The following is a 354,461-nucleotide window of genomic DNA, read 5'->3' as shown; positions in this document are numbered from 1 at the left end:
CAGCCCGCTGGGCATCGGTCACCGACAACGGCGGAATCTTCGGACCCGGACGACTCATACCGAACTAACGACAAACCTCCGACTCAGGTCACTAGCTGGGGCTAGCCGGGTCCGTCAGGGGTGTGATGCCCAAGGACCGGGTGAGCTGGGCGAGTTCTTCACCGAAGAGCTTTTCCGGGCTGAGGGTCTGGTTCTGCAGGTGTCCGTAAATCTCCAGTGACACCAGGCCGTGCAGGTGGCTCCAGATGCGCAGGGCAAGGGCCACGCCGGCCGGGGGCAGGTCGGGAAAGGCCGGGCGGACCTTGTCCAGCAGGCCGGCGTCGAAGTCGGACCACTCGAATTCACTGTCCGAGTAACGAAGCTCGGCGTGCGGCCAGGCCGCGGCCGCGAGTGCGGTGATGCCGGTGCAGACCCGGTGGGCGGCTTCGGGGGCGGCGCCGCCCTCGGGGGGCCGGTAGCCGGGGACGGGGTCGCCGTAGATGAGGCGGAAACCCTCGGGGTTGGCCAGCGCCCAGTTCCTGAAGGCGCGGGCCCATGCCTGGATCCGGGCGGCCGGGTCCAGGGAGGGGTTGGCATCCCAGGCAGCGTCGACGGTGTCGGCCAGTGAGGTGTAGACGTTGCCGATCAGCGTCGTGACCAGGTCGTCGCGTGTGGCGAAGTAGCCGTAAATGGCGTTGGCCGTCATGCCCATCTCGCGCGCGATGGCCCGCAGCGTGATCGCGTCCGGTCCTCCCGAGGCCATCAGCTCCAGGGCGACCTTCCTGATCTCCGCGGTCGTCTCGGCCCGCAGCCGCTCGCGGCGCCCCTTGGTGTTCCCCACGCTTCCCATGACGGCTCACTCTACAGCGTCTCAATATTGTGCTCCGTATTAACACTTCACGCCGTATAGTCTCTGCGCGCCGTGAAGACGGTGGCGGTGCACCCAACTACCCAGGGAGAGCCATGAACATCGGAGTCATCGGAGCCACGGGCGGCATCGGAAGTCGCGTCGTCACCGAAGCCCTCGACCGGGGGCATCACGTCACGGCCTTCAGCCGCGACGCCACGCGGATCCACGAGGATCGGAAGAACGTCGTCTGGAAGAGCGTCGACGTTCTCGACGCCGACGGCATCGCCGCCGTCATGCCCGGCCTCGACGTACTCATCAGCGGATTCCAGCCCGGGAACGCCGCCAAGGACATCGCCGACACGGTGGCTCGCTCGATCGCCGATCCCACGGTGTACGCCACGGCCGCGCGAGCACTCCTGAAGGCGCTGGAGAGCCGCCCCAGGACCCGGCTCATCGTCATCGGCGGCGCCGGCAGCCTGGAGATCGAGCCCGGAGTGGTACGTGCCGACTCCGACGAACTCCTGCACGAGACCCTCGAAGAGATCGGCCTGCCGAGGGAGTACTCCGCCGCGGTGCGCGGCCACCGCGACGCCTTGAACGTCCTGCGCACCTCCAACCGGCTGTGGACCTACTTCAGCCCTGCCGAGGACATCGCCCCCGGCGAACGTACGGGCCGGTTCCGGATCGGCGGCGACCAGCCGGTCCTCGGCGCGGACGGGCGCAGCCGCATCTCCATGGAGGACGCCGCCGTCGCCCTCGTCGACGAGGCGGAGCTTCCGTGCTTCGTCCAACGACGCTTCACCATCGGCTACTGACCTGCCCGCCGGACAGCCCGGACCGCGCAGCGGTGACGTAACGACCGTCCACGAACGACCAGATGCCGTCGATGCCGAAGCGTGCGCACCGTCGGCGATGCCGTCGAGGATCTCGTCGTTGTCGAGATCCCAGTCCTGAAGCGCCTTGTCGGCGGCGACCTGTCCTGTCGTGACAACGTCAGCCTGGGTGTCTCGCCGCCCTGCGTGCGTGCTCGCCGGCCGCGGGTTTCGGCGCTTTCCGGGGTGGATCGGACTGATACGCCATTGTCCGACTTTGTAAACACATTGCTTGTCGTTTACCGTGGCTGAGGCGCGGGACAAACCGTGCCAAGATTTGCGGGAGGTGATCAGCGTGCCTGGTGGTAGTAGTCACAGGGCGTACACGCCGCCTATCCCGCTTGACGCACCGCAGTAGCGGCCCGCGTGCCGCGCGACGGCACGGCACCGCAGGATGCCTCCGTGGCGCGTCCGGTTTTCCGCGAGCCTTGTCCGTCGGGCCACGGGACTGAGTTGATCGCCTTCGCGGTGATTTCCCCCTGATATTCGAACCCGACGCCGTTTCGGCGTGCTCTGGCACGTCCACCGGTGACAGGGCCGCGCGGCCATTGATGCGTACCGCGTTGCCGGCCATCTCAGCGAACACATTCACCACATGTTTACCGCCGAAGCACGTCCGAGATCCGCCAAGGGGCGACGGCTGCGCGCCGAGCGCCGCCGGGGACGTGTCTTGACAGGAGGAATGCCATGACCAACGCCATGCCGACGAACCCCGACAACACGTTGATGCCAGTCGAGACGGTGGGGGAGCACGCCCAGAAGGTGGAGCTGCTCCGCGAGATCAACAGGGAGATCCGCGGCCTGAACAAGGAAATGGAAGACATCCGGGAGATCACCGAAGACCAGTTGAAGGTCACGGTGGAGACCCGGAAAGTGAGCGCCTGGACGGCGATCGCGGTGGTGCCCGGAGCTCTCGCGTCGCTCTACGGCTCCAACTTCGAGCACATGCCGGAACTGCAGCTCAAGTACGGCTGGCCGCTGTTCCTCGCGGCCCTGGCGTCCACCGCCTTGGCCACCTATTTCGCGGTCAAGCGCAAGGGCTGGCTGTAGGCCCGTCATCGAGCAGAGGAAGGACGATTCTCATGTCGGACAATTCCATGCAGCCCAGCTTGGCCGGGCTTGCTCCTAAAGACCTTGACGCGTGCTCGAATGAGGAACTGCGGACCTTTCTCCAGGGAGTCCGCCGGTACCGGAACGAACTGGTCCTGCTGCACGACAAGTCTGTGGAGCTTTACCACGGGACGAGGGTGGCGCGGAGGGTGACTTCGTGGCTCGTGGTGTTCATGATGCCCACGCTGCTGGGCGGGATCTACGCCGCGAACTTCCATCAGCCGGAAACCCGCTTCGTGTGGGCCTGGCCGGCCTTCCTCGCCCTGGTGGTGGCTTCGGGCGTGGCGATGTTCGCCCACCTGCGGCGTAAGGACTGCCTGTAGCGTCGCGGGGACGGCATGTCAGACCCGCCGCGGCCGACCGAGTCGTCTCGATCGGCCGCGGCGAGCCTTTCGGGTCGTTGCCGGCGGGCAGGGCGGTGAAGCCGAGCTTCTCGTAGAAGTCGACGGTCGCCTGGGTGTCGGAAACGCCCAGGCACGGGGCGATGGCGGGAGCGTATTTCACGCGGGTGACGGCCGCTCCCGTAGCGTCTGGGGCATGACCAGGCCTTCACGCCAGTTCGCGAAGCCCCTTGAAGGCCGAGACAAGGTCGTGGCGAATGAACCACTCGGTCCCCAGGAGTGACTCCCTTTGCGATGCCGGCACCTCGCTCAGCAGGCCCGGTAGCGAGCGGCCCCGTGCCGCCTCCGAGCGGTGGGCCTGGACAGCGGCCCACTTCTGCTCCAGCCAGGGGCGGACATCGACCGTCGCCGTGACCAGCGCGTCGGGGACCGTGCACAGGCGCTTGCCCGCCCCGGCGAGGAGATCGGCCAGCCCGCTGCTCCCAGACCGGGGGTGTGCGGAGAAGTACACGGCCTTGGGCTGCCACGGCGGCCCGGCCCGGGGGTAGAGGTCGTCGAGGCCGGCCGCGTGCGCGGCGAGCAGGGTCACGCGATGGGTGTGGATGTGGTCGGGGTGCCCGGAGGAGCCGTAGGCGTCGTGGGTGATGATGACGTCCGGCCGGAAGTCGCGCACGTGGCCGACGACGCGCTCCACGCTCTCCTCCAGCGGGGCGTCGTAGAAGCGTGGCTGCCCGGGGGCCGAGTCGGGAACCCGGAGGTCGGCGTACCCGAGCATGCGGGGTTCTCCGGCGCCGAGGACCGTGAGGGCGTCGGCGAGTTCGGCGGCGCGATGGCTGCCGGGGGCCCAGGTGGCCGTCACGACGGCGGTGCGGGCGCCGGAGGCCGCGTGGCGGGCGAGGGTTCCTCCGGCCACGAGGGATTCGTCGTCGGGGTGGGCGTAGACCGCGAGGACATCGCCGAGGCGCTCGCCGTTCTGGGTGGCCGTGGTCGCGGCCACGCGCGGGTCGGACATCGAGTCGATGCGCATCCGCATCTACGCCTCCCAGTCCCAGGTGTCGAAGTACACCGGCGTGCCCTGCCGGCGGGCGGCCACGACCGCTTCCAGCCGCGCGTGATCCCGGACCGGCATCAGCTCCCGCCACTCGGTCACCGTCAGGGCGCGGACCTCGTCGTGCTCGTCCGGATCCAGCACGATGCCGGCGAGCTGTTGCGGGCTGAGACGACCGCCGTCGAAGACGTAACCCACCGTGCTGTGCGGCCACTCCTTCCCCGGCAGCCCGAACACCGCCGCCAGCAGCCGCGGCGGTCCGGGCATCACGAGTCCGGTCTCCTCCCGGCACTCCCGCACGGCGGTCTGCCAGGGCCGCTCGCCCGCCTCGGTGACGCCGCCGGGCCACTGCCAGGGGTGAATGCCGGAGTAGGTGGCGCGCAACTGGACGGGCCGGTCGTCCTCGTCGGTGAAGAACAGCGCCCCGAAGACGGTGGCCTTCGGCAGGGTCGCGGCGAACTCCTCGGGTGGAAGCCACTTCTTGCTCACGACGCGCTCCCGTCGGCCGGGCTCGGGAAACGGGTCATCCTCATGAGCGCCGGGTCGGCGCACCGGCTGAGCCGGCCGGGTGTGGCGGGGCGGGACTGGGGCATGGCGTGGTCCTTCGGCGATGGGTCTTGGGGGCTAGGCCGTCTCTTTCGGATCTTGTCGGCCGAGCCCGGGGCGTCTGGTGCCGTGCATGGCAAGGCGGAGGGGCGTGCCGCGTACTGGACGGTACTCGGGCGCCCCGACAACGCGGCCAGGTGCGGTGCCAGGCGTCGCGGGCCCGACAAGATCCGAAAGAGACGGCCTACGGGTGGTGGGCGGCGTGGAGCCGGAGCAGGGTGCGCCGGCCCCGCTCCGCGACCTCGGGGTCGTCGTGGCGGGTGCCGTACGCGATGCCGGAGACGGCGTCGAAGGCGGCCTCGCAGTCCAGGCGGAGTTCCTCGGCGGGGGTGAGGGATCTGCCGTACCCGTCGAGGAAGGCGTTGCGCAGGTCGGGCCGGCCGGTCCAGGTGTCGCTCAGGCGGACCATGTCCCGGGTGGCGGTGGCGTACTCGGACCGCTCGAAGTCGAACAGCCGCAGCTCGCCGTCGTCGGCGAGGAGTACGTTGCGGTACTGGAGGTCCCCGTGCGTGGGCACGAGCGCGGTCGGCGGGAGGCCCTCGTACCGGCGGGCCAGAGCCAGTACCGCCTCCTCGTCCCCCTCGGCCAGGTGCGGCCGGGCCTCTTCCAGGTGACGCTTCACCTGGCCCGCCGCAGCCGAGGGTCCGGGGGTCTGCTCCGGGGCGCTGTGGTGCAAGGCGCGGGCGAGGCGGCCCAGACCGTGGTGGACACGTGCCTCGGCCGCCGCAGCGAGGACCAGGCCGTGCAGCGACCGCCCCGCCAGCGCGGTGATGACGACGGCCCGCGCCGCGGAGTCGGACGCCACGAGGCGGGGAGCCCGCGGCCCGAGCGCCGGCACCCACGCCCGGTACGCGGCCACTTCCCGGTCGTGGAACCGCGACCCGCGGTGCCGCTTCAGGTACCAGGTGCCGCCACCGGATCCGGTGAGCTGCCACACCCGGCTGCCGGCGCGCACCCAGGAGACCTCGACCGCGCGGGTGATCCGGCCGACAGCCTGCTCGGCGAACACCCTCAGCCGGTACGGCAGATCCACCCCGCCCGTGGGCGGGGCGGGCAGGAGCCGGGTGCGGTCGGGGCGGTCCGCGGCGTACTGGATCAGGTCGTCCGGCCGCTGGAAGTGCACGGCTGCGGGCAGGCCGGCGCGGTAGGCGTCCAGGCCGGCCCGGCAGTACGCCACCATCGGCTCCGGCAGCCCGTCCAGCGGGTACCAGCGCATGCCGTCGCACCGGTCCGGCTCCATCACCCGGGGACGGCCCGACCACCGCCGCACCTCGAAGAAGACGCCGATCCGGGAACCGGCGCTCCGGGGAGGGTGGTGGTGAACGGTGACGGCGGCGCTCACGTCCTCCGTCGCGATGCGAACGCCGGTCTCCTCGCGGGCCTCCCGGATCACCGCCGTCACCATGTCCTCGCCCGGGTCGAGGTGCCCGGAGGGCAGGTGCCACAGGCCGGCCGCGTACACGGGCCCGGCTCGCCGCGACAGCAACACCTCCGGGCCGGGCTCCCCGTCGCGGCGCAGGATGAGGTGGACGTCGACCGGCACCGTGTGCCGCGCGCCGCCGCTCATCGAGTGGCTCCTGGGCGCAGGGCGAGGGGCACGGTGAACACGTACTCCTGGGTCATTTCTCTCCCTCGTGGCGGGTCATCAGGTCCAGCCGAGTTCGGTGTAGAGGCGGCCGGCCCGGATGCCCTCGATGGCGGCCCGGGCATAGGGGACGACCGGGTGGGGGAGGGCGTCGGCGGGCCACCAGTCCCAGGACAGGCAGCGGTCGGGCTCGCGCACCTCGGGCGTGCCCTGCCACCGGCGGGCGCGGAAGACCAACTGCATACGAGGCTGCCCGCCCGGCTCGTCCACGATGTGCACGAGGTGGGCCAGCTCCACGTCGGCCGGGTCGATGACCAGGCCGGCCTCCTCGTCCGCCTCCCTCACCAGGCAACTCACGGCCGACTCCTGCTCGCAGTGCCCGGCGAGGAAGTGATGGGTGGAGCCCGCGTACGCGGAGTCGGGGTGCCTCAGGCCCAGCAGCACCCGGCCGTCGCGCTCCAGGTACAGGTGGACGCCTACGAGGACGTGGTTCCCGGTGGCGGGGGCGGCGACGGGCGTGGCGGTCATGTGCGGTCCTCCGCGGGCAGTTCGTCGTGGGCGCCCGCGGGCTGTGCGGGGATGGGGGTGTCGAAGGCGGCGGCCTGGACGAGGTAGGCCTCCCGGAAGTCCCCGGTGCCGGTCGTCTCGCCCATCAGCTCGGCGAACGTCCCCGACTCGGCGACCCGGCCGTCCTTCAGGACATGGATCAGGTTGGCGTGGCGTACGGAGTGCAGGCGGTGGGTGATGAGCACGATGGTCTGCCCGGTGGTGGCCGCGAGGGTCCGGATCTGGTCGAAGACCCGCTGCTCGGCAACCGCGTCCAGCGCGCTGGTGGGCTCGTCCACGATCAGGACCTCGGCCTCCCGGTACTTCGCCCGGGCGATGCCCACCCGCTGCCACTGTCCGCCGGAGATCTGGTGCCCGCCCCGGTATCCGCGGGCCGGCAGCGTGCCCAGTCCGCGAGGTACTGCCCGGGCGAGCCCCTCGTTGGTGGTGCCCTCCGTGAGGAGATGGCCGAGGACGCTGTTGACCGCCACCAGTCCCACGGCCTGGGTGATGCCACGGCCGAGCTCGGAGCCGAGGACGACCCGCAGGGCGTGCGCGTCGGCGAGGTGTGCCAGCCGGACGCCCGTGCCGACGAGCCGGGGCAGGCCCCTCGCCATCGTCCACAGGCCCAGCTTCAGCCACGCGCCCTCGTGCCGGTCCCAGCCGATGTCGTAGGCGAGCTCGCCGCCGAAGAGGAGCCGCTCCGACTCGGACACCCCCGCGGCCCCGGGTCCGGAGGCTGCGTTCCGGCTCATGCCCGCGGCTCCGTGTCCGGCCGTGAGGCCCGGCCGCCGGCGGGAGCGTCAACCTGGTGCCTGATTCGCGGCCGAGGGCGGGACGACAGCCGGCGATGTTCGAATGTGGCAAGGCCGGCGCGGTGAGCAGGTACGGCATTCACGGCATCCTCCGGATGGGTGCATGGCTGGCACTGGTGCTCTAGGAACGGCCCTGGATCGGTCCCGTCACGGCCGATTCGGGGGCAGGCGGTGAACGTATGTTCTGGTCGCGGCCGGTGGGCTTGGGGTGTCTGGGGAAGGGGAGTTGAAACTCGCTCGAACAGGAAGGGTCGCTCGTGCGGGGGATTGCCTCGTGCCGCTGCCGGCCCCTGCGCGGGGCCGTCCCCGGGCGGGTCGGGTGCGGGTCAGGCGTGGGTGGGGTGCGGGTGGGGGCGCGAGGTCAGGCGTGGGGTCCTACGGTGACCTTGCCGAGGGTGAGCTCCGCGGTTCCCTCGAGCATCGCGCCCGTACGCTCCACCTGTTCGTCCAGTGCGCGGCGGTGGGCCGCGCTCAGCCGCCCGGGCCCCACCGGCTCCACGGTGAGCGCGATGCGGCGCCCCGTACGGCGCTGGTGCCAGACACCGGCGACCGTACCGTCGACCAGCATGACGGGGTGGTTGCCGGCTTGGCCGCCGGCCAGGGCGCGGGTGGCCGCGGCGCCGGGGAAGAGCAGCTCGCGGGGGCGGCCGGCGATGACGTACGCGTCGAAGTACGGCAGCAGCCGCAGGCCGCGCGGGAGTTCGTCCGGGAAGACGGTGTCTCCGGCGGCGAGCCACGCCCGGCCGGACGCGAAGGCCACCTCCTCGATGCGCTCCTTCCGGGCGAGGGAGCCGAAGAGCTCGGCGGCCCAGCCGTGGGGTGCGGCGAGCCAGGTGGCGAAGTCCTGGGCGGTGGCGGGCCCGTAGGCACGCAGATAGCGGTCCACCAGCTCGTGCAGCGACCGGGTGGGGGAGGCGGGGGTGCAGCCGGGGTTGGTGTAGGTGACCTTGCGTCCCCGGTCGCGGCCGAAGGCCAGCACTCCGTGGTGGGCGGCGGTGTGCGTGACCTGGCGCCAGCGCGGCCACATGGTCTGGAAGGCGGGCATGACCGGGTCAGCGGCCCAGGACCCGGTCCGCGCGACGATCGCCTCGGTGAGCTCGTCCACGGTCAGCTCGGCGCCGGTCAGCGCGTCGCCGATCGCGGCGATCACCTCGTCCGTCTGGGCGGCCGTCATCCGGGCCTCTGGACGGAAGGGGCTGGGGCGCGCGGGCAGGGCGGAGAGGGCCCCGGTCCACCAGGGCAGATCCCGGGCCGGCAGCAGATGGATGGTGCCGCGCGGCCCGAAGGTCTTGACCAGCGCGCCCGGTCGCGCTCGCGGTCCCCGGCCCTCTTTCCGGGCCGGCCCCTGTCCGCCGGTCAGTGCGTCGCGCACGTCCGTGCGGGTCGCGCCGTCCAGGCGTAGGGCGATGGAGAGTTCCGCCGCGGACGCCACCTGGGCGTGCGCGCCGAGCATCCGCCCGGAGATGTCGGCGGGCGAGGTGTCGGCGGTCGCGGCGGGGGTGAGGAGCCCCTGCCGGTCCATCCGGCGGGCGCTTGCGGCGGTCCAGGACACCCGGGTCGTCTGCATGGTTCCACGCTACGACTCCGTGCCGGACGAGCCGGGCCGCTCCAAGACGGCCTCGCCGAGTCCCGGCCGGCCGGTGCGAGGCCGGCCGACCGGGACACCGGGCTCAGGCGAGGTCGAACCTGTCGAGGTTCATCACCTTGTCCCACGCCGCCACGAAATCACGGACGAACTTCTCTCCCGCGTCCGCGGAGGCGTAGACCTCCGCGACGGCCCGGAGCTGGGAGTCCGAACCGAAGACGAGGTCGACGGCGGTGGCGGTCCACTTGGCCTTGCCCGTGGCGCGATCCCGGCCTTCGAACACGTTCTCGGCCGAGGTCGAGGCCTTCCACTCCGTACCCATGTCGAGCAGGTTGACGAAGAAGTCGTTGGTCAACGTCTCGGGCCGGTGGGTGAGGACGCCGTGTGGGGACCGCTCGACGTTGGTGTTCAGGGCCCGCATGCCGCCGGTCAGGACCGTCATCTCGGGGGCGGTCAGTGTCAACAGGTTGGCGCGGTCGAGCAGGAGGGTCTCCGGCGACAGCTTCTCCCCTGCCGGGAGGTAGTTGCGGAACCCGTCCGCCCTGGGTTCGAGTACGGCGAACGCCTCCACGTCGGTCTGCTCCTGCGAGGCGTCCGTGCGTCCCGGTGCGAACGGGACCGTGATGTCGTGGCCGGCGTTCTTCGCTGCCTGCTCGACGGCCGCGCACCCGCCCAGGACGATCAGATCGGCGAGCGACACCTGCGTTCCGCCGGTCTGCGAGCCGTTGAAGTCCTGCCGGATCCGGTCGAGGCCCTGCACCACCTCGGCCAGCTGGGCATTGACCTCCCAGTCCTTCTGCGGCGCGAGCCGGATCCGTGCCCCGTTGGCTCCGCCCCGCTTGTCGGTGCCGCGGAAGCTGGCGGCCGCCGCCCAAGCGGTGGTGGCCAGCTGGGAGACGGACAGTCCCGAGGCGAGGATCCGGGCCTTGAGGTCGGCGATCTCCGCGTCCCCGACCAGTGGGTGATCGACCGGGGGGACGGGGTCCTGCCACAGCTGCGGCGCGGGAATCCACGGGCCGAGGTAACGCGGGAGGGGCCCCATGTCGCGGTGCAAGAGCTTGTACCAGGCCTTGGCGAACGCCTCCGCGAGCTTGGCCGGGTTCTCGTGGAAGCTCTTCGAGATCGGCCCGTAGACCGGATCCAGCTTCAGCGAGAGGTCCGTCGTCAGCATCATGGGAGCGTGCCGTTTCGACGGATCGTGCGCGTCGGGCACCGTGCCCTGGGCCGAGGGGTCAGTGGGGGTCCACTGCTGCGCACCGGCCGGGCTCGTCGTCAACTGCCAGTCGTACTTGAACAGGTTGTCCAGGTAGCCGTTGTCCCACTTCGTCGGCTCGGAGGTCCATGCGCCCTCGAGCCCACTGGTGAGCGAGTCGACGCCGCTGCCGCTGCCGTAGGAGTTCCTCCATCCGAGGCCCTGCTGCTCGATCGGGCAGGCCTCGGGTTCCGGACCGATGTACTCGGGACCGACCGCGCCGTGGCACTTGCCGAACGTGTGGCCGCCGACGATGAGCGCGACCGTCTCCTCGTCATTCATCGCCATGCGCGCGAACGTCTCGCGAATGTCCTTGGCGGCAGCGATCGGATCCGGGTTGCCGTTGGGCCCTTCCGGATTGACGTAGATCAGTCCCATCTGCACGGCACCGAAAGGACCGGTGAGTTCCCTGTCGCCGCTGTAGCGCTCATCTCCGAGCCATGTGTCCTCGGGCCCCCAGAAGATTTCCTCGGGTTCCCAGATGTCCTCTCGCCCGAACCCGAACCCGAACGTCTTGAACCCCATCGATTCCATGGCGCAGTTGCCGGCGAAGACAAGAAGATCGGCCCATGAGATTTTCCGGCCGTACTTCTGCTTGACCGGCCAGAGCAAACGGCGCGCCTTGTCGAGACTCGCATTGTCCGGCCAACTGTTGAGGGGGGCGAAGCGCTGAGCGCCGGAGCCGCCACCGCCCCGGCCGTCGGCGATGCGGTACGTTCCCGCGGCGTGCCAGCTCATCCGGATGAAGAGCGGCCCGTAGTGGCCGTAGTCGGCAGGCCACCAGTCCTGCGACGTGGTCATCACGTCGAAGACGTCCTGCTTCAGCGCGTCGACGTCCAGGGTGGCGAACTCTTCTGCGTAGTTGAAGTCCTCACCCATCGGATTGGAGCGAGGCGAGTGCTGGTGGAGAACCTGAAGGTCCAGCTGATTCGGCCACCAGTCCCGGTTCGTCCTGGGGCGGCCCGGCGCGGGGGCCGGGGTGGGGATTACGGGGTTCTCGCTTTCGCTGCCGGACACGTCCGTCCTTCTTCCTGTCGCGGTGTTTTCCGTCTACTGGCTGTTGGCTGCTTGCTCTCGACCTTGTCTGCTTTCCGAATTGAGCACTGTCGGCGTCCGTATGGTCGCGCACCGCAGACCACACGGCTACGAGAACACGCAGAACGAATGACGACTCTCCCGGCCTCCGAGAGGTGCGGGAAAGGGTGCATTTTCTGATCGTGTTCCCGGCCTGCGGTGAGTGTGATCGTGGCCGCCGGGGCCGCGTCGTGGCACTCTGGCCATGAAGTGGAGGAGAGTCGCCATGACCGAAAGTGCGAGTCCGTACATCTCCGCGGCGCGAGTCACGGTACTGGGCGTGTATCCCGGTGACCCGCCCTTCCGCATCGTGGAAATCGACGGCGAGGTCGCCAGCACCGCCCGGTCCATGACGGATGTGATCCTGACCGCCGCGGCCGCCGGCATCACGATCCACGACCTGGACGACCCGGGCGAGGTCCGGTGGGTCGGCGGTGGGAAGTTCCACTGGCGCAAGTCCTGAGGCGGTGAGGCCACGGCCCCACTCGCGTCTCGCTCCGGGCGGTCGGGCGGCTCAGCCTTCGGCGCGCCCTTCGTGCGGTCGACGATGGACGTCAGTTTGGTGCGGCCCCAACGGCACACCAGCAGGAGCAGGCAGATCGCGGTGAGGACCCACAGGCCGGAGAAGAGCCAGAGCAGGGCCGGTGCGGCCGTCGCTGCGGCCCGTACGAAGAGCGCCGCGCAGACGATGGCGAGGAGGGACGTGCACAGGCCCAACCGGTGATCACGGGCAGTCCCAGCGGGCTCACACGGGCGGCTCATCGTTCCGGCCGCCGTGTCTACGGCTCTGCGGCGCGGGTAGGCGCGGGAGGCCCCCATGGAGCCGGGCAGTCGTACACCCGTGCGGAAGCCCGTGCAGAGGGAGGAGGGACGAGGCCATGGACACCAGCGGTCGGATTCCCCGTGTGGTGGTGGGTGTCGACGGGTCTCCCGCTTCGTACGAGGCGCCATCGTCCGCGCGGACACGAGCAGCGATGACGACGCCCTCGACCGTGTCTGACCGGCGCTGCCGCCGGTCTCCAGACGACCCTCGGGAGTCACCATGACGCATCCGAAGACCGGTCCGCCCACTCATCCCTTCCCGCGGGATCCCTCGGATCCGCGTCCGGCGCCTCCCACCCATCCCTGGCCCGGTGATCCCCAGGCGCCACGACCGGCACCGGGACCCGGCCCCACCCCGGAGCCGGCGCCCGGTCCACCGCAGCCTCCGCCCCTCCCGGACGCAGCCGTGATGGGCACTCCACCGAACGACCCCGTACCGCCCAGCCCCACTCCGGCGCCGGGCCCGGGCCCCGGCCCGCAGCCCGGGCCGCTGCCCGGCCCCGTACCCGCTCCCGGCGGGCCGGACCCGGTGCCTCCGGCACCTCCGCAGCCCGAACCCGACCCCCGGCCGCCGCCGGCACCGCGGCCCGAGCCGCACCCCCAGCCGGGGCCCCTGCCCGGTCCCGTGCCGGCGCCGGAACCCGTCACCTGAGGGAAGGGGGGCCGGCGTGCCTCCTGAACGCCCGACGCCCGACGCCCGACGCTCAGGGCTCAGTGATCGGTGCTCCCGGGCGCAGGACGCTCCCCGCTCGGACGGTGCGGACGTGTCTGCTCCTCCCGGCCGATGCCGGGACGCTGGCGCTTGGCGGAATGACCGCCCGCGTCGGCGGCGTCGGCGGGGCCGGCAGCGCCCAGGCCGCCCGCAGTGCCCGCGACGGCCCTGTCCGCCGCCTGCCGGGCTTCCCGGTCACCGCTCTCGCCGACCGCCTGGGACGGTGTGGTGCGCGGTTGCCGGCGCGGCCGCTCCTGCTCGCTCATGTCGTTGTCACCCGCCCACGATCTTGCGCACGTTCTCGATGCTGCCGCAGCCGGATGCCAGCTGCTTCTCGCGCTCCTTCAGGAAGGCGGTGCCCAGCTCGGCCCGGCGGTCGTCGGGGACGTTTTCCCTGGCGCCGTTGAGGATCGTCCGCTCCTCCTCGTCCACGTGGTGGGAGACCGCCTTGACCAGGTCCTCCAGCCGTTCGTCCCACTTTTCGGAGCCGACCTCGTCCACTTCGAGCAGCGCCAGCAGTGCCTTGTTGCCCTCGGCGTGTTCCTCCTCGCCGTGCTCCACTTCCTCGTTGTCGACGTCCTTGAAGCGTTTGAGCGCCCCGTAGACCTTGGCTTCCTCCGCCTCGCCGTGCGCGATGAGCAGGGCCGAGAACTTCTCCAGTGCTCCCGCACGGTCGGCTTCGACGCTCCGCATGCGGCGGAACAGCTCCTCCATGGTGCGGTGGTCCTTGAGGATCACCTCGACGACATCCTGGTCCTTCGACTCGCCCGCCATACCATCGGCCTCCTCGATCGGGTTTTCCATCATCTGGCGGGTGCTCACTGGCGGGCGGTTGAAACCCCGAGGTTCGGGCCGGCTCCCCGTCGTGCCCTGGTTCCCGCGAACGTGACAGGACCCGGCCGAGGTGATGGTGACTACGGGCCCGGCCGGGTCCTGCGTGCGTGAGGTGTACGGGTTCTGCCCGGGTCAGTGCTCTTCGTCGGGCATCTCGTCCTTGCGCGGCTGCTTGAGCTCCTCGGGGCTCTTGCCCCGGGCGCCCTCCTGGCCTTCACCGGGGTGGACGGGGTCCTGGCCCGGGCGGTGCATCCGCTTCTGCTCCTCGCGGCCCTTGCCCGGTTCCTGGCGCTTGTCCTGCATACCCGGCTCCTCTGTGACGGTGACGGAAGGGTTCCTGCTCGCCCACCCTGACATCCACCGTGATGACTCGCATCATTTGTGTTACCGAATGTGGTGGGCGGGTGACGCCGTGACCGGTGTGGCCGGGTCGACGTGCGGTCCGCGCGCCCGCCCCCGACGATGGGCGGCGTACCCATCCGCTGCCACCGTCAGGAGCCCGCCCATGCTGGAGCGCACGCTGCGCAAGGACCGGACCGAGGTCACCTTCATCCTTCCCGCCGACACCCCGCCGGGGCCGGTCAGCGTGGTGGGCGACTTCAACGACTGGCAGCCCGGCGTCCACACCCTCAAGTCCCGCAAGGACGGCAAGCGCGCCGTCACGGTCGAGCTGCCCAGTGAGAGCACCCACTCCTTCCGGTACCTGGCGGCCGGGGACTACTGGTTCAACGACGAGAGCGCCGGCGACCAGGACGGCCCCAACAGCCGCCTGCACACCTGACCCCGCCGGACACGAGCGCCGGGCGCATCAGAAGATGCGCTGGCCTGGGGTGAGGATGCCGTCGGGGTCGTAACGCTGCCGTGCGGCCTCGAACTCGTTCCAGAAGGTGCCGAAGTGACGCACCCAGTCGGCCCGAGCGAGCGGCACCGACCCGATCGGGTACCAGTGGCCGCCCGCGTCGAGCGTGGCGTCGTACTGGGTGCGATTCGCGGCGACCATCTCCTCGGGGGAATCCGCCCCGGGCGAAGCGGTTTTGAGGAGGGAGAAGAGATAGGCGAGCTCTTCGTCCGGCATGACCGGCAGCGGGGTCGTGCACTTGGCGGTGAGGACGGGGTACAGCAGGATGACCGCGCTCGCGCCGATCGCGTCGGCCTTGAGGCCCGCGAGCGTCTCCGTGACGACGGCGTCGACCGAGGAGGCGGGGAGCAGGCTGTCGTACCAGGGGTGGGGCCGCTTCCACTCACCGATGGACTTCAACGTCTCCACCAGCGGGGCGATCCGGTTGAGGAAGTCGAAGTAGGGCACGTCCTGGGCCTCGACCGCGGTGTATTCCAGGCCGTGGGTCAGGCGGGCGTCGTCAGCGCGTGTCGCGTCGTAGGCCGCGGCCTCGATCACGTACGTCCAGCCCTCCGGGGAAGGCGACTGGACCTGGCCGACGAGGTAGTCGAAGCGACCGTCCTCGATCAGCTCGGCCTGCTGGGCGGTGAGCGCGGCAACGCTCGGGCAGGTCAGTGTGTAGAGCCGTACGGAGCGGGGCGCGGGGACCAGCGGGATGGTGGCGCGGGTGATGAGCGCGCACTGTCCGAGACCGCCGAGGGCGGCCCGGAAAAGGTCGGGGCGCAGGGTGGCCGAACAGGTCGTCAGCTCGCCTTCGCCGGTGACCACCTGGAGTTCGAGGACGTTGTCGGCCTGTGTCCCGTACCGGCCGATCTGCCCGCCCAGGCCTCCGGCCGACAGTGTGCCGCCGACGGACAGCTCCAGGTAGTCGGTGAAGACGGGCGGGGTGAGGCCCAGGGGCAGGGTGGCCCGGACCAGGGCGCTCCACAGCGCCCCGCCCTGGACGACGGCGGTGTCGTCGCGGATCTCGACGGAGTTCAGGGTGCTGAGGTCGATGACGAGCCCGGAGGGCACCTGGGCCTGCCCGTTGGTGGAGTGCCCCTGGCCCCGCCCGGCAACTTTCAGCCCGCGCTCGCGGCAGTGGCGGACCATCGTGGCGACGTCCTCGGCCGAGCCGGGCCTGAGTACCGCGGCCGGCCGCTGGTGGACGAGGCCGCCGAAGTCGGTGGACGCCGCTTCGAGAGCGGCCTCGTCCCGGCACAGTTCCCCGTCCAGCGCCGGGACTGCGTCGAAGACACTGGAGGCGCGGCGGGCGGCGGCCGGATCCGGCTGCCGGGCAGGGCGGTGGGGAAGAGTCACGCTTGCTCCAGTCGGCTCAGGAATCGGGAACGGGCACACGTCCTGCCCAGTGTCGTCCTCGCGCCGTCAGAAGGTCCACCAGAACGGCACTTTGACGTCGCACGGCCGGCGGACGGCCGATCCTGAAGTGGATCTGAAGGCGGGTCAGGCCAAGGCGAAGATGTCTTCCTGCGCGTCGTCGAGGACGAACCCGTTGTCGAGGCGCACGCGTACCGTCACGCGGAGCTTCCGCCCCTGGTAGGCGATCCACTCGGGTTCCAGGGAGCCGACCTGCTCTTCGAGCTGCTTCCTGCTCCCCGGGGGCATCTGGTGGCCGAAGTCGTCCAGCAGTGACTTGAGCCGTACGTACTCGCGGACCTCCTGGCTCTGCTGCTGACGCGGCTCGTGCACCCGCTCGACGGTGCCCTCGGTGCCCGATGCCAGGGACAGGGAGCCGGCGACGGCATCCGCCGAATCCGGGAAGTCCCCGGCAGGAACGACCGACCCGGCCAGTCTGAGGTCCGCCGCCAGCTTCACGCGCTGGCCTTCTTCGAGCGTCATCGATCCTTCGTCTCTCCGGTCGGCAGGGCCCGCGACCGTGCGAGCGTACGGCGCCGGCCCGGGTGGGATTCATTATCCAGGTGCAGCCCCGGCCGCCCCCGCACACCGCCGGGCTGCGGGCCGCAGCAGCTTGGTGACGGATCGCCACGCGACGCGCGGATGACCGTGTGTCAGAGTCGCGGTCGGCCGGCCGGTCGGCGGTGTGCAGGGCCCCTCGCCCGCCCTTGGTCCGTTTGCGCGTGTTCGTGAGCCGTCCGGGCTGTCCGCCCGCCCGTACGGATCAGGCGGGGGAGCCGACGGCGGTTGCGCGTGGTCGGCTGGGCTCGGCTGGTCGCAGGCCCTGACGGCCGGCCGTACACCGCAGAAAGAGGAGTCTCCGATGTCTCGTCGGCATGTCCCGGTCGTCCTCGGCCTAGTGGCGGGCGCGCTGGTGGCGGTCCCCGTCCCGGCCGCTCACGCCGCCACGGTGCAGGTGCGCTGCTCGGTCCCGGACCTCGTCGCGGCGATCAACACCGCGAACAGCTCACCGGGACCCGACACGCTCCGGCTGGCGCGCAAGTGCACGTACAAGCTGACGGCGCCGGACACCGTCAACCCCGGCAACGGGCTGCCGGTGATCACCAGTGAGATCACCATCGAGGGGCGCGGGGCCACGATCAGGCGGGACGGGCGCGAGAACTCGGTGCCGAGGTTCCGGATCCTCTTCGTCGGTCCGACGGGAAACCTCACGCTCACCCACACGACGATCAGCGGTGGCTTCGCCACGGACTGCCCCGCCTTCCCCGACCTCCAGGGCCTGGCCTGCGGCGGCGGCATCTCCAACGCCGGAAGGATGAAGGTGACCCGCAGCAAGTTCACCGGCAACACCTCCCGGTCCGACGTGTTCGCCCAGGGCGGCGCCATCGACAACCCCGGCACCGGCAGCGTGAGCGAGACCGAGGTCACCGGGAACCACGTCATCTACAGCGGCAGCGAAGTCGGCGGCGGCGCCGCGGGAGCCGCCATCGCGAACGACGGTCCGCTGACGGTCACCCGTTCCCGGCTGACCGGGAACACCGCGACCGTGAAGGAGGACACGCAGAGCTTCGCCTTCGGGGCCGGCATCATCAGCTTCGCCGAGACGACCGTCGAGGACACGGTCATCAGCAAGAACCGGTCCTTCGCTCCGGGCGGGTTCGCGCGTGCCGCCGTCTCCAACGGCATTCCGGAGCCCGGCAGGCTGACCGTGACCGGCGGCGCCATCACGGACAACACGTCCGACGCTCCGCACGGCTTCGCCCAGGGCGGGGGCATCGCGAACAACGCCCTGATGACCGTGAGCAAGGTGGAGATCAGTCACAACCGGGCGGTAGCCAAGGACGGCACCGCGCGCGGTGGCGGCGTGCGCATCGGTCCCTTCGGCACGCTCGACCTGACGGGCAGCCACATCAGCGGCAACAGCGCCGTCGCACCGGGCGGTACGGCTCAGGGCGGCGGCCTCGACAATCCCGACGGCGGCACCCTGACGGCCAAGCGCAACAAGGTCTTCCACAACACGGTCATCGCGAAGGGCGGCACCGCGCAGGGCGGCGGCCTCTACCACGCCGGGGGGCCGGCCGGGCTGGGCACCACCACGCTGGAGCGGAACACCATCGCCCACAACCGGGCGGGTGACGGCGGTGGCATCTTCAAGGCGTCCGGCGTCCTCACCCTGAACGGCGACGTCATCCGCGACAACCAGCCGAACAACTGCGCTCCGGCCGGCGCCGTCGCGGGCTGCACCGGCTGACGATTCCGGCCCCCGTGCCGCCGGCCCCCGTGCCGCCGGCCGCCGGCCCAGGGTCTTCAGCCCGTGGGCCGGCGGCCCCAGGCCGTGAGCATTCCCGGTGACAGGGCCGCGCAGTCGGGAGAATCGAGATACCGGATCGCCGCGTCGATGTCCGCTTCGTCCACCAGCCCGGTCGCGGTCATCGACTCCCTGGCGCGGTTCCATGTCTGCGCCCAGAAACGGCTGATGGGGCTGCCCGGAACGAGGGGCGGGACATGGACCTCGGCGGCTACGGAGCCCAGCCCGAGGCCGTGCAGCAGCTGCGGGTAGCGCGGCGTGCCGGAGATGTCGGTGCCGATGGTGTCGTGCAGGCCCTGCCACATGGCCTGCATCGCCAGCGTGTACGGGCTCGCGGGCGCAAGATCGGTGGTCAGGTCGATCGCATCGCTGAGGACCAGTGTTCCGCCGGGGACGAGCAGCTTGCCGAGGCGGGCGATCAGCTGCTGCCGGGCAGGCAGGTGCATCAGCACGAAGCGGGCGTGGACCAGGTGGAACCGCCCGGGGTCGAACCCGGGGGCGCCGAGGTCCGTCTCCAGGACGTCGAGTCCGGGCTGCGGATGGGCGGCGAGGAAGCGGACGTCGCGGTCCACCGCCAGCACGCTCGCGACGCCGAGCTCCCCGAGCAGCCGGCGGGCGACGCTGCCGGTGCCCGCTCCCACGTCGAGGCAGCTCCAGCCGGGTCCTGCGCCCAGCTCGCGCAGCCGGGCGATCGAGATGTCGTCGTAGGCGAGCGCGCCGAGGTCGATGCGTGCGTCCTCGCCGGCCTGATCGGGCGGGAACACGGTCTTGCCGTACTGGCCCGGCGTGGAAGCGTGCCGGGGCGCTCCGTCGCCGGTCGGAACAGGTGGGTACACGGGTCGGCCACCGCCTCTGGGATCGTTGCTCGCAGGGGGCCCGTGCTTTCCAGTATCGGCCACCTCACGCGATGCGCCAGAGGTGGCCGGCGGGGTGGCTGGTCGTCGCCCCGGGGAAGGGCAGGTGGACCGGGTCCTCGAAGCGGTATGCGAGGCCCCGGTGCACGTACCGCGGTGACTACTTCAGGTAGGGGCCGGCGGCGCCGATCCTGCCGGCGCCGTTCAGGACGTAGACCGCAGGTTGCCCTTGCCGGGCGCGGCCACGGTGAGCCTGCCGTCGGTGACGGTCCGCGTGTCGCCGGTGACGGCGTCGGTGTAGGTGCCGTTCGGGATGCCGGTGTAGGTGGCGTCGTGGGTGACGGTGACCAGCGCGAAGCTGTCCGTGGCGCCGCTGGTGTAGCGGCGCTTGTACGCCATCCGGCCCTGGATGCCCTCGGTGGAGTACTGGCCCATCTGCAGGGCGGGCACCGCCCGGTGGATCTGGTTCAGCCGCTGCACGTGCTGGACGAGCGGCTGCTGCAGGGTGGTGGCGACCGTACCGCCGGCGGAGTCGACCTTGGAGAAGTCGGAGGCGGTGACCGTGCCCGCGAGGTGGTCGCCGAAGTAGGCGCGGCCGGTGGTGGCGAGCGGGCAGGTGGGACCGCAGTCGATCTTCTTGCCGGCCTGGAACTCGATCTCCGAGCCGTAGTAGAGGGTGGGGATGCCGCGGAAGGTCCACATCAACGACATGTTCTCGGCCCAGGCGTCCGTGCCGCCGGCGTAGCGTTCGCTGCTCTTGTTGGGTCCGTAGTCGTGGCTGTCGACGTAGACGACTTTGTAGGTGGCGTCGTTGTAGCTGTCGTCGGAGTCCTTGCCGTTGTGGAAGGCGTTCGCGGCGTCACCGAAGTTCATGTGCATGCGCATGTCGATCACGTTCATGCCGGAGGACCGGCCGTGGTCCGGGGCGTGGTAACTGTTGCCGTTCAGGAAGGCGTTGGTGGAGGTGGGCTGGTTCGCCGGTCCGGCCTGCTGCTCGTAGTCGTACATTTCGAGCGCCGCCTTGGCGTCGTCGAGTGCGTACTCCTTGCGCTCCTTCCACGTGAAGAACTGCGCGGAGTGGTTGACCGAGCCGCGGTTCCACTTGTCGTTGACGAAGGAGGCGACCTCGCCGAAGACGAAGAAGTTCCTCGCCGCCTCGGCGCCGTGCTGCCGGGTGACGCGTTCGGTGATGGCGGGCAGGAAGCGACGGTTCCAAGTGGTGCGCGGGATGTGGACGGCCGTGTCGACCCGGAAACCGTCCACGCCCATGTCGATGTACTTGTTGTAGGCGCCGATCAGGTAGTTCTGCACGGGCGCGGACTCGGTGTCGAAGTCGGCGAGGTCGTCGTGCAGCCAGCAGGAACGGGAGTCCTCACCCTCCCAGTTGCCGATCCAGCAACTGTGGTAAAGCGACTTCGGGAACATGCCGGACGTCGGACTCGGCCACTGGCAGTTGTAGATGCGGTAGCCCTCGGGCGAGGTCCACTGGGTCGGCTTGCCCCAGTCGACGCAGGTGTTGCCGGACGGCTCGGCCGTCGACCACAGGTCGCCGTTGTAGTACGACTTGCCGCTCTTGGGGTCGATGGTCAGGCCGTCGTACTCGAAGCCGGGCTGCTTCTCGTCGTAGTGCCAGGCCCAGTCCTTGTCCCGCACGCCGTAGACGGTCGGCGTGAACAGGCCCTTGAAGTCGCCGCGGAACATGGGGTCGTTGTTCGCGGCGTTGCCCGACTTCACGTGCTGGCTGCCGCCGCGGTTGTTCGACGGGTCGCCGTCGTCGAAGCGCGTGGTGAGGACGAAGTAGATCGGGTCCTTGCGAGGGTCGGTGCCCAGCGGCTTGCCCGCGCCGGGCGTCGCGGGCTTGTCCCCCGTGGTGGCCCGGGCCGCGGTGGACGCGGCCGATGCGTTTCCGGCGGCGTCGACGGCTTTGACGGTGTAGGTGTAGGTGGTCCGCTCCTCCAGGTTCGCGCGGTGTGCCGGTCGCGGAGGTAGCCGTCCAGCGGTACGTCCTGGTCCCGGGCCACCAGCCACGCGTCGAACTCGGGTACGTAGGTCAGTCCCTCGGTCCGGCGGGCGCGGGCGTAGAGCGGGTACGGGTCGAGGTACAGCTCATCGCGCCTCGTCTGGTCGTGCGACGGCACACGGGCCTCCGGGTCGCGATCGGTAGCGGGACGCGGGGCGGCCCCCGCGCGGGTGAACTCCGGTGCCCGGCCATGATGCAGGAGCCCCGCCGCGTCAGGAAGTACGCCTCCGCGTCCGGCGCCCCTCCTTGTGCGTCGGATCGGGCCGAAGCCCAGCCCGCTCACTCCAGCACGGTGGCGGCCACGGACAGGTCCGCGACCAGACCCGCGAAGGCGGAATCCCGGTCGTCCGCACGGAGGACGGCCGACGGATGCACCGTCGCCAGCAACCGTCCGTGCCCCGGGTCCCTCTCCCCGCCGGCCGGCGCGGGCATCGGCAGCAGCACCCCACGCCGCTCACCCACCCGGAACGAGGAGCCGAGCAGCGCCTTGCCCGCCGTACCTCCCAGTACCACCAGCACCTCGGGGTCGACCAGCCGCAGTTCCGCCGCGAGCCAGGGCCGGCAGGCGGTCATCTCCCGCAGACTCGGCGCCTTGTGGATGCGGCGCTTGCCGCGCGGGGTCGTCGTGAACTTGAAGTGCTTGACCGCGTTGGTCACGTACGCGTCCTCGTCCCCGAGCCCCGCCTCATCGAGCGCCCTGCGCAGCAACTGTCCCGCCGGGCCCACGAACGGCTCGCCCTGCCGGTCCTCCTGGTCACCCGGCTGTTCGCCTACGAGCATCAGCCGCGCGCCGGCCGGCCCTTTGCCGAAGACCGTCTGGGTCGCGTCCTCGAACAGCGGGCACCCCCGGCAGCCGGCCGCCGCCCGCCGCAGGCTCGGCAGGCCGCCGCGTGACGGCAGATAGGGGCTTGCGTCGTAGTCCTGACCGGCGGGTGAGGCCGCGCCGACGCCCGTGCCCGTGCCCGTGCCCGTGCTTGCGCTCGCGCACATCGCCACCACCTCCGTACCGGCCGCGTCGGCGGGGCGCGGCCCACTCATGCGGCGCGCAGCCGGTCGGCCGCGTCAGGGGTCAGGCTCACGCGTACGAGGCCGTCGGCGAGCCGGGTGAACTCGCGCGGCGGTACGAGCCCGGCGAGGGCCTTCGGCGTGCGGGGCAGGCCGACGCCGGACGCCGCCTCGCGGACGCGCGCGTCGATGAAGGGGCGCAGCTCCGGCCAGACGGCCTGGGCCTCGCGGCAGAAGATGTCGGCGCCCGTCGGGCCGATCCTGGGCACCTCCTGGAGCAGATCCCGCACGCGGGTGAGGTCACCGCCGGCTTCGTCCCGCAGCTCGCGCAGGTCGCCGTGCCAGCGTTCGAGCAGCAGCCGCGCTCCGTCGCCGAGCGCGGTGGCCGTGCTCTCGTCGTACCTGCGGTAGTGGGCGCGCCCCAGGGCGTCCACGCGGTCCTGCCAGTCCGAGTCCGCCATCTTCCGCGGGGTGCGGAGCCCGTCCGCGAACAGCTCCCGGGCCGCCGCGACCGCCGTGGTCGCACGGATCGGCGCCGACAGCAGTACACACAGCACCAGGAGCTGGTACAGCGGAGCCGGAGTGTTCCGCAACCGGATGCCGGCTTCGTGCGCGTACGTCTCGCCGTACTCGCGCAGTATCCGGCGGGCCATCGTCGTCGTCGGCTTCATCAGGGCGTCCTTCCGGAGCGGTGCGGCCGGCACGGGCCGGGTCTCCTCCCTTCCGTGAGCCCCTGCCCAGCCCCCGGCGGACCAATCCCGCTCCGTGCGGGGCGGCGGCGACGATCCGCGCCGCTCCTCGTCCCCCACCCCCCGCTCGCGGGCGAGGCTACTTCGACAGCACGTCCTCGTCATCGCCCCGGCCGCGCCCGCGCAGGCGATCCCGCAGGCGATCCCGCAGGCGATCCCGCAGGCGACCCGTGCGCCGGGTGCGGGTGTGGTGGTCGAGTTCCTCCAGCAGGCGCTGAGAACGTTTGTCCACGCCCAGTTCGTCGAGGACCCGGTCGATCTCGGCGAGCAGGGCGCCGTGCAACTGCCAGTGCGCCGGATCCTCGCGGGCATCGGCCAGCAGCAGGTGCGCGAGCCGGTCGCGGTGCGCCCGGGCCACGGCCAGTTCCGCGGTCAGGCGGGCCTCCGCCTCTTCGGCGTTGGCGCTGACCTGCGCGGTGATCAGCTGGGCGAAGCTCTCCACGGCGACGGCCGTGTGGCGCAGCACCTGCTGCAGCGCGCTCGCGGTCTCGGTCGCGAAGAGCGGACCGTCGGGCCGGGCCTTGGCCAGGTCGGTGAGCGTACGGCAGGCCACGCGCAGCACCACCGCGCAGATCTCCAAGGTGTCCAGACCCGTGCGCAGCACCAGCCGGAAGAGCAGCCCCTCCTTGACCCGCGGATTGAGCCGGAGGCTGTCCTCGGCCTGCCGGAGGGCGGCATCGACCTGCGCGATGTCGTTGTCGAGCCGGCGTGCCTCGTGCAGCCGGGCCGCGGCCTGTTCGACTTTGGCCGGTCCGAGGGGTTCCTCGCCGAGGTGGTCGAGCAGTCGGCCCATACGGGCGGCGAGGTCGGTGATCGCGGTACCCGCCGGGCCGACCCAGAGGGGCGGCGCGAGGAGCAGGTTGACCAGCAGTCCGACCGCCGCGCCGATCAGCGTCTCCAGGACCCGGTCCCAGGCCGTGTCCGCGACCTGGGTGACACCCAGGACGAGCATCGCGCTGATCGCGACCTCGGGGACGAACTCGTCGACGCGGACCAGGTGGCCCACCACCAGGGAGGCCAGGATGAGCAGGCCGAGGCTCCACCAGGTGAGGCCCACCAGCACGCTGAAACCGATCGCGATCAGAACGCCGACGATCACCGAGTTCACCCGCCGGATGCTGGTGGTCAAGGTCGAGTAGAGGGTGACCTGGACGACGAGCAGGGCGGTCAGCGGTGCGGTCAGCGGGTTCGGCTCGCTGCTCAGGCGGAGCGCGACGACGTAGCTGATGACGGCCGCGGCGGTGGAGCGCAAGGCTTGGACGGCGACGGGCTCGCGCCGACGTCGAGCGACACGGGTGGCGAAGCTGCTGATCATTTCCGGCATACCCGAGTGCCTTCCCGCAGCGGCGCCGAATGACGCGTTACGGGCGTTTCCTCCCGGCTCAGGCGGATGCGGTGTGGCCGGCCGGTACCTCCTCGCCGGGGGCCACCGGCCCGGGCGGGGTGCCGTCGCCGAACGGCCGTCCGCCGAATGCCGCGCGGCGGTGGGGCTCCAGCCAGCCCGACAGGTCCGGGCCCTGCGGCACGATGCCGGTGGGGTTGATGTCGTCGTGCACCAGGTAGTAGTGCCGCTTGATGTGGTCGAAGTCGACGGTGTCGCCGAAGCCGGGCGTCTGGAACAGGTCCCGCGCGTACGCCCAGAGCACCGGCATCTCGGTGAGCTTGCGCCGGTTGCACTTGAAGTGGCCGTGGTAGACGGCGTCGAAGCGTACGAGCGTGGTGAACAGGCGCACGTCCGCTTCGGTGATCGTGTCGCCGACGAGGTACCGGGATCCCCCCAGCCGGTGCGACAGCCAGTCCAGCCGCGCGAAGAGGCGCTCGTAGGCCGAGGCGTACGCCTCCTGCGACCCGGCGAACCCGGCCCGGTAGACGCCGTTGTTCACGTCCTCGTAGACCAGGCTGTTCACCGCGTCGATCTCCGGCCGCAGAGCGGCCGGGTAGAGATCGGGCGCCCCGGCCCGGTGGTAGGGCCGCCACTCCAGCGACAAGTCGATCGTGATCTGCGGGAAGTCGTTGGTCACCACCTCGCCTGACGGTACGTCCACGATCGCCGGCACCGTGATGCCGCGGTCGTAGCCGGGATCGCGAGCGAGGTAGGCGTCGCGCAGCCGTTCGATGCCGAGTACGGGATCGCGGCCGCCGGGGTCGAGGTGGAAGGACCAGCTGCGCTCGTCGTGCTCCGGCCCTGCGACGGCCATGCCGAGGGCCGTCTCCAGCCCCAGGAGTCTGCGTACGATCATGGCCCGGCTCGCCCACGGACAGGCACGGCTGACCACCAGCCGGTAGCGGCCCGGCTCCACCGGGAAGCCGTCGCGCCCGTCCGCCGTGATGCGCGTGGTGATGTACCGGCTGTCGCGGGTGTACTCCTTGCCGCGGTTCACGTAGCTCACGCCCTCGCGGCTACCCGGAAAAGAGGGCCGCAAGCGGCGGACGCCCGCGGTGGGTGCCGTTGTCGGCCGGGGCGGACGTGCGATGCTCGGGGTAAGAACAGGGATTCGGTGGAGGACAGATGAACAGTCACCAGCACCCCCGTAGCGTCCGTGCCGAAGCCCCTGGTGAGGCCGGAGCCCCTGGGGACAAGAGCCAGGAGCCGGCCGGGGGGCGTGAGGAGCAGGTACCCCCGCATCCCGGTCCCGACCCGGTTCACCCCGAGGCCAGCAGGCCGGTCCCCGGCAAGAGCCCGGAGGAACTCAGGAAGCGGCAGGAACGGCGGATGACCCGCCCCGACGAGCCCGGGCACTGACCGACGCGCCCGGGCAACGCACCCCGCGAGGCCGCCCCCGCGCTGCCGCCACGCCCGGGGAGGGGGATGGCGGCGCGAAGCCGGGTAGGCGCCGGGCATGAACACACACACCTTCGACGGATTCGACAGGCCGACGGATCCGGGGCACGCACCGGCCCTCCACAAGGCGTCGGAGATCTGGCTCACCGCCGTCGCCGGCATCGAGGAGACGACTGCGGTGGATCCGGCCATCCGCGTTCTCCAGCGGGGCGTCCGTGCGCTTCCCCTGGGCGGCGTCCGCGATCTGCTGCGCGGAGAGCCACTCGGCCATCCCGCACATCCCTTGCTGGTACAGGTACCGATCGGCTGCTGGCTCTCGGCCGGGATTCTGGACGCGGTGCCCGGAGCCCAGCGTGCGGCCACGGTCCTCACGGCCGTCGGCCTGGCCGGCGTCGGTCCGGCGGCGGTCTCCGGCTGGGTGGACTGGGCGGACCTGCCGCCGCGACAGGCCCGGGTCGGCCTCACCCACGTGGCGGCGAACCTGGCCGCGGTCGCCTGCTACACGTCCTCGCTCGTTGCCCGGCTCCGGGGCGATGCGGTGAGGGGCCGGGCGTGGTCACTGGCCGGGCTGATCGCGGTCGCCGCGAGCGGCGCACTGGGCGGTCACATGGCGTACCGCAGGTACCAGGAGGGCGACCCCTCGTGACGGGGCCCGTCGGGCGGCCCGCCCGGTGGCCGCGCCGCACCTGACGACGCAAGGCGCTACGGACCCTCGTCGTAGGTCCCCATCTCGACCTCCAGCGCCAGTTCCTGGAGGACCTCGATCGAGGACACGTCCGTCCGCCCGTTGTCGTGCGCGATCGCGAGACTGGTGAACGCCAGGCTGAACCCCGAGACCATCGTGTGCAGGGCCGGGCCGAGCGCCTTGGCAACCAGCGCCGCCACCTCCTGGGGAGAGGCGTCGGCCGGCACGCTGATCGACGGCAGCATTTCGTTCAGGAGCTGCGTGGCCACCCCGGCCGTCGCCGCAGGGCCGTCGTCGTCCTGTCCGGCTTCGGTGGCTCGGCGGATGTCCTGGGCCTCGGTGAGGATGCCGATCACTCGCCTGAGCACCTCTGCGCGTTCCATCTTGTGGAGCGTAGCCCCGCCGACCGCCACCCGGGGTTCTCATCGACCGGTCCCGTCCGGTTTCCGCCGCAGGCGGACGGGCAGCCGCCAGGGAGGGAGGGACTCGATCGACGACGGAGGAGGCAGCCATGGATGAGCAGGGTGGCGCCGGAGGCGTCCCTCCACACGCGGGGCACGGCTCCCGGCGGCGCGAGCAGGGCACCGAGCGCCCCGACCGAGAGCGGACGGCCGCCGCCGACACGGACGAGGCGAGCCGCCTCGACCGGCCGGAGCCCGCGCCGGATCCCGGGACGGGGCGCAGGCGCTGGGTGAGCCCGCGAGACGCGGAGAAGCGAGGTGAGCACCACGGGTGAGACCGGGACCGCGGTCAGCCGGCCGGGACCGTGGTCGTCGGCGTGTTCCAGCCGGAGACCCGCAGCCGTGGCGCGGAGCCGTGCAGGTCGGCGGTCCGGTAGACCGCCGTCAGCGTCGCCGACTCACCCGGCCAGAGGCTGACCTGGTTGTCGGACCACCGGACCGGCAGCACCGGATCGCCCTGCGCTCCCACCAGGTGGACGTCGGTGAGCAGGGCCGGGGTGCTGCCCGCGCCCGTGTGGCGTACGGTCACCGTCGTCGTGGACGTCCCCGTACCGTCCGCGTCCTGCGTCGTCGAGGCGGTCGCGGTGACCGTCGTCCGCTTCATCGAGTTCAGCCCTCGCAGGTCGGCGTAGGACGTGGTCGGCGTGTGCCACCAGTCGGTGCTCGTGTAGTCGAGCCCGTCCGCCCGGGTGGAGAGCCAGTAGACGTTCCGGCTGACTTCGCGCCCGGCGCCGTCGGTCAGCAGCAGCCGGGCCAGATACGTGGTGGGCAGGTCCGCCACCGACTCGGGGACGGTCAGCGCGGTGCTGCTCGCGCCGTCGCCCGCGACGCTCAGGCCGGTCACCGTCCGGTCGTACCGCTGCGCGCCGTCGGGGGTGAAGAGCGTCACGCGCGCCGTCAGGCCGGAAGCCGGGGAGGTCCGGTTGTTGACGACCGCCACCGAGTGGTCGTCGTACGCGTACTGGATGTGCAGCGGCTCGTTCGCCTTCTTCGCGCCGAAGTACGCGCCGCCCTGGTCGAGGAAGCGGTCCACCAACTGCCACTGCAGGGAGGTCCAGCCGCTGTTGAACATCCAGTAGATGACTCCGGTCGACGGCGCCGAGGAGTCCTTGGCGTTGCGGGCGTACGCCTCGAACTGCGCGCGGACGTTCTCGTACTGGGCGAGCTGCGCCTTGCGCACGTAGTCGTCGAGGCCGGTCGGGGGGCCGTAGCGGCCCGAAAGCGCGGCGTTGTACAGACCCAGGGTGGCGAAGGTGCGCGAGGGGGACCGGTGGTACTGGGCGGCGGACGGGTCCTTCCACAGGGTCTCCAGCTCGGCCGGGGACATCATGCGGCGCAGCGTGTCGAGGGTCGGGACGTCCGGACCGGCGCTGGTCTCGGAGTTGAAGCCGGTGGCGCCGCCCTCCCGCTTCTCGTACCAGTAGCCGGGCGGGACCCAGTCGTACGGTCCCGTCATCTTCATTCCGGAGCGCCCGGTGATCGGAGCGGAGGCGTCGGAGGCCGCCGGAACCACCGGGGCCGCCCAGTCGGCGGCCCGCAGCGCGTCGACGTAGCCGCGCTCGATCTCCTCGTTCGGCGCGAAGTCACTGCCGATCAGGAAGGAGATCACGCTGGGGTGGTGGCGGAGCCGGGCCGCCTCGGCGGCCATCGAGGCCTTGGCGATCGCGTGGTCGGCCGCCTCCCACCGCACCCCGGCCTCCGTGCCGTTGACCTCTCCCTCCCATTTGTCGCAGCACTCCCAGCCGGGCAGCGTCAGGATCCCGTACCGGTCGGCGAGGTCGAAGAACTCGTCGGGCTCGATGTGCCCTTCCAGGCGCAGGGTGTTCAGACCCAGGTCGAGGGCGTACTTCAGCCGGTCCTCGACGTAGGTGCGGTCCCAGCGCAGGAACTCGTCGGGGGACCAGCCGGCGCCCTTGATCAGTAGCGGGCGGCCGTTGATCCGGTACTGCCGGGCGCCGTCGGCGTTCAGCGGGGCCTGCACCTCGCGGATGCCGAAGGACTGGCGGGCGGTGTCGGAGGGCGCGCCGTTCACCGTGGCGGTCAGGTCGAGACCGTACAACGGCTGCCCGCCCATCGAGGCGGGCCACCACACGCGGGGCGCGCTCAGCCGGAGCGCGGGGTGGTCGGCGGGGGAGAACTCCACGGTCCTGGTCTCGTACGGGGCCAGCGTGACGCTGCGGCTGACGGAAGCCGGACCCGCGGTGCCGGACACCGTGGTGGTGACGGCGGCGGCCGAGTCGTTGCGCACCTGAGCCTTGACGGTCAGGTCGGCCGAGGCCATCGACGGCATGGCCAGGGCGGTCACCACGTGCGCGTCCCGCAGGGCGACCGGTCCGCCGCGGCGCACCGTGACGTCACGGACGATGCCCATGTTCTCGTCGGGCGGCGGCTGGAGCCAGTCGAGCCAGCCCATGGTGAGCTGCTTGCGCGGATCGTTGGGCTGGATCCGGAAGGCGACCGTATTGGTGCCCGCCTCGATCAGGTCGGTGACGTCGAACTCGTGCCGGGTGTACGTGCCGGCGACGGCGGTCGCGGTGGCGATCGGGCGGCCGTTGACGAAGACGTCGGCGGCGGAGATCACCCCGCTGAAGTCCAGGTGGGTGCGGGCCGCCGTGTCGGTGACGGTGAAGTCGGACCGGAACCACCAGGGCACGGCGAAGTCCGCGGCCGGAATCCGCTCCTGGCGGGTGGAGTAGAAGGGGTCGGGGTACACGCCCGCGGCCAGCAGCGCCGCGAGGACGGTGGAGCGCGGGCCGGCCGGATACCAGCCGGCCGCCGGGTAGCCGGGGCTGGAGACGGTGGCCGCCGAGTCGGTGACCTTCGCCGTCGACTGGATGGCGTACCCGGCCAGGGCCGTCGCGCTGCCCGGGGCCGAGGCGACCGCGGTCACCTGCGGCACCGGCGCGGCGGCCGTCTGCGCGGCGGGCGCGGGAGCAGCCCGGGACGGGCCGGCCGCGAGGGCGAGGACCAGGCCGACGGCGACGAGGGCGAGGCGGTGGAACACGGGGCCTCCCGCGGGGCCGGGGGAGAGAGGGGGGGGCGAGGGCTGGGACCTGGTGGGACCCCCCTGGGATATATCCGCATTCGGCTCGGCGCGCGTGGACGCCACGCCAGACAGGGTCCGACTACGCCGCGCATGCCCGGATCGGATCGGATCGGAGCCGGAGTCCACGTCGAGGACGTGGACTCCGGCTCCGGTCACCCGCTGGTGGCGAAGGGACCGCCGGAGGCGAAGGCCAAGGCGGCGAAGCGCTCGCCGATGCGGTCACGGCAACCCCCGAAGGGAGAGGGGCGGTTGCTCAGAAGTTGCCGGGCGGCAGCGGAAGGGGCAGCCCGGGCAGGCCGTCGATGCTCTCTGCGATGTGGTCCTTCTTGGCGAAGTACGCGCTCAGCGAGGCGTCGTCCTCACGCGAGAAGCGCTTGCCGTGCAGGTCGCGGTCCTCGTCGTACGACATGAAGGGCACGCCGTATCCGCAGGAGTCGCGGACGAGTTCGGCCGTCACCACGATGATCGCGCGCAGCCCGTGCAGAGTCGGGTCGATGTCGGGGAAGTGTGCGAGCAGTTCCTTGAAGCGCGGGTCGTCACGGAAGACGGGCTCGCCCCGGCCGTGCACCCGAACGATGTTGGGCGGCCCCTGGAAGGCGCACCACATCACCGTGATCCGACCGTTCTCCCGCAGGTGTGCGATGGTCTCGGCAGTGCTGCCGGCGAAGTCGAGATACGCGATCCGCTTCTCGTCGAGCACCGCGAAGGAGCCCTTGAGGCCCTTGGGGGAGAGGTTGACCGTGCCGTCGCCGACCAGTGGGGCGGTCGCGGTGAAGAATATCGGCTGCTGCTCTATGAAGGTGCGGAGCCGGCCGTCGATGCGTTCGTAAGTCTTTCCCATGCCTAAGGATTATGTAAGGAAACTCTTCGCCTGTCTAACGAACTTGTCCGCCCCCGGGTGGCGCCATCGATGCGACGGCCGGGGCCACTTATGACTGACCCACTGACCCACTGACCCACTGACCCGGTCGTCGGGCACGATACGCAGGTGCATACGACGACGGAACTGGTGGCGAGGGCAGCCACGCTGGCCACGCGGGGCACCCGGCGGGTCCTGGGCATCGCCGGGCCACCGGGGGCCGGAAAGTCGACGCTGGCCGCCCGGCTCGCCGACGCGCTCGGGCCGGAGACGGCCGTGGTGGTCCCGATGGACGGGTTCCACCTGGCCCAGGCCGAGCTGGCCCGGGTGGGACTGGCCGGCCGCAAGGGAGCCCCGGAGACCTTCGACGTGGCCGGGTACGTCTCCCTGCTGCGCCGCCTGCGCGGATCCGACGGGGCCACGGTGTACGCGCCCGCCTTCGACCGCTCCATCGAGGAGCCGATCGCGGGCAGCATCCCCGTCGCTCCGGACGTACCGCTGGTGATCACCGAAGGGAACTACCTGCTGCACGACGCGGGGGAGTGGGCGTCGGTACGGCCGCTGCTGTACGAGGCCTGGTACCTCGCCCCGGACGAGGAACTGCGCGTACGGCGCCTCGTCGACCGGCACGTGCGCCACGGCAAGGAACCGGCGTACGCACGCGAGTGGGTGTCCCGCTCGGACGAGCCGAACGCCCGCCTCGTCACCCGGGGGCGCCACCGCGCCGACCTCGTCCTCGACACCGGCTGACCGGCCCCGCGCCGCCGCGGCCGGGGCTGGCCAAGGCAGGCCGTGACCGCTGTTAGGGTGACGTGCGCCCGTCAAGACGGGCTCTCACAGTTACTGATATTTCAACGGGGTTGAACGTGAAGCTTCGCCATGTCCGTGCGGTCGCCGTCTTCGGTATCGCGGTCGTCGCACTCACCGGAGCCCGTGGCTCCCACGGCGGAAGCTGTGGCGGTGGCCACAGTTCCGGATCGAGCTCCAGCAGCTCGAGCGGCGGCTCCAGTGGTGGCAACCACGGCAGCGACAGTACGAGCACCAGCGGCAGTTCGAGCAGCGGCACCGTCACCGGCGGTTCCAGCAGCAACAACAAGGCCGAGCGCGACATCAGGATCGACAGCTGCAAGCTGGACGACGCGGGCAAGAACCTGGTCGCCAAGGTCACCGTCACCAACAGCGGTTCGCTGGACTACACCTACAACATCACCATGAAGTTCCGCGGGAACGCCACCTCGACCGCGAGCCCCGCCCAGGCCAACGTGACCGGGCTCACGGTCAAGGCGGGTGCGTCCAAGCAGGCCGAGGCCACGACGGCCTACACCGGGAAGGGCGACGGCAGCGAGTACAAGGAATGCGTCGTCGCCAGCGCGTCGAAGAGCACTCTCTGACGCACCCGCCGGCCCGGCCGGCGCCGTCGGCACGAGAGAACGGCCTCGTCGGTGTCACACCGACGAGGCCGTTCCCGTGTGCGACGCGGCGGCGTCGAACCCGTGTGGTGAAGCACGACGGGCCGGAGGGGACCGGATCGCTCGCCTGTACGGGGTGTCGCCCACACGGAAAACGCTTGGACGGCGCGGACGCGTGCGCGGGACACTGCGGTTCCGGGTCTGCCGCACGACACCAGGGTTGCGATGGGGATGGGATCGTCTGCATCACGAGGGGCTCCGCGTGACCGGGGCCCGGTGTTCCTCGCACTTCGTTACTACGGACGGGAGTTGGCGCGGCTGCGGTGGCTGACGGCGCCCACCATGCTGCTGCCGGCCCTGGGCAACATCGGCATCAACTACATCGCCCCGCTGGTCATCGCGAAGCTCGTCGGCCGCATCGCCGACGACTCCTCGCCCACCGTCGGCTCGATGCTCCCGTACGTCCTCGGATTCGCCGGTGTCCTGCTGCTCTCCGAAGCGTTGTGGCGCCTCGGCCTGCACTGCCTGAACCGCCTGGACGCCCTCGGTATCGAGCGCCTGTACGTGATCGGCATGGACGAGCTGTTCGCGAAGGACGCCGCGTTCTTCCACGACAACTTCGCCGGGTCACTGACCAAGCGGGTCCTGAGCTTCGCCTCCCGCTTCGAGGAGTTCGTCGACACGCTGACCTTCTCGGTCGTGGGCAGGTTCGTGCCGCTGCTGTTCGGGTCGGTGGTCCTCTGGCAGTACGAACCGCTGCTCGTCGTGGCGCTCCTGGCCATGATCGCGGTGACGGCGGTGTGCGTGCTGCCCCTCATCCGTCGCCGTCAAGCGCTCGTCCGCCGCCGCGAGGAGGCGATCGCCCGGGTGTCGGGGCACGTCTCCGACAGCCTGATGAACATGGACACGGTCCGGGCGTTCGCCGCGGAGGAGCGTGAGGCCGTCGAGCACCGGTCCCGGGTGGCGGAGTCGCGGGGGCTCATGCTCCGGTCGTGGGACTACGGCAACCTGCGCATCGACACCATCGTGGCGCCGATGTCCGTGCTGACCAACGCGCTGGGCCTGCTGATCGCCGTCGTGGTCGCCGGGGGAGGGCACGGTGTGGAGGCGGTGGTGGTCGCCTTCACGTACTACGGCAACGCCACGCGGATCATGTTCGAGTTCAATCAGCGCAAGGATGGGTCGAGTGGGACCTGCTGCGGCGCGAGGTCAAGGGCTACGACTACCTTCCTTTTCCGGCCACTGAATTCCCCCAAGTTCGCCTGAAATTTGGGAGGTTGGCCCGCTGACCTGTTCTTGTGAGGCCTGGTGCAGGGCTGGATGTGGTCGGGATCGGGTATTCCGATTCCTGAAGTTCGGAGAAGGTCAGCCCCATCTCACGGGCACCTCTGGATCTTGCTGCTGAGTCTCAAGTAGATCAGGCTGTGGCCGGGTCTGGTCAGACGAATGCTGACTCTGCGCTGACCGAGCTGACGGACAGTCGGATCTCTCGGTGCGGGATGGCCCAGCCCCACGGGCGGGCAATACGTGATGCTTGAGGGTCGCGGTTCTGCCCCACGCGGCGGCCGCGGGCGGCTCGGGGGTCTCTCCTCTGAGGTCATAGCTGTCCGTCACCGCGCTAAGGGCATCCGGAAACCGTCGTTGTGGGTAGTCGACAAGACTCTGGATGCGTTTGTCGGGGCCTCAGGCCGGGCCGACGGTCCTCGCGGGGACTCCCGAAGCTGGAGCGGCCGGCGGCGAGGTCGGCCTGGAGGGGTAAAAGAGTATTTTGTCCCGTAGGTGGCGTTTGGTGAGGTGGCTGCTTAGGGTCGTGGTGTGGCTCGGATTGGCTGAGAGGTTCAATGCGGGTATGGAGAACGCCTTGTGGGACAGACTCTTGGTCGACGTCCGGGTGGAGGTGGACCGCCTCGTGCCGACGAGCGGAACGTCCAGGCCATTGCGTTGATGCGCGAGCGCGCTGACCTGCCTCGACCAGGGCTGCGTGAGTGCGTGGATGTGCTGGATCAGCGATTCACCGTGCTGCGGGAGCGGTCGGCGACCCCTGGGTGATGTTGGGTCTCGCGTTCAGGCATCGCGCCAGTTCGGGGTGGATTCACGGGTGAGCCGGCGGCTCATGAGGTCGATCATCGCTATGCGGATCATGGCTTCGGAGCGGTGGGGGTGAGGTTCGTGGTCGCGGGCGAGGTGGCGGTGGTTCATCAGCCGGCCCGGTCCGGAAGGCCGAGGCATTCCGTCAGTTTCGGCAGGGCCAGCTTCCAACCTCAGCCTGACGTCGGCCAGGGCCGAGGGCATCGGCGTGGAGGCGCTCCCGCCGGAGGTCTGGCCGAACGTCTTTTGGTGGAGTCGAGGGGACGGTGTCGGCCGGCGCGGGATGCAGGCGTCCCGGCAACCTCTTCGGACGGCCGTTGGGTGCGCCGATCGACACCGTCGCGATCGAGACGTGTGAGAGCGCGGGTGATGGCCTCGGGGTCAGCGGCCCTGAGCCGTCGGTGGGCGGCATGCTGGCGCCTCTCCTGTACGAGGCGCTTCTCAACTCTCTGAACGGAGGTTGGTCGCGCTCTCTGTCACGGGTCGGGTTCGTCGTGCCGAAGGCTGCGGAACACCGCGGGGGTCGTCCAGCCACGCAGCGTGGCGTGGATCGTCGATCGGAATGCGGCCTCTGCTGTGGGGGCGTCGAGGGCCCCGGCGAGTTCGAGTGTCACAAGCCCGTGCAGGGTCACCCAGAGTGAGACGGCGATCGACGTCGCTTCGCCGTCGAGGACGGACTCTGTCACGGCGCGATCGATCGCCGCGATGAGCGGCCGGATGGGGTCACTGGTACCGACCGCCCCTGACGGCTTGAAGGATTGCACTCCACCGAACAGCACCGAGTACAGGTGGCTGTGTTCGCGTCCCCATCGTCGGTATGCGGCGGCCAGTGCGTAGATGTCGGCGAGGGGGTCCTCGGAGGGCGGCAGCGCCGTCAGGGCCTGGAACAGGCTGGCGACGGCTCTGTCGCGTACCGCTCCGATCAGTCCTTCCTTGTCGCCGAACAGGGAGTACACCGCCGCCGTTGACGTCTCGGCGGCCGTGGCAACGGCGCGGATTGTGACCGACTCCTGCGGACGGTTGGCGAGCATCTCGGTCGCGCACTCCACGAGTCGCTCTTTGACGGTCGCGTCGTTTGTTCTCGGCCTACCCATGACGAGAAGCCTACCTTCTTTGATAACGTCGTTTTGAAACAACGTTTTGAAACTTCGGAGGTCCACCGTGCCCACGTTCGCCATACGCCTTGCTCGCTTCACCGGACGCTTACTACTGGCCCTGGCCGCCGTCGCGACGCTGGTCGTCGTCCTTCTCGTTACGATCGTCCTCACGGACGGGGCAGGCTCGGGGTTCGGCGCATGGTTGACGACCCTTGGAGTCGGGACTGCCGCCGCACTGTGGCGGGGTCGGCGTCGTACCCGCGCGGCGCGGCTCGTGCCGTTCCTGCCGCTGGCTATTGCGGCAGCGTTGACGGCGTCGGTCTGCATCCCGACCGTGCCCACGGCCCGGCGGTACCCGCCCGACCTGCCCTTCGTGGCCACGCAGCACTGGAGCCTGGCCACAGGCAGCCGGGTCGCGGTGTATCACTACCCGCCCGCGAACACCGGCACCCGGCATCCCGTCCCGTTCGTGTACCTCAACGGCGGACCGGTCCGCGGCATCTCGCTGCACGACCACCGCTTCCTGCAACTCCTGGCGCGACAGGGCTACGACGTCTACGCCTACGAACAGGCCGGCGGCGGACGAAGCGACCTGCTCCCCATGGACCAGTACGCGATCTCCAGGTCGGTCCGCGACCTCGACGCCTTCATCGACCGCCTGGACAAGGGCACGGTCGACATCCTCGGATTCTCCTCAGGCGCGGTCGTGCTCACGCGAGCCCTGGCCGACCCGCGCGTCGCTGCACGCCTGCACCGGGCGATCATCGCCGAGCCCGGCCCGATGGACGGCCCCACCGCGCACATCACCGGGCACAAGGGCCAACCATCCGCGCGCGACCTCGCGCCGACCATGACCGGACCGCGGTCGACACGCATCCCGCGGTACGCCGCCGCATTCGGCCTCATGCGACTCGGACTCCTCACCCCCAACACCGGGCTGATCGGACAGGCCGAAGGCGACAACGCATTCACCGCCGCCGACCTCGGCAGCGACACCGCATCCGCCTACTGCGCGAGCGACGCGCACCGCATCCCGACTGAGGACACCGCACAGAACTTCTCCTTCAGCCCCGCCGCCAGCCTCCGCGTCCAGCAGACGGTGAAGGACGCACCCTCCATCGCCCCGCAACTGAAGCGCTCCCAGACCCCCGCGATGCTGATGATCGCCGAGTGCTCCTCCCAGGTCCGTCAATGGGCGACCGCCATCCTTGCCAATGACCCCGCCATCCAGCGCACGCAGTACATGCCCGGAGTCGGGCACCACATGTGGAACGGTCTGGACGACAACAACGACCGAGCCGCCGCCGTCATCACCGCGTTCCTTCAGGCCAGGCCGGCACCCGTGCCGAACTACCCGACCCTCGACGAGATCCCCGCCTTCCTGCGCGACCACAAGTGAAGACCCTGCAGCCCGTCTCCGGCATCGGCGGGCGAACGCTCGAAGCCGCCTGGGCCCTGCGTCTTCCGGGTCGTACACGCGGCGGCCGTCGAGATCTCCTCCCGGCCGGCCGTGGAAGCGCTGCGCATGCAGGGCGAATCCTGGTGGCGCACGGCCATCGGGTATGTGGCCCGCTCCATGCGCCGCACCCTCGCCGCCGACGCCGGGATCCGGCTCACCGGAGCCCTCTACCTGGTGGCGACCGCCGCCTTCCTCGGCGTGGGCGTACAGCCGGACGCCGCCGACTGGGCGGTGATGGTCGACCGCAACCGCACCGGACTCTTCCTCCAGCCCTGGGCCGTGGTCGTGCCCGCCCTGCTCATCGCAGGCCTGTCGATGGGCACCAACCTCCTGTTCGACGCCGTCCTCCAACGGCACAGCCCCCGGAAGGGAGCGACGCGATGACCCTCGTCGCGCACGTGCGGGACCTGCGCGTGGAGATCGACGGACGGACGATTGTGGACGGCGTGAGCCTCGCCGCCCACGCCGGCAACGTCACCGCCGTCATCGGCCCGTCCGGCAGCGGCAAGACCACCACCGGGCTCGCCCTCCTCGGCGAATACCCGGCCGGCGCCGTGATCGACGGCGCGGTCCACACACCCGCAGGCCCCGTCGGATACATACCCCAGCACCCGGCTTCCGTCCTCAACCCCGCCCGACGCGTCGGCGCCCTGCTCACCGACATCACCGCCCGCCAGGGAGGCACCCGGCGAGAGCGCAGGCGCCGCGTCGAACAGGCCCTGCGCCTCGCCCAGATTCAGGATCCCGCGGCCGTGCTGCGCCGCTTCCCGCACCAACTCTCCGGCGGACAGCAGCAGCGGGTCGTCCTGGCCCAGGCACTGCTGCTGGGCGCCCGGGTCATCGTCGCTGACGAACCCACCACCGGCCAGGACGTCCTGACCAAACAGGGCATCGTGGCGGAGCTGGCCGCCGTCGCCGCACAGGGCATCGCCGTCATCCTGCTCAGCCACGACCTGGACGTCGTACGGGAGCTGGCCGACGAGGTCGTGGTGACGCGGGCCGGGAAGGTCGTGGACCGCGGATCCGCGTCATCCGTCCTGGAGTGTCTCGCACCGGAGAAGCCGCGCGTTGCGCGAACACCCCGCCCGCGCGGTCCGAAGCGCCTGGAGACGCGGAATCTGACCGCACGGCACCGCACCACTCAGGGGGCCGCCGAGGTGCTGAGCGACATCGAGGTCTCGCTCGCGGCAGGGGAGTGCCTAGCACTCGTCGGCCGTTTCGGCAGCGGCAAGACACCCTCGGACGCTGCCTGGCCGGGCTGCACCGCGCGTACGAGGGCACGGTCCTGCTCGACGGGACGCCGCTGCCGCGAAGTCTCCGTTCCCGCACTCGCGCCGAACTGGGCGCCGTGCAGTACGTGTCGCTATGCCGATCACACACCAGCAGGTAGCAGGGCACGCGTTTCTGCGGCCGATGTACGGGGACTCGTACTTCCCCGATCACCTCGTCGACCGGGGAAAGGCGATCCTGCTGCGGCTCTGCGAGCGGATCGAGGCTGACCAGCCGTCGAATCTGGAGGCCCTGTATGCGCTCACCCAGGCCGCGACGGAGGAGTTCAACCTTCTGGACGCGGAGTTCGCGGCCGCCGGGAGTGGGATCGAAACGGTTGCGCGTGAGTGGATCGCTGATGAGTTCTGGCTTGTCGCGTCGGCATACGGCTTCACGGACGCGGACGTAGAGGAGCTGATCGCCGGCCGGGACTGGTGAGCGAGCACCGGAAATCGATCTGCCGATCAGAGCCGTTCGTGGAGAGCTGCAATCAGCACAGCCGGCCGGATCGGTGGCCACACCGTCCCAGTCCGGGCCCGGCGCCGCAGCCCTCATGCCCCGTCGACAACAACGGCTCCGGGCGCCGGATCATCGACGACCAAGATCTCTTCGCAACGAGTCCTTAAAGAGCGTTTTGCCCCGGCAAGGGGGTTTGGTGGGCTCTTGGGTGGGTGACCTGCCTGTGAAGGTTGAGGCTGGGGGTCGCCTTCGCGGCATGTGTGGCGGGTGGCAACGGTCGAGGGTCCGTTTCGGTCCCTTCGCTCCTGTCTGATCCCAGGGAGCCCCCACTCACCCCCGTTTGCGCCCTGTGGTCGAGGGACTGGCCCCGGTACTACCGAAACATGCGCCGACAACGACCGTACCCAAGTGATTTGTCCGATGCCCGGTGGGAGTTGCTGAAGCCCATCCTGTCGGCCTGGCGGGCCGAGCGGAGAGGGAAGGGCCTGGACATAGGCCGGCCGCCCCAGCACGATCTGCGGCGGATCATGGACGCGGTCCTCTACGTCGACCGCACCGGCATTCCCTGGCGCTACCTGCCACACGATTTCGCACCGTGGGAGACCGTCTACGGTTACTTCGCCGCCTGGCAGAAGGACGGCGTCTTCGACCAGCTCAACGGAGTTCTGCGGCGACTGGTACGTGAGGCCGAGGGCCGCAACCCCGAAGCAAGCGCCTGCGTGTTGGACGCCCAGAGCGTTAAGACCTCCGCGAACGTGCCCGCAGTCAGCCAGGGCATCGACGCCGGCAAGAAGATCGCCGGCCGCAAACGCCACATCGGCGTCGACACACTCGGCCTCCTCCTGGCCGTCCTTGTCACCGCCGCCAGCGTCTCCGACAACGCCGGCGGCATCCAGGTGCTCTCACAAATCTCAGAAGCCCACCCGCGCGTCACCAAAGCCTGGGCGGACACCGCCTACCGCACCAAAGCCATCGACCATGGCGCCCGCCTCGGCATCGACGTCGAAGTCGTCCACCGCGACCCCCGCCAGAAGGGCTTCAAAATCATCCCGCGGCGATGGGTCGTGGAGAGGACGTTCGGCTGGCTCATGCACCACCGCCGCCTGGCCCGCGATTACGAGACCCACCCACACCGGTCCGAAGCGATGATCCGCCTCGCGATGATCGACCTGATGAGCCGTCGCCTCACGCACGAAGCCACGCTGAACTGGCGCGACACATAGCTCGCCCCGGGCGGGCCTCAACGTGAGGAGTCAGCCCCGTCAAAGCCGCGGAAGGTCCCTGATCCATCAGCGGCATCGGCGAAGTCCGCAAAGTCCATGTTGGCGATGCTGAGGTTGGCAGCCACGTCCGGAAACCACTGCGCCGGAACCCTGAACGTTCGCCCAGGTTCGTCCGAGAGGTCCACGGCCAGAACTGGGTGGCCCGGATCGTCCATCGTGGTCGCGTCCGCCAGGAACATGTAGACGATCTGGTCGTCTTCTTCCGCGGCAGCTTCTTCGTCCAGGAGTGCCTGGACATCCACGCCGGCGAAGCGAAGGTCGCTGACATACGTGGCATGCGGATACTCGCCAGCAGCGTCGAGTGCGGCTCGAACCGCATCCCAGGCTCCCTCGTCACCGAAGTCGGTGCGCAGGACCAGCGAAGTCAGATCATCGGGATGAGGCAGGGGCATGAACGTGATCCTCTCACCCAACGCTGACATCGACCGTCGGCGAGGTCAGGGCATCCCACCGCGTCGACGTGACCTCCCAGACCTGACCGACTGGTCGCCAATTACCAAACACCCTCGCCCGGACAAAACGCTCTTTTAGTCCTTCGCCGCGGCCTCGGCATTGCGCCAGACCGTCAGGTCGACGGTGATGAAGGCGGTCTCGTTCTTTCCGCCCGACCTGCCGCGGAAGGTCGCCAGCGTGATGTGGCCGGCCTTGCTCAGCACGCAGACCTGTGACCCGTCCGTGAGCTGGTCGAGGCCGATCTTCTCGGTGAAGCGGGTCACGGCGCGGCAGGTCTCCAGGGAGCCCTTTTCGGAGTTGTTCAGCAGGACGAGCTTGCCGTTCGTAGTACCGAACTTCTCGTCCCCGAACAGGGTGTCCCGGTAGTAGAAGAGGTCGCCGTGCCCGTAGAGCACCCCGGCGCCGGTCGGCTCCTCGGCCGGGCGCGGCGGATTGTCGGCGAACATCAGCTGGTGGTTCTGGGGCACGTCGATGCCCTGGTACGAGACCGGCTGCGGGTCGGGCCGCTTCTGCGAGGCGCTGCCGCCGCCCGACGCCTTGTCGCCCCCGCCCTTGCCGGAGCCGTCCGGCAGCAGCGACCCGATGACCGCGAGCCCGATGACCGCCGCCGCTACCGCCCCGATGGCGATCAGCCCCGTCCGCTTGGGGCGCGGCGGAGCGGGCGGACCGGGAACGAAGCCCTGGGTGTGGAACGGCGGCGGCGTGCTGTGGCCCGGAGCGTACGAGGGCTGCGCGTACCGGGGTTGGTTGAACTGCGGCTGGTTGTGCTGCGGCTGCGGGTACGAAGGCTGCGCGTACGGGGGCGGCGTCGGGTAACCCGGCGGCACGGCGCCCGCAGCCCCCGGCGCCGGAGCTGTCTGCGTCGGCGCGGCGGCCGCACCGGTCGGCGTGTATCCGGGCGCGGCGGCGGGTGCCGCAGGCGCACCCGGCGCCGGCGACTGCGGCGAGACCTCGGTCGGAGTCGGAGTCGGAGTCGGAGTCGGAGTCGGCGCGGCCGTCGGCGCCTGCGGCGGCGGGGTGGGCGCCGGCGCGGGCAGCCGCAGCCGCTCGGTGATGGAACCGGCGACGGCCTGCGGCAACCAGTCCTCGCCCTGGCGCAGCGGAGCCTCCGAGGCCGCGTTGCACAGCTCGATGACCTCGGTCAGGGTCGGTCGGTCGGCCGGATCGCGGCTGAGGCAGCGGGTCACCACCGGCCGCAACTCCTCGGGCAGGGCGCTGAGGTCGGGGTCCTCGTGCACGATCCGGTAGAGCACCGCGTGCGAGGGCCCGTCACCGAAGACGGAGGCCCCGATCGCGGTGAAGGCCGCGATCTGCCCGAGGGCGAAGACGTCGGTGGCCGGGGTGACCGTGCCGGCCGAAGCCTGTTCGGGCGCCATGAACGCCGGGGTGCCGACGCTGACGCCGGTACTGGTCAGAGCGGTGGAGTCGGCGGCCCGGGCGATGCCGAAATCGATGACGCGCGGGCCGTCGGAGGCGAGCAGCACGTTGGCGGGCTTCAGGTCCCGGTGGACGATGCCCGCGCCGTGGATGACGTGCAGCGCCTCGGCGACCCCGACGGTCAACAGCAGCACGCTGCGCACCGGCAGTGCGCCGTGCCGGGCGACGGCGTGGGCGAGCGAGGGGCCCGGTACGTAGGCCGTGGCCAGCCAGGGCTGGGGGCCCTCGGTGTCCGAGTCGATGACTGGTGCGGTGTAGAGCCCCTGGACCCGCTCCGCGGCCCGCACCTCCTGTTGGAAGCGCCGCCGGAACTCGGGGTCCTCGCTGAACTCGGGCCGGATCACCTTGATGGCGATGGGCCGACCGCCCGGCGTGTAGGAGAGGTAGACCTTGCCCATGCCGCCCGCGCCCAGCACGGCCACCGGGCGGTAGCCGCCCACCACGGCCGGGTCGTCCGCCTTGAGCGGCTGGAAGAAGTCGGCGGAAGGTGCGCTGCCCATGGGATCCATCTCTGATTGCGGCGATTCAGCACCTGCCGGCGCCCCGAAGTCAACCGAGAGCCTACCCAATGCCGGACCACCCCGCCCCGGACCACCGGGCCGGCTTCGGTAGTTGGGGGACCGTGCAGCGGCGTCGCGGGCACCGCTCGGGTGGGATGGCGATGGGGCGAACTGGGATGGGGCACACAAAGCCCTCCTCGTGAAGGCGCCTGACGGGCAAAAGGCCAGGTCCGGCGCCTTCCTTTGTGCCTCTAGAAGAAGCCGAGCTTCTTCGGGGAGTACGACACGAGGAGGTTCTTCGAGTGCTGGTGGTACACGGTCCGCACCTGTGATGACCAGCCACAACGATTGCCTTGGTGATCTTTGGTTGGGGCTTGGCCCGGGTATGGCCCGGATCTTGGATCGACGGAATGTACGAGCGACGGTCCGCATCCCGCCGGGCAAGAGCCCGCGTCGACGCCTCTCGGCGGAGTCGGCCTGCGGGCCTTCTGGCGGTGAGAGCGAGTTGGGGCTCCAGCCTCCGGGGCGGGAAGCATGCGCCAGCGTGACCGTACGGCCGCAATGAGGCGGTCGATGTCCTGGGGCGTGACGTCGACGCCGAGGCCGGTGAACTTGGCCAACCGCACGTCCTGGGGCCCGTAGGACGGTCGGGTAGGTCGCCGCGAGGTCCTCGGGCGACGGGGCTTTCGCGCGGGTGAGCGCTTCGCGCAGGAGCGGCTTGCCGACGGGGTGGTCGAGCCATTCGCCGGAGGTGACATCGCTTCCAGGTCGGCGAGTGTGCCGTCGCCGGGGGAGTGCGGTCCGAAGGCGGATGTCCCGGGACGAGGCGCCGATCTCGACCGTGAAACGGGCCGGGGGCGATCCGCCGGCCGCCCAGGGAGGTGGACCGCCATGCCAGGTCCCGGCCGGTGAGCTCGAACCGGACGCTCGCCGAGGCGCCGGGTTCCAGGCCGATCCTGGTGGAGCCGCGCCGTTCGTGGCGTGGGCGGGTGGGGTGTGGCTCGTCGAAGGCGACGTAGAGCTGGACCACCTCGCGGGCGAAGTGGCTTCCGGTGTTGGTGATGGTGGCCTCGACGGTCCACCGTCTGTCGCCGGTCGCGGTGGTCTCCAGGTCGTAGGCGAGGGTGGTGTAGGTCAGGCCGTGGCCAAAGGGGGACGCGACCGGAACGGCGAGGGTGTCGTAGTGGCGGTAGCCGACATAGCGGCCCTCGCCGTACACGACGTGCCCGTCCCGTCCGGGGAAGTGTAGGTGGGAGGGCGGACATCGGCGAGCCGGTGCGGCCCCCAGGCGAGCAGCACGGCGGCTACGCCGAGGACGATGCGCGCCCGGTCCTGTCCGTCACCGACGCTGGCCACGGTCAGGGCGAACCGCAGCAGGACGCCGAGCAGAACGGACCAATCCCGAGGAGCGCCGGTGGACCAGCGAGAACGGCCTTCTCGACCTTCTTGGGATCGTCGAGAGACACCTCTTCCTCGAGCACTACTGGCGCCGCACGGGCGGGCATGCCGGCGGTGAGAGGATCGTCGAGGACGCACCACACGACCTTCCCGAGGATCACGATTGGTTCAGGAGCGGTTCCTCTCGGCCGCGGCGCAGGCGAGCGGCTGGTCATGGGTTCGGAAGACCGCCCTGATTGTGCCCGTCATTGCGTTGCTGGGCGTCTGTGTCACGTACGCCCTCAATCAGAGTGCGGCCCGTGGGGAGCGGCGAGCGAAGACCTTCGCCTAAGCGTTGACCGCAGTGGTGTTCAAGGAAGTGTTCATTGATGGGCGTGGCTCTCCACAGCGGTAGGACATGGCCGCACGCGGGCGTGCAGGCAGGGCTTCACCCACGCCGAAGCCAGGACTCGCTCACGTGGAGTCTCTGCCCGGGGAGGTGAACCCCGGGGTTGTCCTTGCGGAGGTTGGCGGATACGAACCGGGACAACCCGGAGCGCCATGTGCGGCTGTCGTTCCGCGGGTAGCTCTGAGGCGGTCACGACTGTAGGGGCGGTGCCCGGCCGTACCGAGTGAGCAGGCGGGCCCAGGCCCTGCGACGGCCGCGCGAGCCGTCCCGTTGTGGCGAGAAGCCGACCGGGAACTCGCGACCGGCGCCAAGGGCTCGACCAGCAGCGCGTTCACCATCGGCTCGGGCCCGGAGCAAGGTGGTCACGCCGGGGAATCAGTCGATGGGAAGACCCTGCATCTTCCCGAGGCTGCGGGCTCCCCCGCCGTGGAGCAGGGTGCCGTCACAGGCGGGCAGTTCGGCCTGCACCTTCTCCAGTTTCCCGGCATCAACATAACCCACGGGAATGTCGCCCTTGTCGGTGAAGTCCTTGGTGTAGCCGCGGTCGTGATCCGTCCCCATGGCCAGCAGGCGCTTGCTGTCGAGGAGTACGCCGTAGTACAGCCTGTCGGAGTTCAGCTTGTCGACGGCGGAACAGAGCACGGGTACTTCTTCGCCGCGCCGCGGGTGGCAATCGGGCTTTGCCTGATTGCACAGTTCGGTGTCACTGACCTTGATCACCTTGCAGCTGTCCTCGGACTCGCCCGTGCAGGAGACCGGCATGAGGTTGAGGGGCGGGCTCACGGTGGGGTTGGTGTAAACGCTGACCCAGGCCGCTCTGACGGCTGTCCGGTGCACTTCGGGACGCGCACACAGGTCGATGTCCGCCGTCCCTCCGAACTTGTCGTCCTGCACGGTCGCCGCGTGCTTGTCGGGGCAATCCCCTGACGCGCCCTTGTCGGCCGCACGTCCGTCGGCCACGCTGCCCGCGGCCGCTGAGCCCGGAACGGCCGGGTCCTTGTCCGTCGTGGATCCGCAGGCGGTGAGGGACAGCGTCAGGACCACTCCGAGGAGGGTGGAGACGAGAACGCGGTGTGACACGAAAGTACCTCTTGTTCGACGGGGGAATCATCCGAATGCCGGCAGTCACGGGCACGTGGCTGTGCCGCGGCACGGGGGCCGATGCTCGCAGGATCCGCTGCCGAGGGCGTCGGTGGAACCACGTACTTCGCTACGTAGTGGCCGGCCGGCCGACCGCACGCACCCTGAATTACGTAGGGCATGTCAGGGAAACCACGGACTCGCGGAACCGCGACGGGCGGGAGAGTCGTGTCGGTTCGGTGAGCCGTACACATCACAGGCGGTCCGCGTGGCGGCCGCCTTCCAGGAGGGCGGGCGGTGTGGCGCGAACGGCGGGGACATGGGAGCGGAGGGTGGGACGGACCGGAGCGGTGGTCAGTCTCGCGGTCGCCGGGTGGTTGATCTGGCTGCTCCCGGGCCCCCACCTGGCGGCCGTCCTGGGGTTCGGCCCCGTGGACGGCGTCATGAGGATCAGCTCGTGCTACGAGGCCACCGACGCGGAGGGCTATCAGGACGGCACCAACTGCAGAGGCATGTACACACCGCGTGCGGCGGGCGAGCCCCCACGTCAGGTCATGCTGGACAAGGCTGCCACGTCGCACAAGCCAGGCAGCACCGTGGAGGTGCGGATGGCGAGGGGCAGAGCCTACGAGCTGTCGGGCTACGCGCTGGGTAGGTGGATCACCGTCACCGGGCTCATCCTCGGACCGTTCCTGGCCCTGTCACTGTCGTTCCGCGCCGGTGCGCGGGACGGAACGTTCAGCCACAACGGCGACTACGTTCTGCTCTTCATCGCCGCCGAGGTCGCCGCACTCGTTCTCGGAATCCTCGTGGGTATCGTCGTCTCGATAGCCATCGCCTTGGTCGATTTGTTCGGCTGAGGATAGGGGGAGCCGCACGGCCTCGGGTCCTCGGGCGGAAGCTCAGGACGCGGTGTGTGGGTCGACTCTCGAACGTTCTTCCGTTCGACGTGATAGACAATGCCGTGGAGTTCGGTAGAGGGATCACGCACGTCGGCACATCGGAAGACGCGGCCACACATCACGACAGCGGGAGCCCCCTCGTCGGCCGCACGGCCGAACTGGGGCTGCTCGACACGGTGATCGACCGGCTGGGGCACGGGACCCCGTCCTTCGTCGACATCACCGGCGCGGCAGGGATCGGCAAGAGCCGGCTGATAGCGGAGTTCTGCCTCCACGCACGGCGACGTGGGGTGACGGTGTTGCGCGGCCGCGCGGCGGAGTACGAGCGGCACCTCCCGTTCCATCCGTTCGCCGACGCGTTCGCCGATCTGGACCACCGTCCGCAGCATGCCCCCGACCTGCTGGACGCGGTCTCCCGTGTCCTCGGCGGCCGTGGCGCCGGGCCGTCCCCCGGGCCGGTGCCCGCCACCGCCGACCGCTTCGGTCTCCACCGGTCGGTGGCAGGGCTGATGGCACAACTCGGCCGGGCGGGCGGCCTGGTGGTGGCGCTGGACGACGTGCACTGGGCGGACCCGGCTTCCCTGGAGCTCCTGGACCATCTCGTCCGGCATCCCGTACCCGGCCCGGTCGTCCTCGTCGTCGCCCGCCGCGACCGGCAGACGCCGACCGCGCTCACCGCGGCGCTCACCCGTGAGGCCGACACCGGGGCGGTCCTCCGGATCGGTCTGGCGCCGCTCTCGGAACAGGAATGCGTCGAAGGGCTCGCCTCCGATCTGCCGCGCGACCGGGCCGCGCAACTGTATGCCGCAGGAGAGGGCAACCCGCTCTACTTCCTCTCCCTCCTGCACGCGTACCGCGAGGATGCCGCACGTCGCCCTACGTCCTCCTCGGCCTCCGCCGAGTTCGGCCTCGGCGAACTGCCCACCGGACTCGGAGCGCTGCTGCTGAACGAGCTGGCCCCGCTGACCCCGTCGCAGCACCGGACCCTGGAGGTGATCGCCGTGCTCGGCGACCACGCCGTGTCCTCGGTGATCCGCAGGGTGGCCGGCCGTACCGATGCCGAGCTCGACGACGATCTGGACACGCTGGCGCGGCGTGACCTCGTGAGGCCGGGCCCAGGCGGCCGCATGGTGCTGCGCCACCCGGTGATCCGAACCCTGGTCCACGAGTCCACCGCGGCTCGGCGGCGCGTCGAGATCCATCACGCCGCCGCCGCCGAGCTGGCCCGTACCGGCGCACCGGCCGTCGAGCAGGCCCGGCACATCGAACGGTCGGTGACCACGTGGGACCCGCAGGCCCACGCCGTACTGAGGCAGGCCGCCGAGCAGACCGCTTCGACGGCCCCGACGAGCTGCGCACACTGGCTCCAGGCCGCACTCCGCCTGCTGCCCGAAACGGCTGAACACGCCGTCGAGCGACGCGAACTGATGCTGCGGCGCGCCCGAGCACTCGGTGTCTCCGGCGGACTGCGGGAGAGCCGCGACCTGTTGCACAAGGTGATCAGCACGGTCGGCCCCGACGAGACCGACGTCAGGACGTCGGCCGTCGTGCTGTGCGCCTTGACGGAACGGCACCTCGGAAGATATCCCGAGGCGATCGCGCTGCTGCGCCGCGAGTTGCGCCAGCCGGAGCTGTCGCCGTCCGACCGGGTGTCGATCGGCCTCGAACTCTGCTCGTCCGCACCGCACAACGCCTCCTATCCGCAGATGCGGGGCGAAGTCGCGCGGACCCTTGCGGATGCCCGCGTCCTCGGCAACGAACTCGGCGAGGCGGGGGCGCTGGCGGTCGCCGCGTTCGGCGAGGCGTACGAGGGCGACGTGGCCGCGGCGACTGAGTACGCGGTGCAGGCCGCCGGGTTACTGGACGGCCTGCCCGACGACGACCTCACGGCACTGTGCGAACCACTGGGCAGACTGGGATGGGCGGAGGCCTTCCTCGGCCGCTTCAGCGACGCGGAACGTCACGCCGACCGGGGCCTCGGCATCGCCCGGCGCAGCGGGCAGATCTACCTCCTGCCGCTCCTGCTGCTGTGCAAGGCACACGTACGGATCCAGACCTGCCGACTGCAGTCGGCCCGGGAACTGGCGGACGAGGCCGAGGACATCGCCCGCGGGATCGGCAGCGGCGAGCTGCTGGCCTTCGTCCTGGCCAACAAGGCCCAGGTGCGTGTCGCGGCGTCCGCGCCCGGCGATCCGGAGGCGCTGGCGGCTGCGGAGGAGGCCGTTGCGACCATGGGACCGAGCGACAACTGGCGGGCCTCCATGGCCTGGTGCATGCTCGGCTACGCGGCGCTCACCGGCGGCGACCCGCACCGCGCCCGGGACGCCCTCCTCCGGGCCGGAGGAGACGACCTGCGTGGTCTGCAACCCTCGATGCGCCCCCTCCTGTCGGAACTTCTCGTCACGGCGGCCCTCTTCACCGGGGACGTCCCGTCCGCGTCCGCATGGTCCGAGCGGGCCTCCAGGGAAGCGGAGCAGCTCGGCCTGCCCGTGCAACGCGCCTCCGCGATGCGGAGCGCGGCACAGCTCGCACTGCACCACGGCGACGCCGGCAGGGCGGCAACGCTGCTCTCCGAGGCAGCGGCGGAATGCGCACGGTCCGGTGCGGTGTTCTGGGAGGCGCGGTCACTGCTGCTCGCGGCTCCGGCCATGACGGCAGCCGGGTTCGGAGCGCGTGGCGCGGCCATGTGGAAGCAGGGGCACCGGCTCGCCACCGGTGGAGGTGCTGGTCTGCTGGTCGGTCTGGCGGAGATGACGCGGCCGTCCGTACCCCGCACGTCCTCCACCGCCCCGCCGTGGCTGGCCTCCTTGACGGCACGCGAGCGGGAGGTCGCCGAACTGGTGGCAGAGGGCCTCACGAACCAGGCGGTCGCCACCAGGCTCTACCTCAGTCCGCGTACCGTCGAGACCCACCTCTCCCGGGTGTTCCGTAAGACCCACGTCGCCACACGTGCGGGTCTCGCCGCCCTCATGGCCCGTTCCTGACACCGGGAAACCTCCCTGCGGCCGCACGCCTCCAGCACGGGACGGTCCTGCCGCAGCAGACGGATGGCCGGGCCGCGCGCCGTGCTGTCGACGCGGGCGCATGGGCGCGATGCCGAGTATGGCGTGGTGGAGGCCGTCGCCCTTGAGGCGGCAACCGCGGAGGATCTTCCAGGTCTTCATGCGGCCGAAGACGCGCTCGACGCGGGTGCGGACCTGCTTGTGAATCGCGATACCGGGCCATTGTCGTCGGCTTCAACACCAGCGTCCTCGCGGGCGGCGAGGCGGGGAGCGCGTACGGCGGCGGACGGGCTGGTGATGCCGTAGGCGCCGTGCTGTCTGCGGGTCTGTTCCGTGTGCCACGGGTACAGCTCCCGGACGTCAGTCCCGCATCGGCCGGGGCGCGACGCACAGCCCCCAGATGACGAGGACGTCGATCGCGATGAACAGCAGTGCCCACCACGGCGTGTACGGGAGCCACATGAAGTTGGCGAGCATGCACAGGCCGGCCAGCCCCAAGCCCACGACCCGTGCCCAGGTGGCGCCCGTCAACAGGGCGACGCCGGTCCGTCCGCGGCAGGCAGGTGTGCTGGCGGACCTGCTCGTCGCACTGCGGTGCGGGGTGATCAGCCCGTGCCCAGGTGGGCGCCATCCGTGATAACCGGGTGACCGCGGCTTTCGCTGGAATGTGTCAGAGTCCCCCGCCAGAGGGGGCGTCGGCGTCGCGGGACGCAGCCGCGAACTCCTCCGGATCCTGTCATCGACGCCGCGGGCATCGCACCGGAGCGTCTCGTGATCGACCCGGGACTCGGCTTCGCCAAGGAAGCGCAGCACGACCTCGACCTGGTGGCGGGGCTGGCCGACATCCGCGCCCTGGGCTGGCCGGTACTGGTCGGCGGTTCCCGACAGCGGTCGCGAACGGGACGCCACTGCCGGCCCATCGCCGGGACGCGGCAACAGCCGCTCTGTCAGCCATCGCCGCACACCAGGGCGCCTGGGCCGTCCGCGTCCACGACGTACGGGCCCTCGGCGGACGCGGTCAGGGTGGCCCGCGCGGTCACCCCTCTGGCCTGAGGAGTCTCGCATCCGAGTGGCCTCAGCGCGCGGAATCCGCCTCGGCGCCAGGATGGGCCGCCCTGGCGGATCGGGTCCTGACGACTGGGATGGGGGAGAAGGCGATGTTCCAGTCGACCGGATGCCGGTGCGGGCGTGTTCGGCGTCCGACGTCACTCGGCCGGACCGCCTGATACCCGCGCTCTTCGCACTTGCCGAAGGCGCGGGACGGGACACCCGGGGTTTCGCGCCGTGCCCCGGGCATCCTTCACCATGCCCGAGCCGCGGCCCCGGAGCCGTCAGGCGCCGAGGCCGGCAGGGATGAAGAGGTCGACCGTGCGTCGGTGGTGGGCTGCCTGGTTGTGAAGGCGGCCAGGATCTGCTGGTAGCCGAGGTGGTCCGGAGGCCGATCTGGCCCATGCATGGCCCGGATCTTCTCTGTCAAGTGAGGATGATCGGAGGAGCTGGCTCTGGAATCCACCGGTTTCGATTGCTTCTCCTAGGGCAAAGGGCGGTGCCGAATGTTGCGTTTGCGCAGGTCAGGTCCCGTTCTCAATTTCTTAGAAGAAGCCGATCCTGTTTGTTGAGTAACTTACGAATAAGTTCTTCGAGTATTGGTGGTACACGCGCCACACCGCTCCTGACCAGGCAAAGTGAAGGCATCTGCCTTCGGCGGTCCGGTGCTGGTCCGCAACTGGCCCGGATCTTGGTCGGTGATCGGCCGGGTGTTGAAGGCCCAGCCATACGCCGCTGCCGGCTCGTGTCGCCGACTGCCCGACGTCGAGTCGGCGCGTAGGGCGGGCGCTGACCGCTGACCGCTGACCGCTGACCGCTGACCGCTGACCGCTGACCGCTGACCGCTGACCGCTGACCGCTGACGGCTGACCGCTGACCGCTGACCGCTGGGCGAAGTGCAGGACGCGGGAATAGGCGGCGGCGGCCGTGGAAAGGAAGCCCGCCACTCGCTTGCGGACAAGTCTCACAGGGATCCGAAGCGCGGTGGATCGGGTCTCCTGGCTGCCCGGTAGCGAGCCGGACGACATCAGGTGGCGCAGCCGTGCCCACCCCGTGGCATTACGCGCGAGCAGCGTGGTTCACGGCAAGCCCGCTGTGGGTGTCATGAAGATCACCCACAGCGGGCTCGCTGTGTTCGGGGGCAACGGCCGGGAAAGGGCGGGCCGAGTGTTGCCCACGCCGGTGAGCACTTGTGCCGGGCCGACCCCTGCTCAGGCTGGGGCGCAGGTCAGCTGACGCCGCCGCTCCAGCGGCTGGCGGGGGGCTGCATTCCGGTGCCGGTGCTCAGGAACGAGAAGAGAGTGTCGACCGGGCGTCCGTCGGGTGCGGTGCCGCCGTTGTAGAGGATGCCGATGTCGGTCTTCTTGTCGCCGTTGTAGTCGCCGGCGGTGAGCTGGCTGGCGGACCAGCTGAAGCTGCCAGTGCTGGCCCAGGCCTCCTGCGGGGCGGCGAAATTCGTGCCGTCGCTGGGGAAGGTGAACAGCGTGGCGGAGCGCTTGCCCTCGGCGTTGATACCGCGGTCGTAGAAGACGGCGATGTCGTCCTTTCCGTCTCCGGTGACGTCGCCGGAGGTCACCTTGGAGGAGCCCCAGGAGAAGGAACCGCCGGAGGTCCAGGTGTTGCGGGGGGCCCCGAAGCCGGTCCCGGTGCTGTTGAGGGTGAACAGCAGCGTCTCGTTGTTGCCCTGGGCGTCCTTGCCTCCGTTGTAGAGGATGCCGATGTCGGTCTTCTTGTCGCCGTTGTAGTCGCCGGCGGTGAGCTGGCTGGCGGGCCAGCTGAAGCTGCCCGTGCTCGTCCACACCGTACGGGGCGCGGCGAAGTTGGTCCCGTCGCTGGCGAAGGAGAACAGGCCCGTGGAGGCCTTGCCTTCGGCGTCGGTGCCGCGGTCGTAGAGGACGGCGATGTCGTCCTTGCCGTCTCCGGTGAAGTCGCCGGAGGTCACCTTGGAGGCGCCCCAGGAGAAGGCGCCGCTGGAGGTCCAGGTGTTGCGGGGCGAGGCGAAGGCGGAGCCGGTGCTGTTGAAGGTGTAGAGCAGCGACTTGTTGTTGCCCTCGGCGTCCTTGCCGCCGTTGTAGAACACGGCGACATCGTCCTTGCCGTCGCCGTTGTAGTCGCCGGCCGTCAGCTTGCTCGATGCCCAGGTGAACGCGCCCGACGAGGTCCACGCCTTCACGGGGGCGTTGAAGCCCGTGCCGTTGCTGAACCAGGTGTACAGCGAGGAGCGGGACTTGCCGTCCGTGCCGGTGCCCGCGTCGTAGAGGGCGGCCATGTCCTTCTTGCCATCGCCGTTGAAGTCGCCCGAGGCGATCTGCGAGTCGCTGGGCAGGGTGAGGATCTGCTGGATCCAGTCGCCGAGGCCGTCGGCGCGTGCAGCGATGGCTGAGTTACGTATCTCGGCCGGGTCGGTGCCGAGGCAGCCGGCCTGCCAGGAGCGGCTGCTGAGCCCGATGAGCTCGCCGCTTGTGTTGAGTACGGGGCCGCCGGCGTCGCCCTTGCAGATGGTGTCGCCGGTGTCACCCTTGCCTTTGAGCGCGAGAGTGGTCGCGTCCACGGAGAGGGTGTCGAAAGTGCCGGTGTGCACCGTGTCGGGTACCCAGGAGGTCTTCGTGCGCCCAAAGCCGGCCGTCGATACGACGGCTCCCTGGGCGGGAGCAGCTGCGGCAAGCCTGGCGGGGGCTACTCCAGCGATCGGCTGCGCAAGCTTCGCCAGTACTGCGTCGCGGTCGGTTCGGGGTACGAGTAGCGTCACCTCTTGGGCGTTCGTGCCCAGGGCCGCGGTGGCTCTCAGCTTCGGCTTGCCGGCCGGGACCGGATCGCCGGGCTTGTCGGCGAAGCAGCTGGCGGTGGTGAGCAGCCACTGCGCGGCGATGAGAACACCAGAACAGGCGCGGGTGGTGTCGCCTTCACCGACATTGATGCGGGCGGTGTAGGTGTACTGGCCGTCAGCCGCCGGCGTACCGATGACGGCTGAAGCCGATCCGGCCGTCAGGATGCCGGCGGCGGCGGCGGCGGTGGTGGCGACGGTGGCGGTGATCCACGCGGGGCGTGGACGGTGAGCGGACATGAGTCTTCCTTCGAACAGGTGGACTAGGTGGTCGAAGGCGACGGGACGGCGGGGTCTCCCCGCCAGCACGCCGTCGCCCCTGTGAGGGGTGAAAGTGGTCAGTAGTGCCCTCACTGACACCCATCGGTGGACGGGTTACTCGGAAACGGAGATCTCGACGAGTACGTGGTCCCGGCGCTCCGGGTCCGCAGCTTCCCCCACGCCCTTCCACTCGTTCGGGGCCACTGTGATGTTCTGCTCGCTGCCGTCGGCGGTCAGTTTCACGTCGGTCTGGTGAGAGGCGTCGCCCTTCATCCCGTAGACCGTGGGTATTTCCAGGCTGAGGTGGCCGCTCTTCCCGGTGGCGCGGAAGCAGATCTTTCCCTTGGTCCGCGAGTACACCTCGATGAGGCCCGTGGCTGAGGCGCAGTCGGCGAGGGTGATGTGCCCGTCACCGCGCTTGAGGGTGATGCCGAGTTCGGTCTGGATCCTGGCGGCATCCGGGTAGCCGAAGTCCTCGATGGCGTAGGGCGGCTGGTCGATGGCCACGCCGGCCGTGCCAGTGGCCGGGGTTTCGCTGGCGTGGGCCACGGTGACACCGACCGCGACGGCGATACACGCCATGGCTGCCGTACCGGTCGCGATCACGCGCTGGGCAAGCTTCATACCGTTGTTCCTTCGAATTCAGAGGAAATTGGACGTGTCTCACTTATTCCGTGAGTCAGTCGGGGTGGCCTTGACGGCGGCGCGGCCGATTTCTCTACCAGGTCACCCAGCCGATGACTGTGGTCACCACTTCACCCCCGACGTCCGATATCTTGGCGCCGAGTTCTTCAGCCAGACCGAACTTGTGGAAAAGGACGCCCTTTCCGAAGAAGATGCCGCCGAGCACGAACAATCCGAGTGCGGTGTGGAACTCGCTGCTGTCCCAGCCGTATGCGCTGCCCTTGAAGTAGGCGCTTGCCCCTTCAAGGGCCACGGCAACACCGCTGAGCACAAGAGCGGCAAGTGCAATGCCTGCCGCGGCTGGTGGGGCCGGCAGCGCGAAGAAGGCCACGGAACCGAGCGCGATCGAGGCCATTCCGGCGAGCGTGCTCCAGTGTTTGGTGACCTTCGCCCAGTCCGCGTCGCTGCTGAGATCCTCAGGCCACAGTCCCCAGTCCACGTACCAGGGATTGTCCTGGTCGGCATTCTGGGAGGGATTAGTTCCGTTCTCCTCGTGCCGCTTCGCCTCCTCGGCCGCCGTTTTCGCCTTTGCTGCCGCCTCGGCCTTCCACTTGGCGAGCTCGATTTGGCGGGCTTCGCTGGCGGCGTCGGCGGCAGCCTCTTTATCCTGACCGGCCTGAGTAGCAGAAGCCTGCGCCTCCGTGGCGGAGGCCTGCGCGGCCAACGCATGGGAAACCGCCTGCTGCGCCGACGACATCGCCTGCCGCATCGAATAGTTCGCGGAACGGGCCGCGCCCTGGGCCACGGATGCCGCCTGCTTCGCACTCGTCGCCGACTGGGCCGCTGCGACTGCCGACGCGTCAGCGGCATCCGCGTTCGCCTTTGCCTCCTGCGCCGAGTTGGCGGCGTCCTGGGCGTACCCCAACGCCTTCGCCGCCCATGCGGAGGCCTCCGCTGCCGCCTTACGGGCCTCCGCTGCCGCCTTGGAAGCAAGCGCGGCATCCTCCAGGGCCTTCGCCGCGACCTTCGCGGCGTGAGCGATGGCCGCGCGGATCGCGGCGACGTGGGTGGCGTGATCCTGGTCCAGGCGGGCGATGTTGAACTTGTCACGGAGGACGAAGTGCCGCCGCATACGGGCGGGGCCCTCCAGAACGATCTGCGCGGCCGCCCTCATGAAGGGGCCGCCTGAGGACAGGAGGCTGAACACCTCGACGTGGTCGTCCTGCTTCACGGCGTCCACCAGTTCGACGGTGAGGAACCGATGCAGGGCGATGGCACTTCCGTCGCTCAGCGCTGTCTCGGCCTTGGCCTTGACGGCCTTACCCGGGTTCTGGTTCAGAATCTCGAATACCGTGACGCGGTTCTGCGTGGCGGCGGCTTCGATGACCCCGAGGGTGAGGAAGTTGCGGGCGGCGTACGGGTCGTTACTCGCCAGGGCCTGATGGGCAGCCTCGGCGATGGCGGCCGAGGCTGCCGTGGCAAGGGCCAGAACGGTCTCCCGGTCATCCTGCTGCTCGGCGAGAAGGCGGTCGGCGTCGATCCAGTTGGCGACGTCGTGGTCGGAGCCGGCGAGGGCGAACTCAGCGGCTTCCTGGGTCCACGTGCCCGTCGAGTCGAGGAGCCTGACAGCGGCTTTCCGGCCGGTGGCGACCGCCGTGGCCATGTCACCGCCGTGCAACGCCGTTGCGGCGGCCGCGATGAGGTCCTTGATATCGGTGGCGGTCTTGTCCGCCTGCGTGCGCTCCCTGGTGACCCGGTTCGTCTCGTCGATCTCGGCCTGCGCGCTGAGGCGGGCCTCCAGGATTCCCAGTTCGGTGTCCTCGGCGATACGGGCGGTTTCCGCCGCCCGGGCCGCCTGCTCCACGGTCTGAGCCTCCTTGACCGCGTTGGCAGCGGTGGTGGCCGCCTGCACCGCGGCCTGCGCATAGGCGGTGGACCGCGTGGCGTACTCGATCGCCTTGCCCGCGTTCGCCGCGGCTTCGTCCGCCGCAACCGCGGCCCTCTCCGCGTGAGCGGCGGCGCTGTTGGCGGCGTCACGTGCCACACCGGCGGCGGTGGCTGCCCTGTTCGCCAAGGTCTGGGCGGTGTTCGCGGCCCGCGTGGCCCGTGCGGCGGCGGCGTCGGCCTCGGCTGCCGCCGCCTTCGCCTTGGCGGCCTGAGACTGGGCAATGCCGGAGGAGGCGGCGGCGTCGGCGGCCGCGTTGGCGGCAGCCGCGGCGCTCTGGGCCGCGCCCGCGGCAGCGGAGCCGGCGGAGTACGCCTGCTGGGAGGCCTCAGCGGCTTGGTGGGCGGCTGCGGCCGCGGTACGCGCGCGGGCGGCCGCGTCGCGTGCCCCTTGGGCGGCCTGGCGCGCGGCCGAGGCCCTGGTGGCGTCCTTCGAAGCGGCGATTGCGGCGTTGTAAGCCCGGGCGGCGGCATTGCCCGCGGAAGCCGCGGCGCCGGCGGCAGCCTGCGCGGCCTGCGCAGCGCGGCTTGAAGCGGCTTGAGCTGTACGGGAGGCGGAGATCGCGGTGTTGGCGGCGCTGGCGGCGCCCCGTGCGGCGCTCGCGGCGTCGTTCGCCGCCCTGGCCGACCTCCGTACGTCGTTCTGGGCGGCTCTCGCCTCATCCGCCGCCTTCAGAGCAGCGGCCTTCGCCTTCTCGGCGGCTTCCTTCGCCCGGTTGGAGGCGGCAACCGCCTGCTCCGACTGCAGCTTCGCCCGATTGCCTTCCCGGATCACGATCTTGACCAGCTGGTCGATCGTCGCGGCTTCTTCGTCGCGGGCACGTGCGATGTACTGGCCGGAGATGAGGAATTGGTGGATCGCCCGGGGCGACCCGTCGCTCAGGGCACGCTCCGCGTACTTCTTGACCTCGGGGGAGGCGGTGCTGAGGATCGCGAAGACCTCGGCCCTTTCGTCCTCCTGTTGCGCGGTGTGCTGAGTTTCCGCCAGGAACGTTCTCAGAGCTGCCTGGGTGCCCAACTCCAGGGCCTTGGTCGCCTCCCGCTTGACGGCGGGGCCGCTGTTGTTCGTGACGGTGAACACCGCCGCCCGCAGATCTGTCTCCAGAGACTGCGTGTAGCCGTCGCGCAGGTAGGAGGCGATCGCCGCGTCCCCAGCGGACAGAGCCGCGTTGGCCGACTCGCGGACCGACTTGTCCGCGTAGGGGAGGACAGTGAGGATGCCGAAGCGGTCGTCATCCGCCTTCGCGACGGGCAGTTCGCCGGTGAGGAAGGCGGAGACGGCGGCCGGAGAGCCGGCAAGGGCGATGGCAGCGGCCTCGCGGACCGCCCGGCCCCCTGTCTTGTACGCCCACACGGCCTTGCCCCGATCGGTGTCGGGCAGGCCGCTGGTGGTGGCGCTGGGGCTGCTCTCAGCGGCACGGGCTGGGCTGGCGGTCAGGGTGAGGATGGACGGCAGGGCGGGGACAGCAGCTGCCCCCGCCATGGTGGTTAATATCCGGCGCCTGCTCCAAAACGACGGCGACGTCACGTGTGATTCCCCCTAGGGATACGACGATGCAGACCCGCGGGCCTGCACGTCGAGACGATGAGTTATGGGCCGTTGACCGAGCAACACGCTGCCCAAGAGGCTCGTGGTTGGCCGGACGTCACCGGTAGACGGTGTTCACGGCGTCGTTCGTGGTCCTGGTTGGGCCAGTCGTACGGTCCACGCGGAGACCGTCCAGAATGTGCGCCCGGCCAGTCCGCCTTCAGCGCGACGCCCAGGGCGCCGGGTCGCCTTTGGCGTCGGTGAGTTGGAGGAGCCGCGCGCCGCACGGCTCGGTGCACGGCGGCATGGAGATGTTCGCGTTCTCCGCACTCAGCCGCGCCTCCTCAGCGGCGATGTCGTCGACGGTGAACGCCACGATGAGCCCGCTCACCTGCTGGTGCCGCGGCGTAGCAGGACGAGCTCCGCGGCGACGTCATCGACGGTCCGTGACACGGAGCCGTTCGTGATTTTCATAGGGCCCCCGGTCGCACCGTCATCAGGTCTTTGACCTGCACAGCGTCACATCCGGGCACTGCCGGAACAACGGCGAAGATCGATACGGTGCATTAACCTGGAGGTTCACGATCCGGGGGCCGCGTGGACATCAGGGACATTGAGATCTTCCTGACTCTCTCAGAGGAGCTTCATTTCGGTAGGACCGCTGACCGGCTGAGAGTTTCGGTGGCCCGAGTCAGCCAGGCGATCAAGAAGCAGGAGCGCGGGGTCGGCGCGGAGCTGTTCGAACGTACGAGCCGGTCCGTACGGCTGACGACAGTCGGGGAACAGCTGAGAGCCGATCTCCGGCCGATCTATCAGGGCCTGAGCGAGAGCCTGGAGCGGGCCAGGCTGGCCGCTCAGGGGAAGACGGGCGTTCTCCGCATCGGCGTGCTGTCCAGCAACGCCTACGAACTGCGGCCCTACTGGGAGGCCTTCCGCGCCCGCTGTCCCAAGTGGGGGCTCCAGATCCGCGGTGTTCCTTTCCAGAGGCCGTTCGAGCCGCTCCGCACCAGGGAGATCGACGTCCTGGTCTCCTGGCTTCCTGTCGAAGAGCCGGACCTGACCGTCGGACCGGTCCTCTTCACGGAGCCTCGCGTGATGATGGTGGACCCCGCCCATGAGTTGGCCGGTGCCCGGTCGGTGTCCGCCGAAGCGTTCGGCGACCACGGCGTCCTCAAGGGCCCGGACAGTCTGCCGGACTACTTGGAGGATGCCTTCTCGCCCTTCTGCACCCCCAGCGGACGCCCTATTGAGCGCCGCATCGTCGTGCCGAGCCTGGAAGACTTGTTCGCCGTCGTCGGCACAGGCCAAGCCGTCCACGTTCTCGGCGCCCACGTCACTCGATTTCACGCCCGCCCGGACATCGTGTACCTGCCCGTCCACGATGGGCCGTGCCTGAGATGGGGCTTGGTCTGGTCAAGCGCCATAGAATCCGACCCTATCCGGACCCTTGCTCAGGTGGTTCGCGACCTGGGCGGCCTGGCTATGTGAAGCAGGGGACTGCAAACCATCGGTTGATGTCAATGCCCTTGTAGGAACGGTGTTCTCAGGGCTGTCCGCAGCCGGTCTGTCTCGGCGATGGGCCGCGGGGTCGTGCTCCGCGGGTGCTTTGCTGACGAGGTTCAAGTCGATGTCCGGGTCTGGGCTCTCCAGGTTGGCTGTGGGCGGGACCCGTGAGTTCTGGATGCTCATGACAGCCAAGGCGGCTTCGGCCGCGCCGGTGGCTCCCAGGGAATGGCCCAGGACTCCTTTGGTGGAGGTGACGAGCGGACCGGTCGGCAGCACGGTTTGGATCGCCATGGCTTCCACGGCGTCGTTGAGCAGGGTTGAGGTGCCGTGGGCATTGACGCAGGAGACCTCGTGGTGGCTGAGGCCTGCGTCGGCCAGGGCGCTGCGCATGGCCTGTTGGGCGCCGCGGCCTTCGGGGTACGGGGCGGTGGGATGGTGGGCGTCGGTGGTGGCGCCGTATCCGGCGAGCAGAGCTCTGGGCAGGTGACCGCGGGCGGAGGCGTCGGCGGATCGTTCCAGGATGAGGATTGCGGCCGCTTCGCCGAGGACGAAGCCGTCCCGGGTCCGATCGAAGGGTCGGGAAGCGGCAGAGGGGGCGTCGCACCGGGTGGAGAGGGCGCCGAGCTGGGCGAGGCCGGTGACGATCAGTGGGGTGTTGCAGGACTCGGTGCCGCCGGTGATGGCGATGTCGCACCGGCTCGAAGTGAGGAGGTCATGGGCGACGGTGATGGCCGTGGCACCCGACGCGCAGGCGGTGGCGGTCGTCATGCTCGGGGCTTGCGCTCCGTAGGCGAGCGCGACTTCGCCTGCCGCTGTGTTCGGTCCGATCATGGGGAGGAGCAGTGGTGAGACCCGTCGGGGGCCCAGGTCGCGAAGGCGTTGGTGCTGGGTTTCCCAGGTGTGGGAAGCGCCGACGCCGCAGCCGATGATGACGGCGACCCGGGTGCCGTCCCAGGCGTGGGGGTCGAGGCCGGCGTCTTGGAGTGCCTCCCGGGTGGCCAGGAGTGCGAGTTGGGTGGAGCGGTCCAGGCGGTGGGCGGTGCGACGTCCGAGTGCTGCTGGTGCGTCCCAAGGGCGGGATGGTGCAGCAGAAGTCGACGGGGAGGCCAGCCAGTTGGGGGGGCGGTGGCGGCGGTGGATTCGCCGTCGCAGACTCCTTGCCAAGTGGCTTCGACGCCGATTCCGACGGGGGTGAGCATGCCCAGGCCGGTGACGGCGATCTCGGGGCGGCTCACCGGTGGGTCGACGGTGTGGGCTGTTCGCCGGCAGGCTGCTCCTGCCGGCCGGGGTGCGCGGATACCGATCTACGCCTCCTGCGGCTCGGGGGCTCCGGCGAGCTGCTATGCGGCCTGGGCCAGGGTGGTGTCCAGGGTCATCTTCTCGGGGCGGGTACCGACCTCTTCCGAGGCGATGACCGCCAGTTCCGTCAGGGAGAGCGAATCCATCTGCAGGGAGCGGAAGGTGGTCTGCGGAGTCGCCCGTGAGATGTCGATGCCGATCTCGGAGAGCATCGCGGTGAGCCTGTCGTACATCGAGTTCTTCACTGCGTGGCTGGGGTTGGGGGCTGAGAGGCGACGGAGTCCGGGAGTCATGGCCGTATCCGCCGATGCGAGCTCGCTGCTGGCATGCCCTGAGATGCCGGTTTCTGTCTGCTGTTCCGGGCCGGCTCGGCGCCGTCAGCGCGGCGGGGCGGCGTTCGTACGATGTTCGGCGGCCAGGGCGGCGATGTGGGTGGCGAGTGCTTCGATGCTGGGGTGCCGCCTCATCTCCGGGATGGGAAGCGTCAGTCCGTACTGGGCTTCGAGCTCCGCGGTGATGGTCACTTCTTCCATCGAGGTCACACCGAGGGCGTCGAGCGGTACGGCGGGGTCGATGTGTCGGTGGCGGAGACCTCCAGCAGTGCGGCGAGGTGGCCGGTCAGCCAGTCGGTGATCTCCGAGGCGGCAGGCTGCTGTGTCACTGGGCTTCCTTGCCGGTCGCGATGGTGGACGGGGTGTGGCAGTCGGTGAGGTAGCGGGTGCGGCATTCAGTGCGGCGGAGCTTGCCGCCGGTGGTGCGGGGCAGGCTGCCTCGCTTGTCGGCCAGTACGTCGTGGGGGCGCACGCCGTGGCGTTCGGCGACGGCTGCCTGGACGCGTCGGCGCAGGTTGATGTCGGTGGCCGTGTGCGGGCCGGCGGTCAGTTCCACCATCACGACCCGGCGGTCGCCCTCGTGGTCGTCTCCCGGTACGGCAAACGCGGCCACTCCTCCGGGTACGGCTTCGCCGATGGTCTGACGGACGGTGTCCTCGATGTCGCCTGCCGCGTGGTTGGCGCCGTGGATGATGATGACGTCCTTGATCCTCGCGAGGACATATACCTCACCGTCGTGGACGAACCCCAGGTCTCCAGTACGCAGCCATCCGCTGTCGGCGCCATCCGCGGTTTTGGGGGTGCAGGCCGCCGCCTGGATGTGACCAACCTGCACATCCACACCGGAAAGTCCTCGACCACTGCCGACTTCTCGCGCGACGGCGGCGCCCCCGCCAACGTTGACTTCCTCCATTACGAAGTCTCCCTGCGTACGGTCTCGATCTCCCCAGGTGCGGTCGACAGCAAGTCCGTCCCGCTCGAGCCTGACACCCCGCCATCCCCGCCGTGGAGACCTCGACACCCAACTCATCGATCTGTGTCGGCAGGTTCGTGGATCCCAATCGACCTCGCCGGGGAAACTGGGAGCTGCGGCGTAAACAATCGGTTCTCGGCGTGAAGCTGTCGGTCGGTGAAGGGGTGCTGAGCGCCGCTGTGCGGGATATGAGCAGGAACCCGACTCGGCAGCGGTTGTCGAACTGGCCCGTGTATGGCCCGGATCTTCTCAATAAGGTCGCATATGGGAGGGAAGTGAACTCTAGAACCATCCGGTTTCGGTTGCTGTCCTGAGGCCAGACGACGGTGCCTGATGCGGCTCTTCCGCAGGTAAGGCACCGTGCTCAACTTTTTAGAAGAAGCCGATCTTTTTGGGGGAATAGCTGACTGATAAGTTCTTCGTGTGCTGTTGGTACACACGCCATACCGCTCCTGACCAGGCAAAATGAAGGCACCTTCCTTCGCCGGACCGGTGCCGGCCCGCAACTGGCCCGGATCTTGGTCGTGGGGGAGTGAGGGCGCAGGCCGGCGTATGGGCCGTCTCTGCGCGCTGGTGGAAGAGCTGCGCGTCGCATCGCCTCGGCCGCGCAGCGCCCGCCGACCGTGAGCCGCGGTCAGTCGACCTGCAGCTCGCCCATCCGGCTCCAGCCGCCGACACCCTCGATGGTGGTGCTGACGATGTCGGGTGTACGGGTGACCAGGGGACGCATGGTCTCCAGCGCGGTACGGAAGTGCTCGGAGGTGACGTGCGCCTCCGCGGCGCCGTCTTGGAACGCCTCGACCAGGACGTAGGTGTCCGGCTCCTCGAGGCTGCGGGACCACTCGAACCACAGGTTGCCGGGCTCGGCACGGGTGGCGTGGGTTAACTCCGCGACCATCTCGGGCCATTGGCCGACCTATTCGGGCTTGACGGAGAATTTCACCACAATGACGATCATTCGAGCATTGTAGGCATCGTCTCCCCAGGGTCAGCACGTCTTGCGGTAGGGGACGTCGGGGATGTGGGTCTTCCATTGCTCCTCGGTGAGGGCGCCCGACTTGGCGCAGAGGTCCCGGACCAACTGCGCGGGGGCGATGGTGTGGGTGTAGAACCTGCCGCGCTTGTCCACGCTGGTCAGGGCCGAGCCGTCGGGGGTGAATGCGAGCGCGACGATCTCGTCCACGGGCCCCGTGAGGGGGACGCCGAGTTGGGACCGGGTGCGGCTGTCCCACACCTTGATCTGGTAGCCGGGGGCTTCCTCATGCACGGTGGCGAACAGCCGGCCGTCGGGCGAGGCGGCGGTGGCCCTCTCCGGATTGGAGAGGGGAGGGGACACCGGGCCCGTACGCAGGTCCTCGCCCGCTGGCTGGAGCTTCCGGGTGTCCCAGAGGCGTACGTAGGGGCGGTAGCCGCGGGGGTGGGTGTAGAGCGTCGAGCCGTTGTCGCTGATGGAGTCCACCTCCATGCTCGGAGCGCCCTTGGCGAGGACCTCGCCGGAGGGGAACGCGACCCTGCCGAAGTGGGGTGAGGCCACCACGGACTTGCCGTCGGGGTGGAAGAAGACGGCCCCCGAGCCGCCCGGGGGACCGAGGTTGGCACGTATCTCACGGATGAGGCGCATGGTGGTCAGGTCCCAGAACGAGAGAGTGTTGGTCTCATCCTTCAGGATGACCTGCACGGCGAGCGCGGTGCCGTCCGGCGAGAAGGCGTACTCGATCGTGGCCCTGTCACGCCGGTCCGGCTCGATGACGGGCAGACTGCCGAGCATCGAGGCCTTCTCCTTGGCCGTGTCCCAGATCTCGACCTTCGTGTCGCGGAGGGCGGCGAGCCGCTGCCCGTCGCTGCTGATCTGGACGTTCACCAGGTCATGCTTGCTGTCGGGGTCCGACGTCACGGTGGAACGCTTGGTTCGCGACAGGGGCGACCAGAGCTCGGCTCCGGAGCTTTCGAGGAGCGCAACGGTGCGCCGGTCGGAGCTCACCGCCCCCTCCTGGTAGTGCTGTCCCGTCCCCGCGTCGGGCTTGGTGAACGGACTGACGTTCAGCGACCGGACGACGCCGTCCGTTCCGACGCACCGGAGTGTGGAGTCGTCGGGAGTGAAACGCAGCGCCGTCAGCGGGTAGCACTCGCTCTGGGTGGTCTCGTGGTGCAGGACGGGCCCCTGGACGAAGATGTTCTCCCTGTCCCAGACGGCGGCGTTCTGTACGAGGTACCGGCTGTCGTGGCTGAAGTAGAGGGGGTAGTCCGTGCTCTCTTCGGCGCCGCTGAGTGTGGTGCCGCTCTGTCCCTCGACGCGGCCGAACAGCCTGATCTTGCCTTCCTTGACCCTCGCTGCCGCGGACTTGCCGTCCGGGCTGAACACCACGGGCCCCTGGGTTTCGCCCGCCTTGGGCCCGGTGCCGGGGAACGGCAGCTCCTTCAGGGTGCGCGGGTCGTACCACGTGTACGGAAGGCCCTTGTCCCCGCCAGGTATTGAGAGCACCGCTTCGTCCGGGGAGAAGGAGGAATCCATCAGGAGGAAGACGGGTCCGCTCGCGCTCGTCGAGAACTTCTTGCCCCCGGTGTGGGTGTCCCAGGCGGTCAGGGTGGACTTCAGGTTCTCGTCGAGGGTTTCCACCATGAGGTAGCTGCCCAGCGGGCTGATCGCCGTCGCCGGCCAGTAGCCGCTGGCCTGCTTGGCGGTGGGATAGGCGTGCGCGTCGCGAAGACGTGCGGTGGAGACGTCGAGCAGGCGGGTGTACCCATCGTCCGTGCTCACGGTTGCCGTCTTGCCGTCATCGGACATGTCGACCTTGTGGACCCGGGCCGGAGCGGTGTAGGTACCGCTCTTCACGCGGGTCTGGACGTTCCAGAACTCCACGCGGGTGTCCGCGGCCGTCACAAGGGCCTGCCCGGTGCCGTCCAGATCGGACTCCGTCGCCACGAAGCCCGGCAGCCTGAGCGCGTCGTCCTCTCGTTGGTTCCGCAGAGCCATCAGCGCCGACCACGACTCCGGGGTGTCGGCGAGGCCCGCCGCGGCGACCGCCAGCCGCCGGGCCAGCTCGGGATCGGTACGGCGAACGGCCTGGGCGGCGCCGGCCACCTGGGCGGAAGTGGCGCGGTCGCGCTGGCCGATGACGGTCTGCCGCTGGTCGAACGCCACGGCGCCGGCACCAACGGCTACGACCAGCAGGACGGCCAGGACCGCGCTGAGCAGCACACGCTGCCGGCCACGGCGCAGAGCCAGAGCGGACCCAGCGTCCAGGAACTCGCGTTCGGTGCGGTTCAGCGCGAGCAGGCGACGACCGGTCGCCGCCCAGTCCCTGGCGTGCTCCAGAGCCGTACCCTGCAATAGGTCGCCGTTCTTCCGGCCGTGATCGTCCCAGACGCGGGACGCTCCGGACAACCGTTGGTGGACGGCCAGACCGGGGCGCTCGGCCTCCACCCAGTCGCGCAGCCGGGGCCAGGCCCGGATCAGGGCGGCGGTCGCCAGCGTGACGGCCCCCTCCTCCCAGACCAGCAGCCCGGCTTCGGCGAAGGAGTGCAGGACCTGGTCCAGCACCTCCTCCGAGGTCTGGCCGTCGGAGAACTCCGCCCGGCGCGCCGAGCGGAGAGTGTCCTCGGCCCGTTCACCCGGGGCAACCAGGCGCAGCAGTACCCGAGAGACGGCCTCCTGCGCCCTGCTGCCCAGGGCTTCGAAGACCGCCTCCGCCAGGTCGGAACGGGAGGGATCGGCAGGTTCGAGCGGGCCTCCGGGAACGGCCACCTCCACGACGGCGGCGAGGTCCGCGCGGCCGACGAGGGACAGCAGCAACTGCTCCGAAGTCGGCCGGTCCGCAGGTTCCTTGGACAGCGCCGCCGACACCAGCGAGCGGAGCGGTTCCTCCAGCGCCGAGGTGTCGGGTTGGTGCGTGGCGACCTGATACGTCAGCTCTGCCGCATTCTCGCCGTCGAAGGCGTGGCGGCCCGTCGAGGCGAAGAGCACGAGGGCGCCCCAGCCCCACACGTCGACCTTGCTGTCGCCGTGCTCGCCCCGGTAGCGCTCGGGCGGCATGTAGCGCAGGGTGCCCATGGGCAGGCCGGCGGTGGCGGTCCCCTCGACGATCCGGGCGATCCCGAAGTCGATCACGCGAGGGCCGTCGGGCCCGAGGAGGATGTTCTCAGGCTTGAGATCCCGGTGCACCACTCCGGCCCGGTGGATGGCCACCAGTGCCGTGGCGACGCCGATCGCCAGGCGGCGCAGCTCCTCCGGGCCGTAGGGTTCGCCGGAGGTGACCGCCCGCCGCAGATCCGGGCCGGCCACGTACTCGCTGACGACGAACGGGACGGGCCCGTCGAGGTCGTCGTGAAGCATGCGGGTCGTGCAGAAGGGCGCCACCCGGCGCCAGGCCTGGACCTCCTTGCGGAGCATGTCCCGGTCTCTGTCGCTCACCCGGTGCAGGGCTTTGACGGCCACCCGCTCGCCGTCCGCGCCGTAGCCCTCGTACACCACGCCCTGACCGCCCGCGCCGAGGCGGCCGTCGAGGTAGTAGGTGCCCAACTGCCGTGGGTCGCCGGGAAGTAACGGTGCTGACAAGACGGAGCCTCCTGGAGTGCCGAACGTGCCGAACGATGCCTTGCGGACAACAGGCCGGTTCCGCCCGGCTGTTCATTTCGAGGCGAGCACGGCAGGAATGTCAAGGCCGGCGGGGTCAGCGGGACTCCTGGAGGCGTGTGTGCCCCTCTGGTAGGCCGTTCCCTGCGCCCTGCGGAAAGCCACCGTGTGCGGTCGACGGGCCTCCGCAGCCTTGAGTTTCCGGCGAAACCAGAGGCGCGATTCTACGAGGTCCGGGTGTAGACACCGGGCCGACACCACGGCACCCTGACGCGTCCTGGGCCGGGCTCATGGCTGCGGCCCTGGACCCGGATACGGACAGGGCTGCGGCGGCAGCAGGTGAGGCTGCCGGGTCAATGGGTCAACGGGTCACACGCCCTGCGGAGCCGGCCTCCCGGGCCTCCTCAAGAGGATCAGCCTCGACCGGAGGGGGAGCCGTAATCACGGCTGGCGGTATCGCCGCGCCTGAGGCCGCGCGTTCGGCCGCCTCTGCCCGCAGCCGACTCCACTCTTCGTCAAACCCCACCCGTAACTCCCCACACCCCGTTGTCACGCGCCTATCGCCGCGTGACACATCCCCTCAAACGTTGATCGAATGTACTTTTGCATGCGGTGAGGGAGCCGACCAACTTTGCCGGTCTTCCGTCAGGGACGGGCCCGACACGTGCAGCCTGGGGGTTTGTCCGTTCGGGGGAAGGAGCCTTGGCCGGTCGCCGTGCAGGCCCCGTCGCGCGGCGCCATGGAGCGGGACCGGGGCCGCGATCACCGGTCCAGATTGCGAGGTCCGGCAGGCAGCCGAAGTTGGTGTGGAGGCCGACCTCAGTCGCGGGCCAGCGCCGTGCCTCGGTGGTGGGTTGCCGGGTGGAGAAGGTGGCCAGGATCTGCTGGTAGCCGGGGTGGTCCGGAGACCGTTCTGGCCCATGTATGGCCCGGATCTTCTCCATGAAGTGGGTTACCGGAGAGAAGTGACTCTGGAATCGACCGGTTTCGATTGCTTTCCCGAGAGCGGAGGACGGTGCCCGACGGGGCGTTTCTGCAGGTCAGGCGCGTGCTCAACTTCTCAGAACAAGCCGATCTTCTTGGGGGAATAACTTACTAATAAGTTCTTCGAGTGCTGGTGGTACACATGCCACACCGCTCCTGACCAGGCAAAATGAAGGTATCGACCTTCGGTGGCGCGGTGTTGGCCCGCAATTGGCCCGGATCTTGGTCTGCTTGGAGAGCGGATGTGGGTACGCGAGGCCATGCCTCACGGGAGGGCAGAGCCCGGTCCTCCTCGCTGCCGGGCGGTCTACACCGTGGGCCCGGTATGAAGCGATGACGCACCTCCGAGGTCGGCCATCATGCCGCCACCAGACGCCGTGATTCATGTGCACGCCGATACGCGGCCCTGAGGCGTGCCTCGGATGGGTGAATTCGGGAACCTGACCGCTCCCGGATTCCTGTAGGGCCGTTGGGCTGGGCGGATAGCCGGATGATCGCTCTTCGGTCGTCCCTTGTTCATTCCTGTGCACGTGCTTGAGGAGACGTCCCCTTGGCTACCGCTGATCTTCCTGGTCCTGATTCGCTGCTGCGCCGCACGCTGGGGGAGTGGCGGATCGGGTTGGTGGCGTGGCGGCTGCTGGTTCTGCAGACCGCGGATCCGGCGGTCGCCGCCGGCATGACCAGCTTCTCCACCTACCGCGCGCACCCGTGGCGGCGCATCGAGCACACCATGGACAGCGGGAAGCGGCTGTTCTTCTCCGACCGTGAAGGGCTGCGCCGTGAGGTGGCCCGGCTGGAGCGCGCGCACCGGCGTCTGGCTGGGACCGACGAGCAGGGCAGGCCGTTCACGGCGTTGGACCCGGCGGTGCGGGTGTGGGTGCTGGTCACCTTGTACGAGTGCATGACGACGATGCGGGAACTGTCCGGACGCCCGCTGGCTCCGTCTGAACTGGACCAGATGTACGGAGAATTCCGCGCGGTGTGTGCCGAGTTCGGCCTGCCCGCCGACCTGTTCCCGGCCACGGCCGCGGACGTGCCCGCGTATGTGGACCGCACGATCCGCGAGCGCCTCGAATACGGCGAACCCGTGCGCTACCTGCTCTTCGACATGCTCCGTGAAGCACCCGCACCCCGCCGCCTCGGCCACCTGAAGCCGGCCTGGCCGCTTGTGCGCACGGTGGCCGCCCACGCGATCGGTGCGCTGACCATCGCGGACCTGCCGGAAGCCTTCCGCGAGCGCTTCAACCTGTCCCGCACCCGCCGCGCGGCCCTGCTGTCCTTCATCCTGCACCGCGGTATGCGGGTGCTGATGAACACGCTGCCCGAGCACCGCCGCTACCGCACCCCACTGGCCGGCATCCCCTCGACTCCGCAGCCTCCCACCGCCTCCACCGACCATCCTTCCCCGCCGGAGGCAAGCCCCGTCCGGCTCCCCGCACCACGCCGCCGCAAGGGTGCCGATGCCCGCCCGGCGCGTCTGCGGACCTTCTTCCGTCAGGTCCTGGACCAGACCGGCGACGGCCGCATCGGCTCGGCCGATCTGCAGGCCATGGCGCACAACGTGTGCTGGCCGCTCGAACTCGCCCCTGAACGCGAAGCTCCCGTCTATGCCGCCTTCGAGACCTGGTGGCAGCACCTGCGGACCGGCATGGACGCTGATGATGACGGACAGGTGACGTGCGAGGAGTTCGTCACCGCCATGCTCTCCGGGATCGACGCTGGGCCGGCCTATCTCGAGCAGGGTCTGCATGTCGCGGTGCGGGCGATCTTCCACGCAGCGGACACCGACGGCAGCGGACACCTGTGCGCCGATGAGTACCGCACGGTCTTCGGCGGCTCCCGGGTCCACCCCGCCGAACTCAACCACGGCTTCCGCCAGCTCGACCACGATGGAGACGGCCGCATCACTGAAGACGAATTCGTCCAGGCCTTCACCGACTACTTCACCGCCCGCACCGACAACACGGCCGGCAGCCAACTCCTCGGACGCCCATAGCAGCCGATCCGGGCGAAGCGCCGGGGCGGGGCTTGACGGAAACCCCAAAACCCCGGGTCAGAGCCTTCCTGTGGAAGCTGCCGAAAACGCTCCGCTCCCATTCTCGGAACGCTCGGGGCATCGTTGCAGCTCAGTCGTGCTGGAGCTGCTGGGCAACGACGTGCTCCACCTGAACCTCGCCAGCCACCATGTTCTGGTGGCGCTGCTGGTCGCGACCCTGGGAGCCGTGTTGTTCGGCGGCGTTCTGGGAGCCCTGCAGTGGCTGGTCGTCCGGGAGCGAGTGCCTGTGCCCCGCAGGGCGTGGATCACTGCGAATGTCGGCCCGGCGCTGCTGGCCTGGCTGCTGGTGATCATGCCCGCCGTGACCGATGCCCAGACCTCGAACGAGGCCGTGTCCACTGCCTACTTGCTGGCCGCCAGCCAGAGCCTGGCGCTGGGACCCCTGCTCGGCCTGTCGCAGTCACTGGTGCTTCGCAAGTTCACCAGACGCTGGGCCTGGTGGATCGGAGCCAACCTCGCCTCCTGGCTCATCGTCGATGCCGTGATCTATCTGCTGTCACGGCTCACCGGTGATTTCGACGTGCTCAGCGGTGACGGGTCACTCGCCGAGGTCTACCTGACTCTGATCGCCACCACGCCCCTGACCGGCCGAGCACTGCTCTGGGTACTGGCACCGCGGGCCCTGGCCCCGGACGCCGCCGGCCCCAAAGCAGCCGGGGCAACCTGACGACGGCTGCGCACGCGGACGAATGATCGAAGGTGGCCATGAACGTACTGATCGCCGCACTGTGGGAGCGGGAGGAGCCGTCTCCCTCGTTTTCGGCGCCTGGGTGCGGCAGTCCACCGCAGGCCGCCCAGGCGCCACGTCGGACTGGCCGTGGGTTTCCGGCCGCGCATCACCGTACGCACCGAGCAGACTGCCGCGGCACCGCAACGCCACCGTAGGGCCTTGATCAGATCAGAACCATCCCTGCCGGGCTTGGCAGTCGGCGTATTCGAGTTCGCGTCCCCCGGACGGCGCGGCCATCCTCCGCACGCGGTCTGATCCCTGGCGTTCAGAGGACCTCAGCCGCGGGCCAACGTCGTGCGTCGGTGTTGGGTTGTCGGGTGGTGTAGCGGCCAGGGTCTGCTGGTAGCCGGGGTGGCACGGAGGTCGCCCTGGCCCATGTGTGGCCCGGATCTTGTCTTTCAGGTGGGTTATCGGAGAGAAGTGACTCTGGAATCGATCGGTTTCGATTGCTTCCCCGAGATCAGAGTACGGTGCCCGACGGGGTGTTTGTGCAGGTCGGGCACCGTGCTCAACTTTTTAGAAGAAGCCGATCTTCTTCGGGGAATAACTTACTAATAAGTTCTTCGAGTGCTGGTGGTACAGGGATCGCACCGCTGCTGACCAGCAGGAATGGCTCTTCCTGGAGCTCCCCGGAGCGGACTGGTCCGGGAATGGCCCGGATCTTGGTTCATCCTCACGAGGTGGGCGAGGCAGGCTGTCAGGCCGCTCGACCGAGTCGCGGTACCGGTCATCGCGGTGAGCTCGATGGAACCTGTATCGCGGGGTCTACGTCCTATCCTTGGCCGGTGCTGCGGTGCGGGGAGGTCGTGGGATGCGGGTACGGACGGGAATGGTCGTGATGGTGCTGCTGCTTGCGGCTCGGGCGCCGTCCCCGGTTTCGGAAACCGGGGATCGTGCGCTACATATCGCGCAGGCCAGGACATGACGCGCCGGCGGCTGCCGGTGGCGGGGATCGCCCTGGCGCCGTGAGAGCTTGTCCGTTGCTACGGGGCCGACGTGACGATCCACAGGCAGTCGTTCGGCCGTGGGGATCTATCCGTACGTTGGCGGGGCGACCCGCATCCTCGTCCCGAACCCCACCGAGGGCTGGCGGGAACCGGTGGTGGACGTGGACGCCCAACGGTGCTGCACTACCGCGACCGCGCTGTCTACGAGACAGGCACCCCCGACCGGGACTTCGCCATCGGATTGGGATAGTCCGGGGGAGGTGGCTCCTGGTAGCGCTTGTGCTACCCATGGGTCGGGTGCAGCATGGAATCAAGATCGCTGCAACGGGGTGCAGCCAGGCGTGCAGGAGTCCGCCATGGCCGGTCCCTTCCAAACCCTTCCGATCAGCGACGGCAGGTCGGTCGATCTGTACCTGCTCCGCTACGACAAGCAGGGAAGGTTGCGTAGTCCCGTCGCGGAGGCCGAAGTCAAAGGCAGGCTCGGCGACGTGACGGACATCTACTTCTTCGCCCACGGCTGGAACAACGTCTTCGCCCAGGCCCTCGCCCGCTATCGGAACTTCGCCACCGGGTACATCGAACAGCGGGCCAAGTTCCGCATCCCCGACCCCGGACCCAGGCCCTACCGGCCGCTGCTGGTCGGTGCCCTTTGGCCGTCCACCAGCCTGGTCGCACCCTGGGAGGCGGGCCCCGACATCGCGGCCGCCCCCGATCCTGACGGGCCCCGCGCTCGGGAGCAGGAGGAGCTCCTCGAGCTGGCCACCGCCTCACTGAGTGCGGACGACGACAGCGCCTTCATCGAGGCCGTGGACGGCCGATCGACCGTGGACCCGGCGACGGCGAGGGAGCTGGCCGCCATCACGCTGAGGGCCCTCGATGCTGAGACAGCCCCGTCCGACGGGCCGGCACCCCCGGACGTGGATGAGCTGCTCGACATCTGGACGGAACTCGACGGCGGCCCCCCGCCTGCCGCCGACAACTCCTCCTTCGGGAGGGTGCGCAGCAGGGGCACGCGGAGCGCGCCCGCCGCTGCGGCGCTCGGCTTCAGCACGCGCAGCGTACTGCGCTTTGCCTCGGTGTGGCAGATGAGTGCGCGCTCTGGCCTGGTCGGCGTGCACGGCGTAGCACCGCTCCTGGAACACATCCTGCACAGTGATCCCCCCGTACGCCTCCACTTGATCGGCCACTCCTTCGGGGCGCGCCTCGTGCTGTCGGCCCTCGCCACAGCCGCCCCCGGGCCGCGGGCACACTCGATGCTCTTGCTCCAGCCCGCCGTAAACCGGTGGTGTCTCGCGCCGCATGTCGAGGGGAACGGGCAGCCGGGCGGCTACCACTCGGTTCTGACGAAGGTGAACCGGCCGATCTTGACCACCTTCTCCTCGCACGACGGCCCGCTCACGAGCATCTTCCACCTCGTGATGCGTGGGCGGCAGTTGGGCAACCAGCCCGCGGTCGCCGCGATCGGCAACACGTACCTGTATGGAGCGCTCGGCGGCTATGGCCCCGCCGGGCTGGACGGGCAATCGGCCGAGTGCAACGCAGCGGTACCCGGTCAGGAGCGCTACCCGCTGAAATGCGGGGCGCAGGTGATTGCCATCGACGGCAAGGTTGCCATCTCCGGACACGGAGAGATCAGCAACCCCTTCACCTGGTGGGCGTTGCACGACCTCACCCGGACCGACTGACGACACGGCACGAGAAAAGCCAGGGGCCAGACATGAACGGCGATCCCATCCACTGGTGGCAAGTGGCCGTGCTCCGGGTCGGGCTCGAACTCGCGGACTCCCTGCCCGAGGTCGTGGCCAAGCTGGTCCGCTACCCGAACGGACATGAGAGTGTCTATGGTCGACCACTCCGGCTCCCGATCACCGAGTACGGCCTGAGCGCGACCCTAAGTCCCCCGACCGGGGCCGTCGTGCCGGCCAAACTGCTCGACTCCGTGGCCGAGTTCGTGAGTACGCATCGCGGGAGCGCCCCGGGTCTGTGGCTGCGACTCGTTCCCCCGTACGGCGCGCTGGGCGTGGTTCCCTGGGAGCGCGAGCTGGTTCCCCGGACGGGCTGCCCGGTGATCCGGGTACCGGACCTCCTGCCCGTGGCCGCCGATCCGGGGCGGGTGTGGAGCGTGGCCATCGTGGTGAATGTCATGCCGCACCGTCAGGCGCCGGAGACCCACTGGGCGCCCCACTATGTGGCCTCGTTCATCGGGTCGCTGCGGGACGCGATTGGATCGGCGGTGCACGCGCGCATCTTCGCGGACGGAGTCACCCACCGGGGCTTGCGTGAGTTGCTACCTAAATACGAGATCCCATCGGATCTTTACCGGCTCGAGAATTTCGCCCGGGCACGGCGGGACCTTCCGGCGGGCGAAGCCGCACAGTTCGCGGACCTGGACGGAGTTCCTTCGCCGTTCCTGTGGGGTGATTGGATCGCCAACGGCCTCGCCGGAAGTGCCGTACGGGCGCTGCATGTGGTCGCCCCTGCCGCGTACGACGGCGATCGGCCGGTGCTGACGATGTGCCCGGACCCCCGCGAGCCCGTCGACCCCGACGACTGCGCCTACGTGAGCGCCGACGACATACGGCAGCTGGCCAACAGGGTCGGCGCGTCGACGCTGTGCCTCGGCTCTCCTCGGGACAACCCCTGTGATGCCGCCACGCGGATGCTTGCCGATGCACTCGGGCGACACCGGGCCGGCCCGACGTTCTACAGCGATCTCGAGAAGGATCCGCGCGGTGCGGCACTGGCGCAGGCGCACGCCTTTGTCTACGACCCGGCTCGACACGAGCAGATCCCTCAGGACCCCTCGCTCTTCAGCCACCTCCAGCCCCCTTACGTAGTGGACCTGCTTGCCGAGCCATGGCCGGACCCCGAGGAACCTGATCGGCACTGGCTCACCGGGCGCGCTTCCACGGACGACTCCGATACCAGTCGGGACCTGCTGCCAGGGGTGTTCGCCGCAGTGACCCAGGAGAAAGTCGGGGCCCGCTACGCCTCGGCCGTCGATGTGCCGGCGTGGGTGGCCGTTACCGAGCGCTTCCTGGAGACGAAGGCCGCGCAACTGCTGGAGGCGGCCGCCGTGCCGGGCGAGACCCCGCCCATGAAACAGGCCTACGACCGTGGCGCCGCCCGGGCTCTGACCGAATTGCGCCAGCTCACCACGTACCGGGCCGAGGAGGCCTGATGCGTACCGTGGTTGCCTTCGAGCAGCAGGGGAAGCGCACCCTGGTGAAGTTGGCGGCCTGCCCGATCATGATCTCGGGGGCCGACAACCTCCGGTTCATGGATCTGCCCGAAGCCCCCGGCAATCGCTCGGTCACTCTCGAGGAGTACGGAGACAAGCTGCACACGTTGCTCGCACGGCACCAGGCGGTGAACAAGGGTCTTGAATACCTTTTCGCCCAACTGGCCGACGCGGCCCCTAGCCCGCTCTATTTCCACGTGATCGCCACCCCTGCCGACGTGGTGCCGTGGGAGCAGCTCCACGTCGCGGGGCACGGATTCTGCGCCCTTCTGTCCCGATCGCCTATCGGGCGAATCGCACGGATCATGCAGAGGGTGGAGCCCGTCGGGTTTCTGCCGCCGCTGCGCATCGTCGCGGTGCTCTCCGCAGCCGGGCGGGACGGCCGGGCGCAGCTGGACGGCCTGCTACAGGCCGCCACCACCCCGGCAGCGAGGGCGGTCGGCGTCCATCTGCATGTCATCAGCGGACAGCGAAACCTCCTGGAGGCTGCATGGGTCGCCGAAGCAGAGCAGGCCCGACTCCGGGTCGCCGGGTCGGCCAACTGGCCGGCGATCACCGTCCAGGAGCTGCCGCGTACGCAACCGGAGCTCTCGGCCTGCATCACGCGTGCCAAACCGCACATCCTACACCTGCTCGGCCACGGTGCAGTAGGGGGCAATATGCGGACCCTCTCCTTCGCGACGGTTCAGGACGATCGCGCAGAACTGGCCGGGGAACCGGTGGGTGCGGGTTCCCTGGTGCTCCCGTTGGAGGGCCTCGCGGGCATCCTGAAGCCGTGCGCTACGTGGTTGGTGGTCCTGGGCGGTTGTCGGACGGCCGATGCCGCGCAGGCGCCGGCGCTGGCCCACGAACTGGTCTCACTTGGTATTCCGGCGGCGGTGGGGATGCGTCGGATGCTGGACCTCGACGTCGCCGATGAGTTCTGCCGGGTGTTCTACCCGGAGGTGGTGTCCGTCGTCCGGGCCGCAGTCCAGGCCGGTGGCCATGCCGAGATCGACTGGGCGGCAGCCCTGACGGCACCGCGCCAGGCGCTCGCCGGGTTCCTTCCCGGGCAGGCCGAAATTTGGATCGACCCCGTGCTCTACGTCCAGCACAACCCGTTCTACGTCCTTTCCGGTTCCACCACCCTTTCCGCAGGCCTCCTAGCCGAACTCCGCGGATACCTGGACTTCTGGGTTGACTACCTGGCCGTCCTCGACACGTCGACCACCGACACCCACGTGATCGCCTACGCCCAGACCCGAATCGAGGAGATCCGGGCGCGCATCGCCAGGGAGCAGCCCCATGAACATTCCCATGCCGACCGCGATCCGGATCAACGCCTGGACGGGTAAGGGGGAGGCCCACGCGCAACTGGCCGCAAATGCCCACAGATGGGGTGGGGGGAGGCGCGGCCTGACCCGCGCCGTGAAGCCTCTTGGATTCGAACCCGAGGCCGCGCCGACGGACTGGCAGGACCCCGACGTCGGATACGGTGTCCTGCTCCTTGACGACGAGACCTCCCGGTTTACCGATGCAGAGAAGGCGGTCGGAGCAGACGCTCCCGACCCCGTACAGCAGCTGCTGGCCGCAAGGCAGGGGAGCGTGGTGCTGCGCTGGAGCCCTACCGCCCTTCTGGGCGATGAACACCTCCGCCGCTACTACGCGGACGGCGCCGCCTCCAACGACCCGGCCATCGGGCTCTCCCCGTTCGGGGTGGCCAACGGCTGCCTGCCGAAGTACGTGGCCATCATCGGCGGCCCAGAAACCATCCCGTGGTCCGTGCAGTACGCGCTGGGGATGCGGCACGCCGTAGGTCGGATCCCCCTCGAGGGCCAGGCACTGGCCCGCTACATTAAGGCCCTGATCAGGGACTGGGCGAATGCGGAGGCGAGGCCCGACCGAGCCCTGGTGTGGGCCACCGATCACGGTGCAACGGACATGACACACCTGATGCGGACGGTGATCACTCAGCCGTTGGCGACGGCGCTCAGCCCGCCTCAGTTCCTCGGCCTCCAGGAGATCGCGGGTGCCGATGCCACGGGCAGCGCCCTGTCCAATGCGCTGACGGACACCCGCCCGGGCCTGGTGGTCACCTCCAGCCACGGGCTCACCGAGCCGTTCGACAACGCCGATGCCCTGCGGGACACCCTGGGCCTCCCGGTCGACCAGAACCATGTGCCGGTGACGGTGGAGCGGCTGACCGCGGACCTCCCGGGCGGGTGCATCTGGTTCGCCCAGGCCTGCTGCTCCGCGGGCGGCGCGGGTACCAGCTTCTACGCGACTCTTCTGGAGTCCGGATGGTCGGCCACCGCCGTGGTCGAAGCGGTGGCGCGGCTCGGCCCGACAGTAGCTCCGGCGGCCCGGGAGGCGCTGGGCCGGGAGGACCCTGTCCGGGCGGTACTGGGCCATGTGGAGCCCACCTTCAGCTGGACGCTGGAGGTCGCCTCAACAGGTCAAGTCCTCGGCGAGCGGATCGTCACAGCCCTGACTCAGCGGCTGTACACCGGTGTCCCGTTGGCGTACGCGTTCGCGGACTATCGGGCGGACGTGGGCCAGCTGTACAACAACTGGTTCCGTCTGGCCAATCGCGCTTCCGGCCGTGAAGACGATATCGCCGACGAGATGACCCGCCTACGCCTCGCTTCGATCGACCGCCAGAGCCTGGTCCTGCTGGGCGACCCTACGGTCAACCTGCCGCGGGCGGGGCGGGCAGCCTGATCGGGCTCCTGCCCGATTGGATCGTCAAGTCCGTCTCCGCCGAACTCTTCGCTTTTGGCGCGTTCATGCTGCTGCGTGGCGCAGGGTTATGACGGGGAGGACGAGGCCGGGGGCAAGGCCGTGACCGGTTTCAGGCCCATGTACTCCACGGCGTTCATGGCTGTGTTCATCAATGTATGGGGCGACCTCACCCAGATCACCACCGCCAACCTTGCTGCCAGCAACGGCACGTGCTCCACCGCGATCGGCTCCGCCGCCGTGTCCGCCCTTGCCCTGCTGGTCGGCCGGTTCATCGCCAAGCGGGCCCCCTCAACACCGTCCAGGGCATCGGCTGTCTGTGCATGCTCGCGCCCGCGATCTGGTCTGTCGTCGAGATCTTCGCAGTGCCTTGATCGGATCAGACATTCCTGCCTGGCTTGGCAGTCGGCGTACTCGCGTTCACATCCCGGACGGCGCGGCCATCTTCCCCCACGCGGTCTGGCCCCCGGCTTGCAGGGCGATCTCAGTCGCGGGGCCAACGTCGCGCGTCGGTGGTGGGTTGCCGCGTGGTGAAGCGGCCAGGATCTGCTGGTAGACGGGGTGCTCCGGAGACCGTTCTGGCCCATGCATGGCCCGGATCTTCTCCATGAAGTGGGATATAGGAGAGAAGTAACTCTGGATTTGACCGGTTTCGATCGCTTCCCCGAGGCCTGAGGACGGTGCCCGACGGGGGTGTTTGTACAGGTCAGGCACCGTGCTCAACTTCTTAGAAGAAGCCGATCGTCTTTGGGGAATAGCTTACTAATAAGTTCTTCGAGTGCTGGTGGTACACCCGCTACACCGCTCCTGACCAGGCAAAATAGAGGGATCCGTCGTCGATGGTGCGGTGCTGGCCCGTAACTGGCCCGGATCTTGGTCCACCCAGTGGCGCAACCACTACTGTTTCGCTGCGGCCTCGAGTGGAAGCCGGAGGGGGAACTGCGCGTCATTGTCACCTCATGTTGGACCCCACGAGCGTCACTGGGTGGCACTGGGCGTCAGCTTCGACGGAGCCCCCATGCGCCGGATGCCTCGACTTGTTCCCGATGACCCACCACGTGGAGTGCGTCGCGATCCTTGAACCGGTGCGGGAAGGCATCTGACCTGCGGTTTTATTGGTGCGCATTATGTGCACTGTGGGCGTTATGGGCGATATCTTGACGCTGAAATGACGCTCGTTCTGAAGGAGCGTCAGGCGGGTCGAGGGGCAGTTCGCCGGTCTCGGTCCACCTCGCCCGAGGGCGCCGGTAGGCGGTTGAGTGTTGTCGTTCAACCTCGTCTGCTGGGCTGGGCCGTCTGGTTGACAGCAGGCCCCGTCCGCGCGCTGAAATCTGGCCTTTGGCTTGTGAAGGGCCCCGGGAGGCTTGCCTGGTCGGGTGCCGTCCCTCCCCTGAGTCGCGAAGGTGGAGTGGGCGCCTACCAGGCGCCTGCTCTGCCCAGTGGGCGACGGGGATCGAAACAGCTCGTAGCGCAATCTCTGCCCGATCGTTCCAAGCAGGCGCCACGGGTGCGGCCGTGGAGGCATCCGGCTGTTGGGCGGCTGCCACTCTTACCGGACCTTCACAACCCCGACGGCTCCGCCGGAAACAATTTGGGCTCGCTCACCGTTGAGGCCTGCGGAGCACGAGCTATGGGGGTGTCGGGGCTGAGGCTGTTCGACGTGGCCGGGGGGAGCGCGGTGGAGATCGCTGCCCGCCCGGCAGAGGTGGAGCGTCACCTGCAGGACGTGGTCGAGGCGAACATGGAAGCCATGCTGGGGGTCCGGTTCCTGGCCAGCGAGTACAGCACCGGACCGGTTCATCGCGGCCGGATCGACTCGCTTGGCCTGGACGAAAACGGCTCGCCGGTCGTGGTCGAGTACAAGCGGGGCCGCGATGCCGGCGTCATTAACCAGGGGCTGTTCTACCTGGCGTGGCTGACCGACCACCGGGCTGAGTTCCAGCAGCTGGTTCGCGAGCGGCTCGGGGCGGACGTCGCTTCCCAGGTGCTGTGGAGCAGCCCGAGGCTGATCTGCGTCGCGGAAGACTACTCCCGGTACGACCTCCACGCCGTGCGCGAGATCCGACGCACCATCGACCTCGTCCGCTACAGCTACTTCGGCACAGGGCTTCTCGCCCTCGAACCGGTGGCCAAAGCGACGGCCGGGGCTCAGGAGCGTAGTGAGCGACGGCGTCAGCAGCCGATCGTGTCAGCCAGCATGCGTGAGGACCCCACAGCAGGGCTACGGAGCGCGCTCGACGAGCTGCTGCAGGGGCTGGGAGACGATGTGAGCAGCGTCGACCGCAAGCAGTACCGCGCATACCGGCGGCTGCGGAACTTCGCGTGCGTCAGTCATGCCCACCAGCAGGAGGTCGTGGTCACGCTGCGCCTTAACCCCAAAGACCTCGGCCTCGTCGAGGGATTCACCCGAGACGTCAGCCAGATCGGGCACCACGGCACTGGCGATGTCGAGGTCCGTCTTCGTACGGAGGGCGATCTTGGTCGCGCTGAGCCGTTGTTCCGGATGAGCTACGAGGCTGCCTGAGAGCGCGGACGACCATGTCCGGTCGACGGTCGCGGTCTGAGGATGTACTGGTGCTTGAAGTCGTAGGTGTCCTCCTTGCGTCGTGATGGTCAGGAAGGGTGGCGGTGTCCTTCCATGATGCCGAGAATCCGTGATTTCCGAATTCCTGCACGGAGTGATACCCGCGGAGGAGGCGCCAACCCAGGACCGCGTCTTCAACCGCCGATCAAGTCGGCCTTACCCCCGGGCCGCATACGGCCGCGTCGGGCGGCCGGAGAGAACTGACCTCGACCCTGAGGCACCAATGGGCCGGCCCCCGAGGAATCAGCCATGACACTCCGGGTGCCGGCTCGGGGGCGCGCGGTTCAACGAAGCCGCGACACCTCCGCGTCAGAGGACCGGGTCGACGGTGACCTCGGTGTCAGCGTGAGTAGGTGGACGGCCTGACGCGGTTGCCGGTGACGATGCCAGCGAGGACGAGCCGGTCGGTGGAGGCGCCTCGCGGCCGGTGCGTCGCCAACCAGGCCACTTCGTCGACGCGCAGGGTGCCGCCGCTAGCTGTCTTGGGAGTGAGGTCGAGGACGAGGAGCTGGCCGAAGGGGACGTTGGTATTGGTGTACTCGGCTTCTTGAGTGAGGTACTTCCCCTCGATGTGAGGGCGGCTGTTGTCATCGGGATCCTGCTTCATCTCTGTCAGGTAGCGCAGAGATGAGAACTGGACCAAGACGTCGGCACGGCCCATGCCGGCGTTGTTCGTCTCTACCTGCACAATGCCGTGCAACGGGCCTGTTAGCAGCCAATGGTGGAAGTCGCGCTGCAGGTCCGCCTCGTTGGCCTTACGGTGCCCCTTTTCGGGTTTGCGACGGTAGTCGAAGGGCGGGTCGTCCTTAGTGCCGGCGCCGATGAGGTGGGTCCGTTCCAAATCGGTGCGGCTCTTGAGGAACAGCAAGGTTTGGGTGACCAGAGCGGTGAAGGTCTGCCGGACAGTCCCGGTGAAAGCTTCATGTTCCGACAGTTGGGCCAGGAAACGGTCGAGGAGGGGAACGATGACTGGGTCTGTGGCTTGCAGCCGGGCGACATCGCTGTCGTAGGCGATGCCTTCGACGGCGGCGAGAGCGGTGTCGTCGAGGTCTTCAGCAAGTTGTAGCGCGCGAGCGAGAGAAAGTTTGCGGAGCACGGTCGGTGCGATGCGATCGAGTCGTTCTCTTCCTGCAGCGGCGTCAGGGTCCTCGCCGTCGGAGTCATCTCGGTCGCCACTGGCCGACTCGTGGGATTCCCTAGCATCGATCCGGGCGAGGATGGCGGACGCGGCGGCGGCGTCGAATACCGGGCCAGGGAAGTTCTCGGGGTGTGCTGCGGCGTGCCGTAGCGCGCTGAGAAATGCTTCCTTGCGGAGGAAGCCATCGGCGACGGCCGGCTCGACTAGCGCGGCCAGCCCCGGGGCCTCCTGGCGGATGCCGAGCGGCTGGATGGTGCGGGCGGCTCTGTAGGCGGCGAGCACGGCCTCGACAGCCCGCCAGGAGTCCATCCATACGTCGGCCGCAAACTGCTCGGCAGCGGCCCGCAGCTGGATTAGCAGCTGCGACCAGGCGACCTCGGCGGCCTGGCGCGGCTGGAGCCACGCGGGCTGGTGGGTGCCGTGCAGCCAGGCTCGGCGGCGTTCCAAAGCCTGCTCGATCCGGTCGGCAGCCGATGCAACCTGCTCGGCGTTGTGCGCGGTGAAGCCCAGGATTGAGTCGCAGACGGCCAGGTATGCGACGGCATCATCACGGGCTTCCTCTGCGGCCTCGGCTGCCGCGAAGAGCGACCGTGCTTCGCCGACGAGTCGGCTTACGTCGGCCAGGTCGGTCGAGGACAGCGCAGTGCGCAGACGATCACAGCCGAGCTCGAACATCGCGTCGACATCAGCGGACTCGTCGACGGACAGGCGCTGGAGCAGCTCCCGCACAGCGGTTGAGACGCGGGATTCCTGCTGCGACCAGCAGTCCAGGGCTACCCCCAGGACGCGGGGGAGACGCTCAAGGAAGTCTTCCGGCCCGTCGGCCGGCAATTCCTCGAGGATGTCCCATACCCGGTAGGGCTTGACTGCGTCGGAGACGGCGAGCCGAACAGCACACTCCAGACGGGCGGCGGCGAGAAGAGGGACGTCTTCTACCTGCTCGGTGAGCCCGTCCAGGAGAGCTCCGTTCAAAGGCTTGGCAAGCGCCTTGGTGGTGGCAGCACTTCCCAGGAGCGTCTCCAGCGAGGAAGTGAGGGCCAGGACGCTGCTTTGCTGGGCGAACCCCTTGGGAAATGCGGATGCGGCCTGGTTCCAAGCCGCATCCGCTGCGTCGTAGGCGTGAACGATCGCCTCGGCCAGGAGGGGAGCGAGCGGCCCGGCTGCAACTTCCGGCACTTGGTCGCGCACGTCGTCCACGGGCAGCCCGATGTCCTGGAACGTGATCGCTTGCCCTCCGGTGGTGGCGAGGTCGCTGAGGCGGTCGGCGAGCTGCGTCATGTCCCCTCTCCTTCCACCTTCATATTCGTATCACCAGAGGGGCTTGCCGACTGCCGCCTCGATGATGCCGTCGGGCGGCAGAACATCGTGAACCAAGCCGAAGTCGGCCGTCGTGACGAGCACCTGCAACTGGTTCGCCGACGCCACGGCGTTCAGTTCTTCCAGTAGGAGGTGGAAGTCGACGTCCTGGATCTCCTCCGCCTTGGGGCTGTCGATCAGCAGCAGGCCCGGGTGTGTAGACACCTGGTGTACAGCGCCCACACGTAGGAGCGCCACGATAACGGCGATCCGGAGTCTCAGCCTTTCACCGGCGACCTGGTCGGTGAAGCTGCGCTCATGCCCGCCGTCCGAGATCACCTTGAGGTGCGCTGCACGGTCGATGCTGACCGACTCCAGCGCGGCGAACCCGAACTTGCGTCCGAGGTCAGAGATCGCGGTGTTGAGGTCCGCGAACAGCTTGTCCGCTTCCTTCGCGTGGTCGTCCTCCAGAGTTTTCACGCCGGCACGCAGTACCTTGATCGCCAATTCCTCGGCTGGATCACCGGGAGCGGCCGGCAGCGCAGGCAGCACGCTAAGGGCACCTTCCAGACGGAACACGTCTTCCCGAGCTTGGGCGTACTCCGGTACCCGCGCGGCCGCATCCGCCCGCCGCAGCTTCTCCTGTGCCATGTGCAAGTCATGCGACAGCTGCTCGAGCTCACCTTCTACCTGCTCCAAGGCATCTTTCGCCAACCGCTCGGCCTGCGAGCTGAGCTGGACACGCTCCTCGGCCTCGGCCAGGACATCCTCGGGCGCCTCGTCATCGCCCTCGACGGGCCGTGCGCACACAGCGCAATTGTGTGCCTCGCGCTCCAGTCGGCGGCGGTCCGCGGCGATGTCCTGATCGCAACGCGGGCACGTTGTGGGGTCAAGTCCGTGGAACAGCCGACGTGCGATCGCGCTTTCGCGGACGTCATTCAGCAGTTTCTCGTCGCGCTGCCGCTGGATCTTGGCCTGCCGGTGCACCTGCATCAGGTCATCCCACGACTGCTGCCCGTCCGCCACCACCGTCGCCAGACGCATGGTGGCCGCGGCCAGGTCAGCCAACGACTCCTGGTCGAAACCAGCTACGCCACCTTTAACCTGCGCCAGACGGGCCCGGGCTGCCGCCAGATCGTCCTCGGTCTGGCGTCGCTGCGCCGAACGCTCCTCCTGGGCCGTTGTCGCCGCGCTCTGGCGACGCTTACGCGCGGTGGCCATAAGCTCCGCCTGGGTTTTGACCTTGGTCAGCACGCCAGCGGCCGGCAGGTCCAGGAACACCTGCAAGAGGCGGCCCGGCAAGCCGCCCATCACTACGTCTCCGAGCAGCGCGGCTGAGCGCGCTGCAGGCAGATACAAGGCTCCGAAGTACGCGGGCCACCCGTGCGCGACCGCGGAGGTCCCCTGCTTGCTACTGACCAGAGGATGCAGGTCCATCCACGTCATCATCAGCGCCTGCACCTGCTCGGCATAGCTCTCCGAGCTCGCAGCGCGAAACAATGGCAGCACTCCCTGTGCTGGGTCTGGGGAGCGGTGGGCCGCCAGCACGGCCGGATCGGGTCCACTCAGGGCGACTGCCGAGGTGACCTCCTCGTTGTCCAGGTTGAGTCGGAAGGCCATGGCCTGGCCCGCAACGGTGGCGTCGAGGTCCACCTCATGCAGCCAGTGAATGGCGCCGCTCTTCTCTCGCGGAGTGCCCCTCAAGCACCACGTCACCAGCTCCAGCACACTGGACTTACCGCGCAAGTTCGACGCCACCAGGGCCGTCAGCCCCTCGCCGAACCTGAACGTGGTATCGAACGGGCCAGGTTCAAGGGTTCCGGTCCGTAGCCCTGCCACACGCAGCCGGTGAATCCGCAGGGGGCGCGGTCGCGCGGGAGGCGCGCCCAGCGGAATCCCCTGAGACTCGAACACTGCTCGCACCTCATCGACCGTCACCCGCGCGCGCGTGGCGATCCGAGCCTCCAGCGCAGTCTCGTCAGCCACGCTCTCCCGCCCCCCTGTCTCCTGCCTGCCCTCGCAGCTTCTCCAGCCGGGCGCGTGCTCGCACGCTCACCGAACCGATCCGATCACCGCGTGCGGCTTCGGCATACTCGCGGTGCAGGTACTGTTGTTTCTTCAGCTGGCTACCACCACGGCCGTCGGCTAGATCCAGCACTAGCCCCACCCGGTCCACGTAGTACTGGAAAGCGGGGGCCTGCTGAAGTACCTCACGCACGACCCTTCGCCCGGCCTCCAGCAGAAAGTAGTCGTGCTGGCGCACACGGCTGACGGTCCCGCGTCGGCGACGAGCTACCAGACCAGCACTCCGCAGCACAGCGAGGGCGTCGTCCAAGGGCTCGTAGGCCCCGAAATGATGCCGCAGCATGGGGTAGCGCCGCACCTCTGGTTCCTCCGAATCCAGAATCAGGCCGGCCAGCTCCAGCAGGCGAGCCTCGTTGCTCGCCTCGTACTTCGTCAGAAGCTCATCAGCGAGGTAGTCAGGGTTACGGAGCCAGAAGTCCAGTTTCTGTAGACGTACTTGAGTGCGGACAACCCCCACGGCAGTTGCCAGCCCGGGGTTGGCTCGTTCGGCATCGGACACAGGCTCGCATGCCCCATCGAGAAGCAAGAGGAGCGGCGTGGCATCCTGCTCTCGACTCGTCACCCGCTCAGCGGCCTCTGGATTGGGCGGTGCTTGATCCACTCTCCCAAGGTATCGCCTTGTGTGCGCGCTTGTACCCTCCGCGTACGAAAACCCTTCAAGCTGCCCGCGGCTTGCGGCGCCTCAGGTGCGGACACCGTGGTAGCGGGCCCGGTCGAGTCCGAGGCCGGCCAGAGCCTGGAGCTTGTCGGTGGTGAGCTTGGCGCGCCTGCTTCCCCGCCACTCTCATCGCAGCGGCGCTCGGCATCTGGATCCGCGCTTGATCGACCGGACAGCTCCCTTCTAGGGAGTCTCGTCGGGATGGATGAGGCCGGCCAGTTCTTCGAGGGCGGCCAGCTCGGGCATCTGTCGGGCGAGGCCGCTCAGCTGGATCGCGTAGGCGTGGCGCTGAAGCTCGGTTCCGCGGTCGACGATGACGCGTGCCAGCCGCTGGGCACGCTCGGCTTCCCCGTCGGCGCAGGCGGTCACGGTAGTGAACAGCGCCCCGGCAACGCCGGTAACCATGTCGGGGTGGGCGTCCAGGACTTCACGCAGCAGTGGTAGGTCGGCATGCTCGATGGCTTTGAAGGCGAGCTCCCTCGCCTTGTCCCGATTGGTGACAGCCTCGAAGGCCTCGTCGTCCGAGAGTCGGTTGGTGAGACCGAGCAGAGCCAGGTGCATACGGGCGAAGGGTTGGTCCACCCCGGCGAGAAGAGCCTCTGTCTCGGGTGTGTTCAGATCGCTCCTGTGCCTGCTCAGGAATTCCCTGGACTCCTCCCATGTCGGCGTGTTGACCCACCTCTCCAGGAGTTGACGCCTGTCGTGGTCGCGCCGGCTCTTGTCCAGGACGGCATCGAGACCGTGAGCATCTGCCTCGATCAGGACAGTGGCGAGATCAACGGTGGCATGGCTGTCCGGGAAGATCTCCGTGGCCAGGCCCAGCTGATGGCGGACCTCGGGCAGAAGTAGCTGATCGGCGTGTGCGCGGAGGATTGTCTCGCGGGTCGGCCAATCGGGGCTCAGGGACCATCGGTTGAGAAGCTCAAGAACGGTGTCCTGTAGGGGCTCGGTAGCCCAGTCAGGGAGTCGAGGGTCCTCGAGGCCGAGGCTCATCACCGTGCTACGGATTTGGCGGCGGGCTTGTCGCAGAGCATGCGGCTTCCCAGTGCTCGCCTGCAATGCCGCCAGGACAAGCTGTTCAAGGGCTGAGCCGGCGCCTGAGTGCGTGAACAGGTGGATCGCATAGTGAGCGCGCAGTTCAGCTTGAGCAAGAGGAGCGGCTTCCACGGCCGTGATCGCTTCCTCCCAGAACGCGGCCGAAACGCTCGCATCGCTCTGCTGGTTGGACAGGTTACTGAGGGTCTTGGCGAGCCTGTCGAGGTAGGCGGTGGGGCTGATCTGCGCGAGCCGGCGGTAGTGCTCGACGGCCTCGGTGACGGATGCCATGGCTGCCTCGCCGTCCCCGCTGTCGTTCTGCCGAACGGTCAGGTTGTTGAGAGCGGCGGCGAGGTCGGGCATGTAGGTGAGGGGGTGAGCCTGGGCGAGCTGCCGGTAGTGCACGACCGCCTCGGTGACGGATGCCAGGGCAGCCTCGTGGTCTCCCATCTTGTCCTGAAGATTGGAGAGGTTGTTGAGGGACATGGCGAGCCTGTCGAGGTAGGTGGCGGGGCTGCTCCGGGCGAGCTGACGGCTGATTTCCGCGGCCTCCGTGATGGACACCAGGGCTGCCTCGTCCTCGCCGGTGTCGCTCTGCACACTGGCCAGGATGTTGAGGGACATGGCGAGCCTGTCGAGGTAGGTGGCCGGGTGGGCGTGGGCGAGCTGTCGGTGGTACTTGACGGCTTCGGTGATGGCTTCCAGGGCACCCCTGAGGTCGCCGGCCTCGCTTCTGCTGTTGGCAAGGTTGTTGAGGGAGCCCGCGAGGTTGGAGAGGTGGGTGGCGGGGTGGGCGTGGGCGAGCTGGCGATAGTGGTCGACGGCTTCGGTGATGGACGCCAGGGCAGCCTCGAAGTCCCCGGTGTTGCTCTGCTGAACGGCGAGGTTGTTGAGGGACATCGCGAGGTCGGAGAGGTGGGTGGCGGGGTGAGCGTGGGCGAGCTGTCGGTAGTAGCCGACGGCTTCCGTCACGGTTGCCACGGCAGCCCCGTGGTCGCGAGTCTCGCTCTGACGGTTCGAGAGGTTGATGAGAGAGGTGGCGAGGTCGGGGAGGTGGGTGGCGGGGTGGGCGTGGGCGAGCTGTCGGTGGTACTTGACGGCTTCGGTGATGGACGCCAGGGCAGCCCCGATGTCTCTGATATCGCTCTGCTGACTGGCCAGGTTGTTCAGGGACCCCGCGAGCCCGGGCAAGTAGGCGGCGGGGCTGGTCTCTGCCAGCTGGCGGTAGTAGCCGACGGCTTCGGTGATGGACGCCAGGGCCTCCCCGTGGTTTCCGCTCTGGTTCTGCTGGTTGGACAGATTGTTGAGGATGGCGGCGAGGTCGGGGAGATGGGCGGCGGGGCTGGTCCGTGCCAGCTGTCGGCTGATCTCGACGGCTTCGGTGACGGATATCAGGGCTGCCTCGTGGTTTCCGTTCCTACTCTGCTGAGAGGAGAGGCTGTTGAGCGAGGTGGCGAGGTTGGGGAGGTAGGCGGCCGGGCTGATCCGGGCGAGTCGGCGGCGGATCTCGACGGCTTCCGCGATGGGTGTCAGCGCCATCTCCGGGTGTCCCATGTCGGATTGGCGTTCGGCGAGGTTGCCGAGGTAGGTGGCGAGGTTGTTGAGGTACGTGGTGCGGTTCGTCTGGGCGAGCACGCGCCCGATTGCTACGGCCTCCGTGATGGATACCAGGGCTGCCTGGTGGTTTCCGACGCTGCTCTGCTCGTTGGAGAGGTTGTTGAGGGAGGAGGCAAGGACTGCTTGGTGGGCGGTGGGACTGGCCTGGGCGAGCTGACGGCTGATTTCGACGGCTTCCGCGATGGATGCCAGGGCTGCCTCGTGGTCTCCGACGTTGCTCTGCTGCGAGGAGAGGTTGATGAGAGTGTTGGCGAGATCGGGGAGGTAGGTCGCGGGACTGGTTCGGGCGAGCTGTCGGCGGATCTCAAGAGCCTCCTCAACGGAGGCGCGGGCACCCTCGCCGTCTCCGGTTTCGCGCTGCTGGAGCGAGAGGTTGTTCAGGGTGGCGGCGAGGAGCGGCCGGTGGGCGGTGGGGTTGGCACGGGCGAGGTCACGGCTGATTTTGACGGCTTCGGTGATGGATGTCAGGGCTGCCTGGTGGTCCCTGGTGTCGTTCTGGCGGCTGGAGAGGTTGTTGAAGGCGCCGGCAAGGTCGGGGAAGTAGGTCGGATCACTCTGTGCGAGTCGGCCGTAGTGATAAACGGCGGCTGCCATGGATGCTAGGGCTGCCTCGTGGTCCCCGACGTTGCTCTGCTGCGTGGAGAGGTTGTCGAGGGAGGTGGCGAGATCGGGGAGGTGGGTGGCGGGGTTGGTCTGGGCGAGCCGGAGGCGGATTTCGACGGCTTCCGTCATGGGGGCCAGGGCTGCCACGTAGTCGCCGGCCTCGCTCTGGCGGTTCGAGAGGTCGTTGAGGGTGGTGGCGAGATCGGGGAGGTAGTTCGGGTTGCTCTGGGCGAGCCGGCGGCTGATTTCGACTGCTTCGGTAATGGGTCCCAGGGCTGCTGCGAAGTCCCCGGCATTCGAATGACGAAGGCTGATGCGTCGGAGCAGCTCGGCGCGCTCGGGCGACACGAAGCCTTCGGTAGCAGGCAGTGCTGCGAGGCGCAGGTTGTCGGCGTGCAGAGCGAGTCGGGGCACACCAATGGATGTGAAGGGGATGGCATGCGACAGGTCTTCGAGCCAGGCCGGCGCGGGAACGATGTCAATGAGGTGATCGAGCGCACTCAACGCGGCTCCGCCTTGTTCGGCCGCGACCTGCAGGACGACCCGCCAACGGTTCGAACCCTTGCCGACCCAGTCGGAGACCATGGCCGTGACACTCCCGGTATCGGCCGCTGCTGCGCGGTTCAGCTGGCGCAGGGCGGTCAAGAGATGGTCCGAGTCCAGGCCGTCCAGAATGCCGCCGAGCAGGTCCGGGTCGTCCCGCAGCGTACGCAGGATCAGGTAGTCGGCGACAGGGTCGGGACGTAGGACGACTGCCTCGCCGGGGCCTGATTGCAGGCAGGCCGTCAGCGCGGTGCAGATGGACTCCCGCCACCTGGGCTCATCCGCAAGTTCCTCCACGGCGCGCAGTGCTGCCAGTGCTTCGGCGCGTGTCGTGGGCGCCCGCAGAGTCAGGGAGACGACAGCGCGATCGAGGACCGCCCGGGGAGCGGGTTCGTTGTTGGTGGCCTCCCTGTACGTCTGGGCCCAGTAGTCGCGCTCGTGGGTGAGGACTTCCTCGTACAGATCGTCTCGGTTGGTGGGGTGGCGATGAGGGCTCCGGGCGGCGAGCAAGGCCAGCAGGACGTAGTCCAACGTGGTCCACACGGCCGGCCGTGCGTTCTCGGCCGCCTCGCTGTCGATGGGGTCCGGATCGTGGTGGAAGGCTTCCACTGCGCCGCGGAAGACCGCGGCCCCCTCCGGGTGCTCGGAGGGCAGTTCAAGGCTGCGTTCGCGGCAGAGGTGGCCATCGCGTTCCCACAGCTTGCGCAGCCTGCTGAGCCACTGGCTGCTGGTGGAGCGTGCGGTCATCATGACGACGGCAGGTGCGGCGCTGCGCTCGCTGCGGCGCTTGAGGATGGCCAGGAGATCTCGGGCATCACCGGTGCGGGCATCCGCGTAGTCGAGGACGACCAGCGTCGGGGACACGACCGTACCGAGCCAGTCGCGTCCGGAGGAGCCCTCACGAAGGTAGCCGGTGTACCAGCCGTCGCGGACAGCGAGACGGTGAGCGAGTTCGAGGGCAAGACGTGTCTTGCCTGCCCCGCCCACCCCATGGATGACAGCGACTCCGGTGTGGGGTCCGGTGGCGATGTCACGGCACCAGTCAGTCAGGACTGTCAGTTCATCGCGGGCCTGGAAGCGCACGATCGCGTACTCGGCGCGCAGCATCTGCAACGGTCGATGGACCTGTGGATCCCACTGGAGATAGGGAGTTCGCAGAGGGTCGCCCTCCGGGTGATCAGAGGGCGTATGCACGTCCTGCCGGCGCCAGGTGCGGCCGATGTCGACAGCCAGTCGCCATGTCCAGGAGGCGGCGTAGTCAGCGCCGGTTCGGGCGGCTTCATCGAACGAGACGCCGGCCCCGAGGATCGGTGACGTGGGCAGGGCGCGGGCGATGCCGACGGGGTCCAAGAGCAGCAGCGGGCGTGACGGTCCGTCGAGGTCGGACTGAATGAGGTCTTCCCAGCCGTCGGGGCGGGTGATCCACACATCCGAGTCCGGCAACGGTCGGCCGTTCGGATCCGGACTGTCGATCCATACTCCGAGCAGGGCGTGGGCGGCGCGGCCGGCATCGGGTGGGTCGAGGATGAGAATGAGTGGGTGCAGGCCTGCGTGCAGGAACCCGCCGGACAGAACCAGCGCCAGGTCCAGGCACGTAGCGTGCTTGGGACACCAGAGGACCTCACCGGGTTCACGGATGACTTGCCGGCCTTGATCATCCGATGGTGCTTCGTGGGAATAGGTGATGCCCAATCCGGCCAAAGCGTCGTACACGGCATGGGCTTGGGCAACCCGACTCTCGGCGGGTGGTCCGGGCAAATGCACCAGAGCGGCGACCCCGTCAGGCAGGACGTACTTCGCCAGTGCGGCCGGCTCGCCCTCCAGTGACCAACGGGGCCACGACCTCATGGCTCCACCACGGCCAAGGCGTCTGAAACCGACAAGTCCCCGATGCCGGGCACCGCCCGGGCGCTGACCTTCACGTCGTACAGCCCGGGCTCCTGGCCAGGCAGTTGGGTAGTGAACCCGTCGCCGTCGTGATCCCAGTCCAGGCGTACTTCGGCAACTGTTTTCGGTGAAGCCCCCGCCCGCCGCAATGTCGCCCAGACGACGAGCGAGGCGACGTCAGCGCGTTCCGCCTCGGGCAGGGTGTTCCCGCACACGCGCACCTGCAGCGGGATGGATGCCCCTTGCTCGTGCATCTCCTCCAGGTCCAGACCCAGGGCGGCCTCCCGTTCCTCGCCCCGCGCCGGTGCGAGCGTCTGCCTCATCTCGTAGGTCTGCACCAGTTCGGGGACCCACGCCGCTGAAACCAGTGGTCCGTGCCGGTCGCGCGCACGCCAGCCGGACGCGTCGTGGCCGCTCATCTCCAACGGCACCGCCGATATCGCCGGCACGGTTCCATCTCCTTCGTCTTCTGCCCAGTCAGCCAGGTCCAGCCAGGAAGGCAGACTCTTGCCGATGACCAACTCGCGTCCGTCCCACACCGCCGAACCTGCGGTGCCGTGGCTCCATCCCAGCCTGGGCACTACCTGCGGCTCCGCCCCGGTCCGTGGCATTCTCGTCCAGGCGTCTTCGATCTCGCGGTGCATCGCGAAGCCCGTAGCTGCCGACGCGCCCAACCCTTTCAGCGGAAGCTCGTGGGGGTAGCGGGCCTTGCCCGCAGGTGCGTCCCAAATCGCCTTGTAGCGAGGGAGCAGCTCCGCGACCGACGGCCACTGCTGCAACAGGTCGCTCGCACCGCTGAGTCGGAACCCGGCCACCCGAACGCCGTTGGCCAGGAGCTGCAGGGCCTTGGGAGCTCCACGGTGAGGTGTCCCCAGAGTCACCAGAGCTCGACAGAGCGGCCACCCCTCGAGCGGACCCAGCCAGTACCGGGCGACCAACCCACCCATGGAGTGAGCCAGCACCACCACGCGACCCAACTGGTCGGAGGTACTGAGGTCCCCCAATCGTTCGTGGACGTCGGCGGCCAGCAGACTCGCTGCATGAGCGACTCCACGGCGGAAGTCGTACGGGAACAGCACCACGTTCGCTGCAGGGTTGCGGCAATTCGGATTCCCCTCGTCCAAGATCACATCCGGTAGGGCTTCGAGGTTCCGCTGCAGACGCTCGTAGCCCTGGATGACCGTCCACCCCGGCAGCAATCGCTTCGAATGAACGAGCCCCGTTGCTTCCAGCGGTTCGTCCAGTGCCAGCCGATCCGGCCGCCTCAGCAAGCCGGAGATGTCACCGAACCCCGCATCCCAGAGCACGCTCGCAGGCTTCCCGCCCGCCTCCGACCGCTCCAGAACACTGCCACCGATGCCCGGCAGCACGTACACCAAATGCCTGCGCGACATGGCTGTGCACCTCGTGTCTCAGCCCCTGTCGGCCCGACCGCAAGGGCTATCGCAAGAGAACTGGGTCATACCTTCAGCATGTGCACCGTCAGCCGATCTCGCGACACGGGAGTACGGCAGGCAGGGACCGGCAGGCATGAGGTGCTCAGGTGACCAGCCCGGCGCCGGCGGGAAAGAACGCGGGATCACCGGCCCGAGCTCGTCGGCGCAGACCACGGTGGCGCCGTGGGGCGGGTCGTATAGAGGCCGATGATCCGCGTTCTTTTCTCTCGAAATCACGGTCCTTCGACCTAACCCATGAACGGGTATGGCGCCACCGGACACCCTCAGCCAGCAAACTCCGACGGACCTGTGACCTTCCGACCCCGATCCCGGCCTGCCGGGCGGCCTCGGCCAGTGCGTCGAGCGTCCAATCCGGTGCCCCTGCCTCGTCGTCCGCGGACAGTTCGCCGTCCGCACCCCTGGCCAGACGGCCCGATGGCGTCTGTCTGACCAGCGCTACGATCTTGGAGCGTTCCACCTCGGTGATCCGGCGGGGACGGCCGCTGACCGGCCGGTCCTCCAGCCCCTCAAGCCCGAGCGTGTTGAAGCGGTGGAGCCGCCACCGCACCGTCTTGGCATGACAGCCGAGCTCCGCCGCGATCGCTGCCACCCGCAGACCGTCCCAGCTCAGAGCGGTGATCCGTGCCCTCATCACCAGATCGGCCGGTGCCTTCCGGGCGCCCGCCAGCCTGGCGATCACCCTCTCCTCCTCCGGCCCCGAAACAACCCTGGCACGCAGCAGTGCCGACACAACCCACCACCTGCCACCACCCAACAGCGGCTATATACGCCTAACTTGAGGAAGCAAGCACTAGGTCACTGAGGTGAGGAATTGGTGGGCGCCGCGCAGCGTGGTTCGCAGTGTGCGCTGTGTCGCGCGGCTGTCGAGGCGGACGTCGAGGGCACCGGGGAGTGCGCTGTCGGCCCGCAGACCTGTGGGCAGTTGGGAGTCGTCGAGTCCGTCGCGCCTGGCGATGAGGACGCCGAGTTCGTGACGGCTCAGGGCATCGTTGCCACCGAGGTGGTGGATTCCGGTTGCTTCTCCCGACGCGAGTTCCATGAGAGCTGCGGCCAAGTCGGTCACATGTACTGGGCACCGGACGTCGTCTGTGAACAGGACGCCGGCGCGGTTGCCGGCGGCAAAGTCGTGAACGGCACGCTCGTGTTCGGACTGCCCGTCGCCGATGATCAGGGAGGTTCGGGCCACCACGGCGTCTGGATGCACGAGCAGAACTGTCTCCGCCGCGGCCTTCGCGGCCCCGTACGGGGTGATGGGATCGGGCAGACAGGATTCGTCGTAGGCGACGCAGGTCTTGCCGGAGAACACGGCGTCGCTGGAGACGTGGATCAGACGGCTCCCGGACTTTGCCGCAGCCAGCGCCAGGCGGACGGGCCCCTCGGCCGTGACCGCCCACTCCGCCTTACCGCTCGATGCGTTGATGACGACACGAGGCCTGGCCTCGGCCAGGACCGCTTTCACTCTCCCGGGATCACGTAGGTCGAGGGCGTGCCACGCGACCGCCCGAGCGGTTCCGGGCCTGGTCGCGTAGGTCGCAGTCGTCGTGTGCCCAGCCGCTACCGACTGTCGAACCAGCTCGGCGCCCAAGAACCCGGAACCACCCACGATCAAGACGGTCATGAGGAGACAGCGTAGACCGGTCAGGATCGGGTGACGGCAAGAATGTGGGCAGAGGCATCGGTGAGCGCACTGTGCGGTTCCGCGAGGCGTGCCGCGGCGAGGGCTGCGTCGTACATCGCCGTGCCTAAGAGGTTGGTGTCGGCGTACTTCTCGATGGCCTTGACCGCCACCCACCCAGGTCCTTCGATGCCGTACATCGTCGGGTCGGCGAGGCCGGCCTCGCTGACTTCTTCGCGGAGCTCGGCCGAGGTCTGGAAGTAGGCGACGGTGAAGCCACGCTGCCCGGCGTAGCGGCCCTGGTCGAGGGTGTTGCGCACTCCGTCCTGGATGGCGGGCTCGGTAATGCCGGTGGTGGCGATGTAGTCGAGGAGAGGCGAGTAGCGGGAGATCGCGGCTGCGGCGACGAGACCTCCCGGCCGGACCACACGGGCCGCTTCGGTCAGTGCGGAGAGCCGGTCGGCCTTGTCGTGGAGGTGGTAGAGGGGACCCAGGAGCAGCACGACGTCGTACGTGTCAGCTGCTGCAGTGAGGCGGCGAGCGTCGCCCAGCTCGGCTGTCACTCCGTCGAGGACGCCAGCCTGACTGACGTGCTTGGGCACGGGGTCCACGACGTGCACGGTGTATCCGTCTGCGGCGAGCCATCGCGCGTGGGTTCCGGGGCCGCCGCCGACATCGAGGACGCGGGCCGGAGCAGGCGGAAGGTAGCGGCGTAGTAACTCGCGCGTGCGTGCAAGTTCCAGGGTGCCCGTGGCCGTGGTGTGAAGCCGCGCGGCCTCGTCGGAGCGGGTATAGAAGTCGATGATCTCTGGGCGTACGGCGGGGTTGCTCGTCATCGGGCACTCCTCGTCCTGAGGGAGCTGTTGGTGTCCGGCAGGTTAGGGGATCGTCGAACTGCGGGCCGCGCTGGTTCAGGGACTCCAGCGGGCGGTGCACGGCATCTCCCAGCGGATGCTCACACTCACCGTCCGCCGGCTCGAACGTGACGGCCTTGTCCTGCGCACCGTCTATCCCACGGTCCCGGCACAGGTGGACTACCGGCTGACCGGGACCGGCGCCGGCCTGACGCACCTGGTCAAGGCCCTCGCGGACTGGTCCCTCGCGCACCGAGGGGCCATCGCGGACGCCCGGGAGCAGTACGACCGGGCCCACCCCGACCACGACATCAAGTGAGGCCGCCGGGCGGGCTCCATCACCCGGACCGATCGGCGCGTCACTCAACGTGACGGACACGCCGCTGTCGATAATGCCGTCATGCCGCTCATCACCGAGGGATTTCGGGACAAGCTGGTTACGGCGGGCCGCCGGTGCAGCATGGGGCTCTGGGCGCTGGCGGTCGCGGGATTCCTGGTGATGACCGAGATCTCCCGGCTGCTGGCCGAACTGACCGTGGCCGACAAGCCCTCGTACCCGGCCGGTGCGCTCTCCGGGTGGCCCGGCTTCACGCCCTGGTCGGACGAGAAGCGCCTCGACGCAGTCACCGTGTGGACGCAAGCCGGCGCACCGATGCCCGCGGGGGACGGCCGGCGAGAGCTGTACCTGTCCTGGCTCAGAACGTATCTCGCGCTGGACATCGCCGTCTTCACCCCCGCGTACCTCCTCCTCATCCACCTGGTGATCCGCAAGATCTGGCAGAGCCTCGGGGCCGACCGGCCGATTCCCCGGGCATTTCTCGACGGGTTCGTGATCGCCGCCCTGGTGTTCGACTGGGCGGAGACGGGCCTCACGTTCTTCCTGGTGGGCGATCTCTCCGGGGACCCGTCGGCAGCCCTGGCCCATGGGGTGGCGTGGCTGTCGGCGCTCAAGTGGGGTGCACTCGCGCTCACCGCGCTGTTCGGGGTCCTGGGTCTTGCGCGGATGCTCGCCGGCCCCCTGATCGACTGGCTGGGCAGGTGGCGGGAGGGGACCCTGTCAGCGGGTCGCGTCTGGACGCGCCACCGCAACCAACTGGGCGTCCTCCTCGTTCTGACCCTGCTCGTCGTCGTCCCGGGCGACGGCCCGCTGGAGCAGCTGCCCGACATCGAAAGGGCCTGGGCAGGGCACACGAGGGGGCAGCTGGTCGGCGACTTGATGCCACCCTTCGTCGCGCTGATCGGATTCTGCCTGGCGCTGTGGGTCGTGGGGCGCTGGGCCCTGCTCGACGGGGCGCCGACGACCCGGGACAGCAGGCCGTGGCTGACATGGACACTGTGCGGGGTCGGAGCGGCCCTGCTCGTGGGGGCCCTCGTCCTCCACCTGACCGACCACGCCACGCCCGGGGTGTACGCGATTCCGGCGCTCATGCTGGTGCTCGCCGTCTGGAGTCTCCCGCTTCCGGAGGGAGGAGCGGGGACGGCGGGCGAGGCCACCGGGATTCCGGACTCCGAAACCCGGCCAAGGGTGCGCAGCATGGGCCGCGTGCTGGCCGTACTCCCGCTCGTCATCGCCGGCCTGGCGCTCGTGCATGCCTTTGCCCGGCCGTACCTGCTCGGTCCCGAGATCGCGGAGCGCGCAGGTGAGGTGTACCAGATCGGGGTCTACGGGTACGTGCAGCTCTTGTTCTGGATCGGAGTGGGCACTGCGGCATTGACCGGTCCGGTGGTCAACGAACTGGTCCGGATGGGCGAGGACCGGTGGCTCGAGCCCGCCGCTCCGGGCCCGGCGGCGGAGACGGGTCCGGAGGCGGGTTCTGCGACGGTTCCGGAGGCGGAGGCCCTTCCAGGGGCGGTTCCGAAGGCGGCAACATGGCTGCCGGCGATCCTCGGCGCCGTGCTGTTGGCCGCGGCGATCGTCTTGGGAGTCCTCCTGACCGTCTGGCCGGGCGTGTGGGGGCCGCGACTGCGCAGCCTCGGTGTCCTCGTCGTCCTGCTGACGACCGTGACGCTCATCGCGGGCTGGCTGGCACGGCGCTCCGAGTTCCACCTGCCGCTGCCGGCACTGCGCTACCTGCGCTTCCGGCTCACTCCGGTCTGGCTGCTGGTCATCGCTGCGCTGGTGCTGGAGGCCCAGCTGGACACCGCCGGCGGCTACCACGAGGTGCGGCTCAAGCCGCGGTCGGCATCGGGCGCCGCCCCGGCCGCGCCGGCCCAACCCTTCGACGCGAAGGCTTCCTTCGGCGCCTGGCGGGCGGCGGTGCAGGCCTGCATGGATGCCGACAAGACGCTCAAGCCCGCAACGGCCGTGCCGATGGTCTTCGTCGCCGCGCCGGGCGGCGGAATCCGCGCGGCGTACTGGACCGGGGCCGCCATGGACGAGATGACCGGGCGTCCGTGCGCCCGGGAGATGCTCTTCGGCGCCAGCGGTGTGTCCGGCGGCTCTCTGGGCCTGGTCGGCCACGGGCTGGGACCGCGGGAAGGCAAGCCCGCTGCGAGCGCCGGCCGGGACTTCGCCGCCCGCCTCTCCGGAGAGGACACGCTCGCCTCCGACCTGGCCGCCATGTTCTACCGCGACCTGCCGCGCGCCCTGCACGGGATCAACAGTCTGGGAGACCTGCGGCCGGGCGACCGCGCCACCGTGTTCGAACGCTCGTGGGAGAACCTGGACGAGCGCCTCCAGGACGACTTCTTCACGAGTTCCCTCCAGTCCCGCCCCGATGCCGGCCCGCGCCCGGTGCTGCTGCTGAACGGCACCGACGTGAACTCCGGCTGCCGAGTCGTTGTGTCGTCCGTCTGGTCGACGGGCGGTCCCGGCGGAGCGGCCCTGCCGATGCTGAACTGCCGGCGCATGGAAGTGACGACGCCACCGGTGAGCACCGGCGGCGGCGAGTCCGCCACGGCCGGGTTCGCGGCCGGCGCCATCGACGCGGCCGCCTACACCGACCACCGCGACTGCCGGAAGGACGGGCTCGACCAGGGGCTCCGCCTGTCCACGGCGGTGCACCTGTCGGCCCGCTTCCCCTACATCTCGCCCTCCGGACGCATGCACCGCTGCGTCACGGACGGCAATCCGCAGAAGCTGGCCGACCTCGACGGCGGAACCCTCGAGTCGAGCGGCCTGGCCCTCCTGCTCGAGCTGTGGGAGGCGGTCGAACCACACGTCGCCGCCCACAACCGGGCCGTCGCCGCCGGGGACGGGGCAGGCGCAGGAGCCGACGGCCGCTACGTCCTCCCGCTCCTCGTCGTCCTCGACAACCACTACCAGTCCAAGGCCGCGGCGCCCGACGCCGAACGTCAGCAGGAGGTCGTCGCCCCGCTGATCGCCAGCAGATCCCCCAAGGCCGCGCTGAGCGTGTCCACGCTGGGGCAGTTGGGGCTGTACCGGTTCACCGGCGCGCTGCCGGGCATCGCCGCCGCCGCGTCGGCGATCCGGGTCGACGGCGTCGCGTGCCCGCAGGTGCGCAGCTTCTTCGCGGCCCCGTCCGCCCGCCCCGGCATCGCCGCGCCCCTGGGGTGGGTCCTCTCCGACATGAGCAAGCGGGACCTGAGGGTGCAGCTGAGGGAACTCGTCCGGGCACCCGACCAGTGCCGGGAACCGGCACGGCCGGACGAGCCGCCGCGGCAGACGCCTTCGACCTTCAGCACCTTCCTGAAGGTGCTCCGGGGACCGGTCACCCTCGGCACGGGGTGAGGAGAAATTCCTCCGGGAACTTTCCGGGAACACTGATGAGTTCGGTGCACGGCTCCGGTCTTACCTGTGTAAGGCCCGCCATGGGCGTGGACGTGGACGGTGAGTCTGCCGGCGGCGATGTCGTCGTGGATTCGCTGGGCTTCGGCGCTGACCTCGCGGACTTCCTCCCGGGTCAGCCAGCGCATGGGGTAGTCGCCGTAAGTCCATTCGGTGTCGATCTCCTCCTGGAGGGCCGGCTCGATATGCGGGACGTAGCCGTGGTGAGCCAGGTCCTCGGCGGCTTGCTCGGCGTAGAACGGCTCGTCGTGGTCGATGCGGGCAAGCACCATGGCGTTCTCGCCGACGTCGCGGAATCCGTGGTCGAGAAGGACAACGCGCGCTGAAGCGGCTGCGGGACCGCTGAGGGTGGCGGTGACTGCGGAGGAGTGGTCGGGATGGAGGGCGAGGTGGATGTGGGCATCGGGGTGCTCTCGGGTTGTGGGGTCCGGCCAGTGGTGGCTGGCCGGACCCTGTGGGGTGGTCAGCGGGAGGCGCGCGCAGTGGCGGGGGCGGTGCTGGGCGTTCGGGGGCCGGCGCGGGTGGTCGCCGGGGCGCGTGGCCGCGGCGGAGTGGCTGGTGTGGGGCTGGTGGTGCGGTGCCAGCGGACCCGGACTGCGGTGAGTTCGGCCAGGGCGCGACGGGTGCCGGTGATCAGCTGGTGGGGCGTGTTCGTCCGGTCGTCCGCGTAGGCCTGGATGCGCAGGCCGGTGGTGTGCGCGCTGTGGAGCAGCGAGCGGCGAAGGACCTGTTCGCCCCAGTGGTGCGCTGATCCGGCCGGGGTGGCGAGCATCTCCAGCACGTCGCGAGCGTTGATCGCTTCGGTGAGGATCCCCTGGTGCTGGGCTTCCCAGAGCACGGTCACCTGGTCGACCGGGGCGCCGCGGTGGGCCAGCGAGGTCAGACACCGGAAGAGCTGTCCATGCAGAGGCACGGCGAAGTCCTCCGCCTGGAGCCACCGCATCGTAGGCAGGGAGTCGGGACGCGCGGTGGCGGTCGACAGCAGGATCTGTTCCTCGCTGGTCGTCTCCTCGCCGGTGTCCCGGCTCGGTGACCGTGGGGAAGGGGTGCGGGGCAGGGAGCCCGGGTGGGGGGAAAACCGGCTGCCCAGGTCGTCGATCAAGGCGGTGAGGGCGTCGGCGCGAGCCAGGGCGACGGCGGCCGGATCCGGCAGCGTGGGATCGCACGCTGCCTGGATGAGGAGTTCGGCGTGGACGCGGACGGAGCGGCGGGCGTGGTCGGCCCGGATCATCCCCGCGTACTCGGCCGCGTGCTCGGGCATGCCGGCGCACGCGATCAAGGTGTGGAGGTAGCTCGGGGTCAGAGCCGGTGTTGTGGGACCGGCGTGACTGAGGATGGATGCCAGCCACACCGGCTCCCTGACGTGGAGGGCCGGGTCGGGTGGGGTGAGGGCGACTACGGCCGCGAACACTGCACCGTGCAGGGGGCGCGAGAAGTGTTCGGGCCCCAGAGGGCCGATGGCTTCGCGCCGGTGCGGCTCGAGGAGCAGGGCGCCGAGGAGGGCCTGCTCGGCGTAGTGGATCGGTGGGTCCGGCGGGGTGTCGTACGGGTCGAAGTCCGGCTCTCGGGCGGGGTGGTTGGGCATCAGGCTGCCAGGGTGAAGTCGTCGCGGTTGAGGGTCTTGCCCAGGTGTGGGGCGAGCAGGTGCGCGGCCAAGAGCGGCGGGACGGCGTTGCCGATCTGAGAAAACTGGGCGCCCTTGGTGCCGGCCCAGGGGTAGTCGGCGGGGAAGGTCTGCAAGGCGCCGGCTTCGGCGGCGGTGATCCGGATCGGCTCAGGGGCTGGCCCCTTCGGGCCGCTGCTGTCGGCCACGGGAGCGGCGACCCACACGCACTCGTTGGCCCTGTGCCCGAAGAACAGCGTCCCCGCCCGCTCGTCCAACTTCCTTGTGGTGGCGTTCGCCTGGTTGTTGCTGCGCAGCGACCAGGCCCAGCCCGTACCCCGGACCGCGCCGGCGGCGGCGCCGGTCCGACGCGTGGTCCGGAGGGCAGCACGCTGAGGGGAGGGCGCCTTCCAGCTACCGCGGTCGCGGGCGTCGGTGAGCGTCTTGCGGGCCCCGGATGGGAAGGGCTCGGGGCCGCCCCCCGGACCACCGCCGGCGCAGACGGTCGGGACGGGACGGTCGGTGGCACCCCAGCCGAGGGCCTCGGCCATGGACACCCACCGCTCGCGGCCCGGCCCGAACAGGCTCTCCGGCTCCGCGGTCTGGGCGTGGGTCGGCTGCGGCGGTTCGGCGGTTCGTGTGCGGGAGGCGAGCAGGATCGCCCGCCGCCGGGTCTGAGGCACGCCGTAGTCAGCGCAGTTGAGGACCCCCGTCCAGACGGAGAACCCCCAGCCCCTGAGGATCACGGCGTACTGGCGCCACAGAGGCAGGACGTCCGGGACCTCCTCCATGACGATCCACTCCGGCTCACCGACAGCGTGGAGCGCGTAGAGGTAGCGCATCGGCTCGGCCGCGAGCAACGACCGGACGTCCTTGCATGCGGTGAGCAGCTTCGCCCTCGTGTCGCGGCCGACGGCGAGGTCCGCGACCGCCTGGTGCACGAGCGGTTGGTCCACCAGGCCGAGCCGCTTGCCTGCCATCGACCATGCCTGACACGGCGGACTAGCAATCACGCCGGCGGTACGGCCGACCAGCGGCCAGGTCGGGTACATCGCCACGTCGGTGCGAATGGTCAGCTGCCCGGCCGCGGCCCGGGTGCGGCAGGCCCACGCGTCCCACTCCAGGCCGACGTCCCGGATGCCGAGGACCGACAGGGCGTGACTCCAGCCCCCAGGGCCGGCGAAGAGGTCCAGCACGAGCCTGCCCGTCAACAGGCCAGCCCGAAGTCGTTCTGCTCCGGCTCAACCTCCCCGCCGCGGCAGGCCCACGGCGAGCATCCGTTGACTACGCCGTGCTCCAACTCGTCTACCTCGGCGGTGCGTTCCGTGCGGGTGGCGTGGTCGATCGGCGCCAGATCGAGGGGGACGCGGGAGCGGTGGAGAAATGCCTGGCCAAGCAGGCGGTTACCCGACGCGTTGGCCCGTGCATTTCCCCTCCGAATGGCCGCGTCGAAGGCAACCACGTCGTCCCACTCGTCGGGAGAGGTGTCCCTGATATTCCGCCACTGCGAATTTCCGTGAAACGGGCAAGTTATTGAGAATCGAGACAGGGCTGTGACCTTCCTGGTGGGCTGTCAGGGATGCGTGATACGCGTCCTCTAGCAGCCGAGGGGGCGTATGTCATTGGGGCTGGGGTCGTGGCCGGCCAGGAGCGCGGGATGAGAAATGGCGTTGCGTCCCATGTGACCGGCATGGATGCTGGCTGGCCGGAGGCGGTGAAGATGATCAACGTTGTGTTGAAGCTGTCGGCGCGCGATTTGGTGCATGCCGACCTGGCGTCGTGCGGGTGGTCAGGGTCTGAACACCACTTGATCAGCGTCGCGGAGCAGTTGGAGCGTGCCCGGCTCGGAGAGGTCGACTACCTTGCGGTTTGCCCTGCAACCGACATTCCCGTGGCGAAAGGTGGGGTCGACTACCGAGTCAAGGAGGGTGTCGGCACTCTGTGGCAGCTTGCGGTCCATCCCGCTTTGCAGTCGTGCGGGATCGGCACGTTCCTTGTCGACGCTGCGGAGCAACGCATCAGGAGCCGTGGTCTGCGTCAGGCCGAGCTCGGCGTGGAGGAGAACAACCCCCGGGCTCGGGCGCTGTACGAACGACTGGGCTATGTCGCATTCGACCGTCAGCCGGACTCGTGGGACGAGCTAGCCCCAGATGGGTCGTTGCGCCGCTACGAAACGATGTGCACCTTGATGCGCAAGGACCTCTCCTAGTTCGGCCACCTCCGGTGACGAGTGGCCGTGTTCAGTGCACTCCTCCCGCTGCCGCCCGAGCCGCGGCTCCTGGATATTCGATTGCACGTGGGTACCGAAGAGCCAAGAGTCACCACATGCATGATGCGAATTTGTCGGACGGCGTCGTCACCCTGTCCGCGCTGCACGTGGACGACACTGACGCGCACCTGGCGGGCGAGGACGAACTGCTGGTGCGCTGGCTGAACGGGGGACCGGGAACCCGGGCCGGCACAGAGGCGTACTTCCGCCTGTGCATGGAGCAGTGGGCTACCGGTGGGCCGTTGCGTGCCTTCGGAGTGCGCGTCGGTGCCCAGTCCACTCTGGCCGGCACGGTCGACCTTCGATTTGAGATGCCGGGCCTCGCCCCCGGGCAGGTCAACGTTGCCTACGGGCTCTACCCGGCCTGGCGCGGCCAGGGCCTGGCCACACGCGCGGTCAACCTGGTCTGCCAGTACGCCACAGCCGAAGGAGCGACTCAGGCAGTGATCCAGGTGGACCCGGAGAACCTTGGGTCGGCGGCGGTCGCGCAACGTTCGGGCTTCACCTACGCCAAGCAAGTTCCGGACGCGGACGGAATCCGATTCGACTGGTACATCCGCGACGTCTGAGCCGTTCGTCAAGGAGTGTCATTCCGTGGGTTTCTCCTTCTCAGGCGTGATGGTGGCCAGGAGCTGGGTGAGGGGGATGAAGGCGTCGGTGGTTCCGAGCTCTCGAGGGGTTGGCCCGACCGGGGTAGGGATATCTGCGAGATGCTGGGTGAGAGCGGTGATCGCTTCTCGGTCGCCTTCGAGTGCTTCGCGTTCGTCTTCGGTGAGGTCGACTTGTTCGAGCATCTTGTTGATGCCGTCCTTGACGGCGAGGAGCTGGCCCTTGGTGGACTCTTTGGGGACGTAGACGGGGCAGCGGGCAGGCCATGCGGTGGGGGCATTTGGCGAAGAAGTCGTAGCTGCAGTAGCCGTCGCCGAGGTCGTAGTACTTCCAGGGCCGGCTAGCGGCCGGAGGTGAGGTGGGCGGTGGTCCGGGCAACTTTCGCCACGGGTGTGACGAGTGGGGCCTCGGGTGGGCGGCCCGGCGGTTCAAGGACTGGGGTCGGCGGGGGCGTGATCGCCGGGCGGTCACATGACCCCGGGGTTGCGGGGCGGGTCCGGCAGGGTGGCGGCGATGTGCTCGGTGACGAGGAGCGGGTGACGCAGGGGCAGGGCATGGGTCGCTTCCGGCAAAACCTGGAGCTCCGCCTCGGGCAGGCGCTGTGCGAGGCGGCGGGTCTGGTCTGAGGGGATGTGGGCGTCCCGGTCGCCGGCCAGGATCCGGACGCGCTGTCCCAGCGCCCGCAGGGGGTCGAGGTCGTGGTGCTGTTCGGTGAGGTCGTGCCACAGGGCGGCGATATCGGCTGTCGGCAGGGTGTGAAGCCCATGTCGGCAGGGGAGAGGCTGGGCCGGCAATTTCACGGGTGCCGGCGGGCAAAGTGCCCAGCGGCTGGTGGCGGGAAGTAGTCGCCGGAGCGCGTCCAGTAGCCGGGGGGTCCTGGCGCATGCATGCGCCAGGAGGTTGCGGCTGCGGGTGAGAAGGGCGTGTCCGGCGCCGGTTCCGGTACGGGTGCTCAGCCCGGCGTGTGGCGGGGAGATCAGGACGAGGCGTGTGATTCGTGGTGCGAGGTGGGGGTGGCGGGCAGTCAGCCGCATGAGTGTCATGGCTCCCATGGAGTGCCCGGCCAGCGCAATGGGCCCGTGTGGTGCGGCGGCGTCGAGAAGGTGTGCGAGATCGTCGGCGAGCTGGTTCAGGGTCAGCGGGGCGCTGCCGCGGGTGGAGTGGCCGTGACCGCGCTGGTCGTAGCGCACGACACGCAGGTTCTGCCGGGCCAGCAGGGGCACATGGCGCCGCCAGAGCGCTGAGGTGACGGAGAGACCGTGGACGAGGACCACGGTTGCGGATCCGTCGTCCGGACCGTCGATGTGCGCGGACACTCTGGCGCCGTCCGGGAGCGCCACGGCCAACGGCCGGGAGGTTGCACTGGTGTAGGCGTGGGTGACAGGGAAAGTCATCGGTCTCCGAGACAAGGGTGTGGCGCGCGACCAGGCGGCCAAAGCTGAACGGTTAGGCGGCGGTACCGAATTCGGACTGATGCGGCGCATGCTTGGCCACCGCTCGGGCGGTGATCGACCTTGACGCGGCTGCAGAGGCCGCGGACAGCTCTTCGGCTCCGGGCTCCATGTACCAGGGCCTCAGGTCGAGCATCGCGGCTCGCATGCCGGTGGCGAAGCAGAGCGCGGTGCCCTTGGGGAGGGCGCGGATCGCGTCGGCGGGCAGGATCCGTTCCTGTCGCATGCTGATGCTGGTCGACTTACCGGAGTCGGAGACGGAGGTGGACTTCGTCTCGACGTCGTGGTCGCCGATCAGCCGGGACAGCTTGTCGGCGAAGTCGGGGTCATCGATGCCGGAACCGATCACCTTCACGGTGCTCGCGCTCCACATGGCGTCCATGCCCGCGTCCCCCCACACTTTCTGGCCCTGGCGGTAGGACTGCAGGATGGTGACCGGGATGATCCCGCGGGAGCCGAGGTGGGAGTACAGGTCGGGGAGGTCGCTGATCTTGCACACGTTGGCGGCCTCGTCGAGGATCGCCAGCATCGGCGGGTCCAGGCGTCCGCCGGCGCGCTCGGCCTGGGCGGTTGCCGCCCGCATGACCGAGTCCGCGCACGCCGCGATCAGCGCGCTCGCGCCGCCGCCGCCGTCCTTCGAGAGCAAGAACAGGGTGTCGGTGCCGGTGACGAAGTCCGACGGCTCGAATTCGGCGATGCCCTTCTGCGGGGTGACCCAGGCCGCGATCTCGCTGTTCAGTAGGGCGGAGGCATACTGTCTCGCGGTCTCGTAGATCCCGTCTCTGGTCTCAGGCGGGCCCTCCACGGTGCCCTTGAGCTGGGAGGCGACCGCGGTGAAGCGGTGGTCGCGCAGGATGTCCAGCGGGGTGCGGTCTGCGGGGAAGGCGAGCCACTGCATGACGTCGGTGATCGGGCGTTCGTCGAGGGCGGCGGCGAGGAAGAGCTGCGACAGGATGTTGCTGCCGGCCTTGGACCAGAAGTCGCCCTGCTGGCTCGCGTCCACGGAGGCGGCGAGGAAGTGTCCGGCCAGACGGCCTGCGCCCTCAAGGGACTTGGCGCTGGCGAGCGGGTTCCACCACATGGTCCGCTCGGTGTGGGCGATCTGCTGCGGGTCCATGGTCCAGACCCGGCCGACGTGGCCGCGGGCGTCGTACGTGGTGGTGAACGCGTCGCCGGCTGCCTTGTTCGACGTGAGCAGGACGGGGCCGGGGGCGGCCAGGATCGCGGGGATCGCCAGGCATGTGGTCTTGCCGGAGCGCGGCGCCATGATCGCCACGGCGACGTCCTCGTAGCCCATGCGGACTTCATGCCTGCTGCCCTGGAGGTTGCCGAGGAGGATGCCGGTGTCCTTTGCGGCGATGTCCTTCGCGTCCTTCAGGCTGGGGCGCAGCGAGCGGGCCTTGGCGGTGATCGCCTTGGCGAGAAGCGGCTCGATGTCGGAACGTTTCGCCATCCCGGCGACGCGCTTCCGCTTCCCGCCGCCCGTGTTGTGGCGCCTCCACCAGACGAAGCCGGTCAGGACGAGCGCGAGGAGAAGCACCGACGGCAGGATCCGGGTGGCGATCAAGAGCGCCGTCTCCCCGCTGTCCGGCCATAGGCGGTCGGGGTGGAGGAGGGCGTTGGCCGGCTGATAGGGGACCCAGGCTCCGGTGCCGGTGACCTGGGCGAGCGTGTTCCCGCCGAGCCAGGCCAGCGTGGACAGGGGGACGATGACGGCCATGGCGCCGAGGAGCGCCTTGAAGGCTATGTCGTAGCCGTCACTGCTGGAGTTGGAGGAGTTCGACAAGAGGGCGGTTCCAAGGGGGAGGGCTAGGTCAGCGGGAGCGGTGCGGCCGGGGCTGTACGGCAGGTCCGGGTGGGGCTGTACGGCAGGTCCGGGTGGGAGCGCTGGGCGGCACGGTCCGGGAGACCGGGAGACCAGGGCGTCGATACGTCGCTCCAGGGCGAAGGCCACGTGCGCGGCGGGCAGCTGTCGGACGCCGGTGTGCATGCGGTCCTGTCCCAGCGGGGGCAGGCGCTGGGGGTCGCGGGGGAGCGGTGAGGGGTCGGCGAGGGCGCGAGTCACCGCTGAGATCAGGTGCGCCGGGGTCCCGGTCCCGAGCAGCGCCCGCCAGATCAGCCCCTCAGGGTCGCCGCTGATGGCCACGTCGATGAACCAGGCGTCGGCGCTGGTCTCGGTGAAGTGCTCGACCTGCACGATGCCGTCAGGAGAGGTGAGCCCGCTGTGGTCGCGGGCCGGCTGCCATCCGGCGTTCCGCAGCGGTTCGTACGGGCTGCCGCCAGCTATAGGAGTCGCTGGATCGGTGAGGGCGTCGGTGAACGCGGCGATGATCTCGGCCGGTGTGCGGGCGCCGAAGCTCGCCTGCCAAGGAGGGCGTCGGCTGTCCGGGCGTGGCGGATGACCCACCACGGCTGGTCCGGCTCGGGTTCGAGGTGGAGCAGGGCCTGCTGGTCGGGGCTGGCCAGCACAACTCGGGCGAGGAGGGGGTCGTGGCCGTAACTCCATCCGCTGGCCCGGTGGAGTGCGGCGGTGACCCAGGCTGGGTTGCCGGGGCCTGCGAGATAGGAAGGCCTGACGAAGGCCTGCTCGACAGAGGGCTCGGGCATCCGGCTCACCGCCGTGCCCAGGCGGTGGAGCCCGCCTTCGAGGGCAGGGTCATTGCCAGGGCGGAGGTGGCGGGCTTCCGGGACGGCTTCGCCCGGATGGCACTGTCGATGTCGATCACGGATTGGCCGTGGAGGGCCCAGGCATCGAGGTAGGCCCAGGCCTCCGCGTTGCGCTCGGCGAGCGGCTCGTCGTACTCCTCGGTGCCAGGCCGGGCGCTCACCGGGAGGGTGTCGCGGACACCGAGCCACTCGGCCTGAAGGGCGTTGATCTCCTTCAGCGCGGTGCGCAGGACCTTCAGGTGCCACCCCCGCCGCAGCGAAGTGCTGCCGGCGGGCAGCCGGCTCAGCTGTGCTTCGGCGGTGTCGAGCATGGCCGCCGCGGTGGCACGCACGGTGGTGAAGGCCTGCCAGGTGTCGGTGTCGCGGCGTCGCTGCCGAAGTCCGAAGGCGGTGTCGTCGTGCGGCCATCCGTCCGGGGCGGTGTGCCGGTCGGAGTAGGCGTCCCAGGAAGCGAGGGTGTCCTCGGCTTCCCGCAAGAACACGCCGAGCCGCCGGAGTGCGTGCTGGTGGGCTTCGTCGGGGGGCATGGGCAACGGGACAGGTCCTTCTGGGATTGAGCGCGTCGGCGAGGTCAGCGAGAGGGTCGAGCGGGTGTCCGGCTGGGAGCAGCCGGGGCGGCAGCACGGACCGCAGGGGGCGCAGGGCTGGGACGGCACAGACGGGCCCGGGCCAAGCGCACCTTGTGCGCGGCGAGCACCTCGGCGCCGATCGCGAATTCGGGGCCGACCTCGAGGTGGGGGCCCTCATCGATCTTGAATCGTCCACGCAGAACGGGTGTCGGGGTGGAGATGGCGTCGGTGACAGAGGCCAGGAGGTGGGCGGGGGTGGCCTCGTCGAAGTACGCACGCCACAGGAGCCCCTCGGGGCCGTACTCGCCGTGGTAACGCGCGGCCTCGAATTCCCATCCGCGGACCCCGAGGAAGGTGGTGACGCGCAGCTCGGCCTGGACGATGCCGTCCGGTGAGGCCAGGGTCTGGGAGCCGGTGTCGTCGGTGGTTTGCGCCCAGCCGCGAGCAGTGAGGATGTCCACGACTGTGGGCCCGGCTTCGTCCGGCGCGGGACGGATCAGGGCGTCAGCCAGGCCGGCCACGATTTCCACTGGGGTGGCGGCGCTGAACGTCGCCGCCCAGTAGCTGTGGCCGAATTCGGTGCTGATCTTCCAGCTGTAGTAAGGCCTGGCCAAGTTGAGATCGAGGCGGTGGACGTGGTCGGAGCTGGCCATCGTGATCGCCGGGTGGAGCGGGTCGGAGGTGTTCGTCCACCCGGCGGCGCGGAGGGCGTGGGTGATGTGCCGGGGGTCGCCGGGCCCGGCCAGGTAGCGGGGGCTGACTGCCGAGCCGAGCTTGTGTTCGTGGTCGGCTGAGAAGACGGCGAGCTGCCGTTCACTGATGGTCACGAGGGCGCTCGGACTTCCTTTCCGGGGTCATCGACGCTGGTGCGTACTGCCGGCGCCCGCGTATGGGCCGGTGGCCGCCGTTGCCTTGCCGGATCGCGCGGCCCAGGTGGTGGCACGTGCGGCAGTGATCCGTGCCTGCTGCCAAGCCCCGAGCTGGGAAGGCCGTACGGAGACGGAGGTGGTGCGGACCCACTTCGTCGCGGGGATGTGCCCACGCGGACGCATGACCGGAGTGGGGTCGGCGAGCGTGGCCGAGAACCCTTCGATGAGGTGCATCGGGGTGGTGGGGGTGAACACGGCGTCCCAGGTCCGGCCGTGTTCGGTGCGGGCGCCGGCCCACCAATGAGCCTGGCCGGGCTCGTTCTGGTGGAACTGCAGCCAGGCGTTTCGGTCCGGGGATACCGCGGTGAAGTGCTGGCCGCGCTCGGTCTCCCACCCGTGTTCCTCCAGCGGAGCCCACGGGTTGGGGGCATGGGCGGAGCGCGGCTTGGTCAGGGTGTCGGTGAACCCGGCGACGACCTCCACCGGAACCGCGGTGGTGAGGGTGGCGTGCCAGGCGGCCTGGTCACCGATGGCCTGGCCGGAGACGGTCCAACCGCCGGGCATGCTGTGCGGGTCGAAGCCGATCCGAACGCTACGGTCGGGGCTGTCGAAGACGATCGGTCCGCCTGTACGGGAGAGGTCCTTCCAGCCTGAGGCGCGGAGATACTCGGCCACGTAGCGGAGGTCGCCACCGCCGGCCAGGTGACGGGGCTCGACGAGGTAGTGCTGCTCGGGCCGGTCCGCGGCCGGTCCCCAGCCCGTCCATTGCTTCTTCACCGGTGCCTCCGGGCGACGAGCGGAGAGGCGACCGGCGGATTGCCGGGGACGGCCAGCGGACGGGCAAGGCGATGAAGGTCCTCGGTGTGCTCGGCGAGATCGCCGCTCACAGCGTCGAGTTCGTTCGAGGCTCGGCCGAGAGCCAGCCACACTTCCGCGGGTAGTGCGCCGACGGTGGCGTTGGCCTGGGCGAACCGCGAGCCAGCGGCCATCAGGCCGGTGACCTTGTCGAGGATGCCCTCAGGCGCCAGGACGTGTGCGAGTACCTGGGCGGCGTCGGTCGGTTCGGCGGAGGCCAGGTGGGCGGTCAGCCGACTGATCTCCTGGGTGATCTGGCGTACGAGCGCCAGCGGGTCGTAGAGGGTCACGTTCCTCCGGTGCGGTTGGGGCCGGTGCCGCGCCGACCGGACTCATTCAGGACGCCGAAGGGGCCGGCGGCGAGAAGGTTGTGGCGTCCGGCGGATGCGGCGGTCACGGCACGCAGGTCCCGGCGCAGCAAGAAGACGGCAAGGCGGGGTCTGCGGGTGGGCGAGATTGGCGGCGGGTTGGGCAGGGGCGTCGGGATCGTGGTGCTCCGGTTGTGGGCGGGGGCTGTCCCCGGCACGAAATGCCGGGGACAGCCACGTGGAGAGGGAGTCAGCGGGACCGAGGGGCTTTGGGGCTGGCTGGTCCGGCGGGACGGAGGGGCGGAGGGCCAGCCGCCTGGGCCTGCCGCGAGCGGTGTTCGGACATCGCCTGCGCCCAGGCGGTCACGTCGTACACGTCCGGATCGATGTTGACGTCGTAGTCGGCGATGAGTACCGGGAGCATCGAGCGGGTGACCAGCTGCTTCTGGGCCTTCTCGCTCAGGCCCTCCGGGGTTTCGTGCCAGACGTAGACGGGGCCTGCGGTCACCTGGGTCTTGCGTTCGAGGCCGGCGCTGTCGAGGAGGGCCAGCAGTTCTTCGGGGGCTCCGGTGCGACTGACGACGTGGATCGTGTCGGGGTTGAAGGCCCGACGGTAGATCTCGACATCGGTCCCGGAGTCATCGGCGACATTGCCCACGGGGTGCTCCTGAGGGGGTGGTTCAGCGGCTGGGGGACGTGACGGCAGGGGCCGGTGGGCGGGCCGGCCGCGATGCCGGAATCGGTGCCGTCGGGGCGGGGCGCACCGTGACACCGACGCCGATCCGGGCCAGCTGCTGTGAGACGGCCTGGACGCGGGCGATTTGCTCCCGGTCGCCGTAGGACGCGGGTAGCAGGAACATCCGGTCGTAGGGGTGGTACTGGAAGCCGTGGCTATAGAGGAGCCCGGTCGCATCGCCGATGCCGGTGACGGCGCCGACGGCACCGTCCGGGTACCAGGCCATGCTGACGTTGCCGGCGATCACCGGGGGCGCGGGCCGGCGGGGCACCGGATGGGCCGTGTTGTGACGGACCTGGCGCAGTGCCGCCTCGTAGCGGGGCAGCAGTCGGTGGGCGACCTGGGCCGCGGCACGTGCGGGGTCGGCTGGCACGGTGATTCCGTTGGGTTCGGCCACCAGGTGGAAGGCGTCGTGGTGGGCGTCCGGCTGCAGGGCGCCGACCATGAACTGGTGGGTGCGCAGAGCCCGATCGAAGATCAGCAGGCGGGCTCCGTCGGCGCGGGCAAGGACCGCCTCGTGGCCCAGGACGAAGTTCGTCGCGGCGTATCCGACGGCTCCGACGTCCCATAGGGCCTCTGTCGTGCGGATCTGCTCGGGGTATTCGCCGTGGCGGGCGTAGGTGGTGATCCAGGCGCCGCCCGGAAGCCGGGCGGCGAGAGCGTGTGCGAAGGCGGCGAGGTCGGTGCGGGGCGGGTTGGAAGGCATGGGGGTCTCGGGAGGGTGGAGGGACGGTGTTTACGCCGGGCAGGCGGTGGAGGTGGGGCAGCGAGACCTATCCGTTGGTCGAGGCGCCGGGCCACTCGTGGATGCCAGGGTGTGCGGCGAGATAGGTGGCCAGGTACTCGCTTGCCTGCTGGTGTGTGTGCTGGGCCTGCTGGACGGCGCGTTCGGCGCGGGCCACGCCCTCGATCAGCTCTGCGGCCTCGGTGGATAGCTCGGGCGGGCTGACGAGTTCGGTGAGCGTGATTCCGAAGACCTGGGCGAATCCAATGGCCTCCTCGAGTTGGATACGCCGTTTGTCGTTCTCGATCCGCCACACCCCTGATGGGTTCATCCGGAATCCGTTGTGGTTGAGGCGGCCGGACAGACTGGTCGTGCTCCACCTGCGGCGTCTGCGTTCGAGGCTGATTCGTGCCGCGGCATGGTCTTCGCCTAGGACCCGCCCTGCGGGGATGGGGTCTCGACGTCGAGGGCCATGCGTGGGTGCTCCGTTTCAGTGGTTGGGGGTCATCGGGTGCGTCGGGCGGCGGTCGGCAGGGGTGGCGGTGATGGAGGACAGGAGCAGGTGACGGAGGCTTCTGCCTCCAGGGGGTCGACTCCAGCGCATGCCGGGCGAAGCGGGTGGGCGGTGTGCCGGTCGGCTAGCAGGTTTCGGTACGCACCGACCTCGGTGGTGATGACCGAGAGCTGATCGGCGAGGTAGCGGAGCCTGTCGGCGTGAGCAGGGTCGGCTTCGTCTCCCAGCCCCTGCAGGAAGTCGGCCGTGGAATGGAGAACCTCGGCTACGGCGGGCAGGATCCCGTCGCCGGGCGCCACCAGCTCGGTGACCGCGGCAGCGGCCCACTCGCTGTGTTCGGCAACCCGGATGTGCTCCGCGAGGCCGGCGACCTGGGCGCCCAGCGTGAGGTCATGGACGGCACGGACGTCGGAGGCGAAGTCGGGGTCGTGCTGCGGGGAGTAGCCGACGGCCTTGAGCAGGGCGACGGCGCGGCGGGCCCGGCGGACTTGTTCCTGTTGCTCCAGCCCCCGGGGAAGCCGGTGGTACCGGTCGTGGCCTCGGTGGATGGAGATGAACCCGCTGCGCTGAAGGAGGGACTCGGCTTCGGCGTCGCCTCCGCGGGCGAGGACTTCGTCGGAGTGCGGATCGCGGCCGATGTGGACGATGCGGGTGGTCAGGGGCATGGCGCTGGCTATTTGCGGCCCGAGGTGTCCGCGACGTGGACGAGCTGGTCGAGGGCGGTCAAGGTGTACCAGCCGCAGTCGACGGCGGTGCTGTCCGTGGTGGCCTTGCGCACCATGAGCTTCTCCAGGGCGCGCAGGTAGATGAGGCAGTCGGCGCAACGGCGGTTGAGATGGACGAGATAGCGGGGGTGCGCGGTGACGAACGTGTGCTGACCGCCATTGGGATCACGCAGTCTCCAGCCGTCCTCATTGGTGGGGGTGTGCCAGGACGGGGTGACGACCGTCATGGAGTCCCCCCAGAGCTCGTCACCTGCGATCCCCTTGAGGACCACGACGCGGTCGCCCGGGGCGAAGTGCCGGTGGGTGATGTCCCGGTCAGGGGTGAGGGTGTCGGCCGGAACAGTGGGACGGGGAGCGGCTTCGGGCACGGAGGATTCCTTCCACGTGAACGCGGCGGAGACGGCGGTGGGAATGACTTCAATGGTCCGGAGAATCCGTGATTTACGAATTCACGGATGCCGTGATAGCTGTCGCGCGGCTCCTCACCGGTACGGATTCTCGGTACCGCGGTCGTCGTCACCTGCGGCGTCGAGGAGTTCGGGAACGTCCAAGCCGTCGGCGTCGCGCTGGTCGATCCACCAGCCGGCCCGGGTGACGGCCCGGATCTTCTCTTCCAGGGCGGCCCAGTCGGCGTCGTCCCAGGTCCCTTCGACGACGAGAGCGGTGTAGGCGGTGGTGACCAGCTGGTGCCGGCTGCGTTCGCCCCACTCCAGGGCGCGCTCGGGCCCATCGAGCGGCGGCATGTCGAACTGCTCGGCCCACTCCTTCGCCGCGGCCTGCTCTGCAGCCCGTCGGGCGGCGAGCCACTCTTCGCGGCTGAGCTTGTCGACGGTCCGGCTCGCCTTCCAGCAGTCGGTGCAGTCGCGGCCGGAAAGCCAGCGGGCGAATCCCGCACGCCGGTCGGCCGGGCGGTCGGAGAGATTGTGCTCGACCTCGTGTCCACAGGTGTGGGTGACGGTCCAGGTGGTGCGTACGGCCATGAAGAGGTGCTTCTCCTTGTGAGGATTGGGTCAGTTGTGGGCAGCGCGGGCTCAGGTGCGTCGGTGCCAGCCTCGGCGGCGGGACGCGCCGGCGGGGGTGAGATGTCGGCGGGCAGCCGTGAGGGTGGCCAGCGACGCGGCGGCGCCAATGGCAGGAAGCGCGGCGCCGGCGAGCGGGTGCGCTGCGAGGGTCCCGGCGAGCGCGGTGCCCGTGGCCTGGCCGACGCCGACGGAGAGGATCAGCCATGCATACGCCTCGGTGGTGCGGGTCGGCGGGGCGAGGGAGTCCACGGTCAGGAAGGCACAGCTGATGACCACCGTGAGGAACAGTCCCGGTACCGCGACGGCTGCGATGGCGACGCGCGGGCCGGGCAGGGTGAGCAGCGGCAGCCATGCGGTGAGGAAGCACGCAGCGCCGACGAGGAGCTGCGCCGCACTCGAGCCGGGCCAGACATGGCGCCCGTAGAGCAGGCCCCCGAGGAAGCTGCCGGTGGAGAACGCGGCGGGGATCGCCCCGGACAGGAGCTCCATGCGGTGACTGGTTGCCATCGCGACGGACCACACGTTCATAGCGCCGATGGCGCAGCCGGTGCCGGCAAGTGCCAGGTACAGCATCAGCAGCCCGGGGGACAGCAGGCGTCCGTGCGGCTCGCCGTCGGGGGCGGTCGCTGGGCGCCAGAGCCGGGAAGGTGAGGCGGTGAGGACGATCAAGGTCCCCAGCAGTCCGAGGACAGCAGTTGTGACGAGTGCGAGCCCGGGACCGTGGGCGGCTGAAAGGGCGGTCACCAGGAGGGGACCGACGATGTAGAGCAGCCCCTGGGTGCCGGTGTCGAGGCTGAGAGCGATGCGCCGCTGGCCTGGATCGGCCAGGACGGTCGGCCACAGGGCACGCAGACCGGCTTCGTTCGGTGGTGTGCACAGGCCAGCAGCGCCCACTACTGCGGTGACGACTGCGGGATGCCCACTTGCGCCGATCACCGGAAGGGCAAGCAGGCTGGAGGAGTTGAGGATCACTGCTGGTCCGGAGACGCGGGTCTGACCGAAGCGGTCCATCAGCCTGCCCTTGACGGGCTGGCTCAGGCCGGACGCGAGTCCGTACAGGGCACTGAGCATCCCGGCGAAGGCCAAGGAACCACCAACGCCCGTGATCCACAGGACGAGTCCGACGGGAACCATGCCGTTGGGCAGGCGCCCGATGAGGGTGCCACCGAGCAGGCGGGCAACGTGCCGACTGCCCAGTACTGCACCGTAAGTGGCGCGCGGCTGTGGGACGGACGGGTGATCGGTCAGGGACAACAGGGGAAGGGCTTTCCGTCGGAGGCATACGGGAACGGTGGTGGTGCGGCGCCGCAGGCTGGGCGGACCTGTCGGCGGCGCCGCAGAGGGTCAGCGGGGGTGGGGCTCGCCGGGCGTGACGGCGAGGGGCTCGCACGCCGCGCTCACCTGCCACGCCCGGTCGCTGACGTGGCGGGGGCCGACCGAGGGACCGCGGACGTCGTTGCGGCAGGCGGGTACGGCAGCGTGGTGTGCGGCGTGACTCGCTGTGGAGAGCGGGAGTTGGCGGCCTGCGCGATACGCGAGCGGTGTTCCTGAAGGGTTGCCGTCCGCTGCTGGTGCGGCGAGTCCGGTGTGAGTTCTGGGTCGAGGGTGAAGTCGGCCTGAACACGCAGGCCCAAGGCCCGTATTGCTGCCACGGCTTGCCGGGCGCGGCGGCGCCCGTCCTGCCCCGGCTCGGTGAGCCGGTGCAGGGTGGTTCCCGGAACGGGTTCGAACTGGACGCGGTCCAGGACCCAATTCTTGAGATGGTCGGTCAGGGGTCGGCCGGAGGCGGCGACGAACCCGTGCTCCTCGTGCCAGCCGATGTACAGGTGGGGCGAGTCCGCAGGCAGGATGCGGTCCTTTCAGTGCAAGGTGTGGGTGAAGTCCTCGGTCGCAGGTCCGAGCTGGGCTGTGACATGCGACGGTCAGGCCGGGGCCGGTCCTGGGTGCGCGGCGGCGAGCTGGTCGACGCCCAGCTGGAACGCGAGCCGGTCGGCGACGTCGAGGAGTTCGCTCGTGCGTCGGTAGCGGTCACCGAGGGAGCGCTGACCATGGCCGTCGCACCACTCGCCGGCAGCGCGCAGGAAGTCACGCAGGGCCAGCAGGGCACCGGACTCGGAGCCGATGACCGTTTCGGTGACGACGTGGAACTGAGCCGCGGTCTCGGCGGCCGCGAGCGCCTGGGTCCAGGGCAGCAGGCTCTGGCCCGGACCCGGCAGGTTCAGGGTCGCCAGGTAGTCGGCCGCTTCCAGACGGGCAGTGCGCCGCAAGTCGCTGCTGCCGGGTACGGCCGCCATCGGCGGCTGCTCCCCCTGCACGTCGAGGCCTCGGTCTTCGCCGGTGGTCGGGTCGGGCGTCCTTCGGAGAGGTCGGTTGCTCACCGGCGGGTCGCCGACTTCGCGGGCTGCGCGCGGGGTTCGACTTTGCGGACCGTCGTTGTGGGTGCCTGGCTGCGACTGGCAGGGCGTGGGCGCCAGCGTTCGGGGTCGTCGGTGAACGCGGTGAGCGGGTCCACGTCCCAGCCGACGAGGAGACCGCGGGGCCCGTTCTGGAGGCTGACGACCTCGACTCCCTCCGGACGCAGGACATACGCCCAGCTCAGCCAGCTTTCCTGGGCGGACACTTCATCGAAGGTCATCCGCTGGACGGGGCTGCCGTCCAGCGTGACCAGGCCGGTCGTCGGGCGGCATGCGTCGTACCCGTTGCCCAGGCGCTGCTGTACGGGTTCCGGCGCGTCGGTGAGGAGGTCTGCGCCGAGGTGGTCCCAGCTGACGTCGGGGGAGTCCACGAGGAAGCGGGCCATCGCTTCGATGTCGCCCTTGAACCGGAACTGGTGGGCGGCGAGGAGAAGCGGCAGGTGGTGGGTGGGGTAGCCGTCCCAGTGGACGTAAATGCCCTCGAAGCCGGTCGGGGTCGGTCGGGCGATGCAGGATCGGGTGGCCAGAACAATCTCCTGATACGGGATGGATGAGGCAGTCGTCGGACGGGACGAGGGCCGGCCCTGGCCGAGCGGATGCCTAGAGAAGCGGGCCGCCGGGTCTCTCCTCACCGCGAAGCCGCGGGGGAGGGCCGGGCGGCGGGGGAGTACGGCTGCCGGGCGGTGTGTTGAGCGGGGTCCCGGTCACGACGACGATGTCGAAGCGGTGGACTTGCAGGCGCAGGACGGCCCCCTGGATGACGGGCTCGGGATGCTGCTCCGCGTACCTGAGTCGGCACAGACCGGTTGCGGGATCCAGCACCCACCGGCCGTCGGAGTGGAGCAAGGCCCTCACTGCCGTCGGCGCGACCGTATTCAGCAAGGGCCGCCCGTCGTCGCCTCGCCCGATCACGATCTTGTCGTGCTCCCGGAACCGGGTGGTGCGGGCCACCACCATCGCGGCCGTGCGGTATGGGCGCAGAAGACGACGACGGACGTCGGCTGCTGCCCGTACGGGGTCTTCCGTTACGCCGATCGCGGGTGGAGGCTGGACGCCGCCGTGCTCGAAGACACCGGCGGGGAGCACGGCGGAGACGATGAAGCTGTCCAGGTCCGGTGTCCGGGGGAGAACGTAGAGCTGCAGGCCATGGGGGTGGGTGAGGACGGCCCGGTGCCCGTGCGGGAAGGACTCCAGCGTTCGGTGCAAGCTGCCGCCGGCCATGTCCCAGACCCGGCCTTCGGCCGGGTCGCGACCGGAGGGGGTCCACCGCCCCACCGCAGTCCAGCCCGGTCCCAGCCCGGTGGCGAGCCGGTCGGCGAATCCGGCCACGAGCGCGTGCCGGTCGGAAGGGCCGAGCCCGCGGCCCGGCCGGTCCCTTCTCACTCGTCCGCCTTGGGCTGGGGGTGGTGCACGTGCGCGACGGCGTGTCCACGGGAGTGCAGGGCGTGTACCGCTTCGTGAACGAGGTGTTCCTGCTGCTCGGCGGGGAGCGTGTGAGCGGCTATATATCCGTGGAGTCGGGAGCAGTACGTGAACCCTCTGGACCAAAGGAGCTGCTGGACCGGGTCGGTTCGGGGGTGGTTCAGCGGTCCGGCGGTGTGATGGCCGATGTGAATGCTCACGGGGTGATGCACGGAGAGAGGAATCCCTTCTGCAGCGTTCCTGGTCAGCGCCGCTTCGGGGCGGCGCTGGTTGCGATGGCGGGGTGGGTGGGCGGTAGGGGAGCGGGTACCGGCTGGGGCAGGAGCTGGCGCCGCAGTTCGGCGCGCCCGGTGAACTCGGTCGCCGCCGTCAACGAGGTCTCTGCGGCCTGTCCGAGTTCGCGCCGGCCGTCGGCGTGGTGGAGGACGATGCGCCACTGGAGGTGCTCGGCGAGGCGCCCGTGGGATCCGGCTGCGATGGCCGTGGCAGCGGCGAAGTGCTGCACAGCGGACGCGGCGTGTGCGGCGGCAGCCGAGAGGGGAACGAGCACGGCGGTCGTCAGGGCTGGGGGAAGTCCGGGTGCCGCGAGGAGGGCTGAGACCGCGCGCTGAGCGGTGGCGGCAAGCCCCTGGGCGTGGAGGGCCTAGTCGAGAAGGGCAGGGCCGAGCGGGTGCTCGGGGAGGCGGCCGGCTTCGTCCAGCAACGTGAGCTCGTTCTTCGCGCGGCGGAAGTCCTCCGCCAGGACCTCAAGCCGGGATGGCCAGGTCTGCTCGTTTGGTGCCGGGTTGATGTCCCAGGAGAAGCCGTACTCGTCGTACGAGTCGATAAGGCCGTTCTCCAGCTGGGCCTCGCGGTCGACGACCTGCGCGAGGACCGTGTTCTCCTCGGCCTGGCACTGCCGGTAGTCGGCCCATTCCTCCTCGGTCAGCTCAGGAGGGCGCTGCATATGGGGAGCTCCTTCGCTCGCGACGATTTCGTACGGTTGTTGGCGGCCTTTGGGCTGGGCGGTGGTGGGACCCGTTCAACGGTGCTTGGCCTGTGATGACGTGGCGCGCGGTATGGGGTCCGGCGTTGGCCTGGCGGCGCCGTGACTCAACTGCGTCGTTTTGGTGGCCATCGGCTTCGAGTCCGGCCGCTTCGGGGGAGTGCGCCTGCGGAGGTGCGCCAGGTGCGCGTCGACCGCAGCGATGAAGCGGGCCACGTGCGTGCTGGCATGGGGGTCGGGATGCGATCTGGAGTCGTAGAGGACCGTCATCGAGGAGTGGTCCACGGCGGGGGTTTCGTACGTGACCAGCCATCCGTTGTCAGATCCGATGATGACCACGGCGTCTTGGTCGGGAGGCGAGGCGTAGATGATCCAGTCATCCAGGCCGAAGTCGACGTCGCAGGTCAGTCCGTGTTCCCGCAACGGGGTCGTCACTTGCTCGAACCGGGCCCAGGCCCGCAGCCACTGGGGATCTCGGACGTGTCGGTGATCGGGCAGGGGGGCCAGGTCGGGGGTGAGCCTGTTAGTGGGCGGCGTGTCCAAGTCAAACGGCTCCGGTAGGCGTCATGGGCGGGGCGATGGGGTGCGGCTTGGGGGATGGAGAGAACTCGTCGGGTGGGCTCGGCCACGACGAGGCGAGCGGCTGTCGGTGCTTCAGGAATCGCGAACCCACGGGTCGACCCCTCAGTGCATTCGGGAGTCCGTGTCGAACAGCCGCTGTTCGGCGGGATGGAGGAGGTGCTGGACGATGAACGACCTTCCGGCGACGCGCCACAGCCCGCGGCCTCGGTTGAGGTGGGATATGGCCTGCATTTCGACGGAGGTGAGTCCGAGGAGGCCGGCCGCGGCGTGGAGTTGGTCGTTCTCCTGGCGGTAGATGATGCGGGTGGAGCAGTCCGCGAGGAGGCCTTCGGCGAGGGCTCGTCCGCGTGATCCAGCGTCGCCCGCGGTCAGCAGGTCCGACAGGCGGTGGATGACCATCAGGTTCGCGATGCCGAGCCCGCGGGACAGCTTCCACTGAGCCTGCATCCGCTCCAGCAGTCCCGCGTGCCTCATCAATCTCCACGCCTCGTCGTAAACCACCCAGCGCCGTCCGCCTGCGGGGTCGGTCAGCGCGGACTCCATCCAGGCCGAAGCGCAGGTCATGGCCAGTACCAGCGCTGTGTCGTCCCCGGATCCGCCCAGGCGGGAGAGGTCGATGGTCAGCATCGGGCTGGTGGGGTCGAAGCGGATGGTCGACTGGGCGTCGAACATGCCGGACAGGTCGCCGTTCACGAGCCGGCGCAGGGCGTGGGCAAGGTCGCGAGCCGCGTCACCGAGGTGGCCGGACATGGTGCCGCCAGCCTGGTCGAGGAGGTCGGGCTGGTTGAGGGTGTGGGCGATATCGCCCAGCAGCGGGGTGCGGCCGACCGCGGCGGCGGCCTGGACGACCGCGTCGAGGGCGACGTCGAGCGCCGTGTGCTCCATCGGCTTCAGGTCCCGGCCGAGCACGGTGCGGGCGAGGGAGCCGAGCAGCAGCAGGCGTCGCTTGCGGACCTCGACCGCCCAGTCGGCCTCGGCCACGCCATCGGGCCGGGGCGCGGCGTCGAGCGGGTTCAGCTTGCCGGGCAGCCCCGGGCCCAGCGCGATCGACGTGCCACCGAGGGCCGCGGCGACCGGGGTCCACTCGCCCTTGGGGTCGCAGGGGACGTACACCCGGTACCCGAAGGCGACGGAGCGCAAGGCGAAGGATTTGGCCAGGGCGCTCTTCCCCTGGCCGATCACGCCGGCCAAGAGGATGTTGGGGTTGGTGAAGCCTTCGACGCGCCCGTACAGGGTGAAGGGGTCGAAGGTGAAGCTCGCCTCGGCGTGGACGTCGCGGCCGATGTAGATGCCTTCGGCGCCGAGCCCGCCTTCGGCGAGGAAGGGGTACGCGCCGCTGGCGGTGGCGGTGGTCATGCGGTGAGCGGGAAGGCGCAGCCGGGTGCCGCGTGCGGAGGCGGCGCCGGGGCGGCCGTAGGCCGGGTACACCGGCAGCGGCATGTGCGCTTCGGCGGGCTCCTGGCCGGAGGGGTGGGCGGCGGCGGTTTCGCGGGCTTTGGCCTGGGCTTCGGCGAGCTGCTTGCGGGCTGCTTTGCGGGTGGCGCGGTCGGTTCCGTGTGGGGTGAACAGGGGGCTTGCGCTGGCGCGGCGGGCTCGGCGGGCGGGCCGGTGGTTCATCGAGGCGGCCTTAGGTCGGGTGCGGGCAGGTCATCGCCCGCAGTGGGTGGTGTGGCCGCGCAGGTCGGCGGGGGTGGTCTTGCGGCGGATGGCGTGGCCGGTGGCGAGGTGGCGGTGGCAGATGGTCAGCATGGGCGGGCCGTCGGGGAGCTGGTCCGGCCGGCACTCGGATTCGTCGCCGGAGGATTCGGGCGGGAGGGTGTGGAAGGCGTCGTGTAGTTCGGCGCTTGCCTGCCACAGCCGCGTGTGGGCGGTCGCGAGGTGACGTCCGGCAGCGGGCCAGCTGTTGCGGGTGGTGTCGGTGAGCTGGTCGAGGAGCTGGTGGAGCGTAGTGAGGTGGGTGTGGAGAACGTCCAGGTGGGCGCGGTCCGCTGGCGTCTTCGGGCGGGGCCGGTCGGCCTGGGGTGTGAGGCTGCGGGTGTGGTGGCGGATGCCGGCGGTGGCGGCGCGCAGGTAGGGGTGCGCGTCGGTGGTCTGGGTGTGGGGTGTCACGGGATCCTTCCTGCCGGGGCAGGTTCAGCGGCCTTGTCGGCTACAGGGCGGTGCGGGCCAGGGGCAGTGCGGCCAGGGCGAAGGCGTCGGGCTGCTGGCAGATGAGGCGGCGCAGGTCGACCTGGGCGGTCACCGCGGCGGTTTCGATCTGTGCGCAGGCGCTGTCGAGGAGGGCGTCGGTCTCCGCGGTCACGGTGAGCAGTCCGGTCAGGGCCACGTCTGCGTGGCCGGCGATCAGCTGCCGCTCCCGGTCCTTCACGTCGGCGTACTCGACGTTGTCCTCTTCGCTGTCGACCATGCCCTTGCGGCGCCGCTCGGCGGCGTCCGAGATGATCGTGGCTTTGCGGCGTTGGACATCGCGCAGTGCGGCGGACAGGGCTTGCGGGGCGTAGATGAGGGAGAAGCTGCGGCGGACGCCGGCGCTGAACAGCAGGCCGTGGAGGAATCCGGCCGAGGTCTCGGTCCTGGGCCAGTTTTCGACCCAGTAGGTGGCGTGGCGGGCGGTGTCCGTGGCGAGGCGGTCGCTCTCCTCGATCTGGACCACGGGGCCCGCGGCGGCGGGGTCGGCCTCGGCACGGCCGGATTCGGACCACTGCTGGAGTGCGGAGAGGGCCTTGGGGTCGTAGGCGGTCCGTATGACCGCGGAGATTTCGCGGGCGGTCAGCCAGCCGGTGACCGTCAGCCCGGAGTTGCGGGCGGCCTGGGCGACGGAGCTGGTGGTCTGCGCCATCACGGTGAAGGCTCCGGGCAGGCCGCCGCCGGCCTGCGAGATCAGCCGCTTGGCGGCCTTGAGGTTCAGGGAGATCGCGATGTACGACTCGTGCGGGGCGGCGGCCGGGCCTGCGGAGGCGACCAGGTCGGCGTACACCTGCCCGGCGACGGGGGTGTCGGCGCGGCCGTGGGTGCTCCAGTGGCGGGCGAGGCCGTCGCCGGAATCGGGCACGGTGCGCTCCAGCACCTGGACGGTGGCGACGTGTCCGCTACGGGCGATGCTGGCCAGGGCCCGCCCCCAGTTGGCGACGTTGGCGTTCTGCGTGGACGGGTCGAGGAGGGCGAAGGCCCTGCTGGTGACGCGGGCGACAGCGGTGAGGGTCTGCTGGTGCGGATCGTGGATGGCCGAGGCCTGGGAGCCTTCGGGGGTGACGACGCGCAGGGCCGCAGCCGTGCCGGGCAGGTGGAGCAGGCCGTCGATGCGGGGGCGGGAGACGGCGCGGGCCAGCCACAGGGTTTGGCCGGTACGGCGGCGGTGGGCGTAGCGGGCGATGATCGGAGCCCAGTCGATGAGCGAGCGACCGCTGTGCCGTACGAAGGCCAGGGCCGCGATGGCCGCCCACAGCGGGACGAGGGCGAAGGCGCCGGCCAGGCCGGTGGTCACGACCGTGACCAGCAGCAGCGCCAGGGCCAGGGAAACCAGGATCAGCTGGGGGAAGGACAGGCCGAGCAGGATGCCGCGACGGGAGCGAAGAGGGAACTTCACCGTCAGCGGGGGAGTCAAGGTCAGATCAGACAAGGGGTGGGCCGTTCGACGTGCGGGCGGGCAGCGGGTGGAACCGTGGGACGCGCCGGAGCGGACGCGGCGCGTCCCACGGGGATGGGGTCAGCGGAGGCGTCAGGGACCGGTGGGCGGAGGCGCCGGGGCCGCCGAGCCGCTGGCTGAAGTGCCTTCGGAGGAAGGCGAGTTCCACTGCGGCGGCGGGGAGCTGCTGCCGCGTTCGCCCCACTGGTCGCCGTCTGAGCCGGAGGAGCCGGTGGCGAGGCCGCCGGAGGTGCCGCCGACCTGGCCGCTGGTGTCCTGCTGCACGCCGGTCGGAGGCGGCTGCGCCGCCTTCTTCATGGCGTCCATCGCGGGGGACATTCCGCCGTCCTGCCCGCCCTGGCCCTTGGTGTCGCCGCCGCCGGTGGAGTGCGAGGCGATGTCGCCGGGGAATCCGCCTCCGGCGTCGGGGCCCTGCGGGGCCGCGCCTGCTCCGGCTGCTGCTCCTCCGGTGCCCGCGGTCGCGGCCATCGCAGCTCCCTTGCGGGCTGCGTTCTCCGCGTGCTGCCGTGCGACCTGTCCTCCCGCGCCACCGGCACGGTGGATCGACTCGCCGTCGGTGCTCTCAGCGGCCCAGTGAACAAATTTGAAGCAGGCGTATGGGCACAACAGGACGAGGCACATGATGACGACGCCGGCCATGACGTCGGCGAGGGCGGCGGTTCCGTCCTTGGCGTCGGTCCTGCCGAGGGCGGAGATACCCAGCAGGAAGATCACGGTCATCAGGAGTTTGGAGACGACCAGGGTGGCGGTGGCCTCGATCCAGCCGCGCCGCCAGCGGCGAGCGACCTCCCAGCCGCCGCCGGCACCGGCGAACACGGCCAGGGTGACCAAGACCAAGATCCCCACCTTGCGCACGAGCATCACGCACCAGAACATGAAGGCACCGATGGCGGCTCCGAGGCCGACGATGCCGGGAACCATCCACCCGAGTCCGGCCAGACCGCCGATCTGGGAGACCTTGATGCTGCGCCGGACGGCTTCCTTCATCGATGTGCCCGCGGCGTCGAAGAGACCGGCGCTCAGTGCATCGACGACCTCGATGGCGACGGTGGTCAGGGCGATAGCACCGAACGCGAAGATCACGCCCGAGGCGGTGCCGGTGAATGCCTGGCGCAGGGCCTGTCCGTCGCGCCGGAAGGCTGCGCGGACAAGCTGGGCGCACATCGTGCCGACGAGGACGACCAAGCCGATCGGCAGCAGCATCTCGTAGTTCTCGCGGAACCACGTGGCGTTGAGGTCGACCTTGGTGGTGGTGTCGATGGCGTCGGCTGCCAGATCGGCGGCTGCGGCAGCGAGTTCGCCGATGCTCTTGGCGATCCAGTTGCCTATGCCCTCGGTGATCGCCTTGCCGGGGTTGTTCGCGAAGTCAATGACGTCGGCAGCCGTGCACAACTTGTTGGCCAGGGGCAGGTCGCAGAAGCCCACAGGGGTCTACCTCCTCTCGTGGGTGGGGGTCAGGGCAGGACGCTTGGGGCGATGGCGACCAGGGAGCAGTCCGCGTTGGGCCGGCACTGCACGGCGAGGGTGGCCGTGCGGTCCTCGGCTCCGGCCCCGCCGCCGTTCCAGGTGATCTGCTGCTTGCCGGTGACCGTGACCACGTAGATGTACGCCTGGGTCAGCGCTGCGGGGTCGTCGGCGAGTGCTTGCTTGAAGGAGCTCGGGAAGTGCGACTCGCTGATCAGGGTGGTGGCGTGCTGGCCGTTGTCGTGCATCCGCGACCACAGGACGGGGTCGGGGATCTGGGCCTGGACGCCAGTCCAGTCGGCGTACTGGGTCTCGCGGGTGACCCAGGCGTGCAGGCCTGCCAACTGCTGGGCGTGCGTTGTGGTGCGGGTGTCGTACGTCCACAGCACCTGGGCCGCGGCCTTTCCGTACGCGAGCGGATCAGCGATCTGCGGGGGCTTGGCCACACCGCCGGTCCCGCCGGTCGGCGGGTGAGGGGAGGACCGGCTGGAAGAGCTGGTTCCGGGACCTGGGGTGCTGGGCCGGTCCGCGGTGTCGTTCCGGCCGGTCCACCACGCGGCGAGGCCGGCGAGGGCCACGAGCGCGGTGAGGCAGACGACGAGGACGGTGATGCGCCGGTTGGCCGACCAGTGCCCGGTGTGCAGGTACATACGTGGGCGACGGGCCCGTGTGCGGGTTCGTTTCGCCACTACTTGACCTGCGATCCCAGGGCGGAGAAGAACATGACGATGCCGTTGGCGGCGCCGAGACCGAGGGCGGCGCTGGCGGATACGACCGCGCCCTTCTTCCCTGTCGCCTCGGAGTTGTGGCCTCCGGTGAAGTGGCCCCAGGCCCAGACGGCAAGGCTGACGGCGAGGGCGCCGACGACGGCGATGATCCCGTACAGGTTGATCGAGGAGACGACGCTCTTGAGGACCGAAAGGCCCGGAAGGCCGCCTTCGTTGGGGGTGATGCCCGGGTCGTAGGCAAGGGTGATGAGTCGGTCGATGGACGACATGGGTGTGCTGGACTCCTTGCAGGCAACGGCTGTTGGCCGGTGCGGGTGGCGCGAGAAGGGGGGAAGGGCGCGGCGAAGGCGCGCGAGGGCAGCGCGAGGCTGCGGGAGATCCGGCCGAGAAGCCGGGAGGGAAAGCCGCAGGCGGCTAGGAAGCGGGGACCATCCGCTGCACGGCGATGATGGTGCCCAGGCTGGCCTGGGTGACGATCCGGACAGGCTTGCCGGTCCGGGGTGCCTCGATCGCCAGGAGGGTGCCCTTGGCGGTGCCGATGGCCATGGCCACGTGTTCGGGACCGGACGGGCCGGGGCGGGTGAACAGCAGGTCACCGGGCCGGATGGCGGATGCCGGTACCGAGTCGCCTTCCTTGACCTGGGTGTACGTGGTGCGAGTGAGGGAGATGCCGGCGGCCTTGTAGGACTGCTGGGTAAGGCTGGAGCAGTCGCACCGGCCCATCGGGTCCGGGCCGTGGGAGTTCGTGCAGGTGCCGCCCCACTGGTACATCGTTCCGAGCTGGCCCATAGACCAGCGGATCGCGGTGAGGACCTTCTCAGGGGCGTCCTTGGGGATCTCGTACCCGTCGGGCACGGCTCCCTCGGGGATCGGGCCGAGGTCGCCGCCTCCGGCGCACCCGCTGGTTGCCGGTGGCGGGGTGCCGCCGACTCCGGGAGTGCCGTTGCCGCCGGGGAGGGTCTTGACGATGGCCTGCTGCAGGGCACGGGCGAGGGGTTCCCACTGCGCGTAAGCGTCGGGGAAACCGCTGCGCTGGACCGCCTGCGCGGCCTGGGTGATGGTCATCTGCTCCCATCCGCGCACCTCCAGCAGTCCCTTGTAGAACTTCGTGGCGGAGTAAACCGGGTCGCGGATCTGCTCGGGGGTGCCCCAGCCCTGGCTGGGCCGCTGCTGGAACAGCCCGAGGGAGTCCCGGTCGCCGCCACTCAGGTTGCGCAGGCGGGACTCCTGGATGGCCGTGGCCAGGGCCACGACCTGTCCGCGTTCGGAAACACGGAGCGAGATGCCGGTAGCGACGATGGTCTTGGCATGCGGGATCTGCTCGGCGGGCAGCTCCAGGCCTTCGACGTGTACGTCCTGGCTGGCGCCGCCCTTGCTGCCGAGGATCGCCTCGACCGCCTTCGCGACCGCGGCTGTATCGAGGCCTTTGTCTGTGGAGCAGTTGGAGGCCCGCCCGGCGGAACCGGCAGCGGCGACGGCCGCGGTGCCGGCGAGCAGGACGGGGGAGAGGCAGGCGACGCCGATGACGGCGGCTATCGATTTCAATCCGGCCCGTCCGGCAGCGAATCAGCGCCGGAGCGCAGGGCGCGGGACAGGTTCAGGCATGGGTGTGCCACGGTGATGGGTCCTTGAAGTGAGCGCCGGCCGCAGGACTGGCATGTGACGGAAAGGGCCTTCAGCCGGCTGGTAGGTGATCAAGAGCGCAGAGGGACACGAGGAGTTGCTGCTCGGCAGTGGCCCGCGCTGGCGTCAGGTGATGCTGGGCATGAGGGATCTCCGGCAGGGGAGGGGATGTCCCATCCGGTCTTCCCGGCGGGTCTTCAAAAACCCTAGGGCCGGAATCGGGAATGCCGAAATAGCCATCGGCGTCGAGGCGATTCCCGGATCGTGTCCTAGGCTCTTGGGCATCCCCGACGTCCCTCTCGCTGCCCGCGGACTCTGCGAATCCGTGTGAGGCCGAGGTGTGTCTGAATGCCGGTCGGGGCCCACCGTCACCTACCGAAATACGGTTCCCCTTGCCCTTTTCCCTCCACGAGGGCGACGCGCTCAGCGTGCTCGCCGCTCTCCCCGATGCCTGCGTGGACTCCGTCATCACCGACCCGCCGTACAACTCGGGCGGCCGGACCGCGAAGGAGAGGACCACGCGCACGGCGCGGCAGAAGTACACCTCCGCCGACGCCGGCCACACGCTGCCGGACTTCACCGGCGAGAACATGGACCAGCGGTCGTACGGCTTCTGGCTGACGCAGATCATGACCGAGGCGCACCGCCTGACGAAGCCCACGGGTACCGCGCTGCTGTTCACCGACTGGCGACAGCTGCCGGTAACCACCGACGCGATCCAGGCGGCCGGATGGCTCTGGCGCGGCATCCTGACCTGGCACAAGCCGCAGGCCAGGCCGCAGAAGGGACGCTTCCGCCAGGACTGCGAGTACATCGTGTGGGCGTCCAAGGGGCCGATGGACAACTCCCGGGCGATCTACCTCCCAGGCCTGTACAGCGCCTCGCAGCCCTCCGGCAAGGAGCGCAAGCACATCACGCAGAAGCCGGTCTCGGTGATGCGTGAGCTGGTGAAAATCTGCCCGGAGCAGGGCACGGTCCTCGACTTCTGCACCGGATCCGGTTCCACCGGGGTGGCCGCGCTCCTGGAGGGCCGCTCGTTCATCGGCGTCGAGAAGACCCCCGAGTACAGCAAGATCGCCGCCGACCGGCTTGCCGAGACGCTGACGCAGACCCTCACGCAGACCGACTGCACGCTGGCGGCCTGACAGCCCCCGGGCTGGTGCCGGACCAGCGTCGGCGCCAGCCTGTCGGCTCTCTATCAGCTGTTCCGTGAATTCGGAATTCACGGATTCTCCGCATCGTTGAACGCACCTTCCCTAGCCGCCCCGTGCGCTTTCAAGGAGTTTCCCTTGCCCGAATCCATCGACCCTCGCGACGAGGGACAGCTGGAGCCGATCCGTATGACCGATGGCGACCTGGAGGACCTGGAGGCCTCGGTCCGCAAGCTGATGGAGCAGTCGGCAGACCAGGCCCGGCTGCTCGACAGCCTCGCCGCCGACCCCATTCCGGCCTCACCCTTCGCCGGGTTCCCGGCGATGCCCGCCAGATCCAGCATGCCGATGATGCCGCCCCCGCCGCCGGAGCCCCGGTTCATCCTCACCCTCGACGGCGAGGACTTCGACACCGAACTGGACGGCCTGACCGACTGGGTGCAACGGGTCTTCCTCGGCGTGTACGGCTCGGAGATCACCACCGCGACGCCGTGGTGCTACGAGTGGCAGGAACACCTGGACGTGGTGGGCTGGCTGCACGCGCTGTGGCTGGCCTGGCAGCAGCACATGGACCCTGAGGCCGGGCCCTCCGGCCCCGCCGTGTGGCACCGGGACTTCCTCACCCACACCGTCGCGGCGGTCCGCGCCCCGGGCGGCCCACTCTCGGCATGCAGCACCGATCCCGAACGGCGTTCCCACCGGCTTCTGCCACGCCCCGACGCACCGCTCCACCCGACTGCAGGGGTTGAACACCCCTTCCTCGGCGAGACGGAATGAACACCGCACCCCGGTACGGGTTGTCCTTCGACCCGCGCGCCCTTAACGACCTTCTGGCCGCTCCCAGCGACATCAGAGACCTGGCCTTGGCCCACATCCAAGACGCCGTCAACGGCATCCGTCAGGGCAACAAGCTCACCGGTGACCTGTCCGGATTCCGGAAGACATACGTCGACCACCGCGCCGAATGGCGGATGGTCTACGCCTTGCGAGCCGCCCCGGCCAGCGCCACGCACACCACCGAGGTCTACGTCGTGGCCGTCCGCCCACGGGACGGCTACGACGTGTACGACACCGTGGCAACCCGCCTCGGCCTGGAACGCCGCCCGCTGAGCGCGCTGGCCCACGCGGCCCGTTCCCGCTCCCCGCACACGACCGTGCACGCCACGAGCCCAGTGCCCGTACCCGCGACGCGGCCCGGCATTCCCCAGCCCGCCCCCATCATCCCGTCCACGAGAGGCATCACCCGTTGACCATCCCCACCCAGCACGACCTCCTGACCCCCTTCATCGACGAAATCCTCGAAGGCCTCCTCGACATCCTCGACGAGGATCGATGCGGGCGAGAGGCCTGCTGTGCCGACCGCCAGGAGACCACCCCCGGCAGCCCGTACTCCGGCTGCGTCCGCGGTTCCGGCACTCCGGCACCCCGTCCGTCCGACTGCGCCTGCCGAACCACGCTCCTGGAGCTCCTGGACGTGATCCGAACCACGGAGCCCCCGACGGGCGAAGCAGCCCCATCCCGGTGCTGCTCAGACCAGACGGCGAGCCGCTCCAGCGGCGCAGCCGAGACCGCCGGCGCTACGACCTCTTCGCGTCTAGTCGTGGAATGCCTCAACGCCTTCGGCCGACGGGGCAACCCGGAGGCCATGGCCTCCATGGACCTGGTCGGCGAGCTGACGGGCGTACCGGGCGTGGCAGGCAAGGGCTGGAAGTACGCTGACATCAGCCCCGTACGCCTGGCGAAGCTGCTGGCCCCGTACGACATCCACTCGCGGAACATGGATCTCTCTGACGGCCGCCGACGCAAGGCTTACTCGCGTCGCGCTCTCGCGCGAGCCCTGCACAGCCAGCCGCTCTGAGCGCCGCGTTCGCTACCTGCTCGATACACCGGGCTGGCCCCGAAGACTGGGATGTGGTCAACGCCTTCCTCCTGCGGTGCAGCGAGCAGTCGATGCACCGCAGGTGGTGGCGGCTCCGGATCCATAGACCGGACTTCGAGCGCCTCCTGCGCGCCTCGGACAACTGGATCGCCCGCGCGCCCGGCGTCGGGGTGATCGCCCTGGTCTCCATCGGACGCCTGCACCACAGCCCTGGCGTCGTCGACCTCGGCGTGCAAGTTGCTGACCACGTCCACCGGCGCGGTATCGGCACGGGGCTGGTCCGCCTCGCCGCCCGGCACGCCTTGGCGGGCGGAGCCCACACCTTGAGCGTCTACACCGAGCGGGCCAACGCCCCCATGCTGGGCCTTCTTCGCCGCCTAGGCCCGGCCTCCACATCGCACGCCGGTAGCCACACCGAAATCCGGCTGTCGCTGTCAGACGTCACCAGCCACTCCAGTCCCACCCCCGACGAGGACTTCCATGCCCCCAGCCACACCGCTCGGCGCGCGCAAGGCCCTGACCGGTCTTGACGACCGCATCGAAGCCGCGACCGGAACCACGGTGGACGCACTGTGGGAGCACCTCGACCGCGGCCTGCTCGACGAGCCGATAGCACGCCTGGTGCGGGCGCACCGCGTCCTGGCCAAGGCGCACACCGACCTCACCTTCCACCGGACCCTCCTTCAGCGTCTGGCCAGCGGTGAGTTCGAGCTCGATGCCGCTCTGCTGGCGCGAGTTGACCGGGTAGTCGGCCAGATCAAGGAGGCCGTGGCGGTGCGGGACACCCTGCACGACGAGGCCGTCGCAGTCCTGGGGCCGGTCGAACGGAGTGCCCCGAGGGCAACTCGCGACGGACTCCCCGACGTGAACGCCCCGGACTACGCCGCCTTGCTGGCCATTGCCCGCGGAGCCAAGCTCCACCAGCACCTGCTGACCGGACGCCTGTCCGTCGCCACGGAATCCGGCACCAGGATCACGCAGTACGTCCTCGAGCGGCTCGAACGAGCTGACCTTGTCGTCCGCGACACCTCACACCCCCTCCACGCAGGCCAGCCCGTCCTCGTCACCGAAGTCGGCCGCGCCGTACTTGCGGGGGCCCGTGGACCGCGCTCAGCACCGACTGGCTCGTCCCACGTCGCGGTGGCCGAAGTCCGTAGGAACCGCCAGCTGCGATAGCTGCCCCGAGAGAGACATTCGACTTCGTGTCCCCATCCAAGTACGCACCCGACTTCCGGCTCGCCGGCTACCGAGCAGCCAGCGACGCGGTCGAGGAACGCTTCTACGGCCGCATCGAGGCCGATGAGGACATGCTGACGGCGCTTGCTGAACACCAGTCGGCCGACGCCCGCCACAGGTTCCACGTCCTCCACGACCGGACCGCCACCTGGGGGATTCCCGGCGAGCCGCAGATCATCGCCCTGCACATCGCCCGCGACCTTGGCGAGAGAACCTTCACGTTCGAGCACGCCATGCTGCCTCTGCCGGCCATGGCCCAGTCCTGGCTCGTGTCCAGGGGCTGCCCACGCGAAGGGATTCGCCTACCGCCGGGCATGGGCACCACGCCCGCCGACGAGATGACCACTGCGCTGCAGGACCGACTTGTCAGCGATGGCCATGCCTTCGCCCTGATCGACAGCTACACCAACGACAACACGAACCGGCCCCAGATCACGGTCTTGCTCCGAGCACTCGACGAAACGGACCCGTACCCCTTTCGCGTTCTCGTCGAAGAGGCAGACCTCGCGAAGTACACCCACACCTTGCGCGAAGGCGGATTCCCCACCTATGACGCCGCCGTGTCGTATTTCAACGACCCGGACGGCGTTCGGCAGAAGCCGCCTACAACGCACCTTCCCCAGCGTGTGGTTCCGGCGCCGTCCGCCAGCGGACCAGCCTCTCCCCGCCGCCGCTGACCTCCCTGCTTCCACAGCATTGGCCGGACCCGGGCAAGGTCTTTTACCAGCGGATCCGTGAATTCGGAATTCACGGATTCTCCGGATTCTGGAAGCAGCACTTCGCGCTGTGGCGCCAGATGTGCAGCCCACCCCGCCCAGCTTGTACGAGAGGAGTCCTCTGTGCCCAACGGCGAGCAGGATGTGCTGGAGTTCTTTGCCCAGCACATCGAAACGACCTTCCAGCGGACGCTGCCGGACCTCGCACGCGACCACGACCAGGGCCAGTCCCGTCCCGGGGCTGCGGAAGCGCTCCGCTGGTACGGCCGGCTGTCCGGCGCGCAGGACAGGCTGCGCCAGGCCGAGGACGAGCTCGTCGTGGCCCTGGGCGCCGAGCGCGGGGAGCTCAACCCCGGGCAGTGGGAGCTTGCCCACCGCGTGGACACCGCGGTCGTGGAACGCGACGTTCCCGCCGTCATCCTGAAGGCGCTGCTCGACACCGTCGTGGCAGACACGGCCGAGCGCGGCTCCCGGCAGAGCACGGTGGCCTGGCGCCGGATTCAGGGTCTCGCCGTCGCGGTGGCCCAGCCGCACAGGGTCAGCAACGCAGTTCAGGGGCGGGCTCGTTGAAACCGACCACACAGGATCAGGCGATCGAGTCGGCCTTCGGACACCGGGTCGGCCTCCTGCACCAGCGCGCCACATCGGGCCTTGCAGAGCCCGCCTTGCACCGCGTGATGGAACTCCGGGCCTTTCTCGCCGTTGCCGAGGAACATCTCGCCCGGGTCCGTGACCGCGTGCATCAGTCCACCGCTCCGCAACGGGATCTCGGAGAGCTGAACCCGGACGACCTGCGGATGGACGCCCAATGGCTGGAGGCCGCAGTCGACGCGCGGGTGGGACTACTGGCCGCGCTCACCAACATCCTCACCTCCATGCCGTCAGCCGGACCCGATCGGCACCACCTCCGGCCACCACCCCCGACGGGTCGGCCCGCCCCCGCTGCTGCCCCGGTGCCGACCCGTCACCCGCGAAGGAGAAGCACTGCCCCACGACACATCCAACGCCCTCCGTGACCGCATCGAATCCCTCTACGGCAAGCCCCTGACCGACCTTGTGCGCCATGCCGAAGGGGCCTCCACAACAACCCTGCTCGGCGCCCTCCTCGGCATCCACGCCGACCTCGTCTTCGCCGAACGGAACATCGACTTCCAACTGGACCGCCTGCGGCAGTTCACCGGCGAAGGCCGAGAAATCGGGCCCTTCGCCGCCGGCCACATCCTCGATTGCGCCCAGCGGCTGAGTCAGTCCGTCACTGCCCGGGACGCCCACACCAAGGCCCTCACGGCCGCGCTGCAGGGCCTCCGCCGAAACGAACCCCCCGCCGCCACGGTGCCTGCCCCCGCTGCACGCACCGCACCGGCCGCGCGCACTCACTGACACCGTCCCGCAGTCCCGCACCCCTGGAGAGACCTCCGTTGCCCACCACCGGCCTGCCCCGCCCCCTTACCGCCGACCTCGCCCGCGTCGGTGAAAGCCTGGAGATGCTCAGCCCGCGCTGGACGGTATGGACGCTGATGACCCTCAGTGACCAGCCGATGCGCTACACCGAGATCAAGCCCCGCCTGGGCATGCTCCAGGACGGCCAGCTCGCCCCGCGGCTCGCCCGTCTCACCGCCGACGGCCTCGTTGATCGGCGCCAGGAGCACGTACGCCACGTCAACTACCGCCTGTCGGCTCGTGGTCAGGCCCTCACGGGTGTGATCGCTGCCCTTGCGTCCTACGGCGACAGCCACCTGGACAAGGCGACGAAGCCGAACCGGAAGACCGGCGAGCTGGAGGTCGAGCGGCTACCCCCGGCGCAGAACGCCGAAGACGTCCTGACCCTCATCACGCCCAAGCACGCCACTCCGTTGCTGTGGGCGCTGCGCTCAGAGGGACGCGCCTCCGGCCGGGACCTGGCCGCCATGGTGCTCCCCGACGGGAACGCCGCCCTGCTGTACTCGCCGCTGCGCCAGCTCGTCGCCGATGGACTCGTCGAACGGCTCGGCCACAGCGACTACCAGCTCTCCGCCCAGGGGATGGAACTCGCCCCGGTCTTCCGCTCGCTCTCCGCGTGGGGTGCCGGCCGCCGGGCCCAGGCCGAGCATCCGCTGTGGGCCGAGCGGACCGCCCCCGATCCGCAGCTCCCCGAGGGCCGGTGGGCGGCCAACCGTTCCCTCCCTGCTGCAGCCCCGCCAGCCACGACTCTTCGGCCGGGCAACCTGTTCTCCCACGCCCAGTCCGTCCGCCCCGCCGCAGCCAGCTCCTCGATGGGGGGCCGGGCCCGATGAGCACCCCCCACCCCACCGCGGATGCGGTCAGCGCCGCCGCGATGCTGAGCCTACGGTGGACAACGCGCATCATCAGCGAGATCGACGACAACGGGCCCATCCCGCACCGAGCCGCTCAGGCCACCTTCCCCGATATCCCGGCAGACAGCCTGCAACACGGGCTACGCACCCTTCGCCAGCGTGGGCTCCTCCAGATTCGCGAGCACCGCGACGACGACAGCCCCGTCGGACTCACACAGGCCGGCCGGGACCTGGGCGACGTCTACGAAGCCTTGTCCCGCTGGGCACGGCGGCATCACTACCCCACTTCGCAGACCGACTTCGTCACCCGGGTCGAAGCGAGCCTTGCCCTGCTGCGCGACCGTCACACCGTGAGCCTCCTCGAAGCCCCCTCGGTCAAGTCGTACGGATACAGGGCACAGCGTGCGCTTCACGCCGGTCTCATCGGCACGGGCCCCAACGGCTGGTACACGCTCACCGAGGCCGGAGGAGAACTGGGCCAGGCGCTGGCTGTCCTCACCAACTGGGCAGCCGCCCACCCGCAGGTCGTCATGGCCGCCGCGAGCCGCCGTCCGGGCAGGCCGACCACAGAGCTTCACCACGTCGGTGGCCCAGCCCTCCGGCCGGCCCATATCGGCTCCACCCGTGCGACGCGCTTCCCCCGATAGCGCTTCTCCCCGCCCGTCTCCCTGCTTCGCATCGTGGGCCACTTCCTGCCCGCTGACCGCCCCCGGCCGCCGCTGACCGGGCCGCATTCCCGCTGAAAGTGATCATGATTCGCCGCAGAGCCGTCGGTGGCCGCCACGCCCGTATCCCCAACTTCGGCATCATGCGCCGTATCTACCTGCCGCGCTGCGCGGATGCCGTGTCCTTCAGCATGGCCACGTACGCCATCCCCTTGCTGGTCCTGGCCACCACGGGATCCGCTGCCCTGACCGGCATCGCCTTCACCTCGGAGTGGGTGCCCCGACTCGCCGCCTTCTCCTGGGCCGGCGCGGCCGTCGACCGATGGGGCTGTACGCGAGTCTTCCGGATGGCCGCCACCCTCCGAGCCCTGGTGCTGCTGGCAGCCGTCGCGGCGCTCACCCTGGTCGACGACGGACTGCCCGCCACCATCGCCGTGATGGCTCTGGCCGCGGTGACCGGCGTACTGACCGAATACAGCTACGTGGCCGCCGAAACCGCAGGGGCACTCGCAGGACGCAAGGCCGGTGACGCTGAGCACAAGATCCAGTCGGTCCTCCTCGGCATCGACAACACCGCGAACCTGACCGGCCCCGCCGCCGGCGGACTGCTCCTGCAGTACGCGGGTCGCACCGGCATGCTCCTCACGATCGCCGGACTCTCCCTGCTTGCCGCCGCCCTCGCTCCTCGCGACCGCCACCACCGCACCGCTGAGGTCTCCGCCTCGCCCATGCAGGGACTCCGGGTCGGCTGGGCCACCCTGCGCTCGCTCCCAGCACTGGCCTGGCTGATCACCGGACTCACCGGCTCCAACATCTGCACCGGCACCCTCCAGGCCGCCGCCCCCGTCCTGATCGTGCAGCAGATGGGCCACACCAGCGCCTCGGTCGGACTGATCTGGTCCGCCGCCGCGGCAGCCTCCCTCCTCGCCGTCGCCGTCTGCCGCTTCGCCATCGACCGCGCCGGGCTATGGCCCGTCGGCGCGGTCTGCGCGGCCATCGCCGCGGCAGCCGGAATCGCCGTCGCACAGGCCGACGCCTACACGCAGCTGCTCGTCCTGGTCGCGGTCCTCATGGCAGGGGAGGGCGGCATGACCGTCGTGCTGCGCACGCTGCGCTCGAAGCTCATCCCCGAAGCCGTCTTCGGCAGCACGCTCGCCGTCACGATCCTCATCATGCTGCTGCCCTTCCCGGTGGCGGGCCTGCTCGTCGCGCTGACCCCGGCCAACCTGCTCGGACACGCTCTCACCGTCTGCGGCGCACTGCAGGCCCTCGGGCTGGCCGCCGCGTTCTGGCGGATGCGACGCGACCCCGCCCTGTCCGGTCAGTCCGCGTACGCGCAGGCGGCCTGACCGCCCCGTTCACCTTCCCCACACCCTTGACCGCAAGGACCCGTCATCGACGCCACCACCAGCATCGACATCCTGTACGGCCACACCCCCGGTCACGAACGACCGCTGTGGATCGCCCTGCTCGGCGATCTGCCGCAGGCAGTCACGGTGCTCGACCGGCTCGGATTCCAGACCATGACGGATAACGGCGTCGAGCTGTTCGTCCCGCCCCCGGGGGCCAACGCCGAGCGTACAACGATCATGCACCTCGCCTCGTTTGTGATCTTCTGCAAGGAGGAGTGGACCGTGATGTACACGCCGAACCACCCGGCACTCCCGGAAGACCGAGTCGAAGCGCTGCTGGGGATGCAGGCCGAGGAGGCAGGCATCGACCCCGTCGAGCTTGCCAAGACGCTCGTCCGACGGGTGCCCCTCCCGCCGGCAGCAGCTCCCGCCGTCGCGCCTCCGCTCCCGACACAAGCCACTCCGCGTGGTGCCGCAGCTGACGGCCACAGTGCCGCGCACCGCTGAACTGCTCCTGTACCCCACCCTCTTTGGAGCTGTACTTGACCTACCAGCCCTCCGTCCTCCTCGTCGTCGCCCCCGGCGATTCCGTTTACCGCGGCTACTGCCTTGAACAGGTCGCTGCGGCCTACGACGTCGTCGTCATCACCCCAGGCCCGATCACCTGGGAGGAACCTCACGTCATCGACCACGAGGTCGCCGACCCGCACAACCCGGATGCTCTTCTCGCCGCCGGGCAGGCCCTGGTCGGCCGACACAGCATCGCCGGTGTCCTGACCTGGAACGAAGTCCTACTGGTCGCCACCGCGCACCTCGCCGAAGCCCTCGGCGTGAAGTCCAACTCGCCTGCGGTGATGAACAACTGCCGGGACAAGCACGTCACGCGCGCCCTCCTGGACCGGCACGGGGTTCCCTCGGCCCGCTCCGTCCAGGTAGCCAGCCTGTTGGAGGCCGCTCTCGTTGCCGAACGGATCGGCTACCCGGTCGTCGTCAAGCCCGCCGGTCAGGCCGGAAGCGTCGGCGTCATCCGGGTCGACGCGGCGGAGGAACTTCCCGGCGCCTTGGCCTTCGCCACCACCGGCGCGGCCCTGCACGGCGGTGAGAATCGCGACGTCCTGGTCGAGGAGTACCTCGACGGCCCAGAGATCAGCCTCGAATGCGTCACCCAGAACGGCACCACCACCGCCGTGGCCGTCACCCGCAAGCAACTCGGCTTCGCCCCGTACTTTGAGGAGATCGGGCACACCGTGGACGGGGCCGATCCGCTCCTCGACCAGGTGGCGCCGATCGCAGCCGCAGCCATCCGGGCCCTCGGCATCGACCACGGCGTCCAGCACGTCGAAATGCGCCTGACCGCCACCGGTCCGCGCATCATCGAGGTCAACGGCAGGATCGGCGGCGACCTCATCGGCCACTTGGTCCGCCTCGCGACGGGGATCGACCTGCCCCGCGCTGCAGCCGATCTCGCCTGCGGCGCCACTCCCGACCTGGAGCCTTCCCGCATCCGCGCCGCCGGCATCACTCTGCTGTACCCGGAAGCCTCCGGCATCCTCACCCACCGCGGCGTCGACGAGCAGTTCATTGCCAACGCCCCGTGGCTGGAGCGCCTCCAGTGGCTCTGCGGCCCCGGTGACGAGATCGTGCTGCCGCCCGAAGGCGATGTCAACGTCGCGCGGGCCGGGCTCTACGTCGTCACCGGCTACGACGTCGCCAAGGTCGAGCAGCGACTGGCCGAGACCGCTGCCCACATCACCCTCACCACGCTCGCGGCCGACGAGCTCAGCTAGCCGCCACGGCGCCGATGCCCCAGGACCCCATGACTCATACCGACGAACCCGCAGGGGACTACTACGTCAGCCCCCGCCACCTGGCCGGAACCACCGTCGAGGGCGACCCCGGTCTTCAGCCCGCCCTCGACGCGGGATGGAAACCGAGCTGGGACGACCACGGAAACGTCTTCCTCCCTGCCCCCGACCAGCGACTGCGGATCGGCTACATGCCAGAGGGCGACGACGACGCCCTGTGGAAGATCAGCGCGTACCAGCACCACTTCGGTGCACCACGGTGGGCTGCCGCATTCAACAGCATGGCCCCCACTGAATTCGTCACCGCCTTCACCAGCCAGCTCGTCGCCGCGTACCAGAGGGACGACGGCTCGGACCTGCGCGGCCCCGGCGGTGTCGTCCGGGCCTTCGGTCCGCTGCTGGAAGCGGGTTGGAGAACCCACAACGCGCCCGGCCGCCTGGAGCTGACCTCCCCGGACGGACTCGCCGGAGCCTGGTACGACCGCCGCCCCCTCGACCAGGAACGCGAGCTGGTCACCAATTACACGCGCTGGGGAATGTGGGGCGGGCCGGAGCGCTCCTACTCCTCCTGGTACGCCGTCTTCAGCAGCCGTACGCCGGTGGACCTGATCACCGCGACCGCCACCGCCGTCGTCAACCCCGAGCCCGTACTGCGGTGGGAGGGCGAGCTGTCTCAGATGACCAAGCGGTACGCCCAGCTCACACCTGTGGTGCCGCCGAAGCCGCCCGCACCCACACCCCTCGACCTCGCCCGCTTCCGCACAGCCCCGACCGCACGTCCCGCCAGCGTTCGCCGCTGGTCGACCACCACGGTTCCCGGTGCACGGCTCCCCGCGCCGGCCCGCCCCGCTGCCCGCCGCTGATCTCGCCGAACCAGGAGGCCCCGCGCCCATGGCGCTGTCCCCGAACGCCTTCTTCACCCAGGAACTGGCCCTCACCTTCGACAACGGTGCCGTAGTCGGCAACAGCTACTACGCGGCGGCCCCGGACAGCCCACTCCTCCTCCGGATTTCCTTCCAGTCCACCTTCCGCCAGGGGGAGTACGGCGGTCTGCGGCTGAGCATCGTCCACGCGGACCGAGAGCCTATCGACGAGAGGTCGTTTCGTCCTGTTGTTTCATCCCTGGATGCGGCTTTGGTGGGTTGGTGTCGGGTCGCGCCAGGAGATGGTGTTCTCGCCGGTGAGGCGGCGGGCCATGAGGTCGGTCATGGCGAGGTGGATCATGGCTTCGGAACGGTGTGGGTGGGTTTCGTAGTCGCGGGCCAGGCGCCGGTGGAGCATGAGCCAGCCGTAGGTCCGCTCGACCGCCCACCGCTACGGGATGGGGGTGAATCCTGGTTCCGGGCTTGCGGGCGGTGATCTCCATGTCGATGCCGAGGGTGGCGGCGTGCTCGACGAGGTGCTGGCGGTAGCCGCCGTCGACCCAGACCTTCCGCAGGGCGGGATGGTCGGCGGCGGCCTGGTCTGCTTGCCAGGAATCGGATCGCCATCAACGGGGTTGGTGGGGGATGTGAGCCGGAATTGGAGAGTCATGCGAGCGATTCAGGTGTACGAAGTGGGCGGTCCCGAGGTGCTGCAGGAGGTCGATGTGGACCAGCCGCGGCCGGGTCCGGGCGAGGCGGTCGTGGAGGTCGCCGCATCCGGGGTCAACTTCCTCGACGTCTACCACCGCGAAGGCCGGTACAGCCTCCCGCTGCCCTTCACCCCGGGCGCTGAGGGCGCCGGCACGGTCGTCGAAGTTGGACCCGGCGTCGCTGACGTCGCAGTGGGGGACCGGGTCGGTTGGGTGGAGATTCCCGGCACGTATGCCGAGCGGGCCGTCGTGGACTCCTCCCGGCTGGTGCCGCTGCCCGACGATATCGGCTTCGAGACCGCCGCCGCCGTGCTCCTGCAAGGTATGACCGCGCACTATCTCGTCAAGGACGCCTACCCGGTTCAGGGGGGCGACACGGTGCTCGTGCATGCGGCTGCTGGTGGCATGGGGCTGCTTTTGACCCAGCTCATCACCCATCTCGGCGGCAGGGTGATCGGCACGACGTCGACCACGGCGAAGGCCGAGCTGGCGAAGCGTGCCGGGGCCGCTGAGGTGATCCTTTCCTCCGCAGTCGACGATCTCGCAGCCGAGGTGAGGCGGCTCAACGGCGGTCAGGGACTGCCGGTTGTCTTCGACGGCGTCGGCGCGCACACCTTCGATGCGAGCCTCGCCAGCCTGCGAACTCGCGGCCATCTCGTGCTCTTCGGCGCGGCAAGTGGTGCCGTGCCGCCGTTTGATCCGATTCGGCTCGCCCACGGCGGTTCGCTGACCCTGATCCGGCCCAGCCTCGGGGACTTCATCGCCGATCGGTCCGAACTGCTCCGACGGGCCGCCGATGTGTTCGAGTGGGTGCGCTCCAAGGCGCTTGAGGTCACCGTAACGGGCCGCTACGCATTGTCCGAGGCCGCCCAGGCCCACAGCGATCTGGAGGCTCGGCGTACCACCGGCAAGCTGCTCGTTGTACCCGATGCGGCCGCTATTGGACGCCGCGAGGAGACGCAGAGCTGATCGCGGGTGACGAGGTCGGGGATCTTGGAGACTGAGATGTCGAGGGCATGGCCGACCGTCATCGCCAAGATCCCCGACAGCGTCAGGCACTCAGCAGGCCAAGATCAAGTTCTGGCGGGTTTCTGGCGTATCTGGGTCACACCCCTTCAAGATCCCTCAGCCGAGACCTGGCTCACCCGTCCACAACCTCCCGGGACAGAACAACTAGCGCTGGGGTCGGCCGCCTGCTTCGTGTGCGGCTGTGGCCGCCGAGTCAGGCGAGGTGGTCGAAGGCTCCGGCCTTCGCGCCGGCCAGGAGCGCCGCGATCTCGCTGCGGGTGTAAACGAGCGGAGTCTGCTCGGGCCGCTTGGAGTCACGGATGGCGACGAGGTCACCGACCGCGCCGAACTCGACGCAGTTGTCGTTGCCCCCGCTGAACGGTCTCTTCTCCCAGGTGACCGTGGAGAAGTCCAGTTCGGTGGGGTCGGGCTGGGTGTGAGGTGCCCCTCCATGCTTCGGTATCACTCCGTCACGGGTGGCGGCAGTGTCGGCGAGCGCCGTGGCAGCGGTCCGGCTCAGTGATCCTCGACGATGAAGCAAGCCCGTTCATAGACTTCGTCGAACGTGATCACCTCGACGTCCTGGATGGATGTCCGGTACAGCTCGAAGGAGCTCATCTTCTCTGGGTTCACGGCGCCGTTGTGGGTGAACTCGCGCAGGCTCCCGATCACCACGACCTGTCGCGGGCGGGTGGTGGACAGTTCGATGTCTGTCGGAGTGCCGTCTTCCTCGTAGATCCGGGTGAGGAACTGACTGGAGATGAGCTGTTGGGCTTTGCTGGCCGTCTTTTGCACCTGCGCCACACCGCCGCCGAGTTCCTTGGACGCCTGGTAGACGCCCGCGCGGTACTGCGCCTTGGCGAGTAGTTCGGTGTCGTGGGTCTTGATCTCGCAGAACAGCATGCTGCTGATCAGACCCTTGGACCGCATGATGGCGTCGATGCGTTTCCCAGCTCCGCCGAAGATGTTGGCGCCGGTGGTGATGCGTTCCAGTTTGCCGTCGTTGATGGATTCGCAGGCGATGAGGTTGAGGCCGTAGCCGAATATCCACTGATTAGCCTCGAAGAAGGCCTGCCAGACTGCCTCCGCCCCGCGCGTGGTTGCCAGGCTCTCCTCCTGCCGGAAGTAGTCCGGATCGGTCAGCAGTCGCTCGAACCTCTGGAGCTGTTCCTTGCGGTTGCTGAGCAGCCGGATGTCCTCCTCTGTGAGGCCGCCACCGATGGCTGTCCTGACCGCACCGAGAACCGTCGTCCGGTCCTGGCCGGTCAGCAACTGGGCCAGTTGGGCCTCGTCGCCAGCCACGACCTGGAGGGAACCGCCAGGTGTGCTCATTCCACTGCAGCCCTGGAGGAAGTTGATGACTTTCCAGAAATTCTCGTGGACTTCACCGGTGTCGACGAGCGCCTTGACTGCCCTGGTGGCTCCTGTCTCAGGCAGTGTCTGCGTGGCGGAGACTTCCCCGGTCTTCTTGTCCTTCTTCCAGAGCTTGATCCTCGGCGTGAAGGTGTCGCCCTTCTTGATGATGGTGACGCTGCACAGAGTCGCTACCTGCGGCCGGTCGTCGAGAACGAAGTCGGTGATCATCCGGCGTACACGGGTGTCATAGAGGTAGCGGAACCCACCACTGTCCTGCGAACCGCGGATCTCCAGGTCGGTGAAGTCCCCGCGGGTGACATCGAACTCGGTGGTGGAGAAGGGGACGCGGAAGCCTCGAACGATGGGGGTTGCGGGCGCTACAGCTTGGGTCCGCCAGTCCGGTGGGATGTTAGGCAGCGGCCGGCTGTCGCCTTCGACCACGAGGTTCTGGACGTCGATGCGCCCAAGCTGGACGAGCACGGACTGCAACGTCCGCCAGATCACCTCCTCCGCCTCGGGGGTGCAGGTGGGCAGAAGCTCGCGCTCCACTGTCAGGACCGCCTCGCAGGTTCCCTCCGTCCAACTGTCACCAGGTATGGGATGGAAGAAGCCGCCATCACGGCGGAGGGTCAGGGCCGCGGTACGTACCAGGTCGCGTGCGGTCTCCTCGCCAGCGCAGTCCAGGAGACTGAAAGCCTGGCCGAGGACAAGGTCGAGCTTGCCTGTGTCCTCGTTCTCCAGCGGCAGCGGGATCAGCGGGCCTGTCGGTGGAACCCGTACCGGCTCGTACAGGGGGCGGCCCGAGAGGAACTCGCGCGGACGCAGGCCCCATCCGTCCGGCGCCAGAAGCACGTTCAGTTGCTCGACGTGCTTTATAGCCTCCTGGACGTCAGCCGCCACTTCAGGATGGACCATCCGTGCCAGAAAGGTGAGTAGCACCTCGTCCGGTCCGTGGGAGAGCTCCAAGCGGGAGTCCTCGAAGATCCAGTCGTCGGGCAGGTCGTCGTTGTTGAACCGGTGCTGCTGGATATCGGCGCGGACAGTCGGAAGCCGGCTGTCGCCGACTGGAGGGCGGTCCAGGTCGTAGAGGTTCTCCAGGAACGTGACCTCATCCAATTTGCCCCACCAGGGGCGCGATATCCCGCGCAGGTAGTCGAAGATGTCGCGTCGCGTTACCGCCGTGATTGCCTGCGGCTCGTTCGCTCTGGCGGGACCGGTGGAAGTCATGTGTCCAGGATGGACGGTTCGGCAGCGGAGCGTTGGACAATTGAGACTTTCACCTCGTCGAACACGCTGCCACCCACACTCGTTCCACCCGTACCGTCTCCCGGTGCGGAGACATCACCCGTACGACTTCATCAACACCCGCCGATGGTCCCGTTCCCGTGTCGAGCGTCACCGGCGCACGGTGGCGCATCCCCGCTTCACGAAGATCTTGCCAGGGTCCGATGAAGCCGTACGCGCCTGAGTACATTCCTCTCCCCCTCGAGGGTGGGGGAGCTACAGATAAGAATGCTCAGGCGGTCGTCGCCAGCACGGTTTGGGCCGCGGCGACGGCTTGCAGTCGCCCCGCCACGGCGGTGGGGTCGAGCGTCGCCAGGGCCCACATGACAGTGATCCGGTGTCCGGAAGCCCAAACCCCGGCAGGCGGAGTCAGGAACGGGGTGATGGCGATCCCCTGAGTCATGAAAGGGGCCACGTCCAGATACTTCATGCCGCCGGTTCCGCACAGATATGAGCGTGCGCCGACGGCGGTGGTGAGGTCGGCGAGCCGCTGGGACCGGCCCGGCATGGAGCGAAAGTCGCTGCTGCGGAGGATCTGGCCCTTCCAGCCGAGGAGGTCGAGGAGGGTTCGGGTGGAGGCTTCAGAGACGGCCGCGGTCCGGCTACTGCCGAAGGCGGCCGCCATCGGCTCCAGCGCCTGGGCGAGGGTGGGCCAGTGCAGGCTGGCGCCGTAGTACTGCTGAAGCATGGCCGTGGTTCGGCGCAGGGCAAGGTCGGGGTCAACTATCAGGGCATCACGGATGAGTGTCTGTCGGCCCTGGGGCAGATGAGTCGGGATCGACATCCACCGTGATGCCTGTGGGTCTCCGAGGGCCGCGAGGCGGGCGCGGTGCTGGTAGTCGCGGCGGGTGAACTGGACGTCGTCGAGGACGATCCAGGTATCCGCCGCGAACAGTTTGGCCAGTGTCGTCAGCCGAGGGAATAGATTGGGCTGGTGGATGGCACACAGCCTCCCCGGAACTGGGACGTCAGGAGATGAGGCGGCTGGTGAAGCCGTCGCGGATGAGGGATTCGTACGCGTCATGCACGTCCTCCGGGACATCCTGGGGGATGGCGAACCCGTTCTGCGGATATTCGATCACCCGCTGGAGATCACCGACGAGCATGTCGAGGACGAGCTTCTCGTCGCCGATGCTCTTGAGGTAGTCGTCCAGCTCGAGCGGCTCCGAGGCACAGATGATCTCGACCTCGGGCCACAGCTTGCGGGCGGTGGCGAAGGACCGTCGCTCCATATAGCTGCCCTTGCCATGCCCCTTTGATCGCCGTCTCGTCCGCCGCGATCCCAACCCTCCGGCGATCAGCGACGCCCCGGGTAGATCGCGTGGACAACGATGGTGTCCTGGTCGACGTGGCGAGGGGCTGCGATGCCCGGCCGGGAATCAGCGTTAGGGCTGAAGGTCACCCACCAGCCGTGCTGCTTCCTTCCGCGCCGGCACCAGCAGGGGACGTCCTCGTACGCGTAGGGGCCCACGATCTTCGCCAGGAAGTACAGCGCCATCAGCTTGCCGTCCCGGCTCTCCAGGTCGGCCCGCCGCTCGCGGTGGACCCGGTCCGCGAGGTCCGGGACGGCCAGAGCGTTCCCCCACAGCGTCGCGGCGTCCAAGCCCCTGGGGGCCATGCCCCAGTCCTCCCAGTCGATCAGCCAGAACTCCGGCCCCATCACATTCGCCCACGTCAGATCGCCGTGCGCTGGAACCCACCGTTCAACCGTGGTGCGAGTGACCTCTGGGAACACCTCGCCCAGCTTCCGGGTGACCAGCTCCTGCGTGATCCGCTCCATGTCCGGCGTCGCGACCCGGAAGGTGTGCTGCGGGGACAGGGCGTCGAGAGAGTCGTTCAGCCCAGCCCACCAGGTCTCGGGAAGCCCAGGATCCTCACGTAGGAGGGCGCCTTTCCCGATGGCCCGGGCGGCGACCAACTCCAGCTCGTCAGCCCGCCACATCGCCGGCTCGCCCGCCTCCCGCCACGCCACACCCTGGTACCACTGGGGCATCACGACGCCCCGCAACACCGCTGCGGCCTCAGTGCCGTTCCAGCCCTGCTCACCGATCCGCTCGAAGCCCCGGCGCTCGATCCGCACCCAGGTTCCCCGGTCCGAACGGGCCCCGAGGGACCGGCGTTTACGCACCACGGTGTCCCTGTCCAGACGGACGTCCAGTCCCTGTTCCACCCGGGTCAGAACCGAATCAACAGGTTGGTGGCGCAAGTCCACTGGCGCGGCTGCGGGCGCGGATTCGACCATCAGACCTCCTCAGCGAGTCCACGACCGTAGCAAGGGTTCAGGCCGCTGCGGGGACCTCGGTACGAGCCCGGGGCACGGCGAACATGGTTCCGGCTCGGTCTGCCGCTGCGCTGGGTGGGGCGGCGGGGTCATGGCCGATGCCCGAGGAGCCTCTGGGCGCCCGCGTCGAGCAACTGCAGGCCGGCGCGCTGGCCGACGGGTGCTGGCTCGGTGGCGGGCCCGGTCGCGGAAGTGCGCAGTGGGGCCTGGCCCGTCGGGTCGAGGACGACCGCGTAGACGGTGAGCTGGCCGGTGGCCTCGTCGACGACCGCGTGGGCGGAGGCCGCGGTCATGCAGCCGCCGTGCAAGGTAGCGAGGGCCGCGCGTTCGGCGTCGAAGAGCGTGCGGGTGGCGGCGTGGGTGAGCGGGGCGAGGAGAGCTCGGGTGGTGTGGTCAGCGGCGCGATGCTCGATGACGACGATCCCGGCGCCCGCCGCCGGCAGCCACACCGCCGGATCCAGGATCTGAGCGGCCCGGTCAGCGAGGTTCAGGCGGCGCAGTCCGGCCAGCGCGGCGATCATCGCGTCCGCTCCCATCGTCCGGTCGTCCAGAGCGCGCAGGCGGGTGTCCGCGTTCCCCCGGATTGGCACGGCGACAAGCCGGGGGTAGAGGGCCTTTAGGAGAGCGGCCCGGCGGGGTGCGCTGGTGCCGACGCGGGTGCCGGGCGGTAGGTCGGCCAGGGTGGTGGGCGGCTGGCCGGAGGGCAGGACGAGGACGTCGGCCACGTCCTCGCGGGGCAGGACCGCTCCGGCAATGATCCCGGGGGCCCGGTCATGGGGACCGGGGATGTCTTTGGCGCAGGCGATCGTCGCCTCGATACGGCCGTCAAGGAGGTACTGGTCGGCCCGGCGGGTGAACGCACCCTTTCCGCCGATCTCCGCGAGCGGGCCGCGGTGTTGGTCGCCTTCGGAGGTGATCTCCAGGACTTCGAGGTCGAGGTCCGGGTACTGGAGGCGCAGGGCCCGGGCGAAGCGGCCGGTCTGCTCCATGGCCATGGGGCTGGGCCGGGTGCCCAACCGGAACGACTTGGCGGTCGTGCTGAATGTCATCGCGCATCGCTTTCGGGTACGTGGGTCGGGGCTCCGTGGGCCCGGAGGTGGGGGAGGGCCCGCTGGAGGGTCTCGTCAGGGGTGAGGGCGGTGGTGTCGATGGCGTTCCCGACGTGGTGGAGCCAGGTGACGGCGGCTACCGGCGGTGGCGCTGTCTGGGCTCTTTCCGCCGCCGAAAGGCCCGCTGAGCCAGATGATCACCGCCAGTCTTCCCGCTCAGGTCCTTCGCAACGGCCGGGACGGCTGCGTGGTGCTGATTCCCAGCTGACCACCGAGAAACTGCACCGCGAGGGCCACGGAGGTGACACCTATCGCTGCGAGTCACAAATGACTTCGGCGTCTCATTCCGACTGATGTTCCGGGCCGCCGAAGTCCGGGCTCGTGAAGTCCGGAGGCGCGTAACCGGGACGGGGACCCTGAGCAGGGGCCCCCGGGCTGGTGAAGTCGGGCCGGGTGTACCCCAGGCTGGGGATGCGCCCGGCCCCCGGCGTCCGGGGGGACGGGTACGAGCTCGGTTCGGCCAGCGCGTCGCGGAGGAACGGCACGATTCCGCGCTCCAGCAGGGCGTTGCGCCATGCCTCCCGGGCCAGTGACACCTCGTCGGGCACCGCCTCGGTCTCGTCCGCCACCACCTCCGTCGGGCTGTTGCGGACGGCCGTGACCAGCAGTCCGATCACGGCGAAGAGCAGCGCGGCGGCTGTGAGGCCGCCCAACAGCCAGCCCGCCGTCACCATGGTGTCGGCGAAGGCCGGTTCGGGCTCGATCATCTTCAGGATGTAGCCCACGAGCAGGAAGATCAGCATGGCCGTGCCGGCCAGGACCGGCGCGAGGACGGCGAAAACGGCGAACGCACCGGTTCCGGCCGCCTCGGTCGCGTCCGGCGCCGGTGTTTCGCGGCCGACCGGGCGCGTGCGGGCGGCCGCCGGCGGTGCCGGTGCCGGTGGGCGTACGTGCAGGCCCAGCAGCGCTGCCAGCAGGCGGCGGCCGTAGGACATCCCGGCCCACCGCGGCGGAGCGACCGCGTCGCTGGTCCGGCGGGCGCCGGGCGCTCCGGCACCCAGGACGGCCGCGCCGAGCCGCCGTCCTACAGACGGGGCCGGGGCGGACGCCGAACGCGAGGACGAGTACACCGTGTCCGAGGGCGTGTGCGGGAACTTCACCTCACGGCGTTCTCTGCGGGCCTTCACATAGTGGTCGTACTCGGCCGCTGCGGCCGCCGTGAGGAGTGCGGAGGCGTTGAGCGCCATGGTGCGCAGTTGCTCCTCGTTGAGCCGTTGGCCCAGGGAGGCCAGTTCCGGGCGCTCGTGGGCGGTGCGCAATGCCTCGTCGAGGATCCGCTCGTACTCCTGGCGGTCCTCGCTGAGTAGGTGTGGCGCGTTGTTCACAGCCCCTCCTCCCCGATCGCCGGCCTCTGCCGCCATCGTGGCGCGCCTCGGCCGTCGAAGCCAGGGCTCGTTCCGTCGGCGGGGTCCGCGGGGACGGGAGTGCCCCCGGGGCGCGCGGGATCCGGGAGCTGTGTCCCGCCCGCGGGAATGTCGCCGGACGGGGAATCCGGCGTGCGGGCATCCGCGCTCGCGACGGCCGGCCTGGAGGGAGGCGTCGGTCTCGCGCGGAACGGGGGACCTTCCGCAGGGAGGGGAGGCCGGGCCGGGTCGGCGGGGGGCGCGGCGGGCGAGGGCGCGGGCGGGGGCTCCGTTCGGGACGGGGCCGCGGCAGCTGCGGCACGGGGGGCTTCTGCGGTGCCCCGGGGTTCTGCGGTGCCGGGGCCGTCCGCCCCGCCCGCGCTCACGACACCGATGGCCGGAGGCGCCCCGGGCTCCGTGACCGCTTCCGCCGCTCCTGCCGGCTGCCGGTCGCCCGTCAGCGCCTCGTTCACCGTCTGGATGCGGCTGAGTTGGGTGAGCAGGATGGGCGCCGACATTCCGACGACGAGGGCGGCGTACTCGCCGCTGATCTGTCCCGTGGTGCCGAACAGCACGGCGGCCCCGGCGCCCAGCACGCTGTGCAGGGCGGCCGCGACGATGTCGACGGCGGGGTCGAAGTACGCCCCGAACTGCGGGGGTGCCCCTTGCGCCACCCCTTCGGCGGTCGACTGCCGGTGGACGCGGCGGTCGGCCTGCCACGACACGAACCGGGTGTACAGGTCCAAGACCCCGCGCAGCAGACCACCCGCCGTCCCCAACAGGATCAGCGTCGGGATGTCCACGGTCTCCCCCGGTCGACAGCGCCAAGGCCCGGCTTCGAGTATCCGGCCATCGGACGAGCGTAGAGCCGCGCGCGAGCCACGGGGAAGGAACTGACCCGATTCGGCCAACTCGCTGTCCGGTCAGCCGTCGAAGTGGACCTCAGGTCCCCCCCTGTAACCGGAGCGCAGCTGAGTACGCGTACGGATGGTGCCCGGCCGACCCCCGGGCCAGGATCGCCGCGTGACCAACTCCCCCGCACCGACGACCGGCGACGCAGGCAACGCGCACAGCCGGCGCACGGCCGTCGTGCTCCTCGTCCTCACGGTCCTGCTCCTGCTGCCCCCAGTGCTCTTCTGGTACCACAGCGCGCAGAGCGCCCTCGCGAACAAGAGCGGCTCCGACTGGCGGGGCAATCACGAGACGAAGCTGGGCCTGGAGCACGCCGCCATGGTCATCGCCGGAGTGCCCGCCCTCGGGGCGCTGATCGGCGGCGTCATCGGCAGCGCGAAGGGCCGCCCCGGGACCTGGACGGCGGGCGGGGCGCTCTTCGGCACCCTGGCGCTGTGGGTCATCGCCGTCGTCGCCGTGTTCGTCTCCCTCAGCCGCATTGAGTTCGCCGTCTGAGACGTCCGGGACGGGGCACCCAGCCGACGGCGTAAGAAGCCTGTGTGGCATGGGCACTATCAGCTTCCCTCGGGACGGCTGGACCCGAACGAGCCCCTCCGGACCGCGGACATACAAACGCATCACCGGGGAGGTGGGACCGCGACACGCGCTACTCCCACGAGTCATGCTCGAACACCGAGGGCTGAGCTGATTGAACGGCATGGCCTGCGGATGGTGACGAGTCCCAGGGCCATTGATCGTCCTCACGGAATGTGTGCCAGAACCTGTTCTCGTGAACAAAGCCACTGCTGAGTGTGGCCGAAGAGCCATTTGAAGAGTGGGCCGTGAACTTCCTAGCCCGGAGGGCCGCCCGCGTCGGCACGCTGCGAGCCTTGCCGATAGACGGATCCGCTGGCTGGGGCGCGCACGTCAATCCGACCGCGCCCCGGCTGATGGCCCGCTGGGACGGATACCGGTGGGTGCCCGAGACGGTGGCCGCCGACTATGCCGCTGCCCAGCGGATGCTCCATGGGATCAGCTCGGCGCAGGCTGAGCCGGCCCCCGCCCCGCCTGGGCAAGTCCTGCCGAGGCCAACCGGCTGTCACCGCAAGCCGCCAGCCCCGTAGCTGGCCCTGACAGGTGTGGAGCCACAGCCTGATGTACAGGTCCCCGGCGGATTACTCGGCCTTGGGCGTTCACCTCGACCCTCAGGTACGCCGGCCTTTTGACCATAGGTAACCCAGTGGCATGTCACATGGTGAGCTGTCGCTGCCGAACCGATTTAGGCGCGGCATCGAGACGGGTGTAGAACTCCGTCGCGATGATCGACTCCCGTGCCGGGGCGGACAGGCGGGCCAGGATTCCGGGAAGGGGCCGTTCCCGCGCAGCTTCGCTGCGGTGGGCCAAGATCGCGGCAATCTTCTGCTCCGACCAGGCGGTCACGTCGACCGTCGCGGTGACGTGCTCGTCCGGCACGCTCAGTACCGTCTTCCCCACCGCCGTGAGGAGCCCGCCGAGCTTGCCCACTCCCGAGTGCGGGTGCGTGGCCGTGTACAAGGCGGCGGGCTGCCAGGGTGCGCCCGCCTGCGGGTAGCGGTGTTCGAGGCCCGCAGCGTGGAAGGCGATGACGGTGGCCTGGTGGGTGCGGACGTGATCAGGGTGGCCGGTCAGCTGACCGTAGGCGTCGTGGGTGATGATGACTTGGGGCTTCACGGCACGGATGTGCTCGACGATCCCTTCCACCACCTCATCCAGCGGGGCGTCGCACAGCCGGAGCCGGCCGGGCGCGGAGTCGGGGACTCGGGCGTCGGCGAGGCCGAGCATCCGCGGTTTCCCGGCCCCCAGGATGGCCAGGGCGTCGGCGAGCTCGTCGGCCCGGTGGCTGTCGGGGGCCCAGGTGGCGGTGACCACGGCGGTCGCCGCGCCTGCTGCCGCGTGCTGCGCGAGAACGCCGCCGGCCAATTGGGATTCGTCGTCCGGGTGTCCGAAGACTCCCAGAAGGGACGGCAGGGATGAAGAACGCGCTGGTGTCACGGTAGGTGGTGCCTTCCTCGAGGTCGTGGTGTGAGACGCGCGGCCGGTGGGATCGCTCCCTAGGCGCGGTCGGCGGCCTTGTATGCCAGGAAGCCGGCGGGCGCGTGGTCGATGCGGAGTGTCGGATCCCATGCCGTCAGGCACTGCGCGCTCGGCACGAACAGAGGCTGGGGCAGCGCGTCCCGGGGCCAGAACTTCCAGGCCCCGATGGTCTCTTCGCACTGCAGCGGTACACCGGACCACCGGGTCACCAGGACGGGCACCGTCACCCGGACGATGTCACCCACCCGGGCCAGGAGGGTGCCCAGCACGACGGTGTCGGCGACATCGGCCACGATGCCGGCCTCCTCGTGGAGTTCGCGTACGGCGGCCTCGGCGAAGGTCTCGCCGGGTTCAACCGATCCACCCGGCAATTCGAAAGTTCCACGACGGTGTTGGCCCAGCAGGACACCATCCGGCCCGTGGATGATCACGCCGACTCCCACGAACGCGCGTGGAGGCGGTGGAGTACTGGTGCGCTGGCGGCTCGGCACCCTCTGCGGACGCCGGACCTCATACAGCCGGTAGGAGGCCTGGTTGCCCGGCTGCGGTTCGTCGATCGCCGTGGCCTTCTCCAGGGTGAGGCCGTGCTCGACCAGGAGGTCTTCCCACAGCTGGGGGGTCAGGACCCACATGTGGACGGGGTGCTTCTGGGTGGTGCCGGGAAGCCGCAAGTCCTCCGAGCGTGGGGCGACGGCCGTCGAGGGTCCGGCGCCAGCGGAGTTGGTGTGCAACGCGGAGAACAGGAGGCGTGCACCGGGCTTGATGGCGTTGGCTAGCGCGGGCAGGAGCCGGTTCGGGTCCAGGTAGGGCAGACCGTTGATGGAGTAGATCAGGTCGTAGGGGGCCGCGTCTTGAAGGTGGGCGACGGCATCAGCGCAGATGAAGTGCAGCCCGCGGGTGTGCGGGTATCGGGTGAGGGCGCGCTCGTGCTGGGTGGGGGAGGCGTCCACGGCGGTGACCTCGGCGCCCAGAGCGGCGAGGCGCGCGGCGTGCCGGCCCAGTCCGCTGCCGAGGTCGAGGATGCGAAGCCCCGTCACGTCGCCGAGCGCCTCGATGCCGGGCCCGGTGTCTGTGATGCCCCAGTCCCACCGCTCGATCTCCGGCAGGTCCGGGCACACGGTCAGCTGGTGAGCCCCGTAGGTGGTCCACACTCCGGCGGTCTGCCTCTCGATGTCCATCAACATGTCCTCCAGCAGGATGGGGGCGGTCAGGGGCGCAAGGCGTAGCAGCGGAGCACGTCACGGTCATGGGTCCGGACGGCGGACCAGCCCACGGTGAGGATCTCGGCCTCGGCCGGGCTGATCCCGAGGCCCTGGAGCGGGGCGGCGTCCTCCCGGCGGCCGGCGATCTCGGCGACCACCCAGAAGACCCCGCCGGGTACCAGAAGGCGGCGGACGCGGTTGACGAACGCCGCCTTGTCCTCGAGCCACCGGTAGACCAGACGGCAGGTGATGACCGCGTACGCGGGCTCCGGCAAGGCGGTCAGGTCGCCGGCCCCGATGTCGGCGCACTTCCACAGCGGGCCGGGCTTGTCCGCGGAGTCCTTCGCGGCGGCGAGTGCGAGGGCGGTGGGGGAGCAGTCGATCCCGGTGGCGCGGTATCCGAGCTGATGGTGGAGGTGACGGGTCAAGGCGCCGTCGCCGCAGCCGATGTCGAGGGCCGGCCGCCCTCGACCGGGTCCCAGGTGCTCGTCCAGCAGCCGTGTCTCGGGTTCGTCGAGCTGCCGGTACCGGCGGCCTTGGGCCCAGAGGGGCTCCCAGTACGCGGCGGTCGCGGTCATCGTCATGAGGATCCTTCGCGGGCAGAGGGAAGCGCTGTGCGCCGGGGCGGGGCGGGCATGTCCCGCATCGTGCGGACGGGGGAGAGGAGCAGGAGAGCGACCGGGACGAGTTGGAAGAGCGCGCCGACCGTGAGGGTGGTGCGTACGCCGAGGTAGAGGACCAGGGCTCCGGCGGCTGCGGCGGCGAGCGGACGGGCGCCGGCGGTCATGGTGGTGCTGGCGGCCTGCATTCGCCCCTGGAAACGAGGGTCGCAAAGGGTTTGTCTGAGGGACCTCTGGCTCGTCCCCGACGCGGTTGCCCAGAACAGCTGTACGGCCAGGACGAGGGCGAGGGTGGTCTGCCAACGCAGGCCGGGCCCGGCGAGCAGGAGGGGCACCTGAGCCAGAGGGCTGACCGCGAACCCGACGATGATCGTCGGGCCGATGCCGATACGGGAGGCGATCTTCGGGGCGAGGAGGGCTCCGGCCAGGCTGCCGGCGCCGCCGACACCCATGATTAAGCCGAACGCCGTCGGGGTCACCTTCAGGACGGCGAGAAGGTAGTACGCCCAGTACGTGTTCATGATCGCCAACCCGAAGCTGAGCGTGGACAGCGCGGCGATCACGGTGCGGATCGTCGGCTGCCCAGCCACGTAGTGCAGGCCCTCACGGATGTCCCGCGCGAGGCTGCGGCGGCCTTGCGGTCGCGGGGCGGTCGGCTCCGGTGTGCGGATGCGCCAGACGAGGAAGGCGGAGACGAGGTAGGACAGGACATCGACAATGACCGAGCACGCCGCGCCGACCGTGCCGATCAGCGCGGCGCCCAGGTTGTTTCCCGCACTGTCGGCCACCGACGAGGCAGCGCCGAGGCGGGAGTTCGCGCGCTGGAGCAGGTGGGGCTCGACCAGGACAGGCAGGTAGCTGATGGATGCCGAGCCGTGCACGATCTTGGCAATGCCGAGGACGACGGCGACCGCGTACAGCTGACCGATGGTGAGCATGTCGCCCACGGCGACGGCCGGGATGGTCACGAGGGCTACCGCGGCTGCCACATCGGCGCAGATCATCTGGGGGCGCTTCGGGTACCGGTCCGAGAGCGCGCCGGCCGGGAGCGCCACGATGGCGTTCGGCAGTTGTCCGAGGAAGGCAAGCGCGGCGATCTGGGTGGTGGAGGCGTGGAGCTCCAGCACGGCCAGGGTGGGGATGGCGACGGCGCTGACTGCCGATCCGGACAGGCTCGCGCATTCGCTTCCGACCAGCAGGCGCAGGCCCGGGGAGGTCCACCTCGGGGCCTTCGACGTCTGGGTGGAGGCGGTCACCGGCCCTCACCGCCCAGGAGTTCCGGGGCGGTGACGTTGCCGTAGAGCTGGCCGACGGCGAAGTGCGCGAGTACCGCGTGAGTGAAGGGATGGCAGTCGGGCGGCGGGGCCGCCGGGTCCACCCACACCAGCTCGCTGTGCGTGCGCGGCTCACGGTTGTACGGGGTGCCCTCCCACTCCGGCACCGCGAAGACGGCGCCGATCACCCGCTCACCGTCCGCGGCGTGGAAGTGGGGCAGCTGGCAGAACCGCAGGCGATCCGGGGCGACGTGGATGCCGACTTCCTCGGCGAGTTCTCGCGAGGCACCTTCGTTGAGGAACTCACCGTTCTCAAGACGCCCGCCGACCACCGTGAGCATCCCGGGGGAGTGCCAGGAGGTCGCCCGGTGCCGGACGGTCAGGACCCAGCCGTCGCCAGGACGCTGGAGCAGGACCATGACGTTCCCGATACTCCGGTGCACGGTGCTCACGGCCGGCTCTCCCTCATGAGCCGGTCCAGGGTCCGACGACCGCGGGCGGTGACCATCTGGTCGTTGTTGTCCGGGCCCCAGGCCAGGCAGTTGACTGCGTCCAGCGCGGTCAGGCAGCGCAAGGCGTGCCGCTCGGCATCAGTGAGTTCGCGCCCGTAGGACTGGCGGAACGCGTTCTCGCGGTCGGGGTGGTCGACCCACTGGGTGGCGGCGAGGATGACGAGGTCCTGGACACAGGCGGCCGGTCGGGTTCGTTCGAAGTCGACGAGGGCGAGCCCGGCCTCGGACCACAGCCAGTTCCGCGGCTGGTTGTCGCCGTGGATGTATCCGACGGGCACCGGGCCGACGCGGCGGAGTTGGGCAGCGTGGTCGCGGATCAGCTGCTGCTCACCTTCGGTGAGCCGGTCGCTGGCGCGGGCCAGGTACTTCTCCGCTCCGTCTGCGGCCGCTTCCAGCGAGGCTTCGGCCTCCACCCGATCGGCACGGTCGAGCTCGCCGGCCTCATGCAGCCGGGCACACAGCGCTCCGGCCTGCTGGTGCACAGCCCGCCACTCACCGGCGGACAGGCCGAGCTCCTTCGCCGGGGCACCGGGGACTGCGGTGAGCAGCAGGGCCAGGTCCTGGGCGCGGCTGTCGATGAGTTGGGGTGCCCGGCTGTGCCCGAGGGCGGGGACGACATGACGGTATGCGCGGGTCTCACGGGTGAAGAACTTCACCGAGGGCGAGACCTTCACGTACCGGTGCGCCCCGTCCGTGCCCTCCACCTCCCACACCCGGGAACGGTCCCAGTCGTGCGAGGCGTCCCGTACGGAGAGGATGGGGCCGATCCGCTGCTCCGCCCATCCCCGGACCACCGTCGGCAGTGGCTTCGGCTGCCTCATCGGACGGACCTCCTACTCGGGCGCTCGGATCCCGAAGGGCAGCATGCAGGGCCGCCGGAGGTGGTGAGGTGGGGGAGCAACGAGTTCTCCTTGTCGGGTCGGCCGCAGCGGCCCACGGTGGGCCGGGCGGGGTGAAGTCGGTCAGCGGTCCTGGGAGAGCGCGAGGAGTTCAGCGAAGATTCCGCCACCATGGACAAGATCGTCGTAGCGGCCCTGCTCGGAAATCCGGCCCTCTTCCAGCACGATGATGTGATCCGCGATCCGCGTGTTCTCCAGGCGGTGGGTGACCATGATGGTGATCCGGTCGGCGGCGATGGCCTTGATCTGTTCGAAGATCAGGTGCTCACCGCGCGGGTCCATCTGAGAAGTCGGCTCGTCCAAGATCAACAGGTCGGGCTTGCGGTACAGGGCCCGGGCGCATGCTTCGCGTTGCCACTGTCCGCCGGAGAACTCGACGCCTCCCCAGATGTCGCGGGCCTGGAGGCTGTCCAGGCCGTTGGGGAGGTCTTCGACGGCTTCGCGCAGGCCGACCGCGTCGATGGCCTCCCACACGGGTCCGTCGTCGTGGGTGCGGGGCTGGCCGAGGGTGATGTTCTCGCGCACCCGCCACGGCCACTTTGCGAACTCCTGCGGCACCAGGCCGGTGAGGCGCCAGACGGTGCCCGGGTCGGTGTCGGCGAGGTCGCTTCCGTTCCAGGCGACCCGGCCCTTGTCACTCAGGTAGACCCCGGTGATCAGGCGTAGCAAGGTCGACTTCCCGGAGCCGTTCGCTCCGACGATCGCGAGGATCTGGCCGCGCTCCAGGGTGAGGGAGACACCGTCGACCGCGGGCTTGTCCTTGCCCGGGTACTGGTAGACAACCTCGTCGAGACGGATCTGCTCGACCGGACCGGTGATCTCATGCGGTCCGCGCTGGGGAGTGCGGGCGGCGGCTTCGTCGAGGAAGGACTGCATGTCGGTGAGGTACAGGCTGGTGTGGAAGATCGCGGCGCCGTTGATGATGACCTGGGAGAGGGCGGCGAGCGCGGTCTGGACGGCGATGACGGCCGTGGCGGCGATGGCGGGTTCGATCCGGCCGGTCACGGCGAGCCAGGCGAGCGCTCCCCAGGTCGCGAGGAGGAAGACGCCGCCGGCCAGCGCGGAGACCAGGGAGATCCGCAGGGTCCGCGGTGCGGCGGCCAGGTTCCGCCGGTCACACCGGTCGGACAGGGCCCGGTACCAGTAGACGAGATAGTCGGTCATCGAGTTGGCACGGACTTCGTCGCCGTACTGGGATGCGGTGGCCCACCAGCGCATCATCCCGCGCACGTTCCTGTCGGAGATGTTGGAGTAGTGGATCTCGTAGTCGACGCGGGCGGTCAGGACGGCGCCGATACCGGCCGGCAGCACGGCCAGGAGTAGCAGGGGCAACATCATGACGTTGAGCACCGACAGGACGCTGCCGGCGGTGACCAGGCGGATCAGCGAGGACATGAAGCGCTGGGCGTCGGTGACCATCACGTGGGTGCGGACCACCCCCATCTCGGCCGCCTCCTGCCGGTCGGAGAAGCCGTCCCCCGCGTAGGCCGCGGCCTCGACTCGGCAGACCGCCTCGACCAGGGCGCTGTCCGTCTCCGAGGTCAGCAGCGGCGTGATCCGGCGGGCGGCGTACGTGGCCACGGCCCCCGCGACGCGGTTCATCGTGGCGGCGAGCGCGACCACGAGCAGCGCGGGCAACGCCCCGTGAAGACGGTCACCGGCACTCCCGGCGCCGAGTACGGGCCCCATCGCGCGGGCCGTGGCGGCCAGCAGCACCGCAGCCGATACGCCCGTGACGACCTGGCACCCGATCAGGAGCCGGACGGCCTGCCGGTCGGTCTGCCACGACAAGCGGCCGATCCGGGCCAGGACGGAGGGGAGCGTGGCGCACATCTTCCGGAAGGAGACTTCGGCGAGCGGATTGACGGAGTACTGCCCGCTGTAGGTGATCTCCGCCGGAGGTGGCGGAGGCGGAGCACCGGTCGGTTTGCTGGGCGCTTCGGATGCGGTCATCGGGTCCCCCTGGATCGCCGTTCGGACGCTGTCGTGAGCTCAACGACAGCCCCAATTTTTCGAACACACGTTTTTCGGTCGGCCCTGAAGTCCCGGGATAGAGCGTGCGAGGGACCGTGGGAACTACACCGACCCGTCTCCCACAACGGCGCTGCCACAAAAGGAGGTTGGCCGAATCGCCGAGGTTCCCAAGCGCCGCACGGCAACGAGCGCGTTGATGCGCATCGGGCTGGGCGGACTTGTAGAGTGCGGGGCTTCTCGTACGCCACGCACCCTTGTGGAGCTGACTGTGCACATGCTCGGTAGCCGCCTTCGAGCGGCCGATCTCGGCGGAACCCCCCTTCGGGCCGAAAGGGGGGCGATGACCCTTGGCGATCGCTGATTCCGAAATCGCGGGGGTGCTCACCGCCTACTTGGAGCGCTACCCGCATGAGGCCGGACAGCTGGCCGAGCCGCTGTGCCTCCTGGGCGAAGGCCAAAAATTTGCCTCGAGGCGGACCTTCCCGATGCACGTGACCGCTGGCGCGCTGCTGGTCCGGGGTGGCGCCGAGGTCCTGCTGATCGAACACCTCGCGTACGGGCTCACTTTGCAGCCAGGCGGTCATCTTGAACCGACCGATGCCACGCTGCTTGGCGCGGCTCTGCGGGAGCTGTCGGAGGAGACCGGCATCGACCCCGGGCAGGTCGTCCCCGTCTCGAAGTACCCCGCCTATGTCGAGTTCGGCCAGGTGCCGGCGAGGCCCGAGAAGGATGAGCCGGAGCATTACCACCTGGACATCGGCTATGCCTTCGCGACGGCTGACGCCGAGGTCGGACGTATCCAGGAGTCCGAAGTGGCCGGTGCCGCCTGGTACCCGCTGGATCTGGCAGAGCGCTTGGTCGGACCCCGGATCGCGAGAGCGGTCACCACGTCGGCCAGGCTCCAGTAACTCCTCCGACGTCGGCAGCCCCAGCAGTCGTCGGCCGACCTGCGGGAAGAACGCGATCGAACGAGGTTCCGGGGTGAAGCGATTCGCCGTCAATGCGGTTCCTCCTTGACCTTGGCGACGATCACGCGCCAGCTCACCGAGACGTGAGCGGATCTGGGCTGGGCGGACGCCTTTGCGACTTGGGTGGATGGCCAGGCCGCCCTCTGTGCGTTGGTGTTGAGCTGCTCGGTGGCGGTGAGTGCAAGGCCGTCCGGGCCGCGGCTACGGCCCGAACGGAGACGGCGGGTGTCAGGGTGCGACGACCTGAAATGCGTTGGGGGCGAAGCGGCGTCCGTTGACCTGGAGGGTGAGGGTGTAGGCGCCAGGGCGGATCGTCGTGGTCGCGGTGGTCCGCAGGGAGTGGGCCTTTGCCAGGTTCAGGGACTGTCCGGTATCGGCCTTGATGTCCTTGAGGAAGTACACCTTCTGCCTCTGGCTTCCGGTCAGGGTGGTGGAGGAGATGACGTAGCTCACGCGGAGCTTCGCCGGCGCGGTGGCGGACAGTTCCGCGGTGAAGGCCAAGATCTCGCCTTCGCGTAGCTCATGCCGCTTCAGGCGGAGGGAGGGCAGGGTGATGGGCGGCTCGGCCGGGTATCCGAGGAACTCGTAGGCGGCGGTGTCCCCGGTCTTCAGCAGGGTCCTGAGGGCTTCGCGGGCGATGAACTCGAACTCCTTGCCGGAAGCGCGCCCGGCGTCCTTCCAGCGCTGCAGTGTCGCAAGGACGATGTCGGGGCGCTCGGAGCTGATGTCGTGGAGGTGGTTGGCGACGGAGCGGGTCACGTACCGGCTGGGATCGGTGTGCAGCTGGTCGAGGACGGGCACGGCTGCGTCGATCGCGAGAGGGATGCGGATGGACCACGGGAGGGTGGGGCGGGTGGACTCGCTGGCCAGCCGGCGGACCCGGTGATCAGGATGCTGCGCCCAGCTGTTGACAGCCGCCATCGTCTCCTGGGGGAAGTCGGCGATGAAGTACCGGACAGCATCCTCCGCGGTGAAGTAGGAGGTCATCCGTGTGAGGGCGTCCAGCGAGCTGGTGAGGTTGTCGCGGGTGCGGCAGTACCGGGCGACGTAGTCGGAGTGCGGGGAGTAGAGGTGCAGGCCGAAGTCCGAGGTGACGCCCGCCTCTTCCGGAGTAGCGGGCATTGACCGGAGCAGGACGTCGAGCGCCTGTGCTCCGGATAGGGGCAGGTGCTTGTGCAGGCCGGCGCTGGTACGCGCGATCCGTGCCTTGAGCGCCAGCGGCGGGAGGTCCGCGATCACCTCGCGCGCGAACTGGTCAGCGTCGAAAGCAGGGCACACCGCCTGGATTTCGTGGCCGATTCGGGTGACGCGTTCCGCGTTGATCGCGGCTTCCTTCAGGGGGACCTTCTCAGTCATGCGCAGACCCTAGTGACCAGGGGCGGACCGGGATGCGGGTTCTGGCCGTGGGCCGTGTCGTGGTGGCCGGGCCGGCCGTTCTTACCGGACAGCTGCGCGGTAGAGAAGCCGCTGGTTTCGGGAGCTGTCGCAGGGCGAGGCGGTGTGGAGGACGGCCCGGTTGTCCCAGACCAGGAGGTCGCCGGCCTTCCATCGGTGGGAGTAGACGTACCGGGGGCTGGTCACGTGTACGAGGAGTTCGGCCAGCAGGCTGCTGGACTCCTGGGGGGTGAGGCCGACGACGTGGCGGACGGCCATGGAGCCCAGCAGCAGCGAGCGGGCCTGGGTCGCGGGATGGGTGAGGACGAGGGGGTGCTCGACTTCGGGATGGCGGGCCAGGGTGCCGGCGGCCACCGAAGACTGGCCGCCGGCCTGGTTCTGGAGGGTGGCGAGGTGCTGGATGGAGTGGACTGCGCGCAGATTCTCGATGCGTTGCCGCAGGTCTGCGGGCAGGGCTGCGTAGGCGGCGGTGGCGTCGGCGATCCGGGTCTGCCCGCCCTGGTTCGGGGCGATAACCGAGTACAGCAGGGTCACCCCGGTCAGGTTGGGCTTGAAGCAGTTATCGGCGTGCCACTCCTCTTCGTGGTCGCCGTCGTAGACCCCGACGCGGTGCCCGTCCTCGAGGATGTTGCTGATCGTGGTCAGGCCCGGGAAGCCGCCGACGGCGTAGCGGCGGTCGACGTCGGTGTCGACCTCGCCGAAGCAGGCGGCGGTGGTCAGGAGGTCGGCGTGGTTCAGGTGCTGGCCGGGGATGACGAGCACCCGGTGGCGGTGCAGGGCCTCCTTCAGGTCCGCGGCCAGGCCGAGCGTCTGCGGGTCGGTGAGGTCGGTGTCGAGGACGGCTCCGAAGCCGTCCACGTGCAGTGGCCGAAGAGCAGAGAACATTACGGGTCCTCCGGGCAGGCGGGGTGCGGGCGGCTCAGAACTGGAGGGACTGCTGGAAGCGGCTGATGTCCTTGACTCCGGCCATAGCCATGCACAGGCGCTCGATGCCGATTCCGAGGCCGACGCTCGCGGCGGGGACCCGCCCGGCGTCGATCGCCTCCCGGGCCAGGGCCTGCTCGTCGTCGTACAGGTCCACGGCGCGGGCGCGTTCGATGAAGGCCTGGCCGTCGGGTTCGTCCTCGTAGCCGTGGATGACCTCAATGCCGTCGACCAGGAGCTCGAAGCGGTTCAGGATGCCGGTCGTGCCCGGGGTGAGGCGTGCGCACGGTTCGTCTCCGCCGAGCGGGTAGTCGGTGAGGAAGAGCGCGGCCCCCGCGCTCTGCGTCTCCAGCTCGCGTTCGACGAACTGCCCCAGGACGTTCTTGAAGGGCGTGTGGGCGGGCAGGTGTAGGTGGCTGGCCATCCGTGCCGGCAGATCGCCAAGGGGTTCGCTGCGCAGGTCGATGCCGAAGAGGTCTTGGATGTGGGCGGCGACCGAGACCCGCTGGAGGGTGTAGCGCAGGTGCGGGGTGACCAGCTGCTCCGCCAGGTTGAAGAGGAACTCGAAGTCCTGGTTGGCGGCATAGAGATCGAGCATCGTGAACTCGTTGGCGTGGAGCCCGTCGGGCTTCTCGGGCCGGTAGCACGGGCCGATCTCGAAGACCCGCTGGTGATGTTCGAGGGTGACGCGCAGTGCGGGCCCGATCATCGCCCGCAGGAACCGGCCCTCGTCGAGGCCGACCGTAAGGCGGCGCCCGGCACCGAGGTCGGCCTTGCGGACCGTCGGGGTGACGACTTCGACGAAGCCCTGAGCGTGAAGGGTGCTGCGCAGGCTGAACAGGACGTCTGACTTGAGAGCGATCATCTTGCCGGACACGGAGCACTCCTTGGTCCCAGGGCTGTAGGGCCGGCGCCTGCGGGTTGGTGCGCTCCGCGGCACGTCGTCGGCACCGGCACGCTAGTGCGCTGCCGCGTCGCGCAGAACCCCGCGAAATTGGCGCCGGGCGGTCTGGATCCGCCTCGACCGGCACGCGGCTGGACCGGCGGTGTTGCGTGGGCTGGTCGCAGGGGCTGTCCGTGCAACACCCGTGCGACACCCCGATGCACTCGATGCGACAGCCGTGCGTCCGGCGCGACACCGCGAAGTGTTGCCGGGCCGGACAGGGCCGCCCTAGTTTGATGGCTCGGCGCCCGGCGGGAACCGCGGTCACATGGACCGCTCCGGGCTGTGAGTGCGGCCTGTACGAGTGGGCCTGCCCTCTACGCCCCAGCTCTCTGCGTGAACGCACCCCCTCCGCGTGCTGTCCCGTGCCGAGGACCTCCAGGGATCCACCTGCGGTCCGTAGTGCACGGATCCCACCCGATCACCACGGAACCCAGGGCACGCCTGTGCCCTGAAGGGAGAGTCATGAACGTCGAACTGAAGACCGGTGTCCGCCCCGACGCCCCGCTGAAGACCGGTGTCCGCCCGGACGCGGCCCTCAAGACGGGGGTCCGCCCGGACGCCGCCTGATCAGCAACACCTCCACCCCCTTCTTTCCTGAAGCCTGGCCTGGGGCGGGCGCGCCTGACGGCGTGGCCCTTCCGGGGCCCGGCACCGGATGAGGGGACGGCCCCGGGGGTTCGGCAGCGCCGCGGCGCTGCCGAACCCCCGGGTGCCGGACCGGATAGAGCATCAGACCCTGCCAGGAGGAATCGGATGAGCAGCCGAGCTGCGCGGGCAGCACGCACCCCGGCGCCCCCACGCCGCACCCGCTACGGCACCGGAGCGTCGGGGTCGGCCCGCCAGGTGCTGGGACGAGAACTGATCGCGGACCTGGAGGGCCTGTGCGGCCGCCCGACGGTCGGGCTCTTCGACGTCCTGGTCGACGTCACCTCCATCGCCCTGGCCGCCGTGCTCGGCGCCTGGCTCGGACACGGGATCGCACCGGCGTTGGCCGTCTGCTACATCGGCGTACGGCAGCGGCATCTGTCGAACCTGGCCCACGAGTGCGTTCACGGAAAGCTGGCGGCCGGTCGGCGGGCGAACCGTTGGATCGGCTACACCCTGACCGCCCTGCTCGGTGACGGCTTCTTGCCCTACAAGATCACCCACGCCATCCACCACGCCGAGCTCGGATCAGCCCGCGACCCCATGTTCCAGTCGTATCTGGCCGGCGACATCCGCCGGGCCGGGCCGGAGCCCACCCGCCGGGATTTCGTGCTCAAGGTCATCGTCCGCAATGCCGTCTTCCGCCTGCCGAAGAGCGCGGTGCGCGCCCTGGTGACGAAGGCGCCGGAGGAGAGCGGGAGGGCCCCGGCTGCCCGAGGCCTGTTGTGGGGCGCCGCCCTCATCCTGTGCTGGTCCTTGGACGCGGTGGGCCCGTTTCTCCTGTACTGGCTGGTCCCGCTGGTCCTGGTCCGCCCGGCCGTCACCTGGATCACCGACCTCGGCAACCACGCGGGGCTGATCGAGAACCAGGACCTGCTGCTGCAGACCCGCGGCTGGTCCTCGCACTGGCTCACCCGCCACCTGCTCGGCGGGCACCTCGACGATATGAACCACCCGATCCACCACCTGTGCCCGCAGATTCCCTTCCGCCGACTGCCCGAGGCTACGGCCATGGTGCGCCGCGACCTGGACCGGTGGCCCGAAATCCCCTGGTGTAGCGGCTTCTTCTTCCGACGCCGCTCGACCCCCGATCAGCGGTGCGTGATCGAGGACATCATCGCGCGCCTCCCCGCCGCTCCCGTCCGCCCGGCCACGGCCGACGCCGCCTAGCCTCCGCGCAGGACCCCTGTCCGACTCACCGTCCGAGCCGCTGCGGGCGACCGCCTGCACGCGCCTGCCCCGGCTGCCGACCTGCTCGGCAGATGCCGCCAAGGAGGCGGCCCGCCATGACCACTGCCCTGCCTGTAAACAGCTTCGACGAGTGGAGCACGCTCCGCGAGGTCGTCGTCGGTCGCGCCGACCACTACAACGCGCACCACGTCGACACCTCCTTCAAGCTGTTCTACTACGACAACGTCGCGGCCGACACCGCGGCCGGCCAGACGCTCCTCCCGATCCCGCAGCAGTACGTCGAAGAGCTCAACGAGGACGTCGAGGGCCTGGCCGCGGCCCTGGCCGCCTGCGGCGTCACCGTCCACCGGCCCTCCGCCCCGGGCAAGGACACCGACATCCGCTCGCCCTACTGGGACGCGCGGGCCACCCCGGCCCTCAACGTACGGGACAACACGATCATCCTCGGCGACACCATCGTCGAGACCGCCCCGCACGTCCGCGCCCGGATCTTCGAGAACGACCAGCTCAAGACCATCTTCCAGCGGTACTACAAGGCCGGGGCGCGGTGGGTGAGCATGCCGCGGCCCGCGCTGGCCCGCGGCTCCCTGGACACCGCCTACTTCGACCAGCAGGGCATCGACGTCTCGGCCGTCATGGACGCCGACACGGCCCTGCCCATCGACGGCCTCGACCTGGAGATGATCTTCGACGGTGCGCAGTGCATGCGCCTGGGCGCAGACGTCCTGGTCAACGCCGCTAACACCAACCACATGCTGGCCCTGCGCTGGCTGCGCGAGGTCATCCCCGGACTGCGCTTCCACCTCCTGGACGGGATCGCCGACTCCCACATCGACAGCGTCGTCGTACCGCTGCGGCCCGGCCTGATGCTCCTGCGCGCCCCGCAGTACCTGTCCTACCTACCCAAGGCCATGCAGGCGTGGGACGTCATCTACCCGCCGGAGATGAACGAGTCCGCGTTCCCCGACTACAGCGCCTTCGGCTTCAACATCGCCAGCCGCTACATCGACATGAACGTCTTGTCGATCGACGAGAGCACGGTCGCCGTCAACTCCCACTACCCGGAGCTGATCCAGGTCTTGGAGGGCCGCCGCTTCACCGTCGTCCCCGTGGAACACCGCCACCGGCGGCTCGCGGGCGGCGGCTTCCACTGCTTCACCCTCGACACGGTCCGCTCCGGCGGCCGCGAGGACTACCTGTGCTAGCGCTCCCGCCCTCGGGCGGCACCTTCCCGTTCGCCGGCTGCACCCCCGCAGCGCTGACCGTCAGGAGATCGCGTGAACACCCTCTGGCCTCCCTCCCGCGCGTTCTGGAGCCGGGAGTTTCCCGAAGCGACCAACAACCGGACCACCGCGTACCTGTTCAAGGGGATCATCCCGTCCTCCGCCGCCAGCCCCCAGGACGCCCTGGCCGGCCTGGAGTCGCTGCGCCGCGCACACGCCGCCGGAACGCAGCACGCCGCGCGGGCCCGCGTGTACGTCGGCGAGGACCGGCACGACGAGCTCATCGAGACCGTCCTGGCCAAGGACGGCTGGGACGACGGCGAGTTCGTGCCGTGGATGCAGTCCCTCGTCGGCGCCAAGCGCTTCAGTCTCGTCCTCAACAACCTCGAGACCGCCTCCCCCCAGCTGGCCGCCGGTCTCGGCGAGTTCCTGCGCTCCCTCTACGAGGGCTGGGGCGTGCCCATCGGCGGCGCCGAGCAGGTCGCGTTCGCCGGAAACTACTCCGGGACCGCCTTCGGGGTCCACGAGGGCGCCGAGGACGCATTCCTGTGCCACCTGGGTCCGGGCGTGAAGGACTTCTACTGCTGGTCGCAGGAGGACTACGTACGCCTCACCGGCAGCACGGCCCCCCTGTTCGGGGACTACCAGTGGCTCCTGCCGCACGGTCAGCGCTTCGTCATGAAACCCGGCGACGCGCTCTTCCTGCCCAAGCGGGTCTTCCACGTCGGCCGGCAGAAAGACTTCAGCGTCTCGGTGGCCGTCAGTCTGTACACCTACCCCGACGACCGCATCCTGCGCCTGTCCGTCCTTCCCGAACTGCTGGAGCGGGTGCTCGGCGAGGACCCCGACAACCCCATGGGCACGCAGTCGCCCCTGCACGCCGCCGCCGCGGGCAGTGCACCGGCCGCCGCCCGCCTAACCGAGCGGGCCCGCACCGCTCTTGCCGCCGCCGGCGACCAGCTCGAGCAGACGGTCGCCCAGCACGTGGAAGGTCGCTGGATGGAGCTGGAGAGCAACGGAGGCTGGGAGAAGGTCGCCAGTGACCTCGGCCGCATGGAAGCGGCCGCCGCGTTCGACGTCGCCCAGCTGCGGCCCGGCGCGACGGTGACCATCCCCGCCCCCTACCAGCTGCGGATCACCGGCTCCCAGCAGGCATACCTGCGTGGCGTCGCCGTCACCTGCGACACCACCCCCCTGACCGAGGCCCTGGTCGGCGCCCTCAACACGAACACGCCTACCGCCCTCCCCGACGACGACGCCGTGCGCGAAACCCTCGCCGCGCTCGGCGCCACGGGCGGCATCCACGTCATCACCGGCCCGAACGCCCCGGAGGCACACGCATGAGCACCGGCACTTCCCTCGTCGACGCCTACCTCAAGGCCAACCCCGAGACCCGGATCGCGATCGCCCGGACCCTGCAGGGCACTCTCACCGACGGCACCGTGCTCGTCGACAGGCACCTCAAGCCGATGATCGACACCGTGTACGGGCAGATCCGCGACCTCGTCGCCCCCGGACAGCTCACCGCGGCGCAGGCCCGGATGTACATCGCGGAGCTGTCCGTCTTCGCTCGCTACAACGCTGCCTACCTCCGCCAGGCCACCGCGTCCGTCGCGGGCTATTGCCCCGCGCTCGCGCACGAGCTCTACCGCAACTTCCTGGAGGAAGGCGGCGAGCCCGGCAAGGTACCCGCGCACTACGTCCTGTACTCCGCCGCGCTCCTGAGCGACCTGGACCTCCTCGTCGTCGGCCACGTCCCCGAGCCCGAGACGCTGATGCTGATGTCCCTGCATGAGCGGATGGTCAACTCGCATCAGGCGAGCGCGATCGCCGGCGGCTACTACGCCACCGAGGGCGTCGCCATCGCCGAGACGGAGATCCTGCGGGAGGTCACTGACCGGTACGGCGAGCTGACGGCCGGCGTGAGCGGCAGCAAGCTGGAGAAGCTCGACTTCTACTACCGCCTCCACCTCGACGACGGCCACGAGGCGGCGCAGGTCGGGGGACTGAGCGTGGAGGCCGCGCACGTGGAGGGCCTGGCCTACTTCCTTCGGAAGAGTGAACTCTTCCACCTGGACCTGGCCCAGGCGCTGACCGGCTTCCTGGAGATCCTCAAGGGAATGGCACAGTGGTGGGCCCAACTGGCCGACCGCGCAAAGGACATCACCTGATGAACGCCACTCCCGCCGAGGATACCGAAGGGCGGATCGTGCGGACTGGAGGCTGCCGCTGCGGCCTGATCCGCTTCACCGTCACGGGCCCGGCGGACTACCCCCACACATGTAGTTGCCCGGACTGCCAGAAGCTCGGCGGCGGACCGATGATGTGGTGGGCCGGCTTCCCCCACGACCAGATCACCTGGTCCGGCTGGGACAAGATCCGCTGGTTCGAAACCTTCAAGGGGGAGGCCAAGCGCGGATTCTGCCCCGACTGCGGAACCCGCATCGCCGCGATCGACAGCAACATCCCCGACCTCGGCATCAACGTCACCACCCTCGACAACACCACCGGCGCCGACCTCGTCCCCGTCAACCAGTCCTTCCGAGAGACCGCCGTGCACTGGCTGTCCCAGGTGTCGAACGCCCAAGCCAGCACGACCGGCTGACACACGGGGCCTGGGTGTCCGACAGTCCTGACCGTTCGGATACCCAGGCCCTGCCCGGGCACCGCGTGCCGCTGCGGCCCTGCCGCCCGAACCGCCCAGCCCAGGAGAACCGCCGTGCTCATACCCCAGGCCACCACCGAATACGGAACCCTCCGCACCGTCGCCATGCGCCACGCCGGCGACCACGTCCGCGACCTCACCGACCCTCACACCGACCCCGTCTTCGACCGCCAGCAGACCACCAGCACCTGGAGCGACTACCAGCCGAAGAGGGTCCGCGCCCAGCAGGACGCCCTGATCCACCTGCTGCGCGACCGCGGCACCGAAGTGATCCTCCTTGAGGACGCGCCGGGCTGCACGGCACAGCACTACCCGCGCGACCTCGGCTTCGTCATCGACCACACTCTCGTCCTCGCCCGGCTCAACTCCGCGCACCGTCGGTCCGAGACCGATGCACTCACCCGGCTCTTCCCCGGCAGCCCCCATGTCGTCCACCTGCCTGAGGGGACCATCGAAGGCGGCGACGTCGCACTCCACGCCGGAACCGTGCTGGTCGGCCTCAGCGAGGAGACCTCTCCTGCGGGCGCCCGAGCGCTGCAGCGGGCCCTGACCGCCGGCGGCGTTGCCCGGGAGGTCAGAACGCTCTCTTTCAGCGTTCCCGGGATCGTGCACCTCGACGACCACTTCAACATCGTCGCCCCCGGCACCGCGCTCATCCACCGCACCGTGTTCCCGCCCGCAGAACTTGCCTGGATCGAGCAGCACTTCGACCTGATCGACGTGAGTGACACCCAGGCCCTGGCCGTCCAGGCGAACGTCCTCGCCGTCGCCCCGGGAACGGTCGTAGTCGCGGTCGGCAGCGACCGCATCACCGCGCAGCTGTCCGCGCGCGGCATCGAGGTCCTTACCGTCGACTACTCCGAAGTCACCCGGATCCCCGGATCCCTGCGCTGCACCACCCTCCCGCTCATCCGCGACTGACCCGCCCCGGCCCTCACCGCGCCCGGCACCGGCAGGCCACTCGCGCCCACGACCTGTGCCGGGCCGATGAGCACTCATGCCCCCGGAACTCTGGAGCTCTCCGTGTCCGACCCGCTGGTGTCCCTGCTCGTGGCCGTCCCCGCCGTGGTGCTCGCCTGCCAGGCCGCCGGCCGGGCCGTCCGCTACATCGGACAGCCGCCCGTCATCGGCGAGATCCTCGCCGGGATCCTGATCGGCCCTTCCCTGCTCGGCTGGCTCGCCCCCGGCATCCAGCAGCACCTCCTCCCGCCGTCGCTCCTCCCCGTCACCTCCGCTCTCGGCAGCCTTGCCCTGCTCGCCTTCCTGTTCCTGATCGGCCTCGAGCTCGACCTCCGCTCGCTGCGCACCAAGCGCCGCTCCGTCATATCCGTCAGCCTGGGCGGCCTCCTGCTGCCCCTCGCCCTGGGCAGCGCACTCGCCACCGCCATGTACCCCCACCTGGCGCCGCCCGGCGTGGACCGGCTCCCGTTCACCCTGTTCGTCGCCGTCGCACTCGCCATCACCGCGTTCCCCGTCCTCGCGCGGATCCTCGCCGACCTCGGCCTGGAAGCCACCCCCTTGGGCGCCTTCGCCATGGCCTGCGCCGCCGTCGACGACGCCCTGGCCTGGTGCCTGCTCACCGCCGTCATCTCCCTGAGTACCTCCGGGACACCGACGGCCGCCCTGACCACCCTCGCTCTGGCCGCAGCCCTGGCCCTCGCCCTCACCCTCCTGCGCCCGGCGCTCGCCGCGGTCCTCACCCGGGCCGGGCGCACCTCCGACGACCTGGTGCTCGCGGCCCTATTCGCTGGCCTGTGCCTGACCGCGTACGCCACCGACCGCATCGGCGTCCACCCGGCGGTCGGCGCCTTCCTCTTCGGCGCCGTCGCGCCCCGGGGCCTGCCCGCCGTCGAACGCGGCGCCGCGCGCCAGCGCGCGGTATTCCTGCCGCTACTGCTCCCGTTCTTCTTCGTCGACACCGGCCTGCACACCAACTTCTCCACGCTCCCGGCTGGCGAGTGGGGCTGGGGCGCGGCGATCCTGGCGGTCGCCGTCCTCGGCAAGTGGGGCGGAGCGGCGGGCGCAGCACGGCTCACGGGAGCCGACTGGCGGTGGTCGGCCGCCGTGGGCACGCTGATGAACTGCCGCGGCCTGACCGAACTCGTCGTACTGGGCATCGGCCGCCAACTCGGCGTCATCTCCGATGAGCTCTTCACCCTCCTGGTCATCATGGCCGTCGCCACCACCGCGGCCACCGCCCCGATCCTGCGCCGCCTTACCGGCCACGCCCCCCGAAAGTCCCCACTGGCGCCCGAGCCGGCCCCCGCAGATGACAAAGCGCGGGAGGCCGCCGGATGAACCCGGACCCGGTCCTCGACGCAGTACTGACCCGGCGGAGCATCCTCCATCTGACCGCACCCGCCCCCACCCGCACAGAACTCGAAGACCTCGTCCAGGCCGCGGCCACCGCACCCGACCACGGCCGGATCAGGCCCTGGCGGCTGATCCCCGTAACCGGGGACGAACGTGCCCGCCTCGGCGAGGCACTCGGTGAAGCCACGCCCCCCGAACACGCCCACCGCGCCTCCACCAAGACGCTGCGCGCCCCACTGCTCCTCACCATCGTTCACTGCCCCGCGCCCGACCACCCGCGCGTACCCCCGTGGGAGCAACTGGCCGCCACTACCGCCGTGATCACCACCTTCTCGCTGCTCCTGCACAGTCGCGGCTGGGGCTCGATCTGGCGCACCGGCTCCGCGATCGAAGCACCCCAGGTCCGCAAATACCTCGGCCTCGACTACGGCGAGCAGCTCCTGGGCTGGCTCTACATCGGAACGCCCCTACAGCCTGACGCCGCCCGGGCGTGCTCACTCCCTGACGTCCGCACCAAGATCAGCTGGGAGTACACAGACGACAACCGGTGAACGGCCCGCCCCGCCGGCCCGACCCTCCTGCCCGCGTTCCGGCCGCATCCGCACCGCGATCCCACCTCACCGAGGATCGCCCTCGCGTCGTGACGGCTCCGGACCCACTCATTCGCGCTGGCCGGGAATCCACGGGAACTGCAGCAGACCTCATCGAAAGGGAAGAAGAATGAGGGAAGTACGCGAAATCGAAGTTGACGGGGAAAGCATGCACGTCTTGGTGTGGTCGGAGCCGGAACGGCCAGACAAACCGTCCCTGTGGCCCAGCCTCGGCGAGTACCCCATCTACGACCCGCACCTCTACGCCACCATGACGACCGACGAGGAACGCAACAAGAGGTTCCGCTCCGCGCTTGGGCAGCTCGCGCCCGGCAAGCACGTCGTGGACATCGGGACCGGGCAGGACCTCCTCTGGGCCCGCGAAAGCGTTCAGGCCGGAGCCCGGCAGGTCACCGCAATCGAGGTAATCGACGATGCCTTCCGCCAAGCGGCAGTGAACCTCCCTTCCTACGACGTGCAGGACCGGGTCACACTGCTGCTCGGCGAATCGGCCAGCCTGGAGTTCGCGCCCAAAGCCGACGTGTGCGTGGCGGAGATCATCGGCTCCCTCGCGAGCGCCGAGGGCGCCGCCGCCGTTCTCACCGATGCCAAGCGCCGGCACCTGGCCCCCGACGGCGTGGTCGTGCCGCACCGAGCCGTCACGCAGGCCGCCGCCGGATGTCTCGCCGACATTCTCGGCGAGCAGCACGTGGCATTCGCAGCCGAATCCATCCCATACCTCCAGAGCATCTTTAGCTGGAACACGGCACCGTTCGATGTGCGCCTCCGGATCGAGAACGCGTCACCAGCCGCACTGGTCTCCGACAGCGCCGTGATCGAATCTCTCGACTTCAACGGCACGCTCCACACCGCGCAGGAGACGACCACACGGCTGACCGTCCAGCGCCCGGGCCGGATCGACGGCGTACTTACCTGGCTCCAACTCTGGTGCCTGCCCGATGAAGACCCGCTCGACGCACTGCGGATGAAGACCAACTGGGCCTCGATCTACTTCCCGCTGTTCGAGGCCCCCGTGCCGGTCGAACCCGGCGACACCCTGGACCTGACGTTCGGATCGACGCTTAGTGCAGACGGCGTCCACCCGGACTACCAGCTGTCCGCCACGCTGCGCACGGCAGGCGGGCACGCGCACCAGGGATCCCTGGAGTCTCCCCACCGCGGGGGTCCCTTCAGGGCGCAGCCGGCGTACAGGTTCCTGTTCCCGGCAGCCTGACCCACCCCTCGCACGGAAGTCGGCCACGGCCGGCGCAGCCGTGGCCGTGACTCTGAGCAGGGTGCCAAGGCCCGTGCCGCTGACCAGGCCGTCGCCAAGCGTGAGAGGGAACACGACGCCCGCGTGCAGGTGATCGCCACCGATCTCCTGACCGAGGCCGTTACCGGCAAAATGATTCCGGCACCCTGCCGCTGCGGCGTCTCCGTCCGCCACGCCAACATCAACTTGTGCGCGACCTGCATCCGCGGCGAGCTGACCGCGCGCGGTGAGTCCGACGTGCCCGAGGCCCCCGCCGAAATCGCGGAGCCGGTGCCAGCCGCGCCCTCCCGCAAGAAGGGCGGTCGCCCGCCCGAGTTCAACGCCGAGCAGCTGGCCGCCTTCATTGCCCGCCAGGACGCAGGCGAGACGGCCGCGCTGTGTCGTGAGACCGGCGTCGGTGCGTCCACCACGAGCACCGCCCTCAAGCGCGCCCGCGAGGCGGCCCACCGAGATGTCCGCCTCCAACCACTTCACCCAGCACGCCCCTGGCCTGGCAGCCTGGCAGCCTGACCGCCTGTTCCGGCCCGCTCGCGAACGTCACGAGCTTCGCGCGAGTGGGCCGGTGGGGGTGAGGTCGCTCAGAGGCGAGAGAAGGGCTTGAGAAAGCGCAGCAGCTCGCGCAGCACTTCAACGGCCCGTCCTGCCCGCTTCGTGTCCGGGTGCAGCACCGCGACGAAGACGCAGAGGGCAATGAGAGTGAGGGGAACGAGGACGACAACAGCAAGCAGCCACATGGGCATGGACAACTCCACAGGAGATGGAAGTGTCCCGCCGCCTACGTCTCGCCTGCCGAATCGGCTTCGTAGTGCTGGGATGTGCTGGCTTCAGAGAACCTGATCCACGTAGCAACGCTAGGGCTCGGGCACGACCCACGGTGCGCGTTCTCCACAATCATAAACGGGACTTGACCCGACGCTGGGGAACTCTTGCGGTTCGTTCCTCCTGCCGTCAGAAGAGACGGGGCGTCTCGCCTTGAGGCTTGCCCGCCCTGACCTCCTCCTCGCAGGGCAGGAACAGAACCCCGCCGAGCTCCACCTGGCGCTCGGAGCCGTGGCACAGGATCAGGTCAAGCTCGCGGTGGCGCGGGCGAGGATGCTTGTGGTCGACGACCCGGCGGGTGTCCGGGTTCACCGCGACGGACCGTCGGCAGACGGAACAGTTGATTCGAGGCCATGCGGGCATGACGAGCTTCCCTTCGTAGAGGGTGCGGTGACGTGACCACAGCCCCGAGAGCCGGGGTGTGTTGGGAGCGTAGGACCGTGCGGCGAGGCAGGCGAGAGGTGTGTGCTGAAGTCCGCCATAGACGCGTTGTTGCAGGTGAAAGGTGAGGCAAGGTTCCGCAAGGCAACGCAAGATCGAGCAGGATCGAAATATCTCTAAATATCTCTAGGTCGTGGGGGCCGAGACTGTCCGGATCTGGTCAGTTGCTTGCGGCTGGCCCGCACGGAGAAGTCCTTGGCCATGGCGAAGATCCTTCCCGTGAAGGCGTGACCGTGGCGGGAGAAGATACCCCCTCCGGTGCAGGTGGGATCTCCATGATCGGCCCGAATTGTCAGTGGTGGCGGGTATGTTGCGCACCAAGGCGAGCGCGGGGAGGGACAGTGTCGGAGCGGCCAAGCAGGTCCGGGGCGAACACATCGGCCGGACGGACCTACGACGAGATCATCAACGACGATCGGGCACCGGAGGAAGACAAGCGGCGGGCGAAGGCCGACTCGCTCCTTGGGCACATGGCCGCCCTGCTCTTCCAGCGCGGACACCTCCAGCTGGTGCAGCAGCTCCGGCAGGTCCGCGCAGCAGAGATCGAATATGACCCACAGGACCAGACCATGGACCTCTGGTTGGACTTCGACCCTGCGGATTTCGCGGGCTTGTCCGAGAGCGCTCAGGATGATCTCCGAGAGATCTTTGAACGGGTGTCCCGCCGGCTGGCCTATGGCATCGACTGGATCGGGTTTCGCGAGACGATGCCGAGCGTCGGGCCCGACTGGCGGGAGCAGCTGGACGGCAACCGGCCGACGAACCAGGCTCGGCGGGCCATGCCGGAGAAGCCCAAGTTCCTTGAGGACCGCCTGGCCTTCACGAACGCCGGGGAGATGCGGGTATACCGGGCCTTGAAGCACTTGCAGGAGAAGGAGCTGCCTCCCGAGGAGACCATCTCGATCTTTCCTCTCCCCTTCGGAAGGGTCCCCGGTCGAACGTGCGAGCCCGACGTCGTCGTTGCCTACAAGGGCCGCGCTGGCGTGTTGGAGATTGACGGCCCGCACCACCGAGTGCGCCGGGCCGTGGACACATCCCGAGACCACCTGTTCAGGGACGCGGGGTTCGCCTTCGTGGATCGCATTACGGTTGAGGCTGTGGACAACCCGGAGGAGCTGATGGCGTCGCTGAAGCGGTTCCTGAGGCGCCTTCGCGAATCTGGTTGATCAGCCGTCAAAATAAGCGGAGGGGAAGGATGCCCACAGCAGCGGAGCGCCAGTTCCATTCGGACATGGTGGCCGGCGCTCAGCGCCTCAAACGAGAAATCGGCTACAACCCGGTGCGTTTTACGCAAATGCTGGGGGAGATTGGAGGCGTCGCGACGGCCAAGCAGCTACTGCGAGGGCGGGACGCCTCGGACGGGTTCACGACTCTCTGGAATGCCCGTCGGCTGGATGTCAGTGTTGAGGCGTTTGTTCTTCTGCCTTGGTACGAGGGACTGTTCACTGACGCTGAACGCGATACGGCGAGGCGGCGTCTGGAGGCGCACGAATTTGATGTCGCTCGGTATCTCGGTGACACCGTGAGCAGCCCTCCCTCTTGGGTGTCGGACTCGGTGAACGAGGAGGGCGCTGCACGCGACACGTGCTGATCATCAGCATGGCGAGACCGGCCGTCACGCAGACACGGGCTCTGTCAGATCGCGTGGCGCTCGGGAAGTCGGCGACGGCCTCCCACATCCCGCCGACCTCCCCGCCGTCGCCGAGAAGCTGGAAGAGGCGGGTGGCGAGGTCAGCCTGAAGCAGTAAATCCCAGAAAAATCCTGAGCCGCCCTCTTCACACACTGAGCTTCTTCGAGTTGGCCACCGATCGGGTGATGGTCGTGAAGCGCAACGAACGAGGCCCTCGAGCTGTTGATCGAGATGTCTGACGTCTCAATCACGTTGCTCGGGGGGCCTCGTTGGTCATCCATCCTGCCGCACTTGACCTGCCGCATGCGCTCGTGGAGTGGGTCGCCATGCTGGTTGTCACTCGTGAGGGCGACCGGCGCTGCAAGCTCCGTCCGTCCCAGCGGGCGATGGTGGCACTGGTGTACCTGCGAGAGCACACCACTTTGGCGAGGATCGCAGCCGGGTTCGGGATCAGCGAGTCCACCGCCCATGCCTACATCAGCGCGGTCGTCGACCTGCTCGCCGCGCGTGCGCCGGGTCTGCTCAAGACGCTGCGCGAGCATGATCCCGACTTCGTCCTGCTCGACGGAACCCTCGCCGAGTGCGACCGGGTCGGCGACGGCCGGGCCGACTACTCCCACAAACACCGGCGCCACGGCGTGAACGTGCAGGTCGTCACCGACCCCTGCGGCCGGCTGCTGTGGCTCTTGCCCGCCCTGCCGGGCCGCACCCACGACCTGACCGCCGCCCGCACTCACCGGATCATCCGGATCTGCGAGCGCCAGGGCGTTCCCATTCTGGCCGATCTCGCCTACCAAGGTGGCGGGCCGTGGCTGGCGACCGGCATCAAACGCAAGCCACTCCAGGACCTCACTCCCACTGAAAAGACCCTCAACCGGGCGCTGGCCGCAGCACGAGCGCCCGTTGAACGCGGTGTCGCGATCCTGAAGTCCTGGCGGATCTTCCGCAGGTCCCTGTGCAGCCTCAACCGCATGACGTCAATCGTCAAGGCCATCCTCACGTTGGAGCGGCAGCGCTGAAGATCCTTAGTGAGCGCTTCGTCTGGCGATGACCGCCACATGAAGCGCTCACGCGGAACCGAAACCCCTGGGGTCAGTCCTGATCTTGGCTGTACTGGGCCGCGTACCAACTGGAGTCGATGGCGGGGTTGCGCAGCGCCCCCCAGAATCGGTCGTCAGGTATCGGTGGCAGGGGCTGATTGCCCAGGTCCGCATGCAGATCCGCACGCCAGTCGAGAGTGAAGTGACTCCGGGTCTCCGCGCTCTCGCACACGGACCTGTACGGGGACCCCCAGATCCCGAGGGCTATCTTCTCCGCGGCCCACCTGCGCGTGTGGTCTCGGCCGGTGTCGGCCTGTGCGAGCACCGCGCGGAGTCGCAAGGCGAGCGGGCCGGTCTGGTCAGGCTGCGGCAGGGCCACACCGCACTCCCACGCGTCCAGGGCTGTCTTGACCTCCGGGTAGTTGTTCAGACCCGTTTCGACCGCCAGTCTGCGCAGCTGCTTCCGCGCGGCGTCGACCACCTGCTCATACGGCAGGACTGCGATCAGCGCACCGAGTTCCTCATGCCCGTCCAGGTGGCTCACGTGGAGGAGGTCGGTGGGACTGTAGGACAGGTCCAGCTCTGGCAGCTGCTCATCCGGTGCGGGAAGGGGCTCGTCGGCACTGTACTGCGGCCTGGCAGGCGGACGCGCCTCCCAGAACAGCCGGCCGTTGAAGGTGACGACACCGGCGTCCTGGCCGCGCTCAAGCGTGCCGGCCAGTTCGGCCAGATACTCACCCAGCGAGTCGGCCTGCCCGAAACTGGTGCCGGTCTCGTCGAAGAACCGTCCGATCACACCGAAGGAGTCCCGCCCGGTACGGCAATCCATCAGAAGACCGTCCGACGTCACGTCGTAAGAACCGAACTTCACGTAATCGTGAAGCCAGTAGCCCTCGGTCTCCCCGTCGAGGCCCTGGTCGATGCCGCGCATGAACCCGGTGTCCCCGAGGATTCCGCTCACTCCGAGCAGCCGGTCGCCCGTGCTGAAGCGGAAAGCCTCAGGTCCCTCCAGCGCCCCGTTGTGCCGGAGGAGTGAAGCGACCAGGTCCGGAGGAAAGGTGACCCCCAGTTCCTGTTGCGCTGCTGCGATCTCCTCGCCGTCTGCAGGCGGCCGAAGCGTGGCAAACGTGCGGGGCGCGTGCTCGCGCAGCCACGCGTCGATGCGAGTCCATGAGTCCTGGACCAGGTCTGATGTCATAGGGCCGACCTTAGAACCAGCGGCTGACAACAGCTTGATCGTCGCTCACCGGCCTTGCCGCCGGGTTGGCGTTCAGGCCGGCAAGCTTCGAGCGGCCCCTTGTCCCGGCTCACCAAACTGCTGACACCGGATGCTGCAGCCGCCCACTCGACACTGAAGCGCTCAGTCGCAATCACCCGATCGGTGGCCAACTCGAAGAAGCTCACTGAAGGGGGCGGCTCGGCCGTTGCTGCATGCTGCTGGACTTCGACTTTGATGTCGGACAGACGCCACCTCATAGGGCAGCCTCCTTTTGCTGACGGATTTGTAATTACCGGGGGCAGCCCGGATGTCCCACGCCAGCGCTTCCCAGATTCCCGCGCCCGCCGCTGCCCCTCCCGGGGCTGATGGCGGGCGCCGGCGGTGTGTCTAGAAGTCGTCGAGGGGCTGGCCGGCAGTGAGCCGCGTGATCCGCGCGGCCAGCCGCCGGCTGACCAGCATCCGCGCAGCCTCCTCGGCCCGCTTCGCCTTCTGCTCGTACACGGCGAAGTCCCCACCCAGCCGGGCCAGCTCCGCCCCCGTGATCAGCAGCTCCACCCGGTCACGCACACGCTCGCACGGCATGCCCTCAGCCTCCTTCAACGCCAGCAGGCCCGCGTCGACCAGACCTGCACCGGCGAGCGCCCACGCTGCCTGCGCCTCCAGCTCGAACCGGTCGAACCACGACAGCCACTCCACCGCCGAGGATGCCCTGGCCCGGTCGAAGCCGTCCCTGGCGCGCACGACCGCGGCGATCGTCTGCTCCGGATTCTTGTTGAAGGCCCACGCTCTCGCCTCGGTGATGGCGGAGTAGGCCCGCACCAGCGGCGGTGCCCCCTCGCCGGCGAGGACGGCACTGCGGGCGTGCGTGAGGACTTCCCGGCGGTCGCCCTGAGCCGCAGCCAGCCTGGTCTGGTGGATATGTACTCGCGCGATGCGGGCGCGGTCACCGATCGCCTGAGCCAGGCGCATCGCCTGCAGGTCGTAGCGCTGTGCGAAGCCGGGTAATTGATCGTCGTACGCCATGCTGGCCATGGCCAGAACCGCATCCGCCACGCTGCCGTAGAGCCGCTTCCCCGCCTTCGCCGAGAAGTACCCGTTGAGCAGCGGCACGGTATGCATGGCCAAGAAGGCGGCGAAGACCGCGCGGAACTTGCCCCCACCGTGCTGCCCATCGAGAGCGCCGTAGAGCCTGGTCTGGTCTTCGAGGAGCATGATGTCCGCGGCCGTCACCTTGTAGGTGCCGCGTCCAGCGATCTCCGGGTCGGGCGGCATGACGAGGGCTTCCCGGGAAGCGAGTCCGAACACCCCCGGGAAGAACAAGGTCTTGATCAGGGTCGGGTCACGCAGAGCGTCGATCTCCCACAACCTCGCCAGCGTACGGGTCGTGTGCGAGAGGTCCGCGTACTGCAAGGACTCGGTCGCGATGTCCGTGGTGTCCGCCGGCCACCCCAGGCTCTGCGGAGTGACCTGCTTGTTCAGCGCGGACGACAGCACGTGGCAGGCGGCGGCCGCGAGGGCCGGGCTCGGTGTGGTGTCGCCCGAACACCATCGCGCCACGGTGCTCGGTGCGACCGTGTGCGGCAGGTTCATGGCCTGACAGTGCGCGAACACCCGACGAGCAAAGCCTCTCACCGACCAGTTCAGCTGGACCAGGTGCTTGTGTATCGCCTCGTTGCGACCGCTGGCCTTCGCCGCACCGGACCGCGCCATGGCTACCTCACAAGTCGAGTCCGAACAGGTCATTGCCTTCCGGACGCCGCAGATCGGCGTCGCGCGGCTGAGCGCTCAAGGTCACGGCGACGGGTCAGGCGTCATCCCAGGTCCCCGCTGAGAACGGTGGGTCCGAGAGGTGGCGGACAGGGGAGGCCCACAGGGCCAGGGCGGTGACCGAGAGGATGACGGTGCCGGTGAGCAAGGTCGCCCACACCTCGGCCACGGAAGCGAGTGCGCCTGCGGCGAGGGCGGCGAGGGGCCGGCTGCCGGCGACGAGCCAGGTCGCGGTCTGCTGAGTGCGGGCTGGAGGGGCGGCGGGCAGATCTGCTCGCGTACGGCCCGCACGTTGGCGGTCGCGCAGGCGGCTGCCGCGAGCTGGAGCGCCCCGGCCGCGGCCAGGACGACCAGCCACAGAGGGCCCGGGCCCGCCATCAGCAGCGGTACTCCCATGACCGGGTAGACCGCGATGCTGGTGATCAGGGCCGGCCCAGGCCCAAGCCTGCTGGCGAGGCGGGGAGATGCGAGGGCGCCGGCGAGGTATCCGGCACCGGATATGCCCATGATCACGCCGAGGCCAGTGGGACTCACCTTGACCACGGTCAGCAGGTACCAGGCCGAGAATGTCGAGATCACGCCCGCGCCGACGCCGGTCCCGCCAAGGCACAGTGCCAAAGGCCGCAACACCGGATCGCGCGCGACGTAGCGCACCCCTTCCCACATCTCGGTGGTGAGCTTGGTCCGCCGCTCGCGCACGGGTGGGGCGGAGTGGGTGGGGATTCGGCTGTTGCACCATGCCGAGACGAGATAGGAGACGCTGTCCAGGGCGACCGCCCGGGCGGCCCCGGCGGTGGCGAGGACGGCGGTACCCACATACGTCCCGGTGGTTGATGCTGCGCCGTGTGCCGCTTCCTGACGTGAGGTTGCCTGGTGCAGCAGGGCCGGGGCGACGAGCTGCGGGAGGATCACGCTGGCCGCGGCCTGGTGGAGCACGGTGACGGTCCCAAGCAGCACCGCGACGGCGTACAGAACCGGCATGGACAGCGTCCCGGCGGCCGCTGCGGTGGGGACCGCCGAGACCAGGCCAGCCGCCGCGAGGTCGGTGGCGATAAGAACTGGCTTTGTCGGATACCTGTCGGCGAGCGCCCCGGCGGGCAGCGTCATCAGCAGATTCGGGGCCTGGCTCAGCAGGTAGAGGTGTGCGACCTGGGTCGGGGTGGCGTGAAGATGGAGGACCGCGAGTACCGGCAGGGCCACGGCGTGCACGGAGGTTCCGATCAGGCTCGCGGCTTCGCCCGTCAGGTACGTGGCGAAAGTCCGGTCCCCGCGCAGCGATGGGCGTGTGACCGGCTCTTCGGGGCTCGTGTTCTTGGCGGGCGGGTCCGTGACCGAGTGCCGACCGTCGGGGCGGGGAAGAGGTGGCATGCCGATTCCTCCGCTCACGCCTGGACCCGGGCACGAGTCGGCGGTCGGGTCGGTCCGTCCGGGCGGTGCCGCTTCGCGAGGACGGCGTGAAGGAGGAGGGGCGCGGTGTAGATCCGGTCTTGCCTCCAGCGGATCCAGCCCGGGGCGGCATCGGGTCGGGGTGCGGGCGGCAACGTGAGCGTTGCGCCGGCGCCGATGTACCGCGCAAGCGGGGGCCAGGCGGGATCGCCGGACTCCTCCGGCAGGAGGAACCCCCAGGCGTCGCCGAAGGTGAAGACCGCGCCAACTGGGTACAGGCCAGCCAGCGCGTCCAGACGGGCGACGGCCTCGCGAGCGTGGTTCTCGGGGACGAGCACGATGTCGAAGCCGTCCAGGAGCACCGGCCCTGGCCCGGCCAGCGTCAGGGTGTCCGCCAGCAGGGCGGTCCCGCCATGGGCGAGTTGGTCGCCGTGGGCATTCATCGAGGACTCTCCAGGGTGGATGCGAAGTGCGACGGCAGCGTGACCTGGTCGGCGCACAGCAGCCGGGCCCGGTGCCGGTACAGCCACGCCGTGATCGTTTCGACCGATTGCTTCTGGTCCTCCAGCCCGGTGGCGGAGGGCAAGAGGTCGGCGGTGGAGCGGACGACGAGCAGCTGCACTCGCCCTTCTTCGATGTCGTCGCGGAGTTGCGCGAAGACGGGCCGCTGGTCGAGAGGCCATCCACGCGTGGCCACGTCATGGCGACGGACGGCGACGTGCCGACAGTGTCGAGCGCTCGCAACCTCCAGCCGCTCGTGCTCGCCCCAAGGCGACTGTTCCGTTTCCAGGTGGAGATATGTGGCCGCCACGGTGTGCCGGGCCAGGAGATCCTGCGTGATCCGCACGGTGTGCTCCAGCGCTCGAACGAAGGCGGGCGCCGGGCGGGAGGGGTTAGCCGGGGTGATCTCCTCCAGCCACACCCGCGCCTCGGCGACCGTCTGCCCGAGTTCATGTGGGAGCGGCACCGCTTCGAGGAAGTGCAGCACCAGTCGCAGCTGTTGGAGTAGCTCCTCGACCCGTCGGACCCGGAGGTGAGCCTCACCGTCAGTCGTTCCGGCGGGGTGCAGCTGCTGTGTGGGGCGGGTGGCCGTTCCTGTCGCACAGCCGGACGTAGTGACCTGCCGCTTGGCCCCCGCGGGCCGTGCCGGCATCCGGTATGGCTCCCTCACGTGTGCCCCGCTCACCGCTGGCCCCTGCCGTCGTGCTCCGGGAGATGTCCACCGTCGAGATCGTGACCAGCCCGGTCAGTGCCTCGTACGGCTGCGGGGCTCGGGAGGTGGCCGTGGCTGGCGGAGCGGACGGCGTGGCTGAATGCGGCCATCCGTTGCCCTGCGCCGGCTCGGGCCGTTTTGGCTCCCGTCTCGTCCACCGCCGGACCGTGGTGCTGCGGCTCGTCGGAGGCGGTCGGCTGGACAAGGAGTCGTCCGGGGAGATGCAGGACGGCGCGGACTCCGCCGCGGTGATGCGGGTCCAGCCACACCTGGAATCCGTGTCGCCGGGCGAGGGCGCCAACCGCGATGAACCCGAACTGTGTGCCCAGCGCGGCAAGGGGCAGCCGGTGGTGCCCAGGCAGCACCGCGGCCGCCCGCTCGTAACCCTCCGGGATCAGCATGGGACCGACACTGTCGACGATGATGTTGAGGGCCCCCGGCGCTTCCATGAGCCACACCGAGACGGGGCTGCCGGGACTCGAGTGCCGACAGCCGTTCTCGACGAGCTCGGCCAGGGCGATGGCGATCGGCTCGGCCACCCGCCCCCGGACGAATTCGTCTCGCCGGTTGGTGACCTCCACCCGTTGGTAGTCCTGGACGCGAGACTTCGCACCGCCCAGCACCTCCATCAGGGGGAGGTCCGGGCGCGGGCTGTTCACCTCCTCGCCCATCAGGACGCCGATGAGATGCAGCCGCTGGGCCAGCAGGGTTGCCCCGTGGTCGACGGCGAAGGCGTGAGCGAGAACCTCCTCGTCCGCGACCTTCGCCAACAGTCGGAACATCGCGCTCTGCTGTCGAGCCGTCAGGGCCAGCAGCGGCCTCAAGAGGGCCCGGACTTGTGCGTGGGCCGACTCCTCGGTCCGGGTCTCGACATCGCGCACGAAGTCGGAGGTCTGGCGCAATGCCGCTTGTACGGCCCTGCCGAACGGAGTGGAGGCCAGCTGCGGCTCAAGCAGATGTCCGGCATGCGTCAGGTCTCCTGAGCCGGGGATCGCCATGAGGGCGGGCAGGCGAACGGCCGCCAAGTGCATGGCTTCCTGATCGCGGACCTTGATCTCTTGGCCGAGGGCTGCGCTGTGCTCCCGGCTCTCCTGCAGCGCCTTGTTGGCCCGTATGGCGGCCCGCCGGAAGTACCAGGTGCCTGCGGAGGCGGCAGCCAGACCGGTCGGTGCCACGGCCAGCACCACGTCGTTCAGGACCGCCATGTCAGTTCCTCACGGACGAGGGAGTGAATACGAAAGACGAGGTCGGATCGAGCCCCGGCGACAGGCTGGGGCCGCCTGTGATCACGAGACGGCTCCTACCGGATCCGTGACGCCGTCATCCTGGGCGTGTCCCTGACCAGGAGCGATCGGCCCCGGTAGCGGGATCCACGTTGCGCGCAGGGCATCGGCCAACAGGCGCGGGTCGAGCAGATTCCCGGACCCGTCGGGAGGCACCGACCAGAACCGAGGGAGTCTCGCCGCGTGCCCAGGCATCGGGCAGCGCAGCTGCTCCCCCTGGGCCCCGGTAAGGAGGACACCGCCTGGCACGTCACGGCCATCGTGGAGGAGCGGATGCACCAGGAAGGCTCGGAAGTGGCCCGCGTTCAGGACGGGTCCCGCCAGTTGATCTTGGTCCGTGAGGCGTTCGACGGCCCTGGCCGCCGCCGTCTCGGGGACGCGGACGACATCGAAATCGACTCCGATTGGGATGGCCCCAAGGGGGCTCCGCGACCACGGATTGTGGGTCCGGGTGGGCCGAGGGAACCCGGCTTGCAGCGCTAGCCAGCGGGCTCCCGGAGACAGATGGGGTGTCATCCGCGCACCGCACTCTCGACGGCGACCGCATCGTGCGGGAGTGCCGCGTCGCCAGGTCGGGCAGCCAGGGGCTCGAAGCCAGCACCTTCCCCTGATGGAAGCCGGCGGACACCATGAGCTGACGTCACCACGGAGCTGGAAATCGAGATCACGCGGTGACCTCCGCCGACTTGCCTACCGCAGAAGGGGAAGGCCGTTGGGGCGGGTAGACGCCTCCGTCCGGTGCCAGAACACCGGTGTCCTCGAAGGAGAGGACGCCATTGCACAGGAGGCTGCAGCCGATATCGGGAAAGTGGACGAGGACCTGTGCCGCTGCTCGGTCCGCCGCTTCAGCGGGTGGGCACTCCCGTCGGTGCATACAGGCCAGCCCGCTCCTGCCCATCTCAAGCAGGACTGATTCCACCTTCAGCGCGAAGCTGCGCAGATGGACGCGTGACTTCATGAAGCCTGCTGGCGTCTCGACGCGGGCCAGCTGTTGGGCCTCTTCGATCGCCGCGGACAGAGGGGTGCGAGCGGTGGGGGTGTCGGTCACCGACCCGAGCTGCATCAGGTGGCCGCGCAGGCGCATCACCAGGTCGTGTACGTCCTGGTCGCTCTCCACGGCCCCGGAGTCCTCGTTGAGGACAAGCGCAACAGTCTCTCGGGTGGCGACGGCTACCGACCGGGTGGCCAAGAGGACTCGTCCCGTACGGCCGGCCGCTGTGGCGTGCGTCAGATCGCCATAGTTCATGCGACACGCACCTCACAGTGGAAGGGCAAGTCGAGCTCCATCCAGACGGACTTCCCGCGGCCGTCGGAATCGGGCTCGACGCCCCACCGATCGGCGAGCGCGCGGACGAGCGTCAGACCGCGGCCGGTCTGCCGACTCCCCGACTCATGCTGCTCACGTGGCTGCTCATTGGACGGATCGTGCACGGCCACACGGAGCTGGTCGCCCGTCCATGCCGCGGTGACGGTCAGCTCGGTGCTCTCCGGCAGGCTGCGGCAGCCATGGACGACAGCGTTGGCCATGAGTTCATGAGAGGCCAGGGCGACGTCGTCCGCGATTTCCTCCAGGCCCGAGGCTTGGAGGCGAGCACGTAGCCTCCGCCGCACGGGCGCGATGGCTGCACGGTCGGCGGAAAACGAGGCCTCGAAGCATGCCGCGCCCGGCTCTCGTCCATCAGGACCGGCGAATGAAGATTCGGTCATCACGCACGCTTTCTGTGCCATCCGGGCCGCGCCCTCGCGCACACCTGGCGCAGGCGGCGCCGTCGAGCAGCAGGGCGTCCCCCACGCCAGGTGGTGCACGTTCATCGGCCGTTCCTCCTCGCCTGCCGGCGTGCGATCAGGTCTCGTCGCTACGCAGGCCCATGTGGATGAGGTCGACGATTTCCCTGCTCCCCAAGGAGGTTGGAGGAATATCGTCTTCACGAGAGAACCGCGTTCGATGCCGGGTTGGTATCCCGATCGGCACGCGGGTCCAATGCACGTTATGCAAGATCGTTTCGGGGACAGGGGCGCACCGTGGGGCGCACGCGCAACACGCGGCTGGAAGCCGCGATCCAGGAGCTGGGCCTGCCGCAGGCACGTCTGGTGGCCCGATTTCGAGCCATGGCGGCGGAGAACGGGGCCCACGAACTGGACACGACGAACCAGTCGTCCATCGCGCGCTGGATCGCCGGCACGCGCCCGAGCGGTCGGGCCCCGGCTATCTTGGCCGCGACGCTCTCGCGAGGTCTTGGCCGTACCGTCACCCTCGCCGACATCGGGCTCACCGCCGACGGGGGTGGCGAACCGCAGCCGCCCGAGTGGAGCGCCAACACGCTGACGACGCTGGTGGACCTCGGGGGCATCGACTTGGACATGGACCGTCGACGAGTGGTGGTTGGCTCGGCGTATTCCGTCGCGGGCCTGGCCCTCCCCTCCGAGTCGTGGTGGAAGGAGGCCGCCGAGCGCGCCCGCGCCCGCGCAGCCATGTCGGTGCACACCGTCACCGCGCAGGACGTGAAGAGCGTCCGGGAGATGACCGTCTTCTTCTCCCGGCGCGACCAGCAGCGCGGCGGCCGCGGCGTGGGCCGCACGGCACTCGTCGCCTACCTGCGCACCGAGGTCGCCGAATACCTCGCAGGCCGGTTCCCCTCCGAAGAACTCCGCCGCGCCATGACATCGGCCGCCGGTGAACTTGCGTACCTCGCGGGATGGACCGCGTTCGACGCCGGGGAGCACCCGGTAGCCCTCCGCTGGTTCACCGTCGCCACCCAGCTCGCTGAGGAGGCCCGAGACGCGCCGCTCGCCGGCCACGTACTGAGGGCTATGGCCCATCAGGCCGTCGACCTCAAGCAGCCCGGACAGGCCGTGCGCCTGTCCACCGACTCCCTTGCGGGCAAGCGGTACACGAACGCGAGCTGGCGAGAAAAGGCGCTGATCGGAGTGGTCCACGCCCGCGCCCTGGCCGCCGACAACAGGAGGAAGGAAGCCCTGGGTGCTCTCCTCCAGGCCGAGAACGATCTCGGCCGGGCAGGTGAGGGAGATGAACCGGGCCGTGTGTGGTTCTTCGGCGAAGCCAGCATCGCCCACGAGACCGCCGCCGCGCTGCGGGACCTCGGAGACCTGAAGGGAGCCGAGGAGCAGTTCCGGCGCAGCGTACGAACGCGGCGTGCCCAGTTCGCGCGGACCCACTCCGTAACCCTCGGCTACCTGGGCGCTGTCCAAGTCCAGCAGGGACAGCTCGAGGCCGCCTGCGAAACCTGGGGCCAGGCACTCGACGCCATGAGCGGGGTGCAGTCGGGCCGGGCTCGGGAGACCGTCGTCCAGATGCGCCGCGCTCTCTCTCCGTTCCGCAACCGTGGAGGCAGCGCGGCTGCGGATCTCGACGCCAAGGCGCGCGCGGTGCTCGGCGTAGGCTGACGCCGCCAAGACAGCGATGGCGGCCGGAGCAGACTGCCCGGCTACCGCCCAGAAGAGGATCAGGGGAATCTCGTGTCCGACGAGCTCATTGAAGTACCCGTGATTGGCTACGTCGTTGGAGGCCACACCGGACGCCTCGACGATTTCAAGGGCGGCGTTGAGTCGATTATCCGCCTCAACCCGGGCTTCCCCGAAGAGACCTTGAAGGGAGTCGCCGAGTTCAGTCACCTCCAGGTGGTGTGGCACTTCAGCGAGCGGTCCCCCGACGATGTCGCGCTTCACGCCCGGAGCCCCCGCGGCAACCCGGCGTGGCCTGAGACCGGAACGTTCGCCCATCACAATCACCGTCGCCCGGCTGGCCTCGGAGTGTCCTTTCCGAAGGTGGTGCGGGTCGACGGCCTCGATGTGCACGTGATCGACCTGGACGCCGACGCGGGCACGCCGATCATCGATCTGGTAGTCGTCTTCCGAGAGTTCCTCCCCCGGGGCGCGGTCACTCAGCCCCCGTGGCCCGGCGAGATGCTCAAGGACTACTGGTCCAACGCTGACGAGCGACCGTAAGAGCTGAAGGCCGTCAGGTCCGACGGCCAGCTGCCGGGCAGCGCGTTCACCTCGCAGGCCGGATGCGCACCGTTGCGTCCGTGGCACACAGCGGGAGCCGGTGCGCGGGCCAGTAAGCCGCCCCACTGCACCGCGAAATGCTTCGACGGCGTGGCAGTCAGACGGCTCGTGAGAGCAGCATCCCGTGCCCTGGCCGTCGTCGGACGCAAAGTCGACGTCCGTGCCGATTGGCACCGAGCGGCAGCCGGCCTGGTGGTGCTGTCGCCGTAACGTGAGGATGATCTTCCGTCCCGGACGGTGATCGCTGTTCCCACGCGAGCGGAGTTTGGCGTGGCGCCCGGTCATTCGGTGCCCACCGGTGACTCACCAAGACGGGTCTGCAGGGGGCGCCCGTCCGTGGCTTCCGCAAGGAAGGCTCCCTTCTCACGGACAGCGACGCCGAGCCGGTGGAACTCCCGGCTGTTGTCGGCGACATGCTTGGCCTCGGCCACGACGACGCCACGGACGACCCCGGAGGCGAGAGCCTGCGTGATCGCGGACCAGCCGAGTCGGTCGTCCAGTGGCATGGACGGGTCGTCGTCGGATCGTACGGTGGCGACCAGCCAGTGCCGGGCTGTTGCGTACCGCCGCCCGAGTCCCTCGGCCTCGGTACGCACCGCAAGATCGGGGGCGCAGGAGTACACGGCGACCGGGACGTGTCCCCGGCCGTGGGGGCGTGGCTTCGTCGGCATACACCCAGCGTGCTGACCGTGTGCCACGCCGACCAGGCACGCTCCATGGTCCCCTCGGAGATCCGTCTACCGAGTCACTATCATGCTGCGTGCCAGGAGCCGGAATGGCGGGTCAGTAGCTACCACGGTCCGTAGCACCCCGCCCACGGCCTCCGACCGGCACTGCCACCGACCGTGGCGGCTGGGGGTCACCGCATCCCGAGGGGAACGCCGGCCACGTGGGCGAGGTTGCGGAGTCTGCTCACGGAGACGCCCGCCAGCCGGGAGACGATCACGCCCGGCAGCATCTGATGACGCACCCACTCCGGTGCCATCTGGCATACGGCTTCAAGCTGCTTAGCCGCAGCCTCCCAGTTTCGGCACTCCACGTGGACCAGGGCGACGTCGAGCCCGTAGCGGGCGCGGGTGGCCAGCGGGACGCGGAGGTCATCCAGCTTGGTCGTGTCCATCAATTCGAGGGCACCCGAGACGTCCCCAAGAGCGACAGCGATGCTCATAGCCTGGGTGGCTGCGTACATCGGGCCGTACGGCTGCGCGTGCCGGCCCCGAGCATGCTCGTTGCCGAGACGCGCAGCCACGGCGTGGGCCTGAGAGAGGTACTCGCGCGCCGTGTCGCTAGTCGCGCCCCCGCGGGACGCGGCGACGGCAGCGTTGGTCACCAACTGGCCGTAGACACTGAGCCGGTCCGGATCGTGCTCACTCATCCGCGGTTCGATGCGGTCAGCCTGTGTCGCGGCGAGAGCGAAGCCCTGCGACGTCCGCCCGTCCCGGAGGTTGACCCAAGCAGTGGTTGCTGCGAGGTGGGCGTCCCGGAGATCGTCCCCGATCTGGCTCGCGACCTGCCGTCCGTAGGTCAACGCCGCGTATGCGAGATCACGGGCCCCCCAGACATTCGCCGCCATCCCGGCGGTCTGGAACACGTCCACCAGGAGGCCCCCCGCGGCTTCCCTTTCCGCGGTCCCGGCGACGTCGTAACGCGCTCTGGCCTCCGGGAGTAGTTGGCCGAGCAGTGTGCCGAGCTCCGTGTAGCGGCCGGCCCAGTAAGCGGAGTCAGCGCGCTGCACGGCTTCGCGCAGTTCCGCCACGGTGCCTGGCTCCACGTCGGTGGGCAGGCCGATCGCGGCATCGTGCGTCGCGGCCGAGACGAGCCGGAGCGCCGCTCGTTCGTCCCGAGCCATCGACCTCCGCGGAGCCTGCTGACCGAACAGGACAGCGATATCAGTTCCGAGCGCATCAGCGATGGACAGAAGGGACGGCAGCGAGGCGGTGCCACCGCGCTCAACCTTGCGCACCACGCCGACCGAGACGCCCGCGGCCTCGGCCAGCTGCTCCTGCGTCATCCCACCCCGGAGGGACTTGAGGCGTTCGGCGGTTGTGTACTCCGACCATTGCATGACAAAAGTACCTCCGAGTAGCGAGTCTGCCACGGAAGGTACTCAGGTATCAGTGTTGTCGACCAGTCTCTGATCAGTCGGAAGTTGCGGATTGGTCAGGCTGCGAGCACCGCGCTGATCCCGAGCAGGACTTCGAGGCGAGCCACAGCAGACTCTTCGTCTTGCGCGTGCACGGTGGTGATCCCCAGGTCCGCGGCCGGCGGAAGATTCACCGCGTGATCATCCACGAACACGCACTCGTCAGGGGAGAGTCCCAGCTGGGAGACGGTCAGCTCGTAGATCGCAGGATCCGGCTTGGCCATGCCGACGAGTTCCGAGACGACATGCACGTCGAAGAGATCCCAGATGCCTGTGTGCCTATAGGGGTTGAAGGGATTGAGGCCGAAGGAGTTGGACAACAGGGCCAACTTCAAGCCAGCTTCACGCGCGGCACGCGCGAGCGCGACCATTCGGCGGGCGACGGGCACCCCGGACCAGGCTCGGCCCATCAGGTTGGTCGGGTCGACATGGGGACCGAGGAGGGCGGCGGTTCCCTTGTTCCACGCCACCTGATCGATTTCCCCGATCTCCAGCGCCGCGTACAGCCGCCGCCCGGCAGGGTCGTCGTTCAAGGTGCTCCGCCAGGCTCCCTCATCCAGTCCTTCGGAAGCACACCAGGCGCGGTGGACAGGAAGCGGGTTCGCTGTCAGCACGCCCGCAAAGTCCAGAATCAGCCCGTGGAACTGGAGGGCGCCTCCGTCCGGGGTGCTAGCGCTCAAGGGCATCCGATGCCGTCCTTTCGTGTTGGCCTCAAACAGACGCTACAGCGCAGCGGCTTCGAGGGGAGATGGGAGCCTCAAAGCTTCGGTTGGTGAGACAAGCTGGATGCCGGTCAGGCGGTGGTGAGCCATACAGCGAGCGCCCCGACGATCGTGAAGGCGCCGAAGGCGACCCGGTTGCTGCGGTTCCGTCCGGCGGCAAGCGGCACGCCTCCGCATATCGCGCCGACGAGGTAGCCGGCGACAGTGTCCCACCACACGTTGCTCCAGCCTGGTGTCTCATTCCGGGGCCACGGCATTCTGTCTCACGATCTTGTCCCCTATTGCGACCTACGCGACCAGGTCGGGGAAGCGGTCCTGGATCAGGGGGCCGCGCCGGGTCTGGAGCAGAACCCTGCCGTCCGGGCTGGCCAGGCGGTGCTACCACGCACTGCCCACCGAGTCGTACGACACGAATAGATGCGAGGCGCCCTCAGGCACGTGCAGCACCGCCGGATCGACGTCCAGGTTGTTCTCCATCCTGAGCGCCTCGGAGGTCCGGAACAGCGAGTCTGACGGGCGCACGTCCCGAAGGGCCACCGATTGGGTCACGAAGGCAGCATCGGCCATCGGGAGGTGACTCTCCTGGCCGAGTTCGCTGGTGGCAGACCGGCAGCCCGGTCCTATGAGTGGAGATCGCACGGCAACCCATGTCAACGTACTGGTCTGATGGAAAGCCGCAGGTCAGGGGATATCTGCATCTGGGATGGGTGCGGGCCTTCCGGCTGTTTGATGGGAGCTTCATGGTGCGACACAAGATCAAGGTCATCGGAATGCACGGGGACGGAACGGTATGCCCGCCGGCGCACGAGCACACGAGGGGAGGTACCCCGCTGACTGCAGGGTGCGCTGGCCAATCGCGGTACCTGGCTGCGTGCGCTTGCGGAGAGTGGAGCGGAGGGTCGTCCACCAAGTCGTACGCGGCGGAGATGGGTAAGAGACACCGCAGCGCGCGGGCCTGATCTGCAGTTCGGGGCGGGCACGGGCTGGGGTAGTCGGCGGGGACATCCGGATCAATCGGCGGCGCAGGGCAGCTATCACCCGATCCGTGAATTCGGAAATCCCGGATTCTCCGGATCATTGGATCTGTTCGCAGCGGCTGTGCTTGGCGGTGGAGCCGTGCGGACGGAGGCTCGGCAGCCAAGTGCAACGGAAGTGTTGGCTGTAGGGCCGTAGTCACGATCGAGACGTTGCCCGGAGGTCGTAAGCCAGGAAGTCCCTTCGTGGGGCCTCCTTCTGGTGCGCCAGTCATCACAAGGAATCACTGATGAGCCGATCCGTGATATCCCCTTCCCTTTTTCCGGTATCCGCATGGCGCTCGGATTGCGTCAGTGTCCACCATGGCTGGGACACGCAGTAGCGTCCGGCGCCATTTCACACCCGCACGCCCCTGAGATGAAAGCAGTCCCCACTTTGGCCCGTCCCCCCGCGCTCAAGCTCGCTGAGGTGCTCGCTGAGATCCGCATGAGTCCCTCCGCGTTCTACCGCCTGCGTGCCCGTAGCCAGGCTCCTCGAATGATCAAGCTGCCGAACGGTGAACTGCGTTGCCGTCGAGCCGACCTGGACGCCTGGTGGCAGGCGTGCGAAAGGGATACGCCCGAATGGCGATGAGCTACAAGGTCCGCTTCTGGGACATCCGCGAGCGGCCAAAGCGCCGCAAGCCATTCGAGGTGCGATGGACGGTGAACGGCCGCGAGCGGTCGGAGTCCTTCATCACCAAGGGGTTGGCTGAGAGTCGGCGCGCGAAGCTCATGACGGCTGCCCGAGATGGCGAGGCGTTCGACGAGCAAACAGGGTTGCCGGCGTCTGAGATGCGAGCCATCAGGCAACGGACGACCTGGTATGACATCGCCCATGCCTATATCGATGAGCGTTGGGACCGGACACCAGGTACTACCCGCCGCACCTTGGCTGACGCCCTGGCTACCATCACGCCCGCATTGGTGCGGCCGGGATTCGCCTATCCCGAACCAAGAGTTCTCCGGCGCGCGTTGTATTCGTGGGCGTTCAACAAGAAGGCATGGGTAGGTGAGCCGCCGGACGAGTGGAAGCATGCCCTGGATTGGATAAAGCGGCATTCCCTCCCTGTCGGTGAGCTGCTGGAACCGGACACGGTGCGACGGGCGTTGGAGGCCCTCAGTCGCAAGATCGACGGCAAGCCCGCCGCGGCGAAGACTGCCGTGCGCAAGCGATCGGCCTTCAGCGAGGTCCTCGGAACCGCCGTTGATAAGGGGTATTTCACAGAGAATCCGCTCGCCAGGGTCAAGTGGAAGCCCCCGGCAGTCAGCGAAGAAGTCGATCCGGCCTGCGTGCCCAACCCGACGCAGGTGGCTCGGCTCCTGTCCGCGGTGGGTGGGCAGAAAGGACGTGGCCCCCACCTGGAGGCGTTCTTCGGTTGTATGTACTACGCGGCGATGCGGCCGGCGGAGGTCATCCACCTTCAGCTCTCCCAATGCCACCTGCCCACGTCAGGTTGGGGCATGCTCAACCTGTCGGGCGGGGTCGTCGCGGCGGGCAAGGGGTGGACGGATGACGGGTCGGTCCACGAGGTGCACTCACTGAAGCGGCGAGCTCTCAAGGCCACACGACCTGTGCCGATACCGCCGTCGTTCGTGAGCACGCTGCGTGAACACATCGATCGCTTCGGGGTGGCGCCAGACGGCCGCCTCTTTCGTAACGCAGCTGGGAACTATGTCGAGGCAGCGGCCTACGGAATCACGTGGGCTCGGGCGCGTAGGAAGGCCCTGGCAGACCATGAGCAGTCGTCGTTGCTCGCCAAGAGACCCTATGACCTGCGCCATGCTGGCATCTCGTTCTGGCTGTACTCCGGCGTGGATCCGGCTGAATGCGCCCGTCGGGCCGGCCAGAGCATCCAAGTGCTTTTCCAGTACTACGCCAAGTTCTTGGACGGCCTGCAGGAGCATTCCAACAGCCTCATCGAGGAGTCGATGCAGGAGTGGAATCGACGCAGCGCGGAGGCTGCGGACTGATCCCGAATCTGGCCCGTGTATGGCCCGGGACAGCTGGTCAGGGGTGGGATACGGGTGGGAGGAACTGGGAGGAGCAGTACATTTCCAGCGCTGCCGTGGACGGTGCGCTCTAGGGATCGAAGAAGGCGCCTGCTGGGCAAAAGCCCAGGTCAGGCGCCTTCTTTTGTGGGCTTAGAAGAAGCCCAGCTTCTTCGGTGAGTAGGACACCAGGAGATTCTTCGAGTGCTGGTGGTACACCCGCTACACCGCTCCTGACCAGGCAAAATAGAGGGATCTGTCGTCGATGGTGCGGTGCTGGCCCGTAACTGGCCCGGATCTTGCTCCACCCAGCGGCGCAACCACTACTGTTTCGCTGCGGCCTCGAGTGGAAGCCGGAGGGGGAACTGCGCGCCATTGTCACCTCATGTTGGACCCCACGAGCGTCACTGGGTGGCACTGGGCGTCAGCTTCGACGGAGCCCCCATGCGCCGGATGCCTCGACTTGTTCCCGATGACACACCACGTCGACGCAGGTGACCTTCTAGTAGGACTCCGTTAGGTCGGTCTTGACCTTGGGGTGGTGTGTGGTCTGTTGGGGAGAGGGCGGTGGCAGGTGGTGCAGATGCCGGTCCAGCACCTCAGGATGCCTTGGAGAGCGTCGAGGGTCTGGTAGAGAGTGAAGCCGGCCCTGGGACTTTTGGGGTCAGCCGTTGTTCGGTGAGGAAGGCCTGGGCGGCGGTCACTAGGGTGACGTGGTGGTGCCAGCCCGGCCAGGACCGTCCCTCGAAGTGGTCCAGGCCCAGGCCGTGCTTGAGTTCCCGGTAGTCGTGCTCGATGCGCCAGCGGACCTTGGCCAAACGGACCAGCTCGGCGATCGGGGTGTCGGCCGGGAGGCTGGAGAGCCAGTAGTCGGTGGGAGCTTCGGCGCTTCCCGGCCACTCGATCAGCAGCCAGCAGTCGGGCAGGACCCCGTCCCGCCAGCCCTGCTCGGACGAGGCGGCGGCCTTGATCGGACGCTCGACGGCCTTGCCGGCGGGGCGGACGCGCACGGCGGCGAAGTGGGACTGCAGCCGCCCGCGTGTGCCCTGCCGCCAAGCGACAGTGGTGAAAGTCGTCGGCTCGGGACCGACGGCCAGGGTCGCCACCGACGGTGCGGCGTGCCGATAGCGAGGCTGGGGCCAGCAGCCGACCGGCCCGTTGCGGGGTGGTGCTTCGGGCTCCGCGTCGAGCGGGTGGGCACTCACGTCCGCGCGGACGGCCAAAACGTAGTGGATTCCCCGGTCGGCGAGGGCGGCCCGCAGGTGTGCATTGGTGCCGTAGGCGGCGTCGTCCACGACGGCCGGTGGCCTCATGCCCCACTCGGCCAGCGTGTCGAGCATGTCCAGGGCCAACCGCCATTTCTCGCGGTGCGTGACCTCGGGCGGGATGCGGGTAGGCGTCCTGCGGTCGTCGTCTGTTTCCCATGACCGAGGCAAGAACAGCCTCCACTGCAGCGGGCAGGAGGCAGTGTCGGTCGCGGCGTGAACGCTGACCGCGACCTGGCAGTTGGCGCGTTTGCCCAGGGCCCCGCAGTACTGCGGGGCCACCCCGACTGACATTCTTCCGTCCTTGGGCAGTGACACGTCGTCGATCACCCAGGCCGTCGGGGCGATGAGCGGCAGCATGCGTTCGCAGATCCGACGCTGCACCGGCACCGGATCCCAGGCGGACTGGCAGTCACCTTTGGCCCGCTGGTCCTTGCGCCGCAGAGAGGCAAGCACATCAGCCACATACAACGCCAACCCAGCACGTACACGGTCCACTTCGCGTGCATCCACACATCCAACATGCCCACGAACAGCCCGAACCGGAAGACCTACGGAGTCCTACTAGGCGCGTCGCCAACAACGATCTGAAGTCTGGCATTGTCTCGATTTGGCGACCCAATGTCAGGCAGGGCGGGAGGATTTCGGTTCGATCGTGGCGCTGTGTCTCGAATGCAGTGGTCGGGGGCTGGCGGTGGACTTCGAATGGTGTGGCGAATCCCCAGTTTCGCTAACCGGGGATTGGCTGCCTATATTCCGCCGACCCGCCTGCCGGGCAGTGTGTCCACTTGGCTGTCGGCGCGCCCCGTGGCTTGTACTGGGGTGGGTTGACGCCTTGGAGGGGGTTGTCTTCGTAGAGGCCCAGGCGGTGGGCGTCGAGGAGGATCGCCTTCAGCTTGTCGTAGGCGTTGGACTGTGTGGCAAGGCCGACGGCATTGCGCTCCATCGTCCGGATGAAGTGATCCACTACTTTGTGGTCGAACGCGAGCATCTTCCGAGTCCCGAGGGCGGGGAAGATGTGGTGCTGGAGGAGGGAGTCGAGGCTGATGACGGTCGCCGGCCCTAGGTGGCGCTGGCCGGCCTTCCATTCCTCGGTGTACTCCCGCAGCCGCATCTGGCCGTACTTCGCGATGCGCTCGGTCTTCGCCTGGCTTGGGGGCGCGGCCTTCTTCGCCTTGTAGACACTGGTCAATCGGTCGATGGCCGCGTCCGAGGTCAGGAACCCCGACTCCTCGACCTGATTGCCGCCGGGACCTCTGTAGCGGACCTTGTAGAGGTGTGGGCACTTCGCCCACCTCGACGTGGGGTGCTCGCAGTCCTTGAAGAAGGACCCCATCCCTCGGGCGAGTCTCTTGGTTGCCATGCGCGTGGACTCCTCGGATGCCGATGCTGACACTTTGCTGACCTTCAGCGATCCAAGGGGCGTTTGACCTGCGAGAACGTTCCCATGCATCGTTATCGAGTTCAACCAGATCTACCGTCGCCTGGAGAGCTCGATGACCGAGGCCGCGCAGTTCACGGAGCTGCTGCTGAGGCCGCCGATCGTGGTCGATCCGGAGTCGCCGGATCCGCCGCCGACCCGGGCCGCCGACATCCGCTTCGAGGAGGTGACCTTCGCCCACGCGGGCGGGGGCCCGCTCTTCGAGGGACTGGACCTGGCCGTGCCCAGCGGTGCGAAGATCGGGCTCGTGGGGCGGTCCGGCGGCGGCAAGACCACGCTCACCCGGCTGCTGCTGCGGATGACGGACATCGACGCGGGCCGGATCCTGATCGGGGGCCGGGACATCAGCAGGCTGCGCCAGAGAGACCTGCGCGGCCTGATGGCGTACGTACCGCAGGACCCGGCGATGTTCCACCGCACGCTGCGGGAGAACATCGCGTTCGCCCGGCCGGACGCCACCGAGGCCGAGATCCGCCGCGCGGCCGAGGCGGCGCACGTCACGGAGTTCGCGGACGCCCTTCCGTGCGGCCTCGACACCATGGTCGGCGAGCGCGGCGTCAAGCTCTCCGGCGGACAGCGCCAGCGGGTCGCGCTCGCCAGGGCGATCCTGCGCGACGCCCCGATCCTCCTGCTCGACGAGGCGACCAGCGCCCTGGACTCCGAGAGCGAGATCCTCGTACAGGAGGCGCTGTGGCGCCTCATGGAGGGGCGGACCGCGCTCGTGGTGGCGCACCGGCTCAGCACGGTGGCCCACATGGACCGGCTCGTCGTCCTCGACCGCGGACGGATCGTCGAGCAGGGTACGCACCACGAGCTGCTCGAATCCGACGGCGCCTACGCGAAGTTGTGGCAGCACCAGTCGGGCGGCTTCCTCGACGGCAGTCCAGCGCAGCCGGACACGGCTCCGCACGGTCCCCTCGGCCCGCCCCGCCCCAAGGGCTGACAACTCAAGGGGGCACACGCGGATCGCGGAGAACGCCGCCTACCGGACGTCGAGCACCTCGGCCGCCGGGCGGCGCGGTGTGGCGGGGCCCTGCGGGCCGTAGCCGAGGCGCAGGACCATGTGGACGTGGCCCATCGTGGCGACCGGGTCGCGGACGGCCCAGCGCAGTTCGGGCCATTCGAGGGGCTGGGAGGTCATGGAGGCGACGAGCCCGTCGGCCGTGGCCTGGAGGAGGACGCGTTGCAGCGCCTGGCCGGCTCTGAGCCAGTCCGCCGGGGTGTCTTCCGCCGTACCCAGGAGCGCGATGCGGGGGTGCTCTTCGAAGACGGCCGACTCACGGCCCGGAACGGGGCGCCACGTGCCGAAGTCCCGTATCGGTGCGCGGGAACCCGACTGGCGGGGGCCGAAGGCGTAGCCCGGGATCCCCGAGTCGGGCGGCCCGACGGCCGCCGCGTCCGGGTGGGTCCACCGAGCGGTCTCCTCCCGCGCCGCGGGGTCCACCGCCTCGCGGTGTTCGGAGTCGTGTACGAGGTCCAGTACCGCTTCGGTGTGCCAGGCGTCGGGGAGGACCAGCCGCGCGCCTTCGAGGAGGGCCGCCGCGCACAGGCCGTCCTGTAGGGCGAGGGGGATCTCCTCGTCGGTGAAGGGGAAGCGGCTGGTGTGGCGGCGCCGCACGGCGGGGTGGAGGACCGCGAGGTCGCGGTCCGCGGTCGTGGTCTCCCGCAGTGCCACGTCCGCCAGATGCATGGGCTTTTCCTTCTCGGGCAGCAGCGTGACGGCCGTCTCCCAGCCGCTGTCCGCCGCCGCCACCCGGAGGGTGAACAGCGCCGCGGCGCAGCCGAGGTGGAGGGCCCGCAGATCCGGGTCGGTGTGGGGCATGGCACGTTCCGGGTCACCGTGCAGCTCGATCGTGCGGTCCTGGGATCGCAGGACGAAGTTCCACGGCTGGGCATTGTGCATGGAGGGTGCGGTGACGGCGTCCTCGATGAGGGAGAGCGCTGCGGCGGTGTCGAGGCGTGGTGCGGACACGGTCGGATCCTGTCTCTGAGGGCGCTCAGCGGGCCACGACGGCTACTCCGTGGCGACCGCTCGTTCGTCGCCGCCCAGGTCGAGGCGGAACGGCGGGTACGCGTCGGTCATCAGCGCGGCGTACGCGGTGACGCGGAGCACCCACCGGTTGAGCCCGACCAGCAGGTCGAACAGGTCGCGGGGGTACTTGCGGGTGAAGGCCAGCGTGATGACGGCGAACAATGCGAGCAGGCCGATCAGGCCGCCGCCCCAACAGCCCCTGTGCGCCCCACCGGTGAAGAATGCGATCACGAGGTAGTGCGGGATGGCGAGCAGCCACCACTTCACCAGGACCAGGCCCCGGGAGAGGCGCTCGGGGTAGGCGATGTCCAGGCGGGCCGGATAGTCGGGTTCGGGGCCGAGGCTGAACGGCGGGTACCGGTCGGTCCCCAGCACGCCGTGCGCGTAGTACGAGACCCGCCAGGACCAGCGGAGCACTCCGAGGTTGAAGTCGAAGAGGGCCCGCGGGTAACGCTCGGTGAAGAGGATCGCGAAGAACGCGATCACGCTGACCACCAGGAAGGCGATCCAGAGGAAGGCCAGCACGATGTAGTGCGGAATGGCCAGGATCCACTTGACCAGCCACAACCAGCGCGAGAGCGGTGTGTCCAGCCTGCCCGTCACCGTGACCGGCGGGTAGGAGGTCTGCATCGTCATGGAGCTCACCTCATCGGCTCACCTCGCCCCTTCCCCATCATCCTGGCTGAGCGCACCGCACTCCACTCGGGCGCGGTGCGAAGGGCGCCGGCGCGCGTTCCCCCGCCGGTTGGCCCCGGGGGTTCCCTCCGCCCGCCTCCACCACAGCGGACCTGCGGTTTCGCCGTGGACGGGCGGGCCGAGCCAGCGTATGGTTCCCCGGCGCGCCCATTCCGGGCGGGCCAGTTCCGGTTTCCTTGCCCGTGGGGGGTTCCTCGCCATGCCCGCATCCGCGGCCTCCGTCCCCGTCCCGCCCTGCCCGCCCGGGAGGCCGGTCCGCACCGGGGTCTCCTGGTCGCCGTGGCCGCCCTGCTCGCGGCTGTCGCGCTCGCAGACCTGCTCGCCGTGTACGCCTGCGCGCGGACGTACACGGTGTTCGAGGGGGACGGGAACTTCGCCTTCGCCCCCGCGCAGGAGCTGGAGGACGCCGAGACGCTGCACAACGCGGTGGCTCAGCTCCAGAGCATGCTGTACCTCGCTTGCGGCATAGCCTTCATCACCTGGTTCCACGCGATGCGCCGCTCGGCCGGGGCGTTCGGGCCGGACCGGTTCCGGCGGGCCCCCGTGTGGGCCGGCCGCTCCTGGTTCATCCCGGTGGTGAACTTCTGGATGCCCTATCGGATCGCCGTCGAGATGTGGGGAGCCCTCACGAAGCTGCCGGCGGAGGGGGAGACGTACAAGCCCTCCTTCTGGCCGGTGAACCTGTGGTGGGGACTGTTCCTCTCCAGCAGCCTCCTCAATGTGTACGCGGGCCGGCGGATCGAGAGTGCCGGGACGCCCCTGGAGGTCCGGGACGCCGTGATCTGGGTGCTGCTGTCCGACCTGCTGGACATCGTCGCCGCCGCGGCGGCCGTGTACTTCGTGGTACGGCTGACCGCCATGCTGCGGCTGAAGGCGGCCGCGGAGCGCTGACGCTCACGAGGCCGGGCCCCCGGGACGCTCGTCCCGGGGGCCCGGCCGTGCGCGGGTGTGCGCGCGGTCTGCGGACGGGATGCTCAGGAGACGGTCAGGAACTTCGCGGTGCTCGGCACCCCTTGGGCGTCGAGGGCGAAGAGCATGTAGGTCCCCGGAAGGACCACGCCACCGTCGGCGGGGATGGACACGGTGTACGTGCCGGTGCCCGTGCCGGTGCCTGCGACCGTGGACAGCAGCGGGACCCGTCGCTGGTCGTTGTCGGTGGAGTGGGTCGCGGCCGCGGCCCGCATCAGGACGAAGGACGCCACCGGGCTCCCGGTGTTCACCGTGAGCTGCGCGCCGAGCGCGGCCCGGGCGGGCACGCCCCCGGTGATGACGGGACGCGGCTTCGGTGAACCGTCCGCGTTGAGCAGGTACGGCGGCGTGAACACGGCCCCGTCGGCGTGGTTGGTGGCGCAGTCCCCGCACAGGCCACCGCCGCCGGAGAAGATCCGGCCGTCCGGCAACAGGTTGGCCACGCTGTGGTAGTTGCGCGGAATGGCCATGGTGGCGAGCGGGGTGAAGGTGCCGGTCGCCGGGTCCCACAGCTCGGGGGCCAGGACGGAGGTCGCATCGCTGAACGGCACCGGGTAGGCCTGGCCGCCGAAGACGGCCACCTTGCCGTCCGGCAGGACGACGCTGTTGCTGAAGGCGCGGGCGTGCTCCATGTCGCCCGTACGGGCCGCCTGGACCTGGTTGCCCGAGATGTTCACGGTGTAGGCGCGTCGGGTGGCGGGGGAGTCCTGGTAGGCGGGCGAGCCGCCCAGCGTGAGCAGTTTGCCGATGTCGTAGGCGACGGCGTTGCCGGTCATGGCGTCCTGGCTGTCGGCCCGGGTGCCGGCGGCGGTGATGCTTCCCGTGCCCGTGGTCGAGATCCAGTTCATCTGCTTGCTCGGGCCCAGTTGCAGCACCTTGCCGCCTGAAGTGGCGTGCAGCCACATGTGGTTGTCGGCGCGGTAGGGGCCGGCCGGGTCGGCCGTCAGCGCCGGGGAGGCGGGGACGCCCGGAAGCTTCCGCCAGGTGCGGCTGTCCGGCGACCAGACCTCGCCCGCCTTGTCGCCCGCGGTACCGCTCCAGGATCCGCCCAGGACGAAGGCCTCACCGGTGGAGAGCAGCGTCATGGCCTGGTACCCGCGGGCGATGTTCATGCTGGTGGTGGCCGACCAGTTGTCGGTGGCCGGGTCGTAGATGCTCGCCTTCTCCGCATTGCTGCCGCCGGTGACCAGCACCCGGCCGTCGGCGAGCATGGCTATGCCGGGACAGAACATGTCGTGGCCGGTGTTGTCGATGCGCCGTTGGGTGACCTTGCCGGTCTTCAGGTCCAGGATCGCCGTCTGCGTGTAGCCGTTGCTGCCGCCGAAGCGGTCGGTCGCGTACGCCGACCAGGCCAGCAGCTTGTCGCCCGGCAGGACGGCGGTGGCCACGGGCACCAGGGGGAAGCCGGTGATGCGGTCCCAGGAGCCGTGGACGGCGGAGTTGGCCGGTCCGCTCAGGCGTATCTCGCCGGCCGAGGTCCACGGACCGCGGCCGCCGGCCTCGGTGGTCACCGTCAGGCGTACGTAACGGGCGTTCTCGGTACGGGTGAAGGTGGCCGTCTTGACGGTGCCGTCGTCCGGCCAGGTGCCCGCGGCCACCGGAGCGCCGAAGGAACTGCCGTCGGTGCTGGTGGCGATGGTGTACGCGCCCGCCCGGCCGTTGGGCCCGCTGGTGCGGGGGTGGTAGACGAGCGCGGAGACGGCCGTCGTGCGCTTCATGTCGATGGTGATGCCGTGCGGCAGCGGGGCGGGGGTTCCGGTATACCTGCTGTGCCAGAGGGAGTCGGCGTCACCGTCGAGCACGTTGGCGGCGCGGCCGTTCTCGCCGCTGGTCTCCTCGTCGCTGGCCGTGGCGGTCCAGCCGGTCCGGGACAGGTCGACGGTGGCGGCGGGAGTGCCGGGGTCACCCAGCAGGTTGATCTCGGCGGCGGAGGTCCAGGGCCCGCGGCGGCCGGCCTCGGTGAGCGCCGTCAGCCGCACGAACCGGGCCCCCTGCGGGGCGAACCCGAGCGTCTTGGCGCCGGCGTCGTCCGCGAGCGTGCCGGTGGCGACCGGGCTCGCCCAGTTCTGCCCGTCCGCACTGACACTGATGCTGTACTCGCCGACGCGCCCGTTGGGACCGTCGGCGCGGGGCTGGTAGACGAGCGCGGAGACGACCGCCGTGCGCTTCATGTCGACGGTGATGCTGTGCGGCAGCGGGGCGGGGGTTCCGGTCCACTTGCTGTGCCAGATGGTCGTGGTGTTGCCGTCGAGCACGTTGGCGGCGCGGCCGTTCTCGCCGCTGGTCTCCTCGTCGCTCGCCGTGGCGGTCCAGCCCGTGCGGTCGAGGACCGGAGCCGAGGGTTCCATGGCGTTCGCCGGAGCGACGCCGTGGTGCGGTGCCTGCTGGGCCGTCTGCTGGTCGAAGGGTACGGGTGCCGGGCTGCGGGCGGCCGGTACCTGGCTCGCGACCCCGAGCCAGGGTGTCATCCCGATGAGCAGCGAACCGAGGCCACCGGCGATGAGCAGATGGGAACGGCGTAACCCACGGGGAAGTGCGCGGAAGTGTCGTACCTGCAATCTGACCTCCTGGGGTGAACGTGCGTCCGCCCTAGAATTTAGGTCAGCAAGGACCAACTTGACTGCGGCATAGGTGAGTTGGCGTGAAACCGAGGCGCCGGCGACCCTGCCCGTTCAGGGGCGAAAGCGCAGCGGGTGGTCCGCCGGCACCTCCACGACGGCGATGCGCACACCGTCGGGGTCGGCGATCCACATCTCGATCAGGCCCCAGGGCTCGCGCAGGGGCGGCCGCAGCACCTCGGCGCCCCGGCCGCGCAGTTCCTCGTACGCCGCCTGCGCGTCCGCGACTTGGAGCCACAGCCGCAGCCCGGGCGCGGGCGGCGTCTCGGCGCGCCCCGACACCTCCAGGAAGCCGCCGCCGAGGAAGTAGACCGTCCCGCGCTCGGGGCCGGTGCCGAACTCCCGGTAGACGGCGAGGCCCAGGGTGCCGCCGTAGAAGGCGCGTGAGCGCTCGGGGTCGGTGGGACACAGCAGGATCCTGCTGCCCAGTACGTGCACCATGTCCCTGTCCTCGCTCCCGCGGCGTTCCGGTCCGGGTCCGGTCCGCTTTCCTAGGGGGTGTCGGCTCCGAGAGCCGTGACGGCGGCGACCATCCGGTCCCAGAACAGGTCGGTCTCCAAGCGCACCGCGGCGCGGGCGTTGACCGGGCGGTCCATGTAGCGGTGCAGGTCCACCACGGTGGCGCCGCGCGTGTACTGGCCGTGCAACTCCACGACGACGTTCGCGTCCACGCAGTGCACGAGCCCGGGATCGATGACCCGGGCCACCGCCACGGGGTCGTGCAGCGGCGGGTGCGGGAACCCCCACAGCGTGCGGTACCTGGACGCGAAGAAGGTCAGCAGCTCGGCGCACATGCGTCCGAGGGGCGTACCGAGCCCCTCGAAGCGGGCCACCACCTCGGGCGTGGCCAGTGCCTGGTGGGTGACGTTGAGACCGCACATGGTGACGGGCACGCCGCTGCGGAAGACGATGTCCGCGGCCTCCGGATCCGTGCGGATGTTGAACTCGGCCGCCGGGGTCCGGTTGCCGCGCTCCGTCGAGCCGCCCATCAGGACGATCTCGCGGATGCGGGAGGCGTCCTGCGGATAGCGGGTCAGCAGGAGGGCGATGTTGGTCAGCGGTGCGGTCGGGACGAGGGTGACCGGCTCCGGATGCTCGGTCAGCATCCGGTGGACGAGGTCCACGGCATGCTCCGGGACCACGTCCACGGTGGGCTCCGGGAACATCGGCCCGTCGAGGCCGGAGGCGCCGTGCACGTCGTCCGCGACGCCGAGCGCCTGGACGAGCGGCCGCGCGCAGCCGGCCGCGATGGGCACGTCGGTGATCCCGGCGACCGTGCACACGCGCCGCGCGTTCAGGGTGGTCTTCTCCAGCGTCTGATTGCCCGCGACCGTGGTGATGGCCAGCAGATCGACCGCGGGGTCGCCGCCCGCCAGCATGATGGCGAGGGCGTCGTCGTGTCCGGGATCGCAGTCGATGATGATCGGGACGGGCACGTCACTCCTGCGGGTGCGGGGTGGTGGACCTTCGTGGACCTTCGTGGACCTTTCAGTGTGCCGCCGGGCCGGTCCCGTGACCAGGAGGCGCCCGAGAACCGGCTGGGAAACGCCGGTCGCCGCCGGGCCCGCGAAGATCGCCCGGACAGGGCCTAGGGTCGGAGGATGGTACGCAAGCGCGTGATCGTGTCGGGGACCGTGCAAGGGGTGTTCTTCCGGGACACCTGCCGCCGTGAGGCACTGGCGCGGGGCGTGTCGGGGTGGGTGCGGAACCTGCCCGACGGCGATGTCGAGGCGCTGTTCGACGGGGACGAGGACGCCGTGGCGGCGATGGTGCGGTGGGCGCGTACGGGGCCGCCCGCGGCCGAGGTCCGCGCCGTCGAGGTCCGCGAGGAGACGGCCGTGCCGGAGGAACCGCCCGGCTTCGAGGTACGCACCACTCCCCGCGACACGGGCTGAGCCGGCGCCGCCTCGGCGGCCTCGCCGCCTCGCGGTCGCGAGGCGCGCCAGGGCCCCGGCCTGGGAGACTGTAGGCATGGATTCCGCGGCACGGTCGCGGTTCGCCCGGGAGGCGATGGCGCGGCGGGACTGGGCGGACGCCCACGAGGCCTTGGTGGAGGCCGACCGGCTCGCGCCCCTCGGCCCGGACGATCTTGAACTTCTCGGGCTCGTCGCGCACATGACCGGCCACGACCAGCAGAGCGAGGACGCCTGGACCCGCGCCCACCACGCCTGGCTCAGTCGCGGGGACACCCCCAGGGCCGTGCGCTGCGTGTTCTGGCTGGGCATCGAACTGGTGCTGCGCGGGCAGTGGGCCAGCAGCACCGGCTGGGTGGCCCGGGCCCGCCGGCTGCTCGCCGCCGAAGCCCCCGGCGCGGGCACCGGCACCGCCACCGCCACCGCCACCGCCACCGCCACCGCGCCCGCCCCCCGCACGGTCGAAGAGGGCTACCTCCTGGCGGTGGAAGGCCTGCGGCTGAGCCTCGCCGGCGAGGCCGAGCCGGCCCGTGCCACCTGCCAGCGGGTGCTGGACTGCGCCACCCGGTTCGAGGACCCCGAACTGGCGAACTTCGCCCTCGTCGGCGTCGGGGAGAGCCTGGTCCAGCTCGGCGAGACCGTCGAAGGCGTCAGGCTGCTCGACGAGGCGATGGTCGCGGTGACCGCCGACGAGGTCTCGCCGATGCTCACGGGGCTCGCGTACTGCGCGGTGATCTCCGCCTGTCACCAGATCTTCGACCTGCGGCGGGCCCGCGAATGGACCGAGCGGATGGCCGCCTGGTGCGAGGCCCAGCAGGAGGCCGTGCCCTACCGGGGCGTCTGCATGATCCACCGGGTGGAGATCCTGCGGCTGCACGGCGACTGGGCCGGGGCCCTGGACGAGGCGGAGCAGGCCTGCCGGTGGCTGCTCGCCCAGCCCGCCCTCCAGTCGGCGGACGCGGCCTACTACCAGATCGGCGAGGTACGGCGGCTGCGCGGCGAGTACCCCGAGGCGGAGCGGGCGTACCAGGAGGCCGGCCGACTCGGGCATCCCGCCCAGCCCGGTCTGGCCCTGCTCCTGCTGGCCTCCGGGGACGCCGACGCCGCGGGGCGGGCCGTACGCACCGCCCTGGACGCCGCCGGATCCGACACGGCCGCCCGCTGCCGGATCCTGCCCGCCTACGTGGAGATCGCGCTCGCCGAGGGCCGGACCGACGAGGCCCGGCAGGCCGTCACCGAGCTGCGCGCCGCCGCCGACGAGGTCGCCAGCCCCCTGCTCACCGCGCTCGCCGGGTACGCGGCGGGGGCGCTCCTGCTCGCGACCGGCGACACCGCGCGGGCCGAGGCCGTGCTTCCGCCCGCCGCGGCCGCCTTCCGCGCGCTCGGAGTCCCGTACGAGGCCGCACGCTGCCGGCTGCTGCTCGGGCTGGCCTGCCGGGAGGCGGGCGACGAGGTGACAGCGCGGCTGGAGCTCGGCGCGGCCACGGAAACCTTCCGGGACTTGGGCGCGGCCGCCGACCTGGTACGGGCCGAGGAACTGGCGCTCGGGGCCGGCCACCGCACGGCGGGGCTGCTCACCGCCCGCGAGCTGGAGGTGCTCAGGCACGTGGCGGCCGGTGAGCCGAACCGGGTGATCGCCCAGGGCCTGTACCTGAGCGAGAAGACGGTCGCCCGGCACCTCGGCAACATCTTCGCCAAGGTGGGGGTGAGCTCACGGTCGGCGGCGACCGCCTACGCGCACAAGCACGGCCTGGTCTAGTGCTGTGACCCAGGGCGTGTGCGGCGGATGCGGAGAACCACCCATGTGCGGCAATGGGTGCTTCTCCCGACGCGGCGACGAGGACCTCCCGCCTAGCGTGGGAGACGCAAGAGACCTGCCCTTCCTCGTGGAGGCGATGGACATGACCGGAAAGACCTACGACGCCGTGATCGTGGGCGCCCGCTGCGCGGGCGCGAGCACGGCGATGCTGCTGGCCCGCCGGGGCTATCGGGTCCTGGTGGTGGACCGGGCGGCCTTCCCCAGCGACACGCTCTCCACCCACCTCATCCACCCGCCCGGCCTCGCGGCCCTGCGGCGCTGGGGCCTGCTGGACCGGGTCGTCGCCACCGGCTGCCCCGAGATCACCACGTACACCTTCGACCTGGGTCCCCTGGTCATCTCCGGCTCGCCGGCGGGTTTGGGTTTCCAGGGCTCGTACGCGCCCCGGCGGACCGTCCTCGACAAGATCCTCGTCGACGCGGCGGCGGAGGCCGGCGCGGAGGTCCGCGAGCGGTTCACCGTGGAGGGCCTGGTCACGGAGGGGGACGCGGTGACCGGTATCCGCGGTCACGGCCCGGACGGGGTCGCCACCGCCGAGTACGGCCGGGTCGTCATCGGCGCCGACGGCGCCCACTCGATGGTCGCCCGCGCCGTGGACGCCCCCCGCTACGCGGAGAAGCCGAAGCTCCAGTGCAGCTACTACACGTACTGGGCGGACCTTCCGATGGACGGCCGGTTCGAGGCCTACATGCGAGAGGACCGTGCCTTCGCGGCCTGGCCCACCAACGACGACGTGACGCTGGTGATCTGCGGACTGCCGATGCGGGACTTCGAGGCGAACCGCGCCGACATCGAGGGCGGCTACCACGACACCCTGCGCCGGGTGCCCGCCTTCGCCGACCGGATCGCCTCCGCCACCAGCACCGGACGGCTGGTCGGCACCGCCGTCGTCAACCATTTCCGGGTCCCCTACGGCCCGGGCTGGGCCCTGGTCGGTGACGCCGGGTACCTGAAGGACTTCATCACGGCCCAGGGCATCCAGGACGCCTTCCAGGACGCCGAGCTGTGCGCGAAGGCACTGGACGACACCTTCGCCGGCCGCCAGGCATTCGGCGAGGCCATGCGCGGCTACCAGCAGGCGAGGGACGAACGGGTCATGCAGATGTACGAGTTCACCGCCGATTTCGCGAGCCTCGAACCTCCGCCGCCCGAGATGCAGCAGGTCCTGGCGAAGGTCGCCGAGAGCCAGGACACCATGGACGGCTTCGTCCGGGTGAACGCGGGACTCACCACGCCCGGCGAGTTCTTCTCCGACCCGCGACTCACGGGGACGCCGCAGGCGGTGAACTGATCCCCGATCCCCGATCCCCGATCCCCGAGCCCCGGCTCGGCGCCCGCGCCGGGGTCTACGGCTTCCCGACGGGGGTAGGGGCGAAGCATGAGGCATCAGACCACCGGCCCGCCCATGCACCCCTTCTCCGCGGGAGGAAGCCGTGAAGCTGCAGTTCCTCAACCCGCTCTACGCCCATCCCGGCCCTGTCGCCTCGGTCTACCTCGACACCTCGCGTGACCTCGACGAAGCCGACCGGGCCATCGAGACGCGCTGGCGGGGCCTGCGTAGGACCCTGCTCGCCCACGACGCCGACCAGGCCACCGTCGACGCGATCGACGACGCCGTCGGCACGGACCGCGAGGTCGTGGGACGCCATGGCCAGGCGCTCTTCGCCGGCCACGGGGAGCTCCTCCTCGCGGAGTGCCTCCCCGAACCTCCGTCCCGCGACTCCGCCCTGTACGGCATGCTGCCCGACACGCTTCTCCTCGCTCTCCAGCACATCCCGGACATCCCGTACGAGGTGGTGATCCTCCACCGTGTGCGCACCGGCGAGCACGGTGACGCGGACGAGGAACTGGAGATCGATCGCGAGAGCGGCCGCTGGCCCATGGGCCGCGTCGCGCCGGGAGCGCGCTCCCACCGCCGGATACCGGTGGACGGCTGGCCCAAGGAGGTCGAGGAGCTCGCCGGGGAACTCGTGGCCGCGATGGACACGGCGGGTACCGAGATGGTCGTGGTGGCCGGGGATCCGTGGGCCGTCAACAGCCTCATGAGAGCGGCGCCGAGTCGGCTGCACGGCGCCCTCGTGAAACTCAAGGACGGACAGCACCGGCACCGCGAGCCCGGCCGCGCCCTCCTGGAGGAGGAACTCGCCATCCTGCTCGACGGCAGGCTCTCCGAGCGCGACCGGCACCAGGTGGACACCTTCCTCGGGCAGCGCGCCCGCCACCCCGAGTACGTCGAAGGGCTGGCCGCCACGGTCGCCGCCCTCCAGCGCGGACAGGCCCAGACGCTGATCCTCGGCCGGCCCGTGCGGCTCGCCCGCCACCTGTGGGTCGGCGCCGCGCCCGGCCATCTCGCTCTGACGGGCGAGGAGCTGAGCGCCTTCGGGCTGCACTACTACTGGGAGGAGCCCGCGCCCGGCGCGGCCTTGGTCCGCGCGGCGGCCGGCACCCAAGCCGAGCTGATCTCCGTACCGGACGACGAGCTGCCGCTCGAAGACGGTGTGGCGGTGGTGCTCCGCTACACGGGCTCCTGACCCGTCCGCGGTCGCCATCGGGCGCGCCCGAATGTGTTCCTCCGGCCCGGGTAGGCGCACAGCATGTCCGGTCACGTCATTGACAGCACCCTGTCGCTGCTGGCCCATGGCTACGCGTGGGCCCCGGATCTGCGCCGGGCCCATGACGGGGCTCCGGTCGTGCGCACCCGCCTGATGGGGCGGCCCACGGTGCTGCTGCACGGCCCGGAGGCCGTCGCCTTGTTCTACGACGAGAGCCACGTCCGGCGGCACGGCGCCCTGCCGGCGCCGGTGCTCGACACCCTCTTCGGCAGGGGAGCGGTGCACACCCTGGACGGGGCACGTCACCGAGGGCGCAAGCAGATGCTGGTGTCGCTGCTCATGTCACCGGAGGGGATCGGCGGCCTGAGCGCGCGAGTGGAGAGCGGCTGGCACGATGCCGTGACCGGCTGGGAGGGCCGCAGCGTGGTGCTCTTCGACGAAGTGTCCACCCTGCTCGCAGGGGCGGTCTGTGACTGGGCGGGTCTGCCGGTTCCGGACGACGCGGCCCGTGAGATCGCCGAGGACTGCGTGGCCATGGTGGACGGTTTCGCCACCGCCGGCCCCCGGCACGTGCGGGCCCGCCGCGCCCGGCACCGCCAGGAACAGGCCCTCATGGCCGCCGTCACCCGCGTCCGCGGACACGGAGGCGGACGCGGACCACGCTCGGTGTCGGGGACGGCGCTGGAGACGGTCGCTCTGCACCGCGAGCCGGACGGCACCCTGCTCGATCCGCACACGGCGGCCGTCGAGCTCCTGAACATCATCCGTCCGACCGTCGCCGTCACCTGGTTCGTCACCTTCGCCGCACACGCGCTCCACCGTCATCCCGGCCGGCGTGACCAGCTGCGCGCCGACGGCCCCGCCCACGCCCGCGCGTTCGCCCACGAGGTCCGCCGCTTCTATCCCTTCGTGCCCTTCATCGGGGGCCTGGCCATCGACGACCTCACGTACGCCGGTGACGAGATCCCGGCCGGGACCCTGCTCCTCCTCGACGTGTACGGGCACCACCACGACCCCACGCTGTGGGAGCGTCCGTACCACTTCGACCCCGATCGCTTCCTGGGCCGCGAACCGGGCCGCGGCGAACTGATCCCCCAGGGCGCCGGCGATGCGCTGACCGGCCATCGGTGCCCGGGCGAGGACATCACCCTCGCCCTGCTCACCGCCTTCTCGTCGGCCCTGGCCCGTATGGAGCTCGCCGTACCGCAACAGGACCTGTCCATCCCGCTGAGCCGGATCCCCACCCGGCCCCGCAGCGGGTTCGTCATCGAGATCGCACACCGGCCAAGGAGTCACCATGCCTCGCGGTTCCAGTCCCAAGCGTGAACGCCAGTACGAACACATCAAGGAGAGCGCCGAGGAGCGCGGCGAGAGCCCCGAGCGGGCCAAGGAGATCGCTGCCCGCACCGTCAACAAGGAACGCGCCCGCGCGGGCGAATCGAAGACGGCGAGCCGCTCCTCCCTCCAGGACATGTCGTCCTCCAAGCGCGGCGGCCAGCGCTCCCACAGCGGCGCTCAAGGCCCGACGAAGGAGCAGCTCTACAACGAGGCCAAGAAGCGCAACATCAAGGGCCGCTCCGAGATGGACAAGGCCGAACTCAAGCGGGCCCTCGGCCGAGACTGAATCGCCGGACGAGGGCAAGGAGCCCGAGCCTGACGACCGACCCGACGGAAGGAAGTGAGCGTCGTGCGCATCGCGTTTCTGACCGCGCCCGAAGGCGTGGAGGAGATCGAACTCACCGCACCCTGGAAGGCGGTCGAGGAGAACGGCTGGGTCCCGCAGCTGGTCTCGACGGCGCCCGGACGGGTTCAGGCCTTCAAACACTTCGACAAGGCGGGGACGTATCCCGTCGATCACGTGCTCGCCGGTGACACCTCGGACGCCTTCGACGCGCTCGTACTGCCCGGCGGGGTCGCCAACCCCGACGCCCTGCGCATGAACGAGCGGGCGGTGGGTTTCGTGCGGAACTTCTTCGAGGTCGGCAAGCCGGTCGCGGCGATCTGCCACGCGCCTTGGACCCTGGTGGAGGCGGATGTCGTACGGGGCCGCACGCTGACCTCGTGGCCGAGTCTGGCGACCGACATCCGCAACGCGGGTGGCACCTGGGTGAACGAGAAGGTGCAGGTCTGCCACGCGGCTCCGGCGACGCTCGTCACCAGCCGCAAACCGGCTGATCTGGATGCGTTCTGCGCCGCGTTCGTGAGGGAGTTCGCCGACGCCCGGCACTCCTCGGCCGCGCGCTCCTGACGCGGGCGGATCCCTCTCTCGGCGACGGCGGATCCGTCCCTTGTCCCCGTACGAAGGCCGCCCCCGGGCACCGGCCCGGGGGCGGCCTTCGTACGGCGCGCCCGCTAGTCCTTCAGGACGTCCTTGATCTTCTCCTTGGCCTCGCGGGCGTCTCCCTTGGCCTGCTCCGTGCGTCCCTTCGTGGTCAGACGCTCGTTGCCGACGGCGCGGCCCACGGCCTCCTTGGCCTTGCCCTTCGCCTGTTCCTTCTTGGCCTGCATCTTCTCTTCGCCCGACACGATGTCACTCCCATCGGTTGGAATCGGTTCCTCCGCTGCGTCTAACCCCTTCCCGAGCCCGCAAACGGGTTGTCCGGCAGCCCGGCGGGTGGGCGAAGAGGATCATGGCTCCCCCCGATAAGGGAGACGAAGGAGGGTAGAAGCTATGCAGCGCCACGGCGGAACAGATCATTCCGCTCATGTCTGCCGAGAGAGCGAGGGACGTCATGCTTGTCCTCGGAATCGTCTTGCTGCTCATTGGCTGGCTCACCGGCATCGGCATCCTGTGGACGATCGGAATCGTCCTGGTCGTCGTGGGCGCGGTCCTCTGGCTCCTGGGTTCGGTCGGGCACGCGGTCGGTGGCCGGCGCCACTACTGGTGAGGCCCACGGCGGCCCGGTCCTTCGGCAACAGAGTGAGGTGCCCCGTGAGGCTTCATTCCCGTCCCACGCCCGCGCCGGACGGCCTGAGCCCGCCCGAGCCGCACGACGGCGTACTGCCCGAGGACCACACACAGGCGATCCTGGAGACCACCAAGCGGGTGGCGTCGCTGCTGAAGGGCTCCGGGCAGCCCTTCGCCCTCGCCGGCAGCGTGGCCGCCTTCGCGCACGGGCTGCCGGCGAACTTCCAGCACGACACCGACTTCTGCGTACGGCCCCAGGACGCCGAGGTGGCGGTCAAGGCGCTGGAGGACGGCGGGATAGAGATGCGCCAGGCCCCCGAGGACTGGCTGGTCAAGGGCAGGGCCGGTGGGGAGGAGATTGATTTGATCTTCGAACTGGCCCGGCGGCCCGTGAGTACGGAGCTGCTGGAGCGGGCCGGCGTGAAGGCGGTCGACTCCGTGTGGATGCCCGTCCTCTCTCCCACCGACCTGATGGAAAGCCGTCTCGCTGCACTGTGCGAGCACTACTGCGACTTCGGTGACCTGCTGCCCATGGCCCGGATGTTGCGGGAGCAGATCGACTGGGAGCGACTGGACCGGGACCACGGCGAAGCCCCGCTGGCCGACGCGTTCCTGTACCTCCTGCGAAAGCTGCACGTCATCGACGCGCCGCACCCCGACCGCACGGAGGCGGTGGACACCCCATGACCTTCAGTGAGATCGCCGAGTACCGCCTGGAGCATCTGCGCCAGCGGCTGGCCCGCGGGGAGGTCGCCGAACTCGGGGTGCGCGCCGAGCTCCGCGGCGGCCACGCCGTCATCTGGGGGAGCGTGACGAGCGAGGCGTGCCGGGAGGCCGTCCTGCGCATCGCCGAAGAGGAACTCGCGGGCATCGACTGGCGTGAGGACCTCACCGTCAGCCGATTCGACCCGCCCGATCATACGGAGGAACTGCTGTGATCCGCGTGGCAGCCATCGGGGACATCCATCTCGGTCCGGGCCAGGCAGGACTGCTCCGGCCGGCCTTCGACACCCTCGGGGACTGCGCGGACCTGCTGCTCCTGGCCGGTGACCTGACGCGCCACGGCACGCGGGAGGAAGCGCGGGTGGTGGCGGGTGAGGTGGCGGGGCTGGCGGTTCCCGTGGTCGCGGTGCTCGGCAACCACGACTACCAGAGCGACCAGGCGGTCGAGGTCGCCGAGGAACTGACCGCGGCCGGGGTGCACGTGCTGGAGGGCGACGGAGTGCTGCTCGGGATCGACGGCACGCGCGTGGGCGTGGCGGGGACCAAGGGCTTCTGCGGCGGCTTCGCGGGGCGCTGCGGCAGTGAGTTCGGCGAACCGGAGATGAAGGCGTTCATCCGGTACACCCGGGCCTGCGCCGACGGTCTCGGCCGCGCCCTGAACCGGCTGCGGGACGAAGGCAGCGACCTGCGCATCGCGCTCACGCACTTCTCACCCGTGCCGGACACCCTGGCGGGTGAGCCTCTGGAGATCTACCCCTTCCTCGGCAGCTACCTCCTCGCCGAGGCCATGGACGAGGCCGGGGCGGATCTCGCGGTCCACGGCCACGCGCACTCCGGCACCGAGCACGGCATGACGGCGGGCGGGATCCGTGTGCGCAACGTCGCGATGCCCGTGATCGACCGGGCCTTCGCCGTCTACCACCTCTCCGGGAGCGGCACGGGAACACGCACGACCGCGGAAGGCATGTCATGGGCCGCGCCGCGCTCCGCGACGTGGACGGAACTCTGACCGACACAACCACCATCGCGTGGCCGGCTTGTACTGTCCTTGTGCGTATCGTCTGAGTGGACGCCCGGTCACGCACAGTCATCAGGGAGGGGTCATGCAGGACGAAGGCAGGAACGAGAGCGCGGAGGAACGCGCGGACCGGCAGTGGCAGGAAGTCGTGCAGGAGATCCGTGTCGCTCAGACAGGCGTGCAGATCCTCTTCGGCTTCCTCCTCACCGTCGCCTTCACCACCGAGTTCCAGGCACTCTCACAGACCGACAAGAACATCTACATCGGCACGGTGGTCCTGGGTTCCCTGGCCACGGGCGCGCTCATCGGGCCGGTCAGCTTCCACCGGATCGTCTCGGGGCGCCGCATCAAGCCCCAGGCGGTCGTCTGGGCCTCGCGGCTCACGTTCGTCGGCATCGTCCTGCTGCTGGCCACCCTCACGGCCGCCCTCTTCCTCATTCTCCGCGTGGTCACGGACAACGCCTTGGCGCCCTGGCTGGTCGGTGGGGTCCTGGCCTGGTACCTGCTGTGCTGGTTCGTCCTGCCGTTGTGGGCCCGGGCCCGCTACACGACCCGGGCCGACACCGGCCGGTCGCCGGGGCAGGAGCCGGGGCATGACCAGAGCCCGCCCGGGTAGGCGCCGTGCAGAGCCAGAGGTGGAAGGGGATCCCCATGGTTTCCGCACCGGAGGGTGACCGGTTCACCCTCGAAGTTCGACATGTGCTGGGGGCAACCGTTCTCAAGCTGGCCGGAGAGCTCGACCACGACACGGCGGAGCCGCTCAGGGAGGCCCTCGAAGCTGTCACCTTCGACGACGGCGCCCGCTTGCTGGTGGACTTCTCGGACGTGGGCTTCTGCGATTCGACGGGGTTGAACGTCCTGCTGCGCGGCCGTCTCACGGCCGAGCGGGCCGGGGCCAGGATCGAGCTCGTGGGCCTGCGCAGACCAGTCGAGCGGATGTTCCGCATCACCGGCGCGGACGAAATCTTTCCGGTCTACGCCGACGTCGCGGACGCACTGGCGGGACATCCGCAGCACCACTAGCGGAGGCGCAGGATGAACGAGCGCCGTTCACCGGAGCGGAGTCGGGTCTTCGTGCTGGGCGCCGAGGACGAGAACGTCGTCACCCGGTGCCGGGACTTCACCAGGCGGGTGCTGACCGACTGGGACTGGCTGCCCGCGCGGGGCGCCGAGGCCGAATCCGGCACCGAGACCGATGTCGAGGCCGAGGTCGGGGCCGAGGACGTTCTGCTCCTGGTGTCCGAGCTGGTGGCCAACGCCCGTCTGCACGGCGGCGGTCCGAGTTCGCTGCTGCTCCGGCGTACCGGTGACGGCCTGCGCATCGAGGTGACCGACCGGAACCCGGCACCGCCGGTGCTCCAGCACCCCTCACAGCCGGCCGGGCCGGGAGGCCACGGACTGCTCATCGTGGACCGGCTGGCACGGCGCTGGGGCTCGGATCCGCTGGACGGCGGCAAGCGCGTCTGGCTGGAGGTCGCCGCACCCCGGCGGCGGGCCGCCGAGGCGGACGGAGCAGCGCGCTCCTGGTGGTCCCGGCACAGGGGCAGGGACACGGACAGGGGCACCTTGAGGCAGGCCCGCCCGTCGTGACCGCCGGGGCGGGCAGCGCCACTCAGGACTCAGGTCGCCGTCACTCGGGTGGCGCGTCGTCGCCGTCCGTCAGCAGCCCGGTCCGCAGCTGCGCCATGATCCGGCCCAGCAGCCGGGACACCTGCATCTGGGACACGCCGAGTCGGTCGCCGATCTCCGCCTGGGTCAGCTCCTCCCCGAAACGCATCGAGAGGATCTGACGGTCGCGTTCGCCCAGGTCGGCGAGCAGCGGCTTGAGCGACTCCAGGTATTCGATCCGGTCGTACGCGGCCTCTTCGACCCCCAGCGTGTGCGGCGCCGGGGTGCCGTCCGGCTCCTCACCGGCCGGCCTGTCAACAGAACCCGCGGTGTACCCGTTGGCGGCCCGGCGGCCCTCGGCCAGTGCGTCCTCGTCGATGCCCAGGCGCTCCGCGAGCTCGTGTTCGGTGGGCCGTCTGCCCAGCCGCTGCTCCAGGGCGTCGTTCGTCTTTGCGATGTCGAGCCGCAGTTCCTGCAGTCGCCTCGGCACCTTCACGGCCCACGAGGTGTCCCGGAAGAACCGCTTGATCTCACCGGTGATGGTGGGCAGGGCGAACGTCGCGAACTCGACGCCGCGCTCGACGTCGTACCGGTTGATGGCCTTGATCAGGCCGATCGTGCCCACCTGGACGATGTCCTCCAGCGGCTCGCTGCGGTTGTGGAACCGGCGGGCCGCGTACTTCACCAGGCTGAGGTTGAGCTCGACGAGCGTGTTGCGCACGTACGAGTACTCGGCAGTGCCCTCGGTGAGCGCGTTCAGCCGCCGGAACAGCGAGACCGACAGGGTCCGGGCGTAGGAAGTGCTCACTGCGACCGGGTCTTCGGGGATGCCGAGGGTGTCTGCGAGATTCGCTATCCGGACGGGCTCCGCGGTGTCGCGGGAAAGGGGTGACATGGGAATCCTCCGACGGATGGGTCCGGCACCTGCCTGGCGCGTCGGGACCGTCGTGGCTTTCGACGGGGATATACCCGCCGGAGGGCGGCTTGACCCTTTCGCGTGTCACAGTGGACGCAGCGAGGTCACACATGAACGATTCCGACCGGATTCTGGAAAAGCTGCTCGCGAGCCTCACCGCCGTCCACGACGGGGACCTCACCGCCAGGCTCCCGGACGATGCGGAAGGCCTCCCAGGAGAGATCGCCGCCGTCTACAACCGGATGGTCGAGCGGCTGTCCCTGGTCACGTCCGAGGTCACGCGCGTCGCCCAGGAGGTCGGAGGCCAGGGGCTGCTCGGCGGGCACGCCAGGGTCCCGCGCACGGGCGGCGTCTGGCGCGAGCTGACCACCGGTGTGAACAGCATGGCCGACAACCTGACCTCCCAGGTGCGCAACATCTCCCAGGTGGCGACCGCCGTTGCCCGGGGCGACCTCACGCAGAAGATCCGGGTGGACGCGAGCGGCGAGATCCTGGAGCTGAAGGAGACCATCAACACCATGGTCGACCGGCTCTCGGCCTTCGCCGAGGAGGTCAGCCGGGTGGCCCGCGAGGTGGGCACGGAGGGGAACCTCGGCGGTCAGGCCACCGTCCACGGGGTCTCCGGCACCTGGAAGGACCTCACCGACAACGTCAACTCGATGGCCACCAACCTGACCAACCAGGTCCGCAACATCGCCCAGGTGACCACGTCCGTGGCGCGCGGCGACCTCACCCGCAAGATCGACGTGGACGCCCGCGGGGAGATCCTGGAGCTCAAGACCACCATCAACACCATGGTCGACCAGCTGTCCTCCTTCGCCGCCGAGGTCACCCGGGTGGCCCGCGAGGTCGGCAGCGAGGGCCGGCTCGGCGGCCAGGCCGAGGTGGCCGACGTATCGGGCACCTGGAAACGCCTGACGGAGAACGTCAACGAGCTCGCGGGCAATCTCACCCGCCAGGTACGTGCCATCGCCGAGGTGACCGGCGCCGTCGCCGAGGGCGACCTGACCCGCTCGATCACGGTGGACGCCCCGGGCGAGGTCGGCGAGCTCAGGGACAACATCAACGCCATGGTCGAGTCGCTGCGCGCCACCACCCGGGCCAACGAGGAACAGAAGTGGCTGGGTTCCAGCCTGGCGCGGGTCTCCGGGCAGATCCAGGGCATCCGCGAACTCCCCGCCGTCGCCCAGCTGATCATGCGCGAGGTGCCTGCGCTGGTGAACGCCCAGTACGGCAGTTTCTTCCTGGCCCAGGAGGGGCCCGAAGGCACCGAACTGGTGGCCATCGCCACGTACGGGCTGCCCGACGAGCCGGGCGCCGGCCCGCGCCGCTTCCGCGTCGGCCAGTCCCTGGTCGGCCAGGCCGCCGCCGGCCGCCGGGCCATCACCGTGGACGACCTGCCGCCCGGGTACGCGACCATCGCCTCCGGCACCGGAGCCACCGACGCGACCACACTCACCGTGCTGCCGATCGTCGCCGAGGACCAGGTGCTGGGCGCGGTGGAACTGGCGGCCCTGCGCCCGCTGAGCCCCCTGCACCGCGACTTCCTCGACCAGCTCACCGAGATGCTCGGCGTCAACGTCCGCTCGCTGATCGCCAACGCCCGTACCGACGAGCTCCTGGAGCGCTCCCAGCAGCTGACGGCCGAACTGCGCTCCCGCTCCCACGAACTTCAGGTCGGACAGCAGGAACTCAAGCGCTCCAACGCCGAGTTGAAGGAGCAGGCGGCCCTTCTGGCCGACCGCAACCGCGACATCGAGCGCAAGAACCTGGAGATCGAGCAGGCCCGCCAGGAACTGGAGGAACGCGCCCAGCAGTTGTCGCGCACCTCCATGTACAAGTCGGAATTCCTGGCCAACATGAGCCACGAGCTGCGCACCCCGCTCAACAGCCTGCTCATCCTCGCCCAGCTCCTGGCGCACAACCCCGAGGGCAACCTGACCGAGAAGCAGGTCGACTACGCGACCGTCATCCACTCTGCCGGATCCGACCTGCTGCAACTGATCAACGACATCCTCGACCTCTCCAAGGTCGAGGCCGGGAAGATGGACGTCCACCCCGAACCGGTCTCGCTGCGCCGCCTGCTCGACTACGTGGACACCACCTTCCGGCCCGTCGCCGACGAACGGAAGCTGGAGCTCACCGTCGCCGCCGCCCCGGACGTCCCCGACGACCTGATCGTCGACGAGGCCCGGCTGCGCCAGGTGCTGCGCAATCTGCTCTCCAACGCGCTGAAGTTCACCGAAGCCGGCCAGGTGGCCCTGCGCGTGGGCAGGGCCACCCCCGAAGAGCTGCCCCCGACGCTCCTGAACGGCGCGGACGTGCTCGCCTTCCACGTCACCGACACCGGCATCGGCATCCCCACCCACCGGCTGGAGTCCGTCTTCGGCGCCTTCCAGCAGGGCGATCCGGCGACCGCCCGCGCCTACGGCGGAACCGGCCTCGGGCTCTCCATCAGCCGTGAGGTCGCCCGCCTGCTCGGCGGGGTCCTGGTCGCGCAGAGCACGGAGGGCCGGGGCAGCCGCTTCACCCTCTACCTGCCCGTACACGACGGCCGGGGAGGAGCCGGATCCGGGCGCGGGACCGCCGAGCAGCCGCTGGGAGCGCCGGGAGGCGGTGCGGGACGGGCGCCGGACACCGAACCCGCGGGCAGGACCGTCCTGGTGATCGACGACGACGCCCGCAACGTCTTCGCCCTGACCGCGATGCTCCAGGGAGCGGGCATCCGGGTCCTCGCCGCGGACAACGGACAGGCGGGGGTCGCGCGGCTCACGGGCGGAGAGCGGGTGGACCTCGTGGTGATGGATCTGATGATGGCCGGCATGGACGGTTACGAGACCACCCGCGCCATCCGCCGGCTGCCCGGCCTCGGCGACCTCCCCGTCATCGTCGTCACCGCCAAGGCCATGCCCGACGACCGGGCCGAAGCGCTGGCCGCCGGAGCGACCGACTACATCACCAAGCCGGTGGCCTCGGACGACCTGATCGCCAGCATCCGCGCCTGCCTGTCCGGCCGCGGCCGGTGAGCCAGGAGCCGGGGCCGGGGCGGGGTTGGGGGTGGGGCGGGGGGCGGGGGGCGGGTCAGCACACCCGCAGCACCACCAGACTCGTGTCGTCGTCCGTGTCCCCGCTGACCTCCGCCATCAGCCGGTCGGCCAGCTCGTCCGTCCGGCCCGCCCCGAGCCGCTCGGCCGCGCGCCGCAGCACCGCCAGACTCTCGTCCAGTCCCTCGTGCCGCCGCTCGACCAATCCGTCCGTGTACATGAGCAGCAGGTCGCCCGGACGCAGCCGGGTGACCTCCTCCGGGTACGCGGCTCCGGGCAGCGCCCCCAGCAGGATGGTGTGCGGAGGCTTCAGGAACCGGCCCCGCCCGTCCCGTACCAGCAGGGGCGGAAGGTGCCCGGCCGCGGTCCAGCGCAGCGTCCGCTCCCCGGGGTCGTACAGCGCGCACAGGGCGGTGGCCGTCGGCTGACTGGGCGCGCGCAGCGCGACCTCGTTGAGCCACCCCATCAGCTCTCCGGGAGGCCGGTCCGTGAAGGCCAGTCCGCGCAGCGCGTTGCGCAGCGCCGTCATCGAGGTCGCCGCGTCGATCCCGTGGCCGGCGATGTCACCGACCGAGACCAGCACCCGTCCGCTCGGCAGCGGATGCACGTCGTACCAGTCCCCGCCCACCCGGTACTCGGCGAGGGCAGGCCGGTAGCGGGCCGCGATCTCCAGGCCCGGCAGCGTCTCCAGCACCGGCGCCTCCGGCTGGATCGCCTCCTGGAGCCGGAGCACCACCTGGTTGCGCAGCTCCGCCTCCGCCTGCACGGCGGTGAGCCGGTCGAAGCTCGCGCTGAGGGCCACCTCGGTGTGGTGCTGCGCCGTGACGTCCTGGTAGACGCCGGCCAGCCCCGTCGGCACGCCGCGCGTGAGGACGGGCTCGGCCGCGACCTGGATACGGCGCACCCCGCCGTCCGGCCGCACCACCCGGAGCAGCGCCTGGGTTCCTTCGCGGCCCTCGACCAGCGTGGACAGCATCCGCCGCAGGACGTCAACGTCCTCCGCGTGCAGCCGCGGCCCGAGCATGCGCAGCGGAACCGGATCCTGCGAGGGTTCCAGGCCGAAGACCCCGTACGCCTTCGAACTCCACCGGGACCGGCCGGTGAGCAGATCGTCCTCGAACCAGGCCAGCCGCTCCAGCCGCCCCAGTACGCGGACCAGCACCGGGCTCGTGTCGACGGTGTCCCACACCACAGCGGCCCGCTCCCGGGCGAGGGCCAGTACCCGTACGTGCGCCATGGAGGCCGGCTCCGGCGCCGTGCCGTCCTCCGGCAGGCAGGGCGCGAACTGCGGCCCGCCGCCACCGGCCGCCGCCGCGATCAGCCGTACCAGGCCCTCGTGGGCGTACGGGAAGACCTGCGCGGCCGGCCGCCCCACGGGCCCGTGGACCTCACCGACGGCCCTGTGGGCCGCCGGATTGAGGTACTCGACGACCACCGGGTCCGCTCCGGCCGCCCGGAGGATCGCCGCCGGCTGCTCCAGCAGGTCCAGCAGGGACTCCGGGCCGCGCGGCCCGTCCTCCTCGTCCCGCGCCCAGTCCAGGACGTGCACCGCGGGCTGCGCCAAGTCGGTGAACTCCCTGCGCAGCCCTTCGTGCAAAGGGGTGGGCTCTCCCCAAGCGGCCAGGAGCAGTCCGGGCGTCCCGCCCGGCCGCCGGAGGGGGAACAGCACCCGGGCGGCGTTCGGTACGGCTCCCGGCAGCCGCAGGGACCCGGCGGGCCCGTCCTCGCCCGTGCCCGCTCCCTCGGGCAGCCAGACGGGGGTGCCTCCGTACATCGCCCGGTGCAGCGGACCCCCGCATTCCGGCGGCATCCACTGCCAGTGCGCGGCCTCGGGCCGGCTCGCACCGGCGTGCCCGACGAGCTCCAGGCAGCCCGTTTCGGTGCGCCGCCACAGGAAGACCGTCCGTACGCCGAGGGGGCGCAGGCCGCCTTCCAGCAGCGTGTCCAGTGCTTCACCGGGACTGTCCGAAGCGAGGGCCGCCACCGCGCCGCGACGGGCGCGGCGTGCCTCGGACGCCGCGATGGCCTGCCCGCCGGGGACCTCGACGGCATGGTTCCCGGCGGCCGCGTTGACGATGTCGGCGGCGGTGTCCACCGCGCCGAGCCCGGTGGACACGGCGAGCTGCACCAGGTGGTCCGCCGCCTCGTCGGGCGGGATGGACAGCTGTGCGGACAGCGCCCCGGTGGCGAGGTCGAGGAGCCGTCGACGGGCCCGATCGGCATGGAGGGCGGCGATCTCCGCGGTCAGATCGGTGACGGCTGCGGCCAGCGCGCCGGCGGAAGGCGCACCGGCTGGGCCGGGCTCCGTCATGACGCCACCTCCGGCACTCGGCCCCCTCGACGCGACTTCCCTCACCCCCCAGTGTCAAACGGCACCCTGCGGATGCGACCCCGGCCATCCCGCGGGCCCGTATACGCCGGACCGGTGACGCGGGGCCGAGGCTCACGGGCACGTCGGCGATTACGCGGCCTGGCTGGTGGCCGGGACGGCGGCGCTCCTGGTGGCCTTCGCCGCCCGGATCTGAACGCCCCGGCCACCTCCTAGTGCTGTGGCCGGAAAGGTTTGCCGGGTCGCGGCGTCCGGTGCGGTGCATCGCAAGGCGGAGGGCCGTGGCTCGTACTGGACGTACCGGCGCGGTCCGACAACGCGGCGAGGTGCCGTGCCGGGGGTCGCGACCCGGTGAACCTTTCCGGTCACAGCACTAGCCGTCCTCAGCAGATCCGCGGGAGCTGCTCCCCGATCGGCAGGTCGACCACGCGCGTGCCGCCCAGCCGGGTGCGCGCCACGACCATGCCCGGGTGCGCCTCCACCGCCTCGCCGATCACGGTCGCCCCGCGGCCCAGCGGATGCGCCCGCATCGCGTCGAGCACCGCCTCGGCGTGCTCGCGCGGTACGAAGGCGACGAGCTTGCCCTCGTTGGCCACGTAGAGCGGGTCCAGGCCGAGGATTGAGCAGGCGTTCGCGACGGCCGGGGGTACCGGGATCCGGGCCTCGTGGACGAGGACGCCGGTGCCGGAAGCCGCTGCGATCTCGTTGAGGGAGGCGGCCAGACCGCCGCGGGTGGGATCGCGCAGGACGTGGAGGTCCGGGGTGACCGCGAGCATGCTCCGTACGAGGCCGCCCAGCGGCGCGCAGTCGCTCTCGATGTCCACCCCGAACTCCAGGCCCTCCCGGACGCTCATGATGGCCACGCCGTGCAGCCCGATGTCACCGCTGACGATGACCACGTCGCCGGGGACGACCCGCTGCGGACGCAGGTCGACGCCCGCGGGGATGACCCCGATGCCCGCGGTGTTGACGTAGATCCCGTCCCCGTGGCCGCTCTCGACGACCTTGGTGTCCCCGGTGACCACCTCCACGCCCGCGGTCCGGGCGGCGTCGCCCATCGCCCGGGCCACCCGCGACACGACGGACAGCTCGACCCCCTCCTCCAGGATGAACCCGCAGGAGAGGTAGGCCGGTTCGGCCCCGGACATGGCGAGGTCGTTGACCGTGCCGTTGACCGCCAGGTCGCCGATGCAGCCACCGGGGAAGAACAGCGGACGCACGACGTACGAGTCCGTGGAGAAGGCCAGCCGGACCCCGCCCAGAGAGAGCGCGGCCGAGTCCCCGAGCTGGGCCAGAGCGGCGCCGCCGAACGCCGGGAGGAAGAGGTGCTCGACGAGCTCGGCGGAGAGCGCGCCCCCTCCGCCGTGGCCCATCACCACCCGCGGGTGGTCGCGCAGCGGGGCCGGGCAGGTCCAGCCGGTGATGTCCAGCGGTGCGGTCTCAGCCAACGGGGCTCGCCTCCAGCGGCGTCGTCGGGGAGGCCGGCGCGGCCTGGAGGTCGAGCCGGCGGTAGAGGTAGTAGGCCGCGCAGGCGCCCTCGCTGGAGACCATCGTGGCGCCGAGCGGGGTGCGCGGAGTGCACAGGGTGCCGAAGGCCTCGCACTCGTGCGGCTTGATGAGCCCCTGGAGCACCTCGCCGCTGCGGCACTCGGCGGGCTCCCGCGTGGTGATGCCGCTGACCGAGAAGCGGTGCTCGGCGTCGAACTCCCGGTAGCGGTCGGACAGTCGCCAGCCGCTGCCCGGGATGACCCCGATGCCGCGCCAGGCCCGGTCGGTGACCTCGAAGACGTCCTCCAGCATGGCCAGGGCGGCCGGGTTGCCCTCCGGGCGGACGGCGCGCGTGTACGCGTTCTCCACCGTGTGCTCGCCCCGCTCGAGCTGGCGCACGGTCCGCCGTACGCCTTCGAGGATGTCCAGCGGCTCGAAGCCGGTCACCACGATCGGCACCCGGTAGCGCGCCGCGAGCTCCGGGTACTCCGCCACCCCCATGACGCTGCACACGTGCCCGGCGGCGAGGAAGCCCTGAACGCGGCAGCTGGGCGACTCCATGATGGCCTCGATGGCCGGGGGAACCCGGACGTGCGACACGAGCAGGCTGAAGTTGGGGATGCCCAGCCGCTTCGCCTGATGGACCGTCATCGCGTTGGGCGGGGCCGTGGTCTCGAAGCCGATGCCGAAGAACACCACTTCCCGGTCCGGGTTCTGCCGGGCGATCGTCAGGGCGTCCAGCGGAGAGTAGACGACCCGTACGTCACCGCCCTCGCTGCGCACCTGGAACAGGTCACGGCCCGTCCCCGGTACCCGGAGCATGTCCCCGAAGGAACAGAAGATCACGCCCGGCCGGGAGGCGATCTCCAGCGCCTTGTCGATCACCTCCAGTGGGGTGACGCAGACCGGGCAGCCCGGGCCGTGGATCAACTCCACCTGATCCGGAAGGAGTTGGTCGATCCCGTGTCGGATGATGGTGTGGGTCTGACCGCCGCACACCTCCATCAGGGCCCAGGGCCGGGTCACGGTGGCATGGATCTCGTCCAGCAGCCGGCGCGCGAGGTCCGGGTCCTGGAATTCGTCGATGTACTTCACTGCTGCACTCCCTCGCCGGCCTCCGCGGCCGGTTCCCACGGGTCGCCGAACTCCTCCTGCAACATGCCGAGTTCCGCGAAGAGTTCAAGGGTCTGCCGGGCCGATGCCTCGTCCAGCCGCTGAAGCGCGAACCCCACGTGGACGATGGCGTACTCGCCGACCTGGAGGTCCGGCAGGTACTCCAGGCACACCTCCTTCTGCACTCCGCCGAAGTCGACCGTGGCCATGCGGGTGCCGTCCCTCTCCCCGATGTCAAGCACTCTGCCGGGTACCGCCAGGCACATGGGTCTCTCCTCGCTGTGGGGGTGGGGGGTCGGTGGCGTCACGGGCAGCCGCCACCATGAGCTGACCGAGTGCCAGCCCGCCGTCGTTCGGCGGGACGTGGCGGTGCCGCAGTACGGTGAAACCGCGCTCGCGCAGCGTGCGGGCACAGGCCGAGGACAGCAGGGTGTTGGCGAAGACCCCGCCGGTCAGCACCACCGTGTCGAGCCCGTGCCGCTCGCGTGCGAGGGCGCACAGCCTGCCGACGAGGGCGGTGGCGCAGGCGTGGAAGCGGGCCGCGATGAGCGACGGGTCCACCCCCGCCCGCAGGTCGGCCACCGCCGCCGCCAGCAGGGGCGCCGGATCCGCGGTGACCGGGCCGCCGCCGGGGCCGGAGCCGGCGCCGGCGCGGGGTGCCGGGGGCTTCAGGTCGAAGGCGTAGGGGCCGGGGCCGGGGCCGGGGTCGGGGTCGGGGTCTGCGTGTGCCGCCGCCCGCAGCGCGGCGTTCTCCAGTTCCATCGCCGCCTGGGCCTCGTAGCCGGAGCGGTGGCAGATGCCCGCCAGCGAGGAGACGGCGTCGAAGAGCCGGCCCATGCTGGAGGTCGGCGCGCAGTTCAGCCCCAGCTCCAACTGCCGTGACAGGACACGCAGTTCGTCCTCTGGACAGCTGCTCGCACACGGCAGGTCCGGATCCCAGGCGATGCCCGCCGCCCACAGATGCGACAGGGCCATGCGGTACGGCCGGTGCACGGCGGCGTCCCCGCCCGGCAGCGGCACGTACGCGAGATGGGCGAAGCGGGTGTATCCGGCGTAGTCGGCGAGGAGCACCTCGCCGCCCCACACCGCGCCGTCGTCGCCGTAGCCGGTGCCGTCGAAGGCGACACCGATCACCCGCCGACCGGGGTCCAGGCCGTGCTCGGCCATCGCCGACGCGATGTGCGCGTGGTGGTGCTGTACGCGCACCAGCGGCCGGCCCTCGGCGTTGCGCGACGCCCATCGGCCGGAGCGGTATCCGGGATGCCGGTCGGTGGCCAGCCGGGCGGGGGACACTCCGGTGATGGACTCCAACTGCCGCCCGGCGCGCTGGAACGCGTCCTGCGTGGCGAGGTCGTCCATGTCTCCGATGTGCGCCGACAGCCAGGCCCGGCGGCCCTCGCCGAGGCAGAGGGCGTTCTTGAGATCGCCCCCGGTGGCCAGTGTCGCGCGCACCGGCAGCGGCAGCGCGACCGGCAGCGGGGCGTAACCGCGCGAGCGCCGGATCAGCAGCGCCTCGCCGTCGCAGACCCGCACCACCGAGTCGTCGCACGGCACGTGGATGGGGCGGTCGTGCGTGAGCCAGCCGTCGGCGAGGCCGACGAGCCGCTCCAGCGCCTCGGCCTCGTCGGTGACGATGGGCTCGCCCGCGAGGTTCCCACTGGTCATGACGAGCAGCCGGGGCCCCGGAGGATCGCCGGGAAGCCCGAACAGCAGGTGGTGGACCGGGGTGTACGGGAGCATGACACCGAGGTCCGGGCTGCGCGGGGCGACCTCCTCGGCCGGGCCCGGGACGCCGGCGCGCCGGCGGAGCAGCACGATGGGCCGGACGTTCCCGGTGAGCAGGGCCCCTTCCTCGGGGCCGATGTGCGTCAGGCGCCGCGCCTCGGCCAGATCGCGCGCCATCACGGCGAAGGGCTTGTCGCCGCGGGACTTGCGCCGGCGCAGCTCCGCGACGGCCCCGGCATGGGCGGCGTCGCAGGCCAGGTGGTAACCGCCGAGCCCCTTGACCGCCAGGATCGCGCCCCGGGCCAGCATCCGGCGGGCCTCGACGACCGGATCCCTACCGGTGAGCTCGTACGGGGCCTTCTCGCCCGCGGCGGTCAGCAGCCGCAGCCGGGGCCCGCAGGCCGGGCAGGCCACCGGCTGGGCGTGGAAGCGGCGGTCGGCCGGATCGGCGTACTCGCGGGCGCAGTCGGGGCACATCGGGAAGCCGGCCATGGTCGTGTGGGCGCGGTCGTAGGGCAGTCCGGTGACGATGGTGAAGCGCGGCCCGCAGTGCGTGCACGTGATGAAGGGGTGCCGGTGGCGCCGGTCGGCCGGATCCGCGAGCTCGGCGAGGCAGGCGGCGCAGGTGGCCGTGTCCGGGGAGACCAGGGTCCGGGCGGGTCCGCCGCCGCGGGAGGCGACGATCGAGAATCCGCCGCCCCCGACCACCGGGACCTCGCAGTGGTCCACGGCGTCCACCACGGCCAGCGGGGGCGCGTCCGCCGCGAGCCGTTCGCAGAACGCCGAAACGGCGGCCGGCGCGCCCTCGACCTCGGTCACCACGCCCTCCGGGGTGTTGGTGACGTGACCGGCCAGGCCGAGTCCGGTGGCACGCGCGTACACGTACGGCCGGAAGCCGACGCCCTGGACCACGCCCCGGACCGTGACCCGGCGCCGCTGCACGGACTCCATCAGCGGGTCTGTGCCACGGCGGGATCGGGCTGACCTTGGTCGTGCGTGTGCGTGTGCGCATGGCCGGGCCCGTGGTCGTGGTCGTGCGCATGGCCCGGCCCGTGCGTGTGTCCCGGCCCGTGCGTGTGGCTGTGCCCGCGGCCGGAGCCCGGCAGGGGAGCGCACGCGCGGGCCATCACCGGGGCGTGCGCCGCCGTCCCCGCCCCGACGGCTTGTGCCCGCTCCAGCAGGATGCCCAGGCCCTGGCCCGCACGGGCCGAGGTGAGCACCACCTCCACGCCCGGATTGACCTGCTGGACGTTCGCGCGGAAGGCCGCCTCGTCGAATTCGACGGCCTGCGCGATGTCGGTCTTCGTGACCACGACCAGCTGGGCCAGCCCGAAGGCGGTCGGGTACTTCAGCGGCTTGTCCTCGCCCTCGGTCACCGAGGCGAGGACCACGCGCAGGGACTCCCCGAGGTCGTACGAGGCCGGGCAGACCAGATTGCCGACGTTCTCCACGAAGAGCAGCCGGGTCTCCTCGGGCAGCCACCCGTCCAGGTGCCGCCCCAGCGTCGCGGCCTCCAGGTGGCAGAGCCCGTCGGTGAGCACCTGCTTGACCGGCGCCCCCGAACGGGCCAGCCGCACCGCGTCGTTCTCGGTGGCCAGATCGGCCGTCAGGGCGGCCACGGCCACCCCGCGCTCCCGGGCGAGCAGCAGTTCCCGCTCCAGCAGGGCCGTCTTGCCGCTGCCCGGGCTGGACAGCAGGTTGACGACCGTCGTCCCGCGGGCGGTGAGTTCGGCGCGCAGCGCCTGCGCGACCCCGTCGTTCTTGGCGAGTACGGCTTGTTGCAGGTCAACCACTCGGCACATGGTTCAGGCCTCCTCGGAGATCGGTGCGCGGCAGGGGACTGCGGCCGGGGCGTCCTCCCAGGTCACGGTGAGGATGCGCAGCTCGCGTCCGGAGAGCAGCTGCACCTCCGTGGCCTTGCCGCAGGCGGGGCAGCACAGTTCGGGGGGCATGCCCACGTCCCATTCGCCCGTGCAGGCGGCGCAGTGCGCACGGGCCCGCTCGGACCGGGTGACGAGCTCGGCCCCCTCCAGGACCGTTCCGGCGCAGGCCAGTTCGAAGCAGAAGGCGAGGGAGTCCGGGACCACTCCGGCCAATTCTCCGACCTGGAGCTCCACTCGGCTCACGGCGCCCGCGCCCTCCGGCGCCGCCTCTTCAACCTGGCCCACGACGGCCATGGCGATCGACATCTCGTGCATCGGACTCCGTCCTGCCGGGGCTCATTACACCGGCAGGACGGGGGCGTCGCGGTCGGGCACGCCGACGGCCCGCACGCCCCGTACGCCATTCGGGCGCCGGGGCGTGCGGGGCTCACATGCTGCGCATGCGCAGGTAGCGCCTGATGTCGGGGAGGATCTGCTTGAGCACGGCGACCAGGGCCACGGCGGTGGCTCCGCCGATGACGGCCTTCTTCATGGGGTTCTCCTCAGTTCACGGCGGGTCGGGTCATCCGCGTCGGCCGCGGGTGCTTCCCCCTCCCGGACCAGGTCCAGGTCCAGGTCCAGGTCCAGGTCCAGGAGCATGCGGACGGCCTCCGGCACCGCGGCGGCCACCGGAGCGCTGAGCCCGATGCCCTCCTCGACGCATGCGGGTTCGCACCCGAGGACCAGCGTGCGCCGGGGCGGGGCCGAACCGGTCCCGGCGCACAGGGTGTCCAGCAGGGCGAGGACGGTGTCGGGCGACATGTCGTGGCCGTCGAGGGCGGCACCGCCCGGTACGACCGGGGCTTCCCCCTCGCCGGCCTCGATGAGGTACAGGGTGCCGGGGGGCCCGCCGCGCGCGGTGGCGTCGACGAGGACGAGCGTGTCGTAGCCGTCGAGCAACTGGTAGGCGAGGTGGACCCCGCGCACCCCGAAGTCCACCGCCTCCACGCCCGCCGGCAGCGGATGCTGCGACAGGGCCCGCAGGGTCTCCACGCCGAAGCCGTCGTCGCCGAGGAAGACATTGCCGATGCCGGCGATCAGGGTCCGCCCGCTCATGCCAGCTCCACGGGGGTGACCTCGTCCGGCTGGAAGTAGAGGAACCTGCCCTGCTCGCGGCGGATGTCCGCCCCCGGGTCGCCGTCCACGGTGACCGCGAGGTGCACGCCCCCGTCGACGTCGTGCAGAACGGCCTCGACCTGGGCGGTGCGGCCCTGGAGGAACAGGTCCTGCGCGTCGGTCCGCCGCAGCCCGGGGCGCAGGACCACCCGGCTGCCGGCGCCCACCCGGACGCCGTCGACCGTGACGTGGTCGGGGGCCGGGTCCGCGGGGTCCGCCCCGGCCGGGTCCCACCAGGGGGTCGCGGGGCGGAACAGCGCCTCCTGGTCCTCGGCTGCGGGCTCGCCGGTGATGTCGCGCAGGCCCCGCACGGCCCCGTGGAGCCGCTCCAGCACCTCGGGCGGCATCGAGTCGGCCAGGTCGATCACGGCGGCCGCCCGGGGATCCGTCCCGCGCGCCTCCCGTTTCTCCTGGTCGGTGAGGGCGGCGGTGCGCAGGGCCAGGATCTCGTCGATCTCGGTGGCGTCGTACATGGCACCGAGACTCTCGGGCGCGATCGCCGGGTGGTCCTCGAGGATGATCGGGGAGGACAGGACCACGTCCGCACGGCCGGGCTCGCCCGCCAGCACCGGCCAGGTGTGCCGGTTCTCGCAGGTCGCGACGGCCCCCTTGGCCCACTCGGGCGGGTCGGTCATCGACAGGAAGGACCCGGAGCTCAGCCCCAGCAGGAGGTGGGCCGCCACCAGCGAGTGGGGCAGGGCCTCCTCGCGGGCCGCGGACCCCTCGTCCGGGGCCCACGGGCTGGTGTTCTCCACCACCGCGGTGAGCTTCACCACCCGGTAGGGGCCGTCGAGTTCGGCGGCGGCGAGCCGCAGGATCCCGGAGATCCGCTCCGTACGCCGCACCAGGCGGCCGATCGTCCGGCCGGCCTCGTCGAGGACCGCCTCGATCTCCACGCGGGCGGGCCGGGAGAAGGGGAAGTCGACACCGGAGCCCACCAGTTCGGCCACCGAGACGGACAACTCGACGCGTTCCTCGGTCCCCTCGTCCCAGGGGACCAGCACCCGGTCGGCCAGGTGTAGTTCGGCGACCTCATCGAACGCGCCGTCACCGCGGGCCTGTTGGACCGTACGCCGCTGGGCGTGCAGGAAGCGCAGCTCCAGGCCGAGGGTCGCGGCGCCCCGGGGCTCCAGCAGGATCTCGGTCCGCTGGAAGGTGTGCTCCCCGTGCGCGGGGGCCCAGGCGGGCGGCGCGAGCACACCGAACTGCCAGCGCATGCGGTTCTTCGCCGCGGAGGCCCGGTAGGGGTAGAGGACGTATCCCTCGAAGAGGACGGCGTCGGCGACCTGCCGGGCCGTGGCGAACCGGGCGTCCCGGGCGCCGGCAGAGGTGGTGGTGGCGGTGGTGGTGGTCCTCGTGGTCGTGGTCACGGAGCGGTCCTCTCGGTGACGCGCGGCGGCGCCGCCCCCAGCCGGGCCGCGGGAGGTGGCGGCTGCGCCGCGGCGGCGGTGTCCAGCAGGGCGCGTACGGTCGCCTCCCACGAGGGGAGGGCGTGCCGCGAGCGGAAGGCGAGCAGTTCGGCCATCGTGTCGGAGGGCAGGCGCAGCCAGCCGCAGCCCGGGAAGTGCTGCTCGACCATCTCCCGCCACACGGCCACCGGCATCCGGTACGCGGCCTCGCGGTCCCAGGGCACCGGTTCGACGAGGAAGCCGCCCGCCCCGGTGAACGCGGTCCCGGAGAACAGCATCAGCAGCGGCGCCTCACCGCCCTGGAGCGCGGCGAAGTACCGGGTCGCCGCGATGTCCATGTCGTAGCTGCACGGCACCACCAGGTCGGCCTCGGTCTCCCCGGTGAAACTCGGGATCATGAGCGGAACCTGCGCGAACTGCACCGGCTGGAGGGTGGATCCCCAGCGGGAGGGGGCGCCGAACAGGTCGGCCAGGCCGTCCGCCTCCACCGGGCCGTACCGCCGCCGGGCGGGTTCGACGCGGATCTGGCAGCGCAGGGCGAGGGCGTGCACCCGTACTTCCGGCGAGGCGGTCACGCGCAGCCGGAAGACCAGGGTCGGACCGGCGGCGTACGGGTCGGCGCGCACCCCGGTGCAGGCGAAGGTGAACTCCGTCATGACCGGCCCGCTTCCACGGCGTCGGGCGTGAGCACCCGGGCCCGTCGCTCGACCCGCTCGAAGAAGACGCGCAGCGCCTCCCGGGCCTCCGCGCCCCCGTCGAAGCCCTGCCACAGCAGCCGCATCCGCCCCACCAACTCGTAGCAGATGTCGATGGGCACCAGATGGCAGGTGGTGCGGCCCGCCGCGCGGTGCAGCAGCAGCGCCTCCACGTCGGGTTCCAGCAGGGCGGCCAGCCGTCCGGCGCCGAGCACGCCCTGCCAGGTCTCCGGGTCGAGCTCGCTCTCGGTGGCCCCGGCGGGGCTCGGGTAGAGCGCGACCAGGCGGTCCAGTGCGGCGTTGCGGAAGAGGAACGCCACCCCGACGGGGATCTGGAGGGCCTCCCAGGCCCCGTCGTCGAGCGGATGCCCCGGGTCGGTCAGGTACCGGTCCGGTACGGCGCGGAACCGGCCGGCGGCCGCCCCCTGCCGGTCGAACAGCAGCGCGCAGGCGGTGCAGGCGCAGACCAGGGCCCGCCGCTCGGTCTCCACCAGGTGGCGGTGGCCGTCCTCGGGCACCGCCACCCCGCACAGTTCGCAGGTCTCGGGGCGGGGCGGGCGCGCGCCGGCGAACCGCCGCAGGCCGCGTGCGGCGGGAGCGGGCGCGTCGGGAGCGGGCCCGTGGGGAGCGGGCCCGTTCACCGGACCCGCGCCGGGGCCTGCGGGCGGGTGCCGATCTGCAGCAGGGCGGGCGGCGGGGCCGCCGTCTCCACCTCCACGGAGGTCACCTCGGGAGCGAAGGCGGCCAGGGCGTCCGCCACGTTCTGCGGCACGCCGGGGGAGCCGGCCTCCGAACTGCCGCAGCCGCAGCCGCCGGAGGCCGTGACGCGCAGCCGCAGCACGCCCGAGGCCGCGTCGAAGCCGAGCAGTTCCACGGGCTCCCGTACGGCCTCCAGCGCCCGCCCGATCCGGACGTGGACGTCCTCGGGATGCAGGTCGTGCAGGGCCAGCAGGCTCGCCACGAGCTCGTCGTCCAGGAGCGGACCGAGGCCGCTCTTGCCGAGCCGCTCGGTGATCCGGGCGAGCCCGGCCCCGTAGAACTCCATGAGCGCCCGCACCAGTTCCTCGGCGGCGGCGCAGGCCGCCCGGTCGCCCGTGGCGGCGAGCCGGTCGAGCACCTCGTCCACCCGGTGCCCCGCCTGCCGTGCGTCCATCGCGACGCCCGCCTGCGCGGCGCTCATCCGCCCAGCCCGCTCAGGCCGGTGGGCACGTGCATGGTCTTGACCGTCTTGCCGCCGCCGACGTACATGTGCACCCCGCACGGCAGACACGGGTCGAAGCTGCGCACCGCCCGCATGATGTCGATGCCCTTGAAGTTCTCCGGGGGGTTCTCCTCGAAGATCGGGGTGTTCTGCACGGCGTCCTCGTACGGTCCCGGCGTCCCGAAGGTGTCGCGGGTGCTGGCGTTCCAGGGGGTCGGCGGGTACGGGTGGTAGTTGGCGATCTTCCCGTCGCGGATCACCATGTGGTGGGACAGGACGCCCCGCACGGCCTCGGTGAAGCCCACGCCGATCGACTCGTCCGGCACCTCGAACTTCTCCCAGGTCTGGGTGCGTCCGGCGCGGACCTCCGCCAGCCCCATCTCGGCGCAGTGCAGCGCGATCGCCGCGGCGTACGCCTGGAAGTAGGTGCGGGCGCGGTTGCGCTCCAGCGCGTTGCTCCACTTCGGGATCTTCCACTCGAAGCGGGTCTCGGGCTTGGTCATGGTGCGCGGCAGGTTGATGACGACGCTGTGCCCGGTGGCCTTGACGTAGCCGACGTCCACCAGGCCGGACAGCGCGGTGGACCACAGCCGGGCGATGGGGCCGCCGCCGGTGTCGAGCGCGAGGTGGTCCTTGCCGTCGAACCAGCGGGGCGACATCACCCAGCTGTACTTGTCGTCGAAGTTCCGCTTCTGCGGGGCGGGGATGGTGTGCTGGTTCCACGGGTGGCGCGGGTCGACCGGGTTGCCGAGCGGGTCGTGGGTGACGAACTGCTCCTGGCCCGCCCAGTCGTCGTAGTACGAGCTGCCCAGCAGGATGCGGATGCCCAGGTTGATCTCCGTGAGGTCGTTGGTGACCAGCTTGCCGTCCACGATCACGCCCGGGGTGACGAACATCTTCCGTCCCCAGTCGGTCATGTTGGCGTAGGTGAAGTCGCAGTACTCGGGGTCGTTGAGCGCGCCCCAGCAGCCCAACAGGACGCGGCGGCGGCCGACTTCCTCGTAGCCGGGCAGGGCCTCGTAGAAGAAGTCGAACAGGTCGTCGTGCAGCGGCACCACCTTCTTCATGAACTCCACGTACCGCATCAGGCGGCTCATGTAGTCGGTGAAGAGCTGGACCGAGGCGATGGTGCCGACGCCGCCCGGGTAGAGCGTGGAGGGGTGCACGTGGCGGCCCTCCATCAGGCAGAACATCTCCCGGGTGTAGCGGCTGACTTGGAGGGCCTCGCGGTAGAACTCGCCCTCGATGGGGTTGAGCGAGCGCATGATGTCCGCGATGGTGCGGTAGCCGTGGTCGCCGGCGTGCGGGGCCTCGGTCCGCTCGGCCAGCTCCAGGACCCCGGGGTTGGTCTCGCGGACCATCTTTTCGCAGTAGTCGACCCCGACCAGGTTCTCCTGGAAGATGTTGTGGTCGAACATGTACTCCGCCGACTCGCCGAGGTTGATGATCCACTCGGCGAGGTGGGGCGGCTTCACCCCGTAGGCCATGTTCTGCGCGTAGACGGAACAGGTGGCGTGGTTGTCACCGCAGATCCCGCAGATGCGGCTGGTGATGAAGTGCGCGTCCCGGGGGTCCTTGCCGCGCATGAAGACGCTGTAGCCGCGGAAGACGGACGAGGTGCTGTAGCACTCGGCGACCCGCTTCTGCTTGAAGTCGATCTTCGTGTGGATGCCGAGACTGCCGACGATCCGGGTGATCGGATCCCACGCCATCTCCACCAGGCCGCTGCCGTCGCCGCCTGCCTTCGTCTTCGGTGCCATCGTGTCTGCCGTGACCCTTCTTCAGTGAGGGGAGGAGGAGGTGCGCCGGGCCGGCGGGTACTCGGGTGGTCGGGTGGTCGGTCACCAGGGCGGGCGGTAGCCGGTGGTCAGCTTCTCGCCGCCGCGGCGCCACTTCGGCTCTTGGTCCACGGTGCGCAGCGTGACCGCGCGGAGCCTGCGGACGATCGCCCCGTAAGTACTGCTCGCCTTGGTGGAGACCCGGGCTCCGGGGGGTTCGTCCATGAACGGCATGAACTTGTCGGGGAAGCCGGGCATCGTGCAGGCGATGCAGATGCCGCCCACGTTCGGGCAGCCGCCGATGCCGTTCATCCAGCCGCGCTTGGGCACGTTGCACTTGACCACCGGACCCCAACAGCCGACTTTCACCAGGCACTTGGGGGAGTCGTAGGTCTCGGCGAACTGGCCCTGCTCGTAGTAGCCCGCGCGGTCGCAGCCCTCGTGGACCGTCATGCCGAACAGCCACGTGGGCCGCAGCTTGTCGTCGAGCGGGATCATCGGGGCCGAGCCGGCCGCCTGGTAGAGCAGGTAGGTCAGGGTCTCCGAGAAGTTGTCCGGCTGGATCGGACAGCCCGGCACGCACACGATCGGGATCCCGGCGTGGGACTTCCAGTCCCAGCCCAGATAGTCGGGCACGCCCATCGCACCCGTCGGATTGCCCTCCATCGCATGGATCCCGCCGTACGTGGCGCACGTACCGATGGCCACCACGGCGAGGGCCTTGGGCGCCAGGCGGTCGATCCACTCGCTGGTGGTGATGGGCTGGCCGGTCGCCGGATCGTCGCCGAAGCCGCACCAGTAGCCCTCGGGCTTGATCTTCTCGTTGGGGATGGAGCCCTCCACCACCAGCACGAACGGATCGATCTCGCCCCGCTCGCCCTTGAAGAACCACTCGATGAACGTGTCCGCACCGCCCACGGGACCGCACTCGAAGTCGATGAGCGGCCAGTGCACGGCGATCCTGGGCAGTCCGGGCAGTGTCCCCGTGACGATTTCCTCGATGCTCGGCTGCATCGCCGCCGTCAGGGCCACGGAGTCGCCGTCGCAGCTCAAGCCCGCATTGATCCAGAGAATGTGGATCAGGGGGTCCTCTACCGGGTCCGGCGTTGCTGCATCCATGCGGACGCCTCCTTGAAAGCGGGGAGCGGGGAGCGGGAAACAGGGCGGGGAGAGGAGAGCCGAGGCGGCCGGTGTCCGCCCGGGCCTCCTCGGCCCCACCCTTCTTGCTAGCAGCCGCCGGGGCCGGGTGCCCCGTCATGTACGCCCGGTCCAGTGACGCCGCGCCTCCGCGAGGGCAGCGGCGTCCCGCGCCGGCCCGGTACGCGCTCCGTGAGGTGCGGCGGTGTGGCGACAGGGCGCTCCTTGCGTACGAAGGCCCGGCGCAGCGCGTGGTAGGGGGCGTCCGGGTCGAAGAAGGTCTGCCGCATCCGCTCCAGCTCGGCCGCGCGATAGGAGGCCAGCGGGCGCTGCTCCTCGTCGAGGTCCCGGCGGGCCTTCTTCACGGCGATCCGCGAGGAGGTGGCCGCGTGGCCGGCGAGCTGGGCGGCGAGCGTCACGGCCCGGTCGGCGAAGGCCGCGGGCGGGCCGGCGATCGTACGGTCGACCAGGCCGAGCCGCCGGGCGGCCGCGGCGCTCAGCGGCAGGGCGTCGGCGGTGAGCCGCTCCGCGCGGGCGGCGCCGACCCGGCGCGGCAGGGTGTACGTCCAGAACTCCGAGCCGTACAGGCCCATCAGCCGGTAGTGCGGGTTGAGGACCACGCCCGAGCGGCACCACACCTCGTCGGCGGCGAGGGCCAGCATCGCCCCACCGGCGGCCGCGTTGCCTCCGAGGGCGGCGACCACGAGCCGGTCGGTGGTGGTCAGGACGGCCTCCACCAGGTCGTCCATGGCGTTGATGTTGGCCCAGGACTCCCCGGCGGGGTCGGCCGCCGCCTCGATGACCCCGAGGTGGATGCCGTTGGAGAAGAAGTCCCGGCCGCCGCCGAGCACGAGGACCGACGTGGGGCGGGAGCGGGCCGCCCGGTAGGCGTCCAGCAGACGCCGGCAGTGCTCGGTGCTCATCGCGCCGCCGGGGAAGGAGAACGACAGGAACCCGGCGCCTCCCTCCTCGCGGTAGCCGATGTCGGACCAGTCGCACGGGCCCGGACCGGGTTCCACCGGAGCGGGGAGCTCCGGCAGGGCGGGCAGCAGGTCCCCGAGCGCGAGTGTGGCGGGCAGTTTGGGGGCGGCCGCCTCCCCCGGAGGGCGGTGGGCCCGTAGCTCCGGGATCCAGACGGCGCCGTCGACGGTGGCCCGGCAGACCGCGCCCGCCCTGGTGGCGATCAGCTCGCCCGGGCGGCCGCGCAGCCGGTCCTCGGGGTGACCGCCGTGCAGGTACCAGGTGGCGCCGAGCAGCTCGTCCCGTACGCCGGGCCGGGAGTCGGCGGCGCGCAGCACGCGCAGGACCCGCTCGGTGGCGTCCGCCCGCCAGTCGATGCGACGGCTCTCCTGGCGGAGAAGGGGGCGGGCCAGACCTTCGGTCTGGGGCAGGGGCGTGTACGTACCGGAGGCGAAGCGGTCCACGGCGAGCAGGACGGCCTCCAGGGCCGCGTCGGCGACCTCCCCGCGGTACCAGGCGCTCTTGGCCACCGGCGGGTCCGGGACCGGGCACGCGACCGAGGCCCACACATCGCCGGCGTCCATCTCCGCATTGGCCTGGAGCACGGTGACGCCCCACCGCGGGGCCCCCTCCTGGACGGCCCGGTCGAGCGAGGAGGGGCCGCGGTCCCCGACCGGACCGGGGTGGACGATCAGGCAGGTGTGGGCGGACCAGACCTCCTCGGGCACGGCCGACTTCAGCATCGGCGCGAGCACCAGGTCGGGCCGGTGGCGGCGGACGGCAGCGGCCAGGTCGGTCTGCGGGAGCGCCAGTTCCACCGCGACACTGTGGCCGTGATCGCGCAGTTCGGCGTGGACCCGCTGGGTGAGGCTGTTGAACGCGCTCGCGACGAGCAGGACGTGCACGTGGTCTCCCTGCGACGGACCGGAACCGTGGCCGTGTGGCACCCGGCAGGTTCGGCCGGGCGTGACCGGGGCATGACCGGCCGCCTGAGATGTTCCCGGGACGCCGGCCGCGGGCGCGCGTAACCCGACGGCCGTGTCACTCGAAGGCGCACCCGCATGGGGCCGCTCGGCGGCAGGGCGCTACTCGTGATCCTCGATCCCGATGGCCTTCTCCAGGTCCCGGTACGCCTTGCCCCAGTGGCCCTCCTGCTGCTCCAGGAGGGCGGCGGCGATGGCGTCCAGCTTGAGCCGGATCCCCGCGCCTGCCCACCGGCGGCCTTCCGAACCGCGTCCGCACGCGGGAGGCGCGTACAGCGACGGACCGGACACGCTCCGGCGAGGCGGGCCGGTCAGGGGCGCAGGAATGCGCGCAGCCGGGTCAGCGGCCACGCGTTGATGACCTCGTCCTTCGTCAGCCAGCCCCGCTGGGCCGTGCCCGCCCCGTAGCGCACGTACGCCAGGTGCGTGGGGGAGTGCGCGTCGGAATCCACCGCGAAGCGCACCCCGAACCCCTTCGCCCGCAGGATGTCCTCGTCGCACAGATCGAGCCGCTCCGGATGGGAGTTGATCTCCAGGGCCGTGCCGGTCCGCGCGCAGGCCCGGAACACCTCGTCGAAGTCGGCGTCGATGCCGGGCCTGCGGCCGATCCGGCGCGTGGTGGGGTGCCCGATGACGTGCACGTACGGGTTTTCGCACGCCCGCACCAGCCGACGGGTCTGCGCCCGCCGGTCCAGCCCGAAATGCGAATGCACCGAGGCCACGCACAGGTCGAATCCGGCCAGGAACTCGTCGGGCCAGTCCAGCTCCCCGTCGGGCCCGATGTTGAGCTCCGTGCCGTGCAGCAGCCGCATCCCGTGGTGCGCCCGGTCCAGCGCGCGCACCCGCTCCCGCTGGGCGAGCACCTTCTCGTCGGTCATCCGCTGCATGGAGAGGTTGGGCGCGTGGTCCGTGACGGCGTAGTACGCGTACCCGCGGTCGGCCGCGGCCGACACCATCTCCTCCAGTGGCGCCAGCCCGTCGGTGAGGTCGGTGTGGGTGTGCAGGTCGCCCCGCAGGTCGCGCTCCGTCACCAGGTCGGGCAGCTCGCCGCGCAACCCGGCCGCGATCTCCCCGCGGTCCTCGCGCAGCGGCGGCGCGATCCACGGCAGGCCGAGCCGGGCGTAGATCTCCTCCTCCGTCTCGCCGGCCCGCCGTTCGTCGCCGTCGGCGTCGAAGAGCCCGTACTCGGAGAGCTTGAGCCCGTGGCGCACCGCGAGCGCCCGGGTGCGTACGTTGTGCGCCTTCGAGCCGGTGAAGTACTGCATGCCCGCGCCCCAGGACGCGGGCGGCAGGACCCGCAGGTCGACCTGGAGGCCCTTCGTCGTACGGATGGAGGTCTTCTTCGCGCCGCGCGCCGGCACCTCGGCCGTGTACGGGAGGCCGACGAGCGCCGCCATGACCGGGGCCGGCCGCTCCGACGCCACCAGGACGTCGATGTCGCCGATGGTCTCGCGCATCCGCCGCAGCGACCCGGCGTACGCGCACCGGACGACGCCCGGCACCGACGCCAGCTCGCCGATGATCTGCTCGGCGATCTCGGTCGCGGCGCTGATCAGGATCCGGCTGCCCGCCTTCTGCATCATGGCGATACCCGCGAGTATGTTCTCCTCGCTCTTCTCCCCGAACCCCCGCAGGTCGCGCAGCCGCTCCGCGTGGATCGCGTCGAGCAGCTGGTCCACCGTGGCGACCCCCAGCCGCTCGTGGAGCAGCATGGCCCGCTTCGGCCCGAGCCCGGGGACCCGGGTCAGCTCCCGCACCCCGGCCGGGACGGCGGCCCTGACCTCGTCGATCGCGGGGACGTGGCCGGTGCGCAGGTAGTCCAGTACCTTCTCGGCGATCGACGCGCCGACGTTCGGGATCTCCTTGAGCCCCTTCGCGTCGAGTCTCGCGACATCCAGCGGACTGCCCCCGATGGAGCGGGCGGCCTTCTCGTAGGCACGCACCTTGAAGGCGTCCCCGCCGCTGATCGCCATCAGGTCGGCGTACTCCTGGAGCAGCGCCTCGACCTCGTCGTTGACCCGGGCCATGTCTCCAGGGTGCCCCCGGCCGCGGAGGGCCGCACCCACCCCCGTGGAATGCAGCCCTCCGCAGTCGATCTCAGTTGTACGCGCGGATCCCCGGCCAGGTCTTCGGGCCGACCTCGCCGTCCCACTCCGAGGGCTCGGGTGTGCGGGGCCACCCGCGGAGGAGGTCTCCACCCTGCACCGGCTGTGGGTGCTCGCGGACCTCACCCGCGCACCGGCCGCCCCGGAGGCGGCCCCCGCCACCGACGCGGAGGACCAGGAGCCCCCGTCCGAACCGGGCCGGGCGCCGTCGCGACGGTGGATCCGGCGGACGGGTTACGCGCTGGCGGCCCTGACGGCCGTCGCCGCTGCCGCCGCGGCGATGGCGTGGCCCGGCTCCGGCGGCGCCGCGGAACCCTCGGGCGCCGGCGACGGCCGGTTGTTGTTCTCCACGGCCTGCCGGGAGCCGGCGAGCATGGGCCAGCACGACGCGTGCGTCCGCGAGGTCCAGTCCCTGCTGGAGAAGAAGGGGGCGAAGATCGGCGTCGACGGCGACTTCGGCCCGCAGACGCTGCGCAGGGTCACGGCCTTCCAAGTGCTGGCGGGCCTGCCGCCGAAGGGCGTCGTGGACGACGAGACGAAACGCGCCCTCTACGAACGGCCGGTCCCGATGGGGCAGTCGCCGTCCGACCAGGTCGAACGCCGCATCCGTGAGGTGTTCCCCGAGGAACCGGACCGGGCGGCCGGCATCGCCCGCTGCCAGTCCCTGCTGGACCCGCTGCACGTGCTGCCCAATACCAACGGCTCCCGCAACTGGGGCCTCTTCCAGATCTCCGACGGCCGGCTCGCCGAACTCGGCGGCACCCCCCGGCTCGCCTTCGACCCCGAATGGAACATCCAGGCGGCGCGGCGCCTGTGGGCCCGCGGCCGCGACTTCAGCCACTGGCCGCAGTGCGACCAGGCGTACCGGAGCGCCTCGCCGTCCGCCGCCGCCACCTCGGGGTGAGGACGTCCACGGCCGACCGGTACGGGCCGGCCGGCCGTGGACGTACGGGATCAGACGAGGTCGAACCGGTCCAGGTTCATGACCTTGTCCCACGCCGCGACGAAGTCCTTCACGAACTTCTCCTTCGCGTCGTCGCCGGCGTAGACCTCCGCGAGCGCGCGCAGTTCGGAGTTCGACCCGAAGACGAGGTCGGCACGGGTACCGGTCCACTTGACCTGGCCCGTGGCCGCGTCGCGCCCCTCGAAGGTGTTCTGGTCCTCGGACGTCGCCTTCCACGTCGTGCCCAGGTCGAGCAGGTTGACGAAGAAGTCGTTGGTCAGCGTCCCGGGTGCCTGGGTGAGGACACCGTGCGACGACTGCTGGTGGTTCGCGCCCAGGACGCGCAGGCCACCGACCAGGACCGTCATCTCGGGGGCGCTCAGGTTCAGCAGGTTCGCCTTGTCGACGAGCAGGTACTCGGCGGGGATCCGGTTGCCCTTGCCGAGGTGGTTGCGGAACCCGTCGGCGGCCGGTTCGAGCGCGGCGAACGCCTCGACGTCGGTCTGCTCCTGCGAGGCGTCCGCGCGGCCCGGGGTGAAGGGGACCTCGACGTCGAAGCCGGCGTCCTTGGCGGCCTGCTCGACGGCGGCGGCGCCGGCCAGCACGATCAGGTCGGCGAGGGAGACCCGCTTGTCGCCGCTCTGGGCGGCGTTGAAGGACTCCTGGATCCCGGTCAGGGTGCGCAGCACCGAGGCCAGCTGGTCGGGCTCGTTGACCTCCCACCCGTTCTGCGGCTGCAGGCGGATGCGCGCACCGTTGGCACCGCCGCGCTTGTCGCTGCCGCGGAAGGAGGAGGCCGACGCCCACGCGGTGGACACCAGCTCGGACACCGACAGGTCCGAGGCGAGGATCCGCTCCTTGAGGGAGGCGATGTCCGCGGCGCCGACGAGCTCGTGCGTCACCGGGGGCAGCGGGTCCTGCCACAGCAGCGTCTCGGACGGCACCTCCGGTCCGAGGTAGCGCACGACCGGGCCCATGTCGCGGTGGGTCAGCTTGAACCAGGCGCGCGCGAAGGCGTCCGCGAACTCGGCCGGGTTCTCGAGGAAGCGGCGGGAGATCCGCTCGTAGGCCGGGTCGAACCGGAGCGAGAGGTCGGTCGTGAGCATCGTCGGGGCGTGGCTCTTCGACGCGTCGTGCGCGTCGGGCACGGTGCCGGCCCCGGCGCCCTCCTTCGGCCGCCACTGGTGCGCCCCGGCGGGGCTCTTGAACTGCTCCCACTCGTACCCGAAGAGGATCTCGAAGAAGGTGTTGTCCCAGGTGGTCGGCGTGTTCGTCCAGATGCCCTCGAGGCCGCTGGTGATCGCGTCGCCGCCCTTGCCGGTGCCGAAGGTGCTGCTCCAGCCGAGGCCCTGCTGTTCGAGCGACGCCGCCTCGGGCTCGGCGCCGACGTTCTCCGCCGGGCCGGCGCCGTGGGTCTTGCCGAAGGTGTGGCCGCCGGCTATCAGGGCGACCGTCTCCTCGTCGTTCATCGCCATCCGGCGGAACGTTTCACGGATGTCGCGGGCCGCGGCGATCGGGTCCGGGTTGCCGTTGGGGCCCTCGGGGTTGACGTAGATGAGGCCCATCTGGACGGCGCCGAGGGGGCTCTCCAGCTCCCGGTCGCCGGTGTAGCGTCCGTCGGCGAGCCAGGTGGTCTCGGGACCCCAGTAGACGTCCTCGTCGGCCTCCCAGACGTCCGCGCGGCCGCCGCCGAAGCCGAAGGTCTCGAAGCCCATCGATTCGAGGGCGACGTTGCCGGCGAGGATCATGAGGTCGGCCCACGAGAGGTTCTGGCCGTACTTCTTCTTGACCGGCCACAGCAGTCGGCGGGCCTTGTCGAGGTTCCCGTTGTCCGGCCAGCTGTTGAGGGGCGCGAAGCGCTGCTGACCGGACCCGGCGCCGCCGCGGCCGTCGCTGATCCGGTAGGTGCCGGCGCTGTGCCAGGCCATGCGGACCATGAGCGGGCCGTAGTGGCCGAAGTCGGCGGGCCACCAGTCCTGCGAGCTCGTCAGCACCTCCGCGATGTCCCGCTTCACGGCAGGGAGATCGAGGGCGTTGAAGGCCGCGGCGTAGTCGAAGTCCCCGCCGTTGGGGTCGGCCACGGCCGGGTTCTTGGCCAGGATCTTCAGGTTGAGCCGCTCCGGCCACCACTGGCGGTTTCCGCCACCCTGGGTCGGGTGCGCCGCGCGCCCGTGCGCCACCGGACAGCCACCTCCGCCCTCCGCCTTGCCGTCTGTGACGATCGCATCATGGTTCTCAGACATCGGAATCCTTCCGGACCGGGCGGGTCCTGGTTCTCAGGAACGGCTGGGCGGTGGAACAGTCGGGGCGCGGGCCCCGTGGACGGCCTGGGCTTCGTCGATGTGCAGCCTCGGCGTGCGTCTCCTGCGGTACTGGAGCCTTCTTGTTACTTGGCTATCAACGAAACCGATCCTACGATGGACAGAATCCAAGTCAAGAAGAACACCAAAGTCGTATCTCATCGGATCCCGGATGTTCATCGGCGAAAAATCGGGGTTCCGCAGATCCTGAAAAGGTGAGCCGATATGAGTGACCTGCTGGAGCGGTTGCGGGGGCGTGGCTGGCGGATGACCTCCCAGCGGCGTGTCGTCGCGGAGGTCCTCGACGGCGACCACGTGCACCTCACGGCCGACGAGGTGCACGCGCGCGCGGCGCAGCGGCTGCCCGAGATCTCCCGGGCGACGGTCTACAACGCGCTGGGCGAGCTGGTCTCCCTCGGCGAGGTCGTGGAGGTCACCACGGACGGCCGCGCGAAGCGCTACGACCCCAACGCGCACCATCCCCACCAGCACCTGGTGTGCTCCAACTGCGGCCTCATCCGCGACGTCCACCCGACCGGCAACCCCCTCTCCGCCCTCCCGGCGGAGGAGCGGTTCGGTTTCCGGGTGTCCGAGGTCGAGGTCACCTACCGCGGGCTGTGCCCGGCCTGCGCCGCCTGAGGCCCGGGAGCGGATCCGCCCGTCGCCAGGGCGCGGCGCGTGGCGTCGATCTCGTCCTGCCAGGCGTCGGCAGCGAAGGCGCTGCCGTACAGCCGCAGGCAGGTGCCCAGATGGTCGTGGTAGGCGGCCCGCAGGCGGGTGGTGTAGTGGGTGCACAGCGCCCTCGCGGGGGTGCCGCAGGCGGCGGAGTCGATCACTGCGGCGGCGAGGATCGCGGTACGGAGCGCCTGCGCGGTGCCGGTGCCGCTGAGCGGGTCGTAGCGCAGGGCGCCGGCCCCGACGACCAGCCGGCCACCCGTGTCGGCCGTCGGCGGGACGGCAGGGGCGAGGTGTACCCGTGGTGCCGCGGCCAGGGCCACCGCGGTGCGGGGCGCGTGGCGCAGCCGGGTCGCGAGGGGGGACCCGGCGAGCAGCCGGGCGAGCAGGGCGGCCGGGTCCTCGGCGGGCCCGGGCACCATGGCCTGTACGAGGCAGTCGCCCCGCCCCAGCGGCGTCAGGTGCAGCCACCCCAGCCCGGTGCAGTCCAGGCGAGCGGTGTTCTGGTCGCGAGCCCGCCGCAGCGGAGCCGCGCCCGCCAACAGCCTGCGCCGTCCGGCCTGTTGCTGTGCGGCCGTGCTCCCGGAGGCAGCCGTCACCGTCCACTGCGGCGGCTCCCCGGACAGGTCGCCGGGGCCGAGCCGTTCCCGTATGCGGGCTGCCAGTACGGCACCGTCCACCGCCCGCGCGGGCTGCGGGAACCGGGTGGGCGGGGTCCCCGCCCCCCATCGCACGTGCCGGTGGGTGAGCGGCCAGCCGTCGTCGAGCAGCCCGCCACCCCAGAGCGAGCCGACCAACTCCAGCGTGGGCCCGGTGAGCAGCAGGGGCCGGGGGCTCGCCCCGGCCGCGCGCGGGGCCGGGGGGGCCGGAGGGGCCGGCGGGGCCAGCCGGATCCGGTGCCCCCGGTCGGCGAGCAGCCGCGCGCAGGTGAGCTCCGCCAGCCCGGATCCGGCGATCTCGACCAGGCTCACCGGCCGTCGCCACCTCCGGCACCGGCACCGGCACCGGCACCACGGGCCGGGGTGCGGGTGCGCCGGGCGGCGCCTCCGTCGTACCTGGCGAGGACGGCGAGCAGGGCCTCCGTATCGGCCTGATGGCGGATCACCATCGCCCGGACCGCCCGGTCGCCGAGCGATCCGACGGCCTCGCGGGCCCGGGCCGCGGCCGCGGCGGCGGCCCGGGTGAGCTGGCCGTCGGCGCGCTGCACGTCCTTGATCGCGCCGCCTTCCGGTCGGAGCACGGGCGGCAGCGTGAAGCGGGGCCCCACCCCGCGGGCCGCGAGCGCATGGTTGACCTCGTGCATGTTCCGCATCACCTGGCGGGTCTGTTCCATCAGGGCGCCGCCGGCCGCGTCGTGGTGTTCGAACGACTGCTGGAGCGTCCCGAGCAGCATCGCGTAGTTCTCGTCGCTGATGTCGAGCAGCCGCAGGCACAGCTCGTCCGTGGTGTCGCTCGCCAGCGGACGCAGGTACTGCTCCTCGGTGAGGCCGTCCAGGTGGCCCTGGACGGCCTGGAACCGGCGCCAGTGGTCGCCGCCCTCGTCGATGATGAGTTTGACCAGGTGGGCGAGCCGGTCGGCCTCGGGGAACTGCTCCGGATGATTCACCAGGGCGGCGTGCAGCTTGACGTACATGCCGTCGATGCCGTTCGGATCGATGGGATCGGCGCGGGAGTTCCGGCTGGGGCTCTCCACGTCGATGAACCACTGCAGCCGTGCGGGAGTGAGCGGTTCCAACCCGAACAGGTGCTCCGTCTCCCGCTCGATCTCCTCCGCGCGCGCGAGCACCGGCGCCCGGCCGAGCGTGCCCAGCGCCTCGTTGACCCAGCGCAGGTGCCGCATCTCGTCCACCGCGACGGAGAACACCTCCTGCCCGGCGGCGTGGGCGCGGCGGGTGACCTCGTCCGCGCCGGCGGGCAGCAGCATCGGCGCGTTCAGCGAGTAGTGCGCGTACAGGTACTCCACGCACAGCGCGTGCTCCACCCCGGCCAGCTTGGTCAGCTCGTCGGCCACCTCCTCGCAGCTCATCCCGTCGTCCTCGGCAAGCCCAAGACTCCCGCCGCTGCGAGCGCGCCCGCGCCCCGACACGTTCAGCTCGCCCTGTTCGCGGTCGTCGAGGACCACCGGCAGGACGTTCCAGTTCCTGATCAGATCCGGATAGGTGAACTCCAGCAGGCTGCGCTGCCCCTGGTCGTCGCTCGACAGATCGGCAGCCGGGGGATCGCTGCGCTCCCCGCGCAGGAAGTTGACCTCACGGACGGTCCCGTCCGCGCTGCTGGTGACGTCCGGTTTGGACGCCGCCCAGTAGTAGCAGCCGCAGTCGCGGAAGTCGTACTGCCACGGCGCGCACAGGCTGCGGGTGAGTTCGCCCGGCTGGTACACGTCGGGGTCGATCACCCCCTCCTCGTCCAGGTAGCGCGCCCGGTCGGCCACCAGGACCGCGGCCTCGACCGTGCCGTCCGGACCGCGCTGTACGAAGCCCGCGCCGGTCATCCGCAGCCCGCCCAGGTCGCGTACGGCATCGGGGACGGCAGGGGAGTCACGGTCGGGACGCGGCCCGAGCAGCACGGCGATCCGGCCGGGCAGCAGGTCGTGGACGCGACGCCACACGTCCAGGCCGTCCATCCCCGCGCAGTTGACCGTGGGGGCCTGCTCCTCGGGCTGGTCCACGGTGGTACGCCCGCACAGGGCCCGTACGAACAGCGGCGGCCGGTCGTCGCTCAGGTCGGCGGCGACGAGCCCCTGCGCTGTCGCGGGGCCGTCCTCGTCGATGCTCAGGAGCCGGGATCCTTCGCGGCGGTGGAAGTCGAACCGCAGCGAGGGGAAGAACCCCGAGTCCAGGTTCCGCTGGTCGAATTCCAGACCCGGGTAGCAGTTGTCGACCCCGCTCTCGGGACGGCTGCCGGACGGATTGCCGCGTACGAGGTAGTCGGCCCGGGCGGTGAGGTTGCGGGGGAAGAACTTCCCGTCGGCGGGCGGGAGTTCGGGCATGACGTCTCCTTCAGATCACTCCGGTGACGCTGGCCGGCAGGGCGGCCGGCTCCGGCGGCAGCTGGAAGAACTCGGGTGCGGCCTGGGACATTTCGACGTACGCCCGCAGGCAGAAGGCCAGCCAGCCGCGGATGTAGTCGCAGGCCGGCCGGCCCCGCCGGCTCACCTCGTGGTAGCAGCCGCCCCCGCACAGGTACCGGGCCCAGCACGAGCGGCACGGCTCCGCCCGGTCCACATGACCGACCGTCAAATGGCGTCGCCGGGCCTCGGCGTCCGGTCCCGCGGTCACGGAACCCATGGCGAAGGCCGGATCGTCGACCAGCCGGTGGCAGGCGTACAGGCCGCCCTCGGCCGAGGCGCTGAGATAGCCGGCGCCCGCACCGCAGGGGTAGGGGCGGTGAGTGCCCCGGTGCAGCTCGTGCAGGGCGGTCTGGAAGTTCCCGAACGGGTAGCGCCGGCCGGCGGACAGCTCGCGCAGCGCCCGTTCCCCGCACTCCACCATCTGCTCCAGGAAGCCGGTGAACATCCCGGCGGTGATCTCGTACGCCGGGTCCGGCGCGCTGACCACGGCCGCGAAGCCCACCTCGTCGAACCCCAGCCCGATCCCGTGCTCCAGCACGTCCAGCAGCCGGGCGGTGTGGGGGGTGACGCTGACCCGCGCGGACAGATGCCGCGGGCGGCCGTGCCGGGCGAGCACGTCCAGACCGGCCCGCAGCCGGTCGTACGCGCTGGCGCCGCCCGGCGCGCGGCGCAGCGCGTCATGGCCGGCCCGGTCACCGTCCAGACTGACGGTGACGGTGAACGGGTGCGCTGCGAACAGCCGGGCGTCCTCGGCGCGCACGGTGGTCAGATTGGTGGTGAGGGCGAACCGGACCGGGTGCCCGGTCCGGGCCCCGGACCGCACGGCGTACGCGACCACGTCGTGCACCAGCTCGCGCGCGAGCAGCGGTTCGCCGCCCATGAAGCCGACCACCACGTCCGCTCCGGGCGCGGCCTCCGCCAGCAGCCGGTCGACCGCCGCGTAGGCCGTGTGCCGGGGCATCGCGCGGGCCGAGCCTCCGAACCGGCCCTCGTCCGCGTAGCAGTGTCCGCAGCTGAGGTTGCAGGCCTGCATCACGTTGAGGGAGAGCGAGGCCAGTGGCGGCGGTTCGGCGGGCGTGCCGTCGATCCGGGGCCGGGACCACAACGGAAGCCCGAGCTCCAGGGCGAGTTCCTCGAACGAGCCGTGGGAGGGCGCGCCGTCGGAGGGCGCGCCGTCGGAGGGTGAGCCGTCCAGAGTGGCCGACCAGGCCTCCAGCCGGGCCGCGACGGGCTCGGGCAGGTCGTAGACCCGGCTGCCGTCCGCGACGAAGAGGTGCGCGCCGTGTTCGCTGCGGAAGACCTTCACCTCCGCGGATGGTCCCGGTGGCCCCTGGCCGGACGGGGCGTCCCCGGGCGGACGTCCCGGCGGACGTCCCGGCGGGTCCTCCGGCGGCCTTCGGCCGATCTGGAGCAGTACGGTCACGTGTTCGGCTCCGTGTTCTCGCGCAGCTTGCGGGCCCAGCCGATCAGCAGGTCGTACTGGCGGCGCGTCAGATGCATCGGATAGCCGTCGGATCCGCGCATCGAGCTGGGCATCTGCTGGTTGTGGAACCACGTGGACTGGAAGGGGTCGGCGCCCTCCTCGTCGGACCTGGCGGGGGCGCGGACCCGTTGTTCGATCAGACCGGGCTGTTCGCGGATCATGTCCTCCAGCACCTCCAGGGCCACGAACCGGCGGTGCCGGCGTCGGCCGCGCTCGCTGAGCCCGAGCAGCAGGCCGAGCAGCGGCTGCGGGGGATCGAAGACCAGGGCGCGGGCGTCCGCCTGGGACAGGTTCAGGAAGGCGGCTGTGTCCGCGTTCTCCTGCGCGGCACGTTCGTTCTGCACGTCCACGTTGACCGCGCCCATGACTTCCAGCACGCGCTCGAACAGGTCGCGCACCTCGAGCGCGGTCTGCTCCTCGTCGGCCAGATAGTCGGGCCGGTGGACATCCGCGCGCTGGACCCGGTCGGCGAGTCCGTCGGCGAGGGAGACGAAGGGTCTGCGGTCCGGCGAGAAGCGGGGCGGGCCGGCCACGATCCGTGAGGACGCCTTCAGGCCGCCGGGGAGGGTGACGGTGACCGTGCCGTCGCAGACGTCGTCGACGAGGCCGATGCTCCGCGCCCCGTTCTCGGCGCCCGCGAAGAGCAGGCGGGGGACGGTCCGCCAGTCGCTCTCGTCGGGCCTGAAATGGCACCACGTCGCGTCCGCATTGAGGATCAGCTGTTCCGGCGGCAGCTCGTAGCCGGTGCTGGGAGGCAGGCCCTGCGGGCCGTAGACGGCGCCGGTCCCCGGGGTGAACCGCAGCCGCAGCTCCGGGAGGGCGGTACTGGGCACGGGCAGCTGCACCGAGCCCAGCGGCAGGCTGCTCCCGGCCGGCACCAGCGGCTGCTGCGCGTCCTGCGGCGAGCGGCCTGCCAGTGCGTGCGGCCGGTTGTCGTCGCCCGCCAGCTCGACCCGGGCCTCGACCCGGTCTCCGGCCTCTTGCGTGAGCTGGTGCGCCTTGAGGTTGGCGACCGACACCTCCCACCGGATGTCCTTCAGGCTCAGCCCCGACTCCGCCAGCACCTGCTCGGTCACACACCCCGAGCCGGACCGTCCGTCGATGGTCCATGCCCCGTGCAGCTCGAAGTACGGGCACACCGGGCGCCAGCCGTCCTCGTCCTTGAACTGCACGCGCTCCGGCATGCGCTCCGTCAGCGTGCCGTCGTCGGCGAGGTCGAGGGTCAGGTCGGGCACGACGGTGGTCTTGCCGGTACCGCGCGGCGTGAGATCACTGGGCCCCCAGCGGTAGTTGTCGCACGGAACGGGAGAGGGGCCCAGTCGGGCGAAGGCGAGCGGTGGTTGAAGCCAGAGTCGTTCGATCACCGGCATCTCCTTGTGATCGGTACGGAGGGAGGCCGCCGCGCGGCGCGGCGTGACAGCTCTGAGTAATCAAAACTACATCGTTCGTGACGTTCGGTCACCATTGGCTCGGATGAGGGCGTGTCCGGCCGTCCGTACGGAACTGGTTAGGCTTCCGGCCATGAACACGGCCATGAGCAGCCACGGAACCAGTGGGCCCGTCATCCTCGACGCGGCGGAGCTGATGTCCGATGCGGACCTGGAGGGCCGGTTCGCCGAGTCGGCGCACGAGCTGCTGGCGGACCTGGTCCGTGGCGGGGCCGCGCTCGGCTGGGTGGAGCCTCCGTCACGCGAAGAGGTGTCGGAACTCCTCGGCAACGTCGTCTCCGCGGCGCACGCCGGTGACGCGGTCCTGCGTGCCGCCTACCTCGACCGCCGGCTGGTCGGCCTGGGGTACTGGCTGCGCTACGGACGGCCGACGCATCGTCCGCACGCCGACCTGGAGAAGATCGCGGTATCCGCTGCCGCCCAGGGGCGCGGCGTCGGCAGGGCGCTGACGGCCGGCTTGATCGCCGACGCCCGACGGGCGGGCATCGAGGTCCTCACGCTGGACGCCCGTGGCGACAACGGCAATGCCCTGCACCTCTACCGGTCGCTGGGGTTCAGCGAATACGGCCGCCTGCCGGACTTCGTCGCGGTCGGCGCACGCCGCTACGACAAGGTCTTCTACATGCTGGACCTCCGCGAAGCGCGGTGACATCGGAGGTGACGTTTTCGCTGATCGTCATCAACGAATGGAGCTGTCCGCCATAGAGTCGGCGCGGCCTCACTCAGCCGCAAGGAGCACCTGGATGTCACGTCGCCGCCCGCGAACCCTGCTCGCGATGGCCCCCGAGCTCCGTCCCCGCCTGCTGGACGACGCCTGCACCCGCCGACTCGGTGAAGTGGCCCGGCTCGAACCGGAGTTCGTCGTCGACGACTTCGGCAGACCCGAGGCCCTCGCGGCGCTGGCGGAGGCGGAGATCCTGCTCACGTTCTGGGGTGCCCCCACCGTCGACGCCCGGGCGCTCGCGGCCGCGCCCCGCCTCAGGGCCGTCGTGCACGCGGCCGGATCCGTCAAACAGCTCGTCACCGACGCCTGCTGGGACCGCGGCATCGCCGTCTCTTCCGCCGCACTGGCCAACTCCCTGCCGGTCGCCGAGTACACCGTGGCGATGGTTCTCCTCTCCAACAAACGCGTGCTGCAGCTTCGGGAGGAGTACCGCAGCGTGCGCGGAATCCCGCACGACTGGCATCTGCGCTACGGCCACGCGGGCAACTACCGCCGCACCGTCGGCATCGTCGGAGCCTCCCGGATCGGCCGCCGGGTGATCGAGCTCCTGGGCCCGTACGATCTCGAACTGATCGTGTACGACCCGTACCTGAGGAGTGATCAGGCCGAGGCACTCGGCGTGCGCGCCGTCGGGCTCGACGAGCTCTGCCGGAACTCCGACGTGGTCAGCCTGCACGCACCGGCACTGCCGGACACGCGGTCGATGATCGACCGCCGACGGCTGGCGCTGATGCGCGACGGAACCACCCTGATCAACACGGCGCGAGGCTCCCTGGTCGACGGGGCCGCACTCACGGCCGAGTTGGCCGCAGGCCGCCTGCAGGCGGTCATCGACGTCACCGAGCCGGAGATCCTGCCCGCCGACTCTCCACTGTACGACTTGCCGAACGTGCTGCTCACCCCGCACGTCGCGGGCTCCCTCGGCAACGAACTGCACCGGATGGCCGCCTCCGCCATCGAGGAGATCGCCCGCTACGCCGCCGGGCTGCCGTTCGTACACCCGGTCCGCCGCGAGGACCTCGACCACACGGCCTGATGCTCCGAGTTGATTCCCGGACACCGGCCGCAGGCCGTGGATGCCTCCAGGCAGGTCGCGCAGGATTCGCGCATGCGTAGCTGCGGCAACAGTTCGATGTGCTGTCGAGGCAACGGGGCGCCGGGACGGGGTCGTCGGGTGTCGATACCTCCAAACGGCGGGGGCCGGGACACCTCTTCGGGGGAACCGGGTGGTCCGAACCCTGCCCCGCGGCCTTCAGCTGCCGAAGGAAGGGGGGATGGCCCTCGTCGGGGCCGTGCGGTGCTCCGGCATCGCTGTGCAGTCACAAGGAGATGCCACGTGTCGCGTGTTTGGAAGAGTGCGGGTCTTGCCCTGGTGATGGGCCTGGCCGTCATGGGAGGTGCGTCGACGGCGTCGGCGGACGCCACCGCCGAGGGTATCGCCGTGGGCTCGCCGGGTGTCCTGTCGGGCAACGTGGTCCAGGTCCCGATCCACATCCCGATCAACATCTGCGGGAACAGCGTCAACATCATCGGCCTGATCAACCCGACGGCCGGCAACGTCTGCATCAACGACTGAGGGTCGTGAATCCCGGCTCATCCCGGTCGGAGCCGCGACCGGGATGAGCCGCACGCTCGCCCGCCGCCGTCAGGAAAGCGTGCGTACGTGCTGGTCGCGGAGCTCGTAGCGGGCGGCGACCACGGCCAGCTCGCCCGTCGCCACCTTCCCCGCGAGGTCGGGCTCGGCCGCCAGACGGCGGCGTACGTTTCGTACGTGGGCGTTGATCGTGGCGTCGACCCGGGCGTCACCGTGCCGGCTGTGATCGATGGACGGCCGTATCTGATCGGCCAGGTACTGGATGTGGGCGGGCAGCGGCTCGCCCGACTCATCGGCGTGGACCGCCGCGGAGACGGCCCCGCACGACTGGTGGGCCAGGACGAGCACCAGCGGTATGTGCAGCTCCAGGACCCCGTACGCGATGCTCCCCAGGACCGCCTCGTCCAGCACCTCGCCCGCCGAGCGGACGGTCAGCAGGTCACCCAGCCCCTGGTCGAAGACCAGCTCCGGCGGTACTCGCGAATCGACGCAGCCCAGCACGATCGCGAACGGCTGCTGGCCCTCGACGAGTCGCCGGCGCAGGTACGCGGACTCGTGCGGGTGCTCCTGCCGCTGTGTCCGCCAGCGCTGGTTGCCGGCCGCCAGGCGGCGCAGCGCCTGCGCGGGGCTGGTGACGCGCTCGGTGCTCTCCGTGTCCGACGAGGTGGCGGAGGCGGGAAAGGCCGAACCGAGGGTCAGGCTCGCGCCGGCGGCCGCCGTGCCCGCCACGGCGGTGCGCAGCAGGGTGCGGCGACTGCGGGGGACGGCAGCGGTGGTGGTCCGCGTGTTCGAAAGCATGATCGGACCGTAACCCGGCTCGGTCGCAGGGGAGTTGTCCGCCCGAACACAATGGCGGGATCCGCTCGGGGGCGGGCCGGATGGGGACGGGATCTTCTCAGCATGCGGGCGGAGTGCCGTTCCGAGGGGCAGCGCCCGGCCCGCGTTCAGTCGTGGGCCCGCGTCGTGCGAGGCTTTTCCCTCCGCCCGGGAGGAGACCACACCATGCACACGCCGAGCCGGCCCGAAGACCTCGAACACCCCGAACTGTTGTGGGCGAGGGCGGTGACCATGGCCGTGGTCGACGCCGCCTGCTCCTCCTCCACGGAGTTCGCCCTCGACGACGACGGCCTGTGGTGCCATTCCACCGGCGCGTGCGGATGGTGGCGCCTGTCCCTCCTCGACGGCGGACGCGCGGTGTTCTGCGGCCAGGACCCCGACGGCAGCCACACCCACGTCGACGGCGAGCAGATCGACTTCCTGGCGGGCGGCCCCGACTGGCTGCCGTGGGAACTCCTGCGGGACGACGCCGCCGGCAACCTCCTCGGCTTCGTCTACTGGTGGGAGGGCGGTGCATGGCACCGGATCCCGTACCCGGAGGAGCTGGGGGAGGACGGGCTGGAGGGGGCCGCGCCCTGGGTCGGCTCGCAGGAGGAGTTCCTCGACCTGGCCGTGTCCTCGTACGACGTCCCGTACGCCCGGGAGCGGAGTCTGCTCGAATTCGTCGCCCGGTTCGCGGCGCTGGCGCGGGAGCGCAAGGCGGACGCCGACGCCGTCGCGGCCCTGCTGGCGCCGGCCCGTACCGAGGGCGGCCGAGCGCCACGGCTCGACGTGGCGCTCGACCTCGCCACCCGCGCGGGGATCCTCGCGTAGCGCGCCGATGCGCACGCCGGGAGCGGGGGGCTGCTCCCGGCGTGCGCTCAAACACACCACGGGCCGCGGCTACTTGAGGGCCGAGAACGCCTTGGTGAAGGCCAGCGGCTGCTGGAGGATCGAACTGCACGTCGCGTCCGCGTAGTTGACGGCTCCGGCGGCGCACTGCTTGTCGCGGGTCGAGGACCACATCGCCAGCCGGCCGATCCCCTTCGCCGCCGCGAAGTCCACGAGCTGCGTCGCGTCGGCGACGGTGAAGACCTCGCTCGCGACATCGTTCACGCCGATCATCGGGGTGACGGCCAGGGCCTTCCAGGCCGCAGCGTCGGAGAGCCCGAGCACGCCCTTGAGCTGAGCCTGGGTGGCCGTCGCCGCCTGGATCGCGTACTGCCCCATGTCCCCGCCGTACGCCGGCCCGTAGTCCATCGCCATGATGTTGACGCCGTCGACCCGCACGCCGTTCTTCTTCGCGTCGGCCAGCAGCGCCACACCCGGCTGGGTCAGGCCCTCGGGCATCACCGGCAGCGTGAAGGCCACGTCCAGGCCCGGGTGGGACTTCTGCAGCCGGGCGATCGCCTGCGCGCGGCGCGCGTTGGCCGCCGTGTCGGGCAGGGCCGCGCCCTCGATGTCGAAGTCGACCTTGGTGAGCCGGTACTGGTCGACGACCTTGCCGTACGCGGCGGCCAGCTCGTCCACGGTGGCGCAGTTCAGGGCCAGTTCGTGCCCGGCGGCCCCGCCGAACGACACCCGCACGTCGCCGCCCTTGGCGCGCAGCGCACCGATCTGGGCGGCGACCTTGTCGCTCGCGAGATCCGTGACCCCGCCCCACAGCGGTGCGCAGCCGCCGCCGGAGGTGATGAAGGCGAGGTGGAACTCCTTCACGCCGGTCTGGGTCGCGGTGTCGACCAGGTCGTAGGCGGGGTACAGCGAGGTGTCCACGTACGGGGCGAAGCGCGCGCCGCTGCCGCCGGGCGCGGGGACGGTGGCGGTGGCGGTCGCCGTGGGGGACGGCGAGCCGGTCCTGGTCGGCGCGGAGGACGTGGCGGGCGCGGTCGGGGCCGGGCTCGCCGTGACGGTGGGACGCGCGGTGGGGCGCCCGCTCGGCTGGGCGGTCGGGGCCGGGTCCACCGAGCACTTCAGCCCGTTGATCCGGCACCCGGTCGGGTCGCCCGGGGTGCCGGTTCCGCTCGTGACGAAGCCGACGGTGACGGAGGCCCCGGCCGCCAGCTGCCTGTTCCAGCTCGCGGGCTTCACGGTGACGCGCTGGCCGGCGACCGTGTGGGTGCCGTTCCAGAGGGAGTCGATCTTCGTGCCCGTCGGCAGGTCGAACTGGAGGGTCCAATCGGACTGGACCTGACCGGTGTTGTTGGTGATGACGTACTGGCCGGTGTAACCGCCGCTCCAGGAGCTGGACTTCGTGTACGCGGCGCCGACGGAGGCCGCCTGCGCGGTTCCGGTGAAGGCGAAGGCCGCGCCGCCGATCACCGCCGCCGCCACGATCGCACCCGTGACCTTCGCCGTACGACTCGTCCTTCGCCGGTGCCCGACTGTGCTGCCCATCGTGTGCCTGCCTCTGTGTTACTGGGGAGTTGGGGGTGAGGCAGCACGCTAGCCGCACCTGAACGGACATTCGCTCGTTTAGGTGCGGCGCTCATGAGTCTTAGGTTCCACTTAAGGAAGCGGTAAGGAGGGCCTCAGGAACCGGTCCCGAGGAGGCCCTGGGCGACGACCGTCCGGCGGAGGAGTGCAGCCGTCCGCGCCCCATCGTCCGGCGGTTGCGACAGAACACCGTTCTCCGTCATCAGCGCGTGGAACTGCTGCTGGGGGTAGGGGACGCCGGGCGGCAGAGCGGCGATGTGCCAGTGGAGGTGCGCGTTGCCCTGCTGGCTGCCGAGGGAGTAGAGGTACGTCCGCTCCGGCGCGCAGACGGCCTCGACGGCGAGCGCGATGCCCCGGACGAACAGCATGAGCCGGCTGTATGTCCGTTCGTCCAGGTCGCGGACGACGTGCTCGATGTGCGGCTTCGGTGCGACGAGGACCTTTCCCGGGAGCGTGGGCCACCTGTCCAGGAAGGCCACGTGGTCCTCATCCTCGAAAACCGTCTCATGCGGGTAGTCCGGATGCCCGGCGAGGAAGGCACAGACGAAACATGGGCCGCTTCGTGTGCGCTCCACGTAGGCCTCAAGATCCATGGGCTGTCGGTCCATCGACACCTGGGCGCCTCTCGGTGGGTGAGGTGGGTTTGCGGGGTGCGGGGACGGCGTGCAGGAGCTCCCACAGCGGGCGGGATCCGCCGGCCCACTGGGCGAGGAGGTGGCGGTCGATGAGGTGGAGGCGCTGGGACCGGGCGAAGCCGAGGGCGGGTTTGGAGGCGCAACGGACCCATGAAAGCAGCCGCCACTGACAGTCCGTCACCCAACGGTTACCGGGGCACCCTCACGTCAGGTCGCCGTGGGTGGCGTCGATGACGCAGAAGCGGTTGCCCTCGGTGTCGGCCAGCACCACGAAATCGGGGTCCTCGGGGTAGGAGTCCCAGTCGACGTGCCGGGCGCCCAGCGACACCAGGCGCGCCACCTCCGCCGCCTGCTCGGCCGCGTCCGCCGCGTACAGGTCGAGGTGGACGCGCGGGTGCTCCTGTACGGGCGTGACGCTGGTGCCGAGCGCCAGGCCGGGGCCGGAGCCGTCGGCGGGGACCAGTACGGTCCAGCGGTCCTGCACCTCGCCGTCGCGCGGGACGTAACCCAGCGCCCGGCTCCAGAACTCGGCGGCCCGGCGCACGTCGGTGGCGCCCATGACGATCGTTCCCATGGTCAGCATGATCGGATTCTGCCAACTCCCGCCCGGACAGGCCTCAGGGGACTCGCTCGATCGCCACCATCGCGGCGTCGTCGCCGAGGGTGTTGCCCGTCGCGTGGGCGAGCAGGTCCTCGCACAGGCGGTCCAGCAGGGATTGGGGGGTCGAGCCGGACCAGCCCGCCACGCGCTCCGCCAGGGGGTAGAAAGTCCCCGTCCGGTCGCGGGCCTCCAGGACGCCGTCCGTGTAGAGCAACAGGACGTCACCCGCCGCGAAGGCGAAGGTCTGCGCCGTGACGGCCGACGGTACGAGCCCCGCCAGGCCCAGGGGCGGCGAGGGGTGGGTCACTTCGAGGCGAACGGCGCTCCCGCCGTCGCGGAGCAGGAGCAGCGGCGGCGGATGGCCGCAGCTGACCAGGTGCAGCACCGGCTGGTTGTCGGGGATGTCCAGGACGGCCGCGGTGACGAAGCTCTCGCCCTGGTCCCCGGCGCCGTCCAGGTCCGCGGAGACCGCCGCCTCCAGGTAGTCCACCAGCCCCGCCAGCTCGGCCTCCTGGTGCGCCGAGGCCCGGAAGGCGCCCAGTACGAGCGCGGCGTCACCGACCGCCTCCAGGCCCTTGCCGCGGACGTCGCCGATGATCAGCCGCGTGCCCGTGGCCGTACGGGCGGCGGCGTACAGGTCGCCGCCGATCTGCGCCTCGGCCGCGGCGGCCAGGTACACGGAGGCCATGCGCAGCGGACCGATCCGGTCGCGCAACGGCCGCAGGACCACCTTCTGGGCGGTCTCGGCGACCGTGCGCAGCTGGATCAGCTCCCTCTCGTGCACCTCGCGCAGGTGGGCGAAGAAGGTCACGAACACCGAGATCATGATGAGCGCGGTGATCTGGAAGGTGTGGTTCAGATCGGTCAGGCTGGTGCGCACGACGGAGACCACCACCTGGGCCAGTACGGCGACCAGGCCCACGAAACCCGTCATCCGGGGTCCCGCGAACGACGCCGTGACGGCCGGTGCGGCGGCCAGGAACGGCCCGAGGTGTACGTCGGGCGGAGCCAGGACGTCGACGGCCGTCACGAGGGCGATCAGGGCGAAGGGCACCGCCAGCTGTGCGTGGCGCACCTGCCAGGACCGTTGGTGGGACGTGCGCAGCGGACGGAGATCCATCCCTCCTGCATACACCGCGGCGCGATCCGGATCCCCGAGGCCAGGCCGTCGGAGCCCTACGAGCGTCGGCGGGGCTTGCCGCTCTTGCCGCCCTTGGCGCCCTTCGGACCACCGGAACCGCCACGGGGGCTCTTGCCCGCCGTCTTCCCCGAAGCGGGCTTGCGCTGCCCGCCGGAGCCGGAGCCGCCGCCCGCGTCCGGGCGCTTGCGCTTCGCCTTCGGCTGCGGCGGGGTCGGGGGACGACCCCGCGTGCTGTTCACGGTCCGGCCGCGCACGATCCCGATGAACTCCTCCACCAGATCGGTGGTCTCGTCCTGCGGCCACGACAGCGCGATCCGCGACTCGGGGGCGTCCGAGACCGGCCGGTACGTGAGGTCCTTGCGGTGGTGCAGGCGGGCGAGCGACTGCGGGACGACGAGCACGCCGATCCCGGCCGCCACCAGCTCGATCGCGTCCGCCGTCGTCGCGGGACGCTCGATCGCGGGCCGGCCCGGCAGCCGCTCCCAGTCGAGGGTGTCGTCGAGGGGGTGCAGCACGATCTCGTCGGCGAGGTCCGCGGTGGACACCTCTTCGGCCGTCGCCACGAGGTGATCCTTGGGGATCACGACCACCGTGGTCTCGGTGTAGAGGGGGATCGCGCTGAGGTCCGTACGGTCGACCGGCAGCCGGACGAATCCCGCGTCGGCGCCGCCGCCCCGGAGCACGCCGAACGCCTCGGCGGGGGAGACCGCGACAAGGGTCAGCGGGACGTCGGGCAGCCGCTCGTTCCAGATCCGGACCCACTTGGTGGGTGTCACCCCGGGGACATAAGCGAGCCGGAACGAATGGGGTACTTCCGAGCCTGTCACCCCGCCAGGTTACCGGTCGTGGTCGGAGGTAGCGCACACGCTCGATACTCTTGACTCCATGACGTCGCACCAGAACACCCAGACGATGAAGCCCGCGACCGCGGCGAAGAAGCTGGGCGTGTACCTCGAGGCCACCCCCGCTGAGTTCCAGGAGGGTGTCGTCTCGCGCAGCGAATTGAGTGCGCTCCAGGCCGACCCGCCCCAGTGGCTGCAGGACCTGCGCCGCAACGGCCCGCACCCCCGGCCGGTGGTCGCGTCCAAGCTGGGCGTCTCCATCGCGGGCCTGGCCCGTGGCGGAGTCACGGAACCCCTCACCACCGAGCAGATCGAAGCGCTGAAGCAGGAGTCTCCCGAGTGGCTGCAGCGGGAGCGCGCCACCCAGGCCGAGGTCCGGAAGGAAACGGTCCGGATCAAGGAGAAGAACGCGGAGCGGGCCGAGAAGGCCCGCGACGAGCGTTCCTGACCCGCGGTTCCGACTTCCGTCAGGCCCGGCATCCCCTCGGGGAGGCCGGGCCTGACGCCTTTCCCCGCCGGGCTCATCCTGCTTGCCGGTCAGGGCTCAGCCCGAGCCCGACCGGTCAGCAGGATCTTCAGGGCCCGGTCGAGTCGCGCCTGTCTGGTCTCCGGAGTGAGTGCCTGGAGCAGCGGCAGCATCACCTGGTAGCGGCCGGTCTTGTCGAGCGCCTCGAAGGCCGCACCCGCTTCGGGGTCGGCTTCCAGGGCCGCCGCCAGATCGGGCGGCACGGTCGCCGTCTTCTGCGACTCGTAGGCGCGCGCCCACCGCCCGTCCTCCTGCGCCTTGCGCACCTCGGCCAGCCCGGGTTCGCGCATCCGCCCGGCGGCCGTCAGCGCCGCGACCTTGTCCACGTTCACCTGCGACCACAGGCTCTTCGGTCGCCGCGGCACGTACTTCTGCAGGTAGTATCGCTCGTCGAGCGAGCGCCGCTGCCCGGAGATCCAGCCGTAGCACAGCCCGATGTCGACCAGCTCGTCATCGGTGACGCTCGCGATGCCGGACTTCTTCTTCGCAAGTTTGATCCACACGCCCTCGTGTCGCGTGTGGTGCTCCGCGAGCCAGCCCTCGAACGCCGCGGCGTCCGCGAAGCCGACGATCTCCACCCCGCCCAGTTCGTCCATGGCGCTCAGGCTATCGCCGCACACCGGTGCCTCAGGCGGCCGCGGCCCCCGGTCGGGGCTCGTCCCGCAGGGCACGGGACGTGGCGGCGCGAGAGCGGAACAGCCCGTCCACCGCGAAGGCGCCGGGTCCGGTGAACACCAGCAGCAGGAAGGCCCAGCAGAACATCGCGGAAGCCTCGCCGCCGTTCTGCAGGGGCCAGAGCGCGTGGGGCTGGTGCACGGTGAAGTACGCGTACGCCATCGAGCCGGAGGCGGCGAACGCGGCGGCGCGGGTGCCGAGCCCCAGCAGGATCAGCGCGCCGGCGAGGAGCTGGATGGCGGCGGCGTACCAACCCGGCCAGACGCCGACCGCGACCGTGCCGCCGCCGCGCACGCCGCCGAGGACCCCGAACAGGGAGGCGGCGCCGTGGCAGGCGAAGAGAAGTCCCGTGACGATGCGGAACAGGCCGAGGGCATAGGGCCGGGCATGGTCGAGACGTGAGGTCATGGGGGGAGACTCCTTCGGCGGGGGACGGGTCCCGAAGCAGTGCCGAGTCCTCGAGCGCGCGCGAGCCGTAGGCGCGGGTGGGCCCCACCGGCCCGGCAAGCGCGACTTCCGGCCACCGGCCGACGCTACCCCGCCGAACGGCAGGCGGCGTCGACGGCGCGCGGAGTTCCCCTCCTCGGCGGCGGCCGACGGCCCGAGGGCCGGGCGGCCGTGCTCGCGCGAGGATCGCGACCCGCCGGCCCGCTCCCCTGTGGCGGGCCGGCAGGTCCGCGTCTCACCCCGAGCCTAGAACCGGACCGCATCCCCGCATGTGCATCGCGCGCAGACTCCGTTGATCTTGCGTGCAGAGAGTTTGGGAGGCCCGGACACGCAACTCCCGAGGACTGATGCCGTACGCCTCGCGAAAGGCGCGGCTGAAGACGGCGGCGTTGGTGAAACCCCAGCGGGCGGCGATCGAGTGCACGGGCCGGGAGGACAGCTCCGGGCGGACCAGGTCGGCGCGGCAGCCCTCCAGACGGCGCCGCCGGATGGAAGCCGCGACGCTCTCCGCCTGCCCCTGGAACAGCAGGTGAAGTCGGCGCAGGGAGATGTGGTGCCGGGCGGCGATGGCCTGCGGGGTCAGCTCCGTACTCCCGAGGTTGTCCTCGATGAAGGCGTTGATCCGCTCCCGCAGGGCCTGGTCGCGGACCTCGCCGGACAGGTCCTCGTACGCGTCGACGTGCTGGGCGAGGCAGGCGGTGGCCAGATCGAGCGCGACCGTGCCCAGCCGCGCCAGCTCCTGGGGCCCGCACTCGCCGGCGTGCTCCGCCAGCGAGCCGAGGAACCGGCTGAGGACCGCCCCCATCCCGCGCTCGCCCGGGATCCGCCGGGCGAGCAGCCGGTCCACCTTGTCGACGGGCAGCGGCAGCACGGCCTTGGGGAGTTGGAGGATGACGGCGTGCACCAGGTCGCCCTCCTCCCGGGCGCCGGCCTCGTACGGGTGCGTGGTGTCCCAGAGCATCATGTCGCCGGTGACCAGCCCGGAGTCGTTGCGGCGCTGCGACAGCCACATGGGACTGCCGGTCACCAGCCCCAACTGGTACTGCTCCGGGTCGCTCTGCCTGATGAGCGCGGCGGTGCGCCGCGAGCGCAGCGGGGAGTACGAGAAGGTCGACACCTGCACGGATCCGCCCAGGCTCAGCACGGAGGCCTCGGCGCGGAAGGCCTCCGGGTCACCGATGCTGATCGACGTGGGTGCCAGCGCGCGGGCGACCATGTCGGAGAACCACTCGAACCTGTCCCCGGCCGGCAAGGCGGCTGAGGACATCGACGACCACATCTTCAAAGGCTCCCTGAACAGCAACGGCTTTTTGGACATCGGCCGTACGGCGAACGGCGGTGCGACGGTACGGCGAACGGCGGTGCGACGTACGGCGAACGGCGGTACGGCGTACGGCGGTGCAGGAGACGCCCACCGCCACCTGCGAGGTTCCCGCGCGCAGCCGGTCGGCGCCGTCCGCTGGCGGCCCGCGCACCGGTGCGGTCCGCTGGAGGGGTGAGCATTCTCCCCGGCCGCGGCTGGTGGGCCGGACTGCCGCCCGCGGCGGGAGCCGCCGTCATGGCCGCCGGCATCATCTCCGTCGGCCTGCACCTGACCGGGCGCGAGGCGCTGTCGCTGGCCGCGCTCGCCGTCTCCGCCGCGCTGTGGCTCGTACTCGCCGCCGATTTCACGGCCCGGCTGCTGGGCGACCGCGGGCGGTTCCGCGCCGAGGCCGACACCCCGGCCGCGCTGACGGCCGTCGCCGCCACCACCGTGATCGGGGCCCGGCTCTGCGCGCTCGGCTGGCAGAGCGCCGCCGCCGCGCTGCTCGCACTGGCCGCGGCGCTCTGGCCCGGCCTGCTGTTCAACGTCGTACGGCACTGGCGGCGGCGCATGCCCGGCGCGGCGTTCCTCGCCTGTGTGGCCACGCAGGGGCTCGCCGTGCTCGCGGCCGTCCTCGCCGCCGCCGGCCACCCCGACTGGCTGGCCCGGGCGGCGCTGGCCGCCTTCTGCCTCGGGCTGCTGCTCCACGCGGCGGCCTTCCTGCGCTTCGACCTGCGCGAGGTGGTGGGCGGCCGGGGCGACCACTGGGTGGCGGGCGGGGCGCTCGCCATCTCCGCCCTGGCCGGATCCAAGCTCACGGCATCCCCCGTATGGACCGGTTCGGCGCACACGGCCCTGCGTACCGTCACGCTCGTGGCGCTCGCGTCCTCCCTCGCCTGGTACGCGGTCCTGCTCACCGCCGAGTTCCGCCACCCCCGGCCGCGCTACGACATCCGGCGCTGGGCCACCGTCTTCCCCCTCGGCATGACCGCCGCCGCCTGCCTCTCCGTGGCGGACCCGGCGGGCATCGCCTGGCTGTTCCCGCTGGGCGAGGTCCCCCTCTGGATCGCCGTGGCCGCCTGGCTGCTGACCTTCACCGCGCTGGTCGCCTCCCACCTCACGGCCCAGTAGGGTCGCGCCATGGCATACACGTTCCAGGTGACCATCGACTCGAACGAACCGCACTCCCTCGCCGACTGGTGGGCCGACGCCCTGGGTTGGGAAGTGGAGCCGAGCGACGAGCAGTTCATCCGCAGCATGATCGAAGCCGGTCGCGCGAGTGAGGCCGACACCACCACCCACCGCGGCACCCTCGTCTGGAAGGCGGGCGCAGGGATCCGCCACCCGGAGGGCCTGGAACGCGCGCCCCGCATCCTCTTCCAGTTCGTCCCGGAGCCGAAGACGGTCAAGAACCGCGTCCACCTCGACGTCCGCACCGGCTCCGACGACCCGCACACCGTGGTCGAACGACTCATCGCCAAGGGCGCCAAGCACCTGCACGAGGGCGCCCAGGGCCCCTACACGTGGACGACACTCGCCGACCCCGAGGGCAACGAGCTCTGCATCACCCCCTAGGGGGTGTCTTGTCGGTCAGGCCGGGTCAGGGAGCGACGCCTGCCACGCACGCTCGCCGCGTTGTCGTCACTCGCCGACGTCCCCCAGCTACCGCTGGGAGGTGCCCCCACCGCGTCGACTCCCTCCTCCGCCTTGCGATCGCACGCGTCAGACGCCGCTCCCTGACCCGGCCTGACCGACAAGACACCCCCCAGCCCCCTACGCTTCGTCCCGTGAACGTCATCCTCTTCGGCGCGACCGGCATGCTCGGCCGGGCCGTCCTGCGCGAATGCCTGCGTGACGACTCCGTCGACAGCGTCCTGGCCATCGGACGCACCCCGCTCGGCGTCAGCCACCCCAAGCTGCGCGAGCGCGTCCAGGACGACCCGTCCGACCTGTCCAAGGCGGGCGTCGACCCGGCCGCGTACGACGCCTGCTTCTTCTGCCTCGGGGTCTCCTCCGTCGGCATGGAGGAGGAGGCGTACCGGCGCGTCACCCACGACCTGACGCTCGCGGTGGCCCGTCCGCTGGCCGCCGCCAATCCCGGACTGACCTTCGTCTACGTATCGGGCGAGGGCACGGACAGCAGCGAGCGGGGCCGCCTCATGTGGGCCCGGGTCAAGGGGAAGACGGAGAACGACCTGCTGGAACTGCCCTTCCGGGCGTTCATGTTCCGTCCCGGGATCGTCCAGCCGGTGCCCGGCGTGCCCTCCAAGACCCGGCTCTACCGCGCGCTCTACGCGGTCACCGCACCGCTGGTCCCGCTGCTGAGGCGGGTCGCGCCGAACCTCGTCATCACCTCCGAGGCCTTCGGCCGTGCCATGATCGCGGTCGCCACCCCCGGCACCGAGATCCCCGGCCACATCCTGCGGCCCGCGGACATCAACCGCCTGGGCAACGCCGGGACCAGGCATAATTGAGTACCGGGCACTGCCTCCCGCACGTGAGAATGAGCCATCTCAAACCGGGAGGACCCCATGAGCCAGGAGACCCTGACTCTGCATGACCTGGTGCCCGCGCAGGCGCTGGCCGACTCGATCGACGCCGGGTACGTGACCCGCAAGTCGCACCCCGAATTGCCGCTGTCCATCTACACGTACAGCCGGACGGCCCAGTACGAGCGCGTCTGGAACGAGGTCACCACACGCTGTCGTGGGCTGGTCGCCGACGACAACACGGGCGCGATCGTCGCGCTGCCGCTGCCGAAGTTCTTCAACGTCGGCGAGCACGAGTCGGGTCAGCCGTACGCTCCCGCCCTCCCGGACGAGCCGTTCGAGGTGTACGACAAGGTCGACGGCAGCCTCGCGGTGGTCTTCCACTACGCGGGCCGCTGGCGGGTCGCCTCCAAGGGCTCCTTCATCAGCGCCCAGGCGACCTGGGCGCAGCGCCGGCTCGACGGCCGGGACACCGCGGCCCTGCGCCCGGGCACCACCTACCTCGCCGAGATCCTGTACCCGCAGAACCGCATCGTCGTCGACTACGGCGACCGCCGGGACCTCGTCCTCCTCGCGGCCTTCGGCACGGACGGCACGGAGGTCCCGCTTGCGGAGGCCGCGTCCCACTGGGAGGGGATCGGTTCCGTCGTCACCGTGTGGCCCGCCATGCCCCTCGACGAGCTGATCGCGCTCACCGAGTCCAACACCCTGCCCGGCGGCGCCGCCACGACGGGGACCCAGGCGGAGGGCTTCGTGCTGAGGTTCGCCTCCGGCGTGCGCGCGAAGGCGAAGCTGTCCGAGTACGTACGGCTCCACAAGGTGCTCACCGGCGTCACCGAGCGGGACGTCTGGCGCGCCCACGGCATCCAGCGGTTCGCCGGCCTGCCCGCCAAGCAGCTCGCGCAGAGCCTGAACTGCGCGCTCGCGGATGTCGAAGCGGCGGGCGGCAAGCCGCTCGACGCGCTCCTGGAGCAGGTGCCCGACGAGTTCGACCTCTGGGTGCGCGAGGTGATCGCGCGTCTGGAGGACGAGGCCGCGCGGCACGAGCGTGCGATCGACGAGGCCTACGCGGGCCTCGCACACCTGGCCGCCGACCGAGGCGCCTTCGCCCGCGCCGTCAAGGAACTGGACGACCGGGGTGTCCGCCCCGCGATGTTCATGCGGCTCGACGGCAGGCCGACCGAACTCACCACCTGGCGCCAGGTACGGCCGGAGACGGCCGACCCCTACGCCACCGACGAGGAGAAGGACGCAGTGCCCGAAGCAGTGCGCCCGCCCGCGCGCACGCCCGTACCCCCTCCCGCGCGCACGCCCGCATCCCCTTCCGTGCCCGCGGCCGCCCCTCGCGTTCCCGCACCGGCAGCCCGCCTCACGGCGGACTGCGAGGCGCAGGAGCCCGCGCTGCCCGTCGTGCACGTCATGACGGGTCTGCCGGCCTCCGGCAAGACGACCGCGGCCCGCGCCCTCCAGGCGCGGTCCGGCGGCCGGATGCGCCGCGTCAACCTCGATGACCTGCGGAGCATGCTCGACCTGCCGGACCCGGAGCGGGGCCGCAGCTTCGCGCACGAGCAGACGGTGCTGGCGATCCAGGACGCGGCGGTCCGCGCGGCGGTCGACGGCGGCTTCGACGTGGTCGTCGACAACACCCACCTGACCAAGAACATCCCCAAGCGGCTCAAGGCCGCCGTGGGCGGTCTCGCGACCTTCGTCGTGCACGACTTCACCGATGTCCCGCTGGAGGAGTGCCTGCGCCGGGACGCCGCCCGGGAGCGTCAGGTCGGCGAGGAGATCATCCGCGTGCTGGCCGAGAAGCACCGAAACGCCCGCAAGGGCGGCTGGCGGCTGACGTCGGAGTGGATGAACGGCGGATCCGGCACGGCCGCCGTGCCACAGGTGACGCAGTACGTCCCCGATCCGGCGCTGCCCGCCGCGGTCATGTGCGACATCGACGGCACGCTCGCGCTGACCGGCGACCGGGGGCCGTACGACTTCTCGCGCTGCGAGCTCGACCTGCTCAACGAGCCGGTCCGGCACGCGCTGGACGCCTTCCGGCGCGCCGACGGCGACACGATCGTCCTGCTGTCGGGGCGGAGCGAGGAGCACCGGCCGCAGACCGAGTCCTGGCTGGCGCGCCACGAAGTGCCGTACGACGAGCTGTGGATGCGCGCGGCGGGCGACACGCGCCGTGACGACGTGGTGAAGGCGGAGCTGTTCGACGCGCACGTGCGGCACCGGTACGCGGTACGGGTCTCGCTCGACGACCGGGACCGGGTGGTCGCGATCTGGCGCCGGATGGGCCTGCCCACCTGGCAGGTCAACTACGGGGACTTCTAGCCACCGTGGCGACCGTCCTGATCGTGGACGCGGCGAACGTCGTCGGCTCGGTGCCGGACGGCTGGTGGCGCGACCGGCGGGGCGCCGCCGAGCGGCTGCGCGACCGACTGGCCGAGCGGAGCGGGGCCTTCGACGAGGAGGAGATCATCCTCGTCGTCGAAGGCGCCGCCCGGGGCGTCGAGTCCGTTCCCGGGGTACGGGTGGACCCGGCGCCTGGGAGCGGGGACGACCGGATCGTGGAGCTGGCCGCGGCGTACGCCGAGCGCGACTGCGTCGTGGTCACGGCCGACCGCGAACTGCGGACACGGGTCCGGGCGTACGGCGCGCGGTGCGTGGGGCCGCGGACCGTACGCCCGGTGGACTGACGCCCCGGTGGACTGACGGCCCGGTCAGTGGCAGTACCGCACCTCGGAGAGGTTCTTGACGTAGCGGGCGGAGACCCAGCGCTCCTTCTCGTACGACGCCGCACGGTCGGGCCGGCCGGTGCCGTTCTCCCACGAGCCGTTCTTCTCGGCCAGGCGGTACCAGATGCGGTTCCCGTCCACGTTCTCGCCGTACTTCTTGCACTTGATCTCGACCTTGCTGTGCGGGTACACGTGGCCGAGGCTCTGCGAGTGGGTGGTCGGCTTGCTGCGGACCTTCAGCGGGCCCTTGGAGACGACCTTGCCGATGGCGTGCCGCTGCTCCGGGTACTCGCCCGGCTCCGTGGGCCAGGGCCCGTCGCCGACGATGATCTCGCGCGGCGGCGTCTCCTGCACCGGGCCCTCGTCCGCGACGGCGGCGCCCGCTGCGGCCAGACCGAGAACCAGGCTTCCGGTGGCGAGAGCGAGGATGGTTCTGGTGGGCTTCAGCATGAGCCGGCTCCTCTACTGCGAAGACATCCGCCCGGCCGCATCTCGCGCCCGGGGCGGCAACCGGGCGGTCGCCACGGACGAACTATGTCGAGGGAGGACTCCTTCGCTCCGGTGGCTCACCGCCCATTAGCCCGATATGACCAATCTGTCCAGTCGGGATGCGGGGGCTCGGGACGCGTCGGCCGTGCCCGCCCCCGAACGGGCACGGCCGCGCAGCGGGGCCCCGGGGGGACAGGGCCGATGCCGGCCGGTGGACCGGCGGAGCAGAATCTACGCGCGGACGACTTCCGGACGCGCCCATCCACGGGTTGAGATCCGCCTACCCCTTTGGGTGGCGGCCCTATACAACCAGGGGGGTAAAACAAGGGGGTTGACGTGCACTTGGGCATACATCCGGAGGCGGTCCGGCTCCGCGCCGTGCCACCGGTCGTCGGGGAGACCGTGGACGACGGCAGCGGCCGCGCCCCGGCGCGTACGGCGGCGCCCGCGGGCACCGCCGCACCGAGAGCGGCCGGTCAGGGCTTGATCGACAGGCGCGGTCGGGCGACGATCCATCACGGTACGGTGACCGCCGGGCCCGCCCCCGAGGGCGGCTTCGAGGTCAGCCCGCGGGTTCCCGTGCCCCGAGCGGGAGGGGATGACGCGGATGCCGTCCGTACTCGTCGTCGATGACCAGTTCCTGATCCGGTCCGGACTGATCGCCCTGCTGACCGCCGCACCGGGGTACGAGGTCGTCGGCGAGGCCGCCGACGGCGAGGAGGCCGTCCGGCTCGCCGCCGAAACCCGGCCCGACGTCATCCTCATGGACATCCGGATGCCCGGCACGGACGGCATCGCCGCCACCGAGCGGATCCTCGCCGGACGGCAGGACCCCGCGGACGCCGGGCCCAAGGTGCTCGTCCTCACCACCTTCGACTCCGACGAGCACGTCCTGGGCGCGCTCCGGGTCGGCGCCAGCGGCTTCCTCGTCAAGGACACCCCGCCCGAGCGGCTGCTCGCCGCCATCACCACCGTGCACGCCGGCGAGATGCTGTTCAGCCCCCGGGCCCTGCGCGGGCTCATCGACACGTACGCCGCCCGGGTCCCGGTCCGCGCCCCCCACCCCGGCCTGGACACCCTGACCCCGCGCGAACGCGAGGTGCTCGCCCTGGTCGGCGCCGGGCTGTCCAACGCCGATATCGCCGGGCAGCTCGTCCTCAGCGCCGCCACCGTCAAGACGCACGTCCACCGCTGCATGAGCAAGCTGGCGCTGTCCAGCCGCGCCCAGGCCGTGGTCGTGGCCCACGAGTTCGGCTTCGCCGCCCGCATGCCCTGATCCCCGGGGATCGCCGGGGCGGGTGCGCGGTCCTCCGGATGCGGGCGGCGGCGGGCCGGGCCACAGTGGTGGCCATGGGAATCGAAGACTACGGCGGCGGCCCCGGAGCACAGCAGACCGGCGTCCTCGTCGTCACGACCAACGACGTCCCCGGCTACCGGGTCGAACAGGTCATCGGGGAGGTCTTCGGCCTGACCGTGCGCTCCCGCCACCTGGGCAGCCAGATCGGCGCGGGCCTGAAGTCGATGGTCGGCGGCGAGCTCAAAGGCCTCACCAAGACCCTGGTGGAGACCCGCAACCAGGCGATGGACCGGCTCATCGAGCAGGCGAAGGCGCGGGGCGCCAACGCCGTGCTGATGATGCGCTTCGACGTCACCGCCGCCGCCGACGTCGGGACCGAGGTGTGCGCGTACGGGACGGCCGTGGTCCTGGTCCCCGCCTCCACCTGATCCACTCCGGCACTTCTCGTCCGCACTCTCCCGCGCACTCTCCGGCACCTCCCGACCACGTAAATCCAGGACGGCGCTCCGCGCGGACGGCGCGCATGATCTCTTCCATCCGCTTGAGGTGGGCCTCAGCGTTGCGCATTGGCCCGTGCGTTCGGGTGTGCGCGGGTGGTCTACAACGACGCCCTTCGGGCCCGTGAGACCGCCCGCGCGGGCGGTGGGGCGTTCCCGAAGAGCGGGGATCTGTCAAAGCTGGGAGTGCGGTGCTTGCGGGGCCGTCCTCGACCGGGACATCAACGCGGCGGTCAACGTCGCGAAGGCCGCCGGACTGGCGGCGTCAGCCTGTCGAGCGCGGGTAAGACCGGGACTCGTCCCGGCACAGCGCGGAGAAGCAGGAACCCACCGAGACGGTCAGCCGACCGTGGTAGGAATTCCCGCCCTTCAGGGCGGGGAGCGGAAGTCAAACCCCCACCGTGACCTCGACCCCGTCCGCCTCCGGTGTGGACTACGCGCTCGCCTTCTCCGGAGTGACCGTCAGGCCCCGTATCTCGGTGGCCGGTTCGACCGTCGAGTTCAAGGTCACGGCGATCGAGGACACCGCCGCCCTGCGCGTACGCAGCCTCGCAACGTCGACGCATTCTGGGGCCCCTTCGCCTCCGGCGGCGCGGGCGGCTCGGCCACCGACCCCCGCACGCACATCGCCCAGCACAACGCCCCGTACACGCAGGCCGGCTGGAACGGGAAGCTGGTCGACGACGTGATCAGAGGACATCTGCGGATTGTGATCCACAAGGCCGGGCGGCCTCAAGAGGAGGCGGCCGCCCGGTTGGTACGGGGCGTACGCGCGGGCGTGGCGGGCGGTTCGGGCGCCGGCCGGGGTGTTGCGGGCGCCGACTGAGCTGCTTCGGGCGTTGGCCCGGGTGTTTCGGGCGTGGGCCGGGCCTCCTCGTGCGTCCGGCCCGGCCGCAGGCCCACCGCCAGCCCCGCGATCACCACCACCAGGCCCAGCCACACCGCGGGCCCCGGGACCCCGCTGCCCGTGAGGACCCCCGCGGCGGCCGCGGCCAGCGGCGCGATGCCCGTCAGCAGTCCCGCCCGGCCCGAGCCCACCTTCGCCACCGTGCGGTACCAGAGCAGGAAGGCCACGGCCGTCACCATCACGGCGAGGTATCCGGCCGCCGCCCACTGGGTGCCGCCGAGCGACGCCAGGTCGGCGGGGCGCTCGAAGACGACCGTGAGCACCGCCAGCATCAGCGCCCCCAGCCACACCGCGTGCACGGACACCCCCCACGCGCCGTGCCGGCGCAGCACCGGCACGGCGAGGAGCGTGAACGCGGCCTCGCAGCCCAGCGCGAGCGCCGCCCAGCCCACCCCGGCGGCGTCCGTCCGGCCCGTCCCCTCGACCAGCACCGCCCCGGCCACCACGACCGGAGCCGCCAGCAGCACCTGCCGACTCGGCCGCCGCCCCTCCAGGAAGGGCCCGATCAGCCCCAGCAGAATCGGTACGGATGCCACCGCGACCGCGATGACGGCCGGTTCGGCATGCGCGACCCCGCGGACGACGGCCACGTTGAACAGCACCAGCCCGGTCGCCGCGATCCCCGCCAGCCACAGCCACTCCCGGCCGCGCGGCCGCAGGATCGGCACCCGGGCGGCCCGGGCCAGGGCGAGCAGGAGCAGCGCGGCGGCCGCGTACCGGACGGCCTGCACGGCGAACAGCGGGGCGTCGACGAGGGAACGGGAGACGGTGACACTGCTGCCGACCAGCGCCATCCCGGCGATACCGGGGGCCAGGTCCCGCAAGGCGGTGGAAGTTGTCTTCATACCGACCAGCCTGGGACCACAATGGTCCCATGAGCAGGTCCAATGAAGGCGGTATCGAGGGGACCAAAAGCCCGGGCGGCTCGGACTTCCTCCAGCTCGACGCCGGCGAGGCCCCGGCCGGCGGCCGCACCGACTGGCTGGCCGCCCGGCTCCGCGACGCGATCACCGACGGCCGGCTGCCGGTCGGCAGCCGGCTTCCGGCGAGCCGCGTCCTCGCCGCCGAACTGGGCGTCTCCCGGGGGCTCGTCACCGAGGCCTACCAGCGGCTGGCGGAGACCGGCCAGGTCTGCGGCCGCGGCCGCGGCGGCACCGTCGTCGTCGCCGCGCCGCCCCCGACGGCCGGGCCCGTCACGGCCACTGCCCCCGCCCCCGCACGCGGCGGGCTCGTCGACGCCCTGCGCGCCGAACCCTGCCGGATCGACCTCTCGCCCGGGGTGCCCGACCTCACCGCCTTCCCGCGTACGGCCTGGCTCCAGGCCGAGCGCCGGGTCCTCGCCGCACTCACACCGGCCGACTTCGGCTACGGGAACCCGCAGGGCGCGCCCGCGCTGCGCGAGGCGGTCGTCGGCTGGCTGGCCCGCAACCGGGGCATCCGCGCCGACCCCGGCGAGGTGGTGATCGTCGCGGGCGTCGCCCAGGCCCTGGGGCTGCTGGCGCAGGTCCTGCGGGAGGAGGGCGTACGCCGGGTCGCGGTGGAGGACCCCGGCTCGCTCGGGGCCCGGCAGCAGTTGGAGTACGGACGGTTGGAGACGGTTCCCGTACGGGTGGACGGGGCCGGGCTGGACGTGGTCGAGCTGCGGGCGAGCGGGGCCGGGGCCGTGCTGCTCACCCCGGCGCACCAGTTCCCGACCGGGGTCGTGCTCGACGGCGAGCGCCGCCGGCAGCTGCTCGGCTGGGCGGCCGCCGGGGGACTGGTCATCGAGGACGACTACGACGCCGAGCACCGCTACGACCGGGCCCCCGTCCCCGCGCTGCGCGCCCTGCTGCCCGAGGGCGTCTGCTACGCCGGGAGCGTGTCCAAGCTCCTCGCCCCCGCGCTGCGGCTGGGCTGGCTGCTGGTCCCGCCGCGACTGCGCGACCCCGTGATCGCCGCCAAGCGCTACGCCGACCTCGGCAATCCGGTCCTCGCACAGCTGGTCCTCGCCCGGCTGATGGACTCGGGCGAGCTGGAGCGGCACCTGCGCTTCGTGCGCCGCCGCCACCGGCGCCGCCGCGATGCCATGCTCCGGGCCGTCGCGGAGCGGCTGCCGGGGGCCCGGGTGCACGGCGCGGCGGCCGGCCTGCACCTGATGGTGACCTTCGACGGCGCCGGCTTCGACGACACGGCCCTGGCCTCGGCCGCCCTGGCCCTGGGGGTCAAGACCCACCCGCTCTCCTGGCACCGCCTCCGGCCCGGCCCTCCCGGCCTGATCCTCGGCTACGCGGCGGGCTCGGCCGGCGAGATCGAGGAGGGCATCGCCCTCCTCGGCACGGCCTTGAAGGGGCTGTCCGAGACCGGACGGAAAGTTTTTCCGTAACGGCGGCAACCTCCCGGGGGGTCGCGCGTCGTGCGGGGGTGAAGGGCGTAGTCCCGCGTCCTCGACCCGACCGTGGAGAACCACCGTGAAGAACCTGAAGCGTGTCCCCCTGGCCCTCCGCCGGACGGCGGTCACCGCTGCCGCCGCCGGTGCGGCCCTCGCTCTCGCCGGACCGGCCTGCGCCGCGAGCGGCAGCTCGGCCGCGCCCTCCCCCTCGGTCAGCGTCCCGGCGAGCGCCACTCCGTCCCCGTCGGTGAGCGTTCCGGGCGGATCCGCGCCCTCCCCGTCGGTCAGCCTCCCGCCGAAGGGCGCGGCTCCCAGCGCCTCCCCGACCCCGGGGACGGACGCCAAGCCGAGCGCGGCCCCCTCCGCGGCGCCCTCCGCGTCCGCCGCCGCACCCGAGCTCGCGCATACTGGCTCCTCCGCGACCACCATGGCCATGGGCGCGGGGGCCACCGGCCTGGTCCTCGCCGGCGCCGGAGCCCTGTACGCCGTGCGGCGCCGCACCAACAGCTGAGGAATCCTGTGCTCCACCTCGCACCACCCGTCGGCCCCCTCACGCCCGGCCTCGGCCGGGCGTGGCGGGGCCTGTGGTCGTTGCTGCGCCGGGAGCGTTCCGCCCCGCCGGTCCCGCCGCCGGTCTCCCCGCGGTCGTACGGCTCCTCGTACGGGTCCTCGTACGCGTACGACCACACCGGCCGCGGCGACCCGCAGCCGCCCACCGTCACGGAGCTCTACCACGCGCACCGGCTGCGGATGGTCCGGCTGGCAGTGCTGCTCGTCGACGACCTGGCCACCGCCGAGGACGTGGTCCAGGACGCCTTCACGGCCCTGTACCGCCGTCACGGCGAGCACATCACCGAGGTCGACAACGCCCTGGGCTACCTGCGCACCGCAGTCGTCAACACCTCGCGCTCCGTGCTGCGCCGCAGGCGCACCGTACGGGCCTGGACCCCGCCGGCGGAGGCCGACGTACCGTCCGCCGAGGACCACGTGGTCCTGGACGAGGCGCACCGCGAGGTGCTCGCCGCGCTCGGCCGGCTGACGCCGCGCCGTCGGCAGGTCCTGGTGCTGCGGTACTGGGCCGACCTCAGCGAGGCGGAGATCGCGACCACCCTCGGGATCAGCCGGGGCGCTGTGAAGTCCAACGCGAGCCGCGGCCTGGACGCGCTGGAACGGATTCTGGAGGGACGGATATGACGCGTGACGGCGAACGCCTCGCCGAGCGCCCGGCCGAGCGCCCCGTCGAGCGCCGGCTGCGGCAGGCCCTCGACGCGCGCGCGGACGGCATCGACATCCGTCGGCTGCGCCCCGCCGATCCGCCGCGGCCGCCGGTGGGGCGACTGCCCGTGGCGAGGCTGCGGCGGTTCGCCCTGCCGCTGGCGGGCCTGGCGGCGGCTGCCGCCGCCGGGATGGGATATCTGCTGCTCGCCACGGATCCGGCCCCCGGGCCCGTGCCGCCCGCCACTCCGCCGAGGATCACGGCCCCCGGACCGTCACCGGAAAACACGCCCTCACCCGCTCCGGCGTCGCCCACTCCGGGCGCGGACCCGTCGGTGACCCCGTCCCCGTCCCCGTCGGTCTCGTCGAAGCCGTCGCGGTCGGTGACGCCGTCAGGATCCGCGCCGCCGTCGGCGAGCCCGTCCGGCGGGCCGGGGGGCGCCGCGACCTCCTCGCCGCCGCCGACCTCGGGTGGTCCCCGTTAGGCCATCGGGCCCCCGGGTCGCGCGCCCGTGTCCCCCGTGCCACGTTGGTACGGGGGGATAACGGGTGCATGATGCGCTATCCCAGGCAGCACAGGAGGGTCCACGTCATCGCGACGGCAACGGTCGCCGCGCTGGTCACCCTCGCCGTCCCCGCCTGCACGGCCGCCTCGGACCAGGCCCGGACCCCCGAGGCACCCGGCACCGCCACCGCCACTTCCACCGCCACCGGCGCGACGGCGACCGACCCGGCCGGGGCCACCCCCTCGGCCACCCCCGCCCCGACGCCGTCCTACCCGCTGTCCACCGCCCCGCGCACCATCCCGGCCGTACGGGAGCACGTACCCGCCCGCGGCCCCGGCTGGAAGCCGGCCCCCGACTCCCGGGTGGTCGTCGCGCAGGGCGACGCGGCCGCGCTGTCCGACGAGGCCAGGCTGCTCGCCGGTGAACTGCGCATCGAGTACGGCGAGTCGGAGGCCCCGCGCCCCGGTGACGTGGAACTGTCCCTGGACGCCGGGAGCTCCGGCCCGCCGGAGTCGTACACCCTGACCGTCAAGGACGGCCGGGTGCGGATCGGCGGCCCCGACGAGGCCGGGGTCTTCTACGGCACCCGCACCCTCAAACAGGCGGTGAGCAGCGCCGGTTCGGCCCCCGAGGGCACCGTGCGCGACGGCCCGGCCCGGCCGCAGCGCGGCCTCAATCTCGACATCGCGCGCAAGCACTTCACTCCCGGCTGGATCGAGGACCGGCTGCGCGAGATGGCCGACCTGAAACTGAACCAGCTCGGCCTGCACTTCTCCGACGACCAGGCCTTCCGGATCGAGTCCGACAGCCACCCCGAGATCGTCTCCACCCCGCACCTCACCAAGGCGCAGGTGCGCGGCATCACGGCGCTCGCCGCCCGGCTGCACATCACCGTGGTCCCGGAGATCGACTCGCCCGGACACCTCGGCGCGGTGCTGCGCGCCCACCCCGACCTGCAACTGCGCGACGTACAGGGCCGGGCGGTGCAGGGGGCGGTGGACATATCCGACCCGGCGGCCGCCAAGCTCATCGACGAACTGCTGCGCGAGTACCTGCCGTTGTTCCCCGGCGGGGCCTGGCACCTGGGCGCCGACGAGTACCAGGCGCTGGTCGTCCGCGACCCGCAGGCCTCCTTCCCGCAGCTCGCGCGCGCGGCGCAGCAGCGGTACGGACCCACGGGTCGCGTCCAGGACCTGGCGACGGGCTGGCTCGACGACCGCGCGGACGTGATCCGGCCGTCGGGCAAGGCCCTCAAGGCGTGGAACGACGGCTTCTTCACCGGCGGGGTGGCGAGCGCGGCCAAGGACCTCCAGGTCGAGTACTGGACCGGCAAGGAGATCGGCGCACGCCCGCCCCTGGAGTACCTGCGCGAGGGCCGCAAGCTGGTGAACCTCAATGACGAGTACCTCTACTACGTGCTCGGCGAGCCGAACCAGTTCACCTACCCCACCGGCCGGCGGATCTACGAGCAGTGGACCCCGCTGGTCCTGCGCGGCACCACGCCCGTCCCGGCCGCGTACGGGAACCAGATCCTGGGCGCGCGCCTCGCCGTCTGGTGCGACCTGTCCGGCGCCCAGACCCAGGCCCAGGTGGCCGAGGGGATCCGGCTGCCACTGGCCGCGCTCTCCCAGAAGGTGTGGGACTCCCGTACGCCCGTGCTGCCCTGGTCCGGCTTCCAGGCCCTCGCCGACCGGCTCTGACTACCAGATGGAGTTGACCCACTCCGGGTGGTCGATGAACGGGTTGCGGTTGTGCTGGTACGTGTCGAATATGACCTGGTTGCGGCGCTGCTCGAAGGCGTCCGGCGGGTCCATCTGGTTCCACTGCTTCAGCAGGCTGATCCGGCCGAAGAGCGGCGCGGAGCCGTTGTTGACCTCGTCGTTCATCTCCAGGTCCGCGAAGCCGTCACCGCCGTCGTAGCGGACGGCCATGTAGAGCAGCATCCGCGCCACGTCGCCCTTCACCGCGTCGCGCGGCTCGAAGGAGTCCGCGTCGGTCAGGCTGCCGGGGGCCTCGCTGACGGGGCTGCCGCCCAGGTCGAAGTCCTTGTTGCCCCGGGTGCTGTTGACGGTGACGTCCTCGGGGCGCAGGTGGTGCAGGTCGGTGCCCGGGCCGGTGGAGGTGCCGAAGTCGCCGTGGCTCTTGGCCCAGACGTGCTCGCGGTTCCAGTCGTTGGGGTCGCCGCCGTTGGTGGACTTGGACTGGGAGCGGCCGGAGTAGACCAGGATGACGTTGTTGGGGTTCGCCGGGTCCTGGTCGGTCACCTTGAGGGCGTTCCACACGCCGTCGTAGGACACCTTGGACTGGGTCTTGATGATGTTGTGCAGGGCCGCCTTCAGCTCGGCCCCGGTCTTGCCCTCGGCGGGGGCGTAGTACGAGTCCACCACAGAGGCGGTCGTGGCGGTGGTGGCAGCCGTGGCGGCCTCGGGGGCCGCCGTCTTCTGCTGGCCGGCGGAGGCGGCCGCCGGTACGGCGAACAGGGCGGCGGCGGCGAGGCCGGCAGCCCAAGGAGTCAGGCGCGAGATTCTCATCAGGGTGGGGGTACCTCTCCATACGCACCGTCCCCACCTGGGGAATTGGCGGGGTGTCAGTGGCAGTGCGAGGCTCACATTGTCATGTGCCGAACAGGTAAAATCCATGTGTCCGGGGTGCACACCTTGGTGTGTGCCGCGGGCCCGTCGCGGGCAGGGTAGAGGCGGCCCAGCGGGGCCGAGCGGACCATGAACACCCCCATCGGGAGCAGCCCATGGCAGTGAAGATCCTCATCGTCACCGGCGACGCGGCGGAGTCGCTGGAGGTCCTGTATCCGTACCAGCGCCTGCGCGAGGAGGGGTACGAGGTCCACATCGCGGCGCCGGCGGTGAAGAAACTGCGGTTCGTGGTCCACGACTTCGAAGACGGCTTCGACACCTACACCGAGAAGCCCGGCTACACCTGGCCCGCCGACCTGGCCTTCGCCGACGTGGTCCCGGAGGAGTACGCGGCCCTGGTCGTCCCGGGTGGCCGGGCTCCGGAGTACCTGCGCAACGATCCCGAGGTGCGGCGGATCCTGGCGGCCTTCGCCGACGCCGACAAGCCGATCGCCCAGATCTGCCACGGCCCCCTGATCACCGCCGCGGCCGGGGGTCTGACCGGCCGCCGCGTGACCGCGTACCCCGCGCTGGAACCGGACATGAAGGCGGCCGGGGCGGAGTTCGAGGACTCCGAGACCGTGGTCGACGGCACCCTGGTGTCGGCCAGGGCCTGGCCCGACCACTCGCGCTGGATGCGCGAGTTCCTGACCGTGCTGCGCGGCAAGGCGCCGGTGACCTGACGGCGGCCGGCAGGCGTCGGCGGCGGGGCGGCGCGAAGGGGAGGCTCCTCATTCCCTTGTGAAGTGTCGGATCCGGGGGACTGACGCGGCACGAGCGGTGTGCTGAGGTGTGACGGTCAACCGATGCTGTGTTCAAGGAAGTTGAAAGGACACCACGTGACCCGACCTTTGGCGCGCCGCAGGTTCATCGGTGCGGCCGCGGCCCTCGGTGGCGCCGCTCTCGCCGGTCCCCTCGCCCCGCTCGCCCACGCCGGACCGGGCGGGGCGCCGTCGGCCACCGCTGCCGGGCGGCCCGACAGCATCGCGACCCCGCCCGGCTTCCAGCCCGAGGGCATCGCCGTGACCGCCCGAGGAGTCGCCTACACGGGTTCGCTGAGGGACGGTTCGATCTACCGCGCCGACCTCGCCACCGGCGCGGGCCGGATCCTCACGCAGGGCCAGGGGCCGGCCTCGGTGGGGCTCAAGCTCGACACGTACGGCAGGCTGCTCGTCGCGGGCGGCGCCAGCGGTCAGATCCGGGTCGTCCACTCCGGCGACGGCCGGGTCCTCGCCACCCACCAGGCCGCGACCGGCACCGCCTTCATCAACGACGCCGTCGTCGGATGCGGCGGGGCCTGGTTCACGGATTCCTTCGGCAACGCCCTCTACTTCCTGCCCGCGGGCCGCGCGCACTGCGGCTCGGCGGCGAGTGGGAACCGGTGCCGCCCGGCGGCGAGCACTGGGGGGCCAACGGCATCGAGCGGACCCCGGACGGCCGCGCCCTGCTCGTGGTGCACGACACCGCCCAGGCGCTGTTCCGGGTCGACCCGCGCACCGGCGCCGCCACCCGCACCGTGCTCGACGCAGGTGCGGTGAGCTTCGGCGACGGGCTCGTGGTCCACGGCCGCACGCTGTACGTCGTACGCAACTGGGCCTACGCCGTCGACGTGTTCACCCTGAGCGGGGACGGCCGCCGGGCCCGCTTCGTCAAGCAGATCACCGACCCGCGCTTCGACGAGCCGACGACCGCGGCGGTGTACGGGGACCGGCTCTACGTCGTCAACGCGCGCTTCGACTCCGACTGGTCGGACCCGACCACCGCCTCGACGATCGTCAGCTGCCCGTTGTGATCTGCGGGGCCGGCTCGTTCTTGTAGTTCGCCCCGAAGTTCTTCTTCACGGCCGCTTCCCAGGAGCCGTCCGCGACCATCTTCTTCAGCGCTTCGTTGATCTTGCCCTGGAGTTCCTTGTCGCCCTTCTTGAGGCCGATGCCGTAGTTCTCGTTGCTCAGGTTCTGGCCCAGCAGCTTGAACTTGCCCTCGTTGCCCTTCCGGGCGGCGTACCCGGCCAGGATGGCGTTGTCCGTGGTCATGGCGTCGACCAGGTTGTCCTGAAGGGCGACGACGCACTCCGAGTAGCCGCCGAGCTCCAGCGTGGCCGCCTTGGGGGCGAGGTTCTTCTTGAGGTTCTCCGCCGAGGTGGACCCGGTCACCGAGCACAGCTGCTTCGAGTTGAGGTCCTCGGGCTTGTTGATGGACGAGTCGCCGGCGCGCGTCAGCACGTCCTGGTGCGCGACGAAGTACGGGCCGGCGAAGTCGACCTTCTCCTTGCGCTTCTCGTTGATCGAGTAGCTCGCGACGACGAACCTGACCTCGTTGTACTGGAGCAGCAGCTCGCGGTCGTTGCTGAAGACCTGCTTGAACTCGACCCGGTCCGGCTTGTAGCCGAGCTCCTTGGCCACGTAGGTGGCGACGTCCACGTCGAAGCCGGTGAAGGAGCCGTCCGACTCGCGCATCCCGATGCCCGGCTGGTCGAACTTGATGCCGATCGAGAGGGTCCCCTTGTCCTTGTCGTCACCAACACACCCGGAGGCGGTCAGGGCGAGGGCGATCACTACAGCGACCGCACCGGCCTGGGGAACCTTCATTCTGCAACTCTTTCCTGGGGGGACGCGGGCCGTGTACCGGGATCGCCGGGGCGTGTGGAACCGCGGGAACGTGAGGGACGTCGAGACATGTGTACGAGGAAGCTAGGAAGCCGGTGGGCGCAGCGTCACTAGATTTGAGCAAAACTTGAGCATAACGATCTGGGTCGGCCGTAGATTCTGTGGCGGATCAGGGCTGGGGCAGTAGAAGGGGGCGGGCGTGGGATCAGGTTCGGTACGGGTGGACGGTAATGCGCTGCTACTGGGCGAACAGGTGCAGATCCGTTTCATCCGGACACTTCGGCTGCCCGAGTCGGGTACGCACGCACTGCCGCCGGGGCTGGGGGAGTTCCCGCTGAGGCGGGTCGAGGACCATCCGGACACCGTGCCGCCGGAATGGCTGGCGAAGGGCGGCGTGATGCTGCCCGTGTACCTGCGCGAGGCGATGTGGCTGAGCTTCGGCGGGACCCGGGAGCCGGCCGCGCTCCAGGTCGGAGTCGGCAAGGTGTGCGCCGTCTCCGGCAAGCGCTGGACGGGCAGCCTGGCACGCGCCCCGCAGAACTACGTGGTGCTGCCCCGGCAGCCGTGGCTGGACGGAATCAACTCGGGCGACGGGACGGTGCGCCAGTTCGTCGCCGTACCGCTGGGGCTCGGAGCCACCGTCGAGGGCCAGGTCACCGGGGAGGAGACCACCGGCGGCGTGCAGCTCCAGGCGTTCCCGCTGGGGGCGGCGGCGCTGGCGCAGTGGCGGCGGGCGGAGCAGGAGCGGCGGACGCCGGGGCCGGGCGGGGGCAGTGCCGTGTACGGGGCCGCGCCCGCCCCCGGGGGCTTCGGCGGCGCGGTACCCCCGCCGATGATGGCGCAGCCCGGCGCCCCGGGCGCCCCGCGGGGCGCTGCGGGCCCGCCGTCGGCGCCGGCCGCGGCTCCGGCCATGGGGCTCGGCGTCGGTGGTGCCATGCACCAGGAGGTCTACCGGGACGACCGCCCGCTGTCCGACTGGGCCGCGGAGCCGGCCGCACGGGTCTTCGTCCACCTGGTGACCCCGCCCGCGTGGCGCCGTATCACCGGGGAGGATGCCCCGCCCTCGCCGATCGACCGGGCCGCCTACACCAGGGCCGGGCTGCCCTGGTTCGACTACTACGACGAATCGGCGGCCGACCTCGCGCCGGCCGACGCCCTGAGCCAGGTGAAACCGGTGGGGGAGTGGCTCGGCGACGACCACACCCCGTGGGCGGAGCCGGCCCCCGGGCAGGTCAAGCCGCTCGGAAACGCCCCGAGGCCGGGCAAACCCGTTCAGGACGGTGACTGGTAACCGGCCCGGGCACCGGCCCGCCGGAATCCGCTGTATGCACCCTTCCTCCCGTGGCGTGAGTGCGGCACCGGACTGGCTGGGAACGTACGGTCGTTCGGGGTGTGGCGGGGGTCGCGTGGGATCATGAACGGTCAATTGCTGGCGAACGAAGGGGGAGTTCGGTGACTGGTGTACGAAAAGGCCTGGCGAAGGTGGAGGTCGCGCTGCGCTGGGACCCCAGCCCGGCCGGTACGCCCGCGAACGACCTCGACATAGTCGCGGCGGTCTACGGGCCCGCGGACCCGCACGGAACCCCCCTCCAGCTGGTGCACTTCGGCAGCCGGTCCCCCGACGGAACCATCACCCTGAACCGGGACAGCCACACCGGTCAGGGCTTCGGCTTCGACGAGGTGATGACCCTCGAACTGGAGCGGATGTCACCGCAGTCGTGCCGGGTGGTGGTCGGCGTGGTCATCCAGCACGTCGGCCTGGGTGCGGGCGCGGGGGCCGGCGCGGACCGTGCGAAGACCTTCGCCGACATCGGCGGGACGGGGTTCCGGATCCGCGAGGGCCACACGGACCTCGCCCAGGGCGACTTCGGGTCAGTGTCCACCGCCACTGCGGCCACCGTCGCGGAATTCACCCGCGACGCCTCCGGCACGTCCGACGCCTGGTCGTTCGACCTGCGGCTGCGTGGCTTCGACGCCGATCCCGAGGAGTTCGCCCGGACCATGGGCGGGGTCGACTGACGGGGGTCGCCCGAGAGCGATCGCAGGGGTCGATGCCGACGCCGGGCCGCACAGATCGGGCGGCGGCCACTCACTCGAGGGAGTGGCCGCCGCCCGGTCCGGGTGGCGCGCTGCCGCCGTCCCCACGAGGCAGCGCGGGCGGGCCGCCGTCCGGTCATCGGGACGGTGACCCGCCGGTTCAGGGGGTCTGGCCGACCGGCGGCCGGGGGGTGGGGTGGGCGGGTGCGAGGCCCAAGGCCGGGAGGATCACCGCGTCGACGAACCGGACCAGGTAGTCGGCGTCGGCGTACCGCCCCTCCAAGAGCGGCCGGATGCGGAGCACACCCATCAGCTGGGCCGGCAGGAACTCCACGGCCGGGTGGTCCGCGGCGATCTCGCCGCGTGCCACGGCCCGTCCGACCATGACGTCGAAGGCGGCCAGCTCCGGCTCGACCAGCGCCTCGCGCAGGGCGGCCTGGAGTTCCTCGTCGCTGAGCACGGCGTGCCCGAGGGCCTGCGTCAGCCGGGTGTCCCGTCCGGAGGTGCCGGCCGCGATCCGGGCCGCCTCGCGCAGGTCGCCCGCCAGCGATCCGGTGTCCACCGCGGCGAGGGTGCCCCGGCGGTCGGCGCGCAGGGCGGCGGCGACGAGCTGGGGCTTGGTCCTCCACTGCCGGTAGAGCGTGGACTTGCCGCAGCAGGCCCGGGCCGCGATGCCCTCCATGGTCAGCGCCTCGTAGCCCTGCTCGCGCAGCTGCTCCAGGACGGCGTCGTAGAACTCCTGCTCTCGCTCCGGGGTGATCTTGGAGCGGCGCGCGGGGGGTGGCGTCGACGTCATGGGGTGCGGCTCTCCTCGGGGCGCCGGGGCGGGGCGGGGCGGCGGGGCGGCGGATTCCACTTTGAAAGTGTACGGGAAACGCAACCGTATCGGTACAGCAGCGTATCGATACGCCAATGTATCGATACACTGGCGTGTCGCTGTGCGCGTAAACAGGAAGAGAGACCGGGGGATGACCTCCCACACCACACCTGCCGGGCCGGCAGGCGGACCGAGGGCCGCGCGCCGTCGTCTCATACGCGAGCTGCTGCTCGTCGCGGGCTTCTTCACCGTCTACAAGGCGGGCCGGCTGCTCTCGACCGACCGCACCGGCGAGGCCTTCCGCAACGCCGACTGGATATGGGACGTCGAACGCGCCCTGCACCTGCCCGGCGAGGGCGCGATACAGAGGCTGCTGCTCCACGGGGAGGCCCTCGTACAGAGCGCGAACACCTACTACGCGGGTGTCCATTTCCCCGCGACCGCGGCGTTCCTGATCTGGCTCTACCTCCGCCGCCCCGGCCACTACCTGTGGACGCGCCGCGTACTCGCCGTGCTCACCGGAGCCGCCCTGGCCCTGCACCTCGCCTATCCGCTCGCGCCCCCGCGGATGCTCACCGACACGGGGCTCATCGACACCGGACAGGTCTACGGGCCCACCGTCTACCGGGCCGCGCCGGACGCCGACACCCTGGCCAACCAGTTCGCCGCGATGCCCTCACTGCACTTCGGCTGGGCGCTGATGCTCGCGATCGGAATGATCGCCGCCACCCGCTCGCGGTGGCGCGCGCTGTGGCTGCTGCACCCCCTGCTGACCCTGCTCGTGATAGTCGGCACGGCCAACCACTACTGGCTCGACGCGATCGTGGCCGCCGTCCTGCTGGGCGTGGCCCTGCTGCTGATCCCGCGGCCGCGCACGAGCGAACCGGACCACGAAGCGGACTCGGACTCGGACGCGGGTTCGGGCTCGGACCCGGGCGCGGACGCGGACATCGACGTGGACGCCGCCGTACGGAGGCTGCCGCGCCAGCAGAGCGCCGACGCCGTCGTAGGGGCCCGACCATGAACGACACCGCCCTCGCCATCGGGCTGTGCCTCGCCTCGGCCGTGGCCTACGCGGCCGCAGCCGTGGCTCAGGAGCGGCTGGCCCGGGCCGCCGTCGCGCGCAGCGCCAAGGCGCTGCTGGGCTCCGGCGCGTGGTGGTGGTCGGCCGGGCTGAACGCGGGCGCCGCGCTGCTGCACGCGGCAGCCCTGCGGTACGGGCCGCTCACCCTGGTACAGCCGTTCGGCGCGCTCACCCTCGTGGCCGCCGTGCCGCTGGGGGCGCGTCGGGCCGGCCGCCGCGTGGCGGCCACCGAATGGCGCGGCACCCTGGCCACCGTCGCCGGGCTCGGCCTGCTGCTGCTCCCGGCGTCCGGGCCGGCTCCCGACGACACCCTCACGCTGGCCGAGGCGCTGGCCGTCTCCGGGGCGACGGCCGCCGTGATCCTGCTGCTGACCGCGGTCAAGGACCCGCACTCGGGTCTCAGGCACGCGACGGCGTCCGGGCTGGCCTCCGCGGCCGCCTCCGCCCTGACCCAGACCGTGGCCGTGGCCGCGGGCCGCGGCGGGGCCCTGCTCAGCGTCCGGGTGGGCGCGGTGGCCCTGCTCGTCGTGCTGTTCGCGGTCGGCGGGCTGTTCCTTTCGCAGCGGGCCTACCGGGGCGGACTCGGCGCCCCCCTCGCCGTGGTGAACCTGGCCAATCCGCTGGCCGCGGCCGCCATCGGCATGGTCCTGCTCGGCGAACGCCTCCAGGGCGGTGTGACGGGGGTGCTGCTGGCGGGGGCCGGAGCCGTCGTGGCGGCGCGCGGGGTGGTCCTGCTGACCCGGACGCCCGCCGGCGAGGCGGCTCCCCCGGCCATCGCGGTGCCCGGTTCCGGTTCCGGGGCCGGCTCTGCTTCCGGTGCCGAATCCACCGTGCCGATCAGCCGGGCGGCCTGAGCCACCATCGGAGAACCGTTTCGGCCATGGTCGCGTCCTCCCTGGAGAACACGGGAACGACCGAGAACGACCGAAGCGGAGTGACTGGGCATGGGCATCGTCAGCTGGATCATCCTGGGACTGCTGGCCGGAGGCATCGCCAAGGTCCTGCTGCCCGGCCGCGACCCCGGTGGTCTGATCGGGACCACGCTCATCGGCGTCGCCGGAGCCTTCATCGGTGGCTGGCTCTCGGCCGAGTTCCTGAACCGGCCCGTCCAGACCGAGTTCTTCGACCTCGCCACCTGGGGCGCCGCCATCGGCGGCTCGCTGGTCCTGCTGATCGGCTACCGGATCCTGTTCGGCAACTCCCGGGACTGACCGTCAGGTTCCAGCCGATGTCCGCCCCCGCACTCCGGCACCGGCCATCGCTAACCTGGCCGCAGGCACGACGTACGAGCCCGACCAGCGAGGAACCGGTACCACCATGACCATCACCCCCGTCCCCACCGCAGACCTGTACGACGAGTACGGCGAGGCCCTCGGCATCTGCACCACCGCCTTCCGCCAGTTCGGCGGACGCAAGCTCTTCGCCGGCCCCGTACGGACCCTGCGCTGCCAGGAGGACAACGCCCTGCTGCGCGGGCTCGTCAACACGCCGGGCGAGGGCGCGGTCCTCGTCGTGGACGGCGGCGGCTCGCTGCGCACCGCCCTCGTCGGCGACCTCATCGCCGGAGCGGCCCGGGCCAACGGCTGGGCGGGCCTGATCATCAGCGGCGCGGTCCGCGACAGCGTCGCCCTCGGCGGGCTCGACCTCGGCATCAAGGCGCTGGGCACCGTTCCCCGCAAGAGCGGCAAGACCGGCGCGGGCGTGGTGGACGAGCCCGTCACCATCGGGGACCTCACCTTCCGCGCCGGCGACACCGTCCACGCGGACGACGACGGCGTGGTCATCCTGCCCGCATAGCGGTACGCAGCGAGGGGGCGCCGGCGCCGGGGAGTGGGCGGCGGGGGCGAGGCGGGGCGGCGGGGGCGGCAGGGGCGAAATCACGCCAAGGCCGGTGCACCGTCCCTGGCACCGCCCCGGCAGGCCGGGTTTCACTGCGGGTCCATGAGACGACACAGGATCATGGGCCTGCTCGGCGCGATCGCGCTGGCCGCAGGCACCCTCGCCGCCGCGGGACCCGCGCAGGGCGTGACCCCGACCGATCCGCCGCCCGCCGAGTTCGGCACGGACTGGCACGACCCCCTCACCGCGGCCCCGCCCGTCGACCGGCCCGCGACCCGGTCCTGCGAGGTGACCCTCGCCGAGGCGCAGTTCCGCGACTTCACCCCGTACCAGGGAAGCTACGCACCGCCCACGGCCTGCGGAGCGGACGGCTGGGCCAAGGTCGTGCTCCGCCTCGACGGCAAGGTGAAGGGCCGTCAGTACGACCGCCTCGGCCACCTCTCCCTCGGCGGGGTGGAGATCCTGCGCACCTCCACCCCGCAGCCCTCGCCCGACGGCATCACCTGGTCCGTCGAGAAGGACGTCACCCGCTACCGCGACACCCTCAGCCGTCCTCAGCCCGTCGAGATGCTCATCGGCAACGTCGTCAACGACACGTACACCGGTGTCATCGACGTCAAGGTGACGCTCACCTTCTACGCCGCCGAGGGCCGCACCCCGGCGGCCGCCGACACCCCGGACCGCGTCCTGCCCCTCACCACCCCGTCGGTCACCACGCCGCGCAACACGGAACGCCTCCTCGCCGAGGTGTACGCCACGGGCTCGGGCGGCGGCTGCGAGGAGTACTGGTACATGACCACCCCGGACGCGGCCCCGTACTCCTGCAAGGCGCAGGAGGGTCCCTACCGCGAGGTCCGCGTCTCGGTCGACGGGCAGCTCGCCGGCATCGCCGCGCCCTTCCCGACGGTCTGGACGGGCGGCTGGTCCAACCCCTTCCTGTGGTACGTCACCCCCGGCCCCCGCGCCTTCGACGTCCAGCCGATCCGCTACGACCTCACCCCCTACGCCGCCCTCCTCAACGACGGCCGCGCGCACCGGATCGAGGTGTCCGTCGCCGGGGTGCCGGCCGGGCAGAGCGGCTGGAGCACCCCCACCAATCTGCTGCTCTGGCAGGACGAGGCCCGCGAGGTCGTCACCGGCGCCCTGACCCGGAACGAGCAGAGCGATCCGGCGGGCCACTCCCGCTGGACACCCGCAGCGCCCGGCGGCGAACACCGCCTGGACACCGAGGGAGGGCACCGGCTGACCGTCGCCGGGCACCTGAACACCTCCCACGGCCGGGTCACCACCACGGTCACCCGCGCCGTGCACAACACCTCCGTCCACCGCTGGACCGACGGCGAGAACCGCGACGCGCTCACCGCGACCTGGACCGACGAGGAGAGCGTGACGCACGGGCCGACCACCACCCAGACCGACCGCACGTACACGATGGACGGCGAGACCACCCTCGGCGCCGGTGACCGGCTGCGCACGGTCCTCTCGCTCGGCGACCGCGCGGACACGGTCACCCTGCGCGGCGGCCGCAACGTCGACGTGTCGCGGCTCGACGACCGGTACAGGGGCGACGCCACCTACACCGCCAACGTCCCGCGCGACCAGCGGCACGCGGTCGCCACCACCACCGCCCGCCACCGCCTGTACGGGTCCCAGGCGCCCGGCGGGTGCTACGACCGCACGGTGGCCACGGCGCAGGGCACCGTCACGGTGGACCGCCGCCGCTGCTGACACCGGCGGCGCCTACGATGATCCGCCATGGACACTGGTGAGGCCGGCAGACAGCTGATCGACGGGCGCTTCGAACTGGTCGCGCCCCTGGGCAGCGGCGGCATGGGTACGGTGTGGCGGGCCCGCGACGTCGCCCTGCACCGCGAGGTCGCACTCAAGGAGGTGCGCCCGCCGGACCCGGCCACGGCCGCCGCCCAGCCCGGTCTCGTCGACCAGCTGCGCGAACGGGCCGTCCGCGAGGCCCGCGCCCTCGCCCGCCTCGCCCACCCCCACGTGGTGACGATCCACCACATCGTCGAACCGGCCGACGGCACGGACGGACATCCGTGGATCGTCATGGAACTGGTCAAGGGCGGTTCCCTGCACGACCGGCTGGTGTCCGGTCCGCTTCCGCTCGCCGACGTGCTGCGGCTCGGCCTCGACGTGCTGTCCGCGCTGCGCGCCGCACACGCCGAGGGCGTCCTCCACCGTGATGTGAAACCGGCCAACGTGCTGCTGCGCCCCGACGGGTCCGCGGTGCTCACCGACTTCGGCATCGCGGCCCTGCACGGGTCGACCGGGCTCACCTCGACCGGGGTGCTGATCGGCTCGCCGGAGTACATCGCGCCCGAACGGGTCCGCGGGGAGGAGGGTCTGGCCGCCTCCGACCTGTGGTCGCTGGGCATGCTGCTGTACGTGGCCGCGGAGGGGGTCCATCCGCTGCGCCGGGCCACCAGCCTGGCCACGGTGGTCGCCGTGCTGGACGAGCCGATCCCGGCGCCGGTGCGCTCCGGCCCGCTGGCGTCCGTACTGGAACGGCTGCTCGTACGGGACCCGGCCGCGCGGCCCGACGGAGCGCAGCTGGAACGCCTGCTCCGGGATGCGAGCACCGCTCTCGGCGCTGCCCCGGCGGGCCCGGCGGGCCCTGTCGCCGCGGCCGCCCCTGTCGCCCCGGTCGCCCCGCCCGGCCCGTCCGTCCCCGGTCCGTACGGTCACTACGGCCCGTACGGGCCAACACCCCCGCCGCCGTTCGGCCAGGGCCCCGCCCCCTACGTGACCACCGTCTCGCCCCTCCCCGCGGCGCCCGTTCCCCGCAAGCGCCCGGCCCTGATCGGCGCCGCCCTCGCGGCGGTCCTGGCAGCCGGTGTCATCGGGATCGTCCAGTGGCTGCCCGACGGGACCTCCGGCGACGACCAGGACGCGAAGGGCGCCCCGACCACGCGTGCCACCGCCGCCACCCCGGCCGTCCCGCCCGCCTCCGCCTCCGCCTCCGCGACCCCCGGCCCGAAGGCGAGCACGCCCAAGGCGAGCGCGCCCCGGGGCAGCATGCTCACGCCGGAGAACATCCGGACCGCCCTGGAGGCGTTCAAGCAGCAGACCGGCACGACCACCTTCGTGGACCTGCGGATCTACGACGGGTACGTCCTCGCCTCCATCCCCACGGCCCCCGGCGCCAAGACCGTCGACGCCTGGCAGTACCGCGACGGCGCGGCCAAGCGCACGGGACCCCACGGCACGGTCGAGGACGGTGAGCCGCTGATCGACATGGCCACGGTCGGCTGGGACGCCCTGCCCGGCCTGCTGGAGCAGTCCAAGAAGGACCTCGACGTCCCGAACCCGACCTCGCGCTACGTCATCGTCGAGCCCTGGATGATGGACCAGGTCCCGTGCATGCGTCCGTACCTCAGCGACGAATACGGCCGGGGCGGCTATGTCCTCGCCGGCATCGACGGCAAGGTCAAGAAGGTCGTCGCCTCCTGACATCGTGTACCCGTACACGCTCGAGTCCCCGACAGGTCCAAGGGAGCTAGACCGCCATGCCCAGCTGGCGCACCACACTCACGGCGGCCGGAATATCCGGCTCCCGGCTGCGGGACGACTACACCCACGCCGCCCGCCGGGTACTCCGCCGTGAGCCCGCCCCCTACCTCGCGCTGCGCCTGCTCGCCGCGCCGCCCCTGGTGCCCTGCCTCGCCGCCGGTCTCGCCTTCATGAACCTGGTCGACGACGTGGCCGAGACCGGCACCCCGCAGGAACGGGCCGCCGGACTCGCCGCGCTGACCGGGCGGGTGGAGGCGGCCCTGAAGTCCGGGGACAGCCCCGACCCCCTCCTGCGCGCCTACGCCGACGCGGTGAACACCCGCGCCCTGCCCCCGCACTGGATATCCCGCTTCCTCGACGGCGCCGCCACCGCCGAGGCCGGCTTCGACGGCTTCGCCGCCGAGGAGGACTTCCAGGCCTACCTCGACGCCTACGCCTGGCCCGGGGTGCTGGTCTTCACCGGGCTCCAGTACCAGGGCGGCCCCGGCCCCGAACAGGCCGCGGGCTGGCGGCGGTTCGTCGACGCGGCCCAGCGCGTCGACTTCCTCGCCGACCTCTGCGGGGACCTCGCGGACGGCCGGCTCTGCATCCCGCGGGCCCGCCTCGCCGAGCACTCGGTGACCCGCGCCGACCTGGAACAGGCGCGCGACACCCCGGCCGTACGGGCCCTCCTCGCCGCCGAATGCCGGCGTGCCCGTACGGCCCTGGAAGCCACCCACGGCATCCTCGACCTCGCCGAACCGGGGCTGCGTCCCGTGATCGCGACCATGGCGGAGCTGATGGCGCACCAGCTGACCGCCGTGGAGCGCGCGGGCGTCGCCGCCCTGAGGCGGGACGTCGGCTACGGCGTGGCGGCGCCCCTGCGCATCCTCGTGCGCGCCGCCCGTAGCCGGGACCGGTTCCCGACCGGGACTAGTAAGGCCCGTTGACGTTGTCGATGGAGCCGTAGCGGGCGGCCGCGTAATTGCAGGCGGCGGTGATGTTGGCGACCGGGTCGTACGAGTCCAGCGAGGTGCCGGGCACGTGGTAGGCCTTGAACGTCGGGTCGATGACCTGGAGCAGACCCTTGGACGGGATGCCGTTCTGGGCGTTGATGTCCCAGTTGTTGATGGCGAGGGGATTGCCCGAGGACTCCCGCATCACATTGCGGTGAATTCCGTTGTAGGTGCCGGGAATTCCGTGCTTGGCCATCACGTCGAGGGACTCGCGGATCCAACCGTCGAGGTTGTTCGCGTAGGTGAGGGCCGGGCGGGCGGCGGACCTGCTCGCGCGGGCGGTCTCCGCCTGCGTGCCGAGCTTCAGTTTGATGCCAGGCCGGATGATCGACGGGTTGTCGCCGATGACGCTCCGGTTCGCCGCATAGAGCTGCTTCCAGCCGCCGCTCACGGAATGGTCCGCGGCGATCTCCGAAAGGGTGTCGCCGGGGACCACGGAATAGGTCGCGGGAGCGGCGGTGCGGGCCGCGGGGGCCGCGGTGTGAGCCGCGGGAGCGGTGGTCGCCTCCACCGCCCCGGCGGTGGTCGCGCTGATCAGGGGGAGGGTGAGGGCCGCGCCACCGGTGCCGGCGAGGGCCAGCTTGCGGGTGATCGGGTGGTGCTTCGGCCGACGGTGCTTACCCTTTGCGGGCATGGCGGAATTCCTCACGTGGGGGGACGGGAGAGCCCGGGCGGCGGCCGGATTCGGCTGCGTACCACCAGGAACGAGGTGACCGTAGGCGAGCCCGCCGGGCGGGAACAAGACCCGAATTCCACCGGTAGATCGACTTCCCCCTATAAGCCCGTTAAATGACCTTGAGGGTGTCTCGGTGAAATAGCCGATTCCCTTTCCGGGAAAAGGGAATCGGCCCCCTGGGGGAAATGATGTTGGCGCATTCGGGGTGACTCACATCACGGACCCGTGGTCCCGCGGCCAATACGGGCAAGTCCTCTCTCCGTAGGCCTCATTCGGGCGACACGCGCGTAGGCGGCAAATCGCCCATCGTGGACGCTTTCCGGCTCGCAAGTCTCAGTTCCGGAGTTCCGCCAGGCGCTCCAGCGTGGCCGCCACCGCCGCCTCCGAGGCGGGCAGCAGGGGGAGCCGTACGTCGGGGGTCGGGATGCGCCCCTGTGCGTGCAGCACGCCCTTGACGACCGCCGGGTTCGGTTCGGCGAAGGCCGCCGCCGACATCCGGGCCAGCGCGTGCCCCAGCGGCCGGGCCCGCGCCACGTCGCCCGCCCGCCAGGCCGCGGCGAGCTCCACGAACCGGGCCGTCGCCAGATGCGCCGAGGCCAGGATCCCGCCCGCCGCGCCCAGCGCCAGGAGCGCGGACGCGTACGCGTCGTCGCCGGCCAGCACCTCGAAGCCGTCCGGCAGGTCACCGAGGAGCGCGACCGCGTCCTCGCCGATGCCGCCGCCCGCGTACTTCATCCCGGCCACCCCCGGGAGCGCCCCGAGCGCCCGCAGCGCGGCCGCGTCCAGCGGCTGCCCGGTGCGGTACGGGATGTGGTAGACGATCAGCGGTACGGGGCTCACCTCGGCCAGCCGCGCGAAATGCGCCAACACCCCCGCCGCCGAGGGCCGGACGAACGAGGGCACGGTCACCAGCGCCGCCCGCGCCTGCGGCCACCGCGCCAGCCGGGCCAGCGAGGCCTCCGCGGCCCGGGTGCCGTTCGCCCCGGCGCCGACGGTCAGCAGCGCGCCCCGCTCCCGGCAGACCCGGGCGCACACGTCGGTGACGAGGTCGCGCTCCGCCTCGTCGAGGCCGGCCGCCTCGGCGGTGGTGCCGAGGGCGACGATCCCGGCGGCGCCCGCGTCGAGCACCTCGTGGGCGAGCGCCTCCAGGGCCTCGGCGGCGATGTCCCCGCTGCGGGTGAAGGGGGTGACGAGCGGTACGTGGATCCCGCCGAGCGGGAGGTCTTCTGCGATGTCCTGTGCCATACCGAAGAGCCTCACCTGCCCCGAGAATCAAATCCAGTTCGCGTTTCTTATCCGACCCGTAAGCTGAACCGATGCTCGACGTACGGCGCCTGCGACTGCTGCGCGAACTCGCCCGCCGCGGAACCATCGCCGCCGTGGCCGAGGCGCTCGCCTTCAGCCCTTCGGCGGTATCCCAGCAACTCAGCGTCCTCGAACGCGAAGCCGGCCTGCCCCTGCTGGAGCGCACCGGCCGCCGGGTCCGGCTCACCCCGGCCGGCCAGCACCTGGTCCGGCACGCGGACGCGGTCCTGGAGCGGCTGGAACAGGCCGAAGCGGACCTCGCCGAGGCGCGCGGCGGCCTGGCGGGGGCCCTGCGGATCGGCGCCTTCCCCACCGCCACCCGGGCCATCGTCCCGGCCGCCCTGGTCGCCCTCGCCCGGCGGCACCCGGCGCTGGAAGCGATGGTCTCGGAGACCGACCCGGCCGCGGTGGCGCACGCGCTGCGGGCCGGCGACCTGGACGTGGCCCTGGTCCACGAGTACGACTTCGTCCCCGCAGCGCAGGAGCCGGGCCTGGCCACCGAGCCCCTGTACGGCGAGGCGATGTACCTGGCCGCGCCCGCCGGGGAAGCCCCCGACCCGTCCCCGGGATCCGACCAGGGTGCGGTCCTGCGGACCCACGCGGAGGCGCCCTGGATCACCGCCACATCCGGCACCCTCTGCCACGCCATGACCGTACGGGCCTGCCAGGCCGCCGGTTTCACGCCCCGGGTGCGCCACCAGGTGGACGAGTTCGCCACCGTGCTCGCGCTGGTCGCGGCGGGCCAGGGCGTGGCCGTCGTACCGCAGCTCGGGGTCTCGGGCCCCGCCGATCCGGCCGTGCGCCTCACCCGGCTCCTCATGGAGCGCCGTACCAACCTCGCCTTCCGCAGCGGCGCCGGCGCCCACCCGGCCGTGGCCGCCTTCGGTGCGGCACTTCGGGGCGCCGTGCCACCGGATCTGGTCGGGGGCACCGCCCGGTGCTAACGGCGGGAGGCCGCGCGCCGGACCGGGACACAACTCCCGTACGGGGTGGCGTCCGTGTACGTTCGGTGATCCAGGCCGATTCGAGCAGAGCGGGGTACGACGTGACGCATCGCGTACGAGGGGTCATCGCCCGGAGCAAGGGCGCACCGGTGGAGACGACGACGATCCTCGTGCCCGACCCGGGACCCGGCGAGGCGCTCGTCCGGGTCCAGGCCTGCGGGGTCTGCCACACCGACCTGCACTACCGCGAGGGCGGCATCAACGACGAATTCCCCTTCCTGCTCGGCCACGAGGCCGCCGGGATCGTCGAATCGGTCGGCCCCGACGTCACCTCGGTGGCCCCCGGCGACTTCGTGGTCCTCAACTGGCGTGCGGTGTGCGGCACCTGCCGGGCGTGCAAGCGCGGACGGCCCTGGTACTGCTTCGCCACGCACAACGCCACCCAGCCCATGACCCTGGAGGACGGCACCCCGCTCTCCCCGGCGCTGGGGATCGGCGCCTTCGCCGAGAAGACCCTGGTCGCGGCCGGCCAGTGCACCAAGGTGGACCCGGCCGCCGCCCCCGCCGCCGCCGGACTCCTCGGCTGCGGGGTGATGGCGGGCCTCGGCGCGGCACTGAACACCGGCAACGTCGGGCGGGGCGACTCCGTCGCCGTCATCGGCTGCGGGGGAGTGGGCAACGCGGCCGTGGCCGGAGCCAGGCTGGCGGGCGCCTCGAAGATCATCGCCGTGGACCTGGACGACCGGAAGCTGGAGTGGGCGCGGGGCCTGGGCGCCACGCACACGGTCAACGGCCGTACGCAGGACGTGGTCAAGGCCATCCAGGGACTGACCGGGGGCAACGGCGCGGACGTGGTCATCGAGGCCGTCGGCCGCCCCGAGACCTACCTTCAGGCCTTCTACGCGCGCGACCTCGCGGGCACCGTGGTCCTGGTCGGCGTGCCGACCCCGGAGATGAAGCTCGAACTCCCGCTCCTGGACGTCTTCGGCCGCGGCGGCGCCCTGAAGTCCTCCTGGTACGGGGACTGTCTGCCCGAACGGGACTTCCCGCTGCTCATCGACCTCTACCTGCAGGGCCGGCTCGACCTGGACGCCTTCGTCTCCGAGACCGTCCCGCTCGACGGGGTCGAAGCCGCCTTCGCCCGGATGGAACGCGGCGAGGTGCTCCGCTCGGTCGTGGAGTTCTGACAGCGGGGACCCCGTAAGCCCCGGGCCGCCGAGTAGCCCCGTACTAGACTCGGGCGGACCGTCACGCCCGCGTCCCGCCGCCATCCGGCCGGGGCGCGGGCTTTCACCACCTCGCACCCCAGGGGGCCGCCCGTGACCACCGCCCAGAGCTACCGCCAGCCCGGCACGGTCCTCACCGACCACCGGTTCACCGTCCCGCTGGACCACGCGCGCCCGGACGGGGATCAGATCGAGCTGTACGCCCGCGAGGTCGTCGCCGCCGGCAAGGACCCCGAAACCCTGCCGTGGCTGCTCTACCTGGAGGGCGGTCCCGGCAACGGCGCCCGCCGGTTCATCGGCCGGCAGGCCTGGCTGGACCGGGCCCTCACCGAGTACCGGGTGCTGCTCCTCGACCAGCGCGGCACCGGCCGCTCCACCCCCCTGAACCGGCAGACCCTGCCGCTGCGCGGCACCCCCGCGCAGCAGGCCGAGTACCTCGCCCACTTCCGCGCCGACTCCATCGTGCGCGACGCCGAGGCCATCCGCCCCGGCCTGACCGGCGGCGCCCCCTGGACCGTGCTCGGCCAGAGCTTCGGCGGCTTCTGCACGACCAACTACCTCTCCACCGCGCCCGAGGGCCTCACCGCCGCCCTGATCACCGGCGGCCTGCCGTCCCTGACCGCCACCGCCGACGAGGTGTACGAGGCCGCGTACCCCCGGATCGAGCGCAAGAACCTGGCCCACTACGCCCGTTACCCGATGGACGTCGAGCGGGCCCGCCGGATCGCCGCCCACCTCGTCGAGCACCCGGCCGAACTCCCCGGCGGCCACCTCCTGACCGTCGAGGCTTTCCAGTCCTTCGGCATCCTCCTCGGCGGGGGCGACGGCAGCCACCAGCTGCACTACCTGCTGGAGGACGCCTTCGTCCCGACCGTCGCCGGCCCGGCCCTCTCCGACGCCTTCCTGGAGAGCGCCCGCTCGCTGCTCTCCTTCGCCGGGCACCCCCTGTACGCGCTGATCCACGAGTCCATCTACGCCCAGGACCCGGCCGTGCCCACCGCCTGGGCCGCCGAGCGGGTCCGCGCCGCCCACCCCCGCTTCGACGCGGACAAGACCCTCGCGGGCGACGAGCCGCTGCTCTTCACCGGCGAGACCATCCACCCCTGGCACTTCACCACCGACCCCGCCCTCGCCCCGCTCCGCGAGACCGCCGAGCACCTGGCGGCCCGTACCGGCTGGCAGCCGCTCTACGACCCGGCGCGCCTGGCGGCCAACGAGGTGCCCGTGGCCGCCGCCGTCTACCACGACGACATGTACGTGGACACGGCGGACTCGCTGCGCACGGCCCGGGCCGTCCGCGGCCTGCGGACCTGGGTGACGGACGAGTTCGAGCACGACGGCGTCCGCGCGGGCGGCACCCGCGTCCTGGACCGGCTGCTGGCCCTCGTACGCGACGAGGCGTAGGAGGCGTAGGGGCGCCCCGGGTCGCCGTTCTTCCGCTACCGACTCCGGACCGGAGTCCGCGCTGGTCACGGCCGTGCCGGGGGCTCCGGATAATCGTTCCTGCAGAAGTCGATCACACGGTTAGGGTCTGTCCGTACCCAACGAAACGACCGACGTGTGGAGCGTGCATGCTGAGAAGGATTTCGAGCGCCGTCTCGCTGGCCCTGGCCGGCGGACTGGCCGTGACCGGCGTGGTGGCAGGGGCGGCGACGGCCGCCGCCGCCCCTGCCGTCAGCGCCGCGGGGGCGGGGGAGACCCCCGTCGGCGCGCAGGCCTGGACGCGCGTGTCCAAGAAGAACCCGAACCGCTCCTATTGGAACGCCGCCGACGACCTGCGCGTCGGCAATGAGGGCGGCGACCAGGGGCTGTCCCGCTCGTACCTCCGGCTGGACACCACCGCGCTCAAGGGCGCCACGGTCGCCAAGGCGACCTTCCGGCTCACCAACACGGGGGCGCCGTCCTGCACGGCCCGGCCGGTCGAGCTGTGGAGCGTCGGCGCCGTTTCGGCCAAGACCACCTGGAAGAGCCAGCCCGCCAAGGGCGCCCGGCTGGCCACCGTGACGGCGGCCAAGGGCCGCGAGGGCTGCGCGGCGGGCGAGCTCGAATTCGACGCGACCGCGCTGGTCAAGGAGGCGGCGGCCAAGAACCTGGACTCCGTCACCGTGGGCCTGTTCGCCGAGGACGAGTCCGATGCTTCGGCCTGGAAGCGCTTCGCCCCGGCGAGCGCGAAGCTGGAGACCACCGTGGGCCGCCCCGCGCCGCCGGTGATCACCTCGGCCGAGTTCCCCGACGCCTCGAACGGCGCCCCCGCCAACACCGGCAAGGCCCGCACCCCGGGCACCTTCACCTTCGGCACCGGCGGCGCCGCCAACATCGAGAAGATCGTCTACTGGTCGGACTTCGACGCCCGCCAGGTCACCGTGGCGCCCGGCGCCGCGGCCGTGATCACGCCCACCACCTCCGGCCCGCACACCATCTACGCCTACAGCGTCGACAAGGCCGGCTACCGCTCCGACGAGGCCTATTACCGCATCTGGGCCCTGGGTAACGGCGGGGTCCGCGACGCCGCTGGCGACCTGAACGGCGACGGCCTGCGCGACCTGTGGACCCTGGACCCGGACGGCAAGCTCCGCTTCTCGGCCGGCCGGGCCGACGGCACCTTCGCGGCGCCCGTCGACGGCGGGGCGTCCTTCGCCCCGGGAACCCGGATCGCCGCCGGCGGGGACTGGGGCGAGGACGGTTACAACGACCTCCTGGTGCTCGAGTACAGCGAGGCCATCCACGCGAAGCAGCTCTGGGTCTTCCGCAACAACGGCCTCGGCAGCGTCCGTCCTCACGACGGCATCGTGCTGAGCGTCTTCTGCCCGGTCGCGGATCCGAACGCCGGGTGCGTCAACGACGACCCGGCGTGGACCGGCGACGACCACTGGTTCAACGCCGAGGACATCGCCGACGCGGGTGACTTCAACGCCGACGGCGAGCCCGACCTGCTGGTGAAGCAGGGCGCGAAGCTCTGGGCGTACCCGGGCAGCCGCTCCGGCTTCCTGGACATGAACGCCAGCCCGGTCCTCGTCGGCGACGGCGGCTGGGACGCAGTGTCCGTCCTTGTCCCGGGCGACACCGACGGCGACGGCGCCGCCGACCTGTGGGTGCGTGACGACGCCTCGGGCGACCTGTTCGCCGTGAAGGGGGCCAAGGACGCCGCCGGGCACCTCGACCCCAGGAGCTGGGGCACCGCGCAGCGCGTGAAGATCGGCTCGGGCTTCGGCCGGGCGGCCTACCCGACGCTCGTCTCGGCGGGCGACTTCGACCGCGACGGCCTGGCCGACCTGGCTGCCGTCGGCGCCGACGGCAAGGCCGTCTGGTTCCGGTCCACCGCCACCGGGGTCGACGCGACCCCGCGGCCCGTCGGCTGATCCCGCGTCAACCGGCCGGGCCGGCGCCTCCGTCCAGGGGGTGCCGGCCCGGCGTCGCGTTTTCGGCGCGGATCCACGAAGGCACGCCGGATGACGGACGGGCTCGGAGAAGGGCGGCCGTGGCATCCAGGAGGGTCCCACCAGCCCGCGCCGTCCGTTCGCCTATTGTGCGACGTATGACCGAACAGCCTGATGAGCAGACCCCGTTGCCTCCCATGCCCACCGACTGGCAGCGCGCCCTCGCGGTGGTGGCCCACCCCGACGACCTGGAGTACGGCGGGGCCGCCGCCATCGCGGACTGGACGGACGGCGGCCGCGAGGTCGTCTACCTCCTCGCCACGCGCGGCGAGGCCGGCATCGACACCATCGCGCCCGCCGACTGCGCCCCGCTGCGCGAGGCGGAGCAGCGCGCGAGCGCGGCCGTCGTCGGCGTGTCCGAGGTGGAGTTCCTCGACTACCGCGACGGCGTCGTCGAGTACGGTCTCGACCTGCGCCGGGACATCGCCGCGGCCATCCGCCGCCACCGCCCCGAACTGATCATCACGATGAACCACCGCGACACGTGGGGCGGGGCGGAGGGCGGGGGCTACTGGAACACCCCCGACCACAAGGCCGTCGGCCGGGCCACCCTGGACGCCGCCGCCGACGCGGGCAACCGGTGGATCTTTCCCGAGCTCCTGTCCCAGCAGGGCCTGGAGCCCTGGAACGGAGTGCGCTGGGTCGCGGTGACGGGTACGACCACCCCGACGCACGCGGCCGACGCCGGTCCGGGCATGGAGCGGGCGGTGAAGTCCCTCATGGAGCACAAGGCGTACATCGAGGTGCTGACGGACCAGGACCCCGAGGAGTACGTGCGCGGCTTCCTCACCGGTTACGCCGAGCAGGCGGGGGCCCGTTTCGGCGGCCGCCCTGCGGTGCTGTTCGAGGTCTTCCCCCGGTGACCCGCCACCCCTAAGCTGACGGCCCGTCAGGCAGTGGCAGGGGGGTGCGGGGCGCGGTGATCGACACCATCTCCACGGAGATCGCGGAAGGTGAGGAGCGGATCCGTCTGGAGGTCGCGGACGGCATCGCGGTCCTCACCCTCTGCCGCCCGGACAAGCTCAACGGCTGGAGCTGGGAGTCCACCCGCCAGCTGGGTCTGCTGGCGGACCGCATCCGCTTCGACCCCTCCGTGCGGGTGGTGCTGCTGCGGGCCGAGGGCCGGGCCTTCTGCGCGGGCATCGACGTGACGGCCCCCGGCGGCTCCATCACGGGCGGATCCGCCGCCGAGCGCACCCGCAACTACTACGAGGGAATCCGCTGGGTCCACGAGCGCTTCGCGGTCCTCGCCCGGCTCCCGCAGCCGGTGGTGGCCGCCGTCCAGGGCTACTGCCTGGGCTTCGGCTTCGAGCTGGCGCTGATGGCCGATGTCCGGGTGGCGGCCGAGGACGCCGTCTTCGCCCTGCCCGAGGCCCAGTTGGGTGTGGCGGTGGACGCGGGCGGAGACCTCCGGATAGCCCGGGAGGCGGGTGCGGGCTGGGCCAAGTACCTGGCCCTGACGGGCCGCCGTATCGACGCGGCGACGGCCCAGCGCCTGAATCTGGTCCAACTGCTCGTCCCCGGCGAGGACTTGGACACCACCGCCCGCACCCTGGCCGGGGAGATCGCCGCGAACGCCCCGCTCGCCGTCCAGGGCATCAAGCGGGCGGTCGACTCCTACGCCGACGCCGCCCTCCCCGCGGCCCTCGACCGCGTGGCGATGACCGCGGCCCTCACCCTCACCTCGGAGGACTCCCGCGAGGGCTACGGGGCCAAGGCGGCCCGCCGGCCCCCGCACTTCACCGGCGGCTGAGCCGGGGTCCGGACGGGACCCGGATGGGACCCGGACGGGACCCGGGGGATCACCCCCCGAACGGGCCGCGCCCCAGCTGCTCCCGCACCGGGACGACCTCCGGATTGACCACGGCCCGGCGCTGCCAGTTCGCCCCGTCGACCACCAGCGTGTGGCCGGTGACGAACCGGGCGTACGGCGAGGCCAGGAAGGTGGCGGCCCAGCCCAGTTCACGCGGCGCACCCACCCGCAGTGCGGGCTGCCGCGCGTCCTTGGCGTCGGGCGCGGCATGCTCCAGGCCGCCCCGGATGTCCTCGGTCATGTCGGCGTGCGGGAACAGCCCGGGAACGAGCCCGTTGATCTGGATGCCGTACGGGCCCCACTCGACGGCGAGCGTCTCCACCAGGTTCTTCACCCCGGCCTTGGCGGCGGCGCTGTGGGCGAAGCCCGGCCCGCCGGTCCAGGCGTACGAGGCGCCGATGTTCACGATGGACCCGGGGGTGCCCGCGGCGAGGTGGCGGCGGCCGAACTCGCGGGTCATGAACCAGGTGCCCGTCAGGGTGATGTCGACGACCGCCCGCCAGGCGTTCGGCGACAAGTCCTCCGCCGGGCAGGGGAAGTTGGCGGCCGCGTTGTTGATCAGCACGTCCGGCGGCCCGAGCGCGGCCTCGGCCGCGTCGAAGACCTCCGCGACCCGCTCGGGGTCCCGGATGTCGCAGACGGCGGCCGTCACCCGGCCCGCGCCGGGGACGGCCGCCAGTTCCTCCCGCGCCGCCTTGAGCTGCTCGGCGCGCCGGCTCGCGATCACCAGATCGGCGCCGAGCCGCGCGAACTCGGTGGCGATGGCTTTGCCCAGCCCGGTGCCGCCGCCGGTCACGAGGACCACCTGCCCGGCGTAGGTGCCGGGAGGCAGGGCGGCGGCGCCGAGTGGCGGGGGTGCGGGCAGGCCGCGCCGGTTGTTGTCCGTCATGGGGCATCGATAGCGCGCGGGCGCCGAGATCACCATGCCCCGGACAGGATCAGCTCTTGGGCGCGTACGCCTGCTTGCTCGCGCAGGTCCAGACGACGGCGTTGCCGGCGCGCGTCTCCCGGTCGAGGACCGTGCCGCCGACCCGGTCGTCGTCGGAGGCGGCGAAGGCCCGGCTGAGCGTGTTGGGCGTGGAGCCCGCGGGGTGCGGGAGTGCCAGCGGAGCCCCCTTGCCGGGCCAGTAGGCGGCCTGGAAGTAGCTGGGCCAGCTCTCCTCGAAGGTGGTGGCGGTGCCGACGGCCACGTTCGTGGTCGGGCTGCTGCCCGAGAGCTCCAGGTTGCGGTGGTCGCCCAGTCGGCCCGGGTCGGTGGGCAGGGCGTCGTACGGCTTCTTCCAGACGGCCGGGGTCTGCTTCGGGTCGTTGCGGTAGTAGAAGTCCTCCAGGCCGACCACCCGGCCGCGGTCGTCGATGTCCCGGGCGATCGTGGAGTACGAATAGTGGTAGCCGTTCCACACCTGGAGGCTGTACGGCGGGTAGCCGCCTCCGGCGGGCCAGACCACCGGGAAGGTCTTGGTGACCTCGATGTCGTTCTCGGCGTCGTAGTAGGAGCCGGTGGCCGTGCCGACGATGTCGCCGCGCTTGTTGATCCCGCTCAGCGAGAAGACCTTGGTGCCGGGGATCGCGTCGGCGGGAACCGGCAGTTCGCGCACGGCCTTGCCGTCCACCCACTCCTTGGCGACGCCGTTGTCCACGGCGACGACCCGGCCCGACTCGTTGACGTCGACGTCCACGCCGTGCCCGACGGGCGTGGTGAACGCCTCGGAGGTCGCGGCGCCCTGCCGGTGGGTGAAGGCGACCGTGGCGCGGTCCGAGTCGCGGGTGGCCGTGCCCACCATCAGGCCCTGGGCGCTGACGGCCTGGACGCTGCCGTGGTCGAAGCCGGCGGGCAGCGGGACGGCGTGGACGGTGTGCTCGGCGCCGGTCCAGTAGGCGGGCAGGCTGCCGCTCTCGCCGACCGCGAGTCCGCCGGCGCCGAAGCCCTTCACGGTGCCCCCGCTCATCCCCGGCAGGGAGGGCAGCAGCTCGACGGCCGGGCTGCACGGCGTCGTGCCGGTCGCGGCCGCGGCGGGTCCGGCGGCGGTGATCAGCCCCGCGAGGACGATGGCGGCTCCGGCGGCGGACGTGGTTCGTCTCATGCGGCTTCTGTTCATTGGGCGGTTCCCCCCTGAATGAGCGTGTCATATGCCGTACGGCACCTGATCGTTGATGCTATCTCCGCCGCCCCGGAAAGATCATTTGGTTGTTCGCGCGTGTCCCCTGGTTCCCAGATGGACAAGCGACCGCTTAGTATGCGCGCGGAGTGTGATTCCTCGACGGCGGCTGGAGGCCCCGGATGCAGGCATGGCGAGTACATACCCCCGGCGAGCCCCGTGAGGCCATGCGCCTCGAAGAGGTTCCCGAACCGGTCCCCGGCGAAGGCGAGGTGAGGCTGAAGGTACTCGCCGCCAACGTCAACTTCCCCGACGCGCTGCTCGCCCGCGGGCAGTACCAGATCCGGCCCCCGCTGCCCTTCACCCCCGGCGTCGAGATCTGCGGCGAGACCGAGGACGGCCGCCGCGTCATCGCCAACCCGAGCCTGCCGCACGGCGGTTTCGCCGAGTACGTCACCGCCCCCGCGCGCGCCCTGCTCCCCGCCCCGGACACCCTCGACGACGCCGAGGCGGCGGCCCTGCACATCGGCTACCAGACCGGCTGGTTCGGCCTGCACCGACGTGCCCGCCTCCAGCCCGGCGAGACCCTCCTCGTGCACGCCGCCTCCGGCGGGGTCGGCAGCGCCGCCGTCCAGCTCGGCAAGGCCGCCGGTGCCACCGTCATCGGGGTCGTCGGGGGCAAAGCCAAGGCGCGCACCGCCGAGGAGCTCGGCTGCGACCTGGTGATCGACCGTACGGCGGAAGACGTCGTCGCCCGCGTCAAGGAGTTCACCGGCGGGCGCGGCGCCGACGTCGTCTACGACCCGGTCGGCGGAGACGCCCACACCGCCTCCGCCAAGTGCGTGGCCTTCGAGGGCCGGATCGTCGTCGTCGGCTTCGCGAGCGGCACCATCCCCGCCCCCGCCCTCAACCACGCGCTGGTGAAGAACTACGCCATCCTCGGGCTGCACTGGGGCCTGTACGCCACCAAGGAGCCGGCCGCCATCCTCGGCTGCCACGCCGAACTGACCCGGCTCGCGGCCGAGGGCGTCATCAAACCGCTGGTCAGCGAACGCGTTCCGCTCGCCGGGGCGGCCGACGCCGTCCAGCGCGTCGCCGACGGGACCACCACCGGCCGCGTGGTCGTCGTACCCGCCATGGACGGAGAGCGCCGATGACCCCCGCGACCGGCCCGACCGCCACCCCCGAGACGCTGCGCGCCCGCGTCCGGGAACTGCTCGCCGCGCACCCGCCCGCGGACACCGCCCGTACCGACTTCCTGCGGGCCCGCTTCGACGCCGGACTCGCCTGGGTCCACTACCCCGAGGGACTCGGCGGGCTCGGCGCACCCCGCTCCCTCCAGGCCGTCGTCGACGCCGAGCTGGAGGCCGCCGGAGCCCCCGACAACGACCCGCGCCGGATCGGCATCGGCCTCGGCATGGCCGCGCCCACGATCCTCGCGTACGGCACCGAGGAGCAGAAGCAGCGCTTCCTGCGCCCCCTGTGGGTCGGCGAGGAGGTGTGGTGCCAGCTCTTCAGCGAGCCCGGCGCCGGCTCCGACCTCGCCGCGCTCTCCACCCGCGCCGTCCTCGACGGGTCCACCGGCGAATGGGTGGTCGACGGCCAGAAGGTGTGGACCTCCAGCGCCCACAACGCCCGTTGGGCCATCCTGATCGCCCGCACCGACCCGGCGCTCCCCAAGCACCAGGGCATCACCTACTTCCTCTGCGACATGCACGCCCCCGGCGTCGAGGTCCGGCCCCTGCGCCAGATCACCGGCGAGGCGGAGTTCAACGAGGTCTTCCTCACCGGCGTCCGCATCCCCGACGCCCACCGCCTGGGCGCCGTCGGCGAAGGCTGGGCGGTCGCCCGCACCACCCTGATGAACGAACGGGTCTCCATCGGCGGCATGCGCATCCCGCGCGAGGGCGGCATGATCGCGCCGGTCGCCGCCGCCTGGCGCGAACGCCCCGAGCTGCGCACCCACGCCCTCCACCAGCGGCTGCTGGAGCTGTGGGTCGAGGCCGAGGTCGCCCGCCTCACCGGTGAACGGCTGCGCCAGCAGCTCGTCGCCGGGCAGCCCGGTCCCGAAGGATCCGGCATGAAGCTCACCTTCGCCCGGCTCAACCAGGAGATCAGCGGCCTGGAGGTCGAACTCCTCGGCGAGGAGGGCCTCCTGTACGAGGAGTGGACCATGCGCCGCCCCGAACTGGTCGACTTCACCGGCCGCGACGCCGGCTACCGCTATCTGCGCGCCAAGGGCAACAGCATCGAGGGCGGCACCAGCGAAATCCTCCTCAACATCGTCGCCGAACGCGTCCTCGGCCTGCCTTCCGAGCCGCGCGACGACAAGGACCTCGCATGGAAGGACCTCGCCCGATGACGGCACCGACCGACCTGCTCTACTCCGAAACCGAGGAGGAGCTCCGCTCCGCCGTACGCGCGCTCCTCGCGGACCGCTGCGACCCGAAGAGCGTCCTCGCCCGGGCCGAGAGCGACCAGCCGCACGACCCCGCGCTGTGGCACACCCTCGCCGTCGGGATCGGCGCGGCCGGGCTCCTCGTACCCGAGAAGCTCGGCGGTCAGGGCGCGAGCCACCGGGAGGCCGCCGTGGTCCTGGAGGAGCTGGGCCGGGCCGTGGCGCCCCTCCCGTACCTGACGAGCTCGGTCCTCGCGACGGAGATCCTGCTGGGCTGCGACACGGCCGAAGCCGCCCCGCTGCTGCGGGAGCTGGCCTCCGGACGCACCGTGTGCACACCGGCCGTGCCGCTGACCCTCGCCCCCGGCGCACCCTTCCCGGCGGCCGTACGGGACTCTGGCGGCGGGATCCTGAGCGGCACGGTCACCTCCGTCGCGGACGCGGTGGCCGCCGACGTCCTGCTGGTGCTCGCCGACACCGGGCTGTACGCCGTCCCGGCCGCCTCGGCCGAGCTGACCGCGCGGGTTCCGCTGGACCTGACCCGCCCGCTGGCCACCGTCACCCTGCGGGCGGCCGCCGGCACCCGCCTCGCCGACCCCGCCACGGCCCGCGCGGCCGTCGCCGGAGCACTGCTGTCCGGGGCCGGACTGCTCGCCTCCGAGCAGCTCGGGCTCGCCGAGTGGTGTCTGACCGAGACCGTCGGGTACGTCCGCGGCCGCCACCAGTTCAACCGGCCCGTCGGCTCCTTCCAGGCCCTCAAGCACCGCCTCGCCCGGCTCTGGCTCGACGTGGCCTCCGCGCGCGCGGCGGCCAGGGCCGCGGCCGACGCCCTGGCCACGGCGGCCCCCGACGCCCCCCTGACGGTCGCCGTGGCCCAGGCCTACTGCTCGGGTGTCGCCGTCCGGGCCGCCGAGGAGTGCGTACAGCTCCACGGCGGCATCGGCATGACCTGGGAACACCCGGCCCACCTCTACCTCAAGCGGGCCAAGGCCGACTCCCTGGCCCTGGGCACCGCGGGCCACCACCGCGGCCTGGTGGCGGACTTCGCCGAGCTCCCGGCGCCGTAGGCCTGCCAGAGGTGGGGCACGGGTACGCCCGATGACGAGTCCGCCGGCCAGTCCCGGTAAGGGGGAACGCTCTGTTCCGGGCCGGCGGACAGGATCGTCACGCGTGGGCCGGTCTTCCCGCCGATCTTCGTGTCCGGCCGCATGACGGCCGTCATCACCCTCTTCTGCAAGTGCCCCAAAGGGTGACCTCGCCCGCCGCACGGCGTTAGACCCGTAGCCGCCGGCCACCGAGCGAGGGAGACCGTATGTTGTCCGCAGCATCCGCCGCCGCACCACTGACCCGCCGCGCGCTTCTCCGTACGGCCTTCACCGCGGCCGTGCTCGCGGGCGCGGCCGCGGCCCTGGCCCCGGTCCTGCGCGCCCGGGGGCCCCGGCAGACCCTCACCCCGGCCCCGCTCACCGAGGAGGAGACGTACCGCGGCCGGCACATCGCCGTCGACGTCGCCGGGGTCCGCATCGACGGCCGCCCCCTGCACGTCATGCGGCGGGCCGACGGCAGCTACCTCAGCGGGATCAACCACTTCCAGTCCTTTCCGACGCGCCTGGAACTGGCCCGTGCGGCCGTCGACGAACTCGGCACGGCACAGCTGGCGTTCGCGGCCCCGCACCACGGCTGACACATCCACGGGAACGGGAGGACCCCCGCGTTGCACACCCGGCAGAACCAGAAGAACCTCACCAGCGCCCAGAAGAAGCGGTTCACGGCCGCCGTGCTGGAGCTCAAGCGCAGCGGCGCCTACGACGCCCTGGTGCGCACCCACGACAAATATTTCGTGCCCGACCGCGACCGCAAGCTGCGCGTGGGGCACATGTCCCCGTCCTTCTTCCCGTGGCACCGGCGCTATCTGCTGGAGTTCGAGAAGCAGTTGCAGGAGCTCGACCCGGGTGTGTCCGTGCCGTACTGGGACTGGACCACCGACAACAGCCCGGTCTCCTCCCTGTGGGCCGACGACTTCCTCGGCGGCACCGGCCGGGCGAGCGACCGCAAGGTGATGACCGGGCCGTTCGCCTACGACAAGGGGAACTGGACGGTGACCGTGGGCATCACGGAGTCCGCCTTCCTCACCCGCAACCTCGGCCGGCCGCAGAACCCGATCTCCCTGCCCACCCGGGCCGAACTCCAGTCGGCGATCGACGACCCCACCTACGACGTCTCGCCGTGGGACTCGACGGCCACCGCGGGCGGCTTCCGCAACAAGCTGGAGGGCTGGGCCGCGCCCAAGAGCGAGCGCTGGCGCAACCACAACAAGGTCCACCAGTGGATCGGCGGCCACATGACGGGCGGCACGGCGCCCAACGACCCGGCGTTCTGGCTGCACCACGCGTTCGTCGACCTGATCTGGGACCGCTGGCAGCAGAAGCATCCCCGATCCGGCTATCTGCCGGCCGCTCCCCTTGCTCCCCGCGACCTCCAGCGCGGCCGGGTGATCTCCCTCGACGAGCCGATGCCGCCGTGGAACATCACCCCGCGCGAGATGCTCGGCCATCAGGGCGTCTACCGCTACGCATGAGGCACAGGGAAAGGGCCCCCGCCGACTGGCGGGGGCCCTTCCGTCGATCAGGCGATCAGGCGATCAGTGGCCGTAGCTGCCCTCGTCGTCGGTGTGGTGCTCGCCGTGGTGGTCGCCGCCGTTGGAGGCGTTGACGCAGGTGTTGCCGAACGCCGGGTTCAGCAGGGCGATGATGTTCACGGTGTTGCCGCAGACGTTGACCGGGACGTGCACCGGGACCTGGAGCAGGTTGCCCGACAGGACACCGGGGGAGCCGATCGCGGCACCGTGCGCTCCGGCATCGGCGACGGCCAGACCCGCACCGGCGACCACGGCGCTACCGGTGACAGCGGTGATGGCGAGTGCCTTCGCGATACGCGACATCAAGATCTCCTCATGAGATATGGGGCGCCACAGAATGTGCGGCATTTGACATGGCATACAACGCCGGGGCGGCCGAGGGGTCACGGCCACTGGGCCTACCTGGTGACGGGAAATCGCACAGAGACGAAGCAGAGCCGCCACCTGGGTGACCTCGCCGGTCCGCGGGGCCCGGTCACGCCTTGTCACTCGCTGGACGGCTGTGCGACCGTGCGACGGCAACGGCATTCAGGAGGACGAGATGGGCGCAGACGTCGAGGGCAACGGCGCCGGCCGTGGCGGCCGGCCACGGGTCAGGACCGCCGCCGGCGTGGTCGAGGGCCGGACCGGGGCCCACGGGACCGCCGTCTTCCGGGGCATCCCGTACGCCGCACCGCCCGTCGGCGCCCTCCGCTTCGCGGCGCCCACGCCCCCGGCCGCCTGGGACGGCGTACGGGAGGCCACCGCGTTCGGTCCCACCGCTCCCAAGGTGCCGTACGAGGCCCCGTTCGCGGCCCTGCTCGCCGATCCGGAGATCCCCGGGGACGACTGCCTGAGCGTGAACGTGTGGACCCCCGATCCGGCGCCCGGGGCACGGCTTCCCGTCATGGTGTGGATCCACGGCGGGGCGCTCACCCGCGGCTCCTCGGCCGTCCCCGTGTACGACGGCTCCGCCTTCGCCCGGGACGGGGTCGTCCTCGTCTCCTTCAACTACCGCCTCGGCGTGCTCGGCTACGGCCTGTTCCCCGACGCTCCCGCCAACCGCGGCCTGCTGGACCAGATCGCCGCGCTGGAATGGGTCCGGGACAACATCGGGGCCTTCGGCGGAGACCCCGCCCGCGTCACGGTCTTCGGCGAATCGGCCGGAGCCATCAGCATCGGCTCCCTGCTGGCCGCCCCGCGCGCCGCCGGGCTCTTCGCCCGGGCCGTCCTGCAGAGCGGAGCCCCCGAGGTCCTGCCGCGCGACAAGGTCCGCAGCATGGCCCGGCGGATGGCCTCACTGCTCAAGGTGGACGCCACCGCCGAGGCCTTCGCGGCCACCGCCCTGCCCACCCTGCTCGCCGCCCAGGCGGCCGTGCTGCGCCGATCCGGCCCGCTCCTCGGCGGCCCCGCCTTCGGCCTGGTGAGCGACCCGGACACGGTCCCGGGTGACCCGCTCGACGCCCTGGCGGGCTCCGCGGCCTCCGGCGACGTGCCCCTGCTGCTCGGGTGGACCAGCGAGGAGTACCGGCTGTGGCTCGCCCCCACCGGCGGGACGCGGCTGCTCGACCGGCTGGGCCCGCTCGCGGTGACGCTGGCCCGGCTCCGCGCGGACAAGGACCGGGCCGCCGTACGGACGCTGCGCGCCGCCCTGCCGGGGGCGGGTCCGGCCGAGCTCGCCGGGCAGCTGCTCACCGACCGGCTGCTGCGCGACCCGCTGCGGCGGCTCGCGGGGGCGCGGCGGGCGGCGCCGAGCTTCTTGTACGAGTTCGGCTGGCCCTCCGGCGTACCGGGGCTCGGCGCCTGCCACGCGCTGGAGCTGGGCTTCGTGTTCGACACCCTCGACGTTCCGGAAGCCGCCTGGCTGGCAGGCCCGGACGCCCCGCAGGCACTGGCCGAGGAGATGCACGCGGCCTGGGTGCGGTTCGCGGTGACGGGCGCTCCGGGCTGGGCGGCCTGGAACGGCGAAGGCCCGCCGAAGAGGTTCGGCGGGCCCTCGCGCGGGCGGACGGAAGAACCGGCGACTACTCGACGGGCCCTTCCATGACCTTGCTGATGAACTGGATCGGACCCTCGCCCATGTTCGGGACGTAGGTCTTGGCGTTGTGCTGACCGCCCTTGATGATCCTCAGTTCGGTGTGGACGGGCCCCTTGTTGCCGTAGGTGGCGATGAACTTCTGCACGTCCGGCAGGGTCTTCTTGTTGTTCTCGCTGTCGCCGACCTGGAAGGCGAGATAGACGTCCGGACCCTTGCGGTCGATGAGCTGCTTCGCCAGCAGCTCCGGGTTGTTCTCGGCCTTCTCCTTGTCGTAGCCCTTCCACAGGGAGGAGTCCGGGACGATGTCCGGGCCGGAGGCGATCACGGCCTTGAACTTGTCCGGGTGCTTCAGCACGGCCTTCAGGCCCGCGAAGCCGCCCGTGGAGGAGCCCATGAAAGCCCAGCCGTCACGGGACTTGACGGTGCGGAAGTTCGCCTTCATCAGGTCCGGGACGTCCTCGGTCAGCCAGGTTCCCATCTTGGGCTGGCCGGGGATGTCGGAGCCGTCCCAGTAGATGCCCTTGTCGTCCGGCGCCGGGTTGAGCACCGGCATGGCCAGGATGAAGGGCTTGCTCTTCCCCTCGGCGTACCACTTGCTGATGCTGGTCTGGAGACCGAGGTCGGTGCCCATCCAGTAGTTGCTGGGGAAGCCGGCGCCGCCCGGGAGGGCGATCATGACAGGGAAGCCGCTCTTGGCGAACTTCGGGTCGTTGTACTCCTTGGGCGCCCAGACCCAGACCTTGCCCTTGAAACCGGACTTCTTGCCGTCCAGCGTGGTGACCGCCACGTGCGTGCCGTCGGGCAGGGTCATCGAGTTCTTGAACTCGGCCTGCGGCCCGGTGGGCATGAGCATCTTGGAGCTCGCCGGCTGCTGGGTCACGGCGCCGCCGGGCTTTCCGGAGCCGCCCGCGGGCGGCTGCCCGAAGGACACCGCGGAGCCCTTGTCGGTGAAGGGGGGTATCTCGTAGTGGTTCATCACGAGCGCCGCTATGCCCGCGAGCGCGAGGACGGAGGCACCCGCGATCATCCAGCGCCGGCCCCGGGACTTGCGGCGCGCAGGCTCGGGCTGCTCCGGGTGGTCCTGCCGGCCGTAATGGTCCTGCTGCCCGTACTGCGCCTGCTGACCGTACGGAGGTTGCTGCTGTCCGTACGTCTGCTGCTGTCCGTACGGCTGGCCGTACTGGTCGCCGTGGGGCGGCTGCGGGCTCTGCCCTTCCGGCCGGTACGGCTGGTACTGCTGCCCGTCGGGTGCGTACGACATGTGCGGTGGCTCTCCGGCTGGTGCTGCCCCAAGGGGGCGATGTGGTCTGGTGGCGGTGGTCTGGTGGCTGGCGTCCGTCCGTTCGAAAGATGAACGAAAGCATGTCCGGGTTCCGCATTTTTCCTTCTCTTGGGGGTTTCTGGAGAAGGTCCTTACCCGGTGCCCCGAAGGACCGTGGAGTTCGGGTCCTGTTCGCCGACTATCCCTGGCCAGTGCAGATGCCCCTGGGTATGGTGCGTCCGCGCCGCCTCCCGAACCCCCATACCGCCCGGAGGTACCCCTTGTTTGGCATGCCCCTGCCAGGTTCTCCTCGTAAGACCGCCCTCGCCACCGCGTTCGGCCTCAGCGTCGCGGGCGTGGCCCTGTGGGCGGGCATCGGCGCCGCCCAGCCCGCGCACGCGGCCGGCCTGCCCACCCCCGACCACGTCGTCGTCGTGGTCTTCGAGAACCACGCCTACAGCCAGGTCATCGGCAGCTCCAGCGCCCCCTACATCAACTCCCTCAAGAGCGGGGGAGCCAACCTCACCCGGTCGTACGGCATCACCCACCCGAGCCAGCCGAACTACCTCCAGCTCTTCTCGGGCTCCCACCAGGGCGTCACCGGCGACAGCTGCTACACCCCCGGCTTCAGCTCCGCGCCCAACCTGGCCTCCGAGCTGATAGCGGCGGGCCAGAGCTGGGCCAGCTACAACGAGACCCTCCCCAGCCAGGGCTCCACCACGTGCTCCAGCGGCAAGTACGCCCGCAAGCACAACCCCTGGTTCGCCTTCTCCAACGTCCCCACCAGCACCGCGAAGACCATGACCCAGTTCCCCACGGACTTCACCACCCTCCCCAAGATGTCCTTCGTCGTCCCGAACCTCTGCAACGACATGCACGACTGCTCCGTCGGCACCGGAGACACCTGGCTCAAGAACAACCTCAAGTCCTACGCGGACTGGGCCAAGACCCACAACAGCCTGCTCGTCGTCACCTTCGACGAGGACAACAGGCTCGCCGGCAACAAGATCCCCACCGTGCTCTACGGCCAGCCCGTCACCCCGGGCAGCTCGTCGAGCACCACCTACAACCACTACGACATGCTGCGCACCCTGGAGGGCCTGGCCGGACTGACCGCTCATGCCGGGAACGCCGCCACCGCCAAGGACATCACGGGGATCTGGGCTTCCTGACGGTGTACGTCGCGGACAGCCCCGGTACCCCCGCGTCCGCCGACGGCGTCTGACCTCCCACACCCCCGAAAGGCCCCCATGCGAGCCATGTCACTGATGTCTCTCCGACGCCGGATCCTGATCCTCGCCGCCGTCGTGGCCGTGCTCGCCGTCGTTGCGGGGATCTCCTTCCTGCGGGCCGCCGACCGGGCGGAGGAGAAGAACCGGGCCCAGGCCGGCGGCCCCGGGGTCACCCGGGGCGAGTTCTCCCTGGCTCCGGGCGAGGGCGGCCGGCGGATCGTGTTCCGGAACATGGCCTGGGGCCCGCACCGCGACGAGCTCGCCACCGTCCCGGCCGACGCGCCGGAGGGGGCCCGCACCGCGTCCGGGGTGAGCTGCCTGCGCTTCCACGCGGCCGCCGGCACCGGGATCTGCCTCCAGGCCGACAAGGGCGGGGTCCCGGGCGCGGTCCAGGGCGGCTACCGGGCCGTCGTCCTCGACGCCCGGCTGAAGGAGGTGTCGGCGCACACGCTGGCCGGCATCCCCACCCGCGCCCGGGTCTCGCCCGGCGGGCACCTCGCCGCATGGACCGTCTTCGTCGGCGGGGACTCGTACGCGGGTACGGACTTCTCGACGCGGACCTCGGTGCTCGACCTGCGCACCGGCAGGCTCGACGCCTCGCTGGAGGACTTCACCGTCCTCAAGGACGGCAAGCAGTACCGCAGCGCCGACGTGAACTTCTGGGGCGTGACCTTCACCGCCGACGAGCGGAGCTTCTACGCGACCATGGCCACCGGCGGCCGGACCCACCTGGTCCGCGGGGACCTGGCCGGGCGCACCGTGACCACCCTGCGCGAGAACGTCGAGTGCCCGTCGCTGTCGCCCGACGGGACCCGGGTGGTGTTCAAGAAGCGGGTGGCCGGCCTGCCGGCCGAGGCGCCGTGGCGGCTGTACGCCCTGGACCTGGCCTCCGGGGCGGAGACCCCGCTCGGCGAGGAGCGCAGCGTCGACGACCAGGTGGTGTGGACGGACGACCGGACCGTCGTCTACTCCCTGCCCGGGGACTTCGGCGCCGACCTGTACGCGGTGGCGGCCGACGGGAGCGGCGCTCCCGGCCGGCTCATGGCATCGGCCCTCGCCCCGGCCTTCCTCGGCTGAGACCGGGCGGGGCGGGGCCAGGGCCTGCCTTTCGGATCAGGCCGGATCCGAAAGACAGGCCCTAGGGCCGTCGGCGCAGGACCGTTACGCCGGAACGAGCGTCTTGCGGCGCCGCTTGCGCTGCGCGCCCGCCGACAGCCTCAGCTCGATGATCGACCGTACGGCCGGCCACTCCTCGTCGAGGATCGAGTAGAAGGCGGTACTGCGGACCGCCCCGTCGAGCCCCCGCGAATGGGCCCGTCGGACCCCCTCGCAGGTGAAGCCGAGGCGCTCCATCGCGGCTCGCGACCGGCCGTTACGGGCATCCGCGCGCAGCGAGATGCGCCGGACGCCCCAGGTCTCGAAGGCATGGCGGAGCATGAGCAGCTTCGCCTCGGTGTTGATGCCGGTGCCCTGGGCGCCCGGGGACAGCCAGGTATTGCCGATCTCGGCGGCATCGGGGATCGCCGTCGCCGGATCGCCGAACGGGACGCCGGGCACTGCGGGCCACACGAGCGGCCCCTGCCAGTAGTCGAGTTCCAGGAACCGGGTCGAACCGACGACCCGGCCGTCGGTGGCTCTGACCACCGCGAACGGGAGCGATCGACCCGCCGCCTGATCGGCGAGGGCACGGTCGATGTACTCGTGGGACGCCTGCACCCCATGGGGTACGGGGGTGAAGGCGTAAGTCGTACGATCCTCGGCACCGGCCACGGCCAGGGCCTCGGTGTGGTGGGGTGCGAGGGGCTCGAGCCGCACGGTGCGGCCCGCGAGGTGTACGGGTACGGGCACGGAGCCTTCGGTCCTTCTGGGCGGTGGGGTGGTTGCACAGTCTGCGTCCCTGACCTCGCCCCTCGTGCAAAACACGAGTGAAAGGCAACCGGCTGTCAGGTGAACGCGAGTGGCTCAATGTAGCTCCTTAAAGTGCTCTCATGAACCCCCAATTTGGCAATGGCGCGACACTGATTTTCGACGACTTGGGTCCCCGCGACGGAGCGGCCGTAATCCTGATCCACGGACATCCCTTCAACCGCACGATGTGGGCCCCCCAGACGGCCGCCCTGACGGCCGCCGGTTACCGTGTCATCACGCCTGACCTGCGGGGATACGGGGAGAGCCCGGTGCTCCCGGGCACGGCGCTGCTCGCCGATCTCGCGGACGACCTGGCCGCCCTCCTCGCCCGCCTGGGCATCGAACAGGTGATCGTCGGTGGAGTGTCCATGGGCGGCCAGATCGCCATGGAGGTGCGACTGCGCCACCCGGGTCTGGTACGGGCCCTCGTGCTGTCCGACACCTCCCCCGTCCCGGAGACCGAGGAGGGCGCGAAGTTCCGCCGGGAGACCGCCGAACGGCTGATCGCCGAGGGCATGGGGCCCTACGCGGAAGAGGTCATCGACAAGATGCTTGCGCCCTACAACGTGACCGCCATGCCCGAGGCCGCCGCACGGGTGAGCGCCATGATGCGCGCGACCGACCCGCAGGGCGCGGCCGCCGCGCTGCGCGGCCGGGCCGAGCGCCCCGACTACCGGCCCGTGCTCGCCGGGGCCACCGAACCCTGCCTGGTGGTGGTCGGCGCGGACGACGTCTACACCCCGGTTGCGGAGGCCGAGGCCCTGCACGCGCTGATGCCGGGCTCGGTGCTGGCCGTCATCGAGGGGGCCGGCCATCTGCCGGGGGTGGAGCGGCCCGGGGCCTTCAACCGGGCGCTGCTGGGCTTCCTCGCCGGGATCTGAGCGGAACGGAGGCCCGAGCGAACGGGCGGGCCCGCAGGGGCCGTCGTAGAGTCGGGATGTTGTTCCTGCCGAGGAGGTAGTGATGCTGCGCGGGTTCGCGACGATCAACTTCTGGGCCGACGACCTGGAGGCGGCGAAGGCCTGGTACACCGAGCTGCTCGGCATCGCGCCGTACTTCGAGCGGCCGGGCTACGCGGAGTTCCGCATCGGTGACTACCAGCACGAGCTGGGCATCGTCGACCGCTGCTACGCCCCGCCGGGCGCGGCCAGGGAGCCGGGCGGCGCGGTGGCGTACTGGGCCGTCGACGATCTTCTGGCGGTCCGGCAGCGGTTGCTGGACCTGGGAGCCACGGAGTACCAGCCGGTGACCCCGCACGGTGACGGGGGCTTCGTCACGGCGGCGGTCACCGACCCCTTCGGCAATGTGCTCGGCATCATGCGCAACCCGCACTACATGGAGATCCTCGAAGGGGCGACCCCGGACCCCGCCTGAACCGGGGCCCGTCCGAACCGGGCCCGGGGGCCTGAGATCATCCTGGGCATGGACGACGTACTGCGGCGACTGGCCGCCGTGGGGCCCTTCTTCACCGTTGCGTACGGGAAGGAGCCGCCCGGGCCCGGCTTCCGGCCGCTGGCCGCCCTCTACGGGGAGCGACTCGGGCCGTACGTCGCCGAGGTGGGGCGGCGGATCGGCAGCGGGCCCGGCAGGGTGGCCGCCTCGACCGCGCAGTTCGGCATCGCCTCCCGGCTGTGGTCGCTCGGGCTGGGCTGCGCGGCTCTGGCGGGGCGGGTGCCGGATCTGTCCGCCGACCGGGTGTGGTGGCGGCTGCCGGAGGCGGGGTCGCTGGAACTGTGGCTGCCCGAGCCCGAAGGCCTGCCGGCCGGCCTGCTCGGGGAGACCGTGCTGGGGAACCTGGCCGTGCTCGACGCGGGCCTGCGGGAGCGGTTCGGGGTCTCGCCGAAGGTCCTGCGGGGCAATGCGGCGTCCGGGCTCGTCGGGGCGCTGCGGGTGCTGATCGACAGGGTGCCGGGCGGCGCGGCCGTATCGCTCGCGGGCGCGCTGCTGGCCGAGGGCGGAGCCCTGGCGGGCACGGGCACCTTCATCCACGAGGAGGGGCTCGGGGTGGCCTTCGTACGGCGCAGCTGCTGCCTCTACTACCAGGTGCCCGGCGGCGGGCTCTGCGGGGACTGCGTGCTGCGGACCAGGTGAAACGGCGAAGGGCCGGCGGGGAGCAGGTGCTCCCCGCCGGCCCGGCGCTCCGACTCGCGGACTCGCTGACTAGAAGGTCAGGTTCCAGGAGTCGACCTTGCCGGTGTCGCCGCCGGCGTTGTCGTTCACGCGGAGCTTCCAGGTACCGTTCGCGACCTCGGAGGAGGCGTTGACGGTGTAGACCTGGTTGATGTTGTCGGCGCTGCCGCCCGAGCGGTTGTGCACGGTGTAGACGGTGCCGTCCGGGGCGATCAGGTCGACCTTCAGGTCACCGATGTAGGTGTGCACGATGTTCACGCCCACCTTGAGGGTGGCCGGGGCGTTGCCGGTCACACCGCTGACGGTGATCGGGCTCTCCACGGTGGTGTTGTCACCGATCGCGAAGTCACCGAGGTTCTCGAAGTACTTGCCGGGGGGCGGGGTGGAGCCGACGGCCTTGAGGGCGTCGACCTGGCCCTCGCCGAAGAAGCCGTTCTTCGTCGTGGTGCCCTTGCAACGGGTGTCCGACGGGCAGGCGACGTCATTGGCCTGGGTGGCCAGCTTGTCGCGCAGCTGCGCCGGGGTGATGCCCGGGTTGGTGCTGGCCAGCAGCGCCGCCACACCGGCGACGTGCGGGGAGGCCATGGAGGTGCCGCTCATGCTGCCGTACTTGCCGCCCGGCAGGGTGCTGTAGATGCCGGTGGCGTCGCCGCCCGGGGCCGTCACGTCGATGACGTTCAGGCCGTAGTTGGAGTACGAGGCCTTCGCGGTGGTGCCCATCGCCGAAACCGTGACCACGCCCGGGAGTTCGGTCGGGATGTCCAGGCAGGCGTTGGTGATGGTGCGGGTGACCGGGGTCGAGTCGTTCGGGCTCTCGGTGTCGGTCGTCTTGTTGGCCAGGTCGAGGTTGGAGTTGCCGGCCGCGGCGACCTGAAGCGAACCCTTGCCCTCGGCGTACTCCTGGGCGCGCTTGACGCCCTCGATGATCGCGGCCTGGTCGGCGTTGTCCGGGCAGTTGAACTGCCACGGGTCCGTGTAGTAGCTGTTGTTGGTGACCTTGAAGCCGTGGTCACCCGCCCACATGAAACCGCAGACGGTGTTCTCGGCGAAGAACAGTGAGGAGGTGGGCTCGGCGATGCGCACCGAGGAGATCTTCACGCCCGGGGCCACGCCGATGACGCCCTTGCCGTTCTTGGCGGCCGCGACCGTACCGGCCACGTGCGTGCCGTGGGTGCCGACGTCACGCCAGGCGCCCGTACGGGTGTCCGGCTTGCCGTACGCGCAGGACGCGGAGTCCGCCGCGTTGAAGTTCGGGGCCAGGTCCTGGTGCTGGTCGTCCACACCGGTGTCCAGGATGCCGACCTTGACGGTGGCGGAGCCGGTGGTGACGGCCCAGGCCTGGTCGGCCTTGATCTGCGTCATGTCGGCGCGGACCGGCTCGCCCGTGGGCGTCGTGGACTGCGCCGGGTTGGCGGGCAGCGCCGGGTTGTAGGCGTCCGCCGGCACGTCCGAGGTGCGGGTGGCGCCGACCTGCTGGACGCCGCTCACACCGCGCATGGTGGTGGCGAAGGAGCCGGACGCGGAGTGGGCGACGATCACGCCGATCGCGTCGTAGGACTGGAAGACCGTGCCGCTGTTGGCGGCGATGGCGTTGCGGACCGCCGTGGTGTCACCGGGAGCGGTGATCACGAGGTAGGCACGGGTGCCGGCAACCCAGGTCGCACTCTGGGAAGTCGGGGCCGCGGCCTGGGGCGCCGCCGCAGCGGGAGCCGAGGCGGGGGAACCGGAAGGAGAGACCGGGTCGGTGCCGGCGAGTGCGGCGGGAGCCCCGAAGGTCAGTGCGGCGCCGAGTGTGGCGGCCAGCACGAGGGTACGTCGAGGTCGGCTGGATATGTGGGGTATCAATGCGTCCTCCGATGACCCGGTGGTGCGCGTTGCACATGCCGGGCCGTACGAAACAAGTGGTGGACGCAAGATGTCATGCACACGGCCTGCTACGGAAGTACCTTTTGCAACATGGGGGTTCGGTTATCGGTGGCCGAATACCGACTATGGGTGCAAGTGCGGAGAATGCGGCGGGCCGACCGGGCTGGGTACCGTGGGGGCGAACCCTGCCCGGTCGGCCCGTGCGGGCGGACCGGCTAGACCGGTACGCCGTCCTTGGGGCTGTGCGACGGGACCGGCACGGCGGCCGGCGTCGCGTCCGGTCCGGTCGGCTCCGCCCCGTGTGCGTCGTCGACCAGCGTGCTCTCGTCGAAGGGCAACCGTCCCGCGAGGACTTCGGCGGCCCGCCCGTGGTCGAACTCCTTCGTCCACGTCCCGATGAGCACCGTCGCGACCGCATTGCCCGCGAAGTTCGTCAGGGCCCGGGCCTCGCTCATGAACCGGTCGATGCCCACGATCAGGCCGACCCCGTCCACGAGTTCCGGCCGGTGCGACTGCAACCCGCCGGCGAGGGTGGCCAGTCCCGCGCCGGTCACTCCGGCCGCGCCCTTCGAGGCGATGATCATGAACAGCAGCAGCGAGATCTGCTCGCCCAGGGCGAGCGGCTTGCCCATCGCCTCGGCGACGAACAGCGAGGACATCGTCAGATAGATCGCGGTCCCGTCGAGGTTGAAGGAGTACCCGGTCGGCACCGTGATCCCGGTGACCGGCCGCGACACCCCCAGGTGCTCCATCTTCGCGATCAGCCGCGGCAGCGCCGACTCCGAAGAGGAGGTCGAGAGGATCAGCAGGAACTCCCGGCCCAGGTAGCGCAGGAGGGCGAAGACGCTGACTCCCGTACACACCCGCAGCAGCGTCCCCAGGACCACGAACACGAAGAGCAGACAGGTCGTGTAGAAGCCGATCATGATGACGGCAAGGGACTTCAGCGCGTCGATGCCGGTCGCGCCGACCACCGCCGCGATCGCCCCGAAGGCGCCCACCGGAGCCACCCACATGATCATCGCGAGCACCCGGAACACCATCTTCTGCACGTGCCCGATGCCCCGCAGCAGCGGCTCGCCCGCCGTGCCCATGGCCTGCAGGGCGAACCCGCAGAGCAGCGCCACCAGCAGCGTCTGGAGCACCTCGCCGCCGGTGAAGGCGGACACCATCGTGGTCGGGATGATCCCGAGCAGGAACTCCGGAGTGCTCTCGGCCCCGCCCGCCTTGGCCTGTGCCTCGCCCGCGTGGCGCGCCGCCTCGGTCAGGTGCAGGCCGCTGCCCGGCTCCAGCAGGTTCCCGACCAACAGGCCGATGGCCAGCGCGACCGTGGACATGACCATGAAGTAGCCCAGGGCGAGGCCGCCCACGGCGCCGACCTTGGCGGCCTTGCGCACGGATCCGATGCCCAGCACGATCGTGCAGAAGATCACCGGCGAGATCATCATCTTGATGAGGTTGACGAAGCCGGTGCCCAGCGGTTTGAGCTCCACGGCCACGCCGGGCGCGGCGAAGCCGACGGCGATGCCGAGCAGCACCGCGCCGATCACCGCGATGTAGAGGTAATGCGTTCTGTCGCGTCTGGCGGCCACGATGCCTCCTGGTGGTGAATACGTTCGGGGAGACCATCGCCCAGCGCTGTGACCCCGGTCACCCTTGCGTTCATTGAGTTCACGACCCGGTGCACACTGAGCGCCATGTTCCGCTTCCCCCGGCCCCCGCGCAGCCTCGCCGGCCAGCTCTTCGCCATGCAGGTGCTGCTGGTCGCCGTGGTCGTCGCAGGGTGCGCCGTCTTCGCGTACGCGACCGCCCGCTCCCAGGCCGAGGACGCCGCCCGGCGCCAGGCCGGGGCCGTGGCCCGCGCGGTCGCCGACTCCCCGTCCGTACGCGAGGCCGTACGGGGAGCGGCGGGCGGGAGCGACCCGTCGGTCCTGCTCCAGCCCTACGCGCAGAAGGTGCGCGCGGACTCCGGGGTGGACTTCGTGACGATCATGGCCCCCGACGGGCGGCGCTGGACCCACCCGGACCCGCGCCGGATCGGCGAGCCCTTCATGGGCAACACCGCCCCCGCACTGCGCGGCGAGACCTTCAGCGAGACCTACACCGGAACCCTCGGCCCCTCCATCCGGGTCGTCACCCCGCTCGAGGACGACGGCCGGATCGTCGGCCTGGTCAGCGCCGGGATCACCGTCCGCGCGATCAGTGACCGGCTCGGCGCACAGCTGGCCGCCCTCGTCTGGGTCGCGGGCGGCGCACTCGCCCTCGGCGGAGTGGGCACGTACATCGTCAACGCCCGGCTGCGCCGCCACACTCATGGCATGAACGCGGCCGAGCTCAGCCGGATGTACGACTACCACCAGGCGGCCCTGCACGGGGTCCGCGAGGGGCTGCTCATGCTCGACGGGCAGCGCAGGATCACCCTGATCAACGACGCCGGGCGCGAACTGCTCGGCCTGCCGGGCGGCGAGATCACCGGCACCGGTGTCGCCGACCTCGGTCTGCCGGCCCCCCTCACCGGGGCCCTGCTCGCCGACCGGCCCCGGGTGGACGAGGTGCACCTGACCGCGGAGCGGGTGCTGGTCGTCAACAGCTCGCCGGTCGCGGGCGGAGGCCGCCGGGGCACCGTGGTCACCTTGCGCGACCACACCGAACTGCAGGCGCTGACCGGCGAGTTGGATCACGAGCGGGGATTCACCCAGGCCCTGCGCTCCCAGGCCCACGAGGCGGCCAACCGGCTGCACACCGTGGTCTCCCTCATCGAACTCGGCCGCGCGGACGAGGCGGTGGACTTCGCCACCGCCGAGCTGGAACTCGCCCAGGCCCTCACCGATGAGGTGGTCACCGCGGTCGGCGAGCCGGTGCTGGTGGCGCTGCTGCTGGGCAAGGCCGCCCAGGCGCACGAGCGCGGCGTGGAGCTGGTCGTCACCGCCGACAGCCGCAGTCTCGCCGACGGGGGCGGACTGCCGCCGGCCCGCGACCTGGTCACCGTCCTGGGCAACCTCATCGACAACGCGGTCGACGCGGTCACCGCCGTACCGGGCGCGCGGATCGCGGTGACCCTGCGGCCGGAGGGGCGCGAGCTGCTGCTGCGGGTCGCGGACAACGGGCCGGGGCTCCCCGAGGGGGTCGACGTGTTCCGCCGGGGCTGGTCCGGCAAGGGGGAGGGCCGCGGCCTGGGCCTCGCCCTGGTCCGGCAGGTGGCGCAGCGCTACGGCGGCGCGGTCATCGCCGCGCAGGGCCCGGGCGGCGGGGCGGAGTTCACCGTACGCCTGCCGCTCGCGGCGTCGTGGGGCGCGGATGCGGGCCTTGCGAGCGGTGCGGGCCCCGCGACCGGTGCGGGCCCCGCGACGGACGCGCCCGTCACCGGGGGCCCGGCGTGAGCGGGGGCGACGTACGGGTGCTGGTCGTCGAGGACGACCCGGTCGCCGCCGACGCGCACGCACTCTACGTCGGCCGGGTGCCCGGCTTCACCGCCGTCGGCGCCGTCCACTCGCTCGCCGAGGCCACCCGCGTCCTGGAGCGGACCCGGGTCGACCTGCTGCTCCTCGACCTCGGCCTGCCCGACGGACACGGCCTGCGCTTCGCGCGCGGGCTGCGCGCCGCGGGCCACCCCGTCGACGTGATCGTGGTGACTTCCGCTCGGGACCTGGCCGTGGTCCGCGAGAGCGTCTCCCTCGGCGTGGTCCAGTACGTCCTGAAGCCCTTCGCCTTCCCGACCCTGCGTGAACGGCTCCTGCGCTACGCTGAGTTCCGCGCGACGGCGGGCGAGGCGGCCGGCCAGGACGACGTGGACCGGGCGATGGCCGCTCTGCGCGCCCCCCGCCCGGCCGAACTCCCCAAGGGGCTGAGCGCGCCGACCCTGGACCGGGTCGCCGCCCTGCTGCGGGCGGCTCCCGAGGGACTGACGGCGGCGGGGGCGGCCGAGGCGGCCGGGATCTCCCGGATCACGGCCCGCCGCTACCTGGAGCACCTGGTGGACACCGGCCGCGCGGACCGCACCCCCCGGTACGGCCAGGTCGGCCGCCCGGAACTGCACTACCGCTGGCTGGCGGCGGCCGGTTCGGTGTCGAAGGTGTAGAACTTCCGGTGGTCCAGCATGTCCGCGGGGGTCACGTCGTTCCACGGCCGCATGGTGTCGTTCAGGTCCACGACGTTCGCGGTGCCCGCGCTCGGCAGGTACCCGGACTGCGGATGCCGGGCCTGCCACTCGGCCCACAGCTTGTCGATGAAGGCGTGGTGCATCCAGAACACCGGGTCGTTGGGGGAGACCCCGGTGGCCATCTGCCCGCCCACCCACACGTGCACCCGGTTGTGCAGGTTGGCGCCGCGCCAGCCCTCCAGGTGGTTGCGGAAGCCGTTGGAGGAGCTGTTCCAGGGGGCCATGTCATACACCGGCATGGCGAGTACGGAGTCCACCTCGGCCTTGGTGGGCAGCTGTGCGACACCCGTACCGAGCGCGCGCCTCAGGTACGCGCGCCCGTCCACCCGTACGCCTATGTTCCACTTTCCCGACGCGTACGCGAACGGGCCGTCGAGGACCTGTCCGTCGCGGGCCCTGCCGGTGCCGCCGAGGAAGTCGGGGGCCCACAGGGAGGAGCGGGCGGTGCGGTCCGCGGTCCAGTCCCAGTAGGGGAGCGAGACGCTCGCGTCCACTATCTGCAGCGCCGCCTCGAACTCCAGCAGGAAGCGCCGGTGCCAGGGCAGGAAGGAAGGGGAGCGGTGGCCGACCCGGTCACCCGAGTCGGTGTCGCCCATGATGAAGCCGTTGTGGGTGGTGACGAAGCGGTCGTAGCTGCCGGTGCGCTTGAGCTCCAGCAGGGCCGCGGTGAAGGCGCGCTTCTCCTCGGGGGTGAGCGCGGCCTGGTTCTTGCGGACGGTCACGCCGCACCTCCGAAGGGGACGAGGGCCGCGCCCTGGAGGTCGCGGACCGCGGCGCGGGCGAGCAGTGCGGGGTCGGGGTACGTCTCGTAGTGATTGATCACGCTGATCCAGCTGCCGTCCGCGTTGCGCATCACGTGCAGTTCGCGGCCGTCTATCCGGACGGTGGGCAGGCCGGGGGAGTGGTGGCCGCCGTGATGGCCGCCTCCGCCCGGGGTGATCTGTATGCGGCGCCCCTGGTAGACCTCGTCGACCGCACCCGGGGGTGTGGACGCGGAGGGGGTTGCGGCGGCGCTCGTGGCGACGCTGGTAGCGGCGGCGCTGAGGCCAAGGACGGTTAACGCACCGGCAGTTGTCCCCAAGGCCTGACGGCGAGTGATCTGCTTCATAAGCCGAAGAGGTATCAGGACGAGGGAGACGTCTGACTGTTATCCGGACATCAGCGGATAAGTTGCCGGTAGAACAAGTTGGATGATCTTCCCGTCCGGACCGGCTCCAGAGGCCAGAACGGGAAGATCTGCGGGATTGAGTCTACTGGACCGCAATTCCTGCGGCTCATCGAGGGTCCTATGGGTGGGGTCACACCGCAGAGTCGGCCTGAAGGCGCGGCGAATCGGCGATGTCGATCTCGTGACGGTCGCGTGGTTCTGTCGCATATAGTCCCGATATGGCACTTCATGAGACGAAGGACGCACGCGCCCGGGACGCCGAGACGGACGTGTTCGCGTCCGCGCTGAGCGGCCAGATCCTCCCCAAGTACCGGATGCCGGAGGATCACTCGCCCACCGAGGTCGTCTACGAAGTGCTCCACAACGAGCTCCTCCTGGACGGCAACGCCGCCCAGAACCTGGCCACCTTCTGCACCACCTGGTCGGACGACGGCGTGCACCGCCTGATGAACGAGTGCCTCGACAAGAACATGATCGACAAGGACGAGTACCCGCAGACCGCCGAGATCGAGGCCCGCTGCGTCAACATCCTGGCCGACCTGTGGAACGCCCCCACCGGAACCGCCGCCACCGGCTGCTCCACCACCGGCTCCAGCGAGGCCGCCATGCTCGGCGGCCTCGCCCTCAAGTGGCGCTGGCGCGAGCGACGCCGCGCTGCGGGCCTGCCCGCCGACCGCCCCAACCTGGTCTGCGGCCCGGTCCAGATCTGCTGGGAGAAGTTCGCCCGCTACTTCGACGTCGAGCTGCGCCAGGTACCCCTGGAGCCCGGCGCCACCGGGCTGCAGCCCCATCAGCTCGCCATGCACGTCGACGAGAACACCATCGGCGTCGTCGCCATCCTCGGCGTCACCTACACCTGCGACTACGAGCCCGTCGCCGAGATCGCCGCCGAACTCGACCGGATCCAGGCCGAGCACGGCTGGGACGTCCCCATCCACGTGGACGGCGCGAGCGGCGGATTCGTCGCGCCCTTCCTCCACCCCGACGTGGTGTGGGACTTCCGGCTGCCGCGCGTCGCCTCCGTGAACACCTCCGGCCACAAGTACGGGCTCGCGCCCCTCGGGGTCGGCTGGATCGTCTGGCGCACCGCCGACCTGCTGCCCGCGGACCTCGTCTTCACGGTGGACTACCTGGGCGGCGACATGCCGACCTTCGCCCTCAACTTCTCCCGCCCCGGCGGCGAGGTCGTCGCCCAGTACTACCTCTTCCTGCGCCTGGGCCGGGGCGGCTACCGGCGGGTCCAGCAGGCCTGCGCCGACACCGCCCAGTACCTGGCCCGGGAGATCGACCGGATCGGCCCCTTCACCCTCCTCTACGACGGCCAGGGCGCCCTGCCCGCCGTCTCCTACAAGCTCACCGACCCGGCCGCCGCCGGCTTCAGCCTCTACGACCTCTCCGACCGGCTGCGCATGCGGGGCTGGCAGGTGCCCTCGTACCCGCTGCCCGCCGACCGTGACGACACGGTCATCCAGCGCATCCTGGTCCGGCACGGCGTGACGCGCGACCAGATCGCCCTCCTCGTCACCGACGTGCGGCGGGCCGTGGAGCACCTGCAGGCCACGCCCCCGCCCGTCCCGGCCGCGGCGCCCCGATCCGGGTTCCACCACTAGGTCCGGTCCGGGCGATCTTCGTGGATCAGCCCGCGTTGTCTGGTGCGGTGCATCGCAAGGCGGTGGGGGTACCTCCCAGCGGTAGCTGGGGGAGGTCGCAGCTCGTACTGGACGTACCAGCGCGGTCCGACAACGCGGCGAGGTGCCGTGCCAGGCAGCGCGGGCCCGCGAAGATCGCCCGGACAGGGCCAGGACGCGATGTGACGCGGGTCACGCGCGACGGGTGTCACGTGAGAGGGAGGTGTCTTGTCCCATGGGCATGAACGACACCAAGAAGGTACTGCTGGCCGGGGCGAGCGGAGTCCTGGGACGCCACATCGCCGAGGCGCTCACCCGCACCGGATACACCGTGATCGGCCTCGGCCGCGGCGCGGACGCCGACGTACGGGCCGACCTGATGGACCGCGACCGGCTGCTGCGCGCGGTCGACGGCCTCCAGGTCGACACGGTCGTGCACGCGGCCACCGCCCTGCGCAACGCACCCGTGCGGCACAAGGACATGTTCGCCACCGACGACCTGCGGTTGATCGGAACCAGGCACCTGATGGAGGCCGCCCGCGCGGTCGGCGCCCGCCGCGTCATCGCCGAGTCGATGATCTTCGGGTACGGCTACCGGGACCACGGCGACCACGTGATCACCGAGGACGCCGACCTGTTCGGCCCGGCGGGCGACGCCGCGGTGGAGCGCCACCTCGAAGGCATGCGGGTCAAGGAGCAGCTCATGCTGGGCGCCGAGGGAATTGAGGGCATCTCGCTGCGCTTCGGCCTCTTCTACGGCGCAGGGGGCACCGAGACGCTCGTGGAGATGCTGCGCAAGCGGAAGATCCCGGCGTTCGCCGACCGCGGGCGGGTGCTGCCGTGGGTCGACCTGGCCGACGCCGGCCGCGCCGTGGCGCTCGCCGTCGAGGGCGGCCGCGCGGGGCAGGCGTACAACATCGTCGACGACACCCCGACGGGCTTCGGCGCGCACGTCAAGGCGGTCGCCGAGGCCTTCGGCACCCCGAAGCCGATGACCGTGCCCACCTGGCTGCTGCGCGCCGCGCCCTACGTCCACCGGGTGCTCACGACGAACATGCGCGTGTCCAACGCCAAGGCGAAGGCCGAGCTGGGGTGGACGCCGGACAGCGCGGGCTGCACCGAAGGGTTGCGTGCGCTCGCCGGGCGGTGAGACGGATCTTGATCGAACGGGGGTGCGGATGTCACCGTGACGATCATGACCGATCAATTCGAGGAGTGCCGGCGGCTGCTGTTCGGTACCGCGTACCGCATGCTGGGCAGCGTCGCCGACGCCGAGGACATCGTGCAGGACGCCTGGCTCACCTGGCACCGCACCGACCGGAGCGCCGTCGAGCACCCCAAGGCCTACCTCGTGCGCACCGTCACCAACCTGAGCCTCAACCGTCTCAAGTCGGCCCAGGTCGTCCGTGAGGCGTACGCCGGGCCCTGGCTCCCCGAACCCCTCCTCACCTCGCCCGACATCGCCGAGGAAGCAGAATTGGCCGACACCGTCTCCATGGCGGTCCTGGTCGTACTGGAGACCCTGACCCCGACCGAGCGTGCCGTCTTCATGCTCCGCGAGGTGTTCGGGTACTCCCACGCGGAGATCGCGGAGGTCGTCGGGAAGTCCGAGGCGAGCGTCCGCCAGTCCGCGCACCGGGCCCGCGAACACGTCCGGGCCCGCCGCCCCCGCTTCACCGCCGAGGCGGCCGAACAGCGCGAGGTCGCCGAGAAGTTCCGGGCGGCCTGCGCCGGAGGAGACCTGGGCGAGGTGCTCGCGCTCCTCGCGCCCGACGTCGTCTCCTGGTCGGACGGCGGCGGCGTGGTCACCGCCGCCCGCCGCCCGCTGTACGGACCCGACCACGTCGCCCGCTGGTTCCTCGGCGTCCTGGCGAAGCCCGAGCTCCAGGGCGTCGAGATGCAGCCCGCCGAGATCAACTGCGAGCCCGGACTGCTGCTGGTGTACGGCGGGGTGAACTCGGGCGCCCTCACCTTCGAGACGTCCGAAGGGCGGATCACCGCGCTGCGTCTCGCCATCAACCCCGAGAAGCTGCGCGGCCTCCAGCCCTGAACCCCGCCCGCACCCGCACCCGGGCCCGCACCTGCACCCGGGCCCGGCACCCGTCGGCTACCGTGCGCCGAAGTTCTGCGTCCACCAGGGACCGCCCGAGCCCGTGTGGATGCCCACGCCGATGTCCTTGAAGGAGCAGTTGAGGATGTTCGCGCGATGGCCCGGGCTCTTCATCCAGGAGTCCATGACCGCCTTGGCGGTCTGCTGCCCCATCGCGATGTTCTCCCCGTACGTCGACCAGCGGTACCCGGCGGCGGTCGTCCGCTGACCCGGGTCCGCGCCGTCGGGGTTGGTGTGCGAGAAGAAGTCCCGGGCCGCCATGTCGTCGGAGTGGCCCTGAGCGGCCGCACGCAACTGCGGGTCCTCCTTGAGGGGGCCGCAGCCCGCGGCCGCCCGCTCGGTGTTGACCAGGGCCACGACCTGGCCGGCGACTCCCTGCGGGGCGGGCGCCGGCGGGGGAGTGGAGGCGCGCCGGGTCGGGGAGGCACTGGCCTTCGACGGGCTCGGGCTGGGGCTGGCCGAAGCGGATGCCGACGGCGAGGGGGACGGCGAGGCCGACGGCGAGGGAGAGGCCGACTCCGAGGGGAGCGCGGCGGTGGACTCGGTCGCCGAGAGCGCGGCCAGCGGCGCGGCGGGCGCGGCGGTGTCCTTCTCCGCGTCACCGGATCCGGGGAGTCCGCCGAGGTACACCAGCCCGCCGCTCGCGACACAGGCGGCGAGCACCGCGCCGCCGACCACCCGGCGGCGGCCGCGCCGGCGCTTGCGCAGCGCGCCCCGGCCACCGCCCGCATGGCCGACCGGGGTGAGCTGGGTCGCCGCGTCGGCGAAGTCGCCCTCCGAGCCGCCGTCGGCGAAGGCGGCGCCCGCGGGGGCGAAGCCGGCCGCCGCGGCGGACCGTACCCCTGCCAGCAGGGCCGCCGAGACCGGGACGAGGGCCAGACCGGCCAGCAGTCCCTCCGCCGGAACCAGTCCGCTCCACAGGCCGGAGCACCGTACGCACTCACGCGCGTGCCGGGCTATTCGCTTGCGCCACAACGCGGAGGGCTGCCCGTCCCAGCCCGCCAGCACGCCCCGCAGCTCCTCGCAGCCCGGCTGGGTGTCCAGGGCGCGCTCCACCACCCGCGCCGACTCCAGCTGCGCCTTCATGCGCTGCACCCGGACCGCCGTGTGCTGCGGGGACAGCTCCAGCGCGGTCGCCACCTCCGCCCGGGTCAGCTCCCCGGCGCATTCCAGCCACCACAGCGACAGCAGCGCCCGGTCCTCGGGCTCCAGCCAGCGGGTGGCGCGGGCCGTCTCGCGCCGCTGGCCCGCGAGGTGGAGCCGTACGACGGTCAGGTCGACGAAGTCGGCACCCGGGTCGGCGACGTCCCCGGCCGCCTCCAGCGTGCTCTCGCCGAAACCGCTCTGGCGGGCCTGCCAGTGCGCCCGTACCCGGTTCATCGCGATGGCCACCAGCCAGGACCGGAAGCTCTCGTCCGCACGCAGTCCGCCCAGCCCGTCGAGCGCCCGCAGCATCGTGTCCTGCACCACGTCGTCCACGTCGCAGGAGCCGCCCAGGGCCCGCCCGACGATGTTGTAGACGAGCGGGAGATGGGTGCTGACCAGCTCGTCCTGCGCGCGGGGGTCGCCTGCGCGGGCCGCTGCCACCAGCGCTGCCGTGTGCTGAGTGCTCATGTGATGTTCCCTGTCCGTATCGGCGGTCGATGATGCCCGATACCTGGGAGACCGTCGACGGGTGCTCCGATAACACTTATCAGGAATAGTTTTCGGAAGGCTGTCCGGAGGGCCTTCCGCAGGATGCTTCACAGCAGCGGAGCGAGGGCTTCCGCAGCGGCGCGCAGGGCGGGCGCGTACGTCTCGATCTCCTCGCGGGAGACCAGGAGGGTGACGGTGGTGACGCTGACTCCGCCGACCGGGCGACCGTCCGGGCCGAGGACGGCGGCGCCGACGCAGCGGATGGTGGGCTCGTTCTCCTCGTCGTCCAGGGCGAAGCCCCGGGCGCGGACCTCCGCCAGTTGTGCGTGCAGCGCCCCTGTGGTGGTGAGCGTGTGCGGTGTCCGGCGCGGCAGCCCGGTGGCGGCGATCAGCGCGCGCACCTCCTCGGCGGGCAGGTGGGCCAGGACGCTCTTGCCGATCGCCGTGGTGTGCAGCGGCATCCGCATGCCGATCCGGGAAGCCGTGCGGATCGGCTGGTCGCTCTCCAGTTTCCGGATGTAGGTGATCGTCTCCCCTGTGTGCAGGGCGAGATGGACCGTCTGGCCGGTGGTCCGCTGCAGTTCGCCGAGGATGCGCCCGATGCTCGCCGGCTCCCCGCCGGTGACCAGGGCGCAGAGTCCGCGCAGCCGCGGCCCCACGCCGTAGCGGCTCTCCGCCTCCTGGCGTACGAAGCCCTGCTCGATCAGCGAGGCCAGGATCCGGAAGGCGCTGGACTTGGGCACGGCCGCGGCCGTCGTGACATCGGTCAGCCGGTGCGGGCCGCCGGGCGCGGCCACCGCCTCCAGGACGCGCAGGGACTTCTCCAGCGCGGATCCGGCCGCGGAGGTCCGGCCGCCGCGCGTGGGCCCCGCCCCTGCCTGGTCCGCTGCCTGCTCCGTTGCCTGGTCCGCTGCTTCGTCTGTTGACACGCGTCTTGACATGCGAACTCCCGGCCTGTGTAGGGTCTAGACCAAATCGTTCCGCATGACGATACCCCGTTCCACTACGTGGAACAACGGGAGGGTTCCTTGTCCTGCCACCCGTACGACGTGCTCGTCGCCCAGCGTCTCCTGCCGGTGCTGCGCAATGCCGACGCCGACGAGGCCGTGCGCCACACCACCGCCCTGCTCGCCGCCGGCTGCCGGGCCGTGGAACTGACCACCTCCACCCCCGGCTGGGCCGACGCCCTCGCCCGCACGCTCCCGCTCGCCGACGCACACGGCCGCGCCGCCCTCATCGGCGTCGGCACGGTCACCACCACCGCGCAGGCCGAGACCGCCCTGGACGCGGGGGCCGCGTTCCTGGTCTCCCCCTATCCGGCCCCCCAGGTCCGCGAGGTCGCCGAGCGCCGCGAAGCCGTCTTCATCGAGGGCGGGTTCACCCCCGGCGAGATCGCCTCCGCCGTACGGGCGGCCGGAGCCGCCAAGGTCTTCCCGGCCCATGTGGGCGGCCCCGGCTTCGTCCGCTCCCTCAGGGCCGTCCTGCCCGAGGCGGTGATCATCCCGACCGGCGGGATCCGGCCCGCCGAGGTCCCCGCGTGGCTCGCCGCGGGGGCGACCGCCGTCGGCATAGGCGGCGGGCTGCCGGCCGATCCGGGGGAGCTGGCTGCCTTGTTCGCCGAACCGGTCGAACTGGCGGAACCGGCGGAACCGGCCGGAGCGTGCTGCGACGGCTGCGCTTCGCGGTACCCGAGGTGACCGGTTACGACGTCCTCGTGCTCGGCGAGGTCCTCGTCGAGATCCACGCTGGCACCGCCCTGAGCGCGGCCGCGGCCGGCACCCCGGCCCGCATCTCCTACTCCGGGGACGCCCTCAACGCGGCGGCCGCCGCGGCCGCAGCCGGGGCCCGGACCGCCCTGCTCGCCGTCGTGGGCGACGACGAGCTGAGCGTTCCGCTGCTGCGGCGGGCCACCGAGCTCGGCGTGGACGTCTCGCACGTCCACCGCGCCCCGCACCCCAACGGCGCCTACCTGCTCTGCGCCGACACCGACGGCGACCGCGAGTTCGTCTACTGGCGCACCCGCAGCGCAGGTTCCACCCTCGCGCCCCGGCACATCGAGTCCTGGCGCGAGCTGCTGACCCGCTGCGGGGCCCTCGTCACCAGCGGCATCACCGGCGCCCTGTCGCCGGGCAGCCGGGACGCCGTACTCGCCGCCGCGCACCTCGTGCACGGGGCCGGCGGGCACCTCACGTATGACCCCAACTTCCGCCCCCGGCTGACCGGCCGGTCCGAGGCCCGGGAGCTGCTGGCGCGGATCGCCCCGCTGACCGGACTGCTCAAGACCTCCTGCCCGGCCGACGCACGGGCCCTCGTGGGCACCGGCGACCCGCGCACCGCCGCGGCCCGCTTGCGCGCGCTCGGTGCCCGTACGGTCGCGGTCACCGCGGGCGCCGAGCGGCTGCTGCTGGACGACGGCACGCGTGCGGCCTTCCACCCCGTGCCCGTGAACCCGGCGCCGCTCGACGCGACCGGCGCGGGTGACTGCTTCACGGGTACCGCCACCGCCCGGCTCGCCCTCGGCGACACCCTCGCGGACGCCGTGGCGTACGGGGCGGCCGCGGCCTCCCTCTCGGTCTCGGGGCGCGGTGGCACCGGGTACGTCCCCGCCTTCACGGAGACGGCGGCCCTGACCGACAAGACACCCCCTAGAGCCTCGCTCACAGGGTGCTCAGCAGAGCGACCTCCTCCGGCGTGAGGCGCAGGGCGCCCGCGGCGATGTTCTCGATCAGGTGGTCCGGGTTGCCGGTGCCCGTGATCGACAGGACGTGCGGACCGCGGCTCAGCGTCCACGCGAGGCGCAGCTGCGCCGCGGACACCCCGTGGGCCGCGGCCAGGGCGCGCACCTGCTCGCCGTCGTCCGTGACCACCCCCGCCTCCTTGCCCGCCCCGGCAATGGCGAAGAACGGGACGAAGGCGACGCCCTGTTCCCCGCACGCGTCCACGAACGCGTGGTCCTCGGCCGGCGAGTCGATCCCGTACGGGTTCTGCACGCACACCACCGGCGCGATGCCCCGCGCCTCGGCGAGGTGGTCGGGCCGGGCGTTGGAGATCCCCAGGTGCCGGATCAGCCCGGCCTCGCGGAGCTCGGCGAGCGCCCCGAAGTGCTCGGCTATCGAGCCCGTCGACTCCCGGCGCGGGATGCGCAGGTTGACCACGTCGAGGTGGTCCCGGCCCAGCTGGCGGAGGTTCTCCTCCACCTGCCCGCGCAGCTGCGCGGGCTCGGCCCACCACCAGTTCCCGGCCGCGTCGCGGCCCGGCCCGACCTTGGTGGTGATCACGAGGTCGTCGGCGTACGGGGCCAGCGCCCGGTTGATCAGCTCGTTGGCGGAGCGCAGCGGGGAGAAGTAGAACGCGGCGGTGTCGATGTGGTTCACGCCGAGCTCGACGGCCCGGCGCAGTACGCCGGTCACCCGCTCGCGGTCGCTGGGGGAGCCGTCGGCGAGATGCGTGAGGCGCATCGCGCCGAAGCCGATCCGGTTGACGGTGAGGTCGCCGAGCCGCCAGGTGCCCGCGGCTGTCGCAGTGATCATGTGGGAGGTCATCCCGGCAATGTATCGGGGTCGTTGACCCAGCCCGCGGCGAGCACCAGCCGGGAGGTCCGGTGGACGGCCAGGAAGCCGAACGGCCGGTCGAAGCGGACCTCGACCCGGCGGGTCCGGTACTTCGGCCGCGCGAGCGCGCTTCCCGGCGCCGCCGCGAAGGCGGTGACGGCCGCGGCCTCGAAGCCCTCGGCGTGGAAGCGGGCGAACGCCGACTGCCCTGCCGAACCGATCGCCAGCGGCTCGCGACTGATGCCGGGGAAGTGTCCTCGGTCCAGGCCGGTGGCGGTCTCCAGCCCGAACAGCCGGGCGTGGTCCAGGAGATCGTGCTTCGCACGTACCTCGAAGGCGGCCGTCCAGATGTTCAGCCAGGGTTGGGCGGAGAAGGCGGCCACGGTGTCGACGGACAGTCCCGGACCGGGATTCCCCAGGGGGAGCAGGCTCCCGCCCGTGGTCGGGAGGGTCCGGGTGGCGGCGGCGATCGCGGTGGAGAGGGTCGCGCCGGCCGGTGCGTCGGGCTCGCCCAACGCGAGGTGGACGTCCACCCCGGTGTCCGCGACGACCTCCAGCAGGGTGACCGGGCCGGCCGCGCCGTGGGCCACCCGGACCCGGTCCAGCAGGGAGGTGCTGCGTACGAGCATGCGCACGTCCCGGCCGGCCCACGGGCCTTCCTCCGCCGCCCTGATGGGAAACTCGCGGAACGGCTTGATCCATTTCAGCCGCAGTGTCAGCGCGGAGGCCAGGACCAGCAGGGTCTCCGGCGAAACGGCCACCGGCATCTCCTCGATCAGGCCCCCCGTCCGCTCGGTGGCCCAGGCGTCCAGGGCCTTCGCGTCGTCCTCGGGGACCCCCGTCAGGGTCCCGCGCGTGCCCGCCGGGAGCTTCGCCGACCAGGCTTCCTCCAGCGGGAGTTCGGCCCTGGCCCACAGCCCGGTCGCCGCCTGGAGCCCCCGTACGCCGGCCAGCCCGACCAGCAGCTCCCGCGCGGCTCCGGCCGCGGCCTCGGCGGGTATGCCCAGCGCCTGCGCCAGTTCGGCGCGGGCCGGGCCGCCCGAGCCGTCCGCGAGCAGGGCGAGCAGCGGCCAGACCCCGGCCGCGGTGAAGACCGTGCCCGCTTCCTCGGTCGGGGCCTGTGCGGCCCAGCGCGTGGTGAGGCGGTTGACCGCCCGTACCGTCGAGTTCCTCATGCGGGGAGGGTAAGTGGTGGGACGCCGCCGGACCGGATGGATTTCCGCGGCCCGGCGGCGCCGGTCAGTGGCCGCGCAGACCGCGGTCGACGGCCGTCATCAGCTCCCCGTCGGCGGCGTCCGCGTCGAGCGACCAGAACATCGCGCCGCCCAGGCCGTGTTCGCGGATGTAGCGTGTCTTGGCGCGCAGCACCTGCGGGTCGTCGTAGGTCCACAGGGTGGTGCCGTCGAACAGCCAGGCGTGGCCACCGCGGCGGTCGCGGTGGACCTGGTAGGTCCCGGAGTCGGCCAGCTTCTTGAGCGCCTTGTAGTCCTCGTACCCGGCGGACCAGGTGGCCGGGGCCGGGCCCGTGGCGGGCTGCCCCATGCCGTCGCCGCCGCCGCTGACGCCGGTCCAGCCCTGCCCGTAGAACGGCATGCCCATCACCAGCTTGTGCGCGGGCGCGCCGCGCCGCCGCCAGGCGTCCACCGTGCCGTCGACGCTGAAGTCGCCCCGGGCGTGGAGCGCGGACTGCTGGGCGGTGGTCGACTCGCCGGAGACGTGGAAGTCGTAGCCCTGGAGGGTCACGAAGTCGAGGTCGCGCATGATCCGGCGGACGTCGAAGCCCGCGTCGATCTTGGTGGGTGCGGTCGGGACGAAGGCGGTCAGCTCGTACGGCGCCTTCCTCTTCTGGCTGCGCGCGTACGCGTCGAGCTGGGTGCGGAACTCCCGTACGAGCTCGGTGAAGTTGCGCTTGTCCTCCGGCCGGAACGTGGTGTCGGCGTCGCCCGCGGAGCCGGGCCACTCCCAGTCGAGGTCGATGCCGTCGAACAGGCCGGCGGCCGCGCCCGCGCCGCCGCGCGTGCCGTCCTGCGGCAGATTGCCCTTGATGTAGAGGTCGATGCAGGACTCGACGAAGGCCTTGCGGGAGGCGGGGGTCAGCGCGGCGTCCGAGAAGTGGGTGGACCAGCTCCAGCCCCCCAGCGAGATCAGCACCTTGAGGCCCGGGTGCCTGGCCTTGAGCTCGCGCAGTTGGTTGAAGTTTCCGGCGAGCGGCTGCTCCCAGGTGTCGGCGACCCCGTCGACGGAGTTCTCGGCGTCGAGCGGGCGCACGTAGTCGGCCCAGGCGTCGGCCTCGCCGGGCACGTTCCCGGTGAAGCACGTGCCCTGCGGGCTGACGTTGCCGAAGGCGTAGTTGATGTGGGTGAGCTTGCCGGCGGTGCCGTTCGCCTCGAGGTCTTGGACTTGGAAGTCCCGTCCGTAGACGCCCCACTGGGTGAAGTAGCCGACCTTCCGGTACGAGCGGTCGGGTCCGCCCGCCACCCGGTCGCCGTCCGCGCCGGAGGCGGGCGCGAAGGCGGTCAGCAGGGAGAGGGAACAGGCGGCGACGGCCAGCCTGCCGAGCATGCTGCGGCGCATGGGCTTCCTTTGCGGATGCGGATGCGGATGCGGATGCGGATGCGGGAGTGAGGCGTGAGCGCGTGCGCTGTGCATGCCGGAAACTATTGGTCTGGACCAGGGTGGTCAAGGGGGCGGGCGGAAGTCGGCTCCCCGGCTGATTCCCGCCCCCGGCCGACGCTTAGGGTGATGCGGATCAACTCATCGGTTGATCAGGAAATCGGGGGAGACCGATGAACAGCACGACCGAGGTGTTCCAGCCACTGCTGGCGGAGGATCCGCCGACCGTGGCCGGCTACCGCCTCGCGGCTCGGCTGGGCGCCGGTGGCATGGGCCGGGTCTACCTGTCGCACACCCGCGGTGGCCGCCCTGTGGCGATCAAGGTCGTACGGCCGGAACTGGCCGAGGACCCGGCGTTCCGGCGGCGGTTCCGCCGGGAGGTCGAAGCGGCCCGCCGGGTCAAGGGGGCGTACACCGCCGAGCTGATCGACGCCGAGGCGGACGGGACGCCGCCCTGGCTGGCCACCCTGTACGTGCCCGGGCCTTCACTGTCGCAGGCCGTCGCCCGGCGCGGACCGCTGCCGGTGCCGGCGGTGCTGTGGCTGATGGCGGGGGTGGCCGAGGCACTCCAGGCCGTCCACGGCGCGGGCATCGTGCACCGGGACCTGAAGCCGTCGAACGTGCTCCTGGCCGCGGACGGGCCCCGGGTCATCGACTTCGGGATCTCGCTGGCATCGGGCGTCACCGCGGCCACCGGGACGGGCAACGCCATCGGCACGCCGCAGTACATGGCGCCCGAGCAGGTGTCGTCGGGCGAGGTCACGGCAGCCAGCGACGTCTTCACGCTGGGCCAGACGGCGGCGTTCGCGGCGCTGGGCGAGGCGCTGTACGGAGACGGCCCTCAACTGAGCGTGATGTTCCGGATCGTGCACTCCGAGCCCGACCTGTCCCGCCTGCCGGAACAGCTGCGTCCGGTGATCGCCCGGTGCTTGGCCATCGATCCGAAGGAGCGGGCCACCCCGGCGGATATCGTGGCGTGGTGCAGGCAGCGGCTGGGGGCGGACGCCGACGCGGGCGGTGGTCCGGCCGTCTGGCGCGAGCTGATGGGACCGGAGGTGGAGATACCGGCTCCGGTTCCGGATCCCACCTCGCTGCGCACGACGCCGCTGCTCCGGCGCCGGCCTGCGCCGACGCAGGCCGCGCCGGAGGAACGGCGGGCGCGCAAGCGGCGCGCCGCGCTGATCACCGCCGCGGCGGTGGCGGCGTCGGCACTGCTGCTCTCGGGCCTGGCCTGGAGGTTCATGGACGACGCGGGCAGGCTGCTGCGCGACCGGGACGGGTCCCCGGCGGCCCAGAAGACCCCGTCGGCGTCGGGCTCGTCCGCGGGCTCGGCGTCGGGATCCGCCGCCTCGGCGACCGGCGGCGGGACGGCGGGAGCCTCCGGATCGGCGTCGAGCACGCCCAAGGAGTCGAAGCAGCCCACGGCCGTCCCGTACGCCGGGGTGCGCCTGGACGTGACGAACTCGGCCGACCTCAGGGAACCGGTTCAGCGCCAGGACCGCACCGGGGACATCCGCCTGAACTGCGAGAGGACCGGCTGCGATCTGGAGAGCGACGCAAGCGTGATCACCAAGCTGTTCGAAGATCAGAACGGCTCCCTCGACGTGTGCCGGGCCGCCCTCACGGACGTCGACACCCGATCCTTCGGGCTGGCCGGGGCGGCGAACGGCAGCGAGTTCTGTATCAAGCACCCGTCGGGGGACATCGCGCTGTTCGTGATCCAGAACAAGTCGCTCGTGGAGTTGAAGAACTGGACCAAGTGGGTGACCGCGGACATCACGGTCTGGCCCGCGTCCTGACACCGCAGGCCCGCGAAGATGCCCCGACGGGGCTTACGGCAGGCTCCACTGGCCCACGTCGTCGGCCAGGCCGCCGTTCAGGGCGAACTGGACCGCGGCCAGGCCGGCGTCCTTGGGGAGCCGGAAGCTGACGAAGCCCTCCGTCGTGCCACCGGGGTCGAGCGTGACGGTGTCGGGGAAGTTCGGCCCGGCGGTCGTCGGGAGGTTGAGCCCGGTGAACCGCTGCCCGGTGGTGTCCAGCAGATGCGCGGAGGGTGCGGGGGAGTCCTTGTAGACGGCGGTCCCGGTGTTCTCCAGGTGGAGCCGCACCGCGACGAGCCGGTCGGCGCCGCCGGGCTCGGGGGTGGAGGAGCTCGCGGGGGCGGCCGGGTCGACCACCTGCGTGAGCCTGACGTCGAGCCGCTGCCCGGGCTCGTTGCCGGCGAGGGAAACCGTCTCACCCGATCCGCCGGGGGCTGCGGCCAGCAATGCGGGGACGAGGAGCGCGACCGCCGCGAGGAAGCTCCGCGAGCGGCCCGGTGCTCGGCTTCGGGGCATGGCGGAACCTCCCGATCCACGGGCTGCCCTGCCCACGATCCTCCGTGCCCGCGGGTCCCGCCACCCGCGACCCGCGACCCTGCCGGGCATCGACCGCTCGACATGTCCGCTGTCTCGAGAGGCGGACACGAGCCAAAAACAGTGGATCTTCGGACCCGGCCGTGCCATGGTTGGTCCCAGCGAAGGGGTGTAGCTCAGCTGGTCAGAGCGCCGGTCTCCAAAACCGGATGTCGTAGGTTCAAATCCTGCTACCCCTGCCACAGGGAATGAACGAAGGCCCACATCAGCAGTTGATCCTGCTGACGTGGGCCTTCGGTGTTCCGACGGTGCATCAGACCCCTTCCGGAGCCGGTGACGCGCGCTCTGGCAGACTGGGTCGCGTTACCCCAGGCGGTGCAGGACAGGAAACCGGTGCGATTCCGGTGCGGTCCCGCCACTGTGACCGGGCATCCCTCGCGGGAGACCGGGAGTCAGACACTGACGCACCGCCTCTGCTCGTCCTTCACGTCGACCAGGGGACGCGGATCCCCCGGAGAGGCTTCGCCATGTCGCGTACCCGCGCCGTTTTGCGCGCATTCCTGCCTGTCGCACTTCTGATACCCCTGGCCGCGTGCAGTGGTTCACCAGGCGCGCGGGAGCACGGGGAGGCCACGGAGTCCGCCGCCGCGCCCGGGTTCCCGTACACCCTCACCAACTGTGGTGTGAGCAGCACCTATCAGGCCCCGCCCCAGCGCGCCGTCAGCATGAACCAGCACTCCACCGAGCTGCTGCTCGCCCTCGGGCTGGGCGACCGGATCGTCGGATCCGCCTATCTCGACGACGCCGTGCTGCCGCTCTACCGGCCCGCCTACGACAAGATCAAGGTGCTGGCCAAGGAGTACCCCTCCAAGGAGATCCTGCTCGGCGCCGACCCCGACTTCGTGTACGGGGGGTACGCCAGCGCCTTCGACAAGGCGCAGGGCCGCGACCGCGAGGGGCTCGCCAAGGCGGGCATCAACTCCCGGCTCAACGTGGAGTACTGCTCCGAGGGGCGGGTCGGCTTCGACCAGCTCAAGACCGAGATCACCGAGGTCGCGCGGACCTTCGGCGTGCCCGAGCGCGGCGCGAAGCTCGTCGAGGACGAGCAGCGCCGCATCGACGCCGTGACCGCCCGGGTCAAGGACAAACCCCGGCCGTCCGTCTTCGTCTATGACTCCGGCGAGGCCTCCGCCTCCACCTCGGGAGGCAATGGCATCGGCAACGAGATCGTCTCCCTCTCCGGCGGGACGAACGTCTTCGCCGACCTCAAGGACACCTTCGGTGACGTGTCGTGGGAGAAGGTCATCGAGCGGGCGCCCGAGGTCGTCCTCATCTACGACTACGGCGGCACCACCGTCGAAGCCAAGAAGCAGCGACTGTTGAACGACCCGGCACTCGCCGGGGTTCCCGCCGTCAAGAACCGGCGGTTCGTCGTCCTGCCGCTCTCCTCCGCCGTCCTGGGCGTGCGCGTCGCCGACGCCATCGAGTCCCTGGGCCGCCAGCTCCACCCCGACGCCGCGTGAGGCTCCGTACCGCCGCGGTCCTCCTCGTACTCGTCGGCGCGCTCGCCGCGTCCGCCGTCGCGGGTCTGGCGCTGGGGCCCGTACGGATCGCCCCGGGCCGGGTGTCCGACATCGTCCTCGGCGGTCTGTCGGGCGAGCGGCGCACCGGAGCCTTCGCCTCCATCGTGTGGGACGTCCGGATGCCGCGCGTGCTCCTCGGGGCCGTCGTGGGCGCCGGGCTCGCGGTGGCGGGCGCCGTGCTGCAGGCGCTCGTACGCAATCAGCTCGCGGACCCCTTCCTGCTCGGCGCCTCCTCCGGGGCCTCGGCGGGAGCCGTGGTGGTGATCGTGTTCGGCGCGGGGGCCGTCGGGTTCGCCGGCGGGGTGGGTGTGCCGCTCGCCGCCTTCGCGGGCTCGATGGGCGCGCTCGTCGCCGTCTACGCGATGGCCCGGCGCGGCGGAACCATGACCACCGGCCGGCTGATCCTGGCCGGGGTCGCCGTCCAGTACATCCTGTCCGCGCTGACCAGCCTCGTCCTGGTGCTCGCCGCGCACCCCGACCAGATCCGCTCCGTCCTCTTCTGGACCCTCGGCGGCCTCGGCGGGGCCCGCTGGGACGAGCTGGCGCTGCCCTCCGTGGCGCTGCTCGTCGGCACCGGACTGCTCGTGGTCCTCGCCCGGCCGCTCGACCTGCTCCTCGCCGGGGAGGAGGGCGCGCACACCCTGGGCCTGGACACGGGACGATTCCGCGCCGCCGTCTTCGTCCTCACCTCCCTCGTCATCGGCGTGCTCGTCGCCTACAGCGGGGCGATCGGCTTCGTCGGGCTGATGGTCCCGCACGCCGCCCGGATGGTCGTCGGCGCCGGACACCGGGCGCTGCTGCCGGTGGCCGCGCTGGGCGGAGCCGTGTTCCTGGTCCTGGCCGACCTGCTCGCCCGTACGGCCGCCGCGCCCGAGGAGATCCCGGTCGGCGTGGTCACCGCGCTCGTCGGCGGGCCGTTCTTCCTGTGGATGCTGCGCCGCTCCAGCCGGACCGAAGGGATCGCCGGATGACCGGGAAAGCGGCGCGGCCGGTGGAACTCGCCGTCGAGGCCGTGCGTTACGAGATCGACGGGCACCCGCTGCTGCACGGAGTCGACCTCACCGCCCGGCCCGGCGAGACGGTGGGTGTGGTCGGCCCCAACGGCAGTGGCAAGACCACCCTGCTCCGCTGCGTCTACGGCACCCTGCGGCCCACCGCCGGCCGGGTCCTGCTGGACGGCGGCGACGCGGCCGCGCTCACCGTCAAGGACCGGGCGCGGCGCGTGGCGGTCGTACCGCAGGACGCGAGCGGCACCTTCGGGCTGACCGTCCGCGAGGTCGTCGCCATGGGGCGCAGCCCGCACAAGCGGTTCTGGGAGCAGGACGGCCCCGACGACCTGCGGCGCGTCGCCGAGGCGCTGGAGACCGTGGGCACGGGCCTTTTCGCCGAGCGCCGCTTCGACGAGCTCTCCGGCGGCGAGCGCCAACGCGCCCTGGTGGCCCGCGCCCTCGTCCAGGACCCCGGCCTGCTCGCCCTCGACGAGCCGACCAACCACCTGGACATCCGCTACCAGCTGGAGGTCCTGGCCCTGGTCCGCTCCCAGCCCGCCACCAGCCTGCTCGTCCTGCACGACCTCAACCTCGCCGCGGCCTTCTGCGACCGGCTGTACGTCCTGACCGGCGGCCGGGTCGCCGCCTCGGGGCCGCCGCAGGAGGTCCTCACCGAGGAACTGCTGGCCGAGGTGTACGGGGTGCGCGCCCGTATCCAGGTCCGCCCGGACACGGGCGCGCCGAACATCGTCTACTGGTAGCCGTACGGACGTGTGATGATCTCCATCCCGTGCCCCGCGGGGTCCGTGAAGTAGACGCCGCGGCCCCCGTCGTTGTGGTTGATCTCGCCGGGGTGCTTGCCGTGCGGGTCTGCGAAGTAGGGGACCCCAGCCGAACGGATCTTCTCGAACGCCACGTCGAACTCCTCCTCGGAGAGGAGGAACGCGTAGTGCTGCGCGGTGATGGACTCGGCCGGGATGGTCGCGAAGTCCAGGGTCACGCCGTTGCTGGTTTCGACGGGGATGAAGGGTCCCCACTCGGTCCCGACCTGGAGATTCAGGATGTGCGCCAGGAATTCGGCGGACTCCCGGTTGTCACGGGAGTGGATGATCGTGTGGTTCAGTTGCACAGACATGGGTGAATGCCTCCGAAAGGCAGATCACGGGCACCTCCATGCCTCACCCAACCGGTGACCGACACGCGATGCCGTGATCACGATCGTAAGCACCCCTCACGCGCGAAGTCCACCCCCTTCCGGTCGACCGGAACGGCCCGGCCGCCCGTGCCCGGCCCGTCACGAACTCCCGTACACCGCTTTGACGTTGTCCTGCGCCGGATGCGTCCGGCCGGCCGGGCCCGCCGCGAACACCCGCAGCAGGTTCTCCGTCACCCGCGTGGTCAGCGCCCCGGACCGCGCGTCCAGGCCGTGATTGGCGCCGCTGCCGCCGTCGCCCGTCGCGTCCAGGGCCTCCACCCACCGCATCGTGCCGGTCGCGAAGACTCCCGCCCCGCTCGGCACCGTGTAGTACGCCGTGTCCTGGTGGCTGGGACGGCCCTCGCACACCACCGGGGAGTGCGCCAGTATCTCGATCGGCCGGGGCGTCGGGAAACCGGTGTTGACCTTGTCGTATTCCACCCCCACCAGGTGCGCGAAGCGGTCGCCCGCCCGTGCGCCGGTGCCTTCGAACAGCCAGTGACCGGGGCTGGTCACCACGTACGGGGCGTCCACCGGATAGCCGTCGTAGATCACGCCGAGCAGCGAGCTCTCCGGGTCCGCACCGGGCGCCGAGCGGAAGTCCACCGTCGCCGGATGGCCCCGCTTGAACCCCGGATCCTGGTCGTAGGAGGACTTGTAGCAGACCAGCGTGCGGTCCGGCCCCAGGTCGGAGGCTTCCAGCCGGATCCGGCGGTAGCAGCAGTTCGCGCCCAGGATCGCGATGTTGGTGCCGGCGTCCCGCGCGGCCGTGAAGTGGGCCCGCTGCTCCGGCGACCAGTACTCGTCGTGGCCGAGCGAGAGCACCGCCGCCGCCCCCTCCAGCAGGCGCTTCTCCCGTGCCACGTCGGTGGTGGTCGTGTACGCGAGGGGTATGCCGAGCCGCTCGGCGAGGGCGAGCAGCGGGGCCTCGTACGTCAGGAACAGGCCCGCGCCGTTGTCGTACTCGTACGGCCGGTCGAAGCTCACGGACAGGGAGCGCGAGGCGTAGCCGCCGCTGGGGCCGTCGTAGCTGCCGTAGCCGCCCCACCGGTTGTAGGCCTGCCAGGTGGCCACCGCGTTGACCACGACGCTGCGCCCGGCCGTCGCCGCCGACCGGACGGTGACCGGCACGAAGCGCTGGCCTTCGCCGCCCTGCGCGTCGAGCCGCAGCAGGTAGCAGCCCTCCGGCCAGTCCTTGGTCTCGACCGTGGTGGTACGCGTCCAGCGCGTGCGGACCATCCGGGTGCCGGAGTCCACCGTGTGCTCCGGCTGCCGGGCCCCGGGCAGGGCCTCGGAACGCCACACCAGCCGGGCCCGGGCGCCGCCGTACCAGCCCATCCGGTAGGCGGAGACCGTGAACCGCGGGGCGGTGGTGGACACGTGCAGCCCGAAGGGCTCGCCGGGCAGGACGCTGACCTTGTCCGCGAAGCCCTCGATGGCCCGAGCCGGCCCGGCCTTGGTCACCGGCCAGTCGGCATGGCCGGGACGGGCGTTCTCGGCCTTGACGTCGAAACCGTGCGGACCGGCCGCCGAGGGCTTCCCACCCGGCGTGGCGGAGCCGTCGGCCCGCTCCCCGCCCTGCCCGTCGGCGCCGCCGTCCCCGCTCGCGCAGCCGGCCACGGCCCCGAGCCCCGCAGCCGTGGCCGCCCCGGTCGCGATCGCGAGGAAGCGCCGCCTGCCTGCGCCTGCGCCGTCGCCGCCGCCGGCCGCCTCGGCCATGTACTCCTGATCCATGGAGGGCACGTTATGTCACGCTTAGGCCATGGCTTTCACCGGCCCGCCCGGCCACAGCACTAGGCTGGTCACCGGCCGCAGCCCGCTGCCCCCGGGCGGGATCACCACCCTGCCCACCGAGCTGATGGTGCGCGCCTCCACCGCGCCGCCCCCGGCCGAAGGGAGCCGCCGGTGAGATATGCCTTCTCCACGCTCGGCCTGCCGGGCGCGCCGCTCGACCGCAGCGCCGCCCTCGCAGCGTCTCACGGGTTCGAGGGCATCGAGCTGCGCGCCCACCCCGAGGAACCCCTGCACCCCGACAGTCCCGCCGCCGCGCGCGCCGCCGGACTGCGGACCCTCACTGCCGCGGGAGTGGCCGTCCTCGCGGTCGCGGGCTACGCCAGAGTGGCGGCCCCCGGCGCGGACGAACCGGTCCTCGCCGAACTGCGGTCCCTGGTCCGGCTCGCCGCCGATCTGGAGGCCCCCTACATACGGGTCTTCCCGGGCGGCGCGGACCTGCCCGGGGCGGCCGCCGACGCCAATGCCGTACGTCGCCTGCTGGCGGCGGCGCCGTTCGCCGAGCGCCACGGCGTGCGGATCCTGCTGGAGACCCACGACTCCCACCGCACCGCGGCCGCGACCGCCCGGGTGCTCGACACGGTCGCGCATCCGGCTACCGGTGCACTGTGGGACGTGCTGCACACCTGGCTGGGCGGCGAGTCCCCCGCCGCATCGCGGCGCGCCCTGGCCGCGCACCTGGGCTACGTACAGGTGAAGGACGTGCGGTCCCCGCAGGAGCTCACCCCGATCGCGCTCGGCACCGGAGTGCTGCCCCTGGCCGAGGCGGTGTCCGTCGTGCCGCCGGACGGCTGGCTCTGCTGGGAGTACGAGAAGCGCTGGTACCCCGGCGCCGCCGAACTGCCCGGACTGCTTGCCAGGGGCCGGGAGTACCTGGAGAGCCTGGTGGCGCAACAGTCCCTCGGTGGTGCGGCCGACCAATCCCCTCGTACCACTGGGGTGGGTTCTTCTTGAACTTGCGGAGCGGTGGCGCGGGCCCGGCCTTGTGCCAGTCCCTCACTGGTGGAGGGCGTCAACTGCTCGCCACGCCCAGTTGTGCTGCCACTGCCGGGCGGTGGCCTGGCGTGTACGCGGTTGCGGAGTCGCCGAGGCCGTCCACGCAAAGGCGTGCGGTGTAGCGGGCGCCCCAGCCGGCTACGCGGGACTGCTCCGAAGGGTCGGCGCGGACGCCGGGGTGGACGTTGAGGATGCCGGCGACCAGGCCTTCTACGATGGCGGGAATGAACGCGCGCACGAGGCAGGCGTGTTCTCCGAAGCCGAAGGTGACCAGAGGCTGCCGTCGGCGGCGGAGATCGAAGGTGTCGGGTTGCTCGAACACCGTCTCGTCGCGGTTCGCGGAGCCGATCGCGGCCAGGACGTGTGCACCGGCGGGCAGGCGTGTGCCGCCCAGCTCCACCGGTCGGGTGGTCATGCGCTCGACGAGCCCGAACGGTGGCATCCAGCGCAGGACTTCGTGGACGGCATCGCCGAGAAGCTCCGGGTGGTCCCGGACAAGTCCCCGCTGGTCCGGGTCGTTGAACAGCGCGACCAGGAGGCTGCCCGCCGCCCACCCCGGTTCGGGAAGGGACGGGAGGATCACGCGGATCGTCGGGAGGACCTCCGCGACGCCTCGCGGACAAACGCTTCCAGGGGTGATGTGCCGCCACCGTGCGATCGCCGAGGACGGGTCCGGGCCGAGGCCCTCAAACCAGGGGGTGAGCGCGGCGTCGAGCTCGTTCATAGCGGCGGCCGACACCGCGAGCTTGGCGGGGTCCCCCGGGTCGAGGATGCCCAGCCATAGGTCCTGTGCCAGGCGCAGCAGGGTCGTGCTGTCGACCTCGAGGCTCAGCATCCACCGGAACACCTCTGCCGCGACGGGTTGCAGGACCTCGCCCATAAGGTCCGCTTGCCCGTGCATGCCGGAGACCCGCTCGATGACCAGCTTCCGTGCGTACTCTCGGGCCGGACCGGCCCGTTCGGGCCCGAAGACCTCCTCGACGCTGGCGCGCATCCCTTGGTGGATGTCGCCGCTACTCGACAGGATGTTCTCCGATCCGTAAATCTCCGACATGGCGGACGGAAAGCTCGTGGTGAAGGTCTGACCGTGGCTCATCACCTGACGCACGTCCCGCCAGCGCGTGACGAGCCAGCAGCCGAGCGCGGGGATCTCGGCCACAGGGTGGTCACGTCGAAGCCGCTGATAGATCGGATAGGGATCCGCGTGGAGCACCTCCGGCGTGATCGTGTCCAGGAACGAGGTCATTCGTCCTCCCGAATTGCTTGGCCGGTGGTCTTCGTTGATTTCCGGGGACCCGGAGGTGGGGAACCGCCGTTGAACCGGCGGCATCGGCGGCATCCTCCTCAACACCCTCGGCCTGTTGCCCCGCACGCGGGGATGTGCGGGGCAACGCCAGGAGGCGGGCGGGCGGTTGAGGTCCGGCTGCCCGCCCGCGGGTCAGCGTTGGTGGGGGAGCGGGGGGCGTTCGGCGTCCTGATCGGCGGAGCGGTCGAATGCTCCGGGGCGGGAGAGGTCGTCAAGGAGCTCGTCGATGAGTTCCTGTGTGACGTGCGGCATCACGTAGACGTGGCTGTAGTCGTGCCGGCGGCCACCGAGGTTGAGCGGCACGCAGGCAAGCGAGTACTTCTGCGTGATCTCGGCGCGGGGCTGCTGGAACCAGACGCTGAGCGCGTGGTCGCCGTGGCCGACCTCGATGCCGTCCTCGGCCCAGGGCTCGCCACGTTCCTGCAACTGCGCGCTGAGGCTCCTGAGGCGTTCCGCCGTGTACTCGGCGATCCGCAGGACCTCGGCGGCCTGCCGTACCTGCTGCTCCTCGCTGAACTGCGCGAGGTGATTCCACATGGCCAGAGAGGCGAATCCGCTGCGGGAGCCGGCGAACGTGCTGTCCGGGGAGGAGACCACCGCAGGGTCCGACGGCGGCCGCAGCTTGGATCCCGCACGGGACATGTAAATCCCGGTGGGGACGGGCGCACCGGGGTACTTGTGGCCGCTGGTGACGATCGAGGACACCTCGGGAATCCGGAAGTCGAACACCGGCGGCGCGCTGTCGATGAGCCCGTTGTCGCGGGCCTTCTCCAGGTACGGGGCGTAGGCACCGCCCAGTGCGCCGTCGACGTGGATCCAGTAGCCGTTGCGGACACTGACCCGCTTCGGGTCGTCGGGGTCGAAGCACACGGTGCGGTCGACGAGGCCGTGCTTCTCGAAGACCGGGCGCAGGCGCTCGCACGCGGTCTGGACGTCGTCGTAGGCGCCCTTGAAGACGCTGCCGACGTTGAAGTTCACCAGGACGGGGTGGCCCTTGGCGGCGAAGAAGTCCACGAGGGCGACCAGGGCATCGACGTCGACGGTGCCGGGTCCCTCATCGCCGCCGGTGGTCGGCACTCCTCCGAGGGGCCAGCCGTTGTAGGTCTGCATCCCGGTGTCGGCCAGGTCGATCGGGCACTCACCGGGGTAGAGGCTGCCGCCCAGGTCGTAGAAGGTCGGGATGTCCAGCACCCGCATCGCCTTGATGTGCGAGTAGTGCGTCTCCTGCGAGAAGAACGCCACCGGAGCGTAGGCGTTGGGGTTGTCGTCCGGGTGCTTGGCCCGCAGGTAGCTGGTCCGGCAGCTGGCGTCGCCGGAGACCTCGTCACGCACCAGGGCATTGCCGTCGAGGTAGTCACGCGCGTTCCACATCGCGTACAGGTTGCCCTCGGTGCTGCCCATGGACAGCACGTACCCCCACCCGTCCTCGTCCCCAGGGTGGGCCGGGTCCTGGGGCAGGGGGGCGTGCCACAGGCGGGCGTAGTGCTCCAGGACCGCCCGCTCCAGCCACCGCGAGTGCAGGCTGTAGTTGCTGTCGACGAACGGGTCCCCGATGTTGTTGATGTGGTAGCCCAGGAAACGCCCGAGGGCGGCGTGGCCGTCGAGCGACAGGTTGACCTGGTACCCCAGCAGACGCCCGCTCCGCTCGCCGAGGTACCCCTCCAGCTTGGCGAGGACCGCGATCCGCTGCTCATCGCTGTAGGCGTCGGTACCCAACCGGTAGTCGTCGTTGGCCGGCAGCGCCGCCAGAGGCGTATCGGAGTGTTCGGTAATCATTCCATGTCCGATTCTGAGCAATTCTCCGAAGCGGAATTCAGGTGCTGAATCGCTACCAGACGGCAACGGCTTCGGCAGATGCTCGTGTCTAAAGGGAGGAAGGCGGTTGCGAGAGTTGTCCGCTTGTACGACGTTCAACGGGCGGATAGCCGGAGCAACCCGTCACCGGGATACTGGCCTGCGTAAACGGCGGCAATTGCCATGTTCGGCTGTCCTGCCCAGGGCCTCGCGGCACACAGGATATGCGTGACATGGCGCCCCGATTGCCCGCCTGTCTACGTTTACTCTCACTCTAGTCATTTCGAGTGAAAAGGGTTTGCTTTAAACTTCCCGGGAGCGCCTTCGGGAGTGACGTTTCGGCAGCTCTCGGGATAGCAGCTTTGTGCCACTAGGAGTGCACTGATGGCCGAATGGTTCAGCAACGAGCGGCCTCCGCGCCGTTGGTGGAGCGCCGGGGCGGGAACGTGCCTACGCTGGAAGAGGTGAAGCCATCTCCTCGGCCCGTGCGCCCACGCACGACTAGCTAGGATGATCGATGAAAATGAAGCGCACAGCAGAGTCGCGCTCAAGCAAGGGACTCACCGCATTCGCCACTGTTGCCGTCATGACCGCCGCGTGCCTGCTGTCCGGGTACCCGGCCACCGCCGCCGCGCCGGCAGACGGTTCCTGCCGGACCTCGCTGCCGGACAGCTTCTGGCGTGCACCCGTGGACGGGCTTCCCGTGCACCCGAGCTCTGCCCAGTACGTATCCTCGATCGGGTCCGCGGAGCCCCTGCATCCGGACTTCGGGTCGGGGCTCATAGACGGCCAGCCGTTCGGCATCCCCATCACCGTCACGGACGCGAAGCTGCCGGAATCGAAGGTCTCCCTGGACTACGCCGATGAGAGCGAGACGTCCGGGTACCGGATCCCGCAGAATGCCAAGATCGAGAACGGTCCGGCGAGCGACGGGGACCGGCACGTCATCGTCTGGGACCGCGACCTGTGCAAGTCCTACGAGCTCTGGGACGCCAAGCAGCAAGGTGACAACGCCTGGCACGCCGGCTCGGGTGCGGTCTTCGACCTGCGGAGCCACGAGCTGCGGCCCGACGGGTGGACGTCGGCCGATGCCGCGGGCCTCGCGATCCTCCCCGGTCTGGTGCGCTACGACGAGGCGGTAACGGGGCGGGTCGACCACGCGATCCGCATCACCGTGCCCCGCTCGGACCAGAGCTACGTCTGGCCCGCACGGCACCAGGCGGGCTCCGCGGCGGACGAGTCGCTGCCTCCCATGGGGCTGCGGCTGCGGCTCAAGAGCTCGGTGGACACCTCGAAGCTGGCCCCGCAGGCCAAGGCCGTGGCCGAGGCGCTCAAGAAGTACGGCGCCATCGTCGCGGACAACGGCTCGGCCTGGTTCATCTCCGGCGAGGAAAACTCCGGCTGGAACAATTCCCAGCTCGACGCACTCAAGGCCATCAAGGGATCGGACTTCGAGGCGGTCGACGCGTCCGGACTCATGCGGTCGGCGGACTCGGGAGCCGTTGCGCCCAGGTGATCCCGAGGCCGGGACGACCGGCGCAGTACGGTCGCCGCGCAGGGCAGGGCGTCCTAGACTGACGCCCTGCTTGATCATGTGCGCGCCAAGCCGAAGGAACGAAAGCCATGCGCTACCTCCCCCTGGGCGGTTCAGGTCTGCGGGTCTCCGCCGTGGGACTCGGCTGCAACAACTTCGGCCGCCGACTTGACGCCCAGGCCACCCGCGCCGTCGTCGACGCCGCACTGGACGCGGGCATCACCCTCCTCGACACCGCCGACATCTACGGCGGCCGGGGCGGCTCGGAGCGCCACCTCGGCCAGGCCCTCAAGGGCCGCCGGGACCAGGTCGTCCTCGCCACCAAGTTCGGCTACGACGGTGTGGACATGCAGTACGGGCCCGCCGCCGGATCCCGCGGCGGGCGGGCGTACATCCGGCGGGCCGTGGAGGAATCGCTGCGCCGCCTCGACACCGACCACATCGACCTCCTCCAGCTGCACAGCCCCGACCCGGCCACCCCGATCGCCGAGACCCTGGCCGCGCTCACCGAGCTCGTCGCCGAGGGCAAGGTCCGCTACATCGGCCACTCCAACCTCAGCGGCTGGCGGCTCGCCGAAGCCGCCCACGTCGCACGCGAAACGGGCGCGACCCCCTTCGTATCGGCGCAGAACGAGTGGTCCCTGCTGGAGCGTTCGGCCGAGCGCGAGCTGGTCCCGGCGGCCCTGCACTACGGGGTCGGCGTGCTCCCGTACTACCCGCTCGCCAACGGCCTGCTGACCGGCAAGATCCGCCGGGGCGCGCCCGTCCCGGCCGGCTCCCGCCTCGAGGGCCGGGACGCGTACCTCACCGAGGAGCGGCTCGACGTGGTCGAGGGGCTCGCCGCCCTCGGCGAGAAGTACGACCGCACCATCCTCGAACTCGCCGTCGGCTGGCTCTCCGCCCAGCCCGGCTGCGCCTCCGTCATCGCGGGAGCCACCTCCGCCGAGCAGGTACGCGCCAACGCGGCCGTCGCCGACCGCCCGTTGGAGGCAGAGCTGCTCGCCGAGATCGACGCCATCGCGCCGGGCGTAGGCGTCGCCGCGTGACGGCCGCCGGGCGGCGACCGCCGCTGCTGCGCTGTGCGCTCCTCGACGACTTCCAGGACATCGGACGCACCGCGGCCGACTGGTCGCCGCTCGCCGACCGCGTCGAGGTGGTCAGCCTCACCGAGCACACCGACGACGAGGACGTACTCGCCGGGCGCCTGGCCGACTTCGACATCGTCATCACCCTGCGCGAACGCGTCCCGTTCCCGGCCTCGTTGCTCGACCGGCTGCCGCGCCTGCGCCTGCTCATCGCCTCCGGCATGCGGAACACGGTGATCGACTACGCCGCCGCCGAGCGCAACGGCGTCACCGTGTGCGGCACCACCAGCTCCTCCACCCCGCCCGTGGAGCTGACCTGGGCCCTGCTGCTGGGCCTGGCCCGCGGTCTGGTCCAGGAGAGCAACGCCCTGCGCGAGGGCGGCCCCTGGCAGCAGACCGTGGGCGCCGACCTGCACGGGCAGCGGCTCGGCCTGCTCGGCCTCGGCAAGATCGGCAGCCGGGTCGCCCGGATCGGCCTCGCCTTCGGCATGGACGTGGTGGCCTGGAGCAGCAACCTCACCAAGGAACGGGCCGACGAGGTGGGAGTCGCCCTCGCGCCCTCCAAGGAGGAGCTGCTGGCGAGCAGCGACTTCGTCTCCGTCCACCTCGCTCTCGGCGAGCGCACCCGGGGCCTGATCGGCGCCCCCGAACTGCAGCTGATGCGGCCGACCGGCTACCTGGTCAACACCTCCCGCGCAGCCATCGTCGATCAGGAGGCGCTGCTCGAAGCCCTCCACACGGGCCGGATCGCGGGCGCGGGCATCGACGTCTTCGACATCGAGCCGCTGCCCGCCGAACACCCCTTGCGCACGGCCCCGAGGCTGCTCGCCACACCGCACCTGGGCTATGTGACACGGTCCAACTACGCCACCTATTACGGCGAAGCCGTCGAGGACATCGAAGCGTTCCTCGACGGCTCACCCGTCCGCGTCCTGCACTAGTTGCTCAGCGCCTCGCAGCAGTGAACCCCAGGTGCCGTGCGGGGCCCGGGCCCTGCTATCCCGTGCGGCTCAGCAGGACGAAACCGTCCTTCTCGGTCACGGTGCGGTACCCCCGGATGCGGGCGAAGTCGAGGGAGACCATCTCCTGCCTGACCGACAGCGGCCAGCGGTGGTTCGGCGCGACCTTGGTGTCAACCATGATCCACTCGGGGTTGGGGCGGCTGTCCCCCCAACCGTAGACACTGACGCTGGTGCGGTCGGCGAGGTGGGGCCCCAGGTTGTTCGACGCCTGGACCGTGGCTCCGTCCGGGATCCCCGCCATCACACTGCGGGCCACCGCGCTCCGGGGATCGGTCTGCCAGGTCGCCGGCTGGAACAGCTGCCACAGCGGAAAGTGCGGCAACAGCAGCAGGGTGACCGCCGCGGAGCCCGCCAGGTAGCGGTACAGGCTGCGGCCGCTCGCACCCCGCCGGTGCAGGGCGTCGATGAATGCCGCGAAGACGATCGGCATGATCAGCAGCCCGTAGTGGTAGCTGGTGCCCCAGTGGGCCGGGTAATCCGAGGCGAGGCGCCACAACACGGTGGGCAGCGCGATCAGAAGGAGCGGCGAGCGCAGCGCCAGGAACAGGGTGGGGGCCAGCATGAGGATGAGGGTCGTGACCTTCTCCTGCGGGGTGATGAGACCGAGCGTCCCCTGGTGGAGGAGCTCCACCAGGCCGCCGCCCGACCCGCTGTCCGCACCGCCGGCGCCGGGATTGTGGGAGGCGAAATAGCCGTCGAACCCGCCCGGATGGAAGGAGGCCAGCGTCAGCACGGCGAGCGCGCTCGCGGCCAGCCCGGCCGCGGCCGTGACGATCCCCAGCCTGCGCCCCCCGCGCCCACCCCGCCACGCGATCACCAGGCCGATCACGGCCACCGTGAGGCCGAGGTCCTCCTTCACCAGCACGAGCGGCAGCGCCCAGTACGCGGCGGCCCGCAGCCGGCCGCTGCCGAGGGCGGTCAGGGAGAAGGCGAGCAGCGGAACGGCGAAGGCCCATTCGTGGAAGTCGTAGGCAACCCCGCTCGCGATGCCCCACGAGACGGCGTAACAGGTGCCGATGACCACGGCGGCCGCGGAGCCGAGTGTCCTGCGGGCCCAGAAGGCCAGCGGCAGCACGCTCGCGGCGACCAGTGCGGCCTGCGCGACGAGCAGCAGTTTCACCGACGGCCACAGCCAGTACAGCGGTGCCAGAACGGCCAGGATGGGCGAGAAGTGGTCGCCCAGAACGGGGAAGTCCGGTCCCTTGACCTCGGAGACGGGCAGGTGCCCGTCCGCGTAGGACCGCACGACCTGTACGAAGATCCCCAGGTCGAAGGAGTGGGAGAGCAGATGCTCGTGGATCCGCAGGGACAAGGCCGTGTAGGCGAAGAACAGCGCTCCCGCCATGGCCCAGATCCACCAGGTGGCCCCGGGGCCGCTTCCGGCGGCCGGCTCGGGAGCCGCCCGTTCCTCGGTACCGGACTGCTGCGGTGGGAGTGTGGCGGCGTTGCCGGTGGGTGCTTGCATGAACCCTCAAGATGCCAGCAACCCCACGGGCCGGGCGCGGAGCCGCCGCCCGTGTGGGCAGTTTCCTTCGAATGGCGGACGCCGGCGGACGCCACAGGTTCTCCGCACGACCCCCGACCTCGCCGTACCGGATGAATCCGGGGCGGAGCCCACTGCGGTGACCATGCGGCACGGTCATTTCGCAGGGCCTGGATGAGCCAGGGGTACACCGGGATCAGGTCCGGTACCACCTGCCAGCCGTTGATGATCCACACCAGCCGCCAGTATCGGTCCACCCGGGGATCGTGTGCTTCTTCGAACTGCTGGGCCATCCAGTCCCGGAATTCCGTGTCAGGGGTGCGCGCGAACACCTCGGCGAAGCGGTCCACGAGGTCGTCGACGACGGGTGCGCCGCTGTCGCTGAGCGGGTCGATGCCCGACTCCATGGCCTCGGCCACCTTCTGGCGGGTGAACTCCATCAGTTCCTCGCCGGCCTCGCTCTCGATGCCGAGCGTGCGCCCGGCGGCCCGGCACCTGGCCGTCCGGCGCATCCGGGCCCGGAAGTCCGCGTCCGGCCACGGCTCGCAGAACGCTCCGACGCAGTTGCAGCACCCGGATCTGGACGTCCATGGCATCGGCGTGCGCCGCGGCGACTTCCGCCACCGAGAGCTCGCGGTCCAACACCCGTTGGATCGTGGCCAGGTCCATGCCCAGCTCGCGCAGTGTGCGCAGGAGTTCCAGACGAAGCAGTGCGTCGAGGTCGTAGAGCCGATAGCCGGCGGGACTTCGGGTGGTCGGCGCCACCACCCCCGAATCGGAGTAGAACCGGATGGTCCTCACGGGCAAGCCGGTCCGCCGGGAAAGCTCCCCGATCGAGTAGAGGGTCGTCACGTCCATGTCCCCCACTCTGCTGTCTCCAGTCACTGGAGACTCAAGGCCATGTCCCGGCCGGGCCCCGAAATCATCCGGGCCGAGCCCGGGGTCCCTCCGTTTACGACACGATGTCCTTGCGGGAGAACCCCCGGAAGGCGAGGGCGAACAGCACCAGCGCGTACGACACCGACACCACCGCCCCCTTCACCATCCCGCCCCACTCCAGCTGCGGCTGCAGCGCGTCCGCCCACGCGAACTGCCAGTGCGCCGGCAGGAACTCGCGCCACGAGCCGAGCGCCGTCACCGCGTCCAGCACATTGCCGACGATCGTCAGCCCGACCGCCCCGCCCACCGCGCCCAGCGGCGCGTCCGTCCGCGTGGACAGCCAGAAGGCCAGGCCCGCCGTCACCAGCTGCGACACGAAGACGAAGGCCACCGCCAGAGCCAGCCGCGGCACGGTGTCCCCGGCCGCCAGCGCCCCGCCCGCCGGGAGCTTCAGCGGCCCCCACCCGTACGCGGCCGTGCCCGCCGCCAGTGCCACCACCGGCAGCAGCACCATCGCCGCCAGGCTGAAGCCCAGCGCCACCACCAGCTTGCTCCACAGCAGTCGCGCCCGCGGCACGGGCGAGGCCAGCAGATAGCGCAGCGAGGACCAGCTCGCCTCCGACGCCACCGTGTCCCCGCAGAACAGCGCCACCGGCACCACCAGCAGGAATCCGGCCGAGACGAACAGGCAGGTCGCGGCGAAGTTCGCACCCGACGCCGTGGCCGTGTCGATCAGGGTGATCCGGTCGTTCCCGCCGCCCCTGCTGCCCGGCCCGCCACCCACCGCGAACGCGATCATCAGGATGAAGGGCAGCGCGGCCAGCACCCCGCCCATCACCAGCGTCCGCCGCCGGCGCCACTGCCGCAGCGCCTCCACGCGCAGGGGCAGCGTCCGGTTCGCCCGGTAGCCCGGGGCCACCTCTTGCACCGCGGTCATGCCGGACCTCCGATCAGGGTGAGGAACGCGTCCTCAAGCCTCCGGTGCGGCCCCACTCCGGTCACCGGCACCTCCAGCCGTACGAGTTCGGCGATCAGCCCCGCGGCCGTCGCACCTTCCAGCCGTACGAGCAGCCCGTCTTCGGTGGCCGCCACCGAACCCACTCCCTCCAGCGCCGCCACCTTCTCCAGGCCCGCCTCGTCCACCGGCTCCGCCAGCGTCACCAGCAGGGTGTCCCCGCCACCGGTGATCTCCGCGACCTCGCCCGCGGCGACCCGCTGCCCGCGGTCCATCACCACCAGGTGCGTACAGGACTGCTCCACCTCCGACAGCAGGTGACTGGAGACGATGACCGTCCGCCCGCCCGCCGCGTAGCGGATCATCACGTCCCGCATCTCCCGGATCTGCGGCGGGTCCAGACCGTTCGTCGGCTCGTCGAGGATCAGCAGATCCGGCATCCCGAGCATGGCCTGCGCGATCGCGAGCCGCTGGCGCATGCCCTGCGAGTACGTGCGCACCGCGCGCTCCAGCGCGTCGCCGAGCCCGGCGATCTCCAAGGCCTCCGCCATGTGCGAGTCCTCGGCCGGCCGGCCGGTGGCCTGCCAGTACAGCTCCAGGTTCGCCCGGCCCGTCAGGTGCGGCAGGAATCCCGCGCCCTCCACGAAGGCCCCGACCCGCGACAGCACCGGCGCCCCGGCGCGCACCGCGTGCCCGAACACCCGGATCTCGCCGGCGTCCGGCGAGATCAGCCCCATCAGCATCCGCAGGGTGGTGGTCTTCCCGGCGCCGTTGGGCCCGAGCAGCCCCAGCACCTGCCCCTTCTCCACCCGGAACGACAGGTCCCGTACCGCGTACCGGTCCTGCGCCTTCGCGTACCGCTTCGTCAGTCCCGTGATTTCCAGCGGTACGTCGGCCAGCGCGGCCTCCGGCTGCGGTACGCCGGCCCGCGTCCCCGCGGCCCCCCGCCCGGTCCGCCGGATCCCGAGCAGCGCCGCGGCCAGCGCCAGTGCGCCCAGCGGCAGCCACCACGTCCAGGCGGGCAGCCCCGCCGAGGCGGTCCGTACCCCGGCCGCGACGGGCACGGCCAGGGGGCTCTCCACCGCGACGGTGTAGGTGGCCGGCGCGGCCGGGGTCGCGAAGCCGAGATCGGTCGAGGCGACCACCAGCCGCAGCCGGTGTCCGGCCGCGGCGGAATGGTCGATCGCGGGCAGCTTCAGCTCCACGCGCGCACCCAGCTGCGCGTTCTCCACCCGCACCGGGGCGACCAGCTGGTTGGGCAGCACCTGCTGCTGCCCGTCGGGCCCCACGTCGTACACCTTGCCGAACAGCACGGCCGAACCGTCCGCAGCCGTCGACCTCACGTTCAGGGTGATGGTCGGGGTGCCGGTGATCCGTACGTCCTCGGCCAGCGGCGCCGACTCGAACGCGGCGTTCTGCCCGGGGAAGTCCAGCGAGAGCCCGGCTCCGAAGGCGGCGAGCTGGCCGCCGATGCCGGGCAGCGAGGACAGCGCGGGAGGCGCGCCGCCCGCCGGATTGGCGAAGCTCTGCTCCCGTCCCGTCAGGGCGAACTCCCGCGGCCCCGCGGTGAGCCCGGGATACCGATCGCCGCTCGCGCCGCGCAGCTTCACCTCTCCGTCCGTGGAGTCGATGCCGCCGGAGCGCGAGACCCGGAACGCCGGTCCGGTGTCCGCGCCCTCGTCGCCCTTGAGGTGGCGGTCGAACCAGGCCGTCACCCGGGCCCCGACCCGGTCCGCCTCGCGCATGCCGCCGTCGTGCCCGCCGGCCGCCCAGTCCACGGAGACGGGTGCACCGTTCGCCGCGATGGCCCGGGCCATCGCGTCGGCCTGGTCCAGCGGGAAGAGCGAGTCGTCCTGGCCCTGCACGATGAGGGTCGGCACCTTGATCTTGGCGCCGACGGCCGACGGACTGCGCTGCTCCAGCAGTGCGACGGCCTCGGGGTCGGGCTTCCCGGCCACCGCGACGCGTTCGTACATCGCGCAGAGCTCGGGCTGGAACCGTCCGCAGCCGGGGGCGGCCGCCGGGTCCTGCCGCGACACCGGCCGGGCCTGCTGCCCCATCCCGCCGGAGGAGCCGGTGGTGAAGAAGATGCCGGACCAGAGCTTCTTGAAGACGCCGTTCGGGAAGAGGGAGTCCGCGAGGTTCCAGTAGGTGATCTGCGGGGCGATCGCGTCCACGCGCCGGTCGTACCCGGCGGCGAGCAGCGAGGCCGCCCCGCCGTAGGAGGCCCCGGTCAGGCCCACGCGCGGATCGCCGGCCGCGTCGAGCTGCACCTCGGGCCGGGCCGCGAGCCAGTCGATGAGCCGGGAGACGTCCTTGACCTCGTGCTCGGGGTCGTTCAGGCCGATCCGGCCGCCGGAAGCGCCGAAACCGCGCGCCGACCACGTCAGGACGGCGTACCCGTCGCGGGCCAGCTGCTCGGCCTGCTTGCGGACGTCGCCCTTGCTGCCGCCGAAACCGTGCCCGAGGAGCACAGCGGGACGTTTCTTCCCGTCGCCGGTGGTGAAGAACGAGGTGTCGATGCCGACGTCGGGCATGTCGATCACCCGGTCCTCGCGGTGCACGGGCGGCGCGTCACCGCCGACGGCCGCGGCCGTCCACGTACCGGCTCCCGCGACGACGGCGAGCGCGGCGGCGCCCGCGAGGAGGCGGTCTCGGCGGCGCCGTGGCATTCGGATCTTCATACGGGAACCCTAGACGCCCCGGGGCCCCGAGCCCGAGCGCCCGAAGGGGGATGTCCCGCCCTTCTCCAGGCGTACGCGGCCGTCCGTGTGTACCGCAGCCGCGGTACGCGCCCCGACCTGCGCGGCGCGCGGGTCGGCGGGAGGATGGCCGCATGCTGCTGGCCGAGGTCGTGCGCGTGTCCCTGGAGGTCGCCGGCACGTCCTCCCGGTCCCGCAAGACCGCCCTGCTCGCGGAGCTCTTCGCCGCCGCGCCCGCCGAAGAGGCCGGCCTGGTCGTCTCCTACCTCGCAGGCCGCCTCCCACAGGGCCGTCCGGGCGTCGGCTGGCGCGCCCTCGGCCAGGACACCGAACCGGCGCCGGAACCCACCCTGACCGTCGGCGCGGTCGACGCGGCCGTGACCGAGCTCGCCGCCGTCGCGGGCGCCGGCGCCGCGGCCCGGCGGCGCCGGATCCTCGACGCCCTGCTGGGCGCGGCCACCGAGGCCGAGCAGGCGTTCCTGCGCCGCCTGCTGTCCGGCGAGGTACGCCAGGGCGCACTCGACGCGGTGGCCCTGGAGGGCGTGGCCGCGGCCGCCGGAGTCCCGGCCGCGGAGCTGCGCCGCGCGGTGATGCTGGACGGCTCGCTGCCCCGGGTCGCGGCGGCGGTGCTCGCCGAGGGGGCGGCGGCGCTGCGCTCCGTCACCCTGCGCGTCGGGCAGCCCGTACAGCCGATGCTGGCGGGCACCGCCCCGTCGGTCGCCGAGGCCCTCGCGACCCTCGGGCCGTGCGCGGTGGAGGAGAAGCTCGACGGGATCCGGGTGCAGGTCCACCGCGACGGCGACGGCGTACGGGTGTTCACGCGCTCCCTGGACGAGATCACGGCACGCCTGCCGGAGGTGGCGGAACTGGCCCGGTCGCTGCCGGGGGAGCGGTTCATCCTCGACGGCGAGGTCATCGGCCGGGCGGCGGACGGCCGCCCCGTCCCCTTCCAGGAGATCGCGAGCCGGGTCGGCTCCCGGGTCGACGTCGAGACCGCCCGGCGGACGCTCCCGGTCGTCGCCCACTTCTTCGACATCCTGGCCGCGGGCGACGAAGTCCTCCTCGACCTCCCGGTCCGCGAGCGGTACGAGGCCCTCGCCGCGCTCGTGCCCGAGAGCGCCCGGGTCCGCCGCCTCGCCGTGGAGGACCCGCCGGCGCAAGGGGCCGAAGCCGAGGAGTTCTGGGCCGAGACCCTGCGCCGCGGCCACGAGGGGGTCATGGTCAAGGCACTGGACTCGGCCTACGCGGCCGGGCGGCGCGGCAAACACTGGCTGAAGGTGAAACCGGTGCACACCCTGGACCTGGTGGTCCTCGCCGCCGAATGGGGTCACGGGCGGCGCACCGGACTGCTGTCCAACCTGCACCTCGGGGCGCGGGCCGCCGACGGTACGTACGCCATGCTCGGCAAGACCTTCAAGGGACTCACCGACGAGATGCTGCGCTGGCAGACCGGAGCTCTGCGCGCACTGGCGACCTCGGACGACGGCTTCACCGTACGCGTGCGGCCCGAACTGGTGGTGGAGATCGCCTACGACGGGCTGCAGCGCTCCCCGCGCTACCCGGCCGGGGTGGCCCTGCGCTTCGCGCGCGTGCTCAGGCACCGCCCGGACAAGAGGGCGGAGGAGGCCGACACCGTCGAGACGGTGCTCGGCAGCGGAAGCGAAGGGTAGTGCGGGCGCGGGCACCGAGGGGTAGTGCGGGTGCGGGCACACGCGGACGCGGATGGATTTGCCTCAGAGGCAAGATGAATTGCCAGAAAGGTAAAGCTCTGGCTCAATCGGGGCATGAATCCCGGTCCTGACCCCGGCCCTGCCCCCGGCCCCGAAGACGCGGCCGACGAACTGCCCGCCGTGGCCCCGCAACTGCGCGAACTGCGCCGCCGCGCCGGACTCACCCTGGAAGCCGCCGCCGCCCGGGCCCGGCTCTCGCCCGCCCACCTGTCCCGGCTGGAGACCGGCCGCCGCCAGCCCTCGCTGCCGCTGCTGCTCGGGCTCGCCCGCACCTACGGTACGACGGTCTCCGAGCTGCTCGGCGAAACCCCCGCCGTCGCCGATCCCATCGTACGGGCCGGTGGTCCGGGCGCCCGCGAGGCCGACGGGTGGACGTACTGGCAGGCGGGCGGCTCCGGGCGCGGGATGCAGGCGCTGCGCGTGCACGTCCCCCACGGCCGCAGCCAGGGCGAGCTCGTCCGCGTACATCCCGGCGAGGAATGGCTGTACGTCCTCCAGGGGCGGCTGCGGCTGCACCTGGGGGAGGCCGAGTACCTCCTGGAGCCCGGGGACAGCGCCCACTTCGACTCGCTCACCCCGCACCGGATCGCGGCGGCCTCCCCGGGCGGAGCCGACCTGCTGTTCGTCCACACCCTGCTGCAGAGCAGCCTCGCCGGGCTGTGCCTCGGCGGAGCCCCCACGTCCACGCACCACCGATAGCCGAGGAGCCGTAGTGATGTCCCAAGGAGAGAACCCCGTGACCCTGCGGGCGCGCATCGAATCGAAGTTCCCGCGCGGTCTGGTGATCCGGCTGATCGCCTACCTGTTCGTTGGCCACCTCTTCGCCTTCTTCGTCTACCTCCTCTTCGTCCTGGGCGCCAAGAATCAGTGAGGCTCCTCTAGTGACCTGAGTCGGAGGTTTGTCGTTAGTTCGGTATGAGTCGTCCGGGTCCGAAGATTCCGCCGTTGTCGGTGACCGATGCCCAGCGGGCTG

General features: G+C 70.8%; 325 protein-coding genes, 1 tRNA gene, 21 pseudogenes and 1 riboswitch. Of the genes and pseudogenes, 157 read left to right on the top strand and 190 right to left on the bottom strand.

Translation table 11 applies throughout. The features are described 5' to 3' along the window. Positions 1-91: 91 nt before the first annotated feature. Entirely contained in the window at positions 92-829 is a 738-nt protein-coding gene (locus tag ACZ45T_RS13650) for a TetR/AcrR family transcriptional regulator (protein ID WP_468440654.1), read from the bottom strand. Between the two features lie 113 nt (positions 830-942). Between ACZ45T_RS13650 and ACZ45T_RS13645 the strand changes: the two genes are divergently transcribed. The 4 genes from ACZ45T_RS13645 to ACZ45T_RS13630 all read left to right on the top strand — a co-directional run bounded on the left by ACZ45T_RS13645 (position 943) and on the right by ACZ45T_RS13630 (position 3,134). Next, positions 943-1,644 carry an NAD(P)-dependent oxidoreductase gene (locus tag ACZ45T_RS13645; protein WP_468440652.1) on the top strand — a complete coding sequence of 234 codons (702 nt, stop codon included), beginning with the start codon at positions 943-945 and terminating at the stop codon, positions 1,642-1,644. 81 nt (positions 1,645-1,725) lie between these two features. Then, positions 1,726-1,953, top strand: coding sequence for a hypothetical protein (locus ACZ45T_RS13640; RefSeq protein WP_468440650.1), 228 nt, complete (start codon positions 1,726-1,728; stop codon positions 1,951-1,953). A 435-nt stretch (positions 1,954-2,388) separates the two neighbouring features. Then, on the top strand, positions 2,389-2,751 hold the full coding sequence (locus ACZ45T_RS13635; RefSeq protein WP_468440648.1) for a CorA family divalent cation transporter: 363 nt from the start codon (positions 2,389-2,391) through the stop codon (positions 2,749-2,751). A 32-nt stretch (positions 2,752-2,783) separates the two neighbouring features. Further along, the gene (locus tag ACZ45T_RS13630) at positions 2,784-3,134 is read left to right on the top strand and encodes a CorA family divalent cation transporter (protein ID WP_468440646.1); all 351 of its coding nucleotides are present in this window, start codon (positions 2,784-2,786) and stop codon (positions 3,132-3,134) included. A gap of 226 nt (positions 3,135-3,360) precedes the next feature. Here the strand turns inward: ACZ45T_RS13630 and ACZ45T_RS13625 are convergent, their stop codons facing one another. The 7 genes and pseudogenes from ACZ45T_RS13625 to katG (ACZ45T_RS13595) all read right to left on the bottom strand — a co-directional run bounded on the left by ACZ45T_RS13625 (position 3,361) and on the right by katG (ACZ45T_RS13595) (position 11,606). Then, positions 3,361-4,164, bottom strand: coding sequence for a PIG-L family deacetylase (locus ACZ45T_RS13625; protein ID WP_468440685.1), 804 nt, complete (start codon positions 4,162-4,164; stop codon positions 3,361-3,363). A gap of 21 nt (positions 4,165-4,185) precedes the next feature. Then, on the bottom strand, positions 4,186-4,689 hold the full coding sequence (locus ACZ45T_RS13620) for an NUDIX domain-containing protein (protein WP_468440644.1): 504 nt from the start codon (positions 4,687-4,689) through the stop codon (positions 4,186-4,188). A 301-nt stretch (positions 4,690-4,990) separates the two neighbouring features. Further along, positions 4,991-6,373, bottom strand: coding sequence for an NUDIX domain-containing protein (locus ACZ45T_RS13615; RefSeq protein ID WP_468440642.1), 1,383 nt, complete (start codon positions 6,371-6,373; stop codon positions 4,991-4,993). A 78-nt stretch (positions 6,374-6,451) separates the two neighbouring features. Next, positions 6,452-6,919, bottom strand: coding sequence for an NUDIX hydrolase (locus ACZ45T_RS13610; protein WP_468440640.1), 468 nt, complete (start codon positions 6,917-6,919; stop codon positions 6,452-6,454). Then, a pseudogene (locus tag ACZ45T_RS13605) lies at positions 6,916-7,362 on the bottom strand (ATP-binding cassette domain-containing protein); the annotation flags it as partial. The pseudogene ACZ45T_RS13605 and the gene ACZ45T_RS13610, both read right to left, overlap by 4 nt. 751 nt (positions 7,363-8,113) lie before the next feature. Continuing rightward, on the bottom strand, positions 8,114-9,319 hold the full coding sequence (locus ACZ45T_RS13600) for a winged helix DNA-binding domain-containing protein (protein WP_468440638.1): 1,206 nt from the start codon (positions 9,317-9,319) through the stop codon (positions 8,114-8,116). 103 nt (positions 9,320-9,422) lie between these two features. Further along, a complete protein-coding gene (gene katG, locus ACZ45T_RS13595; protein ID WP_468440636.1) occupies positions 9,423-11,606 on the bottom strand; it encodes a catalase/peroxidase HPI in 2,184 nt (727 codons plus the stop codon). A 283-nt stretch (positions 11,607-11,889) separates the two neighbouring features. Here katG (ACZ45T_RS13595) and ACZ45T_RS13590 point away from each other — a divergent pair, with 283 nt between their 5' ends. Beyond that, on the top strand, positions 11,890-12,126 hold the full coding sequence (locus tag ACZ45T_RS13590; RefSeq protein WP_468440635.1) for a hypothetical protein: 237 nt from the start codon (positions 11,890-11,892) through the stop codon (positions 12,124-12,126). Between the two features lie 1,070 nt (positions 12,127-13,196). Here ACZ45T_RS13590 and ACZ45T_RS13585 read toward each other — a convergent pair. From ACZ45T_RS13585 to ACZ45T_RS13575, 3 genes are all read right to left on the bottom strand, one after another. Next, the gene (locus ACZ45T_RS13585) at positions 13,197-13,463 is read right to left on the bottom strand and encodes a hypothetical protein (protein WP_468440633.1); all 267 of its coding nucleotides are present in this window, start codon (positions 13,461-13,463) and stop codon (positions 13,197-13,199) included. Positions 13,464-13,470: 7 nt separating this feature from the next. Continuing rightward, positions 13,471-13,971, bottom strand: a complete 501-nt coding sequence (locus tag ACZ45T_RS13580) for a hemerythrin domain-containing protein (RefSeq protein WP_468440683.1) — start codon at positions 13,969-13,971, stop codon at positions 13,471-13,473. A 192-nt stretch (positions 13,972-14,163) separates the two neighbouring features. Next, positions 14,164-14,334, bottom strand: coding sequence for a hypothetical protein (locus ACZ45T_RS13575; protein ID WP_468440631.1), 171 nt, complete (start codon positions 14,332-14,334; stop codon positions 14,164-14,166). A 202-nt stretch (positions 14,335-14,536) separates the two neighbouring features. Between ACZ45T_RS13575 and ACZ45T_RS13570 the strand changes: the two genes are divergently transcribed. Next, positions 14,537-14,812 carry an isoamylase early set domain-containing protein gene (locus ACZ45T_RS13570; RefSeq protein WP_468440629.1) on the top strand — a complete coding sequence of 92 codons (276 nt, stop codon included), beginning with the start codon at positions 14,537-14,539 and terminating at the stop codon, positions 14,810-14,812. 27 nt (positions 14,813-14,839) lie between these two features. Here the strand turns inward: ACZ45T_RS13570 and ACZ45T_RS13565 are convergent, their stop codons facing one another. Further along, positions 14,840-16,228, bottom strand: a complete 1,389-nt coding sequence (locus ACZ45T_RS13565) for an FAD-binding protein (RefSeq protein ID WP_468440627.1) — start codon at positions 16,226-16,228, stop codon at positions 14,840-14,842. 144 nt (positions 16,229-16,372) lie between these two features. Then, positions 16,373-16,768: a hypothetical protein gene (locus ACZ45T_RS13560; protein WP_468440625.1), complete on the bottom strand. Its 396-nt coding sequence runs from the start codon at positions 16,766-16,768 to the stop codon at positions 16,373-16,375. 379 nt (positions 16,769-17,147) lie between these two features. Here ACZ45T_RS13560 and ACZ45T_RS13555 point away from each other — a divergent pair, with 379 nt between their 5' ends. Then, a complete protein-coding gene (locus ACZ45T_RS13555; protein WP_468440624.1) occupies positions 17,148-18,536 on the top strand; it encodes a hypothetical protein in 1,389 nt (462 codons plus the stop codon). 56 nt (positions 18,537-18,592) lie between these two features. On the opposite strand, the gene ACZ45T_RS13550 is transcribed toward ACZ45T_RS13555, so the two are convergent. The 6 genes and pseudogenes from ACZ45T_RS13550 to ACZ45T_RS13525 all read right to left on the bottom strand — a co-directional run bounded on the left by ACZ45T_RS13550 (position 18,593) and on the right by ACZ45T_RS13525 (position 25,611). Continuing rightward, entirely contained in the window at positions 18,593-19,429 is an 837-nt protein-coding gene (locus ACZ45T_RS13550) for a class I SAM-dependent methyltransferase (RefSeq protein ID WP_468440623.1), read from the bottom strand. Positions 19,430-19,607: 178 nt separating this feature from the next. Beyond that, positions 19,608-21,406: pseudogene (locus tag ACZ45T_RS13545) on the bottom strand (alpha-amylase family glycosyl hydrolase); the annotation flags it as partial. Between the two features lie 340 nt (positions 21,407-21,746). Beyond that, complete coding sequence (locus tag ACZ45T_RS13540; protein WP_468440681.1) at positions 21,747-22,457, bottom strand: UdgX family uracil-DNA binding protein; 711 nt, start codon at positions 22,455-22,457, stop codon at positions 21,747-21,749. A 44-nt stretch (positions 22,458-22,501) separates the two neighbouring features. Then, the gene (locus tag ACZ45T_RS13535; RefSeq protein ID WP_468440622.1) at positions 22,502-23,143 is read right to left on the bottom strand and encodes an endonuclease; all 642 of its coding nucleotides are present in this window, start codon (positions 23,141-23,143) and stop codon (positions 22,502-22,504) included. Between the two features lie 157 nt (positions 23,144-23,300). Continuing rightward, positions 23,301-24,545, bottom strand: a complete 1,245-nt coding sequence (locus ACZ45T_RS13530) for an FUSC family protein (RefSeq protein WP_468440621.1) — start codon at positions 24,543-24,545, stop codon at positions 23,301-23,303. Positions 24,546-24,603: 58 nt separating this feature from the next. Beyond that, positions 24,604-25,611 (bottom strand): glutathione S-transferase family protein, encoded by a 1,008-nt coding sequence (locus tag ACZ45T_RS13525; RefSeq protein WP_468440620.1) that lies wholly within the window; start codon positions 25,609-25,611, stop codon positions 24,604-24,606. 450 nt (positions 25,612-26,061) lie between these two features. Between ACZ45T_RS13525 and ACZ45T_RS13520 the strand changes: the two genes are divergently transcribed. Continuing rightward, entirely contained in the window at positions 26,062-26,649 is a 588-nt protein-coding gene (locus tag ACZ45T_RS13520) for a DUF2231 domain-containing protein (protein WP_468440618.1), read from the top strand. A gap of 56 nt (positions 26,650-26,705) precedes the next feature. Here the strand turns inward: ACZ45T_RS13520 and ACZ45T_RS13515 are convergent, their stop codons facing one another. Then, positions 26,706-27,071, bottom strand: coding sequence for a hypothetical protein (locus ACZ45T_RS13515; RefSeq protein WP_468440616.1), 366 nt, complete (start codon positions 27,069-27,071; stop codon positions 26,706-26,708). A gap of 128 nt (positions 27,072-27,199) precedes the next feature. Between ACZ45T_RS13515 and ACZ45T_RS13510 the strand changes: the two genes are divergently transcribed. Continuing rightward, positions 27,200-27,424 carry a hypothetical protein gene (locus ACZ45T_RS13510; RefSeq protein WP_468440614.1) on the top strand — a complete coding sequence of 75 codons (225 nt, stop codon included), beginning with the start codon at positions 27,200-27,202 and terminating at the stop codon, positions 27,422-27,424. Between the two features lie 14 nt (positions 27,425-27,438). On the opposite strand, the gene ACZ45T_RS13505 is transcribed toward ACZ45T_RS13510, so the two are convergent. Together ACZ45T_RS13505 and ACZ45T_RS13500 are read right to left on the bottom strand one after the other, a co-directional pair. Continuing rightward, positions 27,439-30,153 (bottom strand): glycoside hydrolase family 2 protein, encoded by a 2,715-nt coding sequence (locus ACZ45T_RS13505; RefSeq protein WP_468440612.1) that lies wholly within the window; start codon positions 30,151-30,153, stop codon positions 27,439-27,441. A gap of 295 nt (positions 30,154-30,448) precedes the next feature. Beyond that, positions 30,449-31,036, bottom strand: a complete 588-nt coding sequence (locus tag ACZ45T_RS13500) for a pyridoxamine 5'-phosphate oxidase family protein (protein WP_468440610.1) — start codon at positions 31,034-31,036, stop codon at positions 30,449-30,451. 147 nt (positions 31,037-31,183) lie between these two features. Here ACZ45T_RS13500 and ACZ45T_RS13495 point away from each other — a divergent pair, with 147 nt between their 5' ends. The 3 genes and pseudogenes from ACZ45T_RS13495 to ACZ45T_RS13485 all read left to right on the top strand — a co-directional run. Further along, positions 31,184-31,804 (top strand): nucleoside/nucleotide kinase family protein, encoded by a 621-nt coding sequence (locus ACZ45T_RS13495; protein ID WP_468440608.1) that lies wholly within the window; start codon positions 31,184-31,186, stop codon positions 31,802-31,804. 116 nt (positions 31,805-31,920) lie between these two features. Next, a complete protein-coding gene (locus tag ACZ45T_RS13490; protein WP_468440606.1) occupies positions 31,921-32,445 on the top strand; it encodes a hypothetical protein in 525 nt (174 codons plus the stop codon). Between the two features lie 249 nt (positions 32,446-32,694). Further along, positions 32,695-33,633 (top strand): annotated as a pseudogene (locus tag ACZ45T_RS13485) (ABC transporter transmembrane domain-containing protein); the annotation flags it as partial. Between the two features lie 894 nt (positions 33,634-34,527). On the opposite strand, the pseudogene ACZ45T_RS13480 reads toward ACZ45T_RS13485, so the two are convergent. Beyond that, positions 34,528-34,671 (bottom strand): annotated as a pseudogene (locus tag ACZ45T_RS13480) (IS5 family transposase); the annotation flags it as partial. Between the two features lie 356 nt (positions 34,672-35,027). Next, positions 35,028-35,645 (bottom strand): TetR-like C-terminal domain-containing protein, encoded by a 618-nt coding sequence (locus ACZ45T_RS13475; protein WP_468440679.1) that lies wholly within the window; start codon positions 35,643-35,645, stop codon positions 35,028-35,030. 67 nt (positions 35,646-35,712) lie between these two features. Here ACZ45T_RS13475 and ACZ45T_RS13470 point away from each other — a divergent pair, with 67 nt between their 5' ends. From ACZ45T_RS13470 to ACZ45T_RS13450, 5 genes and pseudogenes are all read left to right on the top strand, one after another. Next, the gene (locus ACZ45T_RS13470) at positions 35,713-37,047 is read left to right on the top strand and encodes an alpha/beta hydrolase (RefSeq protein ID WP_468440604.1); all 1,335 of its coding nucleotides are present in this window, start codon (positions 35,713-35,715) and stop codon (positions 37,045-37,047) included. 54 nt (positions 37,048-37,101) lie between these two features. Beyond that, positions 37,102-37,491 (top strand): annotated as a pseudogene (locus ACZ45T_RS13465) (ABC transporter permease subunit); the annotation flags it as partial. Further along, positions 37,488-38,467, top strand: a pseudogene (locus ACZ45T_RS13460) (ATP-binding cassette domain-containing protein); the annotation flags it as partial. The pseudogenes ACZ45T_RS13465 and ACZ45T_RS13460, both read left to right, overlap by 4 nt. Positions 38,468-38,472: 5 nt before the next feature. Further along, positions 38,473-38,814, top strand: coding sequence for a DUF5713 family protein (locus ACZ45T_RS13455; RefSeq protein ID WP_468440602.1), 342 nt, complete (start codon positions 38,473-38,475; stop codon positions 38,812-38,814). Positions 38,815-39,218: 404 nt separating this feature from the next. Beyond that, positions 39,219-40,058 carry an IS5 family transposase gene (locus ACZ45T_RS13450; RefSeq protein ID WP_468440600.1) on the top strand — a complete coding sequence of 280 codons (840 nt, stop codon included), beginning with the start codon at positions 39,219-39,221 and terminating at the stop codon, positions 40,056-40,058. A gap of 17 nt (positions 40,059-40,075) precedes the next feature. Here ACZ45T_RS13450 and ACZ45T_RS13445 read toward each other — a convergent pair whose 3' ends face one another. From ACZ45T_RS13445 to ACZ45T_RS13425, 5 genes and pseudogenes are all read right to left on the bottom strand, one after another. Further along, entirely contained in the window at positions 40,076-40,510 is a 435-nt protein-coding gene (locus ACZ45T_RS13445; RefSeq protein WP_468440598.1) for a DUF6924 domain-containing protein, read from the bottom strand. A gap of 135 nt (positions 40,511-40,645) precedes the next feature. Next, positions 40,646-42,508, bottom strand: coding sequence for a serine/threonine-protein kinase (locus ACZ45T_RS13440; RefSeq protein ID WP_468440596.1), 1,863 nt, complete (start codon positions 42,506-42,508; stop codon positions 40,646-40,648). Positions 42,509-42,569: 61 nt separating this feature from the next. Further along, complete coding sequence (locus ACZ45T_RS13435; RefSeq protein ID WP_468440677.1) at positions 42,570-43,538, bottom strand: fibronectin type III-like domain-contianing protein; 969 nt, start codon at positions 43,536-43,538, stop codon at positions 42,570-42,572. Positions 43,539-43,789: 251 nt separating this feature from the next. Continuing rightward, a pseudogene (locus tag ACZ45T_RS13430) lies at positions 43,790-43,906 on the bottom strand (metallophosphoesterase); the annotation flags it as partial. 763 nt (positions 43,907-44,669) lie between these two features. Then, positions 44,670-45,374, bottom strand: a complete 705-nt coding sequence (locus ACZ45T_RS13425; protein ID WP_468440594.1) for a hypothetical protein — start codon at positions 45,372-45,374, stop codon at positions 44,670-44,672. A 350-nt stretch (positions 45,375-45,724) separates the two neighbouring features. On the opposite strand from ACZ45T_RS13425, the gene ACZ45T_RS13420 reads away from it, so the two are divergent. Together ACZ45T_RS13420 and ACZ45T_RS13415 are read left to right on the top strand one after the other, a co-directional pair. Then, the gene (locus tag ACZ45T_RS13420) at positions 45,725-46,234 is read left to right on the top strand and encodes a hypothetical protein (RefSeq protein WP_361228690.1); all 510 of its coding nucleotides are present in this window, start codon (positions 45,725-45,727) and stop codon (positions 46,232-46,234) included. Between the two features lie 104 nt (positions 46,235-46,338). Further along, positions 46,339-49,260 (top strand): helix-turn-helix transcriptional regulator, encoded by a 2,922-nt coding sequence (locus ACZ45T_RS13415; protein WP_468440592.1) that lies wholly within the window; start codon positions 46,339-46,341, stop codon positions 49,258-49,260. Between the two features lie 99 nt (positions 49,261-49,359). Here the strand turns inward: ACZ45T_RS13415 and ACZ45T_RS13410 are convergent. Together ACZ45T_RS13410 and ACZ45T_RS13405 are read right to left on the bottom strand one after the other, a co-directional pair. Further along, positions 49,360-49,482, bottom strand: a pseudogene (locus ACZ45T_RS13410) (IS5/IS1182 family transposase); the annotation flags it as partial. Positions 49,483-49,638: 156 nt separating this feature from the next. Continuing rightward, on the bottom strand, positions 49,639-50,091 hold the full coding sequence (locus ACZ45T_RS13405; protein ID WP_468440590.1) for a DUF7144 family membrane protein: 453 nt from the start codon (positions 50,089-50,091) through the stop codon (positions 49,639-49,641). Between ACZ45T_RS13405 and ACZ45T_RS13400 the strand changes: the two are divergent. Further along, positions 50,023-50,331, top strand: a pseudogene (locus ACZ45T_RS13400) (dihydropteroate synthase); the annotation flags it as partial. The gene ACZ45T_RS13405 and the pseudogene ACZ45T_RS13400 sit on opposite strands and share 69 nt — an antisense overlap. A gap of 1,222 nt (positions 50,332-51,553) precedes the next feature. Here the strand turns inward: ACZ45T_RS13400 and ACZ45T_RS13395 are convergent. The 4 genes from ACZ45T_RS13395 to ACZ45T_RS13380 form a co-directional block, all read right to left on the bottom strand. Beyond that, a complete protein-coding gene (locus ACZ45T_RS13395) occupies positions 51,554-53,389 on the bottom strand; it encodes an FG-GAP-like repeat-containing protein (protein WP_468440588.1) in 1,836 nt (611 codons plus the stop codon). A gap of 135 nt (positions 53,390-53,524) precedes the next feature. After that, positions 53,525-54,034 (bottom strand): hypothetical protein, encoded by a 510-nt coding sequence (locus ACZ45T_RS13390; protein ID WP_468440586.1) that lies wholly within the window; start codon positions 54,032-54,034, stop codon positions 53,525-53,527. Positions 54,035-54,128: 94 nt separating this feature from the next. Then, complete coding sequence (locus tag ACZ45T_RS13385; protein ID WP_468440584.1) at positions 54,129-57,461, bottom strand: ALF repeat-containing protein; 3,333 nt, start codon at positions 57,459-57,461, stop codon at positions 54,129-54,131. 265 nt (positions 57,462-57,726) lie between these two features. Beyond that, entirely contained in the window at positions 57,727-57,897 is a 171-nt protein-coding gene (locus ACZ45T_RS13380) for a VOC family protein (RefSeq protein ID WP_468440582.1), read from the bottom strand. 206 nt (positions 57,898-58,103) lie between these two features. Between ACZ45T_RS13380 and ACZ45T_RS13375 the strand changes: the two genes are divergently transcribed. Beyond that, positions 58,104-58,994: a LysR family transcriptional regulator gene (locus tag ACZ45T_RS13375; protein WP_468440580.1), complete on the top strand. Its 891-nt coding sequence runs from the start codon at positions 58,104-58,106 to the stop codon at positions 58,992-58,994. Here the strand turns inward: ACZ45T_RS13375 and ACZ45T_RS13370 are convergent. From ACZ45T_RS13370 to ACZ45T_RS13335, 8 genes and pseudogenes are all read right to left on the bottom strand, one after another. Then, complete coding sequence (locus ACZ45T_RS13370) at positions 58,920-60,176, bottom strand: beta-ketoacyl-[acyl-carrier-protein] synthase family protein (RefSeq protein ID WP_468440578.1); 1,257 nt, start codon at positions 60,174-60,176, stop codon at positions 58,920-58,922. The genes ACZ45T_RS13375 and ACZ45T_RS13370 overlap by 75 nt on opposite strands. Beyond that, positions 60,161-60,211, bottom strand: a pseudogene (locus ACZ45T_RS13365) (hypothetical protein); the annotation flags it as partial. The pseudogene ACZ45T_RS13365 and the gene ACZ45T_RS13370, both read right to left, overlap by 16 nt. 141 nt (positions 60,212-60,352) lie before the next feature. Beyond that, positions 60,353-60,604: an acyl carrier protein gene (locus tag ACZ45T_RS13360; protein WP_468440576.1), complete on the bottom strand. Its 252-nt coding sequence runs from the start codon at positions 60,602-60,604 to the stop codon at positions 60,353-60,355. Positions 60,605-60,688: 84 nt separating this feature from the next. Next, positions 60,689-60,844: a phosphopantetheine-binding protein gene (locus ACZ45T_RS13355; RefSeq protein WP_468440675.1), complete on the bottom strand. Its 156-nt coding sequence runs from the start codon at positions 60,842-60,844 to the stop codon at positions 60,689-60,691. 5 nt (positions 60,845-60,849) lie between these two features. Next, positions 60,850-60,972: a hypothetical protein gene (locus ACZ45T_RS13350; RefSeq protein WP_468440574.1), complete on the bottom strand. Its 123-nt coding sequence runs from the start codon at positions 60,970-60,972 to the stop codon at positions 60,850-60,852. Next, positions 60,969-61,484, bottom strand: coding sequence for a hypothetical protein (locus ACZ45T_RS13345; RefSeq protein ID WP_468440572.1), 516 nt, complete (start codon positions 61,482-61,484; stop codon positions 60,969-60,971). The genes ACZ45T_RS13350 and ACZ45T_RS13345 overlap by 4 nt, the downstream gene beginning before the upstream one ends. A 766-nt stretch (positions 61,485-62,250) precedes the next feature. Continuing rightward, the gene (locus ACZ45T_RS13340) at positions 62,251-62,514 is read right to left on the bottom strand and encodes a putative quinol monooxygenase (RefSeq protein WP_468440570.1); all 264 of its coding nucleotides are present in this window, start codon (positions 62,512-62,514) and stop codon (positions 62,251-62,253) included. 90 nt (positions 62,515-62,604) lie between these two features. After that, positions 62,605-66,171 (bottom strand): protein kinase domain-containing protein, encoded by a 3,567-nt coding sequence (locus ACZ45T_RS13335; RefSeq protein WP_468440568.1) that lies wholly within the window; start codon positions 66,169-66,171, stop codon positions 62,605-62,607. Positions 66,172-67,723: 1,552 nt separating this feature from the next. Between ACZ45T_RS13335 and ACZ45T_RS13330 the strand changes: the two genes are divergently transcribed. From ACZ45T_RS13330 to ACZ45T_RS13295, 8 genes and pseudogenes are all read left to right on the top strand, one after another. Further along, positions 67,724-69,169, top strand: coding sequence for an oxygenase MpaB family protein (locus ACZ45T_RS13330; RefSeq protein ID WP_468440566.1), 1,446 nt, complete (start codon positions 67,724-67,726; stop codon positions 69,167-69,169). A 136-nt stretch (positions 69,170-69,305) separates the two neighbouring features. Further along, entirely contained in the window at positions 69,306-69,896 is a 591-nt protein-coding gene (locus tag ACZ45T_RS13325; protein ID WP_468440564.1) for a hypothetical protein, read from the top strand. Positions 69,897-71,262: 1,366 nt separating this feature from the next. Continuing rightward, positions 71,263-72,591 (top strand): hypothetical protein, encoded by a 1,329-nt coding sequence (locus tag ACZ45T_RS13320; RefSeq protein WP_468440562.1) that lies wholly within the window; start codon positions 71,263-71,265, stop codon positions 72,589-72,591. Then, positions 72,558-74,087, top strand: a complete 1,530-nt coding sequence (locus ACZ45T_RS13315; protein ID WP_468440560.1) for a hypothetical protein — start codon at positions 72,558-72,560, stop codon at positions 74,085-74,087. The genes ACZ45T_RS13320 and ACZ45T_RS13315 overlap by 34 nt, the downstream gene beginning before the upstream one ends. After that, complete coding sequence (locus ACZ45T_RS13310) at positions 74,087-75,481, top strand: CHAT domain-containing protein (protein WP_468440558.1); 1,395 nt, start codon at positions 74,087-74,089, stop codon at positions 75,479-75,481. The genes ACZ45T_RS13315 and ACZ45T_RS13310 overlap by 1 nt, the downstream gene beginning before the upstream one ends. Then, positions 75,432-76,847 carry a hypothetical protein gene (locus ACZ45T_RS13305; RefSeq protein WP_468440556.1) on the top strand — a complete coding sequence of 472 codons (1,416 nt, stop codon included), beginning with the start codon at positions 75,432-75,434 and terminating at the stop codon, positions 76,845-76,847. Before ACZ45T_RS13310 ends, ACZ45T_RS13305 begins: the two co-directional genes overlap by 50 nt. Continuing rightward, positions 76,826-77,239, top strand: a pseudogene (locus ACZ45T_RS13300) (TMEM165/GDT1 family protein); the annotation flags it as partial. The gene ACZ45T_RS13305 and the pseudogene ACZ45T_RS13300, both read left to right, overlap by 22 nt. A 1,262-nt stretch (positions 77,240-78,501) precedes the next feature. After that, a complete protein-coding gene (locus ACZ45T_RS13295; RefSeq protein WP_468440673.1) occupies positions 78,502-79,389 on the top strand; it encodes a DUF5655 domain-containing protein in 888 nt (295 codons plus the stop codon). 400 nt (positions 79,390-79,789) lie between these two features. On the opposite strand, the gene ACZ45T_RS13290 is transcribed toward ACZ45T_RS13295, so the two are convergent. From ACZ45T_RS13290 to ACZ45T_RS13255, 8 genes are all read right to left on the bottom strand, one after another. Then, positions 79,790-81,865 carry a hypothetical protein gene (locus ACZ45T_RS13290; protein ID WP_468440554.1) on the bottom strand — a complete coding sequence of 692 codons (2,076 nt, stop codon included), beginning with the start codon at positions 81,863-81,865 and terminating at the stop codon, positions 79,790-79,792. 30 nt (positions 81,866-81,895) lie between these two features. Beyond that, on the bottom strand, positions 81,896-83,869 hold the full coding sequence (locus tag ACZ45T_RS13285) for a tropomyosin (protein WP_468440552.1): 1,974 nt from the start codon (positions 83,867-83,869) through the stop codon (positions 81,896-81,898). After that, positions 83,862-84,569 (bottom strand): hypothetical protein, encoded by a 708-nt coding sequence (locus ACZ45T_RS13280; protein WP_468440550.1) that lies wholly within the window; start codon positions 84,567-84,569, stop codon positions 83,862-83,864. The genes ACZ45T_RS13285 and ACZ45T_RS13280 overlap by 8 nt, the downstream gene beginning before the upstream one ends. Positions 84,570-84,809: 240 nt before the next feature. After that, positions 84,810-90,137, bottom strand: a complete 5,328-nt coding sequence (locus ACZ45T_RS13275; protein WP_468440548.1) for a tetratricopeptide repeat protein — start codon at positions 90,135-90,137, stop codon at positions 84,810-84,812. Between the two features lie 131 nt (positions 90,138-90,268). Further along, complete coding sequence (locus ACZ45T_RS13270) at positions 90,269-91,705, bottom strand: esterase/lipase family protein (RefSeq protein WP_468440546.1); 1,437 nt, start codon at positions 91,703-91,705, stop codon at positions 90,269-90,271. A gap of 145 nt (positions 91,706-91,850) precedes the next feature. Continuing rightward, on the bottom strand, positions 91,851-92,498 hold the full coding sequence (locus tag ACZ45T_RS13265; RefSeq protein ID WP_468440544.1) for a helix-turn-helix domain-containing protein: 648 nt from the start codon (positions 92,496-92,498) through the stop codon (positions 91,851-91,853). 60 nt (positions 92,499-92,558) lie between these two features. Continuing rightward, on the bottom strand, positions 92,559-93,386 hold the full coding sequence (locus tag ACZ45T_RS13260) for an SDR family oxidoreductase (RefSeq protein ID WP_468440542.1): 828 nt from the start codon (positions 93,384-93,386) through the stop codon (positions 92,559-92,561). 20 nt (positions 93,387-93,406) lie between these two features. Continuing rightward, positions 93,407-94,219, bottom strand: a complete 813-nt coding sequence (locus ACZ45T_RS13255; RefSeq protein WP_468440540.1) for a class I SAM-dependent methyltransferase — start codon at positions 94,217-94,219, stop codon at positions 93,407-93,409. A gap of 62 nt (positions 94,220-94,281) precedes the next feature. Between ACZ45T_RS13255 and ACZ45T_RS13250 the strand changes: the two are divergent. The 3 genes and pseudogenes from ACZ45T_RS13250 to ACZ45T_RS13240 all read left to right on the top strand — a co-directional run. Then, positions 94,282-94,556 (top strand): annotated as a pseudogene (locus ACZ45T_RS13250) (winged helix-turn-helix transcriptional regulator); the annotation flags it as partial. An 81-nt stretch (positions 94,557-94,637) separates the two neighbouring features. Further along, positions 94,638-97,928 (top strand): thioesterase domain-containing protein, encoded by a 3,291-nt coding sequence (locus ACZ45T_RS13245; RefSeq protein ID WP_468440538.1) that lies wholly within the window; start codon positions 94,638-94,640, stop codon positions 97,926-97,928. Positions 97,929-97,963: 35 nt separating this feature from the next. Beyond that, positions 97,964-98,311 carry a hypothetical protein gene (locus ACZ45T_RS13240; RefSeq protein ID WP_468440536.1) on the top strand — a complete coding sequence of 116 codons (348 nt, stop codon included), beginning with the start codon at positions 97,964-97,966 and terminating at the stop codon, positions 98,309-98,311. A 137-nt stretch (positions 98,312-98,448) separates the two neighbouring features. On the opposite strand, the gene ACZ45T_RS13235 is transcribed toward ACZ45T_RS13240, so the two are convergent. Then, positions 98,449-99,570 (bottom strand): DnaB-like helicase N-terminal domain-containing protein, encoded by a 1,122-nt coding sequence (locus ACZ45T_RS13235; protein WP_468440534.1) that lies wholly within the window; start codon positions 99,568-99,570, stop codon positions 98,449-98,451. Beyond that, positions 99,570-100,802: a DNA cytosine methyltransferase gene (locus tag ACZ45T_RS13230; protein WP_468440671.1), complete on the bottom strand. Its 1,233-nt coding sequence runs from the start codon at positions 100,800-100,802 to the stop codon at positions 99,570-99,572. Before ACZ45T_RS13230 ends, ACZ45T_RS13235 begins: the two co-directional genes overlap by 1 nt. A gap of 506 nt (positions 100,803-101,308) precedes the next feature. Between ACZ45T_RS13230 and ACZ45T_RS13225 the strand changes: the two genes are divergently transcribed. Together ACZ45T_RS13225 and ACZ45T_RS13220 are read left to right on the top strand one after the other, a co-directional pair. After that, on the top strand, positions 101,309-101,797 hold the full coding sequence (locus ACZ45T_RS13225; RefSeq protein ID WP_468440669.1) for a GNAT family N-acetyltransferase: 489 nt from the start codon (positions 101,309-101,311) through the stop codon (positions 101,795-101,797). Between the two features lie 116 nt (positions 101,798-101,913). Next, positions 101,914-102,426: a GNAT family N-acetyltransferase gene (locus tag ACZ45T_RS13220; protein ID WP_468440532.1), complete on the top strand. Its 513-nt coding sequence runs from the start codon at positions 101,914-101,916 to the stop codon at positions 102,424-102,426. An 18-nt stretch (positions 102,427-102,444) separates the two neighbouring features. Here ACZ45T_RS13220 and ACZ45T_RS13215 read toward each other — a convergent pair whose 3' ends face one another. The 28 genes and pseudogenes from ACZ45T_RS13215 to ACZ45T_RS13080 all read right to left on the bottom strand — a co-directional run bounded on the left by ACZ45T_RS13215 (position 102,445) and on the right by ACZ45T_RS13080 (position 125,692). Next, complete coding sequence (locus tag ACZ45T_RS13215; RefSeq protein ID WP_468440530.1) at positions 102,445-102,651, bottom strand: hypothetical protein; 207 nt, start codon at positions 102,649-102,651, stop codon at positions 102,445-102,447. Between the two features lie 282 nt (positions 102,652-102,933). Then, on the bottom strand, positions 102,934-103,860 hold the full coding sequence (locus ACZ45T_RS13210; protein WP_468440528.1) for an alpha/beta fold hydrolase: 927 nt from the start codon (positions 103,858-103,860) through the stop codon (positions 102,934-102,936). Positions 103,861-103,912: 52 nt separating this feature from the next. Beyond that, complete coding sequence (locus ACZ45T_RS13205; RefSeq protein ID WP_468440667.1) at positions 103,913-105,703, bottom strand: type IV secretory system conjugative DNA transfer family protein; 1,791 nt, start codon at positions 105,701-105,703, stop codon at positions 103,913-103,915. A 309-nt stretch (positions 105,704-106,012) separates the two neighbouring features. Then, a pseudogene (locus tag ACZ45T_RS13200) lies at positions 106,013-106,423 on the bottom strand (SPDY domain-containing protein); the annotation flags it as partial. Between the two features lie 106 nt (positions 106,424-106,529). After that, a complete protein-coding gene (locus ACZ45T_RS13195) occupies positions 106,530-107,111 on the bottom strand; it encodes a hypothetical protein (RefSeq protein WP_468440526.1) in 582 nt (193 codons plus the stop codon). 44 nt (positions 107,112-107,155) lie between these two features. Next, positions 107,156-107,980 carry an SPDY domain-containing protein gene (locus ACZ45T_RS13190; RefSeq protein WP_468440524.1) on the bottom strand — a complete coding sequence of 275 codons (825 nt, stop codon included), beginning with the start codon at positions 107,978-107,980 and terminating at the stop codon, positions 107,156-107,158. A 27-nt stretch (positions 107,981-108,007) separates the two neighbouring features. Beyond that, on the bottom strand, positions 108,008-108,799 hold the full coding sequence (locus tag ACZ45T_RS13185; RefSeq protein ID WP_468440522.1) for an SPDY domain-containing protein: 792 nt from the start codon (positions 108,797-108,799) through the stop codon (positions 108,008-108,010). Then, the gene (locus ACZ45T_RS13180; RefSeq protein ID WP_468440520.1) at positions 108,796-109,167 is read right to left on the bottom strand and encodes a hypothetical protein; all 372 of its coding nucleotides are present in this window, start codon (positions 109,165-109,167) and stop codon (positions 108,796-108,798) included. Before ACZ45T_RS13180 ends, ACZ45T_RS13185 begins: the two co-directional genes overlap by 4 nt. A gap of 268 nt (positions 109,168-109,435) precedes the next feature. Further along, a complete protein-coding gene (locus tag ACZ45T_RS13175) occupies positions 109,436-109,843 on the bottom strand; it encodes a hypothetical protein (RefSeq protein ID WP_468440518.1) in 408 nt (135 codons plus the stop codon). A 22-nt stretch (positions 109,844-109,865) separates the two neighbouring features. After that, complete coding sequence (locus ACZ45T_RS13170; protein ID WP_468440516.1) at positions 109,866-110,627, bottom strand: hypothetical protein; 762 nt, start codon at positions 110,625-110,627, stop codon at positions 109,866-109,868. Positions 110,628-110,694: 67 nt separating this feature from the next. Continuing rightward, positions 110,695-110,976, bottom strand: coding sequence for a hypothetical protein (locus ACZ45T_RS13165; protein WP_468440514.1), 282 nt, complete (start codon positions 110,974-110,976; stop codon positions 110,695-110,697). A gap of 173 nt (positions 110,977-111,149) precedes the next feature. Further along, a complete protein-coding gene (locus tag ACZ45T_RS13160; RefSeq protein ID WP_468440512.1) occupies positions 111,150-111,824 on the bottom strand; it encodes a hypothetical protein in 675 nt (224 codons plus the stop codon). A gap of 8 nt (positions 111,825-111,832) precedes the next feature. Next, positions 111,833-112,252, bottom strand: a complete 420-nt coding sequence (locus tag ACZ45T_RS13155) for a hypothetical protein (RefSeq protein ID WP_468440510.1) — start codon at positions 112,250-112,252, stop codon at positions 111,833-111,835. 114 nt (positions 112,253-112,366) lie between these two features. Further along, a complete protein-coding gene (locus ACZ45T_RS13150) occupies positions 112,367-112,864 on the bottom strand; it encodes a hypothetical protein (protein ID WP_468440508.1) in 498 nt (165 codons plus the stop codon). A 51-nt stretch (positions 112,865-112,915) separates the two neighbouring features. Then, on the bottom strand, positions 112,916-114,160 hold the full coding sequence (locus ACZ45T_RS13145) for an MFS transporter (RefSeq protein WP_468440506.1): 1,245 nt from the start codon (positions 114,158-114,160) through the stop codon (positions 112,916-112,918). A gap of 668 nt (positions 114,161-114,828) precedes the next feature. Further along, a complete protein-coding gene (locus ACZ45T_RS13140) occupies positions 114,829-115,200 on the bottom strand; it encodes a hypothetical protein (RefSeq protein WP_468440504.1) in 372 nt (123 codons plus the stop codon). A gap of 80 nt (positions 115,201-115,280) precedes the next feature. Continuing rightward, positions 115,281-115,952 carry a hypothetical protein gene (locus ACZ45T_RS13135; protein ID WP_468440502.1) on the bottom strand — a complete coding sequence of 224 codons (672 nt, stop codon included), beginning with the start codon at positions 115,950-115,952 and terminating at the stop codon, positions 115,281-115,283. After that, on the bottom strand, positions 115,921-116,703 hold the full coding sequence (locus ACZ45T_RS13130; protein ID WP_468440500.1) for a hypothetical protein: 783 nt from the start codon (positions 116,701-116,703) through the stop codon (positions 115,921-115,923). Before ACZ45T_RS13130 ends, ACZ45T_RS13135 begins: the two co-directional genes overlap by 32 nt. 283 nt (positions 116,704-116,986) lie before the next feature. Beyond that, positions 116,987-117,292, bottom strand: coding sequence for a hypothetical protein (locus ACZ45T_RS13125; protein WP_468440498.1), 306 nt, complete (start codon positions 117,290-117,292; stop codon positions 116,987-116,989). Between the two features lie 93 nt (positions 117,293-117,385). Then, positions 117,386-117,688: a hypothetical protein gene (locus ACZ45T_RS13120; protein ID WP_468440496.1), complete on the bottom strand. Its 303-nt coding sequence runs from the start codon at positions 117,686-117,688 to the stop codon at positions 117,386-117,388. A 75-nt stretch (positions 117,689-117,763) separates the two neighbouring features. Next, positions 117,764-118,162: a hypothetical protein gene (locus tag ACZ45T_RS13115; RefSeq protein WP_468440494.1), complete on the bottom strand. Its 399-nt coding sequence runs from the start codon at positions 118,160-118,162 to the stop codon at positions 117,764-117,766. A 249-nt stretch (positions 118,163-118,411) separates the two neighbouring features. Then, entirely contained in the window at positions 118,412-119,926 is a 1,515-nt protein-coding gene (locus ACZ45T_RS13110; protein WP_468440493.1) for an ATP-binding protein, read from the bottom strand. 30 nt (positions 119,927-119,956) lie between these two features. Next, complete coding sequence (locus tag ACZ45T_RS13105; protein ID WP_468440491.1) at positions 119,957-120,418, bottom strand: DUF6238 family protein; 462 nt, start codon at positions 120,416-120,418, stop codon at positions 119,957-119,959. 40 nt (positions 120,419-120,458) lie between these two features. Further along, on the bottom strand, positions 120,459-121,928 hold the full coding sequence (locus ACZ45T_RS13100) for an SCO6880 family protein (protein ID WP_468440489.1): 1,470 nt from the start codon (positions 121,926-121,928) through the stop codon (positions 120,459-120,461). 99 nt (positions 121,929-122,027) lie between these two features. Continuing rightward, on the bottom strand, positions 122,028-123,380 hold the full coding sequence (locus ACZ45T_RS13095) for an SCO6881 family protein (protein ID WP_468440487.1): 1,353 nt from the start codon (positions 123,378-123,380) through the stop codon (positions 122,028-122,030). Positions 123,381-123,409: 29 nt separating this feature from the next. Then, positions 123,410-124,069 (bottom strand): hypothetical protein, encoded by a 660-nt coding sequence (locus tag ACZ45T_RS13090; protein ID WP_468440485.1) that lies wholly within the window; start codon positions 124,067-124,069, stop codon positions 123,410-123,412. A gap of 38 nt (positions 124,070-124,107) precedes the next feature. Beyond that, positions 124,108-124,416 (bottom strand): DUF6112 family protein, encoded by a 309-nt coding sequence (locus ACZ45T_RS13085; protein WP_468440483.1) that lies wholly within the window; start codon positions 124,414-124,416, stop codon positions 124,108-124,110. Between the two features lie 145 nt (positions 124,417-124,561). Beyond that, positions 124,562-125,692, bottom strand: coding sequence for a C40 family peptidase (locus ACZ45T_RS13080; RefSeq protein ID WP_468440481.1), 1,131 nt, complete (start codon positions 125,690-125,692; stop codon positions 124,562-124,564). Between the two features lie 470 nt (positions 125,693-126,162). Between ACZ45T_RS13080 and ACZ45T_RS13075 the strand changes: the two genes are divergently transcribed. The 8 genes from ACZ45T_RS13075 (at position 126,163) to ACZ45T_RS13040 (ending at position 131,322) form a co-directional block, all read left to right on the top strand. Beyond that, a complete protein-coding gene (locus tag ACZ45T_RS13075) occupies positions 126,163-126,915 on the top strand; it encodes a DNA-methyltransferase (protein WP_468440479.1) in 753 nt (250 codons plus the stop codon). A gap of 144 nt (positions 126,916-127,059) precedes the next feature. Then, positions 127,060-127,698, top strand: a complete 639-nt coding sequence (locus ACZ45T_RS13070) for a DUF4913 domain-containing protein (RefSeq protein WP_468440477.1) — start codon at positions 127,060-127,062, stop codon at positions 127,696-127,698. Continuing rightward, positions 127,695-128,171, top strand: a complete 477-nt coding sequence (locus tag ACZ45T_RS13065) for a hypothetical protein (protein WP_468440475.1) — start codon at positions 127,695-127,697, stop codon at positions 128,169-128,171. Before ACZ45T_RS13070 ends, ACZ45T_RS13065 begins: the two co-directional genes overlap by 4 nt. Continuing rightward, positions 128,168-128,779 carry a DUF3631 domain-containing protein gene (locus tag ACZ45T_RS13060; RefSeq protein WP_468440473.1) on the top strand — a complete coding sequence of 204 codons (612 nt, stop codon included), beginning with the start codon at positions 128,168-128,170 and terminating at the stop codon, positions 128,777-128,779. The genes ACZ45T_RS13065 and ACZ45T_RS13060 overlap by 4 nt, the downstream gene beginning before the upstream one ends. A gap of 53 nt (positions 128,780-128,832) precedes the next feature. Further along, positions 128,833-129,330 carry a GNAT family N-acetyltransferase gene (locus ACZ45T_RS13055; RefSeq protein WP_468440471.1) on the top strand — a complete coding sequence of 166 codons (498 nt, stop codon included), beginning with the start codon at positions 128,833-128,835 and terminating at the stop codon, positions 129,328-129,330. Further along, positions 129,281-129,976: a hypothetical protein gene (locus ACZ45T_RS13050; protein ID WP_468440469.1), complete on the top strand. Its 696-nt coding sequence runs from the start codon at positions 129,281-129,283 to the stop codon at positions 129,974-129,976. Before ACZ45T_RS13055 ends, ACZ45T_RS13050 begins: the two co-directional genes overlap by 50 nt. 26 nt (positions 129,977-130,002) lie before the next feature. Next, a complete protein-coding gene (locus ACZ45T_RS13045; RefSeq protein ID WP_468440467.1) occupies positions 130,003-130,713 on the top strand; it encodes a hypothetical protein in 711 nt (236 codons plus the stop codon). Positions 130,714-130,875: 162 nt separating this feature from the next. Next, positions 130,876-131,322, top strand: coding sequence for a hypothetical protein (locus ACZ45T_RS13040; RefSeq protein WP_468440465.1), 447 nt, complete (start codon positions 130,876-130,878; stop codon positions 131,320-131,322). On the opposite strand, the gene ACZ45T_RS13035 is transcribed toward ACZ45T_RS13040, so the two are convergent. Beyond that, positions 131,304-131,495 carry a hypothetical protein gene (locus tag ACZ45T_RS13035; RefSeq protein WP_468440463.1) on the bottom strand — a complete coding sequence of 64 codons (192 nt, stop codon included), beginning with the start codon at positions 131,493-131,495 and terminating at the stop codon, positions 131,304-131,306. The genes ACZ45T_RS13040 and ACZ45T_RS13035 overlap by 19 nt on opposite strands. Positions 131,496-131,619: 124 nt before the next feature. After that, on the bottom strand, positions 131,620-132,024 hold the full coding sequence (locus ACZ45T_RS13030) for a hypothetical protein (protein ID WP_468440461.1): 405 nt from the start codon (positions 132,022-132,024) through the stop codon (positions 131,620-131,622). A gap of 146 nt (positions 132,025-132,170) precedes the next feature. Between ACZ45T_RS13030 and ACZ45T_RS13025 the strand changes: the two genes are divergently transcribed. The 6 genes from ACZ45T_RS13025 to ACZ45T_RS13000 all read left to right on the top strand — a co-directional run bounded on the left by ACZ45T_RS13025 (position 132,171) and on the right by ACZ45T_RS13000 (position 137,731). Further along, positions 132,171-133,025, top strand: coding sequence for a winged helix-turn-helix transcriptional regulator (locus tag ACZ45T_RS13025; RefSeq protein WP_468440459.1), 855 nt, complete (start codon positions 132,171-132,173; stop codon positions 133,023-133,025). After that, complete coding sequence (locus ACZ45T_RS13020) at positions 133,022-133,693, top strand: winged helix-turn-helix transcriptional regulator (protein WP_468440457.1); 672 nt, start codon at positions 133,022-133,024, stop codon at positions 133,691-133,693. The genes ACZ45T_RS13025 and ACZ45T_RS13020 overlap by 4 nt, the downstream gene beginning before the upstream one ends. A gap of 104 nt (positions 133,694-133,797) precedes the next feature. After that, positions 133,798-135,060: an MFS transporter gene (locus ACZ45T_RS13015; protein WP_468440455.1), complete on the top strand. Its 1,263-nt coding sequence runs from the start codon at positions 133,798-133,800 to the stop codon at positions 135,058-135,060. A 147-nt stretch (positions 135,061-135,207) separates the two neighbouring features. Then, positions 135,208-135,570, top strand: coding sequence for a hypothetical protein (locus ACZ45T_RS13010; RefSeq protein WP_468440453.1), 363 nt, complete (start codon positions 135,208-135,210; stop codon positions 135,568-135,570). A 35-nt stretch (positions 135,571-135,605) separates the two neighbouring features. Further along, positions 135,606-136,850, top strand: a complete 1,245-nt coding sequence (locus ACZ45T_RS13005) for an ATP-grasp domain-containing protein (RefSeq protein ID WP_468440451.1) — start codon at positions 135,606-135,608, stop codon at positions 136,848-136,850. Positions 136,851-136,879: 29 nt separating this feature from the next. Next, positions 136,880-137,731 (top strand): SPDY domain-containing protein, encoded by an 852-nt coding sequence (locus ACZ45T_RS13000; RefSeq protein ID WP_468440449.1) that lies wholly within the window; start codon positions 136,880-136,882, stop codon positions 137,729-137,731. Positions 137,732-137,984: 253 nt separating this feature from the next. Here the strand turns inward: ACZ45T_RS13000 and ACZ45T_RS12995 are convergent. Next, positions 137,985-138,333, bottom strand: a pseudogene (locus ACZ45T_RS12995) (transposase); the annotation flags it as partial. Here ACZ45T_RS12995 and ACZ45T_RS12990 point away from each other — a divergent pair. After that, the gene (locus tag ACZ45T_RS12990) at positions 138,256-139,410 is read left to right on the top strand and encodes a quinone oxidoreductase family protein (protein WP_468440665.1); all 1,155 of its coding nucleotides are present in this window, start codon (positions 138,256-138,258) and stop codon (positions 139,408-139,410) included. The pseudogene ACZ45T_RS12995 and the gene ACZ45T_RS12990 sit on opposite strands and share 78 nt — an antisense overlap. Positions 139,411-139,663: 253 nt before the next feature. Here ACZ45T_RS12990 and ACZ45T_RS12985 read toward each other — a convergent pair whose 3' ends face one another. From ACZ45T_RS12985 to ACZ45T_RS12950, 8 genes and pseudogenes are all read right to left on the bottom strand, one after another. Beyond that, positions 139,664-139,915 (bottom strand): DUF397 domain-containing protein, encoded by a 252-nt coding sequence (locus tag ACZ45T_RS12985; RefSeq protein WP_468440447.1) that lies wholly within the window; start codon positions 139,913-139,915, stop codon positions 139,664-139,666. Between the two features lie 50 nt (positions 139,916-139,965). After that, the gene (locus ACZ45T_RS12980; RefSeq protein ID WP_468440445.1) at positions 139,966-142,032 is read right to left on the bottom strand and encodes a Shedu anti-phage system protein SduA domain-containing protein; all 2,067 of its coding nucleotides are present in this window, start codon (positions 142,030-142,032) and stop codon (positions 139,966-139,968) included. Positions 142,033-142,321: 289 nt separating this feature from the next. Beyond that, positions 142,322-143,113, bottom strand: coding sequence for a WbqC family protein (locus tag ACZ45T_RS12975; protein WP_468440443.1), 792 nt, complete (start codon positions 143,111-143,113; stop codon positions 142,322-142,324). Further along, positions 143,058-143,324: pseudogene (locus ACZ45T_RS12970) on the bottom strand (YdcF family protein); the annotation flags it as partial. The gene ACZ45T_RS12975 and the pseudogene ACZ45T_RS12970, both read right to left, overlap by 56 nt. Positions 143,325-143,474: 150 nt before the next feature. Continuing rightward, a pseudogene (locus ACZ45T_RS12965) lies at positions 143,475-144,331 on the bottom strand (hypothetical protein). A gap of 128 nt (positions 144,332-144,459) precedes the next feature. Continuing rightward, complete coding sequence (gene hemC, locus ACZ45T_RS12960) at positions 144,460-145,419, bottom strand: hydroxymethylbilane synthase (RefSeq protein ID WP_468440441.1); 960 nt, start codon at positions 145,417-145,419, stop codon at positions 144,460-144,462. Between the two features lie 341 nt (positions 145,420-145,760). Next, positions 145,761-146,804: a hypothetical protein gene (locus tag ACZ45T_RS12955; RefSeq protein WP_030731852.1), complete on the bottom strand. Its 1,044-nt coding sequence runs from the start codon at positions 146,802-146,804 to the stop codon at positions 145,761-145,763. Then, positions 146,801-147,625 carry a hypothetical protein gene (locus ACZ45T_RS12950; RefSeq protein ID WP_051774689.1) on the bottom strand — a complete coding sequence of 275 codons (825 nt, stop codon included), beginning with the start codon at positions 147,623-147,625 and terminating at the stop codon, positions 146,801-146,803. The genes ACZ45T_RS12955 and ACZ45T_RS12950 overlap by 4 nt, the downstream gene beginning before the upstream one ends. A gap of 220 nt (positions 147,626-147,845) precedes the next feature. On the opposite strand from ACZ45T_RS12950, the gene ACZ45T_RS12945 reads away from it, so the two are divergent. Both ACZ45T_RS12945 and ACZ45T_RS12940 read left to right on the top strand, forming a co-directional pair. Beyond that, entirely contained in the window at positions 147,846-148,229 is a 384-nt protein-coding gene (locus ACZ45T_RS12945) for a hypothetical protein (RefSeq protein ID WP_030731846.1), read from the top strand. Positions 148,230-148,525: 296 nt separating this feature from the next. After that, entirely contained in the window at positions 148,526-148,837 is a 312-nt protein-coding gene (locus ACZ45T_RS12940) for a DUF6087 family protein (RefSeq protein WP_468440438.1), read from the top strand. A 124-nt stretch (positions 148,838-148,961) separates the two neighbouring features. Here the strand turns inward: ACZ45T_RS12940 and ACZ45T_RS12935 are convergent, their stop codons facing one another. The 7 genes from ACZ45T_RS12935 to ACZ45T_RS12905 form a co-directional block, all read right to left on the bottom strand. Beyond that, entirely contained in the window at positions 148,962-149,744 is a 783-nt protein-coding gene (locus ACZ45T_RS12935; RefSeq protein ID WP_468440436.1) for a PIG-L deacetylase family protein, read from the bottom strand. A 59-nt stretch (positions 149,745-149,803) separates the two neighbouring features. After that, positions 149,804-150,964, bottom strand: coding sequence for a bifunctional class I SAM-dependent methyltransferase/NUDIX hydrolase (locus tag ACZ45T_RS12930; protein WP_468440434.1), 1,161 nt, complete (start codon positions 150,962-150,964; stop codon positions 149,804-149,806). A gap of 29 nt (positions 150,965-150,993) precedes the next feature. Beyond that, a complete protein-coding gene (locus tag ACZ45T_RS12925) occupies positions 150,994-151,572 on the bottom strand; it encodes a class I SAM-dependent methyltransferase (RefSeq protein ID WP_468440432.1) in 579 nt (192 codons plus the stop codon). Then, a complete protein-coding gene (locus ACZ45T_RS12920; protein ID WP_468440430.1) occupies positions 151,569-152,864 on the bottom strand; it encodes an MFS transporter in 1,296 nt (431 codons plus the stop codon). Before ACZ45T_RS12920 ends, ACZ45T_RS12925 begins: the two co-directional genes overlap by 4 nt. Further along, entirely contained in the window at positions 152,861-153,334 is a 474-nt protein-coding gene (locus ACZ45T_RS12915; RefSeq protein WP_468440428.1) for an NUDIX domain-containing protein, read from the bottom strand. The genes ACZ45T_RS12920 and ACZ45T_RS12915 overlap by 4 nt, the downstream gene beginning before the upstream one ends. Next, positions 153,331-154,215 (bottom strand): phosphotransferase, encoded by an 885-nt coding sequence (locus ACZ45T_RS12910; protein ID WP_468440426.1) that lies wholly within the window; start codon positions 154,213-154,215, stop codon positions 153,331-153,333. Before ACZ45T_RS12910 ends, ACZ45T_RS12915 begins: the two co-directional genes overlap by 4 nt. Before the next feature lie 141 nt (positions 154,216-154,356). Then, the gene (locus tag ACZ45T_RS12905; protein WP_468440424.1) at positions 154,357-156,246 is read right to left on the bottom strand and encodes an ATP-binding cassette domain-containing protein; all 1,890 of its coding nucleotides are present in this window, start codon (positions 156,244-156,246) and stop codon (positions 154,357-154,359) included. A 368-nt stretch (positions 156,247-156,614) separates the two neighbouring features. Between ACZ45T_RS12905 and ACZ45T_RS12900 the strand changes: the two genes are divergently transcribed. Then, complete coding sequence (locus tag ACZ45T_RS12900) at positions 156,615-157,175, top strand: NUDIX hydrolase (protein ID WP_468440422.1); 561 nt, start codon at positions 156,615-156,617, stop codon at positions 157,173-157,175. Between the two features lie 288 nt (positions 157,176-157,463). On the opposite strand, the gene ACZ45T_RS12895 is transcribed toward ACZ45T_RS12900, so the two are convergent. The 3 genes from ACZ45T_RS12895 to ACZ45T_RS12885 all read right to left on the bottom strand — a co-directional run bounded on the left by ACZ45T_RS12895 (position 157,464) and on the right by ACZ45T_RS12885 (position 160,431). After that, the gene (locus tag ACZ45T_RS12895; protein ID WP_468440420.1) at positions 157,464-158,591 is read right to left on the bottom strand and encodes a hypothetical protein; all 1,128 of its coding nucleotides are present in this window, start codon (positions 158,589-158,591) and stop codon (positions 157,464-157,466) included. Positions 158,592-158,672: 81 nt separating this feature from the next. After that, a complete protein-coding gene (locus ACZ45T_RS12890) occupies positions 158,673-159,515 on the bottom strand; it encodes a TauD/TfdA dioxygenase family protein (protein WP_468440418.1) in 843 nt (280 codons plus the stop codon). Between the two features lie 34 nt (positions 159,516-159,549). Beyond that, positions 159,550-160,431 carry an amino acid--tRNA ligase-related protein gene (locus tag ACZ45T_RS12885; RefSeq protein WP_468440416.1) on the bottom strand — a complete coding sequence of 294 codons (882 nt, stop codon included), beginning with the start codon at positions 160,429-160,431 and terminating at the stop codon, positions 159,550-159,552. An 822-nt stretch (positions 160,432-161,253) separates the two neighbouring features. Here ACZ45T_RS12885 and ACZ45T_RS12880 point away from each other — a divergent pair. From ACZ45T_RS12880 to ACZ45T_RS12835, 10 genes are all read left to right on the top strand, one after another. Then, complete coding sequence (locus tag ACZ45T_RS12880; protein ID WP_468440414.1) at positions 161,254-162,315, top strand: fatty acid desaturase family protein; 1,062 nt, start codon at positions 161,254-161,256, stop codon at positions 162,313-162,315. A 116-nt stretch (positions 162,316-162,431) separates the two neighbouring features. After that, positions 162,432-163,541 (top strand): inosamine-phosphate amidinotransferase 1, encoded by a 1,110-nt coding sequence (locus tag ACZ45T_RS12875; RefSeq protein WP_468440412.1) that lies wholly within the window; start codon positions 162,432-162,434, stop codon positions 163,539-163,541. A 72-nt stretch (positions 163,542-163,613) separates the two neighbouring features. Further along, on the top strand, positions 163,614-164,903 hold the full coding sequence (locus tag ACZ45T_RS12870; RefSeq protein ID WP_468440410.1) for a hypothetical protein: 1,290 nt from the start codon (positions 163,614-163,616) through the stop codon (positions 164,901-164,903). Further along, positions 164,900-165,730, top strand: coding sequence for a DUF3865 domain-containing protein (locus tag ACZ45T_RS12865; protein ID WP_468440408.1), 831 nt, complete (start codon positions 164,900-164,902; stop codon positions 165,728-165,730). Before ACZ45T_RS12870 ends, ACZ45T_RS12865 begins: the two co-directional genes overlap by 4 nt. After that, positions 165,730-166,164 (top strand): GFA family protein, encoded by a 435-nt coding sequence (locus tag ACZ45T_RS12860; RefSeq protein WP_468440406.1) that lies wholly within the window; start codon positions 165,730-165,732, stop codon positions 166,162-166,164. The genes ACZ45T_RS12865 and ACZ45T_RS12860 overlap by 1 nt, the downstream gene beginning before the upstream one ends. Before the next feature lie 114 nt (positions 166,165-166,278). Further along, the gene (locus tag ACZ45T_RS12855; protein ID WP_468440404.1) at positions 166,279-167,145 is read left to right on the top strand and encodes a dimethylarginine dimethylaminohydrolase family protein; all 867 of its coding nucleotides are present in this window, start codon (positions 166,279-166,281) and stop codon (positions 167,143-167,145) included. A gap of 66 nt (positions 167,146-167,211) precedes the next feature. Next, positions 167,212-168,522 carry a cation:proton antiporter gene (locus ACZ45T_RS12850; protein WP_468440402.1) on the top strand — a complete coding sequence of 437 codons (1,311 nt, stop codon included), beginning with the start codon at positions 167,212-167,214 and terminating at the stop codon, positions 168,520-168,522. Then, positions 168,519-169,088, top strand: a complete 570-nt coding sequence (locus ACZ45T_RS12845; protein WP_468440400.1) for a nitroreductase family protein — start codon at positions 168,519-168,521, stop codon at positions 169,086-169,088. Before ACZ45T_RS12850 ends, ACZ45T_RS12845 begins: the two co-directional genes overlap by 4 nt. A gap of 208 nt (positions 169,089-169,296) precedes the next feature. Continuing rightward, positions 169,297-170,361: an SAM-dependent methyltransferase gene (locus ACZ45T_RS12840; protein ID WP_468440398.1), complete on the top strand. Its 1,065-nt coding sequence runs from the start codon at positions 169,297-169,299 to the stop codon at positions 170,359-170,361. Between the two features lie 123 nt (positions 170,362-170,484). After that, complete coding sequence (locus tag ACZ45T_RS12835; RefSeq protein WP_468440396.1) at positions 170,485-170,910, top strand: hypothetical protein; 426 nt, start codon at positions 170,485-170,487, stop codon at positions 170,908-170,910. 68 nt (positions 170,911-170,978) lie between these two features. Here ACZ45T_RS12835 and ACZ45T_RS12830 read toward each other — a convergent pair whose 3' ends face one another. Then, positions 170,979-171,140: a hypothetical protein gene (locus tag ACZ45T_RS12830; RefSeq protein WP_266673663.1), complete on the bottom strand. Its 162-nt coding sequence runs from the start codon at positions 171,138-171,140 to the stop codon at positions 170,979-170,981. A gap of 208 nt (positions 171,141-171,348) precedes the next feature. Further along, positions 171,349-171,582 carry a hypothetical protein gene (locus tag ACZ45T_RS12825; protein WP_468440394.1) on the bottom strand — a complete coding sequence of 78 codons (234 nt, stop codon included), beginning with the start codon at positions 171,580-171,582 and terminating at the stop codon, positions 171,349-171,351. Positions 171,583-172,001: 419 nt separating this feature from the next. Here ACZ45T_RS12825 and ACZ45T_RS12820 point away from each other — a divergent pair, with 419 nt between their 5' ends. The 3 genes from ACZ45T_RS12820 (at position 172,002) to ACZ45T_RS12810 (ending at position 174,310) form a co-directional block, all read left to right on the top strand. Continuing rightward, the gene (locus ACZ45T_RS12820; protein WP_468440392.1) at positions 172,002-172,826 is read left to right on the top strand and encodes a hypothetical protein; all 825 of its coding nucleotides are present in this window, start codon (positions 172,002-172,004) and stop codon (positions 172,824-172,826) included. A gap of 29 nt (positions 172,827-172,855) precedes the next feature. Further along, positions 172,856-173,251, top strand: coding sequence for a hypothetical protein (locus ACZ45T_RS12815; protein WP_266673668.1), 396 nt, complete (start codon positions 172,856-172,858; stop codon positions 173,249-173,251). 309 nt (positions 173,252-173,560) lie between these two features. Continuing rightward, positions 173,561-174,310 carry a transposase gene (locus ACZ45T_RS12810; RefSeq protein WP_468440390.1) on the top strand — a complete coding sequence of 250 codons (750 nt, stop codon included), beginning with the start codon at positions 173,561-173,563 and terminating at the stop codon, positions 174,308-174,310. A 73-nt stretch (positions 174,311-174,383) separates the two neighbouring features. Here ACZ45T_RS12810 and ACZ45T_RS12805 read toward each other — a convergent pair whose 3' ends face one another. The 9 genes and pseudogenes from ACZ45T_RS12805 to ACZ45T_RS12765 form a co-directional block, all read right to left on the bottom strand. Beyond that, positions 174,384-175,529, bottom strand: coding sequence for an SMI1/KNR4 family protein (locus ACZ45T_RS12805; protein ID WP_468440388.1), 1,146 nt, complete (start codon positions 175,527-175,529; stop codon positions 174,384-174,386). 408 nt (positions 175,530-175,937) lie between these two features. Then, a complete protein-coding gene (locus ACZ45T_RS12800) occupies positions 175,938-177,140 on the bottom strand; it encodes a transcriptional regulator (protein ID WP_468440386.1) in 1,203 nt (400 codons plus the stop codon). A 201-nt stretch (positions 177,141-177,341) separates the two neighbouring features. Next, positions 177,342-178,685 (bottom strand): MFS transporter, encoded by a 1,344-nt coding sequence (locus ACZ45T_RS12795; RefSeq protein ID WP_468440384.1) that lies wholly within the window; start codon positions 178,683-178,685, stop codon positions 177,342-177,344. Between the two features lie 14 nt (positions 178,686-178,699). Then, positions 178,700-179,146: a hypothetical protein gene (locus ACZ45T_RS12790; protein WP_468440382.1), complete on the bottom strand. Its 447-nt coding sequence runs from the start codon at positions 179,144-179,146 to the stop codon at positions 178,700-178,702. Beyond that, positions 179,143-179,670, bottom strand: coding sequence for a recombinase family protein (locus ACZ45T_RS12785; RefSeq protein ID WP_468440380.1), 528 nt, complete (start codon positions 179,668-179,670; stop codon positions 179,143-179,145). Before ACZ45T_RS12785 ends, ACZ45T_RS12790 begins: the two co-directional genes overlap by 4 nt. A gap of 215 nt (positions 179,671-179,885) precedes the next feature. Next, on the bottom strand, positions 179,886-181,121 hold the full coding sequence (locus ACZ45T_RS12780) for a histidine kinase (RefSeq protein ID WP_468440378.1): 1,236 nt from the start codon (positions 181,119-181,121) through the stop codon (positions 179,886-179,888). A 742-nt stretch (positions 181,122-181,863) separates the two neighbouring features. After that, positions 181,864-182,097: a DUF5999 family protein gene (locus ACZ45T_RS12775; protein ID WP_393783623.1), complete on the bottom strand. Its 234-nt coding sequence runs from the start codon at positions 182,095-182,097 to the stop codon at positions 181,864-181,866. A gap of 21 nt (positions 182,098-182,118) precedes the next feature. Then, a pseudogene (locus ACZ45T_RS12770) lies at positions 182,119-182,445 on the bottom strand (DUF6415 family natural product biosynthesis protein); the annotation flags it as partial. Beyond that, positions 182,442-183,011, bottom strand: coding sequence for an ATP-binding protein (locus tag ACZ45T_RS12765; protein ID WP_468440376.1), 570 nt, complete (start codon positions 183,009-183,011; stop codon positions 182,442-182,444). The gene ACZ45T_RS12765 and the pseudogene ACZ45T_RS12770, both read right to left, overlap by 4 nt. A gap of 210 nt (positions 183,012-183,221) precedes the next feature. On the opposite strand from ACZ45T_RS12765, the gene ACZ45T_RS12760 reads away from it, so the two are divergent. Continuing rightward, positions 183,222-184,604 carry a Tat pathway signal protein gene (locus tag ACZ45T_RS12760; protein WP_468440374.1) on the top strand — a complete coding sequence of 461 codons (1,383 nt, stop codon included), beginning with the start codon at positions 183,222-183,224 and terminating at the stop codon, positions 184,602-184,604. A gap of 72 nt (positions 184,605-184,676) precedes the next feature. Next, positions 184,677-185,165, top strand: a complete 489-nt coding sequence (locus ACZ45T_RS12755) for a TrmO family methyltransferase domain-containing protein (RefSeq protein WP_468440372.1) — start codon at positions 184,677-184,679, stop codon at positions 185,163-185,165. A 341-nt stretch (positions 185,166-185,506) separates the two neighbouring features. Here the strand turns inward: ACZ45T_RS12755 and ACZ45T_RS12750 are convergent, their stop codons facing one another. The 5 genes from ACZ45T_RS12750 to ACZ45T_RS12730 all read right to left on the bottom strand — a co-directional run bounded on the left by ACZ45T_RS12750 (position 185,507) and on the right by ACZ45T_RS12730 (position 188,639). Continuing rightward, the gene (locus ACZ45T_RS12750) at positions 185,507-185,896 is read right to left on the bottom strand and encodes a hypothetical protein (RefSeq protein WP_468440370.1); all 390 of its coding nucleotides are present in this window, start codon (positions 185,894-185,896) and stop codon (positions 185,507-185,509) included. 188 nt (positions 185,897-186,084) lie between these two features. Then, a complete protein-coding gene (locus ACZ45T_RS12745) occupies positions 186,085-187,290 on the bottom strand; it encodes a helix-turn-helix domain-containing protein (RefSeq protein WP_468440368.1) in 1,206 nt (401 codons plus the stop codon). 95 nt (positions 187,291-187,385) lie between these two features. Further along, positions 187,386-188,054, bottom strand: coding sequence for an HAD-IA family hydrolase (locus ACZ45T_RS12740; protein WP_468440366.1), 669 nt, complete (start codon positions 188,052-188,054; stop codon positions 187,386-187,388). 107 nt (positions 188,055-188,161) lie between these two features. After that, a complete protein-coding gene (locus ACZ45T_RS12735) occupies positions 188,162-188,308 on the bottom strand; it encodes a hypothetical protein (RefSeq protein ID WP_266673699.1) in 147 nt (48 codons plus the stop codon). Positions 188,309-188,468: 160 nt separating this feature from the next. Continuing rightward, complete coding sequence (locus ACZ45T_RS12730) at positions 188,469-188,639, bottom strand: hypothetical protein (RefSeq protein ID WP_266673701.1); 171 nt, start codon at positions 188,637-188,639, stop codon at positions 188,469-188,471. A gap of 861 nt (positions 188,640-189,500) precedes the next feature. Between ACZ45T_RS12730 and ACZ45T_RS12725 the strand changes: the two genes are divergently transcribed. Both ACZ45T_RS12725 and ACZ45T_RS12720 read left to right on the top strand, forming a co-directional pair. Then, positions 189,501-189,698 carry a helix-turn-helix transcriptional regulator gene (locus tag ACZ45T_RS12725; protein ID WP_266674074.1) on the top strand — a complete coding sequence of 66 codons (198 nt, stop codon included), beginning with the start codon at positions 189,501-189,503 and terminating at the stop codon, positions 189,696-189,698. Further along, positions 189,689-191,077 (top strand): tyrosine-type recombinase/integrase, encoded by a 1,389-nt coding sequence (locus tag ACZ45T_RS12720; protein ID WP_468440363.1) that lies wholly within the window; start codon positions 189,689-189,691, stop codon positions 191,075-191,077. Before ACZ45T_RS12725 ends, ACZ45T_RS12720 begins: the two co-directional genes overlap by 10 nt. A 617-nt stretch (positions 191,078-191,694) precedes the next feature. Here ACZ45T_RS12720 and ACZ45T_RS12715 read toward each other — a convergent pair. Together ACZ45T_RS12715 and ACZ45T_RS12710 are read right to left on the bottom strand one after the other, a co-directional pair. Next, positions 191,695-192,873 (bottom strand): IS701 family transposase, encoded by a 1,179-nt coding sequence (locus ACZ45T_RS12715; protein ID WP_468440361.1) that lies wholly within the window; start codon positions 192,871-192,873, stop codon positions 191,695-191,697. Between the two features lie 217 nt (positions 192,874-193,090). Beyond that, the gene (locus ACZ45T_RS12710; RefSeq protein WP_468440359.1) at positions 193,091-193,723 is read right to left on the bottom strand and encodes a hypothetical protein; all 633 of its coding nucleotides are present in this window, start codon (positions 193,721-193,723) and stop codon (positions 193,091-193,093) included. Positions 193,724-193,811: 88 nt separating this feature from the next. Between ACZ45T_RS12710 and ACZ45T_RS12705 the strand changes: the two are divergent. Then, a pseudogene (locus ACZ45T_RS12705) lies at positions 193,812-194,744 on the top strand (ABC transporter ATP-binding protein); the annotation flags it as partial. A 39-nt stretch (positions 194,745-194,783) separates the two neighbouring features. Here ACZ45T_RS12705 and ACZ45T_RS12700 read toward each other — a convergent pair. Then, on the bottom strand, positions 194,784-195,773 hold the full coding sequence (locus ACZ45T_RS12700) for an Acg family FMN-binding oxidoreductase (protein ID WP_468440357.1): 990 nt from the start codon (positions 195,771-195,773) through the stop codon (positions 194,784-194,786). Positions 195,774-195,815: 42 nt separating this feature from the next. Then, the gene (locus ACZ45T_RS12695) at positions 195,816-196,469 is read right to left on the bottom strand and encodes a DUF4389 domain-containing protein (RefSeq protein WP_468440355.1); all 654 of its coding nucleotides are present in this window, start codon (positions 196,467-196,469) and stop codon (positions 195,816-195,818) included. Between the two features lie 339 nt (positions 196,470-196,808). Here ACZ45T_RS12695 and ACZ45T_RS12690 point away from each other — a divergent pair, with 339 nt between their 5' ends. Beyond that, positions 196,809-197,420, top strand: a complete 612-nt coding sequence (locus ACZ45T_RS12690) for a DUF4328 domain-containing protein (RefSeq protein ID WP_468440353.1) — start codon at positions 196,809-196,811, stop codon at positions 197,418-197,420. A gap of 83 nt (positions 197,421-197,503) precedes the next feature. On the opposite strand, the gene ACZ45T_RS12685 is transcribed toward ACZ45T_RS12690, so the two are convergent. From ACZ45T_RS12685 to ACZ45T_RS12675, 3 genes are all read right to left on the bottom strand, one after another. After that, positions 197,504-199,966: a discoidin domain-containing protein gene (locus ACZ45T_RS12685; RefSeq protein WP_468440351.1), complete on the bottom strand. Its 2,463-nt coding sequence runs from the start codon at positions 199,964-199,966 to the stop codon at positions 197,504-197,506. A gap of 204 nt (positions 199,967-200,170) precedes the next feature. Continuing rightward, complete coding sequence (locus ACZ45T_RS12680) at positions 200,171-200,557, bottom strand: VOC family protein (RefSeq protein ID WP_468440349.1); 387 nt, start codon at positions 200,555-200,557, stop codon at positions 200,171-200,173. Positions 200,558-200,607: 50 nt separating this feature from the next. Then, the gene (locus ACZ45T_RS12675; protein WP_468440347.1) at positions 200,608-201,552 is read right to left on the bottom strand and encodes a nucleoside hydrolase; all 945 of its coding nucleotides are present in this window, start codon (positions 201,550-201,552) and stop codon (positions 200,608-200,610) included. Positions 201,553-201,717: 165 nt separating this feature from the next. On the opposite strand from ACZ45T_RS12675, the gene ACZ45T_RS12670 reads away from it, so the two are divergent. The 7 genes from ACZ45T_RS12670 (at position 201,718) to ACZ45T_RS12640 (ending at position 208,648) form a co-directional block, all read left to right on the top strand. After that, positions 201,718-202,011, top strand: coding sequence for an acylphosphatase (locus ACZ45T_RS12670; protein ID WP_468440345.1), 294 nt, complete (start codon positions 201,718-201,720; stop codon positions 202,009-202,011). A 76-nt stretch (positions 202,012-202,087) separates the two neighbouring features. After that, positions 202,088-203,788: a LuxR C-terminal-related transcriptional regulator gene (locus tag ACZ45T_RS12665; RefSeq protein WP_468440343.1), complete on the top strand. Its 1,701-nt coding sequence runs from the start codon at positions 202,088-202,090 to the stop codon at positions 203,786-203,788. A 97-nt stretch (positions 203,789-203,885) separates the two neighbouring features. Next, entirely contained in the window at positions 203,886-205,139 is a 1,254-nt protein-coding gene (locus tag ACZ45T_RS12660; protein WP_468440341.1) for an NAD(P)/FAD-dependent oxidoreductase, read from the top strand. 142 nt (positions 205,140-205,281) lie between these two features. Next, positions 205,282-206,379 carry a baeRF2 domain-containing protein gene (locus ACZ45T_RS12655; RefSeq protein ID WP_468440339.1) on the top strand — a complete coding sequence of 366 codons (1,098 nt, stop codon included), beginning with the start codon at positions 205,282-205,284 and terminating at the stop codon, positions 206,377-206,379. A 63-nt stretch (positions 206,380-206,442) separates the two neighbouring features. Beyond that, positions 206,443-207,726 carry a cytochrome P450 gene (locus tag ACZ45T_RS12650; RefSeq protein ID WP_468440337.1) on the top strand — a complete coding sequence of 428 codons (1,284 nt, stop codon included), beginning with the start codon at positions 206,443-206,445 and terminating at the stop codon, positions 207,724-207,726. Next, positions 207,698-208,024: a plasmid stabilization protein gene (locus tag ACZ45T_RS12645; RefSeq protein WP_468440335.1), complete on the top strand. Its 327-nt coding sequence runs from the start codon at positions 207,698-207,700 to the stop codon at positions 208,022-208,024. Before ACZ45T_RS12650 ends, ACZ45T_RS12645 begins: the two co-directional genes overlap by 29 nt. Positions 208,025-208,087: 63 nt before the next feature. Next, a complete protein-coding gene (locus ACZ45T_RS12640) occupies positions 208,088-208,648 on the top strand; it encodes a type 1 glutamine amidotransferase domain-containing protein (protein ID WP_468440333.1) in 561 nt (186 codons plus the stop codon). A 104-nt stretch (positions 208,649-208,752) separates the two neighbouring features. Here ACZ45T_RS12640 and ACZ45T_RS12635 read toward each other — a convergent pair whose 3' ends face one another. Then, positions 208,753-208,908 (bottom strand): CsbD family protein, encoded by a 156-nt coding sequence (locus tag ACZ45T_RS12635; RefSeq protein ID WP_468440662.1) that lies wholly within the window; start codon positions 208,906-208,908, stop codon positions 208,753-208,755. 224 nt (positions 208,909-209,132) lie between these two features. Between ACZ45T_RS12635 and ACZ45T_RS12630 the strand changes: the two genes are divergently transcribed. The 7 genes from ACZ45T_RS12630 (at position 209,133) to ACZ45T_RS12600 (ending at position 212,639) form a co-directional block, all read left to right on the top strand. After that, positions 209,133-209,288, top strand: coding sequence for a DUF6131 family protein (locus ACZ45T_RS12630; protein ID WP_468440660.1), 156 nt, complete (start codon positions 209,133-209,135; stop codon positions 209,286-209,288). A gap of 44 nt (positions 209,289-209,332) precedes the next feature. Further along, positions 209,333-209,995 (top strand): nucleotidyltransferase family protein, encoded by a 663-nt coding sequence (locus tag ACZ45T_RS12625; RefSeq protein WP_468440331.1) that lies wholly within the window; start codon positions 209,333-209,335, stop codon positions 209,993-209,995. Further along, the gene (locus ACZ45T_RS12620; RefSeq protein ID WP_468440329.1) at positions 209,992-210,246 is read left to right on the top strand and encodes a BON domain-containing protein; all 255 of its coding nucleotides are present in this window, start codon (positions 209,992-209,994) and stop codon (positions 210,244-210,246) included. Before ACZ45T_RS12625 ends, ACZ45T_RS12620 begins: the two co-directional genes overlap by 4 nt. Continuing rightward, on the top strand, positions 210,243-211,040 hold the full coding sequence (locus ACZ45T_RS12615) for a metallophosphoesterase family protein (protein ID WP_468440327.1): 798 nt from the start codon (positions 210,243-210,245) through the stop codon (positions 211,038-211,040). The genes ACZ45T_RS12620 and ACZ45T_RS12615 overlap by 4 nt, the downstream gene beginning before the upstream one ends. 94 nt (positions 211,041-211,134) lie before the next feature. Then, positions 211,135-211,665: a DUF6328 family protein gene (locus ACZ45T_RS12610; RefSeq protein WP_468440325.1), complete on the top strand. Its 531-nt coding sequence runs from the start codon at positions 211,135-211,137 to the stop codon at positions 211,663-211,665. 35 nt (positions 211,666-211,700) lie between these two features. Further along, positions 211,701-212,072, top strand: coding sequence for an STAS domain-containing protein (locus ACZ45T_RS12605; protein ID WP_468440323.1), 372 nt, complete (start codon positions 211,701-211,703; stop codon positions 212,070-212,072). 12 nt (positions 212,073-212,084) lie between these two features. Then, positions 212,085-212,639, top strand: coding sequence for an ATP-binding protein (locus ACZ45T_RS12600; RefSeq protein WP_468440321.1), 555 nt, complete (start codon positions 212,085-212,087; stop codon positions 212,637-212,639). A 40-nt stretch (positions 212,640-212,679) separates the two neighbouring features. Here ACZ45T_RS12600 and ACZ45T_RS12595 read toward each other — a convergent pair whose 3' ends face one another. Continuing rightward, positions 212,680-213,552 (bottom strand): SigB/SigF/SigG family RNA polymerase sigma factor, encoded by an 873-nt coding sequence (locus ACZ45T_RS12595; RefSeq protein ID WP_468440319.1) that lies wholly within the window; start codon positions 213,550-213,552, stop codon positions 212,680-212,682. A 131-nt stretch (positions 213,553-213,683) separates the two neighbouring features. Here ACZ45T_RS12595 and ACZ45T_RS12590 point away from each other — a divergent pair, with 131 nt between their 5' ends. Beyond that, positions 213,684-216,599: a HAMP domain-containing protein gene (locus ACZ45T_RS12590; protein WP_468440317.1), complete on the top strand. Its 2,916-nt coding sequence runs from the start codon at positions 213,684-213,686 to the stop codon at positions 216,597-216,599. Between the two features lie 55 nt (positions 216,600-216,654). Here ACZ45T_RS12590 and ACZ45T_RS12585 read toward each other — a convergent pair whose 3' ends face one another. The 18 genes from ACZ45T_RS12585 to polX form a co-directional block, all read right to left on the bottom strand. Beyond that, positions 216,655-218,928 (bottom strand): SpoIIE family protein phosphatase, encoded by a 2,274-nt coding sequence (locus tag ACZ45T_RS12585; protein ID WP_468440315.1) that lies wholly within the window; start codon positions 218,926-218,928, stop codon positions 216,655-216,657. Between the two features lie 401 nt (positions 218,929-219,329). Then, positions 219,330-220,394, bottom strand: coding sequence for a hydrogenase expression/formation protein HypE (gene hypE / locus ACZ45T_RS12580; RefSeq protein ID WP_468440313.1), 1,065 nt, complete (start codon positions 220,392-220,394; stop codon positions 219,330-219,332). After that, on the bottom strand, positions 220,387-221,529 hold the full coding sequence (gene hypD, locus ACZ45T_RS12575; RefSeq protein WP_468440311.1) for a hydrogenase formation protein HypD: 1,143 nt from the start codon (positions 221,527-221,529) through the stop codon (positions 220,387-220,389). The genes hypE and hypD overlap by 8 nt, the downstream gene beginning before the upstream one ends. Continuing rightward, a complete protein-coding gene (locus ACZ45T_RS12570; RefSeq protein WP_468440309.1) occupies positions 221,526-221,813 on the bottom strand; it encodes a HypC/HybG/HupF family hydrogenase formation chaperone in 288 nt (95 codons plus the stop codon). Before ACZ45T_RS12570 ends, hypD begins: the two co-directional genes overlap by 4 nt. Continuing rightward, the gene (gene hypF / locus ACZ45T_RS12565; RefSeq protein WP_468440307.1) at positions 221,782-224,223 is read right to left on the bottom strand and encodes a carbamoyltransferase HypF; all 2,442 of its coding nucleotides are present in this window, start codon (positions 224,221-224,223) and stop codon (positions 221,782-221,784) included. Before hypF ends, ACZ45T_RS12570 begins: the two co-directional genes overlap by 32 nt. Then, entirely contained in the window at positions 224,223-225,074 is an 852-nt protein-coding gene (gene hypB, locus ACZ45T_RS12560) for a hydrogenase nickel incorporation protein HypB (RefSeq protein ID WP_468440305.1), read from the bottom strand. The genes hypF and hypB overlap by 1 nt, the downstream gene beginning before the upstream one ends. Before the next feature lie 3 nt (positions 225,075-225,077). Then, positions 225,078-225,470, bottom strand: a complete 393-nt coding sequence (locus ACZ45T_RS12555) for a hydrogenase maturation nickel metallochaperone HypA/HybF (protein WP_468440303.1) — start codon at positions 225,468-225,470, stop codon at positions 225,078-225,080. A gap of 112 nt (positions 225,471-225,582) precedes the next feature. Then, positions 225,583-225,687 (bottom strand): DUF6893 family small protein, encoded by a 105-nt coding sequence (locus tag ACZ45T_RS12550; RefSeq protein WP_468440300.1) that lies wholly within the window; start codon positions 225,685-225,687, stop codon positions 225,583-225,585. After that, complete coding sequence (locus ACZ45T_RS12545) at positions 225,684-226,250, bottom strand: hydrogenase maturation protease (RefSeq protein WP_468440299.1); 567 nt, start codon at positions 226,248-226,250, stop codon at positions 225,684-225,686. The genes ACZ45T_RS12550 and ACZ45T_RS12545 overlap by 4 nt, the downstream gene beginning before the upstream one ends. After that, positions 226,247-227,680, bottom strand: coding sequence for a hypothetical protein (locus ACZ45T_RS12540; RefSeq protein WP_468440297.1), 1,434 nt, complete (start codon positions 227,678-227,680; stop codon positions 226,247-226,249). Before ACZ45T_RS12540 ends, ACZ45T_RS12545 begins: the two co-directional genes overlap by 4 nt. After that, positions 227,677-228,375 carry a DUF6084 family protein gene (locus tag ACZ45T_RS12535; RefSeq protein WP_468440295.1) on the bottom strand — a complete coding sequence of 233 codons (699 nt, stop codon included), beginning with the start codon at positions 228,373-228,375 and terminating at the stop codon, positions 227,677-227,679. The genes ACZ45T_RS12540 and ACZ45T_RS12535 overlap by 4 nt, the downstream gene beginning before the upstream one ends. After that, positions 228,372-229,055: a DUF5947 family protein gene (locus ACZ45T_RS12530; protein ID WP_468440293.1), complete on the bottom strand. Its 684-nt coding sequence runs from the start codon at positions 229,053-229,055 to the stop codon at positions 228,372-228,374. Before ACZ45T_RS12530 ends, ACZ45T_RS12535 begins: the two co-directional genes overlap by 4 nt. Continuing rightward, entirely contained in the window at positions 229,052-229,594 is a 543-nt protein-coding gene (locus ACZ45T_RS12525; RefSeq protein WP_468440291.1) for a hypothetical protein, read from the bottom strand. Before ACZ45T_RS12525 ends, ACZ45T_RS12530 begins: the two co-directional genes overlap by 4 nt. After that, entirely contained in the window at positions 229,591-231,375 is a 1,785-nt protein-coding gene (locus ACZ45T_RS12520) for a nickel-dependent hydrogenase large subunit (RefSeq protein WP_468440289.1), read from the bottom strand. Before ACZ45T_RS12520 ends, ACZ45T_RS12525 begins: the two co-directional genes overlap by 4 nt. Before the next feature lie 81 nt (positions 231,376-231,456). Continuing rightward, positions 231,457-232,512, bottom strand: coding sequence for an NADH-quinone oxidoreductase subunit B family protein (locus ACZ45T_RS12515; protein ID WP_468440287.1), 1,056 nt, complete (start codon positions 232,510-232,512; stop codon positions 231,457-231,459). 107 nt (positions 232,513-232,619) lie between these two features. Further along, positions 232,620-234,395 carry an enoyl-CoA hydratase-related protein gene (locus tag ACZ45T_RS12510; protein WP_468440285.1) on the bottom strand — a complete coding sequence of 592 codons (1,776 nt, stop codon included), beginning with the start codon at positions 234,393-234,395 and terminating at the stop codon, positions 232,620-232,622. A gap of 180 nt (positions 234,396-234,575) precedes the next feature. Continuing rightward, positions 234,576-234,764, bottom strand: coding sequence for a hypothetical protein (locus tag ACZ45T_RS12505; protein ID WP_468440283.1), 189 nt, complete (start codon positions 234,762-234,764; stop codon positions 234,576-234,578). Positions 234,765-234,784: 20 nt separating this feature from the next. Further along, positions 234,785-236,500 (bottom strand): DNA polymerase/3'-5' exonuclease PolX, encoded by a 1,716-nt coding sequence (gene polX, locus ACZ45T_RS12500; protein WP_468440281.1) that lies wholly within the window; start codon positions 236,498-236,500, stop codon positions 234,785-234,787. 187 nt (positions 236,501-236,687) lie between these two features. Here polX and ACZ45T_RS12495 point away from each other — a divergent pair, with 187 nt between their 5' ends. Beyond that, the gene (locus ACZ45T_RS12495; protein WP_468440279.1) at positions 236,688-237,482 is read left to right on the top strand and encodes a peptidoglycan-binding protein; all 795 of its coding nucleotides are present in this window, start codon (positions 236,688-236,690) and stop codon (positions 237,480-237,482) included. Between the two features lie 50 nt (positions 237,483-237,532). Here ACZ45T_RS12495 and katG (ACZ45T_RS12490) read toward each other — a convergent pair whose 3' ends face one another. Continuing rightward, positions 237,533-239,764, bottom strand: a complete 2,232-nt coding sequence (katG, locus tag ACZ45T_RS12490) for a catalase/peroxidase HPI (protein ID WP_468440277.1) — start codon at positions 239,762-239,764, stop codon at positions 237,533-237,535. Positions 239,765-240,046: 282 nt separating this feature from the next. On the opposite strand from katG (ACZ45T_RS12490), the gene ACZ45T_RS12485 reads away from it, so the two are divergent. Continuing rightward, positions 240,047-240,460 carry a Fur family transcriptional regulator gene (locus ACZ45T_RS12485; protein ID WP_468440275.1) on the top strand — a complete coding sequence of 138 codons (414 nt, stop codon included), beginning with the start codon at positions 240,047-240,049 and terminating at the stop codon, positions 240,458-240,460. Here the strand turns inward: ACZ45T_RS12485 and ACZ45T_RS12480 are convergent. The 4 genes from ACZ45T_RS12480 to ACZ45T_RS12465 form a co-directional block, all read right to left on the bottom strand. Next, positions 240,427-241,467, bottom strand: coding sequence for a hypothetical protein (locus ACZ45T_RS12480; RefSeq protein WP_468440273.1), 1,041 nt, complete (start codon positions 241,465-241,467; stop codon positions 240,427-240,429). The genes ACZ45T_RS12485 and ACZ45T_RS12480 overlap by 34 nt on opposite strands. Next, complete coding sequence (locus tag ACZ45T_RS12475) at positions 241,464-243,485, bottom strand: ferritin-like domain-containing protein (protein ID WP_468440271.1); 2,022 nt, start codon at positions 243,483-243,485, stop codon at positions 241,464-241,466. Before ACZ45T_RS12475 ends, ACZ45T_RS12480 begins: the two co-directional genes overlap by 4 nt. A 10-nt stretch (positions 243,486-243,495) precedes the next feature. Beyond that, complete coding sequence (locus tag ACZ45T_RS12470; protein ID WP_468440269.1) at positions 243,496-244,872, bottom strand: radical SAM protein; 1,377 nt, start codon at positions 244,870-244,872, stop codon at positions 243,496-243,498. 113 nt (positions 244,873-244,985) lie between these two features. Then, positions 244,986-246,413 (bottom strand): hypothetical protein, encoded by a 1,428-nt coding sequence (locus ACZ45T_RS12465; RefSeq protein ID WP_468440267.1) that lies wholly within the window; start codon positions 246,411-246,413, stop codon positions 244,986-244,988. A 157-nt stretch (positions 246,414-246,570) separates the two neighbouring features. Between ACZ45T_RS12465 and ACZ45T_RS12460 the strand changes: the two genes are divergently transcribed. The 3 genes from ACZ45T_RS12460 (at position 246,571) to ACZ45T_RS12450 (ending at position 248,797) form a co-directional block, all read left to right on the top strand. After that, entirely contained in the window at positions 246,571-247,146 is a 576-nt protein-coding gene (locus ACZ45T_RS12460; protein WP_468440265.1) for a GNAT family N-acetyltransferase, read from the top strand. A 94-nt stretch (positions 247,147-247,240) separates the two neighbouring features. Continuing rightward, positions 247,241-248,257 (top strand): hydroxyacid dehydrogenase, encoded by a 1,017-nt coding sequence (locus ACZ45T_RS12455; protein ID WP_468440263.1) that lies wholly within the window; start codon positions 247,241-247,243, stop codon positions 248,255-248,257. Between the two features lie 300 nt (positions 248,258-248,557). Next, positions 248,558-248,797 carry a chaplin gene (locus ACZ45T_RS12450; RefSeq protein ID WP_468440261.1) on the top strand — a complete coding sequence of 80 codons (240 nt, stop codon included), beginning with the start codon at positions 248,558-248,560 and terminating at the stop codon, positions 248,795-248,797. 69 nt (positions 248,798-248,866) lie between these two features. Here the strand turns inward: ACZ45T_RS12450 and ACZ45T_RS12445 are convergent, their stop codons facing one another. After that, complete coding sequence (locus ACZ45T_RS12445) at positions 248,867-249,613, bottom strand: carbonic anhydrase (RefSeq protein WP_468440259.1); 747 nt, start codon at positions 249,611-249,613, stop codon at positions 248,867-248,869. Positions 249,614-249,817: 204 nt separating this feature from the next. Between ACZ45T_RS12445 and ACZ45T_RS12440 the strand changes: the two genes are divergently transcribed. Continuing rightward, on the top strand, positions 249,818-250,465 hold the full coding sequence (locus tag ACZ45T_RS12440) for a hypothetical protein (RefSeq protein ID WP_468440257.1): 648 nt from the start codon (positions 249,818-249,820) through the stop codon (positions 250,463-250,465). Between the two features lie 69 nt (positions 250,466-250,534). Here ACZ45T_RS12440 and ACZ45T_RS12435 read toward each other — a convergent pair whose 3' ends face one another. The 6 genes and pseudogenes from ACZ45T_RS12435 to ACZ45T_RS12410 form a co-directional block, all read right to left on the bottom strand. Then, the gene (locus tag ACZ45T_RS12435; protein ID WP_468440255.1) at positions 250,535-252,025 is read right to left on the bottom strand and encodes a cellulose binding domain-containing protein; all 1,491 of its coding nucleotides are present in this window, start codon (positions 252,023-252,025) and stop codon (positions 250,535-250,537) included. Positions 252,026-252,159: 134 nt separating this feature from the next. After that, complete coding sequence (locus ACZ45T_RS12430; protein WP_468440253.1) at positions 252,160-252,657, bottom strand: HIT family protein; 498 nt, start codon at positions 252,655-252,657, stop codon at positions 252,160-252,162. Continuing rightward, positions 252,647-252,835, bottom strand: a pseudogene (locus ACZ45T_RS12425) (hypothetical protein); the annotation flags it as partial. The gene ACZ45T_RS12430 and the pseudogene ACZ45T_RS12425, both read right to left, overlap by 11 nt. Before the next feature lie 66 nt (positions 252,836-252,901). Then, on the bottom strand, positions 252,902-253,282 hold the full coding sequence (locus ACZ45T_RS12420; protein ID WP_468440251.1) for a VOC family protein: 381 nt from the start codon (positions 253,280-253,282) through the stop codon (positions 252,902-252,904). Between the two features lie 34 nt (positions 253,283-253,316). Continuing rightward, on the bottom strand, positions 253,317-254,420 hold the full coding sequence (locus tag ACZ45T_RS12415; RefSeq protein WP_468440249.1) for a PP2C family protein-serine/threonine phosphatase: 1,104 nt from the start codon (positions 254,418-254,420) through the stop codon (positions 253,317-253,319). A gap of 56 nt (positions 254,421-254,476) precedes the next feature. Then, positions 254,477-255,268 (bottom strand): LysR family substrate-binding domain-containing protein, encoded by a 792-nt coding sequence (locus ACZ45T_RS12410; protein WP_468440247.1) that lies wholly within the window; start codon positions 255,266-255,268, stop codon positions 254,477-254,479. 58 nt (positions 255,269-255,326) lie between these two features. On the opposite strand from ACZ45T_RS12410, the gene ACZ45T_RS12405 reads away from it, so the two are divergent. Next, positions 255,327-255,731 (top strand): DUF5997 family protein, encoded by a 405-nt coding sequence (locus tag ACZ45T_RS12405; protein WP_468440245.1) that lies wholly within the window; start codon positions 255,327-255,329, stop codon positions 255,729-255,731. Between the two features lie 89 nt (positions 255,732-255,820). Here ACZ45T_RS12405 and ACZ45T_RS12400 read toward each other — a convergent pair whose 3' ends face one another. From ACZ45T_RS12400 to ACZ45T_RS12390, 3 genes are all read right to left on the bottom strand, one after another. Then, positions 255,821-256,405 (bottom strand): YdeI/OmpD-associated family protein, encoded by a 585-nt coding sequence (locus tag ACZ45T_RS12400; protein WP_468440243.1) that lies wholly within the window; start codon positions 256,403-256,405, stop codon positions 255,821-255,823. Positions 256,406-256,436: 31 nt separating this feature from the next. Further along, on the bottom strand, positions 256,437-256,892 hold the full coding sequence (locus tag ACZ45T_RS12395; protein WP_468440241.1) for a DoxX family protein: 456 nt from the start codon (positions 256,890-256,892) through the stop codon (positions 256,437-256,439). A gap of 274 nt (positions 256,893-257,166) precedes the next feature. Next, positions 257,167-258,147 (bottom strand): AraC-like ligand-binding domain-containing protein, encoded by a 981-nt coding sequence (locus ACZ45T_RS12390; protein WP_468440239.1) that lies wholly within the window; start codon positions 258,145-258,147, stop codon positions 257,167-257,169. On the opposite strand from ACZ45T_RS12390, the gene ACZ45T_RS12385 reads away from it, so the two are divergent. The 6 genes from ACZ45T_RS12385 (at position 258,122) to ACZ45T_RS12360 (ending at position 263,422) form a co-directional block, all read left to right on the top strand. Beyond that, positions 258,122-258,430, top strand: a complete 309-nt coding sequence (locus tag ACZ45T_RS12385) for a hypothetical protein (RefSeq protein WP_468440237.1) — start codon at positions 258,122-258,124, stop codon at positions 258,428-258,430. The two genes, ACZ45T_RS12390 and ACZ45T_RS12385, sit on opposite strands and share 26 nt — an antisense overlap. Continuing rightward, positions 258,427-259,365, top strand: coding sequence for an SLAC1 family transporter (locus tag ACZ45T_RS12380; RefSeq protein ID WP_468440235.1), 939 nt, complete (start codon positions 258,427-258,429; stop codon positions 259,363-259,365). The genes ACZ45T_RS12385 and ACZ45T_RS12380 overlap by 4 nt, the downstream gene beginning before the upstream one ends. A gap of 9 nt (positions 259,366-259,374) precedes the next feature. Continuing rightward, on the top strand, positions 259,375-259,809 hold the full coding sequence (locus ACZ45T_RS12375) for a VOC family protein (protein WP_468440233.1): 435 nt from the start codon (positions 259,375-259,377) through the stop codon (positions 259,807-259,809). 212 nt (positions 259,810-260,021) lie between these two features. Continuing rightward, a complete protein-coding gene (locus tag ACZ45T_RS12370; protein ID WP_468440231.1) occupies positions 260,022-260,708 on the top strand; it encodes a Rossmann-fold NAD(P)-binding domain-containing protein in 687 nt (228 codons plus the stop codon). A 57-nt stretch (positions 260,709-260,765) separates the two neighbouring features. After that, positions 260,766-263,057, top strand: coding sequence for a phosphatase domain-containing protein (locus ACZ45T_RS12365; RefSeq protein WP_468440229.1), 2,292 nt, complete (start codon positions 260,766-260,768; stop codon positions 263,055-263,057). A gap of 5 nt (positions 263,058-263,062) precedes the next feature. Then, on the top strand, positions 263,063-263,422 hold the full coding sequence (locus tag ACZ45T_RS12360) for an NYN domain-containing protein (RefSeq protein WP_468440227.1): 360 nt from the start codon (positions 263,063-263,065) through the stop codon (positions 263,420-263,422). A gap of 24 nt (positions 263,423-263,446) precedes the next feature. On the opposite strand, the gene ACZ45T_RS12355 is transcribed toward ACZ45T_RS12360, so the two are convergent. Next, positions 263,447-263,911 carry an SH3 domain-containing protein gene (locus tag ACZ45T_RS12355; RefSeq protein ID WP_468440226.1) on the bottom strand — a complete coding sequence of 155 codons (465 nt, stop codon included), beginning with the start codon at positions 263,909-263,911 and terminating at the stop codon, positions 263,447-263,449. Between the two features lie 646 nt (positions 263,912-264,557). Between ACZ45T_RS12355 and ACZ45T_RS12350 the strand changes: the two genes are divergently transcribed. The 4 genes and pseudogenes from ACZ45T_RS12350 to ACZ45T_RS12335 form a co-directional block, all read left to right on the top strand. Then, positions 264,558-265,226, top strand: a complete 669-nt coding sequence (locus ACZ45T_RS12350) for a response regulator (RefSeq protein ID WP_468440225.1) — start codon at positions 264,558-264,560, stop codon at positions 265,224-265,226. 74 nt (positions 265,227-265,300) lie between these two features. After that, a complete protein-coding gene (locus tag ACZ45T_RS12345) occupies positions 265,301-265,675 on the top strand; it encodes a YbjQ family protein (RefSeq protein WP_468440223.1) in 375 nt (124 codons plus the stop codon). Between the two features lie 138 nt (positions 265,676-265,813). Beyond that, on the top strand, positions 265,814-266,149 hold the full coding sequence (locus ACZ45T_RS12340) for a helix-turn-helix domain-containing protein (protein ID WP_468440221.1): 336 nt from the start codon (positions 265,814-265,816) through the stop codon (positions 266,147-266,149). Positions 266,150-266,300: 151 nt separating this feature from the next. Further along, positions 266,301-266,441, top strand: a pseudogene (locus ACZ45T_RS12335) (hypothetical protein); the annotation flags it as partial. A 35-nt stretch (positions 266,442-266,476) separates the two neighbouring features. Here the strand turns inward: ACZ45T_RS12335 and ACZ45T_RS12330 are convergent. After that, complete coding sequence (locus tag ACZ45T_RS12330) at positions 266,477-267,496, bottom strand: DMT family transporter (RefSeq protein WP_468440219.1); 1,020 nt, start codon at positions 267,494-267,496, stop codon at positions 266,477-266,479. Positions 267,497-267,525: 29 nt separating this feature from the next. Here ACZ45T_RS12330 and pdxR point away from each other — a divergent pair, with 29 nt between their 5' ends. From pdxR to ACZ45T_RS12305, 5 genes are all read left to right on the top strand, one after another. Beyond that, entirely contained in the window at positions 267,526-269,013 is a 1,488-nt protein-coding gene (pdxR, locus tag ACZ45T_RS12325) for a MocR-like pyridoxine biosynthesis transcription factor PdxR (protein WP_468440217.1), read from the top strand. A gap of 85 nt (positions 269,014-269,098) precedes the next feature. After that, positions 269,099-269,530, top strand: coding sequence for an LPXTG cell wall anchor domain-containing protein (locus ACZ45T_RS12320; RefSeq protein ID WP_468440215.1), 432 nt, complete (start codon positions 269,099-269,101; stop codon positions 269,528-269,530). A gap of 8 nt (positions 269,531-269,538) precedes the next feature. Beyond that, on the top strand, positions 269,539-270,213 hold the full coding sequence (locus tag ACZ45T_RS12315) for an RNA polymerase sigma factor (RefSeq protein WP_468440213.1): 675 nt from the start codon (positions 269,539-269,541) through the stop codon (positions 270,211-270,213). Further along, positions 270,210-270,719, top strand: coding sequence for a hypothetical protein (locus ACZ45T_RS12310; protein WP_468440211.1), 510 nt, complete (start codon positions 270,210-270,212; stop codon positions 270,717-270,719). Before ACZ45T_RS12315 ends, ACZ45T_RS12310 begins: the two co-directional genes overlap by 4 nt. Before the next feature lie 68 nt (positions 270,720-270,787). Continuing rightward, positions 270,788-272,440, top strand: a complete 1,653-nt coding sequence (locus ACZ45T_RS12305; protein WP_468440209.1) for a beta-N-acetylhexosaminidase — start codon at positions 270,788-270,790, stop codon at positions 272,438-272,440. On the opposite strand, the gene ACZ45T_RS12300 is transcribed toward ACZ45T_RS12305, so the two are convergent. Next, a complete protein-coding gene (locus ACZ45T_RS12300) occupies positions 272,441-273,271 on the bottom strand; it encodes an endonuclease I family protein (RefSeq protein ID WP_468440207.1) in 831 nt (276 codons plus the stop codon). 215 nt (positions 273,272-273,486) lie between these two features. On the opposite strand from ACZ45T_RS12300, the gene ACZ45T_RS12295 reads away from it, so the two are divergent. From ACZ45T_RS12295 to ACZ45T_RS12285, 3 genes are all read left to right on the top strand, one after another. Beyond that, positions 273,487-274,053: a DJ-1/PfpI family protein gene (locus tag ACZ45T_RS12295; protein ID WP_468440205.1), complete on the top strand. Its 567-nt coding sequence runs from the start codon at positions 273,487-273,489 to the stop codon at positions 274,051-274,053. Between the two features lie 156 nt (positions 274,054-274,209). Next, entirely contained in the window at positions 274,210-274,908 is a 699-nt protein-coding gene (locus ACZ45T_RS12290) for an SMP-30/gluconolactonase/LRE family protein (protein ID WP_468440203.1), read from the top strand. Next, positions 274,887-275,162, top strand: a complete 276-nt coding sequence (locus tag ACZ45T_RS12285) for a hypothetical protein (RefSeq protein WP_468440201.1) — start codon at positions 274,887-274,889, stop codon at positions 275,160-275,162. Before ACZ45T_RS12290 ends, ACZ45T_RS12285 begins: the two co-directional genes overlap by 22 nt. Here the strand turns inward: ACZ45T_RS12285 and ACZ45T_RS12280 are convergent. Continuing rightward, complete coding sequence (locus ACZ45T_RS12280) at positions 275,146-275,958, bottom strand: glutamate ABC transporter substrate-binding protein (RefSeq protein ID WP_468440199.1); 813 nt, start codon at positions 275,956-275,958, stop codon at positions 275,146-275,148. The genes ACZ45T_RS12285 and ACZ45T_RS12280 overlap by 17 nt on opposite strands. 217 nt (positions 275,959-276,175) lie before the next feature. Between ACZ45T_RS12280 and ACZ45T_RS12275 the strand changes: the two genes are divergently transcribed. Then, positions 276,176-277,267, top strand: coding sequence for a hypothetical protein (locus ACZ45T_RS12275; protein WP_468440197.1), 1,092 nt, complete (start codon positions 276,176-276,178; stop codon positions 277,265-277,267). A gap of 161 nt (positions 277,268-277,428) precedes the next feature. Beyond that, positions 277,429-277,995 (top strand): TerD family protein, encoded by a 567-nt coding sequence (locus tag ACZ45T_RS12270; protein WP_468440195.1) that lies wholly within the window; start codon positions 277,429-277,431, stop codon positions 277,993-277,995. 178 nt (positions 277,996-278,173) lie between these two features. Here ACZ45T_RS12270 and ACZ45T_RS12265 read toward each other — a convergent pair whose 3' ends face one another. Continuing rightward, entirely contained in the window at positions 278,174-278,809 is a 636-nt protein-coding gene (locus ACZ45T_RS12265) for a TetR/AcrR family transcriptional regulator (protein ID WP_468440193.1), read from the bottom strand. Between the two features lie 172 nt (positions 278,810-278,981). On the opposite strand from ACZ45T_RS12265, the gene ACZ45T_RS12260 reads away from it, so the two are divergent. From ACZ45T_RS12260 to ACZ45T_RS12230, 7 genes are all read left to right on the top strand, one after another. Further along, positions 278,982-279,854, top strand: a complete 873-nt coding sequence (locus ACZ45T_RS12260) for a phosphatase PAP2 family protein (RefSeq protein ID WP_468440191.1) — start codon at positions 278,982-278,984, stop codon at positions 279,852-279,854. Next, positions 279,851-280,768: a hypothetical protein gene (locus ACZ45T_RS12255; RefSeq protein ID WP_468440189.1), complete on the top strand. Its 918-nt coding sequence runs from the start codon at positions 279,851-279,853 to the stop codon at positions 280,766-280,768. Before ACZ45T_RS12260 ends, ACZ45T_RS12255 begins: the two co-directional genes overlap by 4 nt. Before the next feature lie 90 nt (positions 280,769-280,858). Beyond that, complete coding sequence (locus tag ACZ45T_RS12250) at positions 280,859-281,125, top strand: GlsB/YeaQ/YmgE family stress response membrane protein (RefSeq protein WP_468440187.1); 267 nt, start codon at positions 280,859-280,861, stop codon at positions 281,123-281,125. Between the two features lie 106 nt (positions 281,126-281,231). After that, positions 281,232-281,711, top strand: a complete 480-nt coding sequence (gene rraA, locus ACZ45T_RS12245) for a ribonuclease E activity regulator RraA (RefSeq protein WP_468440185.1) — start codon at positions 281,232-281,234, stop codon at positions 281,709-281,711. Between the two features lie 144 nt (positions 281,712-281,855). Beyond that, positions 281,856-283,481 (top strand): peptide-N4-asparagine amidase, encoded by a 1,626-nt coding sequence (locus ACZ45T_RS12240; protein ID WP_468440183.1) that lies wholly within the window; start codon positions 281,856-281,858, stop codon positions 283,479-283,481. 27 nt (positions 283,482-283,508) lie between these two features. After that, positions 283,509-285,221, top strand: a complete 1,713-nt coding sequence (locus ACZ45T_RS12235) for a serine/threonine-protein kinase (protein WP_468440181.1) — start codon at positions 283,509-283,511, stop codon at positions 285,219-285,221. A gap of 56 nt (positions 285,222-285,277) precedes the next feature. Next, the gene (locus ACZ45T_RS12230; protein WP_468440179.1) at positions 285,278-286,210 is read left to right on the top strand and encodes a squalene/phytoene synthase family protein; all 933 of its coding nucleotides are present in this window, start codon (positions 285,278-285,280) and stop codon (positions 286,208-286,210) included. Here the strand turns inward: ACZ45T_RS12230 and ACZ45T_RS12225 are convergent. Then, complete coding sequence (locus ACZ45T_RS12225) at positions 286,194-286,910, bottom strand: transglycosylase SLT domain-containing protein (protein WP_468440177.1); 717 nt, start codon at positions 286,908-286,910, stop codon at positions 286,194-286,196. The genes ACZ45T_RS12230 and ACZ45T_RS12225 overlap by 17 nt on opposite strands. Before the next feature lie 375 nt (positions 286,911-287,285). Continuing rightward, on the bottom strand, positions 287,286-288,197 hold the full coding sequence (locus ACZ45T_RS12220) for a dihydrodipicolinate synthase family protein (protein WP_468440175.1): 912 nt from the start codon (positions 288,195-288,197) through the stop codon (positions 287,286-287,288). A 71-nt stretch (positions 288,198-288,268) separates the two neighbouring features. Between ACZ45T_RS12220 and ACZ45T_RS12215 the strand changes: the two genes are divergently transcribed. From ACZ45T_RS12215 to ACZ45T_RS12190, 6 genes are all read left to right on the top strand, one after another. Beyond that, positions 288,269-289,201 carry a LysR family transcriptional regulator gene (locus ACZ45T_RS12215; RefSeq protein ID WP_468440173.1) on the top strand — a complete coding sequence of 311 codons (933 nt, stop codon included), beginning with the start codon at positions 288,269-288,271 and terminating at the stop codon, positions 289,199-289,201. A 101-nt stretch (positions 289,202-289,302) separates the two neighbouring features. After that, on the top strand, positions 289,303-290,388 hold the full coding sequence (locus ACZ45T_RS12210) for an S-(hydroxymethyl)mycothiol dehydrogenase (RefSeq protein WP_468440171.1): 1,086 nt from the start codon (positions 289,303-289,305) through the stop codon (positions 290,386-290,388). A 132-nt stretch (positions 290,389-290,520) separates the two neighbouring features. Continuing rightward, positions 290,521-291,831, top strand: coding sequence for an alpha/beta fold hydrolase (locus tag ACZ45T_RS12205; protein WP_468440169.1), 1,311 nt, complete (start codon positions 290,521-290,523; stop codon positions 291,829-291,831). Positions 291,832-291,998: 167 nt separating this feature from the next. Further along, the gene (locus ACZ45T_RS12200; RefSeq protein ID WP_468440167.1) at positions 291,999-293,786 is read left to right on the top strand and encodes a DNRLRE domain-containing protein; all 1,788 of its coding nucleotides are present in this window, start codon (positions 291,999-292,001) and stop codon (positions 293,784-293,786) included. 176 nt (positions 293,787-293,962) lie between these two features. After that, a complete protein-coding gene (locus ACZ45T_RS12195; RefSeq protein WP_468440165.1) occupies positions 293,963-294,727 on the top strand; it encodes a PIG-L deacetylase family protein in 765 nt (254 codons plus the stop codon). A 56-nt stretch (positions 294,728-294,783) separates the two neighbouring features. After that, positions 294,784-295,617 carry an enoyl-CoA hydratase/isomerase family protein gene (locus ACZ45T_RS12190; protein WP_468440163.1) on the top strand — a complete coding sequence of 278 codons (834 nt, stop codon included), beginning with the start codon at positions 294,784-294,786 and terminating at the stop codon, positions 295,615-295,617. Between the two features lie 49 nt (positions 295,618-295,666). Here the strand turns inward: ACZ45T_RS12190 and ACZ45T_RS12185 are convergent, their stop codons facing one another. Continuing rightward, a complete protein-coding gene (locus ACZ45T_RS12185; RefSeq protein ID WP_468440161.1) occupies positions 295,667-296,566 on the bottom strand; it encodes an SDR family oxidoreductase in 900 nt (299 codons plus the stop codon). Between the two features lie 49 nt (positions 296,567-296,615). Further along, entirely contained in the window at positions 296,616-297,761 is a 1,146-nt protein-coding gene (locus ACZ45T_RS12180; RefSeq protein ID WP_468440159.1) for a hypothetical protein, read from the bottom strand. A 197-nt stretch (positions 297,762-297,958) separates the two neighbouring features. On the opposite strand from ACZ45T_RS12180, the gene ACZ45T_RS12175 reads away from it, so the two are divergent. The 5 genes from ACZ45T_RS12175 (at position 297,959) to ACZ45T_RS12155 (ending at position 302,752) form a co-directional block, all read left to right on the top strand. Then, positions 297,959-298,933, top strand: a complete 975-nt coding sequence (locus tag ACZ45T_RS12175) for an NADPH:quinone oxidoreductase family protein (protein WP_468440157.1) — start codon at positions 297,959-297,961, stop codon at positions 298,931-298,933. Continuing rightward, the gene (locus tag ACZ45T_RS12170; RefSeq protein ID WP_468440154.1) at positions 298,930-300,138 is read left to right on the top strand and encodes an acyl-CoA dehydrogenase family protein; all 1,209 of its coding nucleotides are present in this window, start codon (positions 298,930-298,932) and stop codon (positions 300,136-300,138) included. The genes ACZ45T_RS12175 and ACZ45T_RS12170 overlap by 4 nt, the downstream gene beginning before the upstream one ends. Beyond that, on the top strand, positions 300,135-301,241 hold the full coding sequence (locus tag ACZ45T_RS12165; protein ID WP_468440152.1) for an acyl-CoA dehydrogenase family protein: 1,107 nt from the start codon (positions 300,135-300,137) through the stop codon (positions 301,239-301,241). The genes ACZ45T_RS12170 and ACZ45T_RS12165 overlap by 4 nt, the downstream gene beginning before the upstream one ends. Before the next feature lie 245 nt (positions 301,242-301,486). After that, positions 301,487-301,858 carry a tyrosinase family oxidase copper chaperone gene (locus ACZ45T_RS12160; protein WP_468440151.1) on the top strand — a complete coding sequence of 124 codons (372 nt, stop codon included), beginning with the start codon at positions 301,487-301,489 and terminating at the stop codon, positions 301,856-301,858. A gap of 30 nt (positions 301,859-301,888) precedes the next feature. Continuing rightward, positions 301,889-302,752, top strand: coding sequence for a tyrosinase family protein (locus ACZ45T_RS12155; RefSeq protein WP_468440149.1), 864 nt, complete (start codon positions 301,889-301,891; stop codon positions 302,750-302,752). 63 nt (positions 302,753-302,815) lie between these two features. Here ACZ45T_RS12155 and ACZ45T_RS12150 read toward each other — a convergent pair whose 3' ends face one another. Then, entirely contained in the window at positions 302,816-303,115 is a 300-nt protein-coding gene (locus tag ACZ45T_RS12150; protein ID WP_468440147.1) for a chaplin, read from the bottom strand. A 238-nt stretch (positions 303,116-303,353) separates the two neighbouring features. On the opposite strand from ACZ45T_RS12150, the gene ACZ45T_RS12145 reads away from it, so the two are divergent. After that, positions 303,354-304,838: a carboxylesterase/lipase family protein gene (locus ACZ45T_RS12145; RefSeq protein ID WP_468440145.1), complete on the top strand. Its 1,485-nt coding sequence runs from the start codon at positions 303,354-303,356 to the stop codon at positions 304,836-304,838. Here the strand turns inward: ACZ45T_RS12145 and ACZ45T_RS12140 are convergent. Then, positions 304,816-305,856: an alpha/beta hydrolase gene (locus ACZ45T_RS12140; protein WP_468440658.1), complete on the bottom strand. Its 1,041-nt coding sequence runs from the start codon at positions 305,854-305,856 to the stop codon at positions 304,816-304,818. The genes ACZ45T_RS12145 and ACZ45T_RS12140 overlap by 23 nt on opposite strands. Positions 305,857-306,380: 524 nt before the next feature. On the opposite strand from ACZ45T_RS12140, the gene ACZ45T_RS12135 reads away from it, so the two are divergent. Together ACZ45T_RS12135 and ACZ45T_RS12130 are read left to right on the top strand one after the other, a co-directional pair. Continuing rightward, a complete protein-coding gene (locus ACZ45T_RS12135; RefSeq protein WP_468440143.1) occupies positions 306,381-307,262 on the top strand; it encodes an alkaline phosphatase family protein in 882 nt (293 codons plus the stop codon). A gap of 96 nt (positions 307,263-307,358) precedes the next feature. Beyond that, positions 307,359-308,399, top strand: coding sequence for a TolB family protein (locus ACZ45T_RS12130; protein ID WP_468440141.1), 1,041 nt, complete (start codon positions 307,359-307,361; stop codon positions 308,397-308,399). 84 nt (positions 308,400-308,483) lie between these two features. Here ACZ45T_RS12130 and ACZ45T_RS12125 read toward each other — a convergent pair whose 3' ends face one another. Continuing rightward, positions 308,484-309,170, bottom strand: coding sequence for a GNAT family N-acetyltransferase (locus tag ACZ45T_RS12125; RefSeq protein WP_030384802.1), 687 nt, complete (start codon positions 309,168-309,170; stop codon positions 308,484-308,486). A 140-nt stretch (positions 309,171-309,310) separates the two neighbouring features. On the opposite strand from ACZ45T_RS12125, the gene ACZ45T_RS12120 reads away from it, so the two are divergent. From ACZ45T_RS12120 to ACZ45T_RS12110, 3 genes are all read left to right on the top strand, one after another. Continuing rightward, on the top strand, positions 309,311-310,111 hold the full coding sequence (locus ACZ45T_RS12120) for an alpha/beta fold hydrolase (protein WP_468440139.1): 801 nt from the start codon (positions 309,311-309,313) through the stop codon (positions 310,109-310,111). Positions 310,112-310,193: 82 nt separating this feature from the next. Continuing rightward, positions 310,194-310,604, top strand: a complete 411-nt coding sequence (locus ACZ45T_RS12115; protein ID WP_468440137.1) for a VOC family protein — start codon at positions 310,194-310,196, stop codon at positions 310,602-310,604. A 48-nt stretch (positions 310,605-310,652) separates the two neighbouring features. Beyond that, positions 310,653-311,321 (top strand): (2Fe-2S)-binding protein, encoded by a 669-nt coding sequence (locus ACZ45T_RS12110; RefSeq protein WP_468440135.1) that lies wholly within the window; start codon positions 310,653-310,655, stop codon positions 311,319-311,321. Positions 311,322-311,390: 69 nt separating this feature from the next. Here ACZ45T_RS12110 and ACZ45T_RS12105 read toward each other — a convergent pair whose 3' ends face one another. After that, positions 311,391-313,166 (bottom strand): S8 family peptidase, encoded by a 1,776-nt coding sequence (locus ACZ45T_RS12105; RefSeq protein WP_468440133.1) that lies wholly within the window; start codon positions 313,164-313,166, stop codon positions 311,391-311,393. Positions 313,167-313,441: 275 nt separating this feature from the next. Further along, positions 313,442-314,818 (bottom strand): cation:dicarboxylate symporter family transporter, encoded by a 1,377-nt coding sequence (locus ACZ45T_RS12100; protein WP_468440131.1) that lies wholly within the window; start codon positions 314,816-314,818, stop codon positions 313,442-313,444. 156 nt (positions 314,819-314,974) lie between these two features. Here ACZ45T_RS12100 and ACZ45T_RS12095 point away from each other — a divergent pair, with 156 nt between their 5' ends. Together ACZ45T_RS12095 and ACZ45T_RS12090 are read left to right on the top strand one after the other, a co-directional pair. Further along, on the top strand, positions 314,975-316,606 hold the full coding sequence (locus ACZ45T_RS12095; protein WP_468440656.1) for a sensor histidine kinase: 1,632 nt from the start codon (positions 314,975-314,977) through the stop codon (positions 316,604-316,606). Beyond that, on the top strand, positions 316,603-317,304 hold the full coding sequence (locus ACZ45T_RS12090) for a response regulator (protein ID WP_468440129.1): 702 nt from the start codon (positions 316,603-316,605) through the stop codon (positions 317,302-317,304). The genes ACZ45T_RS12095 and ACZ45T_RS12090 overlap by 4 nt, the downstream gene beginning before the upstream one ends. Here the strand turns inward: ACZ45T_RS12090 and melC2 are convergent. Both melC2 and melC1 read right to left on the bottom strand, forming a co-directional pair. Then, complete coding sequence (melC2, locus tag ACZ45T_RS12085) at positions 317,262-318,107, bottom strand: tyrosinase MelC2 (RefSeq protein ID WP_468440127.1); 846 nt, start codon at positions 318,105-318,107, stop codon at positions 317,262-317,264. The two genes, ACZ45T_RS12090 and melC2, sit on opposite strands and share 43 nt — an antisense overlap. Next, positions 318,104-318,493: an apotyrosinase chaperone MelC1 gene (melC1, locus tag ACZ45T_RS12080; protein WP_468440124.1), complete on the bottom strand. Its 390-nt coding sequence runs from the start codon at positions 318,491-318,493 to the stop codon at positions 318,104-318,106. The genes melC2 and melC1 overlap by 4 nt, the downstream gene beginning before the upstream one ends. Before the next feature lie 278 nt (positions 318,494-318,771). On the opposite strand from melC1, the gene ACZ45T_RS12075 reads away from it, so the two are divergent. From ACZ45T_RS12075 to ACZ45T_RS12065, 3 genes are all read left to right on the top strand, one after another. After that, the gene (locus ACZ45T_RS12075) at positions 318,772-320,163 is read left to right on the top strand and encodes a glutamate decarboxylase (protein WP_468440122.1); all 1,392 of its coding nucleotides are present in this window, start codon (positions 318,772-318,774) and stop codon (positions 320,161-320,163) included. 253 nt (positions 320,164-320,416) lie between these two features. Continuing rightward, on the top strand, positions 320,417-321,331 hold the full coding sequence (locus ACZ45T_RS12070; RefSeq protein ID WP_468440120.1) for an NAD-dependent epimerase/dehydratase family protein: 915 nt from the start codon (positions 320,417-320,419) through the stop codon (positions 321,329-321,331). Between the two features lie 45 nt (positions 321,332-321,376). Then, positions 321,377-322,231 carry an RNA polymerase sigma-70 factor gene (locus ACZ45T_RS12065; RefSeq protein WP_468440118.1) on the top strand — a complete coding sequence of 285 codons (855 nt, stop codon included), beginning with the start codon at positions 321,377-321,379 and terminating at the stop codon, positions 322,229-322,231. Between the two features lie 57 nt (positions 322,232-322,288). On the opposite strand, the gene ACZ45T_RS12060 is transcribed toward ACZ45T_RS12065, so the two are convergent. Next, the gene (locus ACZ45T_RS12060) at positions 322,289-323,905 is read right to left on the bottom strand and encodes a sigma-70 family RNA polymerase sigma factor (protein ID WP_468440116.1); all 1,617 of its coding nucleotides are present in this window, start codon (positions 323,903-323,905) and stop codon (positions 322,289-322,291) included. Between the two features lie 128 nt (positions 323,906-324,033). Further along, entirely contained in the window at positions 324,034-324,855 is an 822-nt protein-coding gene (locus ACZ45T_RS12055) for an IclR family transcriptional regulator (protein WP_468440114.1), read from the bottom strand. A gap of 99 nt (positions 324,856-324,954) precedes the next feature. Here ACZ45T_RS12055 and ACZ45T_RS12050 point away from each other — a divergent pair, with 99 nt between their 5' ends. Together ACZ45T_RS12050 and ACZ45T_RS12045 are read left to right on the top strand one after the other, a co-directional pair. Continuing rightward, the gene (locus ACZ45T_RS12050; RefSeq protein WP_468440112.1) at positions 324,955-325,623 is read left to right on the top strand and encodes a bifunctional 4-hydroxy-2-oxoglutarate aldolase/2-dehydro-3-deoxy-phosphogluconate aldolase; all 669 of its coding nucleotides are present in this window, start codon (positions 324,955-324,957) and stop codon (positions 325,621-325,623) included. Beyond that, positions 325,587-326,621, top strand: a complete 1,035-nt coding sequence (locus ACZ45T_RS12045; protein WP_468440110.1) for a PfkB family carbohydrate kinase — start codon at positions 325,587-325,589, stop codon at positions 326,619-326,621. The genes ACZ45T_RS12050 and ACZ45T_RS12045 overlap by 37 nt, the downstream gene beginning before the upstream one ends. Here the strand turns inward: ACZ45T_RS12045 and ACZ45T_RS12040 are convergent. The 3 genes from ACZ45T_RS12040 to ACZ45T_RS12030 form a co-directional block, all read right to left on the bottom strand. Continuing rightward, positions 326,584-327,468 (bottom strand): aldo/keto reductase, encoded by an 885-nt coding sequence (locus tag ACZ45T_RS12040; protein ID WP_468440108.1) that lies wholly within the window; start codon positions 327,466-327,468, stop codon positions 326,584-326,586. The genes ACZ45T_RS12045 and ACZ45T_RS12040 overlap by 38 nt on opposite strands. Next, positions 327,465-328,652 (bottom strand): serpin family protein, encoded by a 1,188-nt coding sequence (locus ACZ45T_RS12035; RefSeq protein WP_468440106.1) that lies wholly within the window; start codon positions 328,650-328,652, stop codon positions 327,465-327,467. The genes ACZ45T_RS12040 and ACZ45T_RS12035 overlap by 4 nt, the downstream gene beginning before the upstream one ends. Positions 328,653-328,716: 64 nt before the next feature. Then, a complete protein-coding gene (locus tag ACZ45T_RS12030) occupies positions 328,717-330,051 on the bottom strand; it encodes a glycoside hydrolase family 18 protein (protein ID WP_468440104.1) in 1,335 nt (444 codons plus the stop codon). 212 nt (positions 330,052-330,263) lie between these two features. On the opposite strand from ACZ45T_RS12030, the gene ACZ45T_RS12025 reads away from it, so the two are divergent. Next, the gene (locus ACZ45T_RS12025) at positions 330,264-331,889 is read left to right on the top strand and encodes a serine/threonine-protein kinase (RefSeq protein ID WP_468440102.1); all 1,626 of its coding nucleotides are present in this window, start codon (positions 330,264-330,266) and stop codon (positions 331,887-331,889) included. Positions 331,890-331,922: 33 nt separating this feature from the next. Here ACZ45T_RS12025 and ACZ45T_RS12020 read toward each other — a convergent pair whose 3' ends face one another. Beyond that, positions 331,923-332,426, bottom strand: coding sequence for a DUF4352 domain-containing protein (locus tag ACZ45T_RS12020; RefSeq protein ID WP_468440100.1), 504 nt, complete (start codon positions 332,424-332,426; stop codon positions 331,923-331,925). Between the two features lie 183 nt (positions 332,427-332,609). Here ACZ45T_RS12020 and ACZ45T_RS12015 point away from each other — a divergent pair. The 4 genes from ACZ45T_RS12015 (at position 332,610) to ACZ45T_RS12000 (ending at position 335,777) form a co-directional block, all read left to right on the top strand. After that, positions 332,610-332,686, top strand: a tRNA-Trp gene (locus ACZ45T_RS12015). A gap of 100 nt (positions 332,687-332,786) precedes the next feature. Beyond that, positions 332,787-332,926: riboswitch (cobalamin riboswitch) on the top strand. Between the two features lie 45 nt (positions 332,927-332,971). Beyond that, complete coding sequence (locus ACZ45T_RS12010) at positions 332,972-333,967, top strand: ABC transporter substrate-binding protein (protein WP_468440098.1); 996 nt, start codon at positions 332,972-332,974, stop codon at positions 333,965-333,967. Beyond that, positions 333,964-334,998 carry a FecCD family ABC transporter permease gene (locus ACZ45T_RS12005; RefSeq protein WP_468440096.1) on the top strand — a complete coding sequence of 345 codons (1,035 nt, stop codon included), beginning with the start codon at positions 333,964-333,966 and terminating at the stop codon, positions 334,996-334,998. Before ACZ45T_RS12010 ends, ACZ45T_RS12005 begins: the two co-directional genes overlap by 4 nt. After that, positions 334,995-335,777: an ABC transporter ATP-binding protein gene (locus ACZ45T_RS12000; protein WP_468440094.1), complete on the top strand. Its 783-nt coding sequence runs from the start codon at positions 334,995-334,997 to the stop codon at positions 335,775-335,777. The genes ACZ45T_RS12005 and ACZ45T_RS12000 overlap by 4 nt, the downstream gene beginning before the upstream one ends. On the opposite strand, the gene ACZ45T_RS11995 is transcribed toward ACZ45T_RS12000, so the two are convergent. After that, positions 335,768-336,151, bottom strand: coding sequence for a VOC family protein (locus ACZ45T_RS11995; protein WP_468440092.1), 384 nt, complete (start codon positions 336,149-336,151; stop codon positions 335,768-335,770). The two genes, ACZ45T_RS12000 and ACZ45T_RS11995, sit on opposite strands and share 10 nt — an antisense overlap. Before the next feature lie 159 nt (positions 336,152-336,310). After that, complete coding sequence (locus ACZ45T_RS11990) at positions 336,311-337,945, bottom strand: N,N-dimethylformamidase beta subunit family domain-containing protein (protein WP_468440090.1); 1,635 nt, start codon at positions 337,943-337,945, stop codon at positions 336,311-336,313. A 28-nt stretch (positions 337,946-337,973) separates the two neighbouring features. Between ACZ45T_RS11990 and ACZ45T_RS11985 the strand changes: the two genes are divergently transcribed. Together ACZ45T_RS11985 and ACZ45T_RS11980 are read left to right on the top strand one after the other, a co-directional pair. Continuing rightward, entirely contained in the window at positions 337,974-338,120 is a 147-nt protein-coding gene (locus ACZ45T_RS11985) for a hypothetical protein (RefSeq protein WP_468440088.1), read from the top strand. Next, positions 338,117-338,956, top strand: a complete 840-nt coding sequence (locus ACZ45T_RS11980; protein ID WP_468440086.1) for a sugar phosphate isomerase/epimerase family protein — start codon at positions 338,117-338,119, stop codon at positions 338,954-338,956. Before ACZ45T_RS11985 ends, ACZ45T_RS11980 begins: the two co-directional genes overlap by 4 nt. Before the next feature lie 58 nt (positions 338,957-339,014). On the opposite strand, the gene ACZ45T_RS11975 is transcribed toward ACZ45T_RS11980, so the two are convergent. Together ACZ45T_RS11975 and ACZ45T_RS11970 are read right to left on the bottom strand one after the other, a co-directional pair. Continuing rightward, on the bottom strand, positions 339,015-340,337 hold the full coding sequence (locus ACZ45T_RS11975; RefSeq protein ID WP_468440084.1) for a cytochrome P450: 1,323 nt from the start codon (positions 340,335-340,337) through the stop codon (positions 339,015-339,017). A gap of 99 nt (positions 340,338-340,436) precedes the next feature. Next, on the bottom strand, positions 340,437-342,080 hold the full coding sequence (locus ACZ45T_RS11970; protein WP_468440082.1) for a PLP-dependent aminotransferase family protein: 1,644 nt from the start codon (positions 342,078-342,080) through the stop codon (positions 340,437-340,439). A 604-nt stretch (positions 342,081-342,684) separates the two neighbouring features. Between ACZ45T_RS11970 and ACZ45T_RS11965 the strand changes: the two genes are divergently transcribed. The 3 genes from ACZ45T_RS11965 (at position 342,685) to ACZ45T_RS11955 (ending at position 345,658) form a co-directional block, all read left to right on the top strand. Further along, entirely contained in the window at positions 342,685-343,614 is a 930-nt protein-coding gene (locus ACZ45T_RS11965) for a hypothetical protein (RefSeq protein ID WP_468440080.1), read from the top strand. 107 nt (positions 343,615-343,721) lie between these two features. Next, positions 343,722-344,678, top strand: a complete 957-nt coding sequence (locus tag ACZ45T_RS11960) for an aldo/keto reductase (RefSeq protein WP_468440078.1) — start codon at positions 343,722-343,724, stop codon at positions 344,676-344,678. After that, complete coding sequence (locus tag ACZ45T_RS11955; RefSeq protein ID WP_468440076.1) at positions 344,675-345,658, top strand: D-2-hydroxyacid dehydrogenase family protein; 984 nt, start codon at positions 344,675-344,677, stop codon at positions 345,656-345,658. The genes ACZ45T_RS11960 and ACZ45T_RS11955 overlap by 4 nt, the downstream gene beginning before the upstream one ends. Before the next feature lie 55 nt (positions 345,659-345,713). On the opposite strand, the gene ACZ45T_RS11950 is transcribed toward ACZ45T_RS11955, so the two are convergent. The 4 genes and pseudogenes from ACZ45T_RS11950 to ACZ45T_RS11935 all read right to left on the bottom strand — a co-directional run bounded on the left by ACZ45T_RS11950 (position 345,714) and on the right by ACZ45T_RS11935 (position 351,740). Then, entirely contained in the window at positions 345,714-347,204 is a 1,491-nt protein-coding gene (locus ACZ45T_RS11950; protein WP_468440074.1) for a DUF2079 domain-containing protein, read from the bottom strand. Between the two features lie 164 nt (positions 347,205-347,368). Then, positions 347,369-348,080: pseudogene (locus ACZ45T_RS11945) on the bottom strand (MerR family transcriptional regulator); the annotation flags it as partial. Positions 348,081-348,174: 94 nt separating this feature from the next. Further along, positions 348,175-349,038 carry an ABC transporter permease gene (locus tag ACZ45T_RS11940; protein WP_468440072.1) on the bottom strand — a complete coding sequence of 288 codons (864 nt, stop codon included), beginning with the start codon at positions 349,036-349,038 and terminating at the stop codon, positions 348,175-348,177. Beyond that, entirely contained in the window at positions 349,035-351,740 is a 2,706-nt protein-coding gene (locus ACZ45T_RS11935; protein ID WP_468440070.1) for an alpha/beta fold hydrolase, read from the bottom strand. The genes ACZ45T_RS11940 and ACZ45T_RS11935 overlap by 4 nt, the downstream gene beginning before the upstream one ends. Before the next feature lie 152 nt (positions 351,741-351,892). Here ACZ45T_RS11935 and ACZ45T_RS11930 point away from each other — a divergent pair, with 152 nt between their 5' ends. From ACZ45T_RS11930 to ACZ45T_RS11920, 3 genes are all read left to right on the top strand, one after another. Next, positions 351,893-353,428, top strand: coding sequence for an ATP-dependent DNA ligase (locus ACZ45T_RS11930; protein WP_468440068.1), 1,536 nt, complete (start codon positions 351,893-351,895; stop codon positions 353,426-353,428). Between the two features lie 114 nt (positions 353,429-353,542). Beyond that, a complete protein-coding gene (locus tag ACZ45T_RS11925) occupies positions 353,543-354,187 on the top strand; it encodes a helix-turn-helix domain-containing protein (protein ID WP_468440067.1) in 645 nt (214 codons plus the stop codon). 16 nt (positions 354,188-354,203) lie between these two features. Continuing rightward, positions 354,204-354,359, top strand: a complete 156-nt coding sequence (locus tag ACZ45T_RS11920) for a DUF6126 family protein (RefSeq protein WP_468440065.1) — start codon at positions 354,204-354,206, stop codon at positions 354,357-354,359. Positions 354,360-354,461: the final 102 nt, after the last annotated feature.

Source organism: Streptomyces sp. NPDC030995 (genome assembly GCF_055571215.1).
Note: the sequence above shows the minus strand (reverse complement) of the source record. Positions and strands in the feature narration are given on the sequence as shown.

What these genes read in the sequence shown, in the direction of transcription:
- ACZ45T_RS13650 (WP_468440654.1), bottom strand. Translation starts at nt 829, where the DNA reads ATGGGAAGCGTGGGGAACACCAAGGGGCGCCGCGAGCGGCTGCGGGCC.
- ACZ45T_RS13645 (WP_468440652.1), top strand. Translation starts at nt 943, where the DNA reads ATGAACATCGGAGTCATCGGAGCCACGGGCGGCATCGGAAGTCGCGTC.
- ACZ45T_RS13635 (WP_468440648.1), top strand. Translation starts at nt 2,389, where the DNA reads ATGACCAACGCCATGCCGACGAACCCCGACAACACGTTGATGCCAGTC.
- ACZ45T_RS13630 (WP_468440646.1), top strand. Translation starts at nt 2,784, where the DNA reads ATGTCGGACAATTCCATGCAGCCCAGCTTGGCCGGGCTTGCTCCTAAA.
- ACZ45T_RS13625 (WP_468440685.1), bottom strand. Translation starts at nt 4,164, where the DNA reads ATGTCCGACCCGCGCGTGGCCGCGACCACGGCCACCCAGAACGGCGAG.
- ACZ45T_RS13615 (WP_468440642.1), bottom strand. Translation starts at nt 6,373, where the DNA reads ATGAGCGGCGGCGCGCGGCACACGGTGCCGGTCGACGTCCACCTCATC.
- ACZ45T_RS13610 (WP_468440640.1), bottom strand. Translation starts at nt 6,919, where the DNA reads ATGACCGCCACGCCCGTCGCCGCCCCCGCCACCGGGAACCACGTCCTC.
- ACZ45T_RS13600 (WP_468440638.1), bottom strand. Translation starts at nt 9,319, where the DNA reads ATGCAGACGACCCGGGTGTCCTGGACCGCCGCAAGCGCCCGCCGGATG.
- ACZ45T_RS13590 (WP_468440635.1), top strand. Translation starts at nt 11,890, where the DNA reads ATGACCGAAAGTGCGAGTCCGTACATCTCCGCGGCGCGAGTCACGGTA.
- ACZ45T_RS13585 (WP_468440633.1), bottom strand. Translation starts at nt 13,463, where the DNA reads ATGAGCGAGCAGGAGCGGCCGCGCCGGCAACCGCGCACCACACCGTCC.
- ACZ45T_RS13580 (WP_468440683.1), bottom strand. Translation starts at nt 13,971, where the DNA reads ATGGCGGGCGAGTCGAAGGACCAGGATGTCGTCGAGGTGATCCTCAAG.
- ACZ45T_RS13575 (WP_468440631.1), bottom strand. Translation starts at nt 14,334, where the DNA reads ATGCAGGACAAGCGCCAGGAACCGGGCAAGGGCCGCGAGGAGCAGAAG.
- ACZ45T_RS13570 (WP_468440629.1), top strand. Translation starts at nt 14,537, where the DNA reads ATGCTGGAGCGCACGCTGCGCAAGGACCGGACCGAGGTCACCTTCATC.
- ACZ45T_RS13560 (WP_468440625.1), bottom strand. Translation starts at nt 16,768, where the DNA reads ATGACGCTCGAAGAAGGCCAGCGCGTGAAGCTGGCGGCGGACCTCAGA.
- ACZ45T_RS13555 (WP_468440624.1), top strand. Translation starts at nt 17,148, where the DNA reads ATGTCTCGTCGGCATGTCCCGGTCGTCCTCGGCCTAGTGGCGGGCGCG.
- ACZ45T_RS13540 (WP_468440681.1), bottom strand. Translation starts at nt 22,457, where the DNA reads ATGTGCGCGAGCGCAAGCACGGGCACGGGCACGGGCACGGGCGTCGGC.
- ACZ45T_RS13535 (WP_468440622.1), bottom strand. Translation starts at nt 23,143, where the DNA reads ATGAAGCCGACGACGACGATGGCCCGCCGGATACTGCGCGAGTACGGC.
- ACZ45T_RS13530 (WP_468440621.1), bottom strand. Translation starts at nt 24,545, where the DNA reads ATGCCGGAAATGATCAGCAGCTTCGCCACCCGTGTCGCTCGACGTCGG.
- ACZ45T_RS13520 (WP_468440618.1), top strand. Translation starts at nt 26,062, where the DNA reads ATGAACACACACACCTTCGACGGATTCGACAGGCCGACGGATCCGGGG.
- ACZ45T_RS13515 (WP_468440616.1), bottom strand. Translation starts at nt 27,071, where the DNA reads ATGGAACGCGCAGAGGTGCTCAGGCGAGTGATCGGCATCCTCACCGAG.
- ACZ45T_RS13510 (WP_468440614.1), top strand. Translation starts at nt 27,200, where the DNA reads ATGGATGAGCAGGGTGGCGCCGGAGGCGTCCCTCCACACGCGGGGCAC.
- ACZ45T_RS13500 (WP_468440610.1), bottom strand. Translation starts at nt 31,036, where the DNA reads ATGGGAAAGACTTACGAACGCATCGACGGCCGGCTCCGCACCTTCATA.
- ACZ45T_RS13475 (WP_468440679.1), bottom strand. Translation starts at nt 35,645, where the DNA reads ATGGGTAGGCCGAGAACAAACGACGCGACCGTCAAAGAGCGACTCGTG.
- ACZ45T_RS13455 (WP_468440602.1), top strand. Translation starts at nt 38,473, where the DNA reads ATGCCGATCACACACCAGCAGGTAGCAGGGCACGCGTTTCTGCGGCCG.
- ACZ45T_RS13450 (WP_468440600.1), top strand. Translation starts at nt 39,219, where the DNA reads ATGCGCCGACAACGACCGTACCCAAGTGATTTGTCCGATGCCCGGTGG.
- ACZ45T_RS13445 (WP_468440598.1), bottom strand. Translation starts at nt 40,510, where the DNA reads ATGCCCCTGCCTCATCCCGATGATCTGACTTCGCTGGTCCTGCGCACC.
- ACZ45T_RS13440 (WP_468440596.1), bottom strand. Translation starts at nt 42,508, where the DNA reads ATGGGCAGCGCACCTTCCGCCGACTTCTTCCAGCCGCTCAAGGCGGAC.
- ACZ45T_RS13395 (WP_468440588.1), bottom strand. Translation starts at nt 53,389, where the DNA reads ATGTCCGCTCACCGTCCACGCCCCGCGTGGATCACCGCCACCGTCGCC.
- ACZ45T_RS13390 (WP_468440586.1), bottom strand. Translation starts at nt 54,034, where the DNA reads ATGAAGCTTGCCCAGCGCGTGATCGCGACCGGTACGGCAGCCATGGCG.
- ACZ45T_RS13385 (WP_468440584.1), bottom strand. Translation starts at nt 57,461, where the DNA reads ATGGCGGGGGCAGCTGCTGTCCCCGCCCTGCCGTCCATCCTCACCCTG.
- ACZ45T_RS13360 (WP_468440576.1), bottom strand. Translation starts at nt 60,604, where the DNA reads ATGACTCCCGGACTCCGTCGCCTCTCAGCCCCCAACCCCAGCCACGCA.
- ACZ45T_RS13355 (WP_468440675.1), bottom strand. Translation starts at nt 60,844, where the DNA reads ATGGAAGAAGTGACCATCACCGCGGAGCTCGAAGCCCAGTACGGACTG.
- ACZ45T_RS13340 (WP_468440570.1), bottom strand. Translation starts at nt 62,514, where the DNA reads ATGGTCGCGGAGTTAACCCACGCCACCCGTGCCGAGCCCGGCAACCTG.
- ACZ45T_RS13320 (WP_468440562.1), top strand. Translation starts at nt 71,263, where the DNA reads ATGGCCGGTCCCTTCCAAACCCTTCCGATCAGCGACGGCAGGTCGGTC.
- ACZ45T_RS13310 (WP_468440558.1), top strand. Translation starts at nt 74,087, where the DNA reads ATGCGTACCGTGGTTGCCTTCGAGCAGCAGGGGAAGCGCACCCTGGTG.
- ACZ45T_RS13305 (WP_468440556.1), top strand. Translation starts at nt 75,432, where the DNA reads ATGAACATTCCCATGCCGACCGCGATCCGGATCAACGCCTGGACGGGT.
- ACZ45T_RS13290 (WP_468440554.1), bottom strand. Translation starts at nt 81,865, where the DNA reads ATGACGCAGCTCGCCGACCGCCTCAGCGACCTCGCCACCACCGGAGGG.
- ACZ45T_RS13270 (WP_468440546.1), bottom strand. Translation starts at nt 91,705, where the DNA reads ATGTCGCGCAGGCATTTGGTGTACGTGCTGCCGGGCATCGGTGGCAGT.
- ACZ45T_RS13260 (WP_468440542.1), bottom strand. Translation starts at nt 93,386, where the DNA reads ATGACCGTCTTGATCGTGGGTGGTTCCGGGTTCTTGGGCGCCGAGCTG.
- ACZ45T_RS13255 (WP_468440540.1), bottom strand. Translation starts at nt 94,219, where the DNA reads ATGACGAGCAACCCCGCCGTACGCCCAGAGATCATCGACTTCTATACC.
- ACZ45T_RS13245 (WP_468440538.1), top strand. Translation starts at nt 94,638, where the DNA reads ATGCCGCTCATCACCGAGGGATTTCGGGACAAGCTGGTTACGGCGGGC.
- ACZ45T_RS13240 (WP_468440536.1), top strand. Translation starts at nt 97,964, where the DNA reads ATGAGTTCGGTGCACGGCTCCGGTCTTACCTGTGTAAGGCCCGCCATG.
- ACZ45T_RS13235 (WP_468440534.1), bottom strand. Translation starts at nt 99,570, where the DNA reads ATGCCCAACCACCCCGCCCGAGAGCCGGACTTCGACCCGTACGACACC.
- ACZ45T_RS13225 (WP_468440669.1), top strand. Translation starts at nt 101,309, where the DNA reads ATGATCAACGTTGTGTTGAAGCTGTCGGCGCGCGATTTGGTGCATGCC.
- ACZ45T_RS13220 (WP_468440532.1), top strand. Translation starts at nt 101,914, where the DNA reads ATGCATGATGCGAATTTGTCGGACGGCGTCGTCACCCTGTCCGCGCTG.
- ACZ45T_RS13215 (WP_468440530.1), bottom strand. Translation starts at nt 102,651, where the DNA reads ATGCTCGAACAAGTCGACCTCACCGAAGACGAACGCGAAGCACTCGAA.
- ACZ45T_RS13210 (WP_468440528.1), bottom strand. Translation starts at nt 103,860, where the DNA reads ATGACTTTCCCTGTCACCCACGCCTACACCAGTGCAACCTCCCGGCCG.
- ACZ45T_RS13195 (WP_468440526.1), bottom strand. Translation starts at nt 107,111, where the DNA reads ATGCCCCCCGACGAAGCCCACCAGCACGCACTCCGGCGGCTCGGCGTG.
- ACZ45T_RS13170 (WP_468440516.1), bottom strand. Translation starts at nt 110,627, where the DNA reads ATGCCTTCCAACCCGCCCCGCACCGACCTCGCCGCCTTCGCACACGCT.
- ACZ45T_RS13165 (WP_468440514.1), bottom strand. Translation starts at nt 110,976, where the DNA reads ATGAACCCATCAGGGGTGTGGCGGATCGAGAACGACAAACGGCGTATC.
- ACZ45T_RS13160 (WP_468440512.1), bottom strand. Translation starts at nt 111,824, where the DNA reads ATGCCCCTGACCACCCGCATCGTCCACATCGGCCGCGATCCGCACTCC.
- ACZ45T_RS13150 (WP_468440508.1), bottom strand. Translation starts at nt 112,864, where the DNA reads ATGGCCGTACGCACCACCTGGACCGTCACCCACACCTGTGGACACGAG.
- ACZ45T_RS13140 (WP_468440504.1), bottom strand. Translation starts at nt 115,200, where the DNA reads ATGGCGGCCGTACCCGGCAGCAGCGACTTGCGGCGCACTGCCCGTCTG.
- ACZ45T_RS13120 (WP_468440496.1), bottom strand. Translation starts at nt 117,688, where the DNA reads ATGCAGCGCCCTCCTGAGCTGACCGAGGAGGAATGGGCCGACTACCGG.
- ACZ45T_RS13110 (WP_468440493.1), bottom strand. Translation starts at nt 119,926, where the DNA reads ATGAACCACCGGCCCGCCCGCCGAGCCCGCCGCGCCAGCGCAAGCCCC.
- ACZ45T_RS13090 (WP_468440485.1), bottom strand. Translation starts at nt 124,069, where the DNA reads ATGTACCTGCACACCGGGCACTGGTCGGCCAACCGGCGCATCACCGTC.
- ACZ45T_RS13085 (WP_468440483.1), bottom strand. Translation starts at nt 124,416, where the DNA reads ATGTCGTCCATCGACCGACTCATCACCCTTGCCTACGACCCGGGCATC.
- ACZ45T_RS13065 (WP_468440475.1), top strand. Translation starts at nt 127,695, where the DNA reads ATGAACACCGCACCCCGGTACGGGTTGTCCTTCGACCCGCGCGCCCTT.
- ACZ45T_RS13050 (WP_468440469.1), top strand. Translation starts at nt 129,281, where the DNA reads ATGCCCCCAGCCACACCGCTCGGCGCGCGCAAGGCCCTGACCGGTCTT.
- ACZ45T_RS13035 (WP_468440463.1), bottom strand. Translation starts at nt 131,495, where the DNA reads ATGCACGCGGTCACGGACCCGGGCGAGATGTTCCTCGGCAACGGCGAG.
- ACZ45T_RS13020 (WP_468440457.1), top strand. Translation starts at nt 133,022, where the DNA reads ATGAGCACCCCCCACCCCACCGCGGATGCGGTCAGCGCCGCCGCGATG.
- ACZ45T_RS13015 (WP_468440455.1), top strand. Translation starts at nt 133,798, where the DNA reads ATGATTCGCCGCAGAGCCGTCGGTGGCCGCCACGCCCGTATCCCCAAC.
- ACZ45T_RS13000 (WP_468440449.1), top strand. Translation starts at nt 136,880, where the DNA reads ATGACTCATACCGACGAACCCGCAGGGGACTACTACGTCAGCCCCCGC.
- ACZ45T_RS12980 (WP_468440445.1), bottom strand. Translation starts at nt 142,032, where the DNA reads ATGACTTCCACCGGTCCCGCCAGAGCGAACGAGCCGCAGGCAATCACG.
- ACZ45T_RS12975 (WP_468440443.1), bottom strand. Translation starts at nt 143,113, where the DNA reads ATGACGCGTACGAATCCCTCATCCGCGACGGCTTCACCAGCCGCCTCA.
- hemC (WP_468440441.1), bottom strand. Translation starts at nt 145,419, where the DNA reads ATGACATTCAGCACGACCGCCAAGTCGTTCCGGTTGGGCACCCGGCCC.
- ACZ45T_RS12930 (WP_468440434.1), bottom strand. Translation starts at nt 150,964, where the DNA reads ATGGACATCGAGAGGCAGACCGCCGGAGTGTGGACCACCTACGGGGCT.
- ACZ45T_RS12925 (WP_468440432.1), bottom strand. Translation starts at nt 151,572, where the DNA reads ATGACGATGACCGCGACCGCCGCGTACTGGGAGCCCCTCTGGGCCCAA.
- ACZ45T_RS12910 (WP_468440426.1), bottom strand. Translation starts at nt 154,215, where the DNA reads ATGAGGCAGCCGAAGCCACTGCCGACGGTGGTCCGGGGATGGGCGGAG.
- ACZ45T_RS12905 (WP_468440424.1), bottom strand. Translation starts at nt 156,246, where the DNA reads ATGACCGCATCCGAAGCGCCCAGCAAACCGACCGGTGCTCCGCCTCCG.
- ACZ45T_RS12895 (WP_468440420.1), bottom strand. Translation starts at nt 158,591, where the DNA reads ATGACTGAGAAGGTCCCCCTGAAGGAAGCCGCGATCAACGCGGAACGC.
- ACZ45T_RS12890 (WP_468440418.1), bottom strand. Translation starts at nt 159,515, where the DNA reads ATGTTCTCTGCTCTTCGGCCACTGCACGTGGACGGCTTCGGAGCCGTC.
- ACZ45T_RS12880 (WP_468440414.1), top strand. Translation starts at nt 161,254, where the DNA reads ATGAGCAGCCGAGCTGCGCGGGCAGCACGCACCCCGGCGCCCCCACGC.
- ACZ45T_RS12875 (WP_468440412.1), top strand. Translation starts at nt 162,432, where the DNA reads ATGACCACTGCCCTGCCTGTAAACAGCTTCGACGAGTGGAGCACGCTC.
- ACZ45T_RS12865 (WP_468440408.1), top strand. Translation starts at nt 164,900, where the DNA reads ATGAGCACCGGCACTTCCCTCGTCGACGCCTACCTCAAGGCCAACCCC.
- ACZ45T_RS12860 (WP_468440406.1), top strand. Translation starts at nt 165,730, where the DNA reads ATGAACGCCACTCCCGCCGAGGATACCGAAGGGCGGATCGTGCGGACT.
- ACZ45T_RS12850 (WP_468440402.1), top strand. Translation starts at nt 167,212, where the DNA reads ATGAGCACTCATGCCCCCGGAACTCTGGAGCTCTCCGTGTCCGACCCG.
- ACZ45T_RS12845 (WP_468440400.1), top strand. Translation starts at nt 168,519, where the DNA reads ATGAACCCGGACCCGGTCCTCGACGCAGTACTGACCCGGCGGAGCATC.
- ACZ45T_RS12840 (WP_468440398.1), top strand. Translation starts at nt 169,297, where the DNA reads ATGCACGTCTTGGTGTGGTCGGAGCCGGAACGGCCAGACAAACCGTCC.
- ACZ45T_RS12830 (WP_266673663.1), bottom strand. Translation starts at nt 171,140, where the DNA reads ATGCCCATGTGGCTGCTTGCTGTTGTCGTCCTCGTTCCCCTCACTCTC.
- ACZ45T_RS12825 (WP_468440394.1), bottom strand. Translation starts at nt 171,582, where the DNA reads ATGCCCGCATGGCCTCGAATCAACTGTTCCGTCTGCCGACGGTCCGTC.
- ACZ45T_RS12815 (WP_266673668.1), top strand. Translation starts at nt 172,856, where the DNA reads ATGCCCACAGCAGCGGAGCGCCAGTTCCATTCGGACATGGTGGCCGGC.
- ACZ45T_RS12805 (WP_468440388.1), bottom strand. Translation starts at nt 175,529, where the DNA reads ATGACATCAGACCTGGTCCAGGACTCATGGACTCGCATCGACGCGTGG.
- ACZ45T_RS12800 (WP_468440386.1), bottom strand. Translation starts at nt 177,140, where the DNA reads ATGAACCTGCCGCACACGGTCGCACCGAGCACCGTGGCGCGATGGTGT.
- ACZ45T_RS12795 (WP_468440384.1), bottom strand. Translation starts at nt 178,685, where the DNA reads ATGCCACCTCTTCCCCGCCCCGACGGTCGGCACTCGGTCACGGACCCG.
- ACZ45T_RS12790 (WP_468440382.1), bottom strand. Translation starts at nt 179,146, where the DNA reads ATGAATGCCCACGGCGACCAACTCGCCCATGGCGGGACCGCCCTGCTG.
- ACZ45T_RS12780 (WP_468440378.1), bottom strand. Translation starts at nt 181,121, where the DNA reads ATGGCGGTCCTGAACGACGTGGTGCTGGCCGTGGCACCGACCGGTCTG.
- ACZ45T_RS12775 (WP_393783623.1), bottom strand. Translation starts at nt 182,097, where the DNA reads ATGGGCAGGAGCGGGCTGGCCTGTATGCACCGACGGGAGTGCCCACCC.
- ACZ45T_RS12765 (WP_468440376.1), bottom strand. Translation starts at nt 183,011, where the DNA reads ATGAACGTGCACCACCTGGCGTGGGGGACGCCCTGCTGCTCGACGGCG.
- ACZ45T_RS12750 (WP_468440370.1), bottom strand. Translation starts at nt 185,896, where the DNA reads ATGCCGACGAAGCCACGCCCCCACGGCCGGGGACACGTCCCGGTCGCC.
- ACZ45T_RS12745 (WP_468440368.1), bottom strand. Translation starts at nt 187,290, where the DNA reads ATGCAATGGTCGGAGTACACAACCGCCGAACGCCTCAAGTCCCTCCGG.
- ACZ45T_RS12740 (WP_468440366.1), bottom strand. Translation starts at nt 188,054, where the DNA reads ATGCCCTTGAGCGCTAGCACCCCGGACGGAGGCGCCCTCCAGTTCCAC.
- ACZ45T_RS12720 (WP_468440363.1), top strand. Translation starts at nt 189,689, where the DNA reads ATGGCGATGAGCTACAAGGTCCGCTTCTGGGACATCCGCGAGCGGCCA.
- ACZ45T_RS12710 (WP_468440359.1), bottom strand. Translation starts at nt 193,723, where the DNA reads ATGGCAACCAAGAGACTCGCCCGAGGGATGGGGTCCTTCTTCAAGGAC.
- ACZ45T_RS12695 (WP_468440355.1), bottom strand. Translation starts at nt 196,469, where the DNA reads ATGACGATGCAGACCTCCTACCCGCCGGTCACGGTGACGGGCAGGCTG.
- ACZ45T_RS12685 (WP_468440351.1), bottom strand. Translation starts at nt 199,966, where the DNA reads ATGACACCCTGGCTCGGGGTCGCGAGCCAGGTACCGGCCGCCCGCAGC.
- ACZ45T_RS12680 (WP_468440349.1), bottom strand. Translation starts at nt 200,557, where the DNA reads ATGGTGCACGTACTGGGCAGCAGGATCCTGCTGTGTCCCACCGACCCC.
- ACZ45T_RS12670 (WP_468440345.1), top strand. Translation starts at nt 201,718, where the DNA reads ATGGTACGCAAGCGCGTGATCGTGTCGGGGACCGTGCAAGGGGTGTTC.
- ACZ45T_RS12665 (WP_468440343.1), top strand. Translation starts at nt 202,088, where the DNA reads ATGGATTCCGCGGCACGGTCGCGGTTCGCCCGGGAGGCGATGGCGCGG.
- ACZ45T_RS12650 (WP_468440337.1), top strand. Translation starts at nt 206,443, where the DNA reads ATGTCCGGTCACGTCATTGACAGCACCCTGTCGCTGCTGGCCCATGGC.
- ACZ45T_RS12645 (WP_468440335.1), top strand. Translation starts at nt 207,698, where the DNA reads ATGCCTCGCGGTTCCAGTCCCAAGCGTGAACGCCAGTACGAACACATC.
- ACZ45T_RS12635 (WP_468440662.1), bottom strand. Translation starts at nt 208,908, where the DNA reads ATGCAGGCCAAGAAGGAACAGGCGAAGGGCAAGGCCAAGGAGGCCGTG.
- ACZ45T_RS12630 (WP_468440660.1), top strand. Translation starts at nt 209,133, where the DNA reads ATGCTTGTCCTCGGAATCGTCTTGCTGCTCATTGGCTGGCTCACCGGC.
- ACZ45T_RS12620 (WP_468440329.1), top strand. Translation starts at nt 209,992, where the DNA reads ATGACCTTCAGTGAGATCGCCGAGTACCGCCTGGAGCATCTGCGCCAG.
- ACZ45T_RS12610 (WP_468440325.1), top strand. Translation starts at nt 211,135, where the DNA reads ATGCAGGACGAAGGCAGGAACGAGAGCGCGGAGGAACGCGCGGACCGG.
- ACZ45T_RS12605 (WP_468440323.1), top strand. Translation starts at nt 211,701, where the DNA reads ATGGTTTCCGCACCGGAGGGTGACCGGTTCACCCTCGAAGTTCGACAT.
- ACZ45T_RS12600 (WP_468440321.1), top strand. Translation starts at nt 212,085, where the DNA reads ATGAACGAGCGCCGTTCACCGGAGCGGAGTCGGGTCTTCGTGCTGGGC.
- ACZ45T_RS12595 (WP_468440319.1), bottom strand. Translation starts at nt 213,552, where the DNA reads ATGTCACCCCTTTCCCGCGACACCGCGGAGCCCGTCCGGATAGCGAAT.
- ACZ45T_RS12590 (WP_468440317.1), top strand. Translation starts at nt 213,684, where the DNA reads ATGAACGATTCCGACCGGATTCTGGAAAAGCTGCTCGCGAGCCTCACC.
- ACZ45T_RS12585 (WP_468440315.1), bottom strand. Translation starts at nt 218,928, where the DNA reads ATGACGGAGCCCGGCCCAGCCGGTGCGCCTTCCGCCGGCGCGCTGGCC.
- ACZ45T_RS12570 (WP_468440309.1), bottom strand. Translation starts at nt 221,813, where the DNA reads ATGTGCCTGGCGGTACCCGGCAGAGTGCTTGACATCGGGGAGAGGGAC.
- hypF (WP_468440307.1), bottom strand. Translation starts at nt 224,223, where the DNA reads ATGGAGTCCGTGCAGCGGCGCCGGGTCACGGTCCGGGGCGTGGTCCAG.
- hypB (WP_468440305.1), bottom strand. Translation starts at nt 225,074, where the DNA reads ATGTGCCGAGTGGTTGACCTGCAACAAGCCGTACTCGCCAAGAACGAC.
- ACZ45T_RS12555 (WP_468440303.1), bottom strand. Translation starts at nt 225,470, where the DNA reads ATGCACGAGATGTCGATCGCCATGGCCGTCGTGGGCCAGGTTGAAGAG.
- ACZ45T_RS12550 (WP_468440300.1), bottom strand. Translation starts at nt 225,687, where the DNA reads ATGAAGAAGGCCGTCATCGGCGGAGCCACCGCCGTGGCCCTGGTCGCC.
- ACZ45T_RS12545 (WP_468440299.1), bottom strand. Translation starts at nt 226,250, where the DNA reads ATGAGCGGGCGGACCCTGATCGCCGGCATCGGCAATGTCTTCCTCGGC.
- ACZ45T_RS12535 (WP_468440295.1), bottom strand. Translation starts at nt 228,375, where the DNA reads ATGACGGAGTTCACCTTCGCCTGCACCGGGGTGCGCGCCGACCCGTAC.
- ACZ45T_RS12525 (WP_468440291.1), bottom strand. Translation starts at nt 229,594, where the DNA reads ATGAGCGCCGCGCAGGCGGGCGTCGCGATGGACGCACGGCAGGCGGGG.
- ACZ45T_RS12520 (WP_468440289.1), bottom strand. Translation starts at nt 231,375, where the DNA reads ATGGCACCGAAGACGAAGGCAGGCGGCGACGGCAGCGGCCTGGTGGAG.
- ACZ45T_RS12515 (WP_468440287.1), bottom strand. Translation starts at nt 232,512, where the DNA reads ATGGATGCAGCAACGCCGGACCCGGTAGAGGACCCCCTGATCCACATT.
- polX (WP_468440281.1), bottom strand. Translation starts at nt 236,500, where the DNA reads ATGGCCCGGGTCAACGACGAGGTCGAGGCGCTGCTCCAGGAGTACGCC.
- katG (WP_468440277.1), bottom strand. Translation starts at nt 239,764, where the DNA reads ATGTCTGAGAACCATGATGCGATCGTCACAGACGGCAAGGCGGAGGGC.
- ACZ45T_RS12485 (WP_468440275.1), top strand. Translation starts at nt 240,047, where the DNA reads ATGAGTGACCTGCTGGAGCGGTTGCGGGGGCGTGGCTGGCGGATGACC.
- ACZ45T_RS12475 (WP_468440271.1), bottom strand. Translation starts at nt 243,485, where the DNA reads ATGCCCGAACTCCCGCCCGCCGACGGGAAGTTCTTCCCCCGCAACCTC.
- ACZ45T_RS12460 (WP_468440265.1), top strand. Translation starts at nt 246,571, where the DNA reads ATGAACACGGCCATGAGCAGCCACGGAACCAGTGGGCCCGTCATCCTC.
- ACZ45T_RS12455 (WP_468440263.1), top strand. Translation starts at nt 247,241, where the DNA reads ATGTCACGTCGCCGCCCGCGAACCCTGCTCGCGATGGCCCCCGAGCTC.
- ACZ45T_RS12445 (WP_468440259.1), bottom strand. Translation starts at nt 249,613, where the DNA reads ATGCTTTCGAACACGCGGACCACCACCGCTGCCGTCCCCCGCAGTCGC.
- ACZ45T_RS12440 (WP_468440257.1), top strand. Translation starts at nt 249,818, where the DNA reads ATGCACACGCCGAGCCGGCCCGAAGACCTCGAACACCCCGAACTGTTG.
- ACZ45T_RS12435 (WP_468440255.1), bottom strand. Translation starts at nt 252,025, where the DNA reads ATGGGCAGCACAGTCGGGCACCGGCGAAGGACGAGTCGTACGGCGAAG.
- ACZ45T_RS12430 (WP_468440253.1), bottom strand. Translation starts at nt 252,657, where the DNA reads ATGGATCTTGAGGCCTACGTGGAGCGCACACGAAGCGGCCCATGTTTC.
- ACZ45T_RS12420 (WP_468440251.1), bottom strand. Translation starts at nt 253,282, where the DNA reads ATGCTGACCATGGGAACGATCGTCATGGGCGCCACCGACGTGCGCCGG.
- ACZ45T_RS12415 (WP_468440249.1), bottom strand. Translation starts at nt 254,420, where the DNA reads ATGGATCTCCGTCCGCTGCGCACGTCCCACCAACGGTCCTGGCAGGTG.
- ACZ45T_RS12405 (WP_468440245.1), top strand. Translation starts at nt 255,327, where the DNA reads ATGACGTCGCACCAGAACACCCAGACGATGAAGCCCGCGACCGCGGCG.
- ACZ45T_RS12400 (WP_468440243.1), bottom strand. Translation starts at nt 256,405, where the DNA reads ATGGACGAACTGGGCGGGGTGGAGATCGTCGGCTTCGCGGACGCCGCG.
- ACZ45T_RS12395 (WP_468440241.1), bottom strand. Translation starts at nt 256,892, where the DNA reads ATGACCTCACGTCTCGACCATGCCCGGCCCTATGCCCTCGGCCTGTTC.
- ACZ45T_RS12390 (WP_468440239.1), bottom strand. Translation starts at nt 258,147, where the DNA reads ATGGTCGCCCGCGCGCTGGCACCCACGTCGATCAGCATCGGTGACCCG.
- ACZ45T_RS12375 (WP_468440233.1), top strand. Translation starts at nt 259,375, where the DNA reads ATGGCATACACGTTCCAGGTGACCATCGACTCGAACGAACCGCACTCC.
- ACZ45T_RS12365 (WP_468440229.1), top strand. Translation starts at nt 260,766, where the DNA reads ATGAGCCAGGAGACCCTGACTCTGCATGACCTGGTGCCCGCGCAGGCG.
- ACZ45T_RS12355 (WP_468440226.1), bottom strand. Translation starts at nt 263,911, where the DNA reads ATGCTGAAGCCCACCAGAACCATCCTCGCTCTCGCCACCGGAAGCCTG.
- ACZ45T_RS12350 (WP_468440225.1), top strand. Translation starts at nt 264,558, where the DNA reads ATGCCGTCCGTACTCGTCGTCGATGACCAGTTCCTGATCCGGTCCGGA.
- ACZ45T_RS12345 (WP_468440223.1), top strand. Translation starts at nt 265,301, where the DNA reads ATGGGAATCGAAGACTACGGCGGCGGCCCCGGAGCACAGCAGACCGGC.
- ACZ45T_RS12330 (WP_468440219.1), bottom strand. Translation starts at nt 267,496, where the DNA reads ATGAAGACAACTTCCACCGCCTTGCGGGACCTGGCCCCCGGTATCGCC.
- pdxR (WP_468440217.1), top strand. Translation starts at nt 267,526, where the DNA reads ATGAGCAGGTCCAATGAAGGCGGTATCGAGGGGACCAAAAGCCCGGGC.
- ACZ45T_RS12310 (WP_468440211.1), top strand. Translation starts at nt 270,210, where the DNA reads ATGACGCGTGACGGCGAACGCCTCGCCGAGCGCCCGGCCGAGCGCCCC.
- ACZ45T_RS12305 (WP_468440209.1), top strand. Translation starts at nt 270,788, where the DNA reads ATGATGCGCTATCCCAGGCAGCACAGGAGGGTCCACGTCATCGCGACG.
- ACZ45T_RS12300 (WP_468440207.1), bottom strand. Translation starts at nt 273,271, where the DNA reads ATGAGAATCTCGCGCCTGACTCCTTGGGCTGCCGGCCTCGCCGCCGCC.
- ACZ45T_RS12295 (WP_468440205.1), top strand. Translation starts at nt 273,487, where the DNA reads ATGGCAGTGAAGATCCTCATCGTCACCGGCGACGCGGCGGAGTCGCTG.
- ACZ45T_RS12280 (WP_468440199.1), bottom strand. Translation starts at nt 275,958, where the DNA reads ATGAAGGTTCCCCAGGCCGGTGCGGTCGCTGTAGTGATCGCCCTCGCC.
- ACZ45T_RS12265 (WP_468440193.1), bottom strand. Translation starts at nt 278,809, where the DNA reads ATGACGTCGACGCCACCCCCCGCGCGCCGCTCCAAGATCACCCCGGAG.
- ACZ45T_RS12260 (WP_468440191.1), top strand. Translation starts at nt 278,982, where the DNA reads ATGACCTCCCACACCACACCTGCCGGGCCGGCAGGCGGACCGAGGGCC.
- ACZ45T_RS12255 (WP_468440189.1), top strand. Translation starts at nt 279,851, where the DNA reads ATGAACGACACCGCCCTCGCCATCGGGCTGTGCCTCGCCTCGGCCGTG.
- ACZ45T_RS12250 (WP_468440187.1), top strand. Translation starts at nt 280,859, where the DNA reads ATGGGCATCGTCAGCTGGATCATCCTGGGACTGCTGGCCGGAGGCATC.
- rraA (WP_468440185.1), top strand. Translation starts at nt 281,232, where the DNA reads ATGACCATCACCCCCGTCCCCACCGCAGACCTGTACGACGAGTACGGC.
- ACZ45T_RS12240 (WP_468440183.1), top strand. Translation starts at nt 281,856, where the DNA reads ATGAGACGACACAGGATCATGGGCCTGCTCGGCGCGATCGCGCTGGCC.
- ACZ45T_RS12235 (WP_468440181.1), top strand. Translation starts at nt 283,509, where the DNA reads ATGGACACTGGTGAGGCCGGCAGACAGCTGATCGACGGGCGCTTCGAA.
- ACZ45T_RS12230 (WP_468440179.1), top strand. Translation starts at nt 285,278, where the DNA reads ATGCCCAGCTGGCGCACCACACTCACGGCGGCCGGAATATCCGGCTCC.
- ACZ45T_RS12225 (WP_468440177.1), bottom strand. Translation starts at nt 286,910, where the DNA reads ATGCCCGCAAAGGGTAAGCACCGTCGGCCGAAGCACCACCCGATCACC.
- ACZ45T_RS12220 (WP_468440175.1), bottom strand. Translation starts at nt 288,197, where the DNA reads ATGGCACAGGACATCGCAGAAGACCTCCCGCTCGGCGGGATCCACGTA.
- ACZ45T_RS12215 (WP_468440173.1), top strand. Translation starts at nt 288,269, where the DNA reads ATGCTCGACGTACGGCGCCTGCGACTGCTGCGCGAACTCGCCCGCCGC.
- ACZ45T_RS12200 (WP_468440167.1), top strand. Translation starts at nt 291,999, where the DNA reads ATGCTGAGAAGGATTTCGAGCGCCGTCTCGCTGGCCCTGGCCGGCGGA.
- ACZ45T_RS12195 (WP_468440165.1), top strand. Translation starts at nt 293,963, where the DNA reads ATGACCGAACAGCCTGATGAGCAGACCCCGTTGCCTCCCATGCCCACC.
- ACZ45T_RS12185 (WP_468440161.1), bottom strand. Translation starts at nt 296,566, where the DNA reads ATGACGGACAACAACCGGCGCGGCCTGCCCGCACCCCCGCCACTCGGC.
- ACZ45T_RS12180 (WP_468440159.1), bottom strand. Translation starts at nt 297,761, where the DNA reads ATGAGACGAACCACGTCCGCCGCCGGAGCCGCCATCGTCCTCGCGGGG.
- ACZ45T_RS12175 (WP_468440157.1), top strand. Translation starts at nt 297,959, where the DNA reads ATGCAGGCATGGCGAGTACATACCCCCGGCGAGCCCCGTGAGGCCATG.
- ACZ45T_RS12170 (WP_468440154.1), top strand. Translation starts at nt 298,930, where the DNA reads ATGACCCCCGCGACCGGCCCGACCGCCACCCCCGAGACGCTGCGCGCC.
- ACZ45T_RS12165 (WP_468440152.1), top strand. Translation starts at nt 300,135, where the DNA reads ATGACGGCACCGACCGACCTGCTCTACTCCGAAACCGAGGAGGAGCTC.
- ACZ45T_RS12160 (WP_468440151.1), top strand. Translation starts at nt 301,487, where the DNA reads ATGTTGTCCGCAGCATCCGCCGCCGCACCACTGACCCGCCGCGCGCTT.
- ACZ45T_RS12150 (WP_468440147.1), bottom strand. Translation starts at nt 303,115, where the DNA reads ATGTCGCGTATCGCGAAGGCACTCGCCATCACCGCTGTCACCGGTAGC.
- ACZ45T_RS12145 (WP_468440145.1), top strand. Translation starts at nt 303,354, where the DNA reads ATGGGCGCAGACGTCGAGGGCAACGGCGCCGGCCGTGGCGGCCGGCCA.
- ACZ45T_RS12140 (WP_468440658.1), bottom strand. Translation starts at nt 305,856, where the DNA reads ATGATCGCGGGTGCCTCCGTCCTCGCGCTCGCGGGCATAGCGGCGCTC.
- ACZ45T_RS12135 (WP_468440143.1), top strand. Translation starts at nt 306,381, where the DNA reads ATGCCCCTGCCAGGTTCTCCTCGTAAGACCGCCCTCGCCACCGCGTTC.
- ACZ45T_RS12130 (WP_468440141.1), top strand. Translation starts at nt 307,359, where the DNA reads ATGTCTCTCCGACGCCGGATCCTGATCCTCGCCGCCGTCGTGGCCGTG.
- ACZ45T_RS12120 (WP_468440139.1), top strand. Translation starts at nt 309,311, where the DNA reads ATGAACCCCCAATTTGGCAATGGCGCGACACTGATTTTCGACGACTTG.
- ACZ45T_RS12115 (WP_468440137.1), top strand. Translation starts at nt 310,194, where the DNA reads ATGCTGCGCGGGTTCGCGACGATCAACTTCTGGGCCGACGACCTGGAG.
- ACZ45T_RS12110 (WP_468440135.1), top strand. Translation starts at nt 310,653, where the DNA reads ATGGACGACGTACTGCGGCGACTGGCCGCCGTGGGGCCCTTCTTCACC.
- ACZ45T_RS12095 (WP_468440656.1), top strand. Translation starts at nt 314,975, where the DNA reads ATGCAGGTGCTGCTGGTCGCCGTGGTCGTCGCAGGGTGCGCCGTCTTC.
- melC1 (WP_468440124.1), bottom strand. Translation starts at nt 318,493, where the DNA reads ATGAAGCAGATCACTCGCCGTCAGGCCTTGGGGACAACTGCCGGTGCG.
- ACZ45T_RS12075 (WP_468440122.1), top strand. Translation starts at nt 318,772, where the DNA reads ATGGCACTTCATGAGACGAAGGACGCACGCGCCCGGGACGCCGAGACG.
- ACZ45T_RS12070 (WP_468440120.1), top strand. Translation starts at nt 320,417, where the DNA reads ATGGGCATGAACGACACCAAGAAGGTACTGCTGGCCGGGGCGAGCGGA.
- ACZ45T_RS12065 (WP_468440118.1), top strand. Translation starts at nt 321,377, where the DNA reads ATGACCGATCAATTCGAGGAGTGCCGGCGGCTGCTGTTCGGTACCGCG.
- ACZ45T_RS12060 (WP_468440116.1), bottom strand. Translation starts at nt 323,905, where the DNA reads ATGAGCACTCAGCACACGGCAGCGCTGGTGGCAGCGGCCCGCGCAGGC.
- ACZ45T_RS12040 (WP_468440108.1), bottom strand. Translation starts at nt 327,468, where the DNA reads ATGACCTCCCACATGATCACTGCGACAGCCGCGGGCACCTGGCGGCTC.
- ACZ45T_RS12035 (WP_468440106.1), bottom strand. Translation starts at nt 328,652, where the DNA reads ATGAGGAACTCGACGGTACGGGCGGTCAACCGCCTCACCACGCGCTGG.
- ACZ45T_RS12030 (WP_468440104.1), bottom strand. Translation starts at nt 330,051, where the DNA reads ATGCGCCGCAGCATGCTCGGCAGGCTGGCCGTCGCCGCCTGTTCCCTC.
- ACZ45T_RS12025 (WP_468440102.1), top strand. Translation starts at nt 330,264, where the DNA reads ATGAACAGCACGACCGAGGTGTTCCAGCCACTGCTGGCGGAGGATCCG.
- ACZ45T_RS12020 (WP_468440100.1), bottom strand. Translation starts at nt 332,426, where the DNA reads ATGCCCCGAAGCCGAGCACCGGGCCGCTCGCGGAGCTTCCTCGCGGCG.
- ACZ45T_RS12010 (WP_468440098.1), top strand. Translation starts at nt 332,972, where the DNA reads ATGTCGCGTACCCGCGCCGTTTTGCGCGCATTCCTGCCTGTCGCACTT.
- ACZ45T_RS12000 (WP_468440094.1), top strand. Translation starts at nt 334,995, where the DNA reads ATGACCGGGAAAGCGGCGCGGCCGGTGGAACTCGCCGTCGAGGCCGTG.
- ACZ45T_RS11995 (WP_468440092.1), bottom strand. Translation starts at nt 336,151, where the DNA reads ATGTCTGTGCAACTGAACCACACGATCATCCACTCCCGTGACAACCGG.
- ACZ45T_RS11990 (WP_468440090.1), bottom strand. Translation starts at nt 337,945, where the DNA reads ATGGATCAGGAGTACATGGCCGAGGCGGCCGGCGGCGGCGACGGCGCA.
- ACZ45T_RS11985 (WP_468440088.1), top strand. Translation starts at nt 337,974, where the DNA reads ATGGCTTTCACCGGCCCGCCCGGCCACAGCACTAGGCTGGTCACCGGC.
- ACZ45T_RS11975 (WP_468440084.1), bottom strand. Translation starts at nt 340,337, where the DNA reads ATGCCGCCGATGCCGCCGGTTCAACGGCGGTTCCCCACCTCCGGGTCC.
- ACZ45T_RS11970 (WP_468440082.1), bottom strand. Translation starts at nt 342,080, where the DNA reads ATGATTACCGAACACTCCGATACGCCTCTGGCGGCGCTGCCGGCCAAC.
- ACZ45T_RS11965 (WP_468440080.1), top strand. Translation starts at nt 342,685, where the DNA reads ATGACCGCCGCGTGCCTGCTGTCCGGGTACCCGGCCACCGCCGCCGCG.
- ACZ45T_RS11960 (WP_468440078.1), top strand. Translation starts at nt 343,722, where the DNA reads ATGCGCTACCTCCCCCTGGGCGGTTCAGGTCTGCGGGTCTCCGCCGTG.
- ACZ45T_RS11950 (WP_468440074.1), bottom strand. Translation starts at nt 347,204, where the DNA reads ATGCAAGCACCCACCGGCAACGCCGCCACACTCCCACCGCAGCAGTCC.
- ACZ45T_RS11940 (WP_468440072.1), bottom strand. Translation starts at nt 349,038, where the DNA reads ATGACCGCGGTGCAAGAGGTGGCCCCGGGCTACCGGGCGAACCGGACG.
- ACZ45T_RS11935 (WP_468440070.1), bottom strand. Translation starts at nt 351,740, where the DNA reads ATGAAGATCCGAATGCCACGGCGCCGCCGAGACCGCCTCCTCGCGGGC.
- ACZ45T_RS11930 (WP_468440068.1), top strand. Translation starts at nt 351,893, where the DNA reads ATGCTGCTGGCCGAGGTCGTGCGCGTGTCCCTGGAGGTCGCCGGCACG.
- ACZ45T_RS11925 (WP_468440067.1), top strand. Translation starts at nt 353,543, where the DNA reads ATGAATCCCGGTCCTGACCCCGGCCCTGCCCCCGGCCCCGAAGACGCG.
- ACZ45T_RS11920 (WP_468440065.1), top strand. Translation starts at nt 354,204, where the DNA reads ATGTCCCAAGGAGAGAACCCCGTGACCCTGCGGGCGCGCATCGAATCG.